Origin of the sequence: Streptomyces narbonensis (genome assembly GCF_014649015.1) — a bacterium.
GTDB lineage: Bacteria > Actinomycetota > Actinomycetes > Streptomycetales > Streptomycetaceae > Streptomyces > Streptomyces narbonensis.
This window is the reverse complement of sequence record NZ_BMSF01000008.1, coordinates 57,672-388,913: the sequence shown is the minus strand read 5'-3', so window position 1 is coordinate 388,913 and position 331,242 is coordinate 57,672. Positions and strand designations below refer to the sequence as shown.

Here is a 331,242-nt window from a genome sequence, read left to right as displayed (position 1 = left end):
CGTGCGGCGCGGTGAACGCCGAACCCACCATCGCCGCCGCCGTCGCCTTCCGCACACCCTTGATCGGCACACGGGTCTCCCGGGCGTCCGACGACACCGCGGGGGCCGAGGCCGCCACGGGTGCCGGCGCCTGGACCGGGGCCGGGGCCTCGACGACCGGCGCGGGCGCCGGGGCGGTCACCGGAGCGGCCGCCGCGTGGACGTCCTCCCGGGTGATGACGCCGTCCGGGCCGGTCGGGGTGACCGTCGCCAGGTCGACGCCGAGGTCCTTCGCGAGCTTCCGGACCGGCGGCTTGGCCAGCGGCCGGGCGCCGCCCGACGCGTGCCCGTTGAGCTGCTCCGGTACGGAGGCGGCGACGGGCGCCGCCTGGACCGGGGCGGCCGGGGCGGCCTGCGCGACCGGGGCCGCCGGGGCGGTGCCCGCGGGGGCCTTGCGCGCCCGGCGCTTGGTGGAGCTGGCGGCCACGCCGTAACCGACGAGGACGGGCTGACGGCCCTTGGGCTCCTCGTCCTCGGCCTCCGGGGCGGCGGGGGCCGCCACCGCGGGGGCGGCCTCGGCCACCGGGGCGGCAGGCGCGGGAGCGGCGTCGCCGCCGACGTTCACCGAGATGATGACCTGGCCGACGTCGACCGTGGTCCCCTCGGGGAAGCGCAGCTCGTGGACCGTGCCGTCGAAGGGGATCGGCAGCTCGACGGCGGCCTTGGCCGTCTCGACCTCGATCACGACCTGGCCGTCGGTGACGGTGTCACCGGGCTGGACGTACCACTTGAGGATCTCGGCCTCGGTGAGGCCCTCGCCCACGTCGGGCATCTTGAATTCGCGGATCGTCACGGTGCTCTCCTCAGTACGCCAGCGAGCGGTCGACGGCGTCGAGCACGCGGTCCAGGCCCGGCAGGTACTCCTCCTCCAGGCGCGCCGGCGGGTACGGCGCGTGGTAGCCGCCGACCCGCAGGACGGGGGCTTCCAGGTGGTAGAAGCAGCGCTCGGTGATCCGGGCGGCGATCTCCGCGCCCGAGCCGAAGAACACCGGCGCCTCGTGGACGACGACCAGTCGGCCGGTCTTCTCGACCGAGGCCTGGACGGTGTCGAAGTCGAGCGGGGAGATCGAGCGCAGGTCCACGACCTCGATCGACTTGCCCTCCTCGGCGGCGGCCTCGGCCACCTCCAGGCAGGTCTTCACCATCGGGCCGTAGGCGACGAGGGTGAGGTCCGTGCCCTCGCGGGCGACCCGGGCCTTGTGGAGCTCGCCGGGGATGGCCTCGGTGTCGACCTCGCCCTTGTCCCAGTAGCGGCGCTTGGGCTCGAAGAAGATGACCGGGTCGTCGCTCTGGATCGCCTGCTGGAGCATCCAGTAGGCGTCGTTGGAGTTCGCCGGGGTGACGACCTTGAGGCCCGCGACGTGCGCGAAGAGCGACTCGGGGGACTCGGAGTGGTGCTCGACGGCGCCGATGCCGCCGCCGTACGGGATGCGGATGACGATCGGCATCTTCACGGTGCCGAGCGAACGGGCCCGCATCTTCGCCAGCTGGGACACGATCTGGTCGTACGCCGGGAAGACGAAGCCGTCGAACTGGATCTCCACGACCGGACGGTAACCGCGCAGGGCGAGACCGATCGCGGTGCCGACGATGCCGGACTCGGCGAGCGGGGTGTCGATGACACGGTCCTCGCCGAAGTCCTTCTGCAGCCCGTCGGTGATCCGGAAGACGCCGCCGAGCTTGCCGACGTCCAGACCCATGATCAGGACCTTGGGGTCGGTCTCCAGGGCCTTGCGCAGCGACTCGTTGAGCGCCTTCGCGAGGGGAAGCTTCTGAACAGCCATGATTACTCGGCCTCTCCGCCCTCGAAGGACGCCTGGTAGGCGGCGAACTGAGCCCGCTCCTCGTCGACGAGCGCGTGCCCGTCCGCGTACACGTTGTCGAAGATCGCCATGTGCTCCGGCACGGGCATGGCGCGGACGACCTCGCGGACGTGCTTGCCGAGGGTCTCGCTCTCCGCCTCCAGCTCCTCGAAGAAGGCCGCGTCGGCGTGGCCCTCGTTCTCCATGTACGTCTTGAGGCGCTGGATCGGGTCCTTGGCCTCCCACTCCTCGCGCTCCGCGTCACGGCGGTAGCGGGTCGGGTCGTCGGAGGTGGTGTGGGCGGCCATCCGGTAGGTGTACGCCTCGATGAGCGTCGGGCCCTCGCCGCGGCGGGCACGCTCGAGCGCCGACCGGGTCACGGCCAGGCACGCGAGGACGTCGTTGCCGTCGACGCGGACACCGGGGAAGCCGAAGCCTGCGGCGCGCTGGTAGAGCGGGACGCGGGTCTGCTTCTCGATGGGCTCGGAAATGGCCCACTGGTTGTTCTGGCAGAAGAACACGACCGGGGCGTTGTAGACCGCGGAGAAGACGAACGACTCGTTCACGTCGCCCTGGCTTGAGGCGCCGTCACCGAAGTACGCGATCACGGCGGAATCCGCGCCGTCCTTGGTGATACCCATGGCATAACCGGTGGCGTGCAGGGTCTGCGAGCCGAGAACGATCGTGTACAGGTGGAAATTGTTGGTGCTGGGGTCCCATCCGCCGTTGTTCACACCCCGGAACATGCCGAGCAGGTTGGTGGGGTCGACCCCGCGGCACCACGCGACGGCGTGCTCACGGTAGGTGGGGAAGACGTAGTCGTCGTCCCGCAGGGCACGGCCGGAGCCGATCTGGGCGGCCTCCTGGCCGAGCAGCGAGGCCCACAGGCCCAGCTCGCCCTGACGCTGGAGCGCCGTGGCCTCGGCGTCGAAGCGGCGGCTGAGGACCATGTCGCGGTAGAGACCGCGCAGTTCCTCGGCGCTCAGTTCGATGTCGTAGTCGGGGTGCTGGACGCGCTCTCCCTCGGGCGTCAGCAGCTGGACGAGCTCGGGCTCCGTCGCTACCGCCTCGGCGCGCGTGCTCGTCTTCTTGGTGGTGCTCGTGCTCGCGCTTGCGGTGCGCTTGGTGCCGCTGCTGCGTCGCGTCGTCTTGCGCGCTGCAGTGCTCTCCACGGTCACGTGCGTGCTCCTCCGTCGGTCCGGCCTCCGGGTTCGCCGGTAGGCCAGTGCGGCTCTCCGCCTTATCCGTACCCTTCGCACGGGGTGGGTGCGATGCGGCCGGGGTCGGGCGTGACAGGTGCCCCGGCGAGAGCCCTGTGATAGGCACGTTACCCACAGCGCGGCATTCCCGCGAAACCCCACTTGACCTGCGATTTTGCTTGGATTTCCAAGTAAATCGAGAAAAGTGGGAACAGTCGCTGGTCAGCGCGTCGGCAACGACCTGAAGAGGGTCGCCGGAACATCCGGCACGTTATCCCGCGCACCCCGGGCGCGGGAAGAGCCAATATGTGAGACTGACTGCGTGCGCGAAGAGGGAAAAATCCGGGTATTTCTGCTGGACGACCACGAAGTCGTCCGGCGCGGCGTCCACGAGCTGCTCTCCGTGGAAGACGACATCGAAGTGGTCGGTGAGGCCGGGACGGCGGCAGACGCGCTGGTCAGGATCCCGGCGACCCGCCCGGACGTCGCCGTGCTCGACGTCCGGCTCCCCGACGGCAGCGGCGTGGAGGTGTGCCGCGAGATCCGTTCGCAGGACGAGGACATCAAGTGCCTGATGCTCACCTCGTACGCCGATGACGAGGCGCTTTTCGACGCGATCATGGCCGGGGCCTCGGGATACGTCCTCAAGGCCATCCGGGGCAACGAGCTGCTGAACGCCGTGCGGGACGTCGCGGCCGGCAAGTCGCTCCTCGACCCGGTGGCGACCGCCCGCGTCCTGGAGCGGCTCCGTGACAGCAACAACCCGAAGGGCGACGACAAGCTCGCCAACCTGACCGAGCAGGAGCGCAGGATCCTGGACCTGATCGGCGAGGGCCTGACCAACCGGGTCATCGGCGAGCGGCTCCACCTTGCGGAGAAGACCATCAAGAACTACGTCTCCAGCCTGCTGTCGAAGCTGGGCATGGAGCGGCGTTCGCAGGCCGCGGCGTACGTGGCACGGCTCCAGGTCGAGCGCCACTGACCCCCCTGGGCCCCCGGCGCGGCCCGTGCCTCACCCGTACGGAGCAGCCCGGGGCCCACGGCCCGGATTCGGGACCTACGTCCCCATGAAGGCGGGGCAGGGGCCCCTTTTCCGACACGTTGCCGGTGGCGGAGAGTGGTAGCCATGTCCACCGAGGAGATCCGCGCCATCGAGTTGCTCGGCCGAGTGTCGTACGGCCGAGTGGCGACGAGCATGCGGGCGATGCCGTTCGTCGCACCCGCCCGGCACATCGTGACCGAGGGACGCGTCCTGCTGCGGATGCACCGGGGGCTCGGCTACCACCGGGCCTGCAACGGCAGCGTCGTCGCCTACGGAGCGGACAACTTCAACTCGGGGGCCGAGCGGATCTGGTCCGTGCAGTTCACGGGCACGGCGGAGATCGTGAAGCCCACCGAGGAGCAGCTCGCGGCGTTCGGGCCCGAGCCCAGGACCGTGGACGACGAGCCCTTCGAGCCGGTCTATATGCGGATCGAACCGCAGTTCGTGACCGTGCACGAGCTCGACTACTCCGCCGGGCACCCCGCCGAACCGGCCGACCGCCCCGTCGAGCTGCACTCCACGGACCACGCCCCGGAGCATCCCGGGGAGCGTTCCCTGGGGCGACACCTCCACCACGTAGCGTGATCTAACATCTGCGGAGTGCCGCGCTCATCTGCAACCCTCGCTCCGCCCGTCGGCGTCCTCCTGCGCCGCTACGCGGCCGCGGGCGAGCCCCTCTCCTGCGAACCCGTGACCCAGGGCCTGCTCAACCGCGGCTACCGCCTCTCCACCACGCGCGGCGCCTACTTCCTGAAACAGCACCTGGACGCCCCCACCGCCGACCGCGCCACCATCGTCCGGCAGCACCGCGCCACCCAGCGCCTGCACGACCTGGGCCTGCCGGTGGCCCCACCGCTCGCCGACAGCCGGGGCCGTACGGTCGCGGTCGTCGACGGCCTCTGCTACGCCCTGCACCCGTGGATCGACGGCCGGCACCGCGACGGCGCCCAGCTCTCCGCCGGTGGCTCGCGCCGCCTCGGCGCCCTCCTGGGGCGCGTCCACACCTGTCTGGAGCGGGTCATGGAGTCCCCGCCGCCGGGCGACGACCACGAGAGCGCCCGCCCCGAGGACACCTTCCGCGCCATCGAGGAGCTGATCCGCCTCGCCCGCGCGCACCGGCCCCACGACAGCTTCGACGCGCTCGCCGAGCACCGGCTGAAGGAGCGCCGCCGACTGCTCGCCCAGCACGCCCACCACCGGCCGCCGCCGGCCGCCGCGTCCGGCTGGGTGCACGGCGACTTCCATCCGCTGAACCTGCTCTACCGGGGCGCGGAGCCCGCCGCGATCGTCGACTGGGACCGCCTCGGGGTCCGTCCGCGGGCCGAGGAGGCGGTCAGGGCGGCCGCGATCTTCTTCGTGACGCCCGGGGGCGAGCTGGCCCTGGAGAAGGTGCGGGCGTACGCGCGCGCGTACCGGCGGGCGACGGGCGCCGACGGCGCGGAGCTGGCCGCGGCGGCGCACCGGGTGTGGTGGGAGCGGCTCAACGACTTCTGGACGCTGCGCTGGCGCTACCAGCTGCACGACCGAAGGGCCGACCCGCAGTTTCCCGCGGTGTCGGCCCTGGCGGTCTGGTGGACCCGGGAGTACGACGCCGTGCGCGACGCCTTCGCCGGCTGATCGGGCGGTTGATCGCCGACCGGCCGGGCGGCGATCAGTCGGCGTCGCCGGTCAGCTGGTGGCGGTGGAGCCGCCCGGCGGCGGGGTGTCGCCGCCGCCGTCGTCACCGGTGGGCTCGCCGGTCGGGTCGACCGGCGGCTCCTCCGGGGTGGTCGCCGGGTCCGTCGGCGTCTCCGCCGTCGTGTCCGTCGGCGTCGGCTCGGTCGTCGGCGGCTCCGTCGTCGGGGGCTCCGTCGTCGGCTCCATCGTGTGCGTGGGGTCCTGGGTCACCGGAGGCGTGTACGGAGGCGTGTACGGCTTCTGCGTGGTGCCCCCGGTCGACGTGTCCGGGTCCTGCGTCTGCTCCTCGGTGGTGGGCTCCTCGGAGGGGGTGGGCTCCTCGGACGCGGTCGACGGCGAGTTGGAGATCGACGACTTCGTCGGCGTCGGCGTCACCGTCTCGTCGCTCTTCGCCTTGTCGATGGCGTACACGACGCCCGCGACGACCGCGACCAGCGCGAGCGCCACGAAGAGGATCAGCTTGCCGCGACCGCCCCGGCCTCCGCCGTTCGAGCCGTACGACCCGTCCTGGCCGTAGCCGCCGGTGCCGCCCGTGCCGCCGTCGTAGCCGCCGTACGCGCCGACGCCCCCGTCGTCCGGGTTCATCTGCGGCAGGATCCGGCCCTGCGCCGTCTCCCCGTGCATCGGGTGGCCCATCGCGGCCGTCGCCGCCATGCCGCCGCCCGGCGTGTGCCCGCCGTCGTGCATGTCGACGGGACCGGTGTTCCACGTGCCGGTGTGGCCGCCCTGCTGCTGGAGCATCTGCAGGCTGTACTGGATCAGCCCGCGCATCTCCTCGGCGCTCTGGAACCGGTCGTCCGGCTCCTTCGCGAGGGAGCGCATCACGAGGCCGTCGAGCTCCGGCGGCACACCGTGCGACACCTCGGACGGCGGGACGGGTGCGTCCTGCACGTGCTGGTAGACGACGGAGAGCGGCGTCTCACCCGTGAAGGGGGGCCGCAGCGCGAGCAGTTCGTAGAGGAGACAGCCCGTCGCGTACAGGTCGGAGCGGTGGTCGACGGCCTTGCCGAGCGCCTGCTCCGGGGAGAGGTACTGCGGGGTGCCCATGACCATGCCGGTCTGCGTCATCGTCGACTGCGCGCCGTGCAGGGCACGGGCGATGCCGAAGTCCATGACCTTCACGGCACCGCCGTGGGTGATGATGACGTTCGCCGGCTTGATGTCGCGGTGCACGATGCCGTGCTGGTGCGAGTAGGCCAGCGCCTCCAGGACGCCCGAGACGATGATGAGCGCCTGCTCGGGTCCCGGCGCGTCCGCGCTGATCAGCAGGTCACGGATGGTGCGGCCCTCGACCAGCTCCATCACGATGTACGGCACGGGCCGACCGCCGACGAGGTCCTCGCCGGAGTCGTACACGGCGACGATCGCGTGGTGGTTGAGCCCCGCGACCGACTGCGCCTCACGCGTGAAGCGCGCCTTGGAGACCGGGTCCTCGGCGAGATCGGCGCGGAGCAGCTTCACCGCCACCGTCCGCCCGAGGCGTACGTCCTCGGCGGCGAACACCTCTGCCATGCCGCCGCGGCCCAGACGGTGCGTCAGCCGGTAGCGGCCGTCGCCGACGACACCACCGACGCCCCACGACTCAGCTGCCGCGTCCGGCACACCGCCACCTGATCCGGATTCGGGTGCCATCAGTCCTCGCCGTCGTCTGTCGTGCCGTGTCCAGTCGTCACGCTACAGGCTCCGTACGACATCACGGTCCGCGATTGACCGGCCATCCAACCCCGTCCACGTACACCTGTGCAAATTCGACGGGTTTCCCCGGACACTTCGGGAACGCTGCGAGGACACCTTCTGTGCGGAGGGTCACGGAACGGGCACGCGGCTTGACGTGTCGGTGCCCTGGGGCAGACTTGGCCAGGAAATTCCGGAATTCGACGCCGCCGCGCGCGCGTAGGGGGAAGCAACAGATGAGCCAGGACGGCGCCCAGGGCCGCTATGCGGGCGGTTCGGTCGCGAACGGCCGGTACCAGCTGCGTGACCTCCTCGGCGAGGGCGGCATGGCGTCGGTGTACCTGGCCTACGACAGCGCCCTCGACCGACAGGTCGCGATCAAGACACTGCACACGGAGCTCGGCCGCGAGCAGTCGTTCCGCGAACGGTTCCGGCGTGAGGCGCAGGCCGTCGCGAAGCTCTCGCACACCAACATCGTCTCGGTCTTCGACACCGGCGAGGACACCCTCGACGGCGCCGTCATGCCGTACATCGTCATGGAGTACGTGGAGGGGCAGCCGCTCGGCTCGGTGCTCGCCTCCGACATCCAGCAGTACGGTGCGATGCCCGCAGACACGGCGCTCAAGGTCACGGCCGACGTGCTGGCCGCCCTGGAGGTCAGCCACGAGATGGGCCTGGTCCACCGGGACATCAAGCCGGGCAACGTGATGCAGACCAAGCGCGGCGTGGTCAAGGTCATGGACTTCGGCATCGCGCGGGCCATGCAGTCCGGTGTCACCTCGATGACGCAGACGGGCATGGTCGTCGGCACCCCCCAGTACCTCTCCCCCGAGCAGGCCCTCGGCCGCGCGGTGGACGCCCGCTCCGACCTCTACTCGGTCGGCATCATGCTCTTCCAGCTGTTGACGGGCCGCCTCCCCTTCGACGCCGACTCGCCGCTGGCCATCGCCTACGCGCACGTGCAGGAGGAGCCGGTCGCCCCGTCCTCCGTCAACCGTTCGGTGACGCCGGCGATGGACGCGCTCGTCGCCCGGGCGCTGAGGAAGAACCCGAACGAGCGGTTCCCGAGCGCCGCGGTCATGCGCGACGAGTGCCTGCGGGTGCTCTCGGCGGGTCAGACCGGTGCCCCGATGATCGTCCAGGGCGGTCCGGTCAGCAGCGGCTCGGGCGTCGGCTCGGCGGTCTTCCCGCCGGTCGGCCAGACCCCGCCGCCGACTCCGCAGCCCGCCCCGCACGGCGTACAGCAGCCGTACCTGCCGCCGACGCCGCAGCCCGGCCCGTACGGCCCCGCGACGCCGTCGCCCGGCCCGGCGTACGGGTACCCGCAGCAGCAGGCCCCGACGCCCGCGCCGATGTACCAGACCCCGGCTCCCGCCCCGTCGCCGTACGCCCCGGGCCCGATGCACACGCCGGCGCCCATGGCCACGTCGGCGCCCATGGCGACGGGCGGCGGCTCCCGCCGGAACACCCCGGTGCTGGTGGGCGCTGTCGTCGCCGTGCTCCTCGCGATCGGCGGCCTGATCGTCGTCCTCAACAAGGACGACGACGTGGACCCGAAGGCCGGCGGCACGGGCGGCACCGGCACGGAGCAGCAGCAGACGGCGACCCCCGGCCACAAGGGTCCCGACCTGACCAAGACCATCGACATGAAGAAGTGCACGCAGCCTTCGGAGTCGAGTGACGACCCCGCGAAGTTCGAGGTCCCGAACTTCACGTACAAGAACATCCAGTCGGTGAAGGACTGCGTGCAGGCGGCCGGGTGGAAGATCAAGTCCCAGCGTCCGGTCGACGAGTCGACCTACGGCGAGGGCACGATCCTGGAGCAGTACCCGCCGGCGGGTGAGGACATCACGGCCGAGGACGCCGAGTTCACCCTGACCGTCTCGACGGGCAACCCGCCCCAGTAATACGGACGGCGGCAGAGGCAGCACCGAAGGCAGGCAGGTGCCGCCGCCCGCCCCCTTACGCCTGCCGCCCCCTCCCGGATGCCGGAAGCGTCCCGGCATGTGACGCTGAGTCGACATTCGGCGGCTCGGTACGGGAGGGGGGTCACCCGGTGACTCCAGCACTCCGCAGGGCACGGGCGCGGGCCCTCGGCCCGGCGCTCACCTGCACGTTCGCCTGCACGTTCGCCGGCGCGGTCACCTTGGGTGCCGCGCCCCTCGGGTACACGGCGGAGGGCTCCGCCGGTCCGCGGGCGGTCGCGCCGTCCACGCCCACCGGTCCGACCCCGCCGACCCCGGCCGGACCCTCCGCGCCGACCGCCACGGGGACGACTCCTTCGACCGTGACGCCTTCCGGCTCCCCGACCACTCCGACCACCCCGTCCTCTCCCGTCCCCGGGACCGGGACGAGTACCGCCGGCTCGTCCGGGTCCGCGTCCGCCTCGCCCGGGCGCACCGGCGGCCCTGGCACCCCCGCCCCTCCGGCGCCCGCGCCGACCGGCACCGCCTCGCCCTCCTCCACAACGCCGAGCGCCACCCCCACCGACGCCCCCGCCCCCAGCGGCTCCGCCTCCCTGGCGGGCCGGCCGGCCGGGGAGGGCCGTCCGCGTCCCGGGCGCACCGAGACGTCCGCCGTCCCGCCGAGCGCCACTGCCTCCTCCCCCGGCCCGTCTCGTACCAAGACGGCAACAGACTCCGACTGGTACGAGGCCGCCGAGGAGGTCACCGAGAAGGACGGGGCGGTACGCGAGGAGGACGGGGTACTCACCGAGGTGGCGCCCGCGACCCGGCCCGCCGCCGCTCCCCATATGGCGTCCGAGGCTTCCCCTCCCCTCGTCGACCAGCGGATTCCCGTCCTCACCCTGGGGGTGGGGCTGGCTCTCATGGGGCTCGGGATCGGATTCCTGGGACTTCGCATGCGCCGCCGCTGAGCCGCGGCACCCGCCTCCGTCCCCCTTGAGACGGACCTTCCCCTTCCGTCTCAGGACGGTTGTGAGTCTCCACATACTCGGTATACATACTGAGTATGTCGATTCGCCACGGGCTCCTCGCCCTCCTCGAACGCGGCCCTCGGTACGGCTCCCAGCTCCGTACGGAGTTCGAGTCCCGCACGGGCTCCACCTGGCCGCTCAACGTCGGCCAGGTCTACACGACCCTCGGCCGGCTGGAGCGCGACGGCATGGTCGCGCAGGGGGGCCGGGACGAGGCGGGGCACGAGCTCTACACGATCACCGACGCCGGCCTCACCGAGCTCAGGACCTGGTTCGAGAAGCCCGTGGACCGCACCAGCCCCGCCCGTGACGAGTTGGCCATCAAGCTCGCCATGGCGGTGGGCGCGCCCTGTGTCGACATCCGCGACGTCATCCAGTCCCAGCGCCGGCACACCGTGAAGGCCATGCAGGACTACACCCGGCTCAAGGCCCAGGCGCTCCTCGCCGTCGAGAGCGGGGGAGCGCGGGAACGGGACGACGTGGCCTGGCTGCTCGTCCTGGAGCAGCTGATCTTCCAGACGGAGGCCGAGGCGCGCTGGCTGGACCACTGCGAGGCCCGGCTGATCCGCCTGTCCGCGCTCGCCCCGACGACGGGCTCGGCCACTCCGCCGGCCGCGGCGGCACCGGCGGCTCCGGCCGTCGCGGCGGCCGCGACCGACCCGACCGACGCGACCACCGGTACGCCAGGGGCCCGCTGACCGCACTCTCGCGCGCTCCGCCCGTACCGCTTCCGCACCACCTTCCACCGCTCGATCCGTACCGGCCGACCGCCGCGTACGCCCAAGGGGGACCCCTCCATGTCCACACAGCAGCCCGTGCTGCAGCTCCAGAACCTGACCCGCGTCCACGGCGCGGGCGCCACCGAGGTGCATGCCCTGCGGGGGATCGACCTCGCCGTGTACCCCGGCGAACTCGTCGCCGTCATGGGCCCGTCCGGCTCCGGCAAGTCCACGCTCCTCACCATCGCGGGCGGCCTGGACACCCCGACCTCGGGCCATGTGATCGTCGAGAACACCGACATCACCACCGCGAGCGTCAAGGAACTCGCCGCCCTGCGCCGCCGCAGCATCGGGTACGTCTTCCAGGACTACAACCTCATCCCGGCGCTCACCGCCGCCGAGAACGTCGCCCTGCCCCGCGAGCTCGACGGCACCTCCGCCCGAAAGGCCCGCGTCGAGGCCCTGGCCGCCCTGGAGGAGATGGGGCTCGGCCACCTCGCCGACCGCTTCCCGGACGAGATGTCCGGCGGTCAGCAGCAGCGCGTGGCCATCGCACGCGCCCTCGTCGGCGATCGCCGGCTCGTCCTCGCCGACGAACCGACCGGCGCCCTCGACTCCGAGACCGGCGAGTCCGTGCTCGCCCTGCTCCGGTCCCGCTGCGACGCGGGCGCCGCCGGTGTCCTGGTGACGCACGAGCCGCGGTTCGCGGCCTGGGCCGACCGCGTCGTGTTCCTGCGGGACGGCGCGATCGTCGACCAGACCGTGCGCAGCGAGGCCGACTCCCTCCTCTCGGGCCAGGTGGCGGAGGCGTGAAGACCTGGTTCCACTCCTGGCGGGCCGCGATCCGCATCGCCCGCCGCGACGCCTGGCGCTCCAAGGGCCGCAGCGCCCTCGTCCTGGCGATGATCGCCCTGCCCATCCTGGGTGTCAGCGCCCTCGATCTGACCTATCGCAGCTCCGAACTGTCCCCCGCGGAGCGGGCGGAGAGGTCGATGGGCGCCGCCGACGCGATATTCCGGGACGCCGAGGTCGAAGGCGTCCCGATCTTCCAGGACCCGCCGGGCGAAATGCACACGCCGGTCAAGGAGTACAGGGATCAGCCGTGGCCGAACGGCCCGACCGACGTCACCAAGGCGATCCCGGCGGGTTCCACGGTGCTCACGGACCGCTCCGGGCCGGCCAAGCTGACCACCGCCCATGGTCTGCTCTCCACCGACGTACGTGAGCTGAAGGCGTCCGACCCGGTCAGCCGCGGCATCATGACGCTCCTCTCGGGACGATTCCCGGAGAAGTCGGACGAGGTCATGGCGACCTCGCACTTCCTGGAGGCCAGCGGACTGTCGGTCGGCTCGACCCTTTCCGCCCGCAACTTCGACCGTACGTATCGAATCGTCGGCTCCTACGAACTTCCCGACGCGCTCGCCGTCGACCAGGTCAACGCGCTGCCGGGTGCCTTCCTCTCCGCCTACGCGAAGGCGGTCGAGAAGTCCGGTCTGTCCGCGCCCGGCACCTCCACCTCGTATCTGGTGAAGAAGTCCGGTGGTTTCACGTGGAACGCCGTCCAGCAGATCAACACGAAGGGTGTGGTCGTCACCTCGCGCGACGTCATGCTCGACCCGCCGGCCAAGTCCGAGGTGCCGCTGTACGCGAAGGAGAACTGGGGCTCGTACGACTCCAGCCCCGCGGCCGACGCCGCCGCGCTCGCCGCCATCGGCACCGTCGTCGGCCTGGCGATGCTGGAGATCTGCCTCCTCGCCGGCCCAGCTTTCGCGGTCGGCGCCCGGCGCTCGCGCCGACAGCTCGGTCTGGTGGGGGCCAACGGCGGTGCCCGCAGCCACATCCGGGCCATCGTGCTGAGCGGCGGTCTCGTCATCGGTGTCGCCGCGGCCGTCATCGGCACCGTCCTCGCCGTGATCCTCACGCTGGTGCTGCAGCCGGTCCTCGAAGACACCATGAACCAGCGGTTCGGCGCCTTCGACATCCGTCCGCTCGAACTGCTCGGCATCGCGCTGCTCGCCGTCCTGACCGGTCTGCTCGCCGCCATCGTCCCGGCGATCACCGCTTCCCGGCAGACCGTCCTCGCTTCGCTCACGGGCCGGCGCGGAGTCCGTCGCAGCAGCCGCGTCCTGCCCCTGATCGGCCTCGCGGCCCTCCTCCTGGGCGCCGCCATCGCGCTCTTCGGGTCGATCGCGACCGAGTCGTTCGTCATCGTCGCGGGCGGTTCGGCCATCGCCGAGCTCGGCGTCGTCGCCATGACCCCGGCCCTGGTGGGGCTGTTCGGCCGGACCGGGCGCTGGCTGCCGCTCTCGCCGCGGCTCGCGCTGCGCGACGCCGTCCGGAACCGGGGACGTACGGCACCCGCCGTCGCCGCCGTCCTCGCCGCCGTGGCGGGCACGGTCGCCGTCTCCACCTTCATGGCCAGCAGCGAGGCGCAGAACAGGGCCGCCTACGAGGCCCGGCTGCCGCACGGAGCGGTCTCCACCTTCGTCCTGGAGGACGGCGGCCGGGACGTCCCCGCGGTCCGCGAGGCCGTCCAGCGCATCCTGCCCGTCGACGTCCGCGCCGATGTCGAGCGGGTCTCGGTCGGCAAGCCGGGCTGTCGTCCGTGGGACGGCGGCGAGGGCTGCGGCCGCTACGAGGTCGTGCTCCCGCCGGCGAACGAGTGCCCGCTGTACGCCACGGTGCCCGCCGGCGAGGGCGACCCCAGCGAGCGGTTCACCCCCGAGCAGCGACGGAAGCTGATCACCGAGGACTGGCGGTGCGACCAGACCTCCCGGGGTGGCTGGGTCTCCGTCGACAGCGGTCTGCTCGTCGGTGACGCGAAGGTCCTCCAGGTCCTCGGGGTCACCGACCCGGGCGCCGCGAAGGCGCTCGCCGAAGGCAAGATCGTCACCTTCTCGCGAGCCGAGATCGACAAAAACGGCACCATCGGCATCAAGCAGGTCACCGACCTCGCCGGCGCCGACCGGGCCGCCGAGAAGGGCAAGCCCTCGCCCGGGAAGATCAGCTCCATTCCCGCCTACCTGGTGCCCAAGGACCAGAAGTCCTACGGCGTCCAGCTGCTGATGACCCCGGCCACCGCGAAGGCCGCCGGCCTCTCCACCCTGCCGGCGGGCGCGTACTTCAGCACCGAGCGGATGCCGGACACCGAGCAGCGCCAGAAGCTCGACGGCGAACTCGCCAAGCTCGGCGGCGACGTCGAAATGCACGTTGAGGAGGGCTTCGTCAACGAGAGCAGCCTCTTCCTGATCGCGCTGGCCGTCTTCGCGGGCCTCGTCACCATCGGCGCCGCCGGTATCGCCACGGGTCTCGCCCAGGCCGACGCCGAGGCCGACCTGAAGACGCTCGCCGCCGTCGGCGCCCCGCCCCGGGTCCGTCGCACGCTCAGCGGCTTCCAGTGCGGAGTCGTCGCGGCGATGGGCGTGATCCTCGGATCCGCGGCCGGTGTCCTGCCGGCCGTCGGCCTCCGGCTCACGGAGAAGCGCGAGATGATCGGCTACTACGAGGAGGCGATCCGGCAGGGCTGGGACAACGGCATGTCGGGCCCGCCGTACGTGCCGATCGTCATCCCCTGGGAGACGCTCGCCGGGCTCCTCGTCGCCGTACCGCTCGGTGCCGCGCTCCTCGCCGCCCTGGTGACCCGCTCGCGCGGCGCACTGGCCCGGCGCGCGGCGACCTGACGGATCCCCGGCGGTTCGTTGCCTTCCTGTGCCCCTGTACGAGGGTGGATCACCCTCGTACAGGGGCACACCGTCTGGTGAGGCATGTGTGCGAGAGAATGGCGGCATGGAGATGCCGAGGAATGACAGGTCGCAGGAGAGCCCCCAGGTCCTCATCGTGGGACAGGACGGGACGGCACTCGGCGGCACTCAGGGTGACGACGAATCCCGCGAGGTCCCGGTGACGGAAATGGTCGAGCAGCCTGCGAAGGTCATGCGGATCGGCAGCATGATCAAGCAGCTCCTGGAAGAAGTACGGGCGGCGCCTCTCGACGAGGCGAGCCGCGTCAGGCTCAAGGACATCCACGCCAGCTCCGTGAAGGAGCTGGAAGACGGGCTCGCGCCCGAGCTGGTCGAGGAACTGGAGCGGCTCTCCCTGCCGTTCACGGACGAGGCGATCCCTTCCGAGGCGGAACTGCGCATCGCGCAGGCCCAGTTGGTGGGGTGGCTGGAAGGCCTCTTCCACGGCATCCAGACGGCGCTGTTCGCCCAGCAGATGGCGGCCCGCGCCCAGTTGGAGCAGATGCGCCGGGCGCTGCCGCCGGGCGTCTCGCACGACGATGACGACGACGACCGCGGCCACGGCCACGCGGTTCGCTCGGGGCCGTACCTGTAGGTCCCCGAGACCACCGTACGGAGAGGGGCCCGGCACACCTCGTGTGCCGGGCCCCTCCTCCGTCGGTACGCCGAGTCAGCCCCGGGGCGCGAGCAGCAGCACCTTGCCGACGTGGTCGCCGGACTCCAGCACCCGGTGCGCCTCCGCGGCCTCCGGCATCGGCACCGTACGGTCGACGACCGGCCTGACCGTGCCCGCGCCGATCAACGGCCAGACGTGCTCGCGGACGGCGGCGACGATCGCCGCCTTCTCCTGCGGCGGGCGGGAGCGCAGCGTGGTCGCCATGACCGCCGCGCGCTTGGCGAGCAGCGCCGCCAGGTTGAGCTCGCCCTTCACGCCACCCTGGAGCCCGATGATCACCAGGCGCCCGCTGACGGCCAGGGCCTTCACGTTCCGCTCCAGGTACTTGGCGCCGACGATGTCCAGGATGACGTCCGCACCGGCGCCGTCCGTCGCCTTGTGGAGCTCCTCGACGAAGTCCTGCTCGCGGTAGTCGATGAGGACGTCCGCGCCCAGTTCGGCGCAGCGGGCCAGCTTCGCGGGGCTCCCGGCCGTGACGACGACCCTGGCGCCGACCGCCTTGGCGAGCTGGATCGCCATCGTGCCGATCCCGCTCGCCCCACCGTGCAGGAGCACCGTCTCGCCGGGGCGCAGGTGGGCGATCATGAAGATGTTGGACCAGACGGTGCAGGCGACCTCGGGGAGCGCGGCGGCCGTGGCCAGGTCGACGCCCTCCGGCACCGGCAGCAGCTGCCCGACCGGGACGACGACCTTCTCGGCGTAACCGCCGCCGACGAGCAGCGCGCAGACCTCGTCGCCGACCGACCAGCCGGACACCCCGGGCCCGAGCGCGGTGATCCGCCCCGAGCACTCCAGGCCGGGATACGGGGAGCTGCCCGGCGGCGGGTCGTAGAAGCCCTGCCGCTGGAGCAGGTCGGCGCGGTTGACGGCGCTCGCCACCACCTCGACGAGGACCTCGCCCTCGCCGGGCACGGGATCGGGCACCTCTGCCCAGACGAGGGCCTCGGGACCGCCGGGTTCCGGAATCGTGATCGCATGCATGGCCGCGAGGCTACTCCGGCGGTCCGTGCTCGTCCCGCGGACTCAGTCCTGCGGCGGCGTGGTGAGCGGGGTCACCGGCGCGGCGCGCACGATGGTGATCACCCGGTCGGTGGGCTGGAGCGGGCTGGCGGCCTTGTCGTCGTAGCTCAGCAGCCGGTGACCGCGGAGCACGCTCACCACCAGGTCCTCGGTCTCCCGCACGCTCCTGCCCGCCTCGGCCTTGGTCACCGGGCGCTCGACGAGGTCGAGCCCGGAGCCCTGCTGGATGAGGTCCTCCATCACCGTGCCGGCGCTGGGGCTCAGCACCGAGAGGCCGAGCAGCCGGCCGGCGGCGGAGGCGCTGGTGATGACCGCGTCAGCACCGGACTGGCGCAGCAGCGGCGCGTTCTCCTCCTCGCGGACCGCGGCGACGATCTTCGCGCCCCGGTTGAGCTGGCGGGCGGTCAGGGTGACCAGGACGGCCGTGTCGTCGCGCTGGGTGGCGATGACGATCTGGCGGGCCCGCTGGACCTCGGCCCGCAGCAGAACGTCGCTGCGCGTCGCGTCGCCGACGACACCGACGAAGCCGTCCGCGTTCGCCGTCTCGATCACCTTGTTGGAGGGGTCGACGATGACGATCTGGTCCTTGCTGAGACCGGTCGCGCAGAGGGTCTGGATCGCGGACCGCCCCTTGGTGCCGAAGCCGACGATGACGGTGTGGTCGCGCAAGGTGGACCTCCAGCGATTCAGTCGGAACTCCTCCCGGGTCCTCTCCGTGAGGACCTCGAGGGTGGTGCCGACCAGGATGATCAGGAACAGCACGCGCAGGGGCGTGACCAGCAGGATGTTGGCGAGCCGCGCCGTGTCGCTGTACGGGACGATGTCGCCGTATCCGGTGGTGGAGAGCGTCACGGTCGCGTAGTAGGCACAGTCGAGGAGGTCGAGCGTCTCGTTGGCGTTGTCGTGGTAGCCCTCGCGGTCGACGTAGACGATGAGCACCGTCAGGATCAGCACGCCGAGCGCCATGAGCAGTCGCTTGCCGACCTGGCGCAGCGGCCTCTCGACGACCCGTCGGGGCAGCCGGATCTGGGGACCCGAGATCCGCTCCTCCGCCTGGCGGGCCATCACGTCACGGCTGGGAAGTTTCACGTGAAACACACTCCTTCGGCCGGGGCGTCCCCCGCCGCCGTCGGCCAGGGAAGGCCGAGGATCTCCAGTGCCTGGCCCGGTCGGGCACCACCGGGCGGTACGACGGCCAGGCCGTCGGCGGCGGCGATGCCACGGAGCATGGCCGGTCCGTTGTAGTGCAGCGGGACGGCCCGGTCGGCGCGACGGATGACCGGGACGAGCCGGGTGTCGTGGGGGTGCCCCTGGATCTCGTCCTGCACCGGGACCACAGGGGCGCGGTTCGGCAGCCCGGCGCCCCCCGTGAGGGCGGCGAGCAGCGGCTCGGCGAGGGTGAGGAGTCCGGAGACGGCCGCGAGCGGGTTGCCGGGGAGCCCGACGAGATGGCGGGGCTCGTCGCCGGCGAGCCGGGCGAGGAGCATCGGGTGGCCGGGCCGGACCTTCACGCCGTCGACGAGGAGCGTGGCTCCCGCCGCGTCGAGCACCCGGTGCAGATGATCGACGGGCCCGGCGGCGGTCCCGCCTGTGGTGATCAGCAGGTCGGCGGCGGACCCGGTGACGGCCGCGTACAGCTCCTCGGCGTCGTCGCCGATCCGGCGGGTGGCGAGGACCTCGGAGCCGAGCGCCTCCAGCCAGGGCCCGAGCATCGGGCCGAGGGCGTCCCGGATGAGCCCCTCGTGAGGGAGGCCGGCAGTGAGCAGCTCGTCGCCGAGCACCAGGATCTCGACCCGGGGGCGGAGGAGGACGGGAAGCGCGTCGTAGCCGGCGGCCGCGGCGAGTCCGAGGACAGCGGGGGTCACGGCGGAGCCCGCGGGGAGCAACTGATCGCCGACGCGGCACTCCTGGCCCCGGGGCCGGATGTCCTGTCGGGTCAGCACCTCGCGCAGGGCGTGCAGGAGCAGACCGGCCGCCCCACCGCCACGCTCGGCGCGGGAAGGCTCGGTACGGGAGTGCTCGGTACGGATGACTGCGGTCGTCCCGGCCGGGACCCGGGCGCCGGTGGCGATGCGTACGGCCTCGCCGTCGGCCAGTGCGGCGGCGGGGGCGTGGCCCGCGAGGACGGCGCCCTCCTCACGGACCGTCCAGGGGCCCGTCCCCGCGACGGCCCAGCCGTCCATGGCGGAGGTGTCGAAGGAGGGCAGGTCCGTGAGTGCCAGGAGCGGCCCCGCGAGGACCCGACCGAGCGCCGCGCCGAGCGGCACGTCCAGCGGCCCCCGCGCGCCCTGGCCGGCGTGGACGCCCTGGCCGGCGTGGGCGGCGTGGGCGGCGTGGGCAGCGTGGGCGGCGGCGCCCGCCTCGGTGGCGGTCGTCCGGGCCGCGGGCCAGGGGGTGGCGCGGTGCGGCTCCTCGGCCGGCGGGGGCACAGCAGCGGTGTCGGGGGCCACGAGGGCGGACTCCTTGAGGGACATCAAGCCTCGGCCTCGTCCTGTTCTGCGGCCCAGCGCTTGGCGAGCTCAGTCGCCTTGCGGGCCGCTTCGGCGACCGCCTCGGGGCCGGCCCCGGCGCCCGCGCTCGCCGCCGCGTAGCCGACCAGGAAGGTGGTCAGGGGCGCGGCGGGGCGCGCCACTCCGTGGGCGGCGTCACGGGCCAGGTCGAGCAGCACGCCGGTGTCGACGTCCAGCTCGATGCCCAGTTCGTCCTTGACTGCGGTGATCCATTCGTCCAGCACGGTTCCATGCTCCCTGACGCGGGCTCGGGCCGCGACGATGTCCTCCCAGGTGTCGCAGTCGAAGGAGGCCAGGGATCCGGCGGCGACCCTGGTGAGGCGGAGTCCCTCCGTGAGGTGCCGCAGCGGCGTGTGGGCCAGACCACGGCCGTCGTGCGAGAGGCGGGCGAGCTCGCGCAGCAGCGGACCGGTCCGGTACGCGGCGACGAGCGGCTGATCCCGGCCCTCTCCGTCGGTGAGGACGGCGGCCTCCGCCTCGGGTGCGGCGGCGAGCGACTCCAGGAGGCTCCGGACGGTGTCCCGGTCGAGGAAGGGGAGGTCGGCGGAGAAGACGAGGACGACCTCGGCCGCCGTCTCGCGGACCCCGGCGGCGACGGCGGGCACCGGGCCTCCGCCGGGCGGATCTTCCCTGGTCCAGCGGACGGGGCGGACGGTCGGGCGGGGGTCTCCGACGACCACCGTCCGGCCGGCGTCGGGGCAGGCCGCGAGCACCCTGTCGAGGAGCGTCCGGCCTCCCACCCGTACCCCGGGCTTGTCGGAGCCGCCGAGGCGCCTTGCGGCGCCCCCGGCGAGCACGACGGCGTCGTATGCGGTGGTCACCCCAGCAGTATGGGCCGCCGGGTACCACGCACGTCCGGCCCGTCCCAAGAAGAGAGACGGGCCGGGCCGGGACTGCGCTCTGTCAGAGCGTGCGGAGCAGGACCGCGGGCTGCTCGACGCAGTCCGCGACGTACCGCAGGAAGCCGCCCGCCGTGCCACCGTCGCAGACGCGGTGGTCGAAGGTGAGCGAGAGCTGCACCACCTGACGGACGGCCAGTTCGCCCTGGTGGACCCAGGGCTTGGGGATGATCCGGCCGACGCCGAGCATCGCGGCCTCGGGGTGGTTGACGATCGGCGTGGAGCCGTCGACCCCGAACACCCCGTAGTTGTTCAGGGTGAACGTGCCGCCCGTCAGATCGGCCGGTGTGAGCGTGCCCTGCCGGGCGGACTCCGTGAGCCGGGCGAACTCCTCCGTGAGCGACTCGGCCGTCCTCGTCCCGGCGTCCTTGACCACCGGGACGACCAGACCGCGCGGGGTCTGGGCGGCGAAGCCCAGGTGCACGGCCGGCAGCCGGACGATCTCCCGGGCGGCGGTGTCCACCGTGGAGTTGAGCTCGGGGAACCGGGCCAGGGCGTGGGCGCAGATCCGGGCGAGGAGCGCGAGCAGCGAGATCTTCGGCCCGCCCGCCTCGTTCATCGCCCGCCGGGCCGCCATCAGCTCGGTCGCGTCGGCGTCGACCCAGCAGGTCGCGTCCGGAATCTCCGTACGGCTGCGGGACAGCTTGTCCGCCACCGCTCCGCGGAGTCCGCGCAGCGGGATCCGCTCCCCAGCCACGGCCCGGGCGGGGGCGGCGACCGGGGCGGCGACGGCCGGGGCCGCCGCGGCCGGGACGGAGGCGGTGGCCGGCCGCTCCAGGGCCGCGAGGGCCAGCTCCACGTCCGCCCGCAGGATCAGCCCCTCAGGACCGGATCCGCGCACCTCTCGCAGGTCGATCCCGCGGTCGCGGGCCAGCTTCCGCACGAGCGGCGAGATGACCGGCACCGGCCCGTCGTGCCCGGCGAAGGGCGCCGCGGCGGGCTCAGGAGCCTTCACAGCAACCGGAGCGGGTGCCGCGACCGGAGCCGGAGCCGCGGCCCGGGCCACGGCCGGGTTCTCGCGATGCACCCGGCGACGCCGGGCTACGGGTCCCGCCGTGCCGTAGCCGACCAGCACGTTGCCCGAGTACTCCGAGGAGACGGCGTCCTCCGCGGTCGCCTTGGGAGCCGCTTCCGGAGCGGCCTCCGTGAGCTCCTCCGGCGCGCCCGTGCCACCCACGGCGACCGTCAGCAGCGGTGCGCCGACGGGCAGTTCGGTGCCCTCCTCGCCGTACCGGGCGGTGACGACGCCGCCGTACGGGCAGGGCACCTCGACCATGGCCTTGGCCGTCTCGACCTCGACGACCGGCTGGTCGATGGCGACGACGTCGCCGACGGCGACGAGCCAGCGGACGATCTCGGCCTCGGTGAGCCCCTCACCGAGGTCGGGCAGCTTGAATTCGAGCACCTGGGCCATCAGCTCTGCGCCTCCCACTGCAGCCGCGCCACCGCGTCCAGGATCCGGTCCACGCCGGGCAGGTGGTGACGCTCCAGCATCGGAGGCGGGTACGGGATGTCGAAGCCCGCCACACGCAGCACCGGCGCCTCCAGGTGGTGGAAGCAGCGCTCGGTCACGCGCGCGACGATCTCCGCGCCGGGGCCGGCGAAACCGGGCGACTCGTGCACCACGACCGCCCGGCCCGTGCGTCGCACCGAGGCACAGACGGTCTCCTCGTCGAACGGCACGAGCGAGCGCAGGTCGACGACCTCCAGGTCCCAGCCCTCGGCCTGGGCCGCCTCCGCCGCCTCCAGGCAGACCGGGAGCGACGGGCCGTAGGTGATCAGGGTGGCGCCGGTGCCCTGCCGCCGCACGACCGCCTTGCCGATCGGCTCGACGGGCGCGGGCGCCTCGGGCGACCAGTCGGACTTCGACCAGTAGAGCCGCTTCGGCTCCAGGAAGACCACCGGGTCGTCGGAGGCGATGGCCGCGCGCAGCAGCCCGTAGGCGTCCTCGACGGTCGCCGGGGTGACGACGTGCAGCCCCGGGGTGGCCGTGTAGTAGGCCTCGGAGGAGTCGCTGTGGTGCTCGACCCCGCCGATCCCGCCGCCGTACGGGACGCGGATGACGATCGGCATCGGCATCGCGCCGCGCGTCCGGTTCCGCATCTTCGCCACGTGCGAGATCAGCTGCTCGAACGCCGGGTAGGCGAAGGCGTCGAACTGCATCTCGACGACCGGCCGCAGGCCGTACATGGCCATGCCGACGGCGGCGCCGAGGATGCCCGCCTCGGCCAGCGGGGTGTCCGTGCAGCGGTCCTCGCCGAACTCCTTGGCGAGCCCGTCGGTGACCCGGAAGACGCCGCCGAGCGTGCCGACGTCCTCGCCCATCACGTGGACGGTCGGGTCTTCGGCCATCGCGTCGCGCATGGCGCGCTGGAGCGCCTGCGCCATCGTCGCGGGCTTGGCCTTTCCGGCGCCGGCGGCCTTGGCCGCGGGGCCGGTCGTCGCGGTGGTCATCACGCCTCACCCTCGGCGTCGAGCTCGGCGCGCAGCTGCGCCGCCTGCTCACGCAGCTGCGCGGTCTGCTCCGCGTACACATGGGAGAACAGGTCCATCGGGTCGAGGACCGGATCGGCGTTCATCCGCTCACGCAGGTCGGCCGCCATCGTCTCGGCGGCCTCGGCAGCCGCGCTCCTGGTGTCCTCGTCGAGCAGGCCACGCTCCGTCAGTTCCCGCTCGAGGAGCAGGATCGGGTCGTGCGCCCGCCAGGTCTCGACCTCGCCGGCCGCGCGATAGCGGGTGGCGTCGTCGGCGTTGGTGTGGGCGTCGATCCGGTAGGTGACGGCCTCGACGAGGGTGGGGCCGCCGCCGCGCCGCGCGCGGGCCACGGCCTCGGTCAGCACCTGGTGGACGGCGACCGCGTCGTTCCCGTCGACCAGCCGGCCCGGCATGCCGTATCCGACGGCCTTGTGGGCGAGGGAGGGCGCGGCGGTCTGCTTGGCCAGCGGCACGGAGATCGCGAAGCCGTTGTTCTGCACGAAGAAGACCACGGGGGCCTTCCACACGGCCGCGAAGTTCAGCGCCTCGTGGAAGTCGCCCTCGCTGGTGCCGCCGTCGCCGACCATGGCGAGGGCGATCACGTCGTCGCCCTTGAGACGGGCCGCGTGGGCCAGGCCCACCGCGTGCGGGAGCTGGGTGGCCAGCGGGGTGCAGAGCGGCGCGATGCGGTGCTCGTGCGGGTCGTAGCCGGTGTGCCAGTCGCCGCGCAGCAGCGTCAGGGCCTGCACCGGGTCAAGGCCGCGGGCGACCGCCGCCAGGGTGTCGCGGTACGAGGGGAAGAGCCAGTCCCGCTCCTCCAGGGCCAGGGCGGCGGCGATCTCGCACGCCTCCTGGCCGGTGGTGGACGGGTAGACGGCGAGCCGGCCCTGCTTGGTGAGCGCGGTGGCCTGCGTGTTGTACCGGCGGCCGCGGATCAGCTCCGCGTACAGCCGGAGCAGCAGCGCGGGGTCGGCGTCGGCCGCGGCGTCCGTGCCGAGCACGCGCAGCGGCTCGGCGTCGGGCAGCAGCGGGGCGGGGTCGGTACGCGGCTGCCACGCCGGCGGCGGGGTGGGCCGGTAGGCGGGAACGGCACCGGGCGGCTCTTGGACTGTCGAACTGCGCTGTTGCAACGAGTCCACCTCCTCGTGGGAGCGGGCATAAGACCCGAAGGCGGGTGGCGCGAGTGTGGCGCGCCTCACCTACCGATTGTTCGGTCGTGGAGGCATTTTGGCTACAGGCACCTCCAGCCTGTGGACAAACGGTTCTCCACAGCCTGGGATAGGAGCAGGTCGTCCACCGGAGAGAGGCGGGGGGACATGGCGGATGAACAAATGGCCGTCGATCGGAGCGGGGCTCCGGCCGACGCCACGGGCGAGGCCCGGGGCGGAACGCCTGCCGAGGCACTCGGCAGACCGCTCGGCGGGGCCGACAGCGAGGTGCCCGACGAGGCCCTGAGCGCCCCGATCGGCATGCCGACGGGCGCCCCGCCGCCACGCCCGCTGGACGCCATCGACCGCGACATCCTGAGACTGCTGCAGACGGACGGCCGCGCCTCGGTACGGTCCGTGGCCGAGCGCGTACACGTCTCCCGGGCAAACGCGTACGCGCGGATCAACCGGCTCATCGACGACGGGGTGATCCGCGGCTTCAGCGCCCGGGTCAACCACGAGCGGGCGGGGCACGGCGCCTCCGCCTACATCACGCTCAAGATCGTCCAGAACTCCTGGCGGACGGTCCGCGAGCAGCTCAGGGCCCTGCCGGGGGCCACGCACATCGCACTGGTCAGCGGCGATTTCGACGTCCTGCTGCTCGTGCACACCCCCGACAACCGGACGCTGCGCGAGCTGGTGCTCACCCGGCTCCAGTCGATCCCCGAGGTCCTGTCCACCCGCACGCTCCTGGTCTTCGAGGAGACGGACCTCAACACCGACCACCGCATCTGACCGCCCGAAAGCGGGCCGACCGCCGGCCGACCTCCGACCTCAGGCCGACCGCAGACCGCAGACCGCAGACCGCAGACCGACCGGCAGGCCGGCCTCCGACCTCAGGCCGACCTCAGGCCGACCGAACACAGGCCGAAAAGCAGGACGGCCCCCGAAGGGGCCGTCCGTGAGTCCTCAAGGCGCTCAGCGAGCCGTCCGCAGCCCGTCGAAGGCCAGGTGTGCGACGGTCTCGGCGAGCTGCTCCCGCTCGCCCACCGCGTCCGGATTCGGCCGGTACCACTCCACCAGTGAGTTGATCATGCCGAAGAGAAGCCTGGTGGCCAGCCGTATGTCCACGTCGGCCCGCAGGTCGCCCTCCGCCGCGGCGGCCTTCAGCAGCTCGGCCACCCGGTGGTCGAACTCGCGCCGCCGCTCCATCGCCCACCGCTCGGTCGCGGTGTTGCCCCGCACCCGCAGCAGCAGCGTCACGTACGGCAGCTCCGCTATCAGCACCTCCACGGTGCGACGCGTGACGTACTCGACCCGCTCGACGGCCCGGCCGCGTACCGCCCCGGGTTCGTCGAGCACCGCGAAGAGCCCGTCGAGCGCCCTGCTGACCGCCCGCCGCAGCAGCTCCTCCTTGCCGGACACATGGTGGTAGATCGACGACTTGGAGATCCCCGCCGCCTTGGACAGGTGCTCCATGGAGGTGCCGTCGTAGCCGCGCTCGTTGAAGACCCGCACGGCGACCGAGAGCAGCGTCTCCGGGGTGTACGTGTCGCGCTTCACCGTGGTCATCAGGAGTCCTCCTCGTCGGCCTCGGCGCACCGGCGGGCGATCGCCTGGCTCGGCCCGTACCGGCCCGTCGGGTAGCGCTCGTGCAGCGCCCGGAGCAGGTCGCAGACGCGCCGGGGCCCCAGCTTCTCCGCCCACTCAAGGGGGCCGGCCGGGTAGTTGACCCCGAGCCGCATCGCCGTGTCGACGTCCTCGGAGGTCGCGACCCCCCGGTCGACCGCGTCGGCCGCGAGGTCGACCAGCATGGCGACCGTACGGGCGACGATCATGCCGGGGATGTCCCCGATGACGGAGACCTGCTTGCCCAGCGCCTGGAAGAGCCCCACGGCCTCGTTCAGGGTCTCGGGATCGACCCTCTTCCTCGCGGACAGGACGATCCGGCTCGCGCTCGCGTAGTCGAGCGCGAGATCGAAGTAGATGATCTCCTCGGGGCCGTACTCGAAGGAGCTCTCGCCGTCCGCGAGGCCCAGCCGGCCACCGCTCGGCAGCTCGACGAACCCGTCGCCGCGCGTGCGCCGCACCTTGATCCCGGCCTGCTCGAAGAGCCCCACGAGCGGCTCGGCCGGCCCCAGGCCGCCACGGACGACGATCTTCGCCGGGGCCTCGGCCGGCGGCGCCGTGTGCGGCTTCGGCCGCTCGGCCCCTTCCGCGTACGAGAACCAGCCGTGCCCCGTCTTGCGGCCGAGCCGCCCCGACTCCACGAGCCGGCGCTGCGCGAGCGAGGGTGTGAACTTCGGGTCCTGGTAGAAGGACTCCCAGACGGAGCGGGTGACGGCCTCGTTCACGTCCTGGCCGATGAGGTCCGTGAGCTCGAAGGGGCCCATGCGGAAGCCGCCGCACTCGCGCAGGGCGGCGTCGATGGTGGCGGGGTCGGCCGCGCCCTCCTCGTAGACCCGCAGCGCCTCCGCGTAGAAGGGGCGCGCGACCCGGTTCACGATGAAACCGGGGGTGTCGGCGCAGCGTACCGGCGTCTTTCCCCAGCCCTTCATCGTCTCGTACGCGCGCGTGGCGACGTCCGCGTCGGTGGCGAAGCCGCTGACGACCTCGACGAGCGGGAGCAGCGGAGCCGGGTTGAAGAAGTGGAGTCCGACGAACCGGCCCGGCAGGCGCAGTCCTCCCGCGATCGCGGTGACGGAGAGGGAGGAGGTGTTCGTGGCGAGGACGGTGTCGTCGCCGACGACCTTCTCCAGGTCGGCGAAGAGCTGCTGCTTGACGGGCAGGTGCTCGACGATCGCCTCGACGACGAGCGCCGCGTCCGCGAGCTCCCCGAGCTCCTCCGTGGCATGCAGGCGGCCGACGGCCGCCTCGCGCGCGGAGGCGTCCAGGCGGCCCTTCTCCACGAGCCGGTCCAGGCGGGCGGTGAGGGCGTCCACGGCCTCCCGCGCCCGGCCGGGGGCGCTGTCGTAGAGCCGTACGGGATGGCCGGCGACCAGCGCGACCTGGGCGATGCCCTGGCCCATGGTGCCGGTGCCGACGACGGCGACGGTGCGGTCCTGTGCGAGGGCGGTCGGCTCACTGGCGGTCACGTCTTCGCTCCCCCTGACGGTCACGTTGGCGCTCATAGGAGTGATCCTCCCCGATGGGTTTTCCACAGGATCGACGGACCCCCTTGTCCCGACCGATCGTTCGGTTACTCTAACTCCGTACGCGTCTCCCTGCCCAGCTCGACGAGGAGTTGGTCCTTCCATGGCCACCGCTCTGCCGACCACCGACCGTCTGGACCGTCTCGCCGAGAAGCACCGGTCCACGCTCGACCAGGCACTCGCCACGATCCGTACCCGCGCCTACTGGTCCCCGCATCCCGAGCACCCGAAGGCCTACGGGGAGGGTGGCTCGCTCGACGCGGCGGCCGGCCTCGCCGCCCACCAGGCCGTGCTGAACACCCGCTTCGAGCTCGACCAGCCCGGCACGGACGGCTGGACCGGCGGCGAGGTCTCGCCGTACGGCCCGGAGCTCGGCATCGAGTATCCGCACGCCGACATCGACGTCCTGCTGCCCGCGATGCGCGCGGGCATGGGCGCCTGGCGTGACGCCGGGGCCGAGACCCGCGCCCTCGTCTGTCTGGAGATCCTGTCCCGGATCTCGGCCCGCACCCACGAGTTCGCCCACGCCGTCATGCACACCAGCGGACAGGCGTTCATGATGGCGTTCCAGGCCGGCGGCCCGCACGCCCAGGACCGCGGCCTGGAGGCCGTGGCGTACGCGTACGAGGAGCAGACCCGCACCCCCGCCGGGCGGGCCGACTGGTCCAAGCCCCAGGGCAAGCGCGACCCGCTGGAGCTGTCCAAGGAGTTCACCCCGGTCGGCCGCGGCATCGCCCTGATGATCGGCTGCAACACCTTCCCCACGTGGAACGGCTACCCGGGCCTGTTCGCCTCGCTGGCCACCGGAAACCCGGTCCTGGTCAAGCCGCACCCGCGCGCCGTCCTGCCGCTCGCGCTCACGGTGAGCGTCGCCCGTGAGGTGCTCGCGGAGAGCGGCTTCGACCCGAACCTGGTCGCGCTCGCCGTCGAGCGCCCGGGCGAGGGCATCGCCAAGACCCTGGCTGTGCGCCCCGAGGTCCGGATCATCGACTACACGGGCTCGACCGAGTTCGGCGACTGGCTGGAGGCCAACGCCCGCCAGGCCCAGGTCTACACCGAGAAGGCCGGCGTCAACACGGTCCTGGTCGACTCCACGGACAACTACAAGGGCATGCTGGCCAACCTGGCCTTCTCTCTGTCCCTGTACAGCGGCCAGATGTGCACGACCCCGCAGAACCTGCTGATCCCCCGCGACGGCATCACCACCGACCAGGGCCCCAAGTCGTACGACGAGGTCGTCGCCGACCTCGCGGCGTCGGTGGGCGGCCTGCTCGGCGACGACGCCCGGGCGAACGGCCTGCTCGGCGCGCTGGTCAACCCGGACGTGAAGGCGCGCCTCGAGGCCGCCGCAGGCCTCGGCGAGGTGGCGCTCGCCTCCCGTGAGGTCGTCAACCCCGACTTCCCGGACGCCGTCGTCCGCACGCCGGTGATCGTGAAGCTCGACGGCTCCAAGCCGGACGCGCAGGCCGCGTACTTCTCCGAGTGCTTCGGCCCGGTCTCCTTCGCCGTCTCGGTGGACTCCACCGCCGACGCCCTGGAGCTGCTGCGGCGCACGGTCCGCGAGAAGGGCGCGATGACGGTCGGCGCGTACACGACCTCGGCCGAGACCGAGCGCGCGGTCGAGGAGGTCTGCCTGGAGGAGTCGGCGCAGCTCTCGCTGAACCTCACGGGCGGGGTGTACGTCAACCAGACCGCGGCGTTCTCCGACTTCCACGGCTCCGGCGGAAACCCCGCGGCGAACGCGGCGCTGTGCGACGGCGCCTTCGTCTCGAACCGCTTCCGGGTGGTGGAGGTCCGCCGCCAGGCCTGACCTCGACCGGTGCGGGGGCCCCACGCGGCCCCCGCACCGCTGTCAGGGGGCCTCGACCGTCAGGGCGTCCCCATCTCCGCTGCCAGGGCGTCTCGATCCCTGCCGTCAGGGCGTCCCCATCCCCGCTGCCAGGGCGCCTCGACCCCTGCCGTCGGGGCGTCTCGATCCCTGCTGTCAGGGCGTCTCGATCTCCGCGTACCGCTGCACCCACGCGTGCATGGCGATCGCGGCGGCGGCTCCCGCGTTGATCGACCGGGTCGAGCCGAACTGGGCGATCGAGCAGACCATCTCCACGCGTGCGCGTGCCTCGTCCGTGAGCCCCGGGCCCTCCTGCCCGAAGAGCAGCACGCAGCGGCGCGGCAGCACGGTCCGCTCCAGCGGCACCGCGCCGGGGAGGTTGTCGATCCCGATGATCGGCAGGCCCTCGGCCGCCGCCCACGCGGTCAGCGACTCCGTGTCCGGGTGGTGGCGGACGTGCTGGTAGCGGTCGGTGACCATGGCGCCCCGCCGGTTCCAGCGCCGTCGGCCCACGATGTGGACCTCCTTGGCGAGGAAGGCGTTGGCGGTCCGCACGACCGAGCCGATGTTGAAGTCGTGGCCCCAGTTCTCCACCGCCACGTGGAAGTCGTGACGCCGGGTGTCGAGGTCGGCGACGACCGCCTCCCGCGTCCAGTACCGGTAGCGGTCCACGACATTGCGTCGGTCGCCCTCCGCGAGCAGCTCGGGGTCGTAGCGCTCGTCCTCCGGCCACGGCTCCGGGTGCGGCCCGACGCCGATCTCGGGGGCGAAGCCCTCGTCGTACTGAACCGGCTCGGCCGCCTCGGCCGCCGCAGCCGTGTCGGCCGCCTCGGCTCCGGTCTTCTCTTCGGTGGTGCTCACCCGACGAGGGTACGGGGACCGTGCTCCTCACCCGTACGGCGCTGCTCGGGCAGCGTCCCGGCGGACCGCCGCCCCCACAGCCGGTCCCGGCCCCGCGCCGCCTTGGCGCCGAGGGCCACCAGGAAGGCCGTCGGCAGGAACACGGCGTCGGCGGAGATCATCGCGAGCGAGAAGACCGGCAGTCCGAGGAGCACGGCGATCCCGGCGTGCTCCAGCATCATCGCGACCAGCAGGACGTTCTTGACCTTGCGGTGGAAGAGCGTGAACGGGAAGGCGATCTGCACGATCACCGTGCCGTAGGTCAGCAGCAGCACCATGATCCCGCTGGAGCCGAGCATCTCGGAGAGTGCGGGCCAGGGCGAGAAGTAGTCGAGGTGGAGCGGGTAGTACAGGGCGGTGCCGTCCTGCCAGCGCGAGCCCTGGATCTTGTACCAGCCGGCCGTGGCGTAGATCAGGCAGACCTCGGCCATGATCACGACGAGGGCGGCGTTGTGCGTGAGGTTGGCGAGGACGTCGAGCAGGGTGCGCGGCTCTCCGGGCGCGAGCCGGCAGGCCAGCCACCACAAGCCGTGCCCGAGCCACAGCACCCACAGCAGCACCGGCAGCCACCATTCGCCGGTGACGCCGCTGAACCAGGTGGTGGCGAGCAGGAAGCCGCCGAGCACGGTCCACAGCAGCGGGCCGACGAGGTCCCGGCGCTCGGCCTCGACCGCTTCTCCGGCCGCACGGGCCGCCGCCCTGCGCGCGGCCTCGCGCTCGGCCCTCCTGGCGTCGAGGGACCACACCTGGCCGCAGCGGGTGAGGACGAGGTAGATCGCGGCGAGGTGCAGGACGTTGTCGCCGCCGTCGCCGAGGAAGACGGAGCGGTTCTGCAGCGAGAGGACCCCGACCATGAAGACCACCGACACGGCCCGGGTGCGCCAGCCGACGAGGAGCAGGGCGGTGGAGAGCACGGCGAGCCCGTAGACGAGCTCGAACCACAGCCGCCCGTCCGACCACATCAGCACGGTGAAGGCCCGGTTGTCGGCGATCAGCCGGCTCGCCAGCTCCCAGGACCACGGGCCGTCGGGCCCGTACATCTCGTGCCGGTGCGGCAGCTCTCGCAGCAGGAAGACGAGCCAGGTCAGCGAGAAGCCGATCCGGACGATCGCCGTCTGGTACGGGCCGAGCGCGCGGCCGGTGACGGCCTGGACGGCGCGGGCGATCCTCCGGTCGAAGGGTTCACGCGTCCGCGCGCGCGTGGCGGTGGAACCGCTCATCGCCCTCCCTCCCCACGGCTCGGACCGGCGGCGTCCGCACGGCTGCGGGTGTCGCCTTCGGGCCGGTCGGCATCGGTCACCTTCCACCAGGGAAGGTCGCGATAGGAAGGGGTGACCTCGTTCTTCTCGGTGCTCCATCGGGGCGCGGGCACGGGCCGGGTGACCGCGCGCAGCTGCACGCGGCGCACGTCGGCCCCTTCGAGGGAGGCGATGCCGCCGAGCCGGAGCATCGCGATCCGGCGCATGTACTCCTCCGAGAGGTGGCCGCGCGTCCCGTTGGGACGGTCGTCGTCGGAGTGCGAGTTCAGGTAGAAGTCCACGGCCCTGCGGAGCTCGTTCTGCTGGGTGTGGCTGGGCAGCGGGTTGTGGCGGATCGCCGCGGTGTCCTGCGCGGTGAGGTCGATCCAGTCGGTGGTGCGGCGGCCGTCGCCGGCGGTGACGATCTCGGCGCGGACCTCGACGGAGACGTTCTGCTGGAGCGGGTTGGGCGCGAAGAGCTTCCAGTTCTGTTCGAACTCGGGATAGATCCAGTCGTCGACGGCCTGGCCGTGCCGCTTGGTGAGCGTGTTGGACGGCGCGACGTGCAGGAACACCATCGCCAGGTGGACACAGACGAAGACCCCGGCCACGGCGAGCGCCACGGCGGCGACGACCTGGTAGGGCAGCGACAGCGCCATGATCCCGCTGCCGGCGGGCCCGGCCGGCACACCCCGTACGCCCGTTCCGGCGCTCGTCATGACGCCTGTCTCGACGTCCGCGTCGATGTCCCTTTCGACGTCTGCGTCCATCCCGCCCCGATCCCGATCGGCCCACCTCGGTTATCCACAGGGTTGACACCATACGGGCCGCCGACTCACCATTGAAGTCATTCAACCGAACGATCGGTCGGTAGGGGGTTCGATGACCGCAGTGACGGCAGGGACGACAGGGACCACGGGCGCGCCCGGCGTGTCGGACACGGCCGTAGCGGCGACACAGGCCGCCTACGAAGCCGTGTTCGACGCCGCCGTGGCCGCCGACGAGCGGATCGAGCCGCGCGACTGGATGCCCGAGGCCTACCGCGCCTCGCTCGTCCGGCAGATCGCGCAGCACGCCCACTCCGAGATCATCGGCATGCAGCCCGAGGCGAACTGGATCACCCGCGCGCCCTCGCTGCGCCGCAAGGCGATCCTCATGGCCAAGGTCCAGGACGAGGCCGGCCACGGCCTGTACCTGTACAGCGCCGCGGAAACCCTCGGCACCAGCCGCGACGAGCTCCTCGACAAGCTCCACTCCGGCCGCCAGAAGTACTCCTCGATCTTCAACTACCCGACGCTGACCTGGGCCGACGTCGGCGCGATCGGCTGGCTCGTGGACGGCGCCGCGATCACCAACCAGGTCCCCCTGTGCCGCTGCTCCTACGGGCCGTACGCCCGCGCGATGGTCCGGGTCTGCAAGGAGGAGTCCTTCCACCAGCGCCAGGGGTACGAGGCCCTCCTCGCCCTGTCGAACGGCACCGAGGCCCAGCACGCCATGGCGCAGGACGCGGTGGACCGCTGGTGGTGGCCCTCCCTGATGATGTTCGGCCCGCCCGACGACGAGTCGACCCACACCGCCCAGGCGATGGCCTGGAAGATCAAGCGCCACACCAACGACGAACTGCGTCAGCGCTTCGTCGACATCGCCGTGCCCCAGGCCGAGGCCCTCGGCCTCACCCTCCCCGACCCCGACCTCCGGTGGAACGAGGAGCGCGGGCACTACGACTTCGGCCCCATCGACTGGACCGAGTTCTGGGACGTCCTCAAGGGCAACGGCCCCTGCAACGACCAGCGGCTCAGCAGGCGGCGCCAGGCCCACGAGGACGGCGCCTGGGTCAGAGAAGCAGCCGCGGCCTACGCGGAGAAGCACACCGGCAAGCACGGGGAGGCACAGGCATGACGAGCGACAGCTGGCCGCTGTGGGAGGTGTTCGTGCGCTCCCGCCGCGGACTGTCCCACACCCACGCGGGCAGTCTCCACGCGCCCGACGCGGAGATGGCCCTGCGCAACGCCCGCGACCTGTACACCCGCAGGAGCGAAGGCGTCTCGATCTGGGTCGTGCCCTCCACCGAGATCACCGCCTCCTCGCCCGACGAGAAGGACCCCTTCTTCGAACCGTCCGCGGACAAGCCCTACCGCCACCCGACGTTCTACGAGATCCCGGAGGGGGTGAAGCACCTGTGAGCACCCCCGACACCCGCGAGACCGCCGGGCCCGGCGTCGAGACCTCCGCGATCACCGCCGCCGCCCTCGCCCTCGGCGACGACGCCCTCGTCCTCTCCCACCGCCTGGGGGAGTGGGCCGGCTCCGCCCCCGTCCTGGAGGAAGAGGTCGCCCTCGCGAACATCGCGCTCGACCTCCTCGGTCAGGCCCGCATCCTGCTCTCCCTCGTCGGCGACGAGGACGAACTGGCCTACCTCCGCGAGGAGCGCTCCTTCCGGAACGCCCAGCTGGTCGAACAGCCCAACGGCGACTTCGCCCACACCATCGCCCGACAGCTGTACTTCTCCACCTACCAGCACCTCCTGTACGGACAGCTGGCAGCCGGCGACGGCCCCTTCGCAGGCCTGGCGGCCAAGGCCGTCAAGGAAGTCGCCTACCACCAGGACCACGCCGAGCACTGGACCCTGCGCCTCGGCGACGGCACCCCCGAGAGCCACGACCGCATGCAGCGGGCCTGCGACACCCTCTGGCGGTACACCGGCGAGCTGTTCCAGCCCGTCGACGGCCTCGACCTGGACCACACCGCCATGGAGAGCGCCTGGCTGGACTCCGTCACAGCCGTCCTCACCAAGGCCACGCTCACCGTGCCCACCGGCCCCCGCACCGGAGCCTGGGCCGCAGGCGCCGGCCGCCAGGGCCTCCACACCGAGTCCTTCGGCCGCATGCTCGCCGAGATGCAGCACCTGCACCGCAGCCACCCGGGGGCGACATGGTGACCATGACGGCCCTGGAGGAGGAGCTCAGCCGGATCGCCGGCGCCGTTCCCGACCCGGAACTGCCCGTCCTCACCCTGGAGGAACTCGGCGTCATGCGGGGCGTCCACGTCACCGGCCCCGGCCGCGTCGAGGTCACCCTCACCCCCACCTACACCGGCTGCCCCGCGATAGAGGCGATGTCCTCCGACATCGAGCACGCCCTCCACGAGCACGGAGTGCCCGACGTCTCCGTCGTCACGGTCCTCGCCCCCGCCTGGTCCACCGACGACATCAGCGAGGAAGGCCGGCGCAAGCTCGCCGAGTTCGGCATCGCCCCGCCCCGCCCCCAGGGCCCGGCCGGCGGCCCCGTGCCCCTCACCCTGGCGATCCGCTGCCCCCACTGCGGCTCCACCGACACCGAACTCCTCAGCCGCTTCTCCTCCACCGCGTGCAAGGCCCTGCGCCGCTGCACCGCCTGCCGCGAACCGTTCGACCACTTCAAGGAGCTGTAGATGCTGCCCTCAGCCGCCGCACGGGCCGGGTTCCATCCGCTCCGGGTCAGCGACGTCGAGCGGCTCACGGACGACTCCGTGGCCGTCACCTTCGCCGTGCCACCCGAGCTCCACGAGACCTACCGCCACCTCCCCGGCCAGCACCTCGCCCTGCGCCGCGAGGACGAGAAGGGCGAGGAGATCCGTCGCACGTACTCGATCTGCTCCCCCGCCGCCCCCGCCGGCGAACCCCCCGTCCTGCGCGTGGGCATCCGACTCGTCGACGGCGGCGCGTTCTCGACATACGCCCTCAAGGAGCTGGCCGCCGGTGACCTCGTCGAGGTCATGGAACCCATGGGCCGCTTCGCGCTCACCCCGCGCCCCGGCCACTTCGCCGCCGTCGTCGGCGGCAGCGGCATCACCCCGGTCCTGTCCATGGCGGCCACCCTGCTCGCCCGGGAGCCCGAGGCCCGGTTCTGCCTGATCCGCAGCGACCGCACCGCCGCCTCCACGATGTTCCTCGACGAGGTGGCCGACCTCAAGGACCGCTACCCGAACCGCTTCCAGCTCGTCACCGTCCTCTCCCGCGAGGAACAGCAGGCGGGGCTGGACTCCGGCCGCCTCGACCGCGAGCGGCTCGACACCCTCCTGCCCGCGCTGCTGCCGGTCGGCGCGATCGACGGCTGGTTCCTCTGCGGCCCGTTCGGGCTCGTCCAGGGCGCCGAGCAGTCACTGCGCGGCCTCGGAGTGGACCGAGGCAGGATCCACCAGGAGATCTTCCACGTCGACGACGGCTCGGCACCCGCGCCGGCCGCCCCCGCCGACACCCCCGCGCACGCGAACCTCACCGCGACCCTCCACGGCCGCTCCGGCACCTGGCCCGTCGACCGCGGCGAGACCCTCCTCGACACCGTGCTGCGTGCCCGCGCGGACGCCCCGTACGCCTGCAAGGGCGGAGTGTGCGGCACCTGCCGCGCCTTCCTCGTCGGCGGCGAGGTGCGCATGGACCGCAACTTCGCGCTGGAGCCCGAGGAGACCGACGCCGGATACGTACTGGCCTGCCAGTCCCATCCCGTCACCCCGGACGTGGAGTTGGACTTCGACCGCTGACGAGTCCCGGCACCGCCATTCCCTTCCGCTAGAACCTGTTCTATCTTGACGGCTCGTCAGGGCAGAGAGCAGGAGCGCCAACGGGAGGGCAGGACAGTGGACTTCACCTTCACCGAAGAGCAACAGGCGGCCGTCGAAGCGGCCAAGGCGGTCTTCGCGAGCGTCACACCCGACGCGGTACCGAGCCCGGCCCTCACCCCGGGCGCCGTCTCCGAGGACCTCGACCGATCCCTCTGGTCCCGCCTCGCCGCCGCCGACCTGCTCGGTCTCGTCCTGCCCCCCGAGCACGGCGGCGCCGGACTCGACCCCGTCGCGCTCTGCCTCGTACTGCGCGAATCCGCCCGCGTCCTCGCCCGCGTACCCCTCCTCGAGACGGGCGCAGTGGCGATGACCATCGCCCACTACGCGGAACGGTCGACAGCCGCCGCGCTCCTCCCCCGAATCTGCCGCGGCGAACTCGTCCTCACCGCCGCCTCACACGGACTCACCGGCCACGACCCGGCCGACCGCGCCGTCACCGCCCGCCGCGACGGCACCACCTGGACCCTCGACGGCCTCCAGAACGCCGTCCCCTGGGCCCACGGCGCCGACCTCGTCGCCGTCCCCGCACACACCCCGGACGGCAGCACCGTCCTCGCCCTCGTCCCCCGCACCCACGAAGGCGTCACCCTCGCCGAGCAGTACTCCACCAGCGGCGAACTCCTCGCCGCACTCCACCTCGACGCCGTACGCCTCGGCAGCACCGAGGTCATCGAAACCGAAGGCGCCTGGGAACGACTCCGCGAACTCCTCACCACCGGCACCTGCGCCCTCGCCCTCGGACTCGGCGAAGCCGTCCTCACCATGACGAGCCAGTACACCGGCAAGCGGGAACAGTTCGGCCACCCCGTGGCCACCTTCCAGGCCGTCGCCGTCCAGACCGCAGACTGCTACATCGACCTGCGCGCCATGGAAGCCACCCTCTGGCAGGCCGCCTGGCGCGTCTCCACCGGCGCCGACGGAGCGCTCCCCGCCGCCGGGGACATCGCCGTCGCGAAGATCTGGGCCTCCGAGGGCGTACGACGCGTGGTGCAGACCGCCCAGCACCTGCACGGCGGCTTCGGCGCCGACACCGACTACCCCCTGCACCGCTACCACGCCTGGGCCAAGCAGCTCGAACTGTCCCTCGGCCCCGCAGCCGCCCACGAGGAGGCACTCGGCGACCTCCTGGCCACCCACCCCCTCGGCTGACGACCCGAGCCGGCCCGAGAAGCCGGCTCAGCCCGTCGCCTCAGCTCATCTCAGCCCATCTCAGAGGACGAAGGCCGGGCTCCCGCTCCCCGTCACCATCGGACGCCCGGCACCGTCCCAGGCGATCATCCCGCCGTCGACGTTCACCGCGTCGAAGCCCTGCTGCACCAGATACTGGGTGACCTGCGCCGACCGGCCGCCCACACGGCACATCACATAGGCACGACCATGCTCGGCCACCGCCTCCGTCACCTCACCGAAGCGCGCCACGAAGTCGCTCATCGGCACGTGCACCGCACCCTCGACATGACCGGCTTCCCATTCGTTGTCCTCCCGGACGTCCAGCACCAGCGCGTCGGCCGGCACGGAAGCCGCGTCCACCGAGGGCAGCGGGGAGAAATTCATGGGACTGGCCTTCTCTCGTCAAAACCGCCCGACGAAGTTCGAGCGCACACAAAAAACCTACTCCACCAGCCCGGCAAGCTCGGTCTCACGCTCGGAGACCTGCGCGAGCAGCTGCTCCGCGACCTCCTCCAGGAGCCGGTCCGGGTCCTCCGGAGCCATCCGTAGCATCGCGCCGATCGCGGATTCCTCCAGCTCACGCGCCATCGCGGACAGCATGTCCTTGCGCTGCGCCAGCCACTCCAGGCGTGCGTACAGCTCCTCGCTCTCGCTGGGCCGCTCCTCGGCCGGCACGGGACCCGCCTCCCATTCGTCGGAGAGCTCGCGCAGCTGTGCCTCGTCGCCCCGGGCGTAGGCGGCGTTCACCCGAGTGATGAACTCCTCGCGCCGCTGCCGCTCGGCATCCTCCCGGGCCAGGTCGGGGTGGGCCTTGCGGGCCAGCTCACGGTAGAGCCGACGCGCCTCCTCACTGGGCCGCACCCGCTTCGGAGCCTGCACCGGCCGCTCGTTGAGCATCGCCGCCGCCTCGGGGGAGAGGCCGTCGGAGTCGATCCAGTCGTGGAAGAGCTCCTCCACCCCGGGCATGGGCATGACCGCGGCCCGCGCCTCCTGGGCCTTCCGCAGATCCTCCGGGTCCCCGGAGCGCTCCGCCCGCGCCTCGGCGATCCGAGCGTCCAGCTCGTCGAGCCGCGCGTACATGGGACCGAGCTTCTGGTGGTGCAGCCGCGAGAAGTTCTCCACCTCGACCCGGAAGGTCTCGACGGCGATCTCGAACTCGATCAGCGCCTGCTCGGCGACCCGCACGGCCCGCTCCAACCGAGCCTCGGGCCGCTCCTCCGCAGCCTGCCCTGCCTCGTTCCGCTCACCGTCGGGCCGCCCCGCCTCAGCCCGCTCATCCGCGGACCGCCCTGCCTCGGATCGCTCGTCCGCGGACTGCCCTGCCTCGGATCGCTCGTCCGCGGACCGCCCTGCCTCGGGTCGCTCGTCCGCGGGCTCGTCGCTCGCACCCTGGTCCACGCTCACGTTCACGCCCGCCCACGTCCTCGTTCCGGCTCGTCCCACCCAGCCTACGGTCCTTCGGGGGGCCTCCCCCCCCTCCCTCCCCCTCCCCTCCCTCCCCCCGATGCGGGCGTCGGTCAGACGCCCAGTTCTGCCGCTATGCGCCCCGCCCGGACGGCGGCGAGCAGGTCGGCGTGGTCCGCGGTGGTGCGGTCCGCGTACGTGACGGCGAAGGACGCGACGGCCTCGTCCAGCTCCTCGTTCTTGCCGCAGTAGCCGGCTATGAGGCGCGGGTCGGCGCTGTGGGCGTGCGCCCGGGCCAGCAACGCCCCGGTCATGCGGCCGTAGTCGTCGACCTGGTCCACGGTGAGCGCGGCAGGGTCGACGCTGCCCTTGCGGTTGCGGAACTGGCGCACCTGGAAGGGCCGCCCCTCGACTGTCGTCCAACCGAGCAGATGGTCGCTCACCACCTGCATCCGCTTCTGTCCGAGGACCACCCTCCGCCCCTCGTGGCCGGGGTCCGGGACGGTGAAGCCCACGGCCGGCAGGTACGGCAGCAGGACCGAGGGCCTTGCCTCCTTCACCTGGAGCACCAGCGGCTCGCCCCGGTGGTCGAGCAGCAGCACGACGTAGGACCGGGTGCCGACGCTGCCGGTGCCGACGACCCGGAAGGCCACGTCGTGGACGGCGTACCGCGCGAGGAGCGGCAGCCGGTCCTGGGACACGGTCTCCAGGTACGCGCCGAGGGAGGCGGTGACGGCCGCCGCCTCGCCGTCGGGAACCCTCCGCAGTACCGGGGGAGCGTCGACGAACCTGCGGCCACCGCCCTCGGCATCGGTCACCGCCTCGGTCGACCGGGCGGCGAAGCGGGCGCTGGTGTTGTTCCGGGCCTTCGCCGAGACCCGCTCCAGGGTGCCGAGGAGGTCGCGGGCGTCGGTGTGCGAGACGAGTTCCTCGTCGGCTATCGCGTTCCAGGCGTCGAGGGCGGGGAGTCTGGCCAGGAGGCGCATGGTGCGGCGGTAGGCGCCGACGGTGTCGAACGCGGCCGCTCGGCACACCTCCTCGCTCGCGCCCACTTCCCGTCCGGCGAGGACGAGAGAGGTGACGAGCCGCTTGAGGTCCCATTCCCAGGGGCCGGTGATCGTCTCGTCGAAGTCGTTGAGGTCCATGACGAGCCGGCCGCGGGCGTCGCCGTAGAGGCCGAAGTTGGCGGCGTGCGCGTCGCCGCACAGTTGGGCGGATATCCCGGTGACGGAGGTCGTGGCGAGGTCCTGGGCCATCAGTCCGGCGGATCCGCGCAGGAAGGCGAAGGGGCTGGCCGCCATCCGGCCGACCCGTATCGGTGTGAGCTCGGGGACCCGTCCCCGGCTGGATTCCTCGACGGCGCGGACGGCGTCCGGGCGGTCGGCCGCGAGGGCCGGCCGGTCGTGCGCGGTGCGGGGCACCTTGCCGCGCAGGCTCTTGCCGAGGTCCCTGGGGGAGACCCCGGCGCCACCGTCGGCGGCGCGGCGCGCGAAGCCCGGTACGTGGGGGACGCGCTCGCCGTCCGCCGTCCCGTCCGTATCGCGCTGTTCCGGCACCATGGCCCGGATCTCGTCCATGGGATGTCCTCCCCCGATGCGATGTCCAACATCATCCGGCCCTGACGGTACCGCCGCACCTGATCGACCGTCTCCCCCTGTGGACAACGCCCTGTGGACAACCTCAGACGGCGACGGCCTCCTCCATCTCCGCCTCCGTCTCCTCCCCCGTCTCCCCGACCATCCCCCCGTCCGTCTCCCTCTCCGTCCCCTTCTCGATCCCCTCCGTGATCCGGGCCTTCTTCCCGGCCGCCACCACCGTGTTCCCTCCGACCTCCGAGGCCCGGTTCCTCCTGGCCTCCACGGCCCCGGCGGCCACCACGAGGGCGGCTCCGGCGAGGAACCACAGGGTGAGGACGAGGACGTGACCGCCGAGCGCGTGACCGCCGAAGTAGACATGGCTGCGGACGCCCTCGACGAAGCCCGCGCCGTTCCAGAAGGCGTGCAGCGCGCCGAAGAAGCCGGGCTGGAGCTCGGGCCGGTAGATGCCTCCGGAGCTGGTGAAGTTGAGCATGACGAAGAGAACCATCACGCCGAGCGTGGTCCAGCGGCGCAGGAAGGTGTGGAGGCCGACGCCGACGAGCAGGATGCCCGCCGCGTAGAGCCAGGACATGGCCCAGACTCCGCCGAGTCCCTGGTCGACGAGGTGGAAGACCGGTCCGGCGAACAGGGCGCCGATCAGGCTGACGACCAGCGACATCGCGGCGGCGAGGAGTGCCCTGATCTTCATGGGCAGGGCGGCGCCGGCTCCGCCGATGACGGCGACCGAGGCGTAGGCGCCGATGCTGAGGGCGACGAGCAGGAAGAAGACGCCCTGGCCGGTGGGGTCGCCGGAGGCGACGGGGGCGACGTCGGTGACCTTGAGGGGGGCGTCCTGTGCGGCGGCGACCTTGGTGAACACCTTCTCCACGGCCATGGCACTGGTGTCGGAGGAGGCCGAGGCGACGATGAGTTCGGGTTTCTCTCCGGGGATGTAGGCCCCGAAGCTGCCCTGCTCGCGCAGCGAGGTGACGGCCGTGGCCCGGTCGGCGACGGTACGGACGTCGAGGGCGCCGGCGCCCTCGTCCTGGAGCGTCTGGGCGAGGACCTGGGCGGTCGGCCCGGAACCGACTACGTCGACGCGCAGGTCGTGGGGCGCGGGGGCGTGGAAGGCACCGAGGTAGGCCAGGCCCATGCCGATGCACATCAGCAGGGGGGTGAGCAGATGTCCGAGGACGTGCCTCAAGGCGCTGTGGGTACTCGGTCCTGCGGACACCGGAACCTCCATGGTTGGCTTTTACAACTACCTGACCGTTGTACTATACAACCGAATCGGCAGGCGGCGACAACGGACGACAGGGGAGCGCACCATGACCGGTGGCGCAGAAGTACCGCGCGAGGCGTCCCTGGACGTCATCCAGCGCGAACTGACGGCGTTCGCGCGCAGGGCCCGCGCCTCGGCGGCCCGGGTCCACCCCGAGCTCCCGCTCGTCTCCTACACGCTGCTCGCCCACATCGACGTGCAGCGCGGCTGCCGCGCGACCGACCTCGCGGCCCACTACCTGCTGGACAAGTCGACGGTCAGCCGCCAGGTAGCCACCCTGGAGCGGCTCGGACTCGTCGAGCGCCGGCCCGCCCCCGACGACCACCGCGTCCAGGTCCTGCACCCCACGGAGGCGGGCGCCGAGGTCCTCGCGTCGGCTCAGACGAGCCGCCTGGCCGCCTACGAGGAGCGCCTGCGGGACTGGTCGGCCGACGACCTCGCCCAGTTCGCCGCGTACCTGCTGCGCTACAACACCGCGAGCACGAGCGACCTCCCGGACAGCTCCCCCCGCTGACCCGAGCCGCCCCGCCCGCGTGGTCCAGCCGAGCCACCCCGCCCCGTAGCTCCAGCGGTGCTGACGCCGGATGGGGCTTTAGAGCCCGGCGTCCCGGGCCAGCAGCGCCGCCTGCACCCGGTTCTCACAGTCCAGCTTGGCGAGGATCCGGCTCACGTACGTCTTCACCGTGGCCTCGCTCATGTGCAGCCGGCGGCCCGCGTCCGCGTTGGACAATCCTTCCCCGAGCACCGCCAGCACGTCGCGCTCCTTCTCGCTCAGCGCCGCCACCCGCACCCGCGCCTGCTCGGACCGCGCGGCCTCCCGCCCCGTGGCGAGCCGCTCCACCACGTGTCGGGTCGCCGCCGGCGACAGGTAGGCGTCCCCCGCCGCGGCCGCCCGTACCGCCCGGATCAGCTCGGCCGGCGCCGTGTCCTTGAGCAGGAAGCCGGCGCCCCCATGCTCCAGGGCCCGCAGCACGTTCTCCCGCTCCCCGAAGGTCGTCAGGACGATCACCCGGGCCGCCGGCGCGGCCCGGCGCAGCTCCGGCAGCGCGGAGAGGCCGTCGAGCACCGGCATCTGGATGTCGAGCAGCACCACGTCGGCGGCGTGGGCCCGGGCCGCCTCGACGGCCGCCCGGCCGTCGGCCGCCTCGCCGACCACCTCGATGTCCGGGTCCGAGATGAGGATCATCCGGATCCCTGCCCGGATCAGGGGCTCGTCATCGGCGATCACGACCCTGATCGGCTGCCCTGCCACAGCTACTCCCCCACGACCGACTCCGGCGAGGCCGAGGACAGCGTCACCGCTGCTCGACCACGTACGACTTCTTCTCGATCAGCTTGCCGTCCTTGAAGCAGAACCGGAAAACGGGCTCCTCGTCGAAGGATTCCCCAGTCTCCGAGGAGAGCAGGAGCAGGCAGTCGGCGCCCTCCGGCTGCGCGGGCCCCTTGCCCCCCAGGCCCGCGGTGGCTATCGAGTCGCCCGAAGGAAGTCGCTCCCGAACCTCCCGCTCGGTCGCACCGACCTTGACCGCGTCGTACTGCTCGGGGTCGATCATCCCCTTCTCCAGCGAACCGATCATGAAGAAGAGCCCGAAGCCTGCGGCCACCACGAGCAGGACGACCGCCGCGAAGGCGATCCCGCACCCCAGGGCGACCCCACCGCCCGCGCCCATGCCCCTGCCTCTGCCCCCGCGCACCGCCATCGCCAGCTCCCGCTCTGTGAACGTCCAGTCGGTCGGTCCGACCACGACCGGACGACCATCGCCCACGAGCGGTCTCGTCGACTGCTGCCGGAAGTCGTCGGCCGCATCGACCAAAGGCGCTGCCTCGGCGGCGGGTGCCGCTCCGTACGGCAGCATCCCGGCCACCCGGAACCCTCCTCCGTCGGCCGGGCCCGCGTGGCACATGCCGCCCACCAGCCGGGCCCGCTCGGCGAGCCCGGTCAGCCCCTGGCCGCCGCTCACCACGTCCTTGGCCGGGCCGCCCGCCGGCGCCTCGTTGAGGACCTCCACGACGAAGGTGTCCGGCTCGTAGCGCAGCTCGACGGCGATCGGTGCCCCCGGCGCGTACTTGTAGGCGTTGGTCAGCGCCTCCTGCACGATCCGGTACGCGGCGTGGTCCGCGGCCGGCGCCAGCGACCGCTCCTCCCCGAGCCGGCGCAGCCCGACCGTGGTCCCGGCCGCCCTGGCCGCCGTCACGAGCCCCTCGATGCCCGCGGTTCCCCGCGCCGCCTTCCCCGTCTCGTCGCCGGCCCGTGCGAGTGCGGCCGTTCCTTCCGTGGCCTCGATCCCGTCGCGCAATATGCCGACGACCTCCCGCAGCTCGTGCATCGCCGTCACCGAGGCGTTCCGCAGGACTCCGACGACCTCGCGCTGCCGCTCGCTCAGGTCCCTGTCCACCTCCAGGGCGCCCGTGTGCACGGCGATCAGCGCCAGTTGGTGCCCGAGGCTGTCGTGCATGTCCTGGGCGATGCGCTGCCGCTCCCGCAGCCGCGCCTGCCAGGCCACCATCGTCCGCTCGCGCAGCAGCTGGGCGTTGCGCTCCTGGAGGGCGTGCAGCAGGGTCCGCCGCTGGGTCCAGTAGCGGTGGGCGAGCCCGGGCGCCAGGGTCGTGCCCAGGTAATAGAGGGCGGCGAGGAAGGCCACCGTCAGCAGCCGCTGCCGGTCCCAGCTCTCCAGGAGCGTGCCTCCGACGTCCAGGACGAAGGCGGCCATGAAGGCGGCCAGTGCCCGCCCCGCGCTCTCGACGTACCGGCCGGCCGACCAGCCGACGACGATCAGCAGCGGGCCGAAGCCGGGCAGGAAGGGGGCGAGCCCCGCGGCGAGGACGAGCACGCTCGCGGGCAGCCTGCGCCGCAGCAGCGACAGCACGGCGGCGCCGGCGGCGACCACGGCGAGGCGCCGGCCCTCGCCACCCAGGAGCTCCTCGCTCCCGGCGGCGAGCAGTGCGACGACCACGGCGAGCGAGATCTCACCGGCGGTACGACGCCGCGACCACTGGCCCGGTACGGCGAACCATCCCCACCAGACGGCGACCCTTGCCCCGACAGCGCGCCCGATCCCCGCCCCAGACCTGATCCCGGCCCCCGTCCGGATCCCGGCGCCTGGCTCGACCCCAGGCTCGGCCCCAGTCCCGGCCCCCGACCCTGGCTGTCTCCCGGACTCGCTGCCGCTCGCGCCCCGGTCCCCCGACTTCGACATAACGTCCACGCTCGCACCCTAGGCAGCGGCCCCACCCGCGGACGTCCGTCTTTCGTCTCGTCTCCCGACGACGAAAGTCGCGACGTGGGAAGGCTCACAATCCGAGACACAAACGCGGAAGCCCCGTAGGTCGATGACCTACGGGGCTTCCGTCTGGTGCGCGAGGGGGGAGTTGAACCCCCACGCCCTTTCGGGCACTGGAACCTGAATCCAGCGCGTCTGCCTATTCCGCCACCCGCGCATTGGTGGCCTCCCTGCCCTCTCACCTTTCGGTGCGAGCGCCTGGCGACATCTGAAGATTAGCACGTCGCAGACCGTGGATTCACATCCCTTCTTCCGCCCCCACTCCCGCAGAACCAAGGAGAGAGGGAGGTGGGAGGGCGACCCCGAAGGGCGCGCGTGGGGGGGAACGCCTGGGGGAAGGAGCGGGAGGGGACCGAGGAAGAGGACGGAGGAGGACGGACCACCCTCGGTCACCGGGCGCGGACTCCCGGTCCCACCGCCGCTCCCTCAGCCGGGTGCGGGACACTGTCCACAGGCCACCTCTACGATCCGGGGGAAAGGTCTGTGAGAGGTGACACTCGTCCACAGGGCAGAGAAGGGGAACCAGCCGATTTCCCGACGCGTGGATACGATCAGTAAGCAGTACCAGGACGACAACGACGGAGGAGGTGCCCCATGGGAGTGATGAAGCGTTTCGAGCAGCGTCTCGAAGGTCTGGTCAACGGCACCTTCGCCAAGGTGTTCAAGTCCGAGGTCCAGCCCGTCGAGATCGCCGGCGCGCTCCAGCGCGAGTGCGACAACAACGCGACGATCTGGAACCGCGAGCGGACGGTCGTCCCCAACGACTTCATCGTGGAGCTCAGCGCGCCGGACTACGAGCGCCTCAGCCCCTACTCGGGCCAGCTCGGCGACGAGCTCGCCGGCCTGGTCAGGGACTACGCGAAGCAGCAGCGCTACACCTTCATGGGACCGATCAAGGTCCACCTGGAGAAGGCCGACGACCTCGACACCGGTCTGTACCGGGTGCGCAGCCGCACACTCGCGTCGAGTACGTCACAGTCGCAGCCGCCTGCCTCCGGACACCAGCAGCCTCATCAGCAGCAGGGCCAGGCGCAGGGCCGCGGCGGTTACGGGTACCCCCCGACCGGCGCCCCGCCCATGCCCGCCTCCCCGCCTCCCGGCGCCCCCGGCCAGCGGCCGGCGGCACCCGCGGGACGCCCCGCGGGCGGCCCCGTGGCCATGCCCGGCACGGGTGCCGGGGCCGGCGCGGGCTCCCAGGCCCGCCGCTGGATCGAGATCAACGGCACCCGCCATCAGATCTCCCGCCCGACCCTGGTCCTCGGCCGCAGCACCGACGCGGACGTGAGGATCGACGATCCCGGCGTCTCCCGCCGGCACTGCGAGATCCGGACCGGAACGCCCTCGACGATCCAGGATCTGGGATCCACCAACGGCATCGTGGTGGACGGGCAGCACACCACCCGCGCTACGCTCCGCGACGGCTCGCGGATCGTCGTGGGCAGCACCACCATCGTTTACCGGCAAGCCGAAGGGTGAAGCGGGGGCAATGTCAGAGCTGACCCTGACGGTCATGCGGTTGGGTTTCCTGGCCGTTCTGTGGCTGTTCGTCATCGTGGCCGTCCAGGTCATCCGCAGCGATCTGTTCGGAACGCGGGTGACGCAGCGCGGTTCACGGCGCCAGGACGCCCGGCCGCAGCAGAACACGCGCCAGCAGGCCGCCGCGCCTCCGCAGCAGCGCGGCCAGCAGCCCGCCGCGAGCGGCGGCGGGCGGCAGCGCCGTGGCGCCCCGACCAAGCTGGTCGTCTCCGAGGGCACCCTCACCGGCACCACCGTCGCCCTCCAGGGCCAGACGATCACGCTGGGCCGGGCGCACGATTCGACGATCGTGCTGGACGACGACTACGCGTCCAGCCGGCACGCCAGGATCTACCCCGACCGGGACGGCCAGTGGATCGTCGAGGATCTCGGGTCCACGAACGGCACCTATCTCGACCGGACCCGCCTCACCACCGCCACGCCGATTCCGCTGGGCGCGCCGATTCGCATCGGCAAGACCGTCATCGAGCTGCGGAAGTAGTACGACAATGAGCGGAGCGACCGGAGGGTGGGCAGTGTGGGTCGAGACCGGCTGTACCCCGATGCAGCGTCGACAGGGCAGGTGCGCATGACTCTGTCCCTGCGATTCGCCGCGGGCTCCCACAAGGGCATGATCCGCGAGGGCAACGAGGACTCCGGCTACGCCGGCCCCCGGCTGCTCGCCATCGCCGACGGCATGGGCGGCCAGGCCGCCGGTGAGGTCGCCTCCTCCGAGGTGATCTCCACCCTCGTCACGCTCGACGACGACGTCCCCGGTTCCGACATCCTCACCTCGCTCGGTACGGCGGTGCAGCGCGCCAACGACCAGCTTCGGATGATGGTCGAGGAGGACCCGCAGCTGGAGGGCATGGGCACGACGCTCACGGCCCTGCTGTGGACCGGTCAGCGCCTCGGCCTCGTCCACGTCGGCGACTCGCGCGCCTACCTGCTCCGTGACGGTGTCCTCACCCAGATCACGCAGGACCACACCTGGGTCCAGCGCCTCGTCGACGAGGGCCGGATCACCGAGGAAGAGGCCACCACCCACCCGCAGCGCTCGCTGCTCATGCGCGCGCTCGGCAGCGGTGACCACGTCGAACCCGACCTCTCGATCCGCGAGGTCCGGGCCGGCGACCGGTACCTCATCTGCTCCGACGGCCTGTCCGGTGTGGTCTCCCACCAGACCCTCGAGGACACGCTCGCCAGCTACCAGGGCCCGCAGGAGACCGTGCAGGAGCTGATCCAGCTCGCGCTGCGCGGCGGCGGCCCCGACAACATCACGGTGATCGTCGCGGACGTCCTCGACGTCGACGGCGGCGACACCCTCGCCGGCCACCTCAGCGACACCCCGGTCATCGTGGGCGCGGTCGCCGAGAACCAGGCGGCCCAGCTGAACGACGGCGGGGCGATGCAGACGCCCGCCGGCCGCGCCTCCGGCCTCGGCCGCCCGGCCCCGCACCAGCAGCCGCCGGCCGGCGGCTTCGGTCCGCCCGGCAGCGGCGACGACCACGGCTACGGCGGCATGCCGCCGCAGGGCTCCTTCGAGTCGTACACGGACGACGACTTCGTCAAGCCGCGCACCGGCCGGAAGTGGCTCAAGCGCTCCTTCATCCTGGTCCTCGCCCTCGCCGTCCTCGGCGGCGGGGCCTACGGCGGCTGGCGGTGGACGCAGACGCAGTACTACGTCGGCTCCAAGGACCAGCACGTGGCGCTCTACCAGGGCATCAGCCAGGATCTGGCCTGGGTCTCGCTGTCGAAGGTCGAGAAGGACCACCCCGAGATCGAACTCAAGTACCTCCCCGCCTACCAGCGGAAGCAGGTCGAGGACACGATCACGGGCGGCAGCCTCGGCAAGGCCGAGACGAAGATCTCCGAGCTGGCCCTGCAGGCCTCGGCCTGCAAGAAGACCGAGCAGCGTCGCGCCGCCGCCGAGAAGGCCGCGGACCAGGCGAGCAAGCCGCCGGCCGAGACGCCCGAAGGCACCGCCACTCCTGACCCCAAGCCCACCACAGCCGCTCCGTCGCCGGGTCCCACCCTCACCGCGGAGGAGCAGAAGCTGGCCTCGAACTGCGGCAAGCAGTAAGCACCCGTAGGGGGCCTTTCACCACCATGAGCGTTGTCACCAACACGACCACCATCGGCGCGATCGAGGCGCCGAGCCGCCGCAACACCGAGCTGGCGCTGCTCGCGTTCGCCGTCGTCATCCCGGTGTTCGCGTATCTCAACGTGGGCCTGGCCATCGACGGCAAGGTCCCGGCCGGCATGGCCGGGTACGGGCTCGGTCTCGCCCTGCTCGCGGGCGTCGCCCACCTCGTGGTGCGGAAGTGGGCCCCGTACTCGGACCCGCTGCTGCTGCCCCTCGCGACCCTGCTCAACGGCATGGGCCTGGTGCTGATCTGGCGCCTGGACCAGTCGCCGCGGCTCATCGCGACCTCGATGCGGCTGTACAAGAGCTTCAGCCCGGACGCTCCGAGCCAGATGATGTACTCGGCGGTCGGCATCGCCATGTTCGTGGGCGTGCTGGTGCTGCTCAAGGATCACCGCGTCCTCCAGCGCTACACGTACATCTCCATGGTGGTGTCCCTCGTCCTGCTGCTGCTGCCGCTCGTCCCGGGCCTCGGTGCGGACGTGTTCGGCGCCAAGATCTGGATCCGCGTCGGCGGTTTCTCCATCCAGCCGGGTGAGTTCGCCAAGCTGGTGCTCGCCGTCTTCTTCTCCGGTTACCTGATGGTGAAGCGCGACGCGCTGGCCCTGGCCAGCCGCCGTTTCATGGGGCTCTACCTGCCGCGCGGCCGTGACCTGGGCCCGATCCTCACGATCTGGGCGGTCAGCCTCCTCATCCTGGTCTTCGAGAACGACCTCGGAACCTCGCTGCTGTTCTTCGGCATGTTCGTGATCATGCTGTACGTGGCGACCGAGCGGACCAGCTGGATCGTCATGGGTCTGCTGATGGCAGTCGCCGGTGCGGCCGTCGTCGGCTCCACGGCCAGCCACGTGAAGTCTCGCGTGGCGGCCTGGCTCGACCCGTTCGGCTGCCTGGAGACGGCCACCGACCAGAACATGCTCAACGCCTGTGACCAGATGACCCAGGTGCTGATGTCCTTCGGCTCCGGAGGCATCCTGGGCACCGGCCTCGGACAGGGCAACTCGGACCTCATCAGCTTCGCCGCCAACTCGGACTTCATCTTCGCCACCGTCGGCGAGGAGCTCGGGCTCGCCGGTGTGATGGTCTTCCTGCTGCTCTACGGGCTGATCGTCGAGCGGGGCATCCGCACGGCCCTCGCCGCCCGCGACCCCTTCGGCAAGCTGCTCGCGATGGGCCTCTCCGGCGCCTTCGCGCTCCAGATCTTCGTCGTCGCCGGCGGTGTGATGGGCCTCATCCCGCTCACCGGTATGACGATGCCGTTCCTCGCGTACGGCGGTTCCTCGGTCATCGCCAACTGGGCCCTGATCGGCATCCTGATCCGGATCAGCGACACCGCGCGGCGCCCCGCGCCCGCGCCCGCCCCGTCCCCCGACGCCGAGATGACCCAGGTGGTCCGTCCGTGAACAAGCCGCTTCGCCGGGTCGCGATCTTCTGCGGTCTGCTCATCTTCGCCCTGCTCCTGCGCGACAACTGGCTCCAGTTCGTCCGCGCCGACGAGCTGAACTCGCACGCCAAGAACACCCGTGTGCGCATCGAGCGCTACGCGAACGAGCGCGGCAACATCATCGTCGACGGCAAGCCGATCACAGGCTCCGTCGACTCCCAGGACCCGTACTACAAGTACAAGCGCACCTACACCGACGGCCCCATGTGGGCCCCGGTCACCGGGTACGCCTCGCAGGCCTACGACGCCAACCAGATCGAGAAGATCGAGGACGGCATCCTCACCGGCAACGACGACCGGCTCTTCTTCGACCGCACGCTCGCCATGTTCACCGGCGACAAGAAGAAGGGTGGCGACGTCGTCACCACCCTCAGCGGGGCCGCGCAGAAGGCCGCCTACAAGGGCCTCGGGAACAACACCGGCGCCGTCGTCGCCATCGAGCCGTCCACCGGCAAGATCCTGGCGCTCGCGTCCACTCCCTCGTACGACCCCACCTCGTTCGCCGGCTACTCCGGCAAGGACGAGAAGGCCTGGGTCGCGCTGGAGAAGGACAAGAACAAGCCGAAGCAGAACCGCGCGATCCGCGAGATCTACCCGCCCGGCTCCGTCTTCAAGGTCGTCACCGCCGCCGCGGCGCTGGAGAGCGGCAAGGTCACCGACATCGACGCGGCGACCGAGACCCCCGAGGGCTGGAAGATCCCGCTCTCGACGAAGCCGATGAAGAACCACTCGGGCGGCTGCGCCAACGCGAGCCTGAACGAGGCGCTGCGGATCTCCTGCAACTCGGTGTTCGCGAAGCTCGGCGACGACGTCGGCCGCGACAAGATGGTCGAGATGGCCGAGAAGTTCGGCTTCAACGCCGAACAGTTCACCCCGGTCCGCTCCTCCGCCTCGGTCTACGACAAGCAGGCCGACCGCGGCGGTAACGCGCTCTCCTCCATCGGCCAGTTCAACACCGCGACCACCCCGCTGCAGATGGCGATGGTCACGGCGGCGATCGCCAACGACGGCAAGCTGATGAAGCCGTACATGGTCGACAAGCTGGTCGCCCCGAACCTCGACGTGATCAAGCAGAACGACCCGGAGGAGATGAGCCAGCCGGTCTCCCCGGAGAACGCCCAGAAGCTCCAGCAGATGATGGAGAACGTCGTCTCCAAGGGCACCGGCGCCAAGGCCGACCTGAACATGGACGGCGTGAAGGTCGGCGGCAAGACCGGTACGGCGCAGCACGGCGAGAAGAACGCCAAGCGTCCGTACGCCTGGTTCATCTCGTATGCCAAGACCGCTCAGGGCTCCCCGGTGGCCGTCGCCGTGATCGTCGAGGACGCCGAGGGCACCAACCGCGAGGACATCAGCGGTGGCGGTCTGGCCGCCCCGATCGCGAAGGCCGTCATGAAGGCGGTCATCAAGAGCCGGGGCTGATCCCCCCGGACCCATACGAGCCGGGTACCAGCCAGGTACCGGTCAGGTATCAGCTACCGGCCCCGAGCGGAACGCCTCCCCGGGGCCGGTAGCGTATGCGCGAACAGCACACACCGCCGGACCACCCATGGGTGCGGTCGGGACAGACGGAGAGGGCTGGATTAGCTATGGAAGAGCCGCGTCGCCTCGGCGGCCGGTACGAGCTGGGCTCGGTGCTCGGCCGTGGTGGCATGGCCGAGGTGTACATCGCCCAGGACACCCGGCTCGGCCGCACCGTCGCCGTGAAGACGCTGCGGGCCGACCTGGCCCGCGATCCGTCCTTCCAGGCCCGGTTCCGCCGTGAGGCACAGTCCGCCGCCTCGCTGAACCACCCGGCGATCGTCGCGGTCTACGACACCGGCGAGGACTACGTCGACCAGGTCTCCATCCCGTACATCGTGATGGAGTACGTCGACGGGTCGACCCTGCGCGAGCTGCTGCACTCGGGGCGCAAGCTGCTGCCCGAGCGCACGCTCGAGATGACGGTCGGCATCCTCCAGGCGCTCGAGTACTCGCACCGCGCCGGCATCGTGCACCGTGACATCAAGCCGGCGAACGTCATGCTGACGCGCACCGGCCAGGTCAAGGTCATGGACTTCGGCATCGCGCGCGCCATGGGCGACGCGGGCATGACCATGACCCAGACCGCCGCCGTGATCGGCACCGCCCAGTACCTCTCCCCGGAGCAGGCCAAGGGCGAGCAGGTCGACGCCCGGTCCGACCTGTACTCCACGGGCTGCCTGCTGTACGAGCTCCTCACCGTCCGTCCGCCGTTCATCGGCGACTCCCCGGTCGCGGTCGCGTACCAGCACGTCCGTGAGGAGCCGCAGGCACCGAGCAACTTCGACGCCGAGATCACGCCGTCGATGGACGCGATCGTCCTCAAGGCGCTGGTCAAGGACCCCGACTACCGCTATCAGTCGGCGGACGAGATGCGCGCGGACATCGAGGCCTGCCTCGACGGTCAGCCGGTCGCGGCCGCCGCGGCGATGGGCATCGGGATGGGCATGGGCGGCGCGCCCTCGTACGGCGGGGGCTACGGCGGCTACCCGGAGGACCAGCCGACGACCGCGCTGCGCCAGGCGGACCCGGCCGGCCAGACCTCGATGATGCCCCCGATCAACGGGGACGACGGCGGCTACGGCTACGACGACCGTCCGGACAGGCGCCGGGGCGGTGGCCAGAAGAAGTCGAACACCTCGACGATCCTGCTGGCCCTGGCCGGCGTCCTGGTGCTGGTCGGTGCGATCTTCATCGGCGTCTCGCTGTTCGACAAGGAGGAGGGGACCCCGCAGGTCCCCGTCCCCCAGCTCGTCGGTCAGCCGCTGAAGGCTGCGGAGGAGCTCGCGGTCAACGCCCAGGTGAAGGCCGTCCAGGCCGGCACCGAGCGCTGCGACGAGCCCAAGGGCTCCGTCTGCCGCCAGACCCCCGCCGCGGACGGCACCGCTCAGATGGACACCGGCGCGACGATCCAGCTGTACGTCTCCGAGGGCGCCCCCCTCGAAGAGGTCCCGGACGTCATCGAGCAGTCCCAGGAGCGCGCCGAGCAGACCCTGAAGGACAAGGGCTTCAAGGTCAAGATCGAGCAGGAGGAGTCCGAGGAGGACCCCGGCACGGTCCTGCGCACGAACCCGGACGCCGGCACCAAGGCGGAGAAGAACTCCGAGGTGACGGTCACCGTGGCGAAGCAGCTGCAGTCGACGGTCCCCCCGGTCGTCGGCAACCCGCTCGCCCAGGCCGAGCAGCAGCTGAAGAACCTCGGCTTCACCGTGGTCACGCAGTACGTGGACTCGGAGCAGCCCAAGGACCAGGTCGTGAAGCAGACCCCGGACGGCAACTCCTCGGTCGCGAAGAACTCCGAGGTGACGCTCCAGGTCTCCAAGGGCCCGCAGCAGGCCCAGGTCCAGATCCCCGCGGACATCGCCACCAAGCAGTTCAAGGACGTCAAGGCTCAGCTCGAGGCCCTGGGTCTGGTCGTCACCCAGGCGAACTCCGACAAGGAGGACGCCACGGTGATCACCTCGAACCCGGCTCCCGGCTCGATGGTCAACGTCGGCGACACGGTCACCGTGGTCACCGTGGGCGGCGGGGGCAACCCCGGCGGCAACCCGGGTGGCGGAGACGCCGGCAACCCCGGCGGCGGCGACGGCGGGGGCAATGACAGCGGCGGCTTCGGCGGCATCTTCGACTGACGGCCGCATCCGGCCTGCATAGGCCCGCAGGCAGCACGACCGAGCCCCGGCATCCGATGGATGCCGGGGCTCGGTCGTCGTCGGTCGACTGTCAGAGAAGCTCGGCCCTCAGAGAAGCTCGGCCCTCAGAGGAGCTCGGCCGTCAAAAGAGCGACCGTCAGAAGAGCTCGGCCCTCAGAGGAGCTCGGCCGGCGGAGTGCGGTCGCGGTCGACCTTCTCCGTGCGCTCCAGTTCGCCCCAGACGATGTACCGGTAGTCCGAGGTGTACATCGGGGTGCAGGTCGTCAGGGTGATGTAGCGGCCCGGCTTCGTCTTGCCGGACTCCTTGGGGACGGGCTGGAGGACGTCCACGTTGTACTTCGTGGTCTCCGGAAGGCTCTTGTAGACCTTGTAGACGTACCAGGTGTCCTTGGACTCGAAGACGATCGCGTCGCCGGTCTTCAGCTTGTGGATGTTGTGGAACTTCGCGCCGTGCCCGTCGCGGTGCGCGGCCAGCGTGAAGTTGCCCTTCTTGTCCTGCGGGAGGGCGGACTTGATCGGGTCGGTGTAGTAGCCGGCGACACCGTTGTTCAGGATGGTGCTGGTGGTGCCCTGCTTGACCAGTATCTCGTCGTCGCCCATGGCGGGGACGTGGAGGAAGCCGATGCCGTCCTTGGTGTCGAGGGCGCCGGGGCCGTCGGCCCAGCGGTCGCGGACCTGGGCGCCGTCCTGGTCGGCGGCGCGGTCGGCGAGGACGTTGGTCCACCACAGCGAGTAGACGACGAAGAGCCCCATCACCAGACCCGCTGTGATGAGGAGTTCGCCGAAGGCGCTGATGATCCCGGCGATCCGGTTGCGCGCGCGTGCCACTAGGTCGTCCTGTCGTCCCGTCCGGAGGTGTGGGGTCTCACCCTACGAGGGCTGCGGGCTTTCCCTTGCTGCGCAGGCGTTCCTCGACCATCTTTCCCCAGACGATCATGCGATACGTGCTGGTGAACTCGGGCGTGCACGTGGTCAGCGTGATGTACCGGCCGGGCGCGGTGAAGCCGGATCCCTTCGGGACCGGGTCGATCACCGAGACGTTCGACGGCGCGGTCTGGGGCAGGATGCTCGCCATCTCGTAGGTGTAGTACGCGTCCTGGGTCTCGACGACGATCGGGTCCCCGGGCTTGAGCTGGTTGACGTACCGGAAGGGCTCGCCGTGCGTGTTGCGGTGGCCCGCGACGGCGAAGTTGCCCTGCTTGTCGGACGGCATGGCCGTCTTGAGCTTGCCGTCGGCGTAGTGGCCGACCATGCCCTTGTCGAGGACCTTGGTCTTGTTGATGCCCTCGGCGATGGGCACGACGACGTCGAGCTTGGGGATGTACATGATGGCGAAGCCCTGGCCGGGCTCGAAGGCCTCCGGCTTGCCGTCGTCGCCCTTGCCCTTGCCCTCGCCCTTGGCCCAGGTGTCCTCGATCTGTTCCTTGGCCCGGTCGGTCTCCTGGCCGGCGAGGACGTTCGTCCACCACAGCTGGTAGGTGACGAAGAGCAGCATGACGACGCCGAAGGTGATGAAGAGTTCGCCGATGATCCGGCTGGCGACGACCCCCACACTGTCCTTGGCCGCGCGCGCGGCGCGGCGGGCCTCCACCCGGGAGAGAGGGCGCGGCTCGGCCCCAGAGGCCCCAGAGGCCCCGGAGGCCCCGGAGGCCCCGGAGGCCCCGGAAGCCCCGGAGGCCCCGGAGGCCCCGGAAGCCCCGGAGCCGGCAGCAGCGGCGCTGCCGCGGCCCTTGTCCCTGCCGCCGCCCTTGGCCGCACGGCGCCGCTCGGCCCGGCCGGGCCCCTGAGGCGTCTCCACGGCCCGTAGGGCGACCGTCTCGTCCGGTGGGGCCGGTGAGGCCTGCGGGGTCTCTTCAGGTGCGTACGAGGCGTATGCGGGCTCGTGCGGCGCCGCATAGGAGGGCTGGGGCTCGTACCCCGGCCGGGGGCCGCCGCGCGCAGCGTCGTGGGCGGGGGCGGCCGGAGCCTCGTACGAGGGCTCGTACGCGGTCTGCGCCGTCTGCCGGTAAGCCGTCCCCTGCTCGTACGCCGGCTGCTCGTACCCGGTCGGCGTGTTCGCCTCGTACGAGGTTGGCGTGTTCGCCTCGTACCCCGTCGGCGTGTTCGGCTCGTACCCCGTCGGCGTGTTCGGCTCGTACCCCGTCAGCGTGTTCGGCGCGTACGCCGGCTGCTCATAGGTCGGCTGCTCGTACGCCGGCTGCTCGTAAGGCGGGCGCTGCTCCTCGTGCCCGTACGGGTCCGTGGGTATCGGCTCCGGTCCGGGGACTCCCGAGTCCCGGAACCACGGCGAGCCCGTCGTCACGCGACGGCCTTGCCCACCACCGGCGCGAGCCCCGCCGACCGGCCGACCGCCCCCTTGTCGCCGCACCGCTCCAGCCAATTGGCGAGCATCAGGTGGCCGTGCTCGGTGAGGACCGACTCCGGGTGGAACTGGACCCCTTCGACGGGCAGTTCACGGTGGCGGAGCCCCATGATGATCCCGTCCTCGGTCCGCGCCGTGACCTCCAGCTCGGCCGGCAGGGCGGCGGGCTCGGCGGCCAGCGAGTGGTAGCGGGTCGCGGTGAAGGGCGAGGGGAGGCCCGCGAAGACGCCCTCCCCCTCGTGCGTGACGCGAGAGGTCTTGCCGTGCAGCAGCTCGGGCGCGCGGTCGACGACGCCGCCGTAGGCCACGGCCATCGACTGCATGCCGAGGCAGACGCCGAAGACGGGCACGCCGGTGTCGGCGCAGTGCCGGACCATGTCGATGCAGACCCCGGCCTGCTCGGGCGCGCCGGGCCCGGGCGACAGCAGGACGCCGTCGAAGCCGTCCTGTGCGTGGCTCAGCTCGACCTCGTCGTTGCGGAGGACCTCGCACTCGGCACCGAGCTGGTAGAGGTACTGCACGAGGTTGAAGACGAAGCTGTCGTAGTTGTCGACGACGAGAATTCGCGCGCTCACTGGCCGTCCACCGTCACATCGTTGAACGGAAGCAGGGGCTCCGCCCAGGGGAACACGTACTGGAAGAGGGCGTAGACCACCGCGAGCACCAGCACGATCGAGATCAGTGCCCGCACCCACGCGTTGCCCGGCAGATGCCTCCAGATCCAGCCGTACATGCCGTCGACCGCCCCTTCCGTTCGTTACGGGGACCAGAGTACGGGGCGAGAAGGCCGTGGGGGGTCAGCTGCCCAAAGCCTGTGGACGACCGTCGGCCACCGGCTGCGTGGTGTCGAGGTGCGCCCAGACGATCAGCCGGTGGCTGCTGCCCCACTCGGGCTCGCAGGTGGTGAGGGTGAGGTAGCGGCCGGGCCCGTCGTAGCCGGCCGCGTTCTTCCTGAGGGGCTTCGGAACGGGGGCGACGACCCCGACGTCGGTGGGCAGGGTCCGGTAGGGGCTTCGGTCGACGCGGTACGTGAACCAGGTGGTCCCGTCGGTGAGGACGACCGCGTCGCCGGGGCGCAGGCGCGGGAAGTCCTTGAAGGGGTCGCCGTACGTGCGGCGGTGGCCGGCGACGGCGAAGTTGCCGGTCGCGCCGAGCCGCGCGGTGGCCGCGTAGTGCCCGAGGCCCTTCTTCAGGACGCCCGGGCCGGTGCCTTCGAGGACCGGCCACTTCCAGTCCTTGCCGAGCCGGGGGACGTACATGACGGCGATCCCTTTGCCGGGGGTGTACGGCTGCCGGGCCTCGGGCGCGGTGGCCGGCGCACGGGAACCCGCGGTCGAACCCTCTGCCGGAGCCGGAGTCGGGGCCGGGGCCGCAACCGGGGTGCTCGCCCACTCCCGCTGGAGGGCGTCGATCTGGCCGGCGCCGGCGCTCTGGGCCTGGACACCGGTCCAGTACAGGACGTACACGACGAAGAGGACGATCAGGGTGCCGACGGTCAGGCACAGCTCGCTGAAGGTCCGCACGAGGAGACGGACACCACCCACGTGCCCCTCCCCGCAGTCCCTCCGGTCAGCTCACCGGCTTCGCGTAGTGGAGGTCCACTGTGCCCGAGTAGCCGGGCAGAGTCACCGCCTTGTGGTCGTCGACTTTCCAGCCGAGCCCGTAGGCCTTGACGTACAGCTGGTAGTTCTGGAGGGCCGGGGAGTCGTTGAGTGCCCTTTTCAGCTTCCCGCGGTCGCCGACGGCCGTGATCTTGTACGGGGGCGAGTAGACGCGGCCCTGGAGGATCAGGGTGTTGCCGACGCAGCGGACGGCGCTGGTGGAGATGAGCCGCTGGTCCATGACGCGAATGCCCTCGGCGCCGCCCTGCCACAGGGCGTTGACGACGGCCTGGAGGTCCTGCTGGTGGATGACGAGGTCGTTGGCCTGCGGCTCGGGGTAGCCGGGGGCCGCCTGGGCGTTCGGCGGGGCGTCATCGAGGGTGACGGTGAGGCCGGAGCCGGAGACCTCCGTGGTGCCCGCTGCCGCTTCGAGGGCGTCGAGCTTCGCGTCCTCCGCACGGGTGGAACCGTCGTCGCGCGCGGCGAGGCCGTCGACCTGGGTACGGAGGGCCGCTGTGGACTCGTCGAGCCCGGCGTTCTTGTGGCTGCGCTCCTCGATCAGGTCCGAGAGCCTGAGGAGAGAGGCGTCTGTGCGGATGTTCGTGCCCTTGGCCGTGTTGAAGCTCGTGACGAAGATCAGTCCGGCGAGGGCGAAGACGGCAAGGGTGAGCACCCGGACGGGGCGCCACCTCGTGGTGCGGCCCGGCCCTGTGGGAGTGTCGGCGGAATTGCTCAACGTACCCTGATCCCCTTCGGTGCCGCGGAACCACTACGCTAACGGACGCCCGGGGGACGCAGTCTTCCTCCTACGTCACATCCCGGCGCCGCCCACAGTTCCCTGCGCGGTCACGCAGCGCATCGACAGGAGAGTCCCTCGTGCCGAAGTCACGTATCCGCAAGAAGGCCGACTTCACGCCTACGCCCGCCAAGCAGGCCACCAACATCAAGCTGTCGAACAGCAGCTGGGTGGCCCCCGTGATGCTGGCGCTGTTCGCCATCGGGCTGGTGTGGATCGTGCTCTTCTACGTCACCGACGGTTCGTTGCCGATCAAGTCGATCGGCAACGTGAACATCGTGGTGGGCTTCGGCTTCATCGCTGCGGGGTTCGGCGTCTCCACCCAGTGGAAGTAGCCCGCGCCCACCGCGTCGCAGGCCGCGAAATATCGGCTGGACCGGCGGCTCGTCAAGCTCTCCCCTGAACTTATCCACAGCGTTGTGCACAGCACTGGATAACTTACGACGATCTGTGGATAACTCGCACGACGTTGACGCCGGTATGACCGCTCCACCCGCGCGATCACCCGCCGAGGGACCACACTGCGCCCCTCGCCTCCCTGGAGAAACACCAGGTCAGAGGCGAGGGGCGCAGTCTTTCCCCAGTACACCGGGATGATTTGCCACACACTGTGGATAACTCTGGGGAAAGCTCGGGAAAGAGCTCTTCCACAGCCCCCTGCGCTCAGGTGAGCGCCACGGATCGAGCCAGTACGAGCCCCAGGTCGAGCAGGAGCACCAGTCCACAGGCCCCGTACTGCACGAGGTCCCTGCGCGCCCTCGGCGCGTGCACCATCGCGTACGTCACCAGGACGCCCGCGACGAGACCGCCGACGTGCGCCTCCCAGGAGATCCCCGGACGGGTGAATGTCATGAGCAGCGACAGCGCCACGAAGAGGGCCACGGGCCGCATGTCGTGGCGCTTGTGGCGGGCCAGGACGACCCAGGCGCCGATCAGGCCGTAGACGACGCCGGAGGCGCCCAGCGAGGGCTGGTTCTGCGCGGCAACGAGGTAGGCGAGAACGGAGCCCGAGAGCCCGGAGAGCAGGCACAGGGCCGCGTACCGGACCCGGCCGAGCTCGGGCTCGACGATCCCGCCGATCACCCACAGGCCCAGCACGTTGAAGAGGATGTGCCAGACCTCCTGGTGGAGGACGGTCGCGGTCAGCAGCCGGTACCACTCGCCGTCCGCGACCCCGATCCACTCTCCGAGCTCCAGGCTGAAGGCGCGTCCGATGAGCTCGAGCTCCACGACGAGCCGCTGCCCGATCACCAGGACCAGCAGGTACACCGCGAGGTTGATCCCGATGAGGATCTTGGTGACCAGGCGGTCGTCGGCCGCCACCCGGCCCCCCACGAGAGTCCGGGGCTGGTTGGCGTCGGCGGCATGGCCGGTGCCCGAGCCGTTGCGCACGCAGTCCGGGCACTGGAAACCGACCGAGGCGGAGATCATGCACTGCGGGCAGATGGGCTTGTCGCAGCGGACACAGCGGATTCCGGTCTCGGCCTCCGGGTGGCGGTAGCAGCGGGGCAGGCCGGACTGCGCGTCCATGACAGGTTCCTTCCCTTCCGTCATGTCCGCCTCAGCGCTTCTCGATCACCACGGACTCGATCACCACGTCCTGGCGCGGGCGCTCGGTGTGCGGGTCGGTCGCGACCGCGGCGATCGCGTCCACGACCTTCCGGCTCTCCGGGCTCGCGACCTCGCCGAAGATGGTGTGCTTGCGGTTCAGCCAGGTCGCGGCGCCGACCGTGACGAAGAACTGCGAACCGTTGGTGCCCGGGCCGGCGTTGGCCATGGCCAGCAGATAGGGACGGTCGAAGAAGAGCTCCGGGTGGAACTCGTCGGCGAACTCGTAACCGGGGCCGCCCGTGCCGTTCCCCAGCGGGTCGCCGCCCTGGATCATGAAGCCCTTGATGACCCGGTGGAAGACCGTGCCGTCGTAGAGCGGGTCCGTGGAGACCTTGCCGGTGGCGGGGTGCGTCCACTCGCGCTCACCGGAGGCGAGTTCGACGAAGTTGCGCACCGTCTTCGGGGCGTGGAACGGCATCAACCGCACCTCGATGTCACCCAGGCTGGTCTTGAGGATCGCGTACAGCTGCTCGGCCACGGTCGCCTTCCGTCCACATCGTGTCGTTGTCGCATCGCGTCTGTCTCTGGCGTGACCACCGATCCTCGCATGCCCCGGATGCCCGCCCCGCATGCCGGACTTCGATCCGAGGGGCATGATTCCGAAAAGGATGGAAAGGTGAAAAACCGACATCGTCGCCACCGAGGAGGAGGAATCCCGTGACCCGCATGGACAGCGTGCGCGCCGCGTCAGATTCGGCGAAGGAGAGCGTCCTGCACGCCGCGGAAGTGGTGGCGCCGTACGCCGAAACAGCCAGGGACCAGGCCAACCACTACGCGCACGAGGCGCGGGTGCGGATCGCGCCGAAGGTCTCGAAGGCCGCTCGAAAGGCCCGAGTACAGGCGCGGGCGCAGTACGCCTCGCATGTCGCACCACACGTACCGCCGCGGGTCGACGCGGCCGCGCATCGCGCGGCGGACGTGACCCGCTCAGCCGCCCGTCAGGCAGCCGACTACACCGTTCCGCGTGTCGAGTACGCGGTCGCCGCGACCGGTCCCGTCCTTGAGGAGGCCGGGTCGCGTTCCACTGCCGCCTGGGCCGCGCTGCGCGGTCAGGTGACGCCGAGGGAAATCCAGAGGATCGTGAGGAAGCACGAGCGGCGTGCCAGGGCCGGTCGCCTCGCCAAGGGACTCGTGGTCCTCGGCTTGGTGGTCGGCGGCGCTTTCGCCGCTTGGAAGTGGTGGGACAAGCAGGCCAATCCCGACTGGCTGGTCGAGCCGCCCGCTCCCACCGAGGTGGGCGAGGGTTCCGCGTCGTCGTCCGTCGAGGGCAACGGTGGGTTCCTCGATCCGGAGGTGGAGTTCAAGGAGAGCGAGGCCGAGATCCAGGCCGAGGCCGAGGCCGATGCCGAGATCGAGGCCGAAGCGGAGGCCGACGCCGGGTCCGCGGAGCGCGACGAGCGCCGCTGACCGCTGCGGTCCGGTCGAGGGAACTTCGCCACTTCGTGGTGCGTCGGTGGAACATCTTCGGTGTTGCGCCGGTGGAGCTGGGTGTTCCGTCGGTGGAACTTGATGTTGCGTCGGTGGAGCCGTGTGCTCCGCAGGTGGAGCCGTGTGCTCCGCAGGTGGAGCGAGGTGTTCCGTCGGTGGGGCCAGGTGCTCCGCGGGTGGAGCCGTGTGCTCCGCAGGTGGAGCCGTGTGCTCCGCAGGTGGAGCGAGGTGTTCCGTCGGTGGAGCTGTCCGGTTCATCGGTGGAGCTTCGTCTTCTGCAGGTCTCGCGGTTTCACAGGGCGCGGGGAGTACGCGTACGTCGGCTCCCCGCCTCCTACGCGCCCGCCGCCGGCGCCGTCGCCGCGAGCGCCGACTCCGTCAGCGCGACCGGGTCGCTCTCGGCCGCGCCGCCCGCGTGGCGGTGGCGAACCGAGGGGGAGGAGCCGTGGGCCTCGGCACCGATGCGCTGCTTGATGGTGGGCGGCAGGGACCGGTCACCGACGAGGGGCCACCGATGCGCCCGCTGTGCCGGTACGGAGGCGAGGGCGCGCTCCCCGGTGGCGGAGGCGGTCGTGGCGGCAGAGGCAGCCGGCTCCTCGGGCTGCTGCACGGCGGGCTGCTGGGCCGCGGCGGCGGTGCTCGCCAGGCCGACGGAGGCGAGCAGGGCGAAGAGGACGGAGATGAAGGCGGTCCAGAACTGCTTGACCTTGGCGGTGGCCATGACCCCTCACTTTCGTGATGTTCTCGGATGGTTCATTTCGGGTTGCGCGCTTTACGTACTTTCCACATGATGTGGATGCGGCCCGAGATTCCCGCGGAACGACGCCGCCGCCGCGCAGTTCTTCCGATGAACACCACCCGGACGGATCAGTGGCCACCACCGCTCTGGCCCGGTTTCCTCAGCTCACGGCCTTCTTGACCAGCTCCGCGATCCGCGCCTCGTCGGCAGCGGTCAGCTCCTTCAGGGCGAAGGCGGCCGGCCACATCGTGCCCTCGTCGAGGTTCGCCACGTCGTTGAAGCCGAAGGTCGCGTACCGCGCGTTGAACTTCTGCGCGCTCTGGAAGAAGCAGACGACCTTGCCGGCCTTGGCGTACGCGGGCATGCCGTACCAGAGCTTCGGCGCGAGCTCGGGGGCGTTCTCCTTGACCACGGCGTGGATGCGCTCGGCCATGACCCGGTCCGAGTCCTGCATCTCGGCGATCTTCGCGACCACGGCCGCCTCCTCCTCCGCCGCCTTGTCGGCGCGCGATCCACGGCGCGCGGACGCCTTGACCTCCTTGGCGCGCTCCTTCATCGCGCTCCGCTCCTCGGCCGTGAATCCTTCGGCCTTCGTCTTCGCCCCGGCCGTCGTCTCCGCGGTCGTGTCCGCGGTCGTTTCGGCCGTCGTTTCGGCCGTCGTACCGGCGGTCGTCTTGGTGGTCGTCTTGGTGGTCTTCTGCGTGTTCGTCATGGCGATTTCCTTCTCTGCTTGCAGATACGAATGAGGGCAGGGCTACCGGGTGCGGAGGTGAAGGAGCGTCAGCCCCATGCGCCGGCGATCTGGCGGGTCGTGGCGTTGAGCCGGTTGAACAGGTTCGTGACGCCGACCATGAGGATGATCGCGGCGAGCTGCTTCTCGTCGTAGTAGGTGGCGGCCGTGTCCCAGACGTCGTCGCTCACCGCGTCGGGCCGGTCGGCCAGCCGCGTCGCGGCCTCGGCGAGCCCGAGGGCCGCCCGCTCCGCCGGCGTGAAGTACGGGGTCTCGCGCCAGGCGGCGACCGTGGCCAGCCGTTCGTCGCTCACCCCGGCCGCACGGGCCGTCCTGGCGCCGCCGTCGACGCAGGCGGCGCAGCCGTTGATCTGGCTGACCCGCAGGTGGACCAGTTCCAGCGTCTGCCCGTCCACTCCACCGGAGCGCACGACCTCCAGGAGCTCCTGGACGGGCCGCATCGCGGCGGGCAGCACGGCGACGGGGTTCTGCATACGGGACCGCATCTCGCTCCGCACGACTTCACCTCTTCCGGGTCGGTGCCCCGTTCCCTCGGGGCGTGACTCCATGACAGCCCGTTCCACCCGTCGCGGCCATCGCCGTGGGACACCGTGGGACAGGTGAAGGAGCCTTGACCTGCGGCGAGTTGGCTCGGAAGACTTCGCCCCGAACGGGACGGCAACACGGCAGCACCACGGCACGCACCACCGCAGCACGGCACCGCAGCACCGCAGCACCGCAGCACGGCACCGCAGCACCGCAGCACCGCAGCACGGCACCGCAGCACCGCAGCACCGCAGCACGGCACCGCAGCACCGCAGCACCGCAGCACCGCACCACCGCAGCACCGCAGCACCGCAGCACCGCAGCACCGCAGCAGGACGCGACGACGGGGGACCCATGGACGTACGACCGGCCGACTCGCAGGGCAGAGGCTCGGGAGGAACCGCGGGAGGCTCCGACCCGCAGGAGGAGCTGGCAGCCCGGCTGCGCCTGCTCCACGAGCTGTCCGGTCTCGGCGTACGGGCCCTCGCCCGGGACACCGGCCTCAGCTCCTCGTCCCTCTCGCGCTACCTGAACGGCCTGACCGTGCCGCCCTGGCCCGCCGTGGTCGCCCTGTGCCGCCTGGTGAAGCGGGACCCCCGCCCCCTGCGGCCCCTGTGGGAGCGGAGCTCGAATCCCCTGCCCGCGCCCCCGAAGAGCAGCCGGCAGATCCGGCCGCTGCCCCGCAACGACCTTCCCCGCGACGTGCCCGACTTCACCGGGCGCGAGGAGCGGCTCGCCGCCGTGTTCGCCGCCGTCGAGAGCCACCGGGCGGTCTCCGTCGACGGCATGGCGGGGGTGGGCAAGTCCTGCCTCGCGGTGCACGCGGCGCACCGGCTCGCCGCCGATTTCCCGGACGCCCAGCTGTATGTGGACCTGCACGGCTTCACCGAGGGCCGGCCGCCGCTCGACCCCGACTCCGCACTGCGGATGCTGCTCGCCGCGCTCGACGTCCCCTCCGAGAAGGTCCCGCGCGAGGGCGTCGAGGAGCTGGCCGCCTGCTGGCGCTCCGAGCTGGCGCGCCGCCGGGTCGTCGTGGTCCTCGACAACGCCGCCGACGCCGAGCAGGTCCGCCCGCTGCTGCCCGGCGCCGGTGCCTCCGTCGCCCTGATCACGAGCCGGAACCGCCTCCTCGGCCTGGACGAGGTGCCTCCGGTCTCGCTCGACGTCCTCAGCCCGGAGGAGAGCGCGGAGCTCCTCGCCCGGGCCAGCGGGGACCCGGGCGGGCCCGAGAGCAGGCTCGCGCGCGATCCCGAGTCCGCCGCCGAGGTGCTGCGGCTGTGCGGCCGGCTGCCGCTGGCCCTGCGCCTGGCCGCGGCACGGCTGCGGCACCGGCCGGGCTGGACCGTGGGGATCCTCGTCGAGCGGATGGCCGAGGGAGCGGGTGAGGGCGCGAGCGAGGTCGACGCCGAGTTCGGTGCGGCGTTCGCCATGTCGGTGCGGCAGCTCGACCGGGCCAGGGCCAGGCTGTTCCGGCAGCTCGGCCTGCTGCCGGGGGAGTCCTTCGACGCCTACGCGGTGGCGGCGCTCGCGGACCTGCCGCTGCGCGAGGCGCGGGCGTCCCTGGAGGACCTGCTGGACGCGCACCTCGTCCAGGAGCCGACGCCGGGCCGCTACCGGCTGCACGACCTGGTGCACCAGCACGCGCGCCGGGCCGTGGCGGAGCAGGAAGCGGCGTCCGAGCGGGAGCGGGCGCTCCACCGCGTACTGGACTACTACGTCCACGCGACGGCGGCGGCGGACGCCGCGATGCCGTACCTGGCGCCCGGCCGCCCGGCCTCCGCCGGCGCGGCCCCGGCCGCGCTGCCCCGGTTCGCGGACAAGAACGCCGCCTTCACCTGGCTCGTCATGGAGTACGGAAACCTCCTGGCCGCCTTCGAGACGGCCGCCGCCCTCGGCGCCGACACGCACGTGTGCGAGCTGCCGCGCTTCCTACGGGCGTACTTCGCCCGCCGCTGCGGCACGTCCCACCTCAACTACCTCTTCGAGCGTTCGCTGGCCGCCGCCGAGCGCCTGGGGGACCCGCTGCAGCTGGCCGAGGCCCACAGCGACCTGGGGTTCGCGCGCTACAACGCGGGCCGGATGGCCGAGGCCGAGGCCGCGTACGAGGCGGCCGGCGTCCAGGTCGCCCGGACGGGGGACACCCGGGCGGAGGCCGAGCTGGCCCTGCGCCGCGGCTACCTGAGCTGGGACGCGGGACACGTCGAGGAACCGCTCGGCCTCTTCCGGCAGGCGGGGGAGCTGTACGGGAAGGCCGGCAGCCCGACGGGCGCGGCGCACGCGGCCGCGTCGGAGGCCTGGGCGATGCTCCAGCTCGGGAACCGGGAGGAGGCGGCGCGGCGGGCCCGGGAGGTGCTGGGCGTCCCCCATACCGACCCCACGTGGCCGCCCGCGCTGACGGCCCGGATCACCCTGGGCGTGGCCGTCGCGCGGGAGGAGCCCGACGAGGCGGCGGAGCACCTGCGCCGGGCGCTCGCCGGGGCCCGTGACGACGGGCACCTCCACAACCAGGCGTGGTGCCTGAACTGTCTGGGGGTCGCGCTGCGGCAGATGGGTCGGTACGAGGAGGCCCTGGCCAGCCACCGGGAGGCGTTCGCGCTGCTCGACGAGGTCTTCGAGGAGCACTGGAAGATCCACTTCCTCGACGGTTACGCCGAGACCTGCCGCCTCGCGGGGCTCCCGGAGGAATCCCTGCGCCTGCACCGGCAGGCGCTGGAGCTGGCGCCGAAGCTGGGGAACCGGCAGGCGGAGGCGCTGGCCCACGAGGGGATCGCGGTCCTGCTAGCCGAGACGGATCCGGTGGGGGCCGCCGAGCATCGCGCGAGCGCCGCCGAACTGCGCGCTCCGGTTCTGTAGAGGTGCGGTACTTCGCAGGAAGTTGAGTTGCAGTCATGAACAGCGATGCGAGGGGAAGCCCGTCCGGGTCGGTGTCACCGAACGCCCCTTGCCGACGCGGCCGGTGACACCGACCCGCGTTGATCGACTCCTCCGGGACATGGCAGGCTCTTCGCACACGCGTTCTGTGAATTGCTTTGCGCACGGGGGGATTTCACATCATGGCTGTCACGGTGCCGGACTGGGCGGACACACTGCTGGACCTGGTGGGGGTGAACTGGCCCAACGTGGACGAGGACGCCTACCGGGAAATGGCGGACGCGCTGCGGGAGTTCGCGGACGACCTCGCCGACGACGGCCAGCTCGCCAACAACCACATGGAGCGTCTGCTGTCGTCGGGCCACGGCGAGGCGATGGACGCGCTGAACCAGCACTGGAACAAGGTCAAGGGCAGGCACCTGAAGGACCTGGTCTCCTCGGCCCGGACGATCGCGGGCGCACTGGACATGGCGGCGGGCGCGATCGAGGCCATGAAGTGGAAGGCGGTCGCGGAGCTCGGGATCCTGGCGGGCCAGACCGGTCTGGCGATGGCGCTGATCCCGGTGACCGGTGGTCTGTCGGCACTCCTCGGCGCCGGTGCGATCGCGTTCACGAAGAAGCAGCTGCTGAAGCTCATCACGGGTGCGATGGAGGAAGCGGTCGGTCACATCGTCGGGGTGATGACCGAACCGGCGGTGGCGGCCCTGGAGAACATGGCCGCCGATCTGGTGGTCCAGCTGGGCGCGGACGCGCTGGGGATGCAGGACGGGGTGGACCTCGGCCAGACGCGGCAGGCCGGCAAGGACGGGTTCGACGAGGGCGTGCAGGGCGCGAAGGAAGGCCTCAACCTCGCCTCGGCCGGCGCCGGCACCGGCGGCGGCGGTCGCCCGGGGGGCAAGGGCTTCCACATCGAGCACGACGAGCACGACAACGCCGGTACGAAGCTGAACGGTGTGAGCGCCGGGATCCACGGCAGGACCGCCGGGAAACTGACGAAGGCGAAGACGGCCCAGGGCCGCAACAAGGGCAGGGACAGCATCGCCGACGCCCTGGACCCGGTCATCGAGAAGGCCATGGGCGCCCTCGCCAAGTCCGCCACGACCATGGGCGACCACGTCGGCAAGACGCTGCCGAAGGTCGTCAAGCAGATCTCCGTCGACCACAAGAACAACGACGACGCCATCCGCGACCGGCTCGCCCGCCAGCGCAAGAGCGACGAAGGCACGGGCGGCCCGAACGGCGGGCCGGGCACCGGCAACCGCAAGGGCGGCGACCTCGACACGGTACAGGCGAGGCCGGTACCGCTGAAGGACGCCGCCACCGATCCGCGCCGCCACTCCGTCCCCCTCGACAAGAAGAAGTGCGAGAACGACCCGGTCGACGTCGCCACCGGCGAGATGACCCTCACGCAGACGGACCTGTCCCTGCCGGGCACCCTGCACCTGGCCCTGTCGCGGACCCATCTGTCGGAGTACCGCCACGGCCACTGGTTCGGCCGCGGCTGGGCCTCCACCCTCGACGAGCGCCTGGAGGTCGACCCCGTCCTCAAGGAGGCCGTGTGGGCCCGTGAGGACGGCTCCCTCCTCGTCTACCCGACCCTGCCCCTCCCCGGCGGGGAGCCCGTACTCCCCCTGGAGGGCCCGCGGCTGGCCCTCGCCCACGGGGGCCAGGACGGGGACACCGGCACGTACACCGTCACCGACCCGCACACCGGGGTGACCCGCTCCTTCACCGGCAGCCCCTACCGCACCTCCTCGGCCCACTGGCTCACCGAGATCCGCGACCGCAACGACCACGCGATCACGTTCTCCCGCCGCCCCGACGGAGCCCCCACCGCCGTCACCCACTCCGGTGGCTACACCGTCCAGGTCACCGTCGAGGACGCCCGCGTCCGCACCCTCGCGCTGCGCACGCCCCAGGGCCCGGTCACCGTCATGACCTACGGCTACGACCGGGCGGGCCATCTCGAAGCCGTCACCAACTCCTCCGGCCGGCCCCTGCGCTTCGGCTATGACCCGGAGGGGCGGATCACCAGCTGGACCGACCGGAACGACTCCACGTTCCGGTACGTGTACGACGCCGCCGGCCGCGTCGTACGCACCATCGGCCCGGACGGCTTCCTCTCCTCCACCTTCGACTACGCCGTCCACCCGGACACCGGCGACCGCGTCACCCGCTACACCGACTCCACCGGCGCCACGACCGTCCACCAGCTCAACCACCGGCTCCAGTCGATCGCGGAGACGAACCCGCTCGGCCACACCGTCCGGCGCACCTGGGACGCGTACGACCGGCTGCTGACCGAGACGGACCCGCTCGGCCTGACGACGACACACGAGTACGACGCGGCGGGACGCCGGACCGCGGTCGTCCACCCCGACGGGCACCGCTCCCTCGTCACGTACGACGACGCCGGCCGGCCGGCCACCGTCACGGCCCGCGACGGATCCCACTGGCACCTGAGCCACGACGACCGGGGCAACCGGACCTCGGTCGCCGACCCGCTCGGGACGGTCACCTCGTACGCCTACGACGCGGCGGGACGGCTCGACGCCGTCACCGACGCCACGGGCCGGACCGTGCGCATCACCTCGGACCGGGCAGGCCTGCCCCTCGCCGTCACCCAGCCGTCCGGCGAGGTCGCCCGCTTCGACCGGGACGCCTTCGGCCGCCCCGCGACCACGACGGACGCAGAGGGCCGCACCACCAGGATGAGCTGGTCCACGGAGGGCCGGCTCCTCACCCGGACCGGCCCCGACGGCGCCGAGGAACGGTGGACCTACGACGGCGAGGGCAACTGCACCTCCACGACCGACGCCTCGGGCGCGGTCACGCTCTTCGAGTACACCCACTTCGATCTGCCCGCGGCCCGGACCGAACCCGACGGCGCGCGCCACGAGTTCCGCTACGACACCGAACGGCGGCTGGTCGGCGTCGTCGGCCCGCAGGGGCGGACCTGGACGTACGAGCACGATGCCGCGGGCCGGCTGAGCTCCGAGACGGACTTCGACGGACGCACCGTCACATACGCCTACGACGAGGCCGGCCGGCTGGTCGCCCGGACGAACGGCGCGGGCCAGACCGTCCGCTTCGAGCGCGACCCGATGGGCCGGGTCGTCCGCAAGGAGGCGGGCGCCGCGGTCACCCGCTTCTCGTACGACCCCGAGGGCAGGCTCCTGCACGCCGTCGGCCCCGACGCCGAGCTCAGCTGGCGGCGCGACGCCCGCGGCCGGGTCCTCGACGAGACCTGCGACGGCCGGACGCTGCGCCTCGCCTACGACGAGCTGGGGCGTCCGACCCGGCGGACCACTCCGGCGGGCACGACCAGTGAGTGGGACCACGGCCCGTCCGGCTGGGGCGGTCTCGTCACCGCCTCCGGCCACGGCATCCGGTTCGCGCACGACGCCGCCGGGCGGGAGGCCTCCCGCCACATCGAGGGCGTCGCGACCCTCGACCACGTGTGGGACACGAACGACCGGCTGCTGGGCCGGCGGGCGGTCACCCGCGACGGCACGGTCCAGGCGCGCCGGTACGCCCACCGGCCCGGCGGCGGGCTCACCTCCGTGGACGACCGGCTCTCCGGCACCCGGCACTTCGAGCTGGACCCCGCCGGCCGGGTGACCGCGGTCGACGCGAAGGGCTGGACCGAGCGGTACGCCTACGACGGGTCCGGCAACCTGACGGAGGCCACCTGGCCCGCGCGGCACGGGGGACGGCACGCCGCGGGGCCACGCCGGTACGACGGCACCCGGATCCGGCGGGCCGGCGACGTCTCCTACGAGTACGACGGCCAGGGGCGGACGGTCGTGCGCCGGGTGGACCGCGCGGACGGCTCCGCCGAGGTGTGGACGTACGCGTGGGACGCCGAGGACCGGCTGACCGCCGTGGTCCGGCCCGACGGCAGCCGCTGGAGCTACGGCTACGACCCGCTCGGCCGCCGGGTCTCCAAGGTGGGCGTCGACGCGGACGGCGCCCGGATCCTGGAGCGCACGGAGTTCACCTGGCACGGCGACCTGCTCGTCGAGCAGGTGTCGGGTGGTTCCGAGGGCGGCACGCTGACCTCCCTCACCTGGGACTACCGCGGCCGGCACCCGGTGGCGCAGACCGAGCGGAAGTCCCTGGCGACAGCGCCGTCGGAGGAGATCGACCGGCGGTTCTTCGCCCTCGTCACCGACCTCGTCGGCACCCCGACCGAGCTCATCGGCGAGGACGGCTCCGTCGCCTGGCGGGCCCGCTCCACCCTGTGGGGTCTGACCTCCTGGAACGCGGACGCGACCGCGTACACGCCGCTGCGCTTCCCCGGGCAGTACTTCGACGCGGAGAGCGGACTGCACTACAACGTGCACCGCTACTACGACCCCGAGACGGCGCGCTATCTGTCGCCGGACCCGCTCGGGCTCGTCCCGGCGCCCAACCCCGCGGCCTACGTGTCCAACCCGCACGTGCTGATCGATCCGCTGGGGCTCGCCCCCTGCGACGAGGAGGAGACCGGCCACACCCCGGCCCCTCCGACCTATCCCGTGGTCGTGCTGGGCGTCAATCCGCCGTCCGACGAGCTGATGAAGTACCTGCGGGCGCACGGTCTCCCCGAGGCGACCACCTTCAACGGCCGGGCCTTCGCGGACGTGGAGGCGGGCAGCCCGGTGTGGATGACCAACGTGATGGCCGCGGTGTCCGACCCGCGGGTCGACCTGCACATCACGCTCGACGGCATGCCGGGCGCGGGCAGCACGCCGGAGTCGATCGCGGCGGCGTTCGACGCCGCCGTGGAGCGGGGGCAGCCGTTCGGCACCGGCCAGGGCCAGAAGCACCCGCCGGAGGGCTACGGAACGGCCTGGGAGATGAGCGTAGTGGCCCGGAACGTGGTGGCCTTCAAGGCCGGTGAGGAGGACGGAATAGACTACGGCGGCAGGTCGTGGGAATCGATCTCCTGGCACTCGGACAACAAGCCGGTCGACGACGTTCCCGAGCCGAATTCCGTCCAGCCTCCCGAGCCGCCCAAGAAGTCGCGACGCTGAGACACCGGCCTTTCACCGCACTGAATCCGAGGGACACCCATGACGTTCGCCGAGCCGGAGCGCCTGTTCAAGCTCTGGAGCTACACCGTCTCGCACAAGACGCTGCTGCTGCGCAGCGACACCGATCTGAAGCTCGCTCCGGCGCCCCGGATCGAGATCTACGTCGGGCACGTGGACACGATGCTCGTCCATTCCCTGCTGTACGGCCTGGAGATCCGCAAGGCCACCGAGCGGGAGACGGACGAGATCGCCGAGCGGCACCAGGTCGAGAACGACCCGACCGCCACCTACCTGTTCACCTCGCGCGACAAGAAGGGCTTCCTCATCTCGGGCAGGCCGTCCTGGCGCAAGGCGGTCCGTGAGATCGACGACCCCACCCTGTTCGACTTCTCCCAGCCCTGGCCGCCCGGTCCTGACGTGACCTGGGGGGACGTGGACTGAGGCGCCCCGCACCCTCACGGCGAAGGGCGAACGGCGAAGGGCGAAGGGCGAAGGGCGAAGGGCGACAAAAACACCCCTCTGGGCTGCGTCATCGCAGGTCAGAGGGGTGTTGTCGAGTGGAGCCTAGGGGAGTCGAACCCCTGACATCTGCCATGCAAAGACAGCGCTCTACCAACTGAGCTAAGGCCCCGGAACGAGAACAGCGTACCGGGTCTCCCCCCCTGTCCGGCAAAAGGATAGGGACTCCCGGTCAACGACCACTCTCCGTAAGATGCTGATCGAGGTTCGCAGTGGCGAACCTAAGGGATGGGGAGAAGTAATGGACGCAGCGCAGCAGGAAGCCACGGCAAGAGCCAGAGAGCTTCAGCGCAGTTGGTACGGAGAGCCGTTGGGGGCGCTCTTCCGTCGGCTGATCGACGATCTCGGGCTCAATCAGGCCAGGCTCGCGGCCGTGCTCGGGCTCTCCGCGCCCATGCTCTCCCAGTTGATGAGCGGCCAGCGGGCCAAGATCGGCAATCCGGCCGTCGTCCAGCGCGTCCAGGCCCTCCAGGAGCTCGCCGTCCAGGTCGCCGACGGCAGCGTCAGCGCCGCCGAGGCCACCGACCGGATGGACGAGGTCAAGAAGTCCCAGGGCGGCTCCGTCCTCACCAGCACGGCCCAGACCGCCACCGGCTCAGGCGCACCGACCGTGCGCCGCGTGGTGCGCGAGATCCAGTCCCTGCTGCGGTCCGTCGCGGCGGCGGGCGACATCATCGACGCGGCGGACTCCCTCGCCCCGGCACACCCGGAACTGGCAGAGTTCCTCCGGGTGTACGGCGCGGGGCGCACCGCGGACGCGGTCGCGCACTACGAGTCTCACCAGAACTGACGCGGGACCGGCGCTCGGCCGGTACCGGGGAGAAACGACACGACGGGGAGCGGGCGCAGCGCGATGGGTGAGGTCTTCGCTGGTCGGTACGAGCTGATCGACCCGATCGGACGGGGCGGGGCGGGCGCGGTGTGGCGCGCCTGGGACCACCGGCGCCGCCGGTACGTGGCGGCCAAGGTGCTCCAGCAGAGCGACGCCCACACGCTGCTCCGCTTCGTCCGCGAGCAGGCGATGCGGATCGACCATCCGCACGTCCTCGCCCCGGCCAGCTGGGCCGCCGACGACGACAAGGTCCTCTTCACGATGGACCTGGTCGCCGGCGGCTCGCTGGCGCACGTCGTCGGCGACTACGGCGCGCTGCCGCCCCGCTTCGTCTGCACCTTGCTCGACCAGCTGCTCTCGGGTCTGGCCACGGTGCACGCCGAAGGCGTCGTCCACCGGGACATCAAGCCCGCCAACATCCTTCTGGACGTCACCGGGACCGGGCGGCCGCACCTGCGGCTGTCCGATTTCGGCATCTCCATGCGCAAGGGTGAGCCCCGGCTCACCGAGTCCAACTACGTGATCGGCACGCCCGGTTACTTCGCTCCTGAGCAACTCCTCGGCGCGGAGCCCGACTTCACCGCCGACCTGTTCGCCGTCGGCCTGGTCGCCCTCTATCTGCTCCAGGGGCGCAGCCCGGACTCCCAGGCCCTGGTCTCGCACTTCCTCACGTACGGCACGCCGAGTGCCCCGGAGGGCATTCCCGAGCCGCTGTGGCAGGTGCTCGCGGGGCTGCTCCAGCCCGATCCGCAGGCCCGCTTCCGGTCGGCCACGGGCGCGCGCAAGGCGCTGGACGCCGCCGTCGAGATGCTGGCCGAGCCGCGTCCCGACGAGCCGCCGGTCGAGATCTTCGACCAGATCGGCCCCCTGCCGTCCGGCTTCGGCCCCACAGGCCCCATCGGCCCCACAGGCCCCATCGGCCCTACGGGCCCCGGCGGCACTCCCGCCCCCGGCGCGTACGGACCCGTCCCGGGCCCGCTCGGTGCCGCCACCGTCTCCGACGCCGTACCGGCGGCGCCCGCCGCGCCCGTACCACCCCAGCAGCACCCCGCACAGGCTCCGTACCAGCCCCGGCACCAACCACCCGTGCCAACTGTCGCCCCGGCCCACGCGCCTGTGCCGAACGCCTCCGAGACGGGCAGCTTCCACCTGACCCCACCGGTCACGCACCCGACGCCCACCCCCGCCTTCGACCAGGCCCCCACGGCCGCGGGACCGTACGGACCGGCCCCTACTCATCCATACACCGCTCGACCCGTTCAGGTTCCCGATCAGCACACGGCACCGGCGCACGCCACGATGCCCGCGCCCCTGGCCCCAGTACGCCGACCGGGACCGCCCCCGAAGGTGACGGTCCCGGTCCTGCTGCTCGCCCTGGTGTGCCTGGCGGTCGGCTTCTGGGCCCTCGCCCAGACCTGAGCCCGAGGAGCCCGGCGACCGACCCGGCGCCTCAACCCGGCGCCTCACCCCGGCCCCCGGGCCCCCGGAGCGCCGGGGCGCCGGCGCACCCCCGGAGCCGCCCCGAACCCCGCCTCAGCCGCCCCTACGCCGCCCGCCGCCGCGCCATGAGCGTCCACGCGCCGAGCCCGAGCAGCAGCGCCGTCCCGGTGCCGAGCCCGGCCACCGCGACGAGCTGCATGGCCCCGTCGCCCTCCGCCGCCTGTGAGCCGCTCGCGCCGCTCGCAGCCGCCTCCTTGTCGTCGGCGGTCACCGCGAACGGCCCCGGGTCCCCGTCGTACCCGGGCCCGGGATTCGCGTTCCCCGTGACGTTCACCCGCAGCGTCAGCGGCACGGGCTTGTCCCCGTACTCCTTGGCGATGTCCGGGCTGAGGGTGGCCGACAGGTAGTACCACCCGGCGAACCGCATGCCGCTGGTGCCGTCGTTGTACGAGGAGCGGTTCGCGTGGGCCACGGGCCGTTGCGGGTCGAGCGCGAGGGTCGCCTGCTTCCCGTCGTAGCTCCCGGTGTTCTCGTCGACGTGGCCGAGCGCCGGATTGTCGAGGGAGAGCACCAGCGCGTTGCCGACGTACTCGTCCCCGGCGGCGCTGCTGCCGAGCTCCGCGGTGGCGAAGAGCTGCTGCCCCCAGTCGACGGGCACCCGGTAGAAGAGCGTCTGGCCGGGCCGGATGTCGGACCGCCACTCGCCCTGCGTCAGCGAGACGGCGTCGTGGAAGCCGGCGCCGCCCTGCCGCTTCTGCGGGCCGCCCGGCGGCGGTGGGGGCGTGGCGGAGGGCCAGGCCTCGGGGAGCTCGGTCGGGCCGGCCTTCTTCAGGCCCGGCTCGGACAGGTGCCGGATCTCCAGCTCCCAGTCGTCCGGGGCCGAGGTCGCCTTCGAGGTGCGCTCGACGAGCACGTAGAAGGCGCCCGCCTTCTGGCAGTTGGACCTGTCCGCTTCGATGAGGCGGCTGGCGTACCCGGCGAGAGGTCGCGCGTACTCGGCCGAGGAGAACGAGACCTGCTGATAGCTGCAGTCGGTGCCGGTGCCGTCCTGCATGCTCACCTTGAAGCCGTCGCCGTACTCGACCTTGCCGCCGGGCTTCGGCACGGCGACGACGGAGACGTAGCTGTTGAGCTTGTCGTCGAGGTCGACGCGGTAGTAGACCTTGCCGTCCTTCTTCAGCGTGTCCCGATAGGTCTGCCCGGGCTTCAGCTGCGCCGCGTCCGAGCTCGAAGCGGCGCCCTTCACGCGCGGGGCCGCACCGTCGAAGGCGTACGGCGGGAGCGCGCCCGCGTCGGCCGCCAGTGCCTGGCCCGGCAGCGCTGTCACCGCCCCCACGGCGGCGACCGCCGCGATCAGGGCTCCGGCCCCCCGGCCCCTGCGTCCGATGCCGGCCTGCGTCTTCACGCGCTTCTCCCCTTTACTCAAGCAAGCACTTTGTTCGCTCAGGCAAAGCAAAGCCCCGGCCCGCTCTCGCGCGGCCGGGGCTTCACCCACAGACGGTTTTCGTCTCAGACACCGGAACCTGCGGGCACGGAGTCGGTCGCCTCCGTCCACAGGTCCTGCTCGGCGCGATCCGCCTGGATCTGGCGGTACACGAGGAGCCCGCCGATGGCGGCCAGTGCGACCAGGAGAAGCTTCTTCACCGCGCGACCTCGTCTTTCGTTGACGTAGGAGACTTCTGACGCCCACTCTACACATCGACCGATACCGATCGGTGACCTGTACGAGTTTCAAACCTCGACGCGCCGCCGTCCTCCCCGGATAAACAAATCGACCCGGACGGATGAACCGTCCGGGTCGATCTTCACTGTGGGGCTAACAGGATTTGAACCTGTGGCCTCATCCTTATCAGGGATGCGCTCTAACCAACTGAGCTATAGCCCCGCCGCGCTTTGCGGTGTGTGTCCCGCGCGCTGACTCCTGAAGATTAGCGCACGTGGGGGCCAGTCCCAAAATCGGTTCCGGCCCGGCCCCCTCGCAGGTCACCCGACGGCCACCCGAAGATCGATCAGAAGGTCGATCAGCAGGCGGATCAGCAGGTCATTCGTCCTCGGCGAGCGTGAGTTCCACGCCACCGACGAAGCCGGCCGACAGGTTGTAGATGAACGCGCCCAGCGTCGCCAGAGCGGTCATCAGGACCACGTCGATCACGGCGATCACCGAGGTGAACATCAGCACCCGCGGCAGCGACAGGAACGACTGCAGGTCGAAGCCGTTGGACTCGTTCGAGCCCGTGGCCTCGCTGATCGTGCCGCCGACCGTCGAGAAGACGCCCATGGCGTCCATGACCATCCACAGCACCGCCGCGGCGACGACCGTGCAGATGCCCAGTGCGATGGAGAGCAGGAAGCTCACCTTCATCACCGACCACGGATCGGCCTTCGCCACCCGCAGCCGCGCCTTGCGCGTACGGGGCGTGGTGCTCGCCCCCGTACGCGGCCGGCGCACCGCTCCGGCGCCCGTCTGGCCGCCCAGCGTGCCACCCGCCTGGCCGCCCGGCGCCGGAGCGCCGTACGCCTGCGGCGGGTGGTACGGGCCGCCCGACTGCTGCGCACCGGCGCGCTCGCCGGGCAGCGGCCCGCTGTAGGTCTCGTACGAGGGCTGCTGCCCCCGGGTATCCGTCACCGCAACCCCCTGGGAGTCCGTGGCGGAGCCACGGGCGCCGTTCGCTCCAGCACCAGCAGAAGCTCCGGCGGCCGCCGATCCGGCGCCCGTGGCTCCACTCACGCTCTTACTCCTCGTGCTCCCCTGCCGAAGGCTCCGTGCCCTCGACTGCCTCGGCCTCGACCACTGCGGTCTCGACCACCGTGGCCTCGGTCGCCTCGATGGCGCCCTCGGCATCATCCACGCCGTCCACGCCGTCCACATCGTCGACGTCGCTGCCGGCCTCGGCGTTCCGCGCGATGCCGACGACGGCATCGCGCTTGCCCAGGTTGATCAGCTGGACGCCCATGGTGTCACGGCCGGTCTCCCTGACTTCGTTGACTCGCGTACGAATCACACCGCCGGACAGCGTGATGGCGAGGATCTCGTCCGTCTCCTCGACCACCAGCGCGCCCACGAGCGAGCCGCGGTCCTCCACGATCTTGGCGGCCTTGATTCCGAGGCCGCCACGGCCCTGGACGCGGTACTCGTCGACGGGGGTGCGCTTCGCGTACCCGCCGTCGGTCGCGGTGAAGACGAACGTACCCGGCCGGACGACATTCATCGAGAGCAGTTCGTCGTCCGCTCGGAAACTCATGCCCTTGACGCCCGAGGTGGCACGTCCCATCGGGCGCAGAGCGTCGTCCGTGGCCGTGAAGCGGATCGACTGCGCCTTCTTGCTGACCAGGAGCAGATCGTCCTCGGACGAGACCAGCTCGGCCCCGATCAGCTCGTCGTCGCTGCCGTCCTCGCGCTCGCGGAGGTTGATGGCGATGACACCGCCCGAGCGGGGCGAGTCGTAGTCCTTCAGCGCGGTCTTCTTCACCAGGCCGGCCTTGGTGGCGAGCACCAGGTAGGGCGCGGCGTCGTAGTCGCGGATCGCGAGGATCTGCGCGATCTGCTCGTCCGGCTGGAAGGCGAGCAGGTTGGCCACGTGCTGGCCGCGCGCGTCCCGGCCGGCGTCCGGCAGCTCGTAGGCCTTGGCCCGGTAGACGCGGCCCTTGTTGGTGAAGAAGAGCAGCCAGTGGTGGGTGGTGGAGACGAAGAAGTGGTCGACGATGTCGTCCTGCTTCAGCTTCGTCCCCCGGACGCCCTTGCCGCCGCGCTTCTGCGAGCGGTAGTCCTCGGTCTTCGTCCGCTTCACGTAGCCGCCGCGGGAGATCGTGACGACGATGTCCTCCTCGGCGATCAGGTCCTCGATGGACATGTCACCGTCGAAGGGCACGAGCTTGGACCGGCGGTCGTCGCCGAACCGCTCGACGAGCGCCGCGAGCTCCTCGCTGACGATCGCCCGCTGGCGCTCCGGGGAGGCCAGGATCGCGTTGTACTCGTTGATCTTGGCCTGGAGCTCGTCGTGCTCGGCGACGATCTTCTGGCGCTCCAGGGCGGCGAGCCGGCGGAGCTGCATCTCCAGGATCGCGTTGGCCTGGATCTCGTCGATCTGGAGGAGGTCCATCAGGCCGCCGCGGGCGACCTCGACCGTGTCACTGCGCCGGATGAGTGCGATGACCTCGTCGATCGCGTCGAGCGCCTTGAGCAGACCGCGCAGGATGTGGGCGCGCTCCTCGGCCTTGCGCAGCCGGAACTTCGTCCGGCGGACGATGACCTCGATCTGGTGCGTCACCCAGTGGCGGATGAACGCGTCGAGCGAGAGGGTGCGGGGCACGCCGTCGACGAGCGCCAGCATGTTCGCGCCGAAGTTCGTCTGCAGGTCGGTGTGCTTGTAGAGGTTGTTCAGCACGACCTTGGCGACGGCGTCGCGCTTGAGCACGATGACGAGGCGCTGGCCGGTGCGGGACGAGGTCTCGTCGCGGACGTCGGCGATGCCGCCGACCTTGCCGTCCTTCACCAGGTCGGCGATCTTCTGCGCGAGGTTGTCGGGGTTGGTCTGGTACGGAAGCTCCGTGACCACCAGGCACTGGCGGTTCTGGATCTCCTCGACCTCGACGACCGCGCGCATCGTGATCGAGCCACGGCCGGTGCGGTACGCCTCCTCGATGCCCTTGCGGCCGACGACGAGCGCGCCGGTCGGGAAGTCCGGGCCCTTGATCCGCTCGATCAGCGCGTCGAGGAGCTCCTCGTGCGTGGCCTCGGGGTGCTCCAGCGCCCACTGGGCGCCGGCCGCGACCTCGCGGAGGTTGTGCGGCGGGATGTTGGTGGCCATACCGACGGCGATGCCGGCGGAGCCGTTGACCAGCAGGTTCGGGAACCGGGCCGGGAGGACCGTCGGCTCCTGGTTGCGGCCGTCGTAGTTGTCCTGGAAGTCGACGGTCTCCTCGTCGATGTCCCGGAGCATCTCCATGGCCAGCGGCATCATCTTGCACTCGGTGTACCGCATGGCGGCGGCCGGGTCGTTGCCCGGGGAACCGAAGTTGCCGTTGGAGTCGACGAGCGGCATCCGCATCGACCAGGGCTGGGCGAGGCGGACGAGCGCGTCGTAGATCGAGGAGTCGCCGTGCGGGTGGTACGTACCCATGACGTCGCCGACGACGCGGGCGCACTTGTAGAAGCCCTTCTCGGGCCGGTAGCCGCCGTCGTACATCGCGTACAGCACGCGCCGGTGGACGGGCTTCAGGCCGTCCCGTACGTCGGGCAGCGCGCGGGACACGATGACGGACATCGCGTAGTCGAGGTACGAGCGCTGCATCTCGGTCTCGAGCCCGACGGGCTCGATCCGCAGCACGGGGTCCTGCTCTTCGGTGGTGCCGGGAGTGTTTTCGTCGGCCATTGCTGGTCGTCAGTCCTTTCGTACGGTCAGCTGAGACCGACTCAGATGTCGAGGAAGCGAACGTCCTTGGCGTTGCGCTGGATGAACGAGCGCCGTGCCTCGACGTCCTCGCCCATCAGCACCGAGAACAGGTCGTCGGCCTGCGCCGCGTCGTCCAGGGTGACCTGGCCGAGCACACGGTGTTCGACGTCCATGGTGGTGACGCGCAGCTCCTCGGCGTTCATCTCGCCGAGACCCTTGAAGCGCTGGATCGAGTCTTCCTTGATCCGCTTGCCGTTCTGCTTGCCGAGCGCGACGAGCGCGTCCCGCTCGCGGTCCGAGTACGCGTACTCGAAGTCGTCCCGGCCCCACTTGATCTTGTAGAGCGGCGGGCGCGAGAGGTAGACGTGACCGGCCTCGACCAGCGGGCGCATGAAGCGGAAGAGGAAGGTCAGGAGCAGGGTGTTGATGTGCTGACCGTCGACGTCGGCGTCCGCCATCAGAATGATCTTGTGATAGCGGAGCTTCTCGATGTCGAAGTCCTCGTGGACTCCGGTGCCGAAGGCCGAGATCAGCGCCTGGACCTCGGTGTTCTGCAGGATCTTGTCGATCCGGGCCTTCTCGACGTTCAGGATCTTGCCGCGGATCGGCAGGATGGCCTGGTACATCGGGTTGCGGCCGGACTTGGCCGAGCCGCCGGCGGAGTCACCCTCGACGATGAAGATCTCGCACTTGGCCGGGTCGTTCGACTGGCAGTCGGAGAGCTTGCCCGGCAGCGAGGCCGACTCCAGGAGGCCCTTGCGGCGGGTCAGGTCGCGCGCCTTGCGGGCGGCCACGCGCGCGGTGGCGGCCTGGATCGACTTGCGGATGATGTCCGCGGCCTCGACCGGGTTGCGGTCGAGCCAGTCGTTGAGGTGCTCGTAGACCGCCTTCTGGACGAAGGTCTTCGCCTCCGTGTTGCCCAGCTTGGTCTTGGTCTGGCCCTCGAACTGCGGCTCGCTCAGCTTGACCGAGATGATCGCGGTCAGACCCTCGCGGATGTCGTCGCCCGTGAGGTTGTCGTCCTTCTCGCGGAGCAGCTTCTTGTCGCGCGCGTACTTGTTGATCAGCGAGGTCAGCGCCGCACGGAAGCCCTCCTCGTGCGTGCCGCCCTCGTGGGTGTGGATGATGTTGGCGAAGGAGTACACGCCCTCGCTGTAGCCGCTGTTCCACTGCATCGCGACCTCGAGGGACAGGGCCTTGTCCTTGTCCTCCGCTTCCAGGTCGATCACGGTGGGGTGGATCAGCTCGCCCTTGCGCGAGTTGAGGTACGTCACGAAGTCGACGATGCCGCCTTCGTAGTGGTACTTCACCGTGCGTGCGGTGGGCTCGGCGGCCTCCGCCTCGGGGTCGTCCGCGCCGACCGTGGCCTTCGCCGACTCGCGCTCGTCGGTGAGCGTCAGGGTGAGGCCCTTGTTGAGGAAGGCCATCTCCTGGAACCGGCGCGCGAGCGTCTCGAAGGAGTACTCGGTGGTCTCGAAGATGTCCGGGTCGGCCCAGAAGGTGACCGAGGTGCCGGTCTCGTCCGTCGCCTCGTGCTGCTCGAGGGGCGCGGTGGGGGCGCCCATCTTGTAGTCCTGGGTCCATCGGTAGCCGTCGGTCTTGATCTCGACGGCGATCTTGGTGGAAAGGGCGTTCACGACGGATACACCGACACCGTGCAGACCGCCGGAGACCGCGTAGCCGCCGCCGCCGAACTTGCCGCCCGCGTGCAGCACGGTCAGGACGACCTCGACGGCCGGCTTGCCCTCGGACGCGACGATGCCGACGGGGATACCGCGGCCGTTGTCGACGACGCGGACGGCGCCGTCGGCCAGGATCGTCACGTCGATGGTGTCCGCGTGACCGGCCAGGGCTTCGTCGACCGAGTTGTCGACGACCTCCTGCACCATGTGGTGCAGACCGCGCTCGCCGGTCGAGCCGATGTACATACCGGGGCGCTTACGCACCGCATCCAGACCCTCAAGGACCTGGATGTTGCTGGCGGTGTACTGGTTGTTCTCGTTGGGGTCGCCGGAATCGGCCACGAAGCGCCCTTTCTGGCACAGCACAGGCCGTTCTCCGGGCATGCGGGAGCGGCTGCGTCGTTCGACATGTTCCGCAGGGTGGCGGGATTGTCTCCCAGTCTACCGGTAGCGCTGACACTCATGGGGGTTTGCCGGTCCCTGAGTCCGCATGTGCCGCCCTGAGCGGACCCAAGACGACTCCCCATATCCAGACAGGGTCTCCAGAGGCCTCTGACGGCCACCTAGCGCTTCGAGAGGTGACGGCCCGTGGGCACACGTCCCGCGCCGTCGTGAGCACCGGGTCCCCACCGCGTCGCGGGCACGTGATCCACCCCTGTACGAGTACGTGATCGGCCCCTGTACGGGCACGTGGTCCACCCCTGTACGAGTAGGCATCCACCCTCGTCCGGGTACGCGATCCACCCTCGTCCGGGTATGTGATCCACCCTCGTCCGGGTATGTGATCCACCCCTTCTACGGGCACGCCTTCCGCCCGGATACGGGCTCGGGCTCGCCCCGGCACGGCACGGGCTCCGCCCCTCGCGGGCATGCGTTCGGCAGGCGCAGGGGGCGCCCCCTCCGGGGGAGGCCCGTCACAGGGCTCACCTTGGCGCAGCGCCCGCGCCCGCCCCCACACCACGAGCGCCCCGCTTCGTCCGGGCCGCCCGGCGCTCCAGCAGTGCGCGACCCCCGCCCAAGGCCCTAGGGCCTGCCCGGCGGATCAGGGTCGGATAGGCCACGGCGTCTGGTGCGGTGCATCGCAAGGCGTCGGAGCGCCCTAATAGCGGAGCTATTCGGACGTTTCGGCAACGCGGCGAGGTGCCGCACCAGACGCCGCGGCCCCGGCCATGATCCGCCGGACAGGCCCTAGCCGTACGTGTCCCCGGGCCCGACGCTGCCCGGCGCCCTGAGCGGCCCGTACCCGCGCCGAGGCCCACCCGGCCCCAGCACCTTGATCATCCGCACGGTCCCGTGCCCGAGGTCCTCGTTGAGCCGCGCCACGAGAGTCGGCGCCAGCAGCCGCAGCTGCGTCGCCCACGCCGTCGAGTCGCACTGCACGGTCAGCACCCGCGCGTCCGGCTCGTCGTCGAACTTCAGCGGTACGCAGTGCTTCGCCAGGTCCTCGCCGACGATCTGCGGCCAGCGCCCCATGACCCCGCCGACCGCCGCGGGGGTCTCCCACCCGCGCTCGGTGATCAGCCGGTTGATCGCCGCGCCGAGCGCCATCGGGTCGCGCCCGTCGGCGCGCGCACCGGAGCGCAGACCCCCTCCGCGGCGGGCCTGCTTCTTCTGCTGGGCGGCGGCGCCCCGCGCCTTCGCCTGCTCCTTGGCAGCGCGCAGCGCGACCCGCGCCAGGTCGACGCCCGAGGCCTCGGGGATCTTGGGTCCCTCCGGCTGCTCCGGTGCCCCGGCCGCGAATGCCGACTGCTCGCTCATACCCGCTCCACCGTCCCGCCGGCCACCTCGTACCGCGTCCCCGCGAGGACCCCCGGCACGTCGTCGTCCACCGCCGCCGTCACCAGCACCTGCTCGCCGCCCGCCACCAGCTCCGCGAGCCGCTCGCGCCGGCGCGCGTCCAGCTCGGCGAAGACGTCGTCGAGGACGAGGACCGGTTCGTTGCCCTCGGAGCGCAGCAGGTCGTACGAGGCGAGCCGCAGCGCCAGCGCGTACGACCAGGACTCTCCGTGGCTGGCGTATCCCTTCGCCGGCAGGTCCCCGAGCTTGAGGAGCAGCTCGTCCCGGTGTGGTCCGACGAGCGTGACGCCCCGTTCGATCTCCTGCTTGCGGACCTCGGCGAGCGCGGCGATCAGCTGCTCGTACAGCTCCTCGCGGCTGAGCCCGGCGCCCGGCGCGGAGGGGCGGTACTCCAGCAGAATCGGTCCGCCGCCCGGCGCCAGCTGCTCGTACGCCTTGTCGGCGAGCGGCTGCAGCGTGTGGATGAGGTCGAGGCGCTGGGCGAGCAGCTCCGCCCCGGCCCGCGCGAGGTGCTGGTCCCAGACGTCGAGCGTCGACAGGTCCATGCCGCGGCCGCCGTGGCGTCGGGCCATCGCCGCGGACTTCAGGAGCGTGTTGCGCTGCTTGAGCACGCGCTCGTAGTCGGAGCGCACGCCCGCCATGCGCGGTGTGCGAGCCGTGATCAGGTCGTCGAGGAAGCGCCGTCGCTCGCCGGGATCGCCCTTGACCAGCGCGAGGTCCTCCGGTGCGAACAGCACGGTCCGTACGATCCCCAGCACGTCACGCGGTCTGACCTGCGAGGACCTGTTGATGCGGGCGCGGTTCGCCCGGCCGGGGTTGAGCTCCAGCTCGATCAGCTGGGAGCGCTCGCCCTGGGTGACGGCGGCCCGGATGACCGCCCGCTCCGCGCCCATCCGCACCAGCGGGGCGTCCGAGGCGACGCGATGGCTGCCGAGGGTCGCGAGATAGCCGACGGCCTCGACGAGATTGGTCTTGCCCTGGCCGTTGGCCCCCACGAACGCGGTGACGCCCGGGTCGAGCGGAACCTCGACCCGGGCGTACGAGCGGAAGTCGGCCAGCGACAGATGCGTGACGTGCATGGTGGGCGCCGACCTTCTTCCCCCGGCGGCTGTGCACCGCGGGGTGCACAGCCTGTGGATTACTTCTTCGTCTCGACCGCGTGGCCACCGAACTGGTTGCGCAGCGCGGCGATCATCTTCATCTGCGGGGAGTCGTCCTGCCGCGAGGCGAACCGCGCGAACAGCGACGCGGTGATCGCCGGAAGCGGGACGGCGTTGTCGATGGCGGCCTCGACGGTCCACCGGCCCTCGCCGGAGTCCGACGCGTAGCCGCGCAGCTGGTCCAGGTGCTCGTCCTCGTCCAGGGCGTTCACCGCGAGGTCCAGCAGCCAGGAACGGATGACCGTGCCCTCCTGCCAGGAGCGGAAGACCTCGCGCACGTCGGTGACGGAGTCGACCTTCTCCAGGAGCTCCCAGCCCTCGGCGTAGGCCTGCATCATCGCGTACTCGATGCCGTTGTGGACCATCTTGGCGAAGTGGCCGGCGCCGACCTTGCCCGCGTGGACCGAGCCGAACTCGCCCTCGGGCTTGAGTGCGTCGAAGATCGGCTGGACCTTCGCCACGTCCTCGGCGGAGCCGCCGTACATCAGCGCGTAGCCGTTCTCCAGGCCCCAGACGCCGCCGGAGACGCCGCAGTCGACGAACCCGATGCCCTTGGCGGCGAGCTCCGCGGCGTGCTTCTCGTCATCGGTCCAGCGGGAGTTCCCGCCGTCCACGACGATGTCGCCGGGGGAGAGCAGGTCGGCCAGCTCGTCGATCGTGGACTGGGTCGCGGCACCGGCCGGGACCATGACCCACACGACGCGCGGACCCTTGAGCTTGCCCACAAGCTCTTCGAGGCTGTGGACATCGGCGAGGTCCGGGTTGCGGTCGTATCCGATGACGGTGTGGCCTGCGCGGCGGATGCGCTCGCGCATGTTGCCGCCCATCTTGCCGAGACCGACGAGACCGAGCTCCATCAGAGATTCCTTAAGCGTCGTGTGCGGTTTACCCGGGTCCGAGCCTACGCCCGGACCCGGGTGCACACCTGTGGGGTCAGCCGCTCAGGCGATGCCCTGAAGAACCGGGATCAACCGGACAGACGAACCGGCATGATCAGGTACTTGTACGCCTCGTCCGCCTCGGCGTCCAGGGCCGGCTTGCCGCTGAGCAGCGCCGGCTTGGTGGAGGTCGTGAAGGAGAGCTGGGCGACCGGGGAGTCGATCGCGCTCAGGCCGTCCAGGAGGAAGGTCGGGTTGAAGGCGATCGAGATGTCGTCGCCCTCCAGCTGCGCGTCCACACGCTCCACAGCCTGTGCATCGTCGCTGGAGCCGGCCTCCAGGATCAGCACGCCCTGCTCGAAGCTCAGGCGGACCGGGGTGTTGCGCTCGGCGACCAGGGCCACACGCTTGACGGCCTCGACGAAGGGAGCCGTCTCGATCACAGCGACCGAATTGAACTCGGTCGGGAAGAGCGTGCGGTACTTCGGCAGGTCGCCTTCGAGCAGCCGGGTGGTGGTGCGACGGCCCGCGCCCTCGAAGCCGATGAGGCCCTCGCCCTTGCCGGAGCCCGAGAGCGCCAGCGTGACCGTGTCGCCGCTCGTGAGCGCCTTCGCGGTGTCCAGGAGGGTCTTCGCGGGCACCAGGGCGACCGCGGAGGCGTCCGGGGACTCCGGCTTCCACAGGAACTCGCGGACCGCGAAGCGGTAGCGGTCGGTGGAGGCCAGGGTGACCGTGTCGCCCTCGATCTCGATGCGCACACCGGTGAGGACGGGCAGCGTGTCGTCACGGCCGGCGGCGATGGCCACCTGCGCGGCGGCGGAGGCGAAGACCTCACCGGGGACCGTGCCGGTCGCGGTGGGCATCTCCGGCAGCGCCGGGTACTCCTCCACAGGCAGGGTGTGGAGGGTGAAGCGGGAGGAGCCGCAGACCACGGTCGCCCGTACACCGTCTGTGGAGATCTCCACCGGACGGTTGGGGAGGGCGCGGCAGATGTCGGCGAGCAGCCGGCCGGAGACGAGGACGGTGCCGTCCTCCTCGACCTCCGCCTCGACGGAGACGCGGGCCGAGACCTCGTAGTCGAAGCTCGAGAAGCTCAGCGCGCCGTCCTCGGCCTTCAGGAGAAGGCCCGCGAGAACGGGGGCCGGCGGACGGGCCGGGAGGCTGCGGGCCACCCAGGCCACCGCCTCGGCAAGTACGTCGCGCTCCACCCGGATCTTCACCGGAACCGCCTCCTGCTTGTTGCTGGCTCTTCGTCGACTGCGGGAACCAGTCTGACGTACGCCGCCGACACTCGGTGCTGCTCGGGGTCAAGTCGCGACGAGAGCGCGTCGGAGCTCCGGCGGCGAGTTGTGCACAGGTCCCACTTCGAAGCGAATTCCGGGCTAACTCTATGTGGGAGTAGTAGTAGGGCCTGTGGAAACGGTGGATAACGTCGTTTTCCCAGGTCAGGCCCTCTTTTTTGTCCACCGACCCTGTGGGTGGAACCCGTGGACAACCGGGGTTCTCTGTGGACACCCAAAAGTTCTGCACACCCGGTACACAGGCCATGGGGAGTTCTCCCCAGCGCTGTCCCCAGCTTTACCCACGTTCCCCACAGCCCAATCGTCTCCCTTGGTGTGACGGCTTTCACTCGACGCGGTGAGCGGGGGTGATTCGTTGCCGAACAGTGGACAGGGGTGTGGAGAAGCTGTGGGCAACGTCCGACGCCCTGTGGGCAGCCAGTGGACAACTTTCGAGGCCCCCTGTGGACGAAGATTTCATCCACAGGCTGTGGAGAGTGGTTGCCAACAAATCCACAAGGCCTTGACCTGGGGTGATGACCTGTCAACAGCGTGGCCTGTGGACACGATCCGGATAACTCGACAGTCCCCACCCTGTGGACGGGAGATCATCCCCCAATCTGTGGAGAACCCGCCACCGGAACGGAGTAATCGAACACCCCGCGCTCGTACACAGCTGTGCACAGCGAACAAGGGCGCCCCTGGAGCGGGTTCGAGGAGGCCGAAGGACGCCTCGGAAGCCGGCTCGGGAAGGTCGCAGGGCGCCCGAGAACGGGGTCTGGAGACGCCGAAGGGCGCCTGAGAAGCGGGCCCGGAGACGCCGAAGGGCGCCCCGGGAGGTGTCCCGGGGCGCCCTTCCGTACTGCCTCGTGGCGGTCCGTCAGCCGTTCTTGATGCGGTTCGTGAGCTCGGTGACCTGGTTGTAGATGGAGCGCCGCTCCGCCATCAGGGCACGGATCTTGCGGTCCGCGTGCATCACCGTCGTGTGGTCGCGGCCGCCGAACTGCGCGCCGATCTTCGGCAGCGACAGGTCCGTCAGCTCACGGCACAGGTACATGGCGATCTGCCGCGCCGTCACCAGGACACGGCTGCGCGACGATCCACAGAGGTCCTCCACCGTCAGCCCGAAGTAGTCGGCCGTGGCAGCCATGATCGCGGGGGCGGTGATCTCCGGAGAGCTGTCCTCGCCGCCGGGGATCAGGTCCTTGAGGACGATCTCGGTGAGCCCCAGGTCCACCGGCTGCCGGTTGAGGCTCGCGAAGGCCGTCACCCGGATCAGCGCCCCCTCCAGCTCGCGGATGTTCCGCGAGATCCGGGAGGCGATGAACTCCAGCACCTCCGGCGGCGCGTTGAGCTGCTCCTGCACCGCCTTCTTGCGGAGGATCGCGATCCGCGTCTCCAGCTCGGGTGGCTGCACGTCGGTGGTGAGACCCCACTCGAAGCGGTTGCGGAGCCGGTCCTCCAGAGTCACCAGCTGCTTGGGCGGCCGGTCCGAGGAGAGCACGATCTGCTTGTTGGCGTTGTGCAGCGTGTTGAAGGTGTGGAAGAACTCCTCCTGCGTCGACTCCTTGCTCGCGAGGAACTGGATGTCGTCGACGAGCAGGATGTCCACATCGCGGTAGCGCTTGCGGAAGGCGTCGCCCTTGCCGTCGCGGATCGAGTTGATGAACTCGTTGGTGAACTCCTCGGAGCTCACGTACCGCACGCGCGTGCCCGGGTAGAGGCTCCGCGCGTAGTGGCCGATGGCGTGCAGCAGGTGGGTCTTGCCGAGCCCCGACTCCCCGTAGATGAAGAGCGGGTTGTACGCCTTCGCCGGCGCCTCGGCCACCGCGACGGCGGCGGCGTGGGCGAAGCGGTTCGAGGAGCCGATGACGAAGGTGTCGAAGAGGTACTTGGGGTTCAGCCGCGCGTGCTGCTCACCCGGCGCACCGGCGCCCTGCCCCGAGGAGGAGCCGGGACCGCCGTGGACCGGACCGCCGCCCGGCCGGGGGCCGGGGCGCGCGCCGGGGCCCGGCGGGTCGGGCAGCTCGGCGCGCTCGGGCCGCTGCGGCTGCTCGTAGCCCCGGGGAGGCTCGTCGTAGTGCGTCTGCCGCGACTGCTCCGGACCGGTGTACGGCGCGCGCTCCTGGTAGCCGCCGAGCCGCGGCTGCTGCCAGGACAGATCCTCCTGGGTACGCGGCCAGGCGCCGGGGTCGGGCCGCTGCGGCTGCTGGTAGTCCGGGTAGGCCGGGCGCGCGGTGGGCAGCCCGTCGTCGGGCATCGGACGGTGACCGTAGCCTTCGTACTTCTCGTACGGCTCGGGCTGCGGGCGCTCGTCGTAGCGGGGCTGCGGCGCGGGAGGCGCGGGCGGGGTCGGCTCGCCGACGGAGTCGTCGACGGTGATCGCGATCCGGATCGGGCGGCCGCACTCACGGCTCAGGGTCTCGCTGATCAGCGGGGCGAGCCGGCCTTCGAGGACGCGCTTGCCCCACTCGTTGGGCACGGCGAGAAGAGCGGTGTCCGCGACAAGAGCCAGGGGCTGGCAGCGCTCGATCCACTGCTTGTCCTTGGCCTCGATCCCCTGCTGGCCGTCGCCGAGGAGCTGCTCGAGGACGCGTGGCCACACTGCGGCAAGATCGGCAGGTACGTCAGCCACGGGGCACGCTTTCTACGGGTCCGTGAGGACAGGGCAGGACAGAACGGAAAAGACTGTGGAGTCTCACCACGGTAGTCGGGGCGGCTGACGTGGTTCAAGTTGTTGTCCACAGCCTGTGCATAATGGACCATGGCGACAGGTCGGTTTGACCGGATGGCGTAGCCGCGCGTACCGTGACCAGGTCGAGTTGTCGATGGCTGCTGCCGCCTGCCTCCGATGGGCAAAGATCACGTTCTGTGGTCGCGAAGCGGTGCTATCGGGCGTTACGAGCTACTCGTGGGCGCACGGTGACAGCCAGGCGATGTCCCGCCACCACCCGAATCATTTCTGGAGCCCCCGAGTGAGCAAGCGCACCTTCCAGCCGAACAACCGTCGTCGCGCGAAGACCCACGGCTTCCGCCTGCGCATGCGTACCCGTGCCGGTCGCGCCATCCTGGCGAACCGCCGTGGCAAGGGTCGCGCGAGCCTGTCCGCCTGATCCACTTAAACAGGTCATGACGTGCTGCCTACCGAGAATCGGCTGAGGCGGCGCGAGGACTTCGCAACCGCGGTACGCCGAGGTCGCCGGGCCGGTCGCCCGCTCCTCGTCGTCCACCTACGCAGCGGTGCAACGGACCCGCACGCGCCTGGGGAGAGCGCTCCCCCGACGCGTGCGGGTTTCGTCGTGAGCAAGGCCGTAGGCGGTGCGGTCGTACGCAACCAGGTGAAGCGTCGCCTGCGCCATCTTCTCCGAGACCGACTCATCGAGCTGCCCCCCGGTAGCCTGGTGGTCGTACGGGCGTTGCCCGGAGCCGGTGACGCCGACTACGCACAGCTGGCCCGAGACCTGGACGCCGCTTTTCAGCGGTTGCTGGGAGGGGGCGCGCGATGAAGTACCCGCTGCTGGCTCTCATCAAGCTGTACCAGTGGACGATCAGCCCTCTTCTGGGGCCTGTCTGCCGGTACTACCCGTCGTGTTCCCACTACGGATTCACGGCCATCGACCGGCATGGCGCGATCAAGGGCACGGCCCTGACCGCCTGGCGCATCCTGCGGTGCAACCCGTGGTCGCCCGGCGGTGTGGACCATGTCCCCCCGCGGAAGCGTCCTCGCTGGCACGAAATGCTGAGGAACGCGCTGAGCGGCGACAAGGGCGGGTCCACCGCCGAGCCGAGCCCGGCCGCCGAGACCTCGCCCAATGCTCAAGGAGCCTGATTAGTGGACACGATTGCCAGTCTGTTCAGCTTCATCACCACACCTGTCTCATGGGTGATCGTCCAGTTCCACAAGGTGTACGGGGCGATCTTCGGTCCTGACACGGGCTGGGCCTGGGGCCTGTCCATCGTGTCCCTCGTGGTGCTGATCCGTATCTGCCTGATCCCGCTGTTCGTCAAGCAGATCAAGTCGACCCGGAACATGCAGGCGCTCCAGCCGAAGATGAAGGCGATCCAGGAGCGCTACAAGAGCGACAAGCAGCGTCAGTCCGAAGAGATGATGAAGCTGTACAAGGAGACGGGTACCAACCCGCTCTCCTCGTGCCTTCCCATCCTGGCGCAGTCGCCGTTCTTCTTCGCTCTGTACCACGTGCTGTCCAACATCGCGTCGGGCAAGGAAATCGGCGCCATGAACCAGACGCTGGTGGACAGCGCCCGGCAGGCCCAGATCTTCGGCGCCCCGATCGCGGCCAAGTTCATGGACAGCCCGGAGAAGGTCGAGGCGCTCAACGCCTCCCTGGTCGACGTCCGTATCGTCACCGCGATCATGATCATCATGATGTCGGCCTCGCAGTTCTTCACCCAGCGCCAGCTGATGATGAAGAACGTCGACCTCTCGGTGAAGACCCCGTACATGCAGCAGCAGAAGATGCTCATGTACATCTTCCCGGTGATCTTCGCCGTCATGGGTATCAACTTCCCCGTCGGTGTCCTCGTCTACTGGCTGACCACCAACGTGTGGACCATGGGCCAGCAGATGTACGTGATCAACCAGAACCCGACCCCGGGCAGCAAGGCGCAGGACGCCTACCTCCAGCGACTGCTGAAGAGCGTCACGCAGCACGGCGAGGTCCGTGGACGCCGCCGCAAGGCCGTCGTCAAGGTCGTCGTCGCGAAGGGCGGCGACCGCAACGAGAACGAGCGTCGGTTCTTCGTGGGTCTGGGCAAGGCCGGCTTCGCGGCCCAGGCCGACGGCACGGTGATCAAGAGCGACACGATCGTCGCCGAGGCAGAAGGTGGCGCCGCCGCCAAGCGGCAGCAGCCCAAGCGCCAGACCAAGGCCCAGCGCCAGGCCGCCGCAGCGCAGCAGGCCGTGACGAAGGACGCCGAGGAAGGCTCCGAGCCGGCCGCCGAGCAGGCGACCACCTCGCTGGAGAAGAAGCCGCAGGGTTCGGCGAAGGCCGACGCTGAGGCCGAGACGAAGGACGAGGCGCAGGACAAGGCGCAGGGCGACAAGCCCGCGCGCCCCCGTGCCAACTCCGGCGGCTCCCGTCAGGGCAAGTCCGGTCAGCGCAAGGGCCAGCAGCGGCCCAAGCACCCGTCGTCCAAGAAGTAAGAAGGAGACCATCCGTGACGGAAGGCATCACCTCCGCCCCCGCCGAGGGTGGCGACACCCTGACCCGCCTGGAGCAGGAGGGTGAGATCGCGGCCGACTACCTCGAAGGTCTGCTCGACATCGCCGACCTCGACGGCGACATCGACATGGACGTCGAGGCGGACCGCGCCGCTGTCTCCATCGTCAGCGACTCCAGCAGCCGCGACCTGCAGAAGCTCGTGGGCCGCGACGGCGAGGTCCTGGAGGCCCTCCAGGAGCTGACCCGGCTGGCCGTGCACCGTGAGACCGGCGACCGCAGCCGGCTCATGCTCGACATCGCGGGCTTCCGCGCCCAGAAGCGCACGGAGCTCGCCGAGCTGGGCGCCAAGGCCGCGGACGAGGTGAAGTCCAGCGGTCAGCCGGTCAAGCTGGACCCGATGACCCCGTTCGAGCGCAAGGTCGTGCACGACGCGATCGCCGCCGCCGGTCTGCGCAGTGAGTCCGAGGGCGAGGAGCCGCAGCGCTTCGTCGTCGTGCTTCCGGCCTGATCCCTCTCGTAGTCTCGGCCCCGTCTGTTCGCAGGCGGGGCCGATCTTTGTCAGCCTGATAGTCAGCCACCACAGTGCGCTCGCAGGGATTGCGTGCGGTACGGAAGGACGGTTCCCGTGACGGAGGCAGCGGAGCTCCCGGAGGCGCCGGAGCAGGCGCGTACGGTTTTCGGTGAGTACTTCCCGGAGGCCGTGCGGTACGCCGAGCTTCTCGCGGACGCGGGGGTGAAGCGTGGCCTGATCGGCCCGCGTGAGGTCCCGCGGCTGTGGGAGCGGCACATCCTGAACTGTGCCGTCCTCTCGGAGGTCGTCCCCGAGGGCGTCACGGTCTGCGACGTGGGCTCGGGTGCCGGCCTTCCTGGCATCCCGCTGGCTCTGGTCCGACCCGACCTCAAGATCACTCTCCTGGAGCCGCTGCTGCGCCGGACGAACTTCCTCCAGGAAGTCGTCGAGCTGCTGGGCCTCGACCACGTGACCGTGGTCCGTGGCCGGGCGGAGGAGATGCTCGGCAAGATCACGCCCGTCCACGTGGTGACCGCCCGCGCGGTGGCCCCGTTGGACCGTCTTGCCGGTTGGGGCGTTCCCTTGCTCCGCCCGTACGGCGAGATGCTGGCCCTCAAGGGCGACACCGCGGAGGAGGAGCTCAACGGCGCCCGCGCCGCGCTCTCCAAGCTCGGCGTGGTGGAGACCTCGGTGCTGCACGTGGGCGAGGGGATCGTCGATCCGCTGTCCACGGTCGTCCGCGTGGAGGTCGGTGAGAGCCCCGGCGGTGTGCGGTTCGCGGCCAAGCGGGCCAAGGCCGCCCGGACGAGCAAGACCCGTCGACGCCGCTGAGCGTCGCATACGTACCATTTTCGGAGTGTCGAACGGCTCCGACCGGGCAGCAGGGGCATGGTGTTTCACGTGAAACGTCGCTCCCTGCTGCAGGGGATCATCAGCCGCGGTCGCGCGGCTGCCACGCCCCGGGACCGTAAGCCCCGCGTGAAGCCACTCGCGAGGGTTACGGAGTTGTCCACAGAGGTGGATTCACCCACAGAACCACCGACCTCGCTGGTTCACGACCCCGAAAGCATGGCAGGCTCTGCTCATCGCGAGCCTGAAGCCGAGGAGAGTGAATCCTTGCGGTCCGACGCCAACATCGCGGGACCGATGACCGACCCGGTCCCCGGTCCCCGAACCGAATCGGTGGGGGAGGATGTTTCACGTGAAACATTGCCCCCGATGGACGACACCCCCATTGGTCGTGCTGCCCAACTGGCAGTAGAAGCTCTGGGTCGTGCCGGTGAGGGACTTCCCCGGCCGGCCCAGACGCGCGTGATGGTGGTCGCAAACCAGAAGGGCGGCGTGGGCAAGACGACCACGACGGTCAACCTTGCCGCCTCCCTGGCATTGCACGGTGCTCGGGTCCTGGTCATCGACCTGGATCCGCAGGGCAACGCTTCCACGGCGCTCGGCATCGACCACCACGCCGAGGTGCCCTCGATCTACGACGTGCTGGTGGACAGTCGTCCGCTCTCCGAGGTGGTGCAGCCGGTCCTGGACGTCGAGGGGCTCTTCTGCGCCCCCGCCACCATCGATCTCGCCGGTGCGGAGATCGAGCTGGTGTCGCTGGTGGCACGCGAGAGCCGCCTGCAGCGGGCGATCCAGGCCTACGAACAGCCGCTCGACTACATCCTGATCGACTGCCCGCCCTCGCTCGGCCTGCTCACGGTGAACGCCATGGTGGCGGGCGCCGAGGTGCTGATCCCAATCCAGTGCGAGTACTACGCGCTGGAAGGGCTCGGTCAGCTCCTGCGGAACGTCGAGCTGGTCCGGGGGCACCTGAACCCCGGGCTCCACGTCTCGACCATCCTGCTCACCATGTACGACGGCCGGACGAGGCTCGCCTCCCAGGTCGCCGACGAGGTGCGCACGCATTTCGCCGAAGAGGTGCTGCGGACCAGCATTCCGCGGTCCGTCCGCATCTCCGAGGCGCCGAGTTACGGTCAGACGGTCCTCACGTACGACCCGGGCTCCAGTGGTGCCCTGTCGTATCTGGAGGCCGCCCGTGAGATCGCTCTGCGGGGTGCTGCCCTGCACTACGACCCGCAGCACGCCCACGCAGGGCACCAGAACAACCAGCGCAGCATGTCGGAGGGGATCCAGTGAGCAAGCGACCTAGGGGATTGGGACGTGGGCTCGGTGCGCTGATCCCCGCCGCCCCGCAGGAACAGAAGGTTCCGGCGGTCGGCCTCGGGGTCGGCACGACCTCTTCCGGCTCGGTGCCCGTGCTGCCCTCGGAGCGGGGCGTGGCCGCCGCGAAGCTGGCGACGCTTCCGCACAGCAGCCCGTCCCCCGACTCCGATGCGTCGTGGAGCGAGTCCGTGGAGGTGGCCGTCCCGGAGATCCAGGGCGGGGCCTACTTCACCGAGCTTCCGATCGACGCGATCGTTCCCAACCGGCACCAGCCGCGTGAGGTCTTCGACGAGGACGCCCTGGCGGAGCTCGTCGTCTCCATCAAGGAGGTCGGCCTCCTCCAGCCCGTGGTCGTGCGCAAGCTCGGTGACGAGCGCTACGAGCTCGTCATGGGCGAGCGTCGCCTGCGGGCGTCGACGACCGCAGGTCTTGAGCGGATCCCGGCGATCGTCCGGGACACCGATGACGAGAAGATGCTCCTGGACGCCCTCCTGGAGAACCTGCACCGGGCCCAGCTGAACGCGATCGAAGAGGCCCACGCCTACGAGCAGCTGCTCAAGGACTTCGGCTGCACCCATGACCAGCTCGCGGAGCGGATCGGGCGTTCCCGTCCGCAGATCTCCAACACGCTGCGTCTGCTGCGGCTCTCTCCCCCGGTGCAGCGGCGGGTCGCCGCCGGCGTGCTCTCCGCGGGCCACGCGCGGGCTCTGCTCGGTGTGGAGGACGCGGAGGCCCAGGACCAGCTGGCCTACCGGATCGTCGCCGAGGGTCTCTCCGTGCGTAGCGTCGAGGAGATCGTGAGCCTCATGGGCTCCGAGGAGCCCAGCGCGGTCAAGCCGAAGGGCCCCCGGGCCGGGGGACGTGTCTCGCCCGCGCTGACCGACCTCGCCTCCCGGCTCTCGGACCGCTTCGAGACCCGGGTGAAGGTCGACCTGGGGCAGAAGAAGGGCAAGATCGTCGTCGAGTTCGCCTCGATGGACGATCTGGACCGGATCCTCTCGACCCTCGCCCCCGGCGAGGGGAAGGTCATGGACCAGAAGAACACCCAGCAGAACGAGCAGGGCTGACCCTCTCGCTGCGCCGATTTCCGGCCAGGGCGGGTCGGGCTCCGGACGTCACCGGAGCCCGACCCGCCCTTTGCCTTGGAGTGGTGTCCCCTTGATCGCCCGGTCGATACGATTCTGAGAGGCGTATCCGTGCTCGAGGGCGAGGGAAGCGAGGGGAAGCCGTGGGGCGTCGGCTCGTACCGCTCACTCTGGACAACCTTCCGGACCTTCCCCGGCGATGCCGCTCCTGTGTCTTCTGGGAGCTGGACCCGGTGACTGGCGAGGCCGCCGTGAAGGCGGGCCGTCCGGAGGCGGAGAAGGAGGCTTGGATCTCCGCCGTCCTCCTGGAATGGGGTTCCTGCGGGCGGGTGGTCTACGTGGACGAGGTGCCCGTCGGCTACGTCCTCTACGCTCCCCCGGCCTACGTGCCGCGGTCGACGGCCTTCCCGACCAGTCCGGTGGCGGCTGACTCCGTGCAGCTGATGACCGCCTGGATCATGCCGGGATACCAGGGCCAGGGGCTGGGCCGGATGGTCGTGCAGACCGTGGCCAAGGACGTCATGCGGCGGGGCTTCAAGGCGATCGAGGCATTCGGTGACGCCCGATGGAAGGAGCCGGCCTGCGTGCTGCCCGCCGACCACCTGCTTGCCGTGGGCTTCAAGACCGTCCGGCCGCACCACGCGTTCCCTCGTCTGCGGCTGGAACTGCGGACGACGCTCTCCTGGAAGGAAGACGTCGAGATGGCGCTGGACCGGCTGCTCGGGGCCGTGAAGAAGGAGCCCGTCCTCCGACCGCTCTGACGACGGGACACGAGAACGGCCCGCCCCGTGGAGGGGCGGGCCGTTCTCGTTTCACGTTTCACGTGAAACAGAGAGCGTGTCAGCCGTTCGCGGGCTCGACGAAGCCCTCCAGGTCGCGCAGGATGGCGGCCTTCGGCTTGGCGCCGACGATGGTCTTCACGACCTCGCCGTTCTGGTAGACGTTCAGCGTCGGGATGGACATGACGCCGTACTTGGCGGCCGTGGCCGGGTTCTCGTCGATGTTGAGCTTCACGACCTCGATCTCGCCGTGCTCGGCGGCGATGGCCTCGAGCGACGGGGCGATCTGACGGCACGGGCCGCACCAAGCCGCCCAGAAGTCCACCAGGACGGGCTTGTCGCTCTTGAGAACGTCCGCTTCGAAGGAAGCGTCGGTCACAGTCTTCAGGGCCACGGCGGCCTCCTTGTTTTCGTGGGGTGTGGGGTGAGGAAGGACGAGGATTCAGACCGCGGGGGTCTCGGCCAGCTTCTCGCTGTCGGCGAGGGCGGCCAGGAAGCGCTCCGCGTCGAGCGCGGCGGAGCAGCCGGTACCGGCGGCCGTGATGGCCTGACGGTAGGTGTGGTCGACGACGTCACCGGCACCGAAGACGCCCGTGAGGTTCGTGCGGGTCGACGGCGCGGCCACCTTCAGGTAGCCCTCGTCGTCCAGCTCCAGCTGGCCCTTGAAGAGCTCCGTGCGGGGGTCGTGGCCCACGGCGATGAAGAGGCCGGTGACGGCCAGCTCGCGGGTCTCGCCGGTCTTGGTGTCGCGCAGGGTCAGACCGCTGAGCTTCTGCTCGCCGTGGATCGCGGTGACCTCGCTGTCCCAGGCGAACGAGATCTTCGGGTCGGCGAAGGCGCGCTCCTGCATGGCCTTGGAGGCACGCAGGGTGTCACGGCGGTGGACGATCGTGACGGACTTGGCGAAGCGCGAGAGGAAGGTGGCCTCCTCGATCGCGGTGTCGCCGCCGCCGACGACGGCGATGTCCTGGTCCTTGAAGAAGAACCCGTCGCAGGTGGCGCACCAGGAGACACCGCGGCCCGAGAGCGCGTCCTCGTTGGGGAGACCGAGCTTGCGGTGCTGGGAGCCGGTGGTGACGATGACGGCCTTGGCGCGGTGCACGGTGCCGGCGGTGTCGGTGACGGTCTTGATGTCACCGGTCAGGTCCACGGCGATGATGTCGTCGGGGATGAGCTCGGCGCCGAAGCGCTCGGCCTGCGCCCGCATGTTGTCCATGAGGTCCGGGCCCATGATGCCGTCACGGAAGCCGGGGAAGTTCTCGACCTCGGTCGTGTTCATCAGGGCGCCACCAGCGGTGACGGCCCCCTCGAAGACCAGGGGGTTCAGCGACGCTCGGGCCGTGTAGAGCGCAGCGGTGTAACCCGCGGGCCCGGAGCCGATGATGATCACGTTACGGACGTCGCTCACGGGTTTCTTCCTCGTCTCTGCAGACTGCCACTGCCACTGCCTACGGGGCGGTTGTCTCGGTCACTCTCACCCCACCCAACGGATCCTACGGGGCAAGCATTCCCGAGATTGCCGCGCGGCACGTGGCCGAGCCGCCGAGCGAGATCAGGAGCGTGGGTACGTCTCGCTGAGCAGAAGATCCGCGGCTGGACTTCCGGTGCTCGTGGGCCGGTCGGCGCAGGAGGCGTCGAGGACGAACGCCTGGACCCGGGTGCTGTCGGCGGGGTCCGCGAGGACGAGCAGGTACGCGGGTGTGCCCTGGTATTCGCCGCGCTCGTGGGCGAGCACGGCGTCGTTGCGGCCCGTGCCTGCCAGGACGCAGCCGGGGACGGCGCTGTCCCTGTTCCGTTGGGGGCTGCTGCTGGTGGTGCCCTCGGCGGACATCGATTCGGGGCCGATGCCCTGAGGCGTCTTGGCCACGCCGGCTTCCTCGCCCAGGAGCGCGTGGACGCGTTCCTCGACCGGTGTTCCGGAGAAGGGGCTCATGGCCACCGCGCTGGCGTCCGCCTTCTTGGCGCCGTCCGCGATTCCGGCGGTCGGACCACCGGCTTGGCTGAGCAGAAGGCTCGTCCCGAGGAGGGCGGCGGCGAAGGCGGCACCGATAGAGGAGACCAGGGCGATCCGGCGGCGACGGGGCTTTCCGGGGCGGCCGGGGCCGGTGGTCGCGTTCGGCCGGCCCGCAGGGCGACCTGCGGCCGGAGCAGGTGCACCGGAGGGCCGGGGTTCGGTGCGGGGGCGCGATGTTTCACGTGAAACAGGGCTGTCGCTCTCCGGCGCGGTGGCCTGGAGGAGGGCTTCGGCGGCGAGTGCGGCATCGATCCGGCCGGCGATCTCGGCGGGCATGCGGGGCGGCCCGGGCAGCGTGCCCAAGAGGCCCCGGATCTCCTCCAGGGAGGTCCTGACATCCGCGCACAGGGCGCAGTCGTCCAGGTGGCGGCGTACGGCCGCGGAGCGGCTCGGTGACAGGAGCCCCTCGGTCAGGTCGGAGATCTCCGAGACGTCCGGGTGCTGTGTCGTGTCGGCCTTGCCGGTCGTGGAAGTCACGCGCGCCCACCTCCGCCCTTCACAGCAGCTGGATCTGTCGGTCCGGAATCCGTCGGCCCCGGCACCGGTGGGACGGATGTCCCCGGCGTCCGGTTCCTTCCCCCTTCGGCGGCCTCGTTACCCACTGTGTCGGCGCGCAGATGAGTGACCATCGGCAGCAGGCGGGAGCGTCCCCGAGCGCAGCGGCTCTTCACGGTCCCGGTGGGAACGCCGAGGATACGTGCCGCCTCGGCCACCGGGTATCCCTGCATGTCGACGAGGACGAGTGCGGCTCGCTGGTCCTCGGGGATGAGGGCGAGTGCCGCGAGGACCTGCCGGTGGAGGTCCTGACGCTCCGCGGGGGCCTCGGCCGACTCGTGGGGGTCGAGGAGCTGCTCGAACCGGTCGGTGTCGTCGACGGGCGAGGTTCTGCGGGAGGCGGCCTTGCGAACACGGTCGAGGCAGGCGTTCACCGTGATGCGGTGGAGCCAGGTCGTGACGGCCGACTGGCCCCGGAAGGTATGGGCGGCCCGGAAGGCGGACAGCAGGGCGTCCTGGAGGGCGTCGGCGGCCTCCTCGCGGTCCCCCAGGGTGCGCAGGGCCACCGCCCACAGACGGTCGCGATGACGCCGCACAAGCTCACTGAAGGCGTCCGGGTCCCCGGCGACATGGCGCGCCAAGAGCTCCTGGTCGCTTGTCGACTCGTCTATCGGAGCGTCCAACGGTGAGCCCCTCCCCGTGCGGTGGTCAGCCCAAGATCTTGATCTCGGACAGCTTGCCCCGGAAGCCCCCGTCGTCGGCGGGGAGTTCCGTCAGCCAGACCAGAACGTAGCGGGTCGTGACCGGCTTGGTGGGCTTCAGGGTCACGTTGCTGCCCGAGTCGCTCGCCTGCGTCGTGAACCCGTCCGCCGTGGACGGAACCGAGGAAGCGTCGGAGGGTGCGGTGCGGAGCTCCACCGAAGTCTGGTCCACGAACGACAGCTCAACCGAGCTGACCTCCTTGGCCGTGCCCAGGTCGAGGACCAGGCCGACCCCCGACTTCAGGCCGGCGAATTCGGAACCGAAATAGTTCACGGTGTGCCAGTAGGTGCCGGGGTCGCCGTCGTAGGCGAGCTCTATGGCCTGGGGGTTCTCCGTGCCGTTGCCCTGCGGGGGCGGGTCGAAGTCCTGGGCCGACACGATGGAGACCGGCTTGGGCGGCTCGGGCTTCTCGTCGACCGTGGGGGACGTGGCCGGAGTCTTGGGGGTCGCCTCCTTGGCGAGGAGCCGGTCGGCGATCTGCCAGCTGCCCAGGCCCAGAGCGGCGATCAGAAGGGCCGAGACGGCCCACTTCAGAGCCGTGCCGGTACGGCTCTGAAGCGGGGGCGGAGGTGCGATGACCGGCTGGGTGGCGGCGACGGGGCGTGCCTGCGGGCGGCCGTACGTGCCCTGCTGGTACGTCGTGCGCTGGTAGTCGGTCGGGGTGGGGAACACCGGCTCCGGGGGCTTGACGCGCGGCATCGCCGCGACGGCCTTGGCGAGCTCGTCCGGGGTGGTGCAGGGCCGGTCCTGACGGGAGGCGGTGGCCCCGTCGTTGGCGAGGGCCCGCATGGCGATCTCGGCGAGGCCGCGGTGGACCCCCGCCCGGACCTGGTCGGGCGAGAGGAGCCCCACGCCCTTGGGAAGGCCGGAGAGCCCATAGGCGTCGCTGTCGTACGGCCAGCGCTGGGTGAGCGCGGCGTACAGCAGGGCGCCGATGGCCTCGGTGTCGGTGCGCTGGGGGCGCTCGGCGGTGATGCCGCGCAGGGCGGCGTTCACGGCGAGGCCGCGGATCCGGTACTGGCCGGTGGAACTGCGCAGGACGGCGCTCGGGGTGAGCCGGAGGTGGGCGAGGCCTTCGCGGTGGGCGGCGGCCATGGCCTGCGAGACCTGGCTGACGAGCTGGTAGGCGTCGTGCGCCTCCATCGGGCCGGTCGCGAGCAGCGCGGTCAGCTCGGTCGAGTCGGGCAGCCACTCGTGCACGACGTACACGAGGTCGTTCTCCTCGACGGCGTCGAGGACTTGGACGAACCGGGGGTCGCCGAGCAGCGCCGCGGAGCGGGCCGCGGCCAGGACGGAGCGGGCCCTGGGGTGGTCGGCCGGCAGGAGGTGCACCCCGACGGCACGCCGCAGTTTCTCGTCGACGGCACGCCAGCTGCTGAAGCCGTCCAGACGAGTGACGCACTCCTCCAGCCGGTACCGCCTGGCCAGCTTGTGGCCGCTGTGCAGTTCCGGTGCCGTGATGGAAGGCTGTTCGCCGCTCAGTCGCTCGACCGCCTTGCTATCCATGGCCTCGGCGGTCTTCTCCGCCGTCTTCTGCGTTGTCGCCACCCCGTCGGTCGCGGCCTTGTCCGCCTTGGCGGTCAGCGGGTCGTCACCGCTGTCGGCCACGTCGACGGCAGCCGTGCTACGTTCCGCCACCGTCGTCCTGCCTCCCCATCCGTTGCGCCACTTCCAACAGCCAAGCCAATTGTGCCCACAGTCCGACGCTATGCACGACACGCGGTCCCCGCCGATGGTTGTGCGGGGACGTCGATTCAGCGTCCCAGGCGTCCCCGCACCATGCCGACCAGGGTGTTCAGCTCCGTGATCCGCATGCGCTTGGCCGCGACGAAGAAGACACCCAGGAGGACTGCTCCGCCGACGAGCAGGGCGACGAGGGAGCCCAGGGCACCTTCGCCCAGGAGCTTCAGCAGTCCGAAGCCGACGGCGCCGGCCACGATCGCCGCGGGCACGGAGGCCATGCAGAGTCGCGCGTAGGTCCGCATCACCTGGGTGCCGTCCAGATCGCCGCCGAGGCGCTTGCTCAGACGGCGCCATGCGATGCCGACGCCGACGGCGTAGGCGAGCCCGTAGGCGCCGGCCATGCCCACGACGGCCCACTGCGCGGGCAGGAGGACGTAACAGAGGGCGGAGGCGGCCGCGTTCACGGCGGCGACGATGACCGTGTTGTAGAAGGGCGTCCGGGTGTCCTCGTAGGCGTAGAAGCCGCGGAGCACGACGTACTGGACGGAGTAGGGGATCAGGCCGAGTCCGAAGGCCATCAGGATGAAGCCCATGCCCTGGGCGGCCTCGACGCCGCTGGAGGCGTAGAGCAGGGTGCACATCGGGACACCGAGGGCCAGGAAGGCGAAGGACACCGGGACGATCGCGACGGCCGAGTTGCGCAGGCCCTGCGAGATGTCGTCGCGGACGGCGCCCGGGTCGTTGTCGTGGGCGGCGCGGGAGATCCGCGGCAGCAGCGCGGCCATGACGGAGACGGTGATGATGGCCTGCGGCATGCCCCAGATCAGCTGGGCGTTGGAGTAGGCGAGGAAGCCGGCGCCGTTCTTCCCCGACTCCTGGCCGGCGGCCGTGGCGAGCTGGGTGACGACGAGGACGCCCGCCTGGTTGGCGAGGACGAAGAGGACCGTCCACTTGGCGAGCTTGACCGTCTTGCCGAGCCCGTGGCCCTTCCAGTCGAAGCGGGGCCGGAAGCGGAAGCCCGTCTCGCGCAGATACGGGATCATCGCCAGGGCCTGTACGACGAGCCCGAGGAGGGTGCCGATGCCGAGGAGGCGGATGCCCTCGTCGGGAATGGTCTGGACGCCCATGTGGGACTCGGCGGACGTGCCGTAGACCCAGATGAACAGGCCGAACGTGACGATCATGACGATGTTGTTGAGGACCGGCGTCCACATCATCGCGCCGAACTTGCCGCGGGCGTTGAGGATCTGACCCATCACCACGTGCACGCCCATGAAGAAGATCGTGGGCAGGCAGTAGCGGGCGAAGGTGACGGCCACGCTGTTGGCCGCGGCGTCGTCGGCGATCGTGTTCGACATCAGCCGGACCAGCAGCGGTGCTGCGAAGACCGCCGCCACCACGATCAGGCCGAGTGCCACCATCACGAGCGTGAGCAGACGGTTGGCATAGGCCTCGCCGCCGTCCTCGTCGTTCTTCATGGAGCGGACGAGCTGAGGGACGAAGACCGAGTTGAGGCCGCCGCCGACGGTGAGGATGTAGATCATCGTCGGCAGGGTGTAGGCGATGGTGAAGGTGTCACCGAGCAGTGCTGCGCCGAGCGCACCGGTGATCACCAGGCTGCGGACGAAGCCGGTGAGCCGGGAGACCAGGGTGCCGGCCGCCATCACGGCGCTCGACTTGAGCAGCCCCGAGGCGCGTCCGGACTTCTTCGGTGCGGGGGCGGGAACGGGCATGGGGTCCGGCTCCGAGGCGGGCGGGGGCACCTGGCCGGGCGTCTGCTGGTCCCGGTAGAGGTGCGCGAACGCGTCCGGCTCCGGCTGCTCCTCGCCGGCGCGGGTCACCAGGTCGTCGACTCCGGTGAACTGCACCGTGCGGGCGTCGTCGCCGTACGGCAGGTGACGCGAGGGGCCGTCGGGCTCGGGCGCCGGGGTCTGCGCCCACACGCGGGGGTCCGGGGCGTGCTGGGGCGCGACGGGCTGCTGGTAGAGCGGCTGGGGCTCCTGGTAGGTGCCGGGCGGGGGCGGCGGATGCGCGGCGCGGTCGTAGAGCGCCTCGGTCACCGGGTCCTGCGCGGAGAGATCCTGGGCCCGGTACGGGTCGTGGGTGAAGGCGTCCTGGACGTAGGGGTCCTGGGCGTACGGGTTCTGCGCGTAGGGGTCCTGCCCGTGCGGGTCGGGGACGCCCTGCTGAGCCGGGGGAGGCACCGGTGGGTACCCGGAGCCGGGAGGTGCCGCGGGCGTCCCACCGGACGGCGCGGTGCCGCCCGCGCCCTGGCCGCGGTCACCGTCGTACGGCGCGTTCATGGTTACCCCACCTCATCGTCCCCGGCCGACCGGCCACGACATCGCTCAACGGTCCACTTTCTCACCCGGGCCCGACGGGTCACCGCTTTCGGACACGGTGTCCGGTGTCGGGTCACTCGGCTGCTCGGGTTCGCCGTCCCCGGCGTCCCCGCCGTCCCCGGCGTCCCCGGCGTCCCCGGCGTCCACGGGGTCCGTCTCCGTACCCGCCTCGGATTCTCCGGCCTCGGATTCCTCGGCCTCGGATTCCTCGGCCTCGGTCTCCTCGGCTTCCGTCTCCGCTTTCCTGGCCGCGACCCGCTTGCGCTGGCTGTACATCCGGACGCCCGCGAGGACGAGGAGCAGCACGCCGCCGGCGATCACCAGCATCACCGTGGCGGTGATCTCGGAGACCTTGACGTTGAAGGTCATCGGCTGCCCGTACGGAGTGCCGTCCGCGGTGTAGAGCTGGGCCGTCATCGGGACCTGGCCGTTGACGTTGGCCGATGCCTCGAACTTCACCGACTGGCTGTGCCCGGCGTTGATCTTCACTGGCATCTCGGCGTATCGCCCGCCGTTCAGCTCCAGCCGGTTTCCGTTGCCCGAGGTGAGGCGCAGCACCAGGTCGTCCACGCCTTGCAGCAGCTTGTTCTGGACGGTCACGGGGATCGTCGCGCTGCGTCCGGAGAGGGTGAGGTCCGACTTGTCGACCAGCTGGATGCCCTCGGTGAGGTCCTGCAGGTACTGCAGGACGTCGTTCCGGTAGACGGCGGCCGCTCTGGCCTGACCGCGCCAGGAGGTGGACATCTCGCGGTTGATCGCGTTGCCGAACGGGGTCACGACACGGTCCGGGAGCGTCAGGACGATCTTGAAGTCGTCCAGCTCGTCGCGGGTGGTCTTCATGTCGCGGAAGGTCTGGACGGGCAGTTCCCGGTCGCGCAGCTTCTTCGGGTACCGGGAGCCGCTGGGCACCGTGGTGGAGGCGTCCGGATCGGGCTTGACCGCGGCGGCAGCCTGGAGGTCGATCGGATGGCTCCAGCGCTGGGCGGAGAGGCCGCGCAGGGCGGCCGCCATCGTCTGCGCCTGCGAGGCGCTCGGTACCCGCTGCGGGGCGACCACGACGCTGCGCTGCTGCTCCGGCTGCTCCAGGGTGATGGCGAGCGACTGCGCGAGGAATTCCTGGACCGCGAGGGTGGACTTCTCCGTGCGGACCATGTCCCCCTCGAACGCGGTGGACAGGAGCTTGTCGCTCACGACGGCCGTGGTGCTGCCGTTCCCGAGGGGGCGGGCTGCCGTCGGCGTGTACGAGAGGTCGTCGCGGACGCTGTCGCTGCGGGCGATCACCTTGTTGGCGCCGGCCGAGGTGGCGACGGCCACGATCGAGGGGTCGACCGCGCCTTCCACGGGCCAGGAGAAGTCGGTGGACGGCTGGACGTGGAGGACGGTCTCGACGGTCGTCGCCGCGAGCGAGGTCGCCGACTGGAGGTGGCCCAGGGAACCCGGGACGTCCTTGCCTCGATGGGCCAGAGAAGCGAGGTCGGGGTCGGCGAACGGCAGAGCGACGATCTTGCGACCCTGCACCGCCTTCTCCAGCGCGTTCAGCCACTGCTCGGCCACGGCCTTGTTCTTCCCCGGGACGTGCGCGATGCCGTCCTTCACGCGGTAGCCATTCGCCATGGCGTCGACGGTGGCCAGCAGGTCCGGGTCGATCACCCAGGTCACCGGCAGGTCCTTGCCCAGCGAGACCATCTGCTCGAGCCGGCCGCCCGGCCGTAGCTCGGCGGCCAGGGCGTCGTCCTCGAAGACCGGGGTCTGCTGGTCGTCCGTGGCCGTCTCCGCCGAGACGTGGGCCGAGGAGATCAGCGGCCAGAGGTAGGTGAGCTGGGTCTTCTTCTCGGTGGCTTCCGGCTGGTACGGCAGGAAGGTCCGCTCGATGCCGAGGACCCGGTCGTAGCGCTGGTCCGAGGTCTGGCCGGTGAGCGAGACGCCCAGCTGGTAGACGCCCGACTCGTCGAGGCCGAGTTCGGAGACCGGGACCGAGAGGGAGAAGTCCGCGCTGAGCCCGGCACCGAGGCGGGCGATCTTGACGGTGGGGGCCTCGTCGAGCGGCGCGGGGTCGCTGTCTCCTCGGTAGCCGGTGCGGTCCGCCACCTGGTCGATCTCGCTGCGGCTCGTCATCATCGGGCCGACCCGGAGATCCACGGTCGCGTCGGTGATGGTCCTCTTGCCCCGGTTGGTGACCGTCCCCGAGACCGTGACCGTGTCGCCTTCGACGGGGGCGGTCGGGGACAGCGTGTCGAGAGACACATCGACGGTCTTGGAGACGGCGGCTTCCTCGGCGGCGTCCGCCGGTGTGGCGGTCGGGGCCTGGAGCAGCCCGGCCAGCAGCGGCGCGCCGACAGCGACGGTGATGGTGCGCCGCAGCCATCGGCGGGCAGGTGAGGGACCGGTTCCCTGAATGTCTGCCGCCTCGCCCACGCGTTCGCCCGTCCTCGTCGTTGTCTGTGGTGCCAGTGGTGTCGATGGTTCCCGGTTGCTGTGTCCAGGCATGGTAACGAGGCACGCTGGGGGCAAGTGCCGGGGACTGCTCCAGCCGATGGCGCCGTGTGCCCGGCCCGGGGGAAAACGGGGACGCCGCGGTGGACGGGGGCACGTACCCTTTTCTGTTGTGCCGAACGCCAACGAAGACACCCCGACCGCACTGAGCCAGGTGCAACGCCGCGCGGTCAGCGAACTGCTGCGTGTGTCCCCTGTCGCCGACGACCTTGCCCGCCGTTTCCAGGAGGCCGGGTTCAGCCTCGCGCTGGTCGGCGGCTCGGTACGGGATGCCCTGCTCGGCCGGCTCGGCAACGACCTGGACTTCACCACAGACGCCCGCCCCGAGGACGTGCTGAAGATCGTCCGGCCCTGGGCCGACTCCGTCTGGGAGGTCGGGATCGCCTTCGGGACGGTCGGCTCGCAGAAGGACGGCTACCAGATCGAGGTCACGACGTACCGCTCCGAGGCGTACGACAGGACCTCCCGGAAGCCCGAGGTCTCCTACGGCGACTCCATCGACCAGGACCTCGTCCGGCGTGACTTCACCGTCAACGCCATGGCCGTGGCACTCCCCGAGAAGGAGTTCATCGATCCGTACGGCGGTCTGGAAGATCTGGCCGCCCGGGTCCTGCGTACGCCGGGAACGCCCGAGGAGTCCTTCTCCGACGACCCCCTGCGCATGATGCGGGCCGCGCGGTTCGCCGCCCAGCTGGACTTCGAGGTGGCACCCGAGGTCGTCACGGCCATGCGGGAGATGTCCGGCCGGATCGAGATCGTCTCCGCCGAGCGGGTCAGGGAAGAACTCAACAAGCTGCTGCTCTCGGCCCACCCCCGAAAGGGCCTCGGCCTGCTCGTGGACACCGGTCTCGCCGACCACGTCGTCCCCGAGTTGCCCGCGCTGCGCCTGGAGAGCGACGAGCACCACCGGCACAAGGACGTCTACGAGCACTCGCTGACCGTGCTCGACCAGGCGATCGACCTGGAGGAGGACGGCCCCGACCTGGTGCTGCGCCTCGCGGCCCTGCTCCACGACATCGGTAAGCCGCGTACCCGTCGCTTCGAGAAGGACGGCCGGGTCTCGTTCCACCACCACGAGGTGGTGGGCGCGAAGATGACCAAGAAGCGCATGACCGCGCTGAAGTACTCCAACGAGATGATCAAGGACGTCTCGCGGCTGGTCGAGCTACACCTCCGCTTCCACGGATACGGGGACGGTGAGTGGACCGACTCGGCGGTGCGTCGCTATGTCCGCGACGCGGGGCCCCTGCTCTCGCGGCTGCACAAGCTGACCCGTTCGGACTGCACCACGCGCAACAAGCGCAAGGCGACAGCTCTCTCCCGCACCTATGACGGCCTGGAGGAGCGCATCGCCCAGCTCCAGGAGCAGGAGGAGCTGGATGCGATCCGTCCTGACCTGGACGGCAACCAGATCCAGGAGATCCTCGGCATCGGGCCCGGCCCGGCCATCGGCCAGGCGTACAAGTTCCTGCTGGAGCTCCGGCTGGAGAACGGGCCGATGGAGCACGACCAGGCGATCACGGAACTCAAGGAGTGGTGGGCCGCGCGCGACTGAGGCCAGCCAGGGAGATGGGGGCGATGTTTCACGTGGAACACCCACGTTTCACGTGAAACATCGCCTGATCGAGACCGAGGCAGCGTGCCGTAGAGGGGTGATGTTTCACGTGAAACATCACCCCTCGGCGCGTTCCTTGCGCAGCGCCAGCGCGATCGCCGCATAGATCACCGCGACCAATACGACCAACAGCGGCGAGTGGCCGTCCGGTGGCAGCATCAGCGCGGCGATACCCGCCGCAGCGACGAAGGCGACGTTGAACAGCACGTCGTAGAGGGCGAACACCCGGCCTCGGTAGGCGTCGTCCACGGCCGTCTGCACCACGGTGTCCGTCGCGATCTTGGCCCCCTGGGTGATGAGCCCGAGGACGAAGGCGGCGACGAGGAACGGGACGGGGTCGAAGAAGAGGCCGAGCGTCGGCTCCAGGACGGCGGCGATCCCCGCACACAGGGTCATCCAGCCGAAGGGCCCCAGCCGTCCCACCGCCCAGGGGGAGAGGACGGCCGCCGCGAAGAACCCCGCCCCTGAAGCGGCGACGGCGATCCCGAGGAGGCCGAGTCCCTCGGACTCCGTGGTGCTCCAGGCGTAGCGGCTGAGCATCAGCACGGTGACGAGGAGGGCTCCGTAGCAGAAGCGCATCAGGGCCACCGCCGCCAGTGCCCTGGCGGCGGGCCGTCGCTCGGCCAGGTGCCGCAGCCCCTCGACCAGGCCCCGGGCCGTGGACGCCAGAGCCGAGGTGAGCCGCTGGGGGGCGGCCGCCTGATCGGGGCCGAGAAGCTCCCGGGGGATGCGCAGGGAGGCCAGGGCGGACAGGAGGTAGAGCGCGGCGCCGAGGGCCACCACCGCCGCGTCGGACTCGTCGGTGAGCAGCCTGACGCCGAAGGCCAGCCCGCCCCCGAGAGTCGCGGCGAGGGTGCCGGCCGTGGGGGAGAGCGAGTTCGCCACGACCAGCCGTTCCTCGTCCACGACTCGGGGAAGCGCGGCCGAGAGCCCGGCGAGGACGAAGCGGTTGACCGCCGTGACGGAGAGCGCGGAGGCGTAGAAGAGCCAGTCGGGGACGGAGGCGACGATGAGCACGGCGGTGCCGCAGGCGAGCAGGGCCCGCAGGAGGTTCCCGTACAGAAAGACCTGGCGGCGCGGCCAGCGGTCGAGGAAGACGCCGGCGAAAGGCCCGACGAGCGAGTACGGGAGAAGGAGCACGGCCATGGCGGAGGCGATGGCGGCGGGTGAGGTCTGCTTCTCGGGGGAGAAGACGACGTACGTGGCCAGGGCCACCTGATAGACGCCGTCGGCTCCCTGGGAGAGCAGCCGGACGGCGAGCAGGCGGCGGAAGTTCGTCAGGCGCAGGAGTACGCGCAGATCACGTACGGCGGACATGGCAGCAAGACTCACATACGAAGAGGGCCCCCGGGCAGCACCTCGGGGACCCTCTTCGACAAGCGTGTGGCGCTTAGCGCTCGACCTCGCCCTTGATGAACTTCTCGACGTTGGCCAGGGCCTCGTCGTCGAAGTACTGGACCGGCGGGCTCTTCATGAAGTAGCTCGACGCGGAGAGGATGGGGCCGCCGATGCCGCGGTCCTTGGCGATCTTCGCGGCGCGCAGGGCGTCGATGATGACACCCGCGGAGTTCGGGGAGTCCCACACCTCGAGCTTGTACTCCAGGTTCAGCGGAACGTCACCGAAGGCGCGGCCCTCGAGGCGCACGTACGCCCACTTGCGGTCGTCCAGCCAGGCCACGTAGTCCGACGGGCCGATGTGGACGTTCTTCTCGCCCAGCTCGCGGTCCGGGATCTGCGAGGTGACGGCCTGCGTCTTGGAGATCTTCTTGGACTCGAGGCGGTCACGCTCGAGCATGTTCTTGAAGTCCATGTTGCCGCCGACGTTGAGCTGCATGGTGCGCTCAAGACGGACACCGCGGTCCTCGAACAGCTTCGCCATCACGCGGTGCGTGATGGTCGCGCCGACCTGCGACTTGATGTCGTCGCCGACGATCGGGACGCCCGCCTCGGTGAACTTGTCCGCCCACTCCTTGGTGCCGGCGATGAAGACCGGGAGGGCGTTGACGAACGCGACCTTGGCGTCGATGGCGCACTGCGCGTAGAACTTCGCAGCGTCCTCGGAGCCCACGGGCAGGTAGCAGACGAGAACGTCGACCTGGCGGTCCTTGAGGATCTGGACGACGTCGACCGGCTCCTCGGCGGACTCCTCGATGGTCATGCGGTAGTACTTACCGAGACCGTCGTAGGTGTGACCACGCTGGACCGTGACACCCGCGTTCGGGACGTCGCAGATCTTGATGGTGTTGTTCTCGCTGGCGCCGATGGCGTCCGAGAGGTCGAGGCCGACCTTCTTCGCGTCGACGTCGAACGCGGCGACGAACTCGACGTCACCGACGTGGTAGTCGCCGAACTGGACGTGCATCAGGCCGGGCACCTTGGTCGCCGGGTCGGCGTCCTTGTAGTACTCGACGCCCTGGACCAGCGAGGCGGCGCAGTTGCCCACGCCGACGATGGCTACGCGAACCGAACCCATTTCCGGTTGCTCCCTGTTGTGATCGTGGAAGCCCTGCTGTACGCAGGGTTTCACTTGGCGGTGTCGTCGGACGGATCCGGCCGGGTACTGCCCCCGTGCCGGGGCAGGCCGCCCGTTTCTCCAGAATCGTTGTCGTGCAGAGCGGGGGCGTCGGGGCCGGATCGCTGATCCCGTCCCGCCCTCTCGCTCTCGATGAGCTCGTTCAGCCAGCGCACCTCGCGCTCCACGGACTCCATGCCGTGGCGCTGCAGCTCAAGCGTGTAGTCGTCGAGTCGCTCGCGGGTCCGGGCCAGGGAAGCGCGCATCTTCTCCAGGCGCTCCTCCAGTCGGCTGCGGCGGCCTTCGAGCACCCGCATCCGTACTTCGCGTTCGGTCTGGCCGAAGAAGGCGAAGCGGGCGGCGAAGTGCTCGTCCTCCCAGGCGTCGGGGCCCGTGTGGGTGAGGAGCTCCTCGAAGTGCTCCTTACCTTCCGGTGTCAACCGGTAGACGATCTTGGCCCGGCGTCCTGCGAGTGAAGCGGCGAGGGCCTCCTCGGGAGCGCTGCCCGGCTCCTCGATCAACCAGCCGTTGGCGACCAGCGTCTTGAGGCAGGGATACAGCGTCCCGTAGCTGAAGGCCCGGAAGACCCCCAGCGAGGTGTTGAGGCGCTTCCGCAGCTCGTAGCCGTGCATCGGGGCCTCGCGGAGCAGGCCGAGAACGGCGAACTCGAGGATGCCTGAGCGCCTGCTCATCCGTCGCCTCCTCCGCTTCTCGGGACCCTTATGCCGTGCTGATGTATCGACTCGATACATCAGCACGATAGAACGGGCTCACTGTCTCGACAAGTGGGACCGCCGTGACCGGCGTCACATCGTCAATTCACAGCGATCGACTTGCCTGATTTGGGGTGAACTCCGGCGCTACGTGGGTTTTGGCCGTGCGTAGTCTGTGCGGCATGCAGACCACCGGGAACCAAGCGATGCCGTGGGGCGTCAGTGCTGCGGGTGACCGGCTGCGTTACGGAGGGGCCTCCGATGGGGTTCCGCCCGTGCGCATTTCGGGGGGACCGGAACTCAACTGCCGCTTCCAGGCGTACGCGCCTGCCCGAGGAGTAGTCGTTCGATGAGCGAGCATCGTCGCAAAATGTCGCCGCAGGAGCCGCCGACCGGTGGCCGCGCGGCGACACGGCGCGCTGCCCAGCAGCCGGTGGGCCGCAGGTCGGCCCCGGCTCAGGATGTCGGTATGGGGGCCCCGTCGGCCTCGTACGGACCGTCTTCTTCCCATGGGGAGGAGCCGCGTCCCTACGGCGGTCGCGCGGAGGCCCGTCGGGCCGCGCAGCGCGGCGGCCGTCGAAGGGGTGCCGAAGCCGGCCCCGGGGGTCCTGGTGGTCCCGCGGGCCCCGGTGGGGGTCGGCGCGGTGGCGGCGGTGGTGGCGGTGGCAGCGGTCCGGGACGCGGCTCCGGCGGTCGTCCGCCGGGCAAGAAGCGAATGATCGACTATCCGCGGTACGGCAAGCACGGCTGGCGTCGCTGGATGCCGTCGTGGAAGCTCGTGACGGGCACGTTCCTGATGTTCATGGGCGTCTTGATGGGCGGTGCGGTCTTCGCGTACTCCCAGGTCGTCATCCCCGAGACGGACGAGACCGCGATCTCGCAGAACAACATCTACTACTGGGCGGACGGCTCGCGCATGGTCGCGACCGGCAGTGGTACGAACCGTCAGATCGTCGGCATCGAGCAGATCCCGAGGGTCATGCAGGAGGCCGTGGTCTCGGCCGAGAACAAGACCTTCTGGACGGACTCGGGTGTCGACCCGATGGGCATGGGCCGCGCCGTGTGGAACATGGCCAAGGGTGGCGACACCCAGGGCGGTTCGACCATCACCCAGCAGTACGTGAAGAACAACCGGCTCAACGACCAGTCGCAGACCCTCACCCGGAAGGTGAAGGAACTCTTCATCTCCATGAAGGTCGGCAACCAGGTGGGCAAGCCCGGGATCATGGCGGGCTACCTGAACACCTCGTACTACGGGCGTGGTGCCTACGGCATCCAGGCGGCCTCCCGCGCGTACTTCAACAAGGACGCCAAGTACCTCAACGCCAGCGAATCGGCGCTGCTCACCGCGGTGCTGAAGGGCGCGACGTACTACGACCCCGCCGGCTACCCCGAGATCGACCCCGAGGCCACGCCCCAGAAGAACCTCGCCCGCGCCACCGAGCGGTGGAGCTGGATCCTCGACGAGATGGTCAAGGACAAGAAGATCACGGCCGAGGAGCGTGCCAAGTACACGACGTTCCCCAAGGTCCAGAAGCGCAAGCAGGACGCGCAGCTGAGCGGCCAGATCGGCTACCTCGTCAGCACGGCCAAGGCGAACTTCATCAACAGCAACACCGACGGCATCGGCGCCAAGGAGCTGGAGCGCGGCGGCTACGAGATCCACACCACCTTCGAGAAGAAGAAGGTGGAGGCCCTCTCGGCGGCGGTCAAGAAGGTCTACGACGAGAACATCGATCCGGAGAAGCGGCCGAAGACGGACACCAACGTCCAGTTCGGCGGCGCGTCCGTCAACGCCCAGACCGGCGCGCTGGTCGCGATCTACGGCGGCACCGACGCCACCAAACACTTCACCAACAACGCCGACACGACCGGTGCCCAGGTCGGATCGACCTTCAAGCCCTTCGTGCTGGCCGCCGCGTTGCAGGACGGCGTCCGGGACAAGGACCTCGGTCCCATCCAGGACGCGTCCTCCCGCACGATCGTGGACCCGAACAAGAGCCGTTACTCGGGCAAGAACAAGCTGAAGATCCGGAAGTACAACGGCGAGATCTGGGAGGACGAGAAGGGCAAGGAGTGGTTCCAGACCAATGACGGCAACGCGAGCTACGGTCCGATGACCCTTCGCCGGGCCATGATCAAGTCGGCCAACTCGCCGTACGTGCAGCTCGGCATGGACGTCGGCATCGACAAGGTCCGCGAGGCCGCGGTCAAGGCCGGTCTGCGCGAGGACTCGCTCGTCAAGGGCGAGGTGCCCTCCTTCTCCCTCGGTATCTCCAGCCCGAGTGCCATCCGGATGGCCGGCGCCTACGCGACCTTCGCCGACAACGGCCAGCAGAAGGACCCGTTCTCGGTGACCAAGGTGGTCAAGGGCGGAAAGACCATCTACAAGCACGAGGTCAAGACCCAGCAGGCCTTCACGACGGCCATCGCCAGCAACGTCACCGACGTCCTCCGGGACGTCGTGGAGGACCCGGAAGGCACCGGCAACAACGCCGCGATCCCGGGTCGCGCCGTGGCCGGCAAGACCGGTACGACCGACGGCAACAAGTCGGCCTGGTTCGTGGGCTACACCCCTCAGCTGGCGACCGCCATCGACATGTACCGCTTCGACGACGACGAGACGAAGAAGAACCGCGAGTTCGAGGAGATGTACGGCACGGGCGGCAAGGACACGATCCATGGGTCGTCGTTCCCCTCGCAGATCTGGAACGACTACATGACGGATGCCGTCGAGGGCATGCCGGACCTGAAGTTCCCCGAGCCCGAGGACCTGGAGAACGCCGAGCCGGTCTTCGGGGGTGGCGCCAAGAGCCCGACCCCGTCGCCGACGGCCACCCCGACGCCCACCGAGACGACGGCGACGCCGACGACGGAGGCGCCGACGACGACTCCCCCGGCCACTCCGACGACGACTCCCCCGACGACGCCGACCAAGTCGCCGAAGCCGGGCAAGACGACGTGCGACGTCCTGGACTGGGACTGCCACAACCCGGGCGGGGACCCGGGCGGCAACACGGGTGAACCGACGACCACGCCGCCGACCACGACGGAGGGGCCGACGCCCACCGACACGGCGACGACGGAGGATCCGGGCAACGGGACCGGCAGGCCCGGCGGTGGAGACCAGGACGGGGCCTGGACTCCCTGATCCCGGCCGCGCCCCTCCCAGGCACGCAGCGAGGGCCGTCGCGTCCGTCCGTACCTTCGTACGGACCGGACGCGGCGGCCCTCGCCGTTTCGCCAGGGACGTACGGCAGGATGTCCCCCATGCCGAGCCTCCAGAAGACGCGCGAGCCGCAGGACCGGCCGCAGGGCCCGCGGACGGTCATCCCCACCCACCGGGACGAGGTGGCCGCCGCGGGCAGCGAGCTGATCGGCGGTCCCTTCGGCCGTCGTGCCCTGACCGGCCGCGGTCAGTTCACACCGGTGCGGGTGATCGCCCTCGTGGCCATCGGGATGTTCGCCCTCGGCATGGTGCAGAAGCTGCCCTGCTACAACTGGGCCTGGTTCCGGGGGACCACCTCCCAGTACACCCACGCCTGCTACTCGGACATCCCGCACCTCTTCTCCGGACGCGGGTTCGCGGACGGCCTGGTGCCCTACTTCGACCGGCTGACCGGCGACATACCGTTTCTGGAGTACCCCGTCCTGACGGGCCTCTTCATGGAGGTCGCGGCCTGGCTGACCCCCGGCGGCGGCACCATGGACCACCGCGAGCAGACGTTCTGGATGGTCAACGCGGGCATGCTGATGGTCTGCGCGGCCGTCCTCGCGGTCTGCGTGACGCGGACGCACCGGAACCGCCCCTGGGACGGCCTCCTGGTCGCCCTGGCGCCCTCCATCGCGCTCACCGCCACGATCAACTGGGACATACTGGCCGTCGCCCTGACCTCCGCCGCGGTCCTCCTGTGGTCGCGCGGCCGGCCGCTGGGCTTCGGCATCCTGCTCGGCCTCGCCACGGCCGCGAAGTTCTACCCGATACTGCTCCTCGTCCCGCTGCTGCTGCTCTGCTGGCGCGCGGGGAAGTGGCGGGAGTACGGGACGGCCGTGCTCGGTGCGGCCGGCGCGTGGCTGGTCGTGAACCTGCCCGTGATGCTGATGGCGCCCGAGGGGTGGAAGCAGTTCTACCTCTTCAGCCGTGACCGGAACGTCGACTTCGGTTCGGTCTGGCTGCTGGTCAGCCAGCGGACGGGCACCACGATCACGCCCGACAAGGCCAACATGTACGCCCTGCTGCTCATGGTCGTCGCGGTGGTCGCGCTCGGCTTCCTGGCGTTCAGTGCACCCCGCAGGCCCCGCTTCGCCCAACTGGCCTTCCTGGTCGTCGCCGCGTTCGTCCTGACCAACAAGGTCTACTCGCCGCAGTACGTGCTGTGGCTCATCCCGCTCGCGGCCCTCGCCCGGCCGCGCTGGCGCGACTTCCTGATCTGGCAGGCGTGCGAGGTCATGTACTTCCTGGGCATCTGGATGTACCTGGCCTTCATGAACAGCGGAAGCAAGCAGGGACTGCCGGTCGACGGCTACCAGTTCGCGATCGTCCTGCACCTGCTCGGCACGCTGTACCTGTGCGTCATGGTGGTACGGGACATCCTCATGCCCGACAAGGACCCGGTCCGGCAGGACGGCTCGGACGACCCCTCGGGGGGCGTCCTGGACGGCGCGGAGGACGTCTTCGTCACGGGCAGGGCGGCGCATCCGGCCCGGCACGCCGCGCCGGCGGTGGAGGGACCTCGGGTGGAGTGGGGCACCCCCGGGGATTCCGGACCGGCGACGGAACGGGACTCCCGGGGGTGAACGTGCTCGACCGGCTCAGCGCTCCACGAGCCGGTCGAACTGCGTCGTGGTGTGGCGCAGGTGCGCCACCAGCTCGTCGCCGACGCGGGGCTCCTGGGCGTCCGCGGGGACGAACAGGATCGACACCTGCATGTGCGGCGGCTCGGCGAACCAGCGCTGCTTGCCCGCCCAGACGAAGGGCGACAGGTTCCGGTTGACCGTGGCCAGACCGGCCCGTGCGACGCCCTTGGCACGCGGCATGACGCCGTGCATCGCCTTGGGGGCCTCCAGGCCCACGCCGTGCGAGGTGCCGCCGGCGACGACGACCAGCCAGCCGTCCGAAGCGGCCTTCTGCTGGCGGTATCCGAAGCGGTCGCCCTTGGCGACGCGGGTCACGTCGAGGACGGCGCCCCGGTACTCCGTGGCCTCGTGGTCGCCCAGCCACAGCCGGGTGCCGATGCGCGCGCGGAAGCGGGTCTGCGGGAACTGCTGCTGGAGCCGGGCCTGTTCCTCGGCGCGCAGGTGGCTCACGAACATGGTGTGCAGCGGCAGGCGGGCGGCACGCAGCCGGTCCATCCAGGCGATGACCTCCTCGACCGCGTCGGTGCCGTCCGGGCGGTCCAGCGGGAGGTGGAGGGCGAAGCCCTCGAGCCGTACGTCCTCGATGGCGGCGTGGAGCTGCTGGAGCTCGTTCTCGTGGACGCCGTGCCGCTTCATCGAGCTCATGCACTCGATGACGACCCGGGCGCCCACGAGGGCGTGGACGCCGTCCACGGAGGACACGGAGCGGATGACCCGGTCGGGCAGCGGAACCGGTTCCTCACCCCGGCGGAAGGGGGTGAGGACCAGCAGGTCGCCGCTGAACCAGTCCTTGATCCGGGCGGCTTCGTAGGTGGTGCCGACCGCGAGCATGTCGGCGCCGAACCGGGCGGCCTCGTCGGCCAGGCGCTCGTGCCCGAAGCCGTAGCCGTTGCCCTTGCAGACCGGGATCAGACCGGGGAACTGGTCGATGACGGTCTTCTGGTGCGCGCGCCAGCGAGCGGTGTCGACGTAGAGGGAGAGCGCCATGGCCGGCCCGGAACCTTTCTGGTGGCAGCGGTGTATCAAAGATATGTACGAGACTACGGAACCGTCGCCGAAGCGACGCGGTTCAGCGGCGGGACATGTAGATGTCGAGCGCCTTGTGCAGCAGCTTGTTCAGCGGGAAGTCCCACTCGCCGACGTACTCGACGGCCTCGCCGCCCGTGCCCACCTTGAACTGGATGAGGCCGAAGAGGTGGTCGGTCTCGTCGAGCGAGTCGGAGATGCCGCGCAGGTCGTAGACGGTCGCGCCCATCGCGTAGGCGTCGCGCAGCATCCGCCACTGCATCGCGTTCGAGGGCCGGACCTCGCGGCCGATGTTGTCGGAGGCGCCGTAGGAGTACCAGACGTGGCCGCCGACGACGAGCATGGTCGCGGCCGACAGGTTCACGCCGTTGTGGCGCGCGAAGTAGAGCCTCATGCGGTTGGGGTCCTCGTTGTTGAGGACGGTCCACATGCGCTGGAAGTACGAGAGCGGGCGCGGCCGGAAGTGGTCACGGACAGCCGTGATCTCGTAGAGCCGCTGCCACTCGGCCAGGTCCTCGTAGCCGCCCTGGACGACCTCGACGCCTGCCTTCTCGGCCTTCTTGATGTTGCGGCGCCACAGCTGGTTGAAGCCCTTGAGGACGTCGTCGAGCGAGCGGTTCGCGAGCGGGACCTGGAAGACGTAGCGGGGCTGGACGTCGCCGAAGCCGGCGCCGCCGTCCTCGGCCTGCTGCCAGCCCATCTTCCGCAGCCGGTCGGCGACCTCGAAGGCGCGCGGCTCGATGTGGGTGGCCTCGACGTCCTTGAGGCGCTTGACGTCCGGGTCCTGGATGCCGGACTTGATGGCGGCGGCGTCCCAGCGGCGGATGACGACCGGCGGGCCCATCTTCACCGAGAACGCGCCCTGCTGCTTGAGGTGCGCCAGCATCGGCTGCAGCCAGTCGTCGAGGTTCGGCGCGTGCCAGTTGATGACCGGGCCCTCGGGCAGATAGGCCAGGTAGCGCTTGATCTTCGGGAGCTGACGGTAGAGCACCAGGCCGACGCCGACGAGCTCGCCGTTCTTGTCGAACCAACCGAGGTTCTCCGAGCGCCACTCGGTCTTCACATCAGCCCACGCCGGGACCTGGCAGTGGCTCGCAGCGGGCTGGCTCTGGATGAATCCCAGATGCTGCTCACGGCTGATGGTCCTCAGGGTCAGGCTCATGCGGGGCGCTCCTCGGCAGGTGTGTCCCCATCGGTCAGGGGCTCCGGCTCTCGCGCCGAAGCCTACTGTGACCGGGGAGCGCCCCGAATGGGCGTGTGGGCCCTGACGTGCCGCCGGACGTGCCGGTCGCCATGCCGCCGTGCGTGTCGGCCGATGTGCCGCCGGACGTGTCGCGAGCCTGTGCCCGTCGGGCTCAGCCGCTGATGACGCCTCCGAAGAGACCGCCGTGCGCCATGCCGAGGTAGAAGCCGACCCCTGCCAGGCCGAGTCCGACGACCAGCGCGAAGCGCTCGCGGGTCGTCACGGAGATGAACTGTCCGTAGGCCCCGGTCAGGATGCCGATCAGCCCCGACCAGGAACTCAACAGGTGGAGGTCGTAGAACTGCGCGGTGACGAAGGAGAGGATTCCCAGCACCAGCGTCACGCCGAGCAGCGTGTCCTGGAGGGGGTGGGGCTTGCCGTCGGTCGCGAAGAGGGAGTGGCCGGGGTCGGGTCGCATTGCCTGTGCCATGGGGCACCTCCTGGCGTGCCTGCCGGACGGCGGCGCATCTTAGCGCCGCCGACATCCGATGTGTACAGATTGCGTCCCCTCACCGGTGAATTTCAACCGCAGGCAGATGTGCGGGTACTCTGTACGATCTGCACCGGTGTCTGCCCAGGTCCGTCCTGGATCCCGACGGTGCCCCTCGTTCGTCGAGGGGGATTGTCAGTGGCGGCCGATACCGTTGCTTACGCATCACGACCCTCCTGCCACGGAACGACCGTGGCCGCTGAGTCCAAAGGAGGTGGGTTCCACATGCGTCACTACGAGGTGATGGTCATCCTCGACCCCGATCTGGAGGAGCGCGCTGTCGCCCCCCTGATCGAGAACTTCCTCTCCGTCGTCCGTGAGGGCAACGGAAAGGTCGAGAAGGTCGACACCTGGGGCCGTCGTCGTCTCTCGTACGAGATCAAGAAGAAGCCCGAGGGCATCTACTCGGTCATCGACCTGCAGGCCGAGCCTGCGGTCGTCAAGGAGCTCGACCGCCAGATGAACCTGAACGAGTCGGTCCTCCGGACCAAGGTCCTCCGCCCCGAGACCCACTGAGCTTCTAGCTCAGAGGTCATCGGGTTCGAGTAGCTACAAGCAGCCAGAAGCAATCCCGCCGAGAGGTTCCCCCATGGCAGGCGAGACCGTCATCACGGTCGTCGGCAATCTTGTCGACGACCCCGAGCTGCGCTTCACCCCGTCCGGTGCGGCGGTCGCGAAGTTCCGTATCGCGTCCACCCCCCGCACCTTCGACCGTCAGACCAACGAGTGGAAGGACGGCGAGAGCCTCTTCCTCACGTGCTCGGTCTGGCGTCAGGCGGCGGAGAACGTCGCCGAGTCGCTTCAGCGAGGCATGCGCGTCGTCGTGCAGGGTCGGCTGAAGCAGCGGTCCTACGAGGACCGTGAGGGCGTCAAGCGCACGGTCTACGAGCTGGATGTCGAGGAAGTCGGCCCCAGCCTCAAGAACGCCACGGCCAAGGTCACCAAGACCACTGGTCGCGGTGGTCAGGGCGGCTACGGCGGCGGTGGCCAGCAGCAGGGCGGCGGCAGCTGGGGTGGAAACTCCGGCGGCGGTGCCCCGCAGGGCGGTGGCGGTGCTCCCGCCGACGACCCGTGGGCGACCGGCGCTCCTTCCGGCGGTTCCGGCGGCCAGCAGGGCGGCGGAGGCGGCGGCTGGGGTGGGAACTCCGGCGGCGGCTACTCGGACGAGCCTCCCTTCTAGGGCACGCGCCCTCGAAGCAGCTCGTATCCCCACTTCTTGATCACACAGGAGAAACACCATGGCGAAGCCGCCTGTGCGCAAGCCTAAGAAGAAGGTCTGCGCGTTCTGCAAGGACAAGACCGCGTACGTGGACTACAAGGACACGAACATGCTGCGGAAGTTCATTTCCGACCGCGGCAAGATCCGTGCCCGCCGCGTCACCGGCAACTGCACGCAGCACCAGCGTGACGTCGCCACGGCCGTCAAGAACAGCCGTGAGATGGCGCTGCTGCCCTACACGTCCACCGCGCGATAAGGAAAGGGTGACCGAAAAATGAAGATCATCCTGACCCACGAGGTCTCTGGCCTCGGCGCCGCCGGCGATGTCGTCGACGTCAAGGACGGCTACGCTCGCAACTACCTGGTCCCGCGTGGTTTCGCGATCCGCTGGACCAAGGGTGGCGAGAAGGACGTGGCGCAGATCCGCCGCGCCCGCAAGATCCACGAGATCGCGACCATCGAGCAGGCCAACGAGATCAAGGCCCAGCTCGAGGGCACGAAGGTGCGCCTGGCCGTTCGCTCCGGCGACGCCGGCCGTCTCTTCGGCTCCGTGACCCCGGCCGACATCGCCTCGGCGATCAAGTCCGCGGGTGGCCCCGACGTCGACAAGCGTCGCGTCGAGCTCGGTTCGCCGATCAAGACCCTGGGCTCGCACCAGGTGTCCGTGCGTCTGCACGCCGATGTCGCCGCGAAGCTCGGCGTCGAGATCGTCGCCGCGTAACGCTGCCCTTGGCAGTCTGCGCTCAGCAGTGAAGAAGGGCCGCACCCCGAGGGGTGCGGCCCTTCCGCTGTTTCACGTGAAACGCTCAGCGCGTGGCGCCCGTGACGATCCAGCGGCCGGAGCGCGAGCGCAGCCAGAGCGTGACCATCCGGACCGTCATCATCAAGGTCATCGCCCACCAGAGGGCGGTCAGCCCGCCACCGAGCACCGGGACGAGCAGGGCGACCGGAGCGAAGACCGCGAGGGTCAGCAGCATGGCCCAGGCCAGATAGGGTCCGTCGCCCGCACCCATGAGGACACCGTCGAGGACGAAGACGACACCCGAGATCGGCTGGGACAGCGCGACCACCAGGAGGGCGGGGAGCAGGGTGTCCTGGACGGTGGTGTCGCTCGTGAAGAGCGGGACGAACAGGGGGCGGGCGACGATGAGGAGTGCGCCGAGCACCACTCCCGAGGCCACGCCCCACTGGACCATACGGCGGCAGACCTGGCGTGCCCCCTCGGCGTCGTTCGCGCCGAGATAGCGGCCGATGATGGCCTGGCCCGCGATGGCGATCGCATCGAGCGCGAAGGCCATGAGGCTCCAGAGGGACAGGATGATCTGGTGGGCGGCGACCTCGGCATCACCCATCCGGGCCGCGACGGCGGTGGCGATCATCAGGACGGCACGGAGCGAGAGCGTACGGACCAGAAGCGGGACGCCGGCCTGGGCGGAGGCGCGGATGCCGGCGGCGTCGGGGCGCAGGGAGGCGCCGTGGCGCCGGGCACCTCGTACGACCACGATGAGGTAGGCGACGGCCATGCCGCACTGGGCGATGACCGTGCCCCAGGCCGAGCCGGCGATCCCGAGGCCGGCGCCGTAGACCAGTCCGAGATTCAGCGCCCCGTTCACGGCGAAGCCCCCGATGGCCACGTAGAGCGGTGTACGGGTGTCCTGGAGGCCCCGCAGGACACCGGTGGCGGCGAGGACCACGAGCATGGCGGGGATGCCGAGGCTGGAGATCCGGAGATAGGTCACGGCATAGGGGGCGGCCGTGTCGGAGGCGCCGAAGAGATCGATGAGCCAGGGCGCCGTGGGCAGGGTCAGAGCGACGACGGCGGCGCCGAGGAGGAGGGCGAGCCAGATGCCGTCCATGCCCTGGCGGATGGCGGCCTGGATGTCGCCCGCGCCGACGCGTCGGGCGACGGCCGCCGTGGTTGCGTAGGCGAGGAAGACGAAGACGCTGACGGCGGTGGACAGCAGGGCGGCGGCGATCGCGAGACCCGCGAGTTGGGGGGTGCCGAGGTGGCCGACGATGGCGCTGTCGACCATGAGGAAGAGCGGCTCGGCGACGAGAGCACCGAAGGCCGGCAGGGCGAGGGAGACGATCTCGCGGTCGTGCTGTCGGCGGACGGCCTTGGAGGTCGCGGGGGCCTGGGTCATGCGGTCAATCTAATCTTCCACAGGTAAGAGACGCAATGCTTGATAGACCATTACTTTGTGATGGTGCGGGGCTTCGGGTGTGGGCCGTTTGTTCTGATCTTGGCCTGGGTGGAGAAGTTTTTCTCCCCCACAGGCCGTGGATGGAAAAACTGCAGGTCAAATGGGTGGGCATGGGGGTGTTATGAGTTTGTCCACATGGCTGTCCCCCGCTCCGTGCACAGGATCCGGGGAGTTCTCCACAGCATCTGGCCGTTCACCCACAGGCCCTGTGGATAACCAGATTGGCTGACGCTCCTCGCGGGCCTACCGTGGTCCGGCGCCCGACGCGCCAGCAGCGGTCGCAAAGCCACTCTTTGATCAAGGCCGTGGCGTAAGAAAGAGTGGCACGGCGAAGTCCGCGGAGCGGACGGGAGGAGGTGGCTTGGTGAGCGTTTCCGAGCCCATGGACGACCCTTGGGCCGACAGCGGACCGAGCGACCGGCTGCCCACCCGGACCCGAGGAGAAGGGCGCGGCCGGGGCCGCGGGCGCGACGACCAGCACGAGCGTGGCAACGACGGCCCGTGGGACGGCGGACTCAACGGCTTCGAGCGGGTCCCCCCGCAGGATCTCGACGCCGAGCAGTCCGTCCTCGGCGGCATGCTGCTCTCCAAGGACGCCATCGCGGACGTCGTGGAGATCATCAAGGGCAACGACTTCTACAAGCCCGCCCATGAGACCGTCTACGCCGCGATCCTCGACCTCTACGCCAAGGGCGAGCCGGCCGACCCCATCACCGTCGGCGCCGAACTCACCAAGCGCGGTGAGATCACCCGCGTCGGCGGCGCCTCCTACCTCCACACCCTGGTCCAGTCGGTCCCGACCGCGGCCAACGCCTCGTACTACGCCGAGATCGTCCACGAGCGCGCCGTCCTGCGCCGCCTTGTGGAGGCCGGCACCAAGATCACGCAGATGGGCTACGCGGCCGACGGAGACGTCGACGAGATCGTGAACTCGGCGCAGGCCGAGATCTACGCGGTCACCGAGCAGCGCACCACCGAGGACTACCTGCCACTCGGCGACATCATGGAGGGGGCCCTCGACGAGATCGAGGCGATCGGCTCCCGCAGCGGTGAGATGACGGGTGTGCCGACCGGCTTCACCGACCTCGACTCGCTCACCAACGGACTCCACCCGGGCCAGATGATCATCATCGCGGCCCGTCCCGCCATGGGTAAGTCGACCCTCGCCCTGGACTTCGCCCGGGCGGCCTCCATCAAGCACAACCTCCCCAGCGTCATCTTCTCCCTCGAAATGGGCCGCAACGAGATCGCGATGCGTCTGCTCTCGGCGGAGGCCCGGGTCGCGCTCCACCACATGCGCTCCGGCACGATGACCGACGAGGACTGGACGCGGCTCGCCCGTCGTATGCCCGACGTCTCCCAGGCGCCCCTGTACATCGACGACTCCCCGAACCTGTCGATGATGGAGATCCGCGCCAAGTGCCGTCGGCTCAAGCAGCGCAACGGCCTCAAGCTCGTGATCATCGACTACCTGCAGCTGATGCAGTCGGGTGGCTCCAAGCGGCAGGAGAGCCGCCAGCAGGAAGTCTCCGACATGTCGCGAAACCTCAAGCTCCTCGCCAAGGAGCTGGAGCTGCCCGTGATCGCGCTCTCCCAGCTGAACCGTGGTCCCGAGCAGCGCACCGACAAGAAGCCGATGGTCTCCGACCTGCGTGAGTCCGGCTCGATCGAGCAGGACGCCGACATGGTGATCCTGCTGCACCGTGAGGACGCCTACGAGAAGGAGTCCCCCCGGGCCGGCGAGGCGGACATCATCGTGGGCAAGCACCGAAACGGCCCGACGGCGACGATCACCGTCGCCTTCCAGGGCCACTACTCGCGCTTCGTGGACATGGCCCAGACCTGACCGGAGGGCGGGGGCCACCTGGGCGTCCGCCGCTGTCGTGCCTCCGCGCTTCCGCTGCTTCTGCTGCCGTCGTGTCTGGGGCGGCTTCCCTTTGCCCTGCACTTCGAGAGGGGGCAGATCCAGTAGCGCGGCCTGCCGCCCTACTGGGGGACCGATCACCATCGCGCTCGCGATCGTCTACTACCGCCGCCGGACCCGCGCCGTCGCCGGATGAGGCCGGTGAGCGGGGCGGGGTGCTCGCCTCAGACGGCCGCGGGGCGGGCGGAGGCGAGGGACCGTACTCCTGCCAGGCTGTCGTCGTGGGTGGGCGACCAGCCCAGTTCCCGTTCGGCCTTGCTCGCGTCCAGGCGCAGCTGGGAGGTCATGCCCGTGTGGGCCAGGGGAGCCGGCTTCAGCAGCCAGAGGGGGACCCGCAGGGGCTTGGGGGCGCCGAAGGCCGCGGCGACCTCCTGGACGTGTCGGCCGAAGGGGAGCGGGGTGCGGTCGGCGATGTTGTAGGCCTGGCCCGGGGTGCCGGTCTCGACGGCGAGGACGACCGCCCGTGCCGCGTCGTCGACGTCCACCCAGGAGAGGGCGCGCCCGTGGTCGGCGACCACGGGCAGGGAGCGCTTGCGCAGGAGGGGGAGCACGTCGGTGTTGGTGACCCCCGCGCCGTAGAAGAAGCCGAAGCGCAGGCTGATCGCCTCCAGTCCCTCCGTGGTGAACGCCAAGAGCTCCTTGGCGCGCATGGCGCCGACGTGGCGCTCCAGCCAGGCGTTGGTGCCGCGCGGGCCGAAGGGGGTGCTCTCCTCGGTGATGAGGCCGGTGCCGTGGTCCCCGTATCCGTAGCCGAACATCATCGACTCGACCACGAACCGGCGGGCACCGGTCGCGCGGGCGGCGGCGAGCAGGTTCTCGGTGCCGCGCGTCCGTAGGGCGTTGGTCGGCACCATGTGCTGGTGACGTGCCATCGACTCGCCCTTGAACGCGGTCGCGGCGTGGACGACGGCGTCGAAGGCGAGCCCGTGCACGGCCCTCAGAACCGCATCGGCGTCCAGGAGGTCGGCGCGCAACGTGTTCGTGGCGCCCCGCCCGAGCCCTGCGACCTCGTGTCCGGCAGCGGTCAGCTGCCGGGTGGCGCTCCGGCCCAGTGCGCCGCTCGCTCCTGCCAGCAGAACCTTCATGCCCGTGCTCCTCCCGCTCCGGTGATGATCAGTGGACGGATCGGGAAGCTTCGGATGTGACATCGCGTTGGATGGGATCTATGACGACAACTTTCGAAGCCTTGTTGCCGGGCACGGAGCGAGCACTGCTGCACCGCGTGGCGGTCGCCCAGTCCGAGGGGCGTTCGCCCTCGTTCGTCGGGGCGGTGGTCCGTGACGGAGCGATGGTGTGGAGCGGTTCGCGTAGCTGTGTGGACGGGCACGCGCCCGATGCCGACACGCAGTTCAGGATCGGCTCCCTCACCAAGGTCTTCACCGCAGTGCTGGTGATGCGACTCCGGGACGAGGGTCTGCTCGGCCTCGACGATCCGCTGGAGCGCCACCTCAAGGGAACGGGCGTCGGCGAGGTGACGATCGCTCAGCTCCTCGGGCACAGCGGTGGGCTCGCGGCCGAGACGCCCGGTCAGTGGTGGGAACGGTCTTCCGCGGCACTGCGGCCGGAGCTCTCCGACGTGCTGGGGGAGCGGCCCTCCCTCCGGACCGCCGGGCGCGGTTTCCACTACTCCAACCCCGGCTACACACTGCTCGGTTCACTCGTCGAGGAGGTCCGGGGAGTTTCTTGGGCGGAGGCGCTGCGGAGCGAAATCCTGGAGCCGTTGGGGATGGGGCGTACGACGCTCGACCCGGTCGCCCCGCATGCGGGCGGCTGGGCGGTGCACCCCTGGGCCGATGTGATGCTCCCCGAACCGTCGGTGGATCTGGGGCTGATGGCGCCGGCCGGTCAGCTGTGGTCGACGGCCGAGGACCTGGCCCGGTTCGCCGCGTTCCTCGCGGCGGGCGACGAGCGCGTCCTCGCGTCCGCTTCCGTGGAGGAGATGCGGGCTCCGGCGTCCCCCGCCGGTGAGGGGGACTGGGAGGGGAGCTACGGGCTCGGCCTCCAGCTGCTGCGCAAGGGCGGCCGGACCCTGATCGGGCACACCGGCTCACTGCCGGGCTTCGTGGCCTGCCTCTGGGTGAGCGTCGAGGACGGCCTGGCGGGGATCGCCCTCGCCAATGCCACGTCCGGGCCGCTGACGGCGGCCGTGGCGGCCGATCTCGTCCAGATCGTGGCGGACGCCGAGCCGAGGTTCCCGGAGCCCTGGCGCCCGCTTCCGGAGGCCGAGGTCGACGAGGAGCTGCTGTCGCTGACGGGGCCCTGGTACTGGGGCACCTACTCGTACGGGCTCCGGCTCGGGCCCGAGCGGTCCGTGGTGCTGGAGCCGCTGCGGGGAGCCGGGCGGCGGGCGAGTTTCCGGGCGCTGCCCGAGGGCGGCTGGGTCGGGCTCAATGGCTACTACGCGGGCGAGACGCTCCGGGTGGTGCGGCGCCCCGACGGCAGTGTGAGCCATCTCGACCTGGCGTCCTTCGTCTTCACCCGCGAGCCGTACGAGCCGGGGGACGCGGTACCGGGCGGGGTGGACGAGGCGGGCTGGCGCGGCCTCTGAGCCGTCCGTCCGCTCGCTGCCTCTGGGATCCCCGCCTCGTGTTTCACGTGAAACACGAGGCGGGTCCTCGCTTGGCGCGCTGTTCGTCCCAGGGGCCTCAGAGGACCTTCTTGAACCCCACGTGAGAGGCCTCGAAGCCGAGCCGCTCGTAGAAGCGGTGGGCATCGGTGCGCGTGACGTCGGAGGTCAGCTGGACCAGTCCGCAGTTCTGGCGACCGGACTCCTCGACGGCCCACTCGATGAGCTGGGTGCCGAGTCCGCTGCCGCGCTCATCGGCGTGGATGCGGACGCCTTCGATGATCGAGCGGGTGGTGCCCTTGCGGGAGAGCCCGGGGATCACTGTCAGCTGGAGCGTCCCGACGACCTTCTCTCCACGGGCCGCCACGACGACGTGCTGGTGGGGATCGTTCGCGAGGCGCTCGAAGGCGGCGAGGTACGGGGAGAGGTCGTCCGGGGACTCGCGCTGCGCACCCAGCGCATCGTCGGCGAGCATCGCCACGATGGCCGGGAGGTCGGCGGTGACGGCGGGGCGTATCTCAAGATCGCTCATGCTCGCAGCGTACGCATGCTCCTGTTCGGCCGCCGCCCCCGCCGCCGGCCTTCCTGCGGCTCAGACGGTGACGCCCACGCCCTCGACGACCTGGACCAGCGGGGCCAGCTCGGGGTTCTTCGCCGCTTCGTCGAGGGCCTCGCGGAGCGCGCTGTCGTTGGTGGGACGGGCCTCTTCAAGGAGCTTCTGGCCGGCCTCGGTCACATCGGTGTAGATGCCCCGCCGGTCGGTGGCGCAGAGGTACCGCGTGAGGAGGCCGCGGTCCTCGAGCCGGGTGACGAGCCGGGTGGTGGCGCTCTGGCTCAGGACGACGGCGTCGGCGACCTGCTTCATCTGGAGGTGGCCGCCCGGGCCGCTGTGCTGGCGGCTGAGGACGTCGAGGAGGGAGTACTCGCGGACGCTCAGGCCGTGCCGGCTCTCCAGGGCACGCTCGATGTGCGACTCGATCCGGCCGTGCAGCAGGGAGAGGGCGCACCAGCGCTGGGCGAGCGCGGTCAGTGCGGGGTCCGTCGCGGTCATGATCTCTCCTCGGTCTCCTCGGCGCCGGAGCGGCTCACGAAACCAGGGTAGACGATGCAGCGCAATAATGCGCGTGTGCAAGTAAATCTTCCCGGGTGCCGCCGGGGTGTCACCGGCGGAGCCGGCGGTCAGCCCGCCGCGACGGTCAGCGGAGCGAAGCGCCGTTGCCAGTCGCCGGGGAGGTCCGGGAGCGAGCGGACCATCACCGCGTTGGTGGCGACCGAGTCGATGCCGTTCTCCTTCGCCCAGCTCAGCAGTGTCGTGTGACGCTCGTCGATGTCCGTGCGCAGCGGCCGGTCGGTGGCAGCGGCCAGGGAAGCGATCAGTGCCTGGGCCGTGGCCGGGTCCTTGGCGATCAGCGGCCCGACGACATGCGTGTCCATGTTGGGCCAGGCCGCCGCGAAGCCGGTGATCTCGCCGTTCTCCTCCGCGACCCGCAGATGGTCCGCGAATGCGGGCAGCCGGGTCAGGATGTGCGTGCGGTCGAGGCCGAAGACCTCGCGGTCCAGGCGCAGGATCGCCTGGAGGTCCTCGGCGGTCGCCGGGCGGACGGGGACTTCCGGAGCAGGTGTGGTGAAGCTGAACCGGCCGCGCACCATCTCGGACCGGTTCGTCTCGGTGAACCCCAGCTGCTCGTACAGCGGCTGTCCGTTGGGGGTGGCGTACAGGGTGACGGGTGTGTCGCCGGCCTCGGCCAGGACGTGCTGCATGAGTCGGCGTCCCACGCCTTGGCGGGCGTACGGCTCGGCGACGAGCACCATGCCGATCGCGGCGAGCTCCGGGCCGTACGAGGTGACCACACAGCAGGTGATCAGCCCCGTGCCGGACGGGTCGTCGATGCCGTATCCGGTGCCCGCGGTGAGCAGATGACCCCACTTGTGCTCTTCTCGCGGCCACTTCCTGTTCTCGGAGAGGTCGGCGCAGCTGAGGAGGTCGTTTGTGGTGAGGCGCCGGATGGGGAGCTGAGCGAGAACTGAGGGGGAAGTCGGCATGCCTTTCAGGCTGACCGAATCGGTGATCGTCCGTCCACCGGTTTACGAGATCCAGCCTTTTGCCTGGGGAGGCGTTGATTCCACGTCGTGCGATGCGGACGATGTTTCACGTGAAACCGAGTGAATCCGGGGAATCCCGGCAGGGCAGACTGCACCTCTTCGACCTCGACGGCACGCTGATCAGGGGTTCGGCCGCCGCTGTGGAGATCTCCCGGCAGCTGGGTCTCCTGGAGGAGATCACCGCGCTGGAGGAGGGGTTTCTGCGGGGGCTCACTCCGGACGAGTTCGCGGTGCGCGCCCGTGACCTCTGGTCCACGCTCACCCCGGAGCAGGTCGATGCCGCCTTCCAGGGCGCGCCCTGGCTGACGGGCATCCGCGAGGTCTGGGCCGACATCAAGGCCCGGGGCGAGCGCTGTGCGGTCATCTCCCTCTCGCCCGACTTCTTCGTCGAGCGCCTGCTCGACTGGGGCGTCGACACGGTGCACGGTTCACGCTGGCCGGCCGTCCCCTTCACCGAGCCGATCCACCGGCCGGGCATCCTCGACGCGGCGGCGAAGGTGCGGATCGCTCGGGAGCTTTGCGTGGAGTACGGGGTGGGGTGGTCCGACTGCGTGGCCTACGGGGACTCGATGTCCGACGCCGAGCTCTTCGCGATCGTGCGGGACACCGTGGCCGTGAACGCGGACCATCACCTCGCCGGGATCTCCCGCCACAGCTACTCCGGAGGAGACCTGGGCGAGGCCTACGACCTGGTCCGAAACAGCGCAGCTTAGCCAGAAACCCGGCCCTATGTCCCGAGAACGCCGCTTTCCGTCCGAAGCGGTGCCAGGAGCGGTCATGCTGCGGGCACGGAAGCCGGCCAGCGCGAGGCGAGGCACATGATGGATGCTCCGACCACGAAGGACGGGACGGAGGCCCGAATACCCGAAGAGGCCTCCGGCGACGCGGTTCTCGTCCGCCGCACCCTGGCAGAGATCGCACCCGTCGCCGACCAGGTGACCTCGTACTTCTACGCCCTTCTCTTCGTCCGGAACCCCGAGCTGCGTGAGATGTTCCCCGCTGCGATGGACACCCAGCGGGACCGGCTCCTGAAGGCCCTCCTGACGGCGGCCGAGCACCTGGACGACGTACCTGTCCTCACCGCGTATCTGGAGAACCTGGGCAAGGGGCACCGCAAGTACGGCACGAAGGCCGCCCACTACCCGGCCGTCGGTGAGGCCCTCATCGGAGCACTCGTCCGATATGCCACGGCGAGCTGGGACGCGGAGACCGAGGCGGCCTGGGTCCGCACGTACACGACGGTCTCCCAGATCATGATCGACGCGGCGGCGGAGAACGAGGAGCACGCGCCCGCTTGGTGGCAGGCCGAAGTGGTCTCCCACGACCTCCGCACTCCCGACGTCGCTGTCGTCACCCTCCGCCCCGAGCTGCCGTACCCCTTCCTGGCGGGGCAGTACACGACGTTGGAGACCCCCTGGTGGCCGCGGATCTGGCGCCACTACTCCTTTGCCTCGGCGCCCCGGCCCGACGGGCTGCTCTCGCTCCACGTCAAGGCGGTCCCGGCGGGTTGGGTTTCCAACGCGTTGGTCCACAGGGCTCGCCCCGGAGACGTCCTGCGGCTCGGCCCGCCGGCCGGCTCCATGACGGTCGACCACTCCACCGACAGCGGACTGCTCTGTCTGGGCGGTGGGACGGGGATAGCGCCGATCAGGGCCCTGGTCGAGGACGTCGCCGAGCACGGCGACCGGCGGCCGGTCGACGTCTTCTACGGGGCGCGCAGCGGCCACGACCTCTATGACATCGACACCATGCTGCGGCTCCAGAAGACCTTCCCCTGGCTCTCCGTCCACCCGGTCACCGGGGAGCAGGGGCGGCTCCCGGACGCAGTCTGCCGCTACGGGCCCTGGGAGGAGCGCGACGCCTACCTCTCGGGCCCGCTCGGCATGGTCCGCCGGGGGGTCGACGCCCTGCGCGGAGCAGGGGTGCCGTCGGACCGCATCCGGCACGACTTCCTGGCGGAGCTCACCCCCGTGAGCGGCGATCAGCCCAGGTCGGGGGCGTGCATGGCGCGGACCCCCTCGATGTTGCCGTCGAGGTAGTGGCGCAGGGAGAGAGGGACGAGGTGGACGGCGGCGATGCCGACCCGGCTGAACGGCACCCGGACGATCTCGTACTCGCCGACAGGCTCGTCGATCTCGGGGCCGTGCCGGAGCGAGGGGTCCATGGAGCCGAGTCGGCACACGAAGAAGTGCTGAACCTTCACTCCGGAGACCCCGCCGTCGACGATGTGCTCGACGGTGTCGACGAAGCAGGGCACCACGTCGGTGATCTTGGCGCCGAGCTCCTCGTGCACCTCGCGGTGCAGGGCCTCGACGACGGTGGCGTCGGAGGGCTCCACGCCGCCACCGGGCGTGAGCCAGTAGGGATCCATCCCCGGCTTGGTGCGTTTGATGAGGACGAGATCGTCCCCGTCGAGCAGGATGGCGCGTGCGGTGCGCTTGATCACGGGCCGTTCGGTCATGGGAAGAAAATGGCCCGTACGAGGTGTCCTGAAACTCACCAGTCCGCCGCGGCCCCCAACAGACCCTCGTGGGCCCGCGCGATGTGCGAGAGCGCGAGCGTGCCGGTCCGTACGACGAGGAAGTACGTCCGCAGCGGAGGCACCGGAGGATCGAGCAGCGCCACGAGCCGCCCCTGCTCCAAGGCCTCCTCGCACAGATAGCGCGGCAGGACGGCGAGCCCGGCGCCCGATGCTGCGGAGTCCCGTACGGCCCGAAGGTCGGGGGCGATCACCGTCGCGGCCGCCGCGGGCTTGGTCTCGAAGACGGCGGCCCAGTAGCGGGAGACGAACGGGAGCGACTCGTGCACCTCGACCACCGGAAGCTGCTCCAGGACCACCGCCCCCTTGCGGAGCAGCACCTCGGGAGCGAGCCGGGCCGCCCAGCGCGGGGCCGCGACCAGTACGTGCTCCTCGTCGCAGAGCGGGGTGGCCACGAAGAGACCCCCGCGCGGGCGCGCGGTGGTCAGGGCCAGATCGTGGTGGCCCGCCGCGAGCCCGTCGAGGATCTCCTCCGCGTTCCCGAGGAAGGTCGCCCGCACGGCGAGACCCTGGCCTACCAGCGGGGTGAGCGCCGGCAGCGCGCGGAGGGCGGTGAACTCCGGTGGCCCGGCGACATGGAGGGTGCGGACGCCGGTCTCCTCGTCGAGGCCGGTCTCGGCGATCTCGACCAGGGCGTCCAGATGAGGAGCGGCGCGGTGCGCGAGCTCGTCGCCGATCGTGGTCGGCGTGACCCCGCGCGCCTGTCTGAGGAAGAGCGGCCGGCCCAGCTGCCGCTCCAGGGTTCTGATCTGGCTCGTGACGGCGGGCTGGGAGAGACCCAGGAGCGCGGCGGCGCGCGTGAAGGAGCCGGCCCGGTGCACCGTGACGAACGTGCGCAGCAGGGCCAGATCCATGTCGGCCCCCTCCCGGCCGTGCGGCCGTTCGACTCAGGCGGTCGGCTGACTGCGCCTCAGGACCGTCCAACTATAAATAAGTCGATAGGTCTCTGTCGCTACCGTGATTGGACACTGACGCACAGTCAACTAGCCTTGTGCAGGCGGATTCCGCCCGTGGAACAGGGCGTTCCGAGCCACGAGGGGGGAGGCTCGGAGCGCCCCGTTCCGTGCGTCCGGTGCAGGCCGGGCGCCTCCGGGCGGATTCAGCCCGCAGATCCGGCCTCGTCGAGGGCGCGCAGGACATCGGCGATCAGATCCTCCGGATCCTCGGCGCCCACGGAGAAGCGGATGAAGCCCTCCGCGACCGCGTCCCCGCCCCAGCGACCGCGCCGCTCCGCCGTGGAGCGCACGCCGCCGAAGCTGGTGGCGTCGTCCACGAGCCGCAGCTCTTCGAGGAACCGCTCGGCCCGCTTCCGGTCCGCGAGCTCGAAGGAGACCACCGGGCCGAAGCGCCGCATCTGCCGGGCCGCCACCGCGTGCGAGGGGTCACTCGGCAGCCCTGGGTAGCGCAGCCCGGTCACGTCCTCGCGCTCGACGAGGACGCTCGCGAGGGTCAGGGCGGTGGAGCATTGCCGGTCGATCCGCAGCTGGAGGGTGGCCAGCGAACGGTGGGCGAGCCAGGCCTCCATGGGGCCGGGGATCGCGCCGACGACCTTGCGCCAGCGCCGTACCTCCGCTGCCCGCAGGGGATCCCGGCAGGTCACGTGTCCGAGCAGGACGTCACCGTGCCCGGTCATGCCCTTGGTGTCGCTGGCGACGGAGAAGTCCGCGCCCAGCTCCAGGGGCCGCTGGCCGAGCGGGGTGGCGAGGGTGTTGTCGACGGCCACGAGCGCACCCACGGCGTGCGCCTCGCGCACCAAGCGCCGGATGTCACAGACGTCCAGACCGGGGTTGGACGGGCTCTCGATCCAGAGCAGCCGGGCCCCTTCGAGGACGGCGAGCTGTCCGTCGCCGCCGGTCGGTGCGGTGCGGACCTCGATGCCGTACGCCCTCAGCTGCTCGTGCAGGAGCGGCAGGGCCTGATAGCCGTCGGTCGGCACCACCACCGCGTCGCCGGCCTTCAGCTGGGAGAAGAGGACGGCCGAGATCGCCGCCATGCCGGAGGCGAAGACGAGCGTCTCGACGTCCTCCTCCCCCGGAGCCTCCAGCTCGCCGATCGCCCGCTCCAGATGGGTCCAGGTGGGGTTCTCGTCGCGGCCGTACGCGTAACCGCCCGTCGGCTCGCCCGGCAGGTGGAAGTGGGCCGCGAAGACCGGGCCCGGCAGGGTCGGTTCGTGCTTCACGGGCTCGGGGAGCCCGGCCCGCACGGCGAGGGTGCCGTCACCGAGTACGGCGGCCGTCCGCCGGCCGGGGTCGCTTGCCTGATCGGTCACGCTGTCCGTTCCTCCACTTCCGCACGTACGGCCGCGAGCAGTCCTCCGCTCGCGGCCTCCACCATCTCCAGGCATTCCTCGAAGCCCTCCCGGCCCCCGTAGTACGGGTCGGGGACGTCGAGTGCGGCCCCCGCGGCCGGGTCGTAGGAGCGCAGCAGTCGTATCTTGCCCGCCTCTTCGGGGGTGCGGGCGAGCGCCCGGAGCTCCCGCAGATGCCCTTCGTCCAGCGCGATCACCAGGTCCAGGGCGGAGAACCAGGAGGCGCGGAACGGGCGGGCGGAGTGCGCGGAGGTGTAGCCGTTCTCCTCCAGGACGGCGACCGTCCGCGGGTCGGCGCCGTCGCCCTCGTGCCAGCCGCCGGTCCCCGCGCTGTCGACCTCCACCGCTCCGCCGAGGCCGGCCTCCTCCACGTGGTGGCGGAAGACGTGTTCGGCCATCGGCGAGCGGCAGATGTTGCCCGTGCAGACGAAGCACACGCGATAGGTCACGGTCGCCCGCTCAGTCGCCGTCGGGGAGCACGACGTTCAGTGCCCACGAGACGACGGAGATGATGAGGCCGCCGAGGACGGCGGTCCAGAAGCCCTCCACGTGGAAGCTGAGGTCGAACAGGTCGGCAAGCCAGGATGTGAGGAGCAGCATCAGGGCGTTGACCACCAGGGTGATCAGGCCGAGTGTCAGGATGAAGAGCGGCAGCGTCAGCAACTTGACGATCGGCTTGACCAAGAAGTTCACGAGGCCGAAGACCAGGGCGACGAGAATGAGGGTCAGGGCCTGATTGCCGGTGCTCTCACCTGTCAGGGTGATGTCCGGCGAGAGCACCCAGATGGCGACTCCCAGGGCGCCCGCGTTCGCGAGCGTCTTGACTACGAAATTCTTCATGTGTCTGATCGTGGCAGACATGATCGGGCCAAGGGCAGGGGCGGACAGACAGTGAAGGCATTCCGGCTGGACGAACTGGAGGCGGAGCGCGCCGCGAACCAGGGTGCCTATCTCCAGTTCCTGCGCGAGCGGAACATGTCGGTGGGCCTGTACGCGCTCGACGCCGGGGCGCTCGATCCCCAGCAGCCGCACGGCCAGGACGAGGTGTACTTCGTGGTCAGCGGCCGTGCGGCGATCACGGTCGGGGAGGAGACGACCCAGGTGGCGCGCGGCAGCGTGGTCTACGTGCCGGCCGGGGTGCCCCACAAGTTCCATCACGTCAGCGAGGACCTGCGCGTCCTGGTGGTCTTCTCCCCGCCGGAGAGCTGACCCCCCGGGGCCCCGGTCCTCGGGGCCGGAGCCCCCGAGCCGGACCCCTCGAGCCGGACCCCTCGAGCCGGACCCCTCGAGCCGGACCCCCCGAGCCGGACCCCCCGAGCCCGATCCTCCGAGCCCGATTTCCCAAGCCCGATCCCCCGAGTTTCTGAACCCCGAGATCCCGATCCCTGAGGTCCCGAGCCCCGCGAGGCGGCGACCCCCTAGGGGGCGGATCAGGGGAGAGCGGGGGCCCCGGGCGCCCCTCGGGCCGCTCTCCGCCCCTAGCCTTGAGGGTGTTCGGCGCGGAGTGCGTGGAACGGATCTTCGAGAGCGAGGCAGGAACCATGGCCGTACAGGAGATTCTCGCGGGGATGCCCTGGTGGGTGAAGTGGGTCGCCATACCCGCTCTCGTCCTGGTCGTCTTCGGTGGACTGATCACCAGCGTCCTGACCTTCGTGGTCGCGCTGCTGTTCAAGGTGCTGCTCTTCGTGGCACTCGTCGCCGGACTCGTCTACGTCGTGCGGAAGTTCAAGGGCTCCGCCGGGTCGCGCGAGGACTGGTAGCAGAAGCCGCGGCACGGCAGGGAGCCGACGGCGGGCATTAGCCCGGGCGGGGGACGCGTGGGTTGAATCCGGGCGGGGCCCCGAAGGCTCCCACTAGAGTGGAATCCCTCCGCCGTGTTGGGGACTACGGGCGTAGACCTCGTACTGACCAGCGGTTTCCCAGGCCCGGCGGGCGCGCGGGGGCGGCCCCCGCGGGCGGATGCACTGCATCCGTCGTCACGCCTGGGGGTGACCTTTGGCCACGGCTACGCAGACAGCTGCACCTACGCTGATCGGTTCGGTGCAGCGGGCGCTGAGACTTCTGGAGGCCGTGTCCTCCCATGCGGACGGCGCGCCGGCCAAACAGCTCGCCCGTGAGACGGGCCTCCCGCTGCCCACCACGTACCACCTGCTCCGCACCCTGACGCACGAGGGCTATCTACGCCGTGAGAAGGGTGTGTTCGTCCTTGGAGACGCCGCCGTCCGTCTGGCCGGCGGCGGAGCTGTGCAGAATCGTCGCATCAAGATCGAAGACTCCCTTGCCCGCTGGCGGGACGAGATCGGTGTGCCGGTGTACTTCGCCCTCTACCGCGAGGGAGAGATCGAGCTCGTCGCCGTCGCGGACACCCCTTCGGCCCCCGCGGTGGAGGAATGGGCCGACTTCCGCGAGACCGGACACGCGCACGCCATCGGGCAGTGCCTGCTGAGTCAACTCGATCTGAAAGCCCGTCAAGACCACCTCGACCGGCATCCGGTGGAATCCATCACTCCGTACACGGTGCGTAATCGCCGTGTGCTTTTGGATCGTTTGGGCGGTTTGGGGCGAATGGAGCCCCTGGTAGAGCGTCAGGAATATGCACTGGGCACGGTCTGTGCCGCCATTCCCATCACGGCGGGCTCCGCAGCGGCCGCGATGGCCATTTCCCTCCCCCTTCACCAGGAAGAACGGTTGCTCCCAGCAGTCGAGCGGCTACGCACGGAGATCGGGAGGCTCTTCAGTTCACTCGCGTTCTCTATCAGTATCTGAAAAATCACTCCTTGTGATCTGCTAGCGCGTACAGCACGATTGCGTCAAGAGGGCCACGGGGGATCATTCCTGGCCGTTTCGGTCACAGCTTTCAGCAGCTGTTTTTACACAACTGCTTCATCTACTGCGGGGTACATGATGCGAGAGTCGGTTCAGGCCGAGGTTCTGATGAGCTTCCTCGTTTCCGAGGAGCTCTGCTTCAAGATCCCAGTCGAGCTGCGCTACGAGACCCGGGATCCTTACGCGGTCCGAATGACCTTCCACCTCCCCGGAGACGCGCCCGTGACCTGGGCGTTCGGTCGGGAACTGCTGCTCGACGGGATCAACAGGCCGAGCGGGGACGGGGACGTGCACATCGCCCCGACGGACCCCGAGGGACTCTCGGACGTCTCCATCCGGCTCCAGGTCGGCGGCGACCGCGCCCTGTTCCGGGCGAGCGCCCCGCCGCTGGTCGCGTTCCTCGACCGCACCGACAAGCTGGTTCCGCTTGGTCAGGAACGGACACTCGGTGACTTCGAGGACAACCTGGAGGCGGCACTCGGCCGGATTCTGGCGGAGGAGAACGCCGGCTGAGACCTGCCGGCCGAGGGCTCGCCGGCGCGCGAGGTAGGGGGTGCGGGGGTGCGGGATCGACCGGCCCACACCCGGAGTCCCTACTTCGCGCGGCGGCGCCGACCGCCCCGTACCGCCGCGGCCCGGGGCTGCCCGGCAGCATCGGATCCCGGCCGGTCGGCGGAGACCACCAGCGCCGCGAGGACCGTGGTGACCGGCACGGAGGCGACCAGGCCGATCGATCCGACCAGCGTGCGGACGATCTCCTCCGCGACCAGCTCGCTGTTGGCCACCGTGCCCATGCTGCTCTGCGCGATCGAGAAGAGCAGCAGCAGTGGCAGGGCCGCGCCCGCGTAGGCGAGGACCAGGGTGTTCACGACCGAGGCGATGTGGTCGCGGCCGATCCTGATCCCGGCCCGGTACAGCGCGCGCGGCCCCATGCGAGGGTCGGCCTGGTGCAGTTCCCAGACCGCGGAGGTCTGGGTGACCGTCACGTCGTCGAGCACACCGAGCGAGCCGATGATGATGCCGGCGAGCAGCAGACCCGACATGTCGATCTCCGGGTACAGACCGTGGATCAGGCCGGTGTTGTCGTCGGTGTTGCCGGTGAGCGAGGCCCAGCCGATGAAGAGCGAGCCGAGCAGGCCGATCAGCAGCAGCGAGATCAGCGTGCCGAGCACCGCGACCGAGGTGCGGGCCGAGAGCCCATGACACATGTAGAGCGCGATCAACATGATCGCGCTCGACCCGACCACCGCAACGACCAGCGGATTCGAACCCTGCAGGATCGCCGGCAGGATGAAGAAGGTCAGCACCAGGAAGCTCGCGACGAGCGAGATGAGCGCCATCACGCCCTTCAGGCGGCCCACGACCACGACCGCGACGGCGAAGATCCCGGCAAGCAGCGTCAGCGGGAGCTTCCGGTTCACGTCCGTCACCGAGTACTGCAGGTCGCGCGGGGCGTCGGGGGCGTACGCCACCACCACGCCCTGCCCCTCGTGCAGTTGGCGCGGCGCGTCGGGCTGCACGATCTCGGTGAACGTCCGCCCCTTCTCCGCGCCGCTGGTGACCTCGATCGTCGCCTTCTCGCACTGTCCCTGCTCGGCGTTGACCGCCTCGCGACCCTGGGGCGTGGAGGTGTCCCCGGTCGGCGGGACCTGGGCGGCGTTCACGTCCTTGCAGTCGACCTGCTCGACGGAGACGACCGTGCCCTGTTCGGTCTGCCGGTCGAAACCGACCCCGGTGCGCTCGTGCGCGGGGGTGCCGCCCGGCCACAGGACCACGAGGCCGACCAGGACCGCGGTGGCGAAGGGGATCAGGACCGCGGCGATGACCTTGCGCAGATGCTGGGAGACCGGGGCGGCGGGGCCGTGGCTGTGGCTGTGCGCGTGCCCGGTCGCGTGCCCGGTCGAATGCCCGTGTCCGTGGTCGGGACCGGGGGCGTGGCCGTGCGGCTCGGGGGGCTGCTGGGGGGAAGTCACCGACCGATCATCGCAAGAACGGTGGGGGCCCACTGTTCAGCACGCCAGGGATGGCGCTAGCGTGGTGGCACCTTTGCACACGCGGGAGCTCGGAGCACCGGGCTGAGAGGGCGCTGATCACCGTACGCACGTACGGGAGGAGGCTGCGCCGACCGCCGAACCTGTTACCGGGTAATGCCGGCGTAGGGAGATCGGTCTCATGACCATTCAGGATGCACGCACGCCTGCCTCCGACCAGGACGGCCGCGCGCCGGGCTGGCACAAGGGCTATGTCGAGGGTTCGCGCCCCGACCTCCGGGTCCCGGTCCGTCAGGTGCACCTCACCAACGGGAAGGACGTGACGCTGTACGACACGTCCGGTCCGTACACCGACCCCACCATCGACACCGACGTACGGCGCGGCCTGGCGCCGCTGCGCGAGAACTGGATCATCGCGCGCGGCGACACCGAGGAGTACGCGGGCCGCCCCGTGCGCCCCGAGGACGACGGCATCAAGCACACCTCGCCGCGCGGCGGCGGGCTGAAGAACCTCGACGCCGTCTTCCCCGGCCGCCCGCGCCTGCCGCGCCGCGGCCGTGACGGCCAGGCGGTGACGCAGCTCGCGTACGCCCGTCGGGGCGAGATCACGCCGGAGATGGAGTACGTCGCGATCCGCGAGAACGTCTCCCCCGAGGTCGTACGGGAGGAGATCGCCGCGGGCCGCGCGGTGCTCCCGGCGAACGTCAACCACCCGGAGATCGAGCCGATGATCATCGGCAAGCGGTTCCTGGTGAAGGTCAACGCCAACATCGGCAACTCCGCCGTCACCTCCTCGATCGAGGAGGAGGTGGAGAAGATGACCTGGGCGACCAAGTGGGGCGCGGACACGGTCATGGACCTGTCCACCGGCCGCAACATCCACACCACCCGCGAGTGGGTGCTGCGCAACTCCCCCGTGCCGATCGGCACCGTGCCGCTCTACCAGGCGCTGGAGAAGGTCGACGGCAAGGCCGAGGACCTGACCTGGGAGATCTACAAGGACACGGTCATCGAGCAGGCCGAGCAGGGCGTCGACTACATGACGGTGCACGCCGGCGTACTCCTGCCGTACGTGCCGCTCACCGCGCGCCGCAAGACCGGCATCGTCTCGCGCGGCGGCTCGATCATGGCCGCCTGGTGTCTCGCCCACCACAAGGAGAACTTCCTCTACACGAACTTCGAGGAGCTCTGCGAGATCCTGGCGGCGTACGACGTCACCTACTCGCTCGGCGACGGCCTGCGCCCCGGTTCGATCGCGGACGCCAACGACGAGGCGCAGTTCGCGGAGCTGCGGACGCTCGGCGAGCTGAACACGATCGCCAAGCGGCACAACGTGCAGACGATGATCGAGGGTCCGGGCCACGTCCCGATGCACAAGATCAAGGAGAACATCGACCTCCAGCAGGAGATCTGCGAGGAGGCGCCGTTCTACACGCTCGGCCCGCTGACGACTGATGTGGCGCCCGCCTACGACCACATCACCTCCGGCATCGGCGCGGCGATGATCGCCTGGTGGGGCACGGCCATGCTCTGCTACGTCACGCCCAAGGAGCACCTGGGCCTGCCCAACAAGGACGACGTGAAGACGGGCGTCATCACGTACAAGATCGCCGCCCACGCGGCGGACCTCGCCAAGGGGCACCCGGGCGCGCAGGAGTGGGACGACGCGCTCTCCGACGCGCGGTTCGAGTTCCGCTGGGAGGACCAGTTCAACCTGGCGCTCGACCCGGTCACGGCACGCGAGTTCCACGACGAGACGCTGCCGGCGGAGCCCGCGAAGACCGCGCACTTCTGCTCGATGTGCGGTCCGAAGTTCTGCTCGATGAAGATCTCCCAGGACATCCGGCGCGAGCACGGAGGCACGCAGCAGGAGATCGAGGCCGGTATGGCGGAGAAGTCGAAGGAGTTCGCGGAGAGCGGGAACCGCGTCTACCTGCCGCTGGCGGACTGACCGCGGCGGCAGTATCCGAGCAGGCACCGGCCCGCGACCCACGGGGGAGTCGCGGGCCGGTGCCGTTGTCGTGTCAGAGAAGGGGCGCCGTCGGCGGGTGGCGGGGGCGTCGCCGGATGAAGGTGCTGTCGTCGGTGGAGGTGCCGTCGCGGATGAGGGTGCTGTCGGCGGGTGGCGGTGCCGGCGCCGGATGAGGGTGCTGTCGTCGGGTGGCGGTGCCGGCGCCGGATGAGGGTGCTGTCGTCGGGTGGCGGTGCCGGCGCCGGATGAGGGTGCTGTCGTCGGGTGGCGGTGCCGGCGCCGGATGAGGGTGCTGTCGTCGGTGCATGTGCCGTCTCGGTGGCGGCCAGCCGTCGGTGGCGGGGCCCGCCGTCAGACGCAGGTGCTGTCGTCGGGTGGAGCCGCGCTGTCGTCCTGGTCCGTGGTCGCGAGGGCTGCGCGGAGGAAGGGAACGACGCCGCGTTCGAGCAGGGCGAGGCGCCAGGCCTCGCGGGCGCGGGACAGCTCGTCGTCCGCCGAGGTGGCGGGCGTACCGGCGGTGACCGTCGCGGTCGGGCTGTTGCGCAGGGCGGTCCGGAGGAGCCCGGCGGCAGCGCAGAGCAGGCCGGCGGCGGCGACCGCGCCGAAGACGAGACCGGCCGTCAGCAGCGTCGATCCGAAGACGACGGTGGGTGCGATCGCGTGCAGGAGCGCGCCGACCAGCAGGAAGATGAAGGCGGCCGACCCGGCGAGGACGGGCACCATCACGGTGAAGATCGCGACGATCCCCGCGCCGGAGCCGTCCTGCTGAGCCGGTACGCGGGTGGCGACCGCGACGCGGCCCTGCTCGCGGACCTTGACGAAGTGGTCGTACTCGCTCGACGCCGCGGTGGTGATCAGCGCTGTCGCGTTCAGGGCCATGGAGCGCAGTTGCCCCACCGTGAGCCGTGTTCCGACTCCGGCGAGATCCGGACGTGCGTGGGCGGTGCTCAGTGCGTCGTCGAGGACCCGCTCGTACTCGGCGCGGTCCTCGGTCAGCAGGTACGGAGCCACGTTCATGTGCATCCCCCGATGCTCCGCAGGCCCGGATCACCCGTGGAGAACGGCCGATCGGGCAGAAACGGAGGAGAGCCTGCTACGGATGGTCCGATGGTATTGCGGAGACGCCACGGGCTGACAGGGTGTTTCCGGAAATCGACTTCCCCGGATGCGCAGGGTTATGCGTCAGCCGTTCAGGGGGAGTTCGACGACCAACAGCTTTCCGGCCATGGTCACACCGCCGTCCATGGCGATCGCGAGACCGTCCGCGTACACGTGGGGTCCGTCGATGACCGGGCCGCCGCTGCCCTCGCTCTCCTCCGTGCCGACCTGGCCGAGGAGGTACGGGATGGGGCTGTGGCCGTGCACGATCCGGCTGCCGCCGTAGGTGGAGAGGAGCTCCTGGACGGCCTGCGGTCCGCCCTCGTCACGGAACGCGAAGCGCTTCGTGAACTTGCGGAAGACGTCCCAGACCTCGTCGGCGTCGCTCCGGTTGAGGATCTCGTGGACCGTGTCGTTGACGTCCTCGATGGTCTCGCCGTATTCGAGGTACGCGGTGGTGTCGGAGTGCAGGAGGAGGTGGTCGTCCTCCAGGACCACGGCGTCGAGCCGGGACATCCACTGGAGGTGGACGTCCTGGAGCCGGTCCATGTCGTGCTTCTGTCCGCCGTTGAGCAGCCAGGCGGCCTGGAAGGTGGCCGTGCCCGCGCCGGAGTTGACCGGGGTGTCGCCGAAGCGCTTGGCGCCGATCAGCAGCAGTTCGTGGTTGCCCATGAGGGCCTTGCAGTAGCCGCCGGCGGCGGCGGCCTCGGCGGAGAGCCGCATGACGAGGTCGATGACGCCGATCCCGTCGGGACCGCGGTCGGTGAAGTCGCCGAGGAACCACAGCCGGGCGTTGCCCGCGGCCCAGCCGCCGTTCTCGTCGATGAGGCCCTGGGCGCGCAGGGCGCCGACGAGTTCGTCGAGGTAGCCGTGGACGTCGCCGACGACGTAGAGGGGGCCGGGGCCGTCGCCGTTCGCTGCGGCGGGGTCGGGCGCGGTGGCGGCGTCGGGGGCTACCCGGACCTGGACGGTGTCGCCGCGGTTGATGACCGGGAGGTCGCGCTCGGTCGGGGTGTAGCCGTCGGGCAGGCCGCCCTCGGGGAAGGCGCTGCCGGGGTGGCCCGTGGCGACCGAGACGATGGAGGAGCCGGTCGTACTGGTCGTGGGGGCCGTACCGGTGTACGCGGGGGCGACTCGGCGGCCCAGGAGGAGGGTCGGGTCGGCGGGCGCGGGCGCGGGCGGAGGTACGTGAGCGGGGACGGGCGCGGGCGGGACGGCGGGCGCGGACGGGGGCGCGCCGACGACGGAGAGGGATCCGCTCGGTGCTGCCTCGACGCTCCGTGCGGGCGGGGTGGCCGGCATGGGCGGGGCGGCGGGCGTCTCGGCCGGGACGTGGGCGGCTGCCTCGGTGTGGGCGGCTGCCTCGGCCGGTGCCTGAGGAGGTGCCTGAGACGGCGCCTCGGCCGGCGCCTGGGCCGGTGGAAGGTGCTCGGCCGTCGGCTCGGCGGTGTGGCCCTGTACGGGCACCCGGGCGTACGGCGGTACGCGGAAGTCGCGCAATGTCGCCGTGCGCACCACGGGCTCCTGCCCGGCCCCCTGAGTCATGGACCCCTCCACCACCGTCGCGATGCCCTGCACATGGTGGACCGGCCTGGTCGGGGTGGCCCACGATGTCGTCCGCCCATCATAGGAATGAGGGTCCTCCTGTGTGACGCACCAGGGGTGGTGAATCCGGGTCCACTCCGGGTTCACCGGTTGTTTCGCCCGAATTGAGAAGGTCCAGTCCAGGGTTGAAGCCGGTACGGTGCCCGGTTTCGCCGCCCCTGCCCACGGGCAGGGGCGGGGGGCGGCGGGTCGGGTGAGGCTCGGTCAGTCCTTCGCGGGTGAGCGCGGCGGGCTGACCGTGGTGCGCGGCGGCCGCCGCTGTGAGGAGGTACGGACGATGAGTTCGGTCGGTATCACCTGCTCGACCGGACCGTCCGTATCGATCCCCTCGATGGCGTCGATGAGGAGCTGGACGACGGCCGTGCCGATCCTGCGTGGTTTGAGCGAGAGCGTCGTGATGGGCGGTTCGGTGGTGGCGTAGACGGTGGACTCGCTGCAGCAGACCAGCAGCAGGTCCTCCGGGACGCGCAGTCCGTAGCGGCGCGCGGCCGCGAGGAGGTCGGTTCCGTTGGGGTCGAAGAGGCCGTACACGGCGTCCGGTCGGTCCGGGCGGGCGAGCAGCCGGTCGGCCGCGACGGCGCCCGCGCACGGATCGTGCGCCGGATAGGCCTCGTAGACGGGGTCCTGTCCGACCCGCTCGCACCAGTTGAGGTACGCGGTGGTGGACAGGCGGGTGTAGGTGTCGGTGGTGGTTCCGGTGAGGAGGCCGATGCGGCGGGCGCCGGCGTCGGCGAGGTGGTCGAGCAGATCGAGGACGGCGGCTTCGTGGTCGTTGTCGACCCAGGCGGTGACCGGAAGGGTGCCGGCGGGGCGTCCGTCGGAGACGACGGGGAGGCCTTGCCGGACCAGTTCGGTGACGACCGGGTCATGGTCGGAGGGGTCGATGACGACGGTGCCGTCGAGGGCGACGTTCGACCAGACGTCATGGCGGGAGGTGGCGGGGAGGATGACCAGGGCGTAGCCCCGGGCGAGTGCTGCCGATGTGGCTGCTCTGGCCATCTCCGCGAAGTATGCGAATTCGGTGAAGGTGAAAGGTTCATCCCCGTACGTGGTCACGGTCAGGCCGATGAGTCCCGACTTGCCCGTACGAAGCGTGCGGGCCGCCGCGGATGGGCGGTAGCCCAGCCGGTCGGCGACCTCGCGGACGTGGCGGCGGGTGGCGTCCGGGAGTCGGCCCTTGCCGTTGAGCGCGTCGGAGACAGTCGTGATGGAGACCCCGGCGGCGGCGGCCACGTCCCGGATGCCTGCCCGGCCCTGCCGGCTTCCCCGGGTCTGTGCCCGGCTCACCTGGTGCTTCCCTGCTGCTGTCATGGCGAGCCGATAGTAGGGCGATGAGGGGCGGTCGGGACGGCCGCATATGCAGGCATTGGCAGGCACGTTTCTGCATGATCGAAATTCGTCAACTGGCATAGAATTGAAGGTTGTTAAGGGCTTTTGCATGCGACCTAGGGTTGTCGAACGCCGTAGGCCTGGCGTGGGGGCGAGGTCTCGAAGAGGTCTCAACTCACCTCTACGGGGGATGCGCGCCACGGCGCCCGCCACCGGCGCGCGCCACCCGGGCCCGCGCTCCCCCTCTTTCCACAGCGTGTCCCTCCTGTTGTCCACAGGCCATTCGCAGCGGCGGGGAATCCTCATAAGGTGAGGAGTATTGGCGGTACGGACGGTCGAGGAGGCCACACTGTGAGCGAGACCAGCGGGACGAGCACCGGCAGCCCCAAGCTGCGCGCCGAGCTGGACGGTGTTCCCACCTACAAGCCGGGCAAGCCGGCCGCCACGGGCGGTCCCGTGGCCTTCAAGCTCTCGTCCAACGAGAACCCCTATCCGCCGCTGCCCGGGGTCATGGAGAGCACGCTGGCCGCCGCCGCGAACTTCAACCGCTACCCGGACATGGCCTGCACCGGCCTGATGCAGGAGCTCGCCGACCGCTTCGGCGTGCCCGTCTCGCACATCGCGACGGGCACGGGCTCGGTCGGGGTGGCGCAGTCGCTGCTCCAGGCCACCTCGGGCCCGGGCGACGAGGTGATCTACGCCTGGCGCTCCTTCGAGGCGTACCCGATCATCACGCAGATCAGCGGTGCCACCTCGGTGCAGGTGCCGCTGACCGACGGTGAGGTGCACGACCTCGACGCGATGGCGGCGGCGATCACCGACCGGACGCGGCTGATCTTCGTCTGCAACCCCAACAACCCCACGGGCACCGCGGTCCGCCGGGCCGAGCTGGAGCGCTTCCTCGACCGGGTGCCCTCCGACGTCCTGGTCGTGATCGACGAGGCGTACCGCGAGTTCGTCCGCGACACCGACATCCCGGACGGCATCGAGCTCTACCGCGACCGGCCGAACGTGGCGGTGCTGCGCACCTTCTCCAAGGCGTACGGCCTGGCGGGGCTGCGGGTCGGCTTCGCGGTGGCCCACGAGCCGGTGGCTGCGGCGCTGCGCAAGACGGCGGTCCCGTTCGGGGTGAGCCAGCTGGCGCAGGACGCGGCGGTGGCCTCGCTGCGGGCCGAGGACGAACTGCTCGGCCGGGTCGGCTCGCTGGTGGCCGAGCGCGAGCGGGTCCACGCGGGGCTCGTGGCCCAGGGCTGGACCGTGGCGGACACCCAGGCGAACTTCGTCTGGCTGCGCCTCGGCGAGCGGACGCTGGACTTCGCGGCGGAGTGCGAGCGGCACGGCGTGATGGTGCGGCCGTTCGCGGGTGAGGGCGTGCGCGTCACGATCGGTGAGACCGAGGCGAATGACCTGTTCCTGAAGGCGGCGGAGGGCTTCCGCAGCGAGGGTTAGTCCACGGGCTCCACGCGGATCGGGTCGCCGTCCCTGACGGTGGCCAGGATCCGCGGGTCGCCGTCCAGCGCGCCCAGGAGGTTGCAGGGGCTCGCCAGCCGGCACTCGTCTCCCCGTGAGATCGGGGTCGGGCCGTAGGGGAGGGCGAGCGCGTCGCCGTCCGTCCAGAAGGCCACCGTGCCGGGCTCGACGACCTGGCGAGCGCCGTCCTCGACGGGGACCGATACCGGGGTGTCGAAGTAGACCTCCTCGCCCCACGTCCGGGCGGTGGAGGAGATCGGGAGAGCCCTCGCGAGCGCCGTGCTCGTGGGGGTCTCCTCAAGGGTCGCCGTGGTGTGTCCGGCGGGCCAGACGATGCGTATCCGAAGGGTCATGCCCCGGATTCAACAATATGTTGAAGGTCCTGGGAAGAGGTGACCTTCGGTACGGGGACCCCGACTGAAGGTACGGATTTCGTATGAGCCATAATGCTTGTGAATGTGAACGCGTTCACAAGCGTGTCCTGGTTCATCCCTAAATTAGTGGGATTAACGGGGCAAACTGCCGATGTGACCACGGCGATGTAAGGAGAAAACGACGTGGACCTCGCTCTTGCACCAGAGACGTTGGCGCGCTGGCAGTTCGGCATCACCACCGTCTACCACTTCCTCTTCGTCCCTCTGACGATCTCCCTGGCCGCCCTTACCGCCGGTCTCCAGACCGCCTGGGTCCGGACCGAGAAGGAGAAGTACCTCCGGGCGACGAAGTTCTGGGGCAAGCTCTTCCTGATCAACATCGCCATGGGTGTCGTCACCGGCATCGTCCAGGAGTTCCAGTTCGGCATGAACTGGTCCGACTACTCCCGCTTCGTCGGCGACATCTTCGGTGCCCCGCTCGCCTTCGAAGCGCTCATCGCCTTCTTCTTCGAGTCCACGTTCATCGGCCTGTGGATCTTCGGCTGGGACAAGCTGCCGAAGAGGATCCACCTCGCCTGTATCTGGATGGTCTCGATCGGCACCATCCTCTCCGCCTACTTCATCCTCGCGGCGAACTCCTGGATGCAGCACCCCGTCGGGTACCGCATCAACGAGGCGCGCGGCCGGGCGGAGCTCACCAACTTCTGGCTGGTGCTCACCCAGAACACCGCCCTCACCCAGTTCTTCCACACGATGACGGCGGCCTTCCTGGTCGGCGGCGCGTTCATGGTCGGCATCTCCGCCTTCCACCTGGCGCGGAAGAAGCACATCCCGGTGATGCGGACCTCGCTGCGGCTCGGCCTGATCACCCTGATCATCGCCGGCCTCGGCACCGCCATCAGCGGTGACCTGCTCGGCAAGGTCATGTTCAAGCAGCAGCCGATGAAGATGGCCGCCGCCGAGGCCCTCTGGGACGGCGAGGCACCCGCGCCGTTCTCGATCTTCGCGTACGGCGATGTCGACAAGGGCCACAACAAGGTGGCCATCGAGATCCCGGGCCTGCTGTCGTTCCTGGCGAACGACGACTTCACCTCGTACGTCCCGGGCATCAACGACATCAACAAGGCCGAGCAGGAGAAGTTCGGCCCCGGCGACTACCGGCCCAACATCCCCGTCGCGTACTGGGGCTTCCGCTGGATGATCGGCTTCGGCATGGCCTCGCTGGGCATCGGCATGCTCGGCCTCTGGCTGACCCGCAAGAAGTTCATGCTGGCACCGGGGATGCGGACCGGTGAGGACGAAGTGCCGAACCTGGTCCTGTTCAGGCGGAAGGCGCTCAGCCCCCGCTTCACCAAGTGGTACTGGATCGTCGCCCTCTGGACCATGGCGTTCCCGCTGATCGCCAACTCCTGGGGCTGGATCTTCACCGAGATGGGTCGTCAGCCCTGGGTCGTCTACGGCGTGCTGCGCACCCGGGACGCGGTCTCCCCCGGCACCACCACGGGCGAGGTGCTCACCTCGATGATCGTCTTCACCGCGCTCTACGCCGTCCTCGCCGTGATCGAGGTCAAGCTCCTCGTGAAGTACATCAAGGCCGGCCCGCCGGAGCTCACGGAGGACGACCTCAACCCGCCCACCAAGATCGGCGGGGACTCCCGCGACCCCGACCGGCCCATGGCCTTCTCGTACTGAGGTCAGGAGAACGAGGCATGGAACTCCACAACGTCTGGTTCGTACTCATCGCCGTCCTCTGGATCGGCTACTTCTTCCTCGAAGGCTTCGACTTCGGGATCGGCGTCCTGACCAAGCTGCTCGCCCGCGACCGGGTCGAGAAGCGGGTCCTCATCAACACGATCGGTCCCGTCTGGGACGGCAACGAGGTGTGGCTGCTCACCGCCGGCGGGGCGACCTTCGCCGCGTTCCCCGAGTGGTACGCGACGCTCTTCTCCGGCTTCTACCTGCCCCTGCTGATCATCCTGGTCTGCCTGATCGTCCGGGGTGTCGCCTTCGAGTACCGGGCGAAGCGGCCCGAGGAGAACTGGCAGCGCAACTGGGAGCAGGCCATCTTCTGGACCTCCCTGATCCCCGCGTTCCTGTGGGGCGTGGCCTTCGGCAACATCGTCCGTGGCGTGAAGATCGACGCGGAGATGGAGTACGTCGGCACCTTCTGGGACCTCCTCAACCCGTACGCCCTCCTCGGTGGGCTGGTCACGCTCACCCTCTTCACCTTCCACGGCGCGGTCTTCGCGTCGCTCAAGACGGTCGGTGACATCCGGGTGCGCGCCAGGGCGCTCGCGCTCAAGCTGGGTCTGTTCACGGCCGTGCTCGCGCTCGCCTTCCTGATCTGGACCCAGGTCGACACGGGGGACAGCTGGAGCCTCGGCGCGATGCTGGTCGCCGTGGTGGCGCTCGTCGGCGCGATCGGTGCCATAAGGGTGGGGCGCGAGGGCTGGTCGTTCGCGCTCTCGGGTGTGACGATCGCCGCAGCGGTGGCGATGCTCTTCCTCGCGCTCTTCCCCGACGTCATGCCGTCTTCGCTCGACCCCGAGTGGAGTCTCACCGTGACGAACGCGTCGTCGAGCCCTTACACGCTCAAGATCATGACCTGGTGCGCGGCGATCGCGACCCCGTTGGTGCTGCTGTACCAGAGCTGGACCTACTGGGTGTTCCGTAAGCGCATCGGTACGCAACACATCGCTGACGCTCACTAGCCGACGCTCACCAGAGGGGCATGTTTCACGTGAAACCGATCGACCCGCGTCTGCTCCGGTACGCCCGGGCCACCCGCTTCTTCCTTGCCGCGGTGGTCGTGCTCGGTCTGGCCGGGGCGGCGCTGGTCGTCGCCCAGGCGATGCTCATCGCCGAGATCGTGGTGGGGGCCTTCCAGGAGGGCCTGGCGGCTTCCGATCTGACCACCCCTCTGCTGCTACTCGCGGGAGTCGCGGTGGGGCGGGGGCTCGTCTCCTGGCTCACCGAGCTCGCCGCCCACCGGGCGAGCGCAGCCGTCAAGTCCGAACTCCGTGGCCGGCTGCTCGTACGCGCGGCCGCGCTCGGGCCCGGCTGGCTGAGCGGCCAGAAGGCCGGTTCGCTGATCGCGCTCGCGACGCGCGGCGTGGACGCGCTCGACGACTACTTCGCGCGCTATCTGCCGCAGCTCGGTCTCGCGGTGGTCGTGCCGGTGGCGGTCCTCGCGCGGATCGTCACCGAGGACTGGGTCTCGGCGGCGATCATCGTCGGGACGCTGCCGCTCATCCCGGTCTTCATGATCCTCATCGGCTGGTACACGCAAGCACGGATGGACCGGCAGTGGAGGCTGCTCTCCCGGCTCTCCGGCCACTTCCTGGACGTCGTGGCGGGCCTGCCCACCCTCAAGATCTTCGGTCGGGCGAAGGCCCAGGCCGAGTCCATCCGCACGATCACCTCGGAGTACCGGCAGGCGACGATGCGCACCCTGCGCATCGCGTTCCTCTCCTCCTTCGCCCTGGAACTCCTCGCGACCCTGTCGGTCGCGCTCGTCGCCGTGACCATCGGCATGCGGCTCGTCCACGGCGAGCTCGATCTGTACACCGGGCTCGTCATCCTGATCCTGGCTCCCGAGGCCTATCTCCCCTTGCGCCAGGTAGGCGCGCAGTACCACGCGGCGGCCGAGGGGCTCGCGGCGGCGGAGGAGATCTTCGAGGTCCTGGAGCAGCCGGTACGCGCCGGCGGTACGGGGGCGGTTCCGGACTCCGTGCGGCTGGAGCTCGACCGGGTGACCGTGCGACACGCGGGGCGCGCCGAACCGGCGCTCGACGCGGCGACGCTGACGGTCGAGCCCGGCGAGACGGTGGCGCTGGTCGGGCCGAGCGGCGTCGGGAAGTCGACGCTCCTCGACGTGGTGCTCGGCTTCGTGGCGCCGGAGGAGGGCGGCTCCGTCCGGGTCGGCGGCGAGGAGCTCGCATCGCTGGATCTGGAGGCGTGGCGGTCGCGGGTCGCCTGGGTGCCGCAGCGCCCGTACCTCTTCGCGGGGACGATCGCCGAGAACGTACGGCTGGCCCGCCCGGACGCCTCGGACGAGGCGGTACGGGAAGCCTTGCGGGACGCCGGGGCGGACGGGTTCGTGGCGGGGCTTCCGGAGGGGCTCGGCACCCAGCTCGGCGAGGACGGTGCCGGTCTTTCGGCGGGTCAGCGCCAACGTCTGGCGCTCGCGCGGGCGTTCCTGGCCGACCGGCCCCTGCTGTTGCTCGACGAGCCGACGGCCGCGCTGGACGGCGAGACGGAGGCGGGGGTCGTGGACGCGGTCCGGCGCCTCGCGGCCGGCCGGACAGTCCTGCTGGTGGTCCACCGTCCGGCGCTGCTCGCGGTCGCGGACCGGGTGGTGAGCCTGGTTCCGGCTGCGGAGGAGGCCGATTCGGCTGCCGCCGTGGACGGGAACGCATCCGTGGCCGTGGCCGACGAGGAGTCTTCGGGTTCTGTCGAGTCGGAGTCCGGCGGGTCGGAGGCGTACGACTCGGGATCGGCCGGAGCGGTCGGCTCGGCCGGAGCGGTGGCGGACTCGGGAGCTTCGTCCGGCAGGGTCTCGGGCGAGGCGGCCGGGGCGGGTTCCGGGCGGTCGGTGCTCGGGCGGGTCCGGGACATGGCAGGAGAGCTCAAGGGCCGCATGGCGCTCGCCCTGCTGCTCGGGAGCCTGGCCCTCGGCTCCGCCGTCGGGCTCATGGCCGTGTCCGGCTGGCTCATCTCCAGGGCCTCCGAACAGCCGCCCGTGCTCTATCTGATGATGGCCGTCACGGCCACGCGCGCCTTCGGCATCGGCCGGGCCGTCTTCCGGTACGCCGAGCGGCTCGTCTCGCACGACGCCGTGCTCCGGATGCTCGCCGAGCTCCGGGTCTCCGTCTACGGCCGCCTGGAGCGGATCGCCCCGGCGGGGCTGCGCCGCACCCGGCGCGGAGACCTGCTCTCCCGGCTCGTCCAGGACGTCGACGCGCTCCAGGACTACTGGCTGCGCTGGTGGCTCCCGGTGGGCGCCGCCCTCGTCGTGGGCGTCGCGTCCGCCGGGTTCACCGCCTGGATGCTGCCCGAGGCCGGGGCCGTCCTCGCCGTGGGCCTGCTCGTCGCGGGCATCGCCGTCCCGGCCGTCGGCGGGGCCGTCGCCCGCCGGGCCGAGCGCCGGCTCGCCCCCGCGCGCGGCGGCCTGGCGACCGCGGTGGCCGACCTGCTCCGCGGCTGTGCCGAGCTGACGGTCGCGGGCGCGCTGCCCGGACGGGTCGAGCGCACCCGGACCGCCGACCGGCACCTCACCTCCATCGCCTCGCGCCAGGCCGCGGCCACCGCGCTCGGCGCCGGTCTCTCCGCGGTGGTCTGCGGCCTGACGGTCGTGGCCGCCGCACTCGTCGGTGTCCAGGCCGTACGGGACGGGCGGCTCGACGGAGTGGCCCTCGCCGTGGTCGTCCTGACGCCGCTCGCCGCCTTCGAGGCCGTCACCGGCCTGCCGCTCGCCGTCCAGTACCGGCAGCGCGTCCGGCACAGTGCCGAGCGGGTCTTCGAGGTGCTCGACGCCCCCGTGCCCGTACACGAGCCGGCCGACCCTGCGGCTCCCCCGGCGGATCCGTTCCCCCTGGTGCTGACCGGGCTCTCCGCACGGCACGCCGGGCAGGACCGGGCGGCCCTCGCCAACTTCGGTCTCACCCTGGAGGCCGGGCGCCGGGTGGCCGTCGTCGGCGCCTCCGGTTCCGGCAAGACCACCCTGGCCCAGGTGCTGCTGCGCTTCCTGGACGTGGAGAACGGTATGTACCGGATCGGAGGCGTGCCCGCCTGGGAGCTCGACGGCGACGCGGTCCGGCGGTTCGTCGGCCTCTGCGCCCAGGACGCCCACATCTTCGACAGCTCCGTCCGCGAGAACCTGCGGCTCGCGAAGGTCGGGGCGAGCGACGAGGAGCTGCGCGACGCGCTGCGCCGGGCCCGTCTCCTCGACTGGGTGGACGGCCTCCCGGCCGGGCTCGACACCCTCGTGGGCGAGCACGGTTCCCGGCTCTCGGGCGGCCAGCGGCAACGCCTCGCGCTCGCCCGCGCCCTGCTCGCCGACTTCCCCGTCCTCGTCCTCGACGAACCGGCCGAACACCTCGACCTGGCCACCGCCGACGCGCTCACCGACGACCTGCTGCGGGCAACCGAGGGCCGCACCACCGTCCTCATCACCCACCGGCTGCAAGGGCTCGACGCCGTCGACGAGGTGGTGGTCCTGGCCGAGGGCCGGACCGTGCAGCGCGGTCCGTACGCCGAGCTCGCGGAGGCGGAGGGCCCGCTGCGCCGGATGCTGGAGCAGGAACGCGAGACCGATCTGCTCGTCGTCGGGGCTGGGACGGACCGGGCTGTGTCCGGGGCTGGGACGGACCGGGCTGTGTCCGGGGCATGAGAAGGGCAGGGGCCGACCAGCCGACTTTTCTCGCCAAATCGGACTAACTAGGCTCAGGCCCATGACCGCCGCAGCGTCCGACCCCTCGGACCCCCTGGAAGCCGCAACTCAGGCCACGCGCAGCCTCCAGGGGCTGTCCACGGAGCTCACCGCCCGCGTACCGCAGCTCCTGGAGGCCATGCGTTCGGTCGGTACGGGGCTCGAACTCCACTCCACCCTCGACCGGATCTGCGAGACGGCCGCCGAACTCGCCGACGCCCGCTACGCCGCGATCGGGGTCGTCGACGAGGAGGGCGAGGGACTCTCCGACTTCGTCACCTTCGGCGTCGACGCGGGTACCGCTCGCCGGATCGGGCGTCTCCCCGACGGCCACGCCGGGCTCCTCGGCGCGCTCATCCGCGACCCGCAGACGATCCGGCTCGCCGACCTGTCCACCGATCCCCGCGCGGCCGGCTTTCCGCCGGGGCATCCGCCGATGCGGACCTTTCTCGGCGTTCCCATCCGGGTCCAGGGCGAGATCTTCGGCAATCTCTACCTCGCCGAGAAGCACGGCGGCGAGTTCAACGACTACGACGTCCACATGGTCAGGGTGCTCGCCACGGAGGCGGGGATCGCCATCGGCAACGCCCGCCTCTACGAGGCCGCCCGGCAGCGCGAACGGTGGATCGACGGCTCGGTCGCCGTCACCACGGCGCTGCTCTCCGGCGGCGACGCGGACGACGCGCTCACGGTCGTCGCCGAGCAGGCGCGCCGGCTCGCCGACGCGGACGCGGGCATCGTGCTGCTGCCCGCCGAGGAGGGGGGCCTGGAGATCGTCGCCGTGTCCTCGCCCCGCGCCACCAAGTCGCTGGGCGTCGTGATCCCGCCGGAGAGCGCCGTGGTCGAGCAGCTCCTGAAGGGCGAGGCGGTCTTCGTGGCGGACGCCTCGACGGACCCGCGCATGATCAGCCGGCTGACCTCCGCGTACGGCCCGAGCATGATGCTGCCGCTGCAGAGCGGCGGGCGGGTCCTCGGCGCGCTCGCCACGCCCCGGGTGCGGGGCGCGCGCCCGTTCTCGGAGACGGAGCGGACGCTCGCCACGCAGTTCGCCTCGCAGGCGGCGCTCGCGCTGATGATGGCGGACGCGCAGCGGGACCGGGAGCGGCTCGCCGTCTACGAGGACCGGGACCGGATCGCCCGCGACCTGCACGACCTGGTCATCCAGCGGCTCTTCGCCACCGGCATGATGCTGGAGAGCGCCCAGCGGAAGTCGATCGTGCCGGCCGTGCGCGAGGGCGTGGGCAAGGCCGTGGACGAGCTGGACGTGACCATCCAGGAGATCCGTACGGCGATCTTCGCGCTCCAGCAGGGACCCGCCGAGGCTCCGTCGGGGCTGCGCACCCGTGTCCTGCGGGAGATCAACATGGCGGCCGTGCCGCTCGGTTTCAAGCCCGCGCACCGCTTCCTCGGCGTGATCGACTCGGCGGTCGGCGACCTCACCGGCAAGAACCTCATCGCCGCCCTGCGCGAGGCCCTCTCGAACGCCTTCCGGCACGCGGAGGCGACCCGGATCGAGGTCGTCCTCGACGCCACGGTCACGCTGCCCGACGGCTCGGCCGGTGTGCGGCTCTCGGTCGCGGACGACGGCGTCGGCATCCCGGCGGGCGGGCGGCGCAGCGGTCTGCGCAATCTGGCGCGGCGGGCCGAGTCGCTGGGCGGCGCGAGCTGGTGCGGGCCGGGCCTCGGGGAGGACGGCGGCGGCACGACGGTGGTGTGGGAGGCCCCGCTGTAGGCACGGGGCGACGGCGGCTGTACCGGGCTACGGGGGGGCGACGCTGGCCGTACTCGGCTACGGGGGACGGCGGCCGTGCCCGGATAAAGAGGGAACGCCGGCCGTGCCCGGTTACGGGTGAACGGCGGCCGTGCCCGGTTACGGGTGAACGCCGGCCGTGCCCGGCTACGCGGGAACGGCGGACGTACCCGGCAAGAGGTGGCGCACCCGGCTACGGGGTGGTGTCCCGCCGAGCCTCCAGCGCCTCCGCCACGAGTCGCTCGATGACGACCGCCACCCCGTCGTCGTTGTTGCCGACCGTGCTGCCGGAGGCGGCCGCGATCACGTCGGGGTGGGCGTTTCCCATCGCGTACGACCGGCCGGCCCAGCTGAGCATCTCGATGTCGTTGGGCATGTCGCCGAAGGCGGCGACCTCCTCGGCCGCGATGCCGCGCTCGGCGCAGCAGAGGGCCAGGGTGGAGGCCTTGGAGACGCCGAGGCCGCTGACCTCCAGGAGAGCCGTGGGGCTGGACCGGGTGAAGGAGGCCAGGTTGCCGGCGGCCTCCCTGGCCAGGGCCAGGAACGCGTCGGGGTCGAGCTCCGGGTGCTGCGCGAGCAGCTTGAGCACCGGGGCGGCGGCGCCGGGCGCCTCCTCGAAGAGGAGCTTCTCGGCGGTCGCGACGGTGGCGCCGGGGTCGAGGAAGAAGGGCGGGTACTTCGGCTCGTAGTGGATGCCGGTGGTGAGCTCGACCGCGAAGGAGGTGCCGGGCGCGGCGGCGCGCAGGGCCCGTACGACGTCGAGGGCGACCGGCCGCTCCAGCGGGCGGACCTCCAGGAAGGTGCCTCCCGCGTGGAGGTCGACGACGGCGGCACCGTTGGCACAGATGGCCATGCCGTGGCCGTGGACGTGGTCGCTGACGACGTCCATCCAGCGAGCGGGTCGGCCGGTGACGAAGAAGACCTCGATACCGGCCCGCTCCGCCGAGGCGAGCGCGGCGATCGTGCGCTCGGAGACGGATTTGTCGTCGCGCAGAAGCGTGCCGTCGAGGTCGGTGGCGATCAGCCGGGTCGCCGGAGTCACCGGAGCGGAGGGACGCGGAGAGCGGGGAGAGGTCACCGCACCATTGTTCCGCACCGGACGCACGGGCGTGCGAGGAGGTGCACATATGAGTACGCGAATTCGGCGCCCCGACCCGTCCCGGAGCGTCCTGATCTGGCCGTAAAACGCTCGTTCGGTTCTTGACGCGGCGGGGAAGACCCCAGATGAGCTGACGGCATCTCCAGGGGGTGGGGCATGGTCTCGGGCCGGCGTTGCGAGGAGTGCGAGGCCTGCGGTGCGCCGTACGGCATCTGGATTCCGAGTCTCGGGATGGCGCTCTGCGGGAGCTGTGAGCAGGCCGGAGCGGATCACCCGGCGCGTGATCCGGTTTTGGTCGGCGATGTCCTGGCGGGGATGACCGAGGCCGTGACGCGCGCGGCCCGCACCGGGAGGGCCGTGCCGGACGCGCGGAGCCCGTCGCCCGCGACCTGCGGTGCGTGCGGGGCGGACGCCGACTGGCACCGCACGGTGCGGGGGCGCTGGGTCATGATCGAGCCGGGGGAGCTGCCGACCCGTGTGGTTCCGGCGGGCAGCCGCTGGCGCGTCGCGGGCGACGGTACGGCGGTCAACCTCGGTCCCGCCGTACCGTCCGACACCTGCCGGGTCAGCCACTTCGACGTCTGCCCCGGGCGGCCCGCGCCGACCGGGGCACCGGTCCTGCTGGCCCTGCGGCGCGGGCACGCCCGGCGTGCGACGTGACCCCGGGGGCATCGGCGGGCCGCGGCGGTGGCGGGTGGCTCAGCCCAGCTGGGCGAGGGCCTCGGTGGCGATCTTCTCGAAGACGGCCTGGTCGGCGGCGAAGTCGGAGTCCGCGATCGGCCAGTGGATCACGATCTCGGTGAAGCCGAGGTCCCGGTGGGTGCCGGCGAAGTCGACGAAGGCGTCCAGCGACTGGAGCGGACGACCGCGGTCCGGCGTGAAGCCGGTCAGCAGGATCTTGTCGAGCTCGGACACGTTCCGGCCGGTGTCGGCGCAGGCCTTGCCGAGCTTCTCGATCTGGCCGCGCAGCGCCTCCACCGACTGCTCCGGGGTGCCCGTCTCGAAGATCTTCGGGTCACCCGTGGTCACCCACGCCTGCCCGTGGCGGGCGGCAAGGCGCAGCCCCCGCGGACCTGTCGCCGCGACCGCGAACGGCAGCCGCGGGCGCTGGACGCAGCCGGGAATGTTCCGGACCTCCTCCGCCGAGTAGAACGTGCCCCGCTCCGTCAGCGCGTCCTCGGTGAGGAGGCGGTCGAGCAGCGGCACGAACTCGCCGAACCGGTCGGCCCGCTCCTTCGGCGTCCACGCCTCCTGCCCGAGGGCGGTGGCGTCGAAGCCGTTGCCGCCGGCGCCGATGCCGAGCGTGATCCGGCCCCCGGAGACGTCGTCGAGCGACATCAGCTCCTTGGCGAGGGTCACGGGGTGGCGGAAGTTCGGGGAGGTGACGAGGGTGCCCAGGCGGAGCCGCTCGGTCGCCGTGGCGGCGGCGGTGAGGGTGGGCAGCGCACCGAACCACGGGCCGTCGCGGAAGGTGCGCCACGAGAGGTGGTCGTAGGTGTACGCCGTGTGGAAGCCCAGCTCCTCGGCACGCCGCCACTTCTCGCGGCCTCCCTCGTGCCAACGGTCGCGGGGCAGGATCACGGTGCTCAGACGCAGGCTCATGGTTCGAGCCTACGGCGGTCCGCGAAGGATCAGCGGACGTTGCGGTTCATCCAGGGGGTGAGCGAGCTGCCCGGGACGAGCTCCTTGTGCGTGGTGTCGCCGGGGAGCGGGACGACCAGCCACCAGCCGGGCGGGAAGAACCGGCCCTTCACGTGGGCGAGGCCGCCGAGGACGGAGCGGAGGAAGGCGGGGACCGCGTCGCGGGGCACATCGGCGAACTCGATGTTCTCGACGGTGATCCGTGCGTCGTCCTCGGGGAAGATCTGGACGGTGAGCGAGGGCGAGCCGCCCAGTTCGACATAGGCCTCGTGAGGCAGGGACCCGTCCGGGTCGAGGACCGCGAAGGCGCCGGAGGAGGTGCGCCGGGAGGTCTGGTCCGCTCCGATGTCGTCGGTCACCGTCATCTCCAGGTGGAACTCCTGGGCGATCTCGCGGATCGCGGTGACGGCCGATTCGGTCGTGGGCAGGTGCGGGTGTGCCATGGAGACGATCATGCCTGAGCCGTCGGGTGGCCGGGGCGTCAGGAGGGCAGGCGGAGGAATTCCGGCGGCACGGCGTCGGTCAGCCAGACCCCGTTGGCGCTGACGTGGAAGACGTGTCCCGCGCGGTGCATGGCGCCTGCGTCGACGCTGAGCACGATCGGCCGGCCGCGACGGGCGCCGACCCGGGTCGCGGTCTCCCGGTCGGGTGAGAGGTGCACGTGGTGGCGGGCCATGGGGCGCAGCCCTTCCGCACGGATCGCGGGAAGCCGGTCCGCGACCGTACCGTGGTAGAGGTACGCGGGTGGCTCGGCGACCGGCAGGTCCAGGTCGACCTCGACGGTGTGGCCCTGGCTCGCGCGGATGCGGGTCCCCTCGATCGCGAAGCGCTTCTTGTCGTTTGTCGCGACGACGTGGTCGAGCTCCTCGCGGGTGATCGGGAAGCCGTGCGCGGCCGTCGCCCCCAGGAGCGTGTCGATCTCGGTCCAGCCCTGCGCGTCGAGGACGAGACCGATGCGTTCGGGCTGGTGGCGCAGATGCTTGGAGAGGTACTTCGACACCTTCACCGTGCGTCGTTCGTCCATTGTTCTCCGATGAATTCAGGCGGGCATGTTTGATCCACAAGCAAAGCTGTTTATCCACAGGCTAGTTGGCGATTCTGTGGACAACACCTCAATTATTTCTGATTAATTGGTGGACTTAGCCCCTTTTTGGGTCATTTGAGGCAAGGGAGTCCAATGTCCTTTTCCCTACCTCCCGTTCTGTCGCGGCAGTGACGAAGGCGGCGACGGCGTCGACGCCAACGAGGCTCTGTACGGCACGGATCGTGTCGGCCGGAAGCGTCACCGAGCGGGGCTCTTCCTCCTTCGTGGGCGGGTCCTCGGGTGACAGGTGGAGCTGAAGGTGCCGGGTCGCCAACAGGCGCATCGCCCGAGCCAGTTCGGCGTCGACCGTCTGCTGGGCGAGCGGCCGAAGCCGCCGCACCATCGTCGCCGCCTCGGCCGCGTCCGCGTCCGTCGGCGGCCGGTGCTCCAGATAGCGGGCGAAGACGTGCTCGGTCGTGAACTCCAGGAAGCGGGAGGCGATGTGCTCGACCTGGTCGCGAAGTTCCCGCAGGTGACCGGTGATTGCCGGAAGCGGCACCCCGGCCGCGTACAACTCGACGGCCACGGCCAGCTCTTGTGGACTCGGTACGAGGTACTCCTCGGCCTCCCGGTCCGGCAGTCGCTCCAGTACGCCGAGCTCGACGGCCTCCCGGATGGCGTCCTCGTCCGGGGTGCCACCGAAGCGGGCGTCCAGCTCCGCGCGGGAGATCCGGGCGGCCTCCTCGTCCGTCCACGGCCCGTGGACCTCTGCGACCAGGCCGAGCACGCCGCCGAGGCCCCGGCCGGTGTCCCAGGCCTCCAGCAGCTCCTTGATCGAGGCCAGGGTGTAGCCGCGATCGAGGAGATCGGCGATCTGGCGCAGCCGGGCGAGGTGCGCGTCCCCGTACACGTTCGACCTGCCGCGCCGCTCGGGGCGCGGCAGCAGTCCTCGGTCCTGGTAGGCACGGATGGTCCGGACCGTGGCGCCGCTGTGATGCGCGAGGTCCTCGATCCGGTACTCCGGCTGTGCTGACTGCTCGGACAAACCCGCTCCCACCGCCCGCTTCCCGCACCCCGTCGCCGCGGGGCCCCTCCTGGGAGGGATCGTACGACCGCCCGGACAGGTCCGGCCCTCCCGCGTCACTCCGCCCCTTCCGCCCCCGCTCTCCGCGCCCGGCGGACGCGGAGGGCGGGACCCGCCTACGCGGGCGGCTGCCAGCGGGCGAACGCCCGCAGAGCGCCGGGGCTCAGCCGGGAAAGGGCGTGTATGCCCCGGGCCTCGGGGGTCACCGGGACGACGGCCCGGTCATGCAGGACCGCCCCGAGGATCGCGTCCGCGACCTTCTCCGGCGGGTAGTTCCGCAGGCCGTAGAGGCGGGACGCCTTCTTCTGGCGCCGGTTCTCCTCGGCGGCGTCCGTGACCCCCGCGAACCGCGTGGTCGCGGTGATGTTGGTGTTGACGATGCCGGGGCAGATCGCGGACACCCCGATGCCCTGGTCGGCCAGTTCGGCACGCAGGCACTCGCTGAGCATCAGGACGGCTGCCTTCGAGGTGCTGTACGCGGGCAGTGCCCGGGAGGGCTGGAAGGCCGCCGCGGAGGCGGTGTTCACGATGTGCCCGCCCTGGCCGCGCGCGGTCATCTGCGCGCCGAAGATCCGGCTGCCGTGGATCACACCCCACAGATTGACGTCCAGGACCCGCTTCCACTCCTCGCTCGTCGTCTCGAAGAAGGAGCCGGTGAGCCCGATGCCCGCGTTGTTGACCAGGACGTCGACGACTCCGTACTCGCTCGCCACCTTCGAGGCCAGCTTCTCCATCGCCTGCTCGTCGGAGACGTCGACCGTCTCGCCCCAGGCCTCGGGGGCGCCGATCAGCCGGGCCATCTCGGCCGTACGGCCCGCGCCCTCCGCGTCCCGGTCCACCGCCACGATCCGGGCGCCGGCCTCCGCGAACGCGAAGGCGGTGGCCCGCCCGATGCCGCTGGCGGCCCCGGTCACCAGGACCAGCTGCCCGCCGAACCGCTCCGCGTACTCCGGCTTCACCCCGCTCTTCGCCGCCGCGCCGGGCCGGCGCGGACCCGAGGCCCCGGCCGCCGGCTCCTCGTTGGCTCGGACGAAGTCGGCGATCCAGGCGGACAGCTGGTCCGGGCGCGTGCGCGGCACCCAGTGCTTGGCGGGCAGGGTGCGCCGGGTCAGGTCCGGCACCCAGGAGCCCAGGTCGTCGTAGAGCCGCTCGGAGAGGAAGGCGTCACCGGTCGGCGTGATCAGCTGCACGGGCACGTGCGCGTACGCGTCGGGACGCGGCCTGCCGAGCCGGGCGCGGACGTTGTCCCGGTAGAGCCAGGCGCCGTGCGCCGCGTCGCTCGGCAGCGAGGGCGTCGGGTAGTCGCCGGCGGGGACCTTCTCGACCCGCTCCAGGATCTTCGGCCAGCGCTTGCCGAGCGGCCCGCGCCAGGCGAGCTCCGGGAGCACGGGCGTGTGCAGCATGTACACGTACCAGGACTTGGCACCCTGGCCGAGGAGCTGCCCGACCCGGCGCGGGGTGGGCCTGGCCATCCGCTGCTTGATCCAGTGCCCGAAGTGGTCGAGGCTCGGTCCCGACATCGAGGTGAAGGACGCGATCCGGCCCTCGGTGCGCGGGACGGTGGCGAACTCCCAGGACTGCACCGAGCCCCAGTCGTGGCCGACGACATGGACCGGCCCGTCAGGGCTGACGGCGTCGGCGACCGCGAGGAAGTCGTCCGTCAGCTTCTCCAGGGTGAAGCCGCCGCGCAGCGGGGCCGGGGCCGTCGACCGGCCGTGGCCCCGGACGTCGTACAGCACCACGTGGTGCTCCTCGGCCAGGCGGGCTGCGACCTCCGACCAGACCTCCTTGGAGTCCGGGTACCCGTGGACGAGCACCACGGTCGGCCGGTCCGTGTCGCCTAGCTCCGCGACGCACAGCTCGACCCCGCCGGTGCGGACCCAGCGCTCCCGCGCGCCCTTGAGCCCGGCACTCTTTCCCGCGCCCGCGGGCCCTGCGCCCCTGAGCCCTGCCATCAGACCGCCCCCTCGTTCCAGCGCCGCACGTGCGGCAGATCGTCGTCCAGCCAGAACGCGCTCTGCTCGGGATCCTTCGAGTCGGTGACGACCAGGATCTCCTCGAACTTCGCGCCCGTACCCCGGAATCCGAGGTGCGGCTCGACCGCCCACAGCCCGGGCACGGGCGGGTGGTCGGAGAACGTGTACGGCGACCAGAGCGGCGACCATCCGTCCCGGTGGCCGTGGATCGTGTCGCTCGCCAGGCCCTTGAGCGCCTGGGTGCCGAAGCCGAAGAGGGTCGGCGACCAGCGACGCTCCTTCACCCGGTCGATCTTGTGGGCGATGACGCCGAAGGGGTAGGCCCGGTGCCGGTTCGCGTACCCCTGGCGGACCATGAGCCGGTCCACGTCCTCGTATATCTCACGCAGTGTGCGGCGCTCGCGGACCTCGCGCAGGATCAGCTCGCGGTGGTCGCGGAGGTCGGCGAGCAGCTTGTCGTGCAGGGGGTTGAGGCCCAGGCAGCCGCTGTAGCCGATGTCGGCGGTGTGGCCCTTGTAGACCGGCGCCATGTCGAGGATGAACGGCATCCCCGCCTCCAGGCGGCGGTTCGTCGGGAAGAACTGCAGGGGGATCTTGAAGTCGACGAAGGCCGTGCGGTCCCCGAACCAGGCGAACGGCCGGTGGAACCAGTCCCGCACCCCGCGCTCGTACAGCCACTCCCGCTGCATCCGGGCGGCCTCGCGCTCCGTCACGCCGGGCTTGAGCTGCGCCGCGACGGCTTCGGCGCACTCGTACGAGAGCCGCTGTACTTCCCTGAATCCCCTCAGCTCCGCGGAGAGTTCGCCTGTCACTGCTGAGCCCATGCCATCCGCCGTCCCGTGTGTGAGCGCCCGATCGCACTACGCGTCCGTAACTTGACACCGATGAATGTGACAATGCTCGGCGGCTGAGTCAAGAGGTCGGACGCCGGCCTGTGGAAAAGGCCGGGCCGCCGATTGTGGAAAAAGACTTTTGTCGCGACTTCCCTACGGGCTTGTACTCCTATGGTCGGAGAAGGATCGAGCCGTTGGGCTGACGACCGCTGTGGCGCACACCACTACGGTCGTACCGTGACTGTGATCGCGACCGAAAGCCTCAGCAAGCGGTTCCCCCGGGTGACCGCTCTCGACCGGCTCTCCCTGGACATCGGGCCCGGTGTGACCGGACTGGTGGGTGCCAACGGAGCCGGCAAGTCCACCATGATCAAAATCCTGCTCGGACTCTCCCCCGCCACGGAGGGCCGCGCCGAGGTGCTCGGCCTCGACGTCAGCACCTCCGGCGCGCAGATCCGCGAGCAGGTCGGCTACATGCCGGAGCACGACTGCCTGCCCCCGGACGTCTCGGCCACCGAGTTCGTCGTCCACATGGCGCGGATGTCGGGCCTGCCCCCGACAGCGGCCCGGGAGCGGACCGCCGACACCCTCCGCCATGTCGGCCTGTACGAGGAGCGGTACCGCCCCATCGGCGGCTACTCGACGGGCATGAAGCAGCGGGTGAAGCTCGCGCAGGCCCTCGTCCACGACCCGAAGCTGGTCCTCCTCGACGAGCCGACCAACGGCCTCGACCCGGTCGGCCGCGACGAGATGCTCGGACTGATCCGCCGCGTCTGGACCGACTTCGGCATCTCCGTCCTCGTGACCTCGCACCTCCTCGGCGAGCTGGAGCGCACCTGCGACCACGTCGTCGTCATCGACGGCGGGCAGCTGCTCCGCTCCAGCTCCACCAGCGACTTCACCCGGACCACCACGACGCTCGCCGTCGAGGTCACCGACTCCGACACCCACCCCGACGGGACGGGAGCGCTCCGCGCCGCCCTCACCGAAGCCGGTGTCGTGCTCCACCCGGGTGTGGAGGACGGCCTGCCGGGCGCCGGTCACATCCTGCTCCTGGAGGCGGCCGGCGAGGAGACGTACGACCTCGTGCGGGACATCGTCGCCGGTCTCGGCCTCGGTCTCGTCCGCATGGAGCAGCGCCGCCACCACATCGCCGAGGTCTTCCGGCCCGAGACGCCCCCGCGGCACGAGGAGGTGCAGGCCCGATGAGCACCCAGCTGCCCCGCCCCTCCCAGGCCGCTCCCGACACGACGCAGATCCACAACATCGGCTACCGGTCCTACGACGGCCCGCGCCTCGGCCGGGCCTACGCACGCCGGTCGCTCTTCTCGCAGTCCCTGCGCGGCGCCTACGGCCTCGGCCGCAGCGCCAAGTCGAAGGTGCTGCCGATGCTGCTCTTCGCGGTGATGTGCGTCCCGGCGCTGATCATCGTCGCGGTCGCCGTGGTCGCGAAGCAGTCCAAGCTCTCCATCGAGTACACCGAGTACGCGATCTACCTCCAGGTCGTCATCAGCATCTACCTGGCCTCGCAGGCGCCCCAGTCCGTCTCCCGGGACCTCCGGTTCAGGTCGGTGTCGCTGTACTTCTCCCGCCCGATCGAGCGCTCGGACTACGTCCTCGCCAAGTTCGGCGCGATGGCCTCGGCGCTCTTCGTCCTCACCGCGTCCCCGCTGCTGATCCTCTGGATCGGCTCGCTGCTCGCCAAGCTGGACTTCGCCGAGCAGACCAAGATGTTCGGCCAGGGACTCGTCTCCGTGACCCTGCTCTCGCTGCTCTTCGGCGGCATAGGCCTCGTCATGGCGGCCCTCACGCCCCGCCGCGGCTTCGGAGTCGCCGCCGTCATCGCCGTCCTGACCGTCTCCTACGGAGCGGTGTCCACCCTCATGGGCATCGCCTACGTCACGGAGAACCAGGACGCCATCCAGTGGCTCGGCCTCTTCTCGCCGATGACCCTCATCGACGGTCTGCAGACCGCCTTCCTCGGCGCGCCCAGCGCCTTCCCCGACGGTGGGGGCCCGGGCGCCGGTGTCGGTGTGGTCTACGTGCTGGTCGTCCTCGCGCTCATCGCCGGTTCGTACGGCATCCTGATGCGCCGCTACCGAAAGGTCGGGCTGTGACCACCCTCCACATCGACCACGTCTCCCGCTGGTTCGGAAACGTCGTGGCCGTGAACGACGTCACGATGTCGGTGGGCCCGGGCGTCACCGGCCTCCTCGGGCCGAACGGCGCCGGGAAGTCCACCCTGATCAACATGATGGGCGGCTTCCTCGACCCGTCCACGGGCAGTGTCACGCTCGACGGACAGAAGATCTGGGGGAACGAGTCCGTCTACCGCCAGATCGGTGTCGTCCCCGAGCGGGAGGCGATGTACGACTTCCTCACCGGTCGCGAGTTCGTCGTGGCCAACGCGGAGCTTCAGGGCCTCGGAGCCAAGGAGGCCCAGGACGCCCTGGCCACGGTCGAGATGGAGTACGCCCAGGACCGCAAGATCTCCACGTACAGCAAGGGCATGCGGCAGCGCGTGAAGATGGCCTCGGCCCTCGTGCACCAGCCGTCCGTGCTCCTCCTGGACGAGCCGTTCAACGGCATGGACCCGCGCCAGCGCATGCAGCTGATGGACCTGCTGCGGCGGATGGGCGCGGAGGGCCGTACGGTCCTGTTCTCCTCGCACATCCTGGAGGAGGTCGAGCAGCTCGCGTCCCACATCGAGGTGATCGTGGCCGGACGGCACGCGGCCTCCGGCGACTTCCGCAAGATCCGCCGACTCATGACGGACAGGCCGCACCGCTACCTCGTCCGCTCCAGCGACGACCGGGCCCTTGCCGCCGCGCTGATCGCCGACCCGTCCACGGCCGGGATCGAGGTCGACCACGCGGAGGGCGGACTGCGCGTCCAGGCGGTGGACTTCGGGCGGTTCACGGAGCTGCTGCCCCAGGTCGCGAAGGACCGGGGCATCCGCCTCCTGACGGTCTCGCCCTCGGACGAGTCCCTCGAATCGGTCTTCTCTTACCTCGTCGCGGCCTGAAAGGAGCCTGACCGATGTACAACCCCACAGTCGCCCGGCTCACCTACCGTGCACTCCTCGGCCGCCGACGGGCGCTGATCCTCTTCCTGCTGCCCGCCTTTCTGGTGCTCATCGCGGCGGCGGTGCGCGGCTTCAACGGCGCGGACGACCAGGTCGCCGCCGACGTCCTGGGCGGTTTCGCGCTGGCCACGATGGTGCCGCTGATCGGTGTGATCGCCGGGACGGGCGCGATCGGGCCGGAGATCGACGACGGCTCGATCGTCTATCTGCTGTCCAAGCCGGTGAAGCGGCCCACGATCATCTTCACGAAGCTCATCGTGGCGGTCGCCGTCACCATGGTCTTCTCGGCGGTACCGACGCTGATCGCCGGCTTCGTCCTCAACGGCAACGGCCAGCAGGTCGCGGTGGCCTATACGGTGGCGGCCCTGGTGGCCTCCATCGCCTACAGCGCGATGTTCCTGCTGCTCGGCACGATCAGCCGGCACGCGGTGGTCATCGGCCTCGTGTACGCCCTGGTCTGGGAGACCCTCTTCGGCTCCCTGATCTCCGGCGCGAAGACCCTGAGCGTCCAGCAGTGGTCGCTCGCGCTCGCGGAGAAGGTCACCGGAGACGGTCTGATCGACTCCGAGGTCGGTCTCACCACGGCGACCGTCCTCCTCGTGGCGGTCACGGTCGCGGCGACCTGGTTCGCCGGGCACAAGCTGCGGACGCTGACCCTGGCGGGCGAGGAGTAGGCCCAGGACGGGGAGGACAGAGCGGCGGTACGGCTCCGAGGGGCGTCGTCCCGGTTCCGGGAGGCCCACCCGGAGCCGTACCGCCGCCCCCCACTCGCCCACCGCGCGGTTCCGGGTCGGCCCCCCGGCCGTGAGATCCGGGTCGGCCTCAGCACCTGAGAGCCGGGTCGGCCCTCGGCCGTGAGACCCGGGCCGGCCTCCGGGCCGGCCGGCTCGGAGCCCGAGGTCTCAGACCGTGCGGTTGCGGGCCGCGAGCAGGCCCACCGCGAGTGAGGCCACGCAGACGCCCAGGACGAGCGAGATCGGCAGCGTCCAGGAGTCGGTGGCCTGGTGCAGGGCGCCGGCGGCCAGCGGACCCGCCGCGGCGAGGAGATAGCCGACCGTCTGGGCCATCCCCGACAGCCTGGACGCGGTCACCGCGTCCCCCGAGCGCAGCACGATCAGGGTCAGCGCGAGGCCGAGCGCGCCGCCCTGGCCGACGCCGAGCAGTGCAGCCCAGAGCCAGGCGCCCTCGGCCGGTGCGACGAGCAGACCGGCGTAACCGGCCGCGACCAGCGTCGTGACCAGGACGATCAGCGGGCGCTGACTCCGCATCCGGCCCGCGAGAAGCGGCACCGCGAAGGCACCCACGATCTGGGTCAGGGTGTTGAAAGCGAAGATCACCCCCGCTGTGGAGCGGCTCATCCCGTGGTCGGTGAAGATCGTCGGCATCCAGGCGATCAGGACGTAGGACCAGAGCGACTGGCCGCCCATGAACAGGGTCACCTGCCAGGCCAGCGGCGAGCGCCAGACACTCACCGGCGGGGCGCCGCCGGCCGGGACGGCCCGTACCTCGTGTCCGGTACGCCCCTTGGCGATCAGCACCTGTGGAAGCCAGGCGAGTGCCGCAACTCCGGCCAGCAGTGACCAGAAGCCGAGTGATGCTTCCCAGCCGCCGCCGAGAGCCTCCTCCAGCGGCACCGAGGCCGCCGCCGCCACCGTCGCGCCCGCGATCAGCGCGCCCGTGTAGACGGAGGTCATCGCCGCGGCCCGGTCGGGGAAGTCCCGCTTGATCAGCCCCGGCATCAGGACGTTCAGCAGGGCGATCGCCGTGCCGACGAGGATGCCGCCGCCGTACAGCGCGTACACGGACGGCAGCACGCGCGCGAGGATGCCGACGCCGAGCAGCAGAAGCGCGGCGAACAGCACCCGCTCCGGGCCGAAGCGGCGCCCCAGCCACGGAGCGACCAGCGCGCCCGCGCCCAGGAACAGGACCGGGACCGAGGTGACGAGCGAACTCGCCGTGGAGGAGAGCCCGAAGGCGGCGGAGATCTCGCCGACCAGGGGCGCCACGCTCGCCAGGGCGACCCGCATGTTCAGCGAGGCCAGCACGATCCCGACCAGCAGCACCGCCGGATGCGCGAGCAGCGCACGCCGTGCAGCCACTCCTGCGGTCGGCCGCACGGCCATGGCCCCAACCTCGGCTCCGACCCCGGCTCCGGCCCCGGCTCCGGCCTCGACCCCGGCTCCGGCGGCCCCGGAGACCCCCGCTCGGGCCTCGTCCGCCGTGCGTATCTCCGTGCTCACCGGTTCCGGCCCGTCCCCTCGGTCAGGGTCGCCACCGTCTCCATCGGGACCCGCAGCAGATCCCGGGCCTGGCGCTCCGCCGCCTCCGGATCACCCGCTTCGACCGCCTCGACCAGGGCCTCGTGTGCGTCTATGTCGACGGGCGGCATCTCCCGGTCGCCGAGCGCCTCCACCAGTACCTCGTGCACCTGGGCGGAGAAGAAGCGGTAGACCTCGACGAAGGTCGCGTTGTGCGTCGCGCCCACGACCGCCAGGTGGAAGGCGAGGTCGGCGTCCGCGTCCCGGTCGCCCTCCTCCCGCAGGGTGGTCAGGGCCGCCCGCAGCCGCAGCAGGTCGTGGGTGTCCCGGCGTACGGCCGCGAGTCTGGCGGCCTCCGCCTCCAGGGCGACCCGCAGTTCGAGGACGTCCGCGGCGCCCGCGTGGCGCACCCCGCGCAGGACGGCGGCCGGGTCTGTGGTCGACCTGACGAAGGTGCCGTTGCCCTGCCGGGACTCCAGGAGGCCGGCGTGGACGAGGACCCGGACCGCTTCGCGGACGGTGTTGCGGCCCACGCCGAGCTGCTGCGCGAGCTCGTGCTCGGTGGGGATCCGGTCGCCGACCGCCCACTCCCCGTCCGTGAGCTGCGCGCGCAGTTGTTCCACGACGGAGTCCACCAGCGAGGTCCGCCCCGCCGCCTTGAGTGCCATGCCGTTCCGACCTCTCCATTCGCCCGGTTGCCCAGTCATCCTACAACTGACTGCATGGAGGACACCGGACTACTGTGGGGCCGTACGCGGACCGAACACCCTCACCACCCTCGGGAGTCAGTCATGTCAGACCGCTTCGACGTCGTCGTACTCGGAGCTGGCCCCGGCGGCTACGTCGCCGCCATCCGCGCCGCCCAGCTGGGCAAGCGGGTCGCGGTCGTCGAGGAGAAGTACTGGGGCGGTGTCTGCCTGAACGTCGGCTGCATCCCCACCAAGGCGCTGCTGCGCAACGCCGAACTCGCCCACATCTTCAACCACGAGGCGAAGACCTTCGGCATCAAGGTCGACGGCACCGTCACCTTCGACTACGGCGACGCCTTCCGCCGCAGCCGCTCCGTCGCGGACGGCCGGGTCAAGGGCGTCCACTTCCTCATGAAGAAGAACGGGATCACCGAGTTCAACGGCCGGGGCACCTTCCTCGACGCGAACACCCTCCAGGTGGCCAAGGCCGACGGCACCTCGGAGACGATCTCCTTCGACAACTGCATCATCGCGACCGGCGCCACCCCGCGCCTGCTCCCGGGCACGGCCCGCAGCGAGCGCGTCGTGTCGTACGAGGAGCAGATCCTCGCCGAGGACGCCCCGAAGTCGATCGTCATCGCCGGCGCCGGCGCGATCGGCATCGAGTTCGCGTACGTGCTGAACAACTACGGCACCAAGGTCACGATCGTCGAGTTCCTCGACCGCATCGCCCCGCTGGAGGACGAAGAGGTCTCCAAGGAGCTGGCGAAGCAGTACCGCAAGCTCGGCATCGACGTCCTGACCTCCACCAGGGTCGAGACCATCGACGAGTCCGGCCCGCAGGTCCGCGTCACCGTCACCGGCAAGGACGGCGTCCAGAAGGTCCTGGAGGCCGACAAGGTCCTCCAGGCCATCGGCTTCGCCCCGAACGTCAGCGGCTATGGCCTGGAGGCCACCGGTGTCGCGCTCACCGAGCGCGGCGCGATCGACGTGGACGGCCGCTGCCGCACCTCCGTGCCGCACATCTACGCGATCGGCGACGTCACCGCGAAGCTGATGCTCGCGCACACGGCCGAGGCCATGGGCGTCATCGCGGCCGAGACCATCGGGGACGCCGAGACGATGGAGCTCGACTACCCGATGATCCCGCGGGCGACCTACTGCCAGCCGCAGATCGCCAGCTTCGGCTGGACCGAGGCGCAGGCCCGCGAGAAGGGGTACGACGTCAAGGTCGCCAAGTTCCCCTTCGTGGCGAACGGCAAGGCGCACGGTCTGGGCGACGCCACGGGCTTCGTCAAGATCATCGCCGACGGCACGCACGGCGAGATCATCGGCGCCCACCTCATCGGACCCGACGTCACCGAGCTGCTGCCCGAGCTGACGCTGGCCCAGCAGTGGGACCTCACCGTCCACGAGGTCGCCCGCAACGTCCACGCCCACCCGACGCTGGGCGAGGCCGTGAAGGAAGCGATCCACGGTATTGCCGGACACATGATCAATTTCTGAGGTTCTCCCGTCGTGGGGTGATAGGCACTGAAAGGTGCCGAGCAATACCTCTCCGGGTGGCGAACCGTCCCGGCCGATCAGGTCGTGGGTGCGTTCGTCACCCGGTACGCATGTGTGGCTTGCGGTCATCGCGATCACCAGCCTCGTCATCGCGCTGTCCCCGGCAGGCCTGGAGGCCTATCTCCTCCACCGGAACAGCAGCAATCTCCACCAGCTCTCGCACCACCCCGTACGGGCCCTGCTCGGCAGCGCGTTCTGGATCGAGGACCCCGCCGACCTCCTGCTGTACGCGGTGCTCTTCGAGGTCCTGCACGCCCCCGTGGAACGCTGGCTCGGCACCGCGAAATGGCTCTTCACCGTGGCGACGGCGCACATCGCGGCGACGCTCATCAGCCAGCAGGTGGTCCTGGCGGCCATCCAGCTCCACGACGTGCCGCGCAGCATGGCGCACGTCGTCGACATCGGGGTCAGCTACGGGCTCGCCGCCTCGGCCGGGATCCTGACCTACCGGCTGGCGCGCCCCTGGCGCTGGCTCTACCTGGCCGGAGTGCTCGCGTTCTTCCTCGTACCGCTCGTCACCGCCCGGACGTACACCGACCTCGGCCACGCGATCTCGCTGGCGATCGGCCTCGCCTGCTACCCGCTGACCCGCGGAAAACCAGTCGCTCCCGAACACCGCTCCGGCGCACACTAGTTGTGCGGGGGAAACGGGGGATCTCCCGGAAGCGGCCGCTTCGAGCGCGCGTACGCGTGCGTCCGCGCGAGGCCGTGAACCGCGAAGGCCCGCTCCCTTGAGGGGAGCGGGCCTTCGCGCGGTTCTCGGAGAAATCAGGCGCTCAGCAGGCGCTCCAGGACGACCGCGATGCCGTCGTCCTCGTTCGACGAGGTCACCTCGTCCGCCACCGCCCGCAGTTCCTCGTGCGCGTTGCCCATCGCGACACCGTGTGCCGCCCAGGCGAACATCGGGATGTCGTTCGGCATGTCGCCGAAGGCGATCGTGTCCGCGGCCTTCACGCCCAGCCGGCGCGCGGCCAGGGAGAGCCCCGTGGCCTTGCTCAGGCCGAGCGGCAGGATCTCCACGATCCCCGGACCCGCCATGACGACGTCCACGAGCCCGCCGACCGTCTCACGGGCGATCCGCGTCAGCTCGTCGTCGCTCAGCGTCGGGTGCTGGATGTAGAGCTTGGTCAGCGGCGCCGCCCACAGCTCCGCCGGGTCCTCGTAGGGGACGTACGGCAGGGGCCCCTCCTGGACCCGGTAGCCGGGGCCCATCAGGACCTCGCCCTCCAGGCCGTCGCGGCTCGCGGCCACCGCCAGTGGGCCGACCTCCGCCTCCATCTTCGAGAGCGCGAGCCCCGCGAGCTGCCGGTCCAGGGTCAGCGAGGTCAGCAGCCGGTGCTCACCGGCGTGGTAGACCTGCGCGCCCTGCCCGCACACCGCGATGCCCTCGTAGCCGAGGTCGTCGAGGATGTGCCGCGTCCAGGGCACCGCCCGGCCGGTGACCACGATGTGCGCGGCGCCCGCCTCCGTGGCGGCGGCGAGCGCGTCCCGCGTGCGGGCCGAGACGGACTCGTCGGCGCGCAGCAGCGTGCCGTCGAGGTCCGTCGCGACCAGGCGGTAGGGGAAGGGGCTCACTTGGCGATCGGCTCCAGGACCTCACGGCCACCGAGGTAGGGCCGCAGCATCTCCGGGACGCGCACGGAGCCGTCGGGCAGCTGGTGGTTCTCCAGAATCGCCACGATCGTGCGCGGTACGGCGCACAGCGTGCCGTTCAGGGTGGCCAGCGGCTTCACGGTCTTCTTTCCGCCCTGCTCGTCGCGCATGCGGACGGAGAGGCGACGGGCCTGGAAGCTGTCGCAGTTCGAGGCGGAGGTGAGCTCGCGGTACTTGCCCTGGGTCGGGATCCACGCCTCGCAGTCGAACTTGCGGGAGGCGGAGGAGCCGAGGTCGCCGGTGGCGACGTCGATGACCTGGAAGGGCAGCTCCAGGCCGGTCAGCCACTGCTTCTCCCAGTCCAGGAGTCGCTTGTGCTCGTTCTCCGCGTCCTCGGGCGCGACGTACGAGAACATCTCGACCTTGTCGAACTGGTGGACGCGGAAGATGCCGCGGGTGTCCTTGCCGTACGTGCCGGCCTCGCGGCGGAAGCAGGGCGAGAAGCCCGCGTACCGCAGGGGCAGCTTGTCGGCGTCGATGATCTCGTCCATGTGGTACGCGGCGAGGGGGACCTCGGAGGTGCCGACGAGGTAGTAGTCGTCCTTCTCCAGGTGGTACACGTTCTCCGCGGCCTGGCCGAGGAAGCCGGTGCCCTCCATGGCACGCGGGCGGACCAGCGCCGGGGTCAGCATCGGGATGAAGCCGGCCTCGGTGGCCTGGGCGATGGCCGCGTTGACCAGGGCGAGCTCCAGGAGGGCGCCCACGCCGGTCAGGTAGTAGAAGCGCGAGCCGGAGACCTTGGCGCCCCGCTCGACGTCGATGGCGCCGAGCGCCTCGCCCAGCTCCAGGTGGTCCTTGGGCTCGAAGCCCTCGGCCGCGAAGTCGCGGATGGTGCCGTGCGTCTCCAGGACGACGAAGTCCTCCTCGCCGCCGACCGGGACGTCCGTGTGGACGATGTTCCCGAGCTGGAGCAGGAGTCGCTTGGCCGTCTCGTCGGCCTCGTTCTGTTCGGCCTCGGCGGCCTTGACGTCGGTCTTGAGCTGCTCCGCCTTCTGCAGGAGCTCGGCGCGCTCCTCGGGCGTGGCCTTGGGGATCAGCTTTCCGAGCGCCTTCTGCTCGGATCGGAGCTCGTCGAAGCGGACGCCGGACGACCTGCGCCGCTCATCGGCGGAGAGCAGGGCGTCGACGAGCGCGACGTCCTCTCCACGGGCGCGCTGGGAGGCGCGAACACGGTCGGGGTCCTCACGGAGCAGGCGAAGGTCAATCACCCCACCAGGCTACCGGTGCCCGCTTGGCCGCCCCCACCGGATAACGTCGCGCGTGTTGTTTTGCCCGAATTGCCGCTCCAGGAAAAGCGGACCGCGGGCCGCCGCATTCAGTTATCCACAGGCTGTGCGGAAGTTCTGTGGACTACGGGGAAGATCGCGGGGATTCCTCGCCACGAACCTGGCAATTCCGTGATCAAACGCCATTCGCTCACTCATTCGGGTGGGAATTGCTCGCTCCAAAGAGTTGATCCCGGGAAACGCGGTGACGGACGCGTCATCAGCGAGCTGTGGACGGTCGGGGTGCGGCCGGGGTGTGACCGGTGGGCGGCTGGGGGGATTTGTCGACCATGTCGGATTGCGATGTCGACTTGTCCCCAGGTCGAGGAGCGCCCTGTGGATAACCTCTGTGGGTAACTGAAAAGTATGCAGGTAGGACTAGTTGTTCGTACCTGTGGACGACCGCTCCCGGCAGCGGGAGCGGTCGGTCAGTATCGGGTCAGGCCCGACCGTCCTGGGCCCTCGCGAGCCAGTCGGAGGCCTCAGTGAACTCCACGTCCGAAGTCCCACGCCGCAGCGGCGACACGTCCTCGATCGCGACGCCCGCCCGCGGGTACGAGCCGAGGAAGCGCACCTTGGGGCACATCCGCTTGAGCCCCATCAGCGCCTCGCCCACCCGGCGGTCCGAGATATGGCCCTCGGCGTCCACGGCGAAGCAGTAGTTCCCGATCCCCGCCCCCGTGGGCCGGGACTGGATCAGCATCAGGTTCACCCCGCGCACCGCGAATTCCTGGAGCAGTTCGAGGAGGGCACCCGGATGATCGTCACCCAGCCACAGCACCACCGAGGTCTTGTCCGCGCCGGTCGGAGCCGCCGGTCGGGCCGGCCGGCCCACGAGCACGAACCGGGTCTCGGCGTTCTCCGCGTCATGGATCTCGGTGACGAGCGGTTCGAGACCGTACGTCGCCGCCGCGAACTCGCCCGCGAAGGCGGCGTCGAAGCGGCCCTCCTGGACCAGCCGGGCCCCGTCCGCGTTCGAGGCGGCCGACTCCCACAGGGCGTCGGGCAGGTGCGCCCGCAGCCAGTTCCTGACCTGCGGCTGGGCCACCGGATGGCCCGTGACCGTCTTGATCTCCGAGAGCTTGGTCCCGGGCCGCACGAGCAGCGCGAAGGCGATCGGCAGCAGCACCTCGCGGTAGATCGTCAGCGGTTCGCCGGAGGCCAGCTCGTCGAGCGTCGCGGTCACCCCGCCCTCGACCGAGTTCTCGATCGGTACGAGCGCGGCGGCGGCCTCCCCGTTCCGTACGGCGTCGAGCGCGGCCGGGACCGAGACCATCGGGACGAGCTCCCGGGTCGCGGCCTCGGGCAGCGTACGCAGTGCGGCCTCCGTGAAGGTGCCTTCGGGGCCGAGGTACGTGAACCGGGTGGCGGACATACCGTCACCCTAATGCTCACCGGGCGCGCGGGCCGCCCGCTCCAACGACATCACGAACGACATCCCGCCCGGCATCTCGAACGACATGCCGGGCGACGTCCTGGCCAGGATCCTGAACGACATCCCGCGGAGTTACGCCTCCAAGAGCCGCTGGCCCACGTACTCGCCCTCGGCGGGGCCGCCCGGGACCGCGAAGAGGCCGCTCGACTCGTGCCGGATGAACGCGGACAGCGCGTCGCCCCGGTCGAGTTTGCGCTGCACCGGGACGAAGCCCCGGAACGGATCGGCCTGCCAACAGATGAAGAGGAGCCCGGCGTCCGGTGTCCCGTCCGGGCCGATGCCGTCGTGGAAGGAGAAGGGCCTGCGGAGCATCGCCGCCCCGCCGTTCTGTTCGGGGGCGGAGATCCGGGAATGGGCGTTGTCCGGGATCACCAGCTTCCCGTCCGGCCCGAACTTGTTCAGGTCGAGCTCGGTGGTCTCGCTGCCGCCGGTGAGCGGCGCGCCGTCGGACTTCCGGCGGCCGATCACCTGCTCCTGCCGGTCCAGCGGCAGCTTCTCCCAGTCGTCGAGCAGCATCCGGATCCGCCGCACCACCGCGTACGAACCTCCGGCCATCCACTCCTGCGCGCCGCTGGCCCCGGCCGGGACGAAGATCCGCCGGTCGAAGTCGGGCTCCGTGGGCTTCGGGTTGCCCGTGCCGTCGACCTGACCCATGAGGTTGCGTGCGGTCATCGGCTTCGCGGTGGCGCCGGCCGAACGGTTGAAGCCGTTCATCTGCCAGCGCACCCGGGCCGCGTCGCCCGCGTCCTTCTGGACGGCCCGCAGCGCGTGGAAGGCGACGAGCGCGTCGTCGGCGCCGATCTGCACCCACAGGTCGCCCTCGGAGCGCCGGGGGTCGAGGGCGTCGGAGGAGAAGGCGGGCAGCAGGTCGAGCTGATCGGGGCGGCGCGAGGTCAGTCCGGTGCGGTCGAAGAACGTACGGCCGAAGCCGAAGGTGACCGTCAGGGAGGAGGGGCCCGCGTCGAGCGCGATGCCCGTGTCCTCGGCCGGGGCCTTCCCCGCCATCAGGACCTTCGCCGTGGCCGACCAGCGGCGCAGCAGGGCCATGGCCTCCTTGCGCCCGGCGCCCGGTGCGAGGTCGAAGGCGACCAGATGGCCGCGGGACTGGAGGGGCTGGGTGATGCCGGCCTGATGTTTCCCGTGAAACATCACCTCGGTCGCGCCGACGGAGGTCAGGGCCTGCGGCCCGCCCGCGCCGGAGCCACCGGTGGTGCCCTCGCCCGACACCGCGGAGGAGATCCCGACGCCGCCGGCCGCGCCGATGACGAGTCCGGTGGCACCGGCGGCACCGACGGTGCCGAGCAGCCGCCGCCGGGAGATCTCCACAGGGGTGCCGTCGTGGTTGCTTTCGCTGTTGCCGCTGTTGTCGCTCTCGGTCACGAGGGTCAGCCGATCTTCACGTTCTTGTCGATGGTGGTCTGGTCGATGTCGGAGGTGCGGACGGTCACCTGGATCTTCCACTCGCCGGGCATCGGGATCTGGACGCCGCTCGCGCTCCAGTGTCCGGTCTGGATGCGGTCGGGGGCGACGGGCAGCGGGCCGACGTCCTTGGCCTCCAGGGTGAAGGCGACCTTGACCTCGGGGACGTCCAGAGGCTTGCCGTTGGGGCGCTCGACGAAGAGGTGGAGCGCGTTGGCGCCGGTGCGGCCGGGGTCGAGGCTGAGACGGACCACGCCCTTGCCGTCGACGCCGCCGGTGTCGAAGGGCAGCCGGATGTCCACGGGGCGGTCGGGCACGGCGGCCGAGCCGGCGGTGGTGCCGGTCCGGCCGGCCTCCTCCTCGGTGCGGCCGGGCTCGGTGGAGGTGAGGACGGTGGTCACGGCGAGGAGGACCACAGCGACGGCGGCCTCGGTCAGCACCGAGCGGCGAAGACCGGTCCGCTCGGGGTCGGCGTCCCGCTCCCGCTTGCGGCGGGCGGTGGCGACGGCGGCGCGCTGCCGGGCGAGCTGAGCGGCCCGCTCGGGGGCGGGTTCGGAGTCGGGCTGGGACTCGGAAGCGGTCTGGGCTCCGGCCTGGGCCTCGACCTCGGAGACGGTGTCGACCTCGGACGCGGTGTCGGCCTCGGACGCGGCCTCGGCCTCGGGCTCGGGTTCGGAGACGGTCCCGGCTTCGGCTTCGGTCCCGGTCCCGGATCCGGTCTCGGTCTCGGGCTCGGAGACGGTCCTGGTCTCGGAGAGGGCTTCGGGATCGGTAGGTGCCGGGTCGGCGAGGCGCTGGGTCCAGCGGCGCGAGATCCAGGCGATGCCGAGGAGCACGGCCAGCAGGCCGATCTTGACCAGCAGCAGCTGCCCGTAGCGCGTGTCGGTCAGCGCGGACCAGGAGCCGACCTGGCGCCAGGACTGGTAGAGGCCGGTGGCCGCGAGGACGAGCACGGAGCCGAAGGCGACCTTCGAGAAGCGTTCCACCGCCGAGCGCTCGACGGAAGGGGCCCGATAGAGGGCGACGAGCAGCACGGTGAGTCCGCCGAGCCAGGCGGCCACGGCCAGCAGGTGCAGGATGTCGACGGGCATCGCGATGCCCGGCTGGATGCCGGTCGAGGCGTGCTCGGCCAGCGCCCAGGTACCGGCGATCCCGGCGGCGACGACGGTGCCGCCGAGCCCGAGTCCGAAGGCGAGGTCCTTCCGTTCCTTCGGGTCGGTGCGGCGGGTGTAGGAGCCGAAGAGGACCGCGACGAAGAGCGCCGCGGCGCCGAGCAGCAGCAGACGGGAGGTGAGGGCTGCCCCGGTCTTGGTCTCCAGGACGGACTTCAGGCCCGCCAGGTCGAAGGCGTCGGAGAGTTCGCCGGAGCCGGTGTACGGGTTGCGGAGGAGGAGCATCGCCAGTGTGGCGACCGTGAGGGTCAGCCAGGCCCGGACGACGGTCCGCTGGACCGGGCGGACGCCCGCCCCGCGCGGCCAGCAGACCAGGACGAAGGCGCCACCGCCGACGAGGACGGCGAAGGAGGCGTACGAGAGGTAGCGCGCGGTGCCGTAGAGGGCACCGACGAGTCCGCCGCCGGCGTTCGGCTCGGGCAGTGCGACGGAGGTGGCGGAAGGAGCGCCGATGGAGAAGGTGAAGGCGCCGGCGATCGGGTGGCTGTCGGCGGACACGGTCTGCCAGGCCACGGTGTACGTACCGTCCGGCAGTCCGGCGCGGAGCCCGACTCCGTACCGGACGACGGCGCCGCTGCACAGGTCGCGTATCTCGCCGGTGTCGGCCCGACGTCCCGCCGGGTCGAGGACCCGGATCGAGTCGGCGCTCATGGCGACCTGTTCGGAGAAGGTCAGGTTGACCTCCTTGGGAGCGGTGGCGACCACCGCCCCGTCCCTCGGGTCGCTTCCGGTGAGCGCCGCGTGCGCGGAGGCGGGGGCGGCGCCGGCCAGCAGCGTGCCGAGCAGCGCGGCCGCGAGGATCAGCAGCCGGGCCACGGCGGTACCGAGGCGCGGGGCGGTGGTTGTCATCTCTGTGTCACTCCGTCAACGAGCTCAGTGCTGCCGCGGGTTGTGGTTGGCCGCCTCGACGGGAAGGTCGACCTTGATGGGGTCGGACTTCTCGAAGTGGAGCTCGATGCTGACCTTCTCACCCTGCTTGGGCTTCTTCTTCAGCTCCATGAACATGATGTGGTTGCCACCGCGTTCGAGCTTCAGCTCCCCGTTCGCGGGGATGTCGAAGGACTTCACCTCCAGCATCTTCTGGTTCTTCGTCTCGTGGATCGTGACGTCGTCCGAGATGGGGCTGGTGACGGAGGTGAGCTTGTCCGCCGTCCCGCTGCCGTTGGTGATGGTCAGGAAGCCGCCGGCCATGTCCATCACGGGCTGCGGCATGAACGCGCCGCTGACCTTCAGTTCGGGCTTGTCGCCGTCGGACGAGCACCCCGTCAGCGCGAGCGAGGCGGCGAGGGCGACGGCGGCGGTCAGGGCGGTGGTGCGGCGGTTCACGGGTTCTCCCCCTTGATGAGCTTCGGCAGGTCCTTGGCGTACTCCTCGACGGTCGTGTCCTCGCCGTACAGGACGTAGCCCTGATCGGTGGTGGGCGAGAAGGCGATCACCTGGGCGCCGTGCATGGAGATGACCTTGTCGCCCTCCTTCTTGGGCGGGTCGATGCCGATGCCGATCGAGCGGGCGCCCGCCTGGATGGCGGAGAAGTCGCCGGTGAGACCGGTGAAGGTGGGGTCGCCGGCGGCGGGCAGCCACTTGGCGAGCTCGGCCGAGGTGTCACGCTCGGGGTCGGTGGTGACGAAGACGACCTGGAGCTTGTCCTGGTCGGCCTTGGGGAGCTCCCTCTTGGCGAGGGCGATGTTGCTCATCGTCATGGGGCAGACGTCGGGGCAGTGCGTGTAGCCGAAGTAGATGAGCGTCGGCTTGCCCTTGGTCCGCTCGCGCAGGTCGTACTTCTGGCCCTTGGTGTCGGTGAGGACGAGCGAGGGCTTGGTGAACGGCCGGTCGAGGACGGTGGCGGCCTTGGTCGAGTCCTCGGCGCCGGAGACCTCGGCGACCGAGCTGGAGCCCGTGCCGGAGGCCTTGTCGTCGTTTCCGCCGAGGCCGACGGCAGCGGTGATGCCGAGCGCGGCGACGATCGCGACGGCGGCGACGATCAGCGGGGTGCGCCGTCCGGGGCGCGCCGTGCCCGCCCCGGACGTCTTCTCTTGGGACATGGTGTTTCTCTCGGTTCTCGGGTGAGGGTGCGGCCGTCAGGCCGAGCGGCGGCGGCCGGCGAGGACGCCGAAGGCGACGCCGGCGATGCCGACGAGGATGCCGATGACGCCGAGGATCCGGGCCGTGGTGTCGGAGGAGGAAGAGGAGGCGGTGGCCGCCTTCTCCTCGTGGTCACCGGCCTTGTCGTCGTGCCCGGTCTTCGCGTCCCCGGAGGCGGAGGCCGAGGGGCCGGTGGCGGGAGCGGTGGTGGCGGCGCCGTGGTGGTCGCCGCTCGCGGCGGAGAGCTTCAGGACGGGGGCCGGGTTCTGCGGCTCCTCCGCGCCCTCCTTCGCCTCCTCGATCCAGCGCACGATCTCCTTGTTGTCGTACGTCTGGATGGCCTTGAGCACGAGCTGGTCGGTGTCCTCGGGCAGCCGGCCGAGGGAGAGCGGGAACTGCTGGAACTGACCGGGGCCGATCTTCGAACCGTCGGCGGTCCACGTCACCTTGGAGACGGCCTCGTTGATCTTCTTGCCGTGCAGCTCCAGCGGCTTGCTGAGCTTGCTCTTGGTCACCTCGGCCTTCCAGCCGGGGACGGGCTGCGGCATGACGGAGGCCAGCGGGTGGTCGAGCGGGAAGTTGACCTCCAGCTTCACGGTGGAGGCGTTGTCGCGCTCGTTCGGGACCTTGATGTTGACGGTGGCGTAGCCGCCCTTGGCGGCCTCGCCCTGCGGCTGCACGCTGACGTGCGCGAAGGCCGTGCCGGACAGCAGCGCGACGGAGGAGAGGGCGATGCCACCGGCGAGGGCGACACGGGAGGCGGAAACGGAAACGGTCATGGCAGAAGACACTCCGGCTCTGAGGAGGACGGCGGGACCCGGCGCGCCGAGGGGCGGTACCCCGGTCGAGGCGCGCGGGCATACGCGGCGCCGCTCCGGTCGAGCGGTCCGCGTCAGGCTGCGAGGACGCAGTCGGCGGCCGGCGGGCCGCGCCTGATCACCGTGTCCTCGAGCGCCTCGAAGACGGGCGGTGGCGAGGAGTCGAAGGCCGTACGGGCGGGCAGCCGCGATCCCGCGTGCGGGGTCGCGGGCAGCCCGGCGAGAAGGCTCCGTACGAGACGGAGGGCGGCCCGCAGCGAGCGCACGAGGGCGCACTCGGCGAGCTCCGTCGCGCCCTGCTCGGAGAGCTGGACGAGCCGGACCAGGGCCCGGTCGCCGCGGCGCAGCAGCCAGCCCGCGGCGAGCGCCGCGAGCAGATGGCCGAGGAGCATGGGCAGTCCGGGCAGGAGTCCGGCGGTCGGGGCCGCCGTGTGCGCCAGGTGGCCGTGGGCGGTGGCCGGGGTGAGCCCGGCGTCGCCGACGATCCTGGCGGCGTCGGCTGGGCTGATGGCCCCGGTGCCCGCCCCGCAGACCAGCTTGGCGGCCATCCGCACGAGCGCCTCGTCGGCCGTGGGGCTCAGCGCGAGAGGGCGCTGACCCAGGCTGAAGAGGGTGTGGAGGCCGAGCTGTCCGGCCGCGAGGGCGCCGACGACGAAGGCGAGGGAGCGGTCGCGTCCTGCGAGGAGGACGGTGACTCCGAAGACGCCGAGAAAGCCGGCGACGAGGGTCCACAGCGCGATCCCCGCACAGGCGGCGAGGGCGTGTCCCAGCGCGGACAGCACGACGCAGACCGCGGTGAACACCGCGGCCCTCAGCAGCCGTGGAGCGAGCGCGGGGGCAGTCATGGCGGGCCCATCATCGCACCAGGGGCATGCCCGCCATGAGGCAGGTCCGTAAGGTCGTTCTTGGGCGCCTTAGGGTGACATACACCGGCGTCCCGGCCCGGTGCATCCGCCGAACGAGGGCTCTTGTCGCCTTCGGGGGCTTACGAAGGGTTCCGTCCGGCAATAGGTATCGGTATGTCGAGCCGCTGCCGGGAGGCTGGAGCATGAGCATCTGGTGGTCACTCCATCTGCGGCGCGAGGCCGCGAGCGTGCCGCTGGCCCGCCGGCTTCTGCTGGGCACGATGGAGACCGCGGGGGTCGATCCCGATGTGTCGTACGAGCTGTCCGTCGCGCTGACCGAGGCCTGCGCGAACGCGGTCGAGCACGGCGGCGGCGTCGACGGCGGGGCCGGCGGGACGGGCAGGGCGTACCGGGTGACGGCCTACCTGGACGGCGAGACCTGCCGTATCGAGGTGGCGGACTCAGGACCGGGCTTCCCCGGCGCCGAGGCGGCGTCGGCGCCCAGGGCCCCCTCGGACGACGCCGAGCACGGCCGGGGGCTGCGCCTGATCGAGGAGCTCGCCGACCACGTGCAGTTCGGCAACCGTTCGGGCCGGGGCGGCGCGGTCGTCAGCTTCGACAAGATCCTCAAGTGGAAGGACGGGCCGTCGCTCCTGATGGCCTGAGCCCCGGAGGAGTACGTCGCTCCTGATGGCCTGAGCCCCGGAGGAGTACGGGGAAGGGCCCCCGCCGGTCGGTCGGCGGGGGCCCTTCGTCTCCAACGTACGCGTGATCGCGGTGATCAGCCCTTCAGGCCGGCCATCCACGCCTCGACCTCTTCGGAGCGGCGCGGCAGCGCGTCCGAGAGGTTCACGTTGCCGTCCTCGGTGACGAGGATGTCGTCCTCGATCCGGACGCCGATGCCGCGGTACTCCTCCGGCACGGTCAGGTCGTCGGCCTGGAAGTACAGACCCGGCTCGACGGTCAGGCACATGCCCGGCGCGAGGGTCGTGTCGACGTACGCCTCGGTGCGCGCGGCGGCGCAGTCGTGGACGTCCATGCCGAGCATGTGGCCGGTGCCGTGCAGGGTCCAGCGGCGCTGGAGGCCGAGCTCCAGGACGCGCTCGACCGGGCCCTCGACGAGGCCCCACTCGACGAGCTTCTCGGCGAGTACGCGCTGGGCGGCGTCGTGGAAGTCGCGGTAGGCGGCGCCAGGCTTCACCGCGGCGATGCCGGCCTCCTGCGCCTCGTACACGGCGTCGTAGATCTTGCGCTGGAGCTCGGTGTACCGGCCGTTGATGGGCAGGGTGCGGGTGATGTCCGCGGTGTAGAGCTCGTTGGTCTCCACGCCGGCGTCGAGCAGCAGCAGGTCGCCGGAGCGGACGTCGCCGTCGTTGCGCACCCAGTGGAGGGTGGTGGCGTGCGGGCCGGCGGCGCAGATGGAGCCGTAGCCGATGTCGTTGCCCTCGACGCGGGCGCGCAGGAAGAACGTGCCCTCGATGTAGCGCTCGCTGGTCGCCTCGGCCTTGTCGAGGACCTTGACGACGTCCTCGAAGCCGCGGGCGGTGGCCTCGCAGGCCTTCCTGAGCTCGGCGACCTCGAAGTCGTCCTTGATGAGGCGGGCCTCGGAGAGGTAGACGCGGAGTTCCTCGTCGCGCTCGGCGGTGACCTTGTCGGTCAGCGCCGCCTCGATGCCGGCGTCGTGGCCGCGGACGGCGCGGACGGGGCCGGTGGCCTCCTTCAGCTGGGCGGCGAGCTCGCGGACGTCCTTCGCGGGGACGCCGAGGAGCTGCTCGGCCTCGGTGAGGGAGTGGCGGCGGCCGACCCAGAGCTCGCCCTGGCCGTCGAGCCAGAACTCGCCGTTCTCGCGGTCGGAGCGCGGCAGCAGGTAGATCGTCGCCTCGTGGCCGCCCGCGCGGGCGGGCTCCAGGACGAGGACGCCGTCCTGCGTCTGGTCGCCGGTGAGGTACGCGTACTCGGTGGAGGCGCGGAAGGCGTACTCGGTGTCGTTCGACCGGGTCTTCAGGTTCCCGGCGGGGATCACCAGGCGCTCGCCCGGGAAGCGGGCGGACAGCGCGGCGCGGCGCGCTGCGGTCTTGTCGGCCTGCGCGATGGGCGCCAGGTCGCGCAGCTCGGTGTCGGCCCAGCCGGACTTCATGTTCTCGGCGAGCTCGTCGGACACGCCCGGGTACAGGCCGTTCTTCCGCTGCTTGATCGCCTGCTCTTCGGTCGTCTCTTCCGGGGTCTCCGGCGTGAGCTCCTCGGCCACGGGTCTGCCTCCTCTTGGTACGACACTGAACCCCCACCATCGTACGGTCGTACGGAAGGGGGCCCAGGGCCGGAAGACCCATTACCGGAGCGTCACATTCCGCTCACTCGAAGCGGGCGGCGAGCAGGACCACGTCCTCCTCGTCGTCAGTGGTGCCGAGGCCCTCGGGCAGCAGCGTCCGCAGGACGTGGTCGGCGATCGCGCCCGGGTCGCCCCGGTCTGCCTTCAACACGCTCGAAGCGGCCGCGTGCAGCCGCGCGAAGGCCCGGTCCATGGGGTCGCCGGTACGGCGGAGCAGCCCGTCCGTGTAGAGAAGCACCGTTTCTCCCGGGGCGGGGGACAGCTCGACGCTCGGCGCTTCCCAGCAGGAGAGCATCCCGAGCGGAGCCGAGAGCGAGGTCTCGACGAACTCGGTGCGGTGGTCGCCGATGACCAGCGGCGGGGCGTGCCCCGCCCCGGCCAGGACGATCCGGCGCTGCGCGGGCTCGGCGTACGCGAAGAGCGCGGTCGCCGAGCGTGCGGGCTCGGTGAGCCGGAGCAGCAGCTCCAGGTCGGAGAGGACGGCGACGGGGTCCTCGCCCTCCATCACCGCGTACGCCCGGAGGGAGGCCCGCAGCCGGCCCATGGCGGCCAGTGCGCTCGGGCCGGTCCCGGAGACGGAGCCGACGGCGAGCCCGAGGGCGCCCTCGGGCAGCGGCAGCGCGTCGTACCAGTCGCCGCCGCCCCGGGGGCCGGTGCGGTGGCGGGCGGCGAGCTGGACGCCGGGGACGCGGGGGAGGCGGCTCGGGAGCAGCTCCTCGGCGACGGTGGCGACCTGGGCGCGGGCGCGCTCGACCTGGAGCAGGCGGGCGAGGTGCTCGGTGGCGAAGCGGCCGTAGAGCCCGATGAGGTGGCGCTGGCGTTCGGAGGGCTCGGCGGGCTCGTCGTAGAGCCAGACGGCCGCGCCCAGCCGGCCGGCCTCCTCGGTGGCGAGGGGAAGGGCGTAGCTGGCGGCGTATCCGAGGCGGGCGGCGACCTCGCGGTGGCGCGGGTCGAGGCCCTCCTCCGTACGGACGTCGGGGATGGCGATCGGATCGGGCACCCGCTCGGGGTGGACCGGATCGGGGAGGCCGTCGAGGAGGCGGCCGTAGCTGCTGGTGCCGCGCGGGACGGTCTCGATCGTGCCGAGCTCGGCGTGGGCGAGCCCGAGGCCGATGGTGGTGGCGGGGCCGAGGCCGTCGGCGGGTTCGAGGACGGCCATGCCCCGGCGGGCGCCGACGAGGGCGGCGCCGGCACCGAGCACCTCGGGGAGGGCCTCGTCGAGGGAGGAGGTCCTGATGAGGCGCTCGGTGAGTTCGTGGAGGGTGGTGAGGTCGGAGACCCAGCCGGCCAGCCGGTCCTGGATCAGCGCGCCGGGCGGGAGGGCCGCGTCGGCGGGTGTTGCCGCCGAGGGGACCCCGGGAAGGGGCGCCGCAGTGTGCGGGGGGTGGGGAACCGTGGAATCGATTCCGGCCACTTTCGGCATGTGTGGGGCGCTCATGTCAGTCGGCTTTCCGACCGGTGCGTTTGACGCCATAGCATCGCAAACCCCCATGTCATTCTGCGCCGCTCGATGCATCCACATGTACACGCACCGGAGGAGCGATGTCCAGCATTGTCCCCATGGGACTTGTGGTGTCCGTGAGCTTGGACGCAGGGGTTGAAGTGCGCGAGAAGTTGGCCGAAAATTGCCCCCGGTGTGCACCTTTTGCGGTCGACTGGCGTCGTTTGAAAGCGCGTCATTCCGAGCGTGCTGGGTACGTACTCGATGACAGGCAGGGGCAGTTGGAGCTGCCCCGGAACGTGCCGTGGAACCCCGGCGTCTTATGTGCCGCAGGCCTCGGCCCGTCCCCCAGTGGCGGGGAACGTGTTCTGACCCGGCTTGGATCTGGCACCGATACGGATCGACCTGGCTCGACCTGGTTCCGACCTGGCTTCACCCGGTTCCGACCTGGCTCCACCTGGTTCTGACCTGCTCCACCGGTTCCTCCCCGGCTCGACCTGGCTCCACCGGTTCATACCTGGCCCGTCGACCCCGCTTTCGGCGCGGGGCGGAGCGCCATCGACCTTGTACGCGCTGATACGCACGGTGAAGAGATCTGCACATGGTGTGATGTGGATTCGGCGTTCAACGGAAAGGAACGAGCGCTCATGCGCGAGATCCTCGGAATCCTGGGACCCCTCGTGAGGCGAGTCAGGCGGCGCAGGCTCCGGCTCCGGCGTCGCGAGGCGACGACCGCCCGGCTCGACGCGGCGGTCGCCTACGCCGGCGAGTGGGACTGGCCCGTCCTGCCGGGCGTGAGCCTGAGGGCGACGACCCGCACGGCCGCGGGGCCCGTCTGCGCCTGCCCCGACCCCGAGTGCGCGGTGCCCGGCGCGCACCCCTTCGACCCCGGGCTCCTCGCGGCCACCACCGACGAGCGGATGATCCGCTGGTGGTGGACCAGGCGGCCGGAGGCCCCGGTGGTGCTCGCCACGGGCGGCGGCGCGCCCTGCGCGGTGAGCCTGCCCGCGGTGGCGGGAGCCCGGGCGCTGACCGCGCTCGACGCGATGGGCATGCGGCTCGGCCCGGTGGTGGCGACGCCGACGCGGTGGTCCATCCTCGTCGCCCCGTACGGCCTCGAACGGCTCGGCGAGCTGCTGTACGCGAAGGACAGCGTGCCCAGTTCGCTGCGCTTCCACGGCGAGGGCGGCTATCTGCTGCTGCCGCCCTCGGTCGCCGGGAGCGGGCAGGTGCGGTGGGAGCGGGCGCCGCTCGCCGGCTCGGCCCGGCCGTGGCTGCCGGACGTGGAGGCCCTGGTGGACGCCCTGGTCGAGGCGAGCACGAGCGCGCCCGGCGGCGGGAGCCGACTCACGTACTGAGCGGTGCGTGTTCACGTGCTGAGCGGTGTCTGCTCACGTACCGAGCGGTGCGTGTTCACGTGCTGAGTGGTGTCTGCGCACGTGCTGAGCGTCGCGAGCTCCCGTGTGGAGCGGTAGGCGCCGGGGCGTTCACCCGAACGGGTGTGTCCTGGCCCGACTTGCAGGGGAAACGGGCGCGCGGCCGACCGGGCGCCCGCCGGCCGCCGATATGTTCGCCCCACCCGTCGAAGATCCCGGGCGAAGGAGCAGGTGGGTCGCATGAGTCCGGTGATGAGACCGGCGAAACTCCGCATGATCGGACTCGGAACGGCCGTCGCGGTCGCCGTCCTCGTACCGATCGTCGCGGTGGCCGGACCGACGGGCGATCCCGTACGGCCTGCCGGCCAGGCCGCCGCCGGCCATGGCGCCGCCGACGACGCGAAGGGCGGCGACGCAGCCCGAAACGGAGCCCGGGACGGGGACGGGGACCTGCTGCCGGACCTGGGGCTCGGGCGCGGAGCTCGTACGGCGGAGTCTTCCGCCACCGGTGCCGCGCAGGGCGGTCGCGCTTCCGCCTCCGCTGCCATCCCGTCCGCCCCACCCGCAACACCTGTCCCCTCCGCCGCTTCCGTGACCCCCGAGCGGATCACGAAGTGTGGGCCGGAACTCGCCTCTCCCGAGGGGATCGAGGCGCAGACCTGCGTACTGGCCGAAGGACCCGACACGTGGGCGCGTACCTACTACCGGAACGCGACGGGGCAGGAACTCGACGCGTTTCTGACCCTGATGGCGCCCGGCGGAAGGACCGTACAAGTGCGTTGTCCGGTCGCGGCGCAGGACGAACCGGGTACCTGTGAAACGCCCAGGGAACGCGGTGAGGGCAAGGCCACGGCGTATACGGCGGTAGCGGAATTCGCGGGTACCGGCGAAGGAGGCAGCACTCCGCTGCTGCTGAGGTCTGGCAGCAACACGGCGGACACCGAAGGAAGTTGAGCGCCGAACGCCCCGGCGCGGCCTGGGGCGGGCATGGAAACGCCCGATCGCTGGCGACGGGGGATGCACCAGCGACCGGGCTTCCAGAACGGTAACAAGAGATCTGCTGTTCGCAAATTCGATCTCGGTTATTCGGACAGGGATTTACCCGCCCGCAGACCGGGTTGTGGCGGAAGTCACCGACTGGTCGGTCTGTCAGTCACCGATACCACCTGGGGTATCAGCTGAGAGTCACCTGACGGTTCGTGAGGCCGCCGCGGGCCCGACGCTCCTCGGCCGTGAGCGGAGCGTCCGAGGCGAGCGCCCCGGCGAGCCGCTCGGCGAACTCGGCGGCCGGCTTCTCGCACTCCTCGGCCGTCATGGAGGTCGGCAGGTCCCACACCGGCACCATGAGGCCGTGGGCGCGGAAGGAGCCGACGAGCCGGGTGTTCTCGCCGAGGGACGTGCCCTCGCCGGCCTGGAGCCGCGCGAGCGCGTCCAGGAGCTTCTCCTCCGGGTGCGGCATGACCCAGCGCAGGTGGTTCTTGTCCGGGGTCTCGCACCAGTACGCCGAGTCCACACCGGTCAGCTTGACCGTCGGGATCGCGGCGGCGTTGGCACGCTCCAGGGAGGCGGCGACCTCGGGGTCGGCACCGTCGGCGGAGGCCGGGACCCAGAACTCGAAGCCCGTGTGGACCTCCGGGGCGAACGGCGCGTCCGCGTCGAGCAGCTCCTGCAGGCGCGGGCCCTCGGCCGGCACGCGGCGCGGCGGGACCGGGGTTCCCGGCTCGGTCTCCAGGGCGCGCTGGAGGGTGTCGGCGAGGTCGCGAGCGAGGTCGCCGGAGGAGGAGTCGTTCTGCAGGGCGAGCAGGACGGAGCCGTCGTCGCGGCGCAGCGCCGGCCACGCCATCGGCAGCACGGTCGCGAGCGTCACGGACGGCACGCCCTCGGGCAGCCCGCCCTTCAGGGTGAGCGGCACGGTGGCGGCGGGCACGAGCTCGCGGAGCGCGACCCAGTCGCACTCGCCGGGCAGTCCCTCGAAGGGGCGCTGGACGAGCTCGGTCACGGCGTGCGCGGCGGTCCGGCCGTGACAGGCCTTGTAGCGGCGGCCCGAGCCGCAGGGGCAGGGCTCGCGCGCGCCGACGACCGGGATCTCCCCGCTCGTGACCTGTGCCTGGCCGGCCTTGCCGGCCTTCGTCTGGGGGCGCTTCTTGGCCATGGTGTGGCTTTCTCCCGATCGCGGCGGTGCTGTGTGCGTGCTGTGTCGGGCGCGAGCCTAGCCGCACAGCGCACCACCGCTCCTCAGGCGGGGCGCGGGCCTTGGTGTCCCCGTGCCGGCGCGCCTGTCCCCCGGGTGTCAGTCCAGATCGTCGTACGAGTCGAGGAAGTCGAAGCCCGAGCCGCCGCCGACGCGCGCCGCGAAATCCTCGCGGCGGTGTCCCTCGGTGACCACGACCCAGACGGTGACCTCGCCGCTCGCGCTGTCCCGTACGCCCCAGTCCTGGGCCAGCGCGCTGATGATGTTCAGGCCGCGTCCGCCGCGTGCGGTGACCGAGGGCGTGGACGGTACGGGTCTCGTGGGACCACCGCCGTCCGTCACCTCGACCCGCAGACCGCCCGACGAGTCGACCCGCCAGGCCGCCAGGACATCGCCCTCGCCGCGTTCCGCCCGTCCCAGCGGCATGCCGTAGCGACAGGCGTTGCTGAGCAGTTCCGAAAGGATCAGTACCGCGTCGTCGACGACCGATTCGGACACCCCGCTGCGGTACAGCTCGTCCCGCATCCGGTGTCGTGCCTCACCCACGCCGGCAGGGCCATGGGGAACGGCCATGCTCGACGACGTGGGCACCTCTTGTGCCACCACCAACGCCACCCCCGAGACCTCCTTTGCCCCACGCCACGGTGTGGATGCCCCACAGGAATGGACCGGAAACCGGCCAAGGCACGTGGTGTGTCGCACTCGTGACGATCGAGTACGCGCTGAACGCGCCGGTGCACTCCCTGTAAGCCCTGGGGACGGTGTGACGAGTGGGGCAGGGGCTCAGTCGCGGCCGAGCTGGGCGAGCACCTGCTTGGGGCGGTTGGTGATGATCGCGTCCACCCCCAGGCGTACGCAGAGTTCGACGTCCTCGGGCTCGTCCACCGTCCAGACGTGCACCTGGTGCCCGGCCTTCTGGAGCCGCAGGATCACGGCGGGGTGGTGGCGGACGATCCGGATCGAGGGGCCCGCCACGCGCGCGCCCGCGGGGAGGCGTCCGTCGCGCAGCCGCGGGGTGACGAACTGGGTGAGGGAGACGGTCGGCAGGGTCGGCGAGGCGGCGGCGATCCGGTGCAGGGAACGGGCCGAGAAGCTCATGACCCGTACGGGAGACTCGTCGGGGGACGCCGGGGCGTCGAGTCCGAACCGCTTCAGGAGCTGGAGGAGCCGCTCCTCGACCTGGCCGGCCCAGCGGGTGGGGTGCTTGGTCTCGATGGCCAGCTCGACCCGGCGCCCGGCGTCGGAGACGAGCTCCAGGAGGCGCTCCAGGGTGAGGACGGAGGTGGACTCGGGGTCTCCCCAGTCGGGGCTCTCCGAGGCGTCGTCCCGCTCTTCCCGCTCCTTCCAGACGCCGAAGTCGAGCGCGGCGAGGTCGGCGAGCTCGAGGGCGGAGACGGCACCGCGGCCGTTCGACGTACGGTTGACGCGTCGGTCGTGGACGCACACCAGGTGGCCGTCGGCGGTGAGCCGGACGTCGCACTCCAGGGCGTCTGCGCCGTCCTCGATGGCCTTCACATAGGCGGCCAGGGTGTGTTCCGGGGCGTCCTCGGAGGCTCCGCGGTGGGCGACGACCTGGACGGGGACACTGTTCGGGTGCTGCCGTGCGTGAGTCACGGCGTCATGGTGCCATTGGCGGGGTAGGCGAGGACACAGAGGCTGTCCGTTCTGTCCGTATATAAAGGATGGGGCGCAGATGCACAGCTCCGCCTTACAGCGGCCTGACGTGCTGTGGGAAAAGCTGGTGACAGCATCCTGAGCCAGGCACGACCACCCCACGATCAACCCCGTGCAGCGATCGACCAGTCACAGTCCAGTCGATAGCGGCACATAACAGTCCATAGCAGTCCATAGCAGTCAACAGCAGTCAATGAGCAGTCGACGAGGAGAGCGAGCTGTGAGCACCGAGAACGAGGGCACGGCGGTTCCGGCGGACCCGACTGCCCCGTCCGCCCCTCCGACGCCTCCGACCCCTCCCGCACCTTCGACGCCGCCGACGGCGGAGGCCGTGGCGAAGGAGCAGGCACCGGCACAGGTGTCTGCTCCCGAGCCCACCCCGGCCGCAGCACCGGCACCGGCACCGACTCCGGCACCGTCTCCTGAGCCCGCGACGATCGCGGCTCCCATGCCGCCTGCTCCCCCGGCCTCTGCCCCTGCACCTGCTCCCGAGCCCGCTGCCGTCGGTGGGGCCGGCGGCTGGCCCCCGCCCCCGCCGGCCGTACCGGCCTGGGGTGCGCCCGTCCCGCCCGTACCCGTCGCTCCCGGGGCGCCCAGGAAGCGGACCGGCGGCCTCGTGGCGGCGGTCCTGGTCGCGGCGCTCGTCGCGGGCGGTGTCGGCGGCGGCATCGGCTACTGGGCGGCCCAGCGGGGCGACAGCGAGAGCACCGGCTCGACGACGGTCTCCTCGGGCGAGGCCCCGGCCTCGTTCAAGCGCGACCCGGGCACGGTCGCCGCGGTCGCGGCGAAGGCGCTGCCGAGCGTGGTCACGATCCAGGCGAAGTCCGGCGGATCGCAGGGCGAGGGCGAGGGCGGCACGGGCACCGGCTTCGTGTACGACCAGGAAGGCCACATCGTCACCAACAACCACGTGGTCGCGTCGGCGGCGGAGGGCGGCGCGCTCTCCGTGACGTTCTCCGACGGCAAGACGTACGACGCGGAGGTCGTCGGCCGGGCCCAGGGCTACGACGTGGCCGTCCTGAAGCTCACCGACGCGCCGAAGGGGCTGAAGCCGCTGCCGCTCGGCAACTCCGACCAGGTGGCGGTCGGCGACTCGACGATCGCGATCGGCGCGCCCTTCGGTCTCTCGAACACGGTGACGACGGGAATCATCAGCGCCAAGAACCGCCCCGTGGCCTCCGGCGACGGCCAGGGCGGCGGCAACTCGTACATGAGCGCCCTGCAGACCGACGCCTCGATCAACCCGGGCAACTCCGGCGGCCCGCTGCTCGACGCGAGCGGTGCGGTCATCGGTATCAACTCGGCCATCCAGTCCACCGGAAACGGCTTCGGCCAGTCCCAGGCGGGCTCGATCGGACTCGGCTTCGCCATTCCGGTCAACCAGGCGAAGAACGTGGCCGAGCAGCTGATCAAGACGGGCAAGCCGGTCTACCCGGTGATCGGCGCGACCGTGAACATGACCGAGCAGGGCGAGGGCGCGACGATCGCGGCCCAGGGATCCGGCGGCACCGCTTCGGTCACCCCGAACGGCCCGGCGGCGAAGGCGGGACTCAAGGCCGGCGATGTGATCACGGGCTTCGGCGGCCACGTGATCGACAGCGGCCCCGCGCTCATCAGCGAGATCTGGACCCACAAGCCGGGCGACTCGGTCAAGATCACTTACGAGCGGGACGGCAAGGCGGCGACGGCCACGGTCACCCTCGGCGAGCGCACGGGCGACAGCTAGGGCCTGTCTGGCGGATCGAGGCCGAAGAGGTTCGGGGGTCCGTCCGGAAGCGGGGGAGGGGAACGCCGACAGCCGGCGTTCCCCTCCCCCGTTTCATGCCCGCGTCGGGTCTACGACCGCCACCCGTTGGGAGAGGCGAGGGTCTCGGTGCTCGTCTCCCGCACGTCCCACACCTCTTCGCTGACGACGTCCCCGATGTCGATCCGCGAGACGCCGGACTCGTGGAACTCGCCGAACTCGCCGAACTCGCCGAACTCGCCGAGCTCGCCTCCCTGAGCCCCCTTCCGGTGCGCCGGGCGCCGGCGCGGTTCGTCGTCGCCCATGATCAGCAGCGGGTCGAACATCACGACGGCAGCGGCCAGGACGAGGAAGATCAGCGGGCCGACGAGCATCGGCAGCACGTTCAGGAGCGAGGAGCCGCCGACCGCGTGCGACGCCGCCTCGACCTCCACGCTGACCGCGGCCATCCCCGCGTAGTGCATGCCGGTCACGGCGACGCCCATGACGACACTCGCGCCGAGGCTGGCCAGGAAGCCGCGGACGGAAACGGCTGCCCAGAGCGCGGCGGTCGCCGCGACGACGGCGATGACGACGGACACGACGACGACGGCGGGGGCGTAGGCGATCTGCCCGTTCATGCGCATCGCCGCCATGCCGAGGTAGTGCATGCCGGCGACGCCGAGCCCGGTGAGCAGGCCCGCGATGAGCAGGGGGGCCGGCCGGGTGCCGAGGTAGCCCACGATGAAGACACCGACGCCCACGACGACCACGGCCACGAAGAGGCTGAGGAACGTCAGGGGGGCGTCGTACGAGATCGGGGTCTCCCGCACCTGGAAGCCGAGCATGGCGATGAAGTGCATCGTCCAGATGCCGCACCCGATCGACGCCGCACCGAGCGCGAGCCAACCGGGCTTCCGCGCGCGCTCGGTGCCGAGGGACCTGACCGTGCAGCGCAGCCCCAGGGCGCTTCCCAGACAGGCCATCACATATCCCACGAGGGGTGTGACCATGCCGTAGCTGAAGCCGTCGATCGTGCCGTGCACCCTGCAACCCTTCGGGAATCGCGCGACACAAGCCGCGAAACCCCTATAAGTGGAGATCTTGTGAACAAGGGACTCTAACCCAGTCCCCTCCCCGGCCGAGCCGGCCCCACCCCGCTCCCCAGCCGGTACGCTGTAGCCCGCTCCACCCCAGGTGGGCCGGGGCGAAGGTGGGTTGCCCGAGCGGCCTAAGGGAACGGTCTTGAAAACCGTCGTGGCAGGGATGTCACCGTGGGTTCAAATCCCACACCCACCGCACCAGGTCAGCGCGCGAGTTGACCGGAAGGGGCGCCTCTCGTCGGGGGCGCCCCTTTCTCGTGGCACGGGCCGACGGACGGCCGTTGGTGGGCGTGGTGCCGATGCCGGAAGGCTGGTGGCGGAAAGCTGTTGCCCGGGAGGCGGCGCCGGGGTGAGAGGGTTCTCGGCATGGTGCGGATCGTGCTTGTTCAGGGGGACATCACCGCCGAGGCGGCCGACGCGGTGGTCAACGCCGCCAACTCGTCGCTGCTCGGGGGTGGCGGCGTCGACGGGGCCATCCACCGGAAGGGCGGGCCGGAGATCCTCGCCGCCTGCCAGGACCTGAGGCGCTCCCACTACGGCAAGGGCCTGGCGACCGGCCAGGCCGTGGCGACGACCGCGGGGCGGCTGCCGGCCCGGCACGTGATCCACACCGTGGGGCCGGTCTGGTTGCGGGACGAGGACCGCTCCGACCTGCTGGCCTCCTGCTACCGCGAATCCCTGCGGGTCGCCGACGAGCTGGGCGACCGCACGGTCGCCTTCCCGGCCATCTCCACCGGGATCTACGGCTGGCCGATGGGCGACGGGGCCAGGATCGCCGTGGAGACCGTCCGGGCCGCCCGTACCGAGGTGGAGGAGGTGCGCTTCGTGCTGTTCGACGCGGGGGCGTACGCGGCCTTCGAGGCGGCGGTCGGCAGGCAGGACCTTTCGTAGGGGAATCCGGGGTACGACCCGTAGAAAATCTCCGCCCGTATCGTCGGTGAGTTCGAATTTCGCGTTTCCGGGACTCGCCGGGTCGTCTTTCCGAGAGAAAGATTGGCGGAAAATCTGCCGGAACGCTTCCTCCCTTGCCGTGCGCGGATCCTCCCGGCCGATTACCTCCCTCCGGTCGGCTGAGCTGCGCCTTTCTCGCTTCGCCGGGGTTTATCAGCCTGTCCTCACGCTTGCGGGGGAATAACCCGCTCCGGGGTGGTTCGCCGGGGATTCGGTGGGCAACTCTGGATTCGCGACGTCGAGCACAACGACCGAGGCGGTCGGCCAACTGCCTGGGTAATGGCTGGAGTTCAGAGAAGTTCTGAAGTTCTCGAAGCAGTTCCGTGCACAGCATCAGTTTCAGTTCCCGGAGGAACAGACATGGCAAGCATCCGTACCGCCCGCGTTCTCGCCGCTGCCGCCGCCCTGCCCCTCGCCGCCGCGCTCTTCACCGGGGTGGCCCAGGCCGACAACGGAGGATTCGCGGACGACGGATCGAACACGAGCGTCGCCACGATCATCGGCAGCGGTGTGGGCGGGGACAACTACGGAAACTCGACCACCACGCAGCAGGTGGCGACCGGTTCCGGTGCCTCCAACCAGAACAACACGGCGAGCGTGAACGGCTCCGCGTTCACCGACATCGACCAGTCGAACGCGGTGGTGAACTTCTACCCGTGGTGGTAGCCGGCAGCAGCACGGGAGCCGGCCCGACGGGGGGCGTGACCGCGGTGTGAACGACGGCCTGTACTCCGGTACTTCGGTACCGGGGTGCGGGCCGTCCGCGTTTCCGTGCCCCGCGCCCCCCTCGGGGCGTACGGTCGCCGACCTTGACAGGGGTCCTGAATCTGACGGACAGTCAGAAACCTCAGTCGTCCCACGGGAGGCCGTCGCTGTGCACCTCGCCCCGACCGAGCGGCAGCTGCGGCTGCGCGCCGAACTCCGCGCGTACTTCCGCGAGGTGATGCCCGACGGCCCGCCTCCCCCCGACGACGCCGCCGCCCAGCGCCGGCTGCTCCGCCGGATCGGGTCCGACGGGCTGCTCGGCCTCGGCTGGCCCGAGGAGTACGGCGGCCAGGGCCGCGGTCCCGACGAGCAGTTCGTCTTCTTCGACGAGGCCTACCGGGCGGGCGCCCCCGTCTCCATGGTCACCCTCAACACCGTCGGACCCACCCTCATGAGGTACGGGACCGACGAGCAGAAGGCCTACTTCCTGCCCCGGATCCTGCGCGGCGAGACCGTCTTCGCCATCGGCTACAGCGAGCCCGAGGCCGGCACGGACCTGGCCTCCCTGCGGACCCGGGCGGTGCGGGAGGGTGCGGACTGGCTGATCGACGGGCAGAAGATCTTCACCTCCAACGCCCAGAACGCCGACTGGATCTGGCTGGCCTGCCGCACCGACCCCGCCGCACCGCCGCACAAGGGCATCTCCATCGTCCTGGTCCCCACCGGTGCGCCGGGCTTCTCCTGGACCCCGATCGCGACCGTCGGCGGGCTGACGACGACCGCCACCTACTACGACGGGATACGGGTCCCCGCCGGGAACCTCGTCGGTCCGGAGCACGGCGGCTGGGGGCTGATCACCGAGCAGCTCAACCACGAGCGGGTCGCGCTGGCCGCGATCGGCATGCAGGCCGAGGACTTCTTCGCGGCGGCGCTCGACCGGGCGAGTACCCCCGATCCGGTGACGGGCAGGCGCCGCATTGACGAGCCGTGGATACGGATTCGGGCCGCCGAAGCGCATGCACGACTGGCGGCGACACGCCTGCTCAACTGGCGTTTGGTGGGGGACGTGGGGGCCGGCCGGCTGGCCCCGGGGGACGCGAGCGGCGTGAAGTTCGCGGGAACCGAATCGGCGGTCGAGGTGTATCGAATATGTCAGGAGATCGCGGGCGGGGCGGGGACGGTGCGAGCGGGTTCGCCGGGGGAGTTCGACGGCGGCGAGCTGGAGCGCATGAACCGGGCGGCTCAGATCAACACCTTCGGGGGAGGGGTGAGCGAGGTGCAGCGCGAGATCGTCGCGAGGATGCGGCTCGGCATGAAGGGGAGGGGGCGGCGATGAAGGAGAGGGAGGGGGCGGTGCGGACCGACGGGGAGCCCGCGGCGCGGAGCGAGGAAGGGCGGTCGGCGGACGAGTTCCACGAGCGGATCGCCGCCTTCGAGGGGCGGTCCGCCGCCACCGCCGGGGTCGGCAAGGACCCGGTCAACCTGCCCATGATCCGGCACTGGTGCGAGGCCATGGGCGATGCCCACCCGGCGTACGAAGGGCCGGGAGCGGTCGCGCCGCCGACCATGCTCCAGGCGTGGACCATGGGCGGGCTCTCCGGGCACGGCGACCGCTCCGAGGCCTACGACGAGCTCTTCGCCCTCCTCGACGGCGCCGGATACACGTCGGTCGTCGCGACCGACTGCGAGCAGGAGTACCTCCGGCCGCTGCGGCCGGGGGACACGATCACCTTCGACGCCGTCATCGAGTCCGTCTCGCCGCGCAAGACGACCAAGCTCGGGACCGGGCACTTCGTCACGACCCGCATGGACGTCCGGGCGGACGGCGAACTCGCGGGCACCCACCGCTTCCGCATCCTCAAGTACGCGCCCTCCCGGCGTGCCTCGAAGCCCGACCCGCGCCCGCCGCGGCCCGACGCCGCGGCGCCCCGGCGGCCCCGCCCGGTCGTCAACCGGGACAACGCCGGATTCTGGGAAGGCGTGGCCGCGCACCGGCTGCTCATCCAGCGCTGCGGCGACTGCGCGAGCCTCCGCCTGCCCTGGCTGCCGGGGTGCGCCGAGTGCGGCTCGCCGGAGTGGGACACGGTCGAGGCGAGCGGGGCCGGGACCGTCTACTCGTACGTGGTGATGCACCACCCGCCCTTCCCGGCCTTCGACCCTCCTTACGCGGTCGGGCTGATCGAGCTGGCCGAGGGCGTGCGCATGATCAGCAACGTGGTGGGCGTGCCGTACGACAAGGTCCGGATCGGGATGCCGGTGCGGCTGGAGTTCCTGCGGGTCGACGAGGAGCTGGAGCTTCCCGTCTTCCGCGCGGGAGGGGAGGGCTGACATGGACTTCACCCCCACCGAGGAGCAGGAGGCCGCCCGGGACCTGGCCGCGCGGATCTTCGGCGACCTCGCCACCCACGAGCGGCTCGCGGCAGCCGGCACCGGCAGCGACGCCGAACTGTGGAAGGCGCTCTGCGCGGCCGGACTTCCCGGCGCCGTCGAGGAGACCGGGCTGCTCGGCCTCGTGCTCCTCCTGGAGGAGCAGGGGCGCAGGACCGCACAGGTACCGCTCGCCGCGACCTGTGTGTACGGGATCCTTGCCGTCGCCCGGCACGGCACCGAGGAGCAGCGCGCCCGACTCCTGCCGGGCCTCCGCGACGGTACGACGGTGGTGACGGGCGCCTTCCCCGCGACCGGCGGGGTCGTGGCGCACGAGGGGCGGCTCAGCGGGGCCGTCGAGTGGGTGCCGTGGCTCAGGGACGCCACCCACGTCCTCGTGGCGGACGCGGAGCGCGGGCTGTGGCTCGTCCGCACCGAGGACGCGGCACAGATGGAGAGCGTCGAGCTCACCGCGCCCTGGTCCGCGGGCCGGCTCGTGCTCGACGGTACGGCGGCGGAGCGGCTGGGGACCGGGGCCGGCACCGGTGCTGATACCAGGACCGGGGCCTACGCGGACGTGCTGGCCGCCGCGCGGGTCGCCTTCGCCGGGCTCCAGGCGGGAGTGTGCGCGGGGTCGCTCGCCAGGGCCGTGGAGTACACCTCCGTCCGCGAGCAGTTCGGGCGCCCGCTCTCCACCCACCAGGCGGTCCAGCTGCGCGCCGCCGACGCCCACATGGACACCGAGGCCATCCGGGTCACCGCCTACGAGGCGGCCTGGCGCCACGACGAGGGCCTGGACGCCACCGAGGCCGCGCTGACCACCGCCTGGTGGGCCTCCGAGGCGGGCAAGCGGGTCGTGCACACCGGGCAGCACCTCCACGGCGGCATGGGGGCCGACCTCGACCACCCCGTCCACCGGCACTTCCTGTGGGGCCGACAGCTCGACGCCTACCTGGGCTGCGGCACCGAACTCCTCGCCGAACTCGGCGACGTGCTCGCGAAGGGAGAACCGTCATGAAGCCCGGGGAAGAGCTGCCGCCGCTCACGATCCCGATCACCCGCACCCTGATCGTCGCCGGGGCCGTGGCCTCCCGCGACTACCAGGACGTGCACCACGACGCCGAACTGGCCCGGGAGAAGGGCTCCCCGGACATCTTCATGAACATCCTCACGACCAACGGGCTCGTCGGCCGCTACATCACCGACCACTTCGGCCCCGGCGCGGTCCTCCGCAGGGTCGCCATCCGGCTCGGCGCCCCCAACTACCCCGGGGACACGATGACCCTGAGCGGGACGGTCACCGACGTCGCCGGCGACACGGCGACGGTCCGGGTCGTCGGGGCCAACGACCTGGGACACCACGTCACCGGGACGGTCACGGTCACCGTGGAGGTGGCGCGATGAGCGTCCGCAGCAGGGACAGCCTCGGCGGGCGGGCGGCCGTGGTCGGCATCGGGGCGACGGAGTTCTCCAAGGACTCGGGTCGCAGCGAGCTCTCCCTCGCCACCGAGGCCGTGCGGGCCGCCCTCGACGACGCAGGACTCACCCCCGGGGACGTCGACGGCCTGGTCACCTTCACCATGGACACCAACCCCGAGATCACCGTCGCCCAGGCCGCCGGCATCGGTGAGCTGTCCTTCTTCTCCCGCGTGCACTACGGGGGCGGGGCCGCCTGCGCCACCGTCCAGCAGGCCGCGCTCGCCGTCGCGAGCGGGGTCGCCGAAGTCGTCGTCTGCTACCGGGCGTTCAACGAGCGGTCAGGGCGCCGCTTCGGCTCCGGCGTCCAGCAGCGCGAGCCCTCCGCCGAGGGCGCCGCGCTCGGCTGGCAGCTTCCCTTCGGGCTGCTCACCCCGGCCTCCTGGGTCGCGATGGCCGCCCAGCGGTATCTGCACACCTACGGGCTGACCCCGGACGCCTTCGGCCACGTCGCCGTCACCGACCGGCGGCACGCGGCCCGCAACCCCGCCGCGTACTTCCACCGGAAGCCGATCACCCTCGCCGACCACGCCGCCTCGCGCTGGATCGTCGAGCCGCTGCGCCTCCTCGACTGCTGCCAGGAGACCGACGGGGGCCAGGCGATCGTGGTCACCTCCGTCGAGCGCGCCCGCGACCTGCCGCGGCCGCCCGCCGTGATCCTGGCGGCGGCCCAGGGCGCCGGACGCAGACAGGAGGCCATGACCAGCTTCTACCGGGACGAGTTGACCGGGCTGCCGGAGATGGGCGTCGTCGCCCGGCAGCTCTGGCGGACGGCCGGCCTCGCGCCGGCCGACATCGACGTGGCCGTCCTCTACGACCACTTCACCCCGTTCGTGCTGATGCAGCTGGAGGAGTTCGGCTTCTGCGGTCCGGGGGAGGCGGCGGACTTCGTCGCGGCCGACGCGATCCCGCTGAACACCCACGGCGGTCAGCTCGGCGAGGCCTATCTGCACGGCATGAACGGCATCGCGGAGGCGGTGCGGCAGCTGCGCGGCACGTCCGTGAACCAGATACCCGGCGCGGCCCGGACCCTGGTCACCGCGGGCACCGGGGTTCCCACGTCCGGGTTGATCCTGGGCACGGACGGCTGACGGGACGGCCTCAGCGGTGGCCGGGCGGGGCGGGCGGCTCTTCACTCGCGCCATGAGCACAAACGCACCGCCTTCGCCCTCGTCGCCGTCCCCGTCCCCGACCCCGACTCCGTCCTCGGGTTCGCCCTCATCCGTCCGTCCGCCGTACGCGCGGTCCGCGCCGCCTCCCGGGGCGCGGGCCGTGGCCACCGCCCTGATGGCGGCGATGGCCGGCGCGGCCCTCCTCGCCGGTCCGGCCGGCGCCTCGGCCGGGACGCCCGCCCTGTCGGCCCCCGCCCCCGGGGCACCCGTCACCGTCCCGGCTTCGGCCCCGGCCGCGCCCGGAGCCGAAGCGGAAGCCGCAGGGGCCGAAACGGAAACCGCCGGAGCCGGAGCAGGAGCAGGAGCCGGCACGGAAACCGCAGGAGCAGGAGCCGACGCGCCCGTGCCGCCCGCCCCCGCACCGCGGTTCGCGGGCAAGGCCTTCGACACCTGCGAGGCGCCGTCTCTCACGGTGATGAGGGCCTGGCTCAGGTCTCCGTACCGGGCCGTCGGGGTCTACTTCGGTGGCCGGGGCCGTGGGTGTCCCGGCCAGAAGGAGCTGACCCCCGCCTGGGTCGCCTCCGCCCACGCCATGGGCTGGCGGCTGCTGCCGCTCTTCGTCGGCTCCCAGGCGCCGTGCGTCCACTCCGCCGCGAAGCGGCCGTACGCCATCGGCACCCGTCCTTCGAGCCAGGGCGCTCAGGAGGCGGGCGAGGCGGTGCGGGCGGCGGGGGCCCTGGGGATCGGCGCGAACAGCCCGCTGTACCTGGACATCGAGGCGTTCCGACTGGAGGACACGAGCTGTGCCGCCACCACCCTCTCCTTCGTCCGAGCCTGGAACCGGGAGGTGCGCCGCCTCGGCTATGTGCCCGGCTACTACAGCAGCGCCGACACCGGGATCCGGCAGATCGAGGAGGCGCGGAAGGCGGGTACGCCGGATCTGCCCTCCGTGCTGTGGTTCGCGCGCTGGCGAGGCGCGCCCGCGCTGTACTCGGAGACCTCGCTGCACCCGGAGGCCTGGATGCCGCACGCCCGGATCCATCAGTACGTGGGGAACGTCGCCGAGTCGTACGGAGGACACCGGGTGCTGATCGACCGGAACGCGGTGGACGCGCCGGTCGCCCGCGTCACGACGGCGACGGAAACTCCCGGTTCGACCAAGTAAAACCCCGATGGCGACCCCGTCCCGACCCCACCCCGACCCCGCCCCGGCCCCGTCCCGGCCCCACCCCGACCCCGTCCCGACCCCACCCGGCCCCGTCCCGGCCCCACCCCGGCCCCGTCCCGGCCCCACCCCGGCCCCGTCCCGGCCCCACCCCGACCCCGTCCCGACCCTGACTCCGGTGCGGGGCGACTCCACCCAGAGGAGGTCCGGCCGTCCTCTCTCCTCCGACCTGAGGCGGACCCCGGTTCGGGACCTGGGGCCGATCCGCCGGGCGCGGTCCGCTTCTAGCGTGGAGTCATGACTCCGCCACCCTCTGGCCCCGTCTGCACCGGCGCCTCGAAGGCCGCCCTCGGCCACGTGCCGTACCCGTCGTTCTCCTCGTACGTCCGGGCGCGTGGTCCCGTGCTGCTGCGTACGGCGCGCTCCCTGACCGCCAACCCCTGCGACGCCGAGGACCTCCTCCAGACCGCGCTCGCGAAGACCTTCATGGCCTGGGAGCGCATCGAGGACCAGCGCGCCCTCGACGGCTACGTCCGCCGCGCGCTGTTGAACACCCGTACGTCGCAGTGGCGCAAGCGCAAGGTCGACGAGTTCGCCTGCGAGGAGCTGCCGGAGCCGATCGGCCTCCCGGAGCCCGACCCGGCCGACCGCCAGGTGCTGCACGACGCGATGTGGCGCGCGGTGATGAAGCTGCCGGAGCGCCAGCGCCAGATGGTGGTGCTGCGGTACTACGAGGACCTGAGCGAGGCCCAGACCGCCGAGGTGCTCGGGGTCTCGGTCGGCACGGTCAAGAGCGCGGTGTCCCGGGCGCTGGGCAAGCTCCGCGAGGACCCGGAGCTGACCCCCGTACGGTAGGAAACCGCGCGGAAGGCAGAGGAAAGAGCCACTTCCGCCAGCGATCACTGGCAATTTACGTACTCCCGGGTAGTGACATACCGCGCGGTACGTGCGCAGAATCTCCACACCCTTTCTGCCACGCCACGTAGCGCCCAACGGGAGGACGCCCCGTGTACAGCACCATGCAGGACGTACAGCTGACCGTGAGCCGCATCCTCAAGCACGGGATGACGATCCACGGGAAGTCCACCATCACCACCTGGACGGGTGAGCCCGAGCCGCACCGACGCTCGTTCGCGGCGGTCGGAGCCCGCGCGCACCAGTTGGCCAACGCCCTGCGCGACGAACTCGGGGTGACCGGCGACCAGCGCGTCGCGACCCTGATGTGGAACAACTCCGAGCACGTAGAGGCCTACTTCGCGATCCCCTCCATGGGCGCGGTCCTCCACACCCTCAACCTGCGTCTTCCCCCCGAGCAGCTGGTGTGGATCGTCAACCACGCCGAGGACCGGGTCGTCCTCGTCAACGGCTCCCTGCTGCCGCTCCTCGTCCCGCTGCTCCCGCACCTTCCGACGATCGAGCACATCGTCGTCGCGGGCCCCGGCGACCGCTCCGGCCTGGAGGGCGTCGCACCGCGCGTGCACGACTACGAGGAGCTGATCGCCGGGCGCCCGACCACGTACGACTGGCCCGAGCTCGACGAGCGGTCCGCCGCGGCCATGTGTTACACCTCCGGCACCACCGGCGACCCCAAGGGCGTCGTCTACTCCCACCGTTCGATCTACCTGCACTCCATGCAGGTGAACATGGCCGAGTCCATGGCCTTGACCGACCGGGACACGACCCTCGTCGTCGTGCCGCAGTTCCACGTCAACGCCTGGGGCCTCCCCCACGCCACCTTCATGACCGGCATCAACATGCTGATGCCGGACCGTTTCCTCCAGCCCGCCCCGCTCGCCGAGATGATCGAGCGCGAGCGGCCGAGCCACGCCGCCGCCGTCCCGACCATCTGGCAGGGCCTGCTCGCCGAGGTCACCGCGAACCCCCGAGACCTCTCCTCCATGACTCAGGTGACCATCGGCGGCGCGGCCTGCCCGCCCTCCCTCATGGAGGCGTACGACCGGCTCGGCGTCCGGCTCTGCCACGCCTGGGGCATGACCGAGACCTCCCCGCTGGGCACGATGGCCCACCCGCCGGCCGGTCTCAGCGCCGAGGAGGAGTGGCCGTACCGCGTCACGCAGGGACGCTTCCCGGCCGGTGTCGAGGCGCGGCTCGTGGGCCCCGGCGGCGACCACCTGCCCTGGGACGGCGAGTCCGCGGGCGAGCTGGAGGTCCGCGGCACGTGGATCGCGGGCTCGTACTTCGGTGGCGTCGGCGGCGAGGAGATCCGCCCGGCCGACAAGTTCAGCGAGGACGGCTGGCTCAAGACCGGTGACGTCGGCGTGATCAGCCCCGACGGCTTCCTCACCCTCACCGACCGCGCGAAGGACGTCATCAAGTCCGGCGGCGAGTGGATCTCGAGCGTCGACCTGGAGAACGCCCTCATGGCGCACCCGGAGGTCGCCGAGGCCGCCGTCGTCGCCGTGCCGGACGAGAAGTGGGGCGAGCGCCCGCTCGCGACGGTCGTCCTCAAGGAGGGCGCCACGGCGGACTACGAGACGCTGCGGTCCTTCCTCGCCGCCGAGGGCGGCATCGCCAAGTGGCAGCTGCCGGAGCGCTGGGCGGTCGTGCCGACGGTGCCGAAGACGAGCGTCGGCAAGTTCGACAAGAAGGTCATCCGCAGGCAGTACGCGGAGGGCGAGTTGGACGTGACGCAGCTGTAGCAGCATCATCCCGGGCAGCCGGGCAGCCGGGCAGCCGGGCAGCCGGGCAGCCGGGCAGCCGGGCAGCCGGGCAGCCGGGCAGCCGGGCAGCCGGGCAGCCGGGCAGCCGGATCTGGAGCGGCCGCGTCGGGCATCGACGGAGAAGCGGGGGAGGGCGACTGCCCTCCCCCGCTTCTCCGTCCGCCACTACCGCCGCTAGTTGGTGCCGATCTTCGCGAGCAGGTCGACGATCCGGGCCTGGACCTCGGTGCTGTTCGACCGCTCGGCGAGGAAGAGGACCGTCTCACCGGAGGACAGCTTCGGCAGCTCCTCCTCGTCGAGGTCGGCCGAGGTGTAGACGACGAGTGGCGTACGGTTCAACTGCCCGTTCGCGCGCAGCCAGTCGATGATCCCGGCCCGTCGGCGCCGGACCTGCATCAGGTCCATCACGACGAGGTTCGGCCGGGTCTCCGTGGCCAGCGCGACCGCCTCGGTGTCGGTGGCCGCCCGCGAGACCTGCATCCCGCGCCGCTCCAGCGTGGCGGCGAGCGCCTCCGCGATGTCGTCGTGCTCCTCGATCAGCAGGACCCGGGACGGGTGCTGCTCGCTGTCGCGGGGCGCGAGCGCCTTGAGGAGTACGGCGGGGTCGGCGCCGTAAGCGGCCTCCCGCGTCGCCTGCCCGAGGCCGGCCGCGAGCAGCACCGGCACCTCGGCCGCGACGGCGGCCTGGCGCAGGGACTGGAGCGCGGTACGGGTGATGGGCCCGGTCAGCGGGTCGACGAAGAGCGCTGCGGGGAAGGCGGCGATCTGGGCGTCGACCTCCTCGCGGGAGTGCACGATCACCGGACGGTAGCCGCGGTCGCTGAGCGCCTGCTGGGTGGAGACGTCGGGCGCGGGCCAGACGAGCAGCCGGCGCGGGTTGTCGAGCGGCTCGGGCGGCAGCTCGTCGTCGACGGGCCGCGGCGCGGGGCGGTTGGCGACCTCGATCGCGCCGCCGGGGCCGTCGAGCGGCTCGGGCCCTTCGGCGGAGCCTTCGGCGGGCGCCCCTATGGCGTAGGCACGGCCCTCGGGGGCGGCCGGGGAGAGCCCGAGCGCCGCCTCGGGGGAGGGCTGCGGGTGCGGCTTGGCCGTGTTCTCGGCGCCGGCCGGTGCGGGGAGTGCCGCCGGGGCCGGCGGGTCGACCTCCGGCGGGGTGGCGAGTTTGCGCCGCCGCCCGGAGCCGTTGGAGGGCGCGGCAGGAGCCACGGGAGCGGCCGCGGGCATCGCGGCGACGGGAGCGGCGGAAGCAGCGGGAGCGGCCGTCGGCGGGACGAAGGGAACGCCCTGCCCCAGGGTGCGCACGCTGAACGCCCGCCCCTGGGTCGAGTCCTTCGGTTCCTTGGGCGTCGCGCTGGGCATGGGCAGTTCGGGCGGCAGCGGTACGGAGCCGGTGCCCGTCCCGGAACCGGTACCGCTCTGCGGCGCAGGCGCGGGTGCGGGAGCAGGCGCGTGTACGGCTGCCGGGACGGCACCCGGCAGCGGCGTCGACGACGGCGACGGCGACGGCACGGGCGTCGGCGGCACGGGCGTCGGCGGCACGGGCGTCGGCGGCACGGGCGTCGGCGGCACGGGAGCCGGCGGTGCCATGGCGCGGCGGCGGCCTCTCGGCTCGGGCAGGGGCTGAGGCTGCTGCGCGAGGTGCGGATGGGGCTGCGGGGGCGTGTGGTCGGAGCCCGGGACGCCTCGTACGGCCTCGTGCTGCCCCTCGTCGGAGACCGGCAGCGCGAGCGCGCCCGGAACCGGCATGGAAGCGGGAGCGAGAGAAGGAATCGCAGCCGCAGCCGTGTGCGCGTCGTCGCCCTCGGGGCGGTCCGCGTCGGCCGGCGGCAGCGCGAAGGGCGTGCGGGGACCGGCCTCGGCCGCCGCGGCGCGCTCCTGCGCGGCGGCGAGGGCCCGCCGGCGGCGCCCGCTCGGCGGGGCGGTCGGCACGTCGCCGCCGGTGGCGACGGCGGGCAGGGCCAGGGCGGGGTTGTGCGCCGGCGCGACAGCGGGCGCGCTCAGGTGCTCGGCGGCGGCGACACCCTGCGGAGGCACGGCGGCGCCCAGCGCGGCCCGCCCCTGCGCGCCCTCGGCGGCGGTCACCACGGAGCCCTCGGCGGGCCGGCCCCGGCGTCGCCCGGTGGGCTCGACGGCGGGTGCGGCGGCGGGAAGGGCGACGGGCCCTGTCGCCGAGGGAAGCACGGCGGGCGCGGAAGCCGGGAGCGCGGCCATGGCGGAGCCGTCGGCGCCGGCGTTCTGCTGGGCGGGGATCAGCTCGGCGGGGCCGGAGGACTCGCTCGTACGGGCACGGCGTCGGCCGCCCGGCTCGGCGGACCCAGGGGCGACCGGGCTCTCCAGGAAGGCGTCCGTCGAGGCGCGCCGCGCCCGGCGGCGCCCCCCGCCCGAGGTCTCCCCCTCCGTGCCCGTGGCCTGCGCGGGCAGGGCGGGGAGCTCCCGCACGCCGGCGTCCTGCGCCTGCACGGCGGGAGAGGCAACGGCCGCGGAAGCAGGAGGAGACGCGGATGCGGGGGGAGACGCGGAAGCAGGAGGAGACGCAGGAGCAGGAGGAGACGCAGGAGCGGACGGCGGAGCGGGAACAATCGCGGGAGCAGTCGAGGGGACCGTGCCCCGCCCGGCCCCGAGCGGGACCTCGAGGACGTACGCGCCGCCGCTCGTCCCCGGGACCTCGTGGGTCTGCACGACACCGCCGTGCGCCGCCACGATCCCGCGCACGACGGGCCCGTGGACGGGGTCGCCGCCCGCGTACGGCCCGCGCACCTCGATGCGTACGACGTCTCCGCGCTGGGCGGCCGCGACGACGATCGTGGAGTCGACCGGCCCTGCGCCCTGCGCCGCGGCCCGGTTCTGGCCGGTCGCGTCGACGCCGGCGACGTCCGCGACGAGGTGCGCGAGCGCGGTCGCGAGCCGGTCGGGGTCGACCTCGGCCTCGATCGGCGGTGCGTGCACGGCGAACTGCGCGCGGCCGGGCCCGATCAGCTCGACGGCGGCGTCGATGCCGGCCGTCACGACCCCGTCGAGGAGCGCGACCCGCCGGTCGAGCTCCTCCGCGCCCGAGTCGAGGCGCTGGTAGGCCAGGACGTTGTCCACGAGCGCCGTCATCCGGGCGTATCCGGCGGTCAGATGGTGCAGCACCTGGTTGGCCTCGGGCCACAGCTGCCCGGCGTCGTCGGCGGCGAGCGCGCCCAGCCGGCCGCGCAGCTCCTCCAGCGGGCCGCGCAGGGACTCGGCGAGGACGGCGGTCAGCTGCTCGTGCCGGGCGGCCAGCGAGGCGTACCGCTCCTGCTGCTTCTCGCGCTCGACCGCGTGCCGCTCCGCGCGGTCGGCGAGCTCCGCGGCGTGCCGCTCGGCGCGGTCGGCGAGCTCCGCGGCGTGCCGCTCGGCGCGGTCGGCGAGCTCGGCGGCGTGCTCCTCGGCGAGCTGTTCGTACGGCCTGCGGTCGGTGAAGGTCATCACGGCGCCGACGAGCTGGTCGCCGTCGCGCACGGGAGCGGTCGTGAGGTCGACCGGCACCCGGTCGCCCTTCTTCGCCCACAGCACCTGCCCGCGGACGCGGTGCTTGCGCCCGGACTTGAGGGTGTCGGCGAGCGGGGACTCCTCGTACGGGAAGGGCTCGCCGTCGGCGCGGGTGGCGAGGATCAGCGGGTGCAGCTCCTGGCCGCCGAGCTCGCCGGCGCGGTAGCCGAGGATCTGCGCGGCGGCGGGGTTGACGAGGACGACCCGGCCGTCGGTGTCCGTGCCGACGACGCCCTCGGCGGCGGCGCGCAGGATCATCTCGGTCTGGCGCTGCGAGCGGGCGAGTTCGGCCTCGGTGTCGAGGGTGCCGGTGAGGTCCCGTACGACGAGCATGAGGAGTTCGTCGCCTGTGTAGCCGCTGTACGAGTCGTAGGCCTCGCGGCCGTCCTCCAGGCTGGCGCTGGTCACCTCGACGGGGAACTCTCCGCCGTCAGTGCGGCGGGCGATCATCCGGGTCGGCTTGGTGCGTCCGCGCTCGTCGGTGCCTTCGGGGCGGCGCATGGAGCCGGGGATGAGGCGCGAGTCGAAGCCGGGCAGCAGGTCGAGCAGGCCACGGCCGACGAGCGCGGTGCCGGGCGTCTCGAACATGCCGAGGGCGATCGTGTTGGCGTTGACGACCGTGCCGTTGCAATTGACGAGCACGAGGCCGTCGGGCAGGGCGTCGAGTATGGCTGCGAGGCGAGCAGCGCCCCGGGATGGCCTGCTGCTCACGACGACGGTTCCTCCCTGACCCACTGCACGTGCTTGCCTGTCGGCAGGCGGGCCCCATCTTGCCCCTCGGGCCGCAGCCTGTCACGGGGAGTCTAAGGGAGCCGCCGCCCGCCGTTCGTTGCCAGAGTCGCCGTCCGGGCCTCTCCGGCGTCATCGCCCCAGGGCGGGGAGCACCGGCTGGAGGTCGGTCCAGCGGGCGATCTCGCAGCCGTTGACGCGGGAGAACCGGGAGTCGATCTTGCGGCCCTGCCAGGTTCCGGTGACGTGTGCGACGGCGGTGCCGCCGTACACCTGGGTGCACATCGCGTCCTGCGGAACGGCCTCGAACGGGTCCGTGCCCGCCTGCGCGTGGTCCTCCAGACGCGCGCAAGCGTCCTCGGCGTCCGGGTGTGTCCCGCCGGCCCGGTCGCCGCAGGTCAGCTCGAAGGTGCCGTCGGCACCGGGCCGGCCGCTCTCGGCGACGGTCACGGTCAGCGTGTCGGGCGGGGAGAGCAGGGGCAGCGGCGGCAGGGGGCCGAATCCGGCGCTCCCTGCGGCGGTGGTGGCGAGGGTCGCGAGGACGAGACGGCGCAGCATACGGATCTCCTGGAGCGGCGGTGCACGGCATCGGACGCGGGGCGGGCACGAGTAAGGGCGGACCCACGGCGTCCCGCCCCTCTAACGCTCCGGGCGCCGGGGCGTTGCGCAAGCGGGGTGCGCCGGGCGGGCGGCCCCGGTCCGGCCCCGTCCACGACGCCTCGGTCAGGGCCTTCGCGGCGCGGCCGGGGCCCGCAGGGCTTTGCCCTGGACCCCGAAGGCCTAGTACGGTGAGAATCGATTGGTGACAGCCGGTTCGCCTGTGTCATCATCTGCACGCACCACTCGCGTATGCGCGGGGTGCATGGAGGCGTCGCCTAGTCCGGTCTATGGCGCCGCACTGCTAATGCGGTTTGGGTCTTAAAGCCCATCGAGGGTTCAAATCCCTCCGCCTCCGCCCCTACCGAAGCCCCGGCCCCACGGCCGGGGCTTCGGCCGTTCCCGGACCTGTCGCGCAGCACCCGCGCCCCCGGTTGTGACCCCGGTCTCTTTCGGCCCGTTTCCACCCCGCGCGCCACCGCCCGCGGCCTCCGGCCACCGACCCCCCGATCTTCCCCCGAGCGGCGTTTCCGCAGGTCACAAGGGGTGGGGTGAATGGATTTCACATGACGGCGGCAGTCATGTAATGTTCTTCCTGTCGCCGCGAGCGGGCCGAAAGGCCGGGGAGCGAAGACAGAAAACAGAACAAGCACTCGTAGCTTAACGGATAGAGCATCTGACTACGGATCAGAAGGTTGCAGGTTCGAATCCTGCCGAGTGCACACAGCTCAGAGGCCCCCTGGACATCGTCCAGGGGGCCTCTGACATCAGCGGGTGACATCAACGTCTTCGCCGATTGAGCGACGGCCCAGTCGGTACCTCTCAGGGGAGACCGCGCATGGGCGACTGGGTACTGTCGTTCGTCGTGCCGTTCGCGTCCAGCGTCGGTGCGCTCGTCATCGCTTTCGACTACCGCAACCTCGGGCTGAGGGCGTACGACCTGATGGCACGGTGGGTCCCCGGTGGAGTGAATCCAAGATTCTCCCCGGATGTGCTGAGAGTGATCGTAGGATTTTTTGGGGTGGTCCTTCTGGTCGCCATCGGCGCTCAGGCGGTCGACCGGCTCTAGCTCTCAGTCGGATGCTCCCCTCCCAGGACATCGTCCATCCGATCGGCTGCGGCCCTCAGCGTCGTTTGCATGACGTGCGCGTAGGTGTCGAGCGTCATCGTGATCGTGCTGTGCCCGAGGGTTTCCATGATGACCCGGGCGTCCACGCCCTGGGCGAGTAGCAGTGAGGCGCAGGTGTGCCGCAGGTCGTGCACCCTGATCCGGCGGACCTTCGCCTTGGCGCACAGGATCGTGAGCATGCGGTTCAGGCTCCGAGGGTCGGTCGGCCGGCCGGTCGACGTGGTGAAGATGAGCCCGCCCGGCTGGTGAAGCGACGGCTTCCACTTCTCACCGGCCACCATCCGCTCTTCCTCCTGCTTCGCGCGGTGCGCGTGGAGTGCGTCCACGCACCGCTTCGGAAGCGAGACTGTACGGATCGACCGTGCCGTCTTCGGCGTGCCGAAGAGCAGTTCCCGCTTGATGCGCTGGAGGTTCCGGCGGACCCGGAGCTGTCCGGCGTTCAGGTCGACGTCCGACCACGTGAGCCCGAGGGCCTCCCCTCGGCGCAGGCCGGTGGAGACCATCAGCAGCCACAGGGCGTAGAGCCGGTGGTCTCGGGAGGCCTTCAGCAGCATGCGAACCTCGCCCGCATCGAGCGGACGTACCTCCTCACGCTGCACGGTGGGGGTCTCCACGATCTTCGCGACGTTGCGACCGATCAGCTCCTCCCGGACGGCCTGCTGGAGGGCCGAGCGAAGCACGGCGTGGACGTACTGCACGGTCCGCGCCGAGGGGCCGCGCTTGCAGCACTTGTGCACGGCGCAGCAGTTCCGCTTTCCCTCGGGGCGAGCAGCGTCCGCCCCGCGCAGGCAGCACAGGCAGCCGTTCTTGAAGTCGGCGAGGAACAGCCGGATATCGGTGGGGGAGAGCCGGTTGAGCCGCTTCTTGCCGAGGGCGGGCCGGATGTAGAGCCGGGACAGCCCCTCGTAGCTGTTGAGCGTCGCGGGCTTGAGCCGGGTCGGGGCGATGGCGCCCAGCCAGTAGGTCAGGTAGTCCCCGAACGGCATCGCCGACGTGGCGGCGGGGATGCCCTGGCGGGTCTTGTCCTGCATCTCGATGAGCTTGGCGCTCACTTCCTCGCGGGTCCTGCCGTAGACGAACTTCCGCACGCGGGTGCCGTCCGGCCTGTAGACGTAGGCGGCGGCCTGATAGCGGCCGTCCGCGCGCTTCGTGATGGTGCCCTCGCCGTTGGCGCGCCTCTTGGCCATCAGGCGGTCTCCTCAAGTCGGTTGTGGATGTAGGTGTGGAGGGAGTCGAGCGGGATGCGTCGGGCGCGGCCCTCGGTGTAGCTGGGCAGGGCGCCGGAGCGGAGCAGGTCGTAGACCTTGCTGCGGCTGAACTTGAGCGCTGCCATGACTTCCGGGACGGTCACGGCCCTGTGGCTGGTCGGGAGCGTGATGCTCACCTGTGCCTCCTGGGTGGATGGCCGGGGCCTGTGGCCCCCCTCTGGAAAGTCCGCTACATCCGCTACGCCGCTACATCGCAGGTCAGCGGCATGCTCTGTGTAGCGGGAAGGGCGGGTGTAGCGGCTACACCTTGCTGCGGGCCGCTCAAGATGGGCCGGTGGTTGGGGTGGGTGTAGCCGCTACACGTGGGGTTGCCGCTACGCGAGCACCGGCTGTGAGCTGGGCTGTAGCGGCGTAGCGGATGTAGCGCTGTTCTGGGCAGGCGGCGGGCAGTAGCGGGTCCACGCGTCCTGGAGGTCCTCGGCGTAGTAGCCCTTGAGGATGCCGCCGGCGGTCCGGATGTTGCGGGAGACGATGGGCTCGTCGCCGGTGGTCCGGTACTCCTTGAGCATCTTGGACAGTCGCCGGTTGTCGAGAGGCTTGCCGTCGAGGTCGGCCCAGGGGGCGTCCTCCAGGGCGTTGAGCCGATCGAGGACGGCGATGGTGGGCAGTTTGTCGACGCCGATGAGGACGTGGTCGCGCAGGTCGGTGAGGAGCCGGATGCCGAGAGATGCCCTGTCGTCGGCCTGGGACGACTTGACCAGTTCCAGGCACGCGGCACGGGCTCGCTCGGGCCAGTCGCCTCCGGCGGCATCGGCGACGGCCAGGAGAGGCTCCCACACGTCGGCAGGGCGGTCCGTGATGCCGTCGGGCATCTCGGGCCAGGCTCCCTCGACCTTCTCGCGGACCTGCTCGGCCCATGCGGCGAGGCGGTCGCGCAGTGCGTGACCCTGCTTCTCGTGCGTCCCCAGCCGGTAGGGCTCGACCTTCTCGTTCCAGGCACGGCGGCGCATGCGGATGATGACGGACCGGGTGGTGATGGTGTCGGGAAGGCCCCCGAGTCCGGCCATGGCCACGGCGCAGTAGGACGGGAAGCCCTGCACGGTCTGGTTGGCGCCGTCGCCGACGCACCGGTACATCAGCCGTCCGCGTCGGTGTCCGGCGTTGAGGAAGCCGCGGAGCTGTTCGTTGTCTCCAGCCTTGGGGCCGAAGACGGTGTCAATCTCGTCGAAGATGATCGTGGGCCGCTCGCCTTCGATCCCGGCCACGGAGCGGAAGAGCGCGGACGGGGAAGCGTCCACGGCCGCCATCTTGTTCGGCACGAGGGTCTCGATCACCTCCAGTGCCCGGGACTTCCCTGAGCCGGGCTCCGGGGAGAGGAACGCAATCCGGGGCGTGGAGTCGAAGGCGTCGATCAGGTGGGCGTGGGCGTCCCACAGGGCGACGGCGACGTAGGCGCCCTCGCGGGGGAAGACGTTGAACCTGCGGTGGAAGGCCTCCACCTCGTTGAGCAGAGCGGCGCCGTCGATGGGCTGCTGGGTCATGCGGCTTCCCCTTTGGTCAGGAGCGGGTGGACGTCGTGGGCGGGGTGCGGGTCAGAACCAGAAAGGACGCCTTCGGCGACGACCTTCGAGGCGCCCACCGTTTTCCGCTCCCGGGGCTGTTCGGCGACGTCGGGCCGGTGGGGGGTGGCGGCGTTGCTTTTCAGGTGGGGGGATTCGGGGCTGGTCATGCGGCTGTCTGCCGGGGGCGGGCGGTGCGGATGGACCAGTCCAGGGCGCTGCGGATCGTGGAGCGGCACTCGGCCGGCGGCAGTCCCGCCGTCTCCCCCGCTACCTGAAAAGCCTCCTCGGCCACGTCCCGGGGGAGGTCTCCCCATGCGACGAATCGCCCCACAGCCCTTACAGAGTTCAGGAGTTGGGCGTTCCTGCCGCCCTCGTGAGTCGCTCGAACGGCAGCGGTCTCGCGCTCCAGCGCCACCTCCGCGACCCGATGACCGCCCACTACGGTGATCGCCGGGGCGGTCAGGACGGGCTTGGGGCGGGTGGTGAGAGCGTCCAGGAGCCATCCGGGCAGCGGAACCGGGGGACGGCTGTCGAGAACGACGTACGACCCGTCGGGGGTGTGGCTGCCGGGGGCGACGACGTATCCGCCCCAGCCCCGGGTGTCGATGTGCTTGCCGAGTCGTCCGGCGGTGTTGCCGAGCCGGACGCCGTCGGGCGGGGTGAAGTACAGGTGTTGTCCGCCGCGCGCGGTCCGCACTCGGTGGGTGAGGGGGACGGCCTGTCCGGCGCGCTCGCAGAGCGCCTCGAAAATGGCGACGCCGTCAGGCGTTCCCTTCTCGTCCTTCTCCTTGAGCGTGTCCAGGTCGACCACGAGCAGGCCGGACGGGCCGGTGGCGATGCCGATGTTGTACGGGGCGTGGGTCCAGGCGGCGGCGAGCAGATCGGGGTCTGTGGTGGCCCGCTGCTCGGGGGTCTTGTGTCCGTCCGCGCACCGGCCGGTGCCGGGGCAGCGGGATTCGGCGTGGCCGGCGGGCCGCTTGTCGCCGGGACGCAAGGGGAAGACGTGCCAGCCGTTCTCGACGGCGCTCACCGCGTGCGCGAGGAGCTCCAGGCCGGGCATATCGATAGAGGGCAGGTCCCTGCCCTCTCGCGGAGAGGGGGGAGATTCAGTCATGCTGGATACCTCCGGTCAGCTAGATCAGGAGTGAGGGCGGCCCCGGTTCTTTGGCGAGATGCGGGGGCCGCCCTTCCGCTGTCAGCGATGGTTGATGGTTCCGTTGGCGCGGCCGAAGAGGCCGGTGGCGGTGATGTTCTGGGTGATGTGGGTCGTCGTCCGCACCGAGCCCTCGCCCCCGTTGCCGGTGGCCCGGCGGGCGGTGCGGATCAGGACGGGGATGGCGATGACGGTGGCGACGACGAGGGCGGCGGCGGACCAGAGGGCGTGGGTCATGGCGATGAGTCCCGGGGCGGCGTAGGAGAGTCCGATGCCGGCGGCGCCGATGCCGCCGCCGATCGTGGGGGCGAGTAGGGCGGTGGTCTTGGCCCATGCGGGGATCGGCTGCGGGGCGGTAACCGGAATTTGCGGCGGGGCCGTGGGGTGGGTGTAGGCGAGGGTGCGGACGCCGTTGGGGAGGGTGACCCAGTTGACGCCGGGCGGGATGTCGGCGGGCAGGAGCACCGGCCGGACGGCGGGCGTCTGCGGCGGGAGGTAGGTGTGCGGGGTGGTGATCTCGTACGCGGTCGGCTCGTACACAAGGTGCCCCTTTCAGCGCTCCGGGCAGCACCCCGTGTGGTGGGTGCTGCCCGGTTGGCTGTTTGTCGTGTCGCTTGTCGGCTGGCTTGTCGTGTGGCTTGTCGCTTGTCTTGTCTTGTCGCTTGTCGCCTTCCAGGTCAAAGCCGGTTTCCGGCCCGCTGGGGCCCGCTTGCGGGCCTTCGCGGGACAGGGCGACAAGCGGGCTCGGTTAGTCCTGGGTGGGGGCGTGGCGGTGGTGGACGTAGCGGGTCTTGGTGCCGGTCCCGGTCCGTACGGTGGTGCCGTCTTCGGCCCACTCCTTGAGCCATCCGGCGATGGTCTGCCGGGTGGTGCCGTGTGTGTCGGCGAGGGCCCGGGCGATGGCGGATGCACCGGTGCCTTCCGGTCCGGCGGCGAGCAGCACCGCGAGCGCGGCCTGCCGGGCCTCGCTGTCCTGCTGCTCGTTGCGGAACGCCGACAGGTTCAGCCCGTGCGGCTGCTCGGGCTCCTCATCCACGTTGGGTGCGGTCTCGGTTGTGGTGCCGAACTGGGCGTCGATCTGCGCCATGAACTGGGCCGCGAGCGCATCCTCATCCGAGACCGGAGCGGTGGGAGCGCCACGGAGCGCGGACAGGTTCAGCCCGCCCGGTCGTGTCGGTTGCTCGTCGGTCGCCGGAGCAGCCGCGGCTTCCGCCACGGAGGTGACGGTGGTGGTGTTCATCCATGCGGTGCGGGTGGTGTCCCAGCGGCGGGCGTAGGCGGGGCCGGCGGCCTTGGCCGAGTTGTCGTCGAGCCAGGGGTGTCGGTCGGAGGTGGCGTGGACGATGTCGGCGATCTGCTGGGGCAGGATCCGCCAGGACTTGAAGAGCCCCGGTGCGGATTCGGGGGTGCCGATGAACCCGGCGCCCTGGAACGGCGCCTGCTCCGGCTTGAGCCCCCGGGCACCCGGGAAGATCTTGCCCAGGTCCATGCCCTCGACCTCGCCGCCGGTGAGGCAGACGCGGGCTTTGGCCTCGCGGCGGATCATGAGGTTGCCCAGGACCGCTCCGGTGGCGCCGAGCGCGGTGAGGACGGTGCGGATGCCCATGGCTCGGAGCTGCCGGATCACTTCCAGGATCTTGTCGGCGAGCTTGCGCATCTGCGGGTCGTTGCTCATGAGGATCTCGGCGCCCTCGTCGATCAGGATCATGATCTGCGGGATCTGCGCGGAGATCGGCAGGAGGTCGGTGTTCTCCCGTGCCATCAGGTCCTGGTAGACGACCTTGCGGTGCTTCCCGATCCGGATCGCCGCGTCCAGCATCAGTGCCGCCTCCTCGGGGGTGGAGGCGAGCCAGTCGATCCCGGGCCGCGTCTCCACGCCGGTGTTGCTGGGGGCGTTGAGGGCGGGGCGGACCCAGGGGAGGCCGGCGGATCCGGCGTTGAGGTCGATGACGAAGGTCAGGATGTCCTCGGCGCGGGCGAAGCCGCTGATGATGTTGTGGACCATGTTGGTCTTGCCCGACCCGGTCGGCCCGACGACGAGGGCGCACTGTTCGCGCAGGTAGGTGAGGACTTCGCGGCCGTCGGAACGGACGCCCCAGGGCAGGCCGGTGTGGATCGACAGGCGGCTGTAGTCGGCGGGGTAGGGGATCTCGCCGGCCAGGACGTTGACGGTGGAGACGTCGATGAGGACGCGGCCTTGGTGGATGCCGGGGGTGGCTGCCACGGTGCAGCCGTGCGGGAGTCGGGCGTCGGCTGACAGGCGGGCGGAGTCGCGGGCGATCTGGTCGTAGGTGGTGGCGCCGGGCAGTTCGGCGTCGATGGTGAATCCGGTGCCGGTGGGCCACTTCTCGATCGCCAGCACCGTCAGCGTCACGTTGCTGACGCGCTGGACGCGCTCGACCCATTCGGCGGCGAGGGTGCGGCGCTCGGCGTGGAGCTCGGCGGACACCTGCCGGTCGGCCAGCGCGATCAGCTCCAGCTCCCGGGCGTCCTCGTACAGGGCGGTGGAGCGGGCGGCGGTGCCGATGCCGACGCCGAGGGCGGCGAGGGATCCGATGGCGGCCCAGGTCAGCGGGCCGGACGTCATGGCCCACGTCGTCCACCCGGCGCCGAGCAGCCAGGAGGAGGCGCGGAGGGTGGCGGTGCGGGCGGAGAGGCGTTCGCGGAAGGTGCTGATGGTGTGGCCGATGGCGCCGGCGGTGCCGACGGCGAGGGCCCAGGTGGGGGGCATGCCGGTGGCGGCGCCGGTGGTGGCGAGGGCGAACGCGCCGGTGGTGGCGGACAGGGCGCCGGTCACGGGTCCGTGACCGGCGGCCCAGTCCCACACTGGCCCCGACGCGGTGGTGGGGGTGTCGGTGGTGGTCATGGTCAGACGTTCCAGCCCTTCTCGGCCTCGTGTCCGTTGCGGGGGTCCTCGTGACGGGCGATGTCCTGCGCGTGGACGTGACGGAACAGCGGCGCGAGGTCCCCGGCGGCGTCGACGGACCGCATCAGGGCGCCGTAGATCTCGTCGAAGCCCCCGGCAATGTCCTTCTCCAGCGGGAACTCTGTGTCGGAGCGCTCGGCGAGGATGCGGAAGGTGTTCGCGACCGACGCGAGCGCGGCGGGCAGGCCCTCGACCATGGCGAGGATCTCCATCGCGGTGTCGGGGGCGTAACTGCGGGCCGCCGACTCCATCTCGGCGGCGGCCACTTCGAACTTGAAGCCAGACATGTCGACCTCCAGGAACGACGAAGAAGACCCGGTAGGGGTGGTGGTGTTGGTGGGGCGGTTGAGGGCGGTGGGCCGCTGGACGGTGCCGCCGATCTCCTCCTGCTCGTCGGAGAGTTCGGCATCGATGGCCGTCTCGGCCTCGGCGAGGCCCTCGCGGATCTCGGCGTCGCGAGCGGCCTTCTGCTCGTCGGCCGTGCGCAGCATCCGCCGGTACAAGCGCCGCCCCGGCTGCTGGATCGACGTAATCCCGAGCTTGCGGCCGAGCGGCGTCGACACCAGACCCACCACCCCCAGCGGGGCGGCGAGGGCCGCGGCCAGGAGACGGCGGCCCTGCTTACGGGCCGCGGACCGCCACAGCTGCCGCCGGGCATCCTTACGGACCCCCTTCTTCGCCGCGCGAGCCTGCTTCGCCTTGAGACCGGCACGGACCTGCTCGCGGCCGTTCTCCACAGCCTGTGCGGCCGAGCGGTCCCGCGCCTTACGGACCCGCTCGACGGCCGTGTCCCGACCCGCTCGGACCTTCCCGCCCAGCCACGAAGAACCGCGGCTGCCGGACGACTTGGAACCACCACCCTTACGGCCGGAACCACCGCTGGTACCGCTGCCGGACCGGCCGGCGGGGCTGCCCTTCCAGCTGATTCCACCGCTGGTGCCGCTGCTGGAAGGGCCGCTGGGGCTGTTCTTCCGGCCGGTGCCGGTGCCGGTGCCGGGTGTGCGGGGCGGGTTGGGGCTGCTCAGCCGCGCCGGGGCGGTGCCTCGGCGAGTGTCAGCGATCGCGCGGCGGTTCTGCACATCCGCCGCCCGCCGTTCCGCCCGCGTCGTCCCGTTCTTCGGTGCGGTCCGGGCGGCCTGCCGCAGAGCCTTGACCTGCCCCATCCGGTTCTTGGAGCTCTTCGGCGTGACGGGCGAAGACGCCCCTCCGGCGGTGCCGGTGTGCCCCTTTGAGGTCCGAGACGGGGTCGTCCCGCCCCTCTTTGGGGTGGTGGAGCGACGGTACGGCGCCGGAGAGTTGGCGGCCGTAGTGGTGGTGGGGCGAGGGGTGCGGCGCGGGGTGGGGATCTTGGCCCCGGCGCGGCTGGTCGTCTTGGCCGTGCGGTTGCGGGTCGCGCGGCGGGCCAGGACGGCGCCGCCGACGAGGGCCGCACCGGCGACCGCGAGCACGGCGCCTGCGGGGCCGGTGGCGAGCGCGGTGGCGGCGACCGCGCCGATGGTGCTGTTGGCGCCGGTGGTCGCCAGCGGGACCACCGGCCAGCCGCCCGGCGTGTGCGCAACCGGGCGGGTCTCCTGCACCGGCTGCTCCACCGCCACCGGGGCGGGGGCGGGTGGGACCGGCGGGGTGTGGGTGCCCACTACCGGCTCGGTACTGATGTCCGTCATCCTTGCAACCTCCCTTGGGAGATCAGGGGCCCGGCCGAGCTGTGGAGGCTGGGGGCCGGGCCCTGTCAGATGTGCAGGTCAGAGGGTGTTCTTGTCCAGCGAGAAGTACAGGACGGTGGCGCTGGCCATCGACGGGTAGCGGCGAGAGGCGTCCGTGCGGAGCTGCGTGTAGAAGTCGTGGCGGCTCCATCCGGCGAGCGGGCTGAAGGTGCCTGACAACGTGCAGACGTGCCCGCCGTCGTTCTGCAGGGTCAGCACGTACATGTGCGAGCCCTGCCGGCCGTTGTTCTCCATGCGGTTCCTCCAGGTCAGGCAGCGAGCTGGGACGGGTTGTCGGCGCAGGGGACGCACGTGCCGAGCGAGGACGGGATCCGATACCCGGCATCCCGCCCGCACTCGGGGCACATCCGCCGGGCCGCGTTCGCTTTGGCGAGCGCGGCCTGCTTCGCCGGGGTCATCGGCCGGACCGGCAACGCCAGATCGACCCGGTAGAGGAACGCGACGAGAGCGCCGCGCCGGCGGCGGGGGCGTTCGAGCTGGGCGGCGACGTCCTGACCGCCGGGCCGCAGACCGAGCGCGCGGAGCTGCCGGAACGTCGCGTATCCGTCGGGGGCCAGTCGCCACCGGTAGGTGGGCAGGCTGGCCATCAGCCGAGCCGGTGGTAGGACGCGCGGCAGTCTGTGGCGTGCTCGTTCGCCTTGCGGCGGGTGAAGCTGAGGCTGTCCAGCGCGGGCATGTCGGAGCGGTCGCCGCAGCCGTGGCAGTGCCAGCGCGATCCCAGGTATGCCGTGGTGCCGGTGACGTCGACGGCGGCTCCTACCTGGTTGTGCAGGCGGATCAGCAGGTTGGTGGGCTCGGGCGGGTTGGAGATCGGGGAGAGCTTCACTGGGCGGCTCCTTCCAGGGAGCGGGCGGGGTCGTCCTCGCGGAGTTCCTGGTAGCGGGCGGAGACCCAGCCGACCGACCAGCCGCACAGCTCAGCCGCCTGCCTGACCGGCACATTGGCGGCGAACGCGGCGGCCACCGTGCGGCGAGCCGTCTCCTCGTCCTGCTTGGTGTTCACGGGCCCGGTGGCCAGCAGGGCAGCGCGTTCACGCTCGGCCCGTTCAGCCTGCTCACGCTGTTCACGGCGGGCCCGCTCCTCGCGTTCCGCACGCTCCCGGCGGGCACGTTCGGCGGCCTCGTGTTCACGGCGTTCACGCTCCAGCCGCTGCTGTTCACGCTCACGCTCACCGCGTTCACGAGCCTCACGCTCCGCACGCTCAGCCGCCTCACGACGCTCGGACTCGGCCAGCCGGGAACGCTCCTCCCGCTCAGCCTGCTCACGAGCCAATTGGGCCTCATGCTCACGCTGTTCACGCACCATGCGAGCCTCGAACTCCCGCGCCTCCCGCGCCTTGCGCTCCTCCGCCTCGGCACGCTCCCGGGCCGTCTGCTCGCGCTGCAGCCGTTCGGCGCGTTCCCGCTCGGCGGCGGCGTTCAGAGCGGTGGTGATGGCCTGGCGGTAGGCGAGGCCGGTCTCAGCGGTCACGATCAGCAGCAGCGGCGCCACCGAGTGGACCGCCGCCCCCACCAGGTCTTTCTTCAACGCGGAGTCGGCGATGTTCAGGGCCAGGGTCATGGCCCCGGTCATCCACCGCAGAATCACCGGCCACCGGCCCCCGTCCCCGCCCAGGCGGGCCAGGACGGAGTCGAGACGCACGACGATGACCACCGCGGCATCGACGACGAGGGGGAGGATCGGCGCTGTCCACTTCCACCCGTCCGGGGTGTGGGCACGCATCAGCGGGGTCACGGTGAGGACCGAGTACAGCATCGCGCCGCACACGATCATCCATGTGCCCACGCTCAGCGCACGCTCCGCTGAACGGATCTGAACACGACCGTTCACGACGCCCCCAACCCAGCCGCGACCGGCTCCAGCTCGGGAATCGGCGCGAAGCCGACGAGCCGGATACGGGCCCCGGCGAAGGTGCCGTGAACACGCCGGACGGCCGTCGCGCCGTCGCCCTGAACACGGTGCTCGACGTCGGCCGGCGTCATGTTCAGGGCCTCGCGCCAGGTCTCGAACGCGGCGAAGTCGTCGCAGTGGAACGCCAGCTCCAGCCGGTCCGGGAAGATCGTCGACACCTCCAGGCACGGCGCCGGGAGGTGCTGGAACTTCGCCTCCAGGACGAGGAGCGCGGTCAGCGGCACGGACAGGTCCGCGAGCGTCCGGGCGTTCACGCCGCACCGCCCAGGCCGGCCACGCGGTTGGTCAGGTCCCGACGCTCAGCCAGGACCCGGTTACGGGCCCGACGCACCCGGCGGCCGTCCAGCACGGACACCGGCCGATTCAGCAGGGCGATCTCCACGTCGAGCAGGTCAACCTCCGCCACGATCAGCGGCATCTCCAGCTCGATCGCGTCCAGCTCCGCGTCCGACGGCTCACCGTCGAACGACAGCCCCGCACTCGACACGGGGAGTGTGATGATGGACTTCATGGGTCGTGCTCCTTCCAGAGAGGAACGGCCCGAACGAGGTCCCGGAGTAGCCGCTCCGGGGCCTCTCGCCGTTGGGAACCATCCGGCTCCCCTCAACCCCGCCCGTACGGCACCCCGCGAACGGGGCCCGGACGGGCGGAGGAGGCAACCGGCCGCAGCCGCCGAGCGGCTGCGGGGTTGGTCAGATGACGCGGTGGGCGCAGCCACCCCGCCGGTCCAGCGGGAGTGGCGCCCAAGGTTTTCGTCGCTTCACGTCGGCCTCCAGGGGCGGACATGGTGCGTGGCGTAGGTCGCGATCTCTGCCCTTGTCTCACCGCACGTACGGATCACTTGTCCGCCCCACAAGGACGGATTGGGAAAAGGTGCTTGCTGCTCGTGCGGCAGGGCCTGCGGCTTGTCGCAGATGCCTGTCGTTCTGTGTGTCCGCTGTTCAGTTCTCAAAGAGCGGTCGCTTCCATCGAGCCGCTTCACCAGCCCTCCGGGCGTCACGCACCTGGCAAGGGGGGGTTACCACCCGAGCCGTCCGGAGCCCCTCCTGTTAAGGGGGGGTTGCCACAGAGCATGGCGGTGGCTGGCGGTTGATGTCAACCCCCCCTTAACATGGGTCTGAAGAGGTACTCCCCTGAGCCGATACGCGAGGCGGACATTGATCGAGGAAGTTCGACGAGTCTCGGCGATGCAGGACCACGCCCTGCGCGTCAAAGCCGCTGCTGATCTCATGACAGAGCTGCAATCCGCCGTCATTGAGACCTCACGCATGCGCAAAGAGAGCATCGCGTGGCTGAGGAAAAACGGTCACTCCATGGCTGACGTCGCGAAGCTCATGGGGGTGAGCCGAGCCCGTGTCTCTCAGCTTCGGGACTCAGGCCCGCCGCCGGAGCGGGCGTTCCTTGGAACCCAGCACGTGCAGGTGGCTGTCCCGACGCGACCGGGTGAGCGGGAGTACGTGGCGGTGGAAGACAGCTCGACAGGGCAGAAGATGTTGGCTCTGGCCCAAAGCCTCCAGCTCGAAGGGGAGCTCCAGTACATCCCGGTCTCAGGGGAGATCGACCTGAACCGTGATGATCTCGTCGTCGTCTGCGGGCCGAAGTCCTCGGCGGCTGCTGCTGCCGCACTCAGCCAGGACCCTCGGCTTTCGTTCGAGACTCTGCCTGATGGGCGGTGGGCACTTGCCGAGCGGGAGAGCGGCAAGACGTACATGTCGCCGAGCGACGACCCGCAGAAACCGGTGCCGGCCGACGTTGCCTATCTAGGAAGGCTTCCCCGACCGGACGGGCAGGGGACGTTCATCCTGATCGCCGGTGTCCATGCCGTTGGGTCGTTGGGCGTGGCTCACTATCTGACCGAGAACCTTGCCTCCCTCTATGAGCAGGCGGGCACTGAACCGTTCTCCATGGTCGTGGCGTGCGACTACTCCCCTGAAGACAAGTCGGTGAAGGCGAGTCGATCGGCGAGCGGCGTACTGCTTCATGAGGCTGTTTGACGTGCGTGTCGAGGCGTTCAGCAGCAGTTGCCCGGGTCGGGGAAACGAAGACTTCGCGACCTGGGGCGACGGCGTGGCCGTACTTCTGGACGGCGCAGGCATACCCGATGAGCTGCACGCCCCGTGCGTCCATGGCGTCTCATGGTTCGCCGCGACCCTAGGAACGGCGCTACGTTCGGCGGCGAGCGGTAGTGGGCCACTCCCGGATGCCCTGGCCTCAGCGATCGGGGACACGGCAGAGCTGCATCGCGGTACCTGTGCCGTTGATGATCCTCTCTCTCCCTCGGCGACGCTCGCGATGCTTCGGGTACGTGAGGGCGTCGTGGAATGGCTGGTGCTGGGTGACTGCACCGTCGTCGTCGAGCACGGGGGTTCGGTGGAAGCGATCTCAGACGACCGGCTGGCGTTGGTGGCGGGGGAGGAGCGGGCTGCCATGAAAGCCGCGGCGCCGGGGTCCGAGCAGCGGCGCCAGCTCCACGCGCGCCTTGTGCGGGCCGAGCGCGCACTTCGGAATCGACCGGGTGGCTATTGGGTGGCGGCGGCGGCCCCGCAAGCCGCCGGCGCGGCTCTGCACGGCACTTACCCCAGAGGGGATGTGACTCGGGCCGCCCTACTGACGGATGGCGCGGCGCGACTCACGACCACCTTCGCCCTGGCGGACTGGTCGGGGTGCCTCGATATCCTTGAAGAGCAGGGGCCGGAGCGGCTGATCGAGCGGGTGCGTGACGCGGAGCGGGGGGACGCCTCCATGGCCCGCTGGCCGCGCAGCAAGCCGCACGACGACGCCACGGTGGTCTACGTCCGCCCGTAGCGAGTGACATCAGCGGCTGACATCAACAGCCACGTACGTCGGCGGACATCGATGGACCCGGCGGTTTCGGCTTGGTGTCGTAGCCCTCGCGTTCCGCCGCTTTCCCGGCCTGCTTTGCGGGGCAGCACGCGCCTACGGATCAGAAGGTTGCAGGTTCGAATCCTGCCGAGTGCACATAGACAAGAGGCCCGGACGAGAGTCCGGGCCTCTTGCGTTGTGTGTGCGGGTGGTACGGCCGCGGGGGCGGCCGTTGGGGGTCAGCGCTGTTTGGCCGGGTCGGTGCCGTGGAGGGTTGCGGCGGTCGTGGCCTGTTGGAGGTCGCAGGACTGCTGTTCGTCGGCCGGGGCGGACCACAGGGGTATCAGGTCGGACCGCTCGGGCGAGGCGTCCATGCGCAGGTAGTGGCAGACGTTGTCGAGGCGCAGGGCGAGGACGTACGCGCCGTCGGCGGTGGTCCCGCCTGAGAGTGCACTCACCGAGTCGTCCGTGCCGATCACGTGCTCCTCCTTCAGGAAGTCCACGGCGCCCTTCGGGGTGTGGGCGTAGCCCTGGGTCGACCTCGGTCGGTACGGGCGCGTGCCGGTGGGCTGCTGGGTGAGCAGCATGCCCATCTGTGCCGCGAGGCTGCCGGGCAGGCCGTCGGTCCGGGAGGCCGGGCACGTCATGCCGGAATGCTTCACGCTGTACGAGCCGATGCCGAAGGTGTAGCGGTAGCAGCGGACCGGGTAGGCGGCTGCGGCGACCGTCCCTTCGCTCGGGGGCACCAGGCCGAGCATCACGTCCGCCGTGTGGGTCTTGTCGGGGGCCCGGGTCAGGTCGGTGTCGGCGCTCAGCAGTACTCCGCCGTGTTCCTGGACCTGGGCGACGAGCGTGCCCTCGGTGAACTGCCCGCCGTGGGAACCGCGCCCCGAGTAGAAGCCCGTCGTCAGTTCTCCGCGCAGTGCCTCGGCGATCTCGGCTGCCTGGGCGTCGACCGCGGACGTGTCCGGAGCGGTGATCCGCTGGTGGAGCACCGTGCCGCCCACTCCCACGGCGCCGGCCGCCAGCGCGGTCACCGCGAACAGCAGGGCCCGCCGCCCGGCGCCGCGCCTCCGCTCCCTGGCGGGGCCGGACTGCTGGTCGCGTCCTGGTCCGGCAACCGGCGTCGTCATGTCTCTTCCCTCCGGAGATGTGACGCAAGGGTCTCGGCACTTGGGTGTCCCTTGCGTCGAGACGTACGGAGGTCTGATGATCGTCCTTTCTCTTCATCAGTGGGGGTTCGGACATGGCACTCTTCGGTAACGCGCACGCGATCGACCCGGCGCAGGCGCAGCAGGACTACGCGCGGCTGCTCGGGCAGGGGGAGCAGGTGCACGCCGCGTACCTGCTGATCCGCGACACGATCTTCTTCACCGACCGGCGTCTCGTGCTCGTCGACAAGCAGGGCATCACCGGCAAGAAGGTCGAGTACCACTCGATCCCGTACCGCAGCATCACGCACTTCGCCGTCGAGACCGCCGGCACCTTCGACCTCGACGCCGAGCTGAAGATCTGGATCTCGGGCAACGCCGTGCCCGTCCAGAAGACCTTCACCAAGGGCGTCGACATCTACGAAGTCCAGGCGATCCTCACGCAGTTCGTCGCCAGGTAGGGCGCGGCGCAGGACCCGTCAGGGACATGGGGAAGGCTCTCGGGATTCCGGGGGCCTTCCCCTTTTTGGGTGAACCTGTCTGATTTGCATGTCAGTTGAATATGCCCTCGGCCTAGCTTGCGAGGTGGAGGTGATGATCGATGGACGCGATCGACATCGATGACATGGTGTACGTCGCCACCGGGGCGCGTCTGAGACGGCTGACCGCCCCGGACGGGACGCACTGGTTCCCGGTCGTGGACGTGGCGAAGCGGCTCGGATACCCCGGGACACGGGAGGCGCTGCGGACCGTGGTCCTTCCCGGGTGGTGCCTCGCGGGGGCGGGGGAGCTCGCCGGGAGCGCCGCGATACTCGCCCTCAGCGGCGTCCGGGCCTCGGCGCGCATGGTGAACGTCCCCGGGCTCGTCCAGCTCGTGGCCGCCTGCCGCAGGCCCGAGGCCGGGCCGTTCCGGGCGTGGGTCGCGGAGGTCGTGGCGGCGGTCCAGCGGGACGGCGGCTACGGGCTCGAACCCTCTCCGGTCCACACCGGGTTCCTCCTGCCACCGGAGCTCCTCGACGAGCTCGTACGGCTGGAGGGCGAGTTCGACGAGCAGGCCGCCATGCACGCCGCCTACGAGGAGGACGCCGACCGCGCGGAGCTGCTCCGCGAGACACGCGAGAACCTCGCGAGGGCCGCCGACTCCCTCGCGCGTCTCGCGGTGCCCCGGCAGCGCACCGGCGCCGCCGTCGCCGCGCTCACCCCGCAGCAGCTCGTGGAGTCCTGGGCCATCACCGGCGACACCCGCACCGTCGCCTGCTGCCTCGCGCCCGCGCTCGTGCGGGGCGGGGTCCGCTACCGGCCCCAGGACGTCACCCTCCGCACCGGTCTGTCCGGCGAGCGCGTCAGCGCGTGCGTCCGGATCCTCCTGGAGCGCGGCTGCATGCGTGAGGTGGGGTCTCCGGATCCCGACGGCGCTCGGATCTACGTTCTGCCTTGAGGGGCGGGAAGGGAGAGCGGGAAGGGCGAGTGGGAAGGGCGAGTGGGAAGGGTGAATGGGCCGGGGGCGGGCGGGTGTGCGTTGCGCTGGGTGGGCCGGGTCCGGGCGGTGCGCGTTGGGGCGGCGTGCGCTGGGTGTGCCGGGGTCCGGGCGGCGTGCGTTGAGTGGGCGGGGGGCCCGGGCGGCGTGCGTTGAGGGTGTGGGTCCCGGGCCTCCGTGGCGGAGACTGGACTCCACAGCGGGGTAGGGAGGCGTGGGTCGGTGGAGTGGTGGTGTCGGGGGCTCGGCTGGGCCGGTGGTGTGCCCGGGCTGCGGTGGCGCGGCGGCCGGGTGAGCACCCTCGCGTACGGGCAGCAGCTCGGCTTCCGGGCCGTCGGCGTGCGGCGCTGCCCCGGCGCCCGGAGCAACCCCTGCCCCCTGGAGGCCGTGGTGTCCGGGCGGGCCACCGGGGGCCGGTGCCCCGAGTGCGCGCGGCTCGACCGGGCGCACTCGGTCGCGGCCGACACCCTCCTCGACGATCCGCAGCCGTACCGCGTCTACCTGGCCTGGTTCGGGCCCGGCATGACCAAGGTCGGGATCACCGCCGAGGCTCGTGGCGAGGCCCGGCTCCTGGAGCAGGGGGCCGTCGCCTTCAGCTGGCTGGGGCGCGGGCCCCTCATGGCCGCGCGCCGGACCGAGGAGGTGCTGCGGCAGGCGCTCGGCGTGCCCGACCGGATCGCGTACGAGCGTAAGCGGGCCGTACGGCACGTCCTGCCGGCCGTCGAGGAGCGGGCCCGGGAGGTCGGCGAGCTGCACCGGCGCGCGCGGGCGGTCGGGGGGTGGACGGAGACCCTGGAGCCGCTGGACTTCGTCTTCCGCGACCATGCCGGGGCCTTCCGTCTCGACGGGCTGCCGCCGCTCGGCGGCACGGTCACCGAGCTCGTCGACGGCGGTGTCGTCACCGGGCGGCTGCTCGCCGCCGCCGGGCCCGATCTGCACCTGTTCACCCCCGATGGGCGCTGCGTCGCCCTCGACACCCGGCTCATGGGGGGCTGGGCGCTCCAGGGGGCGGGGGAGGACGACGGGTTCTCCGTTCCCGTGACGCCGATGCCGGCGGCGGAGCCGGAGAGCGCCCAGGGAGAGCTCTTCTGACCCTTCGTGCGGCCCTTCGTAAAGTTCTGGATCCCTTTGACCGGCGACCGTGGACATCCCGGCCCGGTCCCGGCGAGGGTGATCACATGACTCCGAAGCTGGTGGCGGGCCTGGAACCGCCTTATTACAACGTCGTGTTCACCTCCCTCCGCCCCGAGGACCTCGAGGACTACGCCGAGACCTCGGACCGTATGGAGGAGCTCGTCGCAAAGATCCCCGGGTACCTCGGCTCCGATTCCGCCCGCAACCCCGGCGGTATCGGCATCACCGTCGCGTACTTCCGCGACCTGGAGGCCATCGACGCCTGGCGGCTCAACTCCGAGCACCGGGAAGCAAAGGCGCGCGGGCGGGAGGAGTGGTACGACAGCTACAGCATCCACATCGCCAAGGTCGAGCGGAGCTACAGCTTTGAGCGGGAGTAGCGCGAGCAGCGAGAGTGACATCCCGGGTTTGATCAGGCGGCTCGGGGTCCCGGGGCTCGTCGATGTGCACACGCACTTCATGCCGCAGAACGTCCTCGACAAGGTGTGGGCCTACTTCGACTCCGCCGGCCCCCTGACGGGCCTGGAGTGGCCCATCACCTACCGCGAGGAGGAGGACCGCCGGCTCGCGATCCTCCGCGGCTTCGGAGCGGTCGCCTTCACCGCGATGCTCTACCCGCACAAGCCCGGCATGGCCGCCTGGCTGAACGCCTGGGCCGCCGACTTCGCCGCCCGCACCCCCGACTGCCTCCACACCGCGACCTTCTTTCCCGAGCCGGGCGCAGACACCTACGTCCGCGAGGCGCTCGGCGCCGGAGCCCGGGTCTTCAAGGTCCACCTCCAGGTCGGCGGTTTCGACCCGACGGACCCGCTGCTCGACTCGGTGTGGGGAACGCTCGCCGACAGCGGTACGCCCGCCGTCGTCCACTGCGGCTCAGGGCCCACCCCGGGGAAGTTCACGGGGCCCGGACCCATGGGGCGGCTGCTCGCCCGCCACCCACGGCTTCGGGTGATCGTCGCGCACATGGGGATGCCCGAGTACGGCGACTTCCTGACCCTGGCCGAGCGGTACGAGGGCGTGTGCCTCGATACGACCATGGCCTTCACCGACTTCAGCGAGCGGCTCGCGCCCTTCCCGACGGCGGAGCTCGGTCGGCTCGCCGACCTCGGAGACCGGATCCTCCTCGGCTCCGACTTCCCGAACATCCCCTACCCGTACGCCCACCAGCTCCACGCCCTCGAACGTCTCGGGCTCGGGGACGACTGGCTGCGGCGGGTCCTGTACGAGAACGGGGCCGCGCTGTTTCACGTGAAACCGTCCCCCTCCCCCTGAGGTCCTTCGAGGAGCTTTCTCAGGGAATTCACAGGTAAGGGAAAGAGGGCTCTCAGCGGCGGCGGCGAGCGTGGGCGCATGACCGTCACCACACGCCGCCCCGGCACCCGCGCCGACATGCTCCGTGCCGACGGCACCGCCGTCCGCGTCCTCGTCGTCGACGACGAGGCCTCGCTCGCCGAGCTCCTCTCCATGGCCCTCCGCTATGAGGGCTGGCAGGTGCGGAGCGCCGGCGACGGCGCCACGGCCCTGCGCTCCGTACGCGAGTTCCGGCCCGACGCCGTGATCCTCGACGTGATGCTCCCCGACGCCGACGGGCTCAGCCTGCTGGGCTCGATCCGGCGCGAGCTGCCGGACGTGCCGGTCCTCTTCCTGACCGCGAAGGACGCCGTCGAAGACCGGATCGCCGGTCTCACCGCCGGCGGCGACGACTACGTCACCAAGCCGTTCAGCCTGGAGGAGGTCGTCGCCCGGCTGCGCGGCCTGATCCGCCGGTCCGGCGCGGCGCAGGCGCGCAGCGAGTCGCTGCTCGTCGTCGGGGACCTGACCCTCGACGAGGACAGCCATGAGGTCACCCGGGGCGGGGACTCGATCCACCTCACCGCGACCGAGTTCGAGCTGCTGCGCTACCTCATGCGCAACCCCCGTCGGGTGCTCAGCAAAGCGCAGATCCTCGACCGCGTCTGGTCGTACGACTTCGGCGGACAGGCCAACGTCGTCGAGCTCTACATCTCCTATCTGCGCCGGAAGATCGACGCGGGCCGTGCCCCGATGATCCACACCCGGCGCGGGGCCGGGTACCTCATCAAGCCGGGGGAGTAGCCCCCGTGCACGGGCGAGGCCGGCGGCCGTGGTCGCTGCGCACCCGGCTGGTCGTCTCGGCGGTCGCGCTGATCGCGGTCGTCGCGGCGGTGATCGGGACGGTGACGACGATCGCCTTCCGCTCGTACCTGTACGACCAGGCCGACGAGCAGGTGAGGGACGTGTCCAAGCGGGCCGCCGGGCCGCCGGCCGACATGCCCCTCGGACCCGACCCCGTCCCGGGGAATGACCAGCTGGCGTTCGTCCTGCGCGGTGGCACCCCGGTCGGCACGCTCGGCGCGGAGCTGGTGGGCGGGGAGATCGTCTCGGCCAAGTACTCGGCGGAGGAGAGGACCGAGGACGGCGGTCTCGAAGGGCCGGAGTCCCAGGACCTCGACGCGGCCCAGCGGGCCGTCCTGGCCGCCGTCCCCCGCGACAGCGAGCCGCACACCGTCGACCTGCCCGGCGGCCTCGGCTCCTACCGGGTCGTCTACGCGGAGGGCGGCCGGGGCACGTTCCTCATCGGCCTCCCGCTCACCGAGGTCGAGGACGCGCTCTCCACGCTCGTCCTCGTCGAGCTGAGCGTCACCGGCGCCGGGCTCGTCGCGGCCTCGATCGCCGGGGCCGTGCTGGTCCGGGTGGCGCTGCGGCCGCTGCGGCGGGTCGCCGCCACTGCCGGGCAGGTCGCCCAGCTCCCGCTGCACAGTGGCGAGGTGGCGCTCCATCAGCGCGTCCCGGAGACGGAGGCCGATCCACGGACCGAGGTCGGCCAGGTCGGCGCGGCCATCAACCGGATGCTCGACCATGTCCACTCGGCCCTCGACGCCCGCCAGCAGAGCGAGACCCGCGTCCGGCAGTTCGTCGCCGACGCCAGCCACGAGCTGCGCACCCCGCTCGCCTCGATCCGGGGATACGCGGAGCTGACCCGGCGTGGCCGGGAGGAGTGCGGGCCCGACACCCGGCACGCGCTCGGCCGGATCGAATCCGAGGCGACCCGGATGACGGGTCTCGTGGAGGACCTCCTGCTCCTCGCGCGGCTCGACGCCGGACGCCCGCTCTCGTACGAGAGCACCGACGTCGTCCCGCTCGTCGTGGACGCCGTGAGCGATGCCCGCGCCGCGGGGCCGGAGCATCACTGGCGCCTCGAACTGCCCGCGGTTGCCGAGGCCGTGACCGTACGGGCCGACGGCGCCCGGCTCCAGCAGGTGCTCGTCAACCTCCTCGCCAACGCCCGTACCCACACCCCGCCCGGGACCAAGGTCACCGCCAGGGTCCGGACAGAGTCCGACACGGTCGTCGTCGACGTCGAGGACGACGGGCCCGGCATCCCGGCCGAGCTCCTGCCCGCCGTCTTCGAGCGGTTCGCGCGCGGCGACGCCTCCCGTTCCCGGAACGCCGGATCCACCGGCCTCGGGCTCGCCATCGTCCGGGCCGTCGTGGTCGCGCACGGCGGCGACGTGATCGTCGAGAGCGCCTCCGGCCGGACCGTCTTCACCGTCCGGCTGCCGCACGCGGCCCACTCACAGGCAGGGCACAGGCTCATCACACAGCCGTGACAGCGGCACCGGCGAGTGTCGTCGGCATGCGAACCCCAACGATCGAGGGCCCCGCGTCCCGGACTCCCGGCGCCCTTCCCGCCCGGGAGCACCTGCCGGTGAGCGTCGCCGGAAGGCCCGTCCTGGACGTCGTGATTCCCGTCTACAACGAGGAGAAGGACCTGGAGCCGTGCGTCCGCCGGCTCCACGAACACCTTCTCCGGACCTTCCCGTACGGCTTCCGCATCACGGTCGCCGACAACGCCTCCACCGACACGACGCCCGCCGTCGCCGCGGCCCTCGCCGCCGAGGTGCCCGAGGTGCGCTCCGTACGGCTGGAGCAGAAGGGCCGCGGGCGGGCGCTGCGCACGGTCTGGTCGGGCTCGGAGGCACCCGTCCTCGCCTACATGGACGTCGACCTGTCGACCGACCTGAACGCGCTGCTCCCCCTCGTCGCACCGCTCATCTCGGGCCACTCGGACCTGGCGATCGGCTCCCGTCTCGCCCGCTCCTCGCGGGTGGTGCGCGGGCCGAAGCGGGAGTTCATCTCGCGGGCGTACAACCTGATCCTGCGCGGCTCGCTCGCCGCCCGCTTCTCCGACGCCCAGTGCGGCTTCAAGGCGATACGGCGGGACGTCGCCGAGCGGCTGCTCCCCATGGTCGAGGACACCGGCTGGTTCTTCGACACCGAGATGCTGGTCCTCGCCGAGCGGGCCGGGCTCCGCATCCACGAGGTGCCGGTCGACTGGGTCGACGACCCCGACTCGACCGTGCACATCGTGAGGACGGCGACCGACGACCTGAAGGGTGTCCTGCGGGTCGGCCGGGCGCTCGCGACCGGTTCGCTGCCGCTCGACCGGCTCGCCCGGCCCTTCGGCGACGACCCCCGGGACCGCGAGCTCAGCGGGGTGCCCGGCGGGCTCGCGCGCCAGCTGGTCGGCTTCTGCGTGGTCGGCGTCCTGTCCACGCTCTTCTACCTCGCCCTGTACTCGGCCTTCCGGCTCGGCCTCGGCCCGCAGTTCGCCAACGCCGCCGCCCTGCTCGTCTCGGCCGTCGCCAACACGGCGGCGAACCGACGCCTCACCTTCGGCGTACGGGGCCGGGACCGGGCCGTCCGCCACCAGGCGCAGGGGCTCGTGGTCTTCGCCATCGGCCTGGCCCTGACGAGCGGTTCGCTCGCCGCCCTGGGCGCGGCGACCGGTGATCCGGCGCACTCCACGGAGCTCGCCGTCCTGATCGTCGCCAACCTCGCCGCGACCGTCCTGCGCTTCCTCCTCTTCCGGCTCTGGGTCTTCCCGGACCGCGCCTCAGCAAGGAACGAACGATGACCACCCTGTCGACCGCCGTCCACGCGGCGCCCCGCACCGGCCGGCTCACCCGGCTCCGGCGCGGGCGTCCCGAGGACGCCCCCTGGGTCCGGCCCGCCTTCCTCGGCCTGCTCGCCGTGACCACCGCGCTCTACCTCTGGAACCTGAGCGCCTCCGGCTACGCCAACTCCTTCTACTCCGCCGCCGTCCAGGCGGGCGGCGAGAGCTGGAAGGCCTTCTTCTTCGGCTCCCTCGACGCGGCCAACGCCATCACCGTGGACAAGCCCCCGGCCGCCCTCTGGCCGATGGCACTCTCCGTCCGCCTCTTCGGGCTCGGCTCCTGGCAGATCCTCGTGCCCGAGGTGCTGATGGGCGTGGCCACGGTCGCCGTGCTCTACGCGGCCGTCCGGCGCCGGTTCGGCGCGGGCGCCGGCCTGATCGCGGGCGCGGTCCTCGCACTGACGCCCGTCGCCGCGCTGATGTTCCGCTTCAACAACCCGGACGCGCTGCTCGCGCTGCTCATGACGGTCGCGGTGTACTGCGTGCTGCGCGCCCTGGAGCAGGACGAGGGCGCGGCGAAGTGGCTGGTGTGGGCGGGAGTCGCCCTCGGCTTCGCGTTCCTCGCGAAGACCCTCCAGGCCTTCCTGATCCTGCCGCCGCTCGCGCTCGTGTACGTGGCCTGCGCGCCCGGCGGGTTCGGGAAGCGGCTCGGCCGGATCGCCCTCGGCGGGCTCGCGATGATCGTGTCCGCGGGCTGGTGGGTGGCCCTGGTCGAGCTGTGGCCGGCGGCCTCCCGCCCGTACGTCGGGGGCTCGCAGACCAACAGCTTCCTGGAGCTGACCTTCGGCTACAACGGCCTCGGCCGGATCAACGGCAACGAGACCGGCAGCGTCGGCGGAGGCGGAGGCGGAGGCCGCGGCGGTCAGGGCGGCGGCTGGGGCGAGACCGGCATCGGCCGGATGTTCAACGACGCGGTCGGCGGTCAGATCTCCTGGCTGCTCCCGGCCGCACTGGTCCTGCTCGTCGCGGGGCTCGTCGTCACCTGGCGGGCGCCCCGGACGGACACGGCCCGCTCGGCGTTCCTGGCGTGGGGCGGTTCGCTGCTGATCACGCTCGCCGTCTTCAGCTTCATGGCCGGCATCTTCCACGAGTACTACACGGTGGCCCTGGCCCCGTACCTCGCGGCGCTCGTCGGCATGGGTGCGGCGGTGCTCTGGGAGGAGCGCACGCGGTGGTTCGCCTCGGCGGCCCTCGCGGTGACGGTGGTGGTGACGGCCTGGTGGGGCTGGACGCTCCTGGGCCGGACGCCGGACTGGCTGCCGTGGCTGCGCTGGGCGGTCCTGGTGGCGGGCGCGGTGGCCGCGCTCGGGCTGCTGTTCGCGGGGCGGACCGATCGGCGGCTCGGTCTCGCGGTGGCGGGCCTCGGCCTGGTCGCGGGACTCGCGGGACCGTTCGCGTACACCCTGGAGACGCTGGGCTCGGGGCACCAGGGCTCGATCGTGACGGCGGGCCCGTCGGGCGGCGCGATGGGCGGACGGGGCGGCGGCCCGGGCGGCCCCGGCGGTGGCCGGATGTTCGAGATGGGGGCGCTGCCACCGGGCGCCCAGGGCCAGGGTCAGAACCAAGCCCAGGGCCAGGGCCAGATGCCCGGCGGTCAAGGCGGCGGCCAGGGCGGTCAGATGCCCGGCGGTACCGGCGCCGGCACCCCGCCCCAGGGCATGCCCCAGGGAATGCCCCAGGGAATGCCGCAAGGAATGCCGCAAGGAACGCCCCAGGGCACGACCCGCGGCGAAGGCGGCCCTGGTGGCGGCCCCGGCGGTGGCGGCATGGGCGGTCTCCTCAACGGCGCCAGCGTCGGTGCGGAGGCGAAGGCCGCGCTCCTCGCGGACGCCGGCGGCTACACCTGGGTCGCCGCAACCGTCGGCGCCCAGAACGCCGCCAGCTACCAACTCGCGACCGAGGAGCCCGTGATGGCGATCGGCGGCTTCAACGGCAGCGACCCGTCCCCGACCCTCGACCAGTTCAAGCAGTACGTCGCCGAGGGGAAGATCCACTACTTCATCGGAGGCCAGGAGTCCTCGTCGGGCGAGGGCGGCGGTCGCATGGGCGGCGGCCCGGGCGGCGGCAACTCGGAGATCTCCACCTGGGTCTCGGAGACCTTCGAGAAGGTCACGATCGGCGGCGCCACCTTCTACGACCTGACGACCTGACGACCGACCTGACGACCCGAGACCCGACCGAGTCGCAGTAATCGCTATACGCCGTACAAGGATCCTTGTACGGTGTACGAGAACAGTCCCGTACACCGTACAAGGAGTCCTGCCCATGACGGCGACGACCACCGCGTCCGAACCGACCGCCCCCACCGGCGGCCACCCTCAGCGCTGGCTGATCCTCGGCGTCATCTGCCTGGCCCAGCTCACCGTGCTGCTCGACAACACCGTGCTCAGCGTCGCGATCCCCTCGCTGACCTCCGAGCTCGACGCGACCACCACCGACATCCAGTGGATGATCAACGCGTACTCGCTCGTCCAGTCCGGCCTGCTGCTCAGCGCGGGCAACGCCGCCGACCGCTACGGCCGCAAGAAGCTCCTCGCCGCCGGCCTCGCGCTCTTCGGCCTCGGCTCGCTCGCCGCCGGCCTCGCCGACTCCACCGCCCAGCTCATCGCTGCCCGCGCGGGCATGGGCATCGGCGGCGCGCTCCTCATGACCACCACCCTCGCCGTCGTCATGCAGATCTTCGACGACTCCGAGCGGGTCAAGGCCATCGCGCTCTGGGCCACCGTCGGCTCGCTCGGCTTCGCCGCGGGACCGCTGATCGGCGGCGTCATCATCGAGCACTTCTGGTGGGGAATGATCTTCCTCATCAACATCCCGGTGGCGCTCGTCGGCTTCGTCGCCGTCCTCAAGCTCGTACCGGAGTCGAAGAACCCGCAGGGCGACCGCCCCGACCTGCTCGGCGCGCTGCTCTCCACCGTCGGCATGACCGCCGCCGTGTACGCGATCATCACCGGCCCGGAGCACGGCTGGACCTCCGCCGAGGTGCTGGTTCCGGCCGCGATCGGCGTCGTCGTCCTGGCCGCCTTCGCCCTGTGGGAGCTGCGGACTCCGTACCCGATGCTGGACATGCACTTCTTCCGCAACCAGAAGTTCGTGGGCGCGGTCGCCGGCGCGATCCTGGTCATGTTCGGCATGGGCGGCTCGCTCTTCCTGCTCACCCAGCACCTGCAGTTCGTCCTCGGCTACGAGCCGCTCGAAGCCGGCCTCCGCATGGCGCCGCTCGCGCTGACCGTCGTGGCGCTCAACCTCACCGGTGTCGGCCCGCGGATCGTGATGAAGCTCGGCACCCCGGTCACGGTGGCCGTCGGCATGACCCTGGTGGCGGCCGGACTCGGCTCGATCGCGCTGATCGGCGGCGGCACCGAGGGCACCTACTGGGGCATGCTCCTCGGTCTGGTCCTGATGGGCACCGGCCTCGCCGTCTCCAACCCCGCCATGGCCAACGCGATCATGAGCTCGATCCCGCCGGAGAAGGCGGGTGTCGGCGCCGGTGTGAACGGCACCCTGGCCGAGTTCGGCAACGGTCTCGGAGTCGCCGTCCTCGGAGCCGTGCTCAACGCCCGCTTCGCCGCCCTGGTCGCCGTCACCGCGACCTCGCTTCCGGCCGCCCTCGCCGCCGCGGGCAGCGAGGCCGAGCGCCAGGAGATCTCGGACGCCTTCGCCTCCGGCCTCCAGACCAGCCAGCTGGTCGGCGCGATCGCCGTGTTCGCCGGCGGACTGCTCGCCGCGGCCCTGCTCCGGCGGGCCGAGCGGACCGAGCGGACCGAGAAGGCCCTGGCCGCCGAGCAGACGATCGCTGCCTAGCATGGTGACGGACCGCTGACAGACGGAGGAACGCGATGGTCAAGGCAGCCGATCGGGCCAAGGATCCGGCGCGTTCCAGCGTCTGGCTGGAGAAGAGGGCCGCCCGCAGCGGGGGCGGCCCGGCCGGGCTCGACCGGGACCGGATCGTCTCCACCTCGATCCGGATGCTCGACGAGGAGGGCCTCGCCAAGCTGTCGATGCGCAAGCTCGCGACCGAGCTCGGCGTCACCGCCATGTCCCTCTACTGGTACGTGGACACCAAGGACGACATCATCGAGTTCGCCATGGACAGCGTCTACGGCGAGGTCGACCTGGCGGCCGTCGACGCTGCCGGCGACTGGCAGGAGCGGATCCGCGTGCTTGCCCTGGAGTACCGGGGGATGCTGGTACGCCACGGGTGGATGTCGCCGACCGTGGGCCAGTACCTGAACATCGGCCCGAACGCGATCGCCTTCGGGCGGAAGATCCACGAGGCGATTCGGGACACCGGTCTCTCGCTCGACCGTCAGCCGAGCGCGATGTCGGCCGTCTTCCAGTTCGTGTACGGCTACGGGACGATCGAGTCGCAGTTCAGCCGACGCGCGGCCGAGGCCGGCATGTCGCAGGACGAGTTCTACGTGGAGGCGGTCAAGGCCTTCCGCGACGACCCGGAGTTCGAGAAGCAGGCCGAGGGCATGAAGGAGATCCTCGACGAGCGGGCCACGCACGGCAGTGTCACCGCCGTCTGGGACCGCGACTTCGCCTACGCCCTGGACGTCCTCGTCGCCGGCATCGAGGTCATGGTGGCGCGCGAGGCCGAGGCGGCGCGCGACGCGGAGAAATGACGGAGCGGCGGGCCGTCCCCTGCCCGCCGCTCCGTACCCGACCCGGCCGCGCCTCCGCTCGAAGCGAGGCCGGGAGCTTCTCTAGGGGGGGTGTCGTCACATTCCCATCCGCGGGGCCGCCCTTCGGGCGACGACGGGAATGTGACGACACCCCCTAGGCCTCCGCGTCGGCCTTCACCGAGCTGCTCTTCAGGGCGACCTCCTTGATGAACAGGGTCACCACGAAGGCGAGCAGCGCGAACGGCGCCGAGTAGAGGAAGACGTCGCCGACACCGTGTCCGTACGCGCTCTCCATGACCGTACGGATCGGGCCCGGCAGCTTGTCCATGTCCGGGATCCCGCCGCCCGAGCCGCTCTGTCCCATGGCGGCCGCAGCCTTCGGGCCGAGCTCGGCCATGCCCTCCTTGACGTAGTCCGTGACCCGGTGGGCCATGACAGCGCCCAGCGCCGAGACGCCGACCGCACCGCCGAGGGAGCGGAAGAAGGTGACGACGGAGGAGGCGGCGCCGAGGTCGGCGGGGTCCACCTGGTTCTGGGTGCAGAGCACGAGGTTCTGCATCATCATGCCGAGGCCGAGGCCGAGGACCGCCATGAAGATCGCGATGTGCCAGTACGTCGTGTCGTAGCGGATCGTGCCGAGCATCCCGAGCCCGCCGGCGGCCAGGGCGCCACCGCTGACCAGCCACGCCTTCCACTTTCCGGTCTTGGTGATGATCAGGCCGGAGACGGTGGAGGAGACGAACAGGCCCGCGATCATCGGGATGGTGAGGACGCCGGACATCGTCGGCGACTCGTTCCTCGCGAGCTGGAAGTACTGGCTGAAGAAGACCGTGCCGGCGAACATGGCGACGCCCACGAAGAGCGAGGCGAGCGAGGCCAGGGTGATCGTGCGGTTCCGGAAGAGGCGGAGCGGGATGATCGGCTCGCTCGCCCGCGACTCGACGAGCACGAAGATCCCGCCGAGCGCGAGCGAACCGAGCACCATGACGGCGGTCTGCCAGGACATCCAGTCGTACTTGTCGCCCGCGAAGGTGACCCAGACGAGGAGGAGGGAGACGGCGGCGCTGATGAAGAAGGCGCCCGCCCAGTCGACCTTGACCTGGCGCTTCACGACCGGGAGGTTCAGGGTCTTCTGCAGGACGATCAGCGCGATGATCGCGAACGGCACGCCCACGTAGAAGCACCAGCGCCAACCGAGCCAGTCGGTGTCGGTGATGACGCCGCCGAGCAGCGGGCCGCCGACGGTGGCGACGGCGAAGGTCGCGCCGAGGTAGCCGCTGTAGCGGCCGCGCTCACGCGGGGCGATCATCGCGGCCAGGATGATCTGGGAGAGGGCGGTGAGACCGCCGACGCCGATGCCCTGGACGACACGGCAGGCGATGAGCATGCCGGTGCTCTGCGAGAGGCCGGCGACGACCGAGCCCGCGACGTAGATGACCAGGGCTATCTGGACGAGCAGCTTCTTGGAGAAGAGGTCGGCCAGCTTGCCCCAGAGCGGGGTCGTCGCGGTCATCGCCAGGAGGGCCGCCGTGACCACCCAGGTGTAGGCCGACTGGCCGCCGCCCAGGTCGGTGATGATCTGCGGGAGGGCGTTGGAGACGATCGTCGAGGACAGGATGGCGACGAACATGCCGAGCAGCAGGCCGGAGAGCGCCTCCATGATCTGCCGGTGCGTCATCGGGGCGCCGGTGGCGGTGGTGTCCCCCGGTTGGGCACTCTCGCCGCGCACACCGGTGGCAGGTGTGGTGGTTGCCATCAACTTCCTTCGTTCTCGAGCGTGGTGGGCGTTCTCAAGCGTGGTGGGCCCGGCAGTCCCCGAAGGAGTCGCGGAGGCGGGCGAGCAGGTCGGTGAGCAGTTCGACGTCGTCGTCGGACCACTCGGCGAGGGTGCGGGCGAGCATGTCCGTCAGCCGTCGGTCGAGGACGGCGAGCATGGACTCGCCCGCGGTGGTCAGGTGCAGGATGCGGGAGCGTTTGTCGGCGGGGTCGGGCAGTCGCTCGACCCAGCCGCGGTCGACGGTGTGGGCCACGTGGCGGCTGCTGACCGACATGTCGACGGCCATCAGCTCGGACACGCGGCCGATCCGCATGTCCCCGTGGTGGTGGAGCAGGGCGAGGACGACGGCGGACCCGCCGGGGCATTCGGCGGGCAGGGTACGCGCGAGTCCACGCTTCACCGCTCCGATCGCGCTCACCTGGCGGGCGAGGTTCTCGTAGCGCCTGTCTCTGTCCATCGGACCCATCGGACACTCCATGGATGTTGTTGCTTAGGGCAACGATAGAGATGGATGGTTGCTTCAGGCAAACTAAATCGGTCAAACGGCGCTAAAGAATCGGCAAAGGGCGGTCGGGGCGGAGGGGGAGGGCCGCGGGCTTGGGCCGCCCACCCGGACTTCGCTAGGGTCCTGGCTCATGGCACACAACCCCCAAGCACCGTACGGCCAGGGCCAGGGCCCTCAGGGTTACGGCTCCCAGGGCCAGGGCCCTCAGGGTTACGGCCCCCAGGGGCAGGGTCCCCAGGGCCACGGCTCCCAGGGCCAGGCACCGCAGGGCTACGGCTCCCAGGGCCAGGGTCCTCAGGGCTACGACCCCCAGAGCCCCCAGGGTTACGCCCCGCAGGGTCACGCCCCCCAGGCGCAGGCCCCCGAGGGCGCCTACGACCCCGCCGGCAGCACGCAGATGTTCCGCGCCTTCGTCGACGAGTCTCCGCAGCAGCGCCAGCCGCAGACCGCGGCCCCCGCGTCGGCCGGGCCGCGCGTCGGCCTGATCGTCGGCGTCGTCGCGGTGATCGCCGTCCTGGCGGCCGTCGCCTGGCTGGCCCTGGGCTGACCGCCCGCACTCTCCGCACACTCCGGGTGGGTCGGGTCCGTGACAGACGGACCCGGCCCACTTTCGTGTCCAGGGGGCGCGGTCCAGGCGGGGGCGAGCCGCGTCGGGCGGAGAGCCCGGCCGGGGTGAGCCTCCCGGTCACTGCCAGCTGACGGTGACCTTCCGGGTGTCGACCCGCATGCCCAGCGGCACCCGCCAGGAGTCCACGCACACCGTGTACGTCTGCGTCCGTGACGTCGCCGCGGCGATCGGCGCGGGCAGGGGCTGGCTGGAGGTGATCGTCGCCCAGTCGACACCGAGGGCGCCGATGATGTGCGTCGCGAAGGTGACCGTGCCCGAACGGGCCGCCGTACCGCCGGTGTTGCGGAAGGTGACCGTCACGCGCTCGCACCAGCGTCGGTCGCCGTCGGCGAGGACGGGCGTCGAGACGGTCAGCACGGCGGGCGCGGGACTCGTCGAGGGGGGCGTGGGGGAGGGCGTCGGGCCCGGTGTCGAGGGCGGCGCGGTCGACGGTCCGGGGCCGCCGGTGCCGGGCGCGGGCCGGGGTGCGGTGGTGGGGGTACGGGGCGGAGCGCCGTCGCCGGAGCCCGGAGCCGTACCGGAGGTGGAGGTGGAGGTGGAGGTGGAGGTGGAGGTGGAGGAACCGGGGCGGGGGCCGGTGGCGCCGGGTCCGGAGGTCGCCGGATCCCTACCCGGCCTCGTACCGGAAGACCCGGAAGACCCGGAAGATCCCGCAGCGGAAGAGCCCGGGTCGCCCGGGTCGCCGGGGTCGCCCGGGACGTCGGAGAGCGGAGGCGCGGGGGAGATGCCCGTACCTGTACCCATACCCGATGGTGACGGCGTCGGAGCCGGTGACGAGGTGCTGGAGGTCGTCCCGCTCGCCGAGGGGTCGTCCAGGGGGACGAGGGTGACCGCGCCCGATGGGGTGACCGCGCCCTTCGGGGAGGGGCCGGCGCCGACCGCCGCGTACCCCTCGCCGTCTCCTCCGCCACCGCAGGCGGTCAGCGCTCCACCGAGGCAGAGCGCCACCGCCACGAGTCCCGGTCGTGACGCCGGTCCGGGCTTCCTTCGCCTCATGGGTCCAGTCTGGCTGACGGATCGTCAGCACGGCTGGCTTTTACGGAAGTCCGGCGCCGGAGAAGGGAGTCAGTCGGAGATGAGCCCCTCGCGCAGCTGGGCGAGGGTGCGGGTGAGCAGTCGCGAGACGTGCATCTGGGAGATGCCGACCTCCTCGCCGATCTGCGACTGGGTCATGTTGGCGAAGAAGCGCAGCATGATGATCTGCCGCTCCCTGGGCGGCAGTTTGGCGAGCAGCGGCTTGAGGGACTCGCGGTACTCGACGCCTTCGAGGGCGGTGTCCTCGTAGCCCAGGCGGTCGGCGAGCGAGCCCTCGCCACCGTCGTCCTCGGGCGAGGGGGAGTCGAGGGACGAGGCCGTGTAGGCGTTTCCGACGGCGAGGCCGTCGACGACGTCCTCCTCCGACACCCCGAGCACGGCGGCGAGTTCGGGCACGGTGGGGGAGCGGTCGAGCTTCTGCGCGAGCTCGTCGCTGGCCTTGGTGAGGGCGAGCCGCAGCTCCTGGAGCCGGCGCGGCACGCGCACCGACCACGAGGTGTCGCGGAAGAAGCGCTTGATCTCGCCGACGACCGTCGGCATGGCGAACGTCGGGAACTCCACGCCCCGTTCGCAGTCGAAGCGGTCGATCGCCTTGATCAGGCCGATGGTGCCGACCTGGACGATGTCCTCCATCGGCTCGTTGCGGGAGCGGAAGCGGGCCGCCGCGTAGCGCACGAGGGGGAGGTTGAGCTCGATGAGGGTGTCGCGGACGTACGTCCGCTCCGGGCTGTCGGAGGCGGCGCCTTCGGTGTCGAGGGCGCGCAGCCGCAGGAACAGGGAGCGCGAGAGGGTGCGCGTGTCGAGGGCGCCGGAGGTGGCGGGCAGCGGCGGAGCCGTGGTCGCCACGGTGCCGACGGCGCTCTCCGTGACGTTCTCCGCCTCCGCGACGATCGCCGCGGAGCTCCCCGCGGAGCTTTCGGCCGCGGTCGGAGCCGTCGTCTGCGTGGGCACGGGAACGGGCGTGAGCGTGAGCACCTTCGAGCTGCCCAGTTCTGTGGACATGCCACCCCCTTGAGGTCGCGGACGGTCGCGGTGGCCGCGACCATCTGAGGAACGCAGCCTCCACCTGAATACCGGCGGCGGGGCTGCGGCAAACTCGGTTCCAGCAGAATGTCACATGTCGGCAACACGCTGTAGTGACTTGTCGACAAGCAGACGGTGCATTTCCGCAGGAAACAAGGGGTGTACGGCATTTGGGGCGCTGCAGAATCGTTTCGAACCGGTCTACCCGTTTCGGTTACGCCTCGATTCTGTTTGCGGATCTCAATCGTGCGAAGCTCCGGGCGAGGAGCCTTGACACATGCATCTGCGAGACGCCGAGCTCCTGACTGATCTGAGACTGGGTCAGGTTGCTGTAGTAGCGCAGCATCAGGATCCGCTGCTCGCGCTCGGGCAGTTGGACGAGCAGGTGCCGGACGAGGTCCCGGTGCTCCACGCCGGCGAGCGCGGGGTCCTCGTAGCCGAGCCGGTCGAGCAGTCCGGGCAGCCCGTCGCCCTCCTGCGCCGCCTCCAGAGAGGTCGCGTGGTACGACCGTCCGGCCTCGATGCAGGCGAGCACCTCGTCCTCGCCGATGCGCAGCCGCTCGGCGATCTCCGCGGTCGTGGGGGAGCGGCCGTGGGCGGTCGTGAGGTCCTCCGTGGCGCCGTTCACCTGGACCCACAGCTCGTGCAGCCTGCGCGGCACGTGCACGGTCCGGACGTTGTCGCGGAAGTACCGCTTGATCTCGCCGACGACGGTCGGCATGGCGAAGGTCGGGAACTGCACGCCCCGGTCGGGGTCGAAGCGGTCGATGGCGTTGATCAGGCCGATGGTGCCGACCTGGACGACGTCCTCCATCGGCTCGTTGCGGGAGCGGAAGCGGGCCGCCGCGTACCGCACGAGCGGCAGGTTGGCCTCGATGAGGGCCCCGCGCACCCGGTGGTGCTCGGCAGTGCCCGGTTCCAGGTGCTTGAGCTGCCCGAAGAGCACCTGCGTGAGGGCGCGGGTGTCGGCGCCGCGGGTGCTCTGGGGGCGGGGGCGCGGGGTCTCCGCCCCGCCTGCCTCGTGCTGGGGCGGGACCTGAGGCGCTGTACTGGCCGGCACGTTCACGCCACCCCTTTGGCTGGTGTTGCTGGTCGACTGGGTCAACAACGGTCAACTCATCCGTCAAAAGCGGTCATAGCATCACAAGACATGTCCACTGTGTGCAAGCACCGTATAGCCACGTGTTGAGGGCATGTTGGAGCAAAAAGGGGAGGCCAGAAACCCGCGAAGCCCCCCGCCACAACGGCGGGGGGCCTCGACGGAGGGGCCTCGAAAGAGGTGTGGCTAGAACGCGTAGTCCGCGATCACCCAGGTGGCGAACTCGCGCCACTGGGCGACACCCGCCTGGTGGGCGGGGTGCTCCAGGTAGCGCTGGAGGGCGTCCTTGTCCTCGACGGCGGAGTTGATCGCGAAGTCGTAGGCGATCGGCCGGTCGGTGATGTTCCAGTCGCACTCCCAGAACCTCAGCTCCGGGATCTGCTCACCGAGCGCGCGGAAGGCCTCGACGCCGGCGACGACGCGCGGCTCGTCGCGCTCGACTCCCTCGTTGAGCTTGAAGAGGACCAGATGGCGGATCACGAAGGGCTCCTAGTTGATGAGTTCGGTCATGAACTCGCCGACACCCTGGGCGGCGCTGGAAATGCCCTCGAACCCTACCTGGACGAGATCGGCCGCTCTGGAGGGGGACGTGACGATCGTGTACAGCACAAAGACCACGATCGCGTACAGCGCGACCTTCTTCGCTTGCACCACTGCTCAGCCCTCCCCTGTCCCCCGCCGTACGACCGCGCCACTCTAACCGAGCCTTTATGGACCAAGGACCCGGAGATCGAGGCCTTTTGCCGCCCCCCGGAAGAGTGACGGGCGAGCAGGATGGATGTCGAGCCCGGCGGATCTGGCAGGAATCCGAAGGGCTCGTCGGAACCGGCCCGCACTGCGGGGTCCGCGCCGCGAGCTTCCCCCTGACTGCGGCGCAGGACTTGTAGGACCGGTTCTCATCGGGGGGAGCGGCTTGTCCCCCCGATGCCGCTCCCCCCGTCCTACGGAGAAGGCCCCGGCCCACGCCACGAGCGCGGACCGGGGCCTTTCCCGTACGCGCTCACAAGCGCCCGACGGAGATACGCCGAAGGGCCCGGTGCTGATGCACCAGGCCCTTCGATCGAAGCGGTAGCGGAGGGATTTGAACCCTCGGTGAGTTTCCCCACACTCGCTTTCGAGGCGAGCTCCTTCGGCCGCTCGGACACGCTACCGAGAGAGAGCTTAGCCGAAGTTGGCGCTGCGATGAAATCCGTATCCCCGACGAGGTCAGCGGGGGTGTCAGCGGGTGCGGAAGAAGGCCGTGAGCTGCTCCGCGCACTCCTCGCCGAGCACGCCGTGGATCACCTCGGGGCGGTGGTTGAGCCGCCGGTCCCGTACGAGGTCCCAGAGCGAGCCCGCCGCGCCCGCCTTCTCGTCGAGCGCGCCGAACACCACCCGCTCGACGCGCGACTGGACGAGGGCGCCCGCGCACATCACGCACGGCTCCAGGGTGACGACGAGCGTGCAGCCCGTCAGGCGCCACTCCCCGGTCGCCGCGGCCGCCCGCCGCAGGGCGAGGACCTCGGCGTGGGCGGTCGGGTCCCCGACCGCCTCCCGCTCGTTGTGCGCGCGGGCGAGGACCGCGCCGTCCGGGCCGAGCACGACCGCGCCGACCGGCACGTCACCGGCGGGCGCGGCCGCGTCGGCCTCGGCGAGAGCGAGCCGCATGGCGTCCCGCCAGGGATCCCGCACGGGGTCGGACGCGAGGTCCCGTACGGGGCCGGGCACGGGGTTCTGTACGGGGCCGGGCACGGGGTTCTGTACGGGGTCGGGCACGGGGTTCCGTACGGGATCCGGCACAGGGCCGGGCCCAGGGTTCTGTACGGGTTCCGGCACACGGCCCCGCACGGGGCCGGGCGCGAGGTCCCGCACAGGGTCGGGTTCGGGCAGGGGGCCGACCGCGGGGTCGGGTACGGCGGCGTGCGGCACTAGCGGACGGCCTCCAGGACCTCCGCGGCGCCCAGCGCGTCCGCGATCACCGCCAGCGCGTCGCTGTCGAGCGCCCGGAGCTCGCGCTCCGAGAGTCCGAGGTCCGCGAGGACCAGCACGTCGCCCACGGGCGCGGACGGCACGAGCTCGGCCGCGACTCCGCCCGGCTCGTCGTCATTGTCGGCATCGTCGGAGAGGGGTTCCCCGTCCTCCGTGCCGTCCAGGTCCAGCGACTCCAGCTCGTCGAGCTCGGCGTCGAGGTCGTCACCGAGGATCTCCCGGGTGAGGATCTCCCCGTACGAGGAACGGGCGGCGGCGGCGCCGTCCGAGACGTAGATCCGAGGGTCTTCCTCACCCTCGATCCGGACGATCCCGAACCACGCGTCCTCCTGCTCGATGTAGACGATCACCGTGTCGTCGTCCGAGGCCTCACGGGCGAGCTCGGCCAGATCCGACAGGGTCTCCACGTCGTCGAGCTCCGTGTCGCTCGCTTCCCACCCGTCTTCGGTGCGCGCGAGCAGTGCGGCGAAGTACACCTGACTCTCTCCCACTGATCAGAGGTGTGACGTTCCGGCGGTGCGCTCCTGATGCCCCGCCCAATCGGCATCGTGACAGAAACAGGGCGCTCAGGAGAGGTCTTCGGCTCTTGCGTCGTGCATCAGTCTGAAGGGCACCGCCATCGGGCGGGCGTGCGACCCCGGCGCACACAGGGGGCGCACGGCGGGCCGTGCCCGGCGGTCTCACCAGCGGAACGTCCGCATGCGCATGGCCTGACGCATCCGCGCGGCCCGGGCGCGCCGCGGCTGCACGCGCTCGCGCAGCGCCTTGGCCTCGTTCAGCTCGCGAAGGAACTGGGCGCGGCGCCTGCGGCGCTCCGCGTCGGTCTCCGGTGCCGGCCGGTCGGCTGCCCCCTCGGCGGCTTCCTCGGCCGGTCCTTCCAGGTCGGGCATCTGCCACACCACCCCATCGCTGGGTCCCTGTGCCCCCACCTTCCCCCAGCGGCGTGGGTCGACGCCAGTGCTCGGCGGGCTACTGTTGGGTCATGCGTCTCCACGTCGTCGACCACCCTCTGGTCGCCCACAAGCTCACCACCCTGCGCGACAAGCGCACGGACTCCGCGACCTTCCGCCGTCTCGCCGACGAGCTGGTCACCCTGCTCGCCTACGAGGCCACCAGGGACGTCCGGACCGAGCAGGTCGACATCGAGACCCCCGTCACGCCCACCACCGGCGTGAAGCTCTCGTACCCGCGTCCGCTGGTGGTCCCGATCCTGCGCGCCGGGCTCGGCATGCTCGACGGCATGGTCCGTCTGCTCCCGACGGCCGAGGTCGGCTTCCTGGGCATGATCCGCAACGAGGAGACGCTGGAGGCGTCGACCTACGCCACGCGGATGCCGGAGGACCTCTCGGGCCGCCAGGTGTACGTCCTGGACCCGATGCTGGCGACCGGCGGCACGCTGGTCGCGGCGATCCAGGAGCTGATCAAGCGCGGCGCCGACGACGTGACCGCGGTCGTGCTCCTCGCCGCCCCGGAGGGCGTCGAGATCATGGAGCGCGAGCTCGCGGGCACGCCGGTGACCGTCGTGACGGCCTCGGTCGACGAGCGGCTCAACGAGAACGGCTACATCGTGCCGGGCCTGGGCGACGCGGGCGACCGCATGTACGGCTCCGCCGAATAGGCACACGGTCGGCTCCGCCGAATAGGCACACAACCGGCTCCGCCGAATAGGCACACGGGCGGCTCCGCCGAATAGGCATGCAACCGGCTCCGCCGAGCGAGTCACACAACCGGCTCCGCCGAGTAGCTCACGCAGCCGGCTCGGCGAAGCAGGTGGTACCTCTCAGCACTTCCCGGTCGGTACGGGCGCGGGCTTGGTCAGGGCGACCAGGGCCGCGTCCGCCGCTGTTTTCGGGGTCAGCGTCTTGAACGCGGTCCCGATGATCAGGTCCACGTCGGCCGTGGCCCGGGTGTCCGTCTTCGTCGTGGCGCCCTTCAGCTGGGTGCCGAGGACCGGGAAGGCGCCCTTGGTGGCCGTGGGCGCGCCGAGCAGCAGTCCGGCGCCGGGGACCTTCTTGTCGAAGGCCACGGGCGCGTTCCCCACCTTGCCGACCTTGAAGCCGCGCTTCTTGAGCTCGTCCGCGGTCGTTTTGGCGAGTCCGCTGCGCGGAGTCGCGTTGTAGACGTTGACCGTGATCTGGCCGGGCTTCGGAAGGGCCGCCACGGGCGGCGTCGTCGCCTTGGGCGCGGGTTTGCAGTCGGCCTGTTTGCCCGCGGTCGTCTTCTTGCCCTCGTCGCCGGAGAAGACGTCGACGAGCTGGAGAGTGCCCCAGCCGGCCGCGCCGAGCACGACCACGGAGGCCGCGGCCGCGAGGATGATCCTGCGCCGGCGGTGGGGGCGGCGCATGCGCGGGTAGACATCCCCCGTGATGCGGTACTTTCCGCCCATTCCGGGGGGTGTGAGCATGCTCATGAACGCAGCGTAATACCGCCCGTCGGCGATGCCTACTTGATGATCATGTGATCGCGTCCGGATGGGGGCGAACTGACCCCGAAAGGGTCAGTGGCGGTGGAACGTCAGTCGAGTTCCAGCACGCGGGCGTGCAGCACCTGGCGCTGCTGCAGTGCCGCGCGGACGGCGCGGTGCAGTCCGTCCTCGAGGTAGAGATCGCCGCGCCACTTCACGACGTGCGCGAAGAGGTCGCCGTAGAAGGTGGAGTCCTCGGCGAGCAGCGTCTCCAGGTCCAGCTGGCCCTTGGTGGTGACCAGCTGGTCGAGGCGGACCGGGCGCGGCGCGACGTCCGCCCACTGCCGGGTGCTTTCCCGGCCGTGGTCGGGATACGGCTTTCCGTTTCCGATGCGCTTGAAGATCACACGGAAAGCCTACCGGGCGAGCGGCTCCCGGCGCAGCCACGCGAGGCCGGTGGGATGCTGGTGCGAACCGTGACAAAAGTGAAATCAAGGTGTCGTCATGAGCGCCAGTGAGCCGAGCACACAGCCGCCCGCGCCCCTTGCGGGGCCCGCCGCCGAGATCGCCGCCGGGTACGCCTTCGACGGAGCCGCACTCGATCTGGGGGCGCTCCTCTGGGACGGCGTCTGTCACCCGGACGCGCCGGTCCGCATCCCGCTGCCGATGCTCAACCGCCACGGTCTGGTCGCCGGCGCCACCGGCACCGGCAAGACGAAGACCCTCCAGCTGATCGCGGAGCAGCTCTCGGCGCACGGCGTGCCGGTCTTCCTCGCCGACATCAAGGGCGATGTCTCCGGGATCTCGGCCCCGGGGGAGGACGGCGAGAGGGTGCGGGAGCGGGCCGCCCAGGTCGGCCAGGAATGGCGGGGTACGGGCTTCCCCTGCGAGTTCTACGGGCTCGGCGGCATCGGCCCGGGCATCCCGGTGCGCTCGACGGTGACCGGCTTCGGCCCCGTACTCCTCTCGAAGGTGCTCCAGCTGAACCGGACGCAGGAGCAGTCGCTCGGCCTGATCTTCCACTACGCCGACTCCAAGGGGCTCGAACTGGTGGACCTCAAGGACCTGCGGGCGGTGGTGGCCTTCCTCGTCTCGGACGTAGGGAAGGCCGAACTGAAGGGGATCGGCGGGCTGTCGACGGTCACGGCCGGGGTGATCCTGCGGTCGATCACGGCCTTCGAGCAGCAGGGCGCGGGGGGCTTCTTCGGGGAGCCGGAGTTCGACACGAGCGAGTTCCTGCGGACGGTGGCGGACGGGCGGGGGACCGTCTCGGTCCTGGAGCTGCCGGCCGTGCAGGACAAGCCGCAGCTCTTCTCGACCTTCCTGATGTGGATGCTCGCGGACCTCTATGAGGACCTTCCGGAGGTCGGCGACCTGGAGAAGCCGAAGCTGGTCTTCTTCTTCGACGAGGCGCACCTGCTGTTCAACGGCGCGTCGCAGGCCTTCCTGGAGTCGGTCACGCAGACGGTCCGGCTGATCCGCTCGAAGGGCGTCGGGGTCTTCTTCGTGACGCAGACCCCGAAGGACGTCCCCTCGGACGTGCTCGGCCAGCTCGGCAACCGGGTGCAGCACGCCTTGCGGGCCTTCACCCCGGACGACGCCAAGGCGCTCAAGGCGACCGTGCGGACCTTCCCGAAATCGCCGTACGACCTGGAGGAGGTGCTCACCGGGCTCGGTACGGGCGAGGCGGTGATCACCGTACTGAGCGAGAAGGGCGCCCCGACGCCGGTGGCGGCGACCCGGCTGCGGGCGCCGGAGTCGCTGATGGGCCCGGTCGACGCCGCTGCCCTGGACGCGGCGGTGAAGGCTTCGCCGCTGTACGGGCGGTACGCGGAGGCGGTGGACCGGGAGTCGGCGTACGAGAAGCTGACGGCCGAGCAGCTGGCGGCGGAGGCGGCGGCCCTGGAGGCGGCCGCGGCGAAGGAGACCGCGAAGGAAGCCGCCAAGGAAGCCGCGAAGGCGCAGGCGCAAGGCGGAGCGAGGGCTCCCCGACAGAAGGAGGAGCCCTCGCTCGCCGAACAGGTGGTGGGCAGTGGGATCTTCACGTCCCTGGCCCGGTCGATCGGCACCCAGCTGGGCCGGGAGATCAGCCGCTCGATCTTCGGTACCGCCCGCCGTAAGAGGTGAGCGGTACCGCTGCCCGTCGGTTACTCGGTGACCTCGTGGTGGTCGTTGTGCAGGCCGCCGCCGCTGCTCTCGCCGCCCGTGGTCGGGACGGAGACGACCGGCTTGCGCAGGGAGGAGATGTCGTGGGCGTAGGTGCCCACGGCGTTGGCGATGACGTCGACGTTCGCGTCGAAGGCCTTCATGTTGACGTTCTTCAGGTCGTCGCCCTTGGCGTGGTAGTTCACGTCGTACGCGACACCCGCCTCGCCGCCGAACTTGGCTGCCTGGGCAGCGGTCTTGATGCCCTCGGCGCCGGTGAAGGTGCCGCCGGAGGGGATGCCGACCGCGATGAACGGGCCGTAGTCGGAGCGGCCGGAGAAGTCGGTGCCCTCGTGCGGGAGACCGCGCTTGTCCATGAAGTCGGTGATGTCGCGCTCCAGCTGGGCGGAGCCCTCGGGGCCCGCGCCCTCGCCGACGTTGTCCGAGTTGTCGCCGTCGTACACGAACAGGCCGTAGTTCGGCGAGGCGATCATGTCGAAGTTGAGGTAGAGCTTGATCTCCTTCTTGGAGAGCTCCGAGAGGGTGTCGACGTAGTGCTCGGAGCCGAGGAGGCCGTTCTCCTCCGCGGACCACCAGGCGAAGCGGACCTTGTTGCGGACCTTGTCCTTCGACTGGGCGAGCTCCAGGGCGGTCTGGAGGAGACCGGCGGAGCCCGAGCCGTTGTCGTTGATGCCGGGGCCGGCGGTGACGGAGTCGAGGTGCGAGCCGAGCATCACGGTGTTGGCGGCGTTGCCGCCCTTGGTCTCCGCGATGACGTTGTTGGTGGTGCGGAGCTCCTGCAGCTGGCGGATCTCCAGGGAGAGGGAGACCGGGCCCTTGGCGAGGTCGGCGACGAGCGACTCGCCCTCGGCCAGGGTGAGACCGCCGGTGGGGATCTTGCCGGAGGCCGAGTCGCCGAGGGTGCCGGAGAGGGCGCCGGCGACGTTGTTGTAGATGGCGGCGGCGGAGGCACCGGCCGCGGCGGCGTTCTGCTGCTTGATCGCGAAGGAGCAGCCGCCGCGCTTGATCAGCGCGATCTTGCCGGTGAAGGTGCCGGAGGCGAAGTCGCCCGGCTCGCAGCCGGTGGTGCCGTCGGCGTCGACGGGGACGGCCGCGAGGGCGGCGGTGATGCCGCCGACCGGGGTGGACTTGGTGTACGTCATCGCCTTGATGTCGAGGGTCCGGGGCGCGGGGGCGACGACGGAGGCCTTCTCGGCGAGCGTCTGCGTGTACCAGAACTCGAACTTCTGGTAAGTGACGGCGTAGCCGGCCTTCTTGAGCTGCGTGTACACGTACGCGGCGGAGGCGTCGTGCCCGAGCGTGCCGGCCGCGCGGTGGCCGCCGGCCGAGTCGGCTATCGCCTGGAACTTCTGCAGGTGCTTGTAGGCGTCCTGGCCGGAGGTCTCGCGGACCAGCTTCTTCGCCAGCTTGGCGGCGTCGCGGGCCGGCGCGGCCGCGGGGTCCTGGCCGGCGGTGGCGGGAGAGGCGAGTACCAGCGGGGTGGCGAGGGCGGCGGCAGCCAGAATGGCTGCGGCACGGCGCTGGGTTGCGTTCACAGAAGTCCTTCCCGGTACGGACGAGGTTGAGGGGAAGTTAGCGATCTCGGGGGGGTTCTGTGAACAGGTTCTGCGTAATTCCTCTCGCCTTGAGCAGGATTGACATCTGGAATTATCAATTCCTGGACGATTTGGCGGCCTTGGCGACTTTCTCCCTCTTTTCGCCATTCTCACCTTTCTCGCCGTTCTTCCCCTTCGTGGCCTTCTCGGCCTTCGCGGCAGCCTTCATCTCCTGCTTGTGCGCGCGCACCTTCGCGAGCGACTCGGGCCCGGTGATGTCGGCGGCCGAGCGGTACGAGCCCTGCTCGCCGTACGGCCCCGCCGCCTCCCGCCAGCCCGTGGGCCGCACCCCGTACTGCTTGCCGAGCAGCGCCAGGAAGATCTGCGCCTTCTGCTTGCCGAAACCGGGCAGCGCCTGGAGCCGTGCGAGCAGCTCCTTGCCCGTCGCCGCGTCCGCCCAGACGGCCTCGGCGTCGCCCCCGTACTCCTCGACGAGGAAGTGGCAGAGCTGCTGGACGCGCTGGGCCATCGACCCCGGATAGCGGTGCACGGCCGGCTTCTCGGAGAGCAGCGCGGCGAACTCCTCCGGGGCCCGGGAGGCGATCTCGTGCGCGTCCAGATCGTCCGCCCCGAGCCGCGAGGCGATCGTGTACGGGCCGGAGAACGCCCATTCCATCGGAACCTGCTGGTCCAGGAGCATGCCGACGAGCGCGGCGAGCGGCGAACGCCCGAGCAGCGCGTCGGCCTCGGGCTGCTGGGCGAGATGGATCTCGGGGGCTGCCTTGGAGCTCATGCTTCGATCATCCCGCCGCTCCCGGGCGGGCGCCCGGTGGGCTCGTCCTCCCGGGCTCAGGGCTTCGCCCGAGCAGGGGGGACCCTCCTCGCGAAGCGGTCCATGGTTGCGAGGATCAGCTCCCCGGTCCGCCGGCCGCCCAGGTGCCCCGCGTCCTCGACCACGTGCAGCTCGGCGTCCGGCCAGGCCCGGGACAGCTCCCAGGCGGTCGTGAGCGGGCCCGCCATGTCGAGCCGGCCGTGGATCAGGACGCCGGGGATGCCCGCGAGCCGGTGCGCGTCGCGGAGCAGGGCGCCCTCCGCCAGCCAGGCGCCGTGGGCGAAGTAGTGCGAACAGATCCGGACGAAGCCGAGCCGGGTGTCGTCGACCCGGTCGGTGTACGGGGTGCCCATGCCCTCCATCGAGAGGACCGCGTCCTCCCAGGCACACCAGTCGGCCGCGGCCTTCTCCCGCACGACCCGGTCGGGATGCTCCAGGAGCGCGGCATAGGCGGCCACGAGCTCCTGCGCCCCACCTGCCCGGTCCGGGTCGGCGGCCGGGCCTGACGGGGGCGTGTCGGCGGCCGGGCCTGACGGGTCCGGGTCGGCCGCCGGGTCTGACGGGGGCTGGTCGGTTGCCGGGCCTGCCCCGGTGGGGGCCTTCGCCGGGCCCGCCCCGGTGGGGTCCGGTGCCGTTCCTGCCCCGGTGGGGTCCCCCGCCGCGCCTGCCCCGGCCCTGAAGCGCTCGTGGGCCTCGGGGAAGAAGCGGCCGGCTCCCTCGTACAGCCAGGCGATCTCGGAGCGGCGGGTGGTCGTGACGGCCGCGAGGACGATCTCCGTGACGCGCTCGGGGTGCGCCTCCGCGTACGCCAGGATCAGCGTGGCCCCCCAGGAGCCGCCGTACAGCAGCCACTGCTCGATGCCCAGGTGCTCGCGCAGCCGCTCCATGTCGGCGACCAGGTGCGCGGTGGTGTTCACGGACATGTCGGCGGCCGGGTCGCTCGCGTGCGGGGTGGAGCGCCCGCAGCCGCGCTGGTCGAAGAGGACCAGGCGGTACGCCTCCGGGTCGAAGTAGCGGCGGTTGTGCGGCGAGGACCCGGAGCCGGGCCCGCCGTGCACGACGAGCGCGGGCCGGCCCGCCGGGTTGCCGGAGACCTCCCAGTGCATGAGGTTGCCGTCTCCCACGTCGAGCAGGCCCTGGTCGTACGGTGCGGTCTCGGGGTGCATCCGCCCGAGCCTACGGGCGGTGGCCCCGGGAGCGCTCCGCTACCGGCCCTTGACCCGTACCGCCGGGTCCTCGCACCACTCCAGGACCGAGGCCCATTCCCCGTACCCCGATTCGGGGTTGAGGTGCCTGCCGTCCGGGACGTGGTCCGTGTCGAGGCCGAGCGGGGTGCCGTAGTGGACGTCCGCGCCCTCGGGGCAGTACGGGTCCCCGTCCCCGTACACGAGCCGTGCCCGCACGCCCGCCTCCGCGAGGTCGAGTCCGTCGGCGAAGGCGGCGATCTCCGGGATGGACGCCGTCACCCGCGGCGACGGCGGGGCGACGAGCAGCACCCGGTCGGCGTCCGGCCGCCGCGCCCCGGCCCGCAGCCACAGCAGCACCGACAGGCTGTGCGCGAGCACCACGAACTCCCCGTCGGCCGGCCGCTCCCCGTGCTCCGCCAGTGCGGCGAGCCAGTCGTCGAGGACGGGCGCGTCCGCCTCGGGCAGCTGCGGATACCGCACCTCGTGCCCACGCGCCCGCAGCTCGCCGGCGAGCCAGTGCTGCCAGTGACCCGGCGGACGGTGGTTCTGGAAGCCGTGCAGGATGAGATACGTGGTCATGCCACGATCCTGCGGCCGGCACCCGCTCCCGGTCCAGCACCGTCCACGCGTCGGGACCCCGCTCCCGGTCCAGCACCGTCCACGCGTCGGGACCCCGCCTCAGACCCGCAGGGTCAGCAGCTCCCGTACCCCTGCCTTCAGGCGCTCGCTCGACAGCGACTGCTCGACCGTCAGGTGGTGCATGACGTCGGGCGAGAAAGGTGCGAGCGCCAGGTGCGCGAGGAGCGTGGCGTCGGAGCCGGGCCTCAACTCGCCGATGAGCAGCGCCATGTGAGTGTGCATCACCCGGTAGGCGCCGCTGTGGTAGCGGGCCCTGGGTGCTGCGGAGTGGGCGGCGAGCAGGAGGTCGCGCTGCGCGCGGACCCGGTCGACGAGCGCGTCGAGGAAGGCGTCGAGCCGTTCGGCGGCGGGGGCGCCGGGGCCGAGCGGCGGCGGGCCGCTCATGTAGGCCTGCTGGAACTGGCGCTCGCGGTCGTCGAGCAGGGCCCACAGGAGCTGGGAGACGTCGCCGAAGCGGCGGTAGACGGTGCCGACGCCGATGCCGCTGGCGTGGGCGACCTGGTTCATGGTGACGGCCTCGGGGCCGTCCTCGGCGACGATCCGGGCGGCCGCGTCGAGGATCTTCCGCCGATTGCGGGCGGCGTCCGCGCGCTCGGGGGCGGGTCCGCCGCCGACGGTGGGGAGCAGGCCCAGCGTCGGTACGGGTACGGGTACGGCCGCGTTCGCGGCGGGCGCAGGGGGAGGCGGGGTCGCGGCCGCGTCCCCTGTCCGCGGTTCTCTCGTGCTCATCCAGCCGGCTCCTGTCCTGTTCGCCCGTGCGCCCGTCGCCCGTGTCCCCCCTCGGTAGGCCTCGATCCGAGCATACCTGCCGCCCTTGCGAACCGGATAGTGATCCGCTTAACCTCGGAGCATCGAAGCGGAAAGTAATCCGGTTGAGGGAGTTCGTCATGTCCGTCAAGGTCGCCGTCATCTACTACTCGGCCACCGGGGCCGTCCACCAGCTCGCCCAGGCCGTCGCCGAGGGCGCTGAGAAGGCCGGCGCGGAGGTACGGCTGCGCAGGGTGTCCGAGCTCGCCCCGGACGCCGCCATCGACGCGAACCCGGCCTGGCGCGCCCACGTGGACGCCACCGGTGACGTGGAGGTCGCCACGCTGGACGACCTGGAGTGGGCCGACGCGTACGCGCTGGGTTCCCCGACCCGCTTCGGGAACGTCGCCGCCCAGCTCAAGCAGTACGTCGACACCTCGGGTGGCCTGTGGCAGCGCGGCGTCATGGCGGACAAGCCCGCGACCGCCTTCACCAGTGCCCACAACGTCCACGGCGGCAACGAGTCGACGCTGCTCGCGCTCTACAACACCTTCCACCACTGGGGCTCGGTCATCGTCTCGCCCGGCTTCACCGACCCGTCCGTCTACGCGGCCGGCGGCAACCCCTACGGCACCTCGCACCCGGGTGCCAACGGCGCCCCGGAGGAGAACGTGCTCCAGGCCGCCCGCTACCAGGGGGCTCGCCTGACGCGCATCGCGAAGCGCCTGAAGGGCCTCGCGGACGACTGACGAGGAGCACGCACGGGAAACGCGAGGAGCACGCACGGGAAACGCGGAGCGCGGGAAACGCGGAGCACGGGAAACGCGGAGCACGGGAAACGCGGAGCACCCCCAGGGCATGTCCCTGGGGGTGCTCCGCGTGTGAGGCTTCCCGCGTTCGCGGGGGCTGTTACGCCAGCGACAGGAAGAGCTTCTCCAGCCGGGCCCGCATGGCGTCGCGGTCCTCGCCGTCCTTCCGGCCGTCCTCGATGTCGGTCAGGCACTGCTGGAGCCCGGTCGCGATGATCGCGAACCCGGCCCGGTCGAGGGCGCGGGAGGCGGCGGCGAGCTGGGTCACGACCTCCTCGCAGTCCCGGCCCTCCTCGATCATCCGGATCACGCCGGCGATCTGGCCCTGGGCCCGGCGCAGCCGGTTCAGTACCGCCTTGAGCTCCGCGCCCGCGAGATCGAGTTCCACGACTACTCCTCCACAGATACCCCAGGGGGTAATTTACTCCCCGCACGGGGCAAACGCCGAAGACCAAGGATGACACCTGCCCCGAACGAACACGCAACGGCTCTCGGGCCGCGTGACGGCCCTCAGGCCGCGTAACGCCGGAGGAACATCTCGACCCCGTCGGTGACGAGCCGCTCGCTCAGGTCCTCGTCGAGCTCCGTCCCGTACTGCTCGAAGACCATCTGCGGGAAGACGAGCAGCGAGTAGAGCTGGAGCACCGCGACCTCCAGGTCGGGGATCTCCAGGCGGCCCCGGTCGGCGAGGGTGCGCAGCGCGTCCGCGACGGCGGGGTGGTGGCCGGCCGGGCCGTGGGCGCGCCAGGCGCGGCCCAGCTCGGGGAAACGGTGGAGTTCGGTGGCGACGAGGGTGCGCAGGGCGCGGCCCTCGTCGTCGGCGCGTACGGCCCTGGCCCAGGCGTGGCCGGCGTCGGTGAGGGCGGCGCGCAGGTCCTCGGCGTCCGCGAGACGGGAGAGGTCCGGGCCCTCGGGGCCCTGGTGCAGCGGTTCGTCGAGGGCGCCGGCGACGACGGCGGTGAAGAGCGCTTCCTTGCTGCCGAAGTGGTTGTAGACGGTGACCTTGGAGACGCCCGCCTCGGCGGCGATGGCGTCCATGCCCACGCCGAAGCCCTCGCGGAGGAAGAGGTCGCGGGCGGCGCGCACGACGGCCTGCCGCTTGCGGGCGGCGCGGGCTCCGCCGGGTGCGGGCTTCGGGGCGGCGGGCTGCGCGTTCATGCCCGAACGGTACCAAGCCAACTGTACCGTTGAGTTCAACTGTACTGTGCCGTACAGTTCAGTTATGCCCACCGACACCGCCGTACCGACCCCTGCCCCGACGCATCCACGCCGCTGGACGGCGCTCGCGCTGATCTGCGCGGCCCAGTTCATGCTGGTCCTCGACGTCACCGTGGTGAACGTCGCCCTGCCGGCCCTCTCCGCCGACCTCGGCCTCGACCGCACGGCCCTGACCTGGGTCGTCACCGCGTACACCCTCTGCTTCGGCGGGCTCATGCTCCTCGGCGGCCGGCTCGCCGACGCCCTGGGCGCCCGCCGTGTCCTCCTGGCCGGGCTCGCGCTCTTCACCGCGGCGTCCCTCGTCTGCGGGCTCGCCCCGAACGCCCCCGTACTGCTCGGCGGCCGCGTCGCCCAGGGCGTCGGCGCGGCGCTCCTCTCCCCGGCGGCGCTCGCCCTCGTCACGAACGCCTTCCACGGCGCCGAGCGGGCCAAGGCCCTCGGGGCTTGGGCGGCGATCGGCGGCACGGGCTCGGCCGTCGGCGTCCTGCTCGGCGGGGCCCTCACCGAGGGTCCGGGCTGGCCGTGGGTCTTCCACGTCAACGTCCCGGTGGGCCTGGCCCTGCTGGCCGCGCTCCCGAAGGTCCTGCCGAACGACCACCGGCGGCCGGGGCGTACGGGCGGCCGGCTGGACGCCCCCGGCGCGCTCCTCGTGACCATCGCCACGGGCGCGCTCGTCTACGGCCTCGTCCAGGCGGGCGACTCGGGCTGGGCGTCCGCCGCGACCCTGCTGCCGCTGCTCGGCGCGGTCGCGCTGTACGGGATCTTCGTGGCGGTCGAGCGGGCGAGCGACGCCCCGCTGATGGACCTCAGGATGCTGACGCGGCGCCCGGTCGTCGCGGGCTCACTCCTCATGCTGGTCGCGACCGCGCTCCTGATCTCGTTCTTCTTCCTGGGCTCGATGCAGCTCCAGCACGTGTACGGCCTCGGGGCCCTCCGCACCGGGCTGCTCTTCCTCCCGGTCGCCCTCACGACCGCGATCGGCGCCCACCTCGGCGCGCGCCTCGTGACGACGAGGGGCCCGCGCACCTGCGCCACCGGCGGCCTGGCCCTGGCGGCCCTCGGCTGCCTGCCGCTGACGGCCCTCACCTCGGGCGCCAACCCCTGGACCACCCTCCTGCCGGCCCTGGCGACGGCGTCCTTCGGCCTCGGCGCGGTCTTCGTCGCGGCGACGACGACCGCCCTGGGCCTGGTCACCCCGCACGAGGCCGGCCTCGCCTCGGGCATCGTGAACACCTTCCACGAGGTGGGCGGCTCGATCGGCGTGGCCGCGGTCTCCACCCTCGCCCTCACCACCACGACGGGATCGGGCCTCACGGCCCCGACGGGAACGGGCTTCACGACGGCCTTCACCCTCTGCACGGCCACAGCGGCCACAGCAGCCCTGACGGCCCCCTTCCTCATCCCCCGAGGCACCCCCCACCCGGTGGGCGGCGCCCACGGGGTGCACTGAGGGTGCGCGCTGAGGTTGCGCGCTGAGGGGGCGCTAAGGGCGCGCTGACGGGGCGCGTTGAGGGAACGACCCCGGTCAGTCCTGGCTCGGACCCCCCTCGTCGACCGGGCGGATCACCACCGGGTAGTCCGGGGAGCCGGCCGGGACCGGGCAGCGGGCGACCTGGGCGGCGATCTCCGTGACGCGCTCCAGGGAGGCGCAGTCGAGGAGCCAGTAGCCGGCGAGGACCTCCTTGGTCTCCGCGTACGGGCCGTCCGTCACGACCGGCCTGCCGTCCCCGTCCACCGTCACGAAGCGGGCCGTGGACGGGGCGGCGAGGCCCTGGCCGTCGAGCATCTCGCCGTTGGCGGTCAGCTCGGTGTTGATCGCGTTCATGTGCTCGAACATCGCCTTGAGGTCCGCCTTGTTCCAGGCGGGGCTCCCGGCGGAACCGTTGCCCACCATCGCCTCGTAGTCGACCTGGGAGCCCTGCACCATCACCAGGTACTTCATGACGTCCTCCTCACGTCCGGGTCCGGTACTGCCTCTCGCAGGAGAGTCGGAGCCGCTGGACGGTTCTCGACACCGCGCGGGCATCGGCCGGAAAAACGGGATAAATCACCCGACCGCTCCATGATTCCGAAGTGGACGTATTCAGCTTCTCCGCCGCCTTCATCACCTTCTTCTCCGTCGTCGGCCCCCCGAAGGTCCTCCTCGCCTTCGCGGGCCTCGCCCAGACCCACCCCGTCGCCCAGCTCCGCACCATCGCGATGATCTCCTCGGGCGCCGCCGTCCTCGTCGGCCTGGTCATCGGCATCACGGCCCCCTGGATCCTCGATCTCTTCCACATCAGCACGCCGGCCCTCCAGCTCGCGGGCGGCGTCATCTTCTTCCTCTACGCCGTCGGGCTCGTCCTGGGCCTCCACTTCGGCTCCGACGGCCCCCATCAGGACTCGCCCGACCTGGTCAGCGGGGTGCGGGAGCTGCTCATGCCGTACGTCGTCAGCCCGCTCGCCATGACGGCCGTCCTCGTCGAAGCCGCCGCCCGCGACTCCTTCAGCTGGCGCTCGACGGTCGTCGGCGCGTACGTGTCCGTCATCGCCCTCGACCTCGTCTGCGTCCTGCTCCTCGCCCGTCTCCTGCGCCGCGCACAGCGCACCACCATCGAACTCCTCGGCCGTCTCCTGGGCCTGCTGCTCGCCGCGGTCGGCGTCGATCTCGTCCTCGACGGCCTCTACGACCTGGGAGTCTCCGGCCTCGGCGAGCGACACACCCCGTGAAAGTCCTGCCCGGGTCGGCCCGCAGGGGGCTCCGGAAAGCCCCGCCCCGCCCGGCCCGCGGGCGGACGGCGCGGCCTTTCGGGCACTCGTGAGCGGGTGCCATCGCCCTGCCGGTCAGGGCGCGGCCAGCTCCCGTTCCAGCGGGGTGCGGAACCGGGGCGTCACCCGTACGTCACCCACCCACCCCGCCAGCCGCGCCGACTCCGCCCCGATGGCCCGCTCCGCCTCCCCGCCCACGTCGGCCAGGAGCCGGTGGACGATCCCGCCGTCCGGCCGCTGCGCCCAGACCCCGACGATCCGACCGTCCCACCACACCGTCGGCGCGATGTTCCCGCTGCGGTCGTACAGAGCGGGCCGGTGCCCCGGGTCCTGGTACCAGTCCCGGGCCTGCCAGCCCATCGCCGTCGGGTCGAGCGCGGGCAGCAGCGCCGCCCAGGGCTCCGGCGCCGGTACGGGGTCGAGGTCGTCCGGCAGGACGAAGCCCGTCCCGTCGGCGAGGGTCACCGCCGCCGCCCCGACCGCCGCGAGCGCCGCCCGCACGTCCGTGACCTTCCACCCCGTCCACCACTTCAGGTCCGCCTCGGTCGCCGGCCCGCAGGCCGCCAGCCAGCGCCCGAGCAGCTCGGCCCGCGCCTCCGCCGCCGGCACCGGCGGGTGCTCCTCGGCGAGCGCCCAGCGGAACCGGCTCGACGTCCATGCCCCCTGCGGCCGCCCCCGGACGATCCGCCCCTCCATGCCGAGGACCCGCAGCACCCGGCTCGCCACGGACTGGACACCCTCCTGGCGAGTTCCCGGCCCGTACACGTACGTCTCTCTCAACCTCGGTACGGCCGAACCCAGTTCGGCTCCGGTCGCCTCTCCCCGCGCGTCCAGCTCGGCGAGGACCAGGCGCTCGGTCTCCCCGAGCCAGGCCTCGTCGAAGGCGCTGCCGGCCGCCAAATGCCGCAGCAGCATGGTGCGTTCGCGGGCGGCGGCGGGCCGGCTCGTCGAGGACTGGACGGCGGGTGCGAGGGAGGACGGGAAGACGAAGACGGTGTGCCGCATGCCGTGCATCCGGACCAGGGACCGCTCCTCGTAGAGCGCGCGCTCGACCGGCGCGACCGGCCCGGCATCGCCCGCCAGCCGCGCGCCGACCGCGAGGAACACGCTCGCCGGGTCCGTCCCGTGCAGCGCCACCAGGGACTCCCCGACTTCCTCGGCGCTCGACGCCCGCGCGGCCCGGGCCAGCCGGTGCCGGACCGCCAGCCGGGCTCGGCGCTCTGCGTCATCGATCGTTCTCGTACGCGTCTCACTCATGCGGCCAGCATGGATTCAGGCCCGGCGGGAGCGAAGCAAATCCACCACAGCGAGCCGTGAGCCGTGAGCCGCGGGTGGTGAGCCGTGAGCCGCGAGCGGTGAGCCGTGAGCCGCGGGTGCGGGGTGCGGGGTGCGGGGTGCACGACAGGCTTCCCCCCGCCCCCCGCGACCGCTCTGCTCAACGCCCCCTTACCTCGCCGCACCCTTACCTCAACGCCCCCTCACCCCGCCGCCCGCTCCTCCAGCGGCCGTCGCCGCAGGGCGGGTTCGGTCAGGGCGCGCGGGCGCCAGACGCCGTCCGGCGGGTAGATGTTCGTCCCCGGCGGCACGATCGCGTCGATCCGGTCGAGGACCTCGTCCGTGAGGACCACCGGCGCGCCCTTCAGCAGCCCCTCCAGCTGCTCCATCGTGCGCGGTCCGATGATCACGGACGTCACGGCCGGATGCGCGGTCACGAAGGCGATCGCCAGCTCGGGCAGGCTGCACCCGATCTCCTCGGCCAGCGCGACGAGCTCCTCGACGACGTCGAGCTTGGCGGCGTTGACGGGGAGCGAGGGGTCGAAGCGGTGCGGGTGGAGCGCGGGCCGCCCGCTGGTCAGGTCGATCGGCGCGTCCTTGCGGTACCGGCCGGTGAGGAAGCCGGACGCGAGCGGGCTCCAGGTCAGCACCCCCATCCCGTACCGCTGGGCCACGGGCAGCACGGAGGCCTCCACGCCCCGCGCGAGCAGCGAGTACGGCGGCTGCTCGGAGCGGAAGCGGCGCAGCCCGCGCCGGTCGGCGACGGCGTGCGCCTCGACGATCTCCTCGGCCGGGAAGGTGGAGCAGCCGAATGCCCGGATCTTCCCCTGCGTGACGAGGTCGCCGAGGACGCCGAGAGTCTCCTCGATGTCGGTGCGGGGGTCCGGCCGGTGGACCTGGTAGAGGTCGATCCAGTCGGTCCCGAGCCGCCGCAGGCTGTTCTCGACGGCGAGGGTGATCCAACGTCGGGACAGACCGCCCTTGTTGGGGCCTTCACCGCCCATCGGGAAGTACACCTTCGTCGCGAGGACCGTCGACTCGCGGCGCCGGGAGTCGCGCAGGGCCTTGCCGACGATCTCCTCGGACTCGCCGGCCGAGTACATGTCGGCGGTGTCCACGAAGTTGATGCCCTGGTCGAGGGCGGCATGGATGATCCGTACGGAGTCCTCGTGGTCCGGGTTGCCGACGGCCCCGAACATCATGGTGCCGAGGCAGTAGGTGCTGACGTCGATCCCGGTCCCGCCGAGTGTTCGATAGCGCATGTGCGCACTGTAGGAATTGGAGTGCACTCCAAGGCAAGGGCCAACGAGCTGACGAACACTCACCTCCTTTGCCGGCCACCGTGGTTCATTCCAGGAACCCCATGACCAGCGAGTGCAGGACCTCGGGCCGCTCCAGATGCGTGTCGTGCCCGGTGCCGGGCACGCTGACGCCGCGCAGTCCGGGCAGGAGCCGGGCCATCTCCGCGTACTCCTCGGCGCCGATGATCCCGCCCTGCTCGCCCTGCCCGAGGACGGAGAGGACGGGGCAGGTGATCGCCGCCCATTCGTCCCAGAAGGCGCGGGCGGCGTTGTCGTCGAGCGACCGGACCATGACATCGGCGTCGAAGCGCGGCCACAGCCCGTCGCCACGCTCCTCGAGCCCGCTCGCCCACCCCTCCCCGACGGCCCGCTTGCCGCCGCCGAGGTACGCGACGGCCGCCTCCCGCGTCGGGAACGGCACCGGCCAGTCGGCGAACCACGCCGCGATGCCCGCCTGGAGGCCCGGCTCCGCCCCGCCGGGCCCGGCCTCGACGAGGACGAGCGCGCGGGGCAGCCCGGGATGGGCGGCGGCGGTGAGCAGAGCGGTGTGCCCGCCGAGGGACTGGCCCATCAACACGGGCTGCCGAAGCCCGAGCTCCGTCACCACGGCGACGACATCGGCGACGTACGCGGCACGCGAGACGTCCGCGGGCCGCCGCTCGCTGTTTCCGTGGCCGCGCTGGTCGAGGGTGACGACGCGGTGTCCGGCGTCGCGCAGGGCGCGGGCGGTCGCATCCCACTCGCCGGAGTGCCCGGCGAGCCCGTGGAGGAGGAGGACGTCGACCCCGGGGCCTCCCCAGTCACGACAGGACAGCTTCACGCCGTCCCGCGCCAGGACGACCCGCTCGACAGCCTCATCCGTCTCATCCGACTCGTCCGGCGCGACTGACTCATCCTGCGCGACCGGCTCGACCGGCTCGACCGGCTCGACGGGCTTGTCGGCATCGACCGGCTCGACCGGCTCGACGGGCTCGACGGGCTCGACGGGCTCGACGGGCTCGACGGGCTGGTCGGGCTTGTCGGAATCAACGGGCTTGTCCGACTGCCCGCCCCAGGAGGAACTCAAAGAATCGGCCACCCCGCGATCCTCCCTCATCCGTCTACGGATCGAGGAGCTGATCGGCGACGGAGGTACGGGCGTAGAGGACGGAGCGCCCGCTGCGGTGGGCGGTGACGAGGCCGGCGTTCCGCAGGGCGATGAGGTGCTGGGAGACGCCGGCGGCGGACAGGCCGCAGTGCGAGGCGAGCTGGGTGGTGGAGGCCGGGGTGTCGAGCTCGGTGAGGAGCAGCGTGCGGGAGCGCCCGAGGACGGCGGCGACGGCCTCCGCGGCGGAGGTCGTACGGGGTTCCCACAGGGCGCCGATGCCCCGGGCGGGGTAGGCGAGTTGGGGTGGATCGGGATGGACGGACCGGGTGAGGACCTTGGGCCAGGCGAAGGCGGAGGGGATGAGCAGGAGCCCGGAGCCGGCCTGGTCGCGGGTGAGCGCACAGTGGCGGCGTACGAGCCGCAGGGTGCCGTCGTCCCACCGTACGGTCTCGTGGAGTTCGCTCAGGACCCGGGCCGAACCGTGCTCCGCGACCTGGCGGGCCCGGTGGAAGACGTCGGCCTCCAGGAGCTTCTGGACACGGGCCCAGTAGGGGGCGAGGGCGAGCTCCCAGTAGGTGTCGATCTCGTCGGCGACCTTGCGGAGAGCGGCTTCGGGGGCTTCGTGCAGCAGCCGGCGGCGGGGCCCGTCGCCGCCTTCCACCGCGAGGCGCCGGAGGTCGTCGCGCACCTGCTCGGGAGGGGTGCGGCGGATGGCGTCGAGCTCTGCTTCGAGGGTGGGGAAGGGGCCGGTGGGGGTGGGGTTGAGGAAGTCGGCGAGGTAGCCGTGGGCGGGGACGAGGGCGGCGAGCCAGCCACGGTCGAGCCCGGCCCGGACGAGCCGGGGGCGGACCTGGGCGGCCCAGCGCCGGTGGGGGGAGGCCCCGCTGGTGTCGGGCTGCCGGGAGAGGAGGCGGAAGCTGGTGACGACCTCCCACATGGGGGAGACGGCGAAGCGGGTCTGGGCGAGGTCGGCGGCGGAAAAACGGATCCCGGATTCCATGGAGTTACCGTCCTGGTAGGCGCGACACGTCAAATGGATTCGGCCTGAGCTTAATCATTGGAGGGCTCAAGGCGGCCACCCCCAGACTCCCCCCATGCCCTCCTCCTTCCGTGGTCTCCCGCCCGTCGTCTGGACGATCTTCGCCGGAACGATCGTCAACCGCCTCGGCTACCTCGTCACGCCGTTCCTGGTCTTCTTCCTCGCGTCGCGCGGGGTGACCGGCGCCGACACCTCGTACGTGCTCGGCGCCCTCGGCGCGGGCAACCTCATCGGCCCCGCCGTCGGCGGCGTCCTCGCCGACCGCATCGGCCGCCGGCCGACGATGCTGATCGGCCTGATCGGCGCGGCGGCGGCGCAGGGGGCGCTGTTCCTGGCGCCCGGGGTGTGGACGATGGCGGCGGCGTCGCTGCTGATCAGCACGGCGGGCAGCACGGTGTCACCGGCGGCCTACGCGCTGCTGGCCGACGCGGTGGACAGTGAACGCCGCCAGCGCGCGTACGCCCTCTTCGGCTGGGGCGTGAACATCGGCACCGCGGTGGCGGGCGTCCTGGGCGGCTATCTGGCGGCCCACGGCTACTGGTTGCTGTTCGCGGTGGACGCCGGCTCGATGCTGCTGTACGCGGGGGTGGTGGCGACGCGCCTCAGGGAACCGGCCCGCACGACGCCCCCGGCGAAGGACGGAATCGGCTACGGGGTCATCCTCCGGGACCGCCTGGCGCTGCTGCTCCTCCCGCTCTTCGGCATCCAGCTGTTCGTGTACTCGCTGACCGAGGTCGCACTGCCGCTCGCGGTGCGCGACAGCGGCCTCTCCCCGGCGGTGTACGGGGCGATGGCGGCGGTCAACGCGGTCCTGGTGGTCGCTCTGCAGCCCTTCGTGACCGCCCGGCTGGCCGGGCTGCCGCAGCTCGCGGTGCAGAGCGCGGGCAGTGTCCTGATCGCGGTGGGCGTGGCGCTCACGGGCCTGGCGGACGGCGTCGTCGGCTACACGGTGTCGGTCGTGGTCTGGTCGCTCGGCGAGGTCGTGGTCGCCGGGATCGCGGCGGGCGTCGTCGCCAACCTGGCCCCGGCACACGCCCGGGGCCGCTACCAGGGCGCCTTCAGCTGGACCTGGGGCGTGGCCCGCTTCGCGGCCCTCACCGTGGGCGTGGCCGCGTATACGACGCTGGGCCCGGGCACCCTGTGGTGGACGGCCCTGCTGGCGGGCTCGGCGGCCGCAGCGGCGACCATGACCCTGGCACCACGGGTCCACCGCCGCACAACACCCCACGACCTGGCGGCCTGATCAGGCCGTACGTGCCCCGACGTGCTCTACTTCCCCTCCGCCAGGGTATGGGCGACGAGAGCATTGGCATGCCCGTGCCCAAGCCCGTGCTCGGCCTTGAGCCAGGAGACGAGCTCCATGTGCTTCGTGAGCGGCGAGGAACGGATGAGCTCCTGCCACTCGGAGACCGGCCGCCCGTACTTCTTCTCGATGGAGGGGAAGTAACTGGCGGGACCCTTGGGGGCGGCGTTCTGGGACATGAGATCTCTCCTGGAAGGACGGCAACGGCCACAACACCCATAGAGACTCCCCGCCACAGAGAAACTCATCGCACTGCGCGGGGTCAGTCCCGCCGAATGTGCTCGGGGTCGATGTGCCGCCGGACCATGGGTACGGAGGCGAGGGCGGCGGCGATCAGCACGCCGAGGGCACAGGCGAGGAGCAACGGCAGCCCTTCCCAGTCCCAGTGGACCGCACCGCCCCCGGTGATCAGGTAGCTGGACTCGGCGAGCCACCCGGTGACGATGGCGGCCCCCAGTCCCACGACGAGCGGCAACCCGACCTGCACGACCTGCACGACCCGCAAGGTCCCGGCCCGAGCCCCCAGCAAAGCGAGCGCGGTCACCTGCCCCCGCCGCTCCATGGCCCGATCGGCCACGGACACGACGAACGCGGCGACCCCGATGACCAGCCCCAGCACCATCCCGACGGCGAGCAGACTCCGAATCACGGTGAGCTGCGCGAGCGAATCGATCACGATCCCGACGGGTTCGACGGACGCGGTGGGAGCAATGGCCCCGACACCGTCGAGGACGGCCCTGATGGTGGCGGGGTCGGCGTCACTGACGAGCGTGAGGGTGCCGGCCGAGTCGGCCAGCTTCGGGGGAGCGAGGGAGGGGGGCACGAGCAGGGTGCCCGAGTCGAAGACGGACATGTCGTACGGCTTCACCTGAACCCGCTGGCGCGGCACGGTGATCATGACCTTGGGGCCGTTCTCCACCTCGAAGGCGAAGCGCTCGCCGGGCTTCGGGTCGTACTCGACTGGGGCGCCGCTGTCCCGCACCTGCATGACCCGGCCGTCGACACAGCCGGTGGCCCGCTCTGTGGACGCGGCGAGCTGCGAGCAGGTGGCGACGACGAGGTCGGCTCCCGGCACGTAGTTCTCCGCCTGGGTGGCCCAAGAGTCGTACGAGACCAAGCTCGTTCGCACACCCGGCACCTTCGCCAATGCCTGGCGCTGGGCCGACCCCAGCTCACTCAAGCCGATCCTGTACTCCTGAAGGGGAGCCGTACGCCGGCTGACCTGATCCAGCTCGACCAGCACCCCCTGCGTGAGCGAAGCCCCGAACACGAGCAGAACGAGCCCGGTGACCACCCGCAACGACGACCCGGGATCGACCTCACTGCGCCGCATGGCCAACGCCACCGGCAGTGACTTCGCCACACCGGCCAGCCGACGGGCGAGCCACGCAGTGATCGGAGCCAGCCCGAACACGAGCCCGGCACCGGTCAGCAACACGGCTCCGGGTACGAGCACAGAACTGGCCGAACCTCCGGACGGGTCCCGGCCCAACACACTGAGCACGCAGTACCCGCCGATGACCCCGAGCCCCGGGATCAGCAACAGAGCCCCGTACTTCCTCGGCGGCTTGCGCTCCCCGGTCCGCCGGACACTGATCGGCGACAGCGCCGCCCGCCGCGCACTGAACTGCCCGACGACCCACGCGAGCGCCGGACAACCGAGCAGACACACGGCGATGGTCGACGCCTCAGGCCGCCCGTCGGCCGGATACCAATGCAGCCCCGGCAACCCGACCCGCGCCATGACCTCGTTGACCCCGAGATACCCCACGACCCCGAGCACGGCCCCGACGAACGCAGCGACGACACTCTCCCCTGCGTTGACCCGCAATGTGTCCTTGACACTGAGGCCGACGAGCCGAAGGGCGGCGAGCCGACGAGCTCGAGACTCTCCGGAGAGCCGCGCGCAGACGGAGAGAAAGATGACGAGGGGAAGCAGCACGATGCACCCGAGGGTGAACCGCAGTACGTTGAGTGACGAAGGGGCGACGATCTGCCTCCACGACCGGCCAGTGCCGAAGCTACCTAGCTGCTCTGCTTCAGTCAGATTGGCTGGCGCGGTGCCGATGTATGCGTATAAATCCTCGGTATCGGCCAATCCCTCCGGTGTGATCGTTCCGGTCAATCGGCCTGGGATAAGGCTGGCTGTCTGCGGATTGGCAGACAGAATCTCCGCGAGCTTCGGGGAGACGATTGCTTCGCCCGCGCTGGGTAGCCTCTCGACTCCCGGGGGTACCGGAGAGGATCCAGGGCCTGTCCGTGCGACGAAGACGCGATGGAGGGGTTGTGACCCGTACGGATCCCGAAATTCTCGGTAAAGGAAGTTACTTGTGCCTGGCCTCGGTTCACGGGCAGCCGTGCGGGCGTCATGAGCGGCGAGGATCGATGGGATTGTGAGGACAGAGGCAAGGCACGCCACGCCAACCGCCGATCCGATTGCCATCAAGAGAAAACGGACCTGTCCCCGACGTCCGCTGCCCCAAAGCAAACGCATGCCGAGCAGGAGCGTGTTCACACCGCCACCCGCTTGGCGATGAACCCGTCCGACATTGTGTACTGGGTATCGGCTCGAGATGCCACGTCGACATCGTGCGTGACGATGACCACGGCCGTCTTCTGCCTTCGTGCCAGCTGCAAGAACTCCTCCAGCACGGCAGAGGCGTTAGCGCTGTCGAGAGCACCAGTTGGTTCGTCTGCGAAGACCACGTCCGGCCGATGGACAAGAGCCCGCGCCACTGCAACTCGCTGGCTCTGGCCGCCCGACAGCTTCGAGGTCCTGCGCCGCAATAGATCACCCATGCCGAGCCGTCCCAGTACCTGGCTAGCCATAGCATGGGCATGCTTCTTGCTGATTCCAGCGATCCGAAGAGGGAGCGCTGCGTTCTCCTCGACGGTTAGTTCGGGTAGTAGCTCCCCGTACTGGAAAACGAACCCAAGGCGGGTCCGGCGCAGGGCGCTCAGCTCTCCGTCGGGGAGGCTTGAGAGGTCCACCCCGTCGAAGGTCACGGTCCCGTTGGTCGGGGGCAGGACTCCAGCAAGGCAGTACAGCAGCGATGACTTTCCCGACCCGCTGCTGCCCATGATGGCGGCAACCTCACCGCGCTTGAGCATGAACTCCGCGTTGCTTACGGCTTGATGTGAGCCGTAAGACAGATCCACGCTCTCGGCGCGGAGGATTGCGTCCATTGATACATGCGCTCCCAGTCGGGTGATCTTTTCCGATGATGCTGTTTAACGAGTTACGGGATGGCGCGCTTGTATCCCTTCGTCGCTGAACAGTTGTTAGGGCGGATGGCGCCTCGATCTCGGCAAACCCTGAACTGGGCCGTAGTTGTGTATCGAGCTGCGCCGTCGTAGACCAGAGCGTCTACGGGGACTGTTCGATTCTGGACGCCCTTGAATGTGTTCCAGCTGTACCCGGCGACCCTGACCTCCAGAAGCACGTTGTTCCCGTCGGTGATGTCCCTGTCGGCGAGCCTTCCCCGCAGATGGAAGGCGCCGTGATTCTTTCCGGGGTCTTCCCACTTGTACGCTCCCGATTCGAGGGCAACCCCGGTAGCGGCCGTCCTTGGCACGGACTTCCAGGACTCCGCCACTGCCACCCCCATCCCCCCGAAGAACAGCCCCGCGGCCACCACCGCAGTCGCCAACTTCCTCATCGATAACCCCTGTCTGGTTGACTGATCGGTCATCACAGAAAGTATCGGCATCACTACACACTGGTGGTCGCAGGAACGTCCCTCTATCGCATGACCCCTCTAACCGGTGAACGAGCCCCTCGTAGGGCGACGTTGAAGTGGCTGGCGGCGGAGTCGGTGCCGAGCTCCCTCGCCCTGTCTGTCGGCCATGGAGTAGCCAGGACCATCCGCCACCTTGCACCGCGAACTCGGTTCAGCCCGCGCGGACTTCGCGCAGCTTGGTCTCTTGCTCGCCGTCCAGGTTGGACTGGATCAGCTCGGCGTGGCCGTTCTGGAGGCCGACGTTCACGCGGTCGACGCCGACGTCGGCCATCTTGCCGCCGAGCGCCCCGCCCGCCGCGCCGAGGAGCGGCATGAAGAAGAGGAGGCCGAAGAAGATCCCCCCAGAAGGTGCCGGAGAGGGCCCGGGCGTCGTGAGGTTGTTCCCGGGAGTCCGCCCAGCGGCCCTCGGCAACAAGTAGCCCTCAGGTCGAGGAGGTCGAGGAGGTCGAGCAGCACCGGGCGTCCGGGCGACCGCCCCCTCGTCCCCGTAGGAGTGATCATCGGTGCGCCTGCGTGAAGGGGTGTCGCGCCCTCGTCAGGGTGGCGCCCATGCACCTTCCCTTCCTCTCCCGCCCCTCCTCCGTCCTCGTGCGCCGCGCGCTGCTCCCCTTCGCGGCCGCCGTCGCCCTGCTGGGTACCGCCGGCGCGTCCGTCGGTACGGCCGCGGAGGCGTGCGGGTCGATCATCACCGCCCCGCTCGCGCGGCCGGTCTCCGCCGATGAGCCCTGTCCCAGCGCGGACCCGGTCGTGTGCCGGATCCGGGTGCTGCCGATGGACGAGAAGGTCGAGGCCCAGCGGACGCGCATGCGGTACCACGGGCTCCTGGAGGACATGCACCGCACCGAGGCCAACATGCGTGAGGCGGGCTTCACCGACGAGGAGATCGCCCGGGAGCTGGTCGACATGCGGAACCAGGCGAAGGAGATCACCCGCGCGGGCATGACCCCGGAGGAGGTCCGCATCCTGGAGGAGCGGAACCTCGTCAAGTACGGCAACCCCCTCGGCCCGAACGCCGATCAGCTGTACGCCAAGTACGGCTCCTGGCAGCAGGTCATCGACGCCTCGATGCGTACGAGCTACGCCGTCGACCGCGAGCTCAGCTTGGAGTACCGCCCCTGCCCCGTGTAGTGCGGAGGAGAAACGGAGGAAGGGCCCCACCGCGAACGGTGAGGCCCTTCCTCCGCGACGGTCAGGAGGCTCCGGCCTCGGCACCGCTTCCGTCCCATGCCCCGGCTCCGGCCTCGCCGCCGGTCGGGGTGACCCACTCCACCAGCTGGATGACCACGCCGTTGGGGTCGGTCAGCTGGAAGAGGCGCTCGCCCCACGGCTCCTCGCGCAGCGGCATCGTGATCGGGGCACCCGCCGCCCGCAGTCGGGCCTCGTGCGCGGCGAGGTCGCTGACGGTGAGCGCCAGGATCACGCCGCCCGCCCGCTGGTCGCGCTGCTCGGCGGGGAGGACTTCGGTGCCCTGCCGGAGCAGCACGATGTCGGCGGCGGCGTCGTGCCGGGTCAGGGAGGCGAAGCCGTCGGCGGCCATGGCGACCTGGTAGCCGAGGTGCGTGGTGAAGAAGTCCTGCGACGTGTTCACGTCGGCGACGGTGAGGGAGAGGGTGGTGGTGGTGACGTTCAGGGTGACTCCTCGGGGAGAACTTTACGACGGGTGTAACTTTACGCGCGACTCCTAAGCTTCGTCAAGCATAATTTTGCTACGAGTGTAAGATTCCCTCATGAGCGTCGAGAGCATGGGACTCCGCGAGTCCAAGAAGCAGGAGACCAGGCAGCTGATCTCCGACCACGCCACGCGCCTGTTCCTGGAGCAGGGCTTCGAACAGACGACGATCGCCGAGATCGCTACTGCGGCCCGGGTGGCCAAGAAGACGGTCACCAACTACTTCCCGCGCAAGGAGGACCTGGCCCTCGACCATCACGAGCAGTTCACCGCGAGCCTGGCCGCCGCGGTCGCGGGCCGCGCGGAGGGTGAGTCGCCGCTGGCCGCACTGCGCCGGGAGTTCACCGCCGCGCTCGACGTGCGCAACCCCGTCGCGGGCTTCGCCGGCCCCGACTTCGCCCGCATGATCGCCGAGAGCCCCACCCTCACCGCCCGCCTCCGCGACCTGCACGACCAGCGCGAGGAGGCCTTGACCGTCGCCCTGGCGGAGGCCGCCCACCTCACCGAGGCCGCCCACCTCGCCGAGGCCGCCCACCTCGCCGAGGCCGCCCACCTCGCCGAGGCCGCCGACGCCACCGAAACCCCGTCCATCGCCCCCCGCGCGGCCGCCGCGCTCCTGGGGGCGGCGCACCGGCTGCTGTTCCGGCGGATCCAGGAGCTGACCCTGGCCGGCCGGTCGAACGACGTGATCGCCACCACCCTGGCCCCGGAGGCGGCTCACGTCTTCGACCTCCTGGAGGGCGCCCTCGGCGACTTCCCGACAGCCGCCGCGTGACGGAAGGCTGGGGCGGTACGACAGAGGGCCGGACCGCTTGTGCGGTCCGGCCCTCTGAAGCTGCCACGCCGTGGAGGGCGCAGCGGGTTCTACAGCTTGCTCATCTTTGTGTACGGGCTGAGGATCCGCTCTTGCAACGAGCCGAAATCGACAAGTGCTGCGACTCCGTCCTCGATGCCGATCACTCGGCCGAGGCCGTACATGTCGTGTGTGACCTGGTCGCCCACGGTGAACTCCTTGGGCGGAGGGGCGACCGGGGCCTTGAAGGGACTGGTCGGCAAGTGGCGCTTCGGCGCGGGAGGCTTTGTCATCCCCACCAGTATGCGCCCGTGCGCCCGCGCCTGCGGTTGTCGTCGGCCGACGAACGTGACAGAACCCGCTACGGATTCCGCACCGGAGCCCCGCCTCTGAACACCGGAGGCTCGGACCGCTGACGCGTTTCTCGACGGCGCCCGGTGACGCTTCCCGCCCACGATGACGCCGGGGAGGTCCAGCGGAATCGTGCGACAGGAGATGTCCCCGGCTTCTGCGAGGTACGAGGTGTGAGGGGGGCCAGGCTCAAGGGATACGGAGGGACCGACGGGCGCAATGTGCACGAGGGGCGCGCACCGGAGCATGGCTCGGCGCGTGCGCCACCCGCCCGCGATCACCGAGGGCCTTATCTGTTTCCGCAGGTGAGCGCCGTCGCCACGGCTTGATGCGCTGATCAGATGTCGCAACGGCCACAACAAGGGGTGGGCTTCGGACGGCCACCCGGAGCAGGCGATCCGGATGTACGACGCGATCGCGCCGGTGGTCGACGCCCTCAGCCCCACGCCTCGTCGTGACGCCGCCACCCCCCAGGTGACCTTGGACGACGCCGTACTCGCCCCGTCGAGGCCCACGGCGAAGCCCTGAGGCCGGAATCCCGGGCGATCCGCGACCGAGGGGCCCGGTCGATCGCGGTTCAGGCCTCGGCGGGGTCGGACGCCTCGTCCGTGCGGCTCTCCTCCGTCTCCTGCTGCTCCTGGGCCGGGAACTCGATCGGATGAGTGCATCGCCACAAGGCCCCTGCCCCGGTCTCCGGGTGAACGGTCTCCTTGAGGCCGTTCACGTCGCAGCGGGTACACGCACCGATGACCCCGGAGTCATGGACCCGGCGGATGTCGGAGTGGAGCCGTCGGAAGCTGTTGAGCGCGAGGGGTGCCTTGTGCCAGCGGGGGGCCTCGTACTCAGGGATGGCATGGCGGAGTTCGATCGCCTTGTCGATCTTTCCGTTGAGGCTCGTCACCGAGGCGGACGCCGCCTCCGGGGGCCCCATCCGGGGATTGCGCTCCTTCCAGGCCGCGGCGGAGTCGGCAGCCCGCCAGGCGAAGCAGATCATCTGACCTGGGGTATATCCGTGCTCGAAGCCCTTGCGGATGACGTCCGCGAGCTCCTCGCGCCGTGCTTCGGGCACCTCGGGATAGCCGTACTGCTTGGTGAGCAGGCCGTTGAGATAGCCCGCGACGTCGGCGGCCTCCATCCGGTCCATCAGAGCGGCGAAGGCGGCCCGGGCCGCCGCCCCCTGGGGGCCGGGCCGGGTCTGGAGGACGTACGTGACCTTCCTGGCGCGTTCTTGTGCGGCGGTGAGGCTGCCGGTGACCCGCCAGGAGACCTCCGTGGAGACGAAGGAGATCTCGTCGCTCTCCTGGGAGAGGGTGAACGCCTGCGGCGGGCTCTCCGGCGCGAGGGCGAGCAGTCCGGCGTAGTAGAGGGCCAGAAGCAGCCCCCTGTCCTGCTCGGCGTCACCGGTCCACCCCAGGGGTCCGATGCTCGTCAGCCCGGGGAGCGCCCTGCCGGGGTTGCGCGTGGCGTAGCTGATCAATGCCACGTAGAGGGCGAGGGCCAGGGGATCGTCTGCCGGGAGGGGGCCGGGGGGCTCGGTCTTCCCCGCCTCGCCCTCGATGGCCTCGGCGACCAGGCGCTTGAGCCGCTCGGCCTTTCGTCGCTCCCGCTCCCGCTCGACGCGCCTCTGTTCGGCGGCGTGCTGCTGTCGCTCGGCCTCCTCGCGCTCGTGGATCGCCGAGCAGTCCCGGCAGAGGTAGGAGGGAGCCTCGGCATCGAGGTACTTGCCGCCCACCCTGTTGGCCCAGGAGCGGTTGGCGACGTCGATCGGTTCGGAGCAGTTCGCGCAGGGGCAGTTGAGCAGGACGGCGTGGGAGTGGCCCGTGGCCACGCCGCCGATGTCGCTGGTGACGCCGATGCTGGCCACGGTCCGGGCCCAGGTGCCGTCGTCCTTGACCTCCCAGTAGAGGGCGCTGATCCTCTGGGCGTCCTCGGGAGCATCGTGCTTGATCACGACACGGAGGCGGGGGCTGTCTGTCGGGAATTCGTGGATGGTTGGCCGCGGAGTGGACGGTCGCTGTTGCGGTCGGTGCTTCGTGGACCGTTCCCGCCGACGGCGGCGTTCGCGCTTACCCACGCGGCTTTTCCTGGCTCATGTGCGGATGGTGGCGTACGTCCGATGCCGGCAGGGCGGGTTTCAGCCGATTCCGTCCCCGCGGGGATCGTGGACGACTGAGATGCCGTCGTCAGGCTCAGCGGTTCAGGGCCGCGATGGCAGCCGTCACATGCCAGAGGGCCGGACCGCTGATGCGGTCCGGCCCTCTGAGCTGGCGGAGGATACGAGATTCGAACTCGTGAGGGGTTGCCCCCAACAGGCTTTCCACATGTTCGTACGGGGGTCCGACGGGGGTCGTGGGTGTTCTGACCTGCGGTGGAGCAGTCAGGGTGGCCCTGTCTGGACAGGGCCGCACGGGCGCGAATGAGACCAGGACTGAGACCGTGACGGTCACTTGCCGGCGTCCGGCCCGTACCACTGCAGGGCTTGTCCGGTGACGGCCGCGATGCACTCGAAGTCGCGGTCGCGGTGCAGGAGGGTGAGGCCCTGGAGCTCGGCGGTGGCGGCTACCACCAGATCGACTGCCCCCGCGCTGCGGTGCTGACCTCGTTTGGTCAGGGCTTCCTGGACCTGCCAGGCCCGGCTGTATGCCCGATCGTCCACGGGGACCCATCCGAAGAGGAGACGGAGGTTTTCGATTCCCTGCACGCGGTCGTCGGCGGAGCGGGCGCTGTAGAAGAACTCGAGTTCGGTGATCGGGCAGGTCGCGATGAGGCCCGCCGCTGCGGCCTGGTCCCACCCGTACTGCTCGGCGTCACCGCGCAAGAACCGGGCGAGGGCGCTGGTGTCGATGAGGAACTGGGCCGAGTTCACCGACGGTAGTTCCTCTTGTCCTCGAAGAGCTCAAGATCGAAGGCCCCCTCGCCAACCGCCGCGCGCAGGCGAGTGAGCGCGAGTGCTCTGCGCCGGTTCTCCAGTACCTCGCGCAAGGCGGTGTTGACGGTCTCCTTCTTGGTGCCTGTCCCGAGGGCTTTTGCCACCTCGGCCAGCAGTTCGTCGTCGAGATCGATCACTGTGCGACTCATTGGTGAACCTCGCTGTATATCTGAAGGTGCACCTAGTATATCAATGGCGATGCATGAGGGTCGTCGAAAGTGGAACGCCCACCGGTGACGCTCCCGTCGGTCACTGTGCGCATCGGCTCCTCAGCCATGCCCTACCGGCATGACCCCGTGGATGCGGGAGAGCGTGAAGACACGCTCGGCGTCCCGAAGGTGGCACCAGGCTTCGAGGTAGGGCGGGTCGAGGTCGAGGCGGCTGAGGGTACGGACGGTGTGGCTTCCCGAGGCGGCGACGTATTCGACCCGGATGGCTGTACCGGTGTCGATGGCGTGGGCGAGCTGGCGGACGTCGGTGTACGTCAGCTGCTTCGCGTGCCCGGCGACGATCTCTTCGGTGTCCGAATGGAAGGCGCCCCCGGCCCCGAAGGGGTCGGGCGCCGGAACCGTCAGCGGGGCGGTCAGCATCCGGGCGGCCATGGCGCACGAGTCGACCGCCGTCGTTGCCTCCGCCGCTCGGTGCGCCGTGCGTTCGGCGCCTGTACGCCCCCTGGTCTTCCGTGGGGTCGGGGTGGCAGCGGCCCTTTGGGGTGGGACCTTCTCGATGCGTACGGTTCCGTCAGCGGCCTCGGCGACGGGGGCGTAGCCCTGGGCCCGGAGCGCGGCGAGGGTCGTGTGGGGCGGGCTGCCGCTGACGAGCACGGTCGGGGCGAGTTGCCGCAGCCCGAGCGTGGCAAGGCCCCGGTGGGCGGCGAGTTCGGCCAGGAGGGCCGGTTCCTCGCCGTGGACGACGCAGGCGGCGGGGGCGATGCGCACGTGGCCGTGCCGGCGAGCGGTGTCGGCGATGAGATAGGACAGGGGCTGCGGCAGAGCCCCGCCGGCGATGGCGGTCAGCTCGGCCGAGATCTCGTCCGCTGTGCGGCCGGCGTCCAGGGCCAGGCGGACGCTGTCCGCGCTGAACCGCCACACGGAAGCCGTGCCGCTGATCTCCCGGTCGGCGGTCGAATCCAGGAGTTCGGCGACGCGTACGGACGGCATGCCGGCGATGACGGCCGTGAGGTCGCCGCCGAACCGGGCCGTTCCGGTGGCCTCGGGCAGCAGCCGCCGGCAGGCGGCGGTCAGCCCTTCCATGTCATCGGCCAGCAGAGCGGCGCCGAGGGGGGAGAGTGCGCCTCGGGCGATGACACCGAGCAACTCGGCCTCGCGGATCGCCGCGGCGAACGGTGTCTCGTCCTGGGTGGACGGGTGGGCGAGCGGACGCAGCCATGTCACCAGCGGGACCAGGTCCGTGGCGACCTTCACGCCCTGCCCTTCCGGGAGCATCGCCGCCGCGGCGAGCAGCCCGTGTCGAGCCTGCAGGCAGCCTTCGCAGGGAGGCGCCCCGACCACCGCCGGCAGCGCCTTGTTGTCCTCGTCGCAGGCCTGGGAAGGTGTGAGTCCCAAGCTCCACCATGCCTGAAGCAGCTCCGCGAACCGTTCCGCGGGTTCCTGCGCCGTCCAGGTGTCGTACTCCTCGGTGGGTGCGACGCGGTCGCCGTCGACCGCCAGCAGTCCGGCCGTGTACGCCGTCTCCAGGGTGATGCGTACGACAGCGCCGTCGGCCTGCGCCGCCTTGGCGATTCTGGTCAGTTCACGTGCGCCGATCCCACCTGACTTGAGCTTGGCCGGCGGAGCGGACGAGGAGACGGACAGGACCGAGGCGGCCTGCGCCGTGAACGCCGCAGCCGCCGCCATCGCCTCCCGGTCCACTTCCACGGCGGTGACGGACACCGGCTCAGCGACGGGCGGGAAGGGCTCGAACGGGGCCGACCAGCCGGGCCCGCGCAGCGCGAGTGTCACCTCGGCGGGCATATGGGCCTGCCCGTACCCATGGCGGTTCCGGACCAGGAGCCCCCGGTCCAGGGCCCATCGCTCGCCCGGCGAGTCGGCCGCGGGGGCTCCGAACACGACGAACTCCGTGTGTCGCGGTGCGAACTTCGCCCGGCGCTCAAGCAGCCGCCGGGTGGCCGAAGGAGCCTTGGCGATCACGGCGGCGACGCGTTGCTGATCGCCATGGTGTTCCAGGACAGCGGTCGTGCGCTGTTGCCGCGTGCCGGGCGGCTTGATGCCCAGTGCCACGAGCATGCCGCGCAGCTCCTCGGAGGTCACACCCTCCAGCAGCTCGTCCAATGGAGCGTCCAGCCCCAGTGGCGCGTCCCACGCCTGCCGCAGCGGTGCGGCCATGGCGAGCTTCCCGTCGCCGTCCGGCCAGACCAGAGCGTGATCGGCCAGAGCCTCCAGCACGCCGTCCAGCGCCCGAGCGGCGGCGGGCGTCGTCGCTCCCAGCGCCCTCGCCAGGGCGCCGCGCGACAAGGGCGTTCCCAAGGCGGCCAGTGCCTCGGCCACCTGGAGGTGCGGCAGGGCGAGCTGCGGCAGGACGAGCGCAACCGAGCCGGGCCGCAGAATGCGCTCCGCCAACTCCTCCATGGAGCGTGGCTCCGGCGGCGCCACGGAGTCCTTCCGTATCCCGAGCACATGCGACAGTCGCGGGGCGTCGAGGCCGGCCAGCCAGGCCGTCAGCGTGGATCGGGACGTCATGGGGAACACCTCGCGAGACCGGGAACACGGCTGGGGATCAGAGCAGCCCCGAGCGGAGCCAAGGATTGCGCATTCGATGGGCCCACCGCCGGCACTCGGGGGCAGTTCACCCCCGGAGAGCGAGCTGCGGATGGGCCGGAGCGCGGTTGATCCTGGCGTGCCGTACTGAATGACCTGAATGTCAGAGATAAGCGAGACCGCGAATGAGACCAGGACATGCCGAAGAACCCGGCCGCTAGAGCGGTCCGGGTTCTTCGTTTCGCCTGTTCAGGCGGCTGCGGAGGATACGAGATTCGAACTCGTGAGGGGTTGCCCCCAACACGCTTTCCAAATGTTCGTACGGGGGTCCGGCAGGGGCCGTAGGTGTCCTGACCTGCTGCGGAGCTTGTGCATCGCCTCCGTTCGGACGGCCCCGGACGGAGGCGAACGCAACCAGAACTGCAACCAGGACTCCGACGGTTCAGGCGTCGGTGAAGGACGCCGAGACGGCTGGAACAGTGCCGACGCCTGAGGCGGAGGACCGGTCAGCCAGAACGCCGGCTCTCGTGGGGTGCTGTCATGCCAGGCGGACGCCCTTGCTCCAGATGCCCGTCTCCTGCAGCTTGGACCGGATCTGGTCCAGCCGCTTGACGACGGCGGCGATCTGGCGCTGGCGCTCGATGTCTGGCTTCCCCTCGGCGTCTACGGGCACCTCGATCGTCAGCTGGGCGACGCGCTTCGTGTAGAGCTTCGCCTCGTAGAGATAGCCCCCCTGTGCGATCGTCTGAGCCAAGGCGACCGCCAGGTAGCCGAGGTCGATGTCATGCTCGGGGAGTTCTGCCGCTTCGTCGTCTCGATCTTCAGGCTCTGCCGCTTCGCCGTCTCGGTCCTGAGGATCAGTGCCTTCAGCATCCGGCGTCGTGGGCTCTTGTTGTGCCCCGTCACCCAGCTCAAGCTGCCCGTCGTCTTCGCCGAGCTCCAGCTGCCCGTCCTCGGCCGGCCTCGGCCACGGCTGGACGATGACAACGTCATCCGTCATCACGCAGTTAGCCTCACGGTAGAAGACCATGCCGACGGCCGAGGCTCCCGTGGCCATCACGGTGACCGATGGGTACGGCTCCGGTTCTACCCCCCGCTCGGCCAGCCAATCGCGGTCAATCATGCCCTTTACGGTTTCGGGTCGGGTGAACACCGAATAGACGGGCACGTCGCCCGGATTATCTCGAAGGTCGACGTTCCTGACTCTGATTCCCGACCTGACCTGGAATCGAGAGGAATCCGACAGGGCAAATTTTGCGGTCGCCCCGCTCTGAAGGAGGGCCAGCTCCGACTTGGCCTGACCGAGATCGTCGATCAGCTCCTGCAGGGTCTCGGTCGCGAGGTCGATAAACTCGGCGCGCTCGATCGTGTCCGAGCGCTCGCCCAGTTCGACGTGCTCCGCATCGGTCCAGTGGCGGATAACGTCCCAGCGCTCGTCGGGATCGAACGCGCTGGCAGGAATGATTTTTGCGAATGAGCAGTTCTCGTAGCGGGTGGGCCGAGAAACGCTCTCACTCGACCCGTTATTGCTGTAGTGGACGAACAGGTCAGCCAGTACGGCGAGATCGTTTTCCTTGGGAGTGGGAACTCGCTCGTAGTCGAGCGTTTCGCCGATGCTGCGAGCGATGCCACAGAAAACAGGAGGGCGAGACTGGGCCTTAACCTTGCGCCGCTCAAGTACGAGAATGTACGTCGGTTGCGCGGTATTGAAGAAGGCGTTTCGCGGTAGCTGGATGCTGGCCAGAATGTTGCATTCGCTCAGCAGGGCCTTCTTCATCCTCTGTGCCGTGCGGTTGAGCAAGCCCAGGGGGACGATTACGAAAGCACGACCCCCGGGCTTGAGTGCTCCGGAAATGTACCGAAGGAAGAGAGCCTCGACGCCGAGACCGCCAGTGTCGTAGTACTCCTCCAGGAATACGCCGTTCTTCTTGCCATCCACATGCTCGATCTCCTTTCGGTAGATCGATGACCCCTGTGTCACGTAGGGAGGGTTCGTCAGGATGACATCCACGGAGTTCCGCGGGGGATAGAGCAATCCCCCCAGGGTCTCGTTGTCATTCATCAGGAGGAACGTGTTTACCAGCGCCTGGTTCAGGGCCTCTGGCGTCGTCTGCGGATCGCGCACCGATTCGGCAAGATGCAGCAACATATTGGCCTTGGCCAGTATGTTCGTGGAGGCGTCCACGTCCACCCCGATGAGCTTGACCCTCTGACGAGGCTGGCCGTCAGAGAACGTGACATTCCCTGGAAGCGCGTCAGGGAAGAGCAGCGGCTCGAGTAGGAAGCCACCTACGCCGGCTGCAGGGTCCAGCACGATCGAATCATCGGGCAGAGTATTGAGCATTGCCATTTTGACCATCGGCTTGACGATGTTCCGCGGCGTGAAGAACTGCCCCAAACGCTGCTGGCGCGCCGAGCGCTTCAAGAAGGTCTCGTACAAGCGCAGCTTGAATTCCGGATCGATGTTCGTTAGTGCGCCAAATCCCTGAAACTCGTCCAGGATCTCGCAGAAGGTTCTGTTGTAGGACGAGATAGTGGTGGTTACCGATGAGCGGAGGAAGGCGAAGCCATTGATGATCGACGTGTACGACGTGATCGTGGCCAGACCGAATACGTTGCGAACCTTTTCGTCATCCACTACCAGGCGCTCGGCGAAGATTTGCTTGATCCGCGGCCGGATGCTATTTACGTAATACTCGATTTGGGTGCATCCCTTGTTGCGAGCAAACTCGTCAGGGGCGGCCAGTAGGACGTCAAACCGGTAGTCTGCCGGGAGTACCGAGAGTGGAAGATTGTCGGAAAGGAACTTCAGCATGAAGATCTCGACGAACGTCAGGAGGCAGTCTTTCGGCTCCGCCTTCGTCGCCTGCCAAATGATCTGCCATACCTTTTCGGAAAGAGGCCGGGGATCGCGCTCCACATCCGATTCTCCTCGATAGAGGTCGGAGAGGACAGATGGAGTGAAGTCCCGGACTTCTGGGATCTCCACGATTTTACCTGCTGTGGCAGAAGCAGCCGCGTCGATATACCGGAACCGTTCGCCATCCGTTGTAAGAGCCAGTCGCACGCCCATGGCGAGGGCGCCCACAATTGCCTGCTCGGCTGCTGCGATTTCATCGCCAGCCTTACGCAGGCGTGACTTGTCCTTCCATTCCGCCACCGCGATCGGAACAAGCCTGCCAGCAACTCGATGGACGTACACATTATCCGGCTTGCACAGGCTGACGCGCTTGGGAGCCTTGTATCGCTCGCAGGGAAAAGACACGCTGCTGGCCGGTGTGAATTCCAAGCCGGCCTTGGCCAGCCTGGCGACCGTCGTGGCCCCCAGTTCCAGGACCTCGAAGTCACCGAACCGCTTGCCTCGAACCCCCTCCGGGGTCAGGTACCCCTTTTGGGCAAGCTCTTCCATGCTCACGGCAACCACCATTCCGCCACGCCAGCCCCCGTGCGTCGTCCTGGTGCGGGGGCAATGAACCCGAACCGGCCAAACTCTACTCACTAGCCGCCTGGCCGATGCCCGGGAATGGGCAGTCCAGCGGTTCCCAGCCAATACCGGTCATCGGACGCGAGGCTCGGCGCGATGCACATGGTGCAGGCCCCCCTGAGGGGGACCGGCCGTGAAGCTACAGCTCGCGTAGGCACGTCGGGACTCGCCCGACGAGCATCGGAGCGACTTGCCGACCGCCGAAGCCTGACTCACCCAGGGCGCTGTTGGGACGTGTGGGAACGTCTGCCCGACCCGAAGGTGTCGTGTCTCTGTCGGTGCTCTACCGGCATCCACCAGTAAGGCTGCCGAGTGTTCGCCAGGAAGACTCAACGTGATGGGCTGGTCAGCGTCCCTGAAAGAACCTCCGGGAACGCTCAGTTCCATCTGCTGGTTTTGGGAATCGCCAGGCGGCGGGATCAACAGACCTGGCTCAATAGGACGCATGGAGATGGGTGAGCACTGGGCCTACCGAGCGAGGCCGAAGGAGCTGGGCGGCGCGGTTCGCCGGGTCGAGGTCGTACGGGTGGGCGGGCGCGGCAGGGCCGGTTGGCTCCACGTGCGGATCCTCGACGGTGACGACGCCGGACTGCAGGAGTGGGTCGAGGCGGCTTCCCTCGTGGCGCGCTGGGAGGACGTCGAGGCGTTCCGTGCGGACGACGCGAGCGAGTTCGCGTTGGCCGAGGCGTCGCGGCACGTGCGGGGGAGCGCTGACTTCGAGGCGGCGCGGCTGATCCTCGGGTTCGTCCGTCCGAAGAGCAAGCTGCGTCTGCGACGCAGTGTCGCGGACGCCGGGATCCTGGAGATGGGCCGTCTCGACGACAGCGCCCCTCTTGCCGGGATGGATCCCGCGGACCTGCGAGGCGACCCGATGGTCCACGAGAACCGCGATGGCCTGTGTCTGGTCGGGTGGCCGGGCACGGAGCGCATCGCGCGCCACGTGGCTGGCCGCCTCGCCGACGACATCCTGCCGGAGGTGGACCGCAAGCAGCAGGCCATCGACGAGGAGCGCACCCGCGCCTCCTGGTACTCCTACAGCCGTCGTGACGACCGCAAGCTGGACGCGGAAGCCGCTGCCCTGCGGACCGTCCGAGCCTGGTGCGGGCAGGACAAGGCCGAGCGCTACGACGAGCTGGTCGCACTGCGCGCCGAGGTCATCCGGCTCGGGCAACTGACGGAGCGGGCGGTGAAGGCTCTACGCGACCGCGGGCACGGCGTCATCGCCTCCACCATTGAGCGCGACCTTGGCGTCCATATCTCCAGCCTTGATCCAGACGTTCGTCGGTGAAGCCGCGCCACCGCTCCGGCTCCGGCGTGGGCGGCTCGGCTTCCGCCTTGGGTTCTTCCTTCTTCTGAGGCTTCTCTTTCTTCGGCCGGTGCGGGTGCCAGCCGTCCAGGAACGGCCGTAGCTGGTCACCTGTCGGCTTCGCATGGAAGCTGTAGGCGGCCAGGCCCCTGCCGGCCACGGTCGGGTCGAGCCGGTCGGCCTCCGTCTTCCCCCACGCCGACCACTCGCGCAGCCTCTCGGCGTCGAGCGGGTCGTCCGATGCGGAGGCGGCCTCGTCCAGCGCGGCGCAGAAGAACCGCATCTCCCCTGCGGCCCGCCACTGCTCCAAGGCTGTGCCGAACCGCTCAGCCCGCATGGCGTCCACCGCCTTGATCGACGCGACGCTGACAGCCGCCTCCCACTCCTGCCGCCTGCGCTCCTTCTCCTCCGCTTCCAGCCGGCAGCGCTCTTCTTCCTCTCGCTCTCGTTCCTCTCGGAGCCGCCGCTGCTCCGCCTCTTGCTCCTGCTGCAGCCGTTGCTGTTCAGCCTCGCGCTCCAGCCGAGCCCGCTCCTGATCTTCCGCGCGTGTCTTCAGCGCCTGGAGGACCGAACCGATCTGGTCCTCCAGGGGCTTCTTGGCGGTGTCGCCCCAGTCTTTCTTCCAACCGTGGGCGTAGTTGTAGGCCGCGTACTGGCTGACATGCAGTTCCAGCTCACCGGACGGTTCGGACCGGTGGGCTGGGGTGACCCTCTGCCAGTCGTACGTGCGCCGGCCCGGCTGCTTGGGCACGTACCGGACCTGCCTCTGTCGCTCCCGGAAGCTGATCTCGTACGTCCTGCCGTGGACGGTGAGCAGTGGCCTCGGCTGCCTGCGTTTCTTGGACACCGTGATCTCGCCGTGCCGCGCGAGGGCCTGCTCGGAGAGGGCCCGGAGGAGGGAGAGGACCCGTGGAAGTACCTCCTCAGAGATCTCGAAGGCGCTGTGGTCCGCGGTGACCGCCGTGATCACGTCCTCGACATCGGTGATCACACGGCTGCGGGCCAGGCGGATCCGGTTCCACTCGGTGTCGTCCTCGCCCGTCACACGGAGCAGCCCGAGGAAGAAGTCCCCCTTCGCCCGCCCGCTGTACTTCATGTGGTAGCCCTCCGGAGCACACTGCCGCGCGGCGTCGAACGCTCGGCGGTAGCGGGCCCGCTTCTCATCGTTCGGGTCCGGGATCCGAAGGAACCGACCGGCCTTCTGTACCTCCGCGATCAAGGACGCGCCCACTTCCGCCGGTGACTGCCGTGACGGCTTTACAGGGCGCGGCGGCGCCGGCTCCTTCTCCTCTGGCGGCGCGGCCTGCTGGCGCCGAGGCGGGGCTGTCTCTGTCTCCGGCTTGCCGTTTGCCGACCCCTTCTTCCGAGGCGCCCGCTCGGGCAGGTCCGGGTGATGACCGTGTTCCAGGTAGAAGCGCCCGTCGTCAGTGATCTCCGCCTGCCACCTCCCACCATGCTTGGGCATGGCGATGAGGCCCCGGCCTTTGAGGGCGCGAGCGGTCGCGGCGAGTTCTGGGCTTGCGGAGGTGACTGGTTCCGTTCCCTGCCCGATGCGGGTGAGCAAGGTCAGCTGGCGAGCGTTGAGCGGCGACCATCGGTACATGGTGACCGTCGTACCGGTCCCGCCGTGCGCCTACAACCAGAATGGTGATGTTCGCGCATTCTGCTGCCCGAGTGTCTTCGCGATCGGACTGGCCAGCCCCCGGTCTCCGTGCTCGCGGCCCACATTGCAAGGCGTGCTTCGGGCCGCCCGGGTCAGCTCAGTCGGCAGAGCACCTCGAAGTGTGCCGAGAAACTCGATCGCAGACTTTCCAGGATGGCCTTCCCCTTCTCGGCGGTGGCGAGCGAAGGAAACCCGATCACCCCCGAATCGGTGTACGCGGCCATGCCCTGGACCAGGAGGAAGGGCCGCTGACTGCTGTCGTGGTCAGCTTCGTCGTATCCGTCGCGGACGAGTTCGGGAGCGGCGTGGAGCAGGATCGACGTCTCGATCTCGCCGGCGTGCATGTCCGCGTGCCTGTCGGACTCGAGTCCGCCGTATTCGCGGGCACGGTCCCAGTCGGGGCCGAGGGGGAAGAGGGAGACCGCCGGGCCGTCGACGTTGGCTTCCTGGACCACGTTCGACAGGACGTAGTTTCCGCCGTGGCCGTTGACGATCACCAGCTTGTGGATGCCCGAGCGGGCGAGTGAGGCGCGGATGTCGTCGATCACGGCGTAGAGAGTCCGGGCGCTGATGCTGACGGTGCCGGGGAAGGCCGCGTGCTCGTGGCTGCACGAGACGGTGATGGGCGGGATGAGGTGGACGGGGTAGGCGGTGGCGATCTCCTGGGCGATGACGCATGCGATCGCCGTGTCGGTGATCAATGGGAGGTACTTGCCATGCTGCTCGAAGGAGCCGACTGGGAGCACGGCGACGCGGGGCTGCAGCTCCTGGACATCGGTGCTCGTGGCGGTCGGCAGCAAGTTCACGGCTCTCCCTCGGTCGACTAGGGGGTGACCTGCTTGGTCAGGTCTAACTCCCTGTTGAGTTCCGAAACTTCCACCAGTTTGCGCCAGCGCGCAAGACGCGGTTGAAGCTGGTACAACTCGCCGAGGATCCGTGTGGAGCCCGTCCGGTGGGCGATGCCGAGGGCTTGTTCTGCGGCCCGGTGTGCGCCTTCCACGTCCTCCAGGATCGCGTTGGCCGTGGCGAGCCGGGCGAGACACAGCCCTCGGTCCCGCTCCTGCACGGCAGGCCAGTGCCGGAGGCTCTTCTCGTACGTCACGACGGCTTGCTCGGGGCGCTCCAGGCGTACCTGGCAGTTGGCTGCTTCCATCTCGATGTACGAGACCGTGCAGTAGAAGGCCAGATCGTCATCGTCGCCTCTGTCCGCCGCCACGAGAGCCTGTTCGATGGCCCGCTCGGACTCGGTGGCCTCTCCGAGGCTCGCCTTGCTGTTCGCGAGCTGGCGGAGAACGACGGCGTGGACGCGAGGCGACAGCTCGGAGGCGTACCGGAGGGCAGCGAGAGCGAGGCCGGCGCCGTGGCCAGCGTGGCCTGCCTCCGTGGCAATGTTGCTGCGTCGCTGGAGCATGTACGCGATCACCATCGGATCGCCCAGCTCTTGGGCGTACTCCATCGCCAGCCTGGTCCAGCGCATGGCCTCGTCGGTGCGGCCGGTGTCCTGGTGGAGCCAGCCGAGGAACTCCGCGTATCGCGCCCCCACGCGCAGGACCTCCTGGCGCAGCGGACCGTACGCCTCGCGACACATCTGCTCGATGAGGGGCATCTGGCTGCCCACCGGGGCCAGGAGGAACTGCGGGCCGACGAAGGGTTCGGCCTGTGCGTGCTGTTGGAGTACTGAGGTGAGGTAGCCCAGCATCTCCGGGTTCACCGGCATCGGGGTCCGGCCCATTGCCGCCGTCGGTGTCGACAGAAGCGTGCTCCCTTGGGGCGCGGCGCCCCTGGTGGCTGGTCCGAAGCCGAGCTCTTCGTCCGTTGCCTCGTACACCTCCCGGAAGATCGGTCGGTGGTCCGGGCTCACGGGGCGCCGGCCGTTCTCGTACATCGAGATAAGCGTTTTCCAGCTCGTCGACGCCGGTGACTGCGCCCCCAGACGCTGGGCCGCCGCCATCAACGCGTCGATCAGCTCGCCCTGCGTCCAGCCCCTGTCCAGCCTGGCCTGCTGGAGTCTGCTCTTCGCCCCCATCGTTCCCCCGATGTCCGTCGCAGTGCCCCGCTCAATGATGGGCCAAGAGCCCGGCTCACGTGGGGAGTTAACAGTTAACGGGGCAATCCGTTAACCCTGTCCACTGACCAACGGCCGCGTCTCCGGCTTACTTGCCTCAGCGCCGCGGTGGTGGGCCGCCTCCTCCGGCAGCGCTTCCCCTGCGGAATCGACGGCTGGAGGTGACGAGGTGCTGAGCTCCCCTGTAGTACTGCGAGCAATCGAGTCTCGACACGGTCCCTTCCGCCGGACTTCGGTCAAGCCGTACTCCCGGGTTTTCCAGGCACTGGACGGCCGGTCACTGCTCAAGGTCTACGTCGGTATCGACCCGGCTGGGCGGCGCCGTCGCGAGGTGGAAGCGATCCGGGGTGTTGGTCGCCAGGGGCTGTCAGCGCCGACGGTCCTGGGCACAGGCGCCGAGGGTGATTCCGCCTGGACCGTGTTCCAGATGCTGCCCGGACGTCCATGCACGATCGAGACCCTCCCGGCAGTCCGGGAGTACCTCGATCGGATCTTGACCCTGTCCGGCCAGCTGCACCGGCCGGCTCCCGGTCTCGCTCCCGGTTCGGGTTGGGTGCCTCACCACAGGGATCCGTTCACGCACCGAGGGTTCCTGCTCCGACAGCTGTCTGCCCGATGCCGGCTGCTGCCGTGGTGGGCGGATCTGGCGGAGCTCCTCGCTCCGATCGACGCCCACCCTGTCGTCCGCCTGCACGGGGACCTCAAACCAGAGCACCTCCTGGTCGACGGAGACCAGCTCCACGTCGTCGACTGGGAGGCAAGCGGGCGCGGCCCTGCTGTCGCCGATCACGCCGATATCGCGTTCCACCTGGCCCGCGACCTGATCTACGGGGATCTGCCTTACCGGCGGCTGCCGGAAGACGTCATTCGCCGACTCGTTCTGAGCGGTTCGGTCCTGGCGTGGCGCCTTCTCCTCTGGCTCGACCGGCGCCGTCTGGAGGACATCACGCTGGTCCGTCCTGGCCTCATCCGTCAGCTCGCGGCGCCGAACCGTCCCATCGCCACCTGGGCGCTTCTCGCCCAGACCATCTCGTCTCTCCGCGCCCGAGGCGTGCCTCGCTGACACGCCTTCGCAGTGCTCCGTCATCTTCCGACCCGAAACGAGGGATCCTGATGTCCCGAACGAGCACGATCCTCGGCAACACCCACCTCGTGGTCGACATCGGAGTGGCCCACCCGCCGGCCACGACCATCGTCGAGCGCAAGGGCCTCGGCCACCCCGACACCCTCGCCGACCACCTCGCCGAGCGGCTGTCCCGCGCGTACAGCCGCTACACCGTCGAGCGCTTCGGCGCGGTGCTGCACCACAACTTCGACAAGCTCGCCCTCCTCGGCGGCGCGAGCGAGGTCCGCTACGGCGCAGGCCGGATGACCGACCCGGTCAGGGTTCTCGTCAACGGGCGTGCCGCGCCCATGTGCGGCGGCGAGCGGATCCCCGTGGAGGAGATCGTGGAGGCCGAGGTGCGGGCGTTCTTCGCCCGCCGGCTTCCCGAGGTCTCGGACCACCTGGACATCACCTTCAACATCACCAGCAACTCCAGCCCCGGTGCCGTCCTCACGGGCGACGAGGTGCCCGACCGGACGCGGTGGTTCAACCCGCGGTCGATCGAGGACCTGCGGGAGCGGCGGGTGCGACTGTCCAACGACACGTCGTTGGGAACGGGCTGGGCGCCGGAGAACGTCTTCGAGTCGTTCGTGCGCGAGCTGGTCGACCACTTCTCCGGGGAGAGTGACTTCACCCTCTCGCACGCGTGGTGCGGATCGGACGTGAAGCTCATGGGCTACTGGGACGGCGAGCAGGCGGACGTCGTCCTCTGCGTCCCCCAGAAGTCGCGGCTCGTCGCCAGCCGCGCGGAGTACGTGCGGAACACCGAGAGCGTCCTTGCCGAGTGCCACCGGCTGGCCGGCCTCCGGCTGCCCGGCGCCGAGACGCGGTTCCGGCTCAACGCTCGTGACGTGCCGGAAAAGGACGAGCTGTACCTCACCTACACCGGCAGCTCGATCGAGTCGGGCGACGAGGGCGTCGTCGGGCGCGGCAACCGCGTGAACGGCCTCATCACGCCCCTGCGGCCGATGAATCTGGAGGGCGCCAACGGCAAGAACCCCGTCTACCACGTCGGCAAGCTCTACAACATCGCCGCCCGCCGGCTCGCCCAGCGGCTTCACGAGGCGACGGACGGCCACGCCGAGGTTCACCTGGTGAGCACGACCGGGCAGCGTCTCGACCAGCCGTGGCGCGTCCTCGTCCGTCTGTCCTCCCCGGACGCCGAGGTGGACAAGGTGCAGGCACTGGTGGCGGAGGCCATGGCCGAGTTCCCGGCGCTGACCGACGAGCTGGTCTCTAACGGGATCGTGCTGAGCTGATGGAGGAGCGGACGCTCGGCGAGGTCTCCGAGGAATGCCGACGGCGCCTGGTCACGCACTACGGCCCGGGAGTCTCCGGCTGGCTCGACGCCGTGCCCACGCTGATGGAGCGCGCGGCGGAGCGCTGGAAGCTCACGCTCGGGGCGTACCACGACGCCGGACATGCCTCGGTGGTCGTCACGGCCGGAACCTTCGACGGGCGTCCGCTGCTTCTCAAGGCGTGGGCCGACCCAACCCGTTTCCGCAACGAGGTCACCGCCTTACGCCTGTGGGCGGGTGGGCCGACGGCGGGCGTCGTCGAGGCGGCGGATGACCTGGCCGTGGCGGCCCTGGAGATGGTCGGAGGCCGGCCCGGTGGTGGTGAGCGACCGCCTCGCGAGCTTCCTACCGTGGCCGCCGCCCTCCAGGGCCTCCACACCTTCGGCCGCCGTCGGCGCCGGCTGCGTGAGCTTCCTTCCCTGACCGCGTACCTCCACCAGGAGGTACGCCCCCGGGTGCGGCGCCGACTGGAATCGGTCGACGTCGGCCCGTGGCAGGGGCATGTGGACGCGGCCCTCCCGTCCCTCGTGGCCCTGGAGGAGGACTCCGCTCGGTCCACCGTCCTGCACGCGGATCTCTACCGCGAGAACGTGCTCTTCGACTGGCTGGGCCACCCCCGCCTTATCGATCCCCTCCCGATGGTGGGCGACGCGGCCTTCGACTGGGCTTTCTGGACCGTGTACTACGACCTCGGACACGGCACAGACGCTCGCTTGGCCGCAGCGGCCCGGGTCTCCCGTATCCCCGTGCCCGTCCTGGCGCCATGGTGCAGGGCCCTGGCCCTGGACGGCCTGCTCTTCTACCTCGACACCGGTGATCCGCGCGCGCCGAGGATGGCCGACGTCCTCGCATGGCTGTCGGCGCCGACCCCAAGGAGCCGCTCATGACGACGTACGTCCTCCGCCACGGACAGACGAACTACAGCCGGCGCTATCTCGTCAACGGCGATCCGACCAAGCCCATCCGCCTGAGCGATGAAGGCCGCCGGTCGCTGAACAAGGGATGGAGCAGCGTGCCCCTCCACAGCGTGAAAACGTGGCTGGCCAGCGAATTCCTCCGCGCCCAGCAGACTGCCAACCTGCTGATGGGTGTCCCCGGGCCGGAACTGATCATCGATCCTCGGCTGAACGAACTCGACTACGGGGAATTCGAGGGAAAACCATTCCTGGAGTACGCCGTCTGGCTCGACGGACACGGCACCCACGAGCGCCCGCCCGGCGGGAGCGAGTCGCAGCGTGAGGGCATCCGCAGGATGCTCACCGGGGTGCTCGCGGCCCTGGAGCATCCCGGTCCACGCGTCCTGGTGGCCCACGGGCTGCTGGTCTCGGTGCTCCTGTGGCACCGAGACCGGGATCCCGGCGAGGCCATGCCCCTGTTCTTTCCGGAGGCGCCGTACGTCGAGCCCTTCACGATCCCGGACATGGAGCTGCCGGAATTCATCGCAACCCTGATGAACGATCTTGAAACTGGCGTTCAGGACCGCACCGGCGGCATCGGTGACTGGGGGATATTCCGGAACGGGGACGGCTCGGCGGTTGCTACCGTCGATTCCGTATCCCCATCCCACTCGCAGGATCAGAAGGATCTTCCTCATGCATGATGCCCGCGCCCTGATCGACATGGGTGCCGACGCGGTTCGTCGGCTCGCTCGTCGCGGTTACTCCCTGGACCTGTCCGAGCTGGAGTCCCTCCAGTCTCGCCGGAACCAGAACATCCGCTCGGCCGACGAGCTGCGGGCAGAGTCCAAGCGAGTGGCGAGCGAGGTCCAGCAGACGGCCAAGCAGGGCGGCGACATCAGCAAGCTCAAGGAGCGCGCCCGCGAGCTGAAGGACCAGATCCGCGAGATCGAGGCCGGCCAGGAAGGGATCGAGAGCCAGCTGCGCGACCTGCTCCTGAGCATCCCGAACCTGCCGGACGACTCGGCCCCCGACGGCGACTCCGAGGAGTTCGCTGTCGAGATCCGGCGCGTCGGCACTCCTCCCGCCTTCGCGTTCGAGCCGAAGGACCATGTCGATCTTGGCGAGGCCACCGGCCTCCTCGACTTCGGCAGGGCGACCAAGCTGTCCGGGCCGCGCTTCGCGGTCTCGCGCGGCGCCGGCGCCGCCCTGGAGCGGGCGCTGGCCACGCTCTTCCTCGACATCCACACCCGCCGCCACGGATACACCGAGTACGCGGTCCCCTACCTGGTCACCCGCAAGACCATGACCGGTACCGGTCAGCTGCCGAAGTTCGAGGAGGATCTGTTCAAGACCGGCGTCGCCGACCGTGAGCTCTTCCTCATCCCGACGGCCGAGGTCCCGCTGACCAACCTCTACGCCGACGAGATCATCCCGCCGGCCGAGCTGCCGCTGGCCATGACCGCCCACACCCCGTGCTTCCGCTCCGAGGCCGGCTCGTACGGCCGGGACACCCGCGGTCTGATCCGCCAGCACCAGTTCGCCAAGGTCGAGATGGTCAAGATCGTCGACCCGGAGACGGCGGACGCCGAGCTGGAGACGATGGTCGGCCACGCCGAGGCGTGCCTCAAGGAGCTCGGCCTCGCCTACCGGGTCATCAAGCTGCCCGCCGGCGACACGGGCTTCTCCGCCCAGCTCACGTACGACATCGAGGTCTGGATCCCGAGCCAGAACACGTACCGGGAGATCTCCTCGGTCTCCAACTTCGGCACCTTCCAGGCCCGCCGGGCGAACATCCGGACCCGAGGTGAGGACGGCAAGCCCAAGCTCGTCGCCACCCTCAACGGCTCCGGCCTGCCTGTCGGCCGCACGCTGGCCGCGCTCCTCGAACAGTGCCAGCAGGAGGACGGCTCGCTCGTCCTGCCCGAATCCCTTTTTCCGTACCTCGGCTTCCGCCGGATCAAGGCGGACGGAACACCGGAGGCATAACGTGCTCGTCGGCGTCTGCGATTTCCCTGGTAGCTACGCCTTTCCGCCCGCCGGCTACGGCGGGATCGAACGATGGCTGTGGGCGGTCGCCGTAGGCGCCCGGGCCGCAGGCGCCGACGTACACCTCCTCGGGCCGGGCTGGCTCGCGGACCTGGAGAACGACTGGGTCCGCAAGCCGGTCCGCCTGGAGGACATCACCCCCGGATCGCTCGTCGAGCGCGACGTCCGCGACACCAAGTACGACCTCCTGGTCGTCGGGCACGAGTACCCCTCGCTGCCCGCCTGGACCCGCACCTGGGACGCGCTGGACTGCGACGTCGCCACGTTCCAGCACTCGCCGGTCTTCCAGCACACCGCCACCGCCTTCGACGGCAGGCGCTCCCGGCTGTACTGCTACTCGCCCGAGATGATCGAGCGGTACGCGGATCACCGGCCGATCCCCGAGCTGGCCGTACACCTCGGGCTTAACGAAGAGGAACCGCCGGCGACCGCCGGACGCGATCTCGTCTGGCTCGGCCGCGTCGACGCCGAGAAGGCTCCTCACCTGGCTGTCCGCGCCGCCCAGATCCTCGGCCGCCGCATCCGTATTGTCGGCCCGGTCTTCGACCACGACTACGTCCAGAGCCACGCCCGCCTCTTCACCGCGGACCACGTCGAGTGGGTCGGTGAACTCGGAGGGCCGGCCAAGACGGCCGCCGTCCGCGACGCCGCCGTATTCGTCTACACCTACGCCCGCACGTACGTGGAAGCCGGCGCCGCCGTCTTCGGCGAGTCCCTCCGCGCCGGCACCCCCATGGCCGCGCTTACCTGGCGCACGGGTACCTGCGCCGAGGCGGCCCTCTGCGACCAGACGGGCGCCGTCACCGTCGTCGACCCGGACGAGGACGACGAGACCGCGGCCCAGCGACTCGCCCTCGCTATCGAGCAGGCGGAGACCCTCGACCACCGGCAGGTTCAGGAGATCGGCCAGCACCGCTTCGACCCCGCCCGGCACTTCCTGGCGATGGCGTCCCGGTCGTGCTGACCCGCGCGACCGGCTCCGTCGGAGACGACCTGGCCCAGCGGATACCTGACGTACTGCGCGCCGCGTTAGGCCCTCACTGGGAGTTCACCGTCGACGGCCCTCACATCGAGATCGCTCACCCACATCGCGGAACTCCCTACCGACCGCCCCGCAGGCCGCCCACGTGGCGGGAGCTGCTCGACTCCCTGGAGCTCGGCTTCGCGCGGGACGGCGCCCCTCGCGACGTCTGCCTCCCTCTGCGTTGGGGGCGCGAGACCGAGCTGACTATCTCCGCCGTCCAGGCGCTCGACCCGCTCCTCAAAGACGGCCAACTCGGAACTTACCGGAGCGGATTCATCCCCCAGCCGGTCGTCCGCTTCACGGGCCACCGGGACGCCGCAGGTCAGTTGAAGGACGGCTTTCTCACGTCCTTCGTCAACATCTCCCGGGTCCAGCCCATACAGAGCATGGACGAGTACGGCGCCATCCTCGACGGCTGGCTCACCGTCCTCTCCCAGCTTGGCTTCCACGCACGGCACCTGAGCATCTACGGCACGCTCACCCCATGGCGCCGACGGCAGGTCGAAGGCATCACACTGCGATTCCGGCACCTCGACCTCACGCTTGGCGACATAGTCCTGCTGTGGAACACCGCCCACCCCCACCGTCTGGCCGTCGACCTCGGCACCGGACTGGAGCGCCTTGCTTGGGCTCGCACTCGGGAGAGCTGGCCCTCCCTGATTTACGGCCGCTACGCGCGTATCGCGCCGCTACCTACGCTGGACGCCATCCGTACCGCCACGCTCCTTCTCGGCTCGGGAATTCCGCCCGCAGCTCGGGGCGCCGGTGGAATCACGAGGCGCGTCATCGGCGCCATCGATCCAGACGTTGCCCGCCTGGGCGTCAGCGCCATGGTCCGCGCCGTCTACAACTACTGGTCTCTCTTCGGCATGTTGCTCGCTCCATGGCCGGAGATCTCCCGCGTCATTGAGGAAGAGGGGGGCGATGCCGGGCCCGGTCCTGGCGGCATCGCGGATTGATCGACGGGACCGTTTCACCCCAGGCTGCGAAACGGCCGAAGACCTTCGGTCGAGCGGTGAATTGCGCAGGTCGCCGGATGCGCCGGTGCGCGACGGGCAGGTGCTACTGACCAAAACCAGTCACCTCGCGTGATCGTGCCCTTACCTACTGTCGGTGGCGCGTGCTGTCATACGACCTGCGCGGGGATGTCAGCGAGATAGGACAGAGGGGGAGTTCCTTCGTGACGGTTCAGGTGGCGGCTCACGCTCGGGGCGGTGTTCCGTCGCGCCCGCAGAGCAGCGTGGTGCTGTCGGGCCGCAGGGCTTCGGAGAGCGAACTCAAGGCTCCACTGCTCGGCGGGCCGGCCTTATCCGGCTCCATGCAGCCGGGTGAAACGCGATGAGCCGCCGCCCGGTGCGGCGGACTGCCCGGCGTCGGCCAGTCCGCCGTTCCAAGAGGCAGGACGAACAGGTCGTTCTGGTATTAGGTGCCGTGGCAGTGATCGGCTTGATCGCCGCCGTCGTCCAGTGGCTTCTCACGCACTGGTGGGTTCTCGTCCTCGCGGCCGTCGTCGCCGTGGCCATCGGTGTCTTCTGGTACCAGAGGGCCAAGCAGAGGGCGGAATGGGAACGCGTTCGCGCGGCAGCCCTGCGGCTGAGGATCGCTGAGCTCGACGAACTGGATCACCGGGCGTTCGAGTTCGCCGTGCGGGACCTGATGCGCCGCGACGGGTGCGAGGCCGAGCAGCTGGGTGGCGCCGGAGACAACGCGTGCGACGTGCGCGCGGTCGACCCCGCCGGTCGCGTCTGGGCGATCCAGTGCAAGCACCGCCGTGACGGGGACCAAGGCTCCGCTGTAGGTGTCGGGGTGCTGCAGCAGGTCAACGGCACTGCACGCCAGATCCACGGGGCAGACGTCGCGGTCGTCCTCACCAACGGCCGCTTCTCCTCCAAAGCAATCCCATGGGGTAAGCAGCACCGTATCCACCTCGTCGACCGCCGCGTGCTCAGTGAGTGGGCTTCGGGATCCCGGCCCTTGTGGGACCTGCTTGATCGCATCCCACCATCACGCCGCCCTTCAGCGCTGTCCTGATGCGTCGGAACGTGATCCAGGAAAGCGGAGATGTCTGATGAACGGCCAGCCAGGAGGGCTTGCAGCGTGATCATGACCATCAATATGGCGGTCCTGTTGGCCGTCATCATCGTCTTGCGCCTTCGGCGACGTACGCAGGCCCGAAGTCGATTAGATGAGAAGGCGACCGTGATCATTGTGCTCGTTTTCGGGGTGCTGGTTGCCCCGACAGCGTTCGGCCAGGGCGTCTTGGACATCGTGACCCAACTTGCGCGCGGCATCTCGCAGTCCGGCAGCCCCTGATGCGTACCGAGCATGCTGTTGCCGCAGCTGGTATCCGCGCCGGCTGCGTGGAGGCCGAAGAACCTCCACCTTGCCCATGCCTTGGAGTATCGGATGGGCGGCCGACCGGTGCGTGCCACGGTGTGTGGAGGGGGAGCGGCCGCAGGGGCGCCAGCGCGCGATCGGGCAGAACGGCAGATGCCCGGCGGACGTTCAGAACGTCCGCCGGGCACTTTCATTCCCCCCTTGTCAGAAGGCGTACGGGGTAAAAGGGCGAGCAGGTTCGATCATGAGGCCGAGCAGACGGTCGAATTCGGTCCGCTCGTCCTCCGTCATGAGGGCATGGGCGTTACCGAGGTTCTTCTCGTCGAGCTGCTCCATGAACGGGGCGAGGAATCGCTGGATTGCTTCGGGTGCTTCCTCGTACGCCTGGACGTACTCCAGGTAGCGCGAGTGCTGAGCCTTCAGCTCTTCGAGGTCGGCTCGGGTCGCCCGGAAGACCAGAGACCGTTCCTCCTCGGTGAAGGGGCGGCCGTCCCGGTGGGACCAGGTGCCGGTTTCGAGGAAGAGCTTGAAGTTCGCGTCACAGAGCAGGGCGACGATTTCGGGGCGGGCTTCGGGCTGGGGCATGCGGGATTCCTTCCGGGTTTGGATTGGAAGGTCAATCCTCCGGAGAATCGCCGGTTAGGCTAACCGGCGATTCTCGGCTACCTTTCCGCCTCGATTTCGTGGTTCAGCGTTGCCGTCGGGAGCTATTTGCGGACCTGGTGTCGATTTGTTCTGCCCGTGGCGGCGAGGAGATGGCAGCGGTACCTCGCACGTGCCGGCTCCGGGAGTTCTGGGGATCGGCGGGGAGGCCGGCCATACGCCGAAGCCGCCACACGAGCACATCGCTCATGCGTTCCGCCGTGTCCAACTCCCTTCGGGTGGCTGCCTGCGAGAGCAGGACGGCGGGGTTGCGGCCAGCGGTCCGGGCTTCGTCGAGGGTCGCTGCGAGGGCTGGCCAGCCGGGTTCGGCAAGGATCCGGTCGGCCAGCTCGGGCAGGGCCTTACGCACGGCGGTTGCGTGGTGGCGCTGCCAGGATGGGGCCAGGCGACTGCCCCGCTGGTGGAGCAGGGCCATGGGGTGGCCAGCGGCAGACGGGTAGGCGGCTCGGAGGTGCGCGGCGGCCCGGTGGGCGGCTTCGGCCTGCTGGGCGTGTTGCTTCCTGGCGTGCCAGTGCGCGGCGGCGACGGTGAGGAAGAACAGCATGTCGATGACCATGGCCGTGGTGGCCCCGTCCTCGCCTCGGCCGAAGGCCGGGCCGCTGTGGACGAGGTCGCGGGCGGCTTGGCGCAGGGCTTGGCCGTGGCCGCGTGCGGCGCGGACGTGGGAGCGGGAGGCGCGTTCGAAGGCGGTGGCGGCTGCCTGTAGTTCGTGGCGGGTGTGGGCGGCGGAGGTCGTGGCGAGGGCGTCGAGGACTTCTCCGGTGGCGGCGATCTGCGCGGCGATGACGCCGTTCTCGCCGTGGTCGATGACGAGCAGTGCCTGCCAGGCAGCGGAGGTGGCGCGCCGACGCGCGGACGCGGGCCTGCTCACCGAAGGCAGGACCGAAGGGGCGTTGTCTTCTGAGGTCTGGGCCCAGCGTTCGCGGATGCGGGGCAGGGAGAGGTCCGGGGCGAGCTTCGAGCCGGAGTAGAAGACGGGTTCGCCCTTGGCGTTTCGGTCGCCGGGGAGGGCGACGGTGTAGCCGAGAGTGTCGCCCGACGGTGCGATGCGACGCCGGATGACGAGACCTGCTGCGGCGAGACGGTCGAAGAACTCTTCCTCGCTCGCCGCGCCGGCCACCGAGCGGCGGACCGCCTCACGCAGCTCCTCGCGCGGAGTGCGCTGCTGGCCACGGCGGTCGGCCTTGTGACGCTCGGCGCTGGTGGGGCGCTTGGCGGCGGTGCCATCGCCCGGAGTGACCCGGCGCAGGCCGTAGTCCGCTTCGATGAGGCGGGCCTCGGCTTGGGCGCGGCGGGCTTCGTTGTGCAGGCGGGGCCGTCGGCCGTCGTCGCGGACCAGGGTGGCGATGATGTGGATGTGGTCGTCGGCGTGCCGGACGGCCGCCCACCGGCATGCGGCGTCGTCGCCGTCGGGGGCGACGCCGGTTGCGGCGACCATGCGGCGGGCGATGGCTGCCCAGTCGTCGTCGGACAGGATCGGGTCTTCGGGGCTGGCGCGTACGGATAGGTGCCACACGTGCTTCTTGGGGCGTCGGCCGGCGGGCAGGGCGTTGACGGGCTGGTCGAGCAGCCGCTGAAGATGCCCGTGGGTGGCCTGCGGGTCGCGGCCGGGGTCGGGGGTGAGCGGGTCGAAGGCGGCCACCAGATGGGGGTTGGTGTGGTCCTCGTGGGTGCCGGGGCCGTACAGGTAGCGGATCAGCCCGATCGTCTCGCTGCCGCGCTTGTGGATGCGGGGGATCACGCAGCGGCACCGCCGTCCCGGTGGGCGAGCAGAGCATCGGTGGCGTTCTCCATGCGTCGGGCCGCGCGCAGGACGGCCTGGGCAGTGGCATCGAGGTGGGGCGCGTCGGCGCCGGAGTTGAGGGCCTTGGCGACCTGGTTGAACAGGCCGTGGATGCGCCCCAGGTGTCGACGGGCGGCGAACAGCTCACCGATGACTTCCCGCTCGGTGGCGATCTCGGCGGCGGTGCGGGTCAGGTCGCGGGCGGCCCTGTCGACGGCGTAGGCGAGGAACGCGGCGTTGGTCATCTGGCACTGGGCGGCTGCGTCGGTGAAGCGCTTGTACTCGGCGTCGTTCATGCGGCAGCTGGGCTGGTGCAGACGCTTGCGGGGCTTCGGCTGACGGGTGCGCTGACGCCGCCGCGAAAGGGTCTCGGCCTGCCGTCCCCCTCCAGGCTGCGGTCCGCCCTCGGTCGCAGCCTGCCGGTCCGGTGCCCCCTGGCGCAGGACCGGTCCCGCCACCCCCGGGGCGGGAACTCCGGGAGCATTGCTCCCGGTACAACTTGCTCCGCCTGATGTCGGGGTGGTGGACAGCTGCTGGGGCGGGGTGGGTCCGTGGTGCGGGTCGTGCATGAGTTTCCTGTCGGAGGGTGGATGGGGCGAGGGGCTGGCTGGCAGAGGTGACCGTCAGCGGTGGCGGGAGGCGTTCAGTTCGGCCTTGATCTCGCGAACGATGAGGCCGGCGTCGTCGCTGGCGACGGTGTATCCGTCGCCGCGTACGACCTCTTCCAGGAGGTCGCGGGACAGGCGGCCGTGCTCGTCAAGGAGCCGGTGGGCGTAGTCGCGAAGGATGTCGTCGGTGGCGCTTCGTTTGCCGCCGGCCCGCTTCGGCTTCGGCGTTGGGCGCTTGGCCGGTGGGGTGTGTGAGCCGCTGCCCGTGGATGGCGGAGCCGCCTCTTGCGGGCGGGCCGCCCGATTCGGACGGGCTGTCGTTTTCGAGCCGGAGCGGTTGGTGGGATCCGGGCGGGCGGAGCGCGGGCGGGCGCCAGCGTGAGGGTTTTCCTCGCCCGGATCTGATGGGTGCGGGCGGGGGCGGTCCTCTGCCCGCCCGTCGCCTTCCGCCCGCTCGCCGGCGTCTGCCCGGGAGTGGTCGGGCGGCGCTGCGGGCGGGCGGACGGGCTGCCTGGCGGGCGTGGTCCAGCGCTCGGGCAGACCGATGGTGGCCAGGGCGGCTGCTTGGCGGCGGGTGGCGAGCTGGCGCAGCAGCTGCTTGTTGCGGAGCGGGTCGGCGTCGATGCCGGAGCGGGCGAGGGCCTTGGACAGGCGGCGCACGGTACGCCGGCCCGCCCGTCCGGTGCGCTGCTCGGGCGTCATCTCGGCGAGGCGGGCGGCCAGAGCGACAGCCCGGTGCGTAGCCCGGTCGCGGATGATCTGGGCGGCGCCCTGGTCCTGCTCGACGATCCCCAGGCGGGCGAGCAGCCGCTCGCGGGCCTGCCGTGTGAGGACGGCGGCGAGCCCGCGGGAGGCGGCGTCGGGGGTCCGCTGGCGCAGCTCGATGCCCATGGCCAGGTGCCACAGCACGGCGGCCATCACCGGGCCGGTGAAGGCACGCACGGTGCCGCCGACCGGGCCGGACTCGGCGTAGGCGGGGATGGTCTGCATGGCGGTGATCACCCAGACCAGGACTCCGGGCAGGCCGGCCGCCTGCCGCGGCCCGTGCAGGTTCTGGCGGGCCATCAGGGCCATCGAGAACAGGGCGAGCTCGGCGGCGGCGAACATCGCGGCGCGCTCTGCGGTGTTGCGCATGTCGAGGTAGTGGGCGGCGAACCGCCAGCTGGTGTCCGCGCTGTACGCGGTGCACACGAGCGCCGCCACGGTCGCGGTGGCGACTGCGGCCGAGACGCGCCGCTTCCGATCGCGGGTGCGGTGTTGGCTGCGTCGCGCCTTCAGGCCCGCGAGCAGTGCGCCGGCGGCGACGGCCAGGACGGCCACGGGCAGGAGCGGACCATCGGTGAACGGGAGCGAAGCGGCGGCGAGCATGTCGGTTATGGCAGGGGGCATGTACGGGGCTACTCCGGGGCGAGTGAGGAGGCGATCACGGCGTTCACGGATGAGGGCGTACACGCGGGCCCCCTTCTAAAGGGGGCCCCGCGCGTGATCGCTTGGGTGCGTGTACGGCGTGGACGGTCGCGTGATCGCTCTACCTGCGGTTTTGCGGTGAGCGTGTGCGCTGTGAGCGGTTCACGGCGGTGTGCGGGCGCGGGGGCCGCGTGTACGGTCGCGTGAACGCTTTCAGGGGTTCGGTGCGGGGCTCAGCCGACGGCGGTGAGGTGGCGGGCGGAGGCGTAGTAGCGGGCCTGCTGGCCGCCTCCGGCCCCTCCGGCGATGCCTTCTGCCTTGGTGGCCAGGCCGCTGTCGACGAGGCGGCTGAGGTGGCGTCGCGCCTTCTCGACGTCGGCGCGTTCGGGATCGCCTCCGCCGATGAGGACGGTCGCCAGGTCGCGTGCGGTCAGCCCATTGGGGGCGTTGCGCAGCAGGACGGCGGGGTCCTTGGAGGGGTCGACGGTGGTGGTGCCACGCACGTGGTCGTGGGTGACGTCCAGGGGGCCGACTTCACCGGTGGAGGTTTTGAGGTGGTGCAGGGTGACCGCGGGGTCGCCTGCCCGGCCGGTGACGAACAAGACGCTGCCCGCGCCGGAGGTGAACCAGGTGGAGCCGTAGACCTGGTCCAGGCTGGGGCGCTGGCCTCGCGGCGCGTCGGCGGCGGCCTTGCGCTGGTGGTGCAGCTCCATGATCTCCACGCCGTTGCGAATGGCGCGCATGCGGGCGTTGTGGAAGGCGACCGCGAGGCTGTCGTCGACCATCGTGCTGACCGCGTCCTTGAGGCTGTCGATCACGATGGTGTCGGCCTGGTGGGCGGCGGCGAGGTCGGCGAGGAGGTCGGGCTCCTTGTCGAGAGTGGCGGGCAGCGGACCTTCCCAGACCACGAGCCGCTCGCGCAGGATCTTCTCGTCGGTGGGGAAGACGCGGCGGGCCATGGCCTTGGCTATCTGCTTGGGGCGGTCCATCGCCAGGTAGAGCACGCGCCTGCTGGGGGCGACGGGCATCTCCAGGACGGTCTCCTGCAGGCCGATGCGGGCGAAGATCACCTGATGGGCCAGGGTGGTCTTGCCGACGCCCGGAGCGCCGACGATCATCAGGCTCTCGCCAGAGGCCCAGACGGTCTTCTCGCGGGTGCCCCACAGGGGCTCGGTATCCGCGCCGCTCTCTTTGACGAACGACCATCCGTCGGTGATGAACCGCGAGAGTCGTCCCTGCCCCGAGGCCAAGGCGCGCTCTCGCTCGGCCCGGACCTCGCTTTCGACCTCGCTGCGAATCGCATCGGGGTCCGCTCCGGGCTCCATGGCCCGCTGCACCATGTGCAGGCCCGAGGCGCGCAGGCGCCGCAGGTCGGACATCCGGCGCACGATCCCCGCATAGTGGGTGGCGCCACTGACCGAGGGAGTGGCGGAGGCGAGCCGGTGGACGTAGGGCGCACCGCCGACCCGCTCCAGGTCGTCGTGCTCGCGTAGCCGGTCGCAGAGCATGATCGGGTCGGTGGGCTTGTCCTCGCCGCGAAGGGCGAGGACCGTCCGCCAGACCGTCTCGTGCGCCGGCCGGTAGAAGTCCGGTCCATCGAGCACCTTCCGTACGGCGTCGACCACAGCGGAGTCGTGCATGCACGCGCCCAGCACGGCGGCTTCGGCGTCCGCGTCGTGCGGCGGCACGGCGGTGGAATCGTCGAAGGAGCGAGAGCGGCCGGGGGTGTCGTGGTGTGGCGCGGCAGGACGGGATTCGTCCATACTGGGCACTGAGCTCCTCACTTGCGGGCCGCATGGGACGGCGAATCCCAGGCCACGCAGGTCGATCGTTCAGGGATGGGCGGTTACGAGAGTTCGAGCTTGGCCCCCGGTGTTCGTAGCACCGGGGGCTTTTTGCGTTCACCCCCGTGCGGGGGCGGACGACCCACACTACCTGACGTTTTCGGCAGCGCAATGGTTGCATTCGGATCCGCAATGGTGTTTCCTTGGATCATCGCCCCGGGTGTCCCCTGGGCCTGACCGAGGAGGTGGAGAGATGAGCAGTGACGAAGGGGCGGCCCGCGCCGGCCCGGACCGACCGTTGCCGGAGGACTACGTCGCCGCGCGGATCAAGCTCGAACGTGAAGCCCGCGGCTGGAGCACGGTCGCGTTGTCCGAGCGAATGGCCGACGCCGGCCACCCTGTCAACCAGGCCGCCATCTGGCGCATCGAGAGCGGCAAGCCAAGACGCCGCGTCAACCTTGACGAGGCCATCGGCTTCTGCAAGGTCTTCGACCTCGACATGGACGAGCTGACCAGCCCTCCCGGCCAGATCGCCAACGCGCAGGTCCGCAGGCTCATCGCCGAGTACGTGGGTAACTACAAGCAGCAGCTCGCCGCTCGCAAGGAAATGCGCCGGATCCAGGGCGAGCTGCAGGAGTACACCGACGCCAACCCGAACCAGGAAGACCTGGTCAAGGGATTCCTGGCACACGAGATCGCGGTCGCCTCCAACGGCGAGTTCCACCGCCACTTCCCGCCGTCGAAGTTGATCAGCTACCTCGGCGAACACGTCAACGACATCACCCCGCAGGACTGACCGGTCCACCGTCCCTCGCTGCTACGAACAGCAGGGCCGGCCCTCGCCGCGTACGTCCCACCGCACAACGCCCATCCCTGAACGATCGCGGCCAGCACGGGATTCGCCGTCCCACGCCTGGCCAGAGAAGGACTTCCCCTTGCACGAAAACGGCCTTCCGCTTGCCCAGATAGCCCGCCTCCTGGACGTCCCCGAGGACGCCCTGCGCACCCTCGTGGCCCATCGCCGACCCACCGGCGACGCCACGCTCGTCGCGCTCACGGTCGAGGAGGCCGCCCGCCGCCTGGGCATCGGCCGCACCAAGTTGTACGAGTACGTCTCCACCGGCGAGATCGCCTCGGTCAAGATCGGCAGTCTCCGGCGCATCCCAGCAGAGGCGGTGAACGACTTTCTGGCCCGCCGTCTCGGTGCGTCGGACTTCGGGATGGCCGCGTGAACGAGTCCCGTCCCGCGAAGTCCCGCCAGCCCAACGGCGCCTCCTCGATCTTCCAGGGGAAGGATGGCCGCTGGCACGGCTACGTCACCGTTGGCGTAAAGGACGACGGCCGCCCTGATCGCCGCCACATCGGTCGCAAGACCCGCGCGGAGGTCACCAAGGCCGTTCGCGAACTGGAGCGCCAGCGAGACATGGGCTCCGCCCGCAAGGCCGGCCAGTCGTGGACGGTGAAGACGTGGCTCACCCACTGGGTCGAGAACATCGCGGCGGCGCACGTCTCGGAGAACACGATCGACGGCTACCGCGTGGCGGTCTATCACCACCTCATCCCCGGCCTGGGAGCCCACCGCCTGGAGAAGGTTGAGCCCGAACACCTAGAGCGCTTCTACAAGAAAATGCAGGAGAACGGCAGCGCCGCCGGCACCGCCCACCAGACCCACCGCACGCTCCGTACTGCCCTCAACGAGGCCGTACGCCGCCAGCACCTCACTTCGAACCCGGCCTCCATCGCCAAGGCCCCCAGGGTCGAAGAGGAGGAGGTCGAGCCATACACGGTCGAGGAGGTCCAGCAGCTGCTCGCCGAGGCCGCCAAGCACCGCAACACCGCTCGTTGGGTCATCGCGCTCGCTCTCGGCCTGCGCCAGGGCGAGGTGCTCGGCATGCAGTGGGACGACGTCGACTTCGAACTCGGCGTCATCCGCGTACGCCGTGGCCGGCTGCGGCCCCGCTACGATCACGGCTGCGGCGACCGCTGCGGCCGGAAGCCTGGCTTCTGCCCGCAGAAGATCAACACCCGGCGTGAGACGAAGAACGCGAAGTCCCGCGCCGGCCAGCGGCCCATCGGTGTTCCCGAAGAACTGCTCCAGCTCCTGCGCCGACACAAGGAGGACCAGGCCCGTGAGCGAATCGTGGCGCGCGACCTGTGGGCGGAGAAGGGGTACGTCTTCACCTCGCCCACCGGCGAGCCCCTGAACCCGAACACCGACTACCACAAGTGGAAGGAGCTGTTGAAGGCCGCAGGCGTCCGCGACGCCCGCCTCCACGACGCCCGCCACACTGCGGCGACCGTCCTTCTCATCCTCGGCGTCTCCGACGCTGTCGTCGACGCCATCATGGGCTGGGAGCCTGGCAAGTCCGCCCGGATGCGCCGCCGCTACCAGCACTTGACCAGTCGCGTCCTCAAGGACACCGCCGCCAAGGTCGGCGGCCTCCTGTGGGGCACGGACCAGACCACGGGAAGTGCCGCGCTAGATGCTGGCCAGAGCCCCGTCCCTGCCGAGTTGGTGGTCCACGTTGCCCGCCTCGGAGAGCGACGGGTTCCCTTCCTCCATCGCGAGCATGCCGACGAGGTCGTCGCCCGGTGGAGCGAGGACTGGCCCGATCACCCCGCCGAGGTCGAGGAATGGGACCGCTGGCGCTGGGAGCACCAGGGCCCCGGCGGCGCGAGCGCCCTCCGCGACCGCATGCCGGAGCGGGCCGTGGTCTTCCACGCCCGAGCACTCTTTCTCCCTGGCGGGGAACGCGCCGCGACCGGATTCCCCGAGCGCTGGTCGGTGTCGGCCTGGGAGTTCGAGACCGACCGCTACATCGACCGCGCCTCGGCCTGGCGCACGGCCCGCCGCCCTGGCCTGGGCCAGGAGGTCGAGGCCCAGGTGCGAGGCACGGACAAGGACGCCGTGGAGGCGGCCTTCGCTGAGGCTTGTGCACAGGCTGTGGACCGCGCCCGGAACCCGGGCAAGTACGGCGACACCGACGAGTGGTAGACGCCCTTGTGACACACCCCTCGGTGTGGAGATAGGCACGGAGCGCGGGGGGAGCGGATGACACCGGTCGGCTGCTCCCCCCCGGCCTCACTTGAGCATCAGGAAGAGACTGACCAAGGATGCTCCGAGGGTCATGGTCCCGGCGAAGGCGATGCCCCCTCGACTGATGGCGGCAGGCACGGTGCGCCCTTCCCAGCGCGCAAGGGTCACAGCTGCACCGGCTACTCCCATCGCCAGAAGGGTAATCACCAGCAGGGTGACGAGGAGCAGTCCAGCTTGCGTGAGGTGCATGGGAAGTCTCCGAGTTCGGTTCGCGTGGTGGATCCGCGGTTGATGCGCCTACACGATCCAGCTGCGCTGTGGCTGGTGATACCGATTGGATGTTGTTCTGGCGACAATGGCGGGTTGTCGCTGAACAATTGGGGGTTGTGGTGGGGGAGAGGCCGAAGCGTCCAGGACGTCCCTGGTCAGAGCCCAAGGGGGCCAGTGTTGAAGCCAACGCACTGGTGCACACGATTCGGTCGTGGATCGATGAAGCCGGACTGAGCGTTCGCGAGGTTCATAGTCGGTTGACCCTTGAACATTTTGAGAGCGGGAAGGTTCCGGACTTGCGCCGGTTACGCATTCACCTCTCAGGCGAAGACTTGAGCTGGGATGTGGTGGAGGCCGTCGCAGACGTGTGTTTCCCGGACGAGCCAGGCGAGCAGGCGCAGGGTCGGATGCGCAGTGCGCGAGCTCTCTGGGACAAGGCCCACAACTCCCCGACTCTGGTTGGCCTGGGCGGTCAACCGGTTGTCTCGCCCCGCGAGCTGATCGAGGAGAAGGAACGTACGATTCAGGTCTATAGGGACCTTGTTCGGGCGCGCCAGGCATACGAGACGAGTGAGCAGGGGCGTGAGCAGGCCCTCAAGATCGCTTCGATGCTGTTCCTTGTCCTAGGCCAAGCGCAAGCCAAGGTTGCGGAGTTGTCGCGCCGTATCGATGCGCTTACCGGTGTCAGCGTGGCCTTCCCGGACCAGATGCAGGTGCTCCAGCCGCAGCTTGATCGCGCTCGGGGGCAGGAGGTGCGCCTGAGCGCTCAACTTGAACGTGCAGTAAGGCAACGTGACGAGGCCCATCGCATCGCTGACCTCGCTGCCCGCCGTGTACAGGCTCTAGAGGCGTACCTGCTGGAGATCGGCCAACGGCCGCTCTCCAGCGATGCTGGAGAGCTTCCCGCTGTCCCCTCCGACACCCTTGATCAACGCGGGCTGGGTGATGAGAGCGCTCTTGATCAAATCGATGAGATCCTCGCGCGGACGGGCGATGTATTGGATCGCGAAGAGGAGGCCGTCCAGGACGCCGCAGACGAACTTGGCGTTACTTCTGGGCATGACGGCCCCTACGAAGAGCGTGTCATTCCGGGAGAGGTGCTGCCCCAGTCCGGAACGCTCGGAGCCGATCCTTCAGGGTTGTCCCGAACAACTCTGGATAACTCCTATGGGCAGGGCGGATCTATGGAGGCTGGGGGACGTGATCCCCGCTCGGAAGAGATCGTTGCGGAGCTGCGGGAGCGGCTGGCGTACGTCGAGAATGACCGACGTGCTACCGCTGTCACTCTCCAGCGCTCCCTCCTCCCGCAGGAGCTGGAGCAGCCCGATGACCTGCGGATTGCGGCCATTTACCAGCCTGGCAGCACCGAGGTCGCCATTGGCGGCGACTGGTACGACGTCATCACCCTGGGAGCCGGCCGCACGGTCTTCGTCGTCGGTGACGTGTTGGGCGGCCACGGGGTCCGCGCCGCCGCCGTCATGGGTCAGCTGCGTGCCGGTGTTCGGGCGTATGCCCGCCTGGACCTGCCGCCGCACGAGGTGCTTCAGCTCCTCGACGGTCTCGCCGTCGAGATCGCGGCCAGCCAGATCGCTACCTGCGTGTACGCCGTCCATGACCCGAACGAGGGAGAGCTCGTCTACGCCTCCGCCGGCCACCTGCCGATCCTGGTCCGTGACAAGGACGGGACCGTGCGCCGGGCCGCCGAACCCACTGGGCCCCCGTTGGGCACCGGAGGCTGGCTTCACTCGTCTGGCGCCATCTCTCTCGGCCCCGGCTCCACCGCTGTCCTCTATACAGACGGCTTGGTCAAACGCCGCAGCGAGGACATCGACGAAGGTGTGGCCACACTGGCGGCTGCCCTCGCCAGTGCCCAGGGCACTCCCGCCGCCATCTGTGACCGTCTCATGCGTACCCTCGGCGTCGGCGTCGGCGTCGACCACGACGACGACGACATCGCTGTGATGGTCCTTCAGCACCCTGTTCGCACCGGCACGGAGGCTGACCTGTTCCATAACGCCGCCCTGGAACTCCTCGGCGGGGTCGAGGCGGCCCCACGCGCCAGGGCCTTTGCTCGGGGCGTCCTGGCCTCGTGGCGCCTCCCGGCCGAAATGTGTGACCTCGGCGTCTTGGCCGCCAGCGAACTGGTGGCGAATGCTCTCCAGCATGGAAGCCCGCCCATGTGGCTCCGGCTGCGCCGCACTGACCGCCGCCTAGTCGTCGAGATGACTGATGGGGACGATCACCTTCCGCGTCGGCGGCGGTCAGGGCCAGCCGACGAGACCGGCCGCGGCATCTCGGTCATTGCGGCGATTGCTTCGGCCTGGGGATCGCGTCGCACCCCCGACGGTGGTAAGGCCGTCTGGTGTGAATTTCCCTTTGGTGCATAGAACCGGATCGGGAGGAGGGGCCTGCTAGCCGAGATGCTCAGGCCCCTCGTGTCGGCGAGACGCCGAACTTCGTTGGCAGTGAGTCGAGTTTGATCCCTTGCACGCCCTTTCGCGTGTCAGTGACCACTCCTATCGTGGATGGATGGCCAATGGCGTGTGGCATACCGAATACGGCATTGAGATCAACCTGACGCAGCCAGACCTGGGGGTCCGCGGCTACCCCGGTCTGCTCGAAGAGATCACGACCAGCGTCGCTGAGCGGAACCCTCAGCTACTGGAGTGCCTCGCGCACAAGGCGGGGAAGCCGTGCGCGTCCGAGGCGGGCGGGAAGTCCCCGTGGATGTTCATCCGCCGAGGCCGGGTTGGAGGCCGGCGACCGCTCGTCGCCTCGCACCTGCCGATCACGCACAAGGCGACCCCGGCGGAGAGCGCCCAGCACAAGGCCACCAAGGAGAGGGTCGTCGAGACTGCCGCGCGGTACGGGCTGGATGCCGAGGCTGAGGTTCCCGTGGCCAACCGGCGCAGCGTGTCGGATGCCGTCGTCACCGGACCCGAGGGCATACGGATCGGCTGGGAGATCCAGTACCACCACCTCAGCCCCAGCAGCGTGCACCGGCGGTCGGTCAACGCCGTGGAGCATGGAATCACCCCGCTGTGGGTGGCGAAGGACCGGACGGCTTCCCTGATCGACCGGGCTCCTTGGGCACGCGTCGACGACATGCCCTGGAGGGACATCTCCGACGGCAAGGAGATGGTGATCCGCGGCGGGTACCGGCACCTCGAAGTCTGGAAGTGCGTACCGAGCAGCGAGCGTCACTGCCTCGACGGCGCTGGGCATTGTGGCGCGATTCACGCGGACTGGTTCGTGCCCGCGCTGTGCCTCCCGCAGCGGAAGCCCGTCCACATCGAGGACCTTGTCCTGCAGAGCGCTACGGGTGAGAGCGTGCCGGTCTACGTGCCCAATCGAGGGAACGGCCGCGCTGGTCGGCACATGTGGGTCTCCGCCGACGACCGCGCGCTGTGGCAGGAGCTCATTGGCGAGAAGGCGCCTCTCCCTTCGGCCCCGGTCGAAGACGAGGACGACGTGATCACCTTCGCCGAGCAGGAGATCGACCGCACCTGCCGAGCTGGGGAGGAGGGCTGGTTCGTCAGCGACGGCCGGCCCATCCGCGATCTCGACCAGCCGACCGGCGGCTTCACGCTTCCCCGCATGCCGGTCCAGCGCTCCCGCGGCCCGATGCGGATCACCACCGTAGAACGCGCTGCGGCCTCCGCCGCGCTGGGATGCCCGCCGTGGGAGCTCGGGCCGTGCGCCGGCTGCGGCCAGCTGATGCGGCGCTACGGGCGGAACGCAGCCATGTACTGCAACGTGTGCCGGTCCGTCCTTAACGGGCGATAGCCGGGAACTGTAACCAAAACTGCAACCACACACGTCGAAGGGCCCCACCGTGAACGGTGGGGCCCTTCGACATCGTGCCCGGTGAGGCACTGGCGGAGGATACGAGATTCGAACTCGTGAGGGGTTGCCCCCAACACGCTTTCCAAGCGTGCGCCCTAGGCCTCTAGGCGAATCCTCCGCTCGGAACATTACATGACCGAGGAGGGTGCTCGCGAACTCGATTCGATCACTCGAATCGATCCGGGGGCCGGTGGAGGTCGGGAGGGGTGTCGCGGAGGGATCGGCGGGGGCGTCGGGCTGGGGCGTGGACGGATCGGCGGGGGCGTCGGGGAGAGGTCGGGAAGAAGTCGGCAGGGTGGCGGGGTGGGGGTCCGCCGAGGTCGGCAGGGGTGGCGGGCGGCGCTCGGGGAGAGGGCGGCAGAGGCGCCGGGGCCGGGGCGGGGAGGCGTGGGGGAGGGGGTGGGGTGTGGGGCTGCTGGGATCGGGTACGCTGGGCGGAGCCCCTCACGCGGCGCTATCTGACTGAACTCCCCCAGGGCCGGAAGGCAGCAAGGGTAGGTTGGCTCTGGCGGGTGCGTGGGGGGCGCTTGCGTTCTCCGGTCGGGGCGTTCCGTTGGGGCGTTCCGTTGGGGCGTTCCGGTGGGGTGTGAGGGGTGGCGGTGTCCGGTCCCGCCCGGTGGTTTTTCCCGGGTTGTCGGTGGGCGCCTATAACCTCGTATACGTGTCGTCTCTCGCGCTGTACCGCCGCTATCGCCCCGAGTCCTTCGCCGAGGTCATCGGGCAGGAGCATGTCACCGACCCGTTGCAGCAGGCCCTGCGGAACAACCGGGTCAATCACGCGTACCTGTTCAGCGGGCCCCGTGGCTGTGGCAAGACGACCAGTGCGCGCATCCTCGCGCGGTGTCTGAACTGCGAGCAGGGGCCCACGCCCACGCCGTGCGGCGAGTGCCAGTCCTGCCGCGACCTCGCGCGGAACGGGCCGGGGTCGATCGACGTCATCGAGATCGACGCCGCGTCCCACGGTGGTGTGGACGACGCCCGTGACCTGCGGGAGAAGGCCTTCTTCGGGCCCGCCTCCAGCCGGTACAAGATCTACATCATCGACGAGGCGCACATGGTCACCTCGGCGGGCTTCAACGCCCTCCTGAAGGTGGTCGAGGAGCCGCCGGAGCACCTCAAGTTCATTTTCGCCACGACCGAGCCCGAGAAGGTCATCGGGACCATCCGGTCGCGGACCCACCACTACCCCTTCCGGCTCGTACCGCCCGGCACCCTGCGGGAGTACCTGGGTGAGGTCTGCGGGCGCGAGGGCGCCCGCGTCGAGGACGGTGTGCTGCCGCTCGTCGTGCGGGCCGGCGCCGGGTCCGTCCGTGACTCGATGTCCGTGATGGACCAGCTGCTCGCCGGCGCCGCCGACGACGGTGTGACGTACTCCATGGCGACCTCCCTGCTCGGCTACACGGACGGGTCGCTGCTCGACTCCGTCGTGGACGCCTTCGCGGCCGGTGACGGCGCCGCCGCGTTCGAGGTCGTCGACCGGGTCATCGAGGGCGGCAACGACCCCCGGCGCTTCGTCGCCGACCTCCTGGAGCGGCTGCGCGACCTGGTGATCCTCGCCGCCGTGCCGGACGCCGCCGAGAAGGGGCTCATCGACGCGCCGGTCGACGTCATCGAGCGCATGCAGGCGCAGGCCTCCGTCTTCGGTGCCGCCGAGCTCAGCAGGGCCGCCGATCTCGTCAACGCCGGCTTGACCGAGATGCGCGGTGCCACCTCGCCCCGGCTCCAGCTGGAGCTGATCTGCGCGCGCGTGCTGCTGCCCGCCGCCTTCGACGACGAGCGTTCGCTCCAGGCTCGCCTCGACCGGCTGGAGCGCGGCGTCGCCGCCGGATCCGGGCCCGCGCCCGTCTTCACGCCCGCGTCGTCCGCGCCCGCCATGGCGTACGTGCCCGGGCCCGAGGCCCACACCCCGATGGCGCCGCCCCCGCTCCCGCCCGCCCCGGCCCCGGTGCAGCACGCCCAGCCCCAGGCCGCGCCCGCTGCGCCGCCGGTCGCCCCCGCCGCCCCCGCGCAGGACCAGCCCCCGGCCGTCCGGCCCGGTGCCTGGCCGGGCGCCGCCGCCCCCGGCAGCGGTGCGCCCGGCGCGTGGCCCGGCGCGGCGGCCCCCGCGGCTCCGGCTCCGACCGCTCCCGCCCCGGCCCCCGTACAAGCTCAGCCCGCGCAGCAGGCGTCGGCTCCCGCCGCCACCGGCGGTGGCGGGGACACGGCGCAGGTGCGGAACCTCTGGCCGCAGATCCTCGACGCCGTCAAGAACCGGCGCCGCTTCACCTGGATCCTGCTCAGCCAGAACGCGCAGGTGGCGGGCTTCGACGGCACCACCCTCCAGCTGGGCTTCCTCAACGCAGGCGCCCGCGACAACTTCGCGAGCAGCGGCAGCGAGGAGGTCCTCAAGCAGGCCCTCGCCGAGCAGTTCAACGTGCAGTGGCGGGTCGAGGCGATCATCGACCCCTCGGGCGGCGCCTCGCCGCCACCCGCCGCGGCCAACTTCGGCGGCGGCCGCCCGCAGGCCGCCCCCGCTCCCGCGCCCGCCTTCCAGCAGGCCCCGCCGCCCCCGCCCGTACAGGCGCAGTCCGCCCCGGCGGGCGGCTTCCCGCAGGCGGCCGCCCCCGCCCCGGCGCAGGCCCCCGCGCCCGCGTACACACCGCCCGCGCCGCAGCCCGTGGCGCCCGAGGACGACGTGCCGGAGGAGGACGACCCCGACCTCGTCGACTCCGCGCTCTCCGGGCACGACCTGATCGTGCGCGAGCTCGGAGCCACTGTTGTGGAGGAATACACGAACGACTAGGGCCGTCTCGCTCGGTGGCCCGCACAAGGGGCATCCCGGCCAGCGGGCTACCCTGGCTGGCGTGAAGGTCCTCGTCATCGGCGGCGGCGCCCGCGAACACGCCCTGTGCCGCTCTCTCTCCCTCGATCCCGACGTCACCGCTCTGCACTGCGCGCCCGGCAACGCCGGAATCGCGGAGGTCGCCGAGCTGCACCCCGTCGACCAGCTGGACGGCGAAGCCGTCACGCGCCTCGCCACCGAGCTCGGCGCCGAACTGGTCGTCGTCGGCCCGGAGGCCCCGCTGGTCGCCGGTGTCGCCGACGCCGTCCGCGCGGCCGGCATCCCGGTCTTCGGCCCGTCGCGGGAAGCGGCGCAGCTGGAGGGCTCCAAGGCGTTCGCCAAGGACGTCATGGCCGGCGCCGGCGTGCCCACCGCCCGCAGCTACGTCTGCACCACCCCCGAGGAGATCGACGAGGCGCTCGACGCCTTCGGCGCTCCGTACGTCGTCAAGGACGACGGCCTCGCCGCCGGCAAGGGCGTCGTGGTCACCGAGGACCTCGCGCAGGCCCGCGCGCACGCCCTCGCCTGCGACCGCGTGGTCATCGAGGAGTTCCTCGACGGTCCCGAGGTCTCCCTCTTCGCGATCACCGACGGCGTCACCGTCCTCCCGCTCCGGCCCGCGCAGGACTTCAAGCGCGCGCTCGACGGCGACGAGGGCCCGAACACCGGCGGCATGGGCGCCTACTCGCCGCTGCCGTGGGCCGACCCCAAGCTCGTCGACGAGGTCATGGACAGCGTTCTGCAGCCCACGGTCGACGAGCTGCGCCGCCGCGGCACGCCGTTCTCCGGCCTGCTGTACGCGGGTCTGGCGATCACCAGCCGCGGTGTCCGGGTCATCGAGTTCAACGCGCGCTTCGGCGACCCCGAGACCCAGGTGGTCCTGGCCCGGCTGAAGACCCCGCTCGCCGGCGTCCTGCTGAACTCCGCCAACGGCACCCTGGACGACCAGGCGCCGCTGAGCTGGAGCGACGAGGCCGCCGTCACCGTGGTCGTCGCCTCCCACAACTACCCGGAGACCCCGCGCACGGGCGACCCCATCGAGGGCCTGGACGAGATCGCGGAGCAGGACGCCCCGCACGCGTACGTCCTCCACGCGGGTACGAAGCGGGACGGCGACGCGATCGTGAGCGCGGGCGGCCGGGTCCTCTCGGTCACCGCCACCGGAACGGACCTGGCGCAGGCCCGCGAGCGCGCCTACGCGGCGGTCGGCCGTATCCGGCTCGACGGCTCGCAGCACCGTACGGACATCGCCCGGAAGGCCGCCGAGGCCTGACCCGGCACGGCGTTTCCGCCGTCTTCTCGTGCGGCCGTGCGGTGAACCGTACGGCCGCACGAGCGCCATCACCTTTGCCCAAAGCCATTCCATCGAGTGACGGCTCAGCCATCCGGATGACGGCCGCCAACGCCCCAACTAGGGTGCGGCGGAGGCGTTCCGGCACTTGGCCCACCGGCATTGCGATGTCAGTGACGGGTGCCACAGTGGGGGAGTGAGCAACACCGCCACAGGCAGTCCCGACATGGGCAGGAGGGGGTGATGTACGGCGTGTCCGGTACCGGCGCCGTTGTCGGCGAGGAGTGGGGTGCGCGCGCCGCGCGCTTCCGGGCCCTCGCAGTCCTCCGTGTCCGTGGCAGGGCCCTCGGCCTCGCCGTGCTCCCCGCCGCGGTGGCCGTCGTCCTGTACGCGGGCGGGGTCACCGGCCACTTCACCGGGGCCGGCTGGGACAGCGCCCGCTGGGTCGTGACCGTCCTCGCGGTCCTCGTCCTCCTCGCCGCCACGGCCGTCGCCCTCGTCGTCGCCCGTGCCCGGCCCGCGGCCACCCCCACCGTGGAGCTCTCCGAGACCGCGGCCCCCGATCTGTACCGCCTCGTGCGGGACCTGGCCGACCGGCTCGGCGTCCCCGCGCCCTCCGCGATAGCCCTGACGCCGGACTGCGACAGTTGGCTGGAGGACCGCACCCACCGGGCCCACCGTGCCCTCCGGACCGCCCCCGACGGCGACGGCGCCCCCGTCCTCGTCATAGGCTCCCCCTTCCTCTGGTGGATGCGGGTCGCCGAACTGCGCGCGGTCCTCGCTCCCGTCGTCGCCGGTACGGGCCCGGCCGCCCACCCCGACATAGCCGCCGCCCGCCGCTTCATCCGCGGTCTCGACGCCGCCGTCGCCGTCCCCGGCACCCCCGGGCTCGACCCCTTCCGCAGGCTCGGCGCCCAGGGCGTCGGGCAGGTAGCCCGCGTCCTGCTGCGCGCCTGCCGCGGGCACGCCGCCGAGATGGAGCGCGGTGTCGCGGCCGCAGGTTCGGAGCGCGCGCAGTCCGTCGACTACGGCGTACGGATCGTCGCCCAGGAGCAGGTCGGCCTGGCGTACGCGGGCTGGGACCGGCTCCTGACCCGGGTCGCGCTGCCCGCCTGGCGCATGGGCCGCTGGCCCACCAAGCTCGATGCCGGCGTGGTCTCCGCGCTGACCGAGCTCTCCCGCCGCGACCGGCTCGCGGACGGCTTCTCCACCCGGCTCGGCGAGCGCCCCGCCTGCGACCTCCTGGAGGAGCCGGGCGCGGTCGACGAGGCGACCTCGCTGCTCGCGGCCCGTCTCTTCCACGGCGGCCCGGCCGAGGCCGGCCCCGACTGGTCCCCGGTGGAGTGGAGCCAGTACCCGGAGGAGGTCGTCGACCGGAAGTGGCGTACGGACGCGGCCCGGCTCCACGAGGTCCTCGACCGGCTGGGTGTCGCCGACTCGACCGCCGGGTCCCCGCCGGCCTCCGAAGGCCCGACGCTGACCCGGGTGATGGCCCACCTGTCCACCACACCGCCGACCACCCCGACCGGCATCGAAAGCTCCGGGGCTGGCCAGGACCCGAAGGGCACGCAGGCCGCCCAGGACCCGCCGCCGGATCTGCAAGACCCCGAGGAAGCCGCAGGCCTCCCCGAGACTTCCGAGGCCTCCAACGCCTCCAACGCCTCCGCAGCCTCCGACGCCTCCGTCGGCGAGCCGGACGACCTGGACGACGACGACCTCGGCCTCGGCCGCAGCGACGACGGCCTCGACGACGGCCTTGGAAGCGACGGCCTCGGTGACGACGGCCTCAGCGACGACGGTCTCGACGACCTCGCCCTCGACGACCTAGGCCTCGACGACGAGCCGCACGCCAACCCCGCCGCCGACGCCCTCGCCGCCGCGCTCAGCGCGCTCCTCGCGCGGGAGGAGGCCGCCCGGGAGTCCCGCGTGGCCGCCGAGGCGGCGAAGACGGCGAGTACGGCCACATCGGCCGCGCCCGCCCCGGGCGCCCCCGCCCCGCACGCGGCCGTCAGCGGTCCCGACGGGCCCCTGCCGCTCTTCCCGCTCCAGCCGCCCCGCACCGGCCGCGACCTGCTCGCCGACCACGTGACCGCGATGGTCTGCTGCGCGGCCGTCGACACCGCGGAGGCCGCCCCCGGCCTCGACTGGCTCGACGGGCCCGCCCTGCTCGTCGGCGGCGAGCGCACGCCGGACCTCGGCCCCCGGGTCCTCGCCCTCGTCGAGGACGGCGACCCGGAGCCCCTGCGCGCCTGGCTCACCCGCACCGGAGTCCGCCCGGAGAAGCCCGTGCGCCTGGTCTGACGCCCGGCCCGAGCGAGCCTCCGGACCCGCCCCGAAGCCCCCGTCCCGGAGCCCTGGCTTCCACATCTCGTCAATTCACGACGAACGGTGACGGAGTGCGTGCGTTATGTGATGTGCTGGAGACCGTCACTGACAAGGGCAAGAACCAGAGGCACTGACCAGCCGACCGGGGGAGTCGAGGGAGGGGCGCAGCATGGGGGCCGAGCAGATCAGACGGTGGGAGTCCGGCGCGCTGGCGCACGCCGTGAGCGATCCCTTCGGGCAGGGCCCGCTGCCCTGGCTCCGCGGTTCGGAGAACTACTTCGACGACACGGGCCAGATGGTCCCCTGGTACGCGGACGAGATCCTGGCCCGCGGTGGCGGCGGCGGCCCCCGCACGGCCGACGACGTCAAGCGCCAGATCAAGGGCTTCGCCTCGACCGGGGCCGTGGCGCCGGGCGAGTCGATCGACTTCCACATCACCGTGGACCCGCCGCAGCAGTTCCTGGTCGACGTCTACCGCATCGGCCACTACGGCGGCGACGGCGCCGCGAAGATCACCACGAGCCCGCGGCTCTCGGGGATCGTTCAGCCCGCCCCGCTGACCGCCGACCGCACGGTCTCCTGCCACCACTGGTGGCAGTCCTGGCGGCTCCAGGTCCCCTCGTACTGGTCGATCGGCGCGTACGTCGCGGTTCTCACCACCGCCGACGGCTACCGCTCGCACATCCCCTTCACGGTCCGCGACAGCCACCCGGCGGACCTCCTCCTCGTCCTCCCGGACGTGACCTGGCAGGCGTACAACCTCTATCCGGAGGACGGCCGCACCGGCGCCAGCCTCTACCACGCCTGGGACGAGGAGGGCCGGCTGCTCGGCGAGGAGGACGCGGCCGTCACCGTCTCCTTCGACCGCCCTTACGCGGGTGCGGGCCTGCCCCTGCACGTCGGCCACGCCTACGACTTCATCCGCTGGGCCGAGCGGTACGGCTACGACCTCGCCTACGCGGAGACCCGCGACCTGCACGCGGGCCGCGTCGACCCCAGCCGCTACCGGGGCCTGGTCTTCCCGGGCCACGACGAGTACTGGTCGGCGCCGATGCGCAGGACCGCCGAACTCGCCCGCGACCAGGGCACGTCCCTCGTCTTCCTCTCCGCCAACACGATGTACTGGCAGGTGGAGCTGGGCCCGTCCCCGTCGGGGGTGCCGGACCGCCTCCTCACCTGTCGAAAGCGGCGCGGCCCCGGGCGCCCGGCCCTGTGGCGCGAGGTCGACCGGCCCGAGCAGCGGCTCCTCGGCATCCAGTACGCGGGCCGGGTGCCCGAACCGCACCCGATGGTCGTGCGGAACGCCGAGCACTGGCTCTGGGAGGCGACCGGGGCGGGCGACGGCGACGAGCTCCCCGGCATGGTCGCGGGGGAGGCCGACCGCTACTTCCCGCGCACCGCGCTCCCCGAGCACCAGGGCCGCATCCTGCTGGCTCACTCGCCCTACCGGGACGGCGACGGGGCGGTGCGCCACCAGGAGACCTCGCTCTACCGGGCGCCGTCCGGCGCCTGGGTCTTCGCCTCCGGCACCTTCGCCTGGTCCCCGGCGCTCGACCGCCCGGGCCATGTCGACGCCCGGGTCCAGCGGGCCACCGCGAACCTCCTCGACCGGATCTGCAAGAGGGAGTAGCCCCTGCCCCCGCCCGCCCCCGCCCCCTCCCCCGCCGTCGGCCGGACGACCGTGCGAGGGCTCGCCGTGGGGCCCGGACGTCGTCCCCGTCCCTCCGTGCGAGAGAATCGGACACGCTCCTGGATCAACCTACGCGGAGGAACCGTGTCCGGATTCGTAGAAAAGCCCGAGCCCGTCCAGGTCCCGGGCCTCACCCATCTCCACACGGGCAAGGTCCGCGACCTGTACCGGAACGAGGCGGGCGACCTCGTCATGGTGGCGAGCGACCGCATGTCCGCGTACGACTGGGTCCTGCCGACCGAGATCCCCGACAAGGGCCGGGTCCTCACCCAGCTCTCCCTGTGGTGGTTCGACCGGCTCTCCGACCTGGTCCCGCACCACGTCCTCTCCACCGAGCTCCCGGCCGGCGCCCCCGCCGACTGGGCGGGCCGCACCCTGGTCTGCAAGTCGCTGAACATGGTCCCGGTCGAGTGCGTCGCCCGCGGCTACCTCACCGGCTCCGGCCTCGCCGAGTACAACGAGTCCCGCACGGTCTGCGGCCTCGAACTCCCCGAGGGGCTCAGCGACGGCTCCGAGCTGCCCGAACCGATCTTCACCCCCGCGACCAAGGCAGCGGTCGGCGACCACGACGAGAACGTCTCCTTCGAGGAGGTCGCCCGCCAGGTCGGCGACGACACGGCCGCGCTGCTGCGCCGGACGACCCTCGCCGTCTACTCCCGCGCCCGGGACATCGCCCGCGAGCGCGGGATCATCCTGGCCGACACCAAGTTCGAGTTCGGCTTCGAGAGCACCCCGGACGGCGACCGCCTGGTCATCGCCGACGAGGTCCTCACCCCGGACTCCTCGCGCTTCTGGCCGGCGGACCAGTGGCAGCCGGGCCGCACCCAGCCCTCGTACGACAAGCAGTTCGTGCGGGACTGGCTGACGTCCCCGGCCTCGGGCTGGGACCGCAAGAGCGAGACGCCCCCGCCGCCGCTCCCGCAGGAGGTCGTCGAGGCGACGCGCGCCAAGTACCTGGAGGCGTACGAGCTGCTGACCGGCGAGGCCTGGTCGGACACCTTCTAGAACACGAGAAAGCCCCCCGGTCGGATCGACCGGGGGGCTTCTTCATGGAGCGGACGACGAGATTCGAACTCGCGACCCTCACCTTGGCAAGGTGATGCTCTACCAACTGAGCCACGTCCGCATGCGCCGTAGCGCGGGGCTAACTATACCCATCCTTTCGCCTGCGCGAGACGCACTGCCGTGTGACGGTTCTCGGCACCGAGCTTCGCCGCGGCCGAGGAGAGGTAGTTCCGGACGGTTCCGGGAGAGAGCGAGGCGCGCCGGGCGATCTCCGTGACGGGGGCTCCGTCGGCGGAGAGTTCGAGGACCTCGGCCTCCCGTGCGGTCAGCGGGGAGTCGCCGGCGGCGATGGCGTCGGACGCCAACTCCGGGTCCACGTAACGGTTTCCGGCGTGCACGGTACGGATGATCTCGGCGAGCCGCTGGGCGCTGACGGTCTTCGGGACGAAGCCCCGGACCCCGGCGGAGAGGGCCCGCTTGAGGTGCCCCGGGCGGCCGTGACCGGTCACGATCATGGTGCGGCAGCCGGGCAGTTCGTCCCGCAGGACCGTGGCGACCGTCACACCGTCCGCGCCCGGCATCTGCAGATCGAGCACGGCGACGTCGGGCTGGTGGGCGCGGGCCATGGCGAGCGCCTCGGGACCGGTCGCGGCCTCGGCGACGACGACGAGGTCGTCCTCCAGGCCGAGCAGCGCGGCGAGCGCGCCGCGGATCAGGTGCTCGTCGTCGGCGAGCAGGACGCGCACGGGCGTGGGATCGGTGACGCTCATCGGCCCGCCCCCGCACGGGATCCGGAGGGCACGCCGGGTGTACGGGGCACGGGCACCCGGGCGGCCACCCGGAACGTTCCGTCGCCGCCGGGCCCTGCCTCCAGGGTCCCGCCGACGGCCGCGAGCCGCTCCCGAAGCCCCGCGAGCCCCGAACCACCGCCGGAGCCGAGCCCGGAGCCACCGCCGGAGCCGAGCCCGGAGCCCAGCCCCGAACCGCCGCCGGAGCCCAGCCCCGAGCTACCGCCGGAGCCGAGCCCGGAGCCGAGCCCGGAGCTCGGCCCCGCACCGCCCCGTGCGCCGCCTTCGGCCGGCTGTCTCACCCCGTCGTTCTCCACGGTCAGCAGCACCCCGTCCTCCTCCTCGCGGACGGAGATCGCGCAGCGCCGCGCGTCCCCGTGCCGCAGTACGTTCGTGGTGGTCTCCCGCACCACCCAGCCGAGCGCCGACTGCACCTCGTCGGGCAGGTCGGTCCCGGTCGGGCCGAAGGGCGAGGCGATGGCGCAGTCGATCCCGGCCGCGCCGAGGACGCCCCGAGCGCCCTCCAGCTCCACCCGCAGGTCTGCCTCGCGGTAGCCGCGTACGACGTCACGGACCTCGCGCTGGGACTCCCGGGCGATGCGCTGGACCTCGATCATCTGGTCGACGGCCTCGGGGCGTTCGCGCCGGGCGAGCTGGACGGCGAGCTCGCTCTTGAGGGCGATCACCGACAGGTTGCGGCCCATGACGTCGTGCAGGTCGCGGCCGAAGCGGAGCCGCTCCTCGGCGACCGCGAGCCGGGCCTTCAGGTCGCGGGAGCGCTCCAGCTCCCAGACGATCTTCATCAGCCAGCCGGAGAATCCGCAGGCGGCGGCGAGGCCGTAGCCGCCCAGGAGGATCCCGACCGCGGAGCCGAGGCCCTCGGCCGGGTGGAGGCCCATCGCCGCCATCGCGCCGCCGGTCGCGAGCCCGGTGGCCGGGACGGCGTACAGCATGCGCCGGGGACGGCGCACGCAGAGCACGAGGCCGCCCATGGAGAAGACGACGATGCCGGTGACGACGGCGGTGGCGACCGCGGGCTCTTCGAGCACCCCCGTGGCCCGCAGCGCGATCACGGTCAGCGCACCGCCCGCCGTCAGGACGACCAGCGCGGTCGCGAGCCGGACCGGCTGCTCGCGCCGGTCCAGGGCCCAGTCCAGGGCGCGGGAGGAGACCACGGCGGTCAGCACGGCGTGGGCGCAGACGAACAGCGCGAGCACGAGGCCCAGAGGGAGGTCGACGGGGAGGCCGTTCAGGCCGTCACCGGGCTCCGAGAGCGGCACCAGGGCGATGGAGCCGATCTCGATCACCGTGAAGAAGTGGAAGCTCCACCGTGTGTACAGCTCCACCTTGGCCGCACTGCCGCGCCGGCTCCACCACCCCGTCAGCCTGGACACGCGCCCGGCCTCCCTTCCCGTCCCCGCCTACCTGCGGGGTTCCCAGCGGAACCACTTCCGGACAGCAAACACGGTGAGGACGCCCCAGGCCAGTGTGGTGAGCGCGGCCGTCGCGAGGTCCTTGGTGTCGCCGACGCCGAGCCACCCGGCCCGGACGAACTCCATGACGCCGCTGAACGGCAGGAGTTGGGTGAGGCTCGCGACCAGGTCCGGCAGGAGGTCGCGGGGGACCATCAGGCCCGAGCCCATGGCGGAGATCAGGAAGAACGGCAGGGTGGTGAGGCCCGCGCTCTCGACGTTCCGCGTCATGGCGGTGGTCGCGGCGGCCAGTCCGGCGAGCAGCAGGATCGCGGCGAGCAGGCCGAGCACGAGCAGGTCCGGCCGGCGCGGCGCGGGGACGTCGAGGACGAGGGCGCCGCCGACGGACAGGACGACGCACTGGACGAGGGCGATGGCGGCGGAGGGGAGCGCGGCGCCGCCGAGGATCTCCAGGTCGGTCGCCTCGCCGGTGCGCAGCCGCTTGAGGACGAGCTCCTCGCGGCGGGCCACGAGGGCGGAGACGAGGCCCATGTAGACGACGAGGACGAGGACCATGCCGGTCCCGCCGATGAGGGTGGTCCCGGCCATGCCGCCGGGCAGTTCGTCCGGGCTCATCTGCCCGAGCGTGGACCGCAGGACGAGGATCATCAGCAGCGGCATCAGGAGGGCGATGAAGAGGTTGTTCTTGTTCCGCCCGAGGAGGGTGAGTTCGGCCCGTCCGAGGGAGCCCATCCGGCGTGCGGCCGCGTTCATCCGCGTGCCGGCGGGGGCCTTCGCGGGAGAGTGAGCAGGGGCGTTCATCGGAGACCCTCCAGGTCCGCCGCCAGGTCCCCGTTCAGGTCCTGGTCCAGGGCTTCGGTGCGGGAGGCGATCTCCAGGAACGCCTCTTCGAGGGTGGCCGAGCGGGCGTCGAGCCCGTCGAGCCGTACGCCTGACTCGCGGGCCCAGCCGAGGAGTTCGCCGAGCGCGTCCTGCAGCGCGTGCGTGCGGATCTCCACGCGCCGGCCGTCGGCGGCGGCCTTCAGGGAGAGCGGCAGGCGGGCGGGCGCGACTTCCTCGGGGAGGGTGAAGCGGATGCGGGCGGGCCGGGCGGCGGTGACCTCGTCCGGGGTGCCGGTGAGCACGATCCGGCCCTGGTGCATGATCGCGAGCCGGTCGGCCAGGGACTCGGCCTCCTCCAGGTAGTGCGTGGTGAGGAGCACGGTCGTCCCCTCGTCGCGCAGTCTCCGCACGAGGTTCCAGGTGTCGCGCCGTCCTTCGGCGTCGAGTCCGGTGGTCGGCTCGTCGAGGAAGAGGACCTCGGGGCGGCCGAGGAGGGCGAGGGCGAGGTCGAGGCGTCGCCGTTCGCCGCCGGAGAGCTGCTTGATCCGGACGCGGTGGCGGGAGCCGAGGCCGACGGCCTCCAGGGCCTCGCCGGTGGGCCGGGCGCCGGTGGTGCAGCCCGCCCACATGCGTACGGTCTCGGCCACGGTCAGATCGCTGGGGAAGCCGCCCTCCTGGAGCATGACCCCGATGCGGGGGCGGACGACGGCCCGTTCCCTGTGCGGGTCGTGGCCGAGGACGCGGGCGGTTCCGGCGCTGGGGGCGGCGAGGCCCTCCAGGAGTTCGACCGTGGAGGTCTTGCCGGCGCCGTTGGTGCCGAGGAGGGCGAAGATCTCGCCGTGGGGGACGGTGAAGGAGATGCCGCGCACGGCCTCGAAGCCGCCGGAGTAGCTGCGGCGCAGGCCTTCCGCTTCGATCGCGTTGGTCATGGGTCCAGACTCCCGGCGTCCGGGGCCGTCCGGCAGTGCGCGCTGTCATCACCGCTTCTGACAAATGTCATGGCGTCAGGCGGGGGCGGGTGGGAGGGACACGACCGCGAGGTGGATACGACGAAGGCCCCGGTTCCAGAGAACCGGGGCCTTCGACTTCCTGAGCGGACGACGAGATTCGAACTCGCGACCCTCACCTTGGCAAGGTGATGCTCTACCAACTGAGCCACGTCCGCATTGCTCCCGACCGACTTTCATCGGGCGGTGCGAGCACCACTCTACCTGATGCACCGGAGTGCTTGGTAATGCGATGCAGAGCGGGTGACAGGAATTGCACACTGCGCCTTCCCCCTGGAAGGGGGATGTTCTGCTACTGAACTACACCCGCACGCTGCGTGAGGTTCGGCCCTGCGGCCTTGCCCCTCGGCGTGTTCCAGACTCTATCGGATCATGGGGGGTGCAATGCAAATCGGCTCGGCCGCGTCGCCCCGGCCCGGCTCGCGCCGGCCCCGATCGGCCCGCGTCGGGCGGGCCTCGCTCGCCGCGGGGCTCAGCTCGCGGCGTGGAACGCCTCGTAGACCTTCTTCGGAATGCGGCCCCTGGCGGGCACGTCCATCTTGTTGGACTGGGCCCAGGCGCGGACCGCCGCCGGGTCGGGTGCGAGCGAGGTGCGGGTGTAGGTCTCGGTCCCGCCCTTCAGTCCGCCGGCCGAGCCCTTCGCGCCACCCGGTCCGCCCTTCGCGCCCGCCGACTGCTTGCGGCCGGCCGCGAGGTAGGGGGCGAGGGTCTTGCGGAGTTTCTTTGCATTGGCAGCATTCAGGTCGATCTCGTACATCTTCCCGTCGAGGCCGAACGCGACCGTCTCAGCAGCTTCTCCGCCGTCGATGTCATCGGAGAGAGTGACCACCACACGCTGAGCCACGGATATCGGTCCTTTCCTGCGGCCGCCGGAGTCGGAACGACGCTTGTGGCGCCTCTGACGTGCGACGATGCCGACCGTTCGGCTGTGCCGGGACAATGCTGCTTTCCTCTGGATTCCTTTGTACAGCGGTAGGCGTCGCATTGTGAAGCCCCGGCAATTGTTTCAGCGTGTCCCGGCGGATTGAGGTCCGCAATATTTCGCTGGAATTTTGCGCTCTGGTGTGCCTGTGAGGGGCCGGTGGCCTTCGCGGTCTGTTCGTGGTCCGTTCATGGGGCTTTGGGGATCTCTTTGTAGGATCCTTCAGATCTCTACCCGCGTAGAATTTGGAGGCAGGTACGCTGAGGGAACCGCCCACGCAACACACCACCGGGAGTGCCAGTGGCACGCGTCGTAGTCGACGTCATGCTCAAGCCGGAGATTCTGGACCCTCAGGGGCAGGCGGTGCAGCGTGCACTGCCCCGCCTGGGATTCGCCGGAATCGCCGACGTCCGTCAGGGGAAGCGCTTCGAGCTGGAGGTGGAGGGACCGGTCGACGACGCCGCCCTCGCCCGCATCCATGAGATGGCCGAAACCTTCCTTGCCAACACCGTGATCGAAGACTTCGTCGTGAAGGTCGAGTCGTGACCGCACGCATCGGCGTCGTCACGTTCCCCGGAACGCTCGACGACCAGGACGCGCTGCGCGCCGCCCGCCTCGCGGGCGCCGAGCCCGTCTCGCTCTGGCACCGCGACAAGGACCTCAAGCAGGTCGACGCCGTGGTCCTCGCCGGCGGCTTCTCCTACGGCGACTACCTGCGGGCCGGAGCCATCTCCCGCTTCTCGCCGGTGATGGAGAGCATCATCGAGCAGGCCAAGGCGGGCATGCCCGTCCTCGGCATCTGCAACGGCTTCCAGATCCTCACCGAGGCCCATCTGCTGCCGGGCGCGATGCTGCGCAACAACCACCTCCACTTCATCTGCCGCGACCAGAAGCTGCGGGTGGAGAACGCGGAGACCGCCTGGACGTCCGACTACGAGCGGGGCCAGGAGATCGAGGTCCCGCTCAAGAACATGGACGGCCGGTACGTCGCCGACGAGCGCACGCTCGACGAGCTGGAGGCCGAGGGGCGGGTGGCCTTCCGCTACCTGGACATGAACCCCAACGGCTCGCTGCGCGACATCGCGGGCATCACCAACGCCGCGGGCAACGTGGTCGGCCTCATGCCGCACCCGGAGCACGCCGTCGAGCCGCTGATCGGTACCGGCAAGACGGACGGCCTCGGTTTCTTCACCTCGATCCTCAAGAAGCTGGTCAACGCCTGATGAGCCTCGACACCGTCAAGCACGCGAGCGAGACGCCGGACAGCGAGCAGCCCTGGAAGGAGCTCGGCCTCAAGGAGGACGAGTACGCGCGCATCCGCGAGATCCTGGGCCGCCGTCCCACCGGCGCCGAGCTCGCCATGTACTCCGTCATGTGGTCCGAGCACTGCTCGTACAAGAGCAGCAAGGTCCACCTCGCGCAGTTCAGCGAGAAGAAGCCGCAGAGCGACGCCATGCTCGTCGGCATCGGCGAGAACGCCGGCGTCGTCGACGTCGGCCAGGGGTACGCGGTCACCTTCAAGGTCGAGTCGCACAACCACCCCTCGTACATCGAGCCCTACCAGGGCGCGGCCACCGGCATCGGCGGCATCGTCCGCGACATCCTCGCCATGGGTGCCCGCCCGGTCGCGGTCGTCGACCCGCTGCGCTTCGGCGCGGCCGACCACCCCGACACCAAGCGCGTGCTGCCCGGTGTCGTCGCCGGCATCGGCGGCTACGGCAACTGCCTGGGCCTGCCGAACATCGGCGGCGAGGTCGTCTTCGACGAGTGCTACCAGGGCAACCCGCTGGTCAACGCCGGCTGCATCGGCGTGATGAAGCACGAGGACATCCACCTCGCCAAGGCCTCCGGCCCCGGCAACAAGGTGATCCTGTACGGCGCCCGCACGGGCGGCGACGGCATCGGCGGCGTCTCGGTCCTCGCGTCCGAGACCTTCGACGACACGAAGCCCACCAAGCGCCCCGCCGTCCAGGTCGGCGACCCCTTCCAGGAGAAGCTCCTCATCGAGTGCACCCTGGAGATCTTCAAGGAGAAGCTCGTCGCGGGCATCCAGGACCTCGGCGGCGCCGGGCTCTCCTGCGCCACGTCCGAGCTGGCCTCCGCGGGCTCCGGCGGCATGCACGTCGACCTCGACAAGGTCCACCTGCGCGACGCCACGCTCTCGCCCGAGGAAATCCTCATGAGCGAGTCGCAGGAGCGCATGTGCGCGATCGTCGAGCCGCAGCACGTCGACCGCTTCCTGGAGATCTGCGAGAAGTGGGACGTCATCGCGGTCGTCATCGGTGAGGTGACCGAGGGTGAGCGCCTGGAGATCTTCTGGCACGGCGAGCAGATCGTCGACGTGCCGCCGCGCTCCGTCGCCCACGAGGGCCCGACCTACCACCGGCCGTTCGCGCGCCCGGACTGGCAGGACGCGCTCCAGGCCGACGACGCCGGCAAGCTGCCCCGGCCGCAGGACGGCGCCGAGCTGAAGGACCAGGTCCTGAAGCTCGTCTCCTCCCCGAACCAGGCCTCGAAGTCCTGGATCACGGACCAGTACGACCGGTTCGTGCAGGGCAACACGGTCCTGGCGCAGCCCGAGGACGCGGGCATGGTCCGTATCGACGAGGAGACCAACCTCGGCGTGGCCATGGCGACCGACGGCAACGGCCGGTACGCCAAGCTCGACCCGTACACGGGTGCGCAGCTCGCGCTGGCGGAGGCGTACCGCAACGTCGCCGCCTCCGGTGCGAAGCCGCTGGCCATCTCGGACTGCCTGAACTTCGGTTCGCCGGAGGACCCGGCCGTGATGTGGCAGTTCGCCGAGGCCACCCGTGGTCTCGCGGACGGCTGTCTCCAGCTGGGCACCCCGGTGACCGGTGGCAACGTGTCGCTGTACAACCAGACCGGTGAGGTCGCCATCCACCCGACGCCGGTCGTGGCCGTGCTCGGTGTGATCGACGACGTCAACCGCCGTACGCCGATCGCCTTCGCGGAAGAGGGCCAGCTCCTCTACCTGCTCGGCGACACGCGTGAGGAGTTCGGCGGCTCGGCCTGGTCCGAGGTGATCCACCAGCACCTCGGCGGCATGCCGCCGGCCGTGGACCTCGACCGCGAGAAGCTGCTCGGCGAGATCCTGATCTCGGCCTCCCGCGACGGCATGATCGACGCGGCGCACGACCTGTCCGACGGCGGTCTCGTGCAGGCGGTCGTCGAGTCCTGCCTGCGCGGCGGGAACGGCGCGCGCCTGGTCGTCCCGGAGGGCCTGGACGCCTTCACCTTCCTCTTCAGCGAGTCGGCGGGCCGTGCGGTCGTCGCCGTCCCGCGCAGCGAGGAGCTCCGCTTCACCGACATGTGCGGTGCGCGGGGTCTGCCGGCGACCCGGATCGGTGTCGTCGACGGAGACGCGGTCGACGTCCAGGGTGAGTTCGCGCTCTCCCTGGAGGAGCTGCGCACGGCCCACGAGGCGACGATCCCGGCCCTGCTGGCCTGATCCGACGCTCCACGAGAGAGCCCCCGCCCCTTTCGGGCGGGGGCTCTCTCGGCTTTTCCGCCACCTGCTTGCATGTGATTACGTAATTACGTAATCTCCGAGGAATGGAGCTGGAAGAGCGGGTGGCCGAGCTGGAACGGCGCATGGCCGCCCTGGAGGGCGCGGAGCGCCCCGTACCCGAAGCCGTCGACGCCACCTTCTGGGCCCTGGAGGGGTTCAAGGCGGAGCTCGCCGAGGCCGGGGAGCGGGGCGCCGACGGCGGTGTGCTGTTCACGGGTTCGGTCCGGCTGCCGACCGACGAGCGGTACGAGTGGCAGTTCGGCGCGCTCACCGAGCGGCTGCTCGACGAGGAGTGGGCCGGGACGGCGGACTCCTTCGCCGCGCTCGGTCATCCCGTACGGCTCCGGCTGCTGCGGGAGATCCTCGGCGGCCGTCGCACCGCCGCGGAACTGGCGGAACTGGCGGAGATCGGCACGACCGGCCAGATCTACCACCACCTGAAGCAGCTGACCGGCGCCGGCTGGCTCCACACCACGGGCCGCGGCCGCTACGAGGTCCCCGGGGCCCGGGTGGTCCCGCTCCTGGTGATGCTCACCGCCGCCCGCCCGTAGACCGTGCACAACAGGGGGAACGTCCATGCCTTCGCGTAAGACCGCGTTACTGCTCCACCGCCTGCTCTGGCTGCTGTTCGCCGTGCAGGCGCTCGCCTCGGTGGCCTTCGACCCGCCGTATCCGTACTGGGCGGGCTGGCTGCCGGCGCTCGCCGGCGCCGCTCTCGGCATCGGGCTCGTCGTGACCGGCCGCCGCCGGATCGCCGCGGGGCCGCGCGCGACGGTCGAGGTGGCACCGCCCGTCGCCGGCCGCTGGTCGGCGATGAACAGCCCGGCCGACCGGACGCCGAGCCACGGCACCCACCAGTACGCCCAGACGTACGCCATCGACATCGTGGCGGAGGACGAGGAGCGCCCGCGCCCCGCCTTCGCCCCGCTCTGGCCCCTCGTCCGCCGCAACCGCGACTTCCCGGCCTTCGACGCGCCCCTGCTCGCCGTCGCCGACGCGACCGTTGTGCACGCCGAGGACGGCCAGCGCGACCACCTCAGCCGCAACTCCCTGCCCGCGGTGCTCTATCTGATGCTGATCGAGTCCGCCGTCCGCGTCCTCGCCGGCGCCCGCCGCGTGACCGGCAACCACCTCGTCCTCGACCTCGGCGACGGTACGTACGCGATGTACGCGCACCTGCGGCGCGGCTCGCTCGCGGTCCGCGCGGGCGACCGGGTCACGGCCGGCCAGGAGCTCGCCCGGTGCGGCAACTCGGGCAACTCCACCGAGCCCCACGTCCACTTCCAGCTGATGGACGGCCCCGACCCGGAGACGGCCCGGGGCGTCCCCTTCACCTGGCGCGGCATCGGCGTACCGGCGAACGGCGAGACGTTCACGGCCTCCGGCTATCCGGCGGCCTGATCCCAGAAGGCGTCGGACTCCTCGATGTCCGCCACGCACTCGTCCACGTCGGTCACCTTGCCGCCGACGATGGTGAAGAAGAGCCCGCCGTCCATCTCGATGCCCCGGTCCCCGCGGTCGGCGTGCCACTTGTGCACGGACATGACATGACCGCGGCCGTCCGGGTAGATGCCCCTCTCCTCGACCCGGAAGGTGCCGTGGGTCAGCTCCATGAGCTGCCCGAAGTGTTCGAGGACGTTGTCCGCTCCCTTGAAGTGGCCGGACATCCGGCTGCTGCCCGGCGAGTGATGGGTGCAGTCCGCGGTCATCAGCGACCGCAGGGTCTCCATGTCGCCCGTGGTGAACGCCTCGTAGCCCTTGCGGACCAGAGCGGCGTCAGGGTGCTCAGCCATGGCACATCGACCCCTCTGTACGCGTAGACGCTGTGATGGAAGCCCTCCCTCTCCCAGTCTCCGGCTACCCTCGCCCCCATGCCACCGGCCAAGAAGCGCACCCGTAGTTACGACTCCGCCAAGACCCGGGCCGCCGTCCTCGCCCAGTTCCGGAACGTACGGGACGGGGTCGCGGCCCTCACGCCCGAGCAGCTGGCCGCGCCGACGCGGCTGGGGGAGTGGACCGTGCGGGAGCTCGCGGCCCACGTCACGATGGCCCTGGGCGCCGTCGCCCGGCACCTCGGGGAGCCCGAGCCGGCGCGGCAGGAACTGGCCCTGGCCGACTGGCCCATGGCCACGGTCACGGCCGCCTCCCGGATCGACACGGACACGCGGGCGATCGACACGAGCGACCTTCCCGGGCTGTACGAGCGGACGGCCGCGCTGTACGAGGAGCGGGTCGCGGACGCCGCCGACGGACGGCTGGTCGGGGCCCGGCTCGGCGCCATGACCCTCGCCGACTTCCTGGTCACCCGGGCCCTCGAGATGGTCGTCCACACCGACGACCTGAACGCGGCGACCGGCGCCGGCATCCCGTACGACCGGCAGGCCCTCGCCGCCTGCGTCCGGCTGCTCGCCGACGCCCTCGCGACGAAGGCCCCCGGCGGCGCGGTCGAGGTCCGGATCCCGCCGTACGCGGTCGTGCAGTGCGTGGAGGGACCCCGGCACACCCGGGGCACCCCGCCCAACGTCGTCGAGACGGACCCGCTGACCTGGATCAGGCTGGCGACCGGCCGCGCGGAGTGGGCGGCGGAGAAGGAGGCCGCCCACGTCAGCGCGAGCGGCGAACGCGCGGACCTGTCGGCCGTCCTGCCGGTCCTCTCCTAGGAGGCGCGGAACCGGGCCACTGGGAGGCACGGAACCGGTCCCGTCCGGGACCCCGCGGAACCGGACGGCGGGCGCGCCCGTCCCATCTCCATGTCGAAGCCACGCGCCCTCGCCGCCCTGGTCCCGATCCTGCTCGTCGCCGCCTCCGCCACCGCCTGCGGTACGGACCGGGGGCCGGGCGCCGGTCAGGCCGACACCGTCGACCCCGCCCTGCCCGTCAGCGGTACGCACTGGACGATCAAGGCCGTCACGGTCGACGGGCGCAGGTCCACCGCCCCTGCCGACGCGCGCGTCGAGTTCGCGAAGGACGGCCGCGCCCAGGGGAACACCGGCTGCAACCACTTCGGCGCCACCGTCGGGGTGAACGGCGACACCCTCACCGTGACCCAGAACGAGATCACCGAGATCGGCTGCCCCGGAGACCGGGAGCGCTTCGAGAAGGACCTGGTCACGGCCTTCTCGGGCGAGCTCAAGGGCACGATCAAGGGGGAGCGGTTCACCCTCGCCTCGGCCGACGGCCGAAACGGCCTCGAACTGGCCTCGGAGCCGGGCGCCCCGCTGCGCGGCACCACCTGGAAGATCGACTCGCTCGTCTCCGGCACGACGGCCGCCTCCCTGCCCGCCGGCAGCGGGAGCAAGGCGCGGATCGTCCTCGGCGAGGACGGCCGGGTCACCGGCAACCTCGGCTGCAACAACTTCTCCGCGACCGCCAGGGTCGACGGCACGACACTCACCGTCGAGGGCCCGGCCGCCACGACCCGCATGATGTGCGCGAGCGCGGAGATGGAGCTGGAGACGAAGCTGTACGAGCTCCTCGACGGCCCGCTCACCTACCGCCTCGACCACCGGACGCTGACCCTCACCGACCCCTCGGGAGAGGGCCTCACGGCCACGGCGGCCAAGTAGCGCCCCCCGGAGAAGGTGCACTCCGTCACATCGCGGGGGACCTCGATGCCTGGTACGAGCGTCTGCTCATCGAGGCCCGGGGGCGGGAATCCCTTCCCGCGTCTGGTTCGTAGGCCTCTCCAAGCCCGAGATGATCATTTCGTGCGATCCCACGAGTGGCACAGTCGCCGCTTTTCTTCAATTCGGACCAGTGGGCGAGCCCGTCTACACTCGGAAACGTGCCACGTGGTGACGGTCGACTCAATCACGACCTGCTCCCCGGAGAGAAAGGCCCCCAGGACGCTTGTGGCGTCTTCGGTGTCTGGGCTCCGGGTGAAGAGGTCGCAAAGCTCACGTACTTCGGGCTCTACGCCCTCCAGCATCGGGGCCAGGAATCCGCGGGTATCGCGGTTAGCAACGGCTCCCAGATCCTCGTCTTCAAGGACATGGGCCTCGTGTCCCAGGTCTTCGACGAGACCTCTCTCGGCTCCCTCCAAGGTCATATCGCGGTCGGTCACGCCCGCTACTCGACCACCGGGGCGTCCGTGTGGGAGAACGCGCAGCCGACGTTCAGGGCGACCGCCCACGGCTCCATCGCGCTCGGCCACAACGGCAACCTGGTGAACACGGCGCAGCTCGCCGAGATGGTCGCCGACCTTCCCAAGAAGGAAGGCCGCTCGACCCGGGTGGCCGCGACCAACGACACCGACCTGCTCACCGCGCTCCTCGCGGCCCAGGTCGACGAGGACGGCACGCCGCTCACCATCGAGCAGGCCGCCGCGAAGGTCCTCCCCGACGTCCGGGGCGCCTTCTCCCTCGTCTTCATGGACGAGCACACGCTCTACGCGGCCCGCGACCCGCAGGGCATCCGCCCGCTGGTCCTCGGCCGTCTTGAGCGCGGCTGGGTCGTCGCGTCCGAGTCCGCCGCCCTCGACATCTGCGGCGCCAGCTACGTCCGCGAGGTCGAGCCGGGCGAGATGATCGCGATCGACGAGAACGGCATCCGTACCTCGCGATTCGCGGAAGCGAAGCCCAAGGGCTGTGTCTTCGAGTACGTGTACCTGGCTCGCCCCGACACCGACATCGCCGGGCGGAACGTCTACCTCTCCCGCGTGGAGATGGGCCGCCGCCTCGCGAAGGAGGCGCCCGTCGAGGCCGACCTGGTGATAGCGACTCCGGAGTCGGGCACCCCGGCCGCCATCGGCTACGCCGAGGCCTCGGGCATCCCCTTCGGCGCGGGCCTGGTGAAGAACGCCTACGTCGGGCGCACCTTCATCCAGCCCTCCCAGACCATCCGCCAGCTCGGCATCCGGCTGAAGCTGAACCCGCTCAAGGAAGTCATCAAGGGCAAGCGCCTGGTGGTCGTCGACGACTCGATCGTCCGCGGCAACACCCAGCGCGCACTCGTCCGGATGCTCCGCGAGGCCGGCGCGGCCGAGATCCACATCCGGATCTCCTCGCCGCCGGTGAAGTGGCCCTGCTTCTTCGGCATCGACTTCGCCACCCGCGCGGAGCTGATCGCCAACGGCATGTCGATCGACGAGATCGGCAAGTCGCTCGGGGCGGACTCGCTCTCGTACATCTCCCTGGAGGGGATGATCGAGGCGACCACCATCCAGAAGCCGAACCTCTGCCGTGCCTGCTTCGACGGCGAGTACCCGATGGAGCTCCCGGACCCCGAGCTCCTCGGCAAGCAGCTCCTGGAGACCGAGCTGGCCGCGGGACCGGCCGCCACCGCGGCGTCCGACGCCCTGCGCCGCCCGTAAGACCCCGCTGCACACCCCGCAGTACGACACGAAAGTTCTTCAGCATGTCTGAGTCCACCAGTGCCGGAAGCGGCGCCAGCTACGCGAGCGCGGGCGTCGACATCGAGGCGGGCGACCGCGCCGTCGAGCTCATGAAGGAGTGGGTGAAGAAGACCCAGCGCCCCGAGGTCCTCGGCGGCCTCGGCGGTTTCGCCGGTCTCTTCGACGCCTCCGCCCTCAAGCGCTACGAGCGTCCGCTGCTCGCCTCGGCGACCGACGGCGTCGGCACGAAGGTCGACATCGCCCGCCAGATGGGCGTGTACGACACGATCGGCCACGACCTGGTCGCGATGGTCATGGACGACATCGTCGTCTGCGGCGCCGAGCCGCTCTTCATGACCGACTACATCTGCGTCGGCAAGGTCCACCCCGAGCGCGTCGCCGCCATCGTCAAGGGCATCGCCGAGGGCTGCGTCCTCGCCGGCTGCGCCCTCGTCGGCGGCGAGACGGCGGAGCACCCGGGCCTCCTCGGCCCGGACGACTTCGACGTCGCCGGCGCCGGCACGGGCGTCGTGGAGTACGACCGGCTCCTCGGCGCCGATCGCATCCGTACGGGGGACGCGGTCATCGCGATGGCCTCCTCGGGGCTTCACTCCAACGGGTACTCGCTCGTCCGGCACGTGGTCTTCGACCGCGCCGGCATGACCCTGGACCAGCAGGTCGAGGAGCTGGGCCGGACCCTCGGCGAGGAGCTCCTGGAGCCCACCAAGATCTACTCGCTGGACTGCCTGGCCCTCACCCGGACCACGGACGTCCACGCGTACAGCCACATCACCGGCGGCGGTCTCGCCGCCAACCTGGCCCGGGTGATCCCGGACGGCCTGCACGCCACGGTCGACCGTTCCACCTGGACCCCGGGCGCGATCTTCGACCTGGTCGGCAAGGCCGGTCAGGTGGAGCGCCTGGAGCTGGAGAAGACGTTGAACATGGGCGTCGGCATGATGGCCGTCGTGCCGGCCGACTCCGTGGACGTGGCCCTGACGACCCTCGCGGACCGCGGGGTCGAGGCCTGGGTCGCGGGCGAGATCACCGAGCGCGGCGCGCACACGACCGGCGCGGAGCTCGTCGGGGACTACGCGAAGTAGGAAGCGCCGGTCAGCGGGCAGCCCTACGGCGACGGCCCGGCGGTACCCCTCAGGGGTGCCGCCGGGCCGTTCGCGTGGAGCCCGTGCCGTCCGCACGGAGCGGGACAGCACAGAAACCCGGCCGGGTGTACCGGACCGGGTTTCGGTGATTCAGAAGGTCAAGCGCGACGCGGGGACGACGGACCGGACTCGTCGTCCTCGTCCTCGTCGTCGTTGTAGAGATCCGCGTACTGCGCGTACGGGTCGTCTTCCTCGTCGTCGTCCTCGAACGGCTCGCCATTCGGCGGCTGGTTCGAAGTCGAAGCGCCCAGCTCATTGGCCAGACGCGACAGGTCAGTCCCGCCGCTGCTGTACTTCAGCTGGCGGGCGACCTTGGTCTGCTTGGCCTTTGCCCGGCCGCGCCCCATGGCTCGACCCCCTCGGTGACGGGGCTCGATGGCCCCAGAGTCTTGACACGCGTTCATGATTCGGAACGGACTCTCGAAAGAGAGACCGGCCCGTAGGGCTTCAACGGTACCTGTTTCCTCGGGTCTACGGTACGCCGTGCGCATCACATACCTCGGTACAGAACCTTCGAGGCGCCCTTTCCTCGCTGGTCAATCGCGATTTTAACCTCTTCTTGAGGCTCGACCCGCCGAGGGGGGTGAGGGATGTCTCTCCGGTGTCCTTCCGGAGGCCTCCCGGTGCCCTCTGCGGCGGGTCGAGCCTCTGTGCGGCCAGGCGTGCGGCCGAGGCGCGCGGCCGGGCCCGGGGCTCAGCCCCGGCGGGCCTCCGCCATGCGCTGCTCGGCGATCCGGTCGGAGGCGGCGGCCGGCGGAATGCCGTCAGCCTTCGCACGTGCGAAGATTTCGAGGGTGGTGTCGAAGATCTTCGTGGCCTTCGCCTTGCAGCGGTCGAAGTCGAAGCCGTGCAGCTCGTCGGCGACCTGGATCACGCCACCGGCGTTGACCACGTAGTCGGGCGCGTAGAGGATGCCCCGCTCCACGAGGTCCTTCTCGATGCCCGGGTGGGCGAGCTGGTTGTTGGCCGCACCGCAGACGATGCTCGCGGTGATGAACGGGACGGTCTCCTCGTTCAGGGCGCCACCCAGCGCGCAGGGCGCGTAGATGTCGAGACCCTCGACGCGGATCAGCGCGTCGGTGTCGGCGACGACGGTGACCTGCGGGTGCTTGTCGGTGATCCGGCGGACCGACTCCTCGCGCACGTCGGTGATGACGACCTCGGCGCCGTCCTCCAGGAGGTGCTCGACGAGGTAGTGGCCGACCTTGCCGACGCCCGCGACGCCGACCTTGCGGCCGCGCAGCGTCGGGTCGCCCCACAGGGTCTGCGCGGAGGCGCGCATGCCCTGGAAGACGCCGAAGGCGGTGAGGACCGAGGAGTCGCCGGCGCCGCCGTTCTCGGGGGAGCGGCCGGTGGTCCACTTGTTCTCGCGGGCGACGACGTCCATGTCGGCGACGTAGGTGCCGACGTCGCAGGCCGTGACGTAGCGGCCGCCGAGGGACGCCACCATGCGCCCGTAGGCGAGCAGCAGCTCGTCCGTCTTGATCTTCTCCGGGTCCCCGATGATGACGGCCTTGCCGCCGCCGTGGTCGAGGCCGGCCATGGCGTTCTTGTACGACATGCCGCGCGAGAGGTTGAGCGCGTCGGCGATCGCCTCGGCCTCGTTGGCGTACGGGTAGAAGCGGGTTCCACCGAGGGCGGGGCCCAGGGCGGTGGAGTGGAGGGCGATGACGGCCTTGAGGCCGGTGGCGCGGTCCTGGCAGAGCACGACTTGCTCGTGGCCACCCTGCTCCGAGCGGAACAAGGTGTGCAGCACGTCTGCGGGAACGACAGGAACGCCGGTCACATCGGTCACGGTGGTGACTCCCAAGTACGAAGCGGCGGTTTACGGACCTCCCTGCGGGTGGGGGAGGACCAGTTCGGCAAGAGAGTAAGTCCTACCTGTGCGTAGATCGGCACCAGTGCTCAGGATCACCCTCCGTCCTCCGGGATCATCCCCTCTCGGAGGGCCTCCGT

At 70.8% G+C, this 331,242-nt stretch carries 297 protein-coding genes, 11 tRNA genes, 1 other RNA gene and 2 pseudogenes; 139 read left to right on the top strand and 172 right to left on the bottom strand.

The genetic code is table 11. The features are described from left to right. The 3 genes from IE124_RS18325 to pdhA (IE124_RS18315) all read right to left on the bottom strand — a co-directional run. A partial coding sequence (locus IE124_RS18325) for a biotin/lipoyl-containing protein (RefSeq protein WP_189508841.1) occupies window positions 1–811 on the bottom strand: 811 nt, incomplete at its 3' end. Window positions 812–842: 31 nt separating this feature from the next. Beyond that, the gene (locus IE124_RS18320; RefSeq protein WP_189508810.1) at window positions 843–1,823 is read right to left on the bottom strand and encodes an alpha-ketoacid dehydrogenase subunit beta; all 981 of its coding nucleotides are present in this window, start codon (window positions 1,821–1,823) and stop codon (window positions 843–845) included. Between the two features lie 2 nt (window positions 1,824–1,825). Beyond that, a complete protein-coding gene (pdhA, locus tag IE124_RS18315) occupies window positions 1,826–3,019 on the bottom strand; it encodes a pyruvate dehydrogenase (acetyl-transferring) E1 component subunit alpha (RefSeq protein WP_189508809.1) in 1,194 nt (397 codons plus the stop codon). A 343-nt stretch (window positions 3,020–3,362) separates the two neighbouring features. Here pdhA (IE124_RS18315) and IE124_RS18310 point away from each other — a divergent pair, with 343 nt between their 5' ends. From IE124_RS18310 to IE124_RS18300, 3 genes are all read left to right on the top strand, one after another. Continuing rightward, complete coding sequence (locus tag IE124_RS18310) at window positions 3,363–4,022, top strand: response regulator (protein ID WP_189508808.1); 660 nt, start codon at window positions 3,363–3,365, stop codon at window positions 4,020–4,022. A gap of 144 nt (window positions 4,023–4,166) precedes the next feature. After that, complete coding sequence (locus IE124_RS18305; protein ID WP_189508807.1) at window positions 4,167–4,667, top strand: pyridoxamine 5'-phosphate oxidase family protein; 501 nt, start codon at window positions 4,167–4,169, stop codon at window positions 4,665–4,667. Between the two features lie 15 nt (window positions 4,668–4,682). Then, the gene (locus tag IE124_RS18300; protein WP_189508806.1) at window positions 4,683–5,699 is read left to right on the top strand and encodes a phosphotransferase; all 1,017 of its coding nucleotides are present in this window, start codon (window positions 4,683–4,685) and stop codon (window positions 5,697–5,699) included. A 51-nt stretch (window positions 5,700–5,750) separates the two neighbouring features. On the opposite strand, the gene IE124_RS18295 is transcribed toward IE124_RS18300, so the two are convergent. Further along, the gene (locus IE124_RS18295) at window positions 5,751–7,391 is read right to left on the bottom strand and encodes a protein kinase domain-containing protein (protein WP_189508805.1); all 1,641 of its coding nucleotides are present in this window, start codon (window positions 7,389–7,391) and stop codon (window positions 5,751–5,753) included. Window positions 7,392–7,669: 278 nt separating this feature from the next. On the opposite strand from IE124_RS18295, the gene IE124_RS18290 reads away from it, so the two are divergent. The 6 genes from IE124_RS18290 to IE124_RS18265 all read left to right on the top strand — a co-directional run bounded on the left by IE124_RS18290 (window position 7,670) and on the right by IE124_RS18265 (window position 15,422). Further along, window positions 7,670–9,340 carry a Stk1 family PASTA domain-containing Ser/Thr kinase gene (locus tag IE124_RS18290; RefSeq protein WP_189508804.1) on the top strand — a complete coding sequence of 557 codons (1,671 nt, stop codon included), beginning with the start codon at window positions 7,670–7,672 and terminating at the stop codon, window positions 9,338–9,340. A gap of 149 nt (window positions 9,341–9,489) precedes the next feature. Beyond that, window positions 9,490–10,308, top strand: a complete 819-nt coding sequence (locus IE124_RS18285) for a hypothetical protein (RefSeq protein ID WP_189508844.1) — start codon at window positions 9,490–9,492, stop codon at window positions 10,306–10,308. Window positions 10,309–10,403: 95 nt separating this feature from the next. Continuing rightward, complete coding sequence (locus tag IE124_RS18280; RefSeq protein WP_189508803.1) at window positions 10,404–11,066, top strand: PadR family transcriptional regulator; 663 nt, start codon at window positions 10,404–10,406, stop codon at window positions 11,064–11,066. Window positions 11,067–11,165: 99 nt separating this feature from the next. Continuing rightward, window positions 11,166–11,900, top strand: coding sequence for an ABC transporter ATP-binding protein (locus tag IE124_RS18275; protein WP_189508802.1), 735 nt, complete (start codon window positions 11,166–11,168; stop codon window positions 11,898–11,900). Beyond that, entirely contained in the window at window positions 11,897–14,767 is a 2,871-nt protein-coding gene (locus IE124_RS18270; RefSeq protein ID WP_189508801.1) for an ABC transporter permease, read from the top strand. Before IE124_RS18275 ends, IE124_RS18270 begins: the two co-directional genes overlap by 4 nt. 106 nt (window positions 14,768–14,873) lie before the next feature. Then, a complete protein-coding gene (locus tag IE124_RS18265; protein WP_189508800.1) occupies window positions 14,874–15,422 on the top strand; it encodes a bacterial proteasome activator family protein in 549 nt (182 codons plus the stop codon). A gap of 75 nt (window positions 15,423–15,497) precedes the next feature. On the opposite strand, the gene IE124_RS18260 is transcribed toward IE124_RS18265, so the two are convergent. From IE124_RS18260 to pdhA (IE124_RS18230), 7 genes are all read right to left on the bottom strand, one after another. After that, window positions 15,498–16,484, bottom strand: coding sequence for an NAD(P)H-quinone oxidoreductase (locus IE124_RS18260; RefSeq protein WP_189508799.1), 987 nt, complete (start codon window positions 16,482–16,484; stop codon window positions 15,498–15,500). A 42-nt stretch (window positions 16,485–16,526) separates the two neighbouring features. Then, a complete protein-coding gene (locus tag IE124_RS18255) occupies window positions 16,527–17,588 on the bottom strand; it encodes a potassium channel family protein (protein ID WP_229832555.1) in 1,062 nt (353 codons plus the stop codon). Between the two features lie 20 nt (window positions 17,589–17,608). Beyond that, window positions 17,609–18,997 carry a molybdopterin molybdotransferase MoeA gene (locus tag IE124_RS18250; RefSeq protein ID WP_189508797.1) on the bottom strand — a complete coding sequence of 463 codons (1,389 nt, stop codon included), beginning with the start codon at window positions 18,995–18,997 and terminating at the stop codon, window positions 17,609–17,611. Beyond that, window positions 18,997–19,854, bottom strand: coding sequence for an NTP transferase domain-containing protein (locus tag IE124_RS18245; RefSeq protein WP_189508796.1), 858 nt, complete (start codon window positions 19,852–19,854; stop codon window positions 18,997–18,999). Before IE124_RS18245 ends, IE124_RS18250 begins: the two co-directional genes overlap by 1 nt. An 82-nt stretch (window positions 19,855–19,936) precedes the next feature. Beyond that, the gene (locus IE124_RS18240) at window positions 19,937–21,346 is read right to left on the bottom strand and encodes a dihydrolipoamide acetyltransferase family protein (RefSeq protein ID WP_189508795.1); all 1,410 of its coding nucleotides are present in this window, start codon (window positions 21,344–21,346) and stop codon (window positions 19,937–19,939) included. Beyond that, complete coding sequence (locus IE124_RS18235; protein ID WP_189508794.1) at window positions 21,346–22,386, bottom strand: alpha-ketoacid dehydrogenase subunit beta; 1,041 nt, start codon at window positions 22,384–22,386, stop codon at window positions 21,346–21,348. Before IE124_RS18235 ends, IE124_RS18240 begins: the two co-directional genes overlap by 1 nt. After that, window positions 22,386–23,546 (bottom strand): pyruvate dehydrogenase (acetyl-transferring) E1 component subunit alpha, encoded by a 1,161-nt coding sequence (gene pdhA, locus IE124_RS18230; protein WP_189508840.1) that lies wholly within the window; start codon window positions 23,544–23,546, stop codon window positions 22,386–22,388. The genes IE124_RS18235 and pdhA (IE124_RS18230) overlap by 1 nt, the downstream gene beginning before the upstream one ends. 330 nt (window positions 23,547–23,876) lie before the next feature. On the opposite strand from pdhA (IE124_RS18230), the gene IE124_RS18225 reads away from it, so the two are divergent. Then, window positions 23,877–24,350, top strand: a complete 474-nt coding sequence (locus IE124_RS18225; protein ID WP_189508839.1) for an Lrp/AsnC family transcriptional regulator — start codon at window positions 23,877–23,879, stop codon at window positions 24,348–24,350. A 183-nt stretch (window positions 24,351–24,533) separates the two neighbouring features. On the opposite strand, the gene IE124_RS18220 is transcribed toward IE124_RS18225, so the two are convergent. Further along, entirely contained in the window at window positions 24,534–25,127 is a 594-nt protein-coding gene (locus IE124_RS18220; protein WP_189508793.1) for a TetR/AcrR family transcriptional regulator, read from the bottom strand. After that, a complete protein-coding gene (locus tag IE124_RS18215; protein WP_189508792.1) occupies window positions 25,127–26,686 on the bottom strand; it encodes a 3-hydroxyacyl-CoA dehydrogenase in 1,560 nt (519 codons plus the stop codon). The genes IE124_RS18220 and IE124_RS18215 overlap by 1 nt, the downstream gene beginning before the upstream one ends. Before the next feature lie 124 nt (window positions 26,687–26,810). Here IE124_RS18215 and paaN point away from each other — a divergent pair, with 124 nt between their 5' ends. Beyond that, window positions 26,811–28,517 carry a phenylacetic acid degradation protein PaaN gene (gene paaN, locus IE124_RS18210; protein ID WP_189508791.1) on the top strand — a complete coding sequence of 569 codons (1,707 nt, stop codon included), beginning with the start codon at window positions 26,811–26,813 and terminating at the stop codon, window positions 28,515–28,517. A 174-nt stretch (window positions 28,518–28,691) separates the two neighbouring features. Here paaN and IE124_RS18205 read toward each other — a convergent pair whose 3' ends face one another. Genes IE124_RS18205 through IE124_RS18195 form a run of 3 tightly spaced genes read right to left on the bottom strand, consistent with a single transcriptional unit; the run spans window position 28,692 to window position 31,443 of the window. After that, complete coding sequence (locus IE124_RS18205) at window positions 28,692–29,396, bottom strand: TrmH family RNA methyltransferase (protein ID WP_189508790.1); 705 nt, start codon at window positions 29,394–29,396, stop codon at window positions 28,692–28,694. Further along, complete coding sequence (locus tag IE124_RS18200; protein ID WP_189508789.1) at window positions 29,393–30,655, bottom strand: HTTM domain-containing protein; 1,263 nt, start codon at window positions 30,653–30,655, stop codon at window positions 29,393–29,395. The genes IE124_RS18205 and IE124_RS18200 overlap by 4 nt, the downstream gene beginning before the upstream one ends. Next, a complete protein-coding gene (locus IE124_RS18195) occupies window positions 30,652–31,443 on the bottom strand; it encodes a DUF5819 family protein (RefSeq protein ID WP_370468777.1) in 792 nt (263 codons plus the stop codon). The genes IE124_RS18200 and IE124_RS18195 overlap by 4 nt, the downstream gene beginning before the upstream one ends. Window positions 31,444–31,555: 112 nt before the next feature. Between IE124_RS18195 and paaA the strand changes: the two genes are divergently transcribed. The 6 genes from paaA to IE124_RS18165 all read left to right on the top strand — a co-directional run bounded on the left by paaA (window position 31,556) and on the right by IE124_RS18165 (window position 36,421). After that, window positions 31,556–32,572 carry a 1,2-phenylacetyl-CoA epoxidase subunit PaaA gene (gene paaA / locus IE124_RS18190; protein ID WP_189508788.1) on the top strand — a complete coding sequence of 339 codons (1,017 nt, stop codon included), beginning with the start codon at window positions 31,556–31,558 and terminating at the stop codon, window positions 32,570–32,572. Next, entirely contained in the window at window positions 32,569–32,856 is a 288-nt protein-coding gene (paaB, locus tag IE124_RS18185) for a 1,2-phenylacetyl-CoA epoxidase subunit PaaB (protein ID WP_189508787.1), read from the top strand. The genes paaA and paaB overlap by 4 nt, the downstream gene beginning before the upstream one ends. Continuing rightward, the gene (paaC, locus tag IE124_RS18180) at window positions 32,853–33,611 is read left to right on the top strand and encodes a 1,2-phenylacetyl-CoA epoxidase subunit PaaC (RefSeq protein ID WP_370468776.1); all 759 of its coding nucleotides are present in this window, start codon (window positions 32,853–32,855) and stop codon (window positions 33,609–33,611) included. The genes paaB and paaC overlap by 4 nt, the downstream gene beginning before the upstream one ends. Further along, the gene (gene paaD, locus IE124_RS18175; protein ID WP_189508786.1) at window positions 33,605–34,102 is read left to right on the top strand and encodes a 1,2-phenylacetyl-CoA epoxidase subunit PaaD; all 498 of its coding nucleotides are present in this window, start codon (window positions 33,605–33,607) and stop codon (window positions 34,100–34,102) included. The genes paaC and paaD overlap by 7 nt, the downstream gene beginning before the upstream one ends. Further along, window positions 34,103–35,191 carry a 2Fe-2S iron-sulfur cluster-binding protein gene (locus tag IE124_RS18170; RefSeq protein ID WP_189508785.1) on the top strand — a complete coding sequence of 363 codons (1,089 nt, stop codon included), beginning with the start codon at window positions 34,103–34,105 and terminating at the stop codon, window positions 35,189–35,191. A gap of 96 nt (window positions 35,192–35,287) precedes the next feature. Beyond that, a complete protein-coding gene (locus IE124_RS18165; RefSeq protein ID WP_189508784.1) occupies window positions 35,288–36,421 on the top strand; it encodes an acyl-CoA dehydrogenase family protein in 1,134 nt (377 codons plus the stop codon). A 60-nt stretch (window positions 36,422–36,481) separates the two neighbouring features. On the opposite strand, the gene IE124_RS18160 is transcribed toward IE124_RS18165, so the two are convergent. From IE124_RS18160 to IE124_RS18145, 4 genes are all read right to left on the bottom strand, one after another. Then, window positions 36,482–36,826 carry a rhodanese-like domain-containing protein gene (locus IE124_RS18160; protein ID WP_189508783.1) on the bottom strand — a complete coding sequence of 115 codons (345 nt, stop codon included), beginning with the start codon at window positions 36,824–36,826 and terminating at the stop codon, window positions 36,482–36,484. A 57-nt stretch (window positions 36,827–36,883) separates the two neighbouring features. Next, a complete protein-coding gene (locus IE124_RS18155; RefSeq protein ID WP_189508836.1) occupies window positions 36,884–37,639 on the bottom strand; it encodes a hypothetical protein in 756 nt (251 codons plus the stop codon). Between the two features lie 320 nt (window positions 37,640–37,959). After that, a complete protein-coding gene (locus IE124_RS18150) occupies window positions 37,960–39,423 on the bottom strand; it encodes a DUF2252 domain-containing protein (protein WP_189508782.1) in 1,464 nt (487 codons plus the stop codon). A 103-nt stretch (window positions 39,424–39,526) separates the two neighbouring features. Next, window positions 39,527–40,669: an ABC-2 transporter permease gene (locus IE124_RS18145; RefSeq protein ID WP_370468775.1), complete on the bottom strand. Its 1,143-nt coding sequence runs from the start codon at window positions 40,667–40,669 to the stop codon at window positions 39,527–39,529. 82 nt (window positions 40,670–40,751) lie between these two features. Here IE124_RS18145 and IE124_RS18140 point away from each other — a divergent pair, with 82 nt between their 5' ends. Next, the gene (locus IE124_RS18140) at window positions 40,752–41,219 is read left to right on the top strand and encodes a MarR family winged helix-turn-helix transcriptional regulator (protein ID WP_189508780.1); all 468 of its coding nucleotides are present in this window, start codon (window positions 40,752–40,754) and stop codon (window positions 41,217–41,219) included. A gap of 78 nt (window positions 41,220–41,297) precedes the next feature. On the opposite strand, the gene IE124_RS18135 is transcribed toward IE124_RS18140, so the two are convergent. The 3 genes from IE124_RS18135 to IE124_RS18125 all read right to left on the bottom strand — a co-directional run bounded on the left by IE124_RS18135 (window position 41,298) and on the right by IE124_RS18125 (window position 44,143). Beyond that, entirely contained in the window at window positions 41,298–41,957 is a 660-nt protein-coding gene (locus IE124_RS18135; RefSeq protein ID WP_189508779.1) for a response regulator, read from the bottom strand. Window positions 41,958–42,000: 43 nt separating this feature from the next. Further along, window positions 42,001–43,902 (bottom strand): sensor histidine kinase, encoded by a 1,902-nt coding sequence (locus tag IE124_RS18130; protein WP_229832534.1) that lies wholly within the window; start codon window positions 43,900–43,902, stop codon window positions 42,001–42,003. A 154-nt stretch (window positions 43,903–44,056) separates the two neighbouring features. Beyond that, a tRNA-Leu gene (locus IE124_RS18125) sits at window positions 44,057–44,143 on the bottom strand. Between the two features lie 437 nt (window positions 44,144–44,580). On the opposite strand from IE124_RS18125, the gene IE124_RS18120 reads away from it, so the two are divergent. From IE124_RS18120 to pknB, 6 genes are all read left to right on the top strand, one after another. Then, window positions 44,581–45,462, top strand: coding sequence for an FHA domain-containing protein (locus tag IE124_RS18120; protein ID WP_189508778.1), 882 nt, complete (start codon window positions 44,581–44,583; stop codon window positions 45,460–45,462). Window positions 45,463–45,472: 10 nt separating this feature from the next. Continuing rightward, a complete protein-coding gene (locus IE124_RS18115; RefSeq protein ID WP_189508777.1) occupies window positions 45,473–46,003 on the top strand; it encodes an FHA domain-containing protein FhaB/FipA in 531 nt (176 codons plus the stop codon). Between the two features lie 87 nt (window positions 46,004–46,090). Then, window positions 46,091–47,584 carry a Stp1/IreP family PP2C-type Ser/Thr phosphatase gene (locus IE124_RS18110; RefSeq protein WP_189508776.1) on the top strand — a complete coding sequence of 498 codons (1,494 nt, stop codon included), beginning with the start codon at window positions 46,091–46,093 and terminating at the stop codon, window positions 47,582–47,584. A 26-nt stretch (window positions 47,585–47,610) separates the two neighbouring features. Continuing rightward, the gene (locus IE124_RS18105; protein ID WP_189508775.1) at window positions 47,611–49,050 is read left to right on the top strand and encodes an FtsW/RodA/SpoVE family cell cycle protein; all 1,440 of its coding nucleotides are present in this window, start codon (window positions 47,611–47,613) and stop codon (window positions 49,048–49,050) included. Continuing rightward, window positions 49,047–50,513: a peptidoglycan D,D-transpeptidase FtsI family protein gene (locus tag IE124_RS18100; protein ID WP_189508774.1), complete on the top strand. Its 1,467-nt coding sequence runs from the start codon at window positions 49,047–49,049 to the stop codon at window positions 50,511–50,513. Before IE124_RS18105 ends, IE124_RS18100 begins: the two co-directional genes overlap by 4 nt. 167 nt (window positions 50,514–50,680) lie before the next feature. Further along, window positions 50,681–52,744, top strand: coding sequence for a Stk1 family PASTA domain-containing Ser/Thr kinase (gene pknB / locus IE124_RS18095; protein WP_189508773.1), 2,064 nt, complete (start codon window positions 50,681–50,683; stop codon window positions 52,742–52,744). Between the two features lie 174 nt (window positions 52,745–52,918). Here the strand turns inward: pknB and IE124_RS18090 are convergent, their stop codons facing one another. From IE124_RS18090 to IE124_RS18065, 6 genes are all read right to left on the bottom strand, one after another. Then, complete coding sequence (locus IE124_RS18090) at window positions 52,919–53,593, bottom strand: class E sortase (protein ID WP_189508772.1); 675 nt, start codon at window positions 53,591–53,593, stop codon at window positions 52,919–52,921. Between the two features lie 37 nt (window positions 53,594–53,630). Next, window positions 53,631–55,067 carry a class E sortase gene (locus IE124_RS18085; RefSeq protein WP_189508771.1) on the bottom strand — a complete coding sequence of 479 codons (1,437 nt, stop codon included), beginning with the start codon at window positions 55,065–55,067 and terminating at the stop codon, window positions 53,631–53,633. Next, a complete protein-coding gene (locus tag IE124_RS18080) occupies window positions 55,064–55,702 on the bottom strand; it encodes an aminodeoxychorismate/anthranilate synthase component II (RefSeq protein WP_189508770.1) in 639 nt (212 codons plus the stop codon). The genes IE124_RS18085 and IE124_RS18080 overlap by 4 nt, the downstream gene beginning before the upstream one ends. Further along, entirely contained in the window at window positions 55,699–55,860 is a 162-nt protein-coding gene (locus IE124_RS18075) for a hypothetical protein (RefSeq protein ID WP_024760376.1), read from the bottom strand. Before IE124_RS18075 ends, IE124_RS18080 begins: the two co-directional genes overlap by 4 nt. Window positions 55,861–55,924: 64 nt before the next feature. Further along, on the bottom strand, window positions 55,925–56,671 hold the full coding sequence (locus tag IE124_RS18070; protein ID WP_189508769.1) for a class E sortase: 747 nt from the start codon (window positions 56,669–56,671) through the stop codon (window positions 55,925–55,927). 25 nt (window positions 56,672–56,696) lie between these two features. Continuing rightward, window positions 56,697–57,464: a DUF881 domain-containing protein gene (locus IE124_RS18065; protein ID WP_189508768.1), complete on the bottom strand. Its 768-nt coding sequence runs from the start codon at window positions 57,462–57,464 to the stop codon at window positions 56,697–56,699. A 140-nt stretch (window positions 57,465–57,604) separates the two neighbouring features. Between IE124_RS18065 and crgA the strand changes: the two genes are divergently transcribed. After that, a complete protein-coding gene (crgA, locus tag IE124_RS18060; RefSeq protein ID WP_055642472.1) occupies window positions 57,605–57,859 on the top strand; it encodes a cell division protein CrgA in 255 nt (84 codons plus the stop codon). A gap of 328 nt (window positions 57,860–58,187) precedes the next feature. Here crgA and IE124_RS18055 read toward each other — a convergent pair whose 3' ends face one another. Continuing rightward, window positions 58,188–59,054, bottom strand: coding sequence for a rhomboid family intramembrane serine protease (locus IE124_RS18055; protein ID WP_229832533.1), 867 nt, complete (start codon window positions 59,052–59,054; stop codon window positions 58,188–58,190). Window positions 59,055–59,085: 31 nt separating this feature from the next. Continuing rightward, window positions 59,086–59,613 carry a peptidylprolyl isomerase gene (locus tag IE124_RS18050; RefSeq protein ID WP_189508766.1) on the bottom strand — a complete coding sequence of 176 codons (528 nt, stop codon included), beginning with the start codon at window positions 59,611–59,613 and terminating at the stop codon, window positions 59,086–59,088. A gap of 179 nt (window positions 59,614–59,792) precedes the next feature. Between IE124_RS18050 and IE124_RS18045 the strand changes: the two genes are divergently transcribed. Then, window positions 59,793–60,542, top strand: coding sequence for a DUF5324 family protein (locus IE124_RS18045; protein WP_189508765.1), 750 nt, complete (start codon window positions 59,793–59,795; stop codon window positions 60,540–60,542). 355 nt (window positions 60,543–60,897) lie between these two features. Here the strand turns inward: IE124_RS18045 and IE124_RS18040 are convergent, their stop codons facing one another. The 3 genes from IE124_RS18040 to IE124_RS18030 form a co-directional block, all read right to left on the bottom strand. Next, window positions 60,898–61,284, bottom strand: coding sequence for a DUF6344 domain-containing protein (locus tag IE124_RS18040; RefSeq protein WP_189508764.1), 387 nt, complete (start codon window positions 61,282–61,284; stop codon window positions 60,898–60,900). 178 nt (window positions 61,285–61,462) lie between these two features. Next, window positions 61,463–61,858 (bottom strand): iron chaperone, encoded by a 396-nt coding sequence (locus tag IE124_RS18035; protein ID WP_229832548.1) that lies wholly within the window; start codon window positions 61,856–61,858, stop codon window positions 61,463–61,465. 224 nt (window positions 61,859–62,082) lie between these two features. After that, window positions 62,083–62,538, bottom strand: coding sequence for a carboxymuconolactone decarboxylase family protein (locus IE124_RS18030; protein WP_189508834.1), 456 nt, complete (start codon window positions 62,536–62,538; stop codon window positions 62,083–62,085). 394 nt (window positions 62,539–62,932) lie between these two features. Here IE124_RS18030 and IE124_RS18025 point away from each other — a divergent pair, with 394 nt between their 5' ends. The 3 genes from IE124_RS18025 (at window position 62,933) to IE124_RS18015 (ending at window position 70,908) form a co-directional block, all read left to right on the top strand. Continuing rightward, window positions 62,933–65,431, top strand: coding sequence for an XRE family transcriptional regulator (locus IE124_RS18025; protein WP_189508762.1), 2,499 nt, complete (start codon window positions 62,933–62,935; stop codon window positions 65,429–65,431). Window positions 65,432–65,631: 200 nt separating this feature from the next. Beyond that, window positions 65,632–70,467, top strand: coding sequence for a DUF6531 domain-containing protein (locus tag IE124_RS18020; protein WP_189508761.1), 4,836 nt, complete (start codon window positions 65,632–65,634; stop codon window positions 70,465–70,467). A gap of 39 nt (window positions 70,468–70,506) precedes the next feature. Continuing rightward, window positions 70,507–70,908, top strand: a complete 402-nt coding sequence (locus IE124_RS18015) for a hypothetical protein (protein ID WP_189508760.1) — start codon at window positions 70,507–70,509, stop codon at window positions 70,906–70,908. A 117-nt stretch (window positions 70,909–71,025) separates the two neighbouring features. Here the strand turns inward: IE124_RS18015 and IE124_RS18010 are convergent. After that, window positions 71,026–71,098: transfer RNA gene (locus tag IE124_RS18010), tRNA-Ala, on the bottom strand. A gap of 129 nt (window positions 71,099–71,227) precedes the next feature. On the opposite strand from IE124_RS18010, the gene IE124_RS18005 reads away from it, so the two are divergent. Then, window positions 71,228–71,776 (top strand): helix-turn-helix domain-containing protein, encoded by a 549-nt coding sequence (locus IE124_RS18005; RefSeq protein WP_150268275.1) that lies wholly within the window; start codon window positions 71,228–71,230, stop codon window positions 71,774–71,776. Window positions 71,777–71,839: 63 nt separating this feature from the next. Continuing rightward, entirely contained in the window at window positions 71,840–73,237 is a 1,398-nt protein-coding gene (locus IE124_RS18000; RefSeq protein WP_189508759.1) for a serine/threonine-protein kinase, read from the top strand. Window positions 73,238–73,361: 124 nt separating this feature from the next. Here the strand turns inward: IE124_RS18000 and IE124_RS17995 are convergent, their stop codons facing one another. The 11 genes from IE124_RS17995 to dnaA form a co-directional block, all read right to left on the bottom strand. After that, on the bottom strand, window positions 73,362–74,663 hold the full coding sequence (locus IE124_RS17995; protein WP_189508758.1) for a hypothetical protein: 1,302 nt from the start codon (window positions 74,661–74,663) through the stop codon (window positions 73,362–73,364). A gap of 104 nt (window positions 74,664–74,767) precedes the next feature. Then, window positions 74,768–74,902 carry a DLW-39 family protein gene (locus tag IE124_RS17990; RefSeq protein WP_003958712.1) on the bottom strand — a complete coding sequence of 45 codons (135 nt, stop codon included), beginning with the start codon at window positions 74,900–74,902 and terminating at the stop codon, window positions 74,768–74,770. A 167-nt stretch (window positions 74,903–75,069) separates the two neighbouring features. Beyond that, window positions 75,070–75,143, bottom strand: a tRNA-Ile gene (locus IE124_RS17985). 156 nt (window positions 75,144–75,299) lie between these two features. Further along, on the bottom strand, window positions 75,300–75,884 hold the full coding sequence (locus tag IE124_RS17980; protein WP_189508757.1) for a DUF3566 domain-containing protein: 585 nt from the start codon (window positions 75,882–75,884) through the stop codon (window positions 75,300–75,302). Between the two features lie 106 nt (window positions 75,885–75,990). Further along, window positions 75,991–78,630, bottom strand: coding sequence for a DNA gyrase subunit A (gyrA, locus tag IE124_RS17975; protein WP_189508756.1), 2,640 nt, complete (start codon window positions 78,628–78,630; stop codon window positions 75,991–75,993). Between the two features lie 41 nt (window positions 78,631–78,671). Beyond that, entirely contained in the window at window positions 78,672–80,699 is a 2,028-nt protein-coding gene (gene gyrB / locus IE124_RS17970; protein WP_189508755.1) for a DNA topoisomerase (ATP-hydrolyzing) subunit B, read from the bottom strand. Between the two features lie 822 nt (window positions 80,700–81,521). Continuing rightward, window positions 81,522–82,091, bottom strand: a complete 570-nt coding sequence (locus IE124_RS17965) for a DciA family protein (RefSeq protein ID WP_189508754.1) — start codon at window positions 82,089–82,091, stop codon at window positions 81,522–81,524. Continuing rightward, window positions 82,088–83,209, bottom strand: a complete 1,122-nt coding sequence (gene recF / locus IE124_RS17960) for a DNA replication/repair protein RecF (protein WP_189508753.1) — start codon at window positions 83,207–83,209, stop codon at window positions 82,088–82,090. Before recF ends, IE124_RS17965 begins: the two co-directional genes overlap by 4 nt. Window positions 83,210–83,268: 59 nt before the next feature. Beyond that, on the bottom strand, window positions 83,269–84,147 hold the full coding sequence (gene gnd / locus IE124_RS17955; RefSeq protein ID WP_189508752.1) for a phosphogluconate dehydrogenase (NAD(+)-dependent, decarboxylating): 879 nt from the start codon (window positions 84,145–84,147) through the stop codon (window positions 83,269–83,271). A gap of 110 nt (window positions 84,148–84,257) precedes the next feature. Then, window positions 84,258–85,388, bottom strand: a complete 1,131-nt coding sequence (gene dnaN / locus IE124_RS17950) for a DNA polymerase III subunit beta (protein ID WP_015034855.1) — start codon at window positions 85,386–85,388, stop codon at window positions 84,258–84,260. 940 nt (window positions 85,389–86,328) lie between these two features. Next, window positions 86,329–88,083: a chromosomal replication initiator protein DnaA gene (dnaA, locus tag IE124_RS17945; RefSeq protein ID WP_189508751.1), complete on the bottom strand. Its 1,755-nt coding sequence runs from the start codon at window positions 88,081–88,083 to the stop codon at window positions 86,329–86,331. A 340-nt stretch (window positions 88,084–88,423) separates the two neighbouring features. Here dnaA and rpmH point away from each other — a divergent pair, with 340 nt between their 5' ends. The 9 genes from rpmH to IE124_RS17900 all read left to right on the top strand — a co-directional run bounded on the left by rpmH (window position 88,424) and on the right by IE124_RS17900 (window position 95,160). Further along, a complete protein-coding gene (gene rpmH / locus IE124_RS17940) occupies window positions 88,424–88,561 on the top strand; it encodes a 50S ribosomal protein L34 (RefSeq protein WP_006381191.1) in 138 nt (45 codons plus the stop codon). Window positions 88,562–88,582: 21 nt separating this feature from the next. Further along, window positions 88,583–88,954, top strand: a complete 372-nt coding sequence (rnpA, locus tag IE124_RS17935) for a ribonuclease P protein component (protein WP_189508750.1) — start codon at window positions 88,583–88,585, stop codon at window positions 88,952–88,954. Next, window positions 88,951–89,277, top strand: coding sequence for a membrane protein insertion efficiency factor YidD (gene yidD / locus IE124_RS17930; protein WP_189508749.1), 327 nt, complete (start codon window positions 88,951–88,953; stop codon window positions 89,275–89,277). The genes rnpA and yidD overlap by 4 nt, the downstream gene beginning before the upstream one ends. A 3-nt stretch (window positions 89,278–89,280) precedes the next feature. Next, the gene (yidC, locus tag IE124_RS17925) at window positions 89,281–90,612 is read left to right on the top strand and encodes a membrane protein insertase YidC (RefSeq protein WP_189508748.1); all 1,332 of its coding nucleotides are present in this window, start codon (window positions 89,281–89,283) and stop codon (window positions 90,610–90,612) included. A gap of 14 nt (window positions 90,613–90,626) precedes the next feature. Continuing rightward, on the top strand, window positions 90,627–91,139 hold the full coding sequence (locus IE124_RS17920; protein WP_055642454.1) for a Jag family protein: 513 nt from the start codon (window positions 90,627–90,629) through the stop codon (window positions 91,137–91,139). A 117-nt stretch (window positions 91,140–91,256) separates the two neighbouring features. Continuing rightward, on the top strand, window positions 91,257–91,973 hold the full coding sequence (gene rsmG, locus IE124_RS17915; protein WP_189508747.1) for a 16S rRNA (guanine(527)-N(7))-methyltransferase RsmG: 717 nt from the start codon (window positions 91,257–91,259) through the stop codon (window positions 91,971–91,973). A gap of 237 nt (window positions 91,974–92,210) precedes the next feature. Further along, window positions 92,211–93,287: a ParA family protein gene (locus tag IE124_RS17910; RefSeq protein ID WP_150274577.1), complete on the top strand. Its 1,077-nt coding sequence runs from the start codon at window positions 92,211–92,213 to the stop codon at window positions 93,285–93,287. Beyond that, window positions 93,284–94,381, top strand: coding sequence for a ParB/RepB/Spo0J family partition protein (locus tag IE124_RS17905; protein WP_189508746.1), 1,098 nt, complete (start codon window positions 93,284–93,286; stop codon window positions 94,379–94,381). Before IE124_RS17910 ends, IE124_RS17905 begins: the two co-directional genes overlap by 4 nt. Before the next feature lie 161 nt (window positions 94,382–94,542). Then, window positions 94,543–95,160 carry a GNAT family N-acetyltransferase gene (locus IE124_RS17900; RefSeq protein WP_189508745.1) on the top strand — a complete coding sequence of 206 codons (618 nt, stop codon included), beginning with the start codon at window positions 94,543–94,545 and terminating at the stop codon, window positions 95,158–95,160. 79 nt (window positions 95,161–95,239) lie between these two features. Here the strand turns inward: IE124_RS17900 and trxA are convergent, their stop codons facing one another. From trxA to IE124_RS17865, 7 genes are all read right to left on the bottom strand, one after another. Next, window positions 95,240–95,572 carry a thioredoxin gene (gene trxA, locus IE124_RS17895; protein WP_306432408.1) on the bottom strand — a complete coding sequence of 111 codons (333 nt, stop codon included), beginning with the start codon at window positions 95,570–95,572 and terminating at the stop codon, window positions 95,240–95,242. Between the two features lie 48 nt (window positions 95,573–95,620). After that, window positions 95,621–96,586: a thioredoxin-disulfide reductase gene (gene trxB, locus IE124_RS17890; protein ID WP_189508744.1), complete on the bottom strand. Its 966-nt coding sequence runs from the start codon at window positions 96,584–96,586 to the stop codon at window positions 95,621–95,623. A gap of 144 nt (window positions 96,587–96,730) precedes the next feature. After that, window positions 96,731–97,669 (bottom strand): RsmA family anti-sigma factor, encoded by a 939-nt coding sequence (locus IE124_RS17885; RefSeq protein WP_189508743.1) that lies wholly within the window; start codon window positions 97,667–97,669, stop codon window positions 96,731–96,733. Then, complete coding sequence (sigM, locus tag IE124_RS17880) at window positions 97,666–98,370, bottom strand: RNA polymerase sigma factor SigM (protein WP_189508742.1); 705 nt, start codon at window positions 98,368–98,370, stop codon at window positions 97,666–97,668. The genes IE124_RS17885 and sigM overlap by 4 nt, the downstream gene beginning before the upstream one ends. Before the next feature lie 25 nt (window positions 98,371–98,395). Beyond that, window positions 98,396–100,087, bottom strand: a complete 1,692-nt coding sequence (locus IE124_RS17875) for a protein kinase family protein (protein ID WP_189508741.1) — start codon at window positions 100,085–100,087, stop codon at window positions 98,396–98,398. 116 nt (window positions 100,088–100,203) lie between these two features. Then, window positions 100,204–102,435 carry a murein biosynthesis integral membrane protein MurJ gene (murJ, locus tag IE124_RS17870; protein WP_189508740.1) on the bottom strand — a complete coding sequence of 744 codons (2,232 nt, stop codon included), beginning with the start codon at window positions 102,433–102,435 and terminating at the stop codon, window positions 100,204–100,206. A gap of 45 nt (window positions 102,436–102,480) precedes the next feature. Further along, on the bottom strand, window positions 102,481–104,889 hold the full coding sequence (locus tag IE124_RS17865; protein WP_189508739.1) for a DUF6049 family protein: 2,409 nt from the start codon (window positions 104,887–104,889) through the stop codon (window positions 102,481–102,483). 190 nt (window positions 104,890–105,079) lie between these two features. On the opposite strand from IE124_RS17865, the gene IE124_RS17860 reads away from it, so the two are divergent. After that, window positions 105,080–106,522: a CCA tRNA nucleotidyltransferase gene (locus IE124_RS17860; protein ID WP_189508738.1), complete on the top strand. Its 1,443-nt coding sequence runs from the start codon at window positions 105,080–105,082 to the stop codon at window positions 106,520–106,522. A gap of 117 nt (window positions 106,523–106,639) precedes the next feature. Here IE124_RS17860 and IE124_RS17855 read toward each other — a convergent pair whose 3' ends face one another. The 3 genes from IE124_RS17855 to IE124_RS17845 form a co-directional block, all read right to left on the bottom strand. Next, window positions 106,640–107,899 carry an MFS transporter gene (locus IE124_RS17855; protein ID WP_189508737.1) on the bottom strand — a complete coding sequence of 420 codons (1,260 nt, stop codon included), beginning with the start codon at window positions 107,897–107,899 and terminating at the stop codon, window positions 106,640–106,642. Window positions 107,900–107,972: 73 nt separating this feature from the next. Continuing rightward, complete coding sequence (locus tag IE124_RS17850) at window positions 107,973–109,055, bottom strand: inositol-3-phosphate synthase (RefSeq protein WP_150268231.1); 1,083 nt, start codon at window positions 109,053–109,055, stop codon at window positions 107,973–107,975. 50 nt (window positions 109,056–109,105) lie between these two features. Further along, entirely contained in the window at window positions 109,106–109,786 is a 681-nt protein-coding gene (locus IE124_RS17845) for a PadR family transcriptional regulator (protein WP_024760413.1), read from the bottom strand. A gap of 370 nt (window positions 109,787–110,156) precedes the next feature. Here IE124_RS17845 and IE124_RS17840 point away from each other — a divergent pair, with 370 nt between their 5' ends. Together IE124_RS17840 and IE124_RS17835 are read left to right on the top strand one after the other, a co-directional pair. Further along, entirely contained in the window at window positions 110,157–112,958 is a 2,802-nt protein-coding gene (locus IE124_RS17840; protein ID WP_189508736.1) for a transglycosylase domain-containing protein, read from the top strand. 119 nt (window positions 112,959–113,077) lie between these two features. Continuing rightward, a complete protein-coding gene (locus IE124_RS17835; RefSeq protein ID WP_189508735.1) occupies window positions 113,078–114,604 on the top strand; it encodes a glycosyltransferase family 87 protein in 1,527 nt (508 codons plus the stop codon). A 15-nt stretch (window positions 114,605–114,619) separates the two neighbouring features. Here the strand turns inward: IE124_RS17835 and IE124_RS17830 are convergent, their stop codons facing one another. The 3 genes from IE124_RS17830 to IE124_RS17820 form a co-directional block, all read right to left on the bottom strand. Next, window positions 114,620–115,651 carry an alanine racemase gene (locus IE124_RS17830; RefSeq protein WP_189508734.1) on the bottom strand — a complete coding sequence of 344 codons (1,032 nt, stop codon included), beginning with the start codon at window positions 115,649–115,651 and terminating at the stop codon, window positions 114,620–114,622. An 82-nt stretch (window positions 115,652–115,733) separates the two neighbouring features. Continuing rightward, complete coding sequence (locus tag IE124_RS17825; RefSeq protein ID WP_055642437.1) at window positions 115,734–116,852, bottom strand: lipid II:glycine glycyltransferase FemX; 1,119 nt, start codon at window positions 116,850–116,852, stop codon at window positions 115,734–115,736. A 193-nt stretch (window positions 116,853–117,045) separates the two neighbouring features. Then, entirely contained in the window at window positions 117,046–117,363 is a 318-nt protein-coding gene (locus IE124_RS17820) for a hypothetical protein (RefSeq protein ID WP_189508733.1), read from the bottom strand. A 285-nt stretch (window positions 117,364–117,648) separates the two neighbouring features. Here IE124_RS17820 and rpsF point away from each other — a divergent pair, with 285 nt between their 5' ends. The 4 genes from rpsF (at window position 117,649) to rplI (ending at window position 119,363) form a co-directional block, all read left to right on the top strand. Next, window positions 117,649–117,939 carry a 30S ribosomal protein S6 gene (gene rpsF / locus IE124_RS17815; protein WP_005482942.1) on the top strand — a complete coding sequence of 97 codons (291 nt, stop codon included), beginning with the start codon at window positions 117,649–117,651 and terminating at the stop codon, window positions 117,937–117,939. A 73-nt stretch (window positions 117,940–118,012) separates the two neighbouring features. Next, on the top strand, window positions 118,013–118,603 hold the full coding sequence (locus tag IE124_RS17810; RefSeq protein WP_150268223.1) for a single-stranded DNA-binding protein: 591 nt from the start codon (window positions 118,013–118,015) through the stop codon (window positions 118,601–118,603). Between the two features lie 58 nt (window positions 118,604–118,661). After that, window positions 118,662–118,898: a 30S ribosomal protein S18 gene (rpsR, locus tag IE124_RS17805; protein WP_005315025.1), complete on the top strand. Its 237-nt coding sequence runs from the start codon at window positions 118,662–118,664 to the stop codon at window positions 118,896–118,898. Between the two features lie 18 nt (window positions 118,899–118,916). Continuing rightward, a complete protein-coding gene (rplI, locus tag IE124_RS17800) occupies window positions 118,917–119,363 on the top strand; it encodes a 50S ribosomal protein L9 (RefSeq protein ID WP_056565090.1) in 447 nt (148 codons plus the stop codon). Between the two features lie 85 nt (window positions 119,364–119,448). Here rplI and IE124_RS17795 read toward each other — a convergent pair whose 3' ends face one another. Next, window positions 119,449–120,786, bottom strand: coding sequence for an MATE family efflux transporter (locus IE124_RS17795; RefSeq protein WP_189508732.1), 1,338 nt, complete (start codon window positions 120,784–120,786; stop codon window positions 119,449–119,451). A 424-nt stretch (window positions 120,787–121,210) separates the two neighbouring features. Between IE124_RS17795 and dnaB the strand changes: the two genes are divergently transcribed. Further along, the gene (gene dnaB, locus IE124_RS17790) at window positions 121,211–122,692 is read left to right on the top strand and encodes a replicative DNA helicase (protein ID WP_189508731.1); all 1,482 of its coding nucleotides are present in this window, start codon (window positions 121,211–121,213) and stop codon (window positions 122,690–122,692) included. 242 nt (window positions 122,693–122,934) lie between these two features. Here dnaB and IE124_RS17785 read toward each other — a convergent pair whose 3' ends face one another. After that, on the bottom strand, window positions 122,935–123,855 hold the full coding sequence (locus IE124_RS17785; RefSeq protein ID WP_189508730.1) for an NAD-dependent epimerase/dehydratase family protein: 921 nt from the start codon (window positions 123,853–123,855) through the stop codon (window positions 122,935–122,937). An 80-nt stretch (window positions 123,856–123,935) separates the two neighbouring features. Here IE124_RS17785 and IE124_RS17780 point away from each other — a divergent pair, with 80 nt between their 5' ends. Then, complete coding sequence (locus tag IE124_RS17780; protein WP_189508729.1) at window positions 123,936–125,318, top strand: serine hydrolase domain-containing protein; 1,383 nt, start codon at window positions 123,936–123,938, stop codon at window positions 125,316–125,318. A gap of 97 nt (window positions 125,319–125,415) precedes the next feature. Here the strand turns inward: IE124_RS17780 and IE124_RS17775 are convergent, their stop codons facing one another. From IE124_RS17775 to IE124_RS17765, 3 genes are all read right to left on the bottom strand, one after another. After that, window positions 125,416–125,868, bottom strand: a complete 453-nt coding sequence (locus IE124_RS17775) for a GNAT family N-acetyltransferase (RefSeq protein WP_189508728.1) — start codon at window positions 125,866–125,868, stop codon at window positions 125,416–125,418. Between the two features lie 60 nt (window positions 125,869–125,928). Next, window positions 125,929–126,387 (bottom strand): MarR family winged helix-turn-helix transcriptional regulator, encoded by a 459-nt coding sequence (locus IE124_RS17770; protein ID WP_189508727.1) that lies wholly within the window; start codon window positions 126,385–126,387, stop codon window positions 125,929–125,931. A 128-nt stretch (window positions 126,388–126,515) separates the two neighbouring features. Next, entirely contained in the window at window positions 126,516–127,379 is an 864-nt protein-coding gene (locus IE124_RS17765; RefSeq protein WP_189508726.1) for a GNAT family N-acetyltransferase, read from the bottom strand. A gap of 101 nt (window positions 127,380–127,480) precedes the next feature. Between IE124_RS17765 and IE124_RS17760 the strand changes: the two genes are divergently transcribed. Beyond that, window positions 127,481–128,152 carry an HAD family hydrolase gene (locus IE124_RS17760; protein WP_189508725.1) on the top strand — a complete coding sequence of 224 codons (672 nt, stop codon included), beginning with the start codon at window positions 127,481–127,483 and terminating at the stop codon, window positions 128,150–128,152. A gap of 108 nt (window positions 128,153–128,260) precedes the next feature. Further along, window positions 128,261–129,478: a globin domain-containing protein gene (locus tag IE124_RS17755; protein WP_189508832.1), complete on the top strand. Its 1,218-nt coding sequence runs from the start codon at window positions 128,261–128,263 to the stop codon at window positions 129,476–129,478. Here IE124_RS17755 and IE124_RS17750 read toward each other — a convergent pair. The 5 genes from IE124_RS17750 to IE124_RS17730 form a co-directional block, all read right to left on the bottom strand. Next, window positions 129,421–129,900, bottom strand: a complete 480-nt coding sequence (locus tag IE124_RS17750) for an NUDIX domain-containing protein (protein WP_189508724.1) — start codon at window positions 129,898–129,900, stop codon at window positions 129,421–129,423. The two genes, IE124_RS17755 and IE124_RS17750, sit on opposite strands and share 58 nt — an antisense overlap. Before the next feature lie 35 nt (window positions 129,901–129,935). Beyond that, the gene (locus tag IE124_RS17745) at window positions 129,936–130,832 is read right to left on the bottom strand and encodes a LysR family transcriptional regulator (RefSeq protein ID WP_189508723.1); all 897 of its coding nucleotides are present in this window, start codon (window positions 130,830–130,832) and stop codon (window positions 129,936–129,938) included. Between the two features lie 245 nt (window positions 130,833–131,077). Continuing rightward, window positions 131,078–132,247 (bottom strand): cystathionine gamma-lyase, encoded by a 1,170-nt coding sequence (locus tag IE124_RS17740; protein ID WP_189508722.1) that lies wholly within the window; start codon window positions 132,245–132,247, stop codon window positions 131,078–131,080. After that, window positions 132,244–132,735 carry a low molecular weight protein-tyrosine-phosphatase gene (locus IE124_RS17735; RefSeq protein WP_189508721.1) on the bottom strand — a complete coding sequence of 164 codons (492 nt, stop codon included), beginning with the start codon at window positions 132,733–132,735 and terminating at the stop codon, window positions 132,244–132,246. Before IE124_RS17735 ends, IE124_RS17740 begins: the two co-directional genes overlap by 4 nt. 10 nt (window positions 132,736–132,745) lie before the next feature. Beyond that, the gene (locus tag IE124_RS17730) at window positions 132,746–133,126 is read right to left on the bottom strand and encodes a phage holin family protein (protein ID WP_189508720.1); all 381 of its coding nucleotides are present in this window, start codon (window positions 133,124–133,126) and stop codon (window positions 132,746–132,748) included. A 51-nt stretch (window positions 133,127–133,177) separates the two neighbouring features. Between IE124_RS17730 and IE124_RS17725 the strand changes: the two genes are divergently transcribed. The 4 genes from IE124_RS17725 (at window position 133,178) to IE124_RS17710 (ending at window position 135,625) form a co-directional block, all read left to right on the top strand. Next, on the top strand, window positions 133,178–133,495 hold the full coding sequence (locus tag IE124_RS17725) for a cupin domain-containing protein (protein WP_189508719.1): 318 nt from the start codon (window positions 133,178–133,180) through the stop codon (window positions 133,493–133,495). Window positions 133,496–133,827: 332 nt separating this feature from the next. Continuing rightward, the gene (locus IE124_RS17720) at window positions 133,828–134,046 is read left to right on the top strand and encodes a DUF5326 family protein (protein WP_141299079.1); all 219 of its coding nucleotides are present in this window, start codon (window positions 133,828–133,830) and stop codon (window positions 134,044–134,046) included. Window positions 134,047–134,281: 235 nt separating this feature from the next. Then, window positions 134,282–135,052, top strand: coding sequence for an IclR family transcriptional regulator (locus IE124_RS17715; RefSeq protein ID WP_189508718.1), 771 nt, complete (start codon window positions 134,282–134,284; stop codon window positions 135,050–135,052). 138 nt (window positions 135,053–135,190) lie between these two features. Then, the gene (locus IE124_RS17710) at window positions 135,191–135,625 is read left to right on the top strand and encodes an SsgA family sporulation/cell division regulator (RefSeq protein ID WP_024760447.1); all 435 of its coding nucleotides are present in this window, start codon (window positions 135,191–135,193) and stop codon (window positions 135,623–135,625) included. 80 nt (window positions 135,626–135,705) lie between these two features. On the opposite strand, the gene IE124_RS17705 is transcribed toward IE124_RS17710, so the two are convergent. Further along, window positions 135,706–137,085, bottom strand: a complete 1,380-nt coding sequence (locus tag IE124_RS17705; RefSeq protein ID WP_229832531.1) for a YibE/F family protein — start codon at window positions 137,083–137,085, stop codon at window positions 135,706–135,708. Window positions 137,086–137,284: 199 nt separating this feature from the next. Here IE124_RS17705 and thiC point away from each other — a divergent pair, with 199 nt between their 5' ends. After that, a complete protein-coding gene (gene thiC / locus IE124_RS17700; protein WP_141299083.1) occupies window positions 137,285–139,054 on the top strand; it encodes a phosphomethylpyrimidine synthase ThiC in 1,770 nt (589 codons plus the stop codon). Between the two features lie 372 nt (window positions 139,055–139,426). Here the strand turns inward: thiC and IE124_RS17695 are convergent, their stop codons facing one another. The 3 genes from IE124_RS17695 to IE124_RS17685 all read right to left on the bottom strand — a co-directional run bounded on the left by IE124_RS17695 (window position 139,427) and on the right by IE124_RS17685 (window position 143,089). Beyond that, window positions 139,427–140,098, bottom strand: a complete 672-nt coding sequence (locus tag IE124_RS17695; RefSeq protein WP_189508716.1) for a hypothetical protein — start codon at window positions 140,096–140,098, stop codon at window positions 139,427–139,429. A gap of 159 nt (window positions 140,099–140,257) precedes the next feature. Continuing rightward, window positions 140,258–141,718 (bottom strand): metallophosphoesterase, encoded by a 1,461-nt coding sequence (locus tag IE124_RS17690; protein ID WP_189508715.1) that lies wholly within the window; start codon window positions 141,716–141,718, stop codon window positions 140,258–140,260. Window positions 141,719–141,982: 264 nt separating this feature from the next. Beyond that, window positions 141,983–143,089, bottom strand: a complete 1,107-nt coding sequence (locus IE124_RS17685) for a LacI family DNA-binding transcriptional regulator (RefSeq protein WP_189508714.1) — start codon at window positions 143,087–143,089, stop codon at window positions 141,983–141,985. A gap of 369 nt (window positions 143,090–143,458) precedes the next feature. Between IE124_RS17685 and hisC the strand changes: the two genes are divergently transcribed. Further along, window positions 143,459–144,556: a histidinol-phosphate transaminase gene (gene hisC, locus IE124_RS17680; protein WP_189508713.1), complete on the top strand. Its 1,098-nt coding sequence runs from the start codon at window positions 143,459–143,461 to the stop codon at window positions 144,554–144,556. Here the strand turns inward: hisC and IE124_RS17675 are convergent. Continuing rightward, window positions 144,553–144,930 carry a cyclophilin-like fold protein gene (locus IE124_RS17675; RefSeq protein WP_055642417.1) on the bottom strand — a complete coding sequence of 126 codons (378 nt, stop codon included), beginning with the start codon at window positions 144,928–144,930 and terminating at the stop codon, window positions 144,553–144,555. The genes hisC and IE124_RS17675 overlap by 4 nt on opposite strands. Window positions 144,931–145,134: 204 nt before the next feature. Between IE124_RS17675 and IE124_RS17670 the strand changes: the two genes are divergently transcribed. From IE124_RS17670 to IE124_RS17655, 4 genes are all read left to right on the top strand, one after another. Further along, on the top strand, window positions 145,135–146,643 hold the full coding sequence (locus IE124_RS17670) for a cytochrome ubiquinol oxidase subunit I (RefSeq protein WP_189508712.1): 1,509 nt from the start codon (window positions 145,135–145,137) through the stop codon (window positions 146,641–146,643). Between the two features lie 17 nt (window positions 146,644–146,660). Next, a complete protein-coding gene (cydB, locus tag IE124_RS17665; protein WP_189508711.1) occupies window positions 146,661–147,662 on the top strand; it encodes a cytochrome d ubiquinol oxidase subunit II in 1,002 nt (333 codons plus the stop codon). A gap of 29 nt (window positions 147,663–147,691) precedes the next feature. Then, window positions 147,692–151,342 (top strand): thiol reductant ABC exporter subunit CydD, encoded by a 3,651-nt coding sequence (cydD, locus tag IE124_RS17660; RefSeq protein ID WP_189508710.1) that lies wholly within the window; start codon window positions 147,692–147,694, stop codon window positions 151,340–151,342. Window positions 151,343–151,403: 61 nt separating this feature from the next. Beyond that, entirely contained in the window at window positions 151,404–153,113 is a 1,710-nt protein-coding gene (locus IE124_RS17655; protein WP_189508709.1) for a sensor histidine kinase, read from the top strand. Window positions 153,114–153,324: 211 nt separating this feature from the next. On the opposite strand, the gene IE124_RS17650 is transcribed toward IE124_RS17655, so the two are convergent. Then, entirely contained in the window at window positions 153,325–154,209 is an 885-nt protein-coding gene (locus tag IE124_RS17650) for a Cof-type HAD-IIB family hydrolase (RefSeq protein ID WP_189508708.1), read from the bottom strand. 336 nt (window positions 154,210–154,545) lie between these two features. Between IE124_RS17650 and IE124_RS17645 the strand changes: the two genes are divergently transcribed. Further along, on the top strand, window positions 154,546–154,890 hold the full coding sequence (locus IE124_RS17645; RefSeq protein WP_229832530.1) for a DUF6083 domain-containing protein: 345 nt from the start codon (window positions 154,546–154,548) through the stop codon (window positions 154,888–154,890). Window positions 154,891–154,929: 39 nt separating this feature from the next. Here IE124_RS17645 and IE124_RS17640 read toward each other — a convergent pair whose 3' ends face one another. The 6 genes from IE124_RS17640 to IE124_RS17615 form a co-directional block, all read right to left on the bottom strand. Beyond that, on the bottom strand, window positions 154,930–155,832 hold the full coding sequence (locus IE124_RS17640) for an LLM class flavin-dependent oxidoreductase (protein WP_189508707.1): 903 nt from the start codon (window positions 155,830–155,832) through the stop codon (window positions 154,930–154,932). A 29-nt stretch (window positions 155,833–155,861) separates the two neighbouring features. Then, a complete protein-coding gene (locus IE124_RS17635) occupies window positions 155,862–156,314 on the bottom strand; it encodes a hypothetical protein (RefSeq protein WP_189508706.1) in 453 nt (150 codons plus the stop codon). Between the two features lie 38 nt (window positions 156,315–156,352). Next, the gene (locus IE124_RS17630; RefSeq protein WP_189508705.1) at window positions 156,353–156,895 is read right to left on the bottom strand and encodes an RNA 2'-phosphotransferase; all 543 of its coding nucleotides are present in this window, start codon (window positions 156,893–156,895) and stop codon (window positions 156,353–156,355) included. A 115-nt stretch (window positions 156,896–157,010) separates the two neighbouring features. After that, window positions 157,011–157,940 carry a MerR family transcriptional regulator gene (locus tag IE124_RS17625; protein ID WP_189508704.1) on the bottom strand — a complete coding sequence of 310 codons (930 nt, stop codon included), beginning with the start codon at window positions 157,938–157,940 and terminating at the stop codon, window positions 157,011–157,013. Window positions 157,941–158,095: 155 nt separating this feature from the next. Next, window positions 158,096–159,934 (bottom strand): SDR family oxidoreductase, encoded by a 1,839-nt coding sequence (locus IE124_RS17620; RefSeq protein WP_189508703.1) that lies wholly within the window; start codon window positions 159,932–159,934, stop codon window positions 158,096–158,098. Further along, complete coding sequence (locus IE124_RS17615; protein WP_189508702.1) at window positions 159,934–160,779, bottom strand: M24 family metallopeptidase; 846 nt, start codon at window positions 160,777–160,779, stop codon at window positions 159,934–159,936. Before IE124_RS17615 ends, IE124_RS17620 begins: the two co-directional genes overlap by 1 nt. 252 nt (window positions 160,780–161,031) lie before the next feature. Between IE124_RS17615 and IE124_RS17610 the strand changes: the two genes are divergently transcribed. Genes IE124_RS17610 through IE124_RS17595 form a run of 4 tightly spaced genes read left to right on the top strand, consistent with a single transcriptional unit; the run spans window position 161,032 to window position 164,547 of the window. Beyond that, window positions 161,032–161,997 carry an ABC transporter ATP-binding protein gene (locus tag IE124_RS17610; RefSeq protein ID WP_189508830.1) on the top strand — a complete coding sequence of 322 codons (966 nt, stop codon included), beginning with the start codon at window positions 161,032–161,034 and terminating at the stop codon, window positions 161,995–161,997. Further along, window positions 161,994–162,905 carry an ABC transporter permease subunit gene (locus tag IE124_RS17605; RefSeq protein ID WP_189508701.1) on the top strand — a complete coding sequence of 304 codons (912 nt, stop codon included), beginning with the start codon at window positions 161,994–161,996 and terminating at the stop codon, window positions 162,903–162,905. Before IE124_RS17610 ends, IE124_RS17605 begins: the two co-directional genes overlap by 4 nt. Continuing rightward, complete coding sequence (locus tag IE124_RS17600; protein ID WP_189508700.1) at window positions 162,902–163,813, top strand: ABC transporter ATP-binding protein; 912 nt, start codon at window positions 162,902–162,904, stop codon at window positions 163,811–163,813. Before IE124_RS17605 ends, IE124_RS17600 begins: the two co-directional genes overlap by 4 nt. 14 nt (window positions 163,814–163,827) lie before the next feature. Then, window positions 163,828–164,547, top strand: a complete 720-nt coding sequence (locus IE124_RS17595) for an ABC transporter permease (RefSeq protein ID WP_189508699.1) — start codon at window positions 163,828–163,830, stop codon at window positions 164,545–164,547. Window positions 164,548–164,775: 228 nt separating this feature from the next. Here the strand turns inward: IE124_RS17595 and IE124_RS17590 are convergent, their stop codons facing one another. Continuing rightward, window positions 164,776–165,996, bottom strand: coding sequence for a CynX/NimT family MFS transporter (locus IE124_RS17590; protein ID WP_189508829.1), 1,221 nt, complete (start codon window positions 165,994–165,996; stop codon window positions 164,776–164,778). A gap of 113 nt (window positions 165,997–166,109) precedes the next feature. Continuing rightward, window positions 166,110–166,799, bottom strand: coding sequence for a FadR/GntR family transcriptional regulator (locus IE124_RS17585; protein WP_189508698.1), 690 nt, complete (start codon window positions 166,797–166,799; stop codon window positions 166,110–166,112). Window positions 166,800–166,922: 123 nt separating this feature from the next. On the opposite strand from IE124_RS17585, the gene lpdA reads away from it, so the two are divergent. Then, the gene (gene lpdA / locus IE124_RS17580; protein ID WP_189508697.1) at window positions 166,923–168,326 is read left to right on the top strand and encodes a dihydrolipoyl dehydrogenase; all 1,404 of its coding nucleotides are present in this window, start codon (window positions 166,923–166,925) and stop codon (window positions 168,324–168,326) included. Between the two features lie 34 nt (window positions 168,327–168,360). After that, on the top strand, window positions 168,361–169,020 hold the full coding sequence (locus IE124_RS17575) for a rhomboid-like protein (protein WP_189508696.1): 660 nt from the start codon (window positions 168,361–168,363) through the stop codon (window positions 169,018–169,020). 134 nt (window positions 169,021–169,154) lie between these two features. On the opposite strand, the gene IE124_RS17570 is transcribed toward IE124_RS17575, so the two are convergent. From IE124_RS17570 to IE124_RS17530, 9 genes are all read right to left on the bottom strand, one after another. Next, window positions 169,155–169,961 carry an HAD family hydrolase gene (locus IE124_RS17570; protein WP_189508695.1) on the bottom strand — a complete coding sequence of 269 codons (807 nt, stop codon included), beginning with the start codon at window positions 169,959–169,961 and terminating at the stop codon, window positions 169,155–169,157. Then, a complete protein-coding gene (gene serS / locus IE124_RS17565; protein WP_189508694.1) occupies window positions 169,958–171,247 on the bottom strand; it encodes a serine--tRNA ligase in 1,290 nt (429 codons plus the stop codon). Before serS (IE124_RS17565) ends, IE124_RS17570 begins: the two co-directional genes overlap by 4 nt. A gap of 496 nt (window positions 171,248–171,743) precedes the next feature. Then, complete coding sequence (gene pheA / locus IE124_RS17560; protein ID WP_189508693.1) at window positions 171,744–172,679, bottom strand: prephenate dehydratase; 936 nt, start codon at window positions 172,677–172,679, stop codon at window positions 171,744–171,746. Window positions 172,680–172,811: 132 nt separating this feature from the next. Continuing rightward, window positions 172,812–174,119, bottom strand: a complete 1,308-nt coding sequence (efeB, locus tag IE124_RS17555) for an iron uptake transporter deferrochelatase/peroxidase subunit (RefSeq protein ID WP_229832529.1) — start codon at window positions 174,117–174,119, stop codon at window positions 172,812–172,814. Between the two features lie 5 nt (window positions 174,120–174,124). Beyond that, window positions 174,125–176,179, bottom strand: coding sequence for a copper resistance protein CopC (locus IE124_RS17550; RefSeq protein ID WP_189508692.1), 2,055 nt, complete (start codon window positions 176,177–176,179; stop codon window positions 174,125–174,127). 24 nt (window positions 176,180–176,203) lie between these two features. After that, the gene (locus IE124_RS17545) at window positions 176,204–176,656 is read right to left on the bottom strand and encodes a copper chaperone PCu(A)C (RefSeq protein WP_189508691.1); all 453 of its coding nucleotides are present in this window, start codon (window positions 176,654–176,656) and stop codon (window positions 176,204–176,206) included. Next, window positions 176,653–177,372: an SCO family protein gene (locus tag IE124_RS17540; protein ID WP_189508690.1), complete on the bottom strand. Its 720-nt coding sequence runs from the start codon at window positions 177,370–177,372 to the stop codon at window positions 176,653–176,655. The genes IE124_RS17545 and IE124_RS17540 overlap by 4 nt, the downstream gene beginning before the upstream one ends. Before the next feature lie 36 nt (window positions 177,373–177,408). Then, on the bottom strand, window positions 177,409–178,191 hold the full coding sequence (locus tag IE124_RS17535) for a YcnI family copper-binding membrane protein (protein WP_189508689.1): 783 nt from the start codon (window positions 178,189–178,191) through the stop codon (window positions 177,409–177,411). Window positions 178,192–178,304: 113 nt separating this feature from the next. Beyond that, a complete protein-coding gene (locus IE124_RS17530; RefSeq protein ID WP_189508688.1) occupies window positions 178,305–179,075 on the bottom strand; it encodes a hypothetical protein in 771 nt (256 codons plus the stop codon). 203 nt (window positions 179,076–179,278) lie between these two features. Between IE124_RS17530 and IE124_RS17525 the strand changes: the two genes are divergently transcribed. Then, complete coding sequence (locus tag IE124_RS17525) at window positions 179,279–179,740, top strand: ATP-binding protein (RefSeq protein WP_189508687.1); 462 nt, start codon at window positions 179,279–179,281, stop codon at window positions 179,738–179,740. Window positions 179,741–179,856: 116 nt separating this feature from the next. Here IE124_RS17525 and IE124_RS17520 read toward each other — a convergent pair whose 3' ends face one another. Together IE124_RS17520 and IE124_RS17515 are read right to left on the bottom strand one after the other, a co-directional pair. Beyond that, window positions 179,857–181,323, bottom strand: coding sequence for an aminopeptidase P family protein (locus IE124_RS17520; protein WP_189508686.1), 1,467 nt, complete (start codon window positions 181,321–181,323; stop codon window positions 179,857–179,859). Between the two features lie 103 nt (window positions 181,324–181,426). Further along, window positions 181,427–182,878, bottom strand: coding sequence for a PP2C family protein-serine/threonine phosphatase (locus IE124_RS17515; RefSeq protein WP_189508685.1), 1,452 nt, complete (start codon window positions 182,876–182,878; stop codon window positions 181,427–181,429). 614 nt (window positions 182,879–183,492) lie between these two features. On the opposite strand from IE124_RS17515, the gene IE124_RS17510 reads away from it, so the two are divergent. Continuing rightward, on the top strand, window positions 183,493–184,203 hold the full coding sequence (locus IE124_RS17510) for a bifunctional DNA primase/polymerase (RefSeq protein WP_189508684.1): 711 nt from the start codon (window positions 183,493–183,495) through the stop codon (window positions 184,201–184,203). A 291-nt stretch (window positions 184,204–184,494) separates the two neighbouring features. After that, window positions 184,495–185,175: a hypothetical protein gene (locus IE124_RS17505; RefSeq protein WP_229832527.1), complete on the top strand. Its 681-nt coding sequence runs from the start codon at window positions 184,495–184,497 to the stop codon at window positions 185,173–185,175. Window positions 185,176–185,395: 220 nt separating this feature from the next. On the opposite strand, the gene IE124_RS17500 is transcribed toward IE124_RS17505, so the two are convergent. The 3 genes from IE124_RS17500 to IE124_RS17490 form a co-directional block, all read right to left on the bottom strand. Next, a complete protein-coding gene (locus IE124_RS17500) occupies window positions 185,396–186,373 on the bottom strand; it encodes a DUF5926 family protein (RefSeq protein ID WP_189508683.1) in 978 nt (325 codons plus the stop codon). A gap of 138 nt (window positions 186,374–186,511) precedes the next feature. Further along, window positions 186,512–187,114, bottom strand: a complete 603-nt coding sequence (locus IE124_RS17495; RefSeq protein ID WP_189508682.1) for an ATP-binding protein — start codon at window positions 187,112–187,114, stop codon at window positions 186,512–186,514. A gap of 81 nt (window positions 187,115–187,195) precedes the next feature. After that, window positions 187,196–188,026, bottom strand: a complete 831-nt coding sequence (locus IE124_RS17490; protein WP_189508681.1) for a glycerophosphodiester phosphodiesterase — start codon at window positions 188,024–188,026, stop codon at window positions 187,196–187,198. Window positions 188,027–188,306: 280 nt separating this feature from the next. Between IE124_RS17490 and IE124_RS17485 the strand changes: the two genes are divergently transcribed. Then, window positions 188,307–189,812: a S1C family serine protease gene (locus IE124_RS17485; protein WP_189508680.1), complete on the top strand. Its 1,506-nt coding sequence runs from the start codon at window positions 188,307–188,309 to the stop codon at window positions 189,810–189,812. Window positions 189,813–189,922: 110 nt separating this feature from the next. Here the strand turns inward: IE124_RS17485 and IE124_RS17480 are convergent, their stop codons facing one another. After that, the gene (locus IE124_RS17480; RefSeq protein ID WP_189508679.1) at window positions 189,923–190,855 is read right to left on the bottom strand and encodes an MHYT domain-containing protein; all 933 of its coding nucleotides are present in this window, start codon (window positions 190,853–190,855) and stop codon (window positions 189,923–189,925) included. Window positions 190,856–191,021: 166 nt separating this feature from the next. On the opposite strand from IE124_RS17480, the gene IE124_RS17475 reads away from it, so the two are divergent. The 11 genes from IE124_RS17475 (at window position 191,022) to IE124_RS17425 (ending at window position 201,348) form a co-directional block, all read left to right on the top strand. After that, window positions 191,022–191,108: transfer RNA gene (locus IE124_RS17475), tRNA-Ser, on the top strand. 170 nt (window positions 191,109–191,278) lie between these two features. After that, complete coding sequence (locus IE124_RS17470; RefSeq protein ID WP_189508678.1) at window positions 191,279–191,803, top strand: O-acetyl-ADP-ribose deacetylase; 525 nt, start codon at window positions 191,279–191,281, stop codon at window positions 191,801–191,803. A 420-nt stretch (window positions 191,804–192,223) separates the two neighbouring features. Then, a complete protein-coding gene (locus tag IE124_RS17465; RefSeq protein ID WP_189508677.1) occupies window positions 192,224–192,529 on the top strand; it encodes a hypothetical protein in 306 nt (101 codons plus the stop codon). 208 nt (window positions 192,530–192,737) lie between these two features. Then, window positions 192,738–193,904, top strand: a complete 1,167-nt coding sequence (locus IE124_RS17460; RefSeq protein ID WP_189508676.1) for an acyl-CoA dehydrogenase family protein — start codon at window positions 192,738–192,740, stop codon at window positions 193,902–193,904. After that, a complete protein-coding gene (locus IE124_RS17455; RefSeq protein ID WP_189508675.1) occupies window positions 193,901–194,896 on the top strand; it encodes a bifunctional MaoC family dehydratase N-terminal/OB-fold nucleic acid binding domain-containing protein in 996 nt (331 codons plus the stop codon). The genes IE124_RS17460 and IE124_RS17455 overlap by 4 nt, the downstream gene beginning before the upstream one ends. Before the next feature lies 1 nt (window position 194,897). Continuing rightward, complete coding sequence (locus IE124_RS17450; RefSeq protein WP_189508674.1) at window positions 194,898–195,953, top strand: acyl-CoA dehydrogenase family protein; 1,056 nt, start codon at window positions 194,898–194,900, stop codon at window positions 195,951–195,953. Continuing rightward, on the top strand, window positions 195,950–196,339 hold the full coding sequence (locus IE124_RS17445) for a MaoC family dehydratase (protein ID WP_189508673.1): 390 nt from the start codon (window positions 195,950–195,952) through the stop codon (window positions 196,337–196,339). Before IE124_RS17450 ends, IE124_RS17445 begins: the two co-directional genes overlap by 4 nt. After that, the gene (locus IE124_RS17440) at window positions 196,336–197,502 is read left to right on the top strand and encodes a lipid-transfer protein (RefSeq protein WP_189508672.1); all 1,167 of its coding nucleotides are present in this window, start codon (window positions 196,336–196,338) and stop codon (window positions 197,500–197,502) included. The genes IE124_RS17445 and IE124_RS17440 overlap by 4 nt, the downstream gene beginning before the upstream one ends. Window positions 197,503–197,683: 181 nt before the next feature. Then, window positions 197,684–198,688, top strand: coding sequence for a DUF1906 domain-containing protein (locus IE124_RS17435; protein WP_229832526.1), 1,005 nt, complete (start codon window positions 197,684–197,686; stop codon window positions 198,686–198,688). Between the two features lie 297 nt (window positions 198,689–198,985). Continuing rightward, window positions 198,986–199,543 (top strand): SigE family RNA polymerase sigma factor, encoded by a 558-nt coding sequence (locus tag IE124_RS17430; protein ID WP_189508670.1) that lies wholly within the window; start codon window positions 198,986–198,988, stop codon window positions 199,541–199,543. A gap of 152 nt (window positions 199,544–199,695) precedes the next feature. After that, the gene (locus IE124_RS17425) at window positions 199,696–201,348 is read left to right on the top strand and encodes a long-chain fatty acid--CoA ligase (RefSeq protein ID WP_189508669.1); all 1,653 of its coding nucleotides are present in this window, start codon (window positions 199,696–199,698) and stop codon (window positions 201,346–201,348) included. 195 nt (window positions 201,349–201,543) lie between these two features. Here the strand turns inward: IE124_RS17425 and IE124_RS17420 are convergent, their stop codons facing one another. Then, window positions 201,544–205,590, bottom strand: coding sequence for a PAS domain-containing protein (locus IE124_RS17420; RefSeq protein ID WP_189508668.1), 4,047 nt, complete (start codon window positions 205,588–205,590; stop codon window positions 201,544–201,546). Between the two features lie 150 nt (window positions 205,591–205,740). After that, window positions 205,741–206,166, bottom strand: coding sequence for an SSI family serine proteinase inhibitor (locus tag IE124_RS17415; RefSeq protein ID WP_189508667.1), 426 nt, complete (start codon window positions 206,164–206,166; stop codon window positions 205,741–205,743). Window positions 206,167–206,472: 306 nt separating this feature from the next. Here IE124_RS17415 and IE124_RS17410 point away from each other — a divergent pair. The 3 genes from IE124_RS17410 (at window position 206,473) to IE124_RS17400 (ending at window position 207,274) form a co-directional block, all read left to right on the top strand. Continuing rightward, window positions 206,473–206,563 (top strand) — tRNA-Ser (locus tag IE124_RS17410). A 291-nt stretch (window positions 206,564–206,854) separates the two neighbouring features. Beyond that, a tRNA-Arg gene (locus IE124_RS17405) sits at window positions 206,855–206,927 on the top strand. A gap of 116 nt (window positions 206,928–207,043) precedes the next feature. Beyond that, window positions 207,044–207,274, top strand: a complete 231-nt coding sequence (locus IE124_RS17400) for a hypothetical protein (RefSeq protein WP_150268092.1) — start codon at window positions 207,044–207,046, stop codon at window positions 207,272–207,274. Here the strand turns inward: IE124_RS17400 and IE124_RS17395 are convergent. The 13 genes from IE124_RS17395 to IE124_RS17335 all read right to left on the bottom strand — a co-directional run bounded on the left by IE124_RS17395 (window position 207,271) and on the right by IE124_RS17335 (window position 218,329). Further along, window positions 207,271–208,521: a tyrosine-type recombinase/integrase gene (locus IE124_RS17395; RefSeq protein ID WP_150268090.1), complete on the bottom strand. Its 1,251-nt coding sequence runs from the start codon at window positions 208,519–208,521 to the stop codon at window positions 207,271–207,273. The genes IE124_RS17400 and IE124_RS17395 overlap by 4 nt on opposite strands. After that, window positions 208,521–208,718 (bottom strand): helix-turn-helix domain-containing protein, encoded by a 198-nt coding sequence (locus tag IE124_RS17390; RefSeq protein ID WP_150268088.1) that lies wholly within the window; start codon window positions 208,716–208,718, stop codon window positions 208,521–208,523. Before IE124_RS17390 ends, IE124_RS17395 begins: the two co-directional genes overlap by 1 nt. A gap of 198 nt (window positions 208,719–208,916) precedes the next feature. Then, on the bottom strand, window positions 208,917–210,083 hold the full coding sequence (locus IE124_RS17385) for a DUF3631 domain-containing protein (RefSeq protein ID WP_150268086.1): 1,167 nt from the start codon (window positions 210,081–210,083) through the stop codon (window positions 208,917–208,919). A gap of 184 nt (window positions 210,084–210,267) precedes the next feature. Further along, window positions 210,268–211,164: a bifunctional DNA primase/polymerase gene (locus IE124_RS17380; RefSeq protein WP_189508666.1), complete on the bottom strand. Its 897-nt coding sequence runs from the start codon at window positions 211,162–211,164 to the stop codon at window positions 210,268–210,270. A 135-nt stretch (window positions 211,165–211,299) separates the two neighbouring features. Beyond that, window positions 211,300–211,797: a hypothetical protein gene (locus IE124_RS17375; RefSeq protein WP_150268082.1), complete on the bottom strand. Its 498-nt coding sequence runs from the start codon at window positions 211,795–211,797 to the stop codon at window positions 211,300–211,302. A gap of 208 nt (window positions 211,798–212,005) precedes the next feature. Continuing rightward, entirely contained in the window at window positions 212,006–214,123 is a 2,118-nt protein-coding gene (locus IE124_RS17370) for a hypothetical protein (protein WP_150268081.1), read from the bottom strand. 2 nt (window positions 214,124–214,125) lie between these two features. Then, the gene (locus IE124_RS34940) at window positions 214,126–215,847 is read right to left on the bottom strand and encodes a hypothetical protein (RefSeq protein ID WP_229832525.1); all 1,722 of its coding nucleotides are present in this window, start codon (window positions 215,845–215,847) and stop codon (window positions 214,126–214,128) included. Between the two features lie 78 nt (window positions 215,848–215,925). Beyond that, window positions 215,926–216,141, bottom strand: coding sequence for a hypothetical protein (locus IE124_RS17360; RefSeq protein ID WP_150268079.1), 216 nt, complete (start codon window positions 216,139–216,141; stop codon window positions 215,926–215,928). Window positions 216,142–216,155: 14 nt separating this feature from the next. After that, the gene (locus IE124_RS17355; RefSeq protein WP_150268077.1) at window positions 216,156–216,494 is read right to left on the bottom strand and encodes an RRQRL motif-containing zinc-binding protein; all 339 of its coding nucleotides are present in this window, start codon (window positions 216,492–216,494) and stop codon (window positions 216,156–216,158) included. Further along, window positions 216,494–216,733: a hypothetical protein gene (locus IE124_RS17350; protein ID WP_150268075.1), complete on the bottom strand. Its 240-nt coding sequence runs from the start codon at window positions 216,731–216,733 to the stop codon at window positions 216,494–216,496. Before IE124_RS17350 ends, IE124_RS17355 begins: the two co-directional genes overlap by 1 nt. Continuing rightward, window positions 216,730–217,737: a DUF2637 domain-containing protein gene (locus IE124_RS17345; protein ID WP_150268073.1), complete on the bottom strand. Its 1,008-nt coding sequence runs from the start codon at window positions 217,735–217,737 to the stop codon at window positions 216,730–216,732. The genes IE124_RS17350 and IE124_RS17345 overlap by 4 nt, the downstream gene beginning before the upstream one ends. Continuing rightward, window positions 217,734–218,072: a hypothetical protein gene (locus IE124_RS17340; protein ID WP_150268071.1), complete on the bottom strand. Its 339-nt coding sequence runs from the start codon at window positions 218,070–218,072 to the stop codon at window positions 217,734–217,736. The genes IE124_RS17345 and IE124_RS17340 overlap by 4 nt, the downstream gene beginning before the upstream one ends. Continuing rightward, a complete protein-coding gene (locus tag IE124_RS17335; protein ID WP_189508665.1) occupies window positions 218,069–218,329 on the bottom strand; it encodes a DUF6284 family protein in 261 nt (86 codons plus the stop codon). Before IE124_RS17335 ends, IE124_RS17340 begins: the two co-directional genes overlap by 4 nt. Before the next feature lie 676 nt (window positions 218,330–219,005). Between IE124_RS17335 and IE124_RS17330 the strand changes: the two genes are divergently transcribed. Together IE124_RS17330 and IE124_RS17325 are read left to right on the top strand one after the other, a co-directional pair. Next, window positions 219,006–219,812: a sigma-70 family RNA polymerase sigma factor gene (locus tag IE124_RS17330; protein WP_150268067.1), complete on the top strand. Its 807-nt coding sequence runs from the start codon at window positions 219,006–219,008 to the stop codon at window positions 219,810–219,812. Beyond that, a complete protein-coding gene (locus IE124_RS17325) occupies window positions 219,799–220,623 on the top strand; it encodes a protein phosphatase 2C domain-containing protein (protein ID WP_150268065.1) in 825 nt (274 codons plus the stop codon). Before IE124_RS17330 ends, IE124_RS17325 begins: the two co-directional genes overlap by 14 nt. Before the next feature lie 257 nt (window positions 220,624–220,880). Here IE124_RS17325 and IE124_RS17320 read toward each other — a convergent pair whose 3' ends face one another. After that, the gene (locus IE124_RS17320) at window positions 220,881–221,774 is read right to left on the bottom strand and encodes a hypothetical protein (protein WP_189508664.1); all 894 of its coding nucleotides are present in this window, start codon (window positions 221,772–221,774) and stop codon (window positions 220,881–220,883) included. A gap of 113 nt (window positions 221,775–221,887) precedes the next feature. On the opposite strand from IE124_RS17320, the gene IE124_RS17315 reads away from it, so the two are divergent. The 11 genes from IE124_RS17315 (at window position 221,888) to IE124_RS17265 (ending at window position 234,006) form a co-directional block, all read left to right on the top strand. Further along, the gene (locus IE124_RS17315; RefSeq protein WP_189508663.1) at window positions 221,888–222,253 is read left to right on the top strand and encodes a PH domain-containing protein; all 366 of its coding nucleotides are present in this window, start codon (window positions 221,888–221,890) and stop codon (window positions 222,251–222,253) included. Between the two features lie 140 nt (window positions 222,254–222,393). Then, entirely contained in the window at window positions 222,394–223,230 is an 837-nt protein-coding gene (locus IE124_RS17310) for a BRO family protein (RefSeq protein WP_189508662.1), read from the top strand. 261 nt (window positions 223,231–223,491) lie between these two features. After that, window positions 223,492–224,361, top strand: coding sequence for a DUF2797 domain-containing protein (locus tag IE124_RS17305; protein ID WP_189508661.1), 870 nt, complete (start codon window positions 223,492–223,494; stop codon window positions 224,359–224,361). A gap of 86 nt (window positions 224,362–224,447) precedes the next feature. Further along, window positions 224,448–224,783, top strand: a complete 336-nt coding sequence (locus IE124_RS17300; protein WP_189508660.1) for an antibiotic biosynthesis monooxygenase family protein — start codon at window positions 224,448–224,450, stop codon at window positions 224,781–224,783. Further along, window positions 224,770–225,675: an amidohydrolase family protein gene (locus IE124_RS17295; RefSeq protein WP_189508659.1), complete on the top strand. Its 906-nt coding sequence runs from the start codon at window positions 224,770–224,772 to the stop codon at window positions 225,673–225,675. The genes IE124_RS17300 and IE124_RS17295 overlap by 14 nt, the downstream gene beginning before the upstream one ends. 78 nt (window positions 225,676–225,753) lie before the next feature. Next, entirely contained in the window at window positions 225,754–226,497 is a 744-nt protein-coding gene (locus tag IE124_RS17290) for a response regulator transcription factor (protein ID WP_306432405.1), read from the top strand. A 5-nt stretch (window positions 226,498–226,502) separates the two neighbouring features. Further along, entirely contained in the window at window positions 226,503–228,032 is a 1,530-nt protein-coding gene (locus tag IE124_RS17285) for a sensor histidine kinase (protein ID WP_189508658.1), read from the top strand. A 26-nt stretch (window positions 228,033–228,058) separates the two neighbouring features. Next, the gene (locus IE124_RS17280; protein ID WP_229832524.1) at window positions 228,059–229,339 is read left to right on the top strand and encodes a bifunctional glycosyltransferase family 2/GtrA family protein; all 1,281 of its coding nucleotides are present in this window, start codon (window positions 228,059–228,061) and stop codon (window positions 229,337–229,339) included. Continuing rightward, a complete protein-coding gene (locus IE124_RS17275; protein WP_189508656.1) occupies window positions 229,336–231,528 on the top strand; it encodes an ArnT family glycosyltransferase in 2,193 nt (730 codons plus the stop codon). The genes IE124_RS17280 and IE124_RS17275 overlap by 4 nt, the downstream gene beginning before the upstream one ends. Window positions 231,529–231,643: 115 nt before the next feature. Further along, a complete protein-coding gene (locus tag IE124_RS17270) occupies window positions 231,644–233,182 on the top strand; it encodes a DHA2 family efflux MFS transporter permease subunit (protein WP_189508655.1) in 1,539 nt (512 codons plus the stop codon). Between the two features lie 35 nt (window positions 233,183–233,217). After that, window positions 233,218–234,006 carry a TetR/AcrR family transcriptional regulator gene (locus IE124_RS17265; RefSeq protein WP_189508654.1) on the top strand — a complete coding sequence of 263 codons (789 nt, stop codon included), beginning with the start codon at window positions 233,218–233,220 and terminating at the stop codon, window positions 234,004–234,006. Window positions 234,007–234,169: 163 nt separating this feature from the next. Here the strand turns inward: IE124_RS17265 and IE124_RS17260 are convergent. Both IE124_RS17260 and IE124_RS17255 read right to left on the bottom strand, forming a co-directional pair. Next, window positions 234,170–235,684: pseudogene (locus tag IE124_RS17260) on the bottom strand (MDR family MFS transporter); the annotation flags it as partial. Between the two features lie 112 nt (window positions 235,685–235,796). Beyond that, the gene (locus tag IE124_RS17255) at window positions 235,797–236,240 is read right to left on the bottom strand and encodes a MarR family winged helix-turn-helix transcriptional regulator (RefSeq protein WP_189508652.1); all 444 of its coding nucleotides are present in this window, start codon (window positions 236,238–236,240) and stop codon (window positions 235,797–235,799) included. A 388-nt stretch (window positions 236,241–236,628) separates the two neighbouring features. Between IE124_RS17255 and IE124_RS35535 the strand changes: the two are divergent. Further along, a pseudogene (locus IE124_RS35535) lies at window positions 236,629–236,835 on the top strand (hypothetical protein); the annotation flags it as partial. Between the two features lie 138 nt (window positions 236,836–236,973). Here the strand turns inward: IE124_RS35535 and IE124_RS17245 are convergent. The 9 genes from IE124_RS17245 to IE124_RS17205 form a co-directional block, all read right to left on the bottom strand. Continuing rightward, complete coding sequence (locus IE124_RS17245; protein WP_229832523.1) at window positions 236,974–237,912, bottom strand: hypothetical protein; 939 nt, start codon at window positions 237,910–237,912, stop codon at window positions 236,974–236,976. Between the two features lie 69 nt (window positions 237,913–237,981). Next, window positions 237,982–238,953 carry an RNA polymerase sigma factor SigF gene (locus IE124_RS17240; protein ID WP_189508651.1) on the bottom strand — a complete coding sequence of 324 codons (972 nt, stop codon included), beginning with the start codon at window positions 238,951–238,953 and terminating at the stop codon, window positions 237,982–237,984. 235 nt (window positions 238,954–239,188) lie between these two features. Continuing rightward, window positions 239,189–240,034, bottom strand: a complete 846-nt coding sequence (locus tag IE124_RS17235) for an RNA polymerase sigma factor SigF (RefSeq protein ID WP_189508650.1) — start codon at window positions 240,032–240,034, stop codon at window positions 239,189–239,191. Between the two features lie 225 nt (window positions 240,035–240,259). Continuing rightward, the gene (locus tag IE124_RS17230) at window positions 240,260–240,553 is read right to left on the bottom strand and encodes a Dabb family protein (protein WP_055642352.1); all 294 of its coding nucleotides are present in this window, start codon (window positions 240,551–240,553) and stop codon (window positions 240,260–240,262) included. Window positions 240,554–240,562: 9 nt separating this feature from the next. Then, window positions 240,563–240,724, bottom strand: coding sequence for a hypothetical protein (locus IE124_RS17225; RefSeq protein WP_189508842.1), 162 nt, complete (start codon window positions 240,722–240,724; stop codon window positions 240,563–240,565). A gap of 415 nt (window positions 240,725–241,139) precedes the next feature. Further along, a tRNA-Ser gene (locus IE124_RS17220) sits at window positions 241,140–241,224 on the bottom strand. A 67-nt stretch (window positions 241,225–241,291) separates the two neighbouring features. After that, a complete protein-coding gene (gene tadA / locus IE124_RS17215; protein ID WP_229832546.1) occupies window positions 241,292–241,720 on the bottom strand; it encodes a tRNA adenosine(34) deaminase TadA in 429 nt (142 codons plus the stop codon). 260 nt (window positions 241,721–241,980) lie between these two features. Further along, a complete protein-coding gene (locus IE124_RS17210) occupies window positions 241,981–242,517 on the bottom strand; it encodes a tRNA adenosine deaminase-associated protein (protein WP_189508821.1) in 537 nt (178 codons plus the stop codon). 204 nt (window positions 242,518–242,721) lie between these two features. Further along, window positions 242,722–242,931 (bottom strand): hypothetical protein, encoded by a 210-nt coding sequence (locus IE124_RS17205; protein ID WP_189508649.1) that lies wholly within the window; start codon window positions 242,929–242,931, stop codon window positions 242,722–242,724. 92 nt (window positions 242,932–243,023) lie between these two features. On the opposite strand from IE124_RS17205, the gene upp reads away from it, so the two are divergent. Next, the gene (gene upp, locus IE124_RS17200) at window positions 243,024–243,659 is read left to right on the top strand and encodes a uracil phosphoribosyltransferase (protein ID WP_150268034.1); all 636 of its coding nucleotides are present in this window, start codon (window positions 243,024–243,026) and stop codon (window positions 243,657–243,659) included. Between the two features lie 162 nt (window positions 243,660–243,821). On the opposite strand, the gene IE124_RS17195 is transcribed toward upp, so the two are convergent. Both IE124_RS17195 and IE124_RS17190 read right to left on the bottom strand, forming a co-directional pair. After that, complete coding sequence (locus IE124_RS17195) at window positions 243,822–244,451, bottom strand: LytR C-terminal domain-containing protein (RefSeq protein WP_189508648.1); 630 nt, start codon at window positions 244,449–244,451, stop codon at window positions 243,822–243,824. A 104-nt stretch (window positions 244,452–244,555) separates the two neighbouring features. Further along, the gene (locus tag IE124_RS17190; protein ID WP_055642348.1) at window positions 244,556–244,852 is read right to left on the bottom strand and encodes a type II toxin-antitoxin system VapB family antitoxin; all 297 of its coding nucleotides are present in this window, start codon (window positions 244,850–244,852) and stop codon (window positions 244,556–244,558) included. Window positions 244,853–244,949: 97 nt separating this feature from the next. Between IE124_RS17190 and IE124_RS17185 the strand changes: the two genes are divergently transcribed. Further along, the gene (locus IE124_RS17185) at window positions 244,950–246,572 is read left to right on the top strand and encodes a helicase HerA-like domain-containing protein (RefSeq protein ID WP_189508647.1); all 1,623 of its coding nucleotides are present in this window, start codon (window positions 244,950–244,952) and stop codon (window positions 246,570–246,572) included. A 20-nt stretch (window positions 246,573–246,592) separates the two neighbouring features. Here IE124_RS17185 and IE124_RS17180 read toward each other — a convergent pair whose 3' ends face one another. The 5 genes from IE124_RS17180 to IE124_RS17155 form a co-directional block, all read right to left on the bottom strand. Then, entirely contained in the window at window positions 246,593–248,146 is a 1,554-nt protein-coding gene (locus tag IE124_RS17180; RefSeq protein WP_189508646.1) for a M28 family metallopeptidase, read from the bottom strand. A gap of 115 nt (window positions 248,147–248,261) precedes the next feature. Further along, window positions 248,262–248,939 carry an HhH-GPD-type base excision DNA repair protein gene (locus IE124_RS17175; protein WP_229832522.1) on the bottom strand — a complete coding sequence of 226 codons (678 nt, stop codon included), beginning with the start codon at window positions 248,937–248,939 and terminating at the stop codon, window positions 248,262–248,264. 56 nt (window positions 248,940–248,995) lie between these two features. Further along, window positions 248,996–250,144 carry an alpha/beta fold hydrolase gene (locus IE124_RS34935; protein ID WP_229832521.1) on the bottom strand — a complete coding sequence of 383 codons (1,149 nt, stop codon included), beginning with the start codon at window positions 250,142–250,144 and terminating at the stop codon, window positions 248,996–248,998. Between the two features lie 39 nt (window positions 250,145–250,183). Further along, window positions 250,184–250,744, bottom strand: coding sequence for an RBBP9/YdeN family alpha/beta hydrolase (locus tag IE124_RS17160; RefSeq protein WP_189508645.1), 561 nt, complete (start codon window positions 250,742–250,744; stop codon window positions 250,184–250,186). A gap of 99 nt (window positions 250,745–250,843) precedes the next feature. Continuing rightward, window positions 250,844–251,533 carry a TetR/AcrR family transcriptional regulator gene (locus IE124_RS17155; protein ID WP_189508644.1) on the bottom strand — a complete coding sequence of 230 codons (690 nt, stop codon included), beginning with the start codon at window positions 251,531–251,533 and terminating at the stop codon, window positions 250,844–250,846. Window positions 251,534–251,691: 158 nt separating this feature from the next. On the opposite strand from IE124_RS17155, the gene wrbA reads away from it, so the two are divergent. Beyond that, window positions 251,692–252,300, top strand: a complete 609-nt coding sequence (wrbA, locus tag IE124_RS17150) for an NAD(P)H:quinone oxidoreductase (RefSeq protein WP_189508643.1) — start codon at window positions 251,692–251,694, stop codon at window positions 252,298–252,300. Between the two features lie 160 nt (window positions 252,301–252,460). Here the strand turns inward: wrbA and IE124_RS17145 are convergent, their stop codons facing one another. Both IE124_RS17145 and IE124_RS17140 read right to left on the bottom strand, forming a co-directional pair. After that, complete coding sequence (locus IE124_RS17145) at window positions 252,461–252,748, bottom strand: metal-sensitive transcriptional regulator (protein ID WP_150268016.1); 288 nt, start codon at window positions 252,746–252,748, stop codon at window positions 252,461–252,463. 122 nt (window positions 252,749–252,870) lie between these two features. After that, window positions 252,871–253,518, bottom strand: a complete 648-nt coding sequence (locus IE124_RS17140; RefSeq protein ID WP_189508642.1) for a TetR/AcrR family transcriptional regulator — start codon at window positions 253,516–253,518, stop codon at window positions 252,871–252,873. A 64-nt stretch (window positions 253,519–253,582) separates the two neighbouring features. On the opposite strand from IE124_RS17140, the gene IE124_RS17135 reads away from it, so the two are divergent. Beyond that, on the top strand, window positions 253,583–255,028 hold the full coding sequence (locus tag IE124_RS17135; RefSeq protein WP_189508641.1) for a DHA2 family efflux MFS transporter permease subunit: 1,446 nt from the start codon (window positions 253,583–253,585) through the stop codon (window positions 255,026–255,028). Window positions 255,029–255,103: 75 nt separating this feature from the next. On the opposite strand, the gene IE124_RS17130 is transcribed toward IE124_RS17135, so the two are convergent. Continuing rightward, complete coding sequence (locus IE124_RS17130) at window positions 255,104–255,520, bottom strand: YciI family protein (protein ID WP_189508640.1); 417 nt, start codon at window positions 255,518–255,520, stop codon at window positions 255,104–255,106. A 131-nt stretch (window positions 255,521–255,651) separates the two neighbouring features. On the opposite strand from IE124_RS17130, the gene IE124_RS17125 reads away from it, so the two are divergent. Beyond that, window positions 255,652–256,287: a MarC family protein gene (locus IE124_RS17125; protein ID WP_189508639.1), complete on the top strand. Its 636-nt coding sequence runs from the start codon at window positions 255,652–255,654 to the stop codon at window positions 256,285–256,287. Between the two features lie 114 nt (window positions 256,288–256,401). Here IE124_RS17125 and IE124_RS17120 read toward each other — a convergent pair whose 3' ends face one another. The 4 genes from IE124_RS17120 to IE124_RS17105 form a co-directional block, all read right to left on the bottom strand. Beyond that, entirely contained in the window at window positions 256,402–257,583 is a 1,182-nt protein-coding gene (locus IE124_RS17120; protein ID WP_189508638.1) for a winged helix DNA-binding domain-containing protein, read from the bottom strand. A 221-nt stretch (window positions 257,584–257,804) separates the two neighbouring features. Continuing rightward, window positions 257,805–258,863, bottom strand: coding sequence for an aldo/keto reductase (locus IE124_RS17115; protein WP_189508637.1), 1,059 nt, complete (start codon window positions 258,861–258,863; stop codon window positions 257,805–257,807). Between the two features lie 85 nt (window positions 258,864–258,948). Continuing rightward, window positions 258,949–259,737 (bottom strand): alpha/beta fold hydrolase, encoded by a 789-nt coding sequence (locus IE124_RS17110; protein WP_229832544.1) that lies wholly within the window; start codon window positions 259,735–259,737, stop codon window positions 258,949–258,951. Window positions 259,738–260,002: 265 nt separating this feature from the next. Next, window positions 260,003–260,989 (bottom strand): ArsR/SmtB family transcription factor, encoded by a 987-nt coding sequence (locus IE124_RS17105; protein ID WP_189508635.1) that lies wholly within the window; start codon window positions 260,987–260,989, stop codon window positions 260,003–260,005. 94 nt (window positions 260,990–261,083) lie between these two features. Between IE124_RS17105 and IE124_RS17100 the strand changes: the two genes are divergently transcribed. Beyond that, window positions 261,084–262,271, top strand: coding sequence for an MFS transporter (locus IE124_RS17100; RefSeq protein ID WP_189508634.1), 1,188 nt, complete (start codon window positions 261,084–261,086; stop codon window positions 262,269–262,271). Between the two features lie 26 nt (window positions 262,272–262,297). On the opposite strand, the gene IE124_RS17095 is transcribed toward IE124_RS17100, so the two are convergent. From IE124_RS17095 to IE124_RS17075, 5 genes are all read right to left on the bottom strand, one after another. Beyond that, window positions 262,298–262,510 (bottom strand): DUF4287 domain-containing protein, encoded by a 213-nt coding sequence (locus IE124_RS17095; protein WP_189508633.1) that lies wholly within the window; start codon window positions 262,508–262,510, stop codon window positions 262,298–262,300. An 83-nt stretch (window positions 262,511–262,593) separates the two neighbouring features. Further along, window positions 262,594–264,825, bottom strand: coding sequence for an FtsX-like permease family protein (locus IE124_RS17090; RefSeq protein ID WP_229832542.1), 2,232 nt, complete (start codon window positions 264,823–264,825; stop codon window positions 262,594–262,596). Between the two features lie 17 nt (window positions 264,826–264,842). Beyond that, window positions 264,843–265,517 carry an ABC transporter ATP-binding protein gene (locus IE124_RS17085; protein ID WP_189508631.1) on the bottom strand — a complete coding sequence of 225 codons (675 nt, stop codon included), beginning with the start codon at window positions 265,515–265,517 and terminating at the stop codon, window positions 264,843–264,845. Window positions 265,518–265,570: 53 nt separating this feature from the next. Then, a complete protein-coding gene (locus IE124_RS34930) occupies window positions 265,571–266,023 on the bottom strand; it encodes a hypothetical protein (RefSeq protein ID WP_229832520.1) in 453 nt (150 codons plus the stop codon). A 199-nt stretch (window positions 266,024–266,222) separates the two neighbouring features. Further along, a complete protein-coding gene (locus IE124_RS17075) occupies window positions 266,223–266,483 on the bottom strand; it encodes a hypothetical protein (RefSeq protein WP_189508630.1) in 261 nt (86 codons plus the stop codon). A 137-nt stretch (window positions 266,484–266,620) separates the two neighbouring features. Here IE124_RS17075 and IE124_RS17070 point away from each other — a divergent pair, with 137 nt between their 5' ends. Beyond that, complete coding sequence (locus IE124_RS17070; protein ID WP_189508629.1) at window positions 266,621–267,199, top strand: hypothetical protein; 579 nt, start codon at window positions 266,621–266,623, stop codon at window positions 267,197–267,199. A 61-nt stretch (window positions 267,200–267,260) separates the two neighbouring features. On the opposite strand, the gene IE124_RS17065 is transcribed toward IE124_RS17070, so the two are convergent. Then, complete coding sequence (locus IE124_RS17065) at window positions 267,261–267,701, bottom strand: VOC family protein (RefSeq protein ID WP_189508819.1); 441 nt, start codon at window positions 267,699–267,701, stop codon at window positions 267,261–267,263. A 97-nt stretch (window positions 267,702–267,798) separates the two neighbouring features. Here IE124_RS17065 and IE124_RS17060 point away from each other — a divergent pair, with 97 nt between their 5' ends. Next, window positions 267,799–268,515, top strand: coding sequence for a TetR/AcrR family transcriptional regulator (locus IE124_RS17060; protein WP_229832519.1), 717 nt, complete (start codon window positions 267,799–267,801; stop codon window positions 268,513–268,515). Window positions 268,516–268,604: 89 nt separating this feature from the next. Here IE124_RS17060 and IE124_RS17055 read toward each other — a convergent pair whose 3' ends face one another. Continuing rightward, on the bottom strand, window positions 268,605–268,826 hold the full coding sequence (locus IE124_RS17055; RefSeq protein WP_141301661.1) for a hypothetical protein: 222 nt from the start codon (window positions 268,824–268,826) through the stop codon (window positions 268,605–268,607). 460 nt (window positions 268,827–269,286) lie between these two features. Here IE124_RS17055 and IE124_RS35375 point away from each other — a divergent pair, with 460 nt between their 5' ends. After that, window positions 269,287–269,412, top strand: coding sequence for a hypothetical protein (locus tag IE124_RS35375; protein WP_268246731.1), 126 nt, complete (start codon window positions 269,287–269,289; stop codon window positions 269,410–269,412). 49 nt (window positions 269,413–269,461) lie between these two features. Here IE124_RS35375 and IE124_RS17050 read toward each other — a convergent pair whose 3' ends face one another. From IE124_RS17050 to IE124_RS17030, 5 genes are all read right to left on the bottom strand, one after another. Continuing rightward, window positions 269,462–270,835 (bottom strand): hypothetical protein, encoded by a 1,374-nt coding sequence (locus tag IE124_RS17050; protein ID WP_229832518.1) that lies wholly within the window; start codon window positions 270,833–270,835, stop codon window positions 269,462–269,464. Window positions 270,836–271,327: 492 nt separating this feature from the next. Beyond that, a complete protein-coding gene (locus tag IE124_RS17045; RefSeq protein ID WP_189508628.1) occupies window positions 271,328–271,750 on the bottom strand; it encodes a PIN domain nuclease in 423 nt (140 codons plus the stop codon). After that, a complete protein-coding gene (locus IE124_RS17040; RefSeq protein ID WP_189508627.1) occupies window positions 271,747–271,962 on the bottom strand; it encodes a type II toxin-antitoxin system VapB family antitoxin in 216 nt (71 codons plus the stop codon). The genes IE124_RS17045 and IE124_RS17040 overlap by 4 nt, the downstream gene beginning before the upstream one ends. A gap of 120 nt (window positions 271,963–272,082) precedes the next feature. Further along, on the bottom strand, window positions 272,083–274,512 hold the full coding sequence (locus tag IE124_RS17035; RefSeq protein ID WP_189508626.1) for a helicase C-terminal domain-containing protein: 2,430 nt from the start codon (window positions 274,510–274,512) through the stop codon (window positions 272,083–272,085). 556 nt (window positions 274,513–275,068) lie between these two features. Beyond that, complete coding sequence (locus IE124_RS17030; protein WP_229832540.1) at window positions 275,069–277,939, bottom strand: HsdM family class I SAM-dependent methyltransferase; 2,871 nt, start codon at window positions 277,937–277,939, stop codon at window positions 275,069–275,071. Window positions 277,940–278,459: 520 nt separating this feature from the next. On the opposite strand from IE124_RS17030, the gene IE124_RS17025 reads away from it, so the two are divergent. Further along, on the top strand, window positions 278,460–279,302 hold the full coding sequence (locus IE124_RS17025; protein WP_189508624.1) for a PE-PGRS family protein: 843 nt from the start codon (window positions 278,460–278,462) through the stop codon (window positions 279,300–279,302). Here IE124_RS17025 and IE124_RS17020 read toward each other — a convergent pair. The 3 genes from IE124_RS17020 to IE124_RS17010 all read right to left on the bottom strand — a co-directional run bounded on the left by IE124_RS17020 (window position 279,232) and on the right by IE124_RS17010 (window position 283,009). Beyond that, window positions 279,232–280,923, bottom strand: a complete 1,692-nt coding sequence (locus tag IE124_RS17020) for a PE-PGRS family protein (protein ID WP_189508623.1) — start codon at window positions 280,921–280,923, stop codon at window positions 279,232–279,234. The genes IE124_RS17025 and IE124_RS17020 overlap by 71 nt on opposite strands. A 152-nt stretch (window positions 280,924–281,075) precedes the next feature. Then, a complete protein-coding gene (locus tag IE124_RS17015; protein ID WP_189508622.1) occupies window positions 281,076–281,789 on the bottom strand; it encodes a creatininase family protein in 714 nt (237 codons plus the stop codon). Window positions 281,790–281,806: 17 nt separating this feature from the next. Next, the gene (locus IE124_RS17010; RefSeq protein ID WP_381861237.1) at window positions 281,807–283,009 is read right to left on the bottom strand and encodes a helix-turn-helix domain-containing protein; all 1,203 of its coding nucleotides are present in this window, start codon (window positions 283,007–283,009) and stop codon (window positions 281,807–281,809) included. 208 nt (window positions 283,010–283,217) lie between these two features. On the opposite strand from IE124_RS17010, the gene IE124_RS17005 reads away from it, so the two are divergent. The 9 genes from IE124_RS17005 to IE124_RS16965 all read left to right on the top strand — a co-directional run bounded on the left by IE124_RS17005 (window position 283,218) and on the right by IE124_RS16965 (window position 291,733). Beyond that, window positions 283,218–284,111: a phosphotransferase family protein gene (locus IE124_RS17005; protein WP_189508620.1), complete on the top strand. Its 894-nt coding sequence runs from the start codon at window positions 283,218–283,220 to the stop codon at window positions 284,109–284,111. A gap of 50 nt (window positions 284,112–284,161) precedes the next feature. After that, entirely contained in the window at window positions 284,162–285,412 is a 1,251-nt protein-coding gene (locus IE124_RS17000) for a methionine adenosyltransferase (protein ID WP_189508619.1), read from the top strand. Beyond that, entirely contained in the window at window positions 285,412–286,338 is a 927-nt protein-coding gene (locus tag IE124_RS16995; RefSeq protein ID WP_189508618.1) for a phosphotransferase, read from the top strand. The genes IE124_RS17000 and IE124_RS16995 overlap by 1 nt, the downstream gene beginning before the upstream one ends. Continuing rightward, window positions 286,335–287,051, top strand: a complete 717-nt coding sequence (locus IE124_RS16990; protein ID WP_189508617.1) for a histidine phosphatase family protein — start codon at window positions 286,335–286,337, stop codon at window positions 287,049–287,051. The genes IE124_RS16995 and IE124_RS16990 overlap by 4 nt, the downstream gene beginning before the upstream one ends. Beyond that, on the top strand, window positions 287,044–288,336 hold the full coding sequence (serS, locus tag IE124_RS16985; RefSeq protein WP_189508616.1) for a serine--tRNA ligase: 1,293 nt from the start codon (window positions 287,044–287,046) through the stop codon (window positions 288,334–288,336). The genes IE124_RS16990 and serS (IE124_RS16985) overlap by 8 nt, the downstream gene beginning before the upstream one ends. A 1-nt stretch (window position 288,337) precedes the next feature. Next, window positions 288,338–289,360: a glycosyltransferase gene (locus IE124_RS16980; RefSeq protein ID WP_189508615.1), complete on the top strand. Its 1,023-nt coding sequence runs from the start codon at window positions 288,338–288,340 to the stop codon at window positions 289,358–289,360. Next, entirely contained in the window at window positions 289,354–290,379 is a 1,026-nt protein-coding gene (locus IE124_RS16975) for a hypothetical protein (protein WP_189508614.1), read from the top strand. Before IE124_RS16980 ends, IE124_RS16975 begins: the two co-directional genes overlap by 7 nt. Before the next feature lie 472 nt (window positions 290,380–290,851). Then, entirely contained in the window at window positions 290,852–291,451 is a 600-nt protein-coding gene (locus IE124_RS16970) for a restriction endonuclease (protein WP_229832517.1), read from the top strand. Window positions 291,452–291,523: 72 nt separating this feature from the next. Next, window positions 291,524–291,733, top strand: a complete 210-nt coding sequence (locus IE124_RS16965; RefSeq protein WP_229832539.1) for a hypothetical protein — start codon at window positions 291,524–291,526, stop codon at window positions 291,731–291,733. Between the two features lie 228 nt (window positions 291,734–291,961). Here IE124_RS16965 and IE124_RS16960 read toward each other — a convergent pair whose 3' ends face one another. From IE124_RS16960 to IE124_RS16940, 5 genes are all read right to left on the bottom strand, one after another. Beyond that, window positions 291,962–292,342, bottom strand: coding sequence for a hypothetical protein (locus IE124_RS16960; RefSeq protein ID WP_189508611.1), 381 nt, complete (start codon window positions 292,340–292,342; stop codon window positions 291,962–291,964). 103 nt (window positions 292,343–292,445) lie between these two features. Continuing rightward, the gene (locus IE124_RS16955) at window positions 292,446–294,161 is read right to left on the bottom strand and encodes a relaxase/mobilization nuclease domain-containing protein (protein ID WP_189508610.1); all 1,716 of its coding nucleotides are present in this window, start codon (window positions 294,159–294,161) and stop codon (window positions 292,446–292,448) included. After that, a complete protein-coding gene (locus IE124_RS16950) occupies window positions 294,158–294,499 on the bottom strand; it encodes a plasmid mobilization relaxosome protein MobC (RefSeq protein WP_189508609.1) in 342 nt (113 codons plus the stop codon). Before IE124_RS16950 ends, IE124_RS16955 begins: the two co-directional genes overlap by 4 nt. Before the next feature lie 327 nt (window positions 294,500–294,826). Further along, window positions 294,827–296,200 (bottom strand): hypothetical protein, encoded by a 1,374-nt coding sequence (locus tag IE124_RS16945; protein WP_189508608.1) that lies wholly within the window; start codon window positions 296,198–296,200, stop codon window positions 294,827–294,829. Window positions 296,201–296,451: 251 nt separating this feature from the next. Continuing rightward, entirely contained in the window at window positions 296,452–297,981 is a 1,530-nt protein-coding gene (locus IE124_RS16940; RefSeq protein WP_189508607.1) for a DnaB-like helicase N-terminal domain-containing protein, read from the bottom strand. A 274-nt stretch (window positions 297,982–298,255) separates the two neighbouring features. Between IE124_RS16940 and IE124_RS16935 the strand changes: the two genes are divergently transcribed. From IE124_RS16935 to IE124_RS16925, 3 genes are all read left to right on the top strand, one after another. Beyond that, entirely contained in the window at window positions 298,256–298,798 is a 543-nt protein-coding gene (locus IE124_RS16935; RefSeq protein ID WP_189508606.1) for a helix-turn-helix domain-containing protein, read from the top strand. 139 nt (window positions 298,799–298,937) lie between these two features. Further along, entirely contained in the window at window positions 298,938–299,234 is a 297-nt protein-coding gene (locus IE124_RS16930) for a helix-turn-helix domain-containing protein (RefSeq protein ID WP_189508605.1), read from the top strand. Then, entirely contained in the window at window positions 299,231–300,997 is a 1,767-nt protein-coding gene (locus IE124_RS16925) for a tyrosine-type recombinase/integrase (protein ID WP_189508604.1), read from the top strand. The genes IE124_RS16930 and IE124_RS16925 overlap by 4 nt, the downstream gene beginning before the upstream one ends. 87 nt (window positions 300,998–301,084) lie before the next feature. Here the strand turns inward: IE124_RS16925 and IE124_RS16920 are convergent, their stop codons facing one another. Beyond that, window positions 301,085–301,288 carry a hypothetical protein gene (locus tag IE124_RS16920; RefSeq protein ID WP_189508603.1) on the bottom strand — a complete coding sequence of 68 codons (204 nt, stop codon included), beginning with the start codon at window positions 301,286–301,288 and terminating at the stop codon, window positions 301,085–301,087. Between the two features lie 875 nt (window positions 301,289–302,163). On the opposite strand from IE124_RS16920, the gene IE124_RS34925 reads away from it, so the two are divergent. Continuing rightward, the gene (locus tag IE124_RS34925; protein WP_370468778.1) at window positions 302,164–303,696 is read left to right on the top strand and encodes a SpoIIE family protein phosphatase; all 1,533 of its coding nucleotides are present in this window, start codon (window positions 302,164–302,166) and stop codon (window positions 303,694–303,696) included. Window positions 303,697–303,850: 154 nt separating this feature from the next. Then, complete coding sequence (locus IE124_RS16910) at window positions 303,851–305,095, top strand: competence protein CoiA family protein (protein WP_189508602.1); 1,245 nt, start codon at window positions 303,851–303,853, stop codon at window positions 305,093–305,095. Window positions 305,096–305,185: 90 nt separating this feature from the next. Here the strand turns inward: IE124_RS16910 and IE124_RS16905 are convergent. Further along, a tRNA-Ser gene (locus IE124_RS16905) sits at window positions 305,186–305,273 on the bottom strand. A 317-nt stretch (window positions 305,274–305,590) separates the two neighbouring features. On the opposite strand from IE124_RS16905, the gene ffs reads away from it, so the two are divergent. From ffs to IE124_RS16875, 6 genes are all read left to right on the top strand, one after another. After that, window positions 305,591–305,689, top strand: an RNA gene (gene ffs / locus IE124_RS16900) — signal recognition particle sRNA small type. 127 nt (window positions 305,690–305,816) lie between these two features. Then, on the top strand, window positions 305,817–307,937 hold the full coding sequence (locus tag IE124_RS16895; protein WP_189508601.1) for a DNA polymerase III subunit gamma and tau: 2,121 nt from the start codon (window positions 305,817–305,819) through the stop codon (window positions 307,935–307,937). Between the two features lie 61 nt (window positions 307,938–307,998). Further along, window positions 307,999–309,249, top strand: a complete 1,251-nt coding sequence (purD, locus tag IE124_RS16890; RefSeq protein ID WP_189508600.1) for a phosphoribosylamine--glycine ligase — start codon at window positions 307,999–308,001, stop codon at window positions 309,247–309,249. Window positions 309,250–309,510: 261 nt separating this feature from the next. After that, window positions 309,511–311,568 (top strand): M48 family metalloprotease, encoded by a 2,058-nt coding sequence (locus IE124_RS16885; protein ID WP_189508599.1) that lies wholly within the window; start codon window positions 309,511–309,513, stop codon window positions 311,566–311,568. A gap of 193 nt (window positions 311,569–311,761) precedes the next feature. Further along, a complete protein-coding gene (locus tag IE124_RS16880) occupies window positions 311,762–313,222 on the top strand; it encodes a N,N-dimethylformamidase beta subunit family domain-containing protein (protein WP_189508598.1) in 1,461 nt (486 codons plus the stop codon). Window positions 313,223–313,366: 144 nt separating this feature from the next. After that, entirely contained in the window at window positions 313,367–314,287 is a 921-nt protein-coding gene (locus tag IE124_RS16875) for a phosphoribosylaminoimidazolesuccinocarboxamide synthase (protein ID WP_189508597.1), read from the top strand. A gap of 45 nt (window positions 314,288–314,332) precedes the next feature. On the opposite strand, the gene IE124_RS16870 is transcribed toward IE124_RS16875, so the two are convergent. The 8 genes from IE124_RS16870 to IE124_RS16835 all read right to left on the bottom strand — a co-directional run bounded on the left by IE124_RS16870 (window position 314,333) and on the right by IE124_RS16835 (window position 319,181). Continuing rightward, window positions 314,333–314,408 (bottom strand) — tRNA-Gly (locus IE124_RS16870). Between the two features lie 22 nt (window positions 314,409–314,430). After that, window positions 314,431–315,057 (bottom strand): response regulator transcription factor, encoded by a 627-nt coding sequence (locus IE124_RS16865; protein WP_189508596.1) that lies wholly within the window; start codon window positions 315,055–315,057, stop codon window positions 314,431–314,433. Beyond that, window positions 315,054–316,469 carry a sensor histidine kinase gene (locus tag IE124_RS16860; protein ID WP_189508595.1) on the bottom strand — a complete coding sequence of 472 codons (1,416 nt, stop codon included), beginning with the start codon at window positions 316,467–316,469 and terminating at the stop codon, window positions 315,054–315,056. The genes IE124_RS16865 and IE124_RS16860 overlap by 4 nt, the downstream gene beginning before the upstream one ends. Window positions 316,470–316,496: 27 nt before the next feature. Continuing rightward, complete coding sequence (locus IE124_RS16855; protein WP_189508594.1) at window positions 316,497–317,309, bottom strand: ABC transporter permease; 813 nt, start codon at window positions 317,307–317,309, stop codon at window positions 316,497–316,499. Continuing rightward, a complete protein-coding gene (locus IE124_RS16850) occupies window positions 317,306–318,259 on the bottom strand; it encodes an ABC transporter ATP-binding protein (RefSeq protein ID WP_189508593.1) in 954 nt (317 codons plus the stop codon). The genes IE124_RS16855 and IE124_RS16850 overlap by 4 nt, the downstream gene beginning before the upstream one ends. A 163-nt stretch (window positions 318,260–318,422) precedes the next feature. Then, a tRNA-Gly gene (locus IE124_RS16845) sits at window positions 318,423–318,495 on the bottom strand. Between the two features lie 80 nt (window positions 318,496–318,575). After that, window positions 318,576–318,647, bottom strand: a tRNA-Gly gene (locus IE124_RS16840). Window positions 318,648–318,809: 162 nt separating this feature from the next. After that, window positions 318,810–319,181, bottom strand: a complete 372-nt coding sequence (locus IE124_RS16835; protein ID WP_189508592.1) for a histone-like nucleoid-structuring protein Lsr2 — start codon at window positions 319,179–319,181, stop codon at window positions 318,810–318,812. Between the two features lie 378 nt (window positions 319,182–319,559). Here IE124_RS16835 and purS point away from each other — a divergent pair, with 378 nt between their 5' ends. From purS to IE124_RS16810, 5 genes are all read left to right on the top strand, one after another. Continuing rightward, window positions 319,560–319,805, top strand: coding sequence for a phosphoribosylformylglycinamidine synthase subunit PurS (gene purS, locus IE124_RS16830; protein WP_015035032.1), 246 nt, complete (start codon window positions 319,560–319,562; stop codon window positions 319,803–319,805). Further along, the gene (gene purQ / locus IE124_RS16825) at window positions 319,802–320,482 is read left to right on the top strand and encodes a phosphoribosylformylglycinamidine synthase subunit PurQ (protein ID WP_189508591.1); all 681 of its coding nucleotides are present in this window, start codon (window positions 319,802–319,804) and stop codon (window positions 320,480–320,482) included. Before purS ends, purQ begins: the two co-directional genes overlap by 4 nt. Beyond that, complete coding sequence (gene purL, locus IE124_RS16820) at window positions 320,482–322,731, top strand: phosphoribosylformylglycinamidine synthase subunit PurL (protein WP_189508590.1); 2,250 nt, start codon at window positions 320,482–320,484, stop codon at window positions 322,729–322,731. The genes purQ and purL overlap by 1 nt, the downstream gene beginning before the upstream one ends. Window positions 322,732–322,835: 104 nt before the next feature. Beyond that, the gene (locus IE124_RS16815; protein WP_189508589.1) at window positions 322,836–323,342 is read left to right on the top strand and encodes an ArsR/SmtB family transcription factor; all 507 of its coding nucleotides are present in this window, start codon (window positions 322,836–322,838) and stop codon (window positions 323,340–323,342) included. Between the two features lie 25 nt (window positions 323,343–323,367). Next, complete coding sequence (locus tag IE124_RS16810) at window positions 323,368–324,192, top strand: M23 family metallopeptidase (protein WP_189508588.1); 825 nt, start codon at window positions 323,368–323,370, stop codon at window positions 324,190–324,192. On the opposite strand, the gene IE124_RS16805 is transcribed toward IE124_RS16810, so the two are convergent. Then, on the bottom strand, window positions 324,177–324,584 hold the full coding sequence (locus IE124_RS16805) for a nuclear transport factor 2 family protein (protein ID WP_189508587.1): 408 nt from the start codon (window positions 324,582–324,584) through the stop codon (window positions 324,177–324,179). The genes IE124_RS16810 and IE124_RS16805 overlap by 16 nt on opposite strands. A 78-nt stretch (window positions 324,585–324,662) precedes the next feature. Here IE124_RS16805 and IE124_RS16800 point away from each other — a divergent pair, with 78 nt between their 5' ends. The 4 genes from IE124_RS16800 to purM all read left to right on the top strand — a co-directional run bounded on the left by IE124_RS16800 (window position 324,663) and on the right by purM (window position 329,226). Further along, on the top strand, window positions 324,663–325,451 hold the full coding sequence (locus IE124_RS16800) for a maleylpyruvate isomerase family mycothiol-dependent enzyme (RefSeq protein ID WP_189508586.1): 789 nt from the start codon (window positions 324,663–324,665) through the stop codon (window positions 325,449–325,451). 90 nt (window positions 325,452–325,541) lie between these two features. After that, a complete protein-coding gene (locus IE124_RS16795; RefSeq protein WP_189508585.1) occupies window positions 325,542–326,357 on the top strand; it encodes an META domain-containing protein in 816 nt (271 codons plus the stop codon). Between the two features lie 218 nt (window positions 326,358–326,575). Continuing rightward, window positions 326,576–328,102: an amidophosphoribosyltransferase gene (purF, locus tag IE124_RS16790; protein WP_150267959.1), complete on the top strand. Its 1,527-nt coding sequence runs from the start codon at window positions 326,576–326,578 to the stop codon at window positions 328,100–328,102. Window positions 328,103–328,146: 44 nt separating this feature from the next. Further along, entirely contained in the window at window positions 328,147–329,226 is a 1,080-nt protein-coding gene (gene purM, locus IE124_RS16785) for a phosphoribosylformylglycinamidine cyclo-ligase (RefSeq protein ID WP_150267957.1), read from the top strand. A 158-nt stretch (window positions 329,227–329,384) separates the two neighbouring features. Here the strand turns inward: purM and IE124_RS16780 are convergent, their stop codons facing one another. Further along, window positions 329,385–329,633, bottom strand: a complete 249-nt coding sequence (locus tag IE124_RS16780; protein WP_150267955.1) for a DUF3073 domain-containing protein — start codon at window positions 329,631–329,633, stop codon at window positions 329,385–329,387. 347 nt (window positions 329,634–329,980) lie between these two features. Continuing rightward, window positions 329,981–331,081, bottom strand: coding sequence for a Leu/Phe/Val dehydrogenase (locus tag IE124_RS16775; RefSeq protein WP_189508584.1), 1,101 nt, complete (start codon window positions 331,079–331,081; stop codon window positions 329,981–329,983). Window positions 331,082–331,242 lie beyond the last annotated feature (161 nt).

Excerpts from the sequence above, each read along its gene's own strand:
- IE124_RS17630 (WP_189508705.1), bottom strand. The coding sequence starts at position 156,895 with ATGGACGAACGACGCACGGTGAAGGTGTCGAAGTACCTCTCCAAGCAT.
- IE124_RS18295 (WP_189508805.1), bottom strand. The coding sequence starts at position 7,391 with ATGGCACCCGAATCCGGATCAGGTGGCGGTGTGCCGGACGCGGCAGCT.
- IE124_RS17060 (WP_229832519.1), top strand. The coding sequence starts at position 267,799 with ATGAGCGTCGAGAGCATGGGACTCCGCGAGTCCAAGAAGCAGGAGACC.
- IE124_RS17595 (WP_189508699.1), top strand. The coding sequence starts at position 163,828 with ATGTACAACCCCACAGTCGCCCGGCTCACCTACCGTGCACTCCTCGGC.
- IE124_RS16950 (WP_189508609.1), bottom strand. The coding sequence starts at position 294,499 with ATGAACGACGCCGAGTACAAGCGCTTCACCGACGCAGCCGCCCAGTGC.
- IE124_RS16850 (WP_189508593.1), bottom strand. The coding sequence starts at position 318,259 with ATGACCAACGCGATCGAAGCGGAAGGCCTGCGCCGCAGCTACTCCGGC.
- IE124_RS17290 (WP_306432405.1), top strand. The coding sequence starts at position 225,754 with ATGACCGTCACCACACGCCGCCCCGGCACCCGCGCCGACATGCTCCGT.
- IE124_RS17710 (WP_024760447.1), top strand. The coding sequence starts at position 135,191 with ATGCGAGAGTCGGTTCAGGCCGAGGTTCTGATGAGCTTCCTCGTTTCC.
- IE124_RS17395 (WP_150268090.1), bottom strand. The coding sequence starts at position 208,521 with ATGGCCAAGAGGCGCGCCAACGGCGAGGGCACCATCACGAAGCGCGCG.
- IE124_RS18140 (WP_189508780.1), top strand. The coding sequence starts at position 40,752 with ATGACCGGTGGCGCAGAAGTACCGCGCGAGGCGTCCCTGGACGTCATC.
- IE124_RS18015 (WP_189508760.1), top strand. The coding sequence starts at position 70,507 with ATGACGTTCGCCGAGCCGGAGCGCCTGTTCAAGCTCTGGAGCTACACC.
- IE124_RS34940 (WP_229832525.1), bottom strand. The coding sequence starts at position 215,847 with ATGACGGACATCAGTACCGAGCCGGTAGTGGGCACCCACACCCCGCCG.
- IE124_RS17655 (WP_189508709.1), top strand. The coding sequence starts at position 151,404 with ATGACCGCCGCAGCGTCCGACCCCTCGGACCCCCTGGAAGCCGCAACT.
- IE124_RS17155 (WP_189508644.1), bottom strand. The coding sequence starts at position 251,533 with ATGAGCACGAGAGAACCGCGGACAGGGGACGCGGCCGCGACCCCGCCT.
- IE124_RS18250 (WP_189508797.1), bottom strand. The coding sequence starts at position 18,997 with ATGTCCCTCAAGGAGTCCGCCCTCGTGGCCCCCGACACCGCTGCTGTG.
- IE124_RS18110 (WP_189508776.1), top strand. The coding sequence starts at position 46,091 with ATGACTCTGTCCCTGCGATTCGCCGCGGGCTCCCACAAGGGCATGATC.
- IE124_RS17825 (WP_055642437.1), bottom strand. The coding sequence starts at position 116,852 with ATGAGCCTGACCCTGAGGACCATCAGCCGTGAGCAGCATCTGGGATTC.
- IE124_RS17450 (WP_189508674.1), top strand. The coding sequence starts at position 194,898 with ATGGACTTCACCCCCACCGAGGAGCAGGAGGCCGCCCGGGACCTGGCC.
- tadA (WP_229832546.1), bottom strand. The coding sequence starts at position 241,720 with ATGCGGCTCGCTCTCGCCGAGGCCGACGCGGCCGCGCCCGCCGGTGAC.
- IE124_RS18240 (WP_189508795.1), bottom strand. The coding sequence starts at position 21,346 with ATGGCCCAGGTGCTCGAATTCAAGCTGCCCGACCTCGGTGAGGGGCTC.
- IE124_RS18195 (WP_370468777.1), bottom strand. The coding sequence starts at position 31,443 with ATGGACGCAGACGTCGAAAGGGACATCGACGCGGACGTCGAGACAGGC.
- IE124_RS17770 (WP_189508727.1), bottom strand. The coding sequence starts at position 126,387 with ATGACCGCGACGGACCCCGCACTGACCGCGCTCGCCCAGCGCTGGTGC.
- IE124_RS16960 (WP_189508611.1), bottom strand. The coding sequence starts at position 292,342 with ATGCCCCAGCCCGAAGCCCGCCCCGAAATCGTCGCCCTGCTCTGTGAC.
- IE124_RS17415 (WP_189508667.1), bottom strand. The coding sequence starts at position 206,166 with ATGCTGCGCCGTCTCGTCCTCGCGACCCTCGCCACCACCGCCGCAGGG.
- IE124_RS17465 (WP_189508677.1), top strand. The coding sequence starts at position 192,224 with ATGGCAAGCATCCGTACCGCCCGCGTTCTCGCCGCTGCCGCCGCCCTG.
- rplI (WP_056565090.1), top strand. The coding sequence starts at position 118,917 with ATGAAGATCATCCTGACCCACGAGGTCTCTGGCCTCGGCGCCGCCGGC.
- IE124_RS17675 (WP_055642417.1), bottom strand. The coding sequence starts at position 144,930 with ATGACCCTTCGGATACGCATCGTCTGGCCCGCCGGACACACCACGGCG.
- pheA (WP_189508693.1), bottom strand. The coding sequence starts at position 172,679 with ATGTCCGCCACCCGGTTCACGTACCTCGGCCCCGAAGGCACCTTCACG.
- paaD (WP_189508786.1), top strand. The coding sequence starts at position 33,605 with ATGGTGACCATGACGGCCCTGGAGGAGGAGCTCAGCCGGATCGCCGGC.
- IE124_RS18130 (WP_229832534.1), bottom strand. The coding sequence starts at position 43,902 with ATGTCGAAGTCGGGGGACCGGGGCGCGAGCGGCAGCGAGTCCGGGAGA.
- IE124_RS17645 (WP_229832530.1), top strand. The coding sequence starts at position 154,546 with ATGACCGAGGCCGTGACGCGCGCGGCCCGCACCGGGAGGGCCGTGCCG.
- IE124_RS17010 (WP_381861237.1), bottom strand. The coding sequence starts at position 283,009 with ATGGGGGCGAAGAGCAGACTCCAGCAGGCCAGGCTGGACAGGGGCTGG.
- IE124_RS17070 (WP_189508629.1), top strand. The coding sequence starts at position 266,621 with ATGCACCTTCCCTTCCTCTCCCGCCCCTCCTCCGTCCTCGTGCGCCGC.
- IE124_RS17185 (WP_189508647.1), top strand. The coding sequence starts at position 244,950 with ATGAGCGCCAGTGAGCCGAGCACACAGCCGCCCGCGCCCCTTGCGGGG.
- IE124_RS18075 (WP_024760376.1), bottom strand. The coding sequence starts at position 55,860 with ATGTACGGCTGGATCTGGAGGCATCTGCCGGGCAACGCGTGGGTGCGG.
- yidD (WP_189508749.1), top strand. The coding sequence starts at position 88,951 with ATGAAGTACCCGCTGCTGGCTCTCATCAAGCTGTACCAGTGGACGATC.
- IE124_RS16805 (WP_189508587.1), bottom strand. The coding sequence starts at position 324,584 with ATGGCTGAGCACCCTGACGCCGCTCTGGTCCGCAAGGGCTACGAGGCG.
- IE124_RS17130 (WP_189508640.1), bottom strand. The coding sequence starts at position 255,520 with ATGAAGTACCTGGTGATGGTGCAGGGCTCCCAGGTCGACTACGAGGCG.
- cydB (WP_189508711.1), top strand. The coding sequence starts at position 146,661 with ATGGAACTCCACAACGTCTGGTTCGTACTCATCGCCGTCCTCTGGATC.
- wrbA (WP_189508643.1), top strand. The coding sequence starts at position 251,692 with ATGTCCGTCAAGGTCGCCGTCATCTACTACTCGGCCACCGGGGCCGTC.
- IE124_RS17785 (WP_189508730.1), bottom strand. The coding sequence starts at position 123,855 with ATGAAGGTTCTGCTGGCAGGAGCGAGCGGCGCACTGGGCCGGAGCGCC.
- rpsF (WP_005482942.1), top strand. The coding sequence starts at position 117,649 with ATGCGTCACTACGAGGTGATGGTCATCCTCGACCCCGATCTGGAGGAG.
- IE124_RS18000 (WP_189508759.1), top strand. The coding sequence starts at position 71,840 with ATGGGTGAGGTCTTCGCTGGTCGGTACGAGCTGATCGACCCGATCGGA.
- IE124_RS17470 (WP_189508678.1), top strand. The coding sequence starts at position 191,279 with ATGGTGCGGATCGTGCTTGTTCAGGGGGACATCACCGCCGAGGCGGCC.
- IE124_RS17310 (WP_189508662.1), top strand. The coding sequence starts at position 222,394 with ATGGACGCGATCGACATCGATGACATGGTGTACGTCGCCACCGGGGCG.
- IE124_RS17550 (WP_189508692.1), bottom strand. The coding sequence starts at position 176,179 with ATGACAACCACCGCCCCGCGCCTCGGTACCGCCGTGGCCCGGCTGCTG.
- murJ (WP_189508740.1), bottom strand. The coding sequence starts at position 102,435 with ATGAACGCGCCGTACGACGGTGACCGCGGCCAGGGCGCGGGCGGCACC.
- IE124_RS17850 (WP_150268231.1), bottom strand. The coding sequence starts at position 109,055 with ATGGGTTCGGTTCGCGTAGCCATCGTCGGCGTGGGCAACTGCGCCGCC.
- IE124_RS18170 (WP_189508785.1), top strand. The coding sequence starts at position 34,103 with ATGCTGCCCTCAGCCGCCGCACGGGCCGGGTTCCATCCGCTCCGGGTC.
- IE124_RS17510 (WP_189508684.1), top strand. The coding sequence starts at position 183,493 with ATGCGCGAGATCCTCGGAATCCTGGGACCCCTCGTGAGGCGAGTCAGG.
- IE124_RS18115 (WP_189508777.1), top strand. The coding sequence starts at position 45,473 with ATGTCAGAGCTGACCCTGACGGTCATGCGGTTGGGTTTCCTGGCCGTT.
- IE124_RS16795 (WP_189508585.1), top strand. The coding sequence starts at position 325,542 with ATGTCGAAGCCACGCGCCCTCGCCGCCCTGGTCCCGATCCTGCTCGTC.
- IE124_RS17360 (WP_150268079.1), bottom strand. The coding sequence starts at position 216,141 with ATGGAGAACAACGGCCGGCAGGGCTCGCACATGTACGTGCTGACCCTG.
- IE124_RS18265 (WP_189508800.1), top strand. The coding sequence starts at position 14,874 with ATGGAGATGCCGAGGAATGACAGGTCGCAGGAGAGCCCCCAGGTCCTC.
- IE124_RS17445 (WP_189508673.1), top strand. The coding sequence starts at position 195,950 with ATGAAGCCCGGGGAAGAGCTGCCGCCGCTCACGATCCCGATCACCCGC.
- IE124_RS17720 (WP_141299079.1), top strand. The coding sequence starts at position 133,828 with ATGGCCGTACAGGAGATTCTCGCGGGGATGCCCTGGTGGGTGAAGTGG.
- IE124_RS34935 (WP_229832521.1), bottom strand. The coding sequence starts at position 250,144 with ATGCACCCCGAGACCGCACCGTACGACCAGGGCCTGCTCGACGTGGGA.
- IE124_RS17175 (WP_229832522.1), bottom strand. The coding sequence starts at position 248,939 with ATGAGCTCCAAGGCAGCCCCCGAGATCCATCTCGCCCAGCAGCCCGAG.
- IE124_RS17745 (WP_189508723.1), bottom strand. The coding sequence starts at position 130,832 with ATGGATCTGGCCCTGCTGCGCACGTTCGTCACGGTGCACCGGGCCGGC.
- IE124_RS17455 (WP_189508675.1), top strand. The coding sequence starts at position 193,901 with ATGAAGGAGAGGGAGGGGGCGGTGCGGACCGACGGGGAGCCCGCGGCG.
- IE124_RS17810 (WP_150268223.1), top strand. The coding sequence starts at position 118,013 with ATGGCAGGCGAGACCGTCATCACGGTCGTCGGCAATCTTGTCGACGAC.
- IE124_RS17020 (WP_189508623.1), bottom strand. The coding sequence starts at position 280,923 with ATGTACCGATGGTCGCCGCTCAACGCTCGCCAGCTGACCTTGCTCACC.
- IE124_RS17135 (WP_189508641.1), top strand. The coding sequence starts at position 253,583 with ATGCCCACCGACACCGCCGTACCGACCCCTGCCCCGACGCATCCACGC.
- IE124_RS17775 (WP_189508728.1), bottom strand. The coding sequence starts at position 125,868 with ATGAGCGATCTTGAGATACGCCCCGCCGTCACCGCCGACCTCCCGGCC.
- IE124_RS16885 (WP_189508599.1), top strand. The coding sequence starts at position 309,511 with ATGTACGGCGTGTCCGGTACCGGCGCCGTTGTCGGCGAGGAGTGGGGT.
- IE124_RS17330 (WP_150268067.1), top strand. The coding sequence starts at position 219,006 with ATGCAGGACCACGCCCTGCGCGTCAAAGCCGCTGCTGATCTCATGACA.
- IE124_RS17440 (WP_189508672.1), top strand. The coding sequence starts at position 196,336 with ATGAGCGTCCGCAGCAGGGACAGCCTCGGCGGGCGGGCGGCCGTGGTC.
- IE124_RS18260 (WP_189508799.1), bottom strand. The coding sequence starts at position 16,484 with ATGCATGCGATCACGATTCCGGAACCCGGCGGTCCCGAGGCCCTCGTC.
- IE124_RS18275 (WP_189508802.1), top strand. The coding sequence starts at position 11,166 with ATGTCCACACAGCAGCCCGTGCTGCAGCTCCAGAACCTGACCCGCGTC.
- IE124_RS16935 (WP_189508606.1), top strand. The coding sequence starts at position 298,256 with ATGAGCAGTGACGAAGGGGCGGCCCGCGCCGGCCCGGACCGACCGTTG.
- IE124_RS17855 (WP_189508737.1), bottom strand. The coding sequence starts at position 107,899 with ATGTCCGCCGTACGTGATCTGCGCGTACTCCTGCGCCTGACGAACTTC.
- IE124_RS17140 (WP_189508642.1), bottom strand. The coding sequence starts at position 253,518 with ATGAACGCGCAGCCCGCCGCCCCGAAGCCCGCACCCGGCGGAGCCCGC.
- paaB (WP_189508787.1), top strand. The coding sequence starts at position 32,569 with ATGACGAGCGACAGCTGGCCGCTGTGGGAGGTGTTCGTGCGCTCCCGC.
- IE124_RS35375 (WP_268246731.1), top strand. The coding sequence starts at position 269,287 with ATGTACGACGCGATCGCGCCGGTGGTCGACGCCCTCAGCCCCACGCCT.
- IE124_RS34930 (WP_229832520.1), bottom strand. The coding sequence starts at position 266,023 with ATGACCGATCAGTCAACCAGACAGGGGTTATCGATGAGGAAGTTGGCG.
- IE124_RS17325 (WP_150268065.1), top strand. The coding sequence starts at position 219,799 with ATGAGGCTGTTTGACGTGCGTGTCGAGGCGTTCAGCAGCAGTTGCCCG.
- IE124_RS18255 (WP_229832555.1), bottom strand. The coding sequence starts at position 17,588 with ATGGCCCGCCAGGCGGAGGAGCGGATCTCGGGTCCCCAGATCCGGCTG.
- IE124_RS17315 (WP_189508663.1), top strand. The coding sequence starts at position 221,888 with ATGGCACTCTTCGGTAACGCGCACGCGATCGACCCGGCGCAGGCGCAG.
- rpsR (WP_005315025.1), top strand. The coding sequence starts at position 118,662 with ATGGCGAAGCCGCCTGTGCGCAAGCCTAAGAAGAAGGTCTGCGCGTTC.
- IE124_RS17255 (WP_189508652.1), bottom strand. The coding sequence starts at position 236,240 with ATGGACAGAGACAGGCGCTACGAGAACCTCGCCCGCCAGGTGAGCGCG.
- IE124_RS17105 (WP_189508635.1), bottom strand. The coding sequence starts at position 260,989 with ATGGAATCCGGGATCCGTTTTTCCGCCGCCGACCTCGCCCAGACCCGC.
- IE124_RS18035 (WP_229832548.1), bottom strand. The coding sequence starts at position 61,858 with ATGAAGGAGCGCGCCAAGGAGGTCAAGGCGTCCGCGCGCCGTGGATCG.
- IE124_RS17835 (WP_189508735.1), top strand. The coding sequence starts at position 113,078 with ATGCCGAGCCTCCAGAAGACGCGCGAGCCGCAGGACCGGCCGCAGGGC.
- IE124_RS18055 (WP_229832533.1), bottom strand. The coding sequence starts at position 59,054 with ATGGACGCGCAGTCCGGCCTGCCCCGCTGCTACCGCCACCCGGAGGCC.
- IE124_RS17820 (WP_189508733.1), bottom strand. The coding sequence starts at position 117,363 with ATGGCACAGGCAATGCGACCCGACCCCGGCCACTCCCTCTTCGCGACC.
- gnd (WP_189508752.1), bottom strand. The coding sequence starts at position 84,147 with ATGGAGCTCGGTCTCGTCGGTCTCGGCAAGATGGGCGGCAACATGCGC.
- IE124_RS17025 (WP_189508624.1), top strand. The coding sequence starts at position 278,460 with ATGGAGATGGGTGAGCACTGGGCCTACCGAGCGAGGCCGAAGGAGCTG.
- IE124_RS17265 (WP_189508654.1), top strand. The coding sequence starts at position 233,218 with ATGGTCAAGGCAGCCGATCGGGCCAAGGATCCGGCGCGTTCCAGCGTC.
- IE124_RS17635 (WP_189508706.1), bottom strand. The coding sequence starts at position 156,314 with ATGGCACACCCGCACCTGCCCACGACCGAATCGGCCGTCACCGCGATC.
- IE124_RS17695 (WP_189508716.1), bottom strand. The coding sequence starts at position 140,098 with ATGCACATGAACGTGGCTCCGTACCTGCTGACCGAGGACCGCGCCGAG.
- IE124_RS18235 (WP_189508794.1), bottom strand. The coding sequence starts at position 22,386 with ATGACCACCGCGACGACCGGCCCCGCGGCCAAGGCCGCCGGCGCCGGA.
- IE124_RS17585 (WP_189508698.1), bottom strand. The coding sequence starts at position 166,799 with ATGGCACTCAAGGCGGCGGGGCGGACCTCGCTGGTGGACTCCGTCGTG.
- IE124_RS18120 (WP_189508778.1), top strand. The coding sequence starts at position 44,581 with ATGGGAGTGATGAAGCGTTTCGAGCAGCGTCTCGAAGGTCTGGTCAAC.
- paaN (WP_189508791.1), top strand. The coding sequence starts at position 26,811 with ATGGCCACCGCTCTGCCGACCACCGACCGTCTGGACCGTCTCGCCGAG.
- IE124_RS17910 (WP_150274577.1), top strand. The coding sequence starts at position 92,211 with ATGGCAGGCTCTGCTCATCGCGAGCCTGAAGCCGAGGAGAGTGAATCC.
- IE124_RS17280 (WP_229832524.1), top strand. The coding sequence starts at position 228,059 with ATGCGAACCCCAACGATCGAGGGCCCCGCGTCCCGGACTCCCGGCGCC.
- IE124_RS17030 (WP_229832540.1), bottom strand. The coding sequence starts at position 277,939 with ATGGAAGAGCTTGCCCAAAAGGGGTACCTGACCCCGGAGGGGGTTCGA.
- IE124_RS17195 (WP_189508648.1), bottom strand. The coding sequence starts at position 244,451 with ATGAGCATGCTCACACCCCCCGGAATGGGCGGAAAGTACCGCATCACG.
- IE124_RS17525 (WP_189508687.1), top strand. The coding sequence starts at position 179,279 with ATGAGCATCTGGTGGTCACTCCATCTGCGGCGCGAGGCCGCGAGCGTG.
- IE124_RS18020 (WP_189508761.1), top strand. The coding sequence starts at position 65,632 with ATGGCTGTCACGGTGCCGGACTGGGCGGACACACTGCTGGACCTGGTG.
- IE124_RS16810 (WP_189508588.1), top strand. The coding sequence starts at position 323,368 with ATGCCTTCGCGTAAGACCGCGTTACTGCTCCACCGCCTGCTCTGGCTG.
- IE124_RS17270 (WP_189508655.1), top strand. The coding sequence starts at position 231,644 with ATGACGGCGACGACCACCGCGTCCGAACCGACCGCCCCCACCGGCGGC.
- IE124_RS17085 (WP_189508631.1), bottom strand. The coding sequence starts at position 265,517 with ATGGACGCAATCCTCCGCGCCGAGAGCGTGGATCTGTCTTACGGCTCA.
- IE124_RS17845 (WP_024760413.1), bottom strand. The coding sequence starts at position 109,786 with ATGAGCAGGCGCTCAGGCATCCTCGAGTTCGCCGTTCTCGGCCTGCTC.
- IE124_RS17240 (WP_189508651.1), bottom strand. The coding sequence starts at position 238,953 with ATGTCCACAGAACTGGGCAGCTCGAAGGTGCTCACGCTCACGCCCGTT.
- IE124_RS16940 (WP_189508607.1), bottom strand. The coding sequence starts at position 297,981 with ATGGACGAATCCCGTCCTGCCGCGCCACACCACGACACCCCCGGCCGC.
- IE124_RS17765 (WP_189508726.1), bottom strand. The coding sequence starts at position 127,379 with ATGCCGACTTCCCCCTCAGTTCTCGCTCAGCTCCCCATCCGGCGCCTC.
- IE124_RS17400 (WP_150268092.1), top strand. The coding sequence starts at position 207,044 with ATGGGCGACTGGGTACTGTCGTTCGTCGTGCCGTTCGCGTCCAGCGTC.
- IE124_RS16815 (WP_189508589.1), top strand. The coding sequence starts at position 322,836 with ATGGAGCTGGAAGAGCGGGTGGCCGAGCTGGAACGGCGCATGGCCGCC.
- IE124_RS18305 (WP_189508807.1), top strand. The coding sequence starts at position 4,167 with ATGTCCACCGAGGAGATCCGCGCCATCGAGTTGCTCGGCCGAGTGTCG.
- IE124_RS18025 (WP_189508762.1), top strand. The coding sequence starts at position 62,933 with ATGGACGTACGACCGGCCGACTCGCAGGGCAGAGGCTCGGGAGGAACC.
- IE124_RS17500 (WP_189508683.1), bottom strand. The coding sequence starts at position 186,373 with ATGGCCAAGAAGCGCCCCCAGACGAAGGCCGGCAAGGCCGGCCAGGCA.
- IE124_RS16995 (WP_189508618.1), top strand. The coding sequence starts at position 285,412 with ATGGAGGAGCGGACGCTCGGCGAGGTCTCCGAGGAATGCCGACGGCGC.
- purM (WP_150267957.1), top strand. The coding sequence starts at position 328,147 with ATGTCTGAGTCCACCAGTGCCGGAAGCGGCGCCAGCTACGCGAGCGCG.
- IE124_RS16965 (WP_229832539.1), top strand. The coding sequence starts at position 291,524 with ATGACCATCAATATGGCGGTCCTGTTGGCCGTCATCATCGTCTTGCGC.
- IE124_RS17685 (WP_189508714.1), bottom strand. The coding sequence starts at position 143,089 with ATGACAGCAGCAGGGAAGCACCAGGTGAGCCGGGCACAGACCCGGGGA.
- IE124_RS17605 (WP_189508701.1), top strand. The coding sequence starts at position 161,994 with ATGAGCACCCAGCTGCCCCGCCCCTCCCAGGCCGCTCCCGACACGACG.
- IE124_RS16800 (WP_189508586.1), top strand. The coding sequence starts at position 324,663 with ATGCCACCGGCCAAGAAGCGCACCCGTAGTTACGACTCCGCCAAGACC.
- IE124_RS17430 (WP_189508670.1), top strand. The coding sequence starts at position 198,986 with ATGACTCCGCCACCCTCTGGCCCCGTCTGCACCGGCGCCTCGAAGGCC.
- IE124_RS18320 (WP_189508810.1), bottom strand. The coding sequence starts at position 1,823 with ATGGCTGTTCAGAAGCTTCCCCTCGCGAAGGCGCTCAACGAGTCGCTG.
- IE124_RS17515 (WP_189508685.1), bottom strand. The coding sequence starts at position 182,878 with ATGGCGTCAAACGCACCGGTCGGAAAGCCGACTGACATGAGCGCCCCA.
- IE124_RS17320 (WP_189508664.1), bottom strand. The coding sequence starts at position 221,774 with ATGACGACGCCGGTTGCCGGACCAGGACGCGACCAGCAGTCCGGCCCC.
- purL (WP_189508590.1), top strand. The coding sequence starts at position 320,482 with ATGAGCCTCGACACCGTCAAGCACGCGAGCGAGACGCCGGACAGCGAG.
- IE124_RS17750 (WP_189508724.1), bottom strand. The coding sequence starts at position 129,900 with ATGACCGAACGGCCCGTGATCAAGCGCACCGCACGCGCCATCCTGCTC.
- IE124_RS18030 (WP_189508834.1), bottom strand. The coding sequence starts at position 62,538 with ATGCGGTCCCGTATGCAGAACCCCGTCGCCGTGCTGCCCGCCGCGATG.
- recF (WP_189508753.1), bottom strand. The coding sequence starts at position 83,209 with ATGCACGTCACGCATCTGTCGCTGGCCGACTTCCGCTCGTACGCCCGG.
- IE124_RS16855 (WP_189508594.1), bottom strand. The coding sequence starts at position 317,309 with ATGAACGCCCCTGCTCACTCTCCCGCGAAGGCCCCCGCCGGCACGCGG.
- IE124_RS17380 (WP_189508666.1), bottom strand. The coding sequence starts at position 211,164 with ATGCCCGGCCTGGAGCTCCTCGCGCACGCGGTGAGCGCCGTCGAGAAC.
- IE124_RS18280 (WP_189508803.1), top strand. The coding sequence starts at position 10,404 with ATGTCGATTCGCCACGGGCTCCTCGCCCTCCTCGAACGCGGCCCTCGG.
- pknB (WP_189508773.1), top strand. The coding sequence starts at position 50,681 with ATGGAAGAGCCGCGTCGCCTCGGCGGCCGGTACGAGCTGGGCTCGGTG.
- IE124_RS17640 (WP_189508707.1), bottom strand. The coding sequence starts at position 155,832 with ATGAGCCTGCGTCTGAGCACCGTGATCCTGCCCCGCGACCGTTGGCAC.
- IE124_RS18290 (WP_189508804.1), top strand. The coding sequence starts at position 7,670 with ATGAGCCAGGACGGCGCCCAGGGCCGCTATGCGGGCGGTTCGGTCGCG.
- IE124_RS17245 (WP_229832523.1), bottom strand. The coding sequence starts at position 237,912 with ATGAGGCGAAGGAAGCCCGGACCGGCGTCACGACCGGGACTCGTGGCG.
- IE124_RS17795 (WP_189508732.1), bottom strand. The coding sequence starts at position 120,786 with ATGACCCAGGCCCCCGCGACCTCCAAGGCCGTCCGCCGACAGCACGAC.
- IE124_RS17355 (WP_150268077.1), bottom strand. The coding sequence starts at position 216,494 with ATGGCCAGCCTGCCCACCTACCGGTGGCGACTGGCCCCCGACGGATAC.
- IE124_RS17760 (WP_189508725.1), top strand. The coding sequence starts at position 127,481 with ATGTTTCACGTGAAACCGAGTGAATCCGGGGAATCCCGGCAGGGCAGA.
- IE124_RS17840 (WP_189508736.1), top strand. The coding sequence starts at position 110,157 with ATGAGCGAGCATCGTCGCAAAATGTCGCCGCAGGAGCCGCCGACCGGT.
- IE124_RS17830 (WP_189508734.1), bottom strand. The coding sequence starts at position 115,651 with ATGGCGCTCTCCCTCTACGTCGACACCGCTCGCTGGCGCGCGCACCAG.
- IE124_RS17100 (WP_189508634.1), top strand. The coding sequence starts at position 261,084 with ATGCCCTCCTCCTTCCGTGGTCTCCCGCCCGTCGTCTGGACGATCTTC.
- IE124_RS17160 (WP_189508645.1), bottom strand. The coding sequence starts at position 250,744 with ATGACCACGTATCTCATCCTGCACGGCTTCCAGAACCACCGTCCGCCG.
- IE124_RS18160 (WP_189508783.1), bottom strand. The coding sequence starts at position 36,826 with ATGAATTTCTCCCCGCTGCCCTCGGTGGACGCGGCTTCCGTGCCGGCC.
- gyrA (WP_189508756.1), bottom strand. The coding sequence starts at position 78,630 with ATGGCCGACGAAAACACTCCCGGCACCACCGAAGAGCAGGACCCCGTG.
- paaA (WP_189508788.1), top strand. The coding sequence starts at position 31,556 with ATGACCGCAGTGACGGCAGGGACGACAGGGACCACGGGCGCGCCCGGC.
- IE124_RS18200 (WP_189508789.1), bottom strand. The coding sequence starts at position 30,655 with ATGAGCGGTTCCACCGCCACGCGCGCGCGGACGCGTGAACCCTTCGAC.
- IE124_RS16990 (WP_189508617.1), top strand. The coding sequence starts at position 286,335 with ATGACGACGTACGTCCTCCGCCACGGACAGACGAACTACAGCCGGCGC.
- IE124_RS17540 (WP_189508690.1), bottom strand. The coding sequence starts at position 177,372 with ATGTCCCAAGAGAAGACGTCCGGGGCGGGCACGGCGCGCCCCGGACGG.
- serS (WP_189508616.1), top strand. The coding sequence starts at position 287,044 with ATGCATGATGCCCGCGCCCTGATCGACATGGGTGCCGACGCGGTTCGT.
- IE124_RS18040 (WP_189508764.1), bottom strand. The coding sequence starts at position 61,284 with ATGGCCACCGCCAAGGTCAAGCAGTTCTGGACCGCCTTCATCTCCGTC.
- IE124_RS17055 (WP_141301661.1), bottom strand. The coding sequence starts at position 268,826 with ATGACAAAGCCTCCCGCGCCGAAGCGCCACTTGCCGACCAGTCCCTTC.
- IE124_RS17115 (WP_189508637.1), bottom strand. The coding sequence starts at position 258,863 with ATGCGCTATCGAACACTCGGCGGGACCGGGATCGACGTCAGCACCTAC.
- IE124_RS17535 (WP_189508689.1), bottom strand. The coding sequence starts at position 178,191 with ATGACCGTTTCCGTTTCCGCCTCCCGTGTCGCCCTCGCCGGTGGCATC.
- IE124_RS18220 (WP_189508793.1), bottom strand. The coding sequence starts at position 25,127 with ATGACCACGGTGAAGCGCGACACGTACACCCCGGAGACGCTGCTCTCG.
- IE124_RS17035 (WP_189508626.1), bottom strand. The coding sequence starts at position 274,512 with ATGACGTCCCGATCCACGCTGACGGCCTGGCTGGCCGGCCTCGACGCC.
- IE124_RS17690 (WP_189508715.1), bottom strand. The coding sequence starts at position 141,718 with ATGACTCAGGGGGCCGGGCAGGAGCCCGTGGTGCGCACGGCGACATTG.
- IE124_RS18105 (WP_189508775.1), top strand. The coding sequence starts at position 47,611 with ATGAGCGTTGTCACCAACACGACCACCATCGGCGCGATCGAGGCGCCG.
- IE124_RS17385 (WP_150268086.1), bottom strand. The coding sequence starts at position 210,083 with ATGACCCAGCAGCCCATCGACGGCGCCGCTCTGCTCAACGAGGTGGAG.
- IE124_RS18215 (WP_189508792.1), bottom strand. The coding sequence starts at position 26,686 with ATGAGCGCCAACGTGACCGTCAGGGGGAGCGAAGACGTGACCGCCAGT.
- thiC (WP_141299083.1), top strand. The coding sequence starts at position 137,285 with ATGACCATTCAGGATGCACGCACGCCTGCCTCCGACCAGGACGGCCGC.
- IE124_RS17120 (WP_189508638.1), bottom strand. The coding sequence starts at position 257,583 with ATGAGTGAGACGCGTACGAGAACGATCGATGACGCAGAGCGCCGAGCC.
- IE124_RS18225 (WP_189508839.1), top strand. The coding sequence starts at position 23,877 with ATGCCGACGGGCGCCCCGCCGCCACGCCCGCTGGACGCCATCGACCGC.
- IE124_RS16920 (WP_189508603.1), bottom strand. The coding sequence starts at position 301,288 with ATGCACCTCACGCAAGCTGGACTGCTCCTCGTCACCCTGCTGGTGATT.
- IE124_RS17505 (WP_229832527.1), top strand. The coding sequence starts at position 184,495 with ATGATCGGACTCGGAACGGCCGTCGCGGTCGCCGTCCTCGTACCGATC.
- IE124_RS16880 (WP_189508598.1), top strand. The coding sequence starts at position 311,762 with ATGGGGGCCGAGCAGATCAGACGGTGGGAGTCCGGCGCGCTGGCGCAC.
- IE124_RS17730 (WP_189508720.1), bottom strand. The coding sequence starts at position 133,126 with ATGAAGAATTTCGTAGTCAAGACGCTCGCGAACGCGGGCGCCCTGGGA.
- lpdA (WP_189508697.1), top strand. The coding sequence starts at position 166,923 with ATGTCAGACCGCTTCGACGTCGTCGTACTCGGAGCTGGCCCCGGCGGC.
- IE124_RS17275 (WP_189508656.1), top strand. The coding sequence starts at position 229,336 with ATGACCACCCTGTCGACCGCCGTCCACGCGGCGCCCCGCACCGGCCGG.
- IE124_RS18150 (WP_189508782.1), bottom strand. The coding sequence starts at position 39,423 with ATGGACGAGATCCGGGCCATGGTGCCGGAACAGCGCGATACGGACGGG.
- IE124_RS18145 (WP_370468775.1), bottom strand. The coding sequence starts at position 40,669 with ATGGAGGTTCCGGTGTCCGCAGGACCGAGTACCCACAGCGCCTTGAGG.
- IE124_RS18005 (WP_150268275.1), top strand. The coding sequence starts at position 71,228 with ATGGACGCAGCGCAGCAGGAAGCCACGGCAAGAGCCAGAGAGCTTCAG.
- IE124_RS17620 (WP_189508703.1), bottom strand. The coding sequence starts at position 159,934 with ATGGCAGGGCTCAGGGGCGCAGGGCCCGCGGGCGCGGGAAAGAGTGCC.
- IE124_RS17335 (WP_189508665.1), bottom strand. The coding sequence starts at position 218,329 with ATGAAGTCCATCATCACACTCCCCGTGTCGAGTGCGGGGCTGTCGTTC.
- IE124_RS17965 (WP_189508754.1), bottom strand. The coding sequence starts at position 82,091 with ATGAGCGAGCAGTCGGCATTCGCGGCCGGGGCACCGGAGCAGCCGGAG.
- IE124_RS17095 (WP_189508633.1), bottom strand. The coding sequence starts at position 262,510 with ATGTCCCAGAACGCCGCCCCCAAGGGTCCCGCCAGTTACTTCCCCTCC.
- IE124_RS17755 (WP_189508832.1), top strand. The coding sequence starts at position 128,261 with ATGGATGCTCCGACCACGAAGGACGGGACGGAGGCCCGAATACCCGAA.
- IE124_RS17780 (WP_189508729.1), top strand. The coding sequence starts at position 123,936 with ATGACGACAACTTTCGAAGCCTTGTTGCCGGGCACGGAGCGAGCACTG.
- IE124_RS17040 (WP_189508627.1), bottom strand. The coding sequence starts at position 271,962 with ATGAGTCGCACAGTGATCGATCTCGACGACGAACTGCTGGCCGAGGTG.
- IE124_RS17205 (WP_189508649.1), bottom strand. The coding sequence starts at position 242,931 with ATGCCCGACCTGGAAGGACCGGCCGAGGAAGCCGCCGAGGGGGCAGCC.
- IE124_RS17615 (WP_189508702.1), bottom strand. The coding sequence starts at position 160,779 with ATGGGCTCAGCAGTGACAGGCGAACTCTCCGCGGAGCTGAGGGGATTC.
- IE124_RS17090 (WP_229832542.1), bottom strand. The coding sequence starts at position 264,825 with ATGCGTTTGCTTTGGGGCAGCGGACGTCGGGGACAGGTCCGTTTTCTC.
- IE124_RS16865 (WP_189508596.1), bottom strand. The coding sequence starts at position 315,057 with ATGAGCGTCACCGATCCCACGCCCGTGCGCGTCCTGCTCGCCGACGAC.
- IE124_RS17590 (WP_189508829.1), bottom strand. The coding sequence starts at position 165,996 with ATGGCCGTGCGGCCGACCGCAGGAGTGGCTGCACGGCGTGCGCTGCTC.
- IE124_RS16780 (WP_150267955.1), bottom strand. The coding sequence starts at position 329,633 with ATGGGGCGCGGCCGGGCAAAGGCCAAGCAGACCAAGGTCGCCCGCCAG.
- IE124_RS17000 (WP_189508619.1), top strand. The coding sequence starts at position 284,162 with ATGTCCCGAACGAGCACGATCCTCGGCAACACCCACCTCGTGGTCGAC.
- IE124_RS17530 (WP_189508688.1), bottom strand. The coding sequence starts at position 179,075 with ATGACTGCCCCCGCGCTCGCTCCACGGCTGCTGAGGGCCGCGGTGTTC.
- IE124_RS17370 (WP_150268081.1), bottom strand. The coding sequence starts at position 214,123 with ATGACCACCACCGACACCCCCACCACCGCGTCGGGGCCAGTGTGGGAC.
- IE124_RS17300 (WP_189508660.1), top strand. The coding sequence starts at position 224,448 with ATGACTCCGAAGCTGGTGGCGGGCCTGGAACCGCCTTATTACAACGTC.
- IE124_RS16945 (WP_189508608.1), bottom strand. The coding sequence starts at position 296,200 with ATGCCCCCTGCCATAACCGACATGCTCGCCGCCGCTTCGCTCCCGTTC.
- upp (WP_150268034.1), top strand. The coding sequence starts at position 243,024 with ATGCGTCTCCACGTCGTCGACCACCCTCTGGTCGCCCACAAGCTCACC.